The organism is Peribacillus sp. FSL E2-0159 (assembly GCF_038643155.1).
Lineage (GTDB): Bacteria > Bacillota > Bacilli > Bacillales > DSM-1321 > Peribacillus > Peribacillus simplex.
On record NZ_CP152053.1, the window covers coordinates 4,703,890 to 5,165,262 of the forward strand.

Annotated in this window: 439 protein-coding genes, 14 pseudogenes, 3 riboswitches and 2 other annotated features; of the genes and pseudogenes, 120 read left to right on the top strand and 333 right to left on the bottom strand. The window is 38.9% G+C overall.

Annotation, left to right across the window (positions count from 1 at the left end; translation table 11 throughout):
• Positions 1–165: 165 nt before the first annotated feature.
• The 5 genes from NYE63_RS22945 to NYE63_RS22965 all read left to right on the top strand — a co-directional run bounded on the left by NYE63_RS22945 (position 166) and on the right by NYE63_RS22965 (position 3,601).
• Positions 166–1,509, top strand: a complete 1,344-nt coding sequence (locus NYE63_RS22945) for a PepSY domain-containing protein (protein WP_342602855.1) — start codon at positions 166–168, stop codon at positions 1,507–1,509.
• A 27-nt stretch (positions 1,510–1,536) separates the two neighbouring features.
• The gene (locus NYE63_RS22950) at positions 1,537–2,007 is read left to right on the top strand and encodes a FixH family protein (RefSeq protein ID WP_342602856.1); all 471 of its coding nucleotides are present in this window, start codon (positions 1,537–1,539) and stop codon (positions 2,005–2,007) included.
• A gap of 195 nt (positions 2,008–2,202) precedes the next feature.
• The gene (locus NYE63_RS22955) at positions 2,203–2,685 is read left to right on the top strand and encodes a hypothetical protein (protein ID WP_342602857.1); all 483 of its coding nucleotides are present in this window, start codon (positions 2,203–2,205) and stop codon (positions 2,683–2,685) included.
• A gap of 590 nt (positions 2,686–3,275) precedes the next feature.
• The gene (locus tag NYE63_RS22960; RefSeq protein WP_342602858.1) at positions 3,276–3,437 is read left to right on the top strand and encodes a hypothetical protein; all 162 of its coding nucleotides are present in this window, start codon (positions 3,276–3,278) and stop codon (positions 3,435–3,437) included.
• Positions 3,434–3,601 (top strand): hypothetical protein, encoded by a 168-nt coding sequence (locus NYE63_RS22965; protein ID WP_179890993.1) that lies wholly within the window; start codon positions 3,434–3,436, stop codon positions 3,599–3,601. Before NYE63_RS22960 ends, NYE63_RS22965 begins: the two co-directional genes overlap by 4 nt.
• Before the next feature lie 198 nt (positions 3,602–3,799).
• On the opposite strand, the gene NYE63_RS22970 is transcribed toward NYE63_RS22965, so the two are convergent.
• Positions 3,800–4,999, bottom strand: coding sequence for a phosphoglycerate dehydrogenase (locus NYE63_RS22970; protein WP_342602859.1), 1,200 nt, complete (start codon positions 4,997–4,999; stop codon positions 3,800–3,802).
• Positions 5,000–5,137: 138 nt separating this feature from the next.
• Positions 5,138–5,216, bottom strand: a riboswitch (ZMP/ZTP riboswitch).
• Between the two features lie 452 nt (positions 5,217–5,668).
• On the opposite strand from NYE63_RS22970, the gene NYE63_RS22975 reads away from it, so the two are divergent.
• Positions 5,669–6,184, top strand: a complete 516-nt coding sequence (locus NYE63_RS22975; RefSeq protein WP_342602860.1) for a GNAT family N-acetyltransferase — start codon at positions 5,669–5,671, stop codon at positions 6,182–6,184.
• A gap of 81 nt (positions 6,185–6,265) precedes the next feature.
• Here NYE63_RS22975 and NYE63_RS22980 read toward each other — a convergent pair whose 3' ends face one another.
• On the bottom strand, positions 6,266–6,682 hold the full coding sequence (locus NYE63_RS22980) for a VOC family protein (RefSeq protein ID WP_148357634.1): 417 nt from the start codon (positions 6,680–6,682) through the stop codon (positions 6,266–6,268).
• Between the two features lie 654 nt (positions 6,683–7,336).
• On the opposite strand from NYE63_RS22980, the gene NYE63_RS22985 reads away from it, so the two are divergent.
• The gene (locus tag NYE63_RS22985) at positions 7,337–7,915 is read left to right on the top strand and encodes a hypothetical protein (RefSeq protein ID WP_342602861.1); all 579 of its coding nucleotides are present in this window, start codon (positions 7,337–7,339) and stop codon (positions 7,913–7,915) included.
• A gap of 140 nt (positions 7,916–8,055) precedes the next feature.
• On the opposite strand, the gene NYE63_RS22990 is transcribed toward NYE63_RS22985, so the two are convergent.
• From NYE63_RS22990 to NYE63_RS23000, 3 genes are all read right to left on the bottom strand, one after another.
• A complete protein-coding gene (locus NYE63_RS22990; RefSeq protein ID WP_342602862.1) occupies positions 8,056–8,547 on the bottom strand; it encodes a PTS glucose transporter subunit IIA in 492 nt (163 codons plus the stop codon).
• 87 nt (positions 8,548–8,634) lie between these two features.
• Positions 8,635–9,021, bottom strand: coding sequence for a DUF1801 domain-containing protein (locus NYE63_RS22995; RefSeq protein WP_342602863.1), 387 nt, complete (start codon positions 9,019–9,021; stop codon positions 8,635–8,637).
• A 73-nt stretch (positions 9,022–9,094) separates the two neighbouring features.
• A complete protein-coding gene (locus tag NYE63_RS23000; protein WP_342602864.1) occupies positions 9,095–9,757 on the bottom strand; it encodes an alpha/beta hydrolase in 663 nt (220 codons plus the stop codon).
• 215 nt (positions 9,758–9,972) lie between these two features.
• On the opposite strand from NYE63_RS23000, the gene blaOXA reads away from it, so the two are divergent.
• The 6 genes from blaOXA (at position 9,973) to NYE63_RS23030 (ending at position 19,004) form a co-directional block, all read left to right on the top strand.
• Positions 9,973–10,764: a class D beta-lactamase gene (gene blaOXA / locus NYE63_RS23005; protein WP_342602865.1), complete on the top strand. Its 792-nt coding sequence runs from the start codon at positions 9,973–9,975 to the stop codon at positions 10,762–10,764.
• 534 nt (positions 10,765–11,298) lie between these two features.
• The gene (locus NYE63_RS23010) at positions 11,299–13,059 is read left to right on the top strand and encodes a histidine kinase (protein WP_342602866.1); all 1,761 of its coding nucleotides are present in this window, start codon (positions 11,299–11,301) and stop codon (positions 13,057–13,059) included.
• A 61-nt stretch (positions 13,060–13,120) separates the two neighbouring features.
• Positions 13,121–14,293 carry a response regulator gene (locus NYE63_RS23015; protein ID WP_342602867.1) on the top strand — a complete coding sequence of 391 codons (1,173 nt, stop codon included), beginning with the start codon at positions 13,121–13,123 and terminating at the stop codon, positions 14,291–14,293.
• A 38-nt stretch (positions 14,294–14,331) separates the two neighbouring features.
• On the top strand, positions 14,332–15,612 hold the full coding sequence (locus NYE63_RS23020; RefSeq protein ID WP_342602868.1) for an ABC transporter substrate-binding protein: 1,281 nt from the start codon (positions 14,332–14,334) through the stop codon (positions 15,610–15,612).
• A 233-nt stretch (positions 15,613–15,845) separates the two neighbouring features.
• Positions 15,846–17,312: a glycoside hydrolase family 68 protein gene (locus NYE63_RS23025; protein WP_342602869.1), complete on the top strand. Its 1,467-nt coding sequence runs from the start codon at positions 15,846–15,848 to the stop codon at positions 17,310–17,312.
• 177 nt (positions 17,313–17,489) lie between these two features.
• A complete protein-coding gene (locus NYE63_RS23030) occupies positions 17,490–19,004 on the top strand; it encodes a glycoside hydrolase family 32 protein (protein ID WP_342602870.1) in 1,515 nt (504 codons plus the stop codon).
• Between the two features lie 447 nt (positions 19,005–19,451).
• Here the strand turns inward: NYE63_RS23030 and sulP are convergent, their stop codons facing one another.
• The 9 genes from sulP to NYE63_RS23075 all read right to left on the bottom strand — a co-directional run bounded on the left by sulP (position 19,452) and on the right by NYE63_RS23075 (position 28,489).
• Positions 19,452–21,209: a sulfate permease gene (sulP, locus tag NYE63_RS23035; RefSeq protein WP_342602871.1), complete on the bottom strand. Its 1,758-nt coding sequence runs from the start codon at positions 21,207–21,209 to the stop codon at positions 19,452–19,454.
• Between the two features lie 16 nt (positions 21,210–21,225).
• The gene (locus NYE63_RS23040; protein WP_342602872.1) at positions 21,226–21,819 is read right to left on the bottom strand and encodes a carbonic anhydrase; all 594 of its coding nucleotides are present in this window, start codon (positions 21,817–21,819) and stop codon (positions 21,226–21,228) included.
• Between the two features lie 332 nt (positions 21,820–22,151).
• On the bottom strand, positions 22,152–22,886 hold the full coding sequence (locus NYE63_RS23045; protein WP_342602873.1) for a PepSY domain-containing protein: 735 nt from the start codon (positions 22,884–22,886) through the stop codon (positions 22,152–22,154).
• 27 nt (positions 22,887–22,913) lie between these two features.
• A complete protein-coding gene (locus NYE63_RS23050; protein ID WP_342602874.1) occupies positions 22,914–24,257 on the bottom strand; it encodes a HAMP domain-containing sensor histidine kinase in 1,344 nt (447 codons plus the stop codon).
• Positions 24,254–24,955, bottom strand: coding sequence for a response regulator transcription factor (locus NYE63_RS23055; protein WP_342602875.1), 702 nt, complete (start codon positions 24,953–24,955; stop codon positions 24,254–24,256). Before NYE63_RS23055 ends, NYE63_RS23050 begins: the two co-directional genes overlap by 4 nt.
• A gap of 145 nt (positions 24,956–25,100) precedes the next feature.
• Positions 25,101–25,982: a PhzF family phenazine biosynthesis protein gene (locus NYE63_RS23060; RefSeq protein ID WP_342602876.1), complete on the bottom strand. Its 882-nt coding sequence runs from the start codon at positions 25,980–25,982 to the stop codon at positions 25,101–25,103.
• Between the two features lie 297 nt (positions 25,983–26,279).
• Positions 26,280–26,999 carry an alanyl-tRNA editing protein gene (locus NYE63_RS23065; RefSeq protein WP_342602877.1) on the bottom strand — a complete coding sequence of 240 codons (720 nt, stop codon included), beginning with the start codon at positions 26,997–26,999 and terminating at the stop codon, positions 26,280–26,282.
• Positions 26,968–28,044 (bottom strand): aminotransferase class V-fold PLP-dependent enzyme, encoded by a 1,077-nt coding sequence (locus NYE63_RS23070; protein ID WP_342602878.1) that lies wholly within the window; start codon positions 28,042–28,044, stop codon positions 26,968–26,970. The genes NYE63_RS23065 and NYE63_RS23070 overlap by 32 nt, the downstream gene beginning before the upstream one ends.
• Before the next feature lies 1 nt (position 28,045).
• Entirely contained in the window at positions 28,046–28,489 is a 444-nt protein-coding gene (locus tag NYE63_RS23075) for a MarR family transcriptional regulator (protein ID WP_342602879.1), read from the bottom strand.
• Positions 28,490–28,847: 358 nt separating this feature from the next.
• On the opposite strand from NYE63_RS23075, the gene NYE63_RS23080 reads away from it, so the two are divergent.
• Positions 28,848–29,063, top strand: coding sequence for a hypothetical protein (locus tag NYE63_RS23080; RefSeq protein WP_342602880.1), 216 nt, complete (start codon positions 28,848–28,850; stop codon positions 29,061–29,063).
• Between the two features lie 429 nt (positions 29,064–29,492).
• On the opposite strand, the gene NYE63_RS23085 is transcribed toward NYE63_RS23080, so the two are convergent.
• The 3 genes from NYE63_RS23085 to NYE63_RS23095 form a co-directional block, all read right to left on the bottom strand.
• The gene (locus NYE63_RS23085; RefSeq protein ID WP_342602881.1) at positions 29,493–30,290 is read right to left on the bottom strand and encodes a fumarylacetoacetate hydrolase family protein; all 798 of its coding nucleotides are present in this window, start codon (positions 30,288–30,290) and stop codon (positions 29,493–29,495) included.
• A 129-nt stretch (positions 30,291–30,419) separates the two neighbouring features.
• On the bottom strand, positions 30,420–31,853 hold the full coding sequence (locus NYE63_RS23090; RefSeq protein WP_342602882.1) for an alanine/glycine:cation symporter family protein: 1,434 nt from the start codon (positions 31,851–31,853) through the stop codon (positions 30,420–30,422).
• Positions 31,854–32,004: 151 nt separating this feature from the next.
• Positions 32,005–33,018 (bottom strand): asparaginase, encoded by a 1,014-nt coding sequence (locus NYE63_RS23095; protein ID WP_342602883.1) that lies wholly within the window; start codon positions 33,016–33,018, stop codon positions 32,005–32,007.
• Positions 33,019–33,568: 550 nt separating this feature from the next.
• On the opposite strand from NYE63_RS23095, the gene NYE63_RS23100 reads away from it, so the two are divergent.
• The gene (locus NYE63_RS23100; RefSeq protein WP_342602884.1) at positions 33,569–34,078 is read left to right on the top strand and encodes a DoxX family protein; all 510 of its coding nucleotides are present in this window, start codon (positions 33,569–33,571) and stop codon (positions 34,076–34,078) included.
• Positions 34,079–34,419: 341 nt separating this feature from the next.
• Complete coding sequence (locus NYE63_RS23105; RefSeq protein WP_342602885.1) at positions 34,420–34,659, top strand: hypothetical protein; 240 nt, start codon at positions 34,420–34,422, stop codon at positions 34,657–34,659.
• A 124-nt stretch (positions 34,660–34,783) separates the two neighbouring features.
• Here the strand turns inward: NYE63_RS23105 and NYE63_RS23110 are convergent, their stop codons facing one another.
• The 6 genes from NYE63_RS23110 to NYE63_RS23135 all read right to left on the bottom strand — a co-directional run bounded on the left by NYE63_RS23110 (position 34,784) and on the right by NYE63_RS23135 (position 42,062).
• Complete coding sequence (locus NYE63_RS23110) at positions 34,784–36,079, bottom strand: hypothetical protein (RefSeq protein WP_342602886.1); 1,296 nt, start codon at positions 36,077–36,079, stop codon at positions 34,784–34,786.
• Between the two features lie 213 nt (positions 36,080–36,292).
• Positions 36,293–37,612, bottom strand: coding sequence for an argininosuccinate lyase (gene argH / locus NYE63_RS23115; protein WP_342602887.1), 1,320 nt, complete (start codon positions 37,610–37,612; stop codon positions 36,293–36,295).
• A 33-nt stretch (positions 37,613–37,645) separates the two neighbouring features.
• The gene (locus tag NYE63_RS23120; RefSeq protein WP_342602888.1) at positions 37,646–39,211 is read right to left on the bottom strand and encodes an APC family permease; all 1,566 of its coding nucleotides are present in this window, start codon (positions 39,209–39,211) and stop codon (positions 37,646–37,648) included.
• 711 nt (positions 39,212–39,922) lie between these two features.
• Positions 39,923–40,330, bottom strand: coding sequence for a YbaN family protein (locus NYE63_RS23125; RefSeq protein ID WP_342602889.1), 408 nt, complete (start codon positions 40,328–40,330; stop codon positions 39,923–39,925).
• A gap of 174 nt (positions 40,331–40,504) precedes the next feature.
• Positions 40,505–41,149 carry an MBL fold metallo-hydrolase gene (locus NYE63_RS23130; protein WP_342602890.1) on the bottom strand — a complete coding sequence of 215 codons (645 nt, stop codon included), beginning with the start codon at positions 41,147–41,149 and terminating at the stop codon, positions 40,505–40,507.
• Positions 41,150–41,516: 367 nt separating this feature from the next.
• Entirely contained in the window at positions 41,517–42,062 is a 546-nt protein-coding gene (locus tag NYE63_RS23135; RefSeq protein WP_342602891.1) for an XRE family transcriptional regulator, read from the bottom strand.
• A gap of 148 nt (positions 42,063–42,210) precedes the next feature.
• Between NYE63_RS23135 and NYE63_RS23140 the strand changes: the two genes are divergently transcribed.
• The gene (locus NYE63_RS23140; protein WP_342602892.1) at positions 42,211–43,572 is read left to right on the top strand and encodes a D-serine ammonia-lyase; all 1,362 of its coding nucleotides are present in this window, start codon (positions 42,211–42,213) and stop codon (positions 43,570–43,572) included.
• A 229-nt stretch (positions 43,573–43,801) separates the two neighbouring features.
• Here NYE63_RS23140 and NYE63_RS23145 read toward each other — a convergent pair whose 3' ends face one another.
• The 3 genes from NYE63_RS23145 to azlC all read right to left on the bottom strand — a co-directional run bounded on the left by NYE63_RS23145 (position 43,802) and on the right by azlC (position 45,372).
• Positions 43,802–44,257: a hotdog fold thioesterase gene (locus NYE63_RS23145; RefSeq protein ID WP_342602893.1), complete on the bottom strand. Its 456-nt coding sequence runs from the start codon at positions 44,255–44,257 to the stop codon at positions 43,802–43,804.
• A 72-nt stretch (positions 44,258–44,329) separates the two neighbouring features.
• Positions 44,330–44,662, bottom strand: coding sequence for a branched-chain amino acid transporter permease (locus NYE63_RS23150; RefSeq protein ID WP_141992276.1), 333 nt, complete (start codon positions 44,660–44,662; stop codon positions 44,330–44,332).
• A complete protein-coding gene (gene azlC / locus NYE63_RS23155) occupies positions 44,659–45,372 on the bottom strand; it encodes an azaleucine resistance protein AzlC (RefSeq protein WP_342602894.1) in 714 nt (237 codons plus the stop codon). The genes NYE63_RS23150 and azlC overlap by 4 nt, the downstream gene beginning before the upstream one ends.
• Positions 45,373–45,590: 218 nt before the next feature.
• Between azlC and NYE63_RS23160 the strand changes: the two genes are divergently transcribed.
• The gene (locus tag NYE63_RS23160) at positions 45,591–46,979 is read left to right on the top strand and encodes a PLP-dependent aminotransferase family protein (RefSeq protein WP_342602895.1); all 1,389 of its coding nucleotides are present in this window, start codon (positions 45,591–45,593) and stop codon (positions 46,977–46,979) included.
• A 251-nt stretch (positions 46,980–47,230) separates the two neighbouring features.
• On the opposite strand, the gene NYE63_RS23165 is transcribed toward NYE63_RS23160, so the two are convergent.
• The 3 genes from NYE63_RS23165 to NYE63_RS23175 all read right to left on the bottom strand — a co-directional run bounded on the left by NYE63_RS23165 (position 47,231) and on the right by NYE63_RS23175 (position 48,970).
• On the bottom strand, positions 47,231–47,917 hold the full coding sequence (locus tag NYE63_RS23165) for an MBL fold metallo-hydrolase (RefSeq protein ID WP_342602896.1): 687 nt from the start codon (positions 47,915–47,917) through the stop codon (positions 47,231–47,233).
• Between the two features lie 150 nt (positions 47,918–48,067).
• Positions 48,068–48,298, bottom strand: a complete 231-nt coding sequence (locus NYE63_RS23170) for a DUF3953 domain-containing protein (RefSeq protein WP_342602897.1) — start codon at positions 48,296–48,298, stop codon at positions 48,068–48,070.
• Positions 48,299–48,472: 174 nt separating this feature from the next.
• Positions 48,473–48,970 (bottom strand): hypothetical protein, encoded by a 498-nt coding sequence (locus NYE63_RS23175; RefSeq protein ID WP_342602898.1) that lies wholly within the window; start codon positions 48,968–48,970, stop codon positions 48,473–48,475.
• A gap of 424 nt (positions 48,971–49,394) precedes the next feature.
• Between NYE63_RS23175 and NYE63_RS23180 the strand changes: the two genes are divergently transcribed.
• The gene (locus NYE63_RS23180; protein ID WP_342602899.1) at positions 49,395–50,798 is read left to right on the top strand and encodes an NCS1 family transporter; all 1,404 of its coding nucleotides are present in this window, start codon (positions 49,395–49,397) and stop codon (positions 50,796–50,798) included.
• A 59-nt stretch (positions 50,799–50,857) separates the two neighbouring features.
• Here the strand turns inward: NYE63_RS23180 and NYE63_RS23185 are convergent, their stop codons facing one another.
• From NYE63_RS23185 to NYE63_RS23200, 4 genes are all read right to left on the bottom strand, one after another.
• On the bottom strand, positions 50,858–51,307 hold the full coding sequence (locus NYE63_RS23185; protein WP_342602900.1) for an 8-oxo-dGTP diphosphatase: 450 nt from the start codon (positions 51,305–51,307) through the stop codon (positions 50,858–50,860).
• Between the two features lie 407 nt (positions 51,308–51,714).
• Positions 51,715–54,882 carry a bifunctional cytochrome P450/NADPH--P450 reductase gene (locus NYE63_RS23190; RefSeq protein WP_342602901.1) on the bottom strand — a complete coding sequence of 1,056 codons (3,168 nt, stop codon included), beginning with the start codon at positions 54,880–54,882 and terminating at the stop codon, positions 51,715–51,717.
• Between the two features lie 71 nt (positions 54,883–54,953).
• A complete protein-coding gene (locus NYE63_RS23195) occupies positions 54,954–55,529 on the bottom strand; it encodes a TetR/AcrR family transcriptional regulator (RefSeq protein WP_342602902.1) in 576 nt (191 codons plus the stop codon).
• Between the two features lie 285 nt (positions 55,530–55,814).
• Positions 55,815–56,141, bottom strand: coding sequence for a MazG-like family protein (locus NYE63_RS23200; protein ID WP_342602903.1), 327 nt, complete (start codon positions 56,139–56,141; stop codon positions 55,815–55,817).
• A gap of 91 nt (positions 56,142–56,232) precedes the next feature.
• Between NYE63_RS23200 and NYE63_RS23205 the strand changes: the two genes are divergently transcribed.
• On the top strand, positions 56,233–56,814 hold the full coding sequence (locus tag NYE63_RS23205; RefSeq protein ID WP_342602904.1) for a TIGR00730 family Rossman fold protein: 582 nt from the start codon (positions 56,233–56,235) through the stop codon (positions 56,812–56,814).
• A 71-nt stretch (positions 56,815–56,885) separates the two neighbouring features.
• On the opposite strand, the gene NYE63_RS23210 is transcribed toward NYE63_RS23205, so the two are convergent.
• The 3 genes from NYE63_RS23210 to NYE63_RS23220 all read right to left on the bottom strand — a co-directional run bounded on the left by NYE63_RS23210 (position 56,886) and on the right by NYE63_RS23220 (position 58,499).
• Positions 56,886–57,305, bottom strand: coding sequence for an NUDIX domain-containing protein (locus tag NYE63_RS23210; protein ID WP_342602905.1), 420 nt, complete (start codon positions 57,303–57,305; stop codon positions 56,886–56,888).
• Positions 57,306–57,318: 13 nt separating this feature from the next.
• On the bottom strand, positions 57,319–57,744 hold the full coding sequence (fabZ, locus tag NYE63_RS23215) for a 3-hydroxyacyl-ACP dehydratase FabZ (RefSeq protein WP_342602906.1): 426 nt from the start codon (positions 57,742–57,744) through the stop codon (positions 57,319–57,321).
• Between the two features lie 140 nt (positions 57,745–57,884).
• A complete protein-coding gene (locus NYE63_RS23220) occupies positions 57,885–58,499 on the bottom strand; it encodes an undecaprenyl-diphosphatase (RefSeq protein ID WP_342602907.1) in 615 nt (204 codons plus the stop codon).
• A 190-nt stretch (positions 58,500–58,689) separates the two neighbouring features.
• Between NYE63_RS23220 and NYE63_RS23225 the strand changes: the two genes are divergently transcribed.
• Together NYE63_RS23225 and NYE63_RS23230 are read left to right on the top strand one after the other, a co-directional pair.
• Positions 58,690–59,085 (top strand): SRPBCC domain-containing protein, encoded by a 396-nt coding sequence (locus NYE63_RS23225; protein WP_342602908.1) that lies wholly within the window; start codon positions 58,690–58,692, stop codon positions 59,083–59,085.
• A 115-nt stretch (positions 59,086–59,200) separates the two neighbouring features.
• A complete protein-coding gene (locus NYE63_RS23230) occupies positions 59,201–59,794 on the top strand; it encodes a dienelactone hydrolase family protein (protein ID WP_342602909.1) in 594 nt (197 codons plus the stop codon).
• A 19-nt stretch (positions 59,795–59,813) separates the two neighbouring features.
• Here NYE63_RS23230 and NYE63_RS23235 read toward each other — a convergent pair whose 3' ends face one another.
• The 13 genes from NYE63_RS23235 to NYE63_RS23295 all read right to left on the bottom strand — a co-directional run bounded on the left by NYE63_RS23235 (position 59,814) and on the right by NYE63_RS23295 (position 70,898).
• A complete protein-coding gene (locus NYE63_RS23235) occupies positions 59,814–60,008 on the bottom strand; it encodes a Fur-regulated basic protein FbpA (protein WP_144479772.1) in 195 nt (64 codons plus the stop codon).
• 25 nt (positions 60,009–60,033) lie between these two features.
• Entirely contained in the window at positions 60,034–60,243 is a 210-nt protein-coding gene (locus tag NYE63_RS23240; RefSeq protein WP_098372066.1) for a Fur-regulated basic protein FbpA, read from the bottom strand.
• Between the two features lie 220 nt (positions 60,244–60,463).
• Positions 60,464–61,666: a M20 family metallopeptidase gene (locus NYE63_RS23245; RefSeq protein WP_342602910.1), complete on the bottom strand. Its 1,203-nt coding sequence runs from the start codon at positions 61,664–61,666 to the stop codon at positions 60,464–60,466.
• 46 nt (positions 61,667–61,712) lie between these two features.
• Positions 61,713–62,585 (bottom strand): MetQ/NlpA family ABC transporter substrate-binding protein, encoded by an 873-nt coding sequence (locus NYE63_RS23250; protein WP_342602911.1) that lies wholly within the window; start codon positions 62,583–62,585, stop codon positions 61,713–61,715.
• 21 nt (positions 62,586–62,606) lie between these two features.
• Positions 62,607–63,257 carry a methionine ABC transporter permease gene (locus NYE63_RS23255; protein WP_340453382.1) on the bottom strand — a complete coding sequence of 217 codons (651 nt, stop codon included), beginning with the start codon at positions 63,255–63,257 and terminating at the stop codon, positions 62,607–62,609.
• 13 nt (positions 63,258–63,270) lie between these two features.
• Positions 63,271–64,293 carry a methionine ABC transporter ATP-binding protein gene (locus NYE63_RS23260; protein ID WP_342602912.1) on the bottom strand — a complete coding sequence of 341 codons (1,023 nt, stop codon included), beginning with the start codon at positions 64,291–64,293 and terminating at the stop codon, positions 63,271–63,273.
• Positions 64,294–64,549: 256 nt separating this feature from the next.
• A riboswitch (SAM riboswitch) is annotated at positions 64,550–64,661 on the bottom strand.
• Positions 64,662–64,801: 140 nt separating this feature from the next.
• The gene (locus tag NYE63_RS23265; protein ID WP_342602913.1) at positions 64,802–65,275 is read right to left on the bottom strand and encodes a GNAT family N-acetyltransferase; all 474 of its coding nucleotides are present in this window, start codon (positions 65,273–65,275) and stop codon (positions 64,802–64,804) included.
• 101 nt (positions 65,276–65,376) lie between these two features.
• Positions 65,377–65,739 (bottom strand): DUF4440 domain-containing protein, encoded by a 363-nt coding sequence (locus NYE63_RS23270; RefSeq protein ID WP_342602914.1) that lies wholly within the window; start codon positions 65,737–65,739, stop codon positions 65,377–65,379.
• 35 nt (positions 65,740–65,774) lie between these two features.
• Positions 65,775–66,575, bottom strand: coding sequence for a collagenase (locus NYE63_RS23275; RefSeq protein WP_342602915.1), 801 nt, complete (start codon positions 66,573–66,575; stop codon positions 65,775–65,777).
• Positions 66,568–67,245 (bottom strand): hypothetical protein, encoded by a 678-nt coding sequence (locus NYE63_RS23280; protein WP_342602916.1) that lies wholly within the window; start codon positions 67,243–67,245, stop codon positions 66,568–66,570. The genes NYE63_RS23275 and NYE63_RS23280 overlap by 8 nt, the downstream gene beginning before the upstream one ends.
• A gap of 288 nt (positions 67,246–67,533) precedes the next feature.
• On the bottom strand, positions 67,534–67,833 hold the full coding sequence (locus tag NYE63_RS23285) for a hypothetical protein (protein ID WP_342602917.1): 300 nt from the start codon (positions 67,831–67,833) through the stop codon (positions 67,534–67,536).
• Positions 67,834–68,404: 571 nt separating this feature from the next.
• The gene (locus NYE63_RS23290) at positions 68,405–69,715 is read right to left on the bottom strand and encodes an amidohydrolase family protein (RefSeq protein WP_342602918.1); all 1,311 of its coding nucleotides are present in this window, start codon (positions 69,713–69,715) and stop codon (positions 68,405–68,407) included.
• A 205-nt stretch (positions 69,716–69,920) separates the two neighbouring features.
• Entirely contained in the window at positions 69,921–70,898 is a 978-nt protein-coding gene (locus NYE63_RS23295; RefSeq protein WP_342602919.1) for a zinc-dependent alcohol dehydrogenase family protein, read from the bottom strand.
• A gap of 198 nt (positions 70,899–71,096) precedes the next feature.
• Here NYE63_RS23295 and NYE63_RS23300 point away from each other — a divergent pair, with 198 nt between their 5' ends.
• Entirely contained in the window at positions 71,097–71,435 is a 339-nt protein-coding gene (locus NYE63_RS23300) for a YmaF family protein (RefSeq protein ID WP_342602920.1), read from the top strand.
• Positions 71,436–71,524: 89 nt separating this feature from the next.
• On the opposite strand, the gene NYE63_RS23305 is transcribed toward NYE63_RS23300, so the two are convergent.
• The 4 genes from NYE63_RS23305 to NYE63_RS23320 all read right to left on the bottom strand — a co-directional run bounded on the left by NYE63_RS23305 (position 71,525) and on the right by NYE63_RS23320 (position 75,397).
• Positions 71,525–72,313, bottom strand: coding sequence for an ABC transporter ATP-binding protein (locus NYE63_RS23305; protein WP_342602921.1), 789 nt, complete (start codon positions 72,311–72,313; stop codon positions 71,525–71,527).
• 15 nt (positions 72,314–72,328) lie between these two features.
• Positions 72,329–73,342: an iron chelate uptake ABC transporter family permease subunit gene (locus NYE63_RS23310; RefSeq protein ID WP_342602922.1), complete on the bottom strand. Its 1,014-nt coding sequence runs from the start codon at positions 73,340–73,342 to the stop codon at positions 72,329–72,331.
• Positions 73,339–74,343 carry an iron ABC transporter permease gene (locus NYE63_RS23315; RefSeq protein WP_342602923.1) on the bottom strand — a complete coding sequence of 335 codons (1,005 nt, stop codon included), beginning with the start codon at positions 74,341–74,343 and terminating at the stop codon, positions 73,339–73,341. The genes NYE63_RS23310 and NYE63_RS23315 overlap by 4 nt, the downstream gene beginning before the upstream one ends.
• A gap of 85 nt (positions 74,344–74,428) precedes the next feature.
• A complete protein-coding gene (locus NYE63_RS23320) occupies positions 74,429–75,397 on the bottom strand; it encodes a Fe(3+) dicitrate ABC transporter substrate-binding protein (protein ID WP_342602924.1) in 969 nt (322 codons plus the stop codon).
• 400 nt (positions 75,398–75,797) lie between these two features.
• Between NYE63_RS23320 and NYE63_RS23325 the strand changes: the two genes are divergently transcribed.
• Positions 75,798–75,977, top strand: coding sequence for a hypothetical protein (locus NYE63_RS23325; protein WP_342602925.1), 180 nt, complete (start codon positions 75,798–75,800; stop codon positions 75,975–75,977).
• 96 nt (positions 75,978–76,073) lie between these two features.
• On the opposite strand, the gene NYE63_RS23330 is transcribed toward NYE63_RS23325, so the two are convergent.
• From NYE63_RS23330 to NYE63_RS23365, 8 genes are all read right to left on the bottom strand, one after another.
• A complete protein-coding gene (locus NYE63_RS23330) occupies positions 76,074–76,310 on the bottom strand; it encodes an MFS transporter (protein WP_342605856.1) in 237 nt (78 codons plus the stop codon).
• An 833-nt stretch (positions 76,311–77,143) separates the two neighbouring features.
• A complete protein-coding gene (locus NYE63_RS23335; RefSeq protein ID WP_342602926.1) occupies positions 77,144–77,989 on the bottom strand; it encodes an HAD family hydrolase in 846 nt (281 codons plus the stop codon).
• Between the two features lie 119 nt (positions 77,990–78,108).
• Positions 78,109–79,377 (bottom strand): PTS ascorbate transporter subunit IIC, encoded by a 1,269-nt coding sequence (locus tag NYE63_RS23340; RefSeq protein ID WP_144480798.1) that lies wholly within the window; start codon positions 79,375–79,377, stop codon positions 78,109–78,111.
• A gap of 31 nt (positions 79,378–79,408) precedes the next feature.
• Positions 79,409–79,675 carry a PTS sugar transporter subunit IIB gene (locus NYE63_RS23345; RefSeq protein ID WP_048883161.1) on the bottom strand — a complete coding sequence of 89 codons (267 nt, stop codon included), beginning with the start codon at positions 79,673–79,675 and terminating at the stop codon, positions 79,409–79,411.
• A gap of 17 nt (positions 79,676–79,692) precedes the next feature.
• Positions 79,693–79,959: a PTS sugar transporter subunit IIB gene (locus NYE63_RS23350; RefSeq protein WP_342602927.1), complete on the bottom strand. Its 267-nt coding sequence runs from the start codon at positions 79,957–79,959 to the stop codon at positions 79,693–79,695.
• Complete coding sequence (locus NYE63_RS23355) at positions 79,956–82,022, bottom strand: BglG family transcription antiterminator (protein WP_342602928.1); 2,067 nt, start codon at positions 82,020–82,022, stop codon at positions 79,956–79,958. The genes NYE63_RS23350 and NYE63_RS23355 overlap by 4 nt, the downstream gene beginning before the upstream one ends.
• Before the next feature lie 782 nt (positions 82,023–82,804).
• Positions 82,805–83,446: an isochorismate family cysteine hydrolase YcaC gene (ycaC, locus tag NYE63_RS23360; RefSeq protein ID WP_063235147.1), complete on the bottom strand. Its 642-nt coding sequence runs from the start codon at positions 83,444–83,446 to the stop codon at positions 82,805–82,807.
• 191 nt (positions 83,447–83,637) lie between these two features.
• Complete coding sequence (locus NYE63_RS23365; RefSeq protein WP_342602929.1) at positions 83,638–84,198, bottom strand: NADPH-dependent FMN reductase; 561 nt, start codon at positions 84,196–84,198, stop codon at positions 83,638–83,640.
• 228 nt (positions 84,199–84,426) lie between these two features.
• Here NYE63_RS23365 and NYE63_RS23370 point away from each other — a divergent pair, with 228 nt between their 5' ends.
• A complete protein-coding gene (locus tag NYE63_RS23370; protein ID WP_342602930.1) occupies positions 84,427–85,521 on the top strand; it encodes a low temperature requirement protein A in 1,095 nt (364 codons plus the stop codon).
• A 133-nt stretch (positions 85,522–85,654) separates the two neighbouring features.
• Positions 85,655–85,795, top strand: a pseudogene (locus NYE63_RS23375) (MarR family transcriptional regulator); the annotation flags it as partial.
• 126 nt (positions 85,796–85,921) lie between these two features.
• On the opposite strand, the gene NYE63_RS23380 reads toward NYE63_RS23375, so the two are convergent.
• Together NYE63_RS23380 and NYE63_RS23385 are read right to left on the bottom strand one after the other, a co-directional pair.
• Entirely contained in the window at positions 85,922–87,277 is a 1,356-nt protein-coding gene (locus NYE63_RS23380; RefSeq protein WP_342605857.1) for a DHA2 family efflux MFS transporter permease subunit, read from the bottom strand.
• Between the two features lie 36 nt (positions 87,278–87,313).
• The gene (locus tag NYE63_RS23385; RefSeq protein ID WP_342602931.1) at positions 87,314–87,874 is read right to left on the bottom strand and encodes a TetR/AcrR family transcriptional regulator; all 561 of its coding nucleotides are present in this window, start codon (positions 87,872–87,874) and stop codon (positions 87,314–87,316) included.
• 238 nt (positions 87,875–88,112) lie between these two features.
• Between NYE63_RS23385 and NYE63_RS23390 the strand changes: the two genes are divergently transcribed.
• Positions 88,113–88,463 carry a hypothetical protein gene (locus NYE63_RS23390; protein WP_342602932.1) on the top strand — a complete coding sequence of 117 codons (351 nt, stop codon included), beginning with the start codon at positions 88,113–88,115 and terminating at the stop codon, positions 88,461–88,463.
• Positions 88,450–89,088: an O-methyltransferase gene (locus tag NYE63_RS23395; RefSeq protein ID WP_342602933.1), complete on the top strand. Its 639-nt coding sequence runs from the start codon at positions 88,450–88,452 to the stop codon at positions 89,086–89,088. Before NYE63_RS23390 ends, NYE63_RS23395 begins: the two co-directional genes overlap by 14 nt.
• A 287-nt stretch (positions 89,089–89,375) precedes the next feature.
• On the opposite strand, the gene NYE63_RS23400 is transcribed toward NYE63_RS23395, so the two are convergent.
• The 6 genes from NYE63_RS23400 to NYE63_RS23425 all read right to left on the bottom strand — a co-directional run bounded on the left by NYE63_RS23400 (position 89,376) and on the right by NYE63_RS23425 (position 95,960).
• Positions 89,376–89,531: a DUF1540 domain-containing protein gene (locus NYE63_RS23400; protein WP_065310844.1), complete on the bottom strand. Its 156-nt coding sequence runs from the start codon at positions 89,529–89,531 to the stop codon at positions 89,376–89,378.
• Between the two features lie 163 nt (positions 89,532–89,694).
• Positions 89,695–91,488 (bottom strand): carbon starvation protein CstA, encoded by a 1,794-nt coding sequence (gene cstA, locus NYE63_RS23405; RefSeq protein ID WP_342602934.1) that lies wholly within the window; start codon positions 91,486–91,488, stop codon positions 89,695–89,697.
• Between the two features lie 141 nt (positions 91,489–91,629).
• Entirely contained in the window at positions 91,630–92,376 is a 747-nt protein-coding gene (locus NYE63_RS23410; RefSeq protein WP_342602935.1) for a LytTR family transcriptional regulator DNA-binding domain-containing protein, read from the bottom strand.
• Complete coding sequence (locus tag NYE63_RS23415; RefSeq protein ID WP_342602936.1) at positions 92,348–94,165, bottom strand: sensor histidine kinase; 1,818 nt, start codon at positions 94,163–94,165, stop codon at positions 92,348–92,350. The genes NYE63_RS23410 and NYE63_RS23415 overlap by 29 nt, the downstream gene beginning before the upstream one ends.
• Before the next feature lie 423 nt (positions 94,166–94,588).
• Complete coding sequence (locus NYE63_RS23420; protein WP_342602937.1) at positions 94,589–95,710, bottom strand: endospore germination permease; 1,122 nt, start codon at positions 95,708–95,710, stop codon at positions 94,589–94,591.
• A 16-nt stretch (positions 95,711–95,726) separates the two neighbouring features.
• Positions 95,727–95,960 (bottom strand): hypothetical protein, encoded by a 234-nt coding sequence (locus NYE63_RS23425; RefSeq protein WP_342602938.1) that lies wholly within the window; start codon positions 95,958–95,960, stop codon positions 95,727–95,729.
• A gap of 486 nt (positions 95,961–96,446) precedes the next feature.
• Here NYE63_RS23425 and NYE63_RS23430 point away from each other — a divergent pair, with 486 nt between their 5' ends.
• The 3 genes from NYE63_RS23430 to NYE63_RS23440 all read left to right on the top strand — a co-directional run bounded on the left by NYE63_RS23430 (position 96,447) and on the right by NYE63_RS23440 (position 98,214).
• Positions 96,447–97,133: a LuxR C-terminal-related transcriptional regulator gene (locus tag NYE63_RS23430; RefSeq protein ID WP_342602939.1), complete on the top strand. Its 687-nt coding sequence runs from the start codon at positions 96,447–96,449 to the stop codon at positions 97,131–97,133.
• Between the two features lie 533 nt (positions 97,134–97,666).
• The gene (locus NYE63_RS23435) at positions 97,667–97,987 is read left to right on the top strand and encodes a YbjQ family protein (RefSeq protein ID WP_342602940.1); all 321 of its coding nucleotides are present in this window, start codon (positions 97,667–97,669) and stop codon (positions 97,985–97,987) included.
• A complete protein-coding gene (locus NYE63_RS23440; protein WP_034304201.1) occupies positions 97,987–98,214 on the top strand; it encodes a hypothetical protein in 228 nt (75 codons plus the stop codon). Before NYE63_RS23435 ends, NYE63_RS23440 begins: the two co-directional genes overlap by 1 nt.
• A gap of 205 nt (positions 98,215–98,419) precedes the next feature.
• On the opposite strand, the gene NYE63_RS23445 is transcribed toward NYE63_RS23440, so the two are convergent.
• The 7 genes from NYE63_RS23445 to NYE63_RS23475 all read right to left on the bottom strand — a co-directional run bounded on the left by NYE63_RS23445 (position 98,420) and on the right by NYE63_RS23475 (position 104,940).
• On the bottom strand, positions 98,420–98,881 hold the full coding sequence (locus tag NYE63_RS23445) for a carboxymuconolactone decarboxylase family protein (protein ID WP_342602941.1): 462 nt from the start codon (positions 98,879–98,881) through the stop codon (positions 98,420–98,422).
• Between the two features lie 83 nt (positions 98,882–98,964).
• Positions 98,965–99,831, bottom strand: a complete 867-nt coding sequence (locus tag NYE63_RS23450) for an RNA polymerase sigma-70 factor (RefSeq protein WP_342602942.1) — start codon at positions 99,829–99,831, stop codon at positions 98,965–98,967.
• A gap of 166 nt (positions 99,832–99,997) precedes the next feature.
• The gene (locus NYE63_RS23455; RefSeq protein WP_342602943.1) at positions 99,998–101,428 is read right to left on the bottom strand and encodes a C4-dicarboxylate ABC transporter permease; all 1,431 of its coding nucleotides are present in this window, start codon (positions 101,426–101,428) and stop codon (positions 99,998–100,000) included.
• A gap of 65 nt (positions 101,429–101,493) precedes the next feature.
• Positions 101,494–102,690, bottom strand: a complete 1,197-nt coding sequence (locus NYE63_RS23460) for a M20 family metallopeptidase (RefSeq protein WP_342602944.1) — start codon at positions 102,688–102,690, stop codon at positions 101,494–101,496.
• A gap of 601 nt (positions 102,691–103,291) precedes the next feature.
• Complete coding sequence (locus tag NYE63_RS23465) at positions 103,292–103,996, bottom strand: hypothetical protein (protein ID WP_289334313.1); 705 nt, start codon at positions 103,994–103,996, stop codon at positions 103,292–103,294.
• 400 nt (positions 103,997–104,396) lie between these two features.
• Positions 104,397–104,582 (bottom strand): hypothetical protein, encoded by a 186-nt coding sequence (locus NYE63_RS23470; protein WP_342602945.1) that lies wholly within the window; start codon positions 104,580–104,582, stop codon positions 104,397–104,399.
• Positions 104,583–104,763: 181 nt separating this feature from the next.
• On the bottom strand, positions 104,764–104,940 hold the full coding sequence (locus tag NYE63_RS23475; RefSeq protein WP_340454928.1) for a hypothetical protein: 177 nt from the start codon (positions 104,938–104,940) through the stop codon (positions 104,764–104,766).
• 249 nt (positions 104,941–105,189) lie between these two features.
• Here NYE63_RS23475 and NYE63_RS23480 point away from each other — a divergent pair.
• Positions 105,190–105,285, top strand: a pseudogene (locus NYE63_RS23480) (site-specific integrase); the annotation flags it as partial.
• Between the two features lie 967 nt (positions 105,286–106,252).
• Here NYE63_RS23480 and NYE63_RS23485 read toward each other — a convergent pair.
• Together NYE63_RS23485 and NYE63_RS23490 are read right to left on the bottom strand one after the other, a co-directional pair.
• Positions 106,253–107,146 carry a LysR family transcriptional regulator gene (locus tag NYE63_RS23485; RefSeq protein WP_342602946.1) on the bottom strand — a complete coding sequence of 298 codons (894 nt, stop codon included), beginning with the start codon at positions 107,144–107,146 and terminating at the stop codon, positions 106,253–106,255.
• A 115-nt stretch (positions 107,147–107,261) separates the two neighbouring features.
• A complete protein-coding gene (locus tag NYE63_RS23490; RefSeq protein ID WP_342602947.1) occupies positions 107,262–108,158 on the bottom strand; it encodes a LysR family transcriptional regulator in 897 nt (298 codons plus the stop codon).
• 134 nt (positions 108,159–108,292) lie between these two features.
• Between NYE63_RS23490 and NYE63_RS23495 the strand changes: the two genes are divergently transcribed.
• Positions 108,293–109,258, top strand: coding sequence for a DMT family transporter (locus tag NYE63_RS23495; protein ID WP_342602948.1), 966 nt, complete (start codon positions 108,293–108,295; stop codon positions 109,256–109,258).
• 33 nt (positions 109,259–109,291) lie between these two features.
• A complete protein-coding gene (locus NYE63_RS23500; protein WP_342602949.1) occupies positions 109,292–109,435 on the top strand; it encodes a hypothetical protein in 144 nt (47 codons plus the stop codon).
• A 271-nt stretch (positions 109,436–109,706) separates the two neighbouring features.
• On the opposite strand, the gene NYE63_RS23505 is transcribed toward NYE63_RS23500, so the two are convergent.
• The 4 genes from NYE63_RS23505 to NYE63_RS23520 form a co-directional block, all read right to left on the bottom strand.
• Complete coding sequence (locus tag NYE63_RS23505; RefSeq protein WP_342602950.1) at positions 109,707–110,339, bottom strand: methyltransferase domain-containing protein; 633 nt, start codon at positions 110,337–110,339, stop codon at positions 109,707–109,709.
• Positions 110,340–110,633: 294 nt separating this feature from the next.
• Positions 110,634–111,539 carry an NAD(P)/FAD-dependent oxidoreductase gene (locus tag NYE63_RS23510; protein ID WP_342602951.1) on the bottom strand — a complete coding sequence of 302 codons (906 nt, stop codon included), beginning with the start codon at positions 111,537–111,539 and terminating at the stop codon, positions 110,634–110,636.
• A 66-nt stretch (positions 111,540–111,605) separates the two neighbouring features.
• On the bottom strand, positions 111,606–112,019 hold the full coding sequence (locus tag NYE63_RS23515) for an Rrf2 family transcriptional regulator (RefSeq protein ID WP_342602952.1): 414 nt from the start codon (positions 112,017–112,019) through the stop codon (positions 111,606–111,608).
• 53 nt (positions 112,020–112,072) lie between these two features.
• Entirely contained in the window at positions 112,073–112,279 is a 207-nt protein-coding gene (locus NYE63_RS23520) for a hypothetical protein (RefSeq protein WP_342602953.1), read from the bottom strand.
• A 218-nt stretch (positions 112,280–112,497) separates the two neighbouring features.
• Here NYE63_RS23520 and NYE63_RS23525 point away from each other — a divergent pair, with 218 nt between their 5' ends.
• Positions 112,498–112,677, top strand: a complete 180-nt coding sequence (locus NYE63_RS23525; protein WP_342602954.1) for a hypothetical protein — start codon at positions 112,498–112,500, stop codon at positions 112,675–112,677.
• Positions 112,678–113,112: 435 nt separating this feature from the next.
• Here the strand turns inward: NYE63_RS23525 and NYE63_RS23530 are convergent, their stop codons facing one another.
• From NYE63_RS23530 to NYE63_RS23570, 9 genes are all read right to left on the bottom strand, one after another.
• Positions 113,113–115,017 (bottom strand): endonuclease MutS2, encoded by a 1,905-nt coding sequence (locus tag NYE63_RS23530; protein ID WP_342602955.1) that lies wholly within the window; start codon positions 115,015–115,017, stop codon positions 113,113–113,115.
• Positions 115,018–115,690: 673 nt separating this feature from the next.
• Positions 115,691–115,846: a hypothetical protein gene (locus NYE63_RS23535; protein WP_289334306.1), complete on the bottom strand. Its 156-nt coding sequence runs from the start codon at positions 115,844–115,846 to the stop codon at positions 115,691–115,693.
• A 319-nt stretch (positions 115,847–116,165) separates the two neighbouring features.
• The gene (locus NYE63_RS23540) at positions 116,166–117,884 is read right to left on the bottom strand and encodes an adenine deaminase C-terminal domain-containing protein (RefSeq protein WP_342602956.1); all 1,719 of its coding nucleotides are present in this window, start codon (positions 117,882–117,884) and stop codon (positions 116,166–116,168) included.
• A gap of 16 nt (positions 117,885–117,900) precedes the next feature.
• A complete protein-coding gene (locus NYE63_RS23545; RefSeq protein ID WP_342602957.1) occupies positions 117,901–118,965 on the bottom strand; it encodes an ABC transporter ATP-binding protein in 1,065 nt (354 codons plus the stop codon).
• A gap of 15 nt (positions 118,966–118,980) precedes the next feature.
• Positions 118,981–119,769, bottom strand: coding sequence for an ABC transporter permease (locus tag NYE63_RS23550; protein ID WP_342602958.1), 789 nt, complete (start codon positions 119,767–119,769; stop codon positions 118,981–118,983).
• Positions 119,770–119,775: 6 nt separating this feature from the next.
• Positions 119,776–120,600 (bottom strand): ABC transporter permease, encoded by an 825-nt coding sequence (locus tag NYE63_RS23555; protein ID WP_133350519.1) that lies wholly within the window; start codon positions 120,598–120,600, stop codon positions 119,776–119,778.
• 24 nt (positions 120,601–120,624) lie between these two features.
• Positions 120,625–121,554 carry a nucleoside hydrolase gene (locus NYE63_RS23560; RefSeq protein ID WP_342602959.1) on the bottom strand — a complete coding sequence of 310 codons (930 nt, stop codon included), beginning with the start codon at positions 121,552–121,554 and terminating at the stop codon, positions 120,625–120,627.
• A 21-nt stretch (positions 121,555–121,575) separates the two neighbouring features.
• Positions 121,576–122,613: an ABC transporter substrate-binding protein gene (locus NYE63_RS23565; protein ID WP_342602960.1), complete on the bottom strand. Its 1,038-nt coding sequence runs from the start codon at positions 122,611–122,613 to the stop codon at positions 121,576–121,578.
• A gap of 192 nt (positions 122,614–122,805) precedes the next feature.
• Positions 122,806–123,156 (bottom strand): DUF2294 domain-containing protein, encoded by a 351-nt coding sequence (locus tag NYE63_RS23570; protein ID WP_094246708.1) that lies wholly within the window; start codon positions 123,154–123,156, stop codon positions 122,806–122,808.
• Positions 123,157–123,516: 360 nt separating this feature from the next.
• Here NYE63_RS23570 and NYE63_RS23575 point away from each other — a divergent pair, with 360 nt between their 5' ends.
• The 3 genes from NYE63_RS23575 (at position 123,517) to NYE63_RS23585 (ending at position 126,761) form a co-directional block, all read left to right on the top strand.
• Positions 123,517–125,052 carry a maltose/glucose-specific PTS transporter subunit IIC gene (locus tag NYE63_RS23575; RefSeq protein WP_342602961.1) on the top strand — a complete coding sequence of 512 codons (1,536 nt, stop codon included), beginning with the start codon at positions 123,517–123,519 and terminating at the stop codon, positions 125,050–125,052.
• A 31-nt stretch (positions 125,053–125,083) separates the two neighbouring features.
• Positions 125,084–125,776: an N-acetylmannosamine-6-phosphate 2-epimerase gene (locus NYE63_RS23580; protein WP_342602962.1), complete on the top strand. Its 693-nt coding sequence runs from the start codon at positions 125,084–125,086 to the stop codon at positions 125,774–125,776.
• Positions 125,777–125,918: 142 nt separating this feature from the next.
• A complete protein-coding gene (locus NYE63_RS23585) occupies positions 125,919–126,761 on the top strand; it encodes a MurR/RpiR family transcriptional regulator (protein ID WP_342602963.1) in 843 nt (280 codons plus the stop codon).
• A gap of 147 nt (positions 126,762–126,908) precedes the next feature.
• Here NYE63_RS23585 and NYE63_RS23590 read toward each other — a convergent pair whose 3' ends face one another.
• Complete coding sequence (locus tag NYE63_RS23590) at positions 126,909–127,358, bottom strand: YfmQ family protein (RefSeq protein WP_342602964.1); 450 nt, start codon at positions 127,356–127,358, stop codon at positions 126,909–126,911.
• A 300-nt stretch (positions 127,359–127,658) separates the two neighbouring features.
• Entirely contained in the window at positions 127,659–127,853 is a 195-nt protein-coding gene (locus NYE63_RS23595; RefSeq protein WP_342602965.1) for a hypothetical protein, read from the bottom strand.
• A 671-nt stretch (positions 127,854–128,524) separates the two neighbouring features.
• Here NYE63_RS23595 and NYE63_RS23600 point away from each other — a divergent pair.
• Positions 128,525–128,683 carry a hypothetical protein gene (locus NYE63_RS23600; RefSeq protein WP_185150905.1) on the top strand — a complete coding sequence of 53 codons (159 nt, stop codon included), beginning with the start codon at positions 128,525–128,527 and terminating at the stop codon, positions 128,681–128,683.
• Between the two features lie 91 nt (positions 128,684–128,774).
• Here NYE63_RS23600 and NYE63_RS23605 read toward each other — a convergent pair whose 3' ends face one another.
• The 7 genes from NYE63_RS23605 to NYE63_RS23635 all read right to left on the bottom strand — a co-directional run bounded on the left by NYE63_RS23605 (position 128,775) and on the right by NYE63_RS23635 (position 140,583).
• Entirely contained in the window at positions 128,775–130,205 is a 1,431-nt protein-coding gene (locus NYE63_RS23605) for a PLP-dependent aminotransferase family protein (protein WP_342602966.1), read from the bottom strand.
• A gap of 210 nt (positions 130,206–130,415) precedes the next feature.
• On the bottom strand, positions 130,416–131,984 hold the full coding sequence (locus NYE63_RS23610; RefSeq protein WP_342602967.1) for a SagB family peptide dehydrogenase: 1,569 nt from the start codon (positions 131,982–131,984) through the stop codon (positions 130,416–130,418).
• Between the two features lie 23 nt (positions 131,985–132,007).
• Entirely contained in the window at positions 132,008–133,951 is a 1,944-nt protein-coding gene (locus NYE63_RS23615; RefSeq protein WP_342602968.1) for a TOMM precursor leader peptide-binding protein, read from the bottom strand.
• The gene (locus tag NYE63_RS23620; protein WP_342602969.1) at positions 133,948–135,897 is read right to left on the bottom strand and encodes a putative thiazole-containing bacteriocin maturation protein; all 1,950 of its coding nucleotides are present in this window, start codon (positions 135,895–135,897) and stop codon (positions 133,948–133,950) included. The genes NYE63_RS23615 and NYE63_RS23620 overlap by 4 nt, the downstream gene beginning before the upstream one ends.
• A gap of 136 nt (positions 135,898–136,033) precedes the next feature.
• The gene (locus tag NYE63_RS23625) at positions 136,034–136,294 is read right to left on the bottom strand and encodes a heterocycloanthracin/sonorensin family bacteriocin (protein ID WP_342602970.1); all 261 of its coding nucleotides are present in this window, start codon (positions 136,292–136,294) and stop codon (positions 136,034–136,036) included.
• A gap of 456 nt (positions 136,295–136,750) precedes the next feature.
• On the bottom strand, positions 136,751–139,066 hold the full coding sequence (locus NYE63_RS23630; protein WP_342602971.1) for a stalk domain-containing protein: 2,316 nt from the start codon (positions 139,064–139,066) through the stop codon (positions 136,751–136,753).
• A 53-nt stretch (positions 139,067–139,119) separates the two neighbouring features.
• On the bottom strand, positions 139,120–140,583 hold the full coding sequence (locus tag NYE63_RS23635; protein ID WP_342602972.1) for an aldehyde dehydrogenase family protein: 1,464 nt from the start codon (positions 140,581–140,583) through the stop codon (positions 139,120–139,122).
• Positions 140,584–141,281: 698 nt separating this feature from the next.
• Here NYE63_RS23635 and NYE63_RS23640 point away from each other — a divergent pair.
• Positions 141,282–142,067, top strand: a complete 786-nt coding sequence (locus NYE63_RS23640) for a LuxR C-terminal-related transcriptional regulator (RefSeq protein ID WP_342602973.1) — start codon at positions 141,282–141,284, stop codon at positions 142,065–142,067.
• 270 nt (positions 142,068–142,337) lie between these two features.
• Here NYE63_RS23640 and NYE63_RS23645 read toward each other — a convergent pair whose 3' ends face one another.
• The 8 genes from NYE63_RS23645 to NYE63_RS23680 all read right to left on the bottom strand — a co-directional run bounded on the left by NYE63_RS23645 (position 142,338) and on the right by NYE63_RS23680 (position 154,838).
• Positions 142,338–143,633 (bottom strand): uracil/xanthine transporter, encoded by a 1,296-nt coding sequence (locus NYE63_RS23645; RefSeq protein WP_342602974.1) that lies wholly within the window; start codon positions 143,631–143,633, stop codon positions 142,338–142,340.
• Between the two features lie 450 nt (positions 143,634–144,083).
• Complete coding sequence (locus NYE63_RS23650; RefSeq protein WP_342602975.1) at positions 144,084–145,331, bottom strand: amidohydrolase; 1,248 nt, start codon at positions 145,329–145,331, stop codon at positions 144,084–144,086.
• Between the two features lie 27 nt (positions 145,332–145,358).
• Positions 145,359–146,609 carry an amidohydrolase family protein gene (locus NYE63_RS23655; protein WP_342602976.1) on the bottom strand — a complete coding sequence of 417 codons (1,251 nt, stop codon included), beginning with the start codon at positions 146,607–146,609 and terminating at the stop codon, positions 145,359–145,361.
• A gap of 24 nt (positions 146,610–146,633) precedes the next feature.
• Complete coding sequence (locus NYE63_RS23660) at positions 146,634–147,878, bottom strand: amidohydrolase family protein (protein WP_342602977.1); 1,245 nt, start codon at positions 147,876–147,878, stop codon at positions 146,634–146,636.
• A 661-nt stretch (positions 147,879–148,539) separates the two neighbouring features.
• Entirely contained in the window at positions 148,540–150,105 is a 1,566-nt protein-coding gene (locus NYE63_RS23665) for a glutathione ABC transporter substrate-binding protein (protein ID WP_342602978.1), read from the bottom strand.
• A gap of 100 nt (positions 150,106–150,205) precedes the next feature.
• The gene (locus NYE63_RS23670; protein WP_342602979.1) at positions 150,206–151,705 is read right to left on the bottom strand and encodes an amidohydrolase family protein; all 1,500 of its coding nucleotides are present in this window, start codon (positions 151,703–151,705) and stop codon (positions 150,206–150,208) included.
• A 1-nt stretch (position 151,706) separates the two neighbouring features.
• A complete protein-coding gene (locus NYE63_RS23675; protein ID WP_342602980.1) occupies positions 151,707–153,215 on the bottom strand; it encodes an amidohydrolase family protein in 1,509 nt (502 codons plus the stop codon).
• A gap of 66 nt (positions 153,216–153,281) precedes the next feature.
• On the bottom strand, positions 153,282–154,838 hold the full coding sequence (locus tag NYE63_RS23680; RefSeq protein WP_342602981.1) for a glutathione ABC transporter substrate-binding protein: 1,557 nt from the start codon (positions 154,836–154,838) through the stop codon (positions 153,282–153,284).
• Positions 154,839–155,066: 228 nt separating this feature from the next.
• Here NYE63_RS23680 and nikC (NYE63_RS23685) point away from each other — a divergent pair, with 228 nt between their 5' ends.
• From nikC (NYE63_RS23685) to NYE63_RS23715, 7 genes are all read left to right on the top strand, one after another.
• On the top strand, positions 155,067–155,951 hold the full coding sequence (nikC, locus tag NYE63_RS23685) for a nickel transporter permease (RefSeq protein ID WP_342605858.1): 885 nt from the start codon (positions 155,067–155,069) through the stop codon (positions 155,949–155,951).
• 12 nt (positions 155,952–155,963) lie between these two features.
• Positions 155,964–156,884 carry a nickel ABC transporter permease gene (gene nikB, locus NYE63_RS23690; protein WP_342602982.1) on the top strand — a complete coding sequence of 307 codons (921 nt, stop codon included), beginning with the start codon at positions 155,964–155,966 and terminating at the stop codon, positions 156,882–156,884.
• Between the two features lie 9 nt (positions 156,885–156,893).
• A complete protein-coding gene (locus NYE63_RS23695; RefSeq protein ID WP_342602983.1) occupies positions 156,894–157,919 on the top strand; it encodes an ABC transporter ATP-binding protein in 1,026 nt (341 codons plus the stop codon).
• Positions 157,919–158,908, top strand: a complete 990-nt coding sequence (locus NYE63_RS23700) for a dipeptide ABC transporter ATP-binding protein (protein ID WP_342602984.1) — start codon at positions 157,919–157,921, stop codon at positions 158,906–158,908. The genes NYE63_RS23695 and NYE63_RS23700 overlap by 1 nt, the downstream gene beginning before the upstream one ends.
• A gap of 87 nt (positions 158,909–158,995) precedes the next feature.
• Positions 158,996–159,763, top strand: a complete 768-nt coding sequence (locus NYE63_RS23705; RefSeq protein ID WP_342602985.1) for a histidine kinase — start codon at positions 158,996–158,998, stop codon at positions 159,761–159,763.
• Positions 159,760–160,458 (top strand): AraC family transcriptional regulator, encoded by a 699-nt coding sequence (locus tag NYE63_RS23710; RefSeq protein ID WP_342602986.1) that lies wholly within the window; start codon positions 159,760–159,762, stop codon positions 160,456–160,458. Before NYE63_RS23705 ends, NYE63_RS23710 begins: the two co-directional genes overlap by 4 nt.
• A 3-nt stretch (positions 160,459–160,461) precedes the next feature.
• Positions 160,462–161,787: a transporter gene (locus NYE63_RS23715; protein WP_342602987.1), complete on the top strand. Its 1,326-nt coding sequence runs from the start codon at positions 160,462–160,464 to the stop codon at positions 161,785–161,787.
• A 68-nt stretch (positions 161,788–161,855) separates the two neighbouring features.
• On the opposite strand, the gene NYE63_RS23720 is transcribed toward NYE63_RS23715, so the two are convergent.
• Positions 161,856–162,443 (bottom strand): NAD(P)H-dependent oxidoreductase, encoded by a 588-nt coding sequence (locus NYE63_RS23720; protein ID WP_342602988.1) that lies wholly within the window; start codon positions 162,441–162,443, stop codon positions 161,856–161,858.
• A gap of 119 nt (positions 162,444–162,562) precedes the next feature.
• Here NYE63_RS23720 and NYE63_RS23725 point away from each other — a divergent pair, with 119 nt between their 5' ends.
• Positions 162,563–162,991: a MarR family transcriptional regulator gene (locus NYE63_RS23725; protein ID WP_342602989.1), complete on the top strand. Its 429-nt coding sequence runs from the start codon at positions 162,563–162,565 to the stop codon at positions 162,989–162,991.
• Positions 162,992–163,092: 101 nt separating this feature from the next.
• On the opposite strand, the gene NYE63_RS23730 is transcribed toward NYE63_RS23725, so the two are convergent.
• The 3 genes from NYE63_RS23730 to NYE63_RS23740 all read right to left on the bottom strand — a co-directional run bounded on the left by NYE63_RS23730 (position 163,093) and on the right by NYE63_RS23740 (position 166,252).
• Positions 163,093–164,550: a YdiU family protein gene (locus NYE63_RS23730; RefSeq protein WP_328103559.1), complete on the bottom strand. Its 1,458-nt coding sequence runs from the start codon at positions 164,548–164,550 to the stop codon at positions 163,093–163,095.
• 593 nt (positions 164,551–165,143) lie between these two features.
• Complete coding sequence (locus NYE63_RS23735) at positions 165,144–165,572, bottom strand: hypothetical protein (protein ID WP_342602990.1); 429 nt, start codon at positions 165,570–165,572, stop codon at positions 165,144–165,146.
• 548 nt (positions 165,573–166,120) lie between these two features.
• Positions 166,121–166,252, bottom strand: a complete 132-nt coding sequence (locus NYE63_RS23740; protein WP_260399529.1) for a hypothetical protein — start codon at positions 166,250–166,252, stop codon at positions 166,121–166,123.
• A gap of 178 nt (positions 166,253–166,430) precedes the next feature.
• Between NYE63_RS23740 and NYE63_RS23745 the strand changes: the two genes are divergently transcribed.
• Entirely contained in the window at positions 166,431–167,123 is a 693-nt protein-coding gene (locus tag NYE63_RS23745; protein ID WP_342602991.1) for an FHA domain-containing protein, read from the top strand.
• A 122-nt stretch (positions 167,124–167,245) separates the two neighbouring features.
• On the opposite strand, the gene NYE63_RS23750 is transcribed toward NYE63_RS23745, so the two are convergent.
• The gene (locus NYE63_RS23750; RefSeq protein WP_342602992.1) at positions 167,246–169,048 is read right to left on the bottom strand and encodes a hypothetical protein; all 1,803 of its coding nucleotides are present in this window, start codon (positions 169,046–169,048) and stop codon (positions 167,246–167,248) included.
• Between the two features lie 186 nt (positions 169,049–169,234).
• On the opposite strand from NYE63_RS23750, the gene NYE63_RS23755 reads away from it, so the two are divergent.
• Positions 169,235–170,626, top strand: coding sequence for a hypothetical protein (locus NYE63_RS23755; RefSeq protein ID WP_342602993.1), 1,392 nt, complete (start codon positions 169,235–169,237; stop codon positions 170,624–170,626).
• 399 nt (positions 170,627–171,025) lie between these two features.
• On the opposite strand, the gene NYE63_RS23760 is transcribed toward NYE63_RS23755, so the two are convergent.
• A complete protein-coding gene (locus NYE63_RS23760) occupies positions 171,026–171,991 on the bottom strand; it encodes a quinone oxidoreductase (protein ID WP_342602994.1) in 966 nt (321 codons plus the stop codon).
• 115 nt (positions 171,992–172,106) lie between these two features.
• The gene (locus tag NYE63_RS23765; protein ID WP_141994063.1) at positions 172,107–172,253 is read right to left on the bottom strand and encodes a hypothetical protein; all 147 of its coding nucleotides are present in this window, start codon (positions 172,251–172,253) and stop codon (positions 172,107–172,109) included.
• Positions 172,254–172,413: 160 nt separating this feature from the next.
• Between NYE63_RS23765 and NYE63_RS23770 the strand changes: the two genes are divergently transcribed.
• Entirely contained in the window at positions 172,414–172,938 is a 525-nt protein-coding gene (locus NYE63_RS23770; RefSeq protein WP_342602995.1) for a GNAT family protein, read from the top strand.
• 292 nt (positions 172,939–173,230) lie between these two features.
• On the opposite strand, the gene NYE63_RS23775 is transcribed toward NYE63_RS23770, so the two are convergent.
• Entirely contained in the window at positions 173,231–174,061 is an 831-nt protein-coding gene (locus NYE63_RS23775; RefSeq protein ID WP_342602996.1) for an STAS domain-containing protein, read from the bottom strand.
• Positions 174,062–174,189: 128 nt separating this feature from the next.
• Positions 174,190–174,621 carry an Lrp/AsnC family transcriptional regulator gene (locus NYE63_RS23780; RefSeq protein ID WP_230161112.1) on the bottom strand — a complete coding sequence of 144 codons (432 nt, stop codon included), beginning with the start codon at positions 174,619–174,621 and terminating at the stop codon, positions 174,190–174,192.
• Between the two features lie 150 nt (positions 174,622–174,771).
• On the opposite strand from NYE63_RS23780, the gene NYE63_RS23785 reads away from it, so the two are divergent.
• The gene (locus NYE63_RS23785; protein WP_342602997.1) at positions 174,772–175,356 is read left to right on the top strand and encodes a DJ-1/PfpI family protein; all 585 of its coding nucleotides are present in this window, start codon (positions 174,772–174,774) and stop codon (positions 175,354–175,356) included.
• A 294-nt stretch (positions 175,357–175,650) separates the two neighbouring features.
• Here the strand turns inward: NYE63_RS23785 and NYE63_RS23790 are convergent, their stop codons facing one another.
• The gene (locus tag NYE63_RS23790) at positions 175,651–175,821 is read right to left on the bottom strand and encodes a hypothetical protein (RefSeq protein WP_342602998.1); all 171 of its coding nucleotides are present in this window, start codon (positions 175,819–175,821) and stop codon (positions 175,651–175,653) included.
• A gap of 322 nt (positions 175,822–176,143) precedes the next feature.
• Here NYE63_RS23790 and NYE63_RS23795 point away from each other — a divergent pair, with 322 nt between their 5' ends.
• Positions 176,144–176,575, top strand: coding sequence for a DUF1641 domain-containing protein (locus NYE63_RS23795; protein WP_342602999.1), 432 nt, complete (start codon positions 176,144–176,146; stop codon positions 176,573–176,575).
• Between the two features lie 35 nt (positions 176,576–176,610).
• Entirely contained in the window at positions 176,611–177,792 is a 1,182-nt protein-coding gene (locus tag NYE63_RS23800; RefSeq protein WP_094246575.1) for an NAD(P)/FAD-dependent oxidoreductase, read from the top strand.
• Between the two features lie 110 nt (positions 177,793–177,902).
• Here NYE63_RS23800 and hxlB read toward each other — a convergent pair whose 3' ends face one another.
• The 9 genes from hxlB to NYE63_RS23845 form a co-directional block, all read right to left on the bottom strand.
• A complete protein-coding gene (gene hxlB, locus NYE63_RS23805) occupies positions 177,903–178,454 on the bottom strand; it encodes a 6-phospho-3-hexuloisomerase (protein ID WP_342603000.1) in 552 nt (183 codons plus the stop codon).
• Positions 178,451–179,083, bottom strand: coding sequence for a 3-hexulose-6-phosphate synthase (gene hxlA, locus NYE63_RS23810; RefSeq protein WP_342603001.1), 633 nt, complete (start codon positions 179,081–179,083; stop codon positions 178,451–178,453). The genes hxlB and hxlA overlap by 4 nt, the downstream gene beginning before the upstream one ends.
• Positions 179,080–180,363, bottom strand: a complete 1,284-nt coding sequence (locus NYE63_RS23815; RefSeq protein WP_342603002.1) for an MFS transporter — start codon at positions 180,361–180,363, stop codon at positions 179,080–179,082. The genes hxlA and NYE63_RS23815 overlap by 4 nt, the downstream gene beginning before the upstream one ends.
• Entirely contained in the window at positions 180,345–181,316 is a 972-nt protein-coding gene (locus NYE63_RS23820) for a sugar kinase (RefSeq protein WP_342603003.1), read from the bottom strand. The genes NYE63_RS23815 and NYE63_RS23820 overlap by 19 nt, the downstream gene beginning before the upstream one ends.
• Positions 181,303–182,073 (bottom strand): sugar phosphate isomerase/epimerase, encoded by a 771-nt coding sequence (locus tag NYE63_RS23825; protein ID WP_342603004.1) that lies wholly within the window; start codon positions 182,071–182,073, stop codon positions 181,303–181,305. Before NYE63_RS23825 ends, NYE63_RS23820 begins: the two co-directional genes overlap by 14 nt.
• 90 nt (positions 182,074–182,163) lie before the next feature.
• A complete protein-coding gene (locus NYE63_RS23830) occupies positions 182,164–183,198 on the bottom strand; it encodes a LacI family DNA-binding transcriptional regulator (protein ID WP_342603005.1) in 1,035 nt (344 codons plus the stop codon).
• A 399-nt stretch (positions 183,199–183,597) separates the two neighbouring features.
• On the bottom strand, positions 183,598–185,271 hold the full coding sequence (argS, locus tag NYE63_RS23835; RefSeq protein ID WP_342603006.1) for an arginine--tRNA ligase: 1,674 nt from the start codon (positions 185,269–185,271) through the stop codon (positions 183,598–183,600).
• A gap of 40 nt (positions 185,272–185,311) precedes the next feature.
• Positions 185,312–185,530 (bottom strand) — a binding site (T-box leader).
• Positions 185,531–185,597: 67 nt separating this feature from the next.
• Positions 185,598–186,143 (bottom strand): response regulator transcription factor, encoded by a 546-nt coding sequence (locus NYE63_RS23840; RefSeq protein WP_342603007.1) that lies wholly within the window; start codon positions 186,141–186,143, stop codon positions 185,598–185,600.
• A gap of 93 nt (positions 186,144–186,236) precedes the next feature.
• On the bottom strand, positions 186,237–187,268 hold the full coding sequence (locus NYE63_RS23845) for a fatty acid desaturase (RefSeq protein ID WP_342603008.1): 1,032 nt from the start codon (positions 187,266–187,268) through the stop codon (positions 186,237–186,239).
• A gap of 360 nt (positions 187,269–187,628) precedes the next feature.
• Here NYE63_RS23845 and NYE63_RS23850 point away from each other — a divergent pair, with 360 nt between their 5' ends.
• The gene (locus tag NYE63_RS23850; RefSeq protein ID WP_342603009.1) at positions 187,629–188,045 is read left to right on the top strand and encodes a hypothetical protein; all 417 of its coding nucleotides are present in this window, start codon (positions 187,629–187,631) and stop codon (positions 188,043–188,045) included.
• A gap of 16 nt (positions 188,046–188,061) precedes the next feature.
• Here the strand turns inward: NYE63_RS23850 and NYE63_RS23855 are convergent.
• A pseudogene (locus NYE63_RS23855) lies at positions 188,062–188,187 on the bottom strand (DinB family protein); the annotation flags it as partial.
• A 212-nt stretch (positions 188,188–188,399) separates the two neighbouring features.
• On the opposite strand from NYE63_RS23855, the gene NYE63_RS23860 reads away from it, so the two are divergent.
• Positions 188,400–189,890, top strand: a complete 1,491-nt coding sequence (locus NYE63_RS23860) for a LysM peptidoglycan-binding domain-containing protein (RefSeq protein WP_342603010.1) — start codon at positions 188,400–188,402, stop codon at positions 189,888–189,890.
• A gap of 31 nt (positions 189,891–189,921) precedes the next feature.
• Here the strand turns inward: NYE63_RS23860 and NYE63_RS23865 are convergent, their stop codons facing one another.
• Both NYE63_RS23865 and NYE63_RS23870 read right to left on the bottom strand, forming a co-directional pair.
• Positions 189,922–190,818, bottom strand: a complete 897-nt coding sequence (locus NYE63_RS23865) for a DMT family transporter (protein WP_342603011.1) — start codon at positions 190,816–190,818, stop codon at positions 189,922–189,924.
• A 43-nt stretch (positions 190,819–190,861) separates the two neighbouring features.
• Positions 190,862–191,995: an NADH-dependent flavin oxidoreductase gene (locus NYE63_RS23870; protein WP_342603012.1), complete on the bottom strand. Its 1,134-nt coding sequence runs from the start codon at positions 191,993–191,995 to the stop codon at positions 190,862–190,864.
• Positions 191,996–192,131: 136 nt separating this feature from the next.
• Between NYE63_RS23870 and NYE63_RS23875 the strand changes: the two genes are divergently transcribed.
• Positions 192,132–192,998 (top strand): LysR family transcriptional regulator, encoded by an 867-nt coding sequence (locus NYE63_RS23875; protein ID WP_342603013.1) that lies wholly within the window; start codon positions 192,132–192,134, stop codon positions 192,996–192,998.
• A 67-nt stretch (positions 192,999–193,065) separates the two neighbouring features.
• On the opposite strand, the gene NYE63_RS23880 is transcribed toward NYE63_RS23875, so the two are convergent.
• The 7 genes from NYE63_RS23880 to NYE63_RS23910 all read right to left on the bottom strand — a co-directional run bounded on the left by NYE63_RS23880 (position 193,066) and on the right by NYE63_RS23910 (position 198,107).
• The gene (locus NYE63_RS23880; RefSeq protein ID WP_342603014.1) at positions 193,066–193,269 is read right to left on the bottom strand and encodes a zinc ribbon domain-containing protein; all 204 of its coding nucleotides are present in this window, start codon (positions 193,267–193,269) and stop codon (positions 193,066–193,068) included.
• 186 nt (positions 193,270–193,455) lie between these two features.
• On the bottom strand, positions 193,456–193,998 hold the full coding sequence (locus tag NYE63_RS23885; RefSeq protein WP_342603015.1) for a hypothetical protein: 543 nt from the start codon (positions 193,996–193,998) through the stop codon (positions 193,456–193,458).
• Positions 193,999–194,297: 299 nt separating this feature from the next.
• Positions 194,298–195,254, bottom strand: coding sequence for a DUF2705 family protein (locus tag NYE63_RS23890; RefSeq protein ID WP_342603016.1), 957 nt, complete (start codon positions 195,252–195,254; stop codon positions 194,298–194,300).
• Complete coding sequence (locus NYE63_RS23895) at positions 195,254–196,186, bottom strand: ATP-binding cassette domain-containing protein (protein WP_342603017.1); 933 nt, start codon at positions 196,184–196,186, stop codon at positions 195,254–195,256. Before NYE63_RS23895 ends, NYE63_RS23890 begins: the two co-directional genes overlap by 1 nt.
• Positions 196,187–196,544: 358 nt before the next feature.
• Complete coding sequence (locus NYE63_RS23900; protein ID WP_342603018.1) at positions 196,545–196,784, bottom strand: hypothetical protein; 240 nt, start codon at positions 196,782–196,784, stop codon at positions 196,545–196,547.
• Positions 196,785–196,835: 51 nt separating this feature from the next.
• Positions 196,836–197,342: a GNAT family N-acetyltransferase gene (locus tag NYE63_RS23905; protein ID WP_342603019.1), complete on the bottom strand. Its 507-nt coding sequence runs from the start codon at positions 197,340–197,342 to the stop codon at positions 196,836–196,838.
• A gap of 114 nt (positions 197,343–197,456) precedes the next feature.
• Positions 197,457–198,107, bottom strand: a complete 651-nt coding sequence (locus NYE63_RS23910; protein WP_342605859.1) for an HAD family hydrolase — start codon at positions 198,105–198,107, stop codon at positions 197,457–197,459.
• 294 nt (positions 198,108–198,401) lie between these two features.
• On the opposite strand from NYE63_RS23910, the gene NYE63_RS23915 reads away from it, so the two are divergent.
• Positions 198,402–199,199 (top strand): peptidoglycan-binding protein, encoded by a 798-nt coding sequence (locus tag NYE63_RS23915; protein WP_342603020.1) that lies wholly within the window; start codon positions 198,402–198,404, stop codon positions 199,197–199,199.
• 92 nt (positions 199,200–199,291) lie between these two features.
• On the opposite strand, the gene NYE63_RS23920 is transcribed toward NYE63_RS23915, so the two are convergent.
• The 9 genes from NYE63_RS23920 to NYE63_RS23960 all read right to left on the bottom strand — a co-directional run bounded on the left by NYE63_RS23920 (position 199,292) and on the right by NYE63_RS23960 (position 205,136).
• Complete coding sequence (locus tag NYE63_RS23920) at positions 199,292–199,816, bottom strand: GNAT family N-acetyltransferase (protein WP_342605860.1); 525 nt, start codon at positions 199,814–199,816, stop codon at positions 199,292–199,294.
• Between the two features lie 20 nt (positions 199,817–199,836).
• Positions 199,837–200,841 (bottom strand): phosphotransferase, encoded by a 1,005-nt coding sequence (locus tag NYE63_RS23925; RefSeq protein ID WP_342603021.1) that lies wholly within the window; start codon positions 200,839–200,841, stop codon positions 199,837–199,839.
• Positions 200,842–201,055: 214 nt separating this feature from the next.
• Positions 201,056–201,271: a hypothetical protein gene (locus NYE63_RS23930; protein WP_342603022.1), complete on the bottom strand. Its 216-nt coding sequence runs from the start codon at positions 201,269–201,271 to the stop codon at positions 201,056–201,058.
• A 63-nt stretch (positions 201,272–201,334) separates the two neighbouring features.
• Positions 201,335–201,598, bottom strand: a complete 264-nt coding sequence (locus tag NYE63_RS23935) for a hypothetical protein (protein WP_342603023.1) — start codon at positions 201,596–201,598, stop codon at positions 201,335–201,337.
• A 96-nt stretch (positions 201,599–201,694) separates the two neighbouring features.
• Positions 201,695–202,069 (bottom strand): hypothetical protein, encoded by a 375-nt coding sequence (locus NYE63_RS23940; RefSeq protein WP_342603024.1) that lies wholly within the window; start codon positions 202,067–202,069, stop codon positions 201,695–201,697.
• 93 nt (positions 202,070–202,162) lie between these two features.
• Positions 202,163–202,582 carry a VOC family protein gene (locus tag NYE63_RS23945; RefSeq protein WP_342603025.1) on the bottom strand — a complete coding sequence of 140 codons (420 nt, stop codon included), beginning with the start codon at positions 202,580–202,582 and terminating at the stop codon, positions 202,163–202,165.
• 297 nt (positions 202,583–202,879) lie between these two features.
• A complete protein-coding gene (locus NYE63_RS23950) occupies positions 202,880–203,059 on the bottom strand; it encodes a hypothetical protein (RefSeq protein ID WP_342603026.1) in 180 nt (59 codons plus the stop codon).
• A gap of 267 nt (positions 203,060–203,326) precedes the next feature.
• Positions 203,327–203,554 carry a hypothetical protein gene (locus NYE63_RS23955; RefSeq protein WP_342603027.1) on the bottom strand — a complete coding sequence of 76 codons (228 nt, stop codon included), beginning with the start codon at positions 203,552–203,554 and terminating at the stop codon, positions 203,327–203,329.
• A gap of 379 nt (positions 203,555–203,933) precedes the next feature.
• Positions 203,934–205,136 carry a macrolide family glycosyltransferase gene (locus tag NYE63_RS23960; RefSeq protein WP_342603028.1) on the bottom strand — a complete coding sequence of 401 codons (1,203 nt, stop codon included), beginning with the start codon at positions 205,134–205,136 and terminating at the stop codon, positions 203,934–203,936.
• A gap of 401 nt (positions 205,137–205,537) precedes the next feature.
• Here NYE63_RS23960 and NYE63_RS23965 point away from each other — a divergent pair.
• Positions 205,538–205,696, top strand: a pseudogene (locus tag NYE63_RS23965) (pyridoxamine 5'-phosphate oxidase family protein); the annotation flags it as partial.
• Positions 205,697–205,965: 269 nt separating this feature from the next.
• Here NYE63_RS23965 and NYE63_RS23970 read toward each other — a convergent pair.
• The 6 genes from NYE63_RS23970 to NYE63_RS23995 all read right to left on the bottom strand — a co-directional run bounded on the left by NYE63_RS23970 (position 205,966) and on the right by NYE63_RS23995 (position 209,780).
• Positions 205,966–206,331 (bottom strand): DUF4180 domain-containing protein, encoded by a 366-nt coding sequence (locus NYE63_RS23970; protein ID WP_342603029.1) that lies wholly within the window; start codon positions 206,329–206,331, stop codon positions 205,966–205,968.
• A 441-nt stretch (positions 206,332–206,772) separates the two neighbouring features.
• A complete protein-coding gene (locus tag NYE63_RS23975) occupies positions 206,773–206,970 on the bottom strand; it encodes a hypothetical protein (RefSeq protein WP_342603030.1) in 198 nt (65 codons plus the stop codon).
• A 617-nt stretch (positions 206,971–207,587) separates the two neighbouring features.
• On the bottom strand, positions 207,588–208,280 hold the full coding sequence (locus tag NYE63_RS23980; protein ID WP_342603031.1) for an aspartate/glutamate racemase family protein: 693 nt from the start codon (positions 208,278–208,280) through the stop codon (positions 207,588–207,590).
• A 28-nt stretch (positions 208,281–208,308) separates the two neighbouring features.
• Positions 208,309–208,731 carry a FosM family fosfomycin resistance protein gene (gene fosM, locus NYE63_RS23985; protein WP_342603032.1) on the bottom strand — a complete coding sequence of 141 codons (423 nt, stop codon included), beginning with the start codon at positions 208,729–208,731 and terminating at the stop codon, positions 208,309–208,311.
• 14 nt (positions 208,732–208,745) lie between these two features.
• Positions 208,746–209,276: a PepSY-associated TM helix domain-containing protein gene (locus NYE63_RS23990; protein WP_342603033.1), complete on the bottom strand. Its 531-nt coding sequence runs from the start codon at positions 209,274–209,276 to the stop codon at positions 208,746–208,748.
• Between the two features lie 57 nt (positions 209,277–209,333).
• The gene (locus NYE63_RS23995; RefSeq protein WP_342603034.1) at positions 209,334–209,780 is read right to left on the bottom strand and encodes a GNAT family N-acetyltransferase; all 447 of its coding nucleotides are present in this window, start codon (positions 209,778–209,780) and stop codon (positions 209,334–209,336) included.
• Positions 209,781–209,947: 167 nt separating this feature from the next.
• Here NYE63_RS23995 and NYE63_RS24000 point away from each other — a divergent pair, with 167 nt between their 5' ends.
• The 3 genes from NYE63_RS24000 to nhaC all read left to right on the top strand — a co-directional run bounded on the left by NYE63_RS24000 (position 209,948) and on the right by nhaC (position 214,259).
• The gene (locus NYE63_RS24000; protein ID WP_342603035.1) at positions 209,948–211,357 is read left to right on the top strand and encodes a sigma 54-interacting transcriptional regulator; all 1,410 of its coding nucleotides are present in this window, start codon (positions 209,948–209,950) and stop codon (positions 211,355–211,357) included.
• 233 nt (positions 211,358–211,590) lie between these two features.
• Positions 211,591–212,757, top strand: coding sequence for an alanine dehydrogenase (locus NYE63_RS24005; protein WP_342603036.1), 1,167 nt, complete (start codon positions 211,591–211,593; stop codon positions 212,755–212,757).
• Positions 212,736–214,259, top strand: a complete 1,524-nt coding sequence (nhaC, locus tag NYE63_RS24010; RefSeq protein ID WP_342605861.1) for a Na+/H+ antiporter NhaC — start codon at positions 212,736–212,738, stop codon at positions 214,257–214,259. Before NYE63_RS24005 ends, nhaC begins: the two co-directional genes overlap by 22 nt.
• Positions 214,260–214,339: 80 nt before the next feature.
• Here the strand turns inward: nhaC and tnpB are convergent.
• The 6 genes and pseudogenes from tnpB to NYE63_RS24040 form a co-directional block, all read right to left on the bottom strand.
• Positions 214,340–215,538 (bottom strand): annotated as a pseudogene (gene tnpB, locus NYE63_RS24015) (IS200/IS605 family element RNA-guided endonuclease TnpB).
• Between the two features lie 241 nt (positions 215,539–215,779).
• Positions 215,780–216,265 carry a GNAT family N-acetyltransferase gene (locus NYE63_RS24020; RefSeq protein WP_342603037.1) on the bottom strand — a complete coding sequence of 162 codons (486 nt, stop codon included), beginning with the start codon at positions 216,263–216,265 and terminating at the stop codon, positions 215,780–215,782.
• Positions 216,266–216,398: 133 nt separating this feature from the next.
• On the bottom strand, positions 216,399–216,605 hold the full coding sequence (locus NYE63_RS24025) for a hypothetical protein (RefSeq protein WP_063235834.1): 207 nt from the start codon (positions 216,603–216,605) through the stop codon (positions 216,399–216,401).
• A gap of 48 nt (positions 216,606–216,653) precedes the next feature.
• Positions 216,654–216,857 carry a helix-turn-helix transcriptional regulator gene (locus NYE63_RS24030; protein ID WP_063235833.1) on the bottom strand — a complete coding sequence of 68 codons (204 nt, stop codon included), beginning with the start codon at positions 216,855–216,857 and terminating at the stop codon, positions 216,654–216,656.
• 638 nt (positions 216,858–217,495) lie between these two features.
• Positions 217,496–218,122 carry a DUF3885 domain-containing protein gene (locus NYE63_RS24035; RefSeq protein ID WP_342603038.1) on the bottom strand — a complete coding sequence of 209 codons (627 nt, stop codon included), beginning with the start codon at positions 218,120–218,122 and terminating at the stop codon, positions 217,496–217,498.
• 336 nt (positions 218,123–218,458) lie between these two features.
• The gene (locus NYE63_RS24040; protein ID WP_342603039.1) at positions 218,459–218,827 is read right to left on the bottom strand and encodes a winged helix-turn-helix transcriptional regulator; all 369 of its coding nucleotides are present in this window, start codon (positions 218,825–218,827) and stop codon (positions 218,459–218,461) included.
• Between the two features lie 263 nt (positions 218,828–219,090).
• Between NYE63_RS24040 and NYE63_RS24045 the strand changes: the two genes are divergently transcribed.
• Both NYE63_RS24045 and NYE63_RS24050 read left to right on the top strand, forming a co-directional pair.
• The gene (locus NYE63_RS24045; protein ID WP_342603040.1) at positions 219,091–220,086 is read left to right on the top strand and encodes a zinc-dependent alcohol dehydrogenase family protein; all 996 of its coding nucleotides are present in this window, start codon (positions 219,091–219,093) and stop codon (positions 220,084–220,086) included.
• Between the two features lie 117 nt (positions 220,087–220,203).
• Positions 220,204–220,438 (top strand): annotated as a pseudogene (locus NYE63_RS24050) (hypothetical protein); the annotation flags it as partial.
• A gap of 208 nt (positions 220,439–220,646) precedes the next feature.
• Here the strand turns inward: NYE63_RS24050 and NYE63_RS24055 are convergent.
• Both NYE63_RS24055 and NYE63_RS24060 read right to left on the bottom strand, forming a co-directional pair.
• The gene (locus NYE63_RS24055) at positions 220,647–221,444 is read right to left on the bottom strand and encodes a fumarylacetoacetate hydrolase family protein (protein WP_342603041.1); all 798 of its coding nucleotides are present in this window, start codon (positions 221,442–221,444) and stop codon (positions 220,647–220,649) included.
• Between the two features lie 681 nt (positions 221,445–222,125).
• A complete protein-coding gene (locus NYE63_RS24060) occupies positions 222,126–222,335 on the bottom strand; it encodes a hypothetical protein (RefSeq protein ID WP_342603042.1) in 210 nt (69 codons plus the stop codon).
• A gap of 812 nt (positions 222,336–223,147) precedes the next feature.
• Between NYE63_RS24060 and NYE63_RS24065 the strand changes: the two genes are divergently transcribed.
• Positions 223,148–224,218 (top strand): SDR family oxidoreductase, encoded by a 1,071-nt coding sequence (locus NYE63_RS24065; RefSeq protein WP_342603043.1) that lies wholly within the window; start codon positions 223,148–223,150, stop codon positions 224,216–224,218.
• A 34-nt stretch (positions 224,219–224,252) separates the two neighbouring features.
• Here the strand turns inward: NYE63_RS24065 and NYE63_RS24070 are convergent, their stop codons facing one another.
• From NYE63_RS24070 to NYE63_RS24110, 9 genes are all read right to left on the bottom strand, one after another.
• On the bottom strand, positions 224,253–224,633 hold the full coding sequence (locus NYE63_RS24070; protein ID WP_342603044.1) for a helix-turn-helix domain-containing protein: 381 nt from the start codon (positions 224,631–224,633) through the stop codon (positions 224,253–224,255).
• 862 nt (positions 224,634–225,495) lie between these two features.
• Positions 225,496–226,110 carry an undecaprenyl-diphosphatase gene (locus NYE63_RS24075; protein ID WP_342603045.1) on the bottom strand — a complete coding sequence of 205 codons (615 nt, stop codon included), beginning with the start codon at positions 226,108–226,110 and terminating at the stop codon, positions 225,496–225,498.
• 662 nt (positions 226,111–226,772) lie between these two features.
• Positions 226,773–227,480: a DNA alkylation repair protein gene (locus tag NYE63_RS24080; RefSeq protein ID WP_342603046.1), complete on the bottom strand. Its 708-nt coding sequence runs from the start codon at positions 227,478–227,480 to the stop codon at positions 226,773–226,775.
• A gap of 201 nt (positions 227,481–227,681) precedes the next feature.
• Positions 227,682–228,083 carry a DUF6157 family protein gene (locus tag NYE63_RS24085; RefSeq protein ID WP_342603047.1) on the bottom strand — a complete coding sequence of 134 codons (402 nt, stop codon included), beginning with the start codon at positions 228,081–228,083 and terminating at the stop codon, positions 227,682–227,684.
• 544 nt (positions 228,084–228,627) lie between these two features.
• Positions 228,628–229,875, bottom strand: a complete 1,248-nt coding sequence (locus NYE63_RS24090) for a cation:dicarboxylase symporter family transporter (protein ID WP_342603048.1) — start codon at positions 229,873–229,875, stop codon at positions 228,628–228,630.
• A gap of 373 nt (positions 229,876–230,248) precedes the next feature.
• Positions 230,249–230,689, bottom strand: a complete 441-nt coding sequence (locus NYE63_RS24095) for a hypothetical protein (RefSeq protein ID WP_342603049.1) — start codon at positions 230,687–230,689, stop codon at positions 230,249–230,251.
• A 451-nt stretch (positions 230,690–231,140) separates the two neighbouring features.
• Positions 231,141–231,779: a glycosyltransferase gene (locus NYE63_RS24100; RefSeq protein ID WP_342603050.1), complete on the bottom strand. Its 639-nt coding sequence runs from the start codon at positions 231,777–231,779 to the stop codon at positions 231,141–231,143.
• Between the two features lie 295 nt (positions 231,780–232,074).
• Positions 232,075–232,656 carry a DUF4256 domain-containing protein gene (locus tag NYE63_RS24105; protein ID WP_342603051.1) on the bottom strand — a complete coding sequence of 194 codons (582 nt, stop codon included), beginning with the start codon at positions 232,654–232,656 and terminating at the stop codon, positions 232,075–232,077.
• 251 nt (positions 232,657–232,907) lie between these two features.
• Positions 232,908–233,168 (bottom strand): CPCC family cysteine-rich protein, encoded by a 261-nt coding sequence (locus tag NYE63_RS24110; RefSeq protein WP_342603052.1) that lies wholly within the window; start codon positions 233,166–233,168, stop codon positions 232,908–232,910.
• Between the two features lie 359 nt (positions 233,169–233,527).
• On the opposite strand from NYE63_RS24110, the gene NYE63_RS24115 reads away from it, so the two are divergent.
• Together NYE63_RS24115 and NYE63_RS24120 are read left to right on the top strand one after the other, a co-directional pair.
• Positions 233,528–234,475, top strand: a complete 948-nt coding sequence (locus tag NYE63_RS24115) for an IS110 family transposase (RefSeq protein ID WP_342602057.1) — start codon at positions 233,528–233,530, stop codon at positions 234,473–234,475.
• A gap of 5 nt (positions 234,476–234,480) precedes the next feature.
• Positions 234,481–234,759, top strand: a complete 279-nt coding sequence (locus NYE63_RS24120) for a hypothetical protein (RefSeq protein WP_255264142.1) — start codon at positions 234,481–234,483, stop codon at positions 234,757–234,759.
• A 385-nt stretch (positions 234,760–235,144) separates the two neighbouring features.
• Here the strand turns inward: NYE63_RS24120 and NYE63_RS24125 are convergent, their stop codons facing one another.
• The 14 genes from NYE63_RS24125 to NYE63_RS24190 form a co-directional block, all read right to left on the bottom strand.
• Positions 235,145–235,414: a DinB family protein gene (locus NYE63_RS24125; RefSeq protein ID WP_342603053.1), complete on the bottom strand. Its 270-nt coding sequence runs from the start codon at positions 235,412–235,414 to the stop codon at positions 235,145–235,147.
• A 40-nt stretch (positions 235,415–235,454) separates the two neighbouring features.
• A complete protein-coding gene (locus NYE63_RS24130; protein WP_342603054.1) occupies positions 235,455–236,135 on the bottom strand; it encodes a DNA alkylation repair protein in 681 nt (226 codons plus the stop codon).
• Positions 236,136–236,396: 261 nt separating this feature from the next.
• Positions 236,397–236,870, bottom strand: coding sequence for a hypothetical protein (locus tag NYE63_RS24135; RefSeq protein WP_342603055.1), 474 nt, complete (start codon positions 236,868–236,870; stop codon positions 236,397–236,399).
• 279 nt (positions 236,871–237,149) lie between these two features.
• Positions 237,150–237,284 carry a hypothetical protein gene (locus NYE63_RS24140; protein WP_342603056.1) on the bottom strand — a complete coding sequence of 45 codons (135 nt, stop codon included), beginning with the start codon at positions 237,282–237,284 and terminating at the stop codon, positions 237,150–237,152.
• A gap of 571 nt (positions 237,285–237,855) precedes the next feature.
• Entirely contained in the window at positions 237,856–238,419 is a 564-nt protein-coding gene (locus tag NYE63_RS24145; RefSeq protein ID WP_342603057.1) for a hypothetical protein, read from the bottom strand.
• Positions 238,420–239,226: 807 nt separating this feature from the next.
• A complete protein-coding gene (locus tag NYE63_RS24150; protein ID WP_342603058.1) occupies positions 239,227–239,604 on the bottom strand; it encodes an enoyl-CoA hydratase in 378 nt (125 codons plus the stop codon).
• Between the two features lie 184 nt (positions 239,605–239,788).
• The gene (locus tag NYE63_RS24155) at positions 239,789–241,273 is read right to left on the bottom strand and encodes a hypothetical protein (RefSeq protein ID WP_342603059.1); all 1,485 of its coding nucleotides are present in this window, start codon (positions 241,271–241,273) and stop codon (positions 239,789–239,791) included.
• 90 nt (positions 241,274–241,363) lie between these two features.
• Complete coding sequence (locus NYE63_RS24160) at positions 241,364–242,284, bottom strand: FTR1 family protein (protein WP_342603060.1); 921 nt, start codon at positions 242,282–242,284, stop codon at positions 241,364–241,366.
• 56 nt (positions 242,285–242,340) lie between these two features.
• The gene (locus NYE63_RS24165) at positions 242,341–243,096 is read right to left on the bottom strand and encodes a hypothetical protein (protein ID WP_342603061.1); all 756 of its coding nucleotides are present in this window, start codon (positions 243,094–243,096) and stop codon (positions 242,341–242,343) included.
• A gap of 45 nt (positions 243,097–243,141) precedes the next feature.
• The gene (locus NYE63_RS24170; protein WP_342603062.1) at positions 243,142–243,942 is read right to left on the bottom strand and encodes a glycosyltransferase family 2 protein; all 801 of its coding nucleotides are present in this window, start codon (positions 243,940–243,942) and stop codon (positions 243,142–243,144) included.
• A gap of 2 nt (positions 243,943–243,944) precedes the next feature.
• Complete coding sequence (locus NYE63_RS24175; protein ID WP_342603063.1) at positions 243,945–245,405, bottom strand: alkaline phosphatase family protein; 1,461 nt, start codon at positions 245,403–245,405, stop codon at positions 243,945–243,947.
• Complete coding sequence (locus NYE63_RS24180) at positions 245,402–246,331, bottom strand: lysylphosphatidylglycerol synthase transmembrane domain-containing protein (protein WP_342603064.1); 930 nt, start codon at positions 246,329–246,331, stop codon at positions 245,402–245,404. Before NYE63_RS24180 ends, NYE63_RS24175 begins: the two co-directional genes overlap by 4 nt.
• Positions 246,315–247,262 (bottom strand): NAD-dependent epimerase/dehydratase family protein, encoded by a 948-nt coding sequence (locus NYE63_RS24185; RefSeq protein ID WP_342603065.1) that lies wholly within the window; start codon positions 247,260–247,262, stop codon positions 246,315–246,317. The genes NYE63_RS24180 and NYE63_RS24185 overlap by 17 nt, the downstream gene beginning before the upstream one ends.
• Before the next feature lie 105 nt (positions 247,263–247,367).
• The gene (locus NYE63_RS24190) at positions 247,368–248,534 is read right to left on the bottom strand and encodes a hypothetical protein (protein ID WP_342605862.1); all 1,167 of its coding nucleotides are present in this window, start codon (positions 248,532–248,534) and stop codon (positions 247,368–247,370) included.
• A 250-nt stretch (positions 248,535–248,784) separates the two neighbouring features.
• On the opposite strand from NYE63_RS24190, the gene NYE63_RS24195 reads away from it, so the two are divergent.
• On the top strand, positions 248,785–250,119 hold the full coding sequence (locus NYE63_RS24195; protein ID WP_342603066.1) for a UDP-glucose/GDP-mannose dehydrogenase family protein: 1,335 nt from the start codon (positions 248,785–248,787) through the stop codon (positions 250,117–250,119).
• Positions 250,120–250,376: 257 nt separating this feature from the next.
• Here the strand turns inward: NYE63_RS24195 and NYE63_RS24200 are convergent, their stop codons facing one another.
• The gene (locus NYE63_RS24200) at positions 250,377–250,916 is read right to left on the bottom strand and encodes a DoxX family protein (RefSeq protein ID WP_342603067.1); all 540 of its coding nucleotides are present in this window, start codon (positions 250,914–250,916) and stop codon (positions 250,377–250,379) included.
• Positions 250,917–250,984: 68 nt separating this feature from the next.
• The gene (locus NYE63_RS24205) at positions 250,985–251,569 is read right to left on the bottom strand and encodes an iron transporter (protein ID WP_342603068.1); all 585 of its coding nucleotides are present in this window, start codon (positions 251,567–251,569) and stop codon (positions 250,985–250,987) included.
• Between the two features lie 641 nt (positions 251,570–252,210).
• Here NYE63_RS24205 and NYE63_RS24210 point away from each other — a divergent pair.
• Positions 252,211–252,885, top strand: a complete 675-nt coding sequence (locus NYE63_RS24210) for a response regulator transcription factor (RefSeq protein WP_342603069.1) — start codon at positions 252,211–252,213, stop codon at positions 252,883–252,885.
• 6 nt (positions 252,886–252,891) lie between these two features.
• Positions 252,892–254,289 (top strand): ATP-binding protein, encoded by a 1,398-nt coding sequence (locus tag NYE63_RS24215; RefSeq protein ID WP_342603070.1) that lies wholly within the window; start codon positions 252,892–252,894, stop codon positions 254,287–254,289.
• Positions 254,290–254,456: 167 nt separating this feature from the next.
• Here NYE63_RS24215 and NYE63_RS24220 read toward each other — a convergent pair whose 3' ends face one another.
• The 4 genes from NYE63_RS24220 to NYE63_RS24235 form a co-directional block, all read right to left on the bottom strand.
• On the bottom strand, positions 254,457–254,897 hold the full coding sequence (locus tag NYE63_RS24220; RefSeq protein ID WP_034310898.1) for a cell wall hydrolase: 441 nt from the start codon (positions 254,895–254,897) through the stop codon (positions 254,457–254,459).
• Positions 254,898–255,158: 261 nt separating this feature from the next.
• Positions 255,159–255,362, bottom strand: a complete 204-nt coding sequence (locus NYE63_RS24225; protein ID WP_342603071.1) for a hypothetical protein — start codon at positions 255,360–255,362, stop codon at positions 255,159–255,161.
• A 110-nt stretch (positions 255,363–255,472) separates the two neighbouring features.
• Complete coding sequence (locus NYE63_RS24230; RefSeq protein ID WP_342603072.1) at positions 255,473–255,685, bottom strand: hypothetical protein; 213 nt, start codon at positions 255,683–255,685, stop codon at positions 255,473–255,475.
• 104 nt (positions 255,686–255,789) lie between these two features.
• Positions 255,790–256,497, bottom strand: coding sequence for a CPCC family cysteine-rich protein (locus NYE63_RS24235; protein ID WP_342603073.1), 708 nt, complete (start codon positions 256,495–256,497; stop codon positions 255,790–255,792).
• A gap of 379 nt (positions 256,498–256,876) precedes the next feature.
• Between NYE63_RS24235 and NYE63_RS24240 the strand changes: the two genes are divergently transcribed.
• Both NYE63_RS24240 and NYE63_RS24245 read left to right on the top strand, forming a co-directional pair.
• Positions 256,877–257,824 carry an IS110 family transposase gene (locus tag NYE63_RS24240; RefSeq protein WP_342602057.1) on the top strand — a complete coding sequence of 316 codons (948 nt, stop codon included), beginning with the start codon at positions 256,877–256,879 and terminating at the stop codon, positions 257,822–257,824.
• Positions 257,825–257,829: 5 nt separating this feature from the next.
• A complete protein-coding gene (locus tag NYE63_RS24245; protein ID WP_255264142.1) occupies positions 257,830–258,108 on the top strand; it encodes a hypothetical protein in 279 nt (92 codons plus the stop codon).
• Between the two features lie 778 nt (positions 258,109–258,886).
• Here the strand turns inward: NYE63_RS24245 and NYE63_RS24250 are convergent.
• From NYE63_RS24250 to NYE63_RS24260, 3 genes are all read right to left on the bottom strand, one after another.
• Positions 258,887–260,182: an IS110 family transposase gene (locus tag NYE63_RS24250; protein WP_342603074.1), complete on the bottom strand. Its 1,296-nt coding sequence runs from the start codon at positions 260,180–260,182 to the stop codon at positions 258,887–258,889.
• A 344-nt stretch (positions 260,183–260,526) separates the two neighbouring features.
• Entirely contained in the window at positions 260,527–261,024 is a 498-nt protein-coding gene (locus tag NYE63_RS24255; RefSeq protein WP_342603075.1) for an LURP-one-related family protein, read from the bottom strand.
• Positions 261,025–261,253: 229 nt separating this feature from the next.
• Entirely contained in the window at positions 261,254–261,520 is a 267-nt protein-coding gene (locus tag NYE63_RS24260) for a hypothetical protein (protein WP_342603076.1), read from the bottom strand.
• A gap of 237 nt (positions 261,521–261,757) precedes the next feature.
• Here NYE63_RS24260 and NYE63_RS24265 point away from each other — a divergent pair, with 237 nt between their 5' ends.
• On the top strand, positions 261,758–261,916 hold the full coding sequence (locus tag NYE63_RS24265) for a hypothetical protein (RefSeq protein WP_218349705.1): 159 nt from the start codon (positions 261,758–261,760) through the stop codon (positions 261,914–261,916).
• Positions 261,917–262,138: 222 nt separating this feature from the next.
• Here NYE63_RS24265 and NYE63_RS24270 read toward each other — a convergent pair whose 3' ends face one another.
• The 12 genes from NYE63_RS24270 to NYE63_RS24325 form a co-directional block, all read right to left on the bottom strand.
• Complete coding sequence (locus tag NYE63_RS24270; protein WP_342603077.1) at positions 262,139–262,525, bottom strand: DUF1259 domain-containing protein; 387 nt, start codon at positions 262,523–262,525, stop codon at positions 262,139–262,141.
• A 258-nt stretch (positions 262,526–262,783) separates the two neighbouring features.
• Complete coding sequence (locus tag NYE63_RS24275; RefSeq protein ID WP_342603078.1) at positions 262,784–263,281, bottom strand: hypothetical protein; 498 nt, start codon at positions 263,279–263,281, stop codon at positions 262,784–262,786.
• Positions 263,282–263,648: 367 nt separating this feature from the next.
• Positions 263,649–264,965: an MATE family efflux transporter gene (locus tag NYE63_RS24280; protein ID WP_342603079.1), complete on the bottom strand. Its 1,317-nt coding sequence runs from the start codon at positions 264,963–264,965 to the stop codon at positions 263,649–263,651.
• A 98-nt stretch (positions 264,966–265,063) separates the two neighbouring features.
• Positions 265,064–265,885: a nickel import ATP-binding protein NikE gene (nikE, locus tag NYE63_RS24285; RefSeq protein ID WP_342603080.1), complete on the bottom strand. Its 822-nt coding sequence runs from the start codon at positions 265,883–265,885 to the stop codon at positions 265,064–265,066.
• A gap of 33 nt (positions 265,886–265,918) precedes the next feature.
• Entirely contained in the window at positions 265,919–266,746 is an 828-nt protein-coding gene (nikD, locus tag NYE63_RS24290; RefSeq protein WP_342603081.1) for a nickel import ATP-binding protein NikD, read from the bottom strand.
• A gap of 18 nt (positions 266,747–266,764) precedes the next feature.
• Positions 266,765–267,595, bottom strand: coding sequence for a nickel ABC transporter permease subunit NikC (nikC, locus tag NYE63_RS24295; protein WP_342603082.1), 831 nt, complete (start codon positions 267,593–267,595; stop codon positions 266,765–266,767).
• Positions 267,592–268,536 carry a nickel ABC transporter permease subunit NikB gene (gene nikB / locus NYE63_RS24300; protein ID WP_342603083.1) on the bottom strand — a complete coding sequence of 315 codons (945 nt, stop codon included), beginning with the start codon at positions 268,534–268,536 and terminating at the stop codon, positions 267,592–267,594. Before nikB (NYE63_RS24300) ends, nikC (NYE63_RS24295) begins: the two co-directional genes overlap by 4 nt.
• Positions 268,537–268,556: 20 nt before the next feature.
• The gene (gene nikA / locus NYE63_RS24305) at positions 268,557–270,179 is read right to left on the bottom strand and encodes a nickel ABC transporter substrate-binding protein (RefSeq protein ID WP_342603084.1); all 1,623 of its coding nucleotides are present in this window, start codon (positions 270,177–270,179) and stop codon (positions 268,557–268,559) included.
• Between the two features lie 234 nt (positions 270,180–270,413).
• Positions 270,414–270,614: a hypothetical protein gene (locus NYE63_RS24310; RefSeq protein WP_342603085.1), complete on the bottom strand. Its 201-nt coding sequence runs from the start codon at positions 270,612–270,614 to the stop codon at positions 270,414–270,416.
• A 179-nt stretch (positions 270,615–270,793) separates the two neighbouring features.
• Entirely contained in the window at positions 270,794–271,324 is a 531-nt protein-coding gene (locus NYE63_RS24315) for a hypothetical protein (protein ID WP_342603086.1), read from the bottom strand.
• A gap of 29 nt (positions 271,325–271,353) precedes the next feature.
• On the bottom strand, positions 271,354–271,734 hold the full coding sequence (locus tag NYE63_RS24320) for an SMI1/KNR4 family protein (protein WP_342603087.1): 381 nt from the start codon (positions 271,732–271,734) through the stop codon (positions 271,354–271,356).
• 513 nt (positions 271,735–272,247) lie between these two features.
• Positions 272,248–272,994 carry a DUF2071 domain-containing protein gene (locus NYE63_RS24325; RefSeq protein ID WP_342603088.1) on the bottom strand — a complete coding sequence of 249 codons (747 nt, stop codon included), beginning with the start codon at positions 272,992–272,994 and terminating at the stop codon, positions 272,248–272,250.
• A gap of 211 nt (positions 272,995–273,205) precedes the next feature.
• On the opposite strand from NYE63_RS24325, the gene NYE63_RS24330 reads away from it, so the two are divergent.
• Positions 273,206–274,618, top strand: a complete 1,413-nt coding sequence (locus NYE63_RS24330; RefSeq protein ID WP_342603089.1) for an FMN-binding glutamate synthase family protein — start codon at positions 273,206–273,208, stop codon at positions 274,616–274,618.
• 303 nt (positions 274,619–274,921) lie between these two features.
• Here NYE63_RS24330 and NYE63_RS24335 read toward each other — a convergent pair.
• From NYE63_RS24335 to NYE63_RS24375, 9 genes and pseudogenes are all read right to left on the bottom strand, one after another.
• Positions 274,922–275,020, bottom strand: a pseudogene (locus NYE63_RS24335) (VOC family protein); the annotation flags it as partial.
• 149 nt (positions 275,021–275,169) lie between these two features.
• A pseudogene (locus NYE63_RS24340) lies at positions 275,170–275,523 on the bottom strand (VOC family protein); the annotation flags it as partial.
• A gap of 359 nt (positions 275,524–275,882) precedes the next feature.
• Positions 275,883–276,428: a GrpB family protein gene (locus tag NYE63_RS24345; RefSeq protein WP_342603090.1), complete on the bottom strand. Its 546-nt coding sequence runs from the start codon at positions 276,426–276,428 to the stop codon at positions 275,883–275,885.
• A 256-nt stretch (positions 276,429–276,684) separates the two neighbouring features.
• Positions 276,685–277,236 carry a GNAT family N-acetyltransferase gene (locus NYE63_RS24350; RefSeq protein ID WP_342603091.1) on the bottom strand — a complete coding sequence of 184 codons (552 nt, stop codon included), beginning with the start codon at positions 277,234–277,236 and terminating at the stop codon, positions 276,685–276,687.
• Positions 277,237–277,753: 517 nt separating this feature from the next.
• Entirely contained in the window at positions 277,754–278,737 is a 984-nt protein-coding gene (locus NYE63_RS24355) for a glycosyltransferase family 2 protein (RefSeq protein ID WP_342603092.1), read from the bottom strand.
• A 381-nt stretch (positions 278,738–279,118) separates the two neighbouring features.
• A complete protein-coding gene (locus NYE63_RS24360; protein ID WP_342603093.1) occupies positions 279,119–279,349 on the bottom strand; it encodes a hypothetical protein in 231 nt (76 codons plus the stop codon).
• A gap of 185 nt (positions 279,350–279,534) precedes the next feature.
• On the bottom strand, positions 279,535–279,771 hold the full coding sequence (locus tag NYE63_RS24365) for a hypothetical protein (RefSeq protein WP_340889099.1): 237 nt from the start codon (positions 279,769–279,771) through the stop codon (positions 279,535–279,537).
• A 127-nt stretch (positions 279,772–279,898) separates the two neighbouring features.
• On the bottom strand, positions 279,899–280,150 hold the full coding sequence (locus NYE63_RS24370) for a hypothetical protein (RefSeq protein WP_342603094.1): 252 nt from the start codon (positions 280,148–280,150) through the stop codon (positions 279,899–279,901).
• Between the two features lie 216 nt (positions 280,151–280,366).
• Complete coding sequence (locus tag NYE63_RS24375; protein WP_342603095.1) at positions 280,367–281,398, bottom strand: hypothetical protein; 1,032 nt, start codon at positions 281,396–281,398, stop codon at positions 280,367–280,369.
• Between the two features lie 327 nt (positions 281,399–281,725).
• Here NYE63_RS24375 and NYE63_RS24380 point away from each other — a divergent pair, with 327 nt between their 5' ends.
• Both NYE63_RS24380 and NYE63_RS24385 read left to right on the top strand, forming a co-directional pair.
• Entirely contained in the window at positions 281,726–281,974 is a 249-nt protein-coding gene (locus NYE63_RS24380) for a hypothetical protein (protein ID WP_342603096.1), read from the top strand.
• Between the two features lie 645 nt (positions 281,975–282,619).
• Positions 282,620–282,784, top strand: a complete 165-nt coding sequence (locus tag NYE63_RS24385) for a YjcZ family sporulation protein (protein ID WP_342603097.1) — start codon at positions 282,620–282,622, stop codon at positions 282,782–282,784.
• Between the two features lie 506 nt (positions 282,785–283,290).
• Here NYE63_RS24385 and NYE63_RS24390 read toward each other — a convergent pair.
• Both NYE63_RS24390 and NYE63_RS24395 read right to left on the bottom strand, forming a co-directional pair.
• A complete protein-coding gene (locus tag NYE63_RS24390) occupies positions 283,291–283,824 on the bottom strand; it encodes a DinB family protein (protein WP_342603098.1) in 534 nt (177 codons plus the stop codon).
• A 781-nt stretch (positions 283,825–284,605) separates the two neighbouring features.
• On the bottom strand, positions 284,606–286,075 hold the full coding sequence (locus NYE63_RS24395; protein ID WP_342603099.1) for a multicopper oxidase: 1,470 nt from the start codon (positions 286,073–286,075) through the stop codon (positions 284,606–284,608).
• 694 nt (positions 286,076–286,769) lie between these two features.
• Here NYE63_RS24395 and NYE63_RS24400 point away from each other — a divergent pair.
• Positions 286,770–288,185 carry a PQQ-dependent sugar dehydrogenase gene (locus tag NYE63_RS24400; RefSeq protein ID WP_342603100.1) on the top strand — a complete coding sequence of 472 codons (1,416 nt, stop codon included), beginning with the start codon at positions 286,770–286,772 and terminating at the stop codon, positions 288,183–288,185.
• An 87-nt stretch (positions 288,186–288,272) separates the two neighbouring features.
• Here NYE63_RS24400 and NYE63_RS24405 read toward each other — a convergent pair whose 3' ends face one another.
• The 6 genes from NYE63_RS24405 to NYE63_RS24430 all read right to left on the bottom strand — a co-directional run bounded on the left by NYE63_RS24405 (position 288,273) and on the right by NYE63_RS24430 (position 295,287).
• Complete coding sequence (locus NYE63_RS24405) at positions 288,273–288,824, bottom strand: hypothetical protein (protein WP_342603101.1); 552 nt, start codon at positions 288,822–288,824, stop codon at positions 288,273–288,275.
• 251 nt (positions 288,825–289,075) lie between these two features.
• Positions 289,076–289,465 carry a cupredoxin domain-containing protein gene (locus NYE63_RS24410; protein WP_342603102.1) on the bottom strand — a complete coding sequence of 130 codons (390 nt, stop codon included), beginning with the start codon at positions 289,463–289,465 and terminating at the stop codon, positions 289,076–289,078.
• 711 nt (positions 289,466–290,176) lie between these two features.
• Complete coding sequence (locus tag NYE63_RS24415) at positions 290,177–291,472, bottom strand: IS110 family transposase (RefSeq protein ID WP_342603074.1); 1,296 nt, start codon at positions 291,470–291,472, stop codon at positions 290,177–290,179.
• Between the two features lie 299 nt (positions 291,473–291,771).
• A complete protein-coding gene (map, locus tag NYE63_RS24420; protein ID WP_342603103.1) occupies positions 291,772–292,512 on the bottom strand; it encodes a type I methionyl aminopeptidase in 741 nt (246 codons plus the stop codon).
• A gap of 272 nt (positions 292,513–292,784) precedes the next feature.
• Positions 292,785–294,386: a bifunctional metallophosphatase/5'-nucleotidase gene (locus NYE63_RS24425; protein WP_342603104.1), complete on the bottom strand. Its 1,602-nt coding sequence runs from the start codon at positions 294,384–294,386 to the stop codon at positions 292,785–292,787.
• 289 nt (positions 294,387–294,675) lie between these two features.
• On the bottom strand, positions 294,676–295,287 hold the full coding sequence (locus NYE63_RS24430; RefSeq protein ID WP_342603105.1) for an FMN-binding negative transcriptional regulator: 612 nt from the start codon (positions 295,285–295,287) through the stop codon (positions 294,676–294,678).
• Positions 295,288–295,487: 200 nt separating this feature from the next.
• Between NYE63_RS24430 and NYE63_RS24435 the strand changes: the two genes are divergently transcribed.
• Positions 295,488–296,867, top strand: a complete 1,380-nt coding sequence (locus NYE63_RS24435; protein WP_342603106.1) for a PLP-dependent aminotransferase family protein — start codon at positions 295,488–295,490, stop codon at positions 296,865–296,867.
• A 245-nt stretch (positions 296,868–297,112) separates the two neighbouring features.
• On the opposite strand, the gene NYE63_RS24440 is transcribed toward NYE63_RS24435, so the two are convergent.
• The 5 genes from NYE63_RS24440 to NYE63_RS24460 form a co-directional block, all read right to left on the bottom strand.
• Positions 297,113–297,490 carry a hotdog domain-containing protein gene (locus NYE63_RS24440; RefSeq protein WP_342603107.1) on the bottom strand — a complete coding sequence of 126 codons (378 nt, stop codon included), beginning with the start codon at positions 297,488–297,490 and terminating at the stop codon, positions 297,113–297,115.
• Positions 297,491–297,690: 200 nt separating this feature from the next.
• The gene (locus tag NYE63_RS24445) at positions 297,691–298,722 is read right to left on the bottom strand and encodes an MBL fold metallo-hydrolase (protein WP_342603108.1); all 1,032 of its coding nucleotides are present in this window, start codon (positions 298,720–298,722) and stop codon (positions 297,691–297,693) included.
• Between the two features lie 8 nt (positions 298,723–298,730).
• Positions 298,731–299,507: an AraC family transcriptional regulator gene (locus NYE63_RS24450; RefSeq protein ID WP_342603109.1), complete on the bottom strand. Its 777-nt coding sequence runs from the start codon at positions 299,505–299,507 to the stop codon at positions 298,731–298,733.
• Positions 299,508–299,532: 25 nt separating this feature from the next.
• Complete coding sequence (locus tag NYE63_RS24455; protein WP_289316112.1) at positions 299,533–300,108, bottom strand: LysE family transporter; 576 nt, start codon at positions 300,106–300,108, stop codon at positions 299,533–299,535.
• Between the two features lie 231 nt (positions 300,109–300,339).
• Positions 300,340–301,821 (bottom strand): PLP-dependent aminotransferase family protein, encoded by a 1,482-nt coding sequence (locus NYE63_RS24460; protein ID WP_342603110.1) that lies wholly within the window; start codon positions 301,819–301,821, stop codon positions 300,340–300,342.
• 148 nt (positions 301,822–301,969) lie between these two features.
• Here NYE63_RS24460 and NYE63_RS24465 point away from each other — a divergent pair, with 148 nt between their 5' ends.
• Positions 301,970–302,749: a PhzF family phenazine biosynthesis protein gene (locus NYE63_RS24465; protein ID WP_342603111.1), complete on the top strand. Its 780-nt coding sequence runs from the start codon at positions 301,970–301,972 to the stop codon at positions 302,747–302,749.
• A 246-nt stretch (positions 302,750–302,995) separates the two neighbouring features.
• Here NYE63_RS24465 and NYE63_RS24470 read toward each other — a convergent pair whose 3' ends face one another.
• Complete coding sequence (locus NYE63_RS24470) at positions 302,996–303,514, bottom strand: GNAT family N-acetyltransferase (RefSeq protein ID WP_342603112.1); 519 nt, start codon at positions 303,512–303,514, stop codon at positions 302,996–302,998.
• Positions 303,511–303,987 carry a MarR family transcriptional regulator gene (locus NYE63_RS24475; RefSeq protein WP_342603113.1) on the bottom strand — a complete coding sequence of 159 codons (477 nt, stop codon included), beginning with the start codon at positions 303,985–303,987 and terminating at the stop codon, positions 303,511–303,513. The genes NYE63_RS24470 and NYE63_RS24475 overlap by 4 nt, the downstream gene beginning before the upstream one ends.
• 115 nt (positions 303,988–304,102) lie before the next feature.
• Here NYE63_RS24475 and NYE63_RS24480 point away from each other — a divergent pair, with 115 nt between their 5' ends.
• Positions 304,103–304,747 (top strand): YitT family protein, encoded by a 645-nt coding sequence (locus NYE63_RS24480; RefSeq protein ID WP_342603114.1) that lies wholly within the window; start codon positions 304,103–304,105, stop codon positions 304,745–304,747.
• A gap of 278 nt (positions 304,748–305,025) precedes the next feature.
• On the opposite strand, the gene NYE63_RS24485 is transcribed toward NYE63_RS24480, so the two are convergent.
• From NYE63_RS24485 to NYE63_RS24520, 8 genes are all read right to left on the bottom strand, one after another.
• Positions 305,026–305,784, bottom strand: a complete 759-nt coding sequence (locus NYE63_RS24485) for a carbon-nitrogen hydrolase family protein (protein WP_342603115.1) — start codon at positions 305,782–305,784, stop codon at positions 305,026–305,028.
• Between the two features lie 176 nt (positions 305,785–305,960).
• Positions 305,961–306,497 carry a hypothetical protein gene (locus tag NYE63_RS24490; protein WP_342603116.1) on the bottom strand — a complete coding sequence of 179 codons (537 nt, stop codon included), beginning with the start codon at positions 306,495–306,497 and terminating at the stop codon, positions 305,961–305,963.
• A gap of 294 nt (positions 306,498–306,791) precedes the next feature.
• Complete coding sequence (locus NYE63_RS24495) at positions 306,792–307,175, bottom strand: VOC family protein (protein WP_342603117.1); 384 nt, start codon at positions 307,173–307,175, stop codon at positions 306,792–306,794.
• A 103-nt stretch (positions 307,176–307,278) separates the two neighbouring features.
• Positions 307,279–307,557, bottom strand: coding sequence for a metalloregulator ArsR/SmtB family transcription factor (locus NYE63_RS24500; protein WP_342605863.1), 279 nt, complete (start codon positions 307,555–307,557; stop codon positions 307,279–307,281).
• 195 nt (positions 307,558–307,752) lie between these two features.
• Positions 307,753–310,368, bottom strand: a complete 2,616-nt coding sequence (gene ppsA / locus NYE63_RS24505) for a phosphoenolpyruvate synthase (protein WP_342603118.1) — start codon at positions 310,366–310,368, stop codon at positions 307,753–307,755.
• A 540-nt stretch (positions 310,369–310,908) separates the two neighbouring features.
• Positions 310,909–311,982: an AraC family transcriptional regulator gene (locus NYE63_RS24510; protein WP_342603119.1), complete on the bottom strand. Its 1,074-nt coding sequence runs from the start codon at positions 311,980–311,982 to the stop codon at positions 310,909–310,911.
• Positions 311,983–312,303: 321 nt separating this feature from the next.
• On the bottom strand, positions 312,304–313,215 hold the full coding sequence (locus NYE63_RS24515; RefSeq protein WP_342603120.1) for a VanW family protein: 912 nt from the start codon (positions 313,213–313,215) through the stop codon (positions 312,304–312,306).
• Between the two features lie 53 nt (positions 313,216–313,268).
• Complete coding sequence (locus NYE63_RS24520) at positions 313,269–314,129, bottom strand: hypothetical protein (RefSeq protein ID WP_342603121.1); 861 nt, start codon at positions 314,127–314,129, stop codon at positions 313,269–313,271.
• Positions 314,130–314,415: 286 nt separating this feature from the next.
• Here NYE63_RS24520 and NYE63_RS24525 point away from each other — a divergent pair, with 286 nt between their 5' ends.
• Positions 314,416–315,132, top strand: a complete 717-nt coding sequence (locus NYE63_RS24525; protein ID WP_342603122.1) for a vanadium-dependent haloperoxidase — start codon at positions 314,416–314,418, stop codon at positions 315,130–315,132.
• A gap of 273 nt (positions 315,133–315,405) precedes the next feature.
• On the opposite strand, the gene NYE63_RS24530 is transcribed toward NYE63_RS24525, so the two are convergent.
• From NYE63_RS24530 to NYE63_RS24605, 16 genes and pseudogenes are all read right to left on the bottom strand, one after another.
• Complete coding sequence (locus tag NYE63_RS24530; protein ID WP_342603123.1) at positions 315,406–315,531, bottom strand: hypothetical protein; 126 nt, start codon at positions 315,529–315,531, stop codon at positions 315,406–315,408.
• 32 nt (positions 315,532–315,563) lie between these two features.
• Positions 315,564–316,697: pseudogene (locus tag NYE63_RS24535) on the bottom strand (glycosyltransferase family 4 protein); the annotation flags it as partial.
• Complete coding sequence (locus tag NYE63_RS24540) at positions 316,694–317,794, bottom strand: CotS family spore coat protein (RefSeq protein ID WP_342603124.1); 1,101 nt, start codon at positions 317,792–317,794, stop codon at positions 316,694–316,696. The gene NYE63_RS24540 and the pseudogene NYE63_RS24535, both read right to left, overlap by 4 nt.
• 269 nt (positions 317,795–318,063) lie before the next feature.
• Positions 318,064–318,593, bottom strand: a pseudogene (locus NYE63_RS24545) (IS6 family transposase); the annotation flags it as partial.
• Positions 318,594–318,744: 151 nt separating this feature from the next.
• Positions 318,745–318,945 carry a hypothetical protein gene (locus tag NYE63_RS24550; protein WP_342603125.1) on the bottom strand — a complete coding sequence of 67 codons (201 nt, stop codon included), beginning with the start codon at positions 318,943–318,945 and terminating at the stop codon, positions 318,745–318,747.
• Positions 318,887–319,015 (bottom strand): annotated as a pseudogene (locus tag NYE63_RS24555) (aldo/keto reductase); the annotation flags it as partial. The pseudogene NYE63_RS24555 and the gene NYE63_RS24550, both read right to left, overlap by 59 nt.
• A 192-nt stretch (positions 319,016–319,207) precedes the next feature.
• Positions 319,208–320,341: an NADH-dependent flavin oxidoreductase gene (locus tag NYE63_RS24560; RefSeq protein ID WP_342603126.1), complete on the bottom strand. Its 1,134-nt coding sequence runs from the start codon at positions 320,339–320,341 to the stop codon at positions 319,208–319,210.
• A gap of 226 nt (positions 320,342–320,567) precedes the next feature.
• Positions 320,568–320,936, bottom strand: a complete 369-nt coding sequence (locus tag NYE63_RS24565) for a MerR family transcriptional regulator (RefSeq protein ID WP_342603127.1) — start codon at positions 320,934–320,936, stop codon at positions 320,568–320,570.
• Between the two features lie 452 nt (positions 320,937–321,388).
• On the bottom strand, positions 321,389–321,586 hold the full coding sequence (locus tag NYE63_RS24570) for a hypothetical protein (protein WP_342603128.1): 198 nt from the start codon (positions 321,584–321,586) through the stop codon (positions 321,389–321,391).
• Positions 321,587–321,652: 66 nt separating this feature from the next.
• On the bottom strand, positions 321,653–321,877 hold the full coding sequence (locus tag NYE63_RS24575; RefSeq protein ID WP_342603129.1) for a DinB family protein: 225 nt from the start codon (positions 321,875–321,877) through the stop codon (positions 321,653–321,655).
• A 301-nt stretch (positions 321,878–322,178) separates the two neighbouring features.
• Entirely contained in the window at positions 322,179–323,039 is an 861-nt protein-coding gene (locus tag NYE63_RS24580; protein ID WP_342603130.1) for a transporter substrate-binding domain-containing protein, read from the bottom strand.
• Positions 323,040–323,372: 333 nt separating this feature from the next.
• Entirely contained in the window at positions 323,373–324,197 is an 825-nt protein-coding gene (locus NYE63_RS24585; RefSeq protein WP_342603131.1) for a methyltransferase domain-containing protein, read from the bottom strand.
• Positions 324,198–324,300: 103 nt separating this feature from the next.
• Positions 324,301–324,813 (bottom strand): annotated as a pseudogene (locus NYE63_RS24590) (DinB family protein).
• Between the two features lie 536 nt (positions 324,814–325,349).
• Positions 325,350–325,880: a PadR family transcriptional regulator gene (locus NYE63_RS24595; RefSeq protein WP_342603132.1), complete on the bottom strand. Its 531-nt coding sequence runs from the start codon at positions 325,878–325,880 to the stop codon at positions 325,350–325,352.
• Between the two features lie 46 nt (positions 325,881–325,926).
• Complete coding sequence (locus NYE63_RS24600; RefSeq protein WP_342603133.1) at positions 325,927–327,108, bottom strand: ABC transporter permease; 1,182 nt, start codon at positions 327,106–327,108, stop codon at positions 325,927–325,929.
• 288 nt (positions 327,109–327,396) lie between these two features.
• Positions 327,397–328,308: a LysR family transcriptional regulator gene (locus NYE63_RS24605; protein WP_342603134.1), complete on the bottom strand. Its 912-nt coding sequence runs from the start codon at positions 328,306–328,308 to the stop codon at positions 327,397–327,399.
• A 132-nt stretch (positions 328,309–328,440) separates the two neighbouring features.
• Here NYE63_RS24605 and NYE63_RS24610 point away from each other — a divergent pair, with 132 nt between their 5' ends.
• From NYE63_RS24610 to NYE63_RS24620, 3 genes are all read left to right on the top strand, one after another.
• A complete protein-coding gene (locus NYE63_RS24610; RefSeq protein ID WP_342603135.1) occupies positions 328,441–329,019 on the top strand; it encodes a LysE family transporter in 579 nt (192 codons plus the stop codon).
• Between the two features lie 161 nt (positions 329,020–329,180).
• Positions 329,181–329,624, top strand: coding sequence for a cell wall hydrolase (locus NYE63_RS24615; RefSeq protein WP_342603136.1), 444 nt, complete (start codon positions 329,181–329,183; stop codon positions 329,622–329,624).
• Positions 329,625–329,770: 146 nt separating this feature from the next.
• The gene (locus NYE63_RS24620) at positions 329,771–329,944 is read left to right on the top strand and encodes a hypothetical protein (protein WP_342603137.1); all 174 of its coding nucleotides are present in this window, start codon (positions 329,771–329,773) and stop codon (positions 329,942–329,944) included.
• Between the two features lie 132 nt (positions 329,945–330,076).
• Here NYE63_RS24620 and NYE63_RS24625 read toward each other — a convergent pair whose 3' ends face one another.
• The gene (locus tag NYE63_RS24625) at positions 330,077–330,439 is read right to left on the bottom strand and encodes a hypothetical protein (protein ID WP_342603138.1); all 363 of its coding nucleotides are present in this window, start codon (positions 330,437–330,439) and stop codon (positions 330,077–330,079) included.
• Positions 330,440–330,836: 397 nt separating this feature from the next.
• Here NYE63_RS24625 and NYE63_RS24630 point away from each other — a divergent pair, with 397 nt between their 5' ends.
• Positions 330,837–331,928, top strand: a complete 1,092-nt coding sequence (locus tag NYE63_RS24630; protein ID WP_342603139.1) for a GerAB/ArcD/ProY family transporter — start codon at positions 330,837–330,839, stop codon at positions 331,926–331,928.
• Between the two features lie 746 nt (positions 331,929–332,674).
• Here the strand turns inward: NYE63_RS24630 and NYE63_RS24635 are convergent.
• Positions 332,675–332,887: a GerAB/ArcD/ProY family transporter gene (locus NYE63_RS24635; protein WP_342603140.1), complete on the bottom strand. Its 213-nt coding sequence runs from the start codon at positions 332,885–332,887 to the stop codon at positions 332,675–332,677.
• Positions 332,888–332,953: 66 nt separating this feature from the next.
• Complete coding sequence (locus tag NYE63_RS24640) at positions 332,954–333,376, bottom strand: hypothetical protein (protein WP_342603141.1); 423 nt, start codon at positions 333,374–333,376, stop codon at positions 332,954–332,956.
• Between the two features lie 381 nt (positions 333,377–333,757).
• On the opposite strand from NYE63_RS24640, the gene brnQ (NYE63_RS24645) reads away from it, so the two are divergent.
• On the top strand, positions 333,758–335,098 hold the full coding sequence (gene brnQ, locus NYE63_RS24645; protein WP_342603142.1) for a branched-chain amino acid transport system II carrier protein: 1,341 nt from the start codon (positions 333,758–333,760) through the stop codon (positions 335,096–335,098).
• A 416-nt stretch (positions 335,099–335,514) separates the two neighbouring features.
• On the opposite strand, the gene NYE63_RS24650 is transcribed toward brnQ (NYE63_RS24645), so the two are convergent.
• The 7 genes from NYE63_RS24650 to NYE63_RS24680 form a co-directional block, all read right to left on the bottom strand.
• Positions 335,515–336,033, bottom strand: a complete 519-nt coding sequence (locus tag NYE63_RS24650) for a DinB family protein (RefSeq protein WP_342603143.1) — start codon at positions 336,031–336,033, stop codon at positions 335,515–335,517.
• Positions 336,034–336,640: 607 nt separating this feature from the next.
• Positions 336,641–337,516: an L-serine ammonia-lyase, iron-sulfur-dependent, subunit alpha gene (sdaAA, locus tag NYE63_RS24655; protein WP_342603144.1), complete on the bottom strand. Its 876-nt coding sequence runs from the start codon at positions 337,514–337,516 to the stop codon at positions 336,641–336,643.
• A gap of 40 nt (positions 337,517–337,556) precedes the next feature.
• On the bottom strand, positions 337,557–338,219 hold the full coding sequence (gene sdaAB, locus NYE63_RS24660) for an L-serine ammonia-lyase, iron-sulfur-dependent subunit beta (protein WP_342603145.1): 663 nt from the start codon (positions 338,217–338,219) through the stop codon (positions 337,557–337,559).
• Between the two features lie 224 nt (positions 338,220–338,443).
• Positions 338,444–338,755, bottom strand: a complete 312-nt coding sequence (locus tag NYE63_RS24665) for a hypothetical protein (protein ID WP_342603146.1) — start codon at positions 338,753–338,755, stop codon at positions 338,444–338,446.
• Positions 338,756–339,022: 267 nt separating this feature from the next.
• The gene (locus NYE63_RS24670) at positions 339,023–343,354 is read right to left on the bottom strand and encodes an endonuclease (protein WP_342603147.1); all 4,332 of its coding nucleotides are present in this window, start codon (positions 343,352–343,354) and stop codon (positions 339,023–339,025) included.
• A 53-nt stretch (positions 343,355–343,407) separates the two neighbouring features.
• Complete coding sequence (locus tag NYE63_RS24675; protein ID WP_342603148.1) at positions 343,408–346,218, bottom strand: 5'-nucleotidase C-terminal domain-containing protein; 2,811 nt, start codon at positions 346,216–346,218, stop codon at positions 343,408–343,410.
• 487 nt (positions 346,219–346,705) lie between these two features.
• Positions 346,706–347,260 (bottom strand): XRE family transcriptional regulator, encoded by a 555-nt coding sequence (locus tag NYE63_RS24680; protein WP_342603149.1) that lies wholly within the window; start codon positions 347,258–347,260, stop codon positions 346,706–346,708.
• 103 nt (positions 347,261–347,363) lie between these two features.
• On the opposite strand from NYE63_RS24680, the gene NYE63_RS24685 reads away from it, so the two are divergent.
• Positions 347,364–347,948 (top strand): LysE family transporter, encoded by a 585-nt coding sequence (locus NYE63_RS24685; protein WP_342605864.1) that lies wholly within the window; start codon positions 347,364–347,366, stop codon positions 347,946–347,948.
• A gap of 712 nt (positions 347,949–348,660) precedes the next feature.
• Here NYE63_RS24685 and NYE63_RS24690 read toward each other — a convergent pair.
• The 6 genes from NYE63_RS24690 to NYE63_RS24715 form a co-directional block, all read right to left on the bottom strand.
• Positions 348,661–350,016: a TrkH family potassium uptake protein gene (locus tag NYE63_RS24690; protein WP_342603150.1), complete on the bottom strand. Its 1,356-nt coding sequence runs from the start codon at positions 350,014–350,016 to the stop codon at positions 348,661–348,663.
• A gap of 351 nt (positions 350,017–350,367) precedes the next feature.
• A complete protein-coding gene (locus tag NYE63_RS24695; RefSeq protein WP_342603151.1) occupies positions 350,368–350,472 on the bottom strand; it encodes a PhzF family phenazine biosynthesis protein in 105 nt (34 codons plus the stop codon).
• A 223-nt stretch (positions 350,473–350,695) separates the two neighbouring features.
• Positions 350,696–351,745: an LLM class flavin-dependent oxidoreductase gene (locus NYE63_RS24700; RefSeq protein WP_342603152.1), complete on the bottom strand. Its 1,050-nt coding sequence runs from the start codon at positions 351,743–351,745 to the stop codon at positions 350,696–350,698.
• 34 nt (positions 351,746–351,779) lie between these two features.
• Positions 351,780–352,835 carry an LLM class flavin-dependent oxidoreductase gene (locus tag NYE63_RS24705; protein ID WP_342603153.1) on the bottom strand — a complete coding sequence of 352 codons (1,056 nt, stop codon included), beginning with the start codon at positions 352,833–352,835 and terminating at the stop codon, positions 351,780–351,782.
• Positions 352,836–352,847: 12 nt separating this feature from the next.
• Positions 352,848–354,284 (bottom strand): 4-hydroxyphenylacetate 3-hydroxylase N-terminal domain-containing protein, encoded by a 1,437-nt coding sequence (locus NYE63_RS24710; protein WP_342603154.1) that lies wholly within the window; start codon positions 354,282–354,284, stop codon positions 352,848–352,850.
• On the bottom strand, positions 354,232–355,710 hold the full coding sequence (locus tag NYE63_RS24715) for a 4-hydroxyphenylacetate 3-hydroxylase N-terminal domain-containing protein (RefSeq protein WP_342603155.1): 1,479 nt from the start codon (positions 355,708–355,710) through the stop codon (positions 354,232–354,234). Before NYE63_RS24715 ends, NYE63_RS24710 begins: the two co-directional genes overlap by 53 nt.
• 348 nt (positions 355,711–356,058) lie before the next feature.
• Between NYE63_RS24715 and NYE63_RS24720 the strand changes: the two genes are divergently transcribed.
• From NYE63_RS24720 to NYE63_RS24735, 4 genes are all read left to right on the top strand, one after another.
• On the top strand, positions 356,059–356,892 hold the full coding sequence (locus NYE63_RS24720; RefSeq protein ID WP_342603156.1) for a MetQ/NlpA family ABC transporter substrate-binding protein: 834 nt from the start codon (positions 356,059–356,061) through the stop codon (positions 356,890–356,892).
• A 35-nt stretch (positions 356,893–356,927) separates the two neighbouring features.
• Positions 356,928–357,683: a methionine ABC transporter ATP-binding protein gene (locus NYE63_RS24725; RefSeq protein ID WP_342603157.1), complete on the top strand. Its 756-nt coding sequence runs from the start codon at positions 356,928–356,930 to the stop codon at positions 357,681–357,683.
• A complete protein-coding gene (locus tag NYE63_RS24730; RefSeq protein WP_342603158.1) occupies positions 357,676–358,338 on the top strand; it encodes a methionine ABC transporter permease in 663 nt (220 codons plus the stop codon). Before NYE63_RS24725 ends, NYE63_RS24730 begins: the two co-directional genes overlap by 8 nt.
• Before the next feature lie 418 nt (positions 358,339–358,756).
• Positions 358,757–359,506 (top strand): sulfite exporter TauE/SafE family protein, encoded by a 750-nt coding sequence (locus NYE63_RS24735; RefSeq protein ID WP_342603159.1) that lies wholly within the window; start codon positions 358,757–358,759, stop codon positions 359,504–359,506.
• Between the two features lie 94 nt (positions 359,507–359,600).
• Here the strand turns inward: NYE63_RS24735 and NYE63_RS24740 are convergent, their stop codons facing one another.
• Both NYE63_RS24740 and NYE63_RS24745 read right to left on the bottom strand, forming a co-directional pair.
• A complete protein-coding gene (locus NYE63_RS24740; RefSeq protein ID WP_342603160.1) occupies positions 359,601–361,205 on the bottom strand; it encodes an ABC transporter permease in 1,605 nt (534 codons plus the stop codon).
• Positions 361,205–362,122, bottom strand: a complete 918-nt coding sequence (locus tag NYE63_RS24745; RefSeq protein WP_342603161.1) for an ABC transporter ATP-binding protein — start codon at positions 362,120–362,122, stop codon at positions 361,205–361,207. Before NYE63_RS24745 ends, NYE63_RS24740 begins: the two co-directional genes overlap by 1 nt.
• A gap of 154 nt (positions 362,123–362,276) precedes the next feature.
• Here NYE63_RS24745 and NYE63_RS24750 point away from each other — a divergent pair, with 154 nt between their 5' ends.
• Complete coding sequence (locus NYE63_RS24750) at positions 362,277–362,864, top strand: TetR/AcrR family transcriptional regulator (protein WP_342603162.1); 588 nt, start codon at positions 362,277–362,279, stop codon at positions 362,862–362,864.
• Between the two features lie 144 nt (positions 362,865–363,008).
• Here the strand turns inward: NYE63_RS24750 and NYE63_RS24755 are convergent, their stop codons facing one another.
• The 3 genes from NYE63_RS24755 to NYE63_RS24765 form a co-directional block, all read right to left on the bottom strand.
• A complete protein-coding gene (locus tag NYE63_RS24755) occupies positions 363,009–363,794 on the bottom strand; it encodes a PhzF family phenazine biosynthesis protein (protein ID WP_342603163.1) in 786 nt (261 codons plus the stop codon).
• Positions 363,795–364,153: 359 nt separating this feature from the next.
• Complete coding sequence (locus tag NYE63_RS24760) at positions 364,154–365,566, bottom strand: LysM peptidoglycan-binding domain-containing protein (RefSeq protein WP_342603164.1); 1,413 nt, start codon at positions 365,564–365,566, stop codon at positions 364,154–364,156.
• A gap of 590 nt (positions 365,567–366,156) precedes the next feature.
• On the bottom strand, positions 366,157–366,855 hold the full coding sequence (locus NYE63_RS24765) for a GntR family transcriptional regulator (protein ID WP_342603165.1): 699 nt from the start codon (positions 366,853–366,855) through the stop codon (positions 366,157–366,159).
• A gap of 509 nt (positions 366,856–367,364) precedes the next feature.
• Here NYE63_RS24765 and NYE63_RS24770 point away from each other — a divergent pair.
• On the top strand, positions 367,365–367,973 hold the full coding sequence (locus NYE63_RS24770; protein WP_342603166.1) for a hypothetical protein: 609 nt from the start codon (positions 367,365–367,367) through the stop codon (positions 367,971–367,973).
• A gap of 760 nt (positions 367,974–368,733) precedes the next feature.
• On the opposite strand, the gene NYE63_RS24775 is transcribed toward NYE63_RS24770, so the two are convergent.
• The 4 genes from NYE63_RS24775 to NYE63_RS24790 all read right to left on the bottom strand — a co-directional run bounded on the left by NYE63_RS24775 (position 368,734) and on the right by NYE63_RS24790 (position 372,817).
• Positions 368,734–370,200: an aminoacyl-histidine dipeptidase gene (locus NYE63_RS24775; RefSeq protein WP_342603167.1), complete on the bottom strand. Its 1,467-nt coding sequence runs from the start codon at positions 370,198–370,200 to the stop codon at positions 368,734–368,736.
• A gap of 39 nt (positions 370,201–370,239) precedes the next feature.
• Positions 370,240–370,848: a VanZ family protein gene (locus NYE63_RS24780; protein ID WP_342603168.1), complete on the bottom strand. Its 609-nt coding sequence runs from the start codon at positions 370,846–370,848 to the stop codon at positions 370,240–370,242.
• A gap of 224 nt (positions 370,849–371,072) precedes the next feature.
• A complete protein-coding gene (locus tag NYE63_RS24785; RefSeq protein WP_342603169.1) occupies positions 371,073–372,095 on the bottom strand; it encodes an ABC transporter permease in 1,023 nt (340 codons plus the stop codon).
• Positions 372,092–372,817: an ABC transporter ATP-binding protein gene (locus NYE63_RS24790; protein ID WP_342603170.1), complete on the bottom strand. Its 726-nt coding sequence runs from the start codon at positions 372,815–372,817 to the stop codon at positions 372,092–372,094. The genes NYE63_RS24785 and NYE63_RS24790 overlap by 4 nt, the downstream gene beginning before the upstream one ends.
• Positions 372,818–372,935: 118 nt before the next feature.
• On the opposite strand from NYE63_RS24790, the gene NYE63_RS24795 reads away from it, so the two are divergent.
• Entirely contained in the window at positions 372,936–373,535 is a 600-nt protein-coding gene (locus NYE63_RS24795; RefSeq protein WP_342603171.1) for a TetR/AcrR family transcriptional regulator C-terminal domain-containing protein, read from the top strand.
• A gap of 45 nt (positions 373,536–373,580) precedes the next feature.
• Here the strand turns inward: NYE63_RS24795 and NYE63_RS24800 are convergent, their stop codons facing one another.
• Both NYE63_RS24800 and NYE63_RS24805 read right to left on the bottom strand, forming a co-directional pair.
• Positions 373,581–374,840: an MFS transporter gene (locus tag NYE63_RS24800; protein WP_342603172.1), complete on the bottom strand. Its 1,260-nt coding sequence runs from the start codon at positions 374,838–374,840 to the stop codon at positions 373,581–373,583.
• Between the two features lie 361 nt (positions 374,841–375,201).
• Positions 375,202–375,393 carry a hypothetical protein gene (locus NYE63_RS24805; protein WP_063236327.1) on the bottom strand — a complete coding sequence of 64 codons (192 nt, stop codon included), beginning with the start codon at positions 375,391–375,393 and terminating at the stop codon, positions 375,202–375,204.
• 333 nt (positions 375,394–375,726) lie between these two features.
• A riboswitch (cyclic di-AMP (ydaO/yuaA leader) is annotated at positions 375,727–375,869 on the top strand.
• A gap of 172 nt (positions 375,870–376,041) precedes the next feature.
• Between NYE63_RS24805 and NYE63_RS24810 the strand changes: the two genes are divergently transcribed.
• Both NYE63_RS24810 and NYE63_RS24815 read left to right on the top strand, forming a co-directional pair.
• On the top strand, positions 376,042–377,367 hold the full coding sequence (locus tag NYE63_RS24810) for a TrkH family potassium uptake protein (protein WP_342603173.1): 1,326 nt from the start codon (positions 376,042–376,044) through the stop codon (positions 377,365–377,367).
• A gap of 23 nt (positions 377,368–377,390) precedes the next feature.
• A complete protein-coding gene (locus NYE63_RS24815) occupies positions 377,391–378,047 on the top strand; it encodes a TrkA family potassium uptake protein (protein WP_342603174.1) in 657 nt (218 codons plus the stop codon).
• A 138-nt stretch (positions 378,048–378,185) separates the two neighbouring features.
• Here the strand turns inward: NYE63_RS24815 and NYE63_RS24820 are convergent, their stop codons facing one another.
• The 3 genes from NYE63_RS24820 to NYE63_RS24830 form a co-directional block, all read right to left on the bottom strand.
• A complete protein-coding gene (locus NYE63_RS24820) occupies positions 378,186–379,019 on the bottom strand; it encodes an STAS domain-containing protein (protein ID WP_342603175.1) in 834 nt (277 codons plus the stop codon).
• 426 nt (positions 379,020–379,445) lie between these two features.
• Positions 379,446–380,150, bottom strand: a complete 705-nt coding sequence (locus tag NYE63_RS24825; RefSeq protein WP_342603176.1) for a class I SAM-dependent methyltransferase — start codon at positions 380,148–380,150, stop codon at positions 379,446–379,448.
• Between the two features lie 438 nt (positions 380,151–380,588).
• Entirely contained in the window at positions 380,589–381,209 is a 621-nt protein-coding gene (locus NYE63_RS24830; protein WP_342603177.1) for a class I SAM-dependent methyltransferase, read from the bottom strand.
• A gap of 173 nt (positions 381,210–381,382) precedes the next feature.
• Positions 381,383–381,635, top strand: a binding site (T-box leader).
• 65 nt (positions 381,636–381,700) lie between these two features.
• On the opposite strand from NYE63_RS24830, the gene NYE63_RS24835 reads away from it, so the two are divergent.
• The gene (locus NYE63_RS24835) at positions 381,701–382,525 is read left to right on the top strand and encodes a hypothetical protein (protein ID WP_342603178.1); all 825 of its coding nucleotides are present in this window, start codon (positions 381,701–381,703) and stop codon (positions 382,523–382,525) included.
• Between the two features lie 358 nt (positions 382,526–382,883).
• On the opposite strand, the gene galE is transcribed toward NYE63_RS24835, so the two are convergent.
• The 7 genes from galE to NYE63_RS24870 all read right to left on the bottom strand — a co-directional run bounded on the left by galE (position 382,884) and on the right by NYE63_RS24870 (position 393,303).
• Positions 382,884–383,855, bottom strand: coding sequence for a UDP-glucose 4-epimerase GalE (gene galE, locus NYE63_RS24840; protein WP_342603179.1), 972 nt, complete (start codon positions 383,853–383,855; stop codon positions 382,884–382,886).
• Positions 383,856–383,958: 103 nt separating this feature from the next.
• Positions 383,959–387,561, bottom strand: a complete 3,603-nt coding sequence (locus tag NYE63_RS24845) for a CDP-glycerol glycerophosphotransferase family protein (protein WP_342603180.1) — start codon at positions 387,559–387,561, stop codon at positions 383,959–383,961.
• Between the two features lie 172 nt (positions 387,562–387,733).
• Complete coding sequence (gene galU / locus NYE63_RS24850; RefSeq protein WP_342603181.1) at positions 387,734–388,621, bottom strand: UTP--glucose-1-phosphate uridylyltransferase GalU; 888 nt, start codon at positions 388,619–388,621, stop codon at positions 387,734–387,736.
• 253 nt (positions 388,622–388,874) lie between these two features.
• Positions 388,875–390,617, bottom strand: coding sequence for a phospho-sugar mutase (locus tag NYE63_RS24855; protein WP_342603182.1), 1,743 nt, complete (start codon positions 390,615–390,617; stop codon positions 388,875–388,877).
• Between the two features lie 232 nt (positions 390,618–390,849).
• Positions 390,850–391,491, bottom strand: coding sequence for an NAD(P)-dependent oxidoreductase (locus NYE63_RS24860; protein ID WP_342603183.1), 642 nt, complete (start codon positions 391,489–391,491; stop codon positions 390,850–390,852).
• Positions 391,492–392,200: 709 nt separating this feature from the next.
• The gene (locus tag NYE63_RS24865) at positions 392,201–392,611 is read right to left on the bottom strand and encodes a disulfide oxidoreductase (RefSeq protein ID WP_342603184.1); all 411 of its coding nucleotides are present in this window, start codon (positions 392,609–392,611) and stop codon (positions 392,201–392,203) included.
• A 2-nt stretch (positions 392,612–392,613) separates the two neighbouring features.
• Positions 392,614–393,303: a thioredoxin domain-containing protein gene (locus tag NYE63_RS24870; protein WP_342603185.1), complete on the bottom strand. Its 690-nt coding sequence runs from the start codon at positions 393,301–393,303 to the stop codon at positions 392,614–392,616.
• A 314-nt stretch (positions 393,304–393,617) separates the two neighbouring features.
• On the opposite strand from NYE63_RS24870, the gene NYE63_RS24875 reads away from it, so the two are divergent.
• A complete protein-coding gene (locus tag NYE63_RS24875) occupies positions 393,618–394,052 on the top strand; it encodes an Rrf2 family transcriptional regulator (RefSeq protein ID WP_342603186.1) in 435 nt (144 codons plus the stop codon).
• Positions 394,053–394,098: 46 nt separating this feature from the next.
• On the opposite strand, the gene NYE63_RS24880 is transcribed toward NYE63_RS24875, so the two are convergent.
• A complete protein-coding gene (locus tag NYE63_RS24880) occupies positions 394,099–396,969 on the bottom strand; it encodes an SH3 domain-containing protein (protein WP_342603187.1) in 2,871 nt (956 codons plus the stop codon).
• Positions 396,970–397,558: 589 nt separating this feature from the next.
• On the opposite strand from NYE63_RS24880, the gene NYE63_RS24885 reads away from it, so the two are divergent.
• The 4 genes from NYE63_RS24885 to NYE63_RS24900 all read left to right on the top strand — a co-directional run bounded on the left by NYE63_RS24885 (position 397,559) and on the right by NYE63_RS24900 (position 399,567).
• Positions 397,559–398,164 (top strand): protein kinase family protein, encoded by a 606-nt coding sequence (locus tag NYE63_RS24885; RefSeq protein WP_342603188.1) that lies wholly within the window; start codon positions 397,559–397,561, stop codon positions 398,162–398,164.
• A 33-nt stretch (positions 398,165–398,197) separates the two neighbouring features.
• Positions 398,198–398,641, top strand: a complete 444-nt coding sequence (locus NYE63_RS24890; RefSeq protein WP_144479178.1) for a DUF6376 family protein — start codon at positions 398,198–398,200, stop codon at positions 398,639–398,641.
• Between the two features lie 125 nt (positions 398,642–398,766).
• Positions 398,767–399,195 carry an SRPBCC domain-containing protein gene (locus NYE63_RS24895; RefSeq protein ID WP_342603189.1) on the top strand — a complete coding sequence of 143 codons (429 nt, stop codon included), beginning with the start codon at positions 398,767–398,769 and terminating at the stop codon, positions 399,193–399,195.
• Positions 399,196–399,567, top strand: a complete 372-nt coding sequence (locus NYE63_RS24900; protein ID WP_342603190.1) for a metalloregulator ArsR/SmtB family transcription factor — start codon at positions 399,196–399,198, stop codon at positions 399,565–399,567.
• Positions 399,568–399,609: 42 nt separating this feature from the next.
• On the opposite strand, the gene NYE63_RS24905 is transcribed toward NYE63_RS24900, so the two are convergent.
• The 9 genes and pseudogenes from NYE63_RS24905 to NYE63_RS24945 all read right to left on the bottom strand — a co-directional run bounded on the left by NYE63_RS24905 (position 399,610) and on the right by NYE63_RS24945 (position 409,475).
• A complete protein-coding gene (locus tag NYE63_RS24905) occupies positions 399,610–402,459 on the bottom strand; it encodes a YhgE/Pip domain-containing protein (RefSeq protein ID WP_342605865.1) in 2,850 nt (949 codons plus the stop codon).
• A 2-nt stretch (positions 402,460–402,461) separates the two neighbouring features.
• Positions 402,462–402,968, bottom strand: coding sequence for an Rrf2 family transcriptional regulator (locus tag NYE63_RS24910; protein WP_342603191.1), 507 nt, complete (start codon positions 402,966–402,968; stop codon positions 402,462–402,464).
• Between the two features lie 174 nt (positions 402,969–403,142).
• Positions 403,143–403,457, bottom strand: coding sequence for a thioredoxin family protein (locus NYE63_RS24915; protein WP_342603192.1), 315 nt, complete (start codon positions 403,455–403,457; stop codon positions 403,143–403,145).
• A gap of 396 nt (positions 403,458–403,853) precedes the next feature.
• Positions 403,854–405,329, bottom strand: a complete 1,476-nt coding sequence (locus NYE63_RS24920) for a sodium:solute symporter family protein (protein ID WP_342603193.1) — start codon at positions 405,327–405,329, stop codon at positions 403,854–403,856.
• Positions 405,326–405,526: a DUF3311 domain-containing protein gene (locus NYE63_RS24925; RefSeq protein ID WP_063595989.1), complete on the bottom strand. Its 201-nt coding sequence runs from the start codon at positions 405,524–405,526 to the stop codon at positions 405,326–405,328. The genes NYE63_RS24920 and NYE63_RS24925 overlap by 4 nt, the downstream gene beginning before the upstream one ends.
• A gap of 864 nt (positions 405,527–406,390) precedes the next feature.
• Positions 406,391–406,785 (bottom strand): annotated as a pseudogene (locus NYE63_RS24930) (VOC family protein).
• Positions 406,786–407,186: 401 nt separating this feature from the next.
• Positions 407,187–407,873 carry a VOC family protein gene (locus NYE63_RS24935; protein ID WP_342603194.1) on the bottom strand — a complete coding sequence of 229 codons (687 nt, stop codon included), beginning with the start codon at positions 407,871–407,873 and terminating at the stop codon, positions 407,187–407,189.
• A gap of 207 nt (positions 407,874–408,080) precedes the next feature.
• Positions 408,081–408,779, bottom strand: coding sequence for a pentapeptide repeat-containing protein (locus NYE63_RS24940; RefSeq protein ID WP_342603195.1), 699 nt, complete (start codon positions 408,777–408,779; stop codon positions 408,081–408,083).
• A gap of 216 nt (positions 408,780–408,995) precedes the next feature.
• Positions 408,996–409,475, bottom strand: a complete 480-nt coding sequence (locus NYE63_RS24945) for a DUF4306 domain-containing protein (protein ID WP_342603196.1) — start codon at positions 409,473–409,475, stop codon at positions 408,996–408,998.
• A 130-nt stretch (positions 409,476–409,605) separates the two neighbouring features.
• Between NYE63_RS24945 and NYE63_RS24950 the strand changes: the two genes are divergently transcribed.
• Entirely contained in the window at positions 409,606–410,268 is a 663-nt protein-coding gene (locus NYE63_RS24950; protein WP_342603197.1) for a hypothetical protein, read from the top strand.
• 87 nt (positions 410,269–410,355) lie between these two features.
• Here NYE63_RS24950 and NYE63_RS24955 read toward each other — a convergent pair whose 3' ends face one another.
• A complete protein-coding gene (locus tag NYE63_RS24955; protein WP_342603198.1) occupies positions 410,356–410,751 on the bottom strand; it encodes a VOC family protein in 396 nt (131 codons plus the stop codon).
• A 359-nt stretch (positions 410,752–411,110) separates the two neighbouring features.
• On the opposite strand from NYE63_RS24955, the gene NYE63_RS24960 reads away from it, so the two are divergent.
• Positions 411,111–411,539, top strand: a complete 429-nt coding sequence (locus tag NYE63_RS24960; RefSeq protein WP_342603199.1) for a MarR family transcriptional regulator — start codon at positions 411,111–411,113, stop codon at positions 411,537–411,539.
• A 12-nt stretch (positions 411,540–411,551) separates the two neighbouring features.
• Complete coding sequence (locus tag NYE63_RS24965) at positions 411,552–412,751, top strand: MFS transporter (RefSeq protein WP_342603200.1); 1,200 nt, start codon at positions 411,552–411,554, stop codon at positions 412,749–412,751.
• Between the two features lie 328 nt (positions 412,752–413,079).
• On the opposite strand, the gene NYE63_RS24970 is transcribed toward NYE63_RS24965, so the two are convergent.
• The 9 genes from NYE63_RS24970 to NYE63_RS25010 form a co-directional block, all read right to left on the bottom strand.
• Complete coding sequence (locus NYE63_RS24970) at positions 413,080–414,315, bottom strand: hypothetical protein (RefSeq protein WP_342603201.1); 1,236 nt, start codon at positions 414,313–414,315, stop codon at positions 413,080–413,082.
• 28 nt (positions 414,316–414,343) lie between these two features.
• The gene (locus tag NYE63_RS24975; RefSeq protein ID WP_342603202.1) at positions 414,344–415,177 is read right to left on the bottom strand and encodes a hypothetical protein; all 834 of its coding nucleotides are present in this window, start codon (positions 415,175–415,177) and stop codon (positions 414,344–414,346) included.
• Entirely contained in the window at positions 415,174–415,860 is a 687-nt protein-coding gene (locus NYE63_RS24980; protein ID WP_342603203.1) for an ABC transporter ATP-binding protein, read from the bottom strand. Before NYE63_RS24980 ends, NYE63_RS24975 begins: the two co-directional genes overlap by 4 nt.
• Complete coding sequence (locus NYE63_RS24985) at positions 415,857–416,237, bottom strand: GntR family transcriptional regulator (RefSeq protein WP_076370154.1); 381 nt, start codon at positions 416,235–416,237, stop codon at positions 415,857–415,859. Before NYE63_RS24985 ends, NYE63_RS24980 begins: the two co-directional genes overlap by 4 nt.
• A 203-nt stretch (positions 416,238–416,440) precedes the next feature.
• A complete protein-coding gene (locus NYE63_RS24990; RefSeq protein ID WP_342603204.1) occupies positions 416,441–417,196 on the bottom strand; it encodes an AAA family ATPase in 756 nt (251 codons plus the stop codon).
• 119 nt (positions 417,197–417,315) lie between these two features.
• Positions 417,316–417,924 (bottom strand): YdbC family protein, encoded by a 609-nt coding sequence (locus tag NYE63_RS24995; RefSeq protein ID WP_342603205.1) that lies wholly within the window; start codon positions 417,922–417,924, stop codon positions 417,316–417,318.
• Positions 417,918–418,445 carry a GrpB family protein gene (locus NYE63_RS25000; protein WP_342603206.1) on the bottom strand — a complete coding sequence of 176 codons (528 nt, stop codon included), beginning with the start codon at positions 418,443–418,445 and terminating at the stop codon, positions 417,918–417,920. The genes NYE63_RS24995 and NYE63_RS25000 overlap by 7 nt, the downstream gene beginning before the upstream one ends.
• A 141-nt stretch (positions 418,446–418,586) precedes the next feature.
• Positions 418,587–419,612 (bottom strand): 2-keto-3-deoxygluconate permease, encoded by a 1,026-nt coding sequence (locus NYE63_RS25005; RefSeq protein ID WP_342603207.1) that lies wholly within the window; start codon positions 419,610–419,612, stop codon positions 418,587–418,589.
• A gap of 84 nt (positions 419,613–419,696) precedes the next feature.
• The gene (locus NYE63_RS25010) at positions 419,697–420,662 is read right to left on the bottom strand and encodes a sugar kinase (RefSeq protein ID WP_342603208.1); all 966 of its coding nucleotides are present in this window, start codon (positions 420,660–420,662) and stop codon (positions 419,697–419,699) included.
• 310 nt (positions 420,663–420,972) lie between these two features.
• Here NYE63_RS25010 and kduI point away from each other — a divergent pair, with 310 nt between their 5' ends.
• The 3 genes from kduI (at position 420,973) to NYE63_RS25025 (ending at position 423,819) form a co-directional block, all read left to right on the top strand.
• Entirely contained in the window at positions 420,973–421,803 is an 831-nt protein-coding gene (gene kduI, locus NYE63_RS25015; protein WP_342605866.1) for a 5-dehydro-4-deoxy-D-glucuronate isomerase, read from the top strand.
• Between the two features lie 46 nt (positions 421,804–421,849).
• On the top strand, positions 421,850–422,626 hold the full coding sequence (kduD, locus tag NYE63_RS25020) for a 2-dehydro-3-deoxy-D-gluconate 5-dehydrogenase KduD (protein WP_214746150.1): 777 nt from the start codon (positions 421,850–421,852) through the stop codon (positions 422,624–422,626).
• Between the two features lie 185 nt (positions 422,627–422,811).
• On the top strand, positions 422,812–423,819 hold the full coding sequence (locus NYE63_RS25025) for a LacI family DNA-binding transcriptional regulator (RefSeq protein ID WP_063234945.1): 1,008 nt from the start codon (positions 422,812–422,814) through the stop codon (positions 423,817–423,819).
• 91 nt (positions 423,820–423,910) lie between these two features.
• On the opposite strand, the gene NYE63_RS25030 is transcribed toward NYE63_RS25025, so the two are convergent.
• The 4 genes from NYE63_RS25030 to modA form a co-directional block, all read right to left on the bottom strand.
• Positions 423,911–424,432 carry a GrpB family protein gene (locus NYE63_RS25030; protein ID WP_342603209.1) on the bottom strand — a complete coding sequence of 174 codons (522 nt, stop codon included), beginning with the start codon at positions 424,430–424,432 and terminating at the stop codon, positions 423,911–423,913.
• A gap of 40 nt (positions 424,433–424,472) precedes the next feature.
• Positions 424,473–424,973, bottom strand: a complete 501-nt coding sequence (locus tag NYE63_RS25035) for a hypothetical protein (RefSeq protein WP_342603210.1) — start codon at positions 424,971–424,973, stop codon at positions 424,473–424,475.
• Positions 424,970–425,341, bottom strand: a complete 372-nt coding sequence (locus tag NYE63_RS25040; protein ID WP_232522697.1) for a hypothetical protein — start codon at positions 425,339–425,341, stop codon at positions 424,970–424,972. The genes NYE63_RS25035 and NYE63_RS25040 overlap by 4 nt, the downstream gene beginning before the upstream one ends.
• A 608-nt stretch (positions 425,342–425,949) precedes the next feature.
• Positions 425,950–426,753 (bottom strand): molybdate ABC transporter substrate-binding protein, encoded by an 804-nt coding sequence (gene modA, locus NYE63_RS25045; protein WP_342603211.1) that lies wholly within the window; start codon positions 426,751–426,753, stop codon positions 425,950–425,952.
• Between the two features lie 148 nt (positions 426,754–426,901).
• Here modA and NYE63_RS25050 point away from each other — a divergent pair, with 148 nt between their 5' ends.
• Positions 426,902–427,822 (top strand): helix-turn-helix transcriptional regulator, encoded by a 921-nt coding sequence (locus tag NYE63_RS25050; RefSeq protein WP_342603212.1) that lies wholly within the window; start codon positions 426,902–426,904, stop codon positions 427,820–427,822.
• Positions 427,823–427,916: 94 nt separating this feature from the next.
• Here NYE63_RS25050 and NYE63_RS25055 read toward each other — a convergent pair whose 3' ends face one another.
• From NYE63_RS25055 to bioB, 4 genes are all read right to left on the bottom strand, one after another.
• A complete protein-coding gene (locus NYE63_RS25055; protein ID WP_342603213.1) occupies positions 427,917–429,083 on the bottom strand; it encodes a glycosyltransferase in 1,167 nt (388 codons plus the stop codon).
• A 134-nt stretch (positions 429,084–429,217) separates the two neighbouring features.
• Positions 429,218–429,817 (bottom strand): DedA family protein, encoded by a 600-nt coding sequence (locus NYE63_RS25060; protein ID WP_342603214.1) that lies wholly within the window; start codon positions 429,815–429,817, stop codon positions 429,218–429,220.
• Positions 429,818–429,834: 17 nt separating this feature from the next.
• A complete protein-coding gene (locus NYE63_RS25065; protein WP_342605867.1) occupies positions 429,835–430,533 on the bottom strand; it encodes a polysaccharide deacetylase family protein in 699 nt (232 codons plus the stop codon).
• Positions 430,534–431,389: 856 nt separating this feature from the next.
• Positions 431,390–432,355 carry a biotin synthase BioB gene (bioB, locus tag NYE63_RS25070; protein WP_063234977.1) on the bottom strand — a complete coding sequence of 322 codons (966 nt, stop codon included), beginning with the start codon at positions 432,353–432,355 and terminating at the stop codon, positions 431,390–431,392.
• A 508-nt stretch (positions 432,356–432,863) separates the two neighbouring features.
• Here bioB and NYE63_RS25075 point away from each other — a divergent pair.
• From NYE63_RS25075 to NYE63_RS25090, 4 genes are all read left to right on the top strand, one after another.
• Positions 432,864–433,448 carry a biotin transporter BioY gene (locus tag NYE63_RS25075; protein ID WP_342603215.1) on the top strand — a complete coding sequence of 195 codons (585 nt, stop codon included), beginning with the start codon at positions 432,864–432,866 and terminating at the stop codon, positions 433,446–433,448.
• Positions 433,427–434,134, top strand: coding sequence for a dethiobiotin synthase (gene bioD / locus NYE63_RS25080; RefSeq protein ID WP_342603216.1), 708 nt, complete (start codon positions 433,427–433,429; stop codon positions 434,132–434,134). Before NYE63_RS25075 ends, bioD begins: the two co-directional genes overlap by 22 nt.
• On the top strand, positions 434,131–435,513 hold the full coding sequence (bioA, locus tag NYE63_RS25085) for an adenosylmethionine--8-amino-7-oxononanoate transaminase (RefSeq protein ID WP_342603217.1): 1,383 nt from the start codon (positions 434,131–434,133) through the stop codon (positions 435,511–435,513). The genes bioD and bioA overlap by 4 nt, the downstream gene beginning before the upstream one ends.
• A gap of 225 nt (positions 435,514–435,738) precedes the next feature.
• Positions 435,739–436,686 (top strand): hypothetical protein, encoded by a 948-nt coding sequence (locus tag NYE63_RS25090; RefSeq protein ID WP_342603218.1) that lies wholly within the window; start codon positions 435,739–435,741, stop codon positions 436,684–436,686.
• A gap of 210 nt (positions 436,687–436,896) precedes the next feature.
• Here NYE63_RS25090 and NYE63_RS25095 read toward each other — a convergent pair whose 3' ends face one another.
• Positions 436,897–437,088 (bottom strand): hypothetical protein, encoded by a 192-nt coding sequence (locus tag NYE63_RS25095; RefSeq protein ID WP_342603219.1) that lies wholly within the window; start codon positions 437,086–437,088, stop codon positions 436,897–436,899.
• A gap of 202 nt (positions 437,089–437,290) precedes the next feature.
• Between NYE63_RS25095 and NYE63_RS25100 the strand changes: the two genes are divergently transcribed.
• Positions 437,291–437,563 (top strand): YesK family protein, encoded by a 273-nt coding sequence (locus tag NYE63_RS25100; protein WP_342603220.1) that lies wholly within the window; start codon positions 437,291–437,293, stop codon positions 437,561–437,563.
• Positions 437,564–437,602: 39 nt separating this feature from the next.
• Positions 437,603–437,809, top strand: a complete 207-nt coding sequence (arfA, locus tag NYE63_RS25105) for an alternative ribosome rescue factor ArfA (RefSeq protein ID WP_342603221.1) — start codon at positions 437,603–437,605, stop codon at positions 437,807–437,809.
• Between the two features lie 272 nt (positions 437,810–438,081).
• Here the strand turns inward: arfA and NYE63_RS25110 are convergent, their stop codons facing one another.
• Positions 438,082–439,575: a peptide MFS transporter gene (locus NYE63_RS25110; protein ID WP_342603222.1), complete on the bottom strand. Its 1,494-nt coding sequence runs from the start codon at positions 439,573–439,575 to the stop codon at positions 438,082–438,084.
• A 350-nt stretch (positions 439,576–439,925) separates the two neighbouring features.
• Here NYE63_RS25110 and NYE63_RS25115 point away from each other — a divergent pair, with 350 nt between their 5' ends.
• Positions 439,926–440,150 carry a hypothetical protein gene (locus NYE63_RS25115; protein WP_342603223.1) on the top strand — a complete coding sequence of 75 codons (225 nt, stop codon included), beginning with the start codon at positions 439,926–439,928 and terminating at the stop codon, positions 440,148–440,150.
• A gap of 107 nt (positions 440,151–440,257) precedes the next feature.
• Here the strand turns inward: NYE63_RS25115 and NYE63_RS25120 are convergent, their stop codons facing one another.
• Complete coding sequence (locus NYE63_RS25120) at positions 440,258–441,127, bottom strand: DUF3298 domain-containing protein (RefSeq protein WP_342603224.1); 870 nt, start codon at positions 441,125–441,127, stop codon at positions 440,258–440,260.
• Complete coding sequence (locus NYE63_RS25125; protein ID WP_098372979.1) at positions 441,112–441,627, bottom strand: sigma-70 family RNA polymerase sigma factor; 516 nt, start codon at positions 441,625–441,627, stop codon at positions 441,112–441,114. The genes NYE63_RS25120 and NYE63_RS25125 overlap by 16 nt, the downstream gene beginning before the upstream one ends.
• 185 nt (positions 441,628–441,812) lie before the next feature.
• Here NYE63_RS25125 and NYE63_RS25130 point away from each other — a divergent pair, with 185 nt between their 5' ends.
• Positions 441,813–443,219: a polysaccharide deacetylase family protein gene (locus tag NYE63_RS25130; protein WP_063234926.1), complete on the top strand. Its 1,407-nt coding sequence runs from the start codon at positions 441,813–441,815 to the stop codon at positions 443,217–443,219.
• A 99-nt stretch (positions 443,220–443,318) separates the two neighbouring features.
• On the opposite strand, the gene NYE63_RS25135 is transcribed toward NYE63_RS25130, so the two are convergent.
• Positions 443,319–444,038 carry a YebC/PmpR family DNA-binding transcriptional regulator gene (locus NYE63_RS25135; RefSeq protein WP_268563754.1) on the bottom strand — a complete coding sequence of 240 codons (720 nt, stop codon included), beginning with the start codon at positions 444,036–444,038 and terminating at the stop codon, positions 443,319–443,321.
• Positions 444,039–444,298: 260 nt separating this feature from the next.
• Between NYE63_RS25135 and NYE63_RS25140 the strand changes: the two genes are divergently transcribed.
• The gene (locus tag NYE63_RS25140) at positions 444,299–445,024 is read left to right on the top strand and encodes a DUF4261 domain-containing protein (RefSeq protein WP_342603225.1); all 726 of its coding nucleotides are present in this window, start codon (positions 444,299–444,301) and stop codon (positions 445,022–445,024) included.
• Positions 445,025–445,706: 682 nt separating this feature from the next.
• Here NYE63_RS25140 and eutC read toward each other — a convergent pair.
• From eutC to NYE63_RS25170, 6 genes and pseudogenes are all read right to left on the bottom strand, one after another.
• A pseudogene (gene eutC / locus NYE63_RS25145) lies at positions 445,707–446,432 on the bottom strand (ethanolamine ammonia-lyase subunit EutC); the annotation flags it as partial.
• 32 nt (positions 446,433–446,464) lie between these two features.
• Complete coding sequence (locus tag NYE63_RS25150) at positions 446,465–447,829, bottom strand: ethanolamine ammonia-lyase subunit EutB (RefSeq protein ID WP_342603226.1); 1,365 nt, start codon at positions 447,827–447,829, stop codon at positions 446,465–446,467.
• A gap of 18 nt (positions 447,830–447,847) precedes the next feature.
• Positions 447,848–449,254 (bottom strand): ethanolamine ammonia-lyase reactivating factor EutA, encoded by a 1,407-nt coding sequence (locus tag NYE63_RS25155; RefSeq protein ID WP_342603227.1) that lies wholly within the window; start codon positions 449,252–449,254, stop codon positions 447,848–447,850.
• A gap of 18 nt (positions 449,255–449,272) precedes the next feature.
• On the bottom strand, positions 449,273–450,544 hold the full coding sequence (eutH, locus tag NYE63_RS25160) for an ethanolamine utilization protein EutH (RefSeq protein WP_342603228.1): 1,272 nt from the start codon (positions 450,542–450,544) through the stop codon (positions 449,273–449,275).
• Positions 450,545–450,689: 145 nt separating this feature from the next.
• Positions 450,690–451,274, bottom strand: a complete 585-nt coding sequence (locus tag NYE63_RS25165; RefSeq protein WP_063234976.1) for a response regulator — start codon at positions 451,272–451,274, stop codon at positions 450,690–450,692.
• 9 nt (positions 451,275–451,283) lie between these two features.
• Positions 451,284–452,660, bottom strand: a complete 1,377-nt coding sequence (locus tag NYE63_RS25170) for a sensor histidine kinase (RefSeq protein WP_342603229.1) — start codon at positions 452,658–452,660, stop codon at positions 451,284–451,286.
• Between the two features lie 387 nt (positions 452,661–453,047).
• On the opposite strand from NYE63_RS25170, the gene NYE63_RS25175 reads away from it, so the two are divergent.
• A complete protein-coding gene (locus tag NYE63_RS25175) occupies positions 453,048–454,499 on the top strand; it encodes an SLC13 family permease (protein ID WP_342603230.1) in 1,452 nt (483 codons plus the stop codon).
• A 79-nt stretch (positions 454,500–454,578) separates the two neighbouring features.
• Here NYE63_RS25175 and NYE63_RS25180 read toward each other — a convergent pair whose 3' ends face one another.
• Positions 454,579–455,322 (bottom strand): SDR family oxidoreductase, encoded by a 744-nt coding sequence (locus NYE63_RS25180; protein WP_342603231.1) that lies wholly within the window; start codon positions 455,320–455,322, stop codon positions 454,579–454,581.
• A gap of 160 nt (positions 455,323–455,482) precedes the next feature.
• On the opposite strand from NYE63_RS25180, the gene NYE63_RS25185 reads away from it, so the two are divergent.
• Positions 455,483–455,602 carry a DUF4023 domain-containing protein gene (locus NYE63_RS25185; protein WP_342603232.1) on the top strand — a complete coding sequence of 40 codons (120 nt, stop codon included), beginning with the start codon at positions 455,483–455,485 and terminating at the stop codon, positions 455,600–455,602.
• A gap of 44 nt (positions 455,603–455,646) precedes the next feature.
• Here NYE63_RS25185 and NYE63_RS25190 read toward each other — a convergent pair whose 3' ends face one another.
• From NYE63_RS25190 to brnQ (NYE63_RS25205), 4 genes are all read right to left on the bottom strand, one after another.
• The gene (locus NYE63_RS25190; RefSeq protein ID WP_342603233.1) at positions 455,647–456,345 is read right to left on the bottom strand and encodes a hypothetical protein; all 699 of its coding nucleotides are present in this window, start codon (positions 456,343–456,345) and stop codon (positions 455,647–455,649) included.
• 227 nt (positions 456,346–456,572) lie between these two features.
• A complete protein-coding gene (locus tag NYE63_RS25195; protein WP_342603234.1) occupies positions 456,573–458,489 on the bottom strand; it encodes a VWA domain-containing protein in 1,917 nt (638 codons plus the stop codon).
• Between the two features lie 15 nt (positions 458,490–458,504).
• Positions 458,505–459,371 carry a MoxR family ATPase gene (locus NYE63_RS25200; protein WP_305160816.1) on the bottom strand — a complete coding sequence of 289 codons (867 nt, stop codon included), beginning with the start codon at positions 459,369–459,371 and terminating at the stop codon, positions 458,505–458,507.
• A 481-nt stretch (positions 459,372–459,852) separates the two neighbouring features.
• Entirely contained in the window at positions 459,853–461,187 is a 1,335-nt protein-coding gene (gene brnQ / locus NYE63_RS25205) for a branched-chain amino acid transport system II carrier protein (protein WP_342603235.1), read from the bottom strand.
• Between the last annotated feature and the right edge of the window lie 186 nt (positions 461,188–461,373).

Below are 461,373 nucleotides of genomic sequence, written 5' to 3' on the forward strand. Positions count from 1 at the left end.
TCCTACTCTTTCACTCCTTAGTTACAGTTGTTCTTCTTAGTCGATGACCATTTCATCTTTAACAAATCCAAACTTCCTTTTTTTAAATAAATTTCATATTTTTCTCACAATTTTCTTTTAATCTATATAGAGAATTTAATAGCACTACTTGGAGGTCCTGTATAAATGGAAACTAAACAACCAAACTCCTCTCTGTATAGAACTGTATGGAGATGGCATTTTTACGCTGGAATTATTTTTGCACCCTTACTTATCATTCTGGCAGTTACTGGCTCCATCTATTTATTTAAGCCACAGATTGAACAAGTGCTTTATCAAGACTACCAAGAGGTAACACCGCAAGGAGATAAATTACCAGCATCCCAGCAGATTGAGGAAGTGAAGAAGCTATACCCTGATGCAGTGGTGACAAAATATCATCCCGGAGAAAATGCCTCCCGTTCAAACGAAGTAAGCATTACTGCTAAAAATGAGTCTCTTACCATTTTTATAGACCCCTATACAGGTAAATCTATTGGAGAGTTAAATGATGAAGACAGAATTATGGATAAAATCGAGGAAATTCATGGTGAACTGATGGCTGGCACCTTGGGAGATAGAATTGTAGAGTTAGCTGCGTGTTGGGCAGTTGTGTTAATTGTCTCTGGTCTTTATTTATGGTATCCAAAAAATAAGCTAAATCTTTCTGGTGTTCTTTTTCCAAGAATAAATAAGGGGAAAAATACTTTCAGAAGAGATTTACATGCAGTACCTGCCTTTTGGATATCAGCAGGAATGTTATTTTTAATTATGACAGGTTTGCCTTGGTCTGGTTTTTGGGGAAGTAATTTTCAATCGGCAGCTACCAATTCCGGATCTGGGTATCCTCCTTCCATATGGACTGGAAGTGCTCCAACATCATTAATAAAAACAAAAGACATTGCAGATGTTCCTTGGGCAGCAGAAAATTTAGATGTACCAATCTCAGATATTCAAGGTTTTATCCCACTGTCCATTGATGATGTTGTCACGATAGCGAATCGTGAGGGCATGCATCCAAGTTATAGCATAAATATTCCACAAGAAACGGATGGCGTTTATACATTGTCAGCATTTCCACCAAAAGCACAAGATGAAGCGACTATACATATTGACCAATATTCCGGTGCAGTTCTAGCTGATTATCGTTATGATCATTACGGTTTAATAGGAAAAATAGTTGCTTGGGGAATTACCTTGCATAAAGGGACTCAATTTGGTTTGATTAACCAAATAATCAGCCTTCTTATTTGTTTAGGAATTATCCTTGTTGCATTTAGTGGTTTTTATTTATGGTGGAAGCGAAAGCCGAAAAAAGGATTAGGTGCACCAAAAGCTCCCCCTATAAAGAACATAAAATTCTTTCTATTTCTGTTAATTGGTCTAGGAATTTTGTTTCCTTTGGTTGGTTTGTCTCTTATTTTTGTTTGGCTAATTGACTGGTTAATTATTAAAAGAATATCTGCAGTAAAGAAGTTTTTGAATGCATAATTCGAAATGTAAAGGGTGGCTTTTGCCGTGAAAAAAAATATATGTATTTCTTTAATCTTCATTTTCAGCCTATTGTTAAGTGCTTGTTCACTTGAAAAGGATGTCACTAATCTATACAAAGAAGAGACACCACTTGAAGCTGAAATAATTATACCAGCATCCTTTTCAGCTAATACACAGGAGACCATGAAGGTTGTTCTTACTCAAGGTGGTAAAAAGGTTGAAAACGCAGATTTTGTTCATTTTGAGATATGGAAACAAGATGGCTCTCTCAAATATAGTATGGAACAAGCTGAGGAAGAGGGAAACGGTACTTATACTTTAAGTAAAAACTTTGATAGTGATGGCCTATACTATATAAAAGTACATGCGAGTAACGATGGTTCAATCATTATGCCTAAAAAACAGTTTATCGTAGGAAAACTGTCTGAAAGTGAATTGAAATTCTTGAAAAAAGGGAGCCAAAAACAAGAAGAAAGTCCTGAACATCATCATTAATAAATTTATTTAAAATCCGGTTTTCAATTGAAGACCGGATTTTTTATGGATCGGAGTGAATGCATTTACAGGCAGGGAAGTAATACTTCACCTTTGTTTATTGGATTATTCTGTTCGTGCTGCATATACTGGATTGTTCCTTTAAACAAGGTAGCTTCCTCAGAACATAAACCACCTTTAAGGGAGGGCATAGCATTGGTAACTTCACAGGGCACTGCTTCAGTTAGCTTTCCATTCCCATCCGTATGGGGTATCCACTCTTCAATAGCTGGCAGAACGATTCTTTGGGGCACACTTACCATTAACTCCATTACTGATAATAGGGTGGTCGGTACGGTTAATTTTCGTGGTACACCCATCCCGATTAATGGATTTTGGAATGAAAGCACCAAACAAATCGCATTTGATTCACCTTATGCCACATTCTCTGGCACCTTAACCATAATGGATGATCTCCAGATTAGGATTCGGCATTTCATTCTACAAGGACGTTTTCTTATGAAACCTCCCTCTCTACAAGCAGGTGAGTCTGGATCTTGGATTGCCACTACTGATATAGCTCTGAATGAATATCCTGTTAGTGGTAATGTCTATTCCGGGCAATTACCTCCTGTTGGAGCTTTTTTAACATCGAATATCCTTCATCAGCATCAGAATTTTTTGGGAAGAACAATTTAGGGTAATCCATTCTGTGTGGAATGGGTGTTTAACATAAGGAATCGTCTCTGTATGTCATAGGGGCGATTCTTTTACTTTTGATACGTCATCTTTTCAAATGTTTTAAATAAATTTTCCATCACATTAATACATTTTGATGATGCCTACATAACTTATTTACACTGCTACATAAAAAATAAGGCATATACTATCATTTTATTAATAATATTTTTTAAAGTTAGGATGGCAAAAAAATAAACCCTTTCCCAAAGGAAATGGCCATGCAATGAAGTGAACGGAAGCAAGGAGGCACACCAGTGACTCCATTGATTCAGGTTCGCAATAAGTTGGCTCCCATGCATCTTCTCTAGTGTTCAGCTGAACGCAATGCTTCCCTTGTTGGGGGTGCCTTCTGAATAAGGAAATGTACCTTTTTACCTATCTCACTAAGTAGATATATATATGAGATAGTGATTTTGGTAGATGAATTTTGAATCCATTAATTCAAAATGAGTACAGTTGGAATATAGATTGACAGCGTTTTCCCTGTACTTCATACTATTGTAGTAATAGAAGTGACAGAATATTTAGTAAATTAGGAGGGTGAAACTATGAAACCAGCAGTAATGACAATGGATTCACAATTATTAGCAGATGTAATTAGGGAAAATAATTGTACAAGTTTAATAAACGCAATCGCAGAAAAGGATTTTCAAGTGCCTCAAATGCTTGATGTATTAGTATTTGAGGATAAATGGGAGGATGACATATGACTAAGCTCAGAATCCTTTTAACCATTCCAATTTTGCTATATGGAATTTACATATTTGTTGCCATTCAAAACGATAAGAATATTCCACTTTATTTGCATCTTCTATTCGCAATCTACTTGATGCTGTTTGTACATTATGAAGAAAAAACGGAGGTGAAACCATGACAGATTTTTATCTTGGAGAATTTCGATATAACCCGTGCCAGGCTGAGTTCGTTGTAGACCCTAGGTTCTCGACACGTGAGTCACGTTTAATATGATCACCACAATAAGTGGCTTTTTTTGTTCAAAAATAATTAATAAATCCTAAAAAAAGCCCCAACTCCTTAAAGGAATTGAGGCTTTCACTATTTATCATCTCAATTAGATAATACGAGTTGTAACGATGCCTTCGATTTGTTTGATTTTTTCTTCCAAGCCAGGAATGATATCGCCGTTTACTTCACCGTCAATGTCGATGATCGTATATGCATATCCCCCACGGCTTCTGTTAACCATGTCAGCGATGTTCAGATTAAATCCAGATACGGCCAGTGTGATTTGCCCAACCATGTTCGGAACGTTTTCGTGGAAAGTTGCCACACGACGGTTTCCTGTATAAGGAAGGGAAGTGTTTGGGAAATTCACAGAGTTCTTGATGTTCCCTGTTTCTAAAAAGGTCTTCAACTGACGAGCTGCCATGATGGCACAGTTTTCCTCTGATTCTAGTGTAGAGGCACCAAGATGCGGAATTGGAACGACATTTTTCATTTTCAACACGTTTTCATTCGGGAAGTCAGTAATGAACTTGCCTACTTTTCCGCTTTCAAGTGCAGCTTGCATATCATCTTCATTCACTAGCTCACCGCGTGAGAAATTCAAGATATGAACGCCCGGCTTCATGATGCTGAATGTTTCTTGGTTAAACATTCCTCTTGTGTCGTCAGTTAATGGAACGTGTACTGTAATATAATCAGATTCTGCAAACAATTCTTCAATCGTCATGGCGCGCTGTACATTGCGGGACAAGTTCCAAGCTGTATCAACAGAGATGAACGGGTCAAACCCAATGACATCCATGTCCAAATCCAGGGCATCATTCGCTACAAGTGCACCGATCGCACCTAAACCGATTACGCCAAGAGTTTTCCCCTTGATTTCTTTACCAACGAATTGTTTCTTTCCTGCTTCAACAAGCTTTGGAATTTGTTCTCCTTCGCCTTCAAGCGTTTTTGTCCAAGCCACACCTGCAAAAAGGTTACGAGATGAAGCCATTAATGACGTCAGCACCATTTCTTTTACAGCGTTTGCGTTAGCACCAGGTGTATTGAAAACGACAATTCCTTGATCGGTGCATTTGTCGACCGGAATATTATTGACTCCAGCCCCTGCCCTTGCGATTGCTTTTAATTGATCGCCGAATTCCATAGTATGCATGTTAAAGCTGCGAAGAACGATCGCATCAGGGTTTTCACTGTCATTGTCGACCTTAAAATCGCCTTTATTGAATACATTCAGCCCGCTTTCGGCAATATTATTTAACGCTTTGATCGTTTTGACTTTTTCTAAAAGTAATGTGCTCATTTTGTTTGCTCCTCTTTTGATTATGATAGTTTTGAAATTTCAAAATACTGACAAGATTTTTTAAGCCCATGAAAATCTGCATACTTTAATCCTTCACTATCTGTTAATATACAGAAAGAGGCAAGGGATAAAATCCCTTACCTCTGCCCAGGCGAACGGCTACGACACTATGTGTTCCCTCACGGTTATCCGTGTTTCGCCAGTTGCACATAGTCTTTTTCATTTATTTTATTCTATCAAACTATTCAGCAATCTTCAATATCATTTTCTTTTTTTTTGCTGAAGCCACAACTTACCAGAAATATCGACGAATTCAATTGTTTTATCTCCGAAAATTGGAATATATCGACGAAATCTATAGTTTTATCTCCGATATTAGATATATATCGACGAAATCTATAGTTTTATCTCCGATATTAGATATATATCGACGATTTCTATAGTTTTATCTCCGATATTAGATATATATCGACGATTTCTATAGTTTTATCTCCGATATTAGATATATATCGACGATTTCTATAGTTTTATCTCCGAAAAAATTGGGAGTTTCATTAAACAAAGTATAGACAATAGTATCATATATAGTTAATTATTAACAATTAAGCTATTATGGATAATATTAGTAAAAATAGAGCGTATAGCAAACTTAAAAAAGGAGGAACTAATATGCTAATAAGAGAGGCAACGGTGGCTGATGCTGAAGGGATAGCGATAGTCCATGTGGATTGCTGGCGAACTACTTATAAAGATATAATGCCGAGGGATTTTTTAGACAATCTGTCATATGAGAAAAGGAAAGACCTATGGAAAAAGAATATATCTGGTGAAGGAAATTATATTTATGTTGCAGAAAATAACGAAGGAAAAATAGTAGGATTTATCAGTGGAGGGAAAAGGGAAACGAATCAAGTTGAGGATTCGGGTGATTTAACTGCGATATATATTCTCGAAAACTTTCAAAGAATGGGCTTAGGTAAGAAACTCATCACGAAGTTATTTTTAAAATTCGAAGAACTGGGATTTAAGACAATTTTCGTTGAGGTGCTTGAGGATAATAAATCTCGATACTTCTATGAGGCATTTGGGGCAGAATTGCTTAAAACCGAAAAAATCAAAATGGCTGGCGCTGAATTGAATCTATTAGTTTATTCGTGGAAAGACATTAGCCCAGTATTGTTATGAATGAACTTCAGGTAAGATCGCTAACTTAGCACTTCAAAAAAAGACACAGTCCTTCGTGAAGGATTGTGTCTTGCTTTTGATTTAATTTTGATTAAATCCGCTTTCGTCCATGTAAAATACTTCCCAGGAATGTCCGTCGATATCCAGAAAACTCCAACCGTACATGAAACCATGATCAATGGCTTCATTAAAAGGCTTTCCGCCAACATCCAGTGCCCTATTCACGATCTCATCGACTTCTTCCTTACTTTTAACGGACAGGGCGACGATGGCTTCCGTACTCGCTGCAGCATCCGGGATTTCCTTCTTGGTAAACGTTTTAAAGTAATCTTCCACCAATAACATGACATATATGGACTCGCTGATAACCATGCATGTGGCATTTTCATTGGTCATTTGCTCGTTAAACTCAAAGCCGACCTTTGTGAAAAATTCTACTGAGGCATCCAAATCTTTAACAGGTAAGTTTACAAAGATCTTTTCTGCTTGAACTCCCATCCAATTCACCCTCACTTGATTTATTTGTTCACTCACCTTCTATTCGCTGCATTTTTCTATTTTCCTGCTTGCAGCAGTCATTGCATTCAAATTGAACAGATACAACCTTAGCCACTGGGAACATCCATAATTCACCTACTTAAAAGTGAATTTCAAATATTAAACAGGATAATTCAATTTTAAAACAACCTGAGCGTTTACCTTATGAAATTTTCAAGGAGTATTTGCCTCTTCCCTTGTTGCTTCAACATTGGATGGTGGTAGCATTTGCGCATAAAAATTAGCAGACTGCCGCCCTTTTGCATTCGTATACCAGATGTTCAATTTGGGTTTCATAACTAAAACACATCTTTTCTTTTTTGAAATAATAACTTTATAATTCCATGTTTTACTAAAATTAAATAATTATTTCAAGGAGGTAAGCTTATGAAAAATAGTATTAAAACATAAAGTATCCGGAACATTTTCTTTACTGGTTTTGATTTCAGTTATTTTACCAGGATTCAGCCCAATTATTTCGTTCTCCGATAGCTAACCAAACGCTCGAAGCACCACCTATTATGCAAGTAGAGCAATCCACGTTTTACAATCGTAGCACAGGTCAAAAATAGATGGGAAACGACAATATTACCCTATGGGATAGGTGGTTCATAGATGGTTACCATTCAAACATATATATCAAAAAATAGTTATGATGTAATTGTTAATAAACATTTATTAGCTAACGGAGATTTTATCCCAATTCATCACTCAAGCGCTAAGCAACTGGGAAATCAACAGTTATTTACTTCAAGAGGAACTTCCTTATACGGCACAGTCATTATATCTTATCAAGATCAATTTCTCACGAGCTTTTATGATTGGGATGATGTTGATAGTATTTGGCTTTCAATTTTACAGGCAATGTATGATTGTTTAAATACCGGTGTTGGCAGTGGGGGCTTTTCAGAACGATCTATGGATTGGCGAATGAAAAGGCTAACGGAAAAAAATCCTGCTATATCATTTACATGGAACCATGGTTTCGCTAGCAAGGAATGGAATGATATTCCTAAGATATCCACACTAAGATTCCCTGAAAATGTGCTATTGAATCGTTTAATAGAAAAGGGAACTAAGTTCTTAAAATTTAGAAATGCTCTATATGATAGCGGTCCAAGACAAAATATTAACCAGTTAATTAACGATCTTCAATCTTTTAGTAGTGATTTGGGGTATGTGCACTTGGAATAGTTCACTGTGCTAAGTGAAGCTGAAGTCTTGCAGCTGTATGTGATGGGTTTATAGTAAAAACATCCTTGCCAGCATTCGCCAGCAAGGACTGTTTTTCTTGTTTAGAAGTTTCTAATATAGAAGGCACTTGACGTTTTATTTTACTTCAAATAAATACTCATAATCTCCGTTTCTTTAATATTTGCTTGGGTACTATTTGTTTTTTCTAGTTTTTCAACTAGCTCGCCATTCGTGATAACAATCGGAGTTACGATGCTTGGAGCTTTGGATTTTAGAAAATCGATATCAAATGTAACTAGCTTGTCTCCTGCTTTTACACTTTGCCCTTCTGCGACATGGACTTCAAATCCCTCACCTTCAAGGTTAACAGTTTCTAATCCAATATGAATCAACAATTCTATACCATGCTTTGTGCGGAGGCCTAGAGCATGTTTAGTATGAAAAACCTGGATTACTTCTGCATCGATTGGAGATACGACCAACCCCTCCTCGGGAAGAATCGCTATCCCGTCCCCCATCATTTTACCGGAAAACACCGGATCCGGAACATCTTCAATATTTATTACTTGTCCATTTATAGGAGCAACCAGTTTTTCCACACTTTCCTTTTTACTGAATAATTTTTTGAACATAATATTTCCACCCTTCTCTTTCGGTCTTGTTCCTTGCATCTCACACTGAAACGTTAAATATTTTGTGAATTCTGATAATCATTGGTATTATTTTTTCTTTTTCAATTTCTCTACTGCTTTCTTTTTGTTCTCTTCCACTCTAAATATAACAATATCGGTTATTAATTCATAAGGAATTGGCTTGTTTAGTGGAAACTGAACGGCCCCTTTTGAACATTTATATTCAGATAAAGCAGATCCAAAAGCAGAGATGGCGCTTGGAGTTGGATAGAATCCTATATGTTTTTTATAGGCAGCGAAATGTACCAGGTTTCCAAATAAAACAAAGGTAGGCATTTGATAGCTGATCTTTTCTTCTGCATCCGGCGCTGCATCCTTTATGACTTTTCTTAACGTTTTTAATATCTCCTGAACTTCTTCGGGAAATTGTATAATGTATTCATCAATTGAATGAAATGTATTGGTTCCTTCCATGATTTCTCCTTTCATCAATCCAAACTACATACTCTTATTATAACATTTCCCTCCCCGAGCACCCGTTAGCTCGCTAACCTATATTAAGAGAGTCATTTTTTAAGAACCCTTCGATTCTATTCATTACACCTTCTAGCATGGTAATCGACCTTGAAGTATTCAAAGGTTCAATATCCAAGGAATGGTTGGCATGTGGGATTTTATCCATGCTTATGTTCGTTTTATTTTCAATCCTTTCAATTTTACCTGGAATATAATGATGATCTTTTTCTCCTATAACTATATGTGTTGAATGGCTGCTGCTCAATAGCCCTTCAAAAATCGAATCGAACTTCAATAGTGGCGTAAGCAATATCATTTTGGCATTCATAAACCGCTCATTTTTCATCAATCCGTTGATGATGGGTATGGTACCAAGTGATTTGCCTAAAAACACTGTTCCTTGATATTCATGATTTTGAAGTACTTCCGTAATGACGGGATTCATATCATTAACGATCACTTTTGTGATATCTACCAATGGATGCTTGAAAATATCCTGGTCGTAAGCGTAATGAATTTGCACGACATCATACTGATTTTGAAGCATCGTCATTGTTGAATAATAGAATAACGGCTTCTCATACGTGTACCCCGCACCTGAAAACATAAAACAAACGGCTGGACTTCCGTTTTCAATATGTGTGTATGTAATTTCTTTTTCATTACCATTAATTTTTCTTTGGTTAACCTTCATGAAAGATTCCTCCCATTAATCCATTCTATCGTTTGCCTATATATTCATTAGCTACCTGTTGCATTCCTCCTTGATTGATACTAACTAGATAGAATCCAAGAATAAGGTTTCGTTTTTTATTCGAAATAGGTATACTTTAGCTATCAACCTATTTTATGGAAATTACTCTGTATTTCTGATGATCGATCAATCCATGCCTTAAAGGGGAGTGTGTAATGAAAATCAAAACGTTATGTTTCATTCTTGTCCTGCTAGTCACTGGTTCCATGGGTACGATTCATGCAAGTGCAAACGATCAAAAGGTGAAAGAACTGGATATCGGGGAGTCTTTCGATGGTGCGGAAGGCACGATGGTTCTCCAAAACTTAAAAAATGATAAAGTATTTATTTATAACAATCAGAGAAGTAAAGTACGCTATACTCCAGAATCGACATTCAAAGTCGCGAATGCATTAATCGGCTTACAGACAAAAGCGGTGAGCGATGAATATGAAGTGAAGCGCTGGGATGGCGTAATCAGGGAATTTGAAGATTGGAACAGAGATCATACACTGGCTTCAGCCATGAGGCATTCTGTGATCTGGTATTATCAAGCAATGGCCCGCGATATCGGGACGGAACACATGCAGCAATATGTGAACCTGATCGATTACGGCAATCAAGATATCTCCGGTGGGATCGATCAGTTCTGGCTCGATAGCAGCATAAAGATTTCTGCCCGGGAACAAGTCCAATTCATCGAAAACCTTGTAGAGGAAAAACTGCCTATTGATAAGCAGCATATGAGAACCGTTAAGAGAATCATGATCAATGAAGAAGCAGACTCATATGTCCTCCATGGAAAAACCGGTACACGCCTTTCTGATATGGGATTGGGCTGGTATGTGGGTTACATCGAAACGGACAAAGGCAAATGGGCCTTCGCCACTAACTTGGATGGCAGCGGAAGCAAAGCCAAAACGATTACGCTTGATGCCCTGAAAGAAATGGATATCATAAAAGAATAAAAGTAGTTCACGCATGCTCTTAATTCGGGCATGCGTTTTGTTTTGTCTTAAAAGCATCTGAAAAACCTAAGTTGACCCTAACTAAAAAAATGAAAGTACTTCACCTAATTTATCAGCACACCCATTCAAAACTCTTCTAGACAAGCTCCTATAATCGTAATCATTTATACTCTTCCTTTCTTCTAACTTTGAAAAATGATAAATTATGAGTTTTTCGTTTTTTAATATCAATAGTTATTTGATGCATGTCCTCAATGTGCATCACGTGTATGCCTTGTTGACGATATGTGTTCATTTGATATAGTTGTAAAATAATAATTCAAGACTGACTAAATCTCTTTATTAATTTATGTGGGTCGCCGTCACTGTATTTTAAGTGATTCCATCTAGAGCAATCCCTCCATAAACTCTTAAGACTAAATAAAGCAAAAATACTGCATCATATAAAATGGAGCTAAGGATTATTTGTTTGTAACGTTTATATAAACTCTGCATGAAATAAAAAATGGGCCTTTAGCGAAAGGGGCACCTTCTGTGAAAACCATTCAAAGTCGCTTATTGTTAATGTTACTTCTTTTTATCATCTTACCGTATTTTCTATCAGTGTTTCTGATCTACAGCTATACAAAAAATAGTGTGGAGAGACATGAGCTTGAAAATAGCCAAGAACAACTTCAGAAAAACGCTGAAGAACTGGAGCAATACTTTGATGACATGATTAATCTTCCATATCTATTATATCGAAATCCCGATTTATTCCGGATTTTTAAAAATGGTTTTGAAGACTCGATATATTTTAACCCGATTGCGATGGAAAAAAGTATCGAAACCTTTTATCTGATGCGAAACGAAATCCGTCAAGTACGGTTTTATATTGATAAGGATAAAGAATCTTTTACCGTTTATAATGCGACGGTCAGTGCCCGGAAACCTCAACCCGATTTATTAAATGAGGATCCGCTAAAACAATTTTATCGCTCTAACTCTAATTACATGATTGAGCCGCCACACCGAATTCAAAATTACAATGACACAGCGATCATTCCCCAGTCGGACGACACAATGGTGATGACTTTTCACCATAAAATAGTCGATGTGCCTTCAAACGAATATCTCGGAATAATTACAATTGATATAGATTTAGATGCCTATGCCCGTATATGTAACAGCCTTGTTCAAAAGAATGAAGAGTCTGTAATACTTATGGATTCGCATAACAAAGTCATGTATGCAGATGATCGTTCCCTTATAGGGAAATCCGTTACTTCTGATTTTAGAAGGCAGATTACGGGTGAAGATATTATCTTAACCAAAACATTATCAGGAACACTAAATCATTGGACATTAGTTAAGATAACCCCTAATCATGTATTATTCGATGATGTCCGGAAGACTGCCTATACAAATATAATTGTTGGACTAATCGTTGGCTTGTTAGGGCTATTAATGATTGGTATTATTTCATACAGAATTACTCGTCCCATTAAACTTCTTAGCAAGAAAGTGAGAACAATAAAAGGTGGAAATATGGATGTCCCCTTTGATGATGGAAGAAAAGACGAAATTGGTGAGCTGGAAAAACATATGAAGGATATGATGAACCGAATCAATCTACACATTGAAAGAGAATATAAACTCGAAATAGAAAATAGAAAAAACCAATTCAGAGCATTAAAATCTCAGGTTAATCCGCATTTCTTATTTAATTCGTTACAATCTATTGGTGCAGTTGCCCTAAGATCTAATTCTCCAAGAGTTTACCAATTATTGACGTCACTATCCAAAATGATGCGCTACTCCATTAAGGCAAACCAATGGGTGTTGGTTCGAGATGAAATGAATTATATAGAAGCATACCTAAACCTTCAAATGGAGCGTTTTGGAAACAATGTGAACTATTCTATTAAAATAAGCGAGACGATTCTTGATATGACGATTCCAAGTATGATTCTTCAGCCCCTCGTTGAAAACTTTTTTAAACACAGTTATGAAGAAGGTTTCTATCATGCTCATTTAACTATTTATGGAGAAATACAAGGAGAATTTTTACACCTTATCGTTGAAAATGCCGGTCCTAGTTTGACTCAGGCGGAGCTTCAAATATTAAGAGAAAATATATATGCGTCCCACCATGAAAGCGCATATTCCCATAATCATATCGGTCTGAAAAATATTTATGACCGTTTAATTCTAAATTATGGATCAAAAGCAGGCCTAGAAGTGGATACGTATCAAGGACAAGGATTTTCCGTTAAAATAGTGATTCCACTAGAATTTCCACTTGCTAATGAATAGATTGCTTCGTAGCTATTCAAAAACGGACACTTTTACTCATTCATATAAGGAGATGAAATCTGTGAAAGCTTTAATTGTCGATGATGAGTTCAATGTACGTGACGTAATACGCCATTTGGGGCAGTGGGAAAAATACGGTATCACCCATCTATTAGAAGCAAGTAATGGCGATGATGCAAAAAGAATGATAGAGAGAGAAAGTCCGGAAATCATCTTTACAGACGTGAAAATGCCTGGTATGAGCGGTATGGAACTAATCGAGTGGCTAGATTCCATTTCTTATCCTGGTAAAGTGATTTTAATTTCGGGCTTTGACGACTATTCATTTATGCGTAAAGCCATTCAGTTTAGCAGCTTCGATTATTTGTTGAAACCGATTGAAGCTGATGCATTTAACAAAACACTGGAAGAAGCCGTTAAATCATGGGCGAATGAAGAGGAAGTTCGTGCTAATAAAGATACCGGTGTATATGAAGATGTTAAAAGGTTTCGGAGTAATCAATTGGTTACTGCCGCTTGTATGGGGGAACAATTCGACAAAAACGATATTGAGTCATATGTTCCAAAAGCAGACAGATACACCCTTACATTAATTTCCTTTTATCAAATGCACCATCCTGCCCCCTACATTCAGTTACTTGCTGACGAACTTGTTGAGCGGAAAATCGGAAATGTATTTGCGCTTCAGAATGATCATAATCTTTGTCTAGTGATCACGATACCTGACCATTGGTTATCCGTTGAAGAATGGATCAGTCATCAATTTGATATTCCTGTTCGCCTTGTTTGTGGCGAGCCCTTGGAATCATTAGGGGACATCCACAATTCCTTTAAGTCATTACAAAAAGCAATGAAAAATCAAAACTTCAGATCCATCCACCGTTTGGATGACTTGGATGTTGCACGTCGCATAGAGGACATAGTTTCATATGTTGAAAAATATTACATGGAAGAATTGAGTTTAGAAAAGCTATCGAATGTATTCTTCTTAAGCCGCGAACATATCTCAAGAAAGTTCAAACAAAAAACCGGAATGCTCCTGTCCAAATACATCACTAAACTAAGAACTGACCAGGCAAAACGTTGGTTAAGAGAAACCGAAAAAAGTATTTACTCCATCTCTTTAATGCTCGGCTATCAGGATGAGAAATACTTTTCAAAACTATTCAAAAAAGTGGTTGGCATGACACCATTCGAATACAGAAACGGTGAAAAGAATGCAGATCAGAAGTAAATAATTCACCTTAATTAGAAAATTACAGGGGTGACATGATGAAAAAAGAGATACTAAACATATGTTTAATCGGAATATTGAGCCTATCACTTTGTGCATGTCAAACAAAGACCGAGAGCGGAACAAAAAAACCGGAAATTTCAGAGCGAAAAATCACTTTGACCGTACGGAATCCGAAAGTTGAAATTTCTACGCAATTCGAACAAATGGTGATTGCTTATGAAAAAGAAAATCCAAATGTAGATATAAAGGTTCACACGGTAGGCGGGGCTATGGATGACCTTGCTGATTTGAAAGCAAAAATGGCCACTGGCAATGGTCCTGATATTTTCACAAACAGCGGATACGAAAGTGCCAAACAGTGGAGTAAATATTTAGAGGATCTTTCTGACCAACCCTGGGTCGAACATGCATATGAAGATGCGTTAACCCCTATGAAATTCGATGGGAAAATTCATGGGATGCCGGTTAATCTGGAAGGGTACGGATTCATTTATAATAAGGATATATTTAATAAGGTAGGAATCGATGAATTACCCAAAACGCTGACTGAATTAATAGCAGTGGCTGAAAAATTGCAAAAGGCAGGGGTTACTCCTTTTGCAACAGGATATTATGAAGAGTGGAAATTGGGTGACCATTTAATGAATGTCGGTTTTACAGAACAAGAAGATCCACCGGCCTTTATAAAAGGCCTAAATGATGGAACTGAAAAAATATATAATAATCAACAATTCAATGATCTAATCAATTTGTTGGATGTAACATTAAAGTATGGAAACAATAACCCGCTATCAACAGATTACAACATGGAAGTGAATCTATTTACTTCAAAAAATGCAGCGATTATTCAACAAGGAAACTGGATACAGCCGATGATCGATCAACAATCACCGAATATGAACATCGGATTTATGCCAATACCAATAAATGATCAACCTAAGAAAGAAGCCTTGATGGTCGGCGTACCAAATTATTGGGTTGTAAACAAACAAACCACACCAGAAAAGAAGAAAGAAGCGAAGAGATTTTTAAATTGGATGGTTTCTTCTGAACAAGGCAAAATGTTTTTGACAGAACGCTTTAAATTCATTCCTGCTTTTACTAACATTGAAGCTGACAATTTAGGACCTCTTGCTGATGAAACAATTCAGTATTATAAAGAAGGAAAAACGTTAAACCCCAACTGGTTTAATTTCCCTGTCGGAATAAGAGAAGAGTTTGCGGCTGCCATGCAACTATATGTAGGAAACAAGCTTAATCGCGGTCAATTACTGCACGAGTTTCAGAAGTCATGGGATAGGGCTTCAAGCGAATAAAATAGGAATTCTGTACACTTCTTGCCTCCTTTGTTGGGGCATTTTTTTGTACGCCGAAAAATACGATATCAATATAAGACTAAATTCTAATCAATTTATGACATATCCATAAAATTAAGACTAACCTATAATTTTATTAGTACTTCAAACAGGCGGGACTGTTACTCCCAAAAAGTAATCGTTCCACTAGAAATTATTTTTATATACTAATAAACATTCTAGGAGGAAGGCATATGAACCTTAACAGGCTTGCCAAACAAGCAACAGTAATAACACTTAGTACAGTTATCTTATTAGGAGGCAGTCGCTCAGAAACTTTCGCGGCAGCAAAAGACCCATTAGATCACAATGAAAAGTATGGCACTTCACAAATCACTCGTTACGACATGCAAAAAATGATTAATCAACAAGGCGATGCGAAGTTTACAGTTCCCAAGTTTGACGAATCAACAATAAAAAACATTCCCTCAGCAAAAAAGTATGACAAATCAGGAAATTTAATTGATATGGATGTATGGGATACCTGGCCATTACAAAACGCTGATGGTACAGTGGCAGAATATAAGGGCTATCATATCGTATTTGGATTAGCTGGAGACCCTGAAAATGGTAGTGATACGTTCATTTACTTGTTCTACAAAAAAGTTGGAGAAACATCCATTGATGCTTGGAAAAATGCTGGCAGAGTATTTAATGATAATGATAAAAATGTTCCAAATGATCCTTATTTAAAAAATCAATCAGAAGAGTGGTCCGGTTCTGCAACCTTCACGTCTGATGGAGAAGTTCGCTTATTCTATACAAATCGCGGACAGTTTTCACCAGATTCTAAGCAATACGGTAAACAAACATTAACAACAGCTCAAGTAAACTTATCTGAGTCAGGTGCTAATACATTGCAAGTGGATGGCGTAGAAGATTACAAATCCATCTATGAAGCCGGAGACAGCAAGTTTTATCAATCACATGATAAAGCTTTCAGTGATGAGAATTTCAGTGATAATCATACATTGAGAGATCCTCACTATATTGAAGATAAAGGTCGTAAATACCTTGTTTTTGAAGCGAATACTGGGACTGAATATGGTTACCAAGGAGAAGAATCCCTTTACAACAGAGCTTACTATGGCAACAGCAATAAATTCTTCCAAGCTGAAAAGGATAAGCTTCTGCAGAGCTCTAAAAAAGGTTTAGCTGAATTAGCAAACGGTGCAATTGGCATTATTGAAATAAACGATGATTATACATTAAAAAATGAAATGAAACCCTTGATTGTTTCGAATACAGTAACAGATGAAATTGAACGTCCTAACATATTTAAAAAAGACGGAAAATGGTATTTATTCACAAGTACAAGAGGATCAAAAATGACCATTGATGGAATTGATGATAAAGATATTTACATGTTAGGCTACGTGGCAAATTCTTTAACTGGCCCATACAAACCGTTAAATAAAACAGGAATTGTCTTACACCAAGATCTTAATCCTTATGATATTACTTGGACATATGCTCATTATGCTATCCCACAATCGGAAAGCGATAATGTAGTTATCACAAGTTACATGACAAATAGAGGTTATTTTAAAGACCATAAATCTACCTTTGCCCCAAGTTTTTCACTTAACATTAAAGGGCCAAATACAGCTGTGATAGAAGATAGTATTCAGGAACAGGGTCAACTAACGAATAACCAATAATTTAATGTTCATCCGAAGTTTTACGAAATTAATAAAAAAAGAAAATGTCTGTAAAATTGGCATTTTCTTTTTTTAATTAAATATGTTTTACATTATCTTAGGAACAAATTAGGGAAAATAAAAAGCGTGGTGATCTACTTGGACAAAATAGTTTTTAATAAGAAAGGATTTAAGCCGTTGGCTCTATTAATACTTGGATTGTTTATTGCCGGATTATTAGTCTATTTAGTCAAATCAACTTTACCAGTAAAGCATGAAGAGGAATCGTATCGAGCTAACTACCATTTCACTGTACCTGACAAATGGAAAAACGATCCTCAGAGGCCGATTTTTATTAATGGAGAGTACCATTACTTTTACCTCTATAATGGGGATTATCCGGATGGAAATGGAACAGAATGGCGTCATTCAACCTCAGAGGACTTGGTGCATTGGAGTGATCAAGGGATAGCCATTCCGAAATATACCAATGATAATGGAGATCCTTGGTCGGGATCTGTCGTTGTGGACAAGGAAAATACGGCTGGCTTTGGAAAAGATGCTCTTGTGGCAATTGTTACACAGCCCTCCAAGGATGGCGGTAAACAGGAACAATTTCTATGGTATAGTACGGACAACGGTAAAACATTTACCTCCTACAGTGATGATCCTATCATTTCAAATCCAGGAACGAAAGATTTTAGAGATCCAAAAATCATCTGGGATGACAATGATCATAAATGGATAATGGTCATGGCTGAAGGAACAAAAATAGGTTTTTATAAGTCTCACAACCTAAAAGATTGGCAGTATATGAGCAGTTTTGTCACGAAAAAAATAGGTATTGTAGAGTGCCCGGACCTTTATTTGTTACGGGCGGATGACGGGACTTTAAAATGGGTACTTGGTGTCAGTGCTAATGGGCAATCGAATGGTAAACCAAACACATACGCCTATTGGACTGGAAGCTTTGATGGAATGGAATTCGTCCCAGATTACAATGAACCGCAATGGTTAGATTATGGCTTCGATTGGTATGGTGGAGTTACATTTGAAGATGGGACAGAAAGCGATGAATATAATAAACGGTATGCTCTCGCTTGGATGAATAATTGGGCCTATGCCGATAATACTCCGACCCTAAAAGAGGGCTTTAATGGAATGGATTCCGTCGTTCGCCAAATCGGGCTAAAACATGCAGGCAACAACCTATATTATTTATCTTCACAGCCTATCGAAGCATTGAAAGAATTGACGAGTTCAACGGATTCTTATGAACAAATTGAAGTGAATGGTTCCAAAACTCTAGATGTACAAGGTGATGTATATCAATTGGAGACGGATATCAATTGGTCAGACCTAAACAATGTAGGCTTAAGGCTTCGGGAATCAGCCGATCAAACACGCCACATTGACGTAGGAATTTTTGCAGAAGAAAACTACTCTTATGTCAATCGAACTTTTACCGAACACCCTGACGAAAGTAATCAATATATTAAAAGCACTGCTCCATATGATGCTAGCAAGAAACATGTTCACTTAAAGATCCTCATTGATAAAACAAGTATTGAGGTGTTTGTAGATGATGGAAAGATTGCACATTCAAATTTAATATTCCCTGAATTTGATGATAAAGGAATATCCCTCTTCTCAGAGGGAGGCAAAGCGGTCTTTAATAATATTAAGATCAAACACCTCGGTTCGATTAATTGAACATCATTTCTGAATGGCGATACTATGGTTTATACTTTGACCACAATTCACCATGTCTACCCAAAACTCTTCAAATAGGAGTAATAACGAAAAGCCGGATTCAATAAGTATTGAAATCCGGCTTTTCGCTATGGCTGAGAGGCTCCCTACAAGGGGAAAACTGTTGAATCAATTACTATCCCACCGGTTTGTTGGTTAATAGTATGGGGTTATGATGTTTAACGAAAGTTAACTTCAGTAAATTAACTCGTGCCATACAAAGGTACTTGTAGAAGCTACTGACCGCAATATGTAAATGGAAGCTGTCCCTCCCTCTCCATTGTGTCTTTATGAATCTATTTGTATTTGAGTTACTTCTACTAGTAACCCTGATTAAGAATAAGGGCATCTGCCAAAAGCAGATGCCTACATATTGTTAATTGATTTCTCTTTTTAGTTGTCCATGGGTCATGTTAACCCTATCTCCCGTTTTCTGTTTTGTTTTAATACCGCAGGCTTTGGAACTTGCTTTGATAGAGCGGTACATTCAGCAAACGAAAACTGTTTACACCCTTTACAACGGTTCTCATCCAGTTTGGATAAAGCTTTATTAATGGCATCACCCGTACTGGAAAAGAACTGTTCCTCACCAACCAGTTTAATAAATCCAGTTTTTCTCAGCATTTCTTTAGGTTCCTGTTGAATCCCGGAAATCAACACTTGTAGATTATGAAACTTGAATTGCTTCACGATGTCGGTTAGAAGTGCTTCTCCCGATGTATCAATAAATGGCACATTGCTCATTCTTAATAGCAGGACTTTTGGTTTTGAACGCATTATTTCCTCGAGTTCTTCTTGCAGCCTTTCGATTGAACCAAAGAATAAAGGTCCTTCTATCGTATATATGTTAATCTGCGGACAGCTTGAACCTTGTTGCACCATTTCTGGTTTAACTAGTTTATCAGCTGGATCTGGTAATACCTTTGATAATTTCAATGTACCGCTCATCAGTTTAACGAACGATAGAATGGCTAATAGTAATCCGATCCCGACACCTGTTGTCAGGTCAATCAATACGGTTAACACGAAGGTAACGATCAATACGATCGAATCCATGGTTTTTGCTTTTAAGATATGCGAAAATTCTTTGCGTTCGCTCATGTTCCATGCGACAAACATAAGAATGGGGGCCATACTGGCCAATGGAATGGCCGAAGCATAAGGAGCCAAGCTGACCAATACCAGCAATACCACCAGCCCATGAATCACACCTGATATCGGGGAAACTGCACCGTTTTTAATATTCGTTGCGGTACGGGCGATGGCACCTGTAGCCGGAATCCCTCCAAATAAAGGCGTAATCATATTGGTCAATCCTTGCCCCATCAGCTCTTTATTGCTGTTATGTTTACTGTTGGTCATGCCGTCTGCAACTACAGCGGATAGTAGTGATTCAATTCCTCCAAGCATGGCAATGACCAAGGCAGCCGGAAGGAGTTCAATCACTAGGCCGCCAGTGATATGGGGAAACTGAAAATGGGGCAATGCATTAGGAATGGCGCCATAAGCCGATCCTATGGTCGCTACCTGACCTGGAAAGAATAAGCTAGCGACTAGAGTTGAAACAATCAAACCCAGCAGTGCCCCAGGGATTTTCGGTAAATATTTTGGAGTTAATATGACGAGAGTTAAACTTATGATAGCTACCAGTACACTATAGAAGTTCACTGTATTGAAATTCAATAAGATTTCTTTCATATTTAAAAGAAAGACTTCTTCTTTTTTTAAGTTACTGAGTCCAAAGAAATTGGCAATCTGCCCAGAGAAGATAATCACAGCTATTCCAGCAGTAAAGCCGATGGTAACTGGACGCGGGATAAACTTGATGAATCTTCCCAGTTTGAAGACACCCATAAGAAAAATCATGATACCTGCCAGGAAACCGGCGATTAACAGTTTTTCATATCCGTACTGCATGACCACACCGAACAAGACTGGGACAAAGGCTCCAGTCGGGCCTGCAATTTGATATTTCGACCCTCCAAAAATGGAGACCATAATTCCTGCAATAATTGATGTGTACAGTCCGTATTCCGGTCTTACTCCAGAAGCAATGGCAAAAGCCATCGCTAAAGGAATCGCTACAATCCCAACTACCACCCCGGCAACCAGGTCTTTCTGAAAATGGCCTAAGTTATATCCTTCAAGCCTGCTAGAACCCATCATTTTATCGCTCCTTCTTTTATTGAATATGTATTTCGTCCTTGCTGACAATTTTGCTATATCCATCTATGATTCGATCCAATTTACCTGTTTCGGGATGGATGACCATACCGTGAACGGCAATGGATTCCGGAAATAATGGATGGTTCTCGATTAAACGGACGCTATTCGTTACACTCTCCTCAACGCATTGAAAACCTGACAGCCATTTTGATAAATCAATACCAGAGTTTGTAAGGACATCAATTTGCTCCTGACTGACCTTCTTCTGCTTTGCGGCATCAAGCAGTGCAGAGGATTGAAGCCCCACCATACCGCATCCGTGATGTCCGATTACACAAACTTCCTCCACTTTCAGCTCATAAATAGCGACAAGGATACTGCGCATAATGCTGCCAAAAGGATGAGAAACAATTGCTCCAGCGTTTTTAATGATTTTCGCATCTCCATTTCTTAACCCCATCGCCTTTGGAAGCAATTCCAACAGACGGGTATCCATGCACGTTATGATGACGATCTTTTTATCTGGATACTTTGTCGTTTGAAACTCTTTATATTTGTTTTGATCGACAAACGTCTTGTTATAATCCAGAATGCTAGAAATAACTGACATTACTTATTCTCCTTTCTCTTGCAAATCTTTGTTAAGGTGTGAAAATTGAAGGAAATGGTCTATGTACAATAATCCAGATGCCTTTCATCCAACCAACTTATTTGGCCCTGTTGGTGCTATATTCCATGTTAGAGATATTAAATTAGAGTTAAATGATAGAAGGATTAGAAAATGGTGAGAATTATTACATTTTCTTCTCTTTTGTTTTGCATTTTTCTTACTCACCAAAGCCAAAAAGGGTGATGCATATTAGACAGCTAATATGCATCACCCTTTTTTATGATTTGTTCCATTTACGTCTAGATTAATAAACCCTTATCTGAGCAACTGTTTTATTCAGGGCCATCATTATCATCCACTTCATCATCTTCCCATGTGATTGTTTTTACTTCTTTTGTGTAGCCGTCCACTTGGACTACTGCGTCTCGATCGTCCTCTAATTCAACTTCGACCAAATAATAAGATGTCTGATCTGAAGGTTGATAAAATTCTGTATCGTCACCTGTTCCTTTTACATGTTTTTCCGCAATCGCAATTGCTTCGTCTTCTGTAATGATACTATCTGCTACCAATGTCGAGTCAATAATAGCTCCTGTATGTGGGTCGAGTATTAATGTGATTTTTTCGTTATTCTTATTTACCACCGCTTTATAATAGGAGTTGTCTTTCTCCTGCACAAAATCAATTTGTTCCAGGTCACCTTGTGAGGAAATACGCGCCATTATTTCATTTTGGGTCAGTTGCTTTTGGGGTATCTTTTCCGTCGTTTCTTCAGCTGTATGAACTATGGTTTCTTTTTTTATAGAACGAACTTCACCGCTTTTCGCATCCATCCTAATTAGATATACCCCGGTTTCAAGCTGCATTTCAATCTGATATTCTTCACCTTCACTTTTCGTTGTCTTTATAATGGTTCCAGGATATTTATCCTTTGCTGTCTGGTTCACCTCTTCTTTCGTCAAGCTTTCCGCGGATAATGATGGAGCCCACCATTGAAATCCGACGAATACTAGCAGACCAAAAACGAGAGTTGATCCAGCTGTTATCAGCACTTTTCCACTCTTCATCGTATCCCCCATCCAACGCATTCTGGCTTAATTAAATAAAAGAGTAACGTTCGTTCCCCTGCCTTCGAGACTATCCATTTCAATCCGTACATCAATTGCATCAGCAATTTCCTTTGCCATGGAAAGCCCCAATCCTGATCCGCCTTGCTTTCGGGTTCTAGCTTTATCTACACGATAAAAGCGATCGAACACTTTTGGTAATTCAGCCTTTGGAATTCCATCCCCTCTGTCTTCGATGCGGATATATGTTTCATTACTTGTTTGTCCTATGTAGACTGAGATATGCTCGTCACTATACTTTCTTGCATTGTCTAAAAAAATAAACATTAGCTGTTTTAACTTTTGAACGTCCGTAACCGTTTCAATTGCATCGCCACTATAAATCTCCACTGTTCGATTGTACGCATTTTTATATACTTTCGCTAACTCGGCAATGATATCGGTCAGATTGACGTTTTCCTTCTCTATATTCCATTTTTCCTGATGCTTTGCAAGCAGGAGCATTTGCTCTGTCAGCTCTCTCATTCTAATCGCTTCAGAATGAATGGCCTCTATGGATTCATCGAACAAATCAGGCCGCTCCAACCCTTTTCTTTTCAAAAGACTTGCATAGCTTTCGATGACAGTTAACGGTGTTTTTAATTCATGTGAAGCATTTGATACGAATTGCTCCTGTTTTTCGAAGTTAGCTTGTAGCAAATCGATCATGTGATTAAAGGTTTTTCCCATTTCCACAAGTTCATCTTTTGACTTTTCCTCTAGGCTAAGACGCTTAAATTGTCCGCTTGTTTGAATCTCCTTCATCGTATCAATCATCGATCGAATCGGACGGGAGATGAAGTTACTAAGAATAGTACTTGATATCAGAACAGGTATCATGGCAATGACCGTTACAGCGATTAATACGATGCGCAGAACAGCGAGCATTTCTTCGGTTGCTGTAATGCTTTTGGTGATTTGAAGATTAACTACACTTCCATCCCCCCAAACGATCGGGTTTGAAACTAATACATACTTTTTCTGATGATAAGTGATGATCGCTCTCTCCTCACCTGGATAAAAATTACTATTTCGATAACTTAATTGTTTTTCAGAATTGGAGGTCACAGCTGTCCCTTTTCGTTGACCGTCTTTTACAATACCAATCATTCCATCTATAGGCAGATAAGCTCGAAGTAAATCATTTGGTGAAATATGATTAACATTTTTACTAACATCAAATGCAATTTTCTCTGTCTCCGCTTTCGCACGATTAAGTTCGTGCACCATCATCAGATTACTGAAAACAAAATAAATGGAAACATTCATCAAAAGGAGCAGGAAAATGAATAGCACCGCTGTATATAAATTTATTTTCTTCCGCAGTCTCATTTTGCTTCCTTCATGACGTAGCCAACGCCTCTTACGGTATGAATAAGCGGCGTATCAAAGCCATATTCGAGCTTTTTGCGAACATATCGGATATACACATCCACCACGTTTGTTTCTCCAAAGAAATCATACCCCCAAACCGCTTCCAGAATTTGATCCCGGTTTAGCACTTGACGCTTATTCTTCAGTAAATAAAGAAGTAAATCATACTCTTTTGGCGTTAAGTCAATTTCACTTTCACCTCTAATGACTTCGCGCGTTTTGACATTCACCTTTAAATCAGCGGTTATGAGCCATCCATCGCCCTCATCTTCCATTGAAGGTGCTGCAGTCCGCATTCTTAAAACCGCACGAATTCGAGCAAGCAATTCCTCAATTTGGAAAGGTTTAGTAATGTAGTCATTCGCGCCGAGATCCAGACCGGAAACTTTATCTTCAACCGAGCCTTTTGCAGTTAATAGGATGACTGGAGTGGAATTGTTTTTCATACGAATTTTCCGAAGCAGCTCAATCCCGCTTATGCCTGGAAGCATCACATCCAATAAGATCAAATCCCACTTTCCTGATCGATACGCTTCAAGGGCTTCATTTCCGTCCATTGCCTTTCCAATTTGGTAGCCTTCGATTTCAAGCTCTAATTCAAGCAGTCTTAAGATTTTTTCTTCGTCTTCTACAATTAGTATTGATTCTTTACTCATTTGTAAGGCCTCCTTTTGTTTGGAACGAGCCCATTCATGTGTCATTCGTTTTCAAATTAAATGGATTGGTTTATCCGTATGTATGCCTGTTCGTTCAATAAGAAAAAGGCTGCCTCAGCAACCTTCCTTATTTTGAAGTAGGTTATTAAAGAAACCATTCACCTTGAGCAATTTTCACTACTTTACCTCCTACATGAACATTGATTTCTCCGTTACCTTCACCTGCTTTTAAAAACAATAAAGAAGGTCTTTCGATTTCGCATCCTTGTTCTACGCGAATGTCTATTTCACTTTTTTTAAAATACCGGTATTTAACTAAGTAAGCAGCTAAACATCCATTAGAACTGCCAGTGGCCGCATCTTCTGGGATACCATAATAGTCCGCAAAGTCTCGAACATTCAAATCATTTTTCGAATCATACGTTTCTGGAGAAAAAACCATAATGGCTTTTGCATCCGTGTGTTCAATTAACTCAAAATACTTTTCTCTATTAATCTTTACTTTTCTAACTGCTTCCAATGATTTTAATGGGACAACAAGCACTGGGAGCCCCGTCGAAACTTCTTGAACGGGAAATCTATCATCTATGTTTTCTTTATGTATATTTAAAACTTCAAAAATTTTATCTGTATCTAAAATCTGGCCAAAAGTTGGTTCATTTTGTTTCATCCATAGAAGCTCTTCTTGTTTATTGAATGATACTGTTATCTGTCCACCTTTAAAGTTTAAAATAATGGTATCCAATGGCGCTTCTAATACTTCGTTTTGAATGATATATGCAGTTCCTAAAGTCGGGTGTCCAGCAAAAGGAACCTCTTCATTAGGTGTAAAAATCCGAACATCATAGCCGCCATCATTTTTTGAATCAGACAAGATAAAGGTTGTCTCGGAAAAATTAATTTCTTTGGCTATTTGTTGCATTTCATTATCCGGAATATTTCCAGCGTTTTTAAAAACCGCGAGTTGATTTCCTGTATATTTTCCATTTGAAAACACATCTACAATAGAATAATTAATCCTCTCCATAAGACTCCCCCTCGTTTACTTTTTAGTCTTTTTAACGAATGTCCCAATTATTGCATGTAAATTTTGAAAATTAAAGTCGCTATTTGCCCAGTTAGCTCCAAAAAAAAAAGAGCTGCCTGAGCAACTCTCATGTTAAAAGCCCTATTTACTTTGTACCTTATTTCAATCTGTTCCTCTCAAAATGATATTTTTTAAGACTTTCGAATGTATATTTAAGTTCGATAACTAACACCAACTAAAAATAATTGGAGATTTCAAAGGATTTGGAGTCCATATCCTTTTCGCTGATAGTAGAACTTAATTCAATAGTTGAATTTTAATCCTTTTTTTCGTTGGACCTTTTTGTTGAATTTTCAAAATGGAAAAGTCTTTTATTTCATTTGTGTTGTTGACGTGGGTTCCGCCACATGCTTGCTCATCAATATCATTTATTTGAACGATTCGAATTTCGTTAAGAGAGGCTGGAAGTAAATTAATGACCGTTTTAATAACCCCTTCTTTTTGTTCTGCTTCAGTCCTACTAATTGTTTTCGTGTAAACATTATGGGGTTGTGCCAGTACCTTCTTTATCGATTGTTCTAATGAATCAAATGGTACTTCTTCCATTATTTCAGGAGAAAAAGACAGCTCTAATCTCGCATGTTCTTTTTCAATTTGACTACTTGTAGCTAAAGCATTGTAATGTTGATATAAATAACCTGAAATGACATGCAATAATGTGTGATACTGCATATTCTTAAACCGCCAAGACCAGTCAATCTGCATTTCTACTGTTTGATTAATGTCCTGTAATGGACGTTCCAGTTCATGAATAATTTCACCATCTATTTTTTTTACTGTTACTATATTATAGGTCTCATCACCTTGTTTAATAATCCCTCGGTCACAAGGCTGGCCACCGCCACCTGGATAAAAAATGGTTTGATCGAATACAACAAATCGTTCTTGAATTGAAACAATATTTGCCGTGCATTCTTTTATATAACTATTCTCTGCATATAACTCTATCGTAGCCATTTTTTTCTCCTTTTGTTGCTTTGATATCCTCTACCAGCATTTCAACATGTTCTTTTTTCGTAGCCCAACTGGTACAAAATCTCACAGCACTGTGTGTAGCATCGACTTTTTCCCAGAAGGAGAATGAATACTTTTTGCCTAATTCCAGGATTATATCTTCTGGCAAAATCGGAAACTGCTGATTTGACGTGGAATCATATCGTAATGAAAATCCATTTTCAACAAATGCTTCTCGAATCATGATTGACATCTCCACGGCATGGTTAGAAATTTCATAGTATAAGCCATCTTCAAATAAGGTTTCAAACTGGATCCCCAATAGTCTCCCTTTAGCCAGCATTCCTCCCTTTTGCTTGATGAAATATCGGAAATCCTTTTTCAAGGCATCATTCATGATGACTACCGCTTCACCAAACATTGCACCAACTTTCGTTCCCCCTATATAGAACACATCACATAGCCTTGCAACATCCTCCAAGGTTAAATCGCTGTCTTTCGAAGCCAAGCCATACCCTAATCTAGCGCCATCCAATACCAATGGCAAACCACATTCCCGGCAAACTTTACTTAATGCTTCCAATTCTGTTTTACTATAAGTCGTTCCATTTTCTGTAGGGTTAGAAATGTAAACCAAGCCTGGCTGTACCATATGCTCATGAGTAACATCATTCCAGTGAGCATCATATAATTCTTTCACCTGTTCAGCTTGAATTTTTCCATCATCACTCGGCAACGTAAGCACTTTATGACCAGTGGCTTCAATTGCTCCTGTTTCATGTACTGCGATATGACCAGTAATTGCAGAAACTGCACCTTGATGCGGCCGCAAAATTGAAGCGATGATCGTCGTATTCGTTTGTGTTCCTCCTACTAAAAAGTGTATATCTGCATTCGCAGCATCACACTCTTTTCGAATGTAAGCTCTCGCTTTTTCACAGTGTTCATCCACTCCATATCCGGGTGTTTGTTCTTCATTGGTCTCTATTAATCGTTTCAAAATTCGCTTATGAGCACCTTCTGTATAATCATTTTCAAAACGTATCATCCTATATTCTCCCCAAACTATCCAATTTCTTCTGAATGAACATCATAGAAGTATGGATTTCTTTTATTTCATTTTGTGATAATCCTTGGAATAACCTCACTAATTGTTCATCTGATTTTTCATTAATCTTGTTAAAAAGAGTCATCCCTTTATGAGTCAACCGAATCAGACTAGTTCTGTTATCCAAGGTCGAGTTTTCTTTAATAACCAGTCCATCTTTACTTAGCTTGGTAATTATTCTACTCATATAACTGCGATCAATTTCCAGTTTATCAACTAAATTGTTTGCTATACACTGCTCCATCAAACCGATTTCTAAAATTACCCGTGCCTCAGTTAAAGAATATCCTGTATCAAATATATGCTTATCCAATACACCAAGTATATTCGTATAAAATCTATTGAATTGCCGTATATCAGCTATGGTATTTTTATTTATATTCATTCTAGACTTCCTTTTTAGTGGACTTTATCCACTAATACTTTATTGTAATTAGTGGACTTTGTCAACATTTTTCTGAATCATTGAAGGATCAATCGATATTACTAGTTTAACCAATTAGCCTGAACCTGATTTAGTTTACATACTTTTAGGTTGATTTTTTTCTTCTCGAGGAAGTTACAATACGTTAATTAGAAACACTTGTGAAATTTTCCCCTTAAACTAACTCCCATCTATTGTTGAAGAAGTACATCCTTTGACCCATAACTTTTATAAAATTAGAAATTATCGAACACGGGATGAGTTAAGGTGCTTAAAAAGGATTGTGATATTTAACTACATTTTGAAAGGATGGAATAATGTGTATCCTCCTTGCACTAACCCACACCATCTCAAACAAGAAACATTGTCACAGGTTGGCCCATGGGTACAGTATGGTTTAAACGAAGCTCAAAAAACATCTATCCCTCATGCAATGATGGAAATTGCAGCTATTGCCTATCTGATGGGTAAAGGATATGATCCAAGGACGGCGCATCAATTGGTCGAATCATGGGAAGTTAATGATATGTTTTAACTGCTGTAGCTTTTTAATAAAGATTAATCACAATGTCCTCTATAACCCCCATATTAGCGTAAATAAAAAAATCCATTTTGAAAAAAGATTGATCAAAATGGATTTTCTTGTGATTTAGGATACAGTTTTTATAAAATATTTTGATTATTTTTAGTGAGCCTTAATGAACTGACGCACCCGTTAGTTCATTAAGGAATGATTCAATACTCAACTATATTTAGCCATTGACCATCAGGTTTATCATCTATCTCAAATAAGTTGACACCAAGCTCTTTAAATACTGCCGTTTCTTAGCAGCACCACATGCGAATACAAGTACAAAGAAACTCTTCTTTCTTTTTATTGCGATGCCCCCTGTAACATTTTAAAAAGTCGGCTCATCTATTTATGAATATTTTCATATTTCGACATTAAGAATTCTGGCAAATCCTACTGGACACCATTACACAACCGGCCGATATTCTCGACTTCAACAACGACCTCATCCCCCGATTTGATCGGGCAGCTGCCAGATGGTGAACCCGTGGCCAAAATGTCACCGGGCTCCAGTGTCATCACCTGCGAAAGCCAGCTGATTAGAAACGGAATGCTTAGTGACATTTCATTGGTATTTCCGTCTTGGACAACGCGGCCGTTTAAAGTGGTCACAATCCGCAAATTAGTGGGATCTACCCCGGTAACGATGTACGGTCCCAAAGGTCCGAATGTATCAAATCCTTTGCCCCGCGTAAACTGTGGATCTGTTTTTGTAAGATCTCTTGCTGTGACGTCATTAAATATCGTGCAACCAAATACATAATCAAGCGCATCTTCTTCTTTGATGTTTTTTCCGCGCTTTCCAATGACCAGTGCTACTTCCCCTTCAAGCTCCACTTGATTGGATAGCTCGTTTGGAGGAAGGATAATTTTCTCCTTGTCTGCAATAAGCGCAGATAATGGCTTTAAGAATAGAAATGGTTCTACAAGGTTTGCCTCTCCCCCTGTTTCCTTCGCATGACCTGCATACGTCCAGCCGAAATTAACCACTTTAGAAGGTTTTACAGGTTCCAGAATTTTCACGTCACTATATTTCACCTTTACCCCGTCATACTTTATTTCCTTGTTGACAAGTTCAGCAAAACTGCTAGACAGTTGTAATATCATCTCATCCTCAACAATACCGTAATGTATTTTGCCCTGTTGATTCTGATAGCGAACTATTTTTTGTGTTTTTTGTAGCACATGCATGATGAATAAACTCCTTTGATGAGTAAGATATACTTACCTCAGATATATAAAATTCGGCTCTCCTCATAATCGCAAACAAGCCCCCTGTAGGGGATAATACCAAACCCTTATGTCAGAAAAACTTTTTTATTACATAATGTTTTCCTTTTTAAAAGTGATAGCATCTTGAGAGTGCTCCCAACATTCAAGATTTTCAAGACCTTTAATGCTGTCTTTATAAAAAACTGGATCTTGACCAGCTTTTTTCTGTTTCATATAATCACTTAATGCTGCAAAAGCTACTTTTGATAATAAGAGGACGGCAATTAAGTTTACGATAACCATCAAGCCCATAAATAAATCTGCTAAATCCCATACAAGCTCGACCTTTGCAACCGAACCGAATACAATCATGGCGAACGCGCCTATTCGATATAGAATCAACCACACTTTACTTTTGTGTAAAAATCGAATATTTGTTTCCCCATAATAATAGTTACCAATTAACGAACCGAATGCAAATAGGAAAACAAAGATAGCAAGACAACCTGATGCCCAGGAACCGATGTGTTCACTTAATGATGTTTGTGTAAGTGCAATGCCAGTTAGCCCTGGATGTTTATAAGCATCAGAAAGTAAAATAATAAATGCTGTGCTTGTACAGATTATCAGTGTATCCGTTAATACGCCAAATGCTTGAATAAGTCCTTGTTTCACCGGATGACTTGTTTTTGCCGTTGCGGCAACGTTTGGCGCACTCCCCATACCAGCTTCATTCGAGAATAATCCACGTTTAACTCCATTCATGAACGCAGCGCCTATTGAACCGCCTGCTATTTGTTCAAAGCCAAACGCGTTATTAATAATAAGAGAAAGAATTTCCGGCATTTTGGTTATGTTCATTGCTACGACAAATAATGCCATTCCAAGGTATAACACACCTAGAATCATAACCTTGTATTCAGCAATTTTTGCAATACGCTTCACACCGCCAAAGATAATCGCAGCGAAAGCAAGTGTCATGAGAATCCCTACAGTTAAACGATCTGAACCAAATGAGTTCTCAAAAGCAATTGTAACGGTATTTGATTGTACAGAATTGAATACAAGACCGAAAGAAAGCGTAATTAAAATGGAGAATAATACTCCCATCCAACGTTTGTTTAATCCTTTTTCCATATAATAAGATGGACCGCCTCGGAAACCAGTTTTATCTTTTACTTTATATACTTGCGCTAACGTACTTTCAATAAAGCTGGTTGCTGAGCTAATAATAGCAATAATCCACATCCAGAATATCGCTCCAGGACCGCCTAATGCAATTGCAATCGCAATTCCTGTGATATTACCTGTTCCAACGCGTGCGGCCATACCAATACAGAAAGCTTGAAATGGGGAAACGCTGTCTTTAGAACTAGTTCTCCCTTCCATTAAAACACGGACCATTTCCTTTAACATTCGAACCTGTACAAATTTCAATTTAAATGTGAAATAAATCCCACAAGAAACAAGCATAATAACTAATAATTTTGACCAAAGGAATTCATTTGTTACACCAACTACATCATGTAATAATTGTTGCATTCTATCACCTCTTATAAAAAATTTACTAGCTTAGGAGATAACTAGTTTTTTCACTGTAAAAAGATCAACTTCATCAACTGATGAATTCTGTCCAAAGTCAGGAGTTATATAGCCCCCAAATATTTGAGTTAATAGCTTTGATAGCAGTACCTCAAAAATATAATGTAATATCTGCTGCAATCGATGTTTCCATCATTTCTTTTACCTTTTTAGGATCTGTTGTTTTTCCTAGCACCCACATCAATTTCGGCACGATTGCTTCTGTGTTCATATTTTTAGAACGTACTACACGATTATGGTCAATTTTCCGACCGACTTCATATATACCCATGTCTTCTCCTTCTTCTAGACATTGAGTCGTAATGACAACTGATACACCGTGCTCTATTAATTCATTTAATTTCGCCAAAATGTTGCGCACTTGAAAAGGAACACCACCACTTCCATAGCTCTCCACAACCACTCCTTTATACAAATCTTTTAGGCAGTCAAAAAATTCTGGTTTTATCCCAGGATGTAATTTCACAACCGCTACATCTGTACAAAGTGATGTATCTAATTGAATGTGTTTCTTTTTTTGAATGTGTCTCTTTTTTTGAATATGAATCGATTTATTATATTCAATATGGTCATCATGTAGCGATGCAACATACGGATAATTAATACTTTCAAAGGCATCATAGCTTTTCGTTCTAAGTTTAATCGCTCTTGTCCCTTGAATGACTTTGCCGTCAAATACAATATATACCCCACCTATATCTTCACAAGCAAAACGAATGGCATCTGAAATGTTTCGTTTTGCATCCGTTTTACTATACGAAATAGGAATTTGCGAACCTGTAATAACAATCGGTTTTGATGCATCTTGTAACATATAAGAAAGTGCAGCTGATGTGTAAGCCATTGTATCGGTACCATGCGTAATAATAAAGCCATCGTAGTGATCGTAATGTTCATAAATAGCATTTGCCATATCTATCCAAAACTCTGGTTGCATGTTGGTGCTATCAATGTTCATTAACTCTTTCGTATCAATACGGCAACGTACATTTAATTCAGGTATGTAACTTAATAGATCATCGGCATGCAGTTCAGGTACAAGTCCGTTTTCTCCTTCAAGTGAGGCTACTGTTCCACCCGTCGTAAACAATATTAATTTTTTCAATGATAATGGCTCCTCTATCTCTTTTTTACAATAAGTTTTTTAAAAGAAAGTATTCAATTCGCGTATGTATATTCAATTCGCGTACTTTTATTGTAATTATAGTAACATAAATATAATAATTCAAGATAAAAAATATTCAATTTTCGTACACTTCATCCATTTTTTGAATCCACAGAATGGTGTTTGCTTCCTGAATCTGAGCTGAGTTATTACAAATAATAAATATCAAAAAGATAATTATTTCATTAAGATACTTAATTACAACTTAGATGTTTAAGCCTATACATCAACGTGTTTATATGTTTTTAAAGAGAATATTATAGTTTTTTCTAAATGTTTTTATATACGTGAATCATTTAGTGAAATAAGAAAAGAGCTGCCTTAAAGACAGCTCCAATCTTCTATGCATCATTAGTGTGGGCTATATTACCTCAAATTGTATTAAAAGGAGATTGTTTATATATTATTTATATTATTGATAATGAAAATCGTTTTCAATTATGTTATTATATCTCCTAGTCATTATTTTTAAATTATAGGGAGGAAAAGTATGTTTATTAATCTTTTAAAGCTTAACAAAAATGTCTCCATTCTTTTGGCTGTGTTGCGTGTGTATCTCGGATATACGTGGGTTATGGCTGGCTGGGGAAAGTTAACAGGCGGACAATTTGATGCTTCTGGTTTCTTACAGGGTGCGTTGGCAAATTCAACTGGAGAGCATCCGGCTGTTCAGGGATGGTGGGTTGTATTTCTTGAAAATGTAGCCATTCCTAATGTAGAAATATTCAATACGTTAGTACCTTGGGGAGAATTCCTCGTCGGGATAGGTTTATTGGTAGGTTGTTTCACTAAAACAGCTGTCTTTTTTGGTCTAATTATGAACTTCTCTTATCTGTTTAGTGGCACGACAAGTACCAATCCACAACTTGTTCTATTATCTATGTTTATCCTTGTTTCTGCTATGAATGCAGGAAGGTATGGGGTAGATGGTATGATTATACCTACTCTTAAAGAAAAACTATTTACTAACAGAAAAATAGAGGTAAAAAATGTAGCTTAACAAAGAGTAGAGTATTAAAAAAAGAGGTCGGGATAGTGATACCCGACCTCTTTTTTGCCGATAATTGTGATTCTTATTTATAAATGGAATATTACTGCCAGATATAAATTACTTCGTAGAACAGGGAAAACATACATTTTCTAACGCCTTACCCCTATCTGGATCCCCTATTATTCTTCAATTTGTAATAATTTATGGGTAAAGAAAAGGTGGAAAGTTCTTACGCATCCAATAACAAAATGCCGGACAATCACCAATTGATTACCGGCATTTTTTCATTAGCAATTCATTAGTATTAGTTGACTACAACTTCAATGACAATTGGGGTTGAAAAATGCCTTTTGAAAGCGCTAAATGTACGATCTGTTATTGGACCAGGAACCTCTAATACAGATACTTGGACAATTCGAAAAAACGGTATTGATACACCTCTTACAGTTTCATTGACTGGTTCACAAACTTCCACTATTAATAATAATGTTTCCGTTTCTTTTCAAGCAGGAGACAATCTCTCATTAAAAGTAACGACAAGTGCCGGAACTGCCGTGTCAGATACAGTTCTTCAAGTCGATGTTTTTTAAAAGAAAGATAAGAAAAAAAAACATCAAATTTGCATTTGATGTTTCTCCTCCTTTTTCAGCTTAAAAAAAGATTCTAGGGATCAAAAAGACCAGCTAAAAGTCTAAAAACACCCAAAAATGGGTGCTATTTTAAACGATAAATTTTACTTGGTCTTCCTCGAGAAGAATAAGATTCCTCACCAATGATTTCTGCTAAATCAACATCACATAAACTTACTACAATACGCCGTGCATTACTTTCATCCCAATAGAGATGCGTTGTTAAATCTTTTATTGTAAAATCGTTCAATTTTAATCTGTTAACTAAAGCATATAATTTATTATAATTTTTCACACTTATTTTGGCTTTTTTTAGTTTTTGCATAAAATCCTTGTCATCTATCCGGTAAGAAAAACGTAATTCTTCCTCTTCACCCGCAGACTCTATCATTGTTCCGTCCTCTTGTACAATGACGATGCCCTTCTCTGACTTTTCTTTTGAAATCTGGATGGCACGCTGAGCGTTTATTTCTGCTGAATGAAGTGTTTGACCATATCCAATTCCTACGGTTACAGTAGCATTGGATTCATTTGACAACAGAAAGACAGTATCTTTTAAATCTTTGATTTTGGATTCAATTGTACCCCGTGTACTAAAGATAAAGTAGCGGCCGTTTCCCTTCTCAACTAATGACCCCTCCAATTGTTCGCAAAATCTAAGAAGAGTTTCTTTTAATTTTATCTCTAAAAATTGTAGATGGTACGAGCTTTTAGCTTTCTCAAATATTTTCTCAAAATGTTCAATTTCAATAATTTGAACACCAATTTGGGTGTCTCTAAAGTAAAAAGTTCTCGATTTTTCTGCAAGAATTCTTAATGATTGGCGAATTTCCATATCAGTTGTAGATATTCGATAGGTTGGTACTCCTGCTTCTTTTAAATTTAGATATACAGCCTCGAAGCAAGTTATTGCACCTTCCGTTTTTCCGGCTTTCCACAAATCAAGATGGAATGCGATTAATTCTTCCATGCTTGAATTAACATTGAAGTTTTTTATATACATTTCTTTTGGAGTAATATCAATTTGTTTTAACGCCTGCTCTAAATGGGTTGTAGTTATTTCATCGATGCTTACTTTACTTAAAAATTCCTTTTGGAAATATCCCATATGCAAAAGGCTTTTATAGATGCCTGATTCAGTATGATGAATATATAATAGGTTTTCCCCTATTCCCACAGTATTTTTTGCAACCATATATGAAATTTGGCCAGAAAAAAACCAGACATCCACATTTTTATTGAATTCCAAAACGATTTTTTCAGTTTCTCTGAAATCCTCATATGGGTAGGCTTTAAATTCCATGATCGACTCATATTCTTTACCTAAATTAATAATGCGCTCAACTGATGAATTAGGACCAACTACCCCAATTTTATACATATTTTTCTCCTTAGTTCAAAAACTTAATTACTTTAATCTTATCTTTAAAATGAAAGAAATTAAAGTTTAATCCTTCTTCTATTGGAAAAACATTTATCACAAGACATTGTATCTCTTGATTTAAAAGGGGAGTTTGATTATGTGTTTTAAAAAAAATATAAAGAGCTATTAGCATAGATCGTACTTATCTTCTATGCTATAGCTCTTCAATTGTTATTTTAATAAGTTCACCTTAATGCCTTTATTTAATATATTTTGATAATCAATAAAGTTATATAAGTCCCCTTCAATTAATGGATTTAAGCTCTTCAATTCGTCTAGAGTCAACTCTTCTATTGCTTTATTATGATCTTCACAATAAATGACAATAGAACCAACGATACTGTGGGCATCTCTGAACGCAACCCCTTTGCTAACTAAATAATCAGCGACTTCAGTTGCATTGAGAAAGCCATATTTTACAGCTTTTTTCATATTTTCAGTATTCACCTTCATAGTAGAAATCATATTAGACATAATTTCCAGACAAGACAAAACTGTATCCAATGCATCAAAAAATGGTTCTTTATCTTCCTGCATATCTTTATTATAAGCCAATGGTAACCCTTTCATCGTTGTTAATAGTGAAGTAAGAGAACCATATACTCGTCCTGTTTTTCCTCTTATAAGCTCTGCTGCATCAGGATTTTTCTTTTGAGGCATAATACTACTACCTGTAGAATATGCATCATCAATACTAATAAATTTAAACTCTTGACTGCTCCATAAAATCAGTTCTTCACTTAATCTGCTTAAATGCATCATGATGATCGAAAAACTTGACATTAACTCTAAAAGGTAATCCCTATCACTAACACCATCGAGGAAATTGTTTATAGGTTTTGAAAATCCTAACTCCTCTGCTGTCATTTCTCGGTCTATAACATGAGTTGTCCCTGCCAATGCTCCACACCCCAGTGGACTTTCGTTCAAAATTTCAATTGCATTAAGAACTCTTTTTCTGTCCCTATCCAGCATATTAAAGTAGGCCATTAAATGGTGCTTAAGAGTTACTACTTGAGCTCGCTGTAGATGGGTGTATCCGGGCATAATCACATTGTTTGCTTTTGCCTTTTCTTCCAGGTTATTTTGAAGTTCTTCAATATACTCGATCACTTCTAACGCCTTATTTTTAGCGTAAAGCCTGATATCTAAAGCAACTTGATCATTTCGACTTCTTGCTGTATGGAGTTTTTTTGCTGTTTCACCTATTCGTTCTGTTAATGTTGCTTCAACAAAACTATGAATATCTTCAAAATCCCCTTCGATCACTAATGTTCCGCTCTCGATATCTTCCAATATAGAAAGAAGTGACTTAATAATACTTTCTCCTTCTTCCTTGGTAAGCAATTCACATTTCACAAGCATATTTACATGTGCAATACTCCCTTTAATATCTTCAGAATAAAGTCTCATATCAACATGAAGAGAACTATTAAAGTCCTCCATTAATTTATTTTCTTCTTTTCTAAAACGTCCACCCCAAAGCTTCATAACCATTTCTCCTTTTGTAAAATGAAGTTGCATTTAATTGTTATCCATATCCAGCAATTCTTGAACATTCCCCTTTTTCCGCATGTACCAGACTCCGTTATAAACAGCAAAATAGTAAAAAATGAATCCTATTATTGCCACGATGTAAGACATAAATGGCTCTGGAATAATACCCTTACCACCAAAATTTCCGATTGATGATATCCCAACGAGCATCAGAATATAAATGACGAGATAGATCCCACCAATAATTTCCATCGATTTATGTTTATTGATAAAATGAGTAATTAAATATCCAACAATTCCAATTGCTAATCCCCAAATTGCAAGTTGAACCCTACTCCAATTTGTCCAATAAATAAGTAGGGTGGCAAATACAAAGGCTAAAGGAGCAATAAAATTCATGCCTGGGATACCGTTGTCTTTTGTCAAACCAACCTTACGAAACACCATTACTGTGACACATGCTGAGGCGTATTTAAAAATCCCAATTGCTCCAACGATTGCTACAATTGCGGTCCAACTCTTTAAAGGGAACAAGAAAAGCAACCCAATGAGGAAGTTGAGAGTGAGTGCACGTGTTGGGACTCCAAATCTTTTATTAATAGTTCCGAAATAAGAAGGGAGGAATCCACTCTTCGCCATTCCAAAAACATGTCTTGAAGTTCCAGCTGTATAAGCAAGCGCCGATCCAGTTGGGGAAATCATTGCGTCCGCTGTAATGGTCCAAGACAGCCAAACCATATTCGCCATAAGTGCTAAATTCGCAAAAGGAGAGTCAAATTTAATTCCACTCCAACCATTAGCTAGCATTTCGGGCGGTACGGCCCCTATAAAAACGATTTGAAGTAAAACATATAAAATTGCCGAGACTGACAGCGATGTGATAAGAGCAAGCGGAATATTCCGTCTTGGGTTTACCACCTCGCCACTCATCATTACCACATTCCCGAATCCTGTATAGGCAAAAAATATACCACTAGTTAAGATTGCGCTTAATCCTGCGCCATATCCATTAGGGGCAAACCCATGACTTGTATAATTCTCTTCATGAAACCCTGTCATAAAAAAAGCAATGATGGTTAGGACAGGTACTATAAATTTAATCGTGGTAATAATGGTATTCGTGACAGCAAATAATTTCACTCCAAAATAGTTCACCACAACAAAGAACACCATTAAAACAGTCGATGCTAGAATTCCTGTTGTCGTTAGTTGCTCCTTGGATATATCATATAGGCCTGGCCAGAACTCATTAGCGTATTGAATAACTCCCGATGATTCAACGGGTGCTGTGGCACAGTAGCCAAGCCAAATCGAATAACTAGTCACTGTAGCAAGCAATTTTCCATGAGAATAAAGGGGATAACGACCTAAACCGCCTGTTTCTGGTCTTACCCTTGCTAATTCAGCATAAACAAGTGCTATTAGAGTAATGACGAATGCAGCAATAATCCAAGACATAATAGCAGCTGGTCCAGCCATTTTTGCCGTATTCCATGGTCCAAAAAGCCAACTTGATCCAATAATTCCTCCAAGAGATAATGCAGTAAGTGACCAAAAGCCCATTTTCTTTTTCAAATATCGTTCTTGATTCATGAAATTCCCTCTCTCTTAATGGGGTATATTATTATTTGCAAACATGGATAGCTTAGTACTGTACCTAAAATAATTAACTCCTTTCAAATTTTTAAGGTAATACTTTGGGAAGCTAACTTTACCTAATGGATGGGACAAAATCCAAACTAACAACTAGGAATTAGCTTAGCCAAAAAGGATTAGCTCAATTCTAGATTTATTTTAAGGTCAAAAAAACGTAATTACCTTAAATTGATTTTATTTGAATCGTTTGCATTTTGCAATATTATTTTTTGAAAATTCACAACACACATACTAAAGGAGTTCGTTCACTGAGTTAAGGCAAGCATCACCCACTTCATGCTGGCCCATATGCAGGACCAGAGAGGGTAGGGGAAACTTGCTTAGAATATGTTTTCCGCGTAATGCTGCCGGTACCTCCTGCCCATCAAGCTAAGAAAACAAATCGACCCCAACGAAAAAAGGGTTTTTGTGTTTTTACAAAATGAGCCCAAAATTTCATTCTGGGGGAGTTATGGAGTTTTAACTTGATGGTGTGGCGAGAGCTCATTAAGGGTGCTTTTTACATTCAAAAGGCCGCCAATTGGCGGCCTTCTTATCCAAAATATATTGATTTTATTACGACGATCCTGCCCCGTTAGCTCCATAGGAAAAAGAGCTGCCGAAGCAACTCCCTTATTGAAGTAAGGACCCGTTATTTGAATAGGATTTTCAAAAAGCCCTTTGTTTTGTATTGTTCGGGTCAATTGTCTTAATTTTTTTAATGAAATAATAATGTTTGTAGAGGGCGAGCACTATCAATAAGATTTTCACTAACAGGATGTCCACATAAAATACAGAAATTACGATGAAGAAATCGGCAATTATATTGATTCTGATTTTCTCTTTTCGAGTCATACCTTTTTTTTGCAGGAATGCTTCAACGTATTTTTCATATAATGAGGTGTTTTTAAACCAGTTTTCAATCGACTTGGAACTTTTAGCAAAGCAAAAAGCAGCAAATAAGTAAAACGGACCGCCCGGCAGAACTGGTAACACAGTCCCTGCAATACCAATCAAAAGAGATATGGACCCAAGAAGAAAAAATAGGATACTTTTTACTTTTTTAATTGTAATCACCTTTTTATTTATATTCTATCCCCTTATAACGTAAAGAGGAAGTCTAATTGATTAAACATCACTGATTAGTATCTTCCCTTTTTCTTCTTGAACTAAGCTGACCCGTTAATTACATAAAGAAAAAGAGATGCTGATGTGAACTAAAAAAATGCTTAAACAGGATTTCTTATCGATTCATTCATACAGCATAGTTACGACACCAGCATATTCCGACAAACTTTCATTGGAAATATCCAATGTCTCAACTTCGGTTGTTCGCTGTCCGGAAATCTGAAGAAACTTATCTACCTTTGAAAACATCAAGCCAACAACCGACAATGCCTTTGTTCTATAGTGCATGGGAATTGTAATAGTAGATTTCAACTGACGCATCACTTGAGTAGCTTCTATTGCATTAATCGTGAATGTACCTCCTACAGGGATGATGAGTATATCTACTTTTCCAATTTCATTTACCTGTTCTTCTGATAATAGATGCCCTAAATCTCCACAGTGACAGATAGTTAAACCGTCCATTTGGAAACGATATAAAATATTGGGGCCTCTCTTCTCGCCATTAACCTTGTCGTGAAATGTCTTAAATCCACTAATTCTTACATCTTCGCGGATGTATTCCTTCGGCTCATTAACAAGCAAGTATTCACCTGTTGCAACTTGAATTTTATTGTGATCGAAATGATCATGTGTAACGGCAACTATATCTGGTTCAACACTCGGCATACGGTAACGGATGAAGCGATGATATGGATCAATAAGAATCCTGGTTCCACTTTCGGATGTTAGTAAAAAGGCAGAATGTCCAAACCATTTTATTTTCATACTAAAATTCTCCTTATTGATTCAAAATTATTAAAATCAAGCAACTTTTAAGGAACCCCGTACCTACTGTTCAGTAATAGTCTATTTTATTTAATAACTAACGCTGTCTTACAAAATTTCATTCGACACTTGACCAGGGTTTTGAATCCCAGTATGTAAACAATACCTCCTAGAACCAATTCCTTGGCTATGGCTTACACCTATAACCATGGCAACCTGTCATTATTTATTCCATTCATTATTATTCCATTATTCATGTAATAGTCCTTCTATACCTGATCTGTCCCTTTTATTCCAGAAGAAAAGCGATTCTCATTAAAGAATCGCGCCAAATTGTGAAAGAACATTACACAAAAAATTTTTTTCATTAAAACGCAGGCGGGGTAACTGAAAATAATACAGCTGCATTCTGACTAGAATTATTTTCCCATTTATGTTTGAAATTTGCTGGTATTTTCACACTATCACCAGCTTCCAATATATATTCTTCTTCACCTAAATACAGCTTGATTTTCCCTTCCAAAATAAATGCTACTTCCTCTCCTCTATGTTCTATAGGGCTTTCTGAAGAAGAAATATTCGGAGGAACTTTCATAATCGCTGTTGCTAAATTACCCGTAAAATCAGGTGACAATAACTCATAAGACAAATTATCAATGATCATTTTCTTACGTTTACTGGACCTAACGATTAAATCCTCCGTAATCGTTTCTTCAAGTAAAAAACTAAATGTTGGAACATTCAGGGTTTTAGCTAAGACCTTTAAGGTCTGAATAGAAGGATTCGCCAAACCTCGTTCAATCTGGCTTAACATTGAAGGTGTAATTTCAGCTAATTTTGCTAACTCTCTACTACTCAATCCTTTAGCTTTTCTATATTTTTCAACTTTCTTGCCAATATCTATATTTTCCATAACCGCTACTCCTTAACGTCTTATTAAATCACACTTAAATAAATTAAATATAAATTAACATCGAGATGATTGTGTGTTAAACTGTATTAAATTTTATTTAATTATAATTCACCAAACAATTGGTTACAAGAAAATGAGGAGGGTCCCAATGAAAGAGATGGAAAGCAAAGAATTACAATCATGGAAAGACAAATATCCTTTATTAAAGAAGCTCATTTCGACGGATGAAGTATTTTGGCTCAATCCAAATGTCGAAAAATTTCAAACAGGAATTAAAAAATCCCCCCTTTCTCAAGAAGATGTTAGAGATGCAGAGGAAAGGTTGAAACGTTTTGCACCATATATCGCCAAGGTTTTCCCTGAAACAAAAGGGACGAACGGTATCATAGAATCTCCTTTAGTGAGGATTCCTGCCATGAAACAATCCTTGGAACAGGATTATCAACAACCTATATTAGGAGAATTATTACTAAAATGTGATAGTCACCTTCCTATATCAGGATCTATTAAAGCAAGAGGCGGGATCTATGAAATTCTCAAACATGCGGAAGAATTAGCTTTCCAACATCATTTGTTAACAATTCAAGATGATTATTCGATTTTAGATAGTGATAGGTTCCGAACCCTTTTCTCAAAATATTCAATCGCAGTAGGCTCGACTGGAAATTTAGGACTTAGTATTGGCATCATCAGTGCAAAGTTAGGTTTTAATGTTTCCGTTCATATGTCAGCTGATGCAAAGCAGTGGAAAAAGGAATTGCTTAGAAGCAAAAATGTCAAAGTCATTGAATATGAAGCTGATTATAGTAAAGCTGTAGAGGAAGGCCGAATCCAAGCAGATAGTGACCCAACATGTTATTTTGTGGATGATGAAAATTCCCACGACCTATTTTTAGGATATGCAGTGGCTGCATCTCGTTTGAAGAAACAATTGGAAGAGCTAGAGATATTAATAGATGAAAATCATCCTTTGTTTGTTTACCTTCCATGCGGAGTAGGCGGTGGTCCTGGAGGCGTAGCTTTTGGCTTGAAATTATTGTATCAAGACCATATTCACTGTTTCTTTGCAGAACCTACCCACTCACCATGTATGTTACTCGGTTTAATGACTGGACTTCATGATAAAGTTTCTGTACAAGATGTTGGCATCGATAATGTAACAGACGCGGATGGACTTGCTGTAGGAAAGCCATCTGGGTTTGTGGGTAAAACTATGGAACCTTTTTTAAGTGGTAATTATACGGTTAGCGATGAACAGTTGTATAAGTTGCTAAAAGAGCTAGTCGATACAGAGGGGATCCATTTAGAACCTTCAGCACTAGCAGGCATGATAGGACCAAGTAAATTATGTAAAGAGGGCACCGATTATTTACAGAAGCATCGTTTAACGGAAAAGATGAGTAAGGGTACACATATTATTTGGGGGACTGGCGGAAGCATGGTTCCTGAAGAAATGATGAAGCAGTATTATCAAAAAGGGTTGAAATTAGCGTTAGAGAAACAGAAGTAATTTAACACGGGGGAGATAGCCCGTTTTAGACTGTAGACATTCGAACGTTGATTTCCACTCCAACAACAAGGTGTTTATCGGAAATTCTCTCTATTAGCTGATATTGTTTATCTTGCATTTTTTCATATTAGGGTTCCTCCTAAGGTATTGAGTTAGAGTGGTGTCTTACTCATATCTTACTGAGGAGCCCTATTTTTTCAAGTCCTCTGATCAATAACTATTGTACTGCTCAATCTTGTTCATCAAGTTCAATAAAATAATGATCCTTACGGTAGGACACCGCCTCCATGGTCGCTATCAGGTTTTGCTCATGCAAGACGTCTATTCGATAAAAACCTGTCCGATAGTTTCGTTTAACTTCTGTGGAACGGGCTACTATCTTGTCTCCGGGTTTAGCTGATTCAATAAACTGGATGGTTGTCGAGAGTCCTAAGGATGTTTTTCCATATGCATTACAGGCTGCGGAAAAAGCATGATCTGCTACAGCATAAATGACTGCCCCGTGAACAGTTCCATATGCATTTACCATAGTGCTTTGCACTTCTATTGTTGCTTCTGCAAAACCTGCCTCGAATTTTGTTAACTGAATGCCTAACGACTGAGCATACGGATCGTTTTTTACTTGCTCATGAATTTGTTCATAGTGTTTTTCATAAATTTGATACTCATCAATTTTCTCCTTCACTAGTACCTCCCCCTTCAATACCATTGATATCAGTAATTGTGACGTGAGTTGGATGTGCTAATTATTATCCATTTAAAAAACCAATTGTACCAACATCATGTAGACAATCGTTCCCCCTGCTATGGAGAGGAGCATCATTTTCTTCCAAATGTGAAGCAGAGCAACTACCGCTATCGCCATAAATTCAGGGATGCCGTGACTTCCGGATTGTAGGCTTACATCCTTTAAACAGTAAATGACCAAAAGCCCAATTACTGCTGATGGCAGTATCTTACCTAGATACTGTACATACTTCGGTGTGGGTTTACCTGATGGGAAAACGATGAATGGAAGAAACCTTGTAAGCATTGTGCCTAGAACAACCATTGCTATTGTAATGATTTGCTGCGTTAAATCCATTGTCATATGGTCTTGACCTCAACTTTCTCTAATGGCTTTCTAAGTAAGGTGAGTACCCCCAAAATTGAAAACATGGCAGGGATGATGAAATTGCTTCCGCCAAAAATAATAAGACAGACTGCTGACAGTCCAAGCCCTGCGAGAGCACTATGATGGTTTTTCTCTTTCATCCACTGTTCAATGAAAATGACTACAAAGAGAGCCGTCATAACAAAATCGAGTCCTTCTGTATTGAATTTGACAAGGGAGCCAAAAATGCCGCCAATCGCTGACCCTATCACCCAATAGGAATGATTGAGCAGTGTCACGAAGAACATGAACCAGCCCTTGTCTACATTCTTCGGAACATCAACGGTACAATTGATGGAAAAAGACTCATCACAAAGCCCAAAAATCAGATACAGCTTTTTCTTCCCGGTCCCCCTGTACTTATCCAGCATGGAAATGCCATAAAACAAATGCCGTGCATTCACCATTAAAGTTAGAAAAAGGGCGTTAATCGGATTGAATGCGACAAGCAATAAATTGGCTGCAATAAATTCCATTGATCCTGCAAATATTGTTAGACTCATCAATATCGGGTAAATCGCACTGAAACCTAATGAATTCATAAAGATTCCATAAGCGATGCCTAAAAATAAAAAGCCTGCAAAAATGGGCATTGTGTACGGAAAGGCTGCACGAAATGCAGTTAGCATTTGAGTTCTTTTTTTCATAAATTTCACATCCTGATGGCTAAATTTATTTAAACTTAACATACAAAATCCGTACAAAAAACAAGTTAATTGTATGGATTACAATTTATATAAAATACCCCCATTTCATAAAAATGGAGGCACTGATAGATATTCTTATATAAATCATCCCGTTTCATTATTAGAATTCCATACAAAAAATGATATGATTGTATGGAATAAGATAGTAGAGGTGAAGTATGCCAGTAAATTCATTTGACAATTATCCAATGTCTTGGAAACCTGATAAGAAAGCATTAAAGCGTCCTTTTTATAAATCTCTTGCATCATTACTTGAACAAGATATAACAAATGGTTTTTTAGCACCTGGAACAAAGTTGCCTCCGCAACGAGAATTGGCAGATTTTCTTGATTTAAACTTCACCACCATTACCCGTTCCTACAAAATATGCGAGGTAAAGGGATTAATATATGCCGTTACAGGAAGCGGAACCTTTGTGGCTCCCAATGCCACTCGTTCTATAACCATTTCCGCGGATAAAACGGCAAATAGCATTGATCTTGGTTTTGTGGCATCTTTTGAGCAAACCAATGATATTGTATCAGAAACCATTCTAAAAACTGTGAACAAAAGTTATTTGGAGCAGCTGCTGAATTACAACGATCCGACTGGTATTCCACATCAAAAAACAGCAGCTCTAAACTGGATGGAATCCTTCGGCATTCATGCGGATCAAGAGCATATTGCAATCGTTTCCGGTGCCCAAAATGCATTGGCAGTTGCCTTGGCTGCTTTGTTTGAGCCTGGCAATAGAATTGCAACCGACTTATACACATATTCAAACTTCATCGAGTTGGCAAAGATGTTCCATATTAAGTTAGTGCCCATTCCCGGAGACCAGTTCGGAATGCTGCCAGATGAACTTGAAAAGCAGTGTTGTCAAATAAATATTGACGGCATTTTTCTGATGCCCTCTTGCAACAATCCAACCACAATCATGATGCCAGACATTCGAAAGCAAGAAATAGCGGCGGTCATCCGTAAGCATCGTTTAATTTTGATTGAGGATGATATCCATGCATTTCTGACGGCAGGCGTTATCTCCGATTACCGGCAGCCTATGTACCATTTACTTCCAGAACAGAGCATTTATATTTGTGGCACCTCTAAGTCAATATGTTCTGGATTAAGAGTTGCCTATATGGTCTATGGGGATGTATTCCGCGAGAAAATTTCCCAGGCCATTTTCAACATAAATGTAAAGACCTCTTCTTTTGATGCAGAGGTTATCACGGAGCTTATCCTATCAGGAAAGGCTCATGAAATTGTTTCTCAAAAGAAACAGCTTGCACAGACTGCAAATGGTATTTATTCGGAATATTTTCCTTTAAGAAAGGACGTTGGACATCCTCTCAGCCTTTATCGTTGGCTTCCAATTCATGGGCATAACGATGCGTTACAGCTGGAAACGGATCTGAAAAGGCGCGGTATTCGAGTTTTTCATTCCAATCGATTCCAAAGCGGGCAGATCACCCCTGATATGTACTTGCGTATTGCACTTTCTTCTACAAACTCATTTGATGAGTTAAAAATAGGATTAGACATATTAAAACAGTATCTCAACTGATTCGAAGATCGGAAAATCGAATCTTTTAAAAAAACGTTCCAGTCGATTTCAGAAATCCGCTCCCTTTCCGCCGACTGGCTGCCAAGCCTCATCAAAGCAAACGTCTGTGGGGTCTCGGCTAGCCAGTTATTCGGCAGGAGTCTCGCAAATTTCTTCAATCTATTAAGGATGACAGTAAAAAACATAACGATAATCTATCTTGTTTTAAAATCATGGTTTGGGGTGAGATCATACCGAACACCATTTTCCAATTATGAAGTGAATGTCCCACCATGATAACAATAGTAATTTTCAGCTTTAAGATCTTTAATCTTTCTTAAAGACCGTTCTGCTTCCTCGACATTTAAACAAAATTGTGGATTAGCGATGCCCAATTCTTGATTCTCTTTAACAGCTGCATCACCTGATATTACACTTTTTAAACTTGGAAAATATAATGAAATATGCCCTGAGGTATGACCTGGTGTTGCTACTACTCTACATTCGTTATCTAAAATCAGATCCCCATCGTGTACCTTTTCATCAATTGAAACATGCTTCAATTTCTTTAATTGTTGTATAAACCATTTACCGAATTCGATTTCTTGATCTGGCATATTTTCAAGCATTTCTTCGGCTTGAACCAATCTCTCTGACTTCATTTCACCACTAATATATGTTGATTCTACTTCACTAGCTATAATGTTAATCAAAGGATACTTTTCCTTGAAATCATATAAGGAACCTATATGATCAATATCATAATGAGTAATGATTATATTCTTTAAATTCTTCATTTCATAACCATTTTTTATAATTTCATATTCAATTAAAGGTAAAAAATTAGGATACCCTGTATCGACCAAAGTTAGTTCATTCTTCAATATAATCAAGCTAGGATTAATGTAATTTTTTTGCCCATTAAATTCAAATTCAATTGGCAGTTCTATTATCTTCATTTTCCCTCCTCCAGACCTGCAGTTTATGATAACCGAGTATTCTATATATTCTTCAACTATTAATTTTAACAAAATACCCCTTTACCTGCCCCTTTAATTGCATAACAAAAAGTTGCCGAAAACAACATAGTTATTGAAGTAAAGAGCCTGTTAGTTCAAAAAGAAACCCTGTATGGAAACAAAGAAAAGAAATAATGAGACAAAAACGCACCCCAAAAATCCACCTTTTCTATCACCTTGAAGTTCGACCAATCCTATTACTAACATAAGCGCACCCAAGAACAACATAGAATACGGCATCAACTCGAATTTTCCAGTAATTAGTTGATAAGCTGATGAAGCAAGAACAATCATTACTAAGATGAGTTTAACTATTTTCAAGAATATATTTCTCCTTAAATACAATTTTTTCATTTAATCATACCATTTGACACCTTTTCATTTGTGTGGAAAATGGAAATTCCTTCAATCACTAACCCACTTTTCCGCACGAAAAAGCCGACTGGTTTTTTAATAAAACCACTCGGCTATGTGTGCTTTTAATTTATTTGAATGTTACGCATTTACTGCTTTACGGGCCTGGCTTTCATGTAATTTTTTCATTGCAAATCTTGCTATCGGCTGTGCGATCAAAGCTTCAACCCAAAATGCGATGGAAAAGTTACGCGGCCAATCATAAAAGAACGTTTGAATCGGCTCCAAACTAATTTCTCTCATGCCAATCCAAGATCCGATAACCGTCAGTAAAATGGACATGGTGGTTACGCTGAATAATATCGTGAATAACACTCTTGCATTAAAACCGTCCGTAGGTGCAATAAACTTTTGTACGAGTTTATTTACAAGTGGATTTACAACAAGTGTTACCAGTAAAACGACACAAATCCACACAAATGGAATTACTTGTAGGGTTTCAAAATACACTTCTTTACTGAATCCGAATTTAAATCCCATAATAAGAGGTGCGATAATGTTGACTGAAAGTATTGATATAATCGCCAAGAATAATACAAAGTCTTTTCCATTCCGCGGTAATCTTGTTTCTTCGTGCATATGATCATCTCCATTTAAAAATATTTCAGATGGCAGACGTATCGTGAGACATATATTTTTGGTCAATAAAAAAGACCAATATCTCTACACACTGATTTAAGAATTTTATCACGTTTTTTTAATGAATTTCAATGCTTAATACCTAGTCCTTAACTATCCTGCCCCGTTTTTCCCCTAAGAAAAAGGCTGCCTCAGCAACCTTACTTACTGCAAACAAATCACGAAACAGCAGGACTCATGTCTCCCCAGTTAATTACAAGAAGTCATTTGATTTTCTTTTAGTTAAAAAGCACAAAATAATATCTGAAATTTCACACTTCTTCTAATGATTCCTAAATACGAAACCTGTATACTTTTCTCATGTTAGTTTTTGTTACATCACAAGATATATTATATAACACTATGAATGGGAGTTGAGTGTAAATTGTCTACATATCTAGAAAGTCATGCTTTAGAAGAAGCGGAGTTCCACCATGCTGCGGATTTGGATGAATCTCTGAAGCCGAGAACCAAAGAAGATAGGACGGTTGGCCCGATATCCTATACATTCATGTGGATTGGAGACGGCGTCAATTTAGGGAATATGACACTTGGGGCAAGCTTAGTCGTAGCGGGAACCGCAACGTTGAACATCATTCAGACATTTGCTGCAGCTGCCATTGCCATCGCTATCATATCCGTGATTTTTGCTTTAAATGATAGGATTGGATACAGGACGGGCATTCCCTATGTTGTTCAGCTCAGAATGTCTTTCGGGATGAAAGGCTCCATCATATCATCACTTTTGCGCGGAATTCCAGCCATCATCTGGTACGGTTTTCAAAGTTGGATCGGCGGTACTGCCTTAAACGAAATCGTGAAGGTCATTACGGGTGGTACTTTTGATAATACCGTCATTTGCTTTGTCGCGATTCAATTGGTGCAAATTGTGCTTTCGCTATATGGCTTCCATGCCATCAAATGGGTGGAAATGCTTGCATCCATTGTTATCATGCTAGCACTAGTCTATGTATTTGGTATTCTTCTTACATCACATAGCGAGGTCATCGCGGAAAAATGGGTGCACGCTGAAGGTTCATGGGGCTTGCCGTTCTTTGCTTTCATCATGATGTTTTTAGGAAATTATGCGGCTATCTTTTTAAGCGCAGGGGACTATTCAAGAGAGCTTAAGTCTGGCATCAGTGATGCAAAACGAGGGTTTTTGTATTTTTCGCCCATTTTACTAGCATACGGCTTCGTCCTGACAATCGGTGTAATGCTTGCTTCCGCTACCGGCATTTCCAATCCCGTTAAGGCGTTTGCAATCGTGGTGGATAATCCTTATATCACAGTAGGCGTTTCTGCATTTATCGTTATAGGTGCAATTGCGGTAAATATGGTTGCCAATATTATTCCGCCAACCTATGTCATTACCTTGCTTACAAAGTTGAAATATAAGGTTGCCGTTATCATAACCGGGATTCTCGCTTTTTGCTCATTCCCTTGGGTGCTTGTACAGGATTCTTCGGCGAAAGGCCTTGGTTTGTTCATTCTGATTTATTCCGCATTTTTAGGTCCGATCGTTTCGATTTTATTAGTCGAATATTATATATTAAGAAAGCAAAAAATGAATGTTGCCGATTTGTACAGAGAAGAAGGGCCATTTGCAGGATATAATCCATGCGCGCTGCTCGCTATGCTTATCGGCGCCGGCGCTGCCTTTATAAAAGTAGAGCTGGCCTGGATCATCGGCGTTGTTGTGGCAGGCATTGCCTATATTATTCTGATGAAGTTTGCCTTTAGGGATTCACGTTTCAAAAAGGGGACAATATTCGAGAATGAGTTTTAACTTAAAAAAAGGGATACTACTCAAAATGGTAGTATCCCTTTTTTTAAGTATGGCTGGTTTCAGGAATGATACATTTGACCATTTTTATAAGTGAATTTATAGTTTCCTTCTTTTTCCAATAAAACCGGTAAGTACTGTGCGACCATCTCAGCAATTCCGAGATTAAGTGGATGGAGTATCCAATCAATCGATTTCCATTCCAGAATACCTTCCCGCGTTTTTTTCGGTGTTTCATATATTAAATCTGCATCCACTTCATACAAATATACATATATTCCATCCAATTCACCTTCTGGAGTCTCCCAGGTTACCGTTCCTTTAGAAAAAAAGGTCTCTACTTCAATGTCCGTTTCCTCAAATACCTCACGCTGTGCACCTATATCAGGTGTTTCACCGTTCTCGATTTTGCCCCCCACCCCGTTCCATACACCCATAATTGGAGATTTCTCCCGGTTAAGCATGAGTATTTCATTATCTTTCTTTACAAAACAAACCGTATACTTAAACATTATACAAAGTGACCCCTTTATCGTTAATTAACCCCACAACATGGCCGTGACGAATGTTGACCATAGAGAGCGTCATATGCCTCCACTATTAACACACTCTCAAATTTTAACAATGAATAAAGAATCCGTAAACGTCCGTCCTCCGTCAATGGATGTTGCACTCCCCATTTGCAAACCAACGCTTCTATAATTTGCGAGAATTAACTATTTCACTCGTGAGATTGATCGTTTGAGCTGATTACTCGTGAATTTGCGCTATTTACTCGTGAATTTGAGTTGTTTACTCGTGAATTCCTACTTTACTCGTGACTTTTGCTGCTTTACTCGTGAGTTTACACTGTTTACTCGTGAGTTCGTATTTTCATTAAGAAAGCAGCGATTCCCTTAAGAATCGCTGCTCCTCCTATTTATGCTCCTGCCCAAACATCTTTTGCATATCTGCCATTCTCCTCTAATGATTGCAGCCATTCTGTGGCTTCTTCTCTCTGTGTTTGATAGATATGCATATAGCTGTCGATTAAGGTTTGTTCAACATCGGGCGCCATTTTGCTTCCGTCTCCGCAGATGTATAGGTGTCCTCCTTCTTTTAATAAAGGAAGGATTTCATGGGCGTTTTCCGCTAATCGGTTCTGGACATATGTTTTTTCTTGACCGGGACATCTGGAGTAAGCGGTGTGCAGTGTTACAAGGCCCTCTTGTTCGGCTTGCACGAGTTCTTCTTGATAGAGGAAATCGTGTTCAGGATTACGGCATCCAAAGTAAAGGTGGGCTGTCCCTAGCGTTTCACCTTTTTTCTTTAAAATGCGACGTGCCTGTATGAATCCCCTGAATGGTGCAATTCCTGTTCCAGGACCAATCATGATGATAGGTTTTGCTGTTTGCTCTGGGAGCTGGAAATTGGATTGCGGAGTATTGATAAAGCAGGCCATTTTGTCTCCTTGGGAGCGTTCAGCCAAATAATTCGATGCAATTCCTTTGTATTCCCCGTTGCCGCTCAAAGCTTCTCCACGGACGACGCTGACGGTGATGCTTGCTTCTCCTTCCTTGTGAAGTGGCGAGCTTGAAATAGAGTAGTACCTTGCTTTTAAAGGTGGCAGTAAAGCCAGGAAACGTTCAAATGGGATTTCACATGCAAGATACTTTTCTATAAGGTCAAGCATGGTTATGCGCTTGTTCAGGATTTCTTGTTTATAGGTACTGTCCAAAAGAAGATCTTCAAGTTCTTTTACATGTGGAGGACATACCGTATGAGTGGCAAGCGCCCGAATTTGAGACCGGGTGGCGGGTTCTTGGAACTCCACATAGTTTGATAGTAACTCTTCTAGTTTTACCGGTTTTCCTGTAGGAAGATGGGCAGCTTTTCCCGAATCCCCAGTCAGATTCACGTAATCATGGCCATTCAGGGAGAATCGACTGAGCACTCGCTCGACAAGTTCCGATGGATTTTGTGGAAGAACCCCGAGATGATCGCCTTCCTGATAATGTATTCCCTCTGGCAAAGTTAACTCTATATGCCGTGTACTTCTTCCGCTTTCCACATGTTGTAATTCGTAATTCCTTTTTAAAATGGCTGTAAAAGCATGATGGGTGCGGGCTAGTGGCGTTCCGCTCACATCGCTTACGAAGTTCATCGTAATCGAGCTGACTACTCGATCATTCCTATTCACTTCAATGTTAAGGGTTTCGGCAAGATTCGGCCAAAGGGCTTCTGTCCATTTCTCGTAATCCCCTTCAAAGTCATCACTTGCATCTCCATAGCCAGTTTCTGACAGCCGCACCGCTCCTTTTTGTTCTAGCTGCTCATCAATGAAACGTGGAATGCGTTGGTACGTATTGGCCCAATTGCGGTCCCCGCAGCCGAAGATCGCATAGTGAATACCATCCAATGTGTCACCCTGACTTTCCTTAAGCCATGATACAAAGTCACCCGCATTATCAGGGGGATTTCCATTATAAGATGCCGAGACGATGAGAACAGCCCCTTCTCGAGGTAGCCGATCCGTGTAATCATTCAAAGGAGCAATCTCGGCATTGAAGCCTTGCCGCTTACCTGATTCAGCAAGGTCACGAGCGATCCCTTCCGCTGTTCCCATGTTTGATCCAAACAGGACAAGTAATGGTGTGCCATGTGCAGATTCGATTGAAGATGCCACGGCTCCTTTGTCCGCAGACTTTGGTTCTGGAGAAGCAACGGTAAACGACATCTCCGGCTTTCTCGGTGAAACGCGCATGGTCAATCCGTCCGGTTTAAGAGTCAACGTTTCTTTAACATCCAATTGATATTCTTCATGATCAATCAAGTCAAAGTGCTGTAAAACCATGCCAAGCACCAGTGTCGCTTCATGAAGGGCAAACTGCTGCCCGATACAGGCGCGCTGCCCGTTTCCAAACGGTTTATAAGCATGATAAGGGATGGAATCCAAATCCTCGAACCGCTCAGGAATGAACGATTCAACGTCATCACCCCAAACAGATGGATCACGGTGAAGCTCGGGGATAAGCAGCGAGAACACATCACCTTTCTTCACATTATATTTTCCGTCCAGCATGGTATCTTTTTTCGCATAAACGGAAAACGCCGGAGCTGTCGGCCACAGCCGAAGCGTTTCATTCAGCACCATCCGGACATATTTTAGCTTTTTCACTTGTTTGTAATCAGGAACATCATCACCCAGTACTTCATCGACTTCCTGCTGCGCTTTTTTTAACTTTTCTCTGTTATTCATGAGGAAATAGATGGCGAACGATAGGAGACCGCTCGTCGTTTCATGCCCAGCTATTAAAAAGGTAATGATTTGAAAGCGAATATTTTCATCATCCAGTGATACGCCCGTTTCGGGATCGACTCCTTTCAACATATGGGAAAGAAGGTCATCTTCTCCCTGATCACCATTTTGTTTTCGGTCAGCAATCAATTCATCCACTAGAGAGAACATATATTGAATGTCTTCCCTGAATTGTTTTTTAGATTTGATCATCAGTTTATCTTGGATACCAAGCCGCTGCGTTTGGCTCATCGCTTCATCCAACGCACGCACCATACTGGTGACAAAAGGATGGGTGGTCTCCCGATAAAAACTGTTAAATCGGTAATTGAACCCGCAGAGTCCGATCGTATCCAAGGTCAATCGTGTCATATCTTCAGGAACATCTATCTCATCAGCCGGATTCAGGCGGGCCCATTTTTGAATGAGTTGGGTAGCAAGATCCACCATTTTAGCATGATATCCCTTCATTGCTTGCTGGCTAAAGCTGGGCAGCAGGATGTTATGGGCCTTTTTCCAATTCGGCTCCGTCGTTTCACTTGTGAAAAGGCCATCACCGCCAAATGCTCTCACTTTTTGTAGGGCTGGACCGACTTTCTTATCAAACCTTGTTTCATCACAAATTTCTTTAGCGAGTGAAGCACTGGATACGAATGTAGTGATTCGACCCGGAAATTGAAACTGAAAAACCGGCCCAAGTTCTCGTGCCAGCTTCATGAAAGACTGAAGCGGCTTATCCTTATCAATGATAGGCAGGCTGCCTAGGGGGCCATATGTCTTTGGCTGTGGAAACTGAGTTGTGTTTTCCATTTTATTAGCACCTCTTTACAATAGTTAGAATCCGGAATGAACGTTCATTCCGTTTAAATGGTAAAACTTTTTCAAGCGTGTAATCGGACTGCATCCCAAAAGCTTTCTTCCACATCTGCCAAAAGTTTTGGGTCAGGTTCTAATTCCCCGATGCGAACAAGTCGCTCAAGCTCAAGAAATGCTCCATAAATGATGGCAATCAAAGCTGAAGAAGGAAGCTCCTTTATTTCTTTTTTCTCTTTTCCTGACTCAAAGAAATTTTTAAATATATCCAATAGACCTTGAAAGCTTGCATGACTATCTTCATTTAAAAAATGGGCTCCACTATGTATTTTAATAAAATGAAGCGCTTGGTCCTGATCGGTTGTAAAGTGAACCATCGATTTAAAAATATGGTGAAACTGATTGCGAATTGAATCATCATGAGGAAATCCATTCTTGACCGTTTCAGTGAAAATATCCAAGTACTCTTGAAAAATCTTATTACCCAGCACTTCCTTATTCTCAAAATAACGATAAATGGTACCCGCTCCAACTCCTGCCGATGTAGCAATCATCGGGATCGTCGTCGCATCATATCCTCGTTCTGCGAATAGCACTAAAGCACTGGTAACTATACTGTCTCGTTTATTTACTGCCGTGATCATAATGATTCACCCCTTTTTTTAAGTTGCGGAATGAATGTTCATTCCTGTTAATGTAAGTGTATACCCAATAAAATCCAATCTCAATCGCGCATACTACCCATATTTTGTGAATTCTTTATTAACGGAGGGGGATAAAAGGCTGAAAGGATTTCTTTTTAAGGAATTAAATGGGACTGCAAACTATCGTTTGCCCCATAAGAAAAAGAGCTGATAGTCACAGCTCTACTACTGGTTAACTGAAATTAGGTATGCAAACTTCTTGTTCACCTATTAAGCGAGAAGAGCTTATGCATGATTATAGCGTTCAGATAGTTTCTTTCTATGCGCATTGAACACTTCTTTCAAGGGGATATTGTACTTGTTCGCAATCACAATCAAGTTTCCTAACACATCTCCCAATTCTTTGGTTAGCTCCTGTATGTTCTCTTCAAACGAACCAATAACTTCATCAGGTCTATCCCTGCCAATCTCAAGAGAGCGAATGGCTCGTGCAACCTCGCCAGTTTCTTCTGCCAAAAAGCCAATGCGAATGAAAATGTCCAATTCTGACCATCCTCGTGCTTCATAATAATCTTTTACCCATAGTTGAAATTCAGTGACGTTCTTATTCATCCACCTTTCATTTATGTAATTCGAGTTTAACAAATCCCCTTGAATTTTGTATGATAAGAAAGGAAGATTACTAAATGGGAGATGTGATATTTTGAAAAGTCTAGCTGTATTTTGTGGATCAAGCAAAGGTGCATCTACTGTCTATGTAGAAGAAGCTAAAAAACTGGGTTCAGAACTGGCAAAACGTAATATTACCCTTGTTTATGGGGGCTCAAGTGTAGGAATCATGGGCGCAGTTGCAGATTCCGTTTTGGAAGCAGGCGGAAATGTAATTGGAGTATTGCCAGATTTTCTAGAAAAAAAAGAAATAGCACATAAGAACTTGACCGAACTGATTGTCGTGGAATCCATGCATGAAAGAAAAGCAAAGATGGCTGAGCTTGCAGATGGATTCATTGCCTTGCCAGGCGGCCCAGGAACATTGGAAGAATTCTTTGAGATTTTCACTTGGGCTCAGCTTGGTCTTCATCAAAAACCTTGCGGACTCTTAAATATCAATCACTATTATGATCCTTTGGTCGCTTTATTCAATCATATGTCCGACGAACAGTTCCTGCATGAAAAATTCCGTTCCATGGCGCTGGTGGATGTTGAACCAAATGGACTTCTTGATCAATTCATTACATATGAACCGCCAACCGTAAAAACTTTCATTACCGAAAAACAAACCTGATCATTAAAAAACAACCGGTCAAGATCAATAATGACTTTGGCCGGTTGTGATATACTGTTACAGACTGATGGTTAGGTAAATATCATGTTTAAATAATCTCCATGCCCTTTGATAAGTTGCACTTCATGTTCGGATGAAATCCAGAAGAAATGAAATGTCAGCCCCTCTTCATCTCCCCCACCCGTCGGCTGATAGTCCCATTCATCAGGAACATTCGATACACTTATTTGATAAAAATATCGATTATGTATGGCACCATCAACATTCTCCCAAAAATCTTCTGCAATTAATTTCTCCACATGAAAATTTTCCAGACCTGTTTCTTCTTTCATTTCCCTCATCACTGCTTGGTAAGCATCTTCTTGAGGCTTCACTGTTCCCTTGGGTATCTGTATACCCGCTTCCCTAATGGGATGTTGAAAAACCAATACTTGTGTTACTCCATTATTGATTCTTGTCACATACCCGTAAGCTTTTTTTATCGGTATCATCATCATTCCCCCGTTAATCACCAAAAGCAAAAATGAGCTCTGTCTCACATACAGTTTCTCCCTCGACAGTAGCCCTTCCTTTTCCTTTACCGATAGGGCCTTTCAAGCGAGTAATCTCTACTTCTAAACGTAATTGGTCCCCTGGTCTTACTTGCCTTTTAAAACGACATCCATCGATCCCAGCCAAAAGCCCGATCCGCCCTTTATTTTCTTCTTTTGTAAGCATAACAACAGCACTTACCTGTGCTAATGCCTCGACGATCAATACACCTGGCATCACTGGATAATTTGGAAAATGACCAGTAAAAAACTCTTCATTTGCTGTTACATTTTTAATGGCCACCGCTCTCTTTCCTTCTTCCAATTCCAAAACTCTATCAACTAAAAGAAATGGATAGCGATGCCTGATAATGTCTTTGATTTCTTGGATATCAATCAATATTAACTCCCCCATTGCGATGGATTGCTTTCACTTTATTTTACCATCAGCATCATCATATGGATATTTTTGCATTTATCACACTACACTTCTTTCAACAAAAAAAGGCTGCCTGAGCAACCCTGTTTTTTAAATCTTGCTTAAAAATCCTTTGATTTTTTTTCCTTCGATTTAGTTAACGGGGACAGAACGATTTGTTCATACCTTTCATATCCCCCTAATAATTTGTGAATCATGCTTATTTTAGGAACAACAAGGTAAACCACCAATCCTGAAATGGTGCTTAGTATAGCTCCTGCCAGCACATCCGCCGGAAAGTGTACACCTACCCAAATACGGGAAATGCCAACAAGAAAAGCCAGCATGATCCATAACACCCACCATCCTTTTTTAAAAAGCCAAAAGGATACACAAAACGAGAAAAACAAGATGGTATGGTCGCTTGGAAATGAATTATCCACTGCTTTTTCAATTAACTTATTAACATTGTTCAATTCGGCAAATGGCTGATTGTTCGAATATAATCTCCCTGCCATTTTCCCCATCATTTCAGCTATTAAAAACGTAATCATCCCACAAACAACCATCATTCTACTCTGTTCATTTTGAGTGAACCATATTACGATAACTGCTAATGCCAAGAAAAATACCATGTACTCGGCAATGAAAATGGCAGAAGGGTTTAAATAATCGTACTGTTTCCCTAGGTCATTGATCATTCTAAATACATTGGAATTCAGTTCAAAAAAATCCATTTTATTCCCAACTCTCCTCTTTTCTTACATAATAAAGGAGAAAGAAAGTAAATCGCCATCGTTCTTCCTAACATTTTAAGCTACCATCTTACATTATTGTCACGTATTCAACTATCGCTTGAATATAAATCTTCTTGTATAATCCCTAGACATTCTATATAATACATAAAAAAATCAGGAGGTTAGTCAGGTGAATACTGATAGAAACTCTGTTCTAATTCATAAAAACCAAGAAGCTGTTTGGTATGCGATTACAAATGATGAAAACATTTCAAAATGGTATGCCCCGGGTTCAAAATGGAATATCCCTAAACTCAAGGTTGGAGAAAAGGCAATCTTCGTATTAATGCCAAGTGCACATAACAATCTTAAAGATAACGAAAGCATTCCTATGAGCTTTACCATCCAAGAAGTAATTCCTAACAAAACGTTTTCTTATTCCTCTGATTCAGATAACCTCGTTTTCACTTTCGAAATTTACCCAGAATCTGAAGGAACTAGAGTTTCCATTAACATGGACGGATTTGAACAAAGTTTAGCTAACCTAAAAGCATTTACAGAAGATAGAGAACTTCCCTATACCTAATAATGAAATAAACACTGCTCCGATTGAGTGGTATTCGATATCACTTATGGAGCTAACAAATGCGTTAGCTAAAAATCAATATATAATGAAGACTTTGTATAAGGGGAGGTTAAAAATGCTGCACATACAGAAAAAGTCCGATACTGTACTCATTGTCATTCACGAAATATATGGACTGAACCAACATATGCAGGTTTTTTGTGAGTCATTATCAAATCAGGATTTTGATGTCATCTGTCCTAATTTGTTAGAACGGAAGACGCCTTTTGATTATTCCCAAGAGGAAGCTGCTTATCGACATTTTATGGAGAACATAGGCTTCACAGGCGCTTTGCATAAAATAAAGGAAATATTATCGGAAATAAAAGATGAATACCAGAAGATTTTCATCCTTGGATTCAGTGCAGGGGCAACTGTAGCATGGCTGTGCAGTGAGGAAGAATGTGTCGATGGAATAGTTGGATACTACGGTTCCCGTATTAGGAATTATGCAGAATTAGCGCCACGATGCCCTGCACTGTTATTTTTCCCACTAGAAGAGCCATCATTTAATGTGGACGAGTTAATTTCAGCTTTAGAAAGAAAGAATGTCGAAGTTCATAAATTCAACGGAAAACACGGATTCAGTGACCCTTACAACTCCAACCATCATTTAGAATCAGCTCAAGAAGCCTTTAGCAACATGATGAAATTTTTTAAGGAACATTAATGGAGGTTCCACATTCAGCCTAATGCCGTTTTGTATTGATCCATTGTATCGAACCTGCATCACTATGGGGGTGACAGTCATTTTGAACCTTCTTATATTCCATTTCCAATTCTTTTAAGGTTAACTTCATAAGCTGTTCCACAGTTTTATTTACAGTATGGATCATAAGTTTATAGATTAATTCCTTCCGCCTTTCTTCCACGCCCTTCTTCATTTCACCCTCTCCTTTTATTCTGCTATTATATGAAATGATGTATCCTCAGACAGGGGGAATGATCATCGGATTCCTTCTCTTCGATTTTACTTATTTTAATATATTCATTCTCTAAATCAGTTAAGGTTAATTCAAATAGATGGATGTCATTCTTTTTATAAACTCCCTTGTTAATCAACTTGTTGATTAGGAAGTTTCTTTTTTTCTCAATGGCTTTACGTAATAATATTCCCATAATAAATCCTCCTTTATTATATGAACAACTACGGTATTGAAAGAGAATCTTTCGACTTGTGCCCTACACAAAAAAACCGGAGACACCTCTTTACATGAAAGAAAAGTCTCCGGTTTTCCGGTCAATTAACCTATAATTCCTATTTAATTACTCGGTATTATTATTTCTAATAATACTAACTCTGTGCTCCGTAGTCAACAATAAATTTACTGCATTTTATTTATTTTTGCTTCGCTTCATGAAATGCTGCTTTCACTTTATCCAACAGATCTTTATCCGTAATCAATTTATACCCTGTAAGTGCAAGAGCTTTTGCTCCGGTCAGGATGGCTTTGTCTCCAGCAGGAGATTTGGCACAGTCACGGAATTCATTCGTATGGGCAATCAGCTCATCATGTCCAATTTTTATATAAGGATGTGCTGTCGGCACTACATGGCTTACATTACCTGCATCCGTCGAGCCAAAGCCACTTTCTTTTCGAGGACCCACCTCTTCCCCTAATTGAGCCAGTTCTTCTTTTAACAGTTCATCCAGAACTGGATTAATGATAAAATCGAGTACTTCATTTTGGAAACGTTCAACTTTAACCGTACTTCCTGTGGCAAGTGCTGCCCCTTCGGCAACAGCGCGTATTTTATTGGATACTTCTTGGCAAAGTTTCCATGTTGTTGCTCTAATATAAAACCTGGCGGAAGCATATTCAGGAATGATATTAGGCGCTTCCCCGCCATTGGTGATTATTCCGTGAATTTTAACCTCGGCTGGGAGCTGCTGGCGCAAAGCATTAATGCCATTGAACAGCTGGATCACCGCGTCAAGTGCATTCACGCCTTCTTCAGGTGCAGCTGCTGCATGTGCTGACTTCCCGTAAAAATGAAAATCAAGGGGGTCGACTGCCAAAAATGGACTTGTGACACGCGTTTGCCCACCTGGATGGATAAGGATGGCCGCATCAACCCCATCAAATAGACCGTGCTTCACAAAGCTGCCTTTTGCGCTTCCATTCGGCCCGCCCTCTTCTGCCGGTGTTCCGAAAACAATCACCTCTCCGCCCGTTTCCTCCAGCACTTGAGCCAAGGAAATGCCTGCTGCAACACTAGTTGTGCCGATGATATTATGTCCGCAAGCATGACCTAAACCCGGCAATGCATCATACTCGGCTAAAAAGGCAATCGTGGGTCCTTTCTTTGAAGAGGTTTTTTTGCCGATGAATCCTGTTTCATGTCCGGCTATATTGCGGGTCACTTCAAATCCTTCATTTTGAAGTATTCCGGTTAATGTATCCGAAGCGAAGAACTCTTGATTCCCAATTTCAGGTTTGGCATGAATGGCTTGACTCGTTTCGATATATAATTTGGAATGAAGGTCGATGTGCTCTTCAATGATCTGCTGATGCTGCTTTTGCACTAATTCTCTCGCCATGCTCTTATCTCCCCTTTTTCTTGAATCGATCACTTTGTTCTCACCATTACTTTTCATTAGCTGGTTTTGTCCAAGCATCCTGGTAATTCACTAATTCATCTACAGAAACATATGCAGGAATCGTGTTTCCTTTAAACGTTTTTTCAATGAACGCTTCCACTTTTTTCGATTGATAAAGCTCCACTAATTTTTGCAGCTCAGGACGATCGGCATTTCCCTTTTTAACTGCAATGATATTAATATATGGTTTCGCGGTTTTGCTTTCATGGAATAATGCATCTTTCAAAGTAAGGCCTGCCTCGACAGCAAAGTTATTATTAATGGCTGAAGCATCGGCATCGTCCAATAGACGCGGTGTATTGCCGGCAGCAACTGGTTGAATTTTCAAGTTTTTCGGATTTTCCTTAATGATTTCCAATGATCCCGATCCATTGAATTCCTCTTTCAATGTAATCAATCCAGCTTCTTGAAGAAGGAGTAATGCACGGCCAAAGTTTGTTGCTTCATTCGGAACGGCTATCGTAGCGCCATCTGGAAGATCCTTAAGATCTTTATGTTTTTTTGAATAAAGGCCCATAGGTGCAATGACAGTCGATCCGATAGCCTCTAATTTCAGATTTTGATCTTGAACGAATTCATCGAAGTAAGCGACCGTTTGGAATGAATTTGCATCAATTTCGCCTTCACTTAACGCAAGGTTCGGTTGGATATAATCATTGAAAGTGACCAATTCGATATTAAGCCCTTCCTCTTTAGCCAAATCGACAATGTATTCCCATGTTCTCGTATCCCCGCTGCTGACACCGACTTTCACTGTTTTCACATCATCCGAACCGCCTGATGCACCCTCTTCGTTCCCGCATGCTGCAGCCACGATGGCCAATGCCAATACCATGATCGTTAATAAGATTTTCTTCATTTCTCCTACCTCCTGTTATTTTTATCTTCTTCTGATTTTTCTTGAAACAAAATTCCCGGTGGATTGCAGTAATTGAACGATGATCACGAGCGCCGCCACTGTGACGATCATCGTCATCGTATCGAACCTTTGATAACCGTAAGCCAAGGCTAGATCTCCGACCCCGCCTGCACCGACGGCACCTGCCATGGCCGTAGATCCAACAAGCCCGATTGTCGCTGTTGTAAATGTAAGGATCAACGAACTAAGTCCCTCGGGAATCAAAAAGCGATAAATGATTTGCCATGTCGTCGCCCCCATCGCCTGAGCTGCCTCGATGATCCCTTTGTCCACTTCCAACAGGGAGTTCTCCACAAGCCGGGCAATATAAGGAGCCGCGTAAAAGATTAGCGGAACAATGGCCGCATTCGTTCCAATCGCACTGCCGACAATCATTCTGGTAAACGGAATAAGTGCTACAAGCAAGATGATGAAAGGAACCGACCGCAATATATTGATGACCGGGTTCAATACATTAAAGATCCATTTATTCTCCAGGATGTGACCCTTTCTTGTAATGACAAGCAGGATACCGAGCGGAAGCCCAATCAATCCGGAAAATACCAATGAGATGGCTACCATATAAAGTGTGTCACCGAAAGCTGTCGACAGCTGGTCTGCCGTTATTTCCATTCCCCAAAGCGTATTACCCATTTATCTGCACCTCCTGGACGAGAATCCCCTCATCTTTAATATATTGATAAGCCTTGTCCACCTCATTTTTGTTCCCTGTCACTTCGATGATCAAATTCCCAAAAGGCGTTTCCTGAATTTCAGAAATATTGGCTGATAATACACTTAAATGAACATCATATTTCTTCGAGATGGTTGAAAGTAAAGGTGTACCCGAAGTAGTCCCAATAAAATTAATTTTCCAAATAATCGGGATATGGGACCCTATGCCTTTTAAGAAACTTTGTGGAATCTCATCATGTATGACCGTTCTCACGAAGTTTTTTGCAATATCCGTTTGCGGTTTGGCAAAAACTTCGAAAACCGAACCTTGTTCAACGACGCATCCGCCCTCCATGACCGCTACCTTATTGCAAATTTCCCTAATGACAGACATCTCATGTGTGATTAGGAGAATGGTAATATTGTATTCTTTATTAATTTTTTTTAAGAGCTGCAGAACTGCACTCGTTGTTTGTGGATCCAATGCCGATGTAGCTTCATCACACAATAAGATCGATGGATTGGTTGCCAATGCTCTCGCAATGCCGATCCGTTGCTTTTGACCGCCGGATAATTGTTCCGGATAACTCTTTGCTTTGCTTGATAAGCCAACGAACTCCAACAGCTCGCCTACCCGCTTTTTTATTTCATTACCCGGAGTTCCCGACAAAACCAGCGGCATGGCAATATTATCAAAAACAGTCTTTGAATTTAGCAAATTGAAATGCTGAAAGATCATCCCTATTTTTTTCTTTTCTGCCCGTAATTCCTTCGGGTTCAATTTGGTTAAATCCTTGCCCCCAACAATCACCGAACCATCTGAAGGATGTTCAAGCAAATTGACCAATCTGATCAACGTACTCTTCCCGGCCCCGCTATAACCGACTACACCGAATATATCCCCCTTTTCCACTGTCAAATTTATTCCCTTCAAAGCCTCGACAGTCTGTTTCTTTGTTTGATAAACCTTTTTAACATTTTGAAACTCAATCATCCAATCTCCCCCCATGCTGTTTATTTGTACGAATTCATTATCCAGAGAGAAGAGCTTTGCAAAGTTTAATGATAGGGTTAAATTCTCGAAACTTACGAGTAAGTGCGCGAAACTCATGAGTAACTGCACCCAATCTCCACATAACCATATACATTTTGAATAAACAAAAGAGGCCTCTTCCGTCATCAGACAGAAGAGGCCTCTTTTAGACATAAAAAAGAGTAAACTCTTAAATTAATTATCTAAGAAAAGCTCCTTCTTATCTTTCAAACTTTCGTCCGTTGGAATTAGCACAGTATTTTTACAAAAGTAAAAACCCGCTGCCGAGGTATCATAGGGCCAAGTCCCTCCACATCTCTTGATAAGAATTAACGTTATATTTAATTATGTCCTTCACTATATATTCAATTTTCTCTAAAGTCAACCATATTTTTCATCGCTCTAAATATTTTCACAGTATAGTGAATTGACACTTTTTAATTATATTAATATAATTTATATTTCTATTTTATAATGATTTACTCAATCTCCATACAGGGTATGTTTCATTTTCTTCGCATATCTTCACCATGCCTGAACTCGTATATAAACGAATCGCCCTATGATTATCAGGAGAAACCCTTAAATGATATTCGGATACATTGAATTGCCTAAAAAAGTTTTCTGCGTAGCGAACCAATTCCTTGCCAAGGCCTTTACTGCGGTAATCGGGAATAAGATAAAAAAGATTCACATAGCCAATCTCGGTTTCTTCATATGCCCTAATTTGAAGTTCCATTTGTCCAATCGGTTCTTGGTCCTTTTCAATGATCACTTGTCCTTCCGGAAATTTGCAGACCCGTTCTTTCATACGTTGCAGATATGTATTTTCATCTCCAAAACCATCTTCAGATCCAAAACTTACAACAAAAGAATCTTTCCTAAATTTAACGATAATATCTTTATCTTTGTCCGTATCAATGGTCCGAAAGATCAACTTCATCCACCCCTATCATTTTAGTGAAATAATTTTTAAGTATACAAAACTCATTTCTTACGCTCTTTTATGATATTTTACTATTTTCTTTTTCATAAATAATAGGCTTAAAGAGGACCTTTCGTTTTTGTGCCTTGATGAAAAAACATTTGCCATCTTCCATTCGTACATTTCCAGATTGAACTCCTTAGGGTATGTTCCACTTTATCTTCATCAAAAATCCGGTACGTGGTTAACACGGTATCATCAGACAATGGATGCATATCAAATTGACTTAGTGTCATTTTCACCGCTCCGGCTCCCCCTTGCCCAAAAAAATCACTTTTAGACCATATGTTACCCGAACTGCCGAACTCAAAGAAATCATCCTTCAATAATAATGAAAGCTCTTCTGGAGATGTACGGACTTCAGATTTTAACAATTTCTCCTCGAGCTGATACAAATGCTCTTTTAACAACGAAGATTCCATTCATCTTGTCCTCCTTTTTCAACACCTGTAAACCTTCAATTGATGAGCTTATGTAATTCATTAATCTCTATGTTAGTATGCCTTTTGAAAGATTTTGAAAAACCTAAATTATAGCTATCATCTATTATTTCCTTAAATATATCCAAATCATTTTTTTCAATAATATATCTAATTCCATAATGAGATTGAGCATATAACTCTTTATGTTTTCTTCTTTGCTTTGCCCAATCTTCCCTACTCTTCAACAATTCAAAATTAATTACTTCATTTAATGGGTCGGTAGCCTCAACTCCATCCATGGTAACTGCAACGTACTCGGCTAATCCTTCATCAAACCATTTCGGAACATCTTTAATTTTATTTTCATTAAGGTATTTAGCCAAAAAATAATGTGTATACTCGTGACGTAAATCTTTTCTAAAGAACCACTCATCTGCTTCTCTATCAAGGGTATCGGGTGATACCAAGGCAATTAAATTAGAATTATAATCAAAAAAAGCTCCAATATTTTCTAATTCCCCATACTTTTGTAATTCCTCTAATTGCTCAAATATCACTATATTTAGTTCAACATTTGCATCTATCGGTCCAAAAATATTAGATAACTCTATATTAAGATTCGTTATCTCATTAATAATTAGTTTATTCAATTCAGTATTTTTTGAATTGAAAATTTTCACTTCTTCAAATAACTGGTGTTCTTCACTTTTTAACAGTGCAACCGTTTTATTATTTTTTGATAATATATGATAAATACTTATCAAAATAACCAAAACTAATAAACTAATTACAAAACTAATTGTAATGCTTTTTAAAAATGAATTTAAATCATTCATTTAAATGTTTACTCAATTCTTTAAGTTTAGAAATATCATCTGAAGATTGGGATGTTTTAATTCCATCTTGTACTATCCAGTTCATTAATACATTATCAGGAATGTATTCTACCAAGTCATTTATATTTTCAAATTTTTTAACCTTAGTATACTTTTCTAGAGACTTCTTGTAATTTAAAAGGAATTTTCCTTCTGATCCCATCTGATAATTATCTAGTTTATTTAATAATTCTAAAGCATGATTTGCATCTTTAACTATATAGCTTGTTGAAAGATAATATAGCATGTGAGATGATTTTTCTATATCATGAGCCTTTTCCATATAATGTATCATTTCATCCCATTCCTCTAATTTTGTTTTAATGTTAGCCATTCTAAAGTATGACATATAATTTTCTGGGTCTTTATCAATCAGTTCTAATCCTAAATCTATCGCCTCATTATAGTTACCCAACACATATTGTAAATAGACAGCCTCATCTAATGCTGTTAAATCATCTGGGTGTTCAACTATATATTCTTCAATATTATTTACTGTTTCTTTTAATTCATTTCGTGCTTGATTATCAGAAATTTCAGATTTATTATCATTATCTAATAATTTTAAATATAATAATATAGATATAAATATTAATAAAGATGCAATTAAATATTTAATAGTTTTCAGCATTTTAAACATTCCTTATCGAAAATTTTTTAACATAAACAAATGTTGATACTCCCAATAAAATAATCGTGTTAATTATATTTATTAAAGTTGCTTCCAAAATTCGAAACAAAGGAAAGTCTATAAACTGAATAGCTGAATAGTTATTGTAACTAGATATAAAGAGGTACTTTGATAAATAAACTGGTAACGGAAATATTGTATGAGAAATGCTAACAATAATAATAAATAGGATTGCAACAGAAAATTTTGGGATTATTAAAGAGACAATAAGACCTAATAAACAGAAACCTAATATATAAAAAAATGTACAAGCCAATATAATGTTGCCCTAGGTGTGATAGATTGATTTAAATCAAGATCCTCATCGAATTCCTTGACATATTCATCCTTGATTACATTGATCTCTTCTTTTGTGAAGTTATCTTCTAGGAATTCACCTACATTGTTATATTTATCTTGTAACTCTTCTACAAGTTCTTGTTGTACACTATAAACTTCAGTAGCTTTTGTACTGGCATTTGAAGAATATGGCATTGATGAAATAATTATAGTTAGCGCTATTAATGATGATAGTATTTTATTGAACATTTGAATCCTCCAAGTTTGTAATACAACTAATTTCCAAATCGATTTTACCTAAAATTAAGAATAATCAGTTTTTATGAAACGTAAAAATGTACTCCTCTTTTATTTATTTATAAAAACTACCCCCTTTTTATGAATTTTTTATACTAACACATATGGGATAATAGTATTTTTTAAGGATACTTAATTACCCCTTAATATAAATAATGTGTAAATATAACCAATATCACATAGTATATCGGTTTATTGTAAAGGGTCTTTAGTAAACTCTCTTTTTACATCGTTCTGACCCTTATTACCGTATTAATAGAAGAAATTCTAAAAAGCCAAGAAAGCAGATAAGAATATAAAAGTGATCCCGCTTCTTAATATCAATCTACTCCATGTAACCCCTCTTTTTATATTTGCGTTTTCTGTTGAATTGGTAAATTACCTAATAATAATTTGAACCCTAAAACCTTTTATTCCGTCCTACATCACTCCTACACCCCATCTTCATCATTGATTCCATAAAAAGAAGGAGCTGCAAATGGCAGCTCCTTCTTCTGTGCATACGTTTGTTTTCCCATCAGCGTTATCGTGATAGGGTACCTTGTAGACGGTTCGTTTCGGCGATTACTTTTTCTTCATCGATCGTTAAGCAGCGGCCATCTTTCACGACCATTTTGCCATCGATGTATACATCACATACATCATTTCCGCGCGCTGCATAAAGCAGGTGCGAATAGGCTTCACTCAGTGGCTGCAGATGTTCTTTGTTATATGGATAAATGGTGATGAAATCTGCTTTTTTACCCGCTTCCAGTGATCCTGTATGACCCATGCCAATCGCTTCGGCGCCCATTCTCGTGGCCATGGCCAGTGCTGTTTGGGCAGGGAATTTAGTGGCATCCTTATACATTCCTTTTTGCAGTAATGCAGCTGTCCTCATTTCTTCGAACATATCGAAGTTGTTATTGGAGGCGACGCCATCTGTTGCTACTCCCACTTTAATGCCTGCATCAAGAAGGCTGACGACATCTGCTATTCCAGATCCGAGCTTCAGGTTACTGATTGGATTATGGGCAACGCGTACATCATGCTGTTTTAGTATCGCCCGCTCTTCATCATTGAGAACCACTCCATGTGCCATCACGGTAGGCTGATCGAACAGCCCTAGACGGCGAAGGTGCTCGACAGGACGGGATCCGTAACGTTTTTCGATGTCGAGGATTTCAAAGTCCGTTTCCGATACGTGAATGTGCACCATCAAATCATTCTCTTTTGCAATTCGTGCACTTTCCATAATCGCTTCAGGTGTACAGGCATAAGGGCTATGTGGTGCGACCATGGTAGTCAGGCGGCCATCGGCAAACGTTTTATAGTTTTTTGAAAACTGCTCAGCCCCCATTAGGTTTGCTTTTTGGTCTTCTTCGGTACCCAAGCTGAAGATCGTGTAGGAAAAGGCTCCGCGCATTCCTGTTTCGCCTATCGTCTCCATGACAGCACCCGCATCTATTCCATTAGGATTAAACATATCTGAAAATGTCGTGGTTCCTGATTTCATCATTTCCATAATGCCAAGCTGAGTGCTTACAGAAGCGATTTCCGTTGTAAATTGGCTTTCGATCGGCCATATTTTCGTTTCAAGCCATGGCTTCAGCAGCATATCGTCCCCGATACCTCGTAAAAGGGTCATTACAATATGCGAATGGGCATTCACAAGACCTGGCATAATCCATTTCCCGGCAAGGTTGACCACTTGATCTGCATCTGCCAATTGTTGTTCATCATGCTGGCCGATGTAGGATATGGTATGATCTTGTACAATCATCATGCCGTTTTCAAAGATTTGATTTTCTTTATCCATAGTAAAAAGTGTTGCATTCACATATATTGTTTTCATAAGTATTTCCTCCAAAGTCGTATCATGTTGCAGCATGTTCTATTTCGCATTCTAAACTAGTACCTTACAGGTAATCAAGTAATTCCATATTATCAGGGGCCATTTCCATTTACCTTAGGAACCTATTGGAAGAGCTCCAAGATGAATGACCCCTTCAATATATCCGTTCAATCAGCAAACCGCCTTTGCAATTGAGCATGCGAAATCAGTTGCTAAAGAAAATCTTCCCTCCATTGCTCGTGACAATAATGGCTTCTTGCACATCTTGAAGGCTGTAGTAGGAAGCCGGCATCATGAACTTCAATCTTTTATCATTAATGAAACCCATCAAAAGGTTAAACGTTTCATGCCAAGTTTGAATGGAAGCCTTCTGATTCCAATGCCGAAGATGAAACATTTGAACATTCACTTTTGTCCTTTGTGAAATTTTTGCCCAATTTACAGACTGTCCTGATAAAAGGCCAATCGTTAATAAGATGCCATTAGGCCGAACACAAAAAGCTAGCTCTGAACCATCGATGCCGCCCACTGAATCTATGGCTGCTTTCGCTCCGCGCCCATTCGTCCATTCCATCACGGTATCATGCAATGATGATAGGGACGTATCGATCACATATGAAGCACCAAGCTTAAGCAGTTCTTCCGTATACTTATTGTTTCTCGTTACAGCAATCAGCTTAAATCCAAGTATCTTGGATAACTGGGCAAAGATACGGCCAATGGCAGATCCGCAAGCATTTACGAGTAATACATCATCCGGTTTCAATGCTAATACTTCTGTACAGATTAGCCATGCGGTTATCGGGTTTATATATAATTGCGCTGCAATATAATCCTCGATCGAATCGGGAATGACGATGGCCAAATCCGCAGATGTTTTAACATATTCCTGCCAGGTCCCTTCACCGCGCAAAGGCAGAACACGCTTGCCTATCAGCTCTTTTGAAACTGATGGGCCCACCTCTTCTACAATGCCGACCCCTTCATACCCAGGTATGGAAGGCAAGGGAATTCGGTGGGAATATGCACCGCGAATGGGCAACAAGTCAGACGGATTAATGGGACGTGTGGTCATCCGAACGAGGACTTCCCCCTCGAAAGGTTTTTGAATAAATTTATTTTCAACTTTTAAAACCTTTTGCGGATTCCCAAACTCATAGAATTTAACACATTTGGCTTCCAAGATAATAAGTCTCCTTTAATGTATAAGTCTATCTATTTTATCATTTAAACTGATGCCACCTGGCACTTAAAGAGCATTTAACTCTGGATTTATGTTCATGTATTGTGGTTTTTCACGCTTTAATCCTCTTTCCATAAATTTGTCGTTAAGAATCTTCTTATTTTTCCAAGCATATGGTTTATATAAGGGGTGAAGAGATTGAAAAAAGTAGGAAAAAATGATTTTGTATCTGGGTTCGTACCACATCATAATCATGGATCTGTTGATTATACTTCCATAGCGGACGGCCATGTCCATCAATGTTTAGATGTAACTTCCCCGCCAATTCCATCACAAGAGAAAGAACATATTCATTATACTGAAGGATATGTGTTATTTGAGGATGGACATACCCATTATTATAAGGCATATTCGGGACCACCAATTCGGATTGGAAATGGAATGCACGTTCACTATTACGATTTTTACACAACGGAAGATGATGGGCATAGACATAGAATTAAAGGGGTCGACCAACCTGCTCCAGGGCTTAAATAAGATACTTGATAAACAAAAAAACATCAGGGTGATGTGAAATCCCCCTGATGTTTTCTTGCCTCCGATAGTCTGACTCTAATTGCATCTCACTAATCTTGAGATAAACCAATTGGAATGCATAGAGGCGTTTGATCAACTGGATTTTCAATAATACAGCATTCCAGCCTGAAGACGTCCTTGATCATTTCTTTTGTAAAGACCGTTTCAGGCGATCCCTCTTTATAGATTTTTCCCTTCTTAATGCTAATCAGATGATCGGCATACTGTGCCGCTTGATTCAAATCATGCAGAACCATGACAATCGTGCGTCCATAAGTTACGTTTAAATCGCGCAGTAATTCCAATATTTCAATTTGGTGTGCTAGGTCCAGATAGGTTGTCGGTTCATCTAACAGTAAAAGGTCGGTTTCTTGTACCAAAGCCATCGAAATCCATGCCCTTTGCCTTTGTCCTCCAGATAATGCATCCAATGTCCGATCAGCAAATTCCGTCATTTTTGTTGCTGATAATGCACGGTCGACAATAGCATGATCTTCTGGGGTTTGTCTGGAAAATAAGCCTTTGTGCGGATGCCTGCCATAATAGCATAGTTCTTTAACGGTTATATCTTCAGGAGCTTCCGGAGCTTGGGGCAAAATAGCCAATTTCTTTGCCACTTCCTTGGAAGATTGATGATGAATAGCTTTTCCATCTAAATAGATCGTGCCTTGCAGAGGTATTAATAATCTAGCTAGAGACCGTAGAATGGTGGATTTTCCACAACCATTGGAACCAATGATTATACTGATCTTACCTTCAGGAATTTCTAAATCGATATTATCGATGATTTGAGTTGATCCATAAGAGAGCGAAAGATTCTCTGCTGATAATGTTGTCATGATATTCAGCCTTCCTTATGTTATTTTTCGTTCACGACGTAATAGATATAAAAAATATGGTACTCCAATCACCGCAGTGATAATTCCGGCGGGTATTTCTATTGGAGGGAATAATCCTCTTCCCAGGCTATCGGCAACGAGTAGAAAGATAGAACCAAAGAGAGCTGAAGCAGGAAGTAAAACTTTGAATTTTGACCCTACCACTCTCCGGGCAATATGTGGGGCAATTAAACCAATAAACCCGATAGAACCAACCGCAGCTACACAGACTCCGATTAAAATGACAGAAACACTTAACAATATATAACGCAGTAATTTTGATCTTTCACCGAGACCTGTAGCTATTTCGTCTCCAAGACTCAATACATCCATTTTAGACGTTAATGCAATCAATACCGGGACAAGAGCAAGACATGGAAGCAAAATGAATACTTGATCCCATCCTCTTCCCCATAGACTGCCAGTCAACCACAGCAATGTCGTATTTACATCATCCGGGAACTTGACCATGAAATACTCTATCCCCGCTTGACATATTGCCCCTAAAGCAATTCCGACCAAAGCTATTGTATTTGGCTGAGCTCCTTTTTTATAAACAAATATCATCAAAATTGCCGCCATGACCGCCGCTCCGATAAAAGCTGAAAGGGGCAGTATGATAATGGGCGATTGCGGAAATAAAACAATGACGATAACAGCTGCCAAACCGGCTCCTTTTGTTACCCCAATCACGTCTGGAGAAGCCAATGGATTTCGAAGGACTCCTTGCAGAATGGCTCCAGCCGTTGCCAATCCGGCCCCCACTATCACGGCGATTAGAATGCGTGGTATGCGATAGTTATGCAGAATGAATGTCTGACCTTGCATGCCATTTCCAAGGAAATTTTGGATGATTTCTAAAGGTGAGATATAAATGGCCCCTAATCCCAGGCTCACCATTGATAAAATTAGCATGGTAACCGTCAGCAATAGGAGAATAGAATAAGGGTGCAAAGTTGATTTCAACCCAAATGTCCGTTTTAGTTTCATTGCTTAATATTCCTCCCTCTCTTCGCTAAATAAAGGAAGAATGGCGCACCGATTATAGCTGTTACGATGCCTACCGGCGACTCAAAAGGATAAGCGATAAACCGGGCGAGAATATCTGCGTAAACTAAGAGTAAAGCGCCGAATAATGCAGAAAAAGGGATGATTCTTCGATAATCTCCGCCCACCAGTCTCCTGACGATATGGGGAATGATCAATCCTACAAAGCCCACTGGGCCTGCGACGGCAACCGAAGATCCTGCCAAAATGATCACCAATATTCCTGCTAAAATACGGATTCGGTACACCCGTTGCCCAAGTCCTTGCGCCATATTTTCTCCTAAGACAAGGATAGAAACAGATCGAGAGAACAAGACAGCGACAAATAGCCCAATAAGAGACCAAGGAAGAATCATGTTAACGTGCGCCCATGTTTTCCCATTAATAGATCCGACTAACCAATAGAGCACATCCTTCGCCTGTTCATTAAAGATGATCATGCCTTGCGTTAAAGAAGATAAAAAAAAGTGAACAGCCATTCCAGCCAATGCCAGCTTTACTTGGGTCATTCCCCCTCCCGAAGCAAAAGAATAGACGGCCATCCCTCCCACTGCTGCACCAATGAATGCAACGCAAACTAGTGAAACGGAAGAAAGGTTAGGAAAGAAAACAAAAGCTGACACAATAAAAAATGATGCACCTGCATTAACACCAAACACTTGTGGAGAAGCTAATGAATTCCGGGTAATAGCCTGCATCAGAGCACCCGCCACCGCTAAATTAGCACCAACCAATGCTCCAACCAATGCTCGAGGCAATCGAAGGGTCCTTATAATAGTCTGTTCCTTGGACGAGTCGACCTCAAAAAAGGACTTCAAAACCATTGATGCATCTATATCGGCCGCTCCCACAGAAATACTCGTCATGACTCCTAAAATTAGCAAAACGATTCCAGCTATAGCGGTACAATACACTTTCATTTTACTTCTAACTATAGTTTCCATCGACTATACAACACACTTCCTAACTAAATTTAAACCTAATGGAAAGCGAAGTAAGAATTAGATCTCTTACTTCGCCTTTGTTCATCTATTCTTCACCAAGCATGTTTAAAGTGTCTTTAGCAATGGCCTCAGCGGATACAACACCACGGTATCTCGTCCATAAATCTCGATCAACACTATACACTTGTCCGTTTTTTACTGCCTTCAAGTCTTTCCAAAGAGGATTGTCTTTCCACTCATCAGTAAGTAACTTACCCTCATTGTTCGCTAAAAGCAGCACATCCGGATTAATCTCGACAAGCTGCTCCAAATTCATCTCGGCATGTGGAAGTTCCTGCTGAATGGCATTTTTCAATCCCATGCGTTCAAGCAATTCCCCATCATAAGAAGAAGAAGTATGAGCTTGGAATGACGTATCACGTACAACTGCTGGTAAAACCGTCATATTTGAATCAACAGTAAGTTTCGATTTAAGTTCCTTAATCGTTTTTTCATGCTCGCTCAATCTTTTTTCTGCAGCATCTTCCTGGTTCACTGCCTTTGCAATCGTTTTAAAAGAATCCAGGTTTTCTTGATATGTAGATTCCCGACTTTTTAAGACAACAGTAGGAGCAATCTGCTGTAAATCCTTATAAATCCCTTTATGCCGCTCAGCATCTGCAATGATTAAATCCGGCTGTAAAGAACTGATCACCTCTAAATTAGGCTGTTCACGTGTTCCTACAGAAGTATAATCTATTTCTTTACCTACGAGTTTTGTAATCATATCTTTTTTGTTGTCATCTGAAATCCCGATAGGTTTTATTCCTAGAGCATTTAAAGAATCAACGAAAGATAACTCAAGCGTAACTATTTTTTTAGGAGTATTTTTAATTTCCGTTTCTCCCATTTCATGCTTAATCGTCCTTGTTTCTTGATTACTTGTTTCGGTAGAGGTCTTCTCTGCTTCCGTTGTTTTTTGAGAATTATTACATCCTGATAACATCATCATAATCGTAAATAACAGGATTAATGCTCCTCCCCCAAATGTTCTTACTTTTTTAGATTCTCTCATTTTTTGCACCCTTTCCGTCATCTATACCTATTTAACTTCTTAACCAACGAATACATTCATAATTGAAAATGATTATCATTATCCTGCTGTTATGATAAAGTCATAGACTGATACCGTCAATATTAATAAAATTTTGTGAATAAAAATCATTATGGCCATTAAGACAGCCTACATGGATTTTATTATTTACAGCTACAATCTGATTCGTGAATTAAGCAAAGTAAAAGACAGTTTAAGCAAATGCGTATTTCAGCTTGCCAAAAATCGAGGTAGAAAGACCCCACCATAAGGTCATGATTATCGGTAAACTCAGTTCTAAAATAATTATCCAAAACAAGTTATTTTCGAGAAAAAATGTTAATATCTTGTAAAATCAATTCCGAAAGGAGGGGAATTCCCTTTGTCTAGACAGGTATTAGGAAAAACACTTGTAATTTTAGGTGCTCTTGCAATGATTATTAATCTTTCTTTTTTCAAACAAATGGAATGGTATGATATAGTCCGATGGATTTCATATGCTTTATTTGGAATAGGTTTTCTTTTAATTCCTACATACTCCAAATCAAAAAGTAATGATTAACAATAATGAACGTATCAATAATATAGACACCAGCTCAAAATAAAAAAGAGCAAACCCGTTAAGGTCTGCTCTTTTTATTTTTGCCTTTTAAAAGAATCATTTTCTTTCCATCAGCATCTCTTCAAGAGGATATTCTTCATTAGAAGCTTCTTTTTTTGAGCGTTTTATGGAGGTTTTAATAAGAATCGTAGAAGCAATTGATAATGCCCCCATGATCAGATAACCTGTTGATCTTGAAAACACTTCAATCAAGATGCCAATTAGGACGGGTCCCAAAAACATTCCAGCAGAATATAAACTTTGGAATAAGCCCATTCTCGTAGATTGTTTAATCTCTGGTCAAATTTTACACCCCTCAAAAAACGTTCGGAGTTGATTTCAGAAATCCGCTCCCTTTCTGCCGACTGTCTGCCCAGCCTCATCAAAGCAACCCCTGCGAGGGATCGGCTAGCCAGTTATTCGGCAGGAGTGTCAGAAATTTCTTCATCCATTGAGGGTTCATAAAACGCGAAAAAACATTATGGATCATCTAGTCTTGCTTTAATATCATTGTTGGGAAGAAACCATTCCGAACTTCTTTTGTAGACAAACTCAATAATAATTAAGTTGTCAAAACTTGAACGTTGTTTTCCACTCCAGGCACTCGCTTTCCGCGGGCGGTCCGGGAGCCTCCCCGGCGCCTTTGCGCCTGTGGGGTCTCCCTTGGACACGCTTTTCCCGCAGGAGTCTCGCGCCTTCCGTTCCAATCAACTTTTCTTTAAATTTAGATGAAACTGTTTTATCTACAAACTCAATAATTGAGTCTGCCTGCAATTTAAAAAAACGTTCGGAGTTGATTGCAGAAATCCGCTCCCTTTCCGCCGACTGTCTGCCAAGCCTCCTCGGCAAAATCGCCTGCGGGGTCTCGGCTAGCCAGTTATTCGGCAGGAGTGTCGCAAATTTCTTCAATCCATTGAGGCTTTCATTAAACCAGAAAAAACATTAATAATCATCTAGTCTTGCTTTAATATCATTGTTGGCAAGAGACCATTCCGAACTTCTTTTGTAGACAATTGATAATAATTGAGTTTGCAAAAATCAGTGATTGGAACGTAGGGCACTAGCTTTCCAATCACCGTTCAAATTTCATGAACAAAACTAGATCTTCTTTGCCCTTCCAGGTTATTTTAGTGAAACTTTCCCTTCAAAAAGCGATACAGTCCATCTTCTCGATATGAATACTCCGTGACTTCATCGGCTTGTTCTTTGACCAGGTCAGTGGCATTTTTCATGGCCACGCAATGTCCAGCGAGTTTAAATAGCGGGAGGTCATTTTCGCCATCGCCTACTGCCAGGATATTTTCCGGTGCTAGCTGGAAATGTTTCAGCAGCAGTTGAACGCCTGTTGCTTTTGTGATCCCTTCCACGGTCACTTCTACATTATGATGAGTGGAGGAAGCTGTGGTAAAGGCATTGTACTGCTTGATTTTCCCCAACTCCGCTTTCCATTCTCGAATCGTATTCATTTCATTGCTGAAAAAGTAAATTTTGGCTACGCTGCTTATGTCCAGTTGTTCTGACCATCTTATTTTGTCTTCCACTGCATCCTGTCTTGACAGCCATTCATTTTCATCGACTGTCTCAGGTTTTGGCATCAAACCTTGTTTAACCATATAGTCTTTATCTTTAAGGAATGCCATCCGTGTTCCATCATTCGGATGAACTTCATAAAAAATCTTTTCCGCTCCTGCTTTGGCTACCAATTCTTCCACAAGTTCCGTCGACAGGGCGTGTTCGACAATCTGTTTCTTTCCGATGAATACGGACATTCCATTGGCTGTCACCATTCCATCGGCTTCCATGCCGGACGGCAAAACGTCCCTCACTTCTTCCAGCGTTCTTCCTGTTGCTATGAAAATCAGCTTACCGCTTTCCCTAAGTTCACCTATGTATTGTTCCAGCGTCTCATTCACAGTATTTCTTTCGTTTAATGTCGTACCATCCAAATCTAGCACTATTGCCTTGTTGGTCATGCAAATCACCTCAAGAATCCGTATGATGATGAAAATGCCAACAGCCCATTATCTATAAGATCTTAGGCTGTTGGTTTCATTCATTTATTTTTGTTCATCTACCTTAACAGTATAACAGTTTAGGATAATCCTAAAAGTTTCATGACGCTTAGGATGAAGAGACCGACCACACCGAAGTCCGAATCACCAAATGTGGTACCTTCAAAACCAACATCCCCCAAGAAGACCAGGAGTATCGCCGGCAGGAAACTAATGATGAGCCCGTTGGCAAAGGATCCAAGCATCGCTCCGCGTCTGCCTCCTGTGGAATTTCCAAATACACCTGCTGCAGCTCCGGTGAAGAAATGCGGTACGAGCCCTGGAACGATTACTTTCAATCCAAGTACCGGAAGGAGGAACATGGATAATAGTCCAGCCAAGAAACTGAATAGGAACCCGATGATCACTGCATTTGGAGCGAATGGAAAGATGGTCGGACAGTCCAATGCAGGTTTTGTATTCGGCGCCACTTTATCGGCAATCCCTTTGAATGCAGGGACGATTTCAGCAATTAACATCCGAACCCCTGCAAGGATGATGTAGACTCCTGCAGCAAATGTTATCGCCTGGATGAAAGAAAATACGATGAAATTCGAACCGCCGGATAATTCCGTTTCAATATAGTTCTGTCCGGCAAACAATGCGACGATCACGAAGAACAACGTCATCGTAAGCGATACAGCGACTGATGTATCCCTCAGGAATCCTAAAGATTTAGGAACCTTGATTTGCTCTGTCGTTTTTTCCTTATTTCCAAACCATTTTCCAACAGTCGCGGAAACAAAATATCCGATTGTCCCGAAATGGCCGATGGCAAAATCATCGCTTCCGGTAATTTTCCGTACGTATGGCTGAAGGAGGGCTGGGAACATCACCATGCATACTCCTAATAGAATGGAACCGACCAAGATAAGCGGAAATCCGTTGAGCCCGCCGACCGATAGGGTGACTGCAAGTAAACAAGCCATGAATAAGGTATGGTGTCCCGTTAAGAATATATATTTAAATGGCGTGAAACGTGCTAGCAAAACATTGACAACCATACCAAAAACCATGATTAGTGCAGTCGAAGTCCCAAAATCACTTTGGGCGGCTGCGACAATGGCTTCGTTATTCGGTATGACGCCTTGTACATTGAACGCATGATCGAACATTTTACTGAATATATCAAGGGCGCCAATGAGCACTGCGGCTCCAGCTCCAATGATAATGAAGCCCATGACGGTTTTTAGCGTTCCAGATACAACATCCGCACTGGATTTCCGCTGTAACAGCAGTCCAATGAGGGCAAACAGCCCCACAAGTATGGAAGGTGTACCCAAGATGTCATTCATGATAAGTTCCAGCATTGCCTCTCCCCCTCTTCTTTATGTTTTCTTCTTATAGATGTGAAGCTAATTTCGATGTGATTTCAGGAATGCTCATCATGTTTTCCAGCGTGACGATCGTACGGGTTCCATCATCCAGCTGACCAACAATATCCGCCGCTCCCAGGAAAATATCAGCCTGAACCGTTTTTGCGGATGCAAGATCCGTATGATCCACCTCGGCCGTCTTCCCCATTTCCGTCAACGCTTTCTTCACATTCATCTCCATGATGAAGCTGCTTCCCAATCCGTTACCGCATACTACCATGATTTTCTTCATATCAATCTCTCCTTTTTTTATCCTACATGCATTTCCAATTTAGATTTGATTTCAGGGATGCTCATCATGTTCTCCAGTGTGACGATCGTCCGGGTTCCATCATCCAGCTGACCGACAATATCCGCCGCTCCCAGGAAAATATCAGCCTGGACCGTTTTTGCGGATGCAAGATCCGTATGATCCACCTCGGCCGTCTTCCTCATTTCCGTCAATGCTTTCTTTACATTCATCTCCATGATGAAGCTGCTTCCCAATCCGTTCCCGCATACTACCATGATTTTCATTCCGCTTCCTCCTTCGAATATTTATGAACGTACTCCATAAGGACCGATTTATCTGAAGTGCGTAAGATTTCTTCTATATTGGCTGGTTCATTCAATAATTGAGTGAGCTGGATCAATGCCCGCAGATGCGAATCGTTATCCACGGCCGCCAAAATGATAATCAGGCGAACCGGTTTATCCGGCGCAAAGTCAACGGCCTCATCCAATTTCAGCAAACTCATGGATAAAGATCTGACCCCCTGCTCGGGACGTGCATGGGGAATCGCCACTCCAGGCGTTATCACTACATATGGTCCATTCGTTTCTATCGCCTCGATCATTGCATCCACATATCGTTCCTCGACGGTTCCTAAGTCCACGAGAGGCTTGGCCGCGACTTGAATGGCTTCTTTCCAATCGGAAACATGCTGCTGTAATTGAATCGTTTGCATATTGAGCAGTTCTTCTAACACAGGCTTCTCTGCCTCCTTTAAAGAAAATTGGTTTATTTTTGGTGTATGGGTATACACATTCGACTTCAAAGCCTTTTCAAGCTGATCCTTTTCATGGATAGTTGCATACTTGGAAATGATTTTTAATAAAGCTGCAACATCCACACTTTCCGTTGTATATCCATACAATTCCTGCATGACCTGCTGGCGCAATGTATGTTTGTCCTGCATTTCCAAAATGGGCGGTACAACGAATAATGCCGCTTTTGTTCTCATATGCACCGTTGAAAAAACAAGGTCGTACGACAGTGGGTATTCAGCCGCATTTCTAACGGACAGAACGTCCAGGAACAATATATCCGGAAATAATTCCCTCAATGTATAAATGAGGATATTGCTGATGCCAATACCATTCGGGCATACGACAATCGCCCGTTTTCGATCATCCAATGTGGTCCCTTGCCTGCGCAGCCATCCGCCAAAATAGATCGTGAAGTATGCCACTTCCTCTTCTGATACCGGACGGCCAATCTCTTTCTCCAACACCCACAGGGATTTTTTTGTCAAATGGTGCAGTTCAGGATAGACCTTCTGCACCCGTCCCGTCATCGGGTTCATTTGCGGGAGACCATACCGCAGGCGATGATATGCCGGTTTAAAATGAACGTATAATTGTTGGCATAGCTGTTCTTTGTCTTTCAGGTGAACAAATGCCAGCCTCTCGAACTCTTCCACGATTTGCTGCAAAAGGTGTTGAATGACTTCATCATCCTTAAGAGGGGAAATGTCCTTCGTTCGATTCATGCTCAGTAAATGTAAGGTTGCATATAAGTTTTCCGTTTCGCTCCATACTGATTGAAAGGCATTCGTTCTGGTCATTTCCTCAACCATTTTGTATTCTTCCGTCGCAACAAACGGAGCCCAACTCTCGTCGGCCTGTAACTCTTCCCCTTTTCCTATGAGCTGATCTGTACATAGAAATAAATAGCTTAGTTCATGAAGCCGTTCATCCGTAAAGGTGATGCCTAATTTACGTTCGATCCTTTCAAGCTGTAACCGGATCGAGCTGATTTGCTTTTCATGATTTCCCCATATGCACTCCATGATCAATTCACTATTGGGACTATTCAGTACATCATGCACGAGACGTTCAATGATATATCTCTTTACTCGGCTTTCCCCAATCACCACGTAGCCATCTTGTTTGGAATACTGGATCTTGAGCGATATGCCTCTGTTTTTCTCTTTAAGACTTTTTAAATCCTTCAACACCGTATTTCGTGAAAGCCCGGTGATCGTCTGGAAATGATAGACGGACAATTCTTCTTGGCTTAACAGGATCATGAGGTAAAAAACTTTTTCCCTATCTGTCTCTGAAAATATATAATTGCGTTTTGTCAGTTTTACATTCAATTCTTCATCCTTGATTGTTTCAGAAAAGGAGTAGCCCATTTCACGATTATATTGAATCGGTTGATATCCATGAAATTGGAGCCAGTCATTCGCTTTGCTCAGACCATATTGGATTTGCCTTCTCGTCAGACCTGTTTGGGCTTCAAGTTCTTTCATTTTTGAAATGGGCGAATGCTGTAATAGTTTTAGTAAATTAGCGCTTCTTTCATCTAAAAACATTCTCAATCCCTCTCCCTGCTTCTACGATATCTCACTTCTTATTAAAAATGTAGCGTTTCTAAGTCCGAATGTTGTCATAGGTACTGCACAATAATATACTCTTTAAACATTTGTGCACAATACCGCATGTAATCAATTTTCAATACAGACTATATTTTAGAGGAGGATATTATGTGCAATTTGAGGCGCATGATATGGAACTTATGGTTTTAGTCTGGAGGCGGAGTGAGGTCATGAGGTCAAGCTATTAAAGGGATTAGGGTTTGGAATGATCAGCCGTTTTAAAGGGGCTAAACTTATCTTTCACCAAATCAAAATGAAAGGGAAATCAACGTTCATATTTTACAAACCCTCAAAAAAAAGTACTAGCTTGATTTCAGAAATCTGCTCCCTTTCCGCCGACTGTCTGCCAAGCCTCCTCGACGCAAGTGTCTGTGGGGTCTCGGCTAGCCCGTTATTCGGCAGGAGTGTCGCAAATTTCTTCAATCCAATAAGGTTTCATCCCATATAAATCAATAAAGAAATCATATAGAATAACCAAGTTTTACTTTTAAAAATTGGAACGGGTGTGTGAGACTCCTGCGAGAAAAGCGTGTCCAAGGGAGACCCCGCAGGCGCATAGAACGCCGCGGGCGGAAAGCGAGTGCCTCTGGAGTGGACAAATTGTCCTAATACTAAAAAAAACTGTAGGCAGACTCGATTTTCATCGGGTTTGCCTACAGTCATGAGAGGGAACAAAAAGTACCCTCTTTTATTCAACTAAAATACCATTTGTATAAGAGTTATATCTGCTTGCTGAAATCGCGCTGGGCTCCCCTATAGCTTCCGATAATGTTTTGATAACCAGGAAGCTGGCTGGAAAGTAAAGCACCAAAGCCTTCGACATCGTTGCGCCAATCACGTTGTAATTCGCACGCTACGCTAAACCAGTTCATAAGCTGCACACCACCATGGGCCATACGCGATAATGCCGCATCAGCTACCTGTTTACTGACTGTTCCAGAAGCATCCGTGACAGCGAATACTTCATAACCTGCGTTCAACGCGGAAAGTGCCGGGAAAGCAACGCAGACATCTGTAACTACACCCGCGATGATAAGTTGTTTTTTACCAGTTTCTTCGATTGCTTTAACAAACTCTTCATTATCCCATGCGTTAATTTGTCCGGGCCGAGCTATTTTTGGTGCGTGAGGAAAAAGTTCTACCAATTCTTGCATGAGCGGTCCGTTTGGTCCGTTTTCAAAGCTTGTTGTTAAAATAACTGGTAAATCAAAAAACTTGGCGGTGTTGGCAAGAGCCATAACATTGTTCTTGAATTCATCAACACCATAATCACGCACTAGCCCGGAAATAAGACCGGTTTGATGATCCACTAGAAGAACGGCAGCATCATCTTTGGAAAGACGAGAATAGAGATCAGACATTTTTAAAGTCCTCCTTTTATTAAAGCTATCGAAGAAAGTTCATATGTAGGGAAATTCCCCCAACTCCTTCGTTGGTTTCATTCAGTTTATAACTTAACTGACTTCCGCCATAAGTTTATCTATAAACTTATAGCCTGTCAAACATATATTATAAGAATCATTGATTATTGCTAATACTCTGTCTTTTTATATTAATCTAGAACTGGAGTGTTATCGATCCAATGAATGAATTGTTGTAAATATCGCTCAAGATAACGTTTTGTTTGATCGTCAGCAAGCACTTTTCGATCAGCATCTATCTTATTATGTACTTGCGAAATCAGCATTTTTTGAAATGGAAGAACATGTACTTGCATGGCTTCTAGTATTTGCCTGATTTGCATCTGAGCGAATGCAGTACCCATTCCACCAGGAGTAGCCCCAATCAGTCCAACTGGTTTTTTGGCAAGAACGGCGGACTCTCGAGGTCTTGATGCCCAGTCCAATGCATTTTTTAATACGCCTGGTATTCCAGAATTGTACTCTGGACTTACGATAATGATACCGTCAACGTCCTGAATGGCTGATTTAAATGATGTCACTGTTTCTGGGACGCCACTTATTTCTAAGTCTTCATTAAACAACGGAAGATCATTAATTTCGATCCAGCGAAATTGATAAGAATCAACCATATCCGTCAATGATTGAGCAATGATTCGATTATAAGAATTTTCCCGTAAACTGCCGCAAATAAGGCCGATGGTTCTGGTCATCTACTTCCCTCCCGTTTTGAAATCATCTCCTATAATACCATAATATACCAACAGTAAAAAAGTGACGTTATTCCTAATCACTAAATATGGAAAAACCTAATAGCTGGGTAAAAAGAACTTCCTAAAATTGATCATGAATTCTAAATTCCGTGCTCTAAAGCCCCTCTTCCATTTTCTGAATATTTACAACATACTATAAACTATAAGGCGATTGGGAGGCGTGCAGAAATGGATGAAAAGAAAGTTACATGGTTAGAGCTCTTTTATGATTTGTTATTTGTGGCGGCCGTTGCGGGCGCCACTCATGTTTTACTGCATGTTGAAGATGGATACATCCATCCAGAATATTTATTTAAGTTCGTGTTGATTTTTATTCCTATCTGGTGGGCTTGGGTAGGGCAAACCATATTTATTAACCGGTTTGGAAAGGATGTATTTCATCAACGGCTATTTTTGATACTGCAAATGTTTTTTGTCCTGATTATGACATCAAGCTTATCGGTTGATTTTGATCCTTATTATCTTTCTTTTTTAATTGGTTATATTGGCTTAAGAGCCGTGACTGCCATCCAATATCTTGTTGTACAGCGGATAGAAGAGGGAGTTCGAAAAAAGGCAGCACTCTTTTTGGGAAGGTATTTTTGGATTGGGATCGCCATTTCATTATTCTCCGTCCTTTTTGATTCTTGGCTTCGATATGCTGTGCTGTATTTGGGCATCCTCATCGATATCATTATCCCAATCCTTGGAAGAAAGTGCTTAGAAAAGGTTCCTACAAATACGGCCCACTTGTTGGAGCGCTTTGGTCTATTTACCATCATTCTCTTTGGAGAAGCTCTTGTGAGCACTCTTGCGGTCATTCAACCTAAACAAGGAAATTGGGATTCGATAGCCTTTTCCGTCATTTCATTTGCCTTGATAATAGCTATGTGGTGGCAATATTTCGATAACATGGAGAAAAAAGTCGACAAGTCTGTACAATCTTCCGGCCAGATCATCATTTACGGCCATCTGTTTATTTTAATGTCTATAAGCATGATTGCAGCAGCCATCAGATTATTGTTTTTACATGAGGTCCATTATTCATTTATCCTATATTTTGTTTTTGGTTCCGTATTGCTCTATTTCATGTCAACCACTTTTGTTTTCCACCAATATAGACATAAGCACCAGCGGCGGTTGCAAATATATCATTTAGGATTATTTTTAGGGATTTTAGTTATCTTTTTTATTTTTAATTTGTTTGTCGTGGTAGCGAATATTGTGATAATAGGCGAATTAACACTGTTTTTTATCATCTTTGCTAAACTAACGACCACATAATAAAGGAATGAAAGAAACCAGTATCAATTGATAATACTGGTTTCTTTCATTCGAATATGGAAGTTTTTGCATTTGACACCATATTGGTTTATTCATAAACTGATTGTGACGAAGAAAGAATGAGGTGACATTCATGAAAGAAAACACAACGAATCCCTCCGCATCTACTAATGAGGAACGACTAGGTTTAATGTTATGGTTCCGAATAACACGAATATATAACCAGAGTATCCGGGAATCCAATCAACATTTAAAGAAATGGAATCTATCGGCATTTTCAGGCATCACAATTTGCCAACTTGAATGAGACGGAAAAACAACAGCTTTTGGATCTACTTAGTAAAGTTCAAAATTGAAAACAGATCACCCGCTGGAATGGTGATCTGTTTTTTTATCTTTGTTATTTCGGTTTTTTCATGAACAATGAAAGCACCACATTCACGATGGCGAAAATCAAACTAATTTTAAATACAAGTGATGAACCTGAGGCAGCAGCTTCCGGTAAATCATTTGCCACATCAGTCAAGTAGCCATTTTGGTTCGCAGAGAATAGCGAAACCATGACCGCTATCCCAATTGCCCCTGATACTTGTTGAGATGTTTGCGTAATCGCAATGCCATCCGGATAGAATTGTTTTGGCAATGCATTCAATGTATTCGTTTGTACTGAAGCAAGTACCATGCCTATACCAAGCATCATCACGATATGCGTAACAACCATGATCCATAGTGCTGTGTCCGTTCCATACATTGCATATAGACCGTAGCCAACGACAACTAGAATCGTTCCTGGTGTAATCACGGCACGAGGTCCATATTTATCAAATAGCTTGCCGATTATTGGGGCAAAAACACAGTTTAATAGACTGCCTGGGAGCATGATCAGCCCAGTAGCGAAGGCAGATACCAATAACGCCATTTGCATATACATTGGTAACACAACCAGCATCGATAACATGTTAAGGAATGTAATCATGTTCATCGCAAGGCCCAGTACAAATAGTGGGTATTTGAATGCTTTTAAATTCAACATTGGGTTTTCCATCTTCGTTTGACGGATTGCAAAGAGAATGAGAGCGATCAAACCAACGATGATCGTGCCAATTACCGTCATATCCGTCCAACCATGATCCCCGCCTACACTTACACCGTATACAACTCCACCAAAACCAATCGTCGATAACACAACTGACACGATATCGATTGATACTTGTCGAGTATCATTGACATTCGGAATATAGATATAGCCAAAGATAAGCGAGAATAACAAGAACGGAATCGTAAACCAGAATATCCAAGGCCATGATAACGTATCTAAAATCATCCCTGCTAATGTAGGACCGAATGCGGGACCCGCCAAGATGACTAAGCCCATCACACCCATTGCCCCTCCTCGTTTATTCGGTGGGAAAATCGTGAAAATGACATTTTGTGTCAACGGCAAAATGATCGCCAGTCCAGCTGCCTGAATGACACGGGCCGTCAATAACACGCTAAAAACCGGCGCTACTGCAGCGATGATCGTTCCGATGATCGAAAAAAATAAAGACGCCATGAACATTTGGCGTGTTGTGAATTTTTGCATTAAAATTCCCGTTACTGGCACTAAAATACCAAGCGTTAAAAAGTAGCCTGTCGCAAGCCACTGTATTGTCGTCGCATCCACGCCAAAAATGTGGCTCAATTCACCTAAGGCGATGTTTAATGCGGTTTCACTAAATAGCCCAACAAAGCCTGCTACCAAAAGAGCAGCCATTATCGGTCCTGTTTTAATATTTTTATTATCCACTTGTTAAAACTCCTTCAATATATTGGGTAACAATTGCGAAATTACTTTTAGCGGCTTTGCCGAAGTTTCGGCCAAACAAAGCATCATTGCTCCTTCGATAGAGGCTGTCATCATCAATACAATATTGGAAGCTAACTCTTTTGAATATCCATCTTCCATTAGCTTTTTAAAATAAATCCGTTGAATTTTCGCATATAGTTCGGCGCAAGCCTTTCGTACAGGATCGCTTAATGTGGCCATTTCACTTACCATGCTGCTAAATGTGTAACCCGTAATCGTCCCTTCACTTTCTAAATTGACGATTAGCTTATCAATCATAGAATTGGTCGCTTCTAACGTTGTCGGATATCGTTCAAAAATATCCACGATATCCATCGTAATTACTTCATTCAAAGAATGAAGGCAAGCAATTAATAATTCCTCTTTTCCATTAGGAAAATGGTGATAAAGCGAACCTTTTGTAACATGACATACTTTTAAGATTTCGCTTAGTCCAACACCCTTATATCCTTTTTGTTGGAAAAGAATCGTTGCATGGTCGATTATCAACGATTTTGTATCCATTTCCGTAGCACACCCCCGCCATACCAACCGGTCTATTTGTTACTATAACAAAAAAAATTCTTTGGATGTAAGTACTTTTTTACTTCTCTAAATAACGAATTCACAATTTAGACAAACTTTTTATAAACTGCATTTTGATTTTCTATTCGATTATCAATTGACATTCTGTATACATATGTATACATTTAACTTAAGATAAAAACTGTATACAAACGTATACACAGAAAGAGGTTTTATTATGAGAAATGAAAAATTCAAAAAAGATGGACATCACGGTGGTGAGCATTCCAAAGGAAAAGACCATGGTTCACACCATCGTGGCCCAAAAACGTTTCGCCGCGGAAGGGCCATTGCTTTTTTAGAAATGATGAATGTTAAACGTTCAACCATTAAGGAACAGTTAGATAAACCAGAGTTTCAATCCATTAACCAAATCTTAGTCGGTGAATTGAAAGCCATTGATATGTTAATCAATGAATTCATTCAATTATTTGAAATACAAGAAAATGAAGCAGCCGATAAGAAAAGTGAAGAAAAGGAAACTTCCAATAATGGTGAGAAAGGAATGGAAATGAATGAAACAAATTAACAGTTATATCGATTCAGTGTTTTATACCAAAGATGCCATTTTGGAAGAAGTCATTACGTCCATACAAGAAAACGGAATGCCGTCCATATCGGTATCCCCATCATCTGGAAAACTTCTTACCATGCTTATATCCATTTCAGGAGCTAAAAATGTTTTGGAAATAGGCGCTCTTGGGGGCTATAGCGGGATTTGCCTTGCCAGGGGATTCGGCAGCGAAGGAAAATTAACCTCCCTTGAATTAAAGGAGGAGTACGCAAAGTTAGCTTATGGCAATCTATCCAAAGCTGGCTTCGGCTCTCAAGTATCATATATGACCGGAGCAGCTCTGCAAAGCCTTGAAAAACTCGTTCATGATAACAAGAAATTTGATTTTTTCTTTATAGATGCAGACAAGGACAATTATGAAAATTACCTGAAATATTCCATTAAGCTGGCAGAACCGGGTGCTTTAATCGTCATGGATAACGTACTTGCGGGAGGCAGTGTCGCAGATCAGGATGCTAAACCTAAACATTATACTGCATTTATGAAGGCATTCAATGAAACTGTGGCCAATCATCCTCAATTGGAATCCCTGCTTATTCCAATCGGTGATGGGCTCACCATTTCAAAAGTGAAGAAATGAAGGATTGAAAGTATGTAGCTAAAATTCATGTGTAAATTGCGAACTCACGAGTAAAGTGCTCAAACTCACGAGTAAATCAGCTAAATTCACGAGTATATCGCCCAATCTCTCGTATATATCGCCCAAACTCTCGATTATATCGCTCAAACTTACGTATATATTGCCTAAATATCCTTTTCATGAAGAAAAATAAAATGAATTTCTATAATCTTGAATGAAAATGATTTTTATTATCAATAATAAATATGAAAGAAGGGTAACCAGTTTGATGGTTACCCCCGATGGTTTTAAATTTCTGGATCAAATGTTTTGCAATCCGTTTCTTTGCTATTTGATGCTTGATTCCCTTTATGACTTACAACATAAATAGCATCTGCACTGCATTTGTTTCCAGAATCCCAATATTTACAATTATTAACTTCACATAGAACATCTTTTGCCATCTTATCACACCTCCTCATTTGCTATCATTAACAAAGTTGGGGTTATTGATACTTTCCTTTTTCAGGTTTTTGTGTCTAATTTTAAGGAAAACGAAAATGAGGGCAATTTCTAACATTCGCAACAACAAAAATCCGGGCAGCTTCCGCCCGGATTTTTTTATGCTCATGCTGATCTTTTCAGTAGTTCCGCTTGCGGAATTTTCCAAAGCTCCCGCCATTTTTTTAAGGCCGAAATGAGAATGACCAAACCTAGGCATAGCATGGTGATTGATAATATTCCGTTCAAGATGCTGAATCCTGCAGAGTCCGGGTTCAGGTATACGTTTTTCACCATCCAATACCCTGCTACATTAACCGTTACATATAAGTAGGCAAGAGGTACGAGGCATGTCCAGATATACCAGCGTTTGTCTGCAATTTTCAATACGACGGTCGCACCGATGATGAGTCCAATCGAAGCCATGAGCTGGTTGGATACGCCAAAGAGTGCCCAGATCGAACCAATGTCCCCAGAGTAAAGTAGATATCCCCAGATAAAGCAGGCTAACGCGCTGGCGAAGATGTTACCCGGCAACCAGTCGACCCTTTTTAATGGTTTATAGAACTCCCCGAAGAAGTCCTGGATTAAGTAACGGGCAACACGTGTCCCCGAATCGATTGCGGTTAATATGAACACCGCCTCGAACATGATGACGAATTGGAAGAAAAACGAAGCCAGTTTGTCAAAGAAGGGTATTTCGGTAAAAATATAGGTCATGCCGACAGCAAGTGTAACTGCCCCGCCTGTCCTTCCCTCCAGATTAATGCCTATTTCTTCACTAAGTTCGTTAAGGTGTACGGTTTCCATACCTAAAGTTTGAAACACTTCAGGTGAAGAGTTAATCGCAAAATAATCCCCTGGCTGCAGCGAAACCGCAGCAATCAAAGCCATGATGGCAACGACACATTCGACAAGCATCGCTCCGAAACCAACGGATTTGATATCACTCCAACGGTTTAACATTTTTGGTGTTGTGCCTGATCCGACAAATGCATGGAATCCTGAAATCGCCCCACAGGCGATGGTTATTGAAATGAATGGCCAAACAGGACCGGCTACAATCGGGCCCCCGCCATTAATGAATTCGGTAAACGCAGGAAACTGGATTTCTGGATTGACCACGAAAACGCCGATAATCAATGCGGCAAATACACCGATTTTCATAAAAGTACTCAAGTAATCACGAGGTGCCAGCAGCAGCCAAACAGGCAATGCGGCAGCGAAGAAAGCATAGATCGGCAAAATGATGGCAAGTGTGCTCGCTTCAAGTGTCAATAATTCACCAAGTGCCGTTCCTTGAATGTTCGGACCAAGTAAAATTGCGGCCATGATGAGCGCGAACCCGACGATGGTCGCCCCTTTCAGGTTGCCGGTTTTTTTATGGTAAAGCCCTACACCCATGGCGATAGGGATGGTGATCCCGACAGCAAACGTTCCCCATGGATTATTTTCCAAAGCATGCAGAACGACCATTGAAAGTCCTGCCATCGTGATCGTAATGATAAAAAGCATCGCAAGTCCTGTACAGAAGCCTGCTACAGGTCCAAGTTCTTCTTTCGCAACTTCCGAAAGGGATTTGCCGTCTTTACGCATCGACGCGAAAAGCACGACGGCATCATGGACGGCTCCCCCGATTACAGCCCCGATCAAAAGCCATAATAAACTTGGCAAATAGCCGAATTGTGCAGCAAGGATCGGACCCACCAAAGGGCCAGCCGCCGCAATGGCTGCAAAATGGTGGCCGAATGCCACCCATTTATTTGTTGGAACATAATCTTTTCCATCTTCTAATTTATGGGCCGGAGTCGGCTTGGAATCATCAAGTTTTAATACTTTGAGTGCTATGAATGTCCCGTATAAACGGTAGGCAATCATTAATATACAAATGGAGCCTATGACAATTGTAACCGCATTCATATTTGAACCCCCTCTATTTCTTACATCGTAAAAAAATGATATCACAATGAAAGCGGCTTCAATGGGTTTTCAAGCTATAATGCAGATATCGGGGGATGGACTGCATTATGAAGAAGGTAAAATGCAGAATTATGAAAATTTTTAAAAACCGATAAGCTGCTTTAGCTCCTTCACATACGTGCGGCTTACCGGAATGTTTGATCCATCGCTCATAATGAGATTATAAGTCGAGTTGAACCAAGGCTGTATTTCGGATATATGGATGACATTCACGATAAAACCGCGATGCACACGTAAAAATGAGCGCTTATCGAGCTTCCTTTCAAGCACGATGAGAGGGTCACCAATTTTATATTCATTTTCTTCGGTTTTAATGATCGTCTTTCCTTCCATGAGACCAATGAATAAAATAGTGTCCCGGTCGATCAGAACGATCCGATCATCTATCACTACAGGCAATTTACCTGTCTGTTCCGCCGCCGTTCGGCTGGGGGGAGGTGCTGTCCTCGATTCGTCTTCCCCGATTTGACGCTGCTTCATGAGCTTATCCAATGTTTGACGAATCCTTTTTTCATTAAATGGCTTTAATAGATAATCAAATGCATATAACTCGAAGGCTTGGAGGGCAAACTCATCATAGGCGGTCGCAAAAATGAGCGATGGTGCCGGGTCAAGTTCCGCCAATTGCTTAGCCAAATGTAAACCATTGCCCTCTGCAAGCTCAATGTCCAAAAAGACAAGTTCGGGCTTAAGACGGGAGATATCCCTCATAGCATCTTCCATCCCCTCGGCCTCCCCCACGACTTCAACTTGCCTGCTTCTCTTCAGTAGATATTTCAATTCATCTCTTGCCAGTGGTTCATCCTCTACGATAAATGCTTTCAACATCGTTGACATATGCTCCTTTTTCGTTGAGTGGTATTGATATTTTCACCTGTGTTCCGTGTCCCGTTTCACTTTCTATCGAGAGGCTGGCATGGCCTTTATAGATCCCTTCCAGCCTTTCACTGATATTATGAAGGGCCGTTCCTGTACCTTTAATCGATTCTACTGCATGCTTACCCAATTCATCTATTCTCCCGCTTGAAATCCCTTTTCCGTTATCTTCCACAACAATGCGCATCGTATCGTCCTTAATGTATGCGTGAATGATGATTTCACCTTTGCTTTTCACGTGTAAAAATGCATGGTGTACCGCATTCTCAACAAGTGGCTGCAACGTGAATGGAGGGATGAGAATTTCCTTAAGCCTTGGCTCAATGCGATAGTCAATATGATATTTATCTGGAAAACGTGCCTGCTCCAGCGATAAATAAGCGTTGACATGCTCCAATTCCTTTTCTAGCGGCACCAGTATTTGTCGGGCTCCTTGTAAATTAGAGCGAAAGAAGGCACTGAGCTCCTGCAATAAATTTCTTGCCTTCTCGACATCCGTCCGGCATAAAACGGATATCGTATTGATTGCATTGAATAAAAAATGAGGATGGACCTGTGCCTGTAAGGCCTTAATTTCAGCATCTTTCAATAATTTCGTTTGCATTTCCGCTTTAGCGAGCTCCAATTGAGTGGAAAATAGTTTCGCCAATCCTTCAGCTAACTCTTGTTCCACTTGGCTTAATTTATCCGGATGCTTGAAATACATCTTCAAAGTCCCGACCGTTTTCTGTTGGACCTGCAATGGCAGGACTACGGCCGCTTGCAATGGGCATTGATCATGAAAACAATAAATATCCTTTTTTGTTTTGGCCACGATGATTTTTCCTTGTTCAAGTGCTTTTTTCGTTAAGCCTGTCGCAATTCCCACCTTAGGGACATGGTGATCGGACGCAGCACCCACATGGGCAAGTACACTATGTTCATTGGTAATGGCCACGGCGTCGGCTTCAGTCAGCCCCAAGATGATTTGGGCGATTCTCTTGCATGAAGTTTGATTCAGACCTTGCCGGAAAAAGGGCAAGGTCTGATCCGCAATCAGGAACGCAAGATTCGTTTGTACCGCCCGCGTCCGTGCTTCGTCCCTCGTGATCGACTGAATGATGAGCATGAATAGTAAAGTCCCGAAACCGTTGATGATGATCATGGGAAGTCCGATTACTTGTACGAGCTCCCACGACCTTTCAAATGGTTTGGCAGTCACCAGGATGATGCCCATTTGGATCGCTTCCAAGGTCATGCAAATGGGAAGGGCAAACCAAGGGGTGATCGTCCCATGCTTTCGGCGCCTTTTCCCCAAAAACCCCGATAAGACCCCAGCCAAAATCGCGGCGATTGCACAAGCCCCCGCCGTAAAACCCCCGAGAAAATAACGGTGAAGCCCCGCAATCAAACCTACTCCTAACCCAACAAATGGCCCCCCAAGCAGACCGCCGATAGCCACGCCCATGATCCGTGTATTGGCAATCGCATTATCGGGAGCAATCTCAGCATGCCAATTACCCTCTGGCATGGCATGATTCCCGATTTCGATTCCTGTATAGTTACTTATGATGCCGAATGTTCCAAAAAGTGCGATAAACATGATTTTCTTTGACATTTCATGTTCATGGCCTATCATTTGCCGAAAGGGTTTCATATAAGAAAGCAGGAATGCAGCAATTACGATGATCCCCACTTTTTCAAACAGCGACGGTAATAAATCAACCAAAGCATTCACCCCATTTCTGGCTTTTTCATTCATCTTACACCAGCCATGAAATCCTTGTCGAATTTTGTTTTTTTCGATTAACACCGATAATCCTATTTGCGCTAATCAAGAACATGGAAACAAACATGTCATATGTGGGACATACGCCTTAAGATACCTCTCTTCAATATATCGGGAGAAAAAGTTAGAAGCTGCAGAACTATTAGATAGGCGTAGGGAACAATGGAATGTTGTGGTTGGGTGCAATCTCGGTATGATCTAATCTAAAAAAAGCCTATAAATACCAAGGCTTTTTCATTAGGAGGAAATCATTTTATCTGAGTCGTTTATAGAGGAATCTGACATGGTGTCACCATCCATTAGGCAGACATTTAACAAGTTTTTCGTCATAGAAGTTCCTGACAGATGAAATCCAACCACCCCTGCATTTGTTGGGGACCAAAGGTAGTAATTGAATTATTTTTTATAATCCTTTGGCCGCCTTTGAAATAGAACGCTTTTTTTCAATATTCCTATCACTAACAATAACACCGGGAGAAGAACACAAATGGTTAAGGAAAATGGCGTCCACGCTTTTGCAGTAAAGTTTCGACTATGTACTGTATCTGGATGTGTAATGATGGAGAATGCAAAAATTAAAAATGCTAATGGGAAGTGAAGAACTTTGTGATTTTTTAATCCTAGTACTTGAGCTAACCCCAGAGAGAGCCCATAATAACAAATCGTTAGCTTGAAATACACGGAAAGAATCCAAATGATCGCTACAATGACTTCAATACGTTCCAAAAAATCACCAACACTCAACACCTTTCCTAATCTATAAGAAGGATTTTTTTGTAGTGCGGTAATATCAGTACCCAATACGAGGATACTGAAAATAATCACTAAGAATAAAACGATGCCTCCTAATAATGTTCCTCGATAAAAGTTTTTTTTCATTTCATCCTTTTCATTTACATATGGCATGATCATTAAAAAGAAAACGAGCTGTACATACGGGAGCGCTAAAGTGTGATATGAGCCCTTAATAATTGGTTTCATGCCTTCTTCAAAAATAGGTTGTATATGTTCTAATTTGATATCAGAGATAAGAAGTAAAAATAACATGAAAAGCAGAAATACTATCCAAGGAAAAAAGATTAATGCAGTTCGGCTGATGACTTCTAATCCTAACCGTACACCGATTATGCATGTCAATAAAAAAAGAATCATAATCATTTCGATAGGTGTTCCAACCAAAATTTGTGTCGTTGAAAAACTCCCTATTTCATACAATAAAGCAGACGAAAGATACAAAATATAAAAAAGAAAGAGCAGTGCTGAAATTTTCCCAACCCATTTTCCCAATATTTTTTCATTAACTTCGACATAAGTCTTAGATGGATAAATAGAGGCTAATTTATTAAATAAGAAAACAAAACACAAACTGATGAGAGTAGTTATTATATAGGAAATCCAGGCATCCTGCTTTGCTATCTTGACAAGTAGAGCAGGTACATTAAGTATCGAACCTCCTATCGTAAAAATGATGACCAATATAAGAAATTCTCCAGAGCTAATTTTGCCTTTCTCGAGCATAATCAGTAGATACCCCCTAAGACAGAATCCGTTCCATGAAAGTTGCGAAGGGACTATAAATTTTTGTTAACCAGTCTAAGGGATTAGGAATGATAACATCTTTAATTAATAAAATACTCAACGTCATACCAACTAAAAGCAATAGAAGAAAAACGGAGATTTCCCTCCAGCATTTATTTTTAATAAGTTGAGGTATTTCAAAAAATGAAATAATTGCTCCAGTAAACACTGTTCCAATGATTGCCCACATTGATCTTTACTCCTCGACTTCTTTTTGTAAGGATTCAGTTATCGTGCCTAAATTGCGAACCTTCGCTTCCCAAATCTCGAATCGCTGCTTCAACAGCCAGCTGGACATATAGTAGGTAACATGAATGTTATGTTACGTTACGTTATGTTCTCACCTTGGATGCAAATATATCCATTAAAATAATTTGTAATGAAATAACGGACATGTTTTGTAAAAAGATTAATCAAAACATGCCCTTTTTATTTTTTATAGAATTGCCCTAAAGCCTCTGTCTCACTAGCTAGCTTTATTCTGCTCTAACTAATTACCTTCATGGGATCCGTCAAAAAGGTTTATTATCAGGAAAGTCCACATCTATATCCCCGGGTATCATTTCTGAATTTGCATTCGTCATTTTTGGAACCCATCACACGGAAAAATAGTTTAATGTGAAACGAGGAGAGTAAACAGGTTATTTCATTTTAGAAACAAGTATGAGGGATGAATATGGAATTGAAAAATCAAATCATTTATATCAGTAAAAAAGTATTGAATAGTATTAAGAATTTCGAGTTTAATTTTGAAACTACTATATTTATCTTTGATAATGAGCTAAATGATCTATACTTTAAGAGTAATTTTGAAAATAAAGATTTATGTAAATTGATTATAAAAGAATCTGTTGAAAATAATGCATTTGTTCTAAGTTCATTGCAAAATACTACCGTAAAAACTAAGAATCAAATTTCCGGGAAGGATTTTAGTGTTATATCTTCCCCGATACATGAAATAAAAAACAAGAAATTGCAGGGTTATGTAGGTATAATCACCACGGATGATAGTGAGAATTTCAAAATGATTTCTGAAATCCTAGCTAATCAAATCTCCTACGAGTTACATGTGCATCGTGAGAAATTATTAATTGAAGATATAATAAAAACAGATACATCATCTTTAATCACCAGGGAACAACATGAAGTTGAATTGCGAATAATAAAGACTATAACTCAAGGTCTCAAAGATAAAGAAATAGCTGATAATCTGCATATAAGTGTTTCTACAGTTCGTAACTATGTAAATAAAATGTTTGAAGAATTAGAGATAACCTCCAGATCACAATTAATCAGCTTGTACTATGAAAATAAATTGTATGACATTCTTAATCAAATAAAGATTAAAAACCGATTTTTATAGTACCATTAGGTCCGAATAAAGCTCCGTTATGAGGGAGAAAAATTCATTTTGAAGAAGAAAAAGATGTGCAATTAGCATTATAAATCTACACATAAATAACAATCAAATCAGCAGGAAATAACACTAAAAAATTTCATCCCATTTCTTTTCTACGAAATGGGATTTTTTATGTTTACTCGAAATATGCTACGTATTAAATAAGTGAACTTCCTATTGTATAAGAAGGATAAAACTTATATTATGTTAAAATTTAAAGGAATGGTATTATTTTTGTACTTGATAAAAAGGTAATTATTATTTGTTATTATTCAATAGAGGTAACACAATGACTGATGAAAAAAATGTTACAGGTGCTGAAATAAAGTAGTTCCTGCCGTTGTATTGGTTCACGGCTCTGGACCAAGGATGAAAAAATTTGAAAATAATTACCCTTTTAAAGACAGACCTCGCTGAAGGTTTTTCGAAAAAGGGAATTACAGTGCTACGTAATGACAAGAGAACATTCATATACGCATAAGATGGAGGCGATTAATGTGTTGGTAGTTACCACAGAAAAAATTGAAGGTTACAAAATTGTAGAAGTAAAAGGACCTGCCTTCGGTCTAATTGTAAGAAGCAGAGGGATTGGCGGCGATATCATGGCAGGGTTAAAATCCCTAGTAGGCGGAGAGATCAAGCAATATACAGCTATGCTTGAAGATTCAAGAAAAGAAGCTATGGACCGTATGATTAAAAATGCCAATCAAATGGGTGCAAACGCAATTATAATGATGAGATATGATTCTGGGGAAATCGGCACAAATATGAGCGAAATTGTTGCATATGGAACCGCCGTCATTGTGGAGAAAATATAATGAAATTCATCATAGGGTACTATATATTACAAATTATTATAGTTATCTTATGCATTTTACTTGGATACTTTATCTATGATAAACGGTTTAAACGCAATCACGGTGTAAAAGTTCCTGATGGATTTCAATCGACAGATGAAATAAATATAGACCCTGTGACTGGAGAAAAAACAAGGGTGTATTATAATCCTGATACGGGTGAACGCTTTTATAAAAAAGAAAAATAATTATAAAAAGCCACGATTTATACAAAAACGTGGCTTTTTATTGTTTTTATTTTACTTCATGCTGATTTAAAATATGAATCCCGTTAAGGGCGAAAACTGAGACCAAATCGCTTTGCGAATTGGACATCTAATTTGTATGCTAATTGTATGTTTTTCCCCGTCAACGGAACCCTTTATAACCATAAAAGAGGTTTTAAAAACAAAATTATTTTTCCATTACAGGCTTATAGTCCCCTGGTATGCTTTTGGCTGAAATGGCCAATCTGTTCCAGCCGTTGATCGTGATGATTATGGTAACGAGATCGATATATTGTTTTTCATCAAAATGAAGGCGGACCCGCTCATACAGATCATCAGGTACACCGTTTGCAGAAATGGCGGTGACCGCTTCCGTCAATTCCAGCGCCGCCCTTTCCGAATCAGAATAGAATGGCGATTCACGCCAAGCACTCAAGCAGTAAATTCTTTGTTCTGTTTCACCCATTGCCCGGGTATCCTTTGTGTGCATATCCAAGCAGTACGCACAGCCATTTATTTGAGACGCACGAATTTTAATCAATTCGATTAATTTGCTATCGATTCCCGTAGTTTTCTTATACTCCTCCAATCCTAGCATTAATTTGACCACTTCCCGATTTGTCTTCATGTAGTTAATGCGTTGTTCCATGTCTATCTCCTCCATTAAATCTTTTTAGGTTCCACTTATAAGACAAAATAGAGATTTGATTTGTGACATACAAAAAGAGATTATTAAGGAACATGAATATGATTTAATTTATCGGGATTGGAAACAATGAAGATTTTGCGGATATTGTTTTGTTTCGAATCTAATTCAAAGCAGATGACTTTGATCGGCTGCCCGTCTTTCAGTTGCAAAATTCCTTCCTGACCATTGACCATCACCGGAAGAAGTTCTCCTATGAAACCTCCTTTAGCAGAAACTCCTTTAAGAAAGGAAGAAACGCGCTGTTTGTTTTCAATCGGATTTAATGCAGAAAGTACTTTTCCTCCGCCGTCAGTAACAAGTACAACATCTTCTGTAAGAAGATCCAAAAACTCCTCAAAGTTTCCTGTCGTAGATGCTTTTATGAATTTTTTCGCCAAAATTTCGACATGTTTCGTATCCTCCGGATGGGCTGGCATATCACTCTGTAATTTCCGCTTTGCCCGGCTGTAGATCTTTCTGCAGTTCACTTCATTCTTTTCCAGCATCTCGGCAATATCTTCATAGCTATAAGTGAATGCTTCTCTAAGCACGAACACCGCTCTTTCAACAGGTGACAGCTGTTCCAGCAAAACGAGGAAGGCATAAGCAACCGTTTCATCCGTTACAACCTTATCTAAAGGCTGCTCTGTTTCGTTTACCCGAGGTTCAGGCAGCCAAGGTCCTGTGTAAACCTCTCTTCTCTTACGGGCTGAATTTAAAAAGTTGAGACAGCGATTTGTCGTCATTTTCGCAAGATATGCTTTCATGTCCTTAATTTGTTCGGTATCCAGCTTAAGCTGCAGGAATAAATCATGAACGATATCTTCTGCGTCGGTAACCGATCCAAGCATCCGGTATGCGATGGAAAAAAGAAAAGGTTGATATGTCTTATATAATGTATCCAACTCCACTTGCTTCACCTATTTTCTATCAAATTCGTTTTTCGAAAACGTATGACCCTTTCCATAATTATTCTCTAAACCAATCAGTTATCCTTCTTCACCTCGTTTAAAGCAGTAATTCAAACAACATAAAAAAGAGCAGCTAAAGAGCTGCTCCATTCGTTCTTTTTAAGGTTTAGTATCTAATGAAATCCGCTATTAATATAAACACAGCACCTATTACAATCCAGATCAATAACAAGGGCCAGAAGAATTTCACCCATTCTTGATATTTGATTTTAGAGACTGCCAAGCTTCCCATAAGCATGGCAGAGGTAGGGAGAATGCAGTTTGATAGACCATCTCCCAACTGATAAGTAAGGATGGTCGTTTGCCTTGTAACACCGATCAGGTCGGAAAGCGGTGTCAAAATCGGCATGGTCGTTGCAGCCATACCCGTTCCAGAAGTGATGAACACATTCATGATGGTCTGAAATACATACATGCCAAGAACTTGGATCGAACTAGGCAAATGGCCTACCGTTGCTGCAAGTCCATTTACAACTGAATCGATAACATGTCCTTGCTCTAACACTACGACTACACCTTTTGCCAGACCGACAATAAAAGCACCGAATGTAATATCCCTTGCCCCCTGTACAAACTCGCTGGCAATTTTGCTCGGACCATATTTAGATAAAAACCCAACAACAACACCTAAAGATAAGAAAAATGCAGCTAATTCTTCCATCCACCAGCCTTTTTCGGAAACACCCCAAATCAAGAAGCTAAATCCTATCAACACGACAATAATCGTTAAGTAATGTCTAGGCTTCATGGAGGATAAAGAGGATATATCCAAATTCTCATGCTTTTCTTCTTTTTCCAAGTCATACACAATACCGGCTTGTGGATTATTCTTCACTTTTTTTGCATATCTAATGATATAAATGCTCGTGACAATCAGTAAAACCACTAAAATGATTCCACGTAACCACATCCCGGAAAACATCGGAACTTCTGCAATGGCTTGAGCGATTCCTACATTGAAAGGATTAAGAAGTCCAGCTGTAAAGCCGACAGCTGCGCCGAGCATCACCATAGCAGTTCCAGTCAAAGCATCATAGCCTAATGACCTTGCAATCGCAATGCCTATAGGTACAAATGCCATGACTTCTGCCGACATTCCAATCGTGAATCCGCCGATTGAAAATAGAGTTAGAAAAATGGGAATGATGACGATTCCTTGGTTCATGAAAGTCTTTCCAACCCTTGCAGCCACGGCTTCAATCGTACCTGTGGAATTAATGATTTGAAATACTCCACCGACAATGAAAATAAAGAAAACTGTGTCACTTGCATCTATAAGGCCATGAACAATTGCTAAAGGAACCTCGAAGATACCAATGGGGTTGTTCTCTACAGAATGATAAGAGTTTTCCACTACTACTGTATTACCAGTTTTTTCATCTTCCACTCTGTCAAACTCACCTGCAGGCACTAAATAGCTTAGAGCAGCTGCAAATAGGATCATACAAATAATAATTACAAATGTGTGTGGCATTTTTAGTTTACTTTTTTTGAATGGGGGTTCACTCTTTATTTTTTCAGCACTCACTTTACTCATTTTTCGTACCACCTTTTACATTATTTTCACCTGGATCCCCCGCAAAACGGAATCTTCCCTTATTTTCATTTACATGATTTATTAGCTTTCCACCCTTCGAATTCTTCCCGAATTTCTTGAAGAAGCTGAGGGTTCATACATACTTCGTATGCTGTCATCGCCAAAGCCTTTGCCGCTTTATTTAATCCAATCATTCCCCTCTCTGAAGCTGCAGCTTGTACAAACTCTGGAGTATGGGTAATTGCATCATCCGTTATTTTGATGTACGGATGAATCGTTGCAGTTACTTGTCCAACATTACCAATATCCGATGAACCGATTCCTCCTTTTGCAGGCGGGTCACATACAACCTCCCCTAACATCTCTAGATTATCTTTAAATAAGGCGGCTAATGCTTTATTATTATTTCGTTCAGCATATATCAGGCCTTCGGTTATCTCGATCCTGGCACCTATGGCTTCTGTAGCATGACGAGCTGCAGCATATACTTTCTCACGAACAACCTTTAACTCTTCCACAGTGCTTGCCCTCAGTAAAAATTCAGCCTCGCAATAGGCAGGAACTACATTTGTTGCATCCCCGCCCTTTGTTATGATTCCATGGATTCTCACATCATCCTTAAAAAACTGACGTAAAGAATTGACGGCAACAAAAGTATTAATGACTGCATCAAGAGCACTGATTCCTTTTTCGGGAGCAGAAGACGCATGTGATGCTTTACCATAAAACTTAAAAGATGCATCTACACATGCCAGTCCGCCACGCAATACCATGGACTGTTTTTGCGGATGACACATCATGGCTACATCCACATCATCGAAAATGCCATCCTCGACCATCATAATTTTCCCTCCGCCTTCCTCTTCCGCAGGCGTCCCCAATACGACGATTTTCCCCGGAAGGTCAGGATGAGCATCTTTCAGTGCCAATGCCGCTCCAATGGCAGATGTTCCAATAATATTATGGCCACATCCATGGCCTAGTCCTGCCAGTGCATCATATTCAGCTAAAATAGCAATCGTTGGACCACCAGAATGCCCCTCCCATGTTGCCCTGAATGAAGTTTCTAAATTTGCGACCCCTTTTTCTATCGAGAAGCCAGCCTTCTTTAAAGGCTCTATCAACCATTTCGCTGCCTGGTATTCATGGAAACTAAGTTCTGGATGAGCATGAATGTTCAATGCAAGCTCACGTAATTGAGCATCACGGGCATCAACTGCCATTTGAATCGATTTCTTTCCTTCAGTAACATGTATTGACATAAATATACAACCTCCAAAAAATTCAGAAAATTAAATGTTTCTTTTTAAATATTACGTTCACTTTAATGATAAGTAAAATTAAGGTTTTTTTATGAAACTAAAAAATTTTTTTATAGTTCAATATAGTAACAACTATGAATATTTATAAATTTATTGAAATTTCCGAATACAAAAAGAGGGTTAGGCGTGGTCTCATTTTGAACCAGCATGGAGCTTTAATGGGATTAACTCTTTGGGGATCCCCATAGTTTCAAAACAAGAATTAGTTTTAATCCATGATTTTTTACTGTTTTATATGGGGTAAAGTCAGGAAAATGCGGATTTACAACATTAAGGATAATGAAAGGTAAAAAAGCCTAATTTCTCACTAAAATTCTGAGAAATTAGGCTAAGACTGAATTAGAGGTGAAATTAGAGTTAATTGAGGCTCAATTAACTAGTCAAAAGAAAGAAAAAAAAGGGCTGCGATCAAGATTTTTGAATGAACTAGGTCAAGTAGCTCCCTACCGTTCAACAGGATTCCTTCTTATGCCCCCCTTTTTGGACAAATATATTACCATTATCTATTAAAATGGTGTACCCAATTTCGGATATTCATTTATCAAGGTGCTTCATACCATACGATATCATCAAACATTTTTACAACCCGCGGTATAAAGCCTTCTTCATAATCTTCCGGGTATTGAACTATCGCATAGTAAACGCGGTCGCCATGTTGAAAAACCGACACTGTACCCAATATTGAATAATTACTGTCCTTCTGACTAATGTCAAATTCGACCTCAGACCAATCAAATCGGTTAGGCGTATTATCAGATCGCTGTTTAATCTCAAAGTCGTTGCTTATCACAACTTCCCTCGCAAACTCCGCCTGTTCTTCTATTGTCGCATTCGTACCCTCCCCTTTGGAAAATATCTGAACTTTGGCATCCTCATTTCTCTTACCTGCAAAATTTGCAAAAACAATCATTGCATCTCCTTCACCAGAACTAGCCTCTTCAACGACCATGTCATCCACGATGTAGGTTGAGAATCCCAAGGCCTGACTATGATGAAGCGTGAATTGGAATGATTCTTCCATACCTTCTAATATGATCATATCCGTTTTCGTATTTGGCCGATCTTTTGTCGGATCATCGACCGATTCACCTGTAGGATCTTCATCTTGCCCGTCGGTTTGCTTAGGATTATCATTTGGCTTTTCTGAAATTGGTGGAGATTCCTTATTTTCCTCCTGTACTCCTTTACAAGCACTAAGTCCTGTTACCAAAAAAACGGCTGCCAAAATCAACAATATCTTTTTCATTGGAACCCTCTTTTCAAGTGTTTTAACAAATTATTATACGGTCCCATATGTAAAAAAGTTACACTATGCTTCTTTGCAAGTATCAGATTTTATAGACTTAAAAAAGACCGATACTCCACTCTTTCCGAAAAGAAAAAATATAAGAAATCGTGCATTTGGCTTTATTTTTTATATTATGAAATTGATTCAAGGAAAAACTACTTATTAAGTTAATAAGTGTCATTTCACAATAAGGCATTATTTAATATCCCTTTTTTCTATAACAAAGACGCTTTCCAGTTCAGGAAAAGCGTCCGATAAAAGGAGTAATCAAAATATGCAAAGTTAGTTTTGCATTGCCCAATAAGGTAGTGAACACAATTGGTTTTCCACCCCTAATTTCAAATTGTACAGTTACTCCTTAAGGATTAAGTAATTTAGCTGTTGGTCGTGTGGAATCAAAAACATGTTCAACATCAAAGAATTGTTCTAGTACATCGTTTTCACCAGTTAACGCTTCACGCATCCGTAAGCCATCGACATTAATACGGGCTTGCCGGAAATAATCTTTCCCTAATTGAGACCAGGAATCCTTTGATGCGTCCATATCTTTATTCAACTAAACTACCCGATAAATAGTTGAATAAGGAGTACTTTTTAAAACCAATTTGAATGTATGATAATGTAAAGAAACGCACGTTCAAAAGGCCGCCAATTGGCGGCCTTCATAATTTCCCTTGCCTTATATATACTAATTTGAAAAATAAATGTTTATGTATCGTTTATGGTTAAGATCCAATGCTATGTTCTACTGCAGTATCCCAATTAGGAAAATAATACAATGCATTTTTCATTAACTCCGGATCTGACTTCTTTACCTCTTTCTTTCGAGGTGGCTTCCCTTCTTTTTCTACTAATTGAGAAATTTGATTCACGACTTCTTCAACACTCATATTTACTTCCATCTCTGTTCCCTCCTTATTGCTATTATTTATATATTTTCCTAATTGATGAAAATTAATACAATTTTTCTTTAGCCAAACTACCAGTTTAGTTTAAGAATGGTATTTTTTTCTCTAATTTGAATGTATGATAATTGAAATGATCGTACAGACAAAAAGCCCACGAAATCTTTGGCTTTTTGTCTAAATAATTCACAAATTCTTTTCCAAGTTATCGTTAGATTCACCTATGGTTAATATTAAATACATTCCGGCAACCATACCTTGCGAAAAACGTTTGGCTATTGGTTTTACAGGGCGACCAAAGATATTGCCCTGCTGCAACGGATTCTGCATCATTCTCATCCATGTAATAAGCATAGGGAGTCCTCCTCCGCGCTCTTTCCCCTCAGGAGTCTCGTACCTTCCATTCCAATCAACTGGAACGTTTTTTAAATAAAAAACTGTAGGGTCCGAATGCTCTAATCCCAAACCAGGTTTTTAAAAGAAGACTTGGTTAACCTTCATGTTTTACTTTTTTTATGGAGTCGAACCCTAAGTAGATTGAAGAAATTTGCGACACTCCTGCCGAATAGCTGGCTAGCCGAGACCCCACAGGCGCTTGCGCCGAGGAGGCTTGGCAGACAGTCGGCGGAAAGGGAGCGGATTTCTGAAATCAAGCTGGAACGTTTTTTATATAAAAAAACTGTAGACAAACTCGCTTTTCCTCGAGTTTGTCTACAGTCTAGAAGGTCCGAATGCTCTAATCCCAAACCAGGTTTTTAAAAGAAGACTTGGTTAACCTTCATGTTTTACTTTTTTTATGGAGTCGAACCCTAACTGGATTGAAGAAATCTGCGACACTCCTGCCGAATAGCTGGCTAGCCGAGACCCCACAGGCGCTTGCGCCGAGGAGGCTTGGCAGACAGTCGGCGGAAAGGGAGCGGATTTCTGAAATCAAGCTGGAACGTTTTTTTATAAAAAAAAACTGTAGACAAACTCGCTTTTCCTCGAGTTTGTCTACAGTCTAGAAGGTCCGAATGCTCTAATCCCAAACCAGGTTTTTAAAAGAAGACTTGGTTAACCTTCATGTTTTACTTTTTTTATGGAGTCGAACCCTAAGTAGATTGAAGAAATTGCGACACTCCTGCCGAATAGCTGGCTAGCCGAGACCCCACAGGCGCTTGCGCCGAGGAGGCTTGGCAGACAGTCGGCGGAAAGGGAGCGGATTTCTGAAATCAAGCTGGAACGTTTTTTTATATAAAAAAACTGTAGACAAACTCGCTTTTCCTCGAGTTTGTCTACAGTCTGAAAGGAGAACAATCAATATCTCCTTTTAGCAATATAGCTTTTTAATTTCACTCACAAACTTGGAAACACTGGCTAATTGTAAAGATGATTGCCGGTATAACATCCATGTTCTTCTTTTTATCTCTTCACCATTTTTTAAGATCAAATCATGGGAAAACAAATCATCACTTTTTTGCAAAAAAACACGAGGAATAATGGCATACCCCAGACCTCTTTTTACCATTTCCCTGCATGTCTCATAGCTGTCCACTTGCATCATTACCAGAGGAGGCGATGTAAACCTTTCATTCCACCAATAATCAATACTTTTTTCAGAGGGAATTTGCGATATATTTCTATATTTCAGCAAAACATTCGGTTCTTTACGATTAATCATCGGAAAATCTGGAAGGCTATCAACAGGTATCTCATCTTTTGAAATGATGCATATATGTTCTTCCTCAAGAAGAAACTTTTCATCGAACCACTCATAATCGCCTTTTACAATCGCAACATCAATCTCACCTTGCATAAGCAATTCCATCATTTCCGTACTGAAGCCCGTATCAACATTTAAATGGACCATAGGACAATTAACCATGTACTCTTCCAAAATGGAAGGCAGGTTATAAAGTCCGAAATGGCTGCTTATACCTAATTTCAAACTACCCTTCGTTTCACTTCCCATACTCAATAAATACTCTTTTGTTTGACGTAAATCTATGAGCATTTTATTTGCATAGCTTACCAAATATTCTCCAGCAGGAGTCATTTTAATATTTTTCCCATTTTTAGCTAGTATTTCAGTCTGGAATTCCTTTTCAATTTGTCTTACGCGGTACGTTAATGCGGGTTGGGTCATGTAAAGTCGCTCTGCAGCTTTTGTCAGATTCTGGTCTTTATATAAATATTGTAAAATTAAACAATCTTTTTCATCCATACGATTTCCCCACCCTTAATAGTTTCACAGCCTTAATAGTTTCACAGCCTAATAATCAACGGCTTCAGCGATCCTCTATCATTCTATGTAAAGCGATATGCCGCTCCCCCTTCCTTCATATTAGTTCAGGCGCGGTTCCAGGGTTTAGCTTAAATCGGTTGTCATGATGAACTTCGATCGTTTGTAAGAAGCTTTGCATGGAGTTTGTCATATAAGCATCTTTACGGTGAATGAAGACAGTCGAAATATTGCCGTATTCTTCCGGAATTTCATGCACGTGCACTTTTTCATTGGCCGCAAGGTGATTTACTGCTGATTGTGGTACGAGAGTAATGCCAAGACCGAGTGATACGCTGGTTAAGATCGTTTCCAATACATTGAACTCCATGATCCTTTTGGGCATCACTTCTTCTTCTTTCAGCCATTGTTCCAGTTTAGAGCGATAGCCACATCCCTGACTGAATACTAAAAATGGTTCCGTTATAATTTCTTCAAGGTCAAATGTTTCATTTCTTGTAACTAATACAAGTTTTTCTGTACACACATCATATGGCTGAATGAGCGGATGTTTAATCGGTCCTGTAACAAAAGCTCCATCCAGCCTATGTTCAATGACATCTTTAATTAGGTCTTCTGTTAACCCCGCCTTTATGGATAAATCGACATTTGGATACTGTTTATGATAAGAGGCTAGAATCTTGGGAAGATCGCTGACCGTTTCAACTGTACCGATGTTCAATATCCCTGTAGGTGTTTCACTATCCAGGAATACTTGCTTGAGTTCTTCCACTTCAAGCAAAATTTTGTTTACATACTCCAGCATTTTTCGTGCCTCTGCAGTTAATGACATGCCACGTTTATGCCTATTGAATAAAGGCGTCCGTAACTCCTGCTCTAAATGCTTAATCCTAGCCGTTACATTGGATTGGACGTAATTCAACTCAACAGCCGCCTTACTTACGCTTCCATATTTAGCGACGCACTGGAATATTTGTAAATCCCGCATTTCCATAAAAGTGACCCCCTTTCTCAACTATCATTAATAATGATGATTATATTCATTTTAAGTCATTTTACATGATAATGACTTTATCATAAGGTGTGTATAGGAATTTAATCAATCATTATTTTTGAGGGGAAGCTTTTATGAAAAAAAATCAAGTTTTAATCGGTGCACTTTTATGTTTGACAGCCAGCATTTCTTGGGGAGCGATGTTTCCAGTTGCAGAAAGGGCCCTGATGTATATTGATCCTTTTTATTTCTCTTTTTTGCGATATTTAGCTGTTAGCGTAATTTTAGGGATATTGCTTTTAATTAAAGAGGGGAAGGAGTCATTTAACCTGGAAGGGAAAGGAAAGAAATTATTGTTTTTTGGAACAATGGCGTTCACTGTATACAACTTTCTCATTTTCGCAGGCCAAGACTTACTGGGACATAACGGGGTAATTGTTGCTTCCATTATGGAATCATTAATGCCCATGATTTCAATTTTAATAATGTGGGTTTTCAAAAATGCAAGACCCAAGAAATATACCATCGCCAGCATGTTCATTGCCTTGATAGGGGCCATTCTTGTCATTACCAATGGCAACTTATCATTCGTATTTTTATTGAAAGATAGCCTCATCCCTATCCTTTTCATTCTCATCGGGGTTATAGGATGGGTTATATATACGATGGGCGGCGACCAATTTAATGGTTGGTCAACACTTCGCTATTCGACTTTAACGTGCATCTTAGGAACAGCAGTATCAGCACTCATAACATTCCTTGCAACTGCAATGGGCCTGTCTGTCCCTACAGCAGAGGTTATGCAATCCATTTATGGCGAAATGATTTTCATGATTATTTTCCCCGGTGCCATAGCCCTTTTAAGCTGGAATTTAGGTATTAAACTTCTAACGCCGATCAATGGAATCCTATTTATCAATTTAGTTCCAATAACCACGTTGGTCATCGTTTTTATCCAAGGAGGATCACTATCATCATTCGAATTACTGGGAACATTTTTAGTGATATATGCATTGATTCAAAACAATTATTATCAAAGAAAAAACTTGCCTTCCCGAGTTGAGCAATTGAATCCAAGGAAAGTGAAAAGAATCATTTAATTAAAGGTACAAAACATCAATAGGAGGGCAACAATGGATTTATTAACGCTTATACTAATCTTTGGATTAGCTGTACTATGGGAATTGGCAACGATTAATAAGAATGTGAAAAAAATGAATGAGCAAAATGCAGAATTAATTAATCTATATAATGATAGAAGTAAAAGAACTCAATAAAATAGACTTTTGGCAATACAACGCAAAAAAGCCTGTCATTTAGATAGGCTTTTTTTGTACGATTAACCAGAACGACGTCATCATCTATGAATCCTTTTTCTTATAAACGATTGCATATCCACAGTTCGCTTACCTTCACTTTGTCGGCGGCCGCGAGCAAATAGAAAAGAGCATGTGTTGAAAAATGATTGATCAAAACATGCCCTTTTTATGGCTAATGCGTAAGCACTTCATAAGCCTTATTAATTAACAATTCACTACTCTTGATTTTTTATGATCGTTCTTTTTGACATTTTACCATTATAAATTTAAATGGAGGTTTATGTTCCATATTCTTATGAGGTTCGACAATTTCTAAAGATTCTATCAATCCATATTTTCCAAATTCTTGTTTAATCGAATCGGAATCATAAAAAAACATTTTTACCCCTTCCATTATCTCGAAATAGTCTTTATCCAGTTGTTTGCCTTTTCCAAACATTGGCGCTTCTTTTGAAATAGTAGTAAAAATCATATATCCGTTTGGCTTTAACTGCTTATAGCAATCTTTAATAAACTTTTCTCTCTCACGATTATTCAATAAGTGAATAAATGCATAACAAAATATACCATCATAAAGTTTGTTATCAAAAGGCATATCGGTTACTGAACCATGAAAAATACTAATATTAAGCCCATTTTGCCTTGCCAAATCAATCGCTGTTTTTGAAATCTCAATACCTGTTATATTTATTCCGTTATCAATAAAAACCTTTGCGTTTCTGCCATATCCAATACCAGGAATCAAAATATCCTTAACTTTATTCTCAAGGAAAAAGTCCTTTGTCAAGATTGCGGAGTCTGAAGGTTCAAATCCCCACATCATTTGATTTTCTATAAAACTTGATTCCCAGAATTCTGTCATGCCTCAATCTCCTTTACAAATATTAGCTCTCTTTCTTTGGCTGTTTTCGCATACTTTGTTGCTAGTCACCAAGTAATGCGGTGTGGTTGATTTCCCCCTCCATTGCTCGCTTTCCGCGGGGCGGGCGGTGAGCCTCCTCGGCGTGAACGCCTGTGGGGTCTCACCTGTCCCGCTGCTCCCGCAGGAGTCTCGCACTTCCGCTCCAATCAACCTTAAATAGTTTCGTTTTAAAAACAACAATCTTTACGAAAAGATCTTTTCCTTTTGAAAAATACTCTTATGCATTCAAGGATTTTATGCCTCCAAAAGAAATGCAGCTTCAACTAAATCCATGATGACTCCAGCCGCCGCTTTATTGCCCTCCGCCGCCGCAATCACCAGCTGAGAAGGCGTGCTGAGTGATGTATCTCCGCATGCATATACTCCTTCAACCGTTGTTCGTCCAAATGAATCCACTTTAATCCCGCCGTTTGGAGTGATTTCGCAGCCGAGCTGTTCCGCAAAAGGAGCAGACTGCACTAAGTCTGTCACCACAATTCCTGCCTCCCTTTGGATTTCCTGTCCGTTTTGCAGCCGGATCGATGTCAGCTTCTCTCCATTCGATTTAAGATCTTCAATCTTTTCTTCCACGACTTTCACGTGTTGCCGAGCCAAGATATCCTTCTCCTCATCAAGCACCTGATAGCCATTTGTAAACACAATTACATCACGGCTCCAGTTTGACAGCAGTTTTCCCATATGAAAAGCCCGTTCATTTTCCGCAATCACCGCCAATGCTTGGCCCCGCATTTCCCAGCCGTCACAAAACGGACAGCCAAAAACACTCGTTCCGTATACACTCTGAATGCCTGGAATCTCCGGCAAAACATCCCGAAGACCTGTTGCAAGTAGCACTTTTTTCGCCGTGTAATCCGTTCCGCCTTTCGTTTGAATTCGGAACACACCACTGGCTTTTTCAATAATCTCCACCCTCTCCTCCTTAATGGAGACGGACAGATATTTTTGGACATCCGTTCTTGCCCGCTTCTTGAACTCTGACGGCTTTACCCCATCCTGTGTGATAAATCCGTGTGACTCCTGCGTCACCCGGTTACGGGGTTTATCCTCATCAAACAAAATTGTTTTCCGTCCAGCACGCCCCAAGACCAATGCGGCATTCAGTCCTGCAGGTCCTCCGCCAATAATTACACAATCCAACACATGAAACACTCCTTCTTTATAAAATCTATTAAAGACCCTTAATATCCTTAATTTGTGCAAAAAAATTTATTTTTCTTTTTTTGTCTCCTGACTCTGCTCCGCAATGCTTTGAATCGTTCGTCTAGCCAGTTCTTTCTTCATGTTGCCTTCCGCCTCGATCATCACGCGCTCAATTAAACATTCGCTTTCGTCATGGTCAAACCCACAGTTGAACAGCACCGACTGCCCCTCTACCGCTTCAATAACATCCAGAAACGAAATGTCCTGCGCGCGGCGTGAAATACTGTAGCCGCCTTTTGCCCCTGGCACTGATTCAATTAATCCTGCCTTCACAAGCTTCGTCAAAATCTTCGACAAGTAGGTCGGAGACAGATCCTGCATGTACGCCAGCTGATCCACGCTTACCGTCTGACCTTTTGGTTCCATCGTTAAATGCACCATTGTATGGAGTGCATAATTGGTTGCCTTTGAATACTTCATTGATGCACCTCATAATTAAAACTATTACAGACTTTTAATATCTGTAATTGATTTTAACTCAAGCTGAAAAAAACCGCAAACTCTTTTTCCTCACCTAACGCCTTTTTTGATCCCCTTTCAAGGTCCCGGCCCAATTTCCTTTCTTTATAACTGACAAATAAGGTATTCAGATCGTAGCCTTCCGGATATAAATCGACGGCTTTTATTTCAAACTCCAGCCTATTGGCATGAACCTCCTTGAAAGTATCTTCAAAAAGCACGACGACATCGCTCCCACTAAACATGGAGGGCCGTATCATTTATAAAATTTCACTGGTCTTTTTTGAAACTTACCAACTAAAAAAATAGTTTATTGTGGAAACAAGGATAAGTAAACATGTGATTATCATTCTAGGTATTTTGGTGTTTAACCTTAACGGAGCAATTGGCTTTGCTATGGTTGGATAGATTTTTATTAAATTTAAAGGATGATTAATTAATGATGAAAAAATTAAACCAATATATTGTCCTATTTCTCTGGGTAGTTTTGTTTTTATATTTCTATGATATGGTTATGCCTAAAGGTATTTTTTATTTTATTGTAGGTATTCCTGTTCTTTTTCTAAGTGCAATTTATATTCTTAAAATGTTTGGTCATTCAAAAGATGTTAGAAGCTAAATATTTTGGAGATACAAACAACTTTTTTTCGAGATGCGATAGGATGCCTTTCTTTTTTTATCGTTCAATCTCTAGTTATTTTTGAAGTTTCTTCGTTTATTGACTATTTTTTTAATTTACTAGCTATTAAAACTTCCTCTTTACATTTTTTGAATGTTTAATGCCTTTCATAACTGTGTGAAAGCCTAATCCTCTTTCTTACGGTTGAATCTACCTTTTAATTTATTCTTCTTAACAATCTCTTGATGTTTTTCACTTTTTCGAGAATGTTCTCCACGCTACAAGCGTGACTGATAACGATCCACACGAGAAATTAAGGCAAAGTTAAAGGGTATGAGCCCTGTTAATCCAAAACTCATACCCTGCCGATTTCTAACTTTTTGGGTGGAACACGGTTATTACAACCTCTATATTACAATTTCATTATTCATCAGGTTATTCGCCAAGCTTCTTCCGTATATCCGCTGCTACATTCTTTAACGCCTTTTTTGATCCCCGTTCAAGGTCATGGTTTAATTTCCTTTCTTTGTAGCTGACAAATAAAGAATTGAGATCATAGCCTTCAGGATATAAATCGACGGCCATTATTTCAAGCTCCAACCTATTGGCATGAACCTCCTTGAAGGTATCTTCGAAAAGAACGGTGACATTATTGTATGAATCCCTTTTCTTATAAACGATCGCATATCCGTCCAGTTCGCTTACCTTCACTTTGTCGCCGACTTCATATTCATAAGATGCTTCCTTAGGAATCTCCGCTACCTTCGCTTTTTTGATTTTACCTTCCTGGACACGCTCCAAGTCGTAGTCTTTATTGTCGATATAGAGCTTTGCCTTTTGCAAAACCTTTTCACGGACATTCATTTTTTGGGCAATCCAGAGAGCATTGCTTTCCCCGGATTGACCGATCAACAGTTTATACTTTGGCTCAAGTGTTTCACTATTGAATTGCATGGCCGCATTCATGAAATCACTGTGTATTTCCGAATAGCGCTTGATTTCACCATAATGGGTCGTCGCAACGGTTATGCAGCCCCTCTGATAAAATTCCTCAAGGATGGCAATCGCCAATGCGGCTCCTTCATTCGGTTCCGTTCCGCTCCCGATTTCATCGAACAGCAGCAAAGAGTTATTGGTTAATGCCCCCATGATTTCCGAGATGTTTTTCATATGCGACGAAAAGGTGCTCAGTGCATTTTCAATGCTTTGATTATCACCGATATCGACGAATACCTGATCGAAGACGGCAAGCTCCGTCCCCTCTTTCCCGGCAACATGTAGCCCTGACATGACGGCCAATGTAAGGATGCCGATCGTTTTAAGGACGACCGTTTTACCCCCGGCATTAGGGCCTGTAATAATCAAGCTGCGATAGTCCTTACCGATTTCGAAATCCAAAGGTACGCTGTCTTGCGGCAAAAGGGGATGTTTACAACTCTTTAATTTAATATAACCATGATCATTGATTTTCGGTTCGATGGCATCCATGCTTTTACTGAACTTGGCTTTTGCGAAGATCATGTCATATTGACTGATTAACTCGATGTTTATCTTAATCGGTTTCAGCTGTTCGAAAACCGTTCCGGATAATGTGGCCAAAAGTTGATACTCTTCCATCGATTCCTCCGCTTTTAAACTGGCCAATTCTACATTCAATTTCGTTACAGAGACAGGTTCAATGAACACGGTAGCCCCTTTTGCGGATACTTCCACGATCGTTCCAGCCACTTGATTTTTATAGGAGGCTTTGATCGGGATGGTGTAGCGATCATCCTTTTTACTGATGAAAAATTCCTGAATGAACTCTTTATTGGCTCCGCTCTTCAAGAATTTATTCAGCCGTTCCTCTATTTTACTTTCTGTCTTGATGATTTGGTTCCTGATACGTTTCAGGTCCTTGCTTGCTTCGGAAACAACAGCATTTCCTTTTATGGTGAATTGGATTTCTTCTTCAATGCTCCTGAATTCAGTCATGGAGCGGGCGTAGGAATGCAGTGTTGGTGCAATGAACTCTTTATCGGTCATGAATTTCTTGATATTCCTGCAGCCTCTTAAGAAGTCTGCTATCGCCACTAACTCTGATGGCTCCAAGATCATTCCTTTTTCCAGTTTGTCGATATGGAGTCCAATATGTGAAATGCCTTTCAAGGGTATATGGCTTTCCGCATTCAGTAAGTTTCTAGCCTCCGTGGTCTCGTTCAAACGATTTTTAACGACTTTCAAAATGCTGCTTGGCTTAAGTTGATCCAATAATGCTTTTCCTAAACCGCTTACGCAATGGTTTTTTACCATTTCCTTGAGTTGGATATATTGTAATTTTTCATAAGTCATTGTATTCATCTAATGATCCTCCTTGAATGAGTGCGTGATTAAAATTCCCGAATCCAAAAAATGCCCGCAATGGTCCCCCTACCTTTACAAATGAACAAGCCATTTGAGTAGAAAGCTCCTGCGGGCATCGGCCTTATCTATAGATAAGTACCTAAAATCGATAACAAATTGGGCAGCTCGAATAGACCTGCGTACACAAAAAAGCATGATAGGACAAATCCCACCATGCTTTTCGTCGTAACACCTACATGTTACACGATTTATGGAAAAGGAAGCAGTCTTAAGGTAGGTATTCACAATGCAGAGTTGCACTATGAAAAAAGGCATACTTAATCCACTGACATATCAGTGATTAAAAACCTTATTCAACTAAATTAGTTGATACCTACTCCCGACATAAAACACCACACCTTTTCTTAGATTGGAATTAACATACCATATCAGTAAGAAAGAGTCAATTCATTTTTTCATTTTTGGGCCATCCTTCGAATCTATTCATGTAAAACAAAGGGGGAATTGGCTTTAACAGCCATAATGCTTCAGTACCTCCCCTTTCCAGTTTTGAATATTTACATTAGAATTGGGGTATGATATCCTTATATTAACATAAACTAAAAACACCCCCATGCTGGTAACATGAGGGTGACAACTGCAAGAGTGAGCGATCACTTTTCTAAACAATTTAATCTTGGTCAGAAGAAGAACCACTGCGATCTTGCGAGGATGAGTGGTTCTTTTTCCTTTTCTTGGCGAACGCAGACAGGATTAGACTGGTTGCTACAGCAACAAATATCTCTTTACCCATATCTGTAATTAAGTTCAATAAGAAATGCATCATACGGTCACCCCCTTTCCCATCCATAATTAGATGGAAAAGCAAAACAGTGACCTCCCACTCTATCCTCAGTTGTCCCTCTATTTTATCATATCTTTCACATTATGGAAAATATATGAAAATAAATAAGAGGACGTATTCTAGCTCAGATTATTCCCCTTTATTTACAAGTGCAGCTAACCTTTGAACATATCTCCTAATTAGCTAGATATATATGACGATAAGGAGTCCTAATGAGACCGTTTTTATTAGCTCAATTTCTATTGATCCACTTAAGTCATTAAGAAAAGGGGATTATCCATTGGATAATCCCCTTTTCGGTTTAAACTTCTTCACTTATTATGAGAGGGACTATTTTCCCTTCATTCACGTTGATCAATCCATGGTCGGTTATTTTCAGAGCCGGGCTGACAGGAAGCGATAAGGTGCTTAATGACATGATGACATTATAATGTTCATAGCCTAACGATTTAAGTGCATCTGTCAGGTGCTGAACCTGACTTGATACGATGTCCATCGGCTCTTCGGAAAGGATCCCCCCTACCGGAAGAGGAATCATGGATAGGACCTTGCCGTCTTCAACGCAGCAGACTCCGCCTTGCTTCCTTATTACTTCGTTAGCGGCAATCATCATATCCCGCTTATTATGGCCAATCACCAGAAGATTATGGTTATCATGTGAATAGGTTGTGGCAACCGCTCCACGCTTCAAAACATCGCCGGTGATCAACCCGTGGGCCCGATTACCGTTTTTCCCGTATCGTTCGAATGTAGCGATTAAACCATAAGGGCTTTCTTCCCAGCATAATTGACCATTCTTCCCATCTATACGATCATGGGTTTCAGATGTGAAAGTAGAACCATTCTGCACGTTTATGATCCGGCACTTACTGCGTTCATGCTGATCCGGGATTGTGATGGTAAAATCGTTTTCCGCAAGTTCCGCAAGCTTCACACTTTGATAGAAATGCTCAGGAAATTGTCTTTCCTTCACTTCTTGTACATATGGCCGTGAAGATTCATAAACTAGCTCGCCTTTTTTGTATACTTGTTCAATTTCAAATGTTTCCAAGTCCGATAGCAGCAGGAAATCTGCTGTTTTTCCAGGTGCAATGGCGCCGCGGTCATACATCTTCATCCGCTGTGCAGGTGTATAGGTGCATGCATAAATGGCTTTTTCCGGAGTCATCCCCATTTGAATGGCTTTCTTTAAAAGGACATTCAGATGTCCTCTGTTTTGGAAAGAGTCGGTCATGACATCATCGGTGACAAAGCAGAAATGCTCATCCACCTGCTTTTCCTTCAGGTAATTTATCACTTCTTCAGTCATTGATTTTTCTTGAATCTCAATGAACATTCCGGCAGCGATCCTCGCGTCCATCCCTTCAACGGTCTGGTGTGTATGATCTGAATTCACTCCGGCATAAACAATCTTCTGCAAGTCCAAGTCAAGCAGCTTTGGAACGTGCCCCTCAATGATCAGATCTGGATAACGGGAACGGATATGGGACAAGATCCGATTCGTTTTGCAATCCGGGTCGGTTATGACCTCATAGTAATTCATGATCTCGCCGAGACATTTAATGTCTTCCGTTTGCATCAATTCATCTATATCATCTATTTCTATAGCACCGCCTGTTGTTTCCATCGATGTCGCAGGAACGGAACTCGGGATGGCATAAAACATATCCGCTACGCAATCTTTACTCGCTTTGATCATTTCCTTCACACCGGAAATTCCGAAAACATTGGCCATTTCATGCGGTTCCGGCACGATCGTCGTCACGCCATTTTTGATTAACCCGTAGGAAAAAGTCGCAGGCGTCACCATCGTACTTTCAATGTGGAGATGGATATCGATCAGACCTGGAACCATATACTTTCCCTGTCCATCGACGATTCTATCCGGCTCGAAGGCATCCAATTCCCGTTCTCCTATATAATAGAACTTTCCATCCTTGATGGCTGCATTCCCTTTAATGAATCTTTTAAAATAGCTGTTAAACACGTTGATATCTCTTACAAGCATATCCAATCGCATACCTTACCCTCCTAAGCTAGTCAACAAGCACCATCTGGTTTCTCGGAATTTCAAGGATGATTTCCTGACCCGTCCGATAGGATTCCGACATTTCCTTGTTCACAGTGAAATCCCCTATTGGAGTTTCAACGACATATTGATAACTTCTTCCCAGATAGGTACTTACCTTAACTCGGCCAGATAAACTATTTTCCTGAACAGCTCCAGTGTTATCCTTTTCCCTGATCAACAGATCGTCCGGTCTGATGGCTCCTATTCTTCCAGTTGAATTGGTCATCTGTGCATCCTTGTGCAGCACAAATGAGTATCCAGACTTGTTCAGTTCGATTTTATCTTCATGATCTGTCCGCTTATCGAAGTCAATGAAGTTCTTGAAGCCGATGAAGTCTGCGACAAACTTCGTTTCAGGATATTTGTAAATGGTCGCAGGATCACTAAGCTGCTCGATGATCCCTTTATTCATGATCGCCACCTGGTCGGATATTGAAAAGCATTCTTCCTGGTCATGGGAAACATATACCGTTGTAATCCCCAGCTCTTGTTGGATACGGCGAATCTCGACTCTCATATTCACCCTTAAGTTGGCATCAAGATTACTCAATGGCTCGTCAAATAATAGGATGTCCGGTTCAATCACCAGCGCCCTGGCAATCGCAACCCGCTGCTTTTGCCCTCCGGAAAGTTCTTGGGGATATCTCTTTTCAAATCCTTTTAAATTAACGATTTCGAGCACATTCATTACTTTTTTTTCGATTTCACTTTTAGAATTCTTTCTAAGACGGAGACCGAATGCAATATTATCGAATATCGACAAATGCGGAAATAATGCATAGTTTTGGAACACAAAACCAAAATTCCGCTTGTTGACGGGCACTTTCGTATAGTCTTTTTCCTTGAATAAAAACTTCCCTTCGTTCGCCTGTAAAAACCCGGCAATTAAACGCAGGGTCGTCGTTTTCCCACAGCCGCTCGGGCCAAGAAGGGATACCAGTTTCCCTTTTTCAATCTCAAGATTGAAATCTTTTAATATATTCTGTTTGTTATATGCTACAGATATATCTTGTAAAGTGAATAAAGCCATCCATCATTACCTCCTTTATCGTTTTGTGAAATAAGACAATCCCATGAGACGCTCTACTATGAACATGAAGAAAGCCGTTATGAACATGAGTAATACGGAAATGGCCGAAATGGTAGGATCGAAGTAGTTCTCCACATACGTCAGCATCTGAATCGGAAACGTACTTACCCCAGGGCCTGTCATATAAACTGAAATGTCTACATTATTGAAGGATTCCAAGAAGGCGATCATGACTGCCGCCAGAATTCCTGATTTTATATTCGGGAGGACGACTGTAAAGAATGTGCCCAATTTACTGGCTCCGAGACTCTCCGCCGCTTCTTCAATGGAAAAGTCAAAGTTTGATAAGCTTGAAGAAATCACACGGATGATGAACGGCAGCATGATAACAGTATGTCCCACAAACAGAGCCGCATAAATCGGAAGCTGATAAGTCCCCACAATATAACGTAAAAACGCAAAGCCCAGCACAATTCCCGGTATTAAAATGGGAGAAACGAAAAAGGCATTAATCACGTTTTTCCCTTTGAAATCAAATCGGCTTAATGCATAGGCAGCCGGCACTCCCAGTAACAGAGCCAAAAGGTTGCCTCCGAGTGAAACAAGGATGGACGTTTTAAAAGCGACCAAAAACATTTCCACATTAAAAATATTTTCGTACCATCTTAAAGAAAACTCTTCTGGCGGGAACTTCAGAATATTTCCGCCTTCAAATGACGTAACGGATATGATAAGCAAAGGCCCTAGTAAAAAAAGGAACACCAGGAGAGTAAACAGGGCCAATCCTCGATTTTTTTCCTGCATACACCTCTACCCCTTTGGATTTAATTTTTTTGCCAAACCATTCATGATCGATATGATAAGGACTGTCACGGCAATCATTATGGTAGCGACAATCGATGCCACTTGCCATTCGTTCAATGTAATCGCGTTTTGATAAAGAAATGTCGAAATGACCCGCTGCTTCCCGCCTAATAAAGCAGGCGTTGTATAGGCCGTGAAGCTCCCTACAAAAACAAGGATGCTGCCAATGACCAAACCTGGCACCGAAAGCGGAATGATCACTTTTGAGAATACTGCCAACCTTGATGCTCCAAGGCTCTCGGCCGCTTTTAATAAGTCAGTCTCGATGTTCTCCATCACACCCACTAGCGTCACGATGATCAATGGCAGGAATAAATGGACCAATCCGATGATGATGGCAGTAGGCGTGTACAATATATCAAGCGGCTTTTCAATCAAGCCCATGCCCATAAGCAATTTATTCACCACACCGTTTTTACCGATAATCACCATCCAGCTGAATGAGCGGACCACGGGGCTTGTTAATAGCGGGAAGATCGTCAGCAAAAGCATGATGGCTTTCTTTCGTTGTTTCAATTTTGAAATATAATAAGCTGCTGGAAATCCTAATAGAATGCAAATGATTGTCGTGAACAGACTCACCCTAAGTGTCGTCAGCAGAATTTCAATAAAGTATCGATCTTGGAAAAAATCGAGATATCCTTGTATGGAAAAGCCGCCGCTTTCATTAAAAAATGTCGTGCCAATCGTCATTAGGATCGGAATGATCATGAAAATCGTTAAAAATAGAACGCCTGGAAACAGCAGCAGGTATAAATAGCGTTTTTTCACCTCGGAACCCCCTGTTCGTATTATTTATGAATTGATTATGCGAATGAACAGGTCGAAAAACGCTTCCGCATCGACGTCCAGACAAACATGCGCATTAGGCGGCTTCATCAGCCTATTTTGAAAGTCGCAAACCATCTGTCCGTCACAAAGCTCACTCTTTGTTTCAACATCCACATAATATTCTTCTCTGGTGACAAGATCTTCTTGCAAAGCGATAGCTACAGCTAATGGATCATGCATCGCACATGCCCATATACCGTTACGTTCAAAATACCTTTTCCGATAATCTGATGTACTTTCCCTTATATAATCAGCAAGTTCATGGTTTTGAATCAATTGGATATGCTCTTCACCCAATAGGACCTTTCTCGTGACATCAAGACCGACTTGCGTGATGGATGTGAATCCCGCCTGTAATACGATTTTGGCTGCTTCAGGATCGACATATGTGTTATATTCCGAGGTTGGCGTGACATTGCCAACCCCTTTAACAACTCCGCCCATGAAAATGACTTCTTTAACAAGCTTGGTGATTTGCGGACATTTTTTCACCGCTAATGCCAAATTCGTAAGAGGTCCCGTCATGACAAGCGTCACTTCACCAGGAAAATTCAAAATGGAATTGATGATGAAGTCAGAAGCAAATCCATCATCAGGCTGCTTTTTGACTGGCACATCCTTCAAGGCTCCGCCAATCCCGTCTTCGCCATGGATCCGGTGTTCAAAAAAGGGGCTCCTGATAATTGGCCTATCTGCCCCCTTTATGACTGAAATGTCCTGTTCACTCAATAAATCCAATATTTTGCATGTATTCAGTGTGGCCGTATCAAGTGATACATTCCCGTTCACTGTTGTTACCGCCAATATGTCGAATTGACGGCTTTTAACAGCAAGAATGATCCCGATCGCATCATCTATTCCAGTATCAACATCAAGAATCATTTTTTTCTTCATCAAGCACATCTCTTTTCTTTCTTAGTGTGTAAGTTCACGATTCCAACGATCGATCCATTGTTTAGAGTCTTCATTAACAAACTTCATGTCTAATACACGCAGGCTGTTAATGACGTCATCTCCATAGGTTAAGCCTTTCGCTTCCGTTTTAGAGAGCTTGACTTCCGTATTGACAGGAGAATCCACTTTCGCTTTCGCTGATTTCTCCTGAACTTCCTTGCTTAAGATGTAATTCATGAATTCGCCGGCCAATTCTTTTTGATCGCTGGCTTTAACAATATTCACCGTATTCATCACTGCGTAGCCGCCTTCTTCAGGGGAAATGAACTTAGCATTAGGAACGGCTTCCTGTAAATCGCCAAAATACATTTCCATGATTGGGCCTGCAGCGATCTCCCCTTGCGAGAACATGTTGACGAACTCTGATGTTTGCCCATATTCCTTAACCGCATTCGGCATGATCTTCTTCATTTGATCGAAGGCTTTATCTTCATTGAACTCTTTACTTCCGCTAACTTTTGAAGCCGCATCCAAAAACATCGGTCCAGTTGTTGAAGTGATTGATGGGATCGTGATCTTTCCTTCCAAATCTTTGCTCCAGAGATCTTTCCAAGAGGTAATCGGTTTACTCACTTCATCGGGATTATAGGCAATGCCAAATTGGGCAATGGTATAGGCTGGTCCAAAGTCTTCGCCATTTGGCGCTTTTGCTTTGTCGTATATATTATCAATATTCGGAATTTTACTATGGTCAACTTTCTCAAATAACCCTTCATCGATGCCCTGCTGTGCATAGTAGTCGGATAAATAGATAACATCCACATCGCTATTCGCTTGGCGTACCTTGTTCAATCGATCTGCATTATTACCTGAATCAACGACAATCTCGACATTATGCTCCTTTTCAAATGGCTCATAGACTTCCGGACGGAAGAAATCATCTGCGAATCCCCAAGTGGAAACGACTAATTTGGCTGGTTTTTCCTTTCCATCCTCCTTTGAAGAGCATGCAGCTAAAACTAATGTGAAAAGCGATAACATCATCAATATTTTTTTCATCATCCAAACCTCCAATTTTATATTGTTTAAAATTTCCTTTTTACTGATAAAAATGTAAAAAAAGACAATCTTAAATAGAATTGAAATTCTACCCAAGATTGTCTTTTCTTTGTAAACAAAGATAAAACTTATCATTTGGTTCTCATGTGGCGTTCCCTCCAGATAAATCCGAAGTGAAATCCATTTATATGATTATATAATTTTTTCCTTCAATACAATATTGGTGAATGCCAGCTGCGTCGCTGAGTCATAATCCCTCAGGACAGCTTCAATATCCCAATTCGTTTGCGTTTCCAGCTTTTGTTTCAGTTTCTTTTTATAAAGCAGGGACATATGAAAGTCCACCTCCTGCTTCAGGCTGGGAACTTCCCCTTCTAAAGCTTCAGAGCGCGGGGCACGTCGATGTTTGGCCTGAAATGTAATCACATTCTGCTCAACAGTAACCTTCAGCAGCGTCGTACCAAAGCCGAACAATTCCTTCGATACCTCATTATACATATGAGAAAGCAATTTCTTCGTTTCGTTAGAGTTTATCGGTAAGATGACTATCACCTGCCAAACTATCGTTTGAGGTAATTATATATACTTTTTCTTATTTGCACAAGATAATATTCGGATTTCGCATAAAAAAATGTTTTTTTTTTATTATATAGTAAATTTACACACCAATACACGAATTATAAAAATAAGCATATGGGGATTTCAATATATTTATATTACTTTATATCCAATCCAGCACTTCAATTAATGAAAACTTTTTCAGAGAAATAAGCGCAAGATTGAAAACAATTGATATAACCTTGCATCGCATTGAAAACGCTCTCACAGAGATTTAATATAGCTAGTATAGAGCGATTAAAAATAGAGAGTATCAAAGGCTCGTTAAATGAGGGAGGAATTTTTATGAAGAAAGCTTTTGAGAAAGCGCAGCAGTTCGGTAAATCTTTTATGCTCCCGATTGCCGTTTTGCCAGCGGCCGGTTTATTGCTGGGAATTGGCGGTGCTCTTTCTAATCCAAATACAGTTGAGGCCTATCCTTTTTTAGACTTTGCTTGGCTGCAGGCCATTTTCACGATCATGAGTTCTGCAGGAAGCATCGTATTCGGCAACTTGCCGGTCATTTTTGCCGTAGGTGTTGCAGTAGGATTGGCACGGTCGGATAAAGGGACCGCTGCACTGGCAGCCATGATTGGCTATTTCGTCATGAACAGTTCAATAAATGCACTGCTTCAAATAAACGGGGAACTTGCCAAAGAGAATTTGGCAGGTGCCGGACAGGGAATGGCGGTCGGGATCCAAACACTGGAGACTGGTGTGTTTGGCGGTATCGTAGTAGGTATCGTTGCCGCACTTTTGCACAATAAATATAATAAAATTCAGCTTCCGCAAGTGTTAGGATTTTTCGGTGGTTCCCGTTTCATTCCCATCATCGTTTCCTTCGCGTCCATCTTGGTTGGAGCCGTGCTTTTTATCGTATGGCCTTATTTCCAGCTTTTCATAAACCAATTAGGTGCGCTGGTAACGAGCACAGGTACAATCGGGACTTTCTTTTACGGATTCATATTACGGATGCTCGGGCCGTTAGGACTGCACCATATTTTCTACCTTCCCTTCTGGCAAACAGCTTTAGGCGGAACGATGGAGATTAATGGGCAGATTGTCAGCGGGACCCAGAATATCTTCTTTGCGCAATTGGCCGACCCAACTACCGTCAAGTACTATGAGGGTGTTTCCCGGTTCATGTCCGGACGGTTCATCACGATGATGTTTGGTCTGCCTGGCGCAGCATTGGCCATTTATCATTGCGCTAAACCTAAAAATAAGAAAGTCGTGGCCGGTTTGCTTCTTTCAGCTGCCTTGACCTCTTTCTTAACAGGCATCACCGAACCGCTTGAATTCAGTTTCTTATTTGTCGCCCCAATCCTTTATGTTTTTCATGCCTTGTTTGACGGACTTGCCTTCATGATGGCAGATATATTCAATATAACGATCGGTCAAACCTTTTCTGGAGGATTTATTGATTTTACTTTATTCGGGATACTCCAGGGCATCAGTAAAACAAACTGGATTTATGTACTTCTTGTCGGTATTCCGTGGTTTTTCCTATACTACTTCACTTTTAAATTCTTGATCAGGAAGAAAAATTTGAAAGTGGTCGGACGTGAAGATGATGAACAGGCCGCTGTTACACAAGTAACGGCATCAGAGAGAACCCAGACCATCGTTAATGGATTAGGCGGACAGGAAAATATCGATATAGTCGATTGCTGTGCAACCCGTCTGCGTGTCACGGTAAAGGATGAATCATTGGTGAAAGAGGACGTCATTAAACAAACCGGTTCAAAAGGCGTCGTAAAAAAAGGGAATGGCATTCAAATAGTATACGGTCCCCAAGTAACGATCATCAAAAATGAAGTGGAAGAATACTTGGGTCATTAAGAACATAGATAACGATAAGGACGTGTTAAACATGCAACAGGTGCTGGATAAAATTCACAAAGGCTTAATTGTATCATGTCAAGCATTGGAGAATGAGCCGCTGCACAGCTCTTTTATTATGGGACGCATGGCCATTGCTGCCAAAGAAGGCGGTGCAACGTGCATACGCGCAAACTCTGTAGCTGACATAATGGAAATCAAGAAAAATGTGGACCTTCCAGTCATAGGGATCATTAAACAGGTGTATGGACATAACGACGTCTATATTACTCCCACCATGGCCGAAATTGATGCATTGATGGAAACTAAAGCGGAAATCATTGCGACGGATGCTACAGTCCGGGTAAGACCGGACTGTAAAACATTAAAACAGTTTTATGGCGAAATACGAGCAAAATATCCGGATGTTTTACTAATGGCGGATGTATCTACCATTGAGGAAGCCGTATACGCTGACGATTTAGGATTTGATATTGTGGCGCCCACTTTATACGGCTATACGAACGAAACGTTCGGCCAGAAAATATATCAAGATGACTATGCCGTGCTCAAAGAGATAGTAAAAGCAGTGAAAAAAGCAAAAGTAATCGCTGAAGGAAATGTCATAACACCAGAAATCGCCCGATCTGTATTGGATATGAATGTCCATGCAGTAGTAGTTGGCGGTGCCATTACCAGGCCGCAGCAAATCACTAAAAGATTCGTGGATGCTATCCAAGAATAGAACGTTGCACATAGTAATGAAAAGACCCAGACTGGCAACAGTTTGGGTCTTTTTTACGATTCATGGTTCCTCAGGTTATTGACGTCCCTAATGGATACATTAAACTAGGAATACATATAAGAAATTTGAAATGGGTGAACACATGGAATATCTAGCGGAAAACCTCATATATGGCATTGAGTGCAGCATGGACAAATTCACCAAAACAGAAGAAGAATTGGCCAATTATATTCTGCAGCACCCTGAAGAAGCAAGTAAGTTAACCATTAGTCAAATAGCTAAAAAGCTTCATATTTCACCTGCAACCATTACGCGCTTCTGCCAGAAATTAGCCTTTTCTGGTTTCAATGAGTTCAGGCATGAGTTAAAAAGGTTCGTGGATCTCCGAAATACGCCGAAAGATATGAAGAACATCAAGCAGGTGGATTATTTCGCTAAACTGTATCAAGATCACTTAGGTATCATTGATAATACCTTTCATATAACCACATATGATGATATCCAAAAAGCTGTATCTTACCTTACACAGGCAAATAAGATTCATGTTTATGGAATAGGGAGTTCAGGTATAGCGGCCCAGGAGTTCAAGTCAAAGTTTTTCCGTATCGGCTTAACTGTTGAAGCTATTACAGATCCCCACCAGTCAATGATGGATGCAGCTTTAAGTAACGAGAATAGTGTTGTCATCGGCATTTCCATTTCCGGAACAACGAAAGAAGTGATTTCTGCAGTTAAAATCGCAAAGAAGCAAGGCTCACGTATCTTGATCTTTACTGGAGATAAGAATTCCGAGCTCTCACAGCTTGGTGATATATCACTATTGGTCACGAGCAAGAACAGCATGCATATGGGACAAAACATCTCTCCATTGCTTCCGCTACTATTACTTTTTGATTTAATATATACAGAGTTGGTTGCTAAAGATTATAAAAACAGGATAAGCATCAGGGAAAAGACTTTAAAGGTATTAACCAAGAACGACTGACTTTCGGCAGATCCGTTAAAAAAAAGCACATGGACCTACCCATACACGAATTACACCATCATATAAAAAAACTGCATCTCCAATTGGTTAGATGTTACAAACAATTGGGGTACAGTTCACTTTAAAAAACGTCTTTTTTTGTTCCTTTTAAACTAAATTTCTCATTACTGGCATGGAACGTTCTTGGAGGCTCTCGGAAAGAAGACTATACGCAATTACTTTATTCTTGTACTGTTTGACTACATCCACGTGGTCGTTGTAAATGTACACAAATGATCTAACATCGTTTTTTCCTCTTTTAGTATCAATTATTATTGGAGCCCCACTGTTCTCTGGATGTAAAAACAATTGCTCGTTCCCTGGGAATATATGATTTTTTTTCAAAAACTTAGCTTCGTTAAAATAATTAATTACTTGAATTTTGTCTTCACCTTCCAAACGTTTTCCATCAAAGGTTACGATTGCATTCGCGTCACTAATTTCAGAATGCATTTTAAATTTACTCAAAATCCAATTCACCGCATCGGTTGGAAGACAGGTAACTAATAATTTAAGCAAACCTAAGATAATTGTCAAAATCAATACAGGCAATGTCATATTTGATCATCTCCGCTACGTTATAATTTAATGTTTAATTGAAAGAGGCGGTCAGTTTTTCTTTGAGGTGACCCTTCTATTAACGTGTTTCTTGTTCACTCAGCTTACAATGGTGATTTTTTCACGTATCAATCAGATTCTTTTCGTTCACATTTTCGTCACATATGTGAACAAATTCACAATTCCCTACAAATAGAGTATGTCTTGTAAATCACTCGTACAAAACATAAGTTTTATACAATTAAGCCTATATTTCTATGCATTTTGATATGCTATTATAATAATCATTCACGTGATATCTTAGGCTAATTTTATTACGAAGTAGATGATGCCCACAGTTAATATTAGGGCAAGACCAATATAAATATAACTAAGGTTCAACAAATTCCCTCTCGTTGCCTCAGAATAATCACTATCACTCTTCCCCGTTAATGAAAGGGTGCCAACCAGAGCAACTATGCTAATGGCTACTACTAATATTACACTTATCGTCATGATTCAACGCCTCCCAATATTATTATCTATCTCCCAAATTGTTCCGATTCTCATCGTATATCGTAGTGTAACTACATAAAAAATCGTTCCTAATTGGCAGGTCAAAATTAAATAGGCCAGGTTGATCGCACTTCGTAATTATATTAGAAAACCCTACTTCTCTATAATAAAGGAACAACCAATTTTAGGACCATCCAATCAAGTGAAATTTACACCATCCACTTGCTGAATTCTTCCGTTAATTACATAGAAAGGTGCAGAGCTTCTCTGAAGGAATGGCTAAGATACCACGTCTTGTGGCAACTCCTGACCTAACTTGCTTACTTTTAAATAACAAAAAAAGAATCATGAATTTGTCATGATTCCAGTTAGTAGACAAAAGTGGGTCGGAAAACGTAACTTAAATGATGTTCCTGAAACAACTGACCCAAAACAACACCTTCAACTCCTAGGGTATGGTTACAATTTAGAAGTGGATTTCCACTCCATGCACTCGCTTTCCGCGGGCGGTCCGGGAGCCTCCTCGGCGCTCGCCTGCGGGGTCTCCCTTTGACGCACTTTTCTAAGCAGGAGTCTCGTACCTTACGTTCCAATCAACTGGAACGTTTTTTAAAATAACCAACTGCAGGCCGGTCTCATTCTGAACCATGTTTAAGGCCAGGTTATCCTTCATGTTTTTTTCCTGTAACGAACTTATTGGATTGAAGAAATTTGCGACACTCCTGCCGAATTACTGGCTAGCCGAGACACCACAGGCGCTTACGCCGAGGAGGCTTGGCAGACAGTCGGCGGAAAGGGAGTGGATTTCTGAAATCACCGGAACCTTTTAATTAAAAAACTGCAGGCAAACCGAACAAGTTTGTCTACAGTCTGAATCATGGAATCATCATGATTCTCTCTCGTGAATATGAAAGCATATGTTTATAAACTTTTTACAGCCTCTGCAAACCTTTTGATGCCTTCGTGAATGGAATCCTCATTTTCCCTTGCAAAAGTAAAGCGTACGTATTCCTTATTTGTACCTAGTGTTGAACCCGGAACGTATATGACTCCCCTTTTGATGGATTCCTCCAGTAACTTTATTTCGTTCAATGGCACTTTCAGCTTACACCACAAATGAATTCCACCATTTGGCGAATAATAATCAACTTTTTTTTGCAGGAATTGTTGAAGACTCGAAACCATTGCATCCCTTCTTTTTTCCAGTTGCCCCCTTAAGTAGGCAATATGGGCAGGAAAATACTCTGATTCCAAAAAATCGTTTGCTATCCATTGGGTGAATGAGCCATGACCGAAGTCAAACTGCTGCTTAGCATCAGATAGTCTCTCTATAACTGGTTTCGGTCCTATAATCCACCCAATTCTTAAACCGGAAGCAACAATTTTTGACAAAGAGCTTATATATAAAACATTTCCGTTGTTGTCCATCGATTTAAGAGTGGAAATTTCTTCGCCAGCAAAGGAAGTTAAACTATAAGGATCGTCTTCTATGACCGGTATTCCATATTCGGATGAAAGTTCAAGAATCCTTTTACGACGGTTGATATGAAGGACAGTTCCTGTAGGGTTTTGAAATACAGGGTTCAAAAAAATCATCCTGATCCGATGTTTTTTATGGAGTTCCAGTAAATCCTCTGGGTTGATGCCATCTTTATCAACTGGTAAAGGAAAAATTCTTAGCCCCGCGGATTGAAAGATGGGAAGGTTGTAACTATATGATGGATCTTCCAATACAACGGCATCTCCTGGCTTTAACAAGCATTGGACCACCAGATGTAGGGCTTGCTGTGCACCAGAAGTAATGAGTATAGAAGATGGATGCGTGTCAATTCTCCTATACTGTTTAACATGATTGGTTATCGTTTCCCTTAAAACCGCATTGCCTTGAGGGTGATCATAACCTAAGCTACCAATGAAGGACCGATTAGATATGATTTCACGTAAGGATTGGACTGGAAATAGGTCTTCTGAAAGCTCCCCACTAGCTAAGTTAAGAAGGTTATGACCTTCCGTCTCTTTACGTATTCTTTGGGTTACTGGCATATTGGGCAAAAAAGAACCCGCTTCGATATATCTATTCCAGCTAGGTATACGTTTTCGGGTAATTCCCCAGATATCCTTGCTGATCATCGTTCCGCTTCCTTTTTTTCGTTCAACTAGCCCATTTGCTTCCAATTCATCATAAGCCGCAACAACTGTGCTTCTGTTAACTCCCAGTTCACTTGCCAAGAAGCGTTCAGACGGTAGCGGCTTATCCAATAAAAATGTTCCATCAGCAATGCCACTCTCGATGTAAGCTGCTATTTGCTTATATAAAGGCTTCTTGGATTTTCTGTCAGTTTTCCATTCCATAAGCTACATCCTTTAAAATGTTTAGTTAAGTTAATAGCGCACTAAATTATAAACTTTATATCCTTATTCATTCCCAAAAGTAGTCAAACCTCATATTTCAGTATAATCTTCAGCAGAGATTATTGCACTCTTAGGGTAGAAGCTGTACTACAAAATAAAAACGAAAGCCTACATTTCTTAAATGAAATGGAGGCTTTCGTTTCATCTTCTTTAGCTATGCAGACTCCCCTTCAGCCAAGGGCGATCCTGATAGTGTCCGATTGGGATTTGGATCAGGCTCGTTTTCCTTTGCGTACCATCTATCTTGTAAAGTTCATCACACATATTCACATCAAAGCCGAGCAGCGGGTGCCCGTTCATTCCGAGGGCTGACGACGCTAGCAGTAATTTCTGAACGAGCATCCCCGCCTCCATTTGCTTGATGCGGTATCCTCTATATCCAAGTTGCGTTTTGGAATAATCCCGCTCACCAACTACATGTATACAGATCGGGACTTGCTGAAAATTCATGATATCAAGAGACATTCCGTATTGCAATCGGAGCCGATGATCTCCTGATTGTATCTGTCGTAATGAATGTGTCGTCCTGTCATAATGGTATGCACCATCTTGAATGTCTTCCACATTATACAAACAAGCATATAAGGAAACGCGATGTTCGTTGTTATCGTTTATTCCATCCAAATCATTTCGATAGGAGAACGAAGCAGTTGCCTCCTGCAGAAGTGCCGCCAGTTGCCATTGACTAACTTTCCCCAGTATGAAGTCCATTTCAGGTGAAAATCGCTTCCGGCAAACTGATGCCAAATCATAGGACAACCGCTTCACGATAGGAAGGGCTACAATTTGTCCTTCGAATTCCGCCCCATTCTTTAGATTGATCCGCCGGAATGATTGGGTGGACTCGATCATGGATGCTTCATTCATTCTAGTTAACATCGGAAATTCCCTGATCCTCTGCGACCGAACATAGTGTTCAGGCTGAATATCCGACAATTCCCTGCATAATTCCGTCGAAGTGACAGGTCCGTCCATACTGCTTTCTTCTCTAAATTTAAAAGAAGGTTCTGCCGATAAGGGGATCACCGCATACGTGCTCTCTTCCTCTTTCGAAAGCCCGAGCAGACGATTGATGGCCCGATCAAGGAATTGAAAGCACACCCCTGCTGCGATTCCAAACCGTTTCGCCACTTCGAGCAACTGTCCAAGAAGCACCCCCGCATCCAGACCTTGCAGACGGTATGAAAAGTTATTATATTTGTAGAAGTTTTTCCAAAACATCGTCGATACAAAAACCGTGCCAAAGCATGCGGACATATCAAAGGTTTCACCAAGAGCCTTTGTTACATATGAATCAAAATTCCCTTCCCGCAGCAAAACCAACCGGTGGTGTGCCGTATCATAATGGTATACGCCAGCAGGTAATCCCTCCATTTTCAAGTATACGTACAATTCGCTTGGATACAAAGCTCCCCCTGATGCCGGAAAACGCCGGAATGACTGCATGAGGTCCTCAGATTCCGAGGATCTCGGTACCTGACTGACTTGGGTCAGGCCATATGCATACCAGAGGAAATGACCGATTCCTTCGAGGTCCTGCTTTGAAGGCCCGCTGCACTCCTCGAGCGTCAGCGGCACCTCCAGTGATAGGGAAAAAACAGGCAAGTCACGGTAAAGCTTATACGTTAGCGGTGCATCATCCCAATCCACTTCCCAATCCGGCGGACTTGCCTTTTCGATATCAAAATGCAAATTGTGCAAAAATGTCTCTAGACTCATCCTCCAACCTCCTAAGTCACCGCTTATGGAAAAGGATGCGGATGCGGATTGAGCTGTTCGAATTCAAGCGGCCGTTCAGCATATCCAAGTTCCATCGGAACCCTCAGTATTCTCTCAAGCCCCGTTATGCGGGTAAGATGATGGCCGAATGTCATCGGCAGCATCCCCGGGATCAGCACTTTCACGCAATGTAATCCATTCCGTGCAATTTCCGGCGTCGTCTGATCCACCACAATCACCTCAAGTTTCAATCGGCGAAACTCCTGAAGGATTTCCTGCAAATCTTCCGTCAAGTCCGGATGGTTCACCTTTTCCCCGTATTCTTCAGCGAATGTTCGCATCGGGCGGTCATCATCCAGCAGAAACTGCAGTCGCTCTTCGGCTTGCGGTAAACCGTACAGCATGCCATGATCATCCATTTTCCGTACGAGTGAGGAATCATGCAGCATTTTCTCAACCTCATCCTGGTTCTCTTCCAATTTATCGTCAAGGGTCAGCATCATGCCAGCCAACTCGAAGACCGCGCTTTTCACAGCCCGGACCGGGTCCAGATGGGCCCCTGCCGCACATATGATATTCAATCCTTTTTGTTTCCTGTTTTTCGCCAACGCCCATACGCTTGGTATACCGTGTTCCATCGTCGCATTAAACAAATGGATATCATATCCAGCTGCCGCCCTCGCCCTGTCAATCATCAGTTCTAGTTCTTTGTCATTTGCAGAATAAGGGTCAAGGCGTGTGAGGGGCAGCTGCGCATACCAGGTCAGCAGGAACGAATCACGTTCCACCACTTCCATGATGCCGTAGAAAATGGCCTCCTCCAAACTTCCCCCTAAAGCACATCCATTGGAAGTTTCATAGACAAATCCATGACCGCAGCCCAAGCTGTAATAAGAAAGCAATTCCGGGACCAAGATCGGCCGCTCTTGCAAAAATGAGTGGCCCCACACCCAATCTATCGAGCGGTCAGGATTAAACGGTTGAAACGGGAAATCATGCTGTGCATAATTTTCCTTCGAGTGTACCCCTATCCTGATGGGATTGAGCGCAAACTCTTTCACGTTGTTGTAGCTGTCATGTATGGCTGTCTGTTTGCCGCGGGGCTCCATTCCGCAATACCTTTCCAATCCCTCCAATATCGCAGTCATCTCACTGACCGCGTATGAAAGAGTCCGGCCTGCCGCCCCCTCATCTCCTATGAATAATGGCAAATTAACACTTACATCGGCAAAGGGCGGCACAAGGTCTATCATTTTATTATTCAGGAATCCTGTGCGGTGGTCCAAGTAATCCTTGGCCAGAACTTCACTCAGCTCCTCCATTGAACGGGTACGGTAACTGTCGGGACTGATTTTCGGACTTGGCTGCAACGAAATCCTTGCACGCTCCTTCGTGTCATCAGGTAATGTTGAGCAAACCGGACACAATGGATCTGGTAAAAATGAGTGCCATGAACCATTCAGCGTTTTCAGGCTGATTAATGATACCTGCCCTTCCGACCGGGCGTGTTCTCCTTTCATCACTTTCCTTACCTCAGCACAAATCACGTGAGCCATCTGTAAAAGACCTGTGCGGGATGCCGCCGCATCACGCTCCATCCCCCCATTTTCCTGCAGCTGTTTGCGGATTTCCCACATTTCCTTTCGATCACGCCCGGCCATGAGATGCCTTTGGTCCGCACACTGTGAGCAGCCAGGAACGCCCGGGCGGACCACCGGACCTATCACTCCTTCTCCAAATGATACAAACCCACGCAGCCAAGGAATGCCTGCTTCCTTTATCACCTCTTCCGCCTTTAGATGGACAGCGGGATTCCAAGCATCCTGCAGCAGAAGGACCATAGCCGTCGTTTGCGGTATTCCTGCCTCGAAATCGGTTTGGCGATTCACCTGATATTGGCCGGACAGGTCCCCATGAACATGGTCGGCCAACACTCCTTCCCCGACAACCAATACGTCAGTTTTCACCCTGATTCCTCCTCTCGCAAAAACACCCCAAACACACCTGCAATTTCTTCCTTCAAGAAAGGTTCCAGATCCATTTCAAAAACGTGGATTCGCTTACTTTTCTTCTTCAAGACTTGAATGGCGGACTGTACCAGTTCGGAATTCCCTTTCACCTCACACGAAGGAATCACAAGATTCAGGGGCATCTTTTCTTCCTCAAGAACAGGCGATGCCACTAAACCTGGAGCCGTGAGGCATACGGTCTGGTTTTGGACTTTCATGACGGCCTTTTGCAAGGCATTCCGTAATGCGATCGTTACATTCAAACCGACAGCGCCAGACCATCCATCGCTCGTTCCTGCCCAAACTACCGGGAAACCGGACACTTCCTCACCCAATGCGATGATCGGATCTCCTTGCAGCCGGGTCAGCGCTTGTAAATAATACCTGCAGCGCTCATCTTCCACCTGAGCCAACTGCACCGTCACAAGTTTTTCCTGGTTGAACCGTTTATTGCCAAACTCTTTATCCAAACTGCTTTGCAATCCACGGCAAACACCTTCAGCAAATGTTTCACCTGCCCCGACACCGATCGATTCCTTTATATTGTCTGCCCCTTGAAGCGGAGGAAGAGTCAAAACGAGCTGGCTAAGTGTTCGGGATACATATGCTTCAACTCCTGCAAGACCGGTTTCCCTCCTCGCTTCCTGATGCGTCAGATCTGACCGGATAACTTCAGGCAGCAGTTCGGCCGGACCGGACGACAGCGGATCAACAACCTGAACGCGGCATTGAGCCAACGGCAGCTGTTTTAAATCCCCTTCATCCCAACTATGAAAGACTCCGGATTCCGAGGATGTCAACCTGCTGAAATACATAAACACCTTCCCCGGCTCACCCGGGTCCGATTTCTGTTCGAGCCGCCGTTCAAAATCTTCAATCCATGCAGCAGTCCCTTTTCCCGTTACCCCCGGGTGGGGAATGAACGGATGCCATTTCCCTTCCAATGTATCCATATCCAACAGATAAAATTGATTGGCTTGTTCTGCTGTAATAACGCCTGTAGCCTCTTTAAACCATTCGAATACCATTATATTCGCTAACATCGCTCCGGCTGTGGCGGAAAAAGAAGATGGTGCCTGGTTCTTTTCCAGCTCAGCTTGATGTAAACGATGCCATGCTGACTCCCAACATCCCTTGGAATCCGGATGGACAAGCGGACCAGCCATGCCTACTTGATTGATGATCAATGCAGGAAACAGGATCTTGTTCCCTTGCCTGCAAACCGAATGAATTTCTCTTAATTCCTCTATATCACCTTCCTGTGACACATATAATATCGAGTCAAAAGGCCGCACGATCTCCAGCCATTCAATCTCTGCTCCCTTTTCAAGCACGACCTCCTCTATGGCAACCTCGTCGTCCGTCTTACGCGCATGTGCCACGATTTCATTCAATCTTTTTCTATTGGTCGGTAACGTGTCCGTAATGAGGATATGGAATGCAGGCAATCCGGATTCGATCAGTGAGGACACCAATGAAAGGAAGAATGGGCCAGAGCCTATAGCCAACGCCTTTTTCTTTCGATAAGTTTCAAAACGGTGAGCCCCGGAATCGCCGCAACTTTCCAGGAACTCGATTTGCGAAGCAAACCTTTCAAGAACTTGATTCCTTAATTGATGGGGACTGTCCTGACTTACATCCCGAACAAACCCATTACCGTACAAAACCTCGGCAATTTCCATCACCCTGTTCCGGTATGGGTCAGGCAATCCATCCGTCAACTCGCTTAATGTATGGTTCCCGTTGAACATCGGTAATAACTTTTCAATCCACTGGACGATCGAGCTGCCCTCCATACGGAACGAACTTATGTTATTCCTGAAATACACACCTCTATTTGGTTCCGGAAGAAAAAACGTATCCCTTTTCACTTTCAAACGCATAGAAGGGGTCAAATTCACCATTCCGCTCCTCCTAACCCGAAGCATTCTAAGTTCTGCTTCATCACTTCACTATCATCCTATGTACGACAATTTGTCTCTTATGTCTAATACAATAAAGAAAAGTCCCTGCACATGCAGGGACCTTATACTGTTGACCTTAATGACCGCAACGTCCGCAACGACCGCCGCACCCTCCGCAGCGTCCGCATCCACCACAGCGTCCGCATCCACCACAGCGACCGCCGCAACCAAAGCAGCCAAAGCACAAGAAACAGCCAAAACAACCAAAGCCACCCACACCAATGAATTGTCGGGACGAATCATCCAAATTGTACTGGTTTTGCTCCCAAGGGACTGGCTGAGTTACCTGGAAATCATCGACATTCAGGTTTTGCAATTGATTTTGAAATTCATACATTTTATATAACCTCCGTTTATTATTTATAAGGTATTGCTTAGAGTAGGAAACAGGAACAAAATGGTCAGGGAATTATTACCAAATCAAATACTCCCTCCAACAAATTATGTCAGGGGAGTGGGTATTGCAACTGATTAAAAAGCCTATTTTTATTAAATCTTCATAAAACGGTTCAAGACGGAAACAGGATAATCACTATATTAATTATGTGGCTTAATACAAATGAAAAACTTCGAGACAAAGCTGAAAGAACCTGGAACTAAGTTGGCAAGCCTAGGATAGGAGCTTAGCTTATCAACTCAAAAAGGGGTCTGTTGCTAGTTAGAAACATAGAATTTCAATATCCTTTTCATCTATGAATTACGATGCTACTCCAAATAATTAATGTATGAAATTCAATCTCGCTTCGAACCAAAATAAAGCCCTTGCACTAACTTATACAAGGACTTTATTTAATCACTTTGAATTTTCTTTTGGTAAATCTAATGTTGGAGTACGATCAAAGAAATTCCACGGTTTTAACATGGCGTGTACCCATTCTGTTGGCATCATTGGCCATTCTTCAGCTCTTGCTACATGAGTTGCACCTGTAGTCATCCAAACCACATTATCTGTATTGTCAATGGAACCGTTGTCTGCCGAATATTGTCCTAATCCTGTATCTGTTTTGCTGCGGTTCGGATATTTACCTTCCGGATATCGCTCATCCGGGTCATAATTTGTGACCCACAACTGCTTGTCCATAAAGTTAACTCGCTTTAAAAGCCAGTCATCATCACTAAATAAGGCTCCTTTGGCAATCGGGTGAGTGCCTCCTGCAAAAGGGATGATTTGATAGGAAACAGGATTTCCTACCTTATTCTCCTTATTAAGATTACTGAACAGTCGAATAGTGGAAGAATCAAATTTTTGAATCGACTCTTGCTCCGTCTTTACTGTTTTTTCTTCTGTTACCATAACACTTTTGCGTGGACCGCCCTCTTGATTTTTTTCTACCTTTGGATTAATTTCCATTAGGGAATTACTTTCGCCATCAACATCTAGGTCAAGCCTGAAATTGTAAATGTGCTGGTGAGTGGTTCCGACAATATTATTATCAAGCAAGGTACCATATTTTGTATCCTCTTTTGCAGTTTTGTCATGCATTGTTTTTGATTTAACACCTTTTACTGCTTCAATACCGGATGCTCCTACATCAATATTAATTATTCCATTTTGTGATAACTTCCAATCAAAGATATAATCATAGTTTCCTATTGTACTAACCCAGCGAACCACTAACTCACGGCGTTCACGGCTTTGATTTTCTTCTTTAAATGTCGCAAGGTCGGCATGCTTATATTCTGGCCCCGCATATTGTTCAAATACTGCAATGGCATTTTTAATAACGTAAGGATTGCCCGAGTTATCTGCAATTGTTGCATCTAGCAGTACGGCGTTTTCTGGTACGTCAGCTCCAAGTTCTAGCGGTGCAGTTAATGTGCCCATTCCATATTCACCAGCATCCAAATAGGACTTGAAGTACCAGCCAACGTCAGGATCTCCGTAAGGAACTATCATCCCACCCAGCGATCCTTCATACATAATTTTTCTTTTTTTCCCATGGTCATCATAAGTAACAGTTGATAACACAGGTCCTACCCGAGTATCCAATCGCAAGTGGAAATCCCAGTTTTGCCAGCTAATCGTATTTCCTTTTATTTCATAGTTCTTGCCTTCAGGCTCGGTAATATTAAGCGGTTTTACATCGGATTTCTTCTCATAATCTCTACCATCATATGCGTTTAACTGCATCGGGATTGGAATGACACCTTCATCTTCTACTTTAATAACCGCTTTCTTTTCAAGATCTACAACAGCGACCAAATTTTCAATTGGATGCGCCCAAAAATTCCCATCACCTGTATCCAAATAAGATACTATTTTCAATAGACGCTTATCATGCTCCAATTTATCTTCACCATCGAAATAACCTACTGTCAAAGGGGTCGCAACGACCTTTTTAGGGTCATCTATACCCCGCTTTTTTAGCGCTTTTGCATAGTCTTCACTTGCTTCAATGGCTCCTTGAACAGTAGCAAAATCATCCAGAATAAACATGCCATGAACGCCGTCCATTTCATTCCATGAAACTAGTTTTTTTGATGATATATTCACTTCACCCTCAATAACTTGTTTGCCATTCAATGCAATGAACTCTGCTTTTCTTGTAAATGCGTTGTCTTTTTTCTCTTTATCGTACTCCCACTCCCACACTTTCTTTTTTTCGGGAAGCTTCAGTGTAATTTCTGTAAAACGAAGAGTATCTTTATATTTCCCTGCCTCTTTGATTACATTAACCACCGCTTTAATTTCTTTAGGGGTTAAAGGATCTAAAGGATGATAAGCTTTTTTTATTTTAGCTGTTTGCTTGATGTCAGGGAGAACTTCATTTACAAAATGATCAGTTACGTAAATTTTCTCATCTTTTTCTATCACGTTTGATTCAAGTGTAATCGCTTTTCCATTAATATACGCTTTATCAGAATCAGGTATTATTTTTATGACCGTATCATCTTTTTCGATGGTGATTTTTTTTGTAAAAAAACTCCAAAAATCAGATTTAACAGTTGCACCAGTACCTTCTAAAGCTGTTTCTAGCTTAATTAATTCCACTTCACCGCCATGAGCAGAAGCATTGTTATTATGAATTAGTGAATAAGGAGAGAATATGAAAGTTAGTGCAGTCATTACAATAATTGCTGCTTTGAAAGTTCTTTGCTTTGTTTTCATAGAATGTTTCCTTTCATTATTTATTTTTAACTTTCATTAGCTAAATAATAGTCTTAGCCACCGTACCAATTTAAGCCTCTTTCACCTAAATCAATCCATACACTCTTTGAGTGTGTATACATATCCATGGCTTGTACCCCTAATTCTCTACCAAATCCACTTTGTTTCATTCCTCCAAAAGGAGTTGTACTATCTAGCATACTGTACGTATTCACATAGACAGTTCCTGCTTGGATACCACGCGCCATACGATGAGCTCTTTTTAAGTCATTGGTCCATATCCCTGAAGCTAAACCGTAAATAGTATCATTTGCTTGTCGTAGAGCATCCTCTTCATCTTTGAAGCGAATAACCGACACAACTGGTCCAAATATCTCTTCACGCGCAATTGTCATTTCGTTGGTTACATCTCCAAAGATGGTAGGTGTGAAATAATATCCATTTTTCTTGCCTCTTTGGCCACCTGTCACTAATTCCGCACCTTCTTCAAGACCAACCGCTACATACTTTTCAATCGTCTTTAACTGTTGTGCGGAAACTTGTGGACCCATTTGTGTTGTCGCTTCAAGGGGATTTCCTACCCGTATTGATTGCACTTTACTAGCAAAAAGATCCATAAATTTATCATAAATACTTTCTTGGACAAATAAACGAGAACCAGAAGCACAAACTTGACCTTGTGCAAAGTAAATGCCAAACATCGCTCCATTAACTGCATCTTCAAGAGTGGCATCGTCAAATACAATGTTAGGTGATTTCCCTCCCAGTTCTAACGAAACTGGTTTCAAGTTTTTTGTAGCTGCTTGCATGATTAAGCGCCCCGTGTCCGTTGACCCCGTAAAAGCAATTTTATCGACGTCTGGATGAGAAGCTAAAGCAGATCCCACGGTTGAACCTGGACCGGGTACAATATTAATCACTCCATCAGGAATACCGACTTCTTGGAACAGTTTAGCCAGTTCTAAAATACTTGTTGATGTTTCTTTTGCTGGCTTAATAACAATTGTATTTCCAGCAGCTAAAGCAGGAGCTAATTTCCACATCGTCAGCATTAAAGGAAAGTTCCAAGGGACAATGGCGCCAATTACACCTAATGGTTCTTTTAGTGTGTAGTTGAAACGATTGTGAGGTGATGCTAATGTATCACCCTGAACCTTATTTGCAAGTCCTGCATAGAACTCCAGTACATCTATGGTAGAAGGAAGCGCTATATGCTTGGTTTCATTGATTGGTAAACCATTATCTTTTGATTCTACTTCCGCTAAAAAGTCTGAATTCTCCCACATTTTCTGAGCTGCTTTATACAGAAGTCTACCTCGGTCACTAGGAGACATAGTCGCCCATGGTCCGGATTCGAACGCTTTTCGAGCTGCTTTAACTGCATGGTTTAAATCTTCCTCGCCCCCTTGTGAAACAAGGGCATGAACTTCTCCTGTGCCAGGATTAATCGTTTCAAAGGTTTCTCCTGAGAGTGAATCTGTCCATTTTCCATCGATAAATAGTTGATATTTTTTCATTTTCTCCACCTCTTATCTATTTTTTTGATAAAACTTCGAAATTACTAACCATACAATTTTGAAAAACATAGGTTGCTAGGTTTCTTTATGTGATGCGTATCTTGAATAAGCTAAAAGATCCTAACTTTGTTTACACGCAGCGTTGGAAAGCGATTACATTTTTGTGATTTTTCAACATGGATAATGAACTCTTAAGTAATGTAGTCTGAAATCTGCTCATTTATAGTGCTTCTATTTCAGCACGAGTAAGCGTTTCAATTTCTGAATTGTACATGAATGCATACCTCTCCCATTATTTTATTGATTTTTTTAAAGAGATAGAGTAATTAACAACTCTAATAAACACATAAATATACCTAAAAATTTAACAACCGTTACAAAAACGTTATATAAATAAACATTACTCTCCTTCAATTATCCTTAAATCAATAACTCACAAGTGTACTACGCATCCACTTATTCAGTTTTGATAGGAGATGTTTATTTTCCTACCTCACACACTTCCGTTTCTTTCATCTCCTTAGGTTAATTTTAAAAAGTCTTTCTAATTTATTAACTATTACATGTAAGTATTTTATATTATCCAGAAAAATCAAAAAATTTACCATTACCCAAATGGGTCATTTTATATCAAAAAGTAATTCATTTTATTTTAAAATGTTATATAATCAAAAAAAAGTTAACATGGAGGAAAACCTATGAAGGATATTTCTAACCCCAGCTACAAAAAAATTTTATCTTTTATGGATGAAATTACTTTTTCTAATGAAAATTTCCGTGAAAAAGTACTACAGACCTTTGAAAATTTATTTGGTTACTGCCAATCTATTTTTTGGTTATGTGATGATAATAATGACTTGTTCGAACCTATTACGTTAAATATAGATAAATATGTTATAGATGATTATCTTAATAACTTTTATCAATTAGATTTGCTAGTCCCAAAAAATAATATGCAAAAAGCAAGTAAACAAACTGTTATAAAAAACCTTGATTTACTTCCGCCTCCATTATATGAAAAAAGTGTATACTACAATGACTTCATGTTAAAATATGGATTTTATTATGATGTAGGTGTTTTTTTATATGAGAGAAACAGCATTAAAGGTGTTCTGAACTTCGTTAGATCCAAAAAGGAGAAGCCTTTTAGTACATCCGATATTATGTGTTTAGAGGTTATTTCTAGGTTCTTATCACAAAAAACAAGCGAGTTCCCTCATCCTTTTGTAAGCGTTTCCAAAGAAAATCTAATTAATCCCTTGAAAAATAAGATTCTGGCTGGTTCTCAAGATCTCAGACAACCAGATTTAACATTAAAAGAAGCAGAAATATTAAAACTGGTTCTAAAAGGGCATACCAATATCACCATTGCCAGCGAACTATTTATTAGTGTTAATACAGTAAAAAGACATTTGCAAAATCTTTATAGAAAGTTTGATGTCTCAAACCGAACAAGTTTATGCTATAAAATTGTTAAACCTTAAACACAATCAAAAAAACCAGAAGGTCCCCAACTCCCTTCTGGTTTTCATATTAATTGCCTTACAAGTAACTTTTTTCTTCGTCATTTACAATGAAAAAATCCTTATTATAAAGATTGCCCCACCCTTATTGATGGGAGAATCACTTATGTACTGCCGTATCCAATCAGGCGTTCCTCCATGTCTTTTCAAAATATAAGAAAGCTGCATAGAATCTTTAAAAGGAAGTTATATCCTGTGCTTAATAAGAATTCCACACATCACTCTTTCCAATTAGTTCTCCAGTTGTTCATAACGAGTCCAGTTTACCGATTTTTCCAGCACGATTGATATCAATACGCCCATTATGAGCCCATTTGTCAAAAAGGGCTGTAAAAGCGTGGGAACGTTCGAAAATGCATTAGGCAGGATATTCATCAAACTCACTCCAATCAATACTGGTACGGCAAGCCTGAATATCGTGTCTGAAGTGAAATGCTGACCCTTGACGCTGTTGAAAGCCGTACCGAACAGTTGAAGGTAAGCAACGAACAATACTGCATTCCCGACTGTTATCGGCATGGTGGCCAGGAAAGAGATAAAAGGAGGAATGAGCCCAATTATGGTCAATAACATGCCTCCAAGTAAGAAGGGCCTCCGCTCATAGATTTGAGTGCTCTGCAAAAATCCGATGGATGAAGTAAAAGGTGTATACGGAACAAGGCCAAGTACCGGAGCGAAAATGGTAAAACCGCCAGTCATGAATAAAGAATTTCGATACTGCTTGTGTTCAGCATCATCACCGATTAATTCTGATGCGGCTTGGATGGAAGCGAACGTGTTGCACAAATTCAGTAATCCTGCAAAAAAGGAAATCGCTATTATCCCGAATTCCAGGTTTGGAGCACCTAATGGGAAAAATGAAAAAGCGGCACCCGTCGATCCCATTTCTCCCCCTGCCTCCGGAAACAGCAGCTCGTAAAAGATCCAGCCCACTATAATCCCAATCAATATGGAGAAATTGCTTATGGTCCTTGGTCCTTTTATTTTTAATATACTTACTAAAAGTACAATCCCCACTGATAGGAAACTGACCGGGATGTTAATTTCCCCATTCTCCGTAATCCCCAGCATACCCTTAAAAAAGACAAAAATGAGTTGGAACGTCAGAAGGAATAAATAAACCGTCATGACCATGGGAGTGAAAATCTTCTGAACATAAGAAATCAGGTTGAAGGCAGAAATAATGAGGGTCACGACACCAGCTGCAATGAGGCCAGTAGCTATTCCCCCTCCTATCTCAGCATAACCGAGCCCAATGGATGGTGCTGATAACCCTAAATTCAACATCACTCCCCATAATAGACCGGAGTGCCCTTCCATAAGTGGATACTTATGCCCCTTCCACCCCTGAAACACGCAAGCGATCCCGGTGAAAATGAGCGAGCTTCTCATGGTCATTTCCGTAACATTGGGAGGAAGATCAAAAGCTGCGCCAATCGATATGGGCACTACTACCGTATTTGCAAAAATAAAAAACAACCATTGAAAAGAAGAAAATAGAGTCACAGAAGATCTCCAACTTTTCATAGATTCCATCTCCTTTGAACATGATACTTTTCAAACTCATGGTGAATTTCAATTGCCCCTCCCTAGAACTAAGGCAATAGGACAACACCATGCTAATAAACGCAGTCCCCGGATGGACCTGCTGCATTGCTGGACACATGATCAATGTCATATGACCTTTGCAGACTCATGCGAAATGATAACGTTACCATTAATAGTAACAAAGACTGCAGCTCCCTGCTAATTTGTTGGCTTGACTCTGCAAGGCAAATGAGCAAGCAGAAGCCAGCCCGGTTAAAGTATATCGGGCCATAGCGATATGACATGGGAGGGCAAACCAATATAGCAAAAAAAAAATCACTTCCACAGCATATAACATAAGTAAGTAAAAGTACACGGAAGCGGAAGCCTTTCAGACCCAAAACGAAAAAGGAAATCCGGAAGTATCCAGAGATCCTTTTTGGTTTAGTCTTACTGTTCAATTGACTGCTTTTGTTTATATAGTGAACCGGAAACTAAGTTCCCCTTGTAAATGACCGCTTTCCGTTCAGAACACCTGGCAACTGCCTCAGCAGAACAGCTTGCGTCAATTAACACCAGACTTGCAGCATCCCCTGCTTTCGGCCATACCTGGTTACCCTTTTCATCCAATGGGGTTTTTCCGCCAGTTATATATCCGAGTGTTCGGGAAAGTGAGACTTCATCAGTCCATTTGAAACGTTCTGCGAGCCTTCCTGCTCTCTCCAAGATGTCACCATTCCCAAGAGGTGACCATACATCAAAGATATTATCATTTCCTACCGATACTTCAACCCCTCTTTCATGTAATAAATCAACAGGGGGCATCTGCCTGTTAATAGGGACACTGGTGACGATAGAAATCCCCGCATCCCTAAGAATGTCAGCCAGTTCATAGGCTTCTTCCCTGGATACGTCCCCGATACCGAAAGCATGGCTTAATGCTACCCTGCCTTCCCAGCCCGCTTGCTTGGTCAGAGCTGCCAAACGTTTCATGGTGAACGTGCCCAGATGGCCTGGATCATGTAAATGCAAGTCCACATCAGCGTTCGCTTCCACTGCTAAATCCATCAATTGAACCAGCGATGCTTCAATATTGTTATCGACTGTCGCTGGATCCACCGCCCCAACGATTCCTGCTCCGTTTCGCAATGCCTCCCTGACAAGCTTGACAGAACCGGACCGCAACAATCCGTGCTGTGCAAATGCGACTATTTCTGAACTGAGTCTATTAGAATAGCCAGCAAGCGCCTGTTGTACTTGCTCTAAGTTTTGCAATCCCACTTCCGGATAGATATCAACATGAGTCCGTATATGTGCAGAGCCAGAAGCTAAAAGGATTTCCAGTAAAGATTCTGCACGTTTACATGTGCTTGATGCAATGGAAGGCAGAACCCTCTTCTCATTTTCAAAGCGTTCAATGACACTTGAAGAAGGAGTGCACGCTCTCCAAACATCCCCCATCAGTGTCTTATCAAGATGAACATGCTTTTCAATGAAGGATGGTAACGCCAGCAATCCTTTTGCATCTTCCACTGGTAAATCACCAGGTATGGCTTCCCCATCTTTGACAATCTTCGTGATCCTTCCATCCTCCATCAACAGATGAAATAGCCCGGTCATCGTTCCTGTAACTCTTTCATTCTCTTTCCGGTAACCACATTCCAACCGAACATTCTTTAGCCAATAGATTGTATTCATGATCTTCATCCCTTCTTGAAATAGACTTCATTTCGACTTCAAGGCAGATTCGCGATCGAGTCCGCCGTAAACCAGATTTCCATTGACCATGACCGCAGCCCGCGTCGATCTCCTGGCTACTGCCTCGGCAGCACATGATGCCTCCACAAAAACCATACTTGCGTCATTTCCAACTTTCGGCCATAAACGATTTCCTTCAGGGTCCAGTGTCTTGACCCCGCCCGTAATGAATTGGAGCGATTGAGACAAAGAATACTCGTCCTTCCAGTTGTACCTCTCAGCCAATCGGCCTGCCTTTTCCAGCATATCTCCTGTACCGAATGGGGACCAGGAGTCATAAAAGCCATCACATCCGAGAGCAACATGGACACCTTTTTCATGCAGTGAATCGATCGGGGGAATGACCCGGTTGATCGGTACTGTAGACATGACGGCTATCCCCAAGTTTGATAATTCACTTGCCACTTCATTTGATTCTCCTATTGAAACATCACCCAGTGCAAAAGCATGACTGACAGCTGCTCTGTTTTTCCACCCTGCTTCATCGATCAAAGAAGCCAGTTTCTTGATTGTATATAAACCAAGATGACCGGGATCATGTATATGAATATCAATATCCGCATCAAATTCAACAGCCAAATCGACCATTTCATATAGGGAAGCTTCTATATTATTATCCACCCCGCCAGGATCCAGGCCGCCCACCAAAGACGCCCCTTCTTTCATCGCTTGTCTCATCAACCCTTTTGAATTCGTCCTTAGCAGCCCATGCTGCGGAAAAGCCACGATCTCGTATGTCATTTTCCCTTTGAAACGATATAGTGCACTTTGAATCTCTTCCAAGTTCTTCATACCGATGTATGGATCGATGTTAACATGCGTCCTTACATGCGTTGCCCCGCCGCTTAACAATAGTTGAAGCATCCGTTCAGCCCGGAGCTGCCCAGTTTCAGCCAGTTCAGCAAGCTCTTTTGCTTCTAACTTTAAGCGTTCGATTAAATTCGGAACAGGAGTGCATGATTTCCATGGCAGTCCTAAATAAGTCTTGTCAAGATGGTTATGCATCTCTTTAAAAGGAGGAAGTGCAAGCAGCTTTCTCGCGTCGTGAACGGGACCATCCGTTTTCAAAGGCATACTTGAGGCCAATTGCAATTCCTTTATGATCCCATTTTTTATATACATGTTATATATAGCTTTCTTCGTCCGATCAATTCGTTCATTCTCAAAAACAAATCCACTATCAAGTGTAACGTTTGTAAGCCAGTATGCTTCATTCATCAAATCACTCTCTTTAATAGAAGATTAAACACCTGTCGTCTCAAAAGATGAAATAGATCCGCTAACAACATTGCCCCTGAAGATGACAGCGGCACGCTTTGCCCTTCTAGCCACCGCTTCCGCTGAACAGCTGGCTTCAAGCAAAACGATATTCGCCTCATCCCCGACATTAGGCCATGCCTTGACCCCTTCTTGGTTTAATGGGGTCTTCCCTCCTGTAATGAATTGCAGGCTTTTCGCTAAGGAACGTTCTTCAATCATGCGAAACCTCTCTGCAAGGCGACCGGCTTTTTCCAGATTGTCCCCGATGCCAAAGGGTGTCCAATGATCAGTGATACTGTCATTACCCAATTCAACTTTCACCCCTTTTTCATGAAGCAGGGGGATGGGGATCGTTCTGAAGATGGGCACTGTTGATGTAATCGATATTCCTGTTTCCGAAAACCTTTCGGCTATGCCTGTTGCCTCTGGGACTGAAAGATCAGCCAAACCGCTGGCGTGGCTAACCGTTACCCTTCCTTGCCAGCCTGCGTCTTCCGTCAGTGAAGCGAGGCGCTGCATGGTAAATAGTCCAAGGTGATCAGGATCGTGTAGATGGACATCGATATCGGAGTTGTATTCAACCGCGATATCCATGATCGTTTCAAGGGACCGCTCTATGTTTCCATCAATGGTGGCGGGGTCCACTCCTCCTACCAGATTCGCCCCATTCTTCATGGCCTCCCTTACTAAACCAACGGAATCGCTGCGTAATAGTCCATGCTGTGGGAATGCGACGATTTCATACGTCAATTTATCCTTATATCCTTCCAATGCTTGAATGGTGGCCTCTAAGTTTTTCAGTCCTATAACGGGGTCGATGTTGCAATGTGTGCGTATATGGGTAGATCCGAAGTCCAATAATAAATCCAGCATTTTTTCTGCTCTTACTTTAGCGGTAGGCAATAATTCAGGCAGTAAGATCTGCTCTTCCGCTATCCGGGTTTTCACACCATTAATGGCAGGCAGGCAAGCCTTCCACGGACCGCCATAGTAGGTTTTATCAATGTGGATATGCATTTCCTTAAACGAGGGGACCATCAGGAGTCCATGAACATCATGCTGCGGGTCCTGATCCGTTATCGCTTCCTTCGCCAATAAAATGGAGTATATTTTTCCATTTTCAATCTTGATGTGGTAATGACCGGTTTCAGTGCCGGTGATCGTTTCATTTTCATAAGTAAAACCGTTTTCCAAGCGTACATTCGTCAACCAATACGATTGAGACATTAAACTCACCCTTCCATTCCAGATTGAACATGCATCACTTTTATTATAGATTTAAAGATCAACAAATAATTTCAGAATTTTTACTCGTTTTTATGTTATTTTTACTTATTGCACCAAAGAAAAAGGCTCACCCTAAAATGGATGAGCCCTTTCAGACTGGAGACAACTATATGAAAACTCGGTTTGCCTGCAGTTTTTTTTTAAAAAGTTCATTTGATTTCAAAGATCCGCTCCCTTTCCGCCGACTGGCTGCCAAGCCTCCTCAGCGCAAGCGCCTGTGGGGTCTCGGCTAGCCAGTAATTCGGCAGGAGTGTCGCAAATCTCTTCAATCCAATGAGGATTACAGTAAAAAACATAAAGACCGGAGCACTTTATTCGACCGTTGAGGCACTATAACCTCACTATTCGGACTCCACTCCTTATTTCTAGCTACAGTTTTACTCCCTTGGACGCGCTTTTCCCATAGGAGTCTTGCACAACCGTTCCAATCAACTTTGTTAGAGCATTTAGATAGAAACCATATCTGAGGAATTGAAAATGTTGCTTTAGGTCAGTTGGTTCGGGAACATCATTGATGAAAGATACGTTTTCCGAACGCCTTTCGTTTACAAACTGAAGGGCTCACCCTAAAATGGATGAACCCTTTCTACTTATCTGCCCATCACTTTATCGTTACTTCATTTATCTCCAGATAACCTGAAGGGCTGATTGAAAATCCTTTTACTTCTTTCACGACTGCAGCAACATTTTCTATGACCCTTACAGGAATATACGGGGTGTCACCCATCTCGATTTCCTGTGCCTCTGCGTATAGTTCTTTGCGTTTCTCCTCTTCCTTTTCCTTCCTGGCGGCATCTATTAAACTGTCAACCTTTTGATTGCTGTAAAAGAACGTATTTCCGGCCGCTCCCTGTGATTCCGTATGAAATAGATTATATTGATTATAATCAGCATCCCCGGTAGCGTTTCTCCAACTGATGATGAACATTTCCGATTGCCCTTTATTCACTTGTTCCACGAACGAACCGTACTCCATGACCTGTACCTTCAAATTAATCCCGATACCTTTTAGTTGTGATTGCAGGACCTCAGCCAAGTTAACTCTTTCTTTACTGTCCATTGTCAGGATGGTCGCATCCAAGCCTTTTGAGTATCCAGCTTCGGCCATCAGTTTCTTTGCTTCCTCCAGATTGTAATCATAGGCTTCGAGTTCTTCGTTGTACCCGAATACTTTAGAGCCCATCAAGGAGTTCGCCTTTACTCCCACATTATTGAAGACACCTTTGATAATCGAGTCCATTTCAATGGCATGGGCGATGGCTTTACGGACCCTTACATCATTGAACGGTTCATTATTGACATTGAATCCTAAGTATTCGGTACCGTACCCTTCACTGCGATAAACATCCATTGCCGGTGAAGATTCAACCTGGTCCATGACAGCTACAGGAAGAGGCTCTGCGATATGCGCTTCACCGGTTTCTATCATGGATATCCTTGTGGAGTCTTCCGGGACGACCTTGAAGATGACCTTGTCCACTTTTGGCTCGTCTCCCCAATAGCTGTCGTTTTTCGTCAAGGTGATTTCCTGACCTGGGGACCATGAATCAAAAACGAAAGGACCGGTTCCATTCGGTTCCTGGATAATCTTTTTGCCATACTTTTCAATCGTTTTCGGACTGATGATTCCGCCTTCATGATTCGCCAATATCGAAAGGAGAGGGGAAAAAGGTTCTTTCAAAATGAATTGTACGGTAAATTCATCAACCGGCTTCACCTCTTTTACCATATCGAATACTACCGCTCTGGGAGAAGCGACCTTCGGATCTAATAGTCGATCGAACGTCTTTTTTACTGCGTCTGCATTAAATGGTGTGCCATCATGAAACTTTACATCTTCCCTAAGCTTAAATTCCCAGGTCGTGTCATTTATTTGCTTCCACTTTTCTGCTAGCATTGGCTGTATCTCACTATTCTCATCCCGTTGTACAAGACCTTCATAGATTTTATGGTGAGTGACGCTAGCGGCGTTAATCGTGGACATGAACTGCTGATCCAAATTCTCGGCGTCGGATAAGCGGGCAATAACCAATGTACCCCCTTCGTTTGATGCTTTGTTCGGATCACTTGCTGTTGTGCTTACGTCATTGTTAGAAGAACAGCCCGTAATGATGATGGCCATGATCATGACTAGAAAAAACTTTCCTGTCCCACGTTTTAACCCCATGGATTTCGACCTCCCAATTTCATTTTTTGAATACTTATCTAATTATAGGAAATATTCTGACTATTCTTTTCAAATATCTTTACTATGTTTTTCATTTTCTTTACTTGTTTGGTTTATATACTTCTGTATCGCTTATCGATTCAACGACCTTGAATGATGGCTTAAACAATTCTTTCTCGGGAAGCTCCTGATAATCCCTTTCCATATATCCTCTTCTCATCTTATTAAAATATTGTTGCCCCTTATATTTGATTTCAGTTAAATCAAGATTGGGGATTATTTGATCCTTCATGACTACCTTTCCATTTATGATGGATAATTTTACGTCCCTCCCAGACCCGCTTACGAACATGGTTCGAATCGGATCATCGATTACTCCCATATGGAAACTGTCCAAGTCAATCGCGATGATATCCGCCTTGGCTCCCGCTGCGATGCGTCCTAGATCGTTCCTGCCAAGAAAAGCGGCTGCATCAAGTGTGGCTGACCGAAAGAAATCGGCATAGACAGAGCTTTCCGTTTCTCCTTCCACCATCCGTGAGAGCATGCTGCCTGTCCTGACGTTCTGGAACATATCCGGAGGGAATGTGTCCGTTCCAAGGGCTATATTGATCCCAGCCCTTTTATATTTAGCAAAAGATTCTAACGCCTCCCCATGCCTCCCGATGATCAGAGGGCAATGAATCACCGTTGTATTCGTTTCCCGCAGCAGCGCCAAGTCATCACCCTGTCCATATTTCGCTTTACTATATCCTGATACAAAGTGGGCATGCGGGATCCCTGTTCTTGGACCGAGAAAGCCAAGGTCGTATAAATATCTGATCGGTGTAACATGATGGGCTTCCCATATGGTGTCGAATTCAAAACTTCCTTGTGCAGCATGAAGCTTTATGGGTACATCCAACTTTTCGCTGTAATATTTAATCTGTTTTAATTGATCTGCCGTTTGAGACTCTATACGTTCCGGAGCAAGCATCCCCCTGACCATTCCTTCAAAGGCTCCATCGAATTTTTCTACAAACTCGACCGCTTTCCGTAATCCCGCTTCACCGGCTTTTTCATCCCAATGCAGTTTAATTTTCCCGTTAGGCTGGACGACTCTCATTCCTGATTGGAAACTCGGGCCCAGGTAAATCCTTAACCCCAATCCAGCAGCATGTTCTGCCGCAGCTGTCAATTCATCATAGGTTTCAGCCCAGCTTTTATAAAAAACGGAAGTAATGGGCATCGCCGTCGTCACGCCATGAAGAATGAGCTGTGAATAAGCATATAGTGATTTAAAAGCTTCTTCTTCCCCGGTCATTAATTCAGGATGTCCGCTTTTTATATATTTCTCTGACCAGAGAAGGTTCTTTTGTCTGTCGGCACCTGCTTCAAAATGTAAAATATCGTGGTCAATGTCCCCTAATGCATTTAAATCTATGAAGCCAGGACTGATAATGGCGTTACCGGCATCGATTATCTCGTCCACTTCTTCTGGATAATTTTTTCCGACATACAGAATCGTGTCTTTTTCATAAACGATCTCTGCATTTTCCAAAATGACATGATCGTACCCATCATACCCAATTACATATCTTCCTTTAAGCTTGGTTTTCATCTTATTCCCCTTTCAACATCGCGATAGCGTCTTCTCGTTCGTCATATCGCTTTTCATCTACATAGGCCCTAGCATGGCCCCAGAAATATTTTGTCGGTTGCATATACTTTTCGAGCCCCGCACGCTTTATCGTTGAAAAGGCCTCCTCATTTGCTTCGTTCAGCACTGTACTTTCATGTACCGTCCGTACATTCCTCCCCTCCATGATCAATTTCCCATCCACGATGACATGCTCCACATCATTCGCCACTGCTTGAAATACAAGCCGGTGAACATGCATGAATTCCGGGGTCAGATGAGGCTGATGCAGATTGACTGTAATGACATCCGCTTTTTTCCCGATCTCAAGGGAGCCTATTTCATCATCCCAGCCAATGCATTTCGCAGCATCTATCGTGATCATTTCCAACAGCTTGCCTGGAGGTAAATAATAGTAGTCCCTAAGGGCTGCCTGGTGAACAAACTGTGTTTTCCTCATTGCCTGAAACATATCGAAACTTGTGGAAGGGGATGTCCCATCCGTGGAGATTGCCACAGTTGCCCCCATCTCCAATAATTCAGTTATCGGGGTACGGGCATGAACCTGGCCAAATCCGGGTGATGCACTGACGTTGGTACCTGTTTCCGCCAGTATTCTTGCTTCATCGAAGGAAATGCCCCGACAGTGCTGTAAATGGACATCTGGACCCAATAGTGCATTTTCCTTATCCTGTATCGCTAAATGAATCATCCCGCCAAAGGCATCAGAGTGAATACGTGTGTTATATTTCCTGGCAATCTCCCTTATTTTCTTCGCTTGATAAAGGTCATGATCATTCAGCCCATAAAGCCTGTCAGGAGAGGTGGGATTGGAGGGATCCACTGATGTAACGATGACAAATGGTGTAATGAAGGCTCTCGTGCGGTCCTCATTTGCATGGTTCAGCGCCTCGATTACAGCTTCCGCCCCGTGTAACACTTCTTCATAGGAAACTTCCTTTACCACTCTCTTTCCATCAATCCACCGGCTGAATGAATGGGGCCATGGAGGGTTGCAAGGACCCGTACATACCACTTCCCTGATCCCCACTTCGGCGTATGCTTTTGCATGATTGATGGCGAAAATCGGTTCATCGGATCGCGGCATGGATCCTAAAACGCTAACCCCAGTTGTCACGCCCGCCTTTAATCTCTCAAGGGAGGATAGCTTTCCTTCGTAATACCAAAAGTCATCTGTAACAAAATGCTTGTACGCATTCGTCATGATGGGCATCCAAAAATCAATATTCTCCATTGCGATCGTTTTGAACATGGAATGTCCCCCATGACCATGAACATCTATCAATCCAGGCAATATGCATTGATGGCTGCAATCGATGACTTTTACAGCTTCATACTCCAATTTCAGTTTTTCCGTTGAATCTACGGCTAAAATCCTTCCTTGATTTATGGCGATGGCACCATCCTGCAGAATTCTCCTGTTTTGATCCATGGTAATAACGGTCCCATGGATTAGCAGTAAATCTATCATATTTTCCCCTCCTAATTGAGAAGACAGCATAACTTCCTTATGCTGCCTTCCATTTGTGATAATTCCCTACTGCACGGTTACGTCATCAAGCATTAAATAATTTGCCGGATTCAGCCAAAGTCCTTTAACCGTCCCACCGTATACCGCCAAGTGTTCATAGTTACGGATAGGAACATATGGAACTTCTTCCCTTTCAATTGCTTGTGCCTTCGAATATAGTTCCTTACGTTTATCGCCATCCGATTCTTTACGTGCATTTTCAATCAATTCATCCACTTCAGGGTTGCTATAGAATGAACTATTTCCCGCTGCACCTTGGGATTTGGTATTGAAAAGATTGAATTGATTATAATCTCCATCCCCAGTTGCATTTCCCCAGCCGCCTATCGATACCTGGTGCTCGCCCTTGGCTGTCGCGTCAATGTAAGCACCATACTCAAGGACTTGAATCTTGACCTTAATACCGATTCCTTTTAACTGGGATTGAATCACCTCGGCCATATTGATCCTTTCCTTACGATCACTCGTCGTCAGTGTAAACTCCAAACCATCCTTGACCCCCGCTTCAGTCAAGAGCTTCTTAGATTCATTAATATCATAGTCGTAGCCTTTTATATCCGGATCATAGCCAAACACCTTCGGGCTCATTGTTGAATTTGCCCTCGTACCGACGTCGTTATAAACCCCTTTGATAATGGAATCGACCTCGATGGCATGAGCGACCGCCTTACGGACCCGTACATCATCAAAAGGTTTTTTCTTAACATTGAAGCTTAAGTATTCAACTGCAAGTCCCTCCGTGCGATATAAATCCATCGTGCCCGACGCTTCGATCCTATCAATCTCCGTCACTGGCACTTGATCGGTCACATGCGCTTCTCCCGTTTCAATCATCGCAATCCTCGTGGCATCTTCAGGGACAACCTTGAATACCACCCCATCAATCTTAGGCTGATCACCCCAGTAGTCCTTGTTTTTCGAAAGTGTGATTTCTTCACCTGGTTTCCATGATTTAAAAACGAATGGCCCTGTCCCAACGGGGTTTTGACTCAATTTGTCACTATGTTCCTTAATCGCTTTAGGGCTGATGATGCTTCCTTCATTACTCACTAAAATCGATAATAGCGGAGCATATGGATATTTCAGCTTGAATTGTACGGTCGTTTCGTCAACGACTTTAATTTCTTTGATCATTTCCAATTTACCAGCCTGCGGAGAAGCTGTTGCCGGATCCAATATCCTGTCGAAATTGGTTTTCACCGCTTCGGCATTGAATGGAGCTCCATCATGGAATTTGACTCCCTCCTGCAATTTAAACTCCCAAGTGACATCATCCAGTTGTTTCCACTCTTTTGCGAGCAGCGGTTTAGGATTCATGTTTTTGTCAGGAACGACCAATGTTTGATAAACCTTTTCATAAATGACGTTTGCAGATGGAATGTCTGTTATGAAATGAGGGTCCAAGGTGGTCGCGTCAGATAATCGCGCGACGATCAGCGTTCCTCCTTCTTTCGCTTTTCCCTCTGTTTCCTTGCTGCCGGTTTGTTCTGTTGCACACCCTGATAAAACGGATGAGATGCCTAATAAAGATGCAAAAAGCAACCCAATCATACCTTTTCTCATTCTATTTCCTCCCTTTTCAACCTGCCTTTGTTTCTCCAAGTAACTTTCAGCTATGAGTACATCGGGCTTACTGTAAATTATAAAAAAAAACCGAATTTTATATTTTCAGAATCTTTACTCATTTTTTAATTATCTTTACTGCTTTTCCGCATCATATTTACTTCAATACCTTTTTTGAATAAATTGAATGAAAGAAAAGGAGGAAGTCCAATGAAGCCAGAGGTCGTAATGAATAATACCGAATTGAATGTAAAAGAAAGAAAATCTCCGAAACTAAGACACTGGAAAGCCTTTTATAAAAAATTCAAGCGAAATAAATTGGCATTGATAGGCGGGTACATCGTACTTTTTTATATTTTATTGGCTATCTTTGCACCTTTGATCTCACCGCAGGATCCCTATGAAATTGATTTAGTCAACAAACTCCAGCCTCCGTCAGCCGAACATTGGATGGGTACGGATGATAAGGGAAGGGATATTTTAAGCAGATTATTATATGGAACACGGCTTTCATTAACGGTTGGGTTTGTCTCTGTATTCTTCGGGGCGTTCATAGGCATACTCCTCGGGTTAACAGCTGGTTATTACGGAAAATGGGTCGATACCGTCATTATGAGGATTGTCGATGTTCTGCTGGCTTTCCCGGGAATATTGCTTGCTCTTGCCATCATTAGTGCCCTTGGTCCAAGTTTAATCAATGTAATGGTAGCAGTCGGCGTCTTTTCCATACCGATGTTTGCCCGGATTGTACGCGGTTCCACATTGTCAGTCAGAAAGCTGGAATATATCGATGCCATTCGTGCATTGGGAGCCACTGACTTCACGATCATCTGCAAGCATATTTTTCCGAATATTCTATCACCTGTCATCGTTCAAGCTACATTACGTCTGGCAACGGCCATTCTGTCGGCTGCCGGATTATCATTCCTGGGACTGGGAGCCCAGCCCCCCTCACCAGAATGGGGAGCGATGCTGAGCAGCGGTCGGGATTATTTGTTCAGCGCCCCGCACATCGCTTTGTTTCCGGGGATAGCGATATCAACATTGGTACTTGGTTTCAACATCTTCGGGGATGGACTTAGAGATGCCCTGGATCCAAGAATGAAAAAATAAGGAGGAGAGAAAATGTTCGTATTTATTATCCGACGGGTACTTCAAACCATACCGGTTTTACTAGGAGTAAGTCTTGTTGTTTTCCTCATCATGCAAATGGTCCCTGGAGATCCGGCAACACTGCTTGCGGGTGAAGGAGCGACTAAAGAAACGATTGAATCACTGCGGCATGAGCTTGGCTTGGATCGTCCACTCCTTTATCAGTACGTTGACTATATCCTTCATGCTGTTCAAGGTGACTTTGGAGAATCACTCCGCAGCAGCCGCCCTGTTTTGGACGAGATCATGGTCCGATTGCCCATCACCCTTGAACTGGCACTTGCCAGCATTTTCATAACCGTTGTGCTTGGAATGGTCGCAGGAATCATCTCGGCTACCAAGCAATACTCGGCAGCTGACATTTCCATCATGATCGTTGCTTTATTAGGAATCTCTTTACCTAGTTTTTGGCTAGGCCTCATGCTTATCTACTTCTTTTCCGTAAACCTTCATTTGTTTCCGGTTTCAGGGTGGGGAACTATCAGGCACATGATACTCCCAGCCATAACCCTTGGGGCCGGCGGAGCGGCAATCGTTGCCAGGATGACCAGGTCGAGCATGCTTGAAGTCGTTCGCCAGGACTACATCCGGACCGCAAGAGCCAAGGGATTAAAAGAATATATCATCATTTATAAACATGGTCTGAAAAATGCGCTCATCCCCGTCATTACGGTCGTTGGCCTCCAGTTCGGTGCACTCCTTGGCGGCACCGTATTGACAGAGTCCGTTTTTGCCATCAATGGGCTTGGGAGATTGATAGTCGATGCAATCAGAACGAGGGATTTACCGATGGTCCAAGGCGGGGTCCTTATCGCTTCCGTTATCTTCGTTTTCATGAATTTGGCAGTGGATGTCCTCTATCGATACTTTAACAAACGAATAGATTTGAACTAAGGAGGTATGATGATGAAACAGGTTGATGATAAAATACTGGAGGTAAAAAATCTGCAGACCCACTTTTTCACTGACGAAGGAACGAGTAAAGCAGTCAATGGAATCAGTTTCTCCCTCAATAAAGGGGAAACGCTTGGAATCGTCGGGGAGTCGGGAAGCGGTAAAAGCATAACATCACTATCATTGTTAAGGCTCATTCCATCGCCACCCGGCAAGATTGCCGGGGGCAGCATCCTTTTTAAAGGGGAGGACTTGCTTACGAAGACTGAAAAACAGATGCGGTCCATACGTGGCAATGAAATTTCGATGATATTTCAGGAGCCGATGACATCATTGAATCCCGTATATCCAGCGGGCGAGCAAATTGCAGAAGCGATCCGACTCCATCAAAAGCTGGGAAAAAAGGAAGCATGGAATAAAGCGGTCGACATGCTTCGGCTCGTCGGAATCCCCTCACCTGAAAAAAGGGCAAAACAGGAGCCGCATGAACTAAGCGGCGGAATGAGGCAAAGGGTCATGATTGCGATGGCACTTGCCTGCCACCCTGAGGTTTTAATAGCGGATGAACCTACAACAGCACTGGATGTTACGATCCAAGCCCAAATCCTCGAACTAATCAAGACGCTGCAAAAGGATTTCGGGACGGCTGTCATTTTGATTACTCATGATTTGGGTGTCGTATACGAAACCTGTGATCGGGTTGCCGTCATGTATGCAGGGAAAATCGTTGAATACACTTTGGCCAAGGAAATATTCACAAACCCAAAACATCCTTACACCATTGGTTTATTAAACTCCCTTCCGCGTCTGGACATGGACCAGGAAGAACTGACTACAATTCCCGGGACCGTTCCAAGTCCTTACAACATGCCCAAGGGATGCAGCTTCGCTCCCCGCTGTGCAAACAAGAAGAGCATTTGTGAACAAGCCGTACCGGATCTCCAGGCAATCGGCCCAAACACCCAGGTCAGCTGCTGGATGTTCACCCCCCAATGGGAGAAAGAATATGACGCTCAAGAGAAGGTGGGAATTTAATGATGGTTGTACCAGCTGCAGAGAAAAAGGTTCTGCTTAAAGTGGATCAATTGAAACAATATTTTCCGATCAAGGGTGGATTTTTCGGAAGAACCATCAATCATGTAAAAGCCGTTGATGACATTACCTTCGATATCCATCAGGGTGAAACCTTAAGCATAGTCGGCGAATCCGGCTGCGGAAAATCGACTACCGGTAGGGCCATACTTCGATTGGATGAACCAACAAGCGGGAGCATTCACTTTCAGGATAAGGATTTATTGAGTTTAGGAAAAAAAGAAATGAGGCGTACCAGGAAGGATCTGCAAGTTATTTTTCAAGATCCATTTGCCTCGCTTAATCCTAGACAGACTATCGGCCAAATTCTCGGGGAAGCTTTATCTATCCAAAATGTAGTGCCTAAAGAAAATCGAAAGAGCAGGATTGAAGAATTATTGGGACATGTCGGGCTGAGACCGGAATCCATGGAAAGATACCCGCATGAATTCAGCGGCGGCCAAAGACAGCGGGTCGGTATTGCGCGGGCTCTGGCAGTGGACCCAAAATTGATCATATGTGACGAAGCTGTATCTGCACTGGATGTCTCCATTCAAGCGCAAGTGCTGAATTTATTAAAATCCTTACAGCGGCAGTTCGACCTTACCTTTCTTTTCATATCACATGATTTAGGTGTGGTCAGACATATCTCAGATCGGGTAATGGTCATGTATCTCGGGAAGATAGTGGAAATAGCGGATAAAAAGTCCATTTTCGAACAGCCGCAGCATCCATATACAAGGGCATTGCTATCGGCCATCCCAGTACCGAATCCTGTGCAAGAAAGGGAACGGATCCTATTGACGGGTGATGTACCTTCACCCATCGACCCTCCAAGCGGCTGCCGCTTCCATACACGATGCCCTTTTGTACAGGATATCTGCAAAACACAGCTACCCGAACTAAAACGATCGGCACAAAATCATCAAGTGGCTTGTCACATTGTGTCATAAGCTGTAGATTTCCGAAGGGGTCTTTAGTATGATACTAATAAACGAATAATTCAAGTTATTTAAAAATATAACCAGCAGAGGTTCTCCATGCTAAGTTACGAGGGATTCACCTTAATTATCATGCTCTTCATTTTAGCTCCCATCATGGGAGCTATCGCTCTTTTATTTCTATTCATATTCGAGAAGAGGATCGACCTTCTTGAAAATAAAAACAAAGAGATCCGTCTGGAGCAAGCGCTGCAAGAAGCACAATATAATAAATTGAACCAGCAAATCCAGCCACACTTTTTGTTTAATACACTAAATGTCATATTGGGCTTGGCCCGCCTGAACAGGACGGCTGAATTGATTCGGGCCTTAGAGGCATTTTCGCAATTCCTGAAATTCAAATATAAAGCATCAGAACCATTGATCCCCCTTTCCCAGGAAATTCAGTATACCCAGCATTATCTCGACATCCAGACCCTTCGCTTCGGTGATCGGCTCAAGATTGATATGGAGTGCCCGGAACCATTATCAATCGCACTGGTTCCCCCCTTCATTCTCCAGACTTTGGTGGAAAATTCGTTTAAACACGGTTTGGAAAAAAAAGTGGGTGAAGCCCTTCTTCATATCCGATTCTATCTGGATTCGCAGATGGTGTATCTGGAAGTGGCGGATAATGGATTAATGGGAAATGCATCTTCCGTTACGGACGAAGGCGGCCATGGCCTGGATAATATCCAAAAACGTTTATATTTGTATTTCAATGACCGTGCACAATTGAATATAGCTTCTAATGAATCGGGAACAAAGGTTGAGGTATCATGGCCACTGGTTTTTGATAAGAAAATGGAGGAGGCGGCGCCGGAATGAATGTATTATTAGTTGATGACGAACCATTGGTCCTGGAACAAATGGAATATATGATTCAGTCCATATACCCTTTTTGGAAGTTTTACAAAGCTGCTGATGCCTGTCAGGCACTGACCCTCAACCAAAATCATAAAATCAACCTCGCCTTCCTGGATATTAATCTACCGGGGCGATCGGGTCTTGAATTTGGTGAAGACCTAAGGGCACTGAACAATGAAGTAGAAATCATAATGGTGACCGCGCATCAAAGTTTCGATTATGCCCAACAATCCATCAGGATTGGCGTGGTTGATTATTTAACGAAACCTGTCATAGAAAGTGAATTGCATAAAGTCCTGGCTAAGTATGACAAAAGGGAATCTTCCCATAACTATTCAACCCTGATTCACCATTCGCTTTCATTCATTCATGAAAATTATGCCGAAAAGCTCTCCCTTTCGGACATCGCTCGTGAAGTGCATACCAATCCGACTTATTTAAGCAGGAAATTCCATGAAGAAGTCGGCACTTCCTTTTCGGAATATTTAATGCACTATAGAATAAAGGCCGCTAAAAGGGCCTTAACCAATAACACCAGCTGGAGCATATCAGACGTCGCTGAAAAATCGGGATTCAATAGCCAGCATTATTTCAGCACTTTATTCCGGAAGATAGAGGGAATCACGCCCAAGGAGTTCCGCGAGAAAGGAAAATGAACATTGCGATCACGTACATTTCAAGAATACGTACAAGGCCCCATTCAAATCGGGATGGGTTTGGGGATCATCTCCCTCCTGGCACGCTGGGTGACAGGAACCACGATATTATCATCCCCCGAATCGATGGTGAAGTATGGAGTTTTCGGAGGGATCGGATACGCCCTGATGGGAGCGATCGCCCTGTTCATGTTCAGCTTCATCGGGAAGAGGGTCCGGCAGGATTTCCCCGTGGGTTTGACCATCGGTGACTATTTAAAAGCCCGGCTTCATCCCCTCGGATATTGGATATTGATCGTGATTCTGATCATAACCAGTTTACACATTTTATTCATTCAGGGAATGGCCGCGTCCACCCTATGTCAGTTTCTTTTCGATACCCCGCTCTATGTCGGGTTGTTCTTTTTCTTCGGTTTTTGTGTCCTTTATGCTGGATTCGGCGGGTTAAAGCTCATTCATGGATTCGCAGCTTTTCAAGTCATCTTCATGTTTGCCGCGGTTATCTTAATTCCTTTATATTTTTTCGTTAAAGAAGGGATTCAGCCTGTTTATGATGGGATTCGTTTATACCATCCATACATGCTCGTCATCAATAAATATGATCTATGGAGTTTTCTTTTTGCAGGACTTCTTGTAGGGTTCGGCCAGTTTTTCTTTGACCTGACATCATGGCAGCGATTATTCATGATAGAAATCAAAAAGGTTCCATTGACATTCTCTTTATCTGGTCTTATATGGATCATCTTCCCGCTCTCCTTTTCATCCCTGTTCATCATGGTTATCTTTACGGGCGGCTTCACTGATATACACTCGATTCTGGCTGGACTGGCAAACAAAATAACGACACCATTCTTTTTCATCCTTTTTGTGCTCTGCGCTTTCAGTGCAATCACCTCAACATTCGGTGCCTGCCTGCATTCATTGGTAAGCCTGATCGTAGCCAATATTCTTGAACCATTAAAAACAAAAAAAAGCGACCAGCAAAAAATAAGGATGGCCTGCCTGCTTTCAATCTGTATTGGAGGATTGGTCTTCTTTGCTACACTCTTCTATTCCCCAAACCTATTGGAGCTCTTATTTTATTCAGGCAATATATACTCGGCATTGCTTGCTCCCATCCTGGTTATCGTATTCAGCAAAGGGAAAGTCGCTGATTACATACCGATAAGCGCGGTCCTGGCCATTGTGGCTTCATACATCATCCAGCCTTATGTAAGTGAATTCCAAAGCATATGGTTTAGCGGATTAGCTTCATTGACGATCATGATGATTTGTATGATCCTTACGCTTATTAAGAACAAATGGAGATTCGTGAAAACAAAACTATGAATACGGCAAACCCCATTCATTATGATGTTCCATACATGAATGGGGTTCCTCTTTTAATTCGTAAAAACTTAGCTTTCCACCTTTCTGAAATACCGATAAACCTTTTCTAGCTTTTGAGTTTGTTTCCCCTTTGGGCTTTCCATATTTCCGAATTCGAAAAACTTCACTTTTTTGATTCCGACAAAATTGAATAAGGCTCTTTTCATCAATATTTTATGCGCATCATTCAACCAGAGAAGCGGATACTTGGCAGGTCCCTTCATCGTGGACACACATACGACAGACTTTCCCTTTAGAAGGCCTTCCGGGAACAATCCCTTTTTATCCCTGTAGGCAAAATTCGCAGAAAATAATTGATCAATGTATCCCATCAGCATTGCCGGAGGCCTCCCCCACCAGATTGGATAAACAAAGACAATCTTGTCGGCCCAGGTAATTTGATTTCTATATTTTTCAAGTTGAGGATCACGGTGCATATCACGCCTTCGTTTATGCTCATTGAACTCCAAAAGCGGATTAAAGCCCTCTTCATATAAATCCAAGACCTGGAGCCCCTTTATGTTGGGGTTCTCCTTACTGCCTTTGATGACTTTTTCTAAAAATGCATAGCTTAAGCTTTCATGATTTGGATATGTGTAGATGACCAGCACGTTCATGACGTCCCCCCATTTACTTATCATTTGATAACAATAATACAACAACACCTTTTTTGTTGTCAAATGATAATTGTATTTTGATAACACTTTTGATATCTTCTCAGTAAGAGGTGAAAGTTATGGACAAAAAAGCTCTTTTTGAAAAAATGGTTACATTTACAACTTCCGTACATCAAGTCACAAACGAATTGACACAAAATGCAAAATCCGATTCCATCACGCCGGTTCAATATAAAATTCTTGAATATATAACAGTCAGTCAGCCTGTCACACCAAGTGAAATCAGTGACTGTCAGCATATCTCCATGCCTAACACGAGCCGTGAATTGAAAAAATTAAGCGAAAAGAATTTAATTGAAAAAATAAGTGATTCGGAAGATCGACGGAAACAATACATCCGTCTCTCCAAAGAGGGGGAAATGATGATGAACGAGGCTTTTGCAATCGTAGAATCCCATTTCCAAAGCCGGCTGCAGCATGCATCAAATGAAGATTTAGCGGATATTGACCGTGCCCTGGACATTCTTCAAACCAAACTTTTTTACTGACGAAACACAAAAATGGCTCCCGCAATTGAAGTTGACGAAGAATCGACTTCAATCGCGGGAGCTGCTTCATTATCTCCATGCACGCATAAACTAACTTATAATCAGGTACCGCAAAAGGTCCGGTAAGGTTTTGTTGACTCAGGCAGTGTCGAGTATTCAGCTTGTTCTTCGCAGTGTGCATAAGGATTTGAAAGAACAGCCAATAGCCGTTCCATCACGCTGTAGTCCCCTTGTTCCACCGCCGCTTCCAATGCCTCTTCCACCCGGTGGTTCCGTGGGATCACTGCAGGATTGCTGTTCTGCATCAACTGATTCGAAGATTCTTTCGATTCCTTCTGCCTGCCCAGTCTTGCCTGCCATAGCTCTTGCCACTGAGCGAATTCCGGTGTCCCGAAAAGGACCGTATCCTCCATTTTATCAAAGGTCAAAGCACGGAAGGTATTGGTATAGTCGGCACCATGCTTTTTCATCATACTGAGGATGCCATTAATAAGGGCTTCATCCTGTGTCTCTTCATTGAATATCCCCAGCTTCGCCCTCATTCCCGCTAACCAATTAGCGTGATACAGATCGTTAAAAACGGAAATCTTATCTTGTGCCAGTGTAACGGCCTGATCCATGTCATCATGAAACAGCGGCAATAAGGATTCAGCGAATCGCGCAAGATTCCAACCCCCAATAACCGGCTGGTTACCATAGGCATAGCGGCCTTGTGTATCAATTGAACTGAATACTGTTGCAGGGTCATAGGCATCCATGAAGGCGCAAGGTCCATAATCGATGGTTTCCCCGCTAATCGTCATGTTGTCGGTGTTCATCACCCCATGAATGAAGCCAACCAGCTGCCATTGGGCAATGAGCTTTGCCTGACGCTTGACCACTTCCTGCAGCAGCGAAAGATAACGGCTTTCATCGGTTTCAATGTCTGGAAAATGACGCTTAATGGCATAGTCGGCAAGTGTCCGGAGTTCCTCGATCGTGCCCCATTTTGCAGCGAATTGAAAGGTTCCGACACGAAGATGACTCGAAGCAACACGGGTCATGATGGCACCAGGCAGCCCCGTTTCACGGATTACCGTTTCACCGGTCGTCACCACTGCCAGACTTCGGGTGGTAGGAATGCCGAGCCCGTTCATCGCCTCGCTGATGATGTATTCGCGCATCATCGGTCCAAGTGCAGCCCGGCCATCGCCCCCGCGGGAGTACGGCGTTCTTCCTGGACCCTTCAGCTGGATATCGACCCTATCGCCTTCGGGCAAGACCTGCTCGCCAAGCAATATCGCCCGGCCGTCCCCTAACATGTTAAAATGACCGAATTGATGCCCCGCGTATGCTTGGGCAAGAGGCGAAGCACCTTCAGGAAGCTCGTTTCCGGCAAACACCGCCACGCCATCTTCGCTTTGGAGCGACTTAACGTCCAAACCAAGAGTTCCAGCCAAACTCTCATTGAGAATGACCAACTCCGGTGAACGTACAGGAGTTGGGTTCGTGCTCGTGAAAAACTTTTCCGGAAGACGTGCATAGCTATTGTCTAAATTCCATCCCGTTTCATTTGTCATGGTTTCTCCTTTTCTTATTTTGACTTTTTGTATAAAGGTTCTTTCACTCATATTCAGTTAATACACGCGATAAAACTCAGTTGCAGTCCATTTTTTAATGTCTACCTCTGCCTATTAATTATACAGTTTCTGCAAAAAAATGGCTCTTTTAAAGTCATGTTAAATCCATGACGCCCCGGGATTTCATAAAACGATTGGAGGTAAAGTGCCAATATCCTCATCGGTTTTTTAGAATGAAAGAAAGCAGGGACCCTTAATAGGTTCCTGCTTCAGACTGTAGACAAACTCGATGAATATCATTCCACTCCAGGCACTCGCTTTCCGCGGGCGGTCCGGGTGCCTCCTTGGCGCCTTTGAGCCTGCGGGGTCTCCCCTCGACGCGCTTTTCCCGCAGGAGTCTCGCACACCCGCTCCAATCAATTTTGTTTTGAAATTTAGATAAAACCCCTTTTGCCTACAAACTTAAGCAGGGACCCTTAGTGGGTTCCTGCTTCTTCTCCTAAGAATATCTTTGTCGATCATAGTTCCGCTTTTGCAATGTTGATACGCTTTACGCTCCCGTACGGAATTGGTTCAAGATTTTAAGGTTCTGCCTAGTCATTTTTATGCTCATCTTCATTTATAATAATCATTGCATCATGTTTCCCACTATTTAAAACTAGTTTGAGGATTCCTTCTCCAGACATTGATTCAAATGTACGAATTGTATCGCCATTTATTTTTTCAAGGAATACCTTTTCTCCCTTTGAATTAATTACTATACACTCCAATTCACCGCCAGTTTGATCATTCTTTATGGAAATTGTATTTTCCTCTTTTAAAATAGTTTTTATCTCTAGCGTTTTCTTTTTATGAAGGTTGCCAGAGATACTCATATCAGCCACCAATTCTTTTGAGTCTTTTAAATATGTTTTATTAATTTCAATTTCATCACGTGCCATTGCTCCTGAATTAGTAAAAACATTTATTAAGATTAGTCCAAGCAGCAAGAAAGCACCTATTACCAATATTAATTTTTTCATATACTATTATTCCCTCCCCTTGAATTCTCTTTTTCAAAAACATAATAGGAATACTCCAACACCCTCCTTAAGTAACATTACTACTAAGCAGTGGTTAATATAGGTATATTTCATTGTAAAATTAACTTACTTTATAATAAATAACAGAAATGTGTGATTTTAGTATCACTTTTATCATAAAACAAGGAAAGGGACTTTATAAAATTAGCTTGTAAAAAAAGCCTGCCGTTGATTCGGCAGGCTTTTTGATATCATCTATGATTTTTCACAAACAGGTGAACTGAAACTTTCTAATCGTGTGGAGGATTCATGTTTTCAACATGCCTCCCCCACCTTTTTCTGTCTTCTTCCTCTTCTAATCCAGGATATGCTTAATTCAGTAAAGTCAGGCTGATAAAGGCAATGCCAAATATACAGTACAGAATGAGGGTAAAGGGCTGGGGAAAAATAATATATACCATCATGCTAATGATCATCAGCAGGATGCTGAAGGCATTTATCCTATCTCTCCACATACTCACCTTTGGTCAACTCCTTTTCCATTGCGTTCAAGCGTAAGGTACATTTTCATCGCATACTTCTTCCGGTGCTGCCTGGTCGGCTTTGAGGAAACTCCATAAAAATTCTCCTCCCACAGTCAAAGCGAATATCAGCAAAAATAGAGTTTCTTCTTCATCCATCGTTCCTCTTTGTTATAATGGCTGTGTGCCTAATTTGTATTTTTTCATTTTTCGTTAGTAAGTAAGCGACTGATAATTTATAATTATAAAATTGAACCCACTAAACAGCCATGTAGCCAAAATGATAAATTCATGAAAATAATTTAAATTTTCAGATTTTTTAAGGGGTATGAAGTGAATGATCTATAAAACTTTCAAGGTTGTATTGAGGACCATGCACAAAGGTCAAACCGAGGAATTCGCCTATGTATTTGAAGGGAAAAGCCTGCTGATCGGCCGTGCAAGCCAGCACTCCAAAGCTGATTTCAAGCTTTACAATGACTTTGTTTCCAGGGAACATTGCCGGATTTATATGGAGGAAGGACAGCTACTCATTGATGATTTGGCAAGCAAACACGGTACCTCGGTGAACCAGATGCCGCTCGTACCGGGCAATCCCTGTCACATTGAACCGGGGGATTCAATTACTTTGGTTAATGGATTGATTGAATTTATGATTTCCATCGACAACGATTTAACACGGGATTTCACGCCGGTGAACCCCGATATCCAGCAAACCGTAGCGATCAATGAGCACCTTCAGACCGTGATCATCAATGAAGAATCACCCATTAAAATGCCGACTAAGGAATTCAATTGCTTTAAGCTGCTTTATGAGAATTTGGACAACCTTATTTCAAAGGAAGAGATTGTCCAGCAAGTATGGCCAGAGAGAGTCGGTGATCCCGAGCAAATTGTGACTGCAGAAGAAATCGCTTCACTCCTGTACCGGGTGCGGAAACGGATAAATGGGCACTTCGCAATAAAAGCCGTCATTCAAAAGGGATATTATATGGAATCCATCCTTTCATTCAATCTATCGGACTTATAATGACAATCATTCGAAGACATGAAAAAAAGCATTGCGGATAACAATGCTTTTTTTCATGTTTATATTGGAGATGGCAAGCAGGTATCCACTCATCCATCATTCCGATGTCCACTGGTCCATTATCACTTCTTTGGTAAGTCTAGATTAGTGAATTCATCGACTGGAACGATGTCTTCTTCCATATCCATCACCTTCAGCACAACCCGGTCTCCTACATTCGTCAACACAATATCAGATAGCGCATTGACACCTGGGTCCACCGAGAACCTCTTGGCATTGCCTTCGACGATTAAATGGAATACGTATCCATTTGAGAGATTGGCATCATTGATCCTTATTACCTTCCCCTTTATTTCTTTCATTTCAAATCCTTTTTGAGGCGTCACACCGCTGACTTTCCCTAAAGAGGCAATCAGCTTTTTATAATTACGGAAAGCTTCGTCTTTCGTTTTCCCAAAGACCACTTGAGGATTATCGCTATTGGCGTAAACAATCGCCACTCCTTGGAACTTGCTGCCCTTTGTAACCGGAATGACATAAGTGGGAGCACCGTAAATCGTATAGAAAATTCCATTAGTGGCTTTCCAGCCTGGATATTTAGACAAAAACTCACTAGCATTGGCGTTGGATTTTGCTTCCTTTCCAGTTAGAACGGACGTGACGCCTTTATAGTACGTCATTTCACCGGTTTTTGCATTGAAAACACCATAACCTACAAGGGTTTTGGAGTTGCCTTTTGATTTAGCCCGGGTAAAGTCCACTACATATATCAATTCGCCTTTTTCGTTAAACGTAACTTGCATATTATCCTCATTTGGAATCAGGACATCTTTCTTCGGCCCAATCAGGGACTGGTTTTTCCACCCGTGAACATATTTTCCCCAGTAGGTCCAATATTCCAGGGCTGTTTCCAATGTGAATGTCCTATCCACCCATTTAGGTTCTTTTCCTTTTGGATAGTATTTCGTGTCCCCCGTTTCCGGATTCACCAATACCACCCCGTCCACTACGGGACCGCTGCGGTATTTCAAATAATGTCCGACTGAAGCTACGAAGAAGGGCTTTCCATCTTCGTTCGGTTCCAAATATGAATCATGGATGATTTTATTCGGATATCTCTTGCGGATGGTCCTTTCCAAATCATGATCGAGGTACTGTGAGGGAGCATACAGCATCTTCCCTTTGACAGTGCTTGCCCCTTTATCCGTCGATACGGCGGAAATCAGATTATAACCTGGCGTGTATTCCGCTTTCCCTGCTTTCAGAAACCCGTCCATTTCAATTGGTGATGTATAAGCCAATTCATCATTTATATTGGTTAAACGGTATTCGCCTTCAGTGAAATATGATGCATTTTCAATTTTATTAATCGCTGCATCGCCTTTTGCGTCAGCCATTTTGACTGTAACAAGCGGCATGGTTTTTATATCTTGAACTTCTTCCAGCTCTTTTTTCTTATCGACCTTCGCCAATCCATGCAGATCTGTGGCAAAAGTGATTGGGTAAAACAGCATGATGGCCCATGCTGCAATCAAAACGAGCCCTATCAAACTATTGAAATGTACGTTCCAAGGTGTTTTTGGTTGCTTCGCAGCGACATCTCCCCTCCGATTCCGTCGGGTACTTGAAGATTCACTCGCACTGTACATATACATTCTTGAATCGATGATCAGAATGAGCCCAAGAATAATGGCAAAACTCGAAAAGAATGCAGCGGCAGTAAGATCCAGCAGCATGATATCGATAACGAAAAACAATACGGCAGCAGAAACTAAAAGTCTCAGAACTTGTTCAATGAAAAAAGGTATATCCTTTTTGGTGATTGCGTTTGTCCATCTCTGCGGAATCAAGGAAAGTCCCAGTAAGGCAAATGGTATTTTCATTAAAATTCCTTTCAAGATGAAAACGAGTAGTGAAAGTATCATGGTTTTAAAAATCTCTCCTTGTCATGTATGTTCCCATTTACCCATTTTATCACTTTTGTACAACTAATTTACTATTTTTAAAATATATCGAAATAACGTCAAAAAACTTCCAAAACTATTTACTCCAATGATGCTACTTTTACCGATTTAATGTTTATATAGACTCTAAAAAAGGATGGATGCCTTATGATTTATGAAGAAACTTACCAATACCTATTAAGGAATGTATCTTCCACTGAATTCGATACATGTTTGTACGCCTTGCTCCACAGTGATTGGGACGGGGTCATCCAGAGCCCGCTTCATATGATGGCCCGAGGAGTCGGCACGACAGAAAAGTACTTAAGGCAGATCATCAATAAATTCACCGCACCACAAGGTTCACTAAAAAAAGTGTTTGTGCCTGTTCATCAAGGTGAAGATATTTTATATAAGTTTAACCTTGGTCCTGCAAGTAATCTTGGCTATAACAGAAAGACGGACCGTTATTGCAAGAAATACCGTTTCTTTTATAGCGATGCTTTCAAAACCTTAACGATTCATGGCAAACGGCTGCTGCTTATGGGGGCATTCCGAATGTCTGTTTTGAAGTCTGAAGAAGTTCTATTCGAATATAATGAAATCATTCCTGATTCCAGCTCGCTATTCACAAGGCAGCGCTTATTGGATACAGTCGATGCAATCCATGACGCTTTAGGCCATTTAGTGACGATTTCTTTTGCGAGCAGGGCTTTTTCAAAGAAAGAAGTTCTGGTATTCACCTTTACCGAAGGCGTCTTGGAGCAGTATAAGGAAAATAGGGCGGAACGGACATTGTTGCGGAGAACGATTTTTAACTCTGGCTACCTTGGGCATATCAATGATTCCGTATGCAGGGAATTGGAACGGGTCGGCAAATTTATTTTTCGTTCATTTCTGCAAGAAGCGACAAACATCTCCAATGATATTCAAAAGGAACTGCAGAAGTTAGCACGTTACGTCTATTCTCATTCTCTTAAGAAATTTGGCCAAGCACTTCCTGCCAATAAGCAGTTACTTCTTGCCCCAAAACAAGCCTCTGCTTATTTAAGCAAGATCATGTACAACGAGACATTGGAACAGATGGTCAAGTATGCCCACCAGGCAGAATCCATCAAAAGCCTGCTTGAACGCGCTCATTTTCATAGAAACATTTCCGAGAAAGCTCTCTGCCGGGAAGTGAATGATTTAGAAATGGCTGAACATATGGAGCCCATTCTCCATAAGTACCATCAAGCAGACTTCATTCGCCATGTGCTGAACGACTGGTGCGAAAATTGGCTCATTTCCCGTGTAAAGACTGTGACCGAAGAATCTCGGGCAGAAGGAAAAAGGAAAAGTACCGATGATGATAAGCAGATCGCTGCCGAGTATATGGCGCGCATTAGAAACGATACATATGGCCAGTTGGACAAGCTGCTGACCTTGCTTCTTAAATTCGGCAATCATGCAGTGGCTCCGTCTGTCCGGAACTCCCCTCTCACAAAGAAGAAGGAAACCCTCCAATCCTATTTTGCAATCCAAAAGGAGCGTCTAGATGTTCTCTCCATTTCCTCTTAAAATCACACGGTTTAAGCCTTTTAATATGTCATATGTTTTCCAAGAGAGCGGATCCGTTCTCTTTTTTTTGCTTGTAACGAAATCTGAATGTGAATTGCAGAATGACGATTGTGGTTTGGTGATTGGCCCACTGTGGATTTCTCCTCTGAATTCGTGAATTCCATATGGATCTTGTGGATAAGGGAACTTGGGCAGCAGGTTGTTTTGACGGCAGGCAATAACCCCTGTAAGGGCAAGGGCATTTATTATGGAGTTATTCTAAGGGTCTAAGAATGGGTCTATATAAAGGAACTGAAAAAGGTTCTGATCATAAGTATGAATAAGGTGTTGAATGCGGCAGGCCACTATTCGGGTAAAGGAAATGGGCCTCCATTTAGAATGGAAAGCCCACATGACTTGTTATGGTATTAATAATATTTTCCCCGAACTTTTCCGGCTTTCAAGAAGTCTATGTGCATCCGCCCCATTTTCCAACGAAAAAAGAGTCGGTTCCTTGATGAGGATTTTCCCTGACAGAATCCATTCGAACAGCTCTGCTGTTCTTCTTGTCCGTTCTTCATGGGTAGTCAGGACGTTCCAAAGGTCTCCACCTATTAATGCCTTAGATGTATCCATTAACATTCTCGGGTCGATTTTCTCTGGATCACCGCCTGCCATCCCAAAAAACACCACAGTTCCTCCAGTCTTGGTCGCCTCGAAACTATTCATCAAGGTTTGGCCCACTGATTCATAAACGACATCAACGCCTTTACCGCCGGTTACATCCTTAATGGAATTCACCCAGTCAGATCCGTAAAGGAAAACATGATCCGCACCCATTTGTTTGGCAACAGCCGCTTTATCCTTTGATGAGGTCAAGCCAATGACCTGACCGCCCTTCATCCTGATCATCTGTGTCAGTAATTGACCGACTCCACCTGCAGCGGCATGGACCAAAATGGTTTCCCCTTCTTTAACTGAATAGCTGTCATGAGTTAAATATTGGGCAGTCAATCCTTGAAGTAAAACGGAAGCGGCCGTTTCAAAGGAAATGCCCTCAGGTAGCGGTAACAGTTTATCAGCTGGAACTGAAACCAGCTCCGCATTGGCATGGGGAACATCAGCGAACCCGACACGGTCACCTGCTTTCACATGATGAACATCTTCCCCGACATATTCGACGACACCGGCCCCTTCATAACCTAAAATGAATGGGGGATCACCCACCAAATGATAATTCCCTTTCCTTCTATATACATCAGCAAAATTCAAGCCGATTGCTTTCATTCGAACAATCACGGCTGATTTTGAATGTTCAGGTTCTGCAATTTCCCTTACGGACAGGACTTCCGGTCCGCCGAAATTATCAAAGACAAGTGCTTTCATCATCCTAACTCCCTTCAATGGTTCTTCATTCTTTAAGATATAGGATGAACCGTTTGATGGCAAGAAACACAAATAACCGCCCTGACCTTAAAGGCTAGAGCGGTCATTAAGTTTCTCAATCTGTATTGGAACCTGGGCCATTCTTTCGTTTATTCGCAGAATATTCCTTACCGTGTGCTTCATGTTCTGCAATGATGTCCGCTTTCGGAATATGGTTATTCTTTTTCGGTGAACCGGTACGGTTGCGATGTTTTTTTCCCATAATCGTATCTCCCCTTAAATTCAATAAATGTTTAATGCCTGCTAATGTTAGCTTGTCCGATTACTCTCGAAAATACCGGCAAAATAGGCACTTCATAATAAAGGAAAAATCTTTGTGGAGACCGAATAGATATAAAACTGCTATATGAGGAGGGAATACTATGTTTCCTGTATTGAACACGGAAAGGTTACTGCTACGGGAAATTCGTGAAAGTGATGCGGAAGCTCTATACCAATGTTTATCAAAAGATGAAGTCACCCGCTTTTATGGGCAGGATTCATTGGATAATATCGAACAGGCGAAGGATATTGTAGCATCTTTTGCGAAAAGCTACCTTGAAAAACGGGCGGTTCGCTGGGGAATTGAGAGAAAAGATACGCAAGAATTAATTGGCACTATCGGCTTTCATGCTCACAGTCCCAAATACAGACGGGCGGAAATCGGTTATGAAATCCATCCTGCACATTGGCGCAAAGGATTTGCGTCAGAAGCTCTTAAAGAAATTATCGCTTACGGTTTCAACAACCTTGACTTAACCCGCATCGGCGCAGTCGTTTTTCTGGAAAACGGGCCATCAAGTGAGCTTTTGCTTAAGCTGGGTTTCATCCAGGAAGGAATTTTAAGGAGTTATATTTACCAAAACGGCATCCCTCATGATACATATGTCTATTCCTTGCTGAAGTGAAACGAAAACCTTCTTTGGAGTGTTCCATTGAAGAAATTTGCAATACCCCTGCCGAATAACTGGCTAATCGAGACTCCCCTAGATGCTTGCTTTGATGAGGCCTCACAAACAGTCGGCGTAAAGGGAGCAGATTTCTGAAATCAACTGGAACCTAGATTTGGTTTGTTCGGAGCATCCGTTCCCCATTCCATTTACTTATTCGAGTCGAAAAAAATAACAAATAAATTACCTTAATATCCCAAATTACCCACAAAGAAAAGTCACCAAAACATGGCGACCCCCACTTCACGATTTAGGTGACTACAAGATAGTCGTTTAAGGCTTGCTGCAGCGTCCCTTTTGTTTCTGCTTTATTATCTATCTGAATCCCTGAACGGATCATTTTCGTAACAACTTCAGGGCGTAATCCAGTCACCACAGCTTTACAGCCCATCATTGCCGTTCCATCGAGGATTTTCATTAAATCATTGATCATTTCAACTTCCATATCAATGATACCGGATAAATCCAAGATCAAGGTCTGTATCCGCAGCTTCCCTATCTCCATCAATACTTTTTCCTCAATTATCCGTATTCGTGAATAATCAATTGTCCCAATTAACGGAAGGACACAGGTGCTGGAATTGACTGGAATGATCGGGACGGATAGATTTTCCACCAAGTTTTGCTGAGCCAGGATCAATTTGTCTTTGTAATCGGAGTAACTGACGAAAAAGGATTTAAGAAATAAATCAACCTTTTCATTCACTTTTTTCTCTAAATCAAAAAAGACCTTGGAATTCTCCATAAACTCTTTCTTAACCTGTTCGAACTTATAAAGAAAGGTCCAAAGCGTTCTGCGGATAGCCTGAATCCATTCCAGCTTGAATGAAAGCGTCAAGGAGTGGGTCGCCCACGTAACTCCCTCTTTTTCGGCAAAGGCAATCATATCCGTTTCATTCTGTTCCACTATATAACGGATGAGCTTATGTGCATTATTCAAAAGGTCGACATTTCCAATCAGCAGGATTTCTTCGATTTTATCCCTGACATTGACTGCTGCTGATAAAAGATATTCTTCAAACTCACTTTTATTCTGCAAAAGGAATTCCATTATCTTATCTTCCTCATAAACAAAACTCACTCTCTCCACTCCCTTTTTGTAACTTTCAACTGTGATTTTTGTTACTATTTACTTTCTATATTGGTGGGGTTTATTCCTGCTAATTGTTCATATATAAAAGAGATGGCAAGTAAATGGATTAAAACCGGTTATATTTCCTCGCCTGAAAAAACATTCTTCGATGTGGAAGAAAATATCAGATGGGTGGACGATTTCCCATATTTAATGGCTTCATCGACGAAGTCTTCCAGCGTTTCCATGGAAAATGTACTTATTTTAATAAGATAACTATATTGACCGGCTAACCGGTGGCATTCGAGAACTTCCGGATGGCTCAAGCTAAATTGATAAAAGTCTTTGCATCTATCCGTTTCGAATAATATGAATGCTGTTATGCTCCTATCAAGTTTTTCAAGGGATATTTCCGTTTTATATCCTTTTATCACTCCGCTTTCCTCTAATTTATTCACACGTTCTTTCGTTGCTGGTGCCGTTAAGGAGACTTCATGTGCCAATTCTTTCATGGACATGCGCCCGTTATTCTCCAGTAAGGAAAGTATCTTTTTATCCGTCCGATCCATTTCAATCACCCTCACTTTTTATTATTAATAAAAATCCATTAAATACATTATAAAATAAACAGAAGCGAGATGATTACATAATTTATCGTATGTATTAGGCAATTTCAATTTTATATAATAAAGACAAATATAAATAAGGGGGATGCTGCTATGAAAAAAGTATTGATGCTGCTATCCAATGGATTCGAAGCGGTTGAAGCAAGTGTGTTTACGGATGTATTGGGCTGGAATAAATTAGAGGGGGATGGTACCACTGATTTGGTTACAGTGGGACTTCATGAACAATTGAAATGTACATGGAACTTTATCGTGCAGCCCGAATTGACCATCGATCAAGTGAACCTTGATGACTTCGATGCTTTGGCCATTCCAGGAGGTTTTGAAGAAGCCGGTTTCTATGAGGATGCCTATGATCAGAGGTTTCTTGATGTGATCAAGTATTTTCATAATAAGAACAAAATCATAGCAACTATTTGTGTAGGTTCTCTCCCACTTGGAAAAAGCGGGATATTGGATGGAAGAAAGGCCACTACGTACAACCATCCAACCAGTAAGAGACAGGGGCAGCTAAAAGATTTTGGTGCGATTGTCGTTAATGAACCGATTGTCATCACGGACAATATCATTACATCCTACAATCCTTCCACAGCATTCGATGTTGCCTTTACGCTCTTGGAAATGCTCACTTCAAAAGAAAATTGTAAACATGTGAAGGAATTGATGGGCTTCCATTAAAAATGGCTGATGAAAAAAGGTTCCGAATGAATTCGGAACCTTTTTCACCTTACTTCCAATAAGCCAATGAACGGGTTTTCATAGATTCACGGAACTGTTTTGTTGATTCTGGCAGGACTTTATTCGTTGCGTAATCGATGATGACGCCATACTGGCGAATGACATCCAGACTATCCAGTTCGCCATTGGCGAATTTATCTTCAACGCTTTGTATGTTTTCCTCAAGCCATTGTTTTCGGTTGGTTCTGATATTTTAAGTAAACATAACTGTTTCGCTATGCTTACACAACAATCTTATTGATCAGGTGTTTCCGATGTGCCTTCCTCACTGTTTTTGAGGTAAACTTCAGAAATTCCATTCATACCTTCCAAAAGTTGCGCTTTAGTATATTCCATACTGCCAACCATTTTATGAAACTTTTTATCATTATTCTCTTCTGTAAGTTTAGATACTAAATCGGTCACGTTTTTTCACCTCCATCATTTTAGGATGGCAAATCAAGATGGAAATATGTATGATAGGGGATAATGATTGACAACCTCTTAAGGTCCATTTTAGGTAAAGAATGGTACCTTCCTTTGGAATTTATACTTCGAAAAAGCAGGAAATGATTATTTTATGGATCTTTTTTAAAAAATCAGCTGTTTTCAAGCTACTAAAGGGATATACTATAGGATAGCTTTTATTACATTTTTGTTAGTATTTCTTCTTGTCACACATTGTGTAATATTTTACAAGTTTTTCTATTTACATCAACAAAATGCTTATTGCAAAGGAGAATTGGATATGTCAGAAACGATTACCCAATCACAAACTGAACAACTTAATGCCCGCCAAAAACAATTAGATGTACTGGACCAATTATTAAAGCCTGAGGTTCAGGAATCATTGAACACTTTAGTTGAGCAGTTACCAAAACTGACTGAATTAGTGAATATTTTAACAAAGTCTTATGATTTCGCTCAATCGGTTGCGACTGATGATGTTTTGAAAAATGATACGGTCAGCGCCATTTCGGAGATCGCGACTCCTGTAGTCCATTCAGTAAAAGGGCTTGCGGCTAATGCCCTCGAAGCTAAGGATCGTGCTGAAGTAAATAATGATGTGATCGGTCTTTTTGGTCTGTTAAGGATGATGAAAGATCCGCAAGCACAAAAACTTTTCCGTTTCGCCCAAGCTTTTCTTGAGGTCTCTTCAGAACGTAAAAACCAAAAATAATTTGATAAACTTTCAGTAAGAACGGGGGATTAACTATGTCAAAACAAATCGTCATCTTAGGTGCAGGTTACGCAGGATTACTATCTGCCTTATCCGTACGTGAATATTATAATAAAGATGAAGTGCAGGTTACAGTGGTGAATCAATTTCCAACGCACCAAATCATCACCGAATTGCACCGTCTTGCAGGCGGATCCATTTCTGAACAAGCCGTTTCCATTCCTTTGGAAAAGCTTTTCAAAGGAAAAGATATCGACCTTATCATTTCCAAAGTGGAGTCTTTCTCAGTCGATAACAAAGAAGTGAAACTTGCCAATGGTTCCACTTTATCTTATGATGCCCTGGTTGTTGCTTTGGGAAGCCAAACAGGATTCTTCGGCATTCCGGGACTTGAGGAAAACAGCATGGTCTTGAAATCCGTAAATGATGCAAACAAGATTTACAAACATATCGAAGATCGCATCCGCGAATATGCACAAACGAATAATGAAGCGGACGCAACCATCGTGATCGGCGGCGGCGGATTAACAGGCGTCGAGTTAATCGGTGAAATCGTGGATCATTTCCCTAAAATCGCCAAAAAGTTCGGAGTGGACTTCAAGGACTTGAAAATCAAGCTTGTAGAAGCTGGTCCAAAAATCCTTCCGGTCCTGCCTGATCACTTAATCGAACGTGCGATGACTAGCTTGGAAGCACGCGGTGTTGAATTCTTGACAGGTCTGCCTGTAACGGGTGTTAAAGGAAATCAAATCGAATTGAAAGATGGACAAACGATAACTGCTAATACGCTTGTTTGGACAGGCGGAGTTGCGGCTCTTCCTATCGTAGGCGAATCAGGCCTTGAAGTGGATCGCGGCAAAGCAACCGTTAATGAGTTCTTGCAATCCAAATCCCATAATGACGTATTCGTTGTCGGGGACAGTGCCGTTGCTTTCCCTCCAGAAGGCGGACGTCCATACGCTCCTACTGCACAAAATGCTTGGCAAATGGGCGAGCTTGTTGGATACAACTTATATGCAGCCTTTGAAGGCAAGAAACTTGAAGAATTTTCACCAGTAAACTCAGGTACACTTGCGAGCCTTGGCCGTAAGGATGCGGTGGCAACCGTTGGGGCCAATAACACGTCCCTTAAAGGTCTGCCGGCTACATTGATGAAAGAAGCAAGTAATGTTCGCTATCTATCACACATCAAGGCCCTATTCAGCCTGGCTTATTAATTTATTATCGCCGTGACATGTCACGGTACATGCCCTTTATTCCCGTTTGGGAGTAAGGGCATTTTTCGTTTCAAAAAAGGCGGGCCCCCGCTGAAGGAGCCCGCCATATTTCATTCTACATTACTATGTTTGGAATAAGTAAGCTCGTGGCTTATGGACTTGGTTAATGAATAGTCCAAGCATACTGCATCACATAAAACATGTACACATTGATCAAACAAAGAACTTAATGGCTGGACGCTTTTCGTTTCATGATCCAAGCGATTTTTCGTTGCAGCCGGAATCACCAAGACCTCATGAGAGACATTCGCTAAATCCGATTGGTCATTCGTCGTGATCGAAAACACCTTGCATCCCACTTCCCTGCCTTTTGCCGCAACCGATATCACACTTTTGGTCGAGCCGCTCCCGCTAATGGCTATGATCAGATCGTCTTTCGCAATAGAAGGAGTGATCGTTTCCCCGACTGCATAGACGTTTAAGCCAAGGTGCATCAATCTCATCGCAAAGGCTTTGGCCATGAAGCCCGATCTGCCTTCACCCACGATGAAGATCCTGGTGTCAGACCGTAAATTTTTTAGGAGCGCATCCGTTGCCCCTCCGTCCATTTTGTGAAATACACCGTTCATTTCTTCTAAAATAACCGCAATTTCCTTTTTCAAACTTCCTTCACACCTTTCTCCCCATTCACCGTTTCCTTAAATAGTCGGGCAGCTTCTGCTGGATACTTTGCTTTTGTAATCGCCGAGCCAATGATGATGACATCAAGTCCCTTCCTGATCATTACAGGCAAGGATGAAAGAGTGATCCCTCCTGCTGCAGCTCTCATGGACCCAGCATGATTTCTCATATTGATCATGGCATGACCTAAATTCTCCTGGCTGTCCTTGCTTACATGCTCACAGAATATTGCCTGATTGTAAATCCGTAATTGCTCAAGCCGGGTATCAGATACATTCAATAGATCAATCATGATCTGCCCCTTGTATTCACAAGCTATTTCCAGGCATTTTTGGATGGTTACATCCGATGCAGCCCCCATTACCGTAGCTACATCAGCCCCGCTTTGAAAGCAAAGATCCATTTCATAAGCCGCATTGTCCATCGTCTTCATGTCGGCAACGATTTTTTTATCCGGAAAGTGATTTTTCATTTCTTTGATGCTGTTCACTCCGAACTCTTTAATCAGAGAAGTCCCCACCTCAATCCAATCAATCGAGGCTTCCACGCTTCGTGCCATATCAATTGCTTGCTCCATATTCATGCGATCCAACGCCAGCTGAATTTTCAAGACGAAACCACCTCCATTTGCTTGACTGGCATAACCGCAGGCTTTTTAACCATCAATGTGAGTATCGCTGAAATCAATAAAGATCCCGCCATGAAAATATAGGATGCTCCAGGCCCGCCGGTCAATCCGTTTAAATATCCGACGAAATAGGCACCTACAAATGAGCCAAGCGCCCCCATGCTATTAATCAGGGCCATTGCTCCGCCAGCCACATTTCTTGGAAGGATTTCAGGAATGATGGCAAAGAACGGTCCATACGGGGCATACATCGCACCGCCTGCAATGACCAACAGGGCATATGAAAGCCAGAAATTCGATGTGCCGAGCATGAAGGACCCGAAGAATGCGATTGCCCCGACAAGCAGTGATGTCCAAACGAACGTTTTCCGATTTAATGTTTTATCCGAAAAATAGGATAGTGCCAGCATCGAAATGACCGCTAACAAATAAGGTCCGGATGAAAGCCAGCCTGTTGCCACTATATCCATGTTCGACGCCTGTTTAATAATGGACGGCAGCCACATGACGAACCCATAAACCCCAATGCTCCACATGAAGTATTGGATACTGAGCACGATGACCTGCTTTGACTTAAAAGCTTCCCTATAATTTTTCACAGGTTTTAATGCAGCCTGCTCTTTCTGGAGGGTAGCTTCCATATCTTGCTTTTCCTGATTGGTAAGCCACTTGGCATCTTTGGGACGGTCATTGGCGAGCTTATACCAGATAAACGCCCACAGGACAGCCGGAAGTCCTTCAATGATGAACAGCCATCTCCAGTCGAATGCCTTCAATAGGTAGCCGGAAAGGATCGACATCCACAATACAGTAACAGGATTCCCCAGAATCAAAAAGGTGTTGGCCCGGGAACGTTCTTCTTTTAGGAACCAGTGGCTAAGGAAAACGAGCATCGCGGGCATAACAGCGCTTTCAACAACACCAAGCAAGAAGCGAATCGGATAGAGCCATGCCACACTTGTCGCCATCCCCGTCAATGTGGCCAGTCCTCCCCAGAGAATCAAGCTCCAAAAAATCAGGATCTTGGCACTTTTCTTTTCTGCGTAATGTGCACCTGGAACTTGAAAGAAGAAATAACCAAGGAAAAACAGCGCGGCCAGAAAGGAAGATACCCCGGCTGTGATATTAAGGTCTTCCCCCATCCCTCCCGCTACGCCAAACCCATAGTTGGCACGGTCGAGATAGGCAAGACTGTATGTGATGAACACTAGGGGGATCAATCTCATCCACCTTTTTCTCGAAGCTACTTGTAATTGAGACATGATTGAAGCACTCCTTTTTTCATAAAGTGTTCTAGCTCTTCCATATTAGGGAGGCCTTCGTGATCTCCGGGAGACATCACGGCCTTGGCCCCTATCGCATTTCCGCGTAAAACTGCTTCTTCATTCGATGCCCCTTCCAGTAAAGCGCTAATTACTCCGACAGCAAACCCGTCTCCTGCCCCTACGGTATCCACGACTTCCGTTACGGAAAAAACCGGTACCTCCTTCCTTTCATTTTGGGTCGCAAAGTAGGCTCCTTCTTCCCCGAGTTTAATTACTACAAGCTTAACACCGAGTTCGAGGTAGTAACTGGCGATATCCTCCTTGTTGCTGTATCCTGTAAGAATTTCACCTTCCTGCATTCCGGGAAGCAGCCAATCCGCCTCTGCCGCAAACATATTGATGGTGCTGATCATCTCCCTTTCATTCCGCCAGAGTGATGGGCGCAGATTTGGATCGAAAGAAACGGTTACACCCTTTTGTTTCAGATGATTCAAGACTTGCCACGACAGCTCTCTGAAACTGCTGGAAATGGCAGGAGGTATCCCCGTTAAATGCAGGTGCTGAGTGGAAGGGAGCTTCTCCAGGGGAAAGTCCTCAAGGGAAATCTTACTGGCGCTTGAATTCTTCCTAAAGTATTCAACGACCGGATCTCCTTGTTCGACTTTCGATTTTAACTGGAACCCAGTTGGATTGAGTGGATCCACCAAAACATTGGAGACATCCACCCCCTCATTTGTGAGCGTTTTCATAATCATGCGCCCGAACGAATCATCCCCCACTTTGCTTATCCATGCAGTTTTGATCCCTAACCTTGACAGGCCAATCGCTACATTCGTTTCCGCCCCCGCCACATAACGTTTATAACTAAAGCAGTTTTCAAGATTCCCTGGCTCATCCGCTATGAACATCGCCATAGCCTCTCCCATCGTCAATACCTTAAGCTCGCTCATGACTAACACCCCGCTCCATTTTCATGTGTGAAATATAGGTTTCTACATTTTCCAGGGTCACCGGAAATTCTATCGCTCTCGGGCATGTACCACTGAAACGTTCCATTAACTCTATTACCTCGGGCTGCAGCGGCAAAGATATCGGCTCCGTCACCCATTCCTCTTTCTCGCGCTTCACTTGCTTCAAATGAATATAGTCCACATATACCGCTAAATCTTTCGCAGCCTTCATTGGTACTTCTTCTGTAAACAGCCAGTTGCCTGTATCAAATGTCAATCTAATCGGGATATCGAACTTTTCGGTGCGACTCAGAAAATGAGCGATCCTGTTTGCATTTCCACCGCCAAGCGTTTGATCGTTCTCGATGGTGATTTTTAATTCACGGTTTTGCAGATTTTTCACCAAGACCTCATTCATTCGAAACATATCAGTTTCAAAGAAATCGTAGTTTCCAAGAGGCATCTTCAGCAATTCCGCTCCCAGTTCATCCGCTTCCCTTGCCAAGCGTTTAAAACCTATTTCATTCATTTGATGGTTTGGTCCGATCAGGAAATCAGGAGCGGAATAATAAATGTCCAAGTTAAGCTCCCTGCATAAGGCACCCAATTCTTCCATCGTATCATCCGGGCACAATAGCTCTCTTCTGATTTCGATTCCATCAGCTCCGGCAGCCGCTACCGCTTTTATGATTTCAAGATGTCCGAGCGTTTGAAGCACTTCCAGTGGTATTGAATTCATGCATACAAAGACTTTCATCGTTTATCCTTCCTCCTTATGAATGTGTTCCGCCAGAAATGGTACCGGTACCATTTTACTTTTAAATAAAGTCTTCCAAGCTTAGAAGACTTATTTCTGTATAAAAGGCGTCGTTTGCCTAACATTCAATTTCGCTTGATACGCCATTGTCTGCGCTGGGGAAACCTGTCCATCAATGCGGTTCAGGATCATTTCCATAGCAGCGACCCCGATTTGGTATGTGGGCTGTTCAATCGTTGTAATGCCCGAATAAACAATGGTGCTCCAATCCGGATTATCAAATCCCATCATGGCTAAATCTTCCGGGACCGAAAGTTTCTTTTCTTGTAAAAGTAAAATTAATTTTAATAGCACGACGCTATTTGCCGTCAATATAGCTCTTGATACGCCTTTTGAATCATCTAAAAAATGCTGGAGCTTGGACTCGACATCTTTTAAATCGTCGACATTGACCTCATAAACATCACCTGAACTCGGATGACTGTGGCTCATCAGCGTTTGCTGAAAGGATAGCCGCCGTTCATACCTTGTACTGACCTTGCTTGCAGGTTCGCTGAAAAACGCAATTCGTTCATAATTTTGGCCAACCAAATAATTGACCGCTTGTGAGGTAGCCTGAAAATTATCCAATCCCACCGTATCGATTTCAAGATCTGGCACCTTCCGATCCAAAAGGATGATCGGGGTCTTTTGCTCTTGCATCTGTTTTAACATGTCGTGATTTCCGCCAGTCGTATGAATGATAAGCCCGTCGATGCGATGGGATAGAAGCATATCAAAATAGCCTCTTTCCTTCTCGGGGTTATTATCCGAATTGCAAATCATCAGATTATATCCATTCTGGCTGCATATATCCTCAGCCCCCCGAAGGATGGCCGTCGTATATGGATTGTTGATGTCCGCCACGATGATTCCAATCAAATAACTCTTATTGCTTTTGAGCCCTCTTGCCATCGTGTTTGGGCGGTACTCCATTTTGTTGATCGCCAGCTCGATTTTCTTACGGGTTTTGTCAGAGAGTTCATCATATCTCCCCCCTAAATACCTTGAAACGGAGGTTTTTGAAACACCTGCTTCTCTAGCAACATCGTAAATTGTAACTTTTGCGTTTTCTTGTTTAACCATTTCATTCATCCATTCGCGAATTTTGGAACCGGTTCCATTTTTATAAATATTAACACATTACCAATGAATGTCAATCCATTTTATTCAAATTCTTCCCACATCAATTTTTAATAGCAGAGCCTGTTTTGGAAACAAGAACTTTTTCTTCTGGTTCCTGAATAAACACTCTTGGTTGAAACATTGGAAACCACATTTACCAAGAAGCATATGAAAATTAAGTAGTACCACTGCACCAGGGTTGACTTAGATACAGGAAATCACGATCAATTCAACGGTAAACTTGATGATAAATCCCCCTTATTGTTCGATGACATCGTAGGCAATTTTGCTTCCATTTTATTTAAAGAATCCATTTTGAAAGATCAAAATGGATTCCTTTTTTTGCAGGGATATTTAAACTCACATTTTATTCGGCGCCGAAATTCCCAATAAACTTAGCGCATCCTTTAAAACAATCGCTACGGAAAAAGCAAATGAGAGCTTCATTTGTTTCCATTCATCTTCAACTAAGATTTTCGTATGTGCATAATACTTATTGAATGCACGCGATAACTGCAAGCTGAATTTCGCGATTTGTGATGGGTCGGCTTGTTCAAATGATTTTTGGACAATGATCGGGTATTGCTCCAGCAGCTGGATGACTGACCACGCATATTCTCCTAAAGCTTCATACTGGATGGCCTGCTCTTTAAATTCACCTTTTTCAAGCAATGAGGAAATTCGTGCAAATGTGTATTGTACATATGGACCCGTTTCTCCCTCAAAATTCATCATTTGCTCTAATGAAAAATCAATATCGTTCATGCGGTTATTTTTTAAATCATTAAAGATTACCGCTCCGACACCAACCTGTCTTGCAACCAGTTCTTTCTGTTCAAGCGCTTGATTTTTTTCTTCAATATTGCGCTTCGCAGTTTCGATCGCCTCTGCCAATACATCCGCAAGCAGCACGACTTTCCCTTTACGTGTCGACATTTTCTTACCGTCTTTTAACATCATGCCAAATGCTACGTGCTGCAAATCTTTTGACCAATCATAGCCCATTTTTTCTATGACATTAAAGAGTTGCTTAAAGTGCAGAGATTGTTCGTTTCCGACAACATAAAATGTTTTCTTCGCCTCATACTGTTTTATACGATACATGGCTGCAGCTAAATCACGCGTGGCATAAAGTGTCGCGCCATCCGTTTTCGTAATCAAACAAGGCGGCATATCTTCCAATTGCACGACATAGGCACCTTCGGATAGGGTAAGTAAGCCTTTTTCTTTTAGTTCCCCGACGACAGAATCCATTTTGTCATTGTAAAACGCTTCGCCGGCATAGGAATCAAAACGGATGCCCAATAAATCATATATCGTTTCAAATTCTTTTAGAGACGCATCCCTGAACCATTTCCACAATGCCAGTGCTTCCTCGTCCCCATCTTCAAGCGACTTGAAGCTTGCACGTGCTTGTTCATTCAACGATTCATCCGTTTCAGCTCTTTCATGGAACTTCACATAGATTTTCAATAATTCCTCAATCGGCGAAGCTTCGATTGCTTCTTTGTCGCCCCACAGCTTATACGCGACAATCAACTTACCGAATTGCGTGCCCCAATCTCCTAAATGATTAATACGCACGGCATTGTAGCCATTTTTTTCGGCAATGTTAGCCAGTGCATTCCCTATGACCGTTGAGCGTAAGTGCCCCATGGAAAAAGGCTTGGCAATATTCGGGGAGGAATAATCAATCACGACATTTTCCTGTCCAGGCTGCATCGAACCATACTGATCTTTTTCCCTTAATATCGTTTGCAGCACGTTTTCCGTCACCATCTGTTGATTGACGAAGATATTCAGATAACCCCCCACCACGTTCACTTCTTGGATCAACTTACTGTTTAATTGTTGGGCTATTTCAGACGCAATCACTTGAGGCGATTTTTTGAATTTTTTCGCAAGAGTAAAGCACGGAAAGGCGACATCACCTAACTCCATCAATTTTGGCTTTTCCATTAATTTTTCTATTTCACTTGCTGGCATTTCATTGTTCAAAGCAGTTGAAATCAATTCTGCAATTGGTTTATTCATCGTCATTTTCCCTCCTAAACAAAAAAGCCCCCGTCTCTAAATAAGAGACGAGAGCATGAATTCCCGTGGTACCACTCTAGTTGCCACAAATTGTGACCACTTTCCATTGTTAACGAGGTGACTCCCCGATTTTCCCTACTAAACGTTTCAAGAAATTTCTCCAAAGTGCGCTTCATTCATCCGTCCTGCATTAGGCTCCCACCATCCCTAACTCGCTTTCCATTTCAAAATGAACTACTCTCTTCATCACAGAATTTTCAATATTATAATTTAATCCATCGTACACAATTTAAAAAAACGTGTCAACAGGATTTAAGAAACAAATCCTAACCAGCCGGTAACTTCATTTTATCCTTAATGGTCGAAAGATATTTCCTTACTGTCCCTATTGTGCCGCTTTGCTGATTAGACGGTTCAATTTTGGATTGACCATCGGCTAAAAGCCCTAACACTCCCATTTCCCGGCCATTATTGCTGGAAGACTCATCTATAAGTTCTGGGGAGTATATTCGCTTGCCATCCATTATGCTGCGAATCGAGCAAGCTAACTCTTCACCCGGGCTATCCTTCAATAAATAACCACTTACATTAGCTTTTAGTGCGAGTTGAAAATAACCAGTCCTTCGAAATGTCGTTAAAATGACCACTTTGCATTCAAATGACTTTAAAGATTCCGCTGCCTCAAGTCCGCTCATTACAGGCATCTCCATATCCATGATACAAACATCAGGCTGTAATTGCTGTACAAGTGACATCGCTTCTTCTCCATTACTGGCTTGCCCGACAATTTCTATATCTTCTTCAAGATTGAGTAGAGAACTTATTGCCTCTAACAGCATTTGCTGATCTTCTGCAATGACAATTCGAATCATTTTAAGTTCTCTCCTTTATCGAGTTCCTTATATGAAACAAAGACTCCCCAAAATCCAAGGATTAATAAGGGAGTCTGAAATGATACATGAACGTTACAGTTCAGATTTCACTTGAGCGGAAACGCTTTTTTTCGTTAAATATTTTATGTCTTTAAAACCAACAAAATTCTTGGATTTCTCATCCCATAACCGGAAACGGAGTGAGCGCAAGCTTGTCGCAAGAGTAATCGTTGGAACGTTCTTTAAAGGCTGCGTATTATTGTGAGCCATTTCCAATTTATAGTTAGGTACCCTTGGACTTAAATGGTGAACATGATGGTAACCGATATTACCAGTTAGGAACTGCATCAGTTTTGGAAGCTTATAAAAAGAACTTCCCTCCACTGCTGCTAATACATATTCCCACTCCTCATTTTCTTCAAAATAAGAGTCCTCAAATGTGTGCTGGACGTAAAACAGCCAAATGCCCACTGAACCCGAAATCATGAAAATGGAACCTTGTACCAGAAGGAACGACTGCCAGCCTACTGCCAGGCAAAGCAATGTTGCTAATACGACGATTAATGCATTCGTCAAATACGTATTCATTTTCTCCTTCTTTCTAGCACCTTTACGGTTAAATCTATTTTTAAGAAGGAATACATAAATTGGACCTAAACCAAACATAACCAATGGATTGCGATAAAAACGATAGGCAAAACGAATTTTAAGCGGTGCAGCCAAATATTCATCTACCGTAAGGGTCCAAATATCTCCTGTACCCCGCTTATCCAAATTACCGCTTGTTGCGTGATGCACAGAATGCTCATGTCCCCACTGATCAAATGGGAATAAAGTCAAAACACCCATGATCGTACCGACTGCTCTATTCGCACGGCGGCTTTTGAAAAATGAATGATGCGTACAATCATGGAAAATAATGAATATTCTTGTCAAGAAGCCAGCAGCAATCACGGCTGGAATTAAAGTTAACCAATAAGAAACGGAAAGACTTATATATGCTAGGTACCATAAAATGATGAACGGCCCTAAGGTATTGACGATCTGCCATATACTTTGCTTTGTCGTTGATTGTTCAAAAGGAGCAATTTGTTTTCTCAAGTTCTTCGTATTTTGCAAGGTCATTATTCAATTGCACTTCCTTTTATTTGTCGTTATTCATAGTATAAAGAAATCAACCCGATATTATTAGTACCAGGTGTCATGACTAGAAGATGACAAATGTCATGTACAAGTCATTTTCAACGGCAAACAAGCTAACCAGTAAAAACTGGTTAACATTCCCTATTTCCAACAATGCCACATTGCCCTCCATGGCAAACGTAAAATGAACTGTCGTAAATCTCGAAGGCATGGCAACATTATTTGACAATAGAACAGTAAGTAAAATGATTTTAGAGAGAGGTTTGTTATCAACAAATGCTACTTATGATAGGCTTAGACTATTAGGATCTACCAGTTGAAAAGGTGTAAAGGGGGATTAGATTGGATAAGGAAATGGAGAAAATAATTGTAAAATCATTTTTCACCAAAAGGCTCCAAGATAGAGTTCTGTTCGAATTGTCTTCAGCCAAGAAACGCAAATATGCCTTAAGTCGACTTTGTCATACTTACAGAACAACTCTTCGTGAAGAGTATACCATTGAGATTCCAAAACCTAATTCAGATCCAGTAGATATAGCTAAGTTACTGAAACAGAATGGTGCTGAAGATTCTTGTTATGTAATATCCTGGGATGAAGATATTGATGGTAAGGAGCTACCCTTATTAACCGCCTTAGAAAAAGCTGTTGGGATGGGAATGCCGTCAATCATATCCTGTATACCAAATAAACTCGCTTATTTTGAAGCTGAACAAGAAATCCTTCCATCTCCAAGATTTTTACTTAAAAGAAAACAATAAATAATTTCATCTTTAGTTACTCTCCTTTTAAAAATAAATAAAGACCATAATCCGTCGTAGTAGAAGCATAACCCATTTGGCGTAACATGGCTGTGATATTGCCACGGTGATACGTTCCATGATTCACGACATGGGGTTTAATTGTTCTTCAGCGATATAATTCGACCTACCTTAGTGTGGTTGTTGCTGCAACAGCAGAATCGTAAATCCTTTTTAGATCCCTATTTTCTTCTATATAGGGCCTTTCCACAATGTACCTCTATTTTAAAGGCTATTCTCCATAGTAAACTAGTAAAGTTAAATTTTACAAAGGGGAATAAAATAATTGTGAAAAAATTCTTTGGATGTTTTATTATGTTAAGCCTTCTTTGTATGTGTCTCTTTCCAACCAATGGTCATTCATCAAGTAATACCCAAAACGTAGGTTCTGTTAAAGTGGACAATACAAAAGTTTTTAGTTCTCCTAAATTAAGTTCTACTCTATTAAAGACCTTAAAAAAGGGCGAGGAGTTTCCCGTCATTTCTTCTGTCGTTGGGGATTCCGCGAGCCCTATCATTCATAAAGTAAAGACTGGAAACACATTATGGAAAGTAGCAAATCAATATGGAGTTTCAGTAAGTGCGTTACAAAAAGAAAACAAATTGACTTCTTCCGACATTACTGTTGGCCAAAGCCTTAAGATTCCCCAGAAATATAAGATCCATAAGGTTGTATCAGGCGATACATTGTGGAAGATTTCTTCTAAATATAAGGTAACCACAAGTGATTTGACGAAATTAAATAACTTACGCACGGTTTCCCTTAAAGTTGGCCAAAAATTGAAGATTCCGGATTATTACTACCAGGTTCAATTACTAAATGGAAAAAAGGGATGGATAAAGAAATCCCAGCTTCAAAAAAGGGCGCAAAAACGTATCGTCATGGGCTGGACGCATAATGGATCGAAAGAAAACTACACCCAACAAATTAAACAACCCAATTTAGATGTAGTATCTCCTCGGTCCTATACACTGACGGATACCGGTAATTATGTTTCCATTTCTGTAGATGCAAAATTCGTCCAAAACGCTCATAAACAAGGAAAACAAGTTTGGCAACTTATCGGTAATAAATTTGACCCTGTTTTAACTGGTTCTGTACTAGGCAGTACCAAAAAACGCCAGAAATTAGTTTCAACTTTACGCGATTCACTTGTTAAAACTAAAAGTGATGGAATAAATGTAGATTTTGAAAACATCGATCCAAAAAATAAGAAGGAATTTGTACTTTTCATAGGCGAACTTAAAAAGGCACTAAAACCACATGGAATTAAAGTATCTGTGGATGTAACCCGAGAAAATGACGACCCTTTTTGGTCAAAAAGTCTAGATAGGAAAGCTCTTGGCAAAATAGCGGATTATATAATCATAATGGGTTATGACGAGCATTGGGGAGGAAGCCCAGTAGCCGGGTCCGTTTCCTCGTTACCTTGGATCAAAGAAGGAACGAAGCTTTTAATGAAAGAGGTACCTGCCCATAAGATCATATTGGCTGTACCATTTTATACGAGAGAATGGGTAACCGATTTATCGACCAATAAAGTGAAAAGTCATGACCGTACCATGGCTGAGGTCAACAAAATCATTTCATCTCATAAACTTAAAAAGGTATGGGATAAAAAGACTCAACAAAATTACGTGGAGTATACTTCCAAAGGGAAAAAGCATCAAATATGGATAGAAGATAAAAAATCGATGAAGCTCCGTATTGACCTGGTAAAACAAAATCATCTAGGCGGTGTATCTTCTTGGTACATTGGATCAGAAACCCCTGACATTTGGGATGTATATCATTTTAATCAATAGGTTAATAGAAAAACCATAAAGGAAAAAGGCCTCACATTGTGTGCGGCCTTTTCTGCATGACATCATTTTCAGTCGGTCTTGAATTCTTAAGCGAATAGACCACCCCAATGAAAATCAATGAAATACCCAAGATTTGAATCCTGTCCGGTTGAAATCCTGAAAGCAGAATATCCAATAGGATGGCAACCGCCGGATCTACAAAAATCATGAAAGATACTACATTTGTAGGCAAATGGCGAATACTATTAAAAAATAGAAGATACACGACGCCTGTATGAACGATGCCAGTAAGTACCGTATAAAACCATTCAGACGCTTTTAGCGTTGTGTATACTGAAAAATCTACAAAAGGAATCAATAATAGGAATCCAATGAACATTTGCAGAAAAGTGGTCGCGTATACACTGGTCTTTTTAATGCTCTTTCCTAAAAGCATGGTTGCCGCATAGAAAAATGCAGCAATGATTCCATACATGATGCCTTCCCACTCAGGAGTTGATGATCGGAATCCATCTGTTCCCATAATGAATAATGTGCCAATGAAACAAAGTGAAATGGCCAGGATGGAGAATAAAGTCATTTTCTCCCTAAAGATGAAGCTGCCTATAATGAGTACAATGATCGGAGCTAAATGATAAAGAGAAATGGCAATTGTCACGGAAATCAGTTCGAAAGATTTAAAGAGGAATATCCAGTTTAACAAGTTGGCCACTGCGCAGAAAATGATGAGCCTTACCTCTCTACCATTCCATATTTCCTTCTTGAAATGTCCTGTAATCATCCATGCTGCACATAAGAATACGGCAGCACAAATGCAGCGAACAAAAACCAGTTCCAATGCAGGAAGTCCTGATAGTTCTGAAAAGAAACCGACAGAACCAAAGATTGTCATGGCTAGAGACAGTTGAAAAAGTGCAATTTTATTCATTTAATTTCCCCTCATGAAATTACTATTTTTTACATTAATATTATCATTTCTCGGGCATGCCGTCACGAGTGATGATAATCTCCCACATATGATCTGGAATCATTAATTTACACCTGCTATTGCGCGGCAAAGTCGTCATAATCTCGTCTTCCCTACCCTCCTTTATTTTATTAGCCCAGTCCGGTTCCATCAGTAGTTCTCTTCCTAATGCGAAAAGCGGTATATTTTTCTCCAGCACAGCATTTGCTTCCTCTGGAGTATGAATCGATCCAAGTGATATGAAACTGGTTCTGCCAGCGATGATATCGCGAATGATTTCGGTCCTTGTTACCCCCATGTTCAATCCACTTCTAGGGATGGACCAGACATTTTTAACAGAAAGGTGTAAATAGGAAAGCTCTTGACTTGCCAATTTATCCACCAATGCAGCTGTGTCATCCATTTTCATTCCGCCTTCTTCCGGTTCTTCAGGGGAGAAGCGATAGCCTATAATGAAATCTTTGTCTGCGTATAGATCACGTATCCGTTTCACTTCCGCGATGACAGCAAGTGGAAAATGCATTCTATTTTCCAAATTCCCGCCCCACTGATCTCTCCGCCTGTTAGAGTGGGGAGAGAAAAATTGCTGAAGGAGATATCCATTTGCACCATGGATTTCCACACCGTCGAATCCTGAACGAATGGCATGGCGAGTGGCTCTTCCAAAGTCTTGAATAGTGGAGATGATCTCCGTGTGACTCATTGTCCTTGGAATGTAGTCCCCGCCCATTTCTTTATAAACGGTTGAAATGATGCCACTCGGACTAACCATTTTTTCTCCGCCTGTACAGCTTGGAAGGCTCTCGCCTCCGCCATGATGAAGTTGGAGAATTGCTTTTGCACCTTTTGATTTGATTGTTTTTGAAAGCTGTGAAAGTCCAGCGATGCTTTGTTCATCATATACTTTCATTTGCCGGGGAAAGCTTGTAGCAACAGGGGATATGGCAGCCGCAGCAGTAATGAACATGGCAGGTCCATCTGCCCTTCTTTTATAGTAAGCTAGTTCCTGGTCAGAAACCAAGCCATCCTCTTGAGCAGAATAAGTGGTCATGGGCGCAACTACAATCCTGTTTTTAAGAACCGTTCCATTAGAAAGCGTGTACGGTGAAAAAATTTTCTCGTATTTCCGTTTCATCATTTTTCCATCACCCATTCGTATTTTATTTTTGTAATTTTATTGTATTCTCGACCACATCATAAGTAAAATGAATGTTTTTCATTACTTGGATTAGAGTTTCTCATGTATAATTCATTAGAAGAAAGGTGTGGGGCATTTGAACTTTTTTCAGTTGGAAGTGTTTTTACATGTTGTTGAACACGGAAGTTTTACGAAAGCGGGAGACCGGATCGGACTGACTCAATCAGGTGTGAGCCATAACATTACAGCGCTTGAAACGGAGCTTGGTGTGACTTTATTAAAACGTGATCGAAAAGGAGTAACACTCACGACTGCGGGAGAGCAGGTAATTCCACATATGCGGGCCATCGCTGCCAACCTCGCACATATCGAACAAAAAATTGCAGCTGTGAATGGAATGGAAATCGGGAAAATAACGATTGGCAGTTTTCCAAGCTTCACTGCCAGATTCATACCGCAGCTATTCTCTGCCTTTAAAGAAAAATACCCTAATATCGAATTGCTGATTCATGAAGGTGGATATGAGGAAATCTTAAAATGGATCGAAGAAGGAACAGTGGACGTGGGCTTTGCAGCAAAACCAGTTAAGAATGTGGAATTCATCCATCTGCTAACAGATCCTTTATCAGCCGTCGTATACGAAGGCCATCCACTTTCGGAGAAAACCGGAATCAATCTTGAGGACTTCGCTGATGAACCATTCATCATGCTACGATCTGGCTGTGAAACACTTATAGAAGATAGGTTCCTTGAAGCCAAGCTAAAACCAAACATTTCATATGACATTAAAGACAATCAAACGGTCCTATCAATGGTAGCAGGAAAATTAGGCATCACGATTATGCCCGACCTGGCTTTGCCGGAAAAACCGGAACGTATCAAAAGCTTGCCCTTGAATCCGGAACTTTCCCGGGAGATTGGATTGGTCATGAAGTCGTCTAAAGACCTTTCACCCGTCGCAAAGGAATTTTCAAAAGTCGTTCAAGACCATTTCATCGGGTAATGGGCTGACATCATGAAAAAACAAGAATCCCCTTTTCATGAAAAAGGGGATTCTTAACGTGCAGTGATCATCCAAAGAATAGATCCAGCAGATTACTGCCTGAAGATGATTGCCTATTATAAAACTCCGAATAACCGCAATTCTTGCAATATACCACCGTAAATTGATTATTCTGTACATCGAACATTTTTGACAATCCTGTTCCTGTCATCGCTACATCCTTCTTAGCAGCATCATTGCTTCCACATTTCATACAACCCTTTTCGCTCATGATCCTTCATCTCCCAATCTATATATAAATACCGGTCCAGCACCGTACATAATTAAATATACGGATAAAGTAATGAATGGTTTCAGAACTTATAAAAAATGGAAATTAATCCCCAGAACCTAATCTTTATCGCATCGCTATCTTAAACGGCCAAACCCCTTAATCGAGGACACACGTGAAAGAACATTAAATAACCTCTGCATCATCCAATCGTATTTCTGCAACCCTTCCACCTTGAACACACCAAAATTCTAAAGTAATATTCCGTTTATGATCAATGTAGCCGATAATATCCGCTCCCTGTTCATAACTTTTATAATAATGATCTCCATACTTTGAAAGAACGTCTGCTTTCTTACTTCCTAATTTAATACCTTTGCTTGTTTGAAGGGAGTTTTCATATAGAGCGTCGTCCGTACTTGAAATGATTAACCGCATAATTTTCCCTTTATCCTCGTCTGTATTGATAGAGGCCGTTTTTAACCCGCCTTTCCAATAATAATAATCATATGCATTATTATTATCTCGATCGATGGGTTCTCCATATTCCCTAATAAATTCTGGACTCGATATGTTATCCAAAACTTTAAATCCCCCGATAGATTCATCAGACAAATCTGTTGATTTTGTCAATTTTTCAGAGAATGCCGAGTACACATAGAAACCTAATGCTGTTCCAATAATAATAAGTACAATTATTAACTTTCGTTTATCATGCATTTTCCCCATCTTTAAATCTGCTCCATCTCTATCGGTTTATTTTCGCGTAGGTCGAATTATTCCAACGTAGTCCGAATTATTCCCGCGTAGGTCGAAATTATCGGTGTGCAGGCTGAATTATTGGGCTTCCCTAGTCATTCTGCACCCCTATTACACAACTGAATATCCTCATATTATCTTATACGGATAAATTTGGATGAAAGTTTCACTTTTTGCCTAGTTTCAAGTAGCAAACGGCTCATGCTCTCTCTGTTGCATAAGAAAAACCGAAATCAGCCACTGATTTCGGTTTTTCCGGTAAGGATTATTTAATTAGTGATATCTTTTTTCTGGAAGAAGAAGAAAGTCAGCGCTAAAAAGATAAAGTAATAGATGCCGAGTACACCCATTGAAAATCCAAGGGTAGCTCCATCGAACATTTCTATGGTTCCGGAAATATAGCCCCTTAAATCAAGGTGGGGGAATAAGACGAATTTTAACCACTCGTATTTACCGATGAATGATTGAATGACCATGTTTAATGTCGAAGAAGCAAATAGGATGAAAATGGATATACCTACTGCAAGTGCTTGGTTTTTAAATAATGTGCTTAACATGAAAGCGATGGTCGTGATGACTAAGAATCCTGGTATCCAGTAAACGATCATGTCTACGAAATATTCGCCGACTACCACCGGACTGAATTCACCGAAAGATGCGGGATCCATGATTTTGTCTGAATACGAGCCATTGCCAAAGAATATGATTCCGATTAGATAACTGAATATAAGTAGGCTCGCCAGTAATAACGTTGCAAATAACAGGGAAGTAATATATTTGGAAAGTAGAATCTTCCAACGTTTATAAGGCCTGATCAACAGTTGTTTAATGGTACCATCCGAAAATTCCGAGGAAACGAGTGAGCTGCAAACAATAACGACGAATAAAGTGACAAATGATGTTAATGATGTAGTCCATTCCGCCATATAGGTCCAATTCGTGTTTAAGTCAGGGTTTATATTATCTGCCAACAGTTGCTTGTTGTAATTAATCTCGTCCATGATAGCGGCTTTTTCATCTTCACTGATTTCCTTAGCTTCCAAAGCCTTTTGCTGTTCTTGTATATCTGCCTTTAACTCTTGCTTCCAATCTTTACCCGTTTCTTCGGGAGTTAGTTTATAATCGATGACTGCAGCCCCTAATGCTGCCAATAAAAGAAAAGCGATGAATATATAAGTTGATACTTTTGAAAAGATTTTCATCCATTCATTTTTTACTAAGGACATCATACAGACTCCCTCATTTCCTGCTCAGTGATTTCAAAGAATTTATCTTCTAGTGATTTTCTAGTAATGCCAATTTCATAGACATCCAGTTGATTTACATTAAAACTCCTGTTTAACTCGGCCGTTTGTTCACGAGTGGCCGATACGGAGATTGTTTTTGCATCATATTTTAGAATCGTAATATCCACAAACTGTTCTTGAAGGATTTTTTTAGCTAGTTCCCCATCACTGACAGTGAATGAAACTTCATTGATCGTTTCAGTTTTTTCATCAACAATATGTTCTTTCGTATGTATCAGTTTTCCCTTTTCGATAACGGCAAAACTATCACACATCAATTGCATTTCCGATAGTAAATGTGATGAAATCAATATTCCGACGCCTTCACTTGCCAGTACTTTCAAATAATCACGAAACTCACGAATCCCTTGTGGATCCAAGCCATTCGTCGGTTCATCAAAAATCAATAACGACGGTTTATGTAAAATGGCCTGTGCCACTCCAAGGCGCTGACGCATCCCTAATGAATATGTTTTAACCTTCTTATCGATGGCATGATCCAGTTTGACAAGCTTTATGACCTCTTCTATTCTCTCATTGGATATGTCATTGGATGACATTCGGGCATAATGCAGGATATTTTTTCTTCCTGTCATGTACTTATAAAACTCTGGATTTTCAACAATGGCCCCCAATTGATTCATCGCACCTTCGAAATCATTATCGAGGTCACTGCCATTGATCATGACAGTACCGCCCGTACGATTGATAAGACCTGTGATCATACGGATGATAGTGGTCTTACCAGCCCCATTCGGACCAAGCAAACCAAATATTTCATTACTTTTTATTTCAAAGCTAACATTGTCTACGATGGTTGCTTTTCCAATTTTTTTAGTTAAGGATTGAACCTTAAGAACCGATTCAGACATATAATACCTTCCTTTTTTTATATTTTCCAAAATAACACAAATTCAATATTACCATATTATGCATATTATTACTATACTGATATTTTGATATAAGCACCCCTTGAATCAGCTGCAATTAATAGATTTGAATTTTACCGTTCTTTTACCCAATGATCGTTTCCCTTCCTATCCTTATTTAGCAATAACATCGAACTCTCGTTAAAGCCTTCCGTCGGCGTCAACTTCCCGCCACCATGATTGATAACTCTGCCATCACTTTTTCCCTAGAAATAGCAACAACTCCTATATATTGTTACTATTTAGTACGATTCCGAAAGAATAAAGTTTCAGGATAATTTTATCTAATAAGGGAAATTCATCATAAATTAAGCAATATATAGGTAAAGCCGATAGAAACAGCCAGACCCAAGGCAAAAAGAAGGATTTTTCTAATAATGGAAGGTAAAAGCTTATATATCATCATTAAAATTACATCGATGAAATTCGTTGGTATTCCGGAGCCGAACTCTTTGATCTCTTTCTTTTTGCCAAAAATGGCGAACCACATTACAAAAAGACCACATAAAATAAAAATGATGGAAAAAATCTTATATCCCATTGTATGTCACCCGTTTCCTCATAGGTTAAACGATATTGTTATATTCTTATCTTAACGGGGGTTTCCTGATTCAAGTTTCAAAATGAATTCTTCAACCTCTTTGCCCCTTGCATGGGAATAACCTTTGTCTTCACCGATTCTTTCAAACCCGCATTTTTCCAACACTCGGATGGATGCAAGGTTATCCTTGGCTGCGCGGGCATAAAGAGGGCGGACTTTTATTTTCGGTAAAAAATTGAGCAGTGCCTCTGAAGCGACTCCTTTACCCCAATATTGCTTCCCGATCCAATAACTCACTTCCGGGTTACCAAACTGTTCAAACTTAAGAATGCTGCCCACAACACATCCGTTGCAGATTATCGTCATTTTTTGGATATCCTGGTTCGATAAGATATTCTTCCAGTGTGTCAAAAAAGCCACCTTGTCTGATGGATCCTTAGATGTGAAAGCAGCCATATAGTTTGCGGCAGGATCCAATTGCTGCTCGAAAAAGATAGGAAGATCGCTCTCCTTGACCTCCCGCAGCCGAACTCCTTCGTCATTGATATGCAATCCCATAAACTCACCCTCCCCACCAAAATATAACATTCATTAAAAACCAGAAAAGCCGAAGACTCTGCCATCTTCGGCGTGGTTTCATTCCTTTATCATACTATACTTTCCTTCGAAGGCTTATTGCTCAATATGTTTGATAACGTCAGACAAGCTCTTATCCAACATGGATCGGAGGCGTAAATGATGATTTTCAAATGCTAGAGCTTCCGTCACGGGATTAGGAACGATTACACACTTTAATCCTGCAGTCAGGGCCGCTTGAAGCCCATTTAAGGAATCTTCAAATGCTACGGCTTCTGTGGGCTGAATGCCTAGTACTTCAATTGCCTTTAAATATAAATCAGGCGCTGGTTTTACTTTATCAACTTCATCCCCTGTGATAATCACTTCAAAATAGTGTAACAGTCCGAGTTCCCCCAAATGATGAGTGACCCACTCTTTTGTCGAGCTTGAAGCGAGGGCGATTTTATATCCATTTTTTTTTGCTTCTTCTAAATAATCCTTTACACCTTCACGTGCCTGTGATGTTTTCATTTTGACTTCATGGATGCTTTTTGCTCTGGATTCAATTGCTTCAATATTACAACTATCCCCCAGCTGATCTTTGAAATACTGATTAAGTTCAATATTATCCGTTCCAATACATTTAACAAAATGTTCGAGTGGCAAATTAGATTTATAAAAAGCCATCGTTTCTTTATATGCCTCATACCAAACCGTTTCTGTGTCTAATATTAAACCATCAAAGTCGAAAATAACTGCTTTAATCAAAATAATTTCCTCCTTTAACCGTGAAAAAGAATTTCTATTAACTTAAACGTACATGAATGAATGCCCCTGTTCAACCAAACGGTTCCGTTCGTTCCTTATGAAGCCTGATTATTTTCCATAATTAGCTAATCACTAAGGATATGGTAACCCGTTCTCCGCCTCATTTCTTTTCTTTCTGTTACATGTTTTAACAATTACTTAGTGCCTTCGCGGTGTTTTTACTTAACTGCGCCTAAAAGAGTGATAGTTTAACGAATCGTTTAATTGCAGGAAACAACGAGGAGGATAAACATGAAGAAAATTTTATTAACGATCCTAACGGCTTCTGTATTCATTCTAGGAGTTTGCATGCCAACAAAAGGCGAGGCCGCTGCTTTGGATCGCACACTTTCATTTGGAATGAGTAATAGTGATGTAAAAGTATTACAAGAATTATTACTGACAAAAGGGGTCTTTCCCTATCACGAAGCAACAGGTTACTACGGACCGATTACAAAAGAATCCGTAAAGAAGTATCAGGAAAAATCAGGACTGAAAGTCGATGGAATAGCAGGAACAAAAACGAATCAGAAAATACAGGTACTGAAAAGCGGGGATATGGGAAGTCCTGTAGCTGAACTGCAAAGATTATTGAAGGCCTGGGATGTTTACACATCAACGATCGATGGCATTTATGGAACAGGAACAAAGCAAGCCGTCATGAACTTTCAAAGGCAAAAGGGATTATCAGCTGACGGAATAGCCGGTGCCCGGACCTTCAGTAAATTAGAAGAAAGAGCCAGTTCAGCAAGCTCAGCCGTTAAAGAACTGACGGTCACAAGTACAGCTTATACAGCGAGCTGCGAGGGATGCTCAGGAACTACAAGAATGGGTGTTGACCTAGAAAAATATGATGATGCCAAACTGATAGCAGTCGATCCGAACGTGATTCCGCTAGGCTCCATCGTTGAAGTCGAAGGCTATGGACAAGCCATCGCTGCAGACACGGGCGGCGCTATCAAAGGAAACAGAATCGATGTATTCATCGCAAAAGAAGCAGATGCTTTAACGTGGGGAAGAAAGCAAGTTAAGGTGAAAATAATTAAATAATGCATGACATAAACATCGTTTTACTATAAAAATAGATACATAACAAAACCGGAAGAGCATGTATTGAATCAATTCATGCTCTTTCGGTCTGTTCAAACCAACTTGTACATGATAACATCATCGACGTATTCACGTTCGCTCATCTTAAATTCCTTGATTTTACGGCCTTCTTCAATAAACCCTATCCTTTTATACAGTGATATTGCCCGATGATTTGTTGAAAAAACTCCTAAACTCACCTTTTCAATGAACGGATTGGCTTCTGCCCATTCCAATAGTGCTTCAATAAGCTCTTTTCCAATTCCCATCCCTCTGAAATTTTTTCTAATCATGATCCCAAATGAGCCCTTGTGAGACATTCTCTTCCTATTTTCCGATTGAAATACTATCCATCCAATCACTTCACCATTTATTTCGGCCACGATGATGGTTTCTCGATCATTTTCCAATATCCTTCGTATCCAATCTCTTTGTTGTTCTGGTGTTTTATTGAACTCCTCCGATACGGCAATAAAATACTCTCCTTCGGAAATAACGGATTTCTGTACATCCAAAACGGCTTCCGCATCTTCCAATTCACCAGTCCGAATCAAATATGCAAGTCGATCATTTTTCATTTCAGACATTCCAATCCCCCTCAATGAACCACATTCGGATCGAAGTGAACAATAGGACGGCTTTCGATAATTCTACGTTCGATTTTTTGAACGGTTTTGTATAATTGACTATCCGCATTCTTCAAATCGTACTTTTTATGAAAAAAATTATATAATGTTAAATCCCTTAACTTTAAAAATAGAGGAATCTTTTCATATTCCACAGGTTCAAGGATATTTTCCGTCTCATAACCTTTTATAAATTCCCTCATGAACTTTGCGGCATATTCATCGAGCCCTTTTATCCCTTCACGTTCCAAGCTCCATATCAAATAGTACAGAGGTATCGCCAAATCACTGGCAAACCAGTGATAAGAACAGTCATCAAAGTCAAAAACATGAATCTTCCCCTCATGAAAATGGAAATTTCCGTTATGTATATCAGAATGAATCAATCCGAAATTATCTTGATGAACTGGAAGGGCATTTAAGTTTTTCAAGATTAATTCTTGTTGATGCATCAATTGTTCTGGAACATCGGATGAATAGAGTTGGACATTCAATAATTCTTCTTCATACCAATCCAGCCTTTTATATTTTGTTTCAGGCTTATAACTTTTTGTTTGTTTATGCATTTGGCCAATGGTTCTTCCCCATTCAAAAAATAATGGCCCGTCGAAGTTTTCATCAGTGACTTTCATCCTTACACCAGGAGCTTTTTCAAACAGGCAACAATAAAATTCCGTACCATCCAGACCCTTCACAATTTCAACTAAGTTATTTTCTTTCGAAGTTATGACTTTAGGAATTTCACTACCATTATTCTGTAAATGCTCAACCCACTTTAACTCAGCAAGCACTTGCCCTTTTGTACGATGTGATTGATGTGTCATTCTTAAGATGTATGGTGTTCCATCCCTGTAAACCTCGAATACGTAGTTCTCTGCATCCCCAAGTTTAACCGGCTTCCCAGCATTCACTTGAAAAAAATGCCCAGCCAATTTCACCAATTCATTAGAAAAAATCCGCTCTACCGACTCTTCCATGATCTTCACTCCCATTAATGATATCGCTAACTTTATTAATAAAAACGATTTATACTATGCTTTATACGATACCAAAATGCCTTTTCCCTTTATTTGTATATCATTCTTTTTTATAAATCAAAAAGGTAAAGATATGTGCTTTTGCATAATAATTTATTAACGGCTCCTTCTTCCTTCTCAAAAAAAAAAACGCCCTATAGGGCGCGTCCAAAAATCAAGTTTCCTTTTCTTCTTCATTCGCTATTTTATTGAACTTCAAGATTGTTTCTTCGATTACTGGATTATTGAATTCCTCTTGGATGGCTGATTGTACAAATTTATCTTCACCATTCATTTCATCCCAAGCATTAACTCTGTAATCTGGATCATTGTTATGCCCTGAACCTTGCCGTGAATTTGATTTACCGTTTTGTTCCTCATTATTTGACAACTATTTTCACCTCTTAAACATAGTAGAGTCCGTACCATTCATAATTAGAAAAAGTATAACTTTTTAATAATCTTCCTTGATTGAAATGGGTGAACCCGTTGAGGTATGTTGATTAACCCAGTCAAGCGATACCTTTGAAACGGTATCCCACTCAGGTATTTGGGATTTATGCTGTTCCACCCAGCTCATGCAATATTGCGGATCTATATTGCTTTCTTCGGATTTTTCCAAGAATGACTGAATTGTAGTTTCCGTACAGTTTTCCCATGATCCACATGTATCCTTCCAAATGTTCTCCATTTTCATTTGTATATTTTCGTTAGCCATTGGGTTTCCTCCTTGATTAAATGTTACTTTTTGATATCTTAATTAAGTATGTCCAAGGCTAAATAAATCATTACAAAATTTTATAAATAGGGCTTTTCAGCGAAAGAATGAGTTTACAGTTGTAAAAATGATGAATAAACTGATTCCGATGAACAAAATCCGCCAGAACCAATAACTGCTTATGAAAGGAAAATTATTGCCTTCTTCAATCTCTTTTACACCCTTATACAGCCAATTGTATTGAAACAAACCAAAATATAGAAAAACGACTCCCGTTATAAAAACAAAAAAACATACTAACATTTCCAACACTTCATCGAACTCCTCACTTTTCATCCTGACGTAATTTTTAGTATGTATGTTCCGTATGTAAAAAGGCTGCCCCAGCAACCTGAAGCTTAATTTACTATCTAGCTGGCTTCTACGTAGAAAATATTCATTTGTGTCCTTGGAAACATCGCCATCTTTCATTGAGACGAACCCATCCCTCGAATTTATACACTCCAAAACGATCGAAAAGCATCATGCTTTTCGGTCATTTTCATTCCAATGCAATTTCGAAATTCAATTTCCTATGCCGGGCGAATTCATTAAAACTACTCTCCAACCATCCGGATCTTCAATAGTAACACCTAATTTTTCCCAATATGGATTTTCCGGAGAAACCGGTTCATACCCCATACCTTTCAATCTACTTGTGATTTCTTCAATGGTTTTACGTTCAGGAATATAAAAGACTAGCAGATTATCTTTTGATGGGGCAGGACAAGGACTGCCATCTTTATGTTGAGTAAACTCCAGATGATAGCTGGAATCAGGAAGCCCAATCATGATGCCGTCATATCCCTCATGCCCTTCAAAAGAACCGATTTTTTTCAAACCTAATCCTTCACAATAGAAATTTACAACCTTTTTTAGTTGATCAGTAGGACGTGCAACCCGGATTTGCGCTACTTTCATTTCATTTGGCCATTTACTTTCCATTGTCCCATCCCCCTCTGAAAATCGTTCCATAATTAAATCTATCCACAAGCACACTTTAACTTAAAATACCATCATTTGGATAGACATTCCACTTTCCTTTATTCAACTGTCCTCACCATTTATTGTATTGAAAAAAAGAGCTGCAGCTGCAACTCCTATTACAACTTTTACCTTATTAATCTTGCTTCAATGAGATTCGATAAAATATATTTTTTCTCTATACGGTTTAAATTTAATTACGCAGAATGATTGCCTGAATCACTTTCTATCTGTTCCTTAGATTTATTTTCAAAAGGATCATACATTTTTTCTGGCTAATGCATAGGCTATGCCAAGGATGGCTAAGCCAAATCCGATAGAATGGGATTCCGCGATAATACCAATGGTAACAGGTGCTATCGCTGCACCAAATCGCCCGATATTATATGATACTCCTACAGCTGTACCACGAATATGTGTGGGGAAACTTTCACTCATATACGTACCATTAACCCCATATGGTGCACCATAGAGAAATCCAAATATGGTAAGTAAAATAATAATATTGGCTGGTGTTTGGTATACGATAAGTATTGGTAAGGAAATTGTAGTAGATAAACCACCAATTATATCTGCTAACCAACTGCAAGAACCTTTCCGAGAATCAATGCTGTATAGGTTCCTACAAGATACCCTATCATCTTTCCAGGGCTAAACTTTTCTTCAATTAAGAAAATGACCATAAAAAAGATCTAGTACAAATGACTAGATTCTCTTTTTAATATCCTCCCTTATTGATTCAATGATAGTACCTGGTAAATTTGCTGGAAGAGATGAACCATCCTCCAAAACCCATGTATTAATTATTTCAAGATCTGCTTTTTTTAAAGTAATGCTATAATCTTTATAATTGTGAGTAAAATCAGCTGTAACCGATTCTTCACCATCAAACTCGTCATCAATAATCATATTTTTTATTTCATATGGCTTCACTTTGTAATCTCCTTTTTATCATTCTTGTATATAGAATGGACCTTATATGATTGTTTATTCATTTTTTTCAACCAGCCTGCCAAATCAAAATCTTTTTTCATTTCCCTTTTTTCACTGAATGCAGCGAAAATTTTATAGAGGGATTCATTTTAATTTTCTTTATTAAATTATGCTGCCCCTCCATCTCCACAAAAAAAGGCTGCCGCAGTAACCTTTATTATTGAAAAAGCACATATTAATTGAAGAAATCAGATCCTTGCTTAGTTTCTCAAATATACGACACTGTCGCTTCGTTCTATTTGAAAATTTAAATCATCCATTACTAAATTAAAAAAGGAATTACCTTAACCACTAATAAAATGCCATCGATAATTAATTTTTAAATATCGTATTGACTTTTAAATTCAAAAATCTCATCAACAGCTTGGTGATATCCACCCGGTTTTTGAAAGGATTCCCTTATATTTGAAACAGTTTTATGGAAAGATGGGTCGTTTAACACATGATCTGCGGCCTCACGTAGTTGATTTGCAGTCAAGCTTTGCATTTGTAATCTAATACCGGCTCCGATATTGGCAACTTGGTGAGCAATAATCGGTTGATCCGCGCTTTGTGGGATTACAATTAGCGGAACTCCGTAGTAGAGACCCTCATTGGTACTATTCATTCCACCATGTGTGATAAATAATTTGGTGTATTTTAGCACTTCCGTTTGTGGAACATATTTTTTTACAATGAAGTTTTGGGGGATCTCTCCTAAATCAATTAGTGGGGTTTGTTGACCGATCGACATTACAACCGTGTGATTGCTATTTCCAAATGCTTCAAAACAAAGCTTATAAAAATCAACAGCACGGTTAAAAACTGTCCCGAGTGAAATGTAAATGGGACTTTTTCCTTTGATAGCAGCAAGGTCAAAGTTATCCTGTTTTAATCGTGAAGAGATGGATGGACCTACAAATTTGTAAGTTTGGTCGAATGCTTCTCCAAAAGGTTGAAACTCCCTAGTTGTATAAACGATTGAAAGTGGTGCAGGATTACAAAAAACTTCGTAAGGAGAATGGATCTCCACATCATATTTTTCCTTCACCATTACCGTCAGTCTTTGAAATTCATCGTATATAGGTTTAACTATTTCTGTAGGAATTTCTTTAGAAAGCTGTTCCAGCATTTTATCGAATGATGCATTTGTCTGCGCAAAAGAAGTACAAGAATTGATTGCGGGAAGTTTAAGGATTTGGGCAAGTAAACGTCCACAACCAAACATGGAATCATGGATGATGTAATCAAAATGTTCTCCTTTGATCTGTTCAAGAACGCTAGGTATGACGATATCTACCGTACGTAAAAGACCGTTGATTCTTTCGAGTAAATAATTTCTTCCACCTGAGAGAAAAGCTTTTATAAATTTTTCACCGTCAATTGTTCGTACAGTAGCTCCCGCATTCTCAATACGTTCTCGAAAAGCTTCTATCGTAAAGTACACTACCTCTTCTCCACGCGAAATAAGCTCTTGCACAACTCCAATAGTTGGATTGATATGTCCTTCTGATCCACCATTAATAAATAAAACACGTGCCATTTTACCACTCCTTAGATAATTCTGTAAGAGTAAGGTCACTGTCCCATACCCTTCCCAACTCAAATAATTTAAATTTATCATAGTACAATACTTGAAAATCTCAAATTCTTATTCACCCTTGTAATCTAAAATTAATATCGTTTAGGGTACCATTCTTCTTCAACTAAAGGGCCAGATTGTTGAATAGAAGGATTTTAGAAACCAGTTTTTTTGTTATGTAATCACGAGTGATGTCTTAAGGAAGCACTTTTTTTGAAACAGCCGCATTCTCAAAGGGAAAATGAGACTGTATTTAGGTATCGATTTTTTGTGAACATCAGAGGAGTTTAGCTGAAAAAGGTAATACACACATTAATATAGAACTTATATTTTAAAATAGATATTCGTTGGAGGGAATTATTATGGCAAAGTACTTTCCGGAAATGTTATCTGAGCATCAAAAATTCATAAAGAAACAGCATTTGTTTTTTATTGCATCGGCACCTTTGGATGCGGAGGGGCATGTAAACCTTTCTCCAAAAGGATATGATACCCTTCGCATCCTATCATCTACCGAAATAACTGAGCCTAATATAAAAATGAAAGAAGGGAACATAACAGAACGCCGATTGGAATAGTGAAGAGATACACTTAAACTAACGGGTGCGTTAGCTGAAGATCGGAGCTGTCTTTAAGGCAGCTTAAATTTTATCTTGTTAATTAAATAAAAATTAACAGAGCCTATTTAAAGGGCTTCCTCCATTCTTGCTCAACCAACACACTCCGCTACTTTAAGTACAAACTTTCACTATCTTTGATATATAAAAGAAATTATCTTTATCAGTAATGATTACACTAAACTTAGTTTTTCAATTGCCTGCTTTTCATCTGGAAAGAAAAATATATCCTTCCCTTTATTACTCTCATAAATAAAGTCTTTCAAACTTTTACTTGAATATACAGAAAAGTCTCCTACAACGGCCATTTTCACGTGATAATTGATAAACTTTTGTAATATTTCCCCTGCAAGTTTCGTACTTAAGTGAAAAAAGTCCTCACATATTGCCGATTTATTCAAAATTATACGGTTACAGCCAGTTTCATACTGTACTGTCGCTATAAAATCCAATGCCGACTGAACATCCTTAATTAGTATCTTGTTACTGCTTATAACAGCAATTTCAATATTATTCTGTTTAATTGTATTTGTTTTCATTAATAGTCCCCCATTTCAGTAAATATCCTCTGATTTTTGTTTTATTTTCATTAATACGTCTAATTATATTTTACAGTAGACTTCTTGTTGAACTATCCTGCCCTGTTAGTGCCATAAGAAAAAAGAGATGCCAGAGCAACTCCCTTATTTCACCTGTTAGGTTAAGAACTACGCTTTTTTATTTTTTATCTCTTCCAACAGTGAGATAACCTTTTCATTCTGTTTAATTATTGTTTGATTTTGATTTCTCATTTTTGTGAAGTCAAATAAAAATATTAATAAGATTGCTAATATAAGGAAAGCCATAATTCACCTCTACACTCTACTTTTCTCCAAATTATACCAGTTCTTTTGCAACTAACCTGCCCCATTAATTCCATAAGAAAAAGAGCTGCCACAGCAACCCTGTTATTGAAAGCACGCGTTAGCTTATTAAAATATTTATTGCTTGTCATCAGGTTCTTCCGTATTATCCATTGTTTTTTGATTCTTACTAATATGATTAGCTATAAATAAAAGTAAACCAAAACTTCCGCCAAGAAGTACCCCGAAACCTGAACCAGCAGCTACCAACTCCAAGGCGTAAAAAACGATCACACCGAGAAGAACATATGAAAAAACTGTATCAACCTTAATCAAATCCAACCTTCTCCTTTACTACAATATAAATTCATTTCAAATGCATTAACCCTTGTTGAACTAACTTGCCTCATTGGCTGCAAAAGCACAATATTGTAGAAAATGTTTAAAGATTGAAGAAAAGCTCCTGTTAGTTTAATTTTCCTAAAAATCACTACTGTATTAAATGACCTTAAAGTAATGTAACCAGGCAAAGATAAATGGGATAGGGAGATAATAAATGTTTATTAAACATCCTAAAATCATTACGTACTTTATAAATCTTTTCTTAATAAGAATGGACAAAAATAGCCCAATGACTGGTAATATAATAACTGCTATTTGTATCGTTATATTAACATGATTGTGCATCCCCCAAGGACTAACATTCAACATCCCCTTACTATGGATGAACAAAAAAGTTCCTGATAAGATCCAAATTAAAATAGTAATAAATATATATATAACATTTATCATCTTTTTCTCCCTTGAAATCGAGTCCCATATCTTCTAGTAAAACTTTAACACATAATTCCATTTATTTAGTCACATATTACCTGAATTATCCTGCCCCTCCATCTCCACAAAAAAAGGCTGCCGCAGCAACCCCTTTTATTTACGCACAATGTCTAAACCAATCATTTTTCTAATGCCATATTAACAGCTTCAATGGCATGGATTACAGCTGTATCAAATAATGGCACTTCTGAATCCTCTGGTTTAACTAGTAAACCAATTTCTGTGCAGCCTAATATTATTCCTTCCGCTCCATCATCAACTAACCCCTTGATAACCTTTTTGTAATATTCCCTTGATGATTGTTGAATTTCCCCTAAACATAATTCTTCATAAATTACTTTATTGATCACTTTTCTATCCTCATCATTTGGTATCAAAACCTTGATACCATTGGACTCAATTCGTGTTTTATAAAAGTCTTGCTCCATCGTATATTTAGTGCCAAGTAAACCAACCGTACTGATTTTGGACTTTTGAATTTGTTTAGCTGTTGAATCAGCAATGTGTAAAATCGGTAAACTGACTTTTTCTTCAATATATCCGATCACTTTATGCATCGTATTTGTACAAATCACAATCATTTCGGCACCTGCCTTTTCCAAAGACAGGGCTACATCGCCTAATAATTTACCAGAGCTTTCCCAATCTCCCTCAGCTTGATAGCGTTCGATTTCTTCAAAATCGACGCTATATAAAATGCACTTGGCTGAATGCAATCCTCCCAATTTGACTTTTACTTCTTCGTTGATGAGTCGATAATATGCTAACGATGACTCCCAGCTCATTCCGCCAATAAGGCCGATAGTTTTCACAAATATTCCCCTTTTCATAGCTTACTTATCAGTCGAAAAACTCCATATGTGCTTTTTCTTGTTTGTAGTAATCTATTCTATCTTTTAAAGTACCTGTATGAAATTCGAACTTATGACCATCTGGATCAGTGAAATAAATGGACTTCTTATCCCTTTCATCTCTTGGACGTCCTGACAGGATGTTTACATTCAATTCCTTTAGTTTCTCGTACATGTTCATAAAGTCAGCTTCTTCTATGGAAAATGCTATATGTGTGTATGATTGGCTTATTTCATTACGGGGAATATCTTTTTCTACATTCAGGGCAATCCACATTCCATTCAAATCAAAATAGGCAGTGTTTCTCCCCTTAACCAACAATTTTGCATCAAAAACATTTTGATAAAACTCAATGGAACTTTCTAAATTAGAAACTGAAAATAAAAAGTGATTCAAACCAGTTATAGACACATTACCACCTCATATTAAGATTGCTTTTTTTTCGCCATTAGACGCTTATAGAGAGGATAACCGAACATGTAATACCCTGAAAATGACAGCAGTATTAAGGATAAACCGGTCATTGTGAGGATAGTGTATCTATACCAATCGCCAAAGAACGATCCATCATGCAAAGTAATGAGGAAAGTCGAATAATCCGGATTTGTGGATAACACTTTTCCCGTACTCACATCTATTTGAACACCTTGACCGTTATTAAAGCGAACCTGGTACACATTTGCACTTGGTCTATATTCAATTCTAAATATATCTTCAACCGATTTCACACCAGGAAGATCCTGAGACGTAGCAATGGACACGACCTTCTCCATAGGTATCGCTTGATCTGGCCCCGCCTCTTTTCCCGTCCTTAACTCATCAGCCACTCCGAGTGGTAACATATAAACTAGCACGAGGCCTGTAACTGCGATGAACATAAAAAAAACGGATAAAATCAATCCAGTCCATTTATGTACTTTTCGGCTTAATTGATACAACTTTACAGATTTCGACAATGTTTCAACACATCCCTTGACAATTTTTTCGCCTTTTCCCTTTCCTTAGAAGTAAGATCAAGGGAATAATTTTTTCTTCATAACCACCCTATCTTCATTTACAACATAATCATTTTTTAGATAAAATGCTTCTGCATGCCCGTCATTAGCAGTCAATAAATATAAACTTTTAATCTCTCTTTTCTGCAGTTCATCTTCTAGAGAATGAAGCATTTTTGAGCCATGCCCTTTACCTTGCATTTCATTATTCACACAAAGCTCTGCCAAATAATAAGTTAAACCTTGATAGGACACCTTACTATTTCCAGCAATGAAACCAACTGGATTGTGATCAATATGAAATAAAAAGCCAAGAAATTTAGGCGTGTGCAATAAGTCTGAAAGTCTCTCTTTAGCCGTTTCATATGTCCATCTTTCATTCCATGGTTCACTATTAAAAACGTTCATATAGAGTTCGATACATAGCTCCAAATTCTCCGATGTCAGTGGTATCATTTCTGTCATATTCATGCGTCCTTTCTATTTTCATTAAAATTTTGTATATTAATCCAAATTATATATTATCTTTATTGAACTGACCTGTCCCTATAGGACCATAAAAGAAGAGCTGCCTAAGAAGAAGAAAATCACCTAAAATACTAGACAACTACAAAATCATGGAGGGGAATCCAATGAGCAGATTAGATAATTATGAGATTCTAGATCAACTGAAATACATTGATGGCATTACCATTATAGATAATAAAGGGACAATCTTATTTACAATCAAATTTAATCCTATATTTCACTCTGAAATTCGCGAACGTGAGGAAATATTAGGAGAAAGCTTATTTTCTGTATTTCCTACGTTAAATGAAAAATCGAGTACGTTATTAAATGCACTGAAAACAGGTCGCCCTATTTTTAAAGGCAAGCAAGAAATTGTTGATTTTATGGGACGGAAAATTGAAACCACAAATATTTCTTTACCAATCAGAGCCCATGGGAAAATTATTGGTGCAATTGAATTATCGAAAGAAAGAAGTAAAGAAGATTCAATTCCAAATAATGCAATCGAGATAAATTCGGAAATGTTTAAAGGTGATAAACGATTACTGGAAAATATACGGCCAGAACGAGCAAAATATACGTTAAAAGATATTATTACTGATAATGAACAAATGAAAAATTTAAAGAGTTTAACCGAAAAAATCGCTAAAGGAAGCTCCCCCGTATTTATATATGGTGAAACCGGAACAGGAAAAGAATTATTTGCCCAATCACTGCATAATGCCAGTAATCGTGCAGAAAAGCCTTTCATTGCGCAAAACTGTGCAGCCATTCCGGAAGCCTTAATTGAAAGTATTCTGTTCGGTACTATAAAAGGAAGTTTTACAGGGGCAGAAAATAATCCAGGTTTATTTGAAATAGCGGAAGGAGGAACCATTTTTCTGGATGAGATTAACTCAATGCCAATTCATCTCCAGTCCAAGTTATTAAGAGTACTGCAGGACGGATATATTCGAAGATTAGGAGATAGAAATATTAGAAAGGTTGATGTGCGTATAATCACCGCCTCCAATAAACGCCCTGAAGATTGTGTAAAGGATAAAGATATGCGGCTTGATTTATATTACAGATTATGTGTAATGACGCTCAATATTCCGCCATTACGTGAACGGAAAAATGATATTAAGCCTTTATTGGACTTTTTCATCTCTAAATATAATGTGCTGCTGCACAAAAATATTACCAATGTATCCAAAGAAGTATATGACTTTCTCTTGAGGTACGACTGGCCAGGGAATGTACGGGAGTTGGAACATATTGTTGAATTTGCGATCAATCAAATAGATGAATGGGAAGATACACTTCAAATGAAAGATATTGAAGAGCGTGTGAAAAATTTCATTAGACATAGTGAAGAAGAGTTTCAGATTGAACCATTAAAAGATGCTGTTGCCAGATTAGAAAAGATCATGATCGAAAAAGCAATCAATCAAACAAAAAACAACGTATCGCAAGCAGCTAAATTACTCGAAATACCAAGACAGACTTTGCAAAATAAGATCAGATTGTACGAAATAGTGCCCAAAAGCTAACAATGGACAAATAAACGATGTAGAAAGTGCCCAAAATATAACATCCATTGCTTAAATATTAACAATTAAATCATTTTCACTATCTGAAATCGACTTTTTCATAAAGAGAAACGCTTATTTTCCGCATAAAACAGCGGAAAATGATGAGTTCTCTTGGCATACTTCTTGCTAAGTTTACAGATGTAACACAAAGCATTTCATTTCTATAAAAAATAGGAAGAAGGGGTATAGTTATGAAAATTGGTATGCCGAGGGAAATCAAAGCTGGAGAAGATCGCGTTGTATTTACGCCAATAGAAACTGCTGAGTTAGTTGGAGATGGGCATTGCGTGTTAATCGAGACAGAAGCTGGTTTGAAAGCTGGCTTCACTGATGAAGAGTATATTGAAGCAGGCGCACAAATCAGAGTGACAATGGACGAAATATTTAAGGAAGCTGACTTTATTGTAAAAGTTAAGGAAATTTCACCTGAAGAATATGAGCTGTTAAGGGAAAATCAAATTGTCTTCGCCTGCCTCCATCCGGCTTCAAACAGAGAAGAAGTGGATGTATTAATTAAGAAAAAAGTGATTGCACTTACGGCAGAAGATTCCCATAGATACGGTTCCCCGAATTGTGAAGTTGCAGGTAAATTAGGGGCTTTAATGGGAGCTTATCATTTGCTTAGTATAAATGGAGGAAACGGACAGCTTATATGCGGAATTGGCGGCGCATCGGGAGCGAATGTCTTGGTACTTGGAGCTGGAATTGTTGGAAAAGCAGCTACAGAAATTGTTTCCGCCTTAGGTGCTGACGTCACCCTGATGGACATTAATATAGGTACATTAAGGCATTGTCAAGAAATTTTTCCTAAGAATGTAAACACAATGATTTCCAATCAACAAAGTATTAAGAAAGTCCTTCAAGATATAGACTTAGTCATCAATTGTGTTAAATGGCCAAAACATAGAAAAGATCATTTAATTACCAGAGATATGCTAAAGATCATGAAAAAAGGTTCAGTGATTGTAGACATCAGTGCGGATGTAGGCGGGGCAATTGAAACCTATAAACCGACAACACATGCAGACCCCACTTATGTGTTAGATGGCGTAGTTCATTACGGAGTCGATAATATACCAGGAGCTGCACCGCATACTGCCTCTAAAGCCTACGCTGCAGCCGTGTTACCTCATATCCGGTCTATCGCGAACAACGGTGTAGCGGAGGCGTGTAGGAGAGATGGGTACTTAAGAAGAAGCTTAACCGTATATAAAGGCATTCTTACACATGAAGAAACGTGTGTCGTTCAAAGCAGGGAATTTACATTTCCGGAAGAAGCACTGGGTTTAACGGATCGCAATGATCTCGATTTTGTACCTAATGCTACAACTACAAAATTACCGATGAAAATGAGTTAGCCCATCAACTTTTTAATAAAGAAAGAAGTGTTAAGGGGGGAGAAAAATCCATGAATGAAGTTGAAAAAAAGGTTTCACTCAAGGTGGCATTGCTGACTATTCTTGTATTAATAACGGTTTTATCAATCGGCAACGGCATTTTGAAACTGCCTACTGATATAGTATTTATTGTCGCTACCATCGCCATTTCCATCGTTTTATTGACCCAGGGATTTAAAGGCAAGGAACTGCAGGAATACTTTGTTGATGGTTGTAAGAAATCATTGCTAGTCGTGTTGATTTTAATGAGTGTAGGAATGGTCATTGGTTCCTGGATTGTCTCGGGAATTGTCCCCTCCATTATTTTTTATGGGCTAAAATTATTGTCTCCCACCGTGTTTTTAGTATCAGGTTTTCTGATATTATGTGTTACGTCCTTTTTTATCGGCAGCGCTTATGCATCAGCAGGAACACTTGGGGTTGCATTTATGGGCATTGGCTATGGAATGGGAATACCACCGGCACTAACAGCAGGTATGGTTGTATCAGGGGCCATATTTGGAAATAAAATCTCGCCATTCGCCGACACTACAAACTTGGCAGTCGCTGTTACGGGTGTTGAACTCACGAGCCATATTCGGTCCATGCTTTATTCCGTTCTCCCAATACTGGTCATCAGTACAATCTTGTATGGAATTCAAGGAATGAAGTTTTCCCATAATTCGTTGGATGTGACCAAAATAGAATTAATTACAGATACGTTGTCTAAACACTTTGTGATTAGTCCCTTTTTGCTGCTAGTACCGGTTTTAACGATTTTATTAGCTGCAAAGAAAGTTCCTCCATTAATTGCCTTGTTAATATCAGCATTAGGCGGGGTGGTTGCTGCTGCCTTAATTCAAACAAATTATGATATAAACACCATTTTCACCGCATTATCTAAAGGGTTCCAAATACAGACCGGAGTGGAACAAGTCGACAACTTACTTAATAGAGGCGGTATAGCAAACATGATGCCGACTGTTACTCTATCCATTTTAATTCTCGGTTTTGGAGAGATATTACAAAGAACAGGTATTGTAAGTGCTATTCTAGGCAGCATTAAAAATGCGATCAAAAGTGCACGAAGTCTTGTTTTAACAACCTTATTCTCGGGATTAGTTACAGATATGCTTACAGCAAGTCAATATATGTCCATCATATTACCTGGTCAAATGTTTAAATCCGCTTATAAAAAACATAACGTTTCGCTAACCGTTCTTTCCCGAACGTTAGAAGATGGCGGAACCATGTTTTCCTATCTCGTTCCTTGGTCGTTAACGGCCATTTATTTATCAGGGGTATTAGGAGTCTCGACATTGGATTTTTTCCCGTATGCTTATCAAGCCGTCTTAACACCTATTCTTGCCATCATTTACGCACTAACAGGATTTGCAATATTTAAAGAAAAAGGAAATGTAAACGAGGATAAAGAACATCCAGAAGAAAAAACGTTTATGCAGAAAAAGATAAGCAATGATTGAACTACCCGCCACTTATCGACCTTACGGTCTGATTGAAGTGGGGGATTCCTAAGAACATTAGCCTATCGGCCAATTTTTAATTAGGCTACTCCCGTCGTTCCTACGGTTAGAAGCCTTATGGCTTCATTCATTAGATTGATTCCTGCGTTAATATCTCGATCGTGGTGAGAAGAACAAGAAGGACAATCCCATACACGAAGATTCAGATGTTTAACGTCTTTATTTTGGTACCCGCAGCCAGAACACAATTGGCTAGAAGCAAACGTTTTAGATACGGTCACGATTTGTTTACCATACCATTTTGCTTTGTATTCCAACATTTTTTTGAGTTGGGACCAAGATACTTCACTAATCGCTTTAGCTAGTTTGTGATCTTTCATCATATTGGACACTTGCAAGTCTTCCATTCCAATAACATCGTGGTTTTTGATGATTTCGGTAGAGACTTTATGTAAGTAATCCATTCGGGCATTTGAAATTTTTTCGTGTAGGATGGCCACTTTTCGTTTTTGTTTTTGATAGTTTTTGGCTTCAGCCAATGGGTTATTTCGATTCAAGGCTATTTCTTGTCGCCTTGAAAGAATCCGTTGTGCTTTGGCCAATTTTTTTTCGACCGTCCGGAAGAATTTTGGGTTTTGATAGACCGTACCATCTGAAAGAATCGCAAAGTTCTTCAAACCAACATCTACCCCGCACGAACGATTCGTTTTAGGATGTACTTGTACATCGGTTTCGGCTAAAACTGAAATGAAATATTTACCCGAAGGGTTCCGCCTGATTGTGGCATTGATGATTCGCCCTTCGACTTCGCGGCTTTTAGCAAAACGTACTAGACCGAGTTTGGGCAATTTGATTTGGTTTCCTATTATTCCGATATTTCCATTCGTATGTTTAGTCGTGTAGGACTGGACCGGATTCTTTTTCGATTTGAAGCGTGGTGACTTGTTTTGTAATATCGACTATAGGCATCTGCTAGATTTTCCACCGATTTCTGTAAGGCTATACTGTCTACTTCTTTCAGGAAATAATACTCTTTCTTTAAAGCTGGAAGTTCTTTGATTGTTGCGTATTTATTCAGAAAAGAACCTTTCCATTCATTAGAGGGTAATTGGCCGTTTTGCTTCATTTCTTCACAGATATACCAGTAGGCATCTTTCTCCTTCTGTTTTCCTAAAAAGAAGTTATAGACAAAACGGGAGCAGCCGATCGTTTTATTGATGAGAACTAGTTGTTCCTTCGTTGGATAGATTCGAAATTTATAAGTTTTGTTTACAACCATTGGTTTCACCCCCTTATAGTTATTATTAACTAGGGAACGTATGTTTGTCAAAAAGATTACTTTGGCTTATGCCAACCGCCATTCATCTCCCCCTTACCTTTGGGCTCTCGCCCTTCACACGCTTGAAGAGGGAGTCATCTGGCGGGAAATGATAAAAAACACTTTAGCTGACAGTCCCGCCTTAGTGGATTCTATGAGAAAAGATCGACCAGATTTTTACTGGTCGACCTTTTTTCCATTGTCAGTCCTCGTAATTTGATAACTGTTTCACGAATAAAACTCTATCTTGATTAAGTCCGTCATAGTCAGAGTGGACTGAAACACCATCTATTAATTTATCTCCCTCTTCAATTACAAATCCCATCTTGGTATGATAGGCAATTGAAGATTTGTTGACAGGAGACGTTACACAACGGACAATATTGCGACCATTTTGATTAACGACATTAAAAAATTGCTTGTATAAATGTCTTCCGATATCATTTTTCCTGTATTCAGGATGTACTCCAACAAAGTGAATATATGCCTCATCAGATTGAGATTGAGATAGAATCCCTATTAGGAAACCGACTATTTCCCCTTCCTTTTTGGCTATGAAACTTGTATTCGTAAAATGATCAAAGAATAACTTCGGCAACATATCAGACATTTGTCTTCCGCCCCACCACTCATTGATTAGTGGAGATATTGCATAGTAATCTGACCCTTTCACTGAACGAATTTCCATCCTTCTCCCCCTTTAATGATGTAAAAGTCTATTTAACTAATTTTATCATTAAGGTCATTTTCACGTTATTCATTCTATAACTATCCTGGCCCGATGCATAAAGAAAGAGCTGCCTTAAAGGCAGCACCGATCTTCACTTCATAATAACTGCAATAATCCCTATAATAATACACAGAATTCCACTCAAAAATTGCCCTAATCCTGAAGCTTCTCCCATTAGCATTAAATTGAATATGTTTTTACTTTTCCGGTTTTTCCCAAATAATCCATCATCTGTTTTCATACGATAAATACCCCAAACTATTAAAACAGCCCCAAAAATAAATAATACATTAAGCATTTATGTTCCTCCGTTGTTTGTTTAATATGTTCATCTTTGTGAAATGTATTATTTGTCATCCTCATCAAAAATAAAAGTTTCTTCAATTGATAAATTAAAAACTGAAGCTATTTTATACGCAAGTAACACAGATGGATTATACTTTTGTTTTTCTAATGAGATGATCGTTCTAGAAGATACACTTACTTTATCAGCTAATTCTTGTTGCGTTATTCCATATTCTATTCGCAATTCTTTTACTCTATTTTTCATAAATCCTCCGAATTAAAGGAAATGATTGTAATACTTTCTAGACCCAATTTGGCTAATTATTAATGAGACTAAGACAACAAATAATGCAGTATTTGTTGGGATAACGACATAATTAGTTATAAACATAAGAATAAAAATTTCGCACATCAGAATTTGCAAGGAAAAGCGAGCAACTTTCCCATCAATTAAAGCATCTCTTTCGTCGTACTCCTTCGATAGTTCCTTTTCTAGTGATTTATTCTTACCGGATGTTATGTAAGAAATTGTTGAGTACAACAAAATTATTCCACCTAGGAAGACTATGATATACCCAAAATTAAATCTTTGTGATGTATCGAGAATTATTTGAATGATTCCCAATATTATTATCACCGTTGAGACTAAAAAACGCTGTATGAATAGATTTTTCAATCATACCTCTCCTAACCACTTATTCACCTGGGGGTGAAGTCCCCTTCACATGAAGTTAACTTCACGTGAAGTTGATTTCATGTTAATCTGTTTCAAAACAAATGTCAAGGGTAAATACTGATTCAACAACTTTCAACTAACCTGCCCCGATGCATAAAGAAAAAGCTGCCTTAAAGGCAGCTCTGATCTTTGCTAATGCACCTGTTATTTTAACAAGGGGACATCCTTCATTTGAATACCTCGTCTATTTCATTTCTGTCGTAATCTAATATCCAATCGTTGTATTTATCATAAACATCTCTTATTGTTTCGGGCGAAGTCGCCAATAAATCACAACCCCTGTCATCATAAACGTGAAATATAGTTTTCCTGTTGATGTTTATAAAATAGACTCTATTAAAAATACTTGGCCTTATTCCCATATCTTGATTGCAGATTGCTTTTAACATATGAATGTATTTGAAGTCAGACGCTTTACATTTTAATGTAAATCTATGTGTTTTATAGGTTCCTTCTTCATCATCGTCATGAAAGGTTGTCTTTTGGTTTAACCGGTATAAGATCGACTTCTCTTTAATATACCGTGAAAAAGTATTTGATTTATGTTTAAAACCATCTGCATAATCGTTTACGTCAACTACGATATAAATATCATCGTTATGAGAATGCAAGGACTTGAATAAAGTGATAGCCCTTTTATATACTCCTTGTAAATATGGGCTATTTTCATAAGTATAATCACTATCATAGTCCACACCTAATTCAAACCGGATACCAGTTTTCCAACTATAAAACAAGGGTGGTCTAAGTTCTAAGTTCGGAAAATTCTCATTCATAAAATCGTTTAAAAGCATTTTTGCACCTCGTTAAGTTCCTTCATTATACCTTTCCATGTTAACATGCCCCTTTAGTTGCATAAAAAAAGAGTTGCTAAAACAACTCCCAGACTGTAGACAAACTCGATGAAAATCGAGTTTGTCTATAGTTTCTTTATGGTTTGTACAATTTGGACGTTGATTTCCCTTCCAGGCACTCGCTTTCCGCGGGCGGTCCGCCTTCGACGCGCTTTTCCCGCAGGAGTCTCGCACCTTCCTCTCCAATCAACTTTGTTATAAAATTTAGATAGAAATCATACCTGAGGAGCTGAAGGTATTGTTTTGATTTAGTTGGTTCGGGAACATCATTTGAAGTTACCTATTTTCTGAGATTGTTCGTTTCATTAAAACCTCATTTTCGTACATATCTCCCCAATCTCGCATTAGGTAAATAATAGGTTTTAATGTTTCCCCAAAAGCAGTAAGGGAATATTCAACTTTTGGAGGAATCTCCCGATATATTTCACGATGTACAATACCATCTCGTTCCAATTCCCGAAGTTGTAGCGTTATCATACGTTTTGTGGTATAGGGCATAAGTCTCCCTAATTCGTTAAAACGTTTAGGGCCGGAAATTAAGTTATATAATATGATCCCTTTCCATTTGCCTCCTATCACATCTACTGTAACTGCAACAGGACAAGCAGTGGTATCAGGACACTTTTCCGTTTTAAAGTCCTTCATATTGACACCCCAATCTTTTTAAGTATCAAATTGTATACTATATGACAAATTTGATACTATTCAACAAAAATGTGCGTACTTTTAATTTTATAATATATAAAGTATCATTGATTTTGCAAGCAAAGACTAAATATTCACTCTTTTCATACTGTTCATCATTAAAGATGTTATTAAAAAAATCGGATTAATGACTCCGGTGTTTTCATCCTTAACATGAATAGGTGATGAGACATTTTCCCATAAAATAAATAGGAGTGACTAAAGTGAAATCACAAATTATTCAATCTTTTGGTGCACCATCCGTATTTCAATTCAAAGAGATTTCAAAACCTGAACTAAAACCTGGACATGTACTTATTCAAGTCAGCGCTACAAGTGTAAATCCTATTGATACGAAAGTCCGTGCTGGTGCAGTTCCAGCCGTTTCCCCCGAGTTCCCAGCAGTATTACATGGGGATGTTGCAGGTTTGGTATCTGCAGTGGGTGAAGGAGTAACTGAGTTTAAAGTTGGCGATGAAGTGTTTGGATGCGCGGGTGGTTTTAAAGGGACTGGTGGTGCACTTGCAGAGTATATGCTAGCAGATGTTGATTTACTGGCTCACAAACCGAAAAATTTGACGATGGAAGAAGCCGCAGCTTTACCTTTAGTGGCCATTACCGCATGGGAAGCATTATTTAATCGGGCAAATCTTGTCCCTGGACAGGATATACTGATCCATGCAGCAACCGGCGGTGTAGGACACATTGCCATTCAACTGGCCAAATGGGGAGGCGCGACAGTCTATACAACTGCCTCTTCGCAAGAGAAGCTGGAGATTGGCACGCGTCTTGGTGCAGATGTAACTATTAATTATCGAGAAGAAAGCGTTCACGACTATGTACAAAAATATACAGACGGAAAAGGATTTGACGTGGTGTTTGACACGGTAGGGGGAGAAAATCTTGATCGCTCTTTTGAGGCGGCTGCGGTACATGGAACGGTAGCAGCCATTGCTGCCCGTTCGACTCATGACCTCTCCCTAGTGCATTCAAAGGGACTTTCTTTACATGTAACCTTTATGTTGTTGAAGATATTAAACAAGGACATGCATAAGCATTATGGAGAAATTTTGAAGAAGGTTGCCAGGTTGGTTGAGGAAGATCAGCTGCGTCCGCTTTTGGATTCAAACATGTTTACGTTTGATGAAGTCTCAAAAGCCCATGAGTACATGGAGTCAGGCGAGGCTATAGGAAAAATTGTTTTGAAAAATAATTGGTAATATCATATAAACATTTGAATGCCTCAACAACTTTATATTCATTTAAAAATAGACGGTACAGGAGAATCTCTATAGGATTCTAACTGTACCGTCTATTTCTATTTTTAATTACCGTAAAACATATACACCAACTTTTCTAGCGAAACAATTCTCTTTGCTTCACCATAGGGGGCTAAATGTAGAAAGTTAATCATTTATAAAATGCAACTAAACCTTTGCTCTCTGCATTATGGTTTCTAACTCTTGTATATCTAATAGATTACGCAAAAAAATGGTTAAAAAAATTCCAGAAGGTTTTCCAAGATTAACTGGCTTATTTTTAGTGGGTTTTGGTATAAAAACCGGAATTTAAATTAATTTACTAACACACCTAAAATGTGTTTCCGTTCAAACTGAACGGTTTTTTTCTTTATTTCAACATTTTTCTTTCATGTGAAACACTTTCTTCTTCAACTAACCTGCCCCAATGCATAAAGAAAAGAGCTGCTTAAAGACAGCTCTTTTCTTTGCTACTATTTATGATTATTTTCATATTTCGACATTAAGAATTCTGGCAAATCCTACTGGACACCATTACACAACCGGCCGATATTCTCGACTTCAACAACGACCTCATCCCCCGACTTGATCGGGCAGCTGCCAGATGGTGAACCCGTGGCCAAAATGTCACCGGGCTCAAGTGTCATCACCTGTGAAAGCCAGCTGATTAGAAACGGAATGCTTAGAGACATTTCATTGGTATTTCCGTCTTGGACAACGCGGCCGTTTAAAGTGGTCACAATCCGCAAATTAGTGGGATCTACCCCGGTAACGATGCACGGCCCCAAAGGTCCGAATGTATCAAATCCTTTGCCCCGCGTAAACTGAGGATCTTTTTTTGTAAGATCTCTTGCTGTGACGTCATTAAATATCGTGCAACCAAATACATAATCAAGCGCATCTTCTTCTTTGATGTTTTTTCCGCGCTTTCCAATGACCAGTGCTACTTCCCCTTCAAGCTCCACTTGATTGGATAGCTCGTTTGGAGGAAGGATAATTTTCTCCTTGTCTGCAATAAGCGAAGATAATGGCTTTAAAAATAGAAATGGTTCTACAAGGTTTGCCTCTCCCCCTGTTTCCTTTGCATGACCTGCATATGTCCAGCCGAAATTAACAACTTTCGAAGGTTTTACAGGTTCCAGAATTTTTACGTCACTATATTTCAGCTCTACCCCGTCAAACTTTACTTCCTTGTTGACAAGTTCAGCAAAACTGCTAGACAGTTGTAATATCATCTCATCCTCAACAATACCGTAATGTATTTTGCCCTGTTGATTCTGATAGCGAACTATTTTTTGTGTTTTTTGTAGCACATGCATTATGAATAAACTCCTTTGATGATTAAGATTACCTCAGATAATATAAAATCCGGTTCACCTATACTATAACATGCCTGTTCTTTTACGTGAAAAATGAGCTACCGCTGCAACTCCCTCTTCAGCTAAACCGACCCTTAGTTCAATAAGATTAAATTATTTAACTATGTATTTTATGGAACCTACAATTTATTTTTTATCTGTGTATTGCCTTATATAGGCTGCAATAAATATTCCGATTGGTAGTCCTAGTAATACATTCCCCATGAATTGTTCACTTTATTTCATGCAAACAATTAACTAATACACCCAAAACCAAGCCAATATAAAAGACTTGGTGCTTATTGATTATCTCAAAATATCAAAACTTTTGTACTGGTAATTCGTCCCTTATTCAGCTAACCTGCCTCGTTCGTGCACTAAGAAAAAGGCTACCTCAGCACCTCACTATTAGGTAATCCCGTTATCTTTAAAACTATTATTAGAAAAAGCTTTCCACTCACCATCTTTTTTTGTAACATTCCTCTCAAACTTTCCTGCGCCTTTAGTTGCATAAAGAAAAAGCTGCCTTAAGACAGCACAATTACTCAGCTAAGGCACCCATTATTTCTTTTATTCCCCAATAATAAAAATAGTGCCAACTTCTCTTTAATAGAAATCAGCACTTCATTTATTCTCTATACGTTATCGTGCCGCTTTTGGCGGTTGGCACACTTCACATTTACGTTGGTTATTATTTTTAAATTTCTTAAATGTTTTTTCAAAATTGCTGCCACATGTACATTTAAATAGTAACTTTTGAGAAAAACCGTGATATTCCGTCGTTAACAACTTACTTTCCGAATTGTTCTCAACAAATTCTTTAATTTTACCAATCGTCCATTGTTTATTCATTCTCTTACACCTCCATATTTTATCGTTATGCGGAGGCTTTTCTTGGCATCCGTTCAAAAATAGTAATTATCGTAAGTTATTCATTATAACATGAGCCGGCACTCAATTAAACAATGGAGGGCATCTTATTAAACTAACTTGCGCTTTAGTTCCATAAGAAAAAGCTGCCTAAAAGACAGCTACGATCTTCAGCTAACACACCTGTTAGTTGAGAATGTTTGCAAGGATGATTTATTTAATGGATAGCAGCCTTGCAAAGTCATCTGAACAAATTTACTGCCTTTATTATTTCTTCTTTAAATACCATGCTGATACAAATGTTCCACCTATTATAGCTGCTGCCCAGAATATAAGAGGCGTCATGTTTTCACCCAATTCAATCACCCACATTTTTTGTAATAGTTTACCTCAATATTTATACAATATTATAATAGCCCTTTTGTTTACACCTTCTAAATAAAATAAGCAATCTCCGGATTGTTGAAGATTTACCCGGAACATTGGTAAATCCTTTTCTCCCTCGTAGGAACGAGCTTTTTCAGTATTCCAATCTATTTTGAAAAATAAATTAAGGTTCGTGTTTAGGGGAGGTTAAATAAAAAACGGGGTTGGATAATCATTACATTCTTAAACAATTCCTATAATATTTTTTTTTGAGGTTTATATGTTATAACACCGTTATATGTCTTAAAAGCACTGCTAGATTACAAAAAAGTGCTTATGACACTTCAAAGTACGTACTTCTCAAGTGTTGTTCCTTGATGCAAAATAACAGTGAACAAATCACAGTATAGAAGGAGCTGCAACACTCTATGAATAATGAATCTCAACCTCCACGCAAAGTCGCCTTGGTCGTAGGCGCAAATGGTGTCATCGGTCGTAACCTCATAGATCACCTCATTACACTCCCTGATTGGGATGTGATCGGCGTATCGCGTCGAGGTGGAGAATCTGTCGGTCGTGTCCGGTATGTGGCTGCGGATTTACTAAATATAGACGACACCCGCGAGAAGCTAAGCAGTTTAACTGAGGTAACACACATCTTCTATGCCGCCTATCAGGACCGTCCAACTTGGGCCGAACTTGTTCCTCCTAACCTCGCCATGCTAGTGAACACCGTAGAAGCAATCGAACCAATCGCCTCGGGCTTAAAACATGTCAGCTTGATGCAGGGATACAAGGTATACGGTGCACATCTCGGCCCATTCAAGACGCCTGCTCGTGAGACAGACGCTAACCATATGCCACCGGAGTTCAATGTTGATCAGCAAGATTTCTTAGAACAAAGGCAAATTGGTAAGGCTTGGACTTGGTCGGCGCTCCGGCCTTCTGTAGTCTGCGGCTTCTCACTTGGAAATCCGATGAACCTCGCCATGGTTATTGCGATCTACGCCTCAATTTCGAAGGAGCTTGGACTTCCGCTGCGGTTTCCAGGCAAGCCTGGTGCTTACGACAGCCTCTTGGAGATGACAGATGCAGGGCTTCTCGCGAAGGCAACAGTATGGGCGGCGACTGAAGAGCGCTGTGCCAATCAGGCATTCAACATTACGAACGGCGATCTGTTCCGTTGGAATGAATTATGGCCCAAGATCGCTCACTACTTCGGCTTGGAGACGGCGCCTCCGCTGCAGATGTCACTGGACGTTGTCATGGCGGATAAGGAGCCGCTTTGGAACAAAATGGTCGAGAATCATGGGCTTGCTGGTCATTCCTATAAAGACGTATCCTCCTGGGGATTCGGTGATTTCGTGTTCTCTTGGGATTATGATTTCTTCGCTGACGGAACTAAGGCCCGTCGCTTTGGTTTTCACGAATACGTCGATACCGAAGCGATGTTTATGAACATCTTCGACGACTTCCGCAAACGCAAAGTCATCCCATAAACGAAGAGCCGGCCTTGTATATTGGGCCGGCTTCTTATTTGTTATGTACGTCTTCAAGCTGTGGTTTGGCTAAAACGACAGCCCTTCCTCTGTACTTTCTCTCTATATGCGAATCCCCCCACCTACACATCAGATGCAGGATCTCCTTTAGACTCCAGCCGTAATCTGTCAACTCATACTCGACTTTTGGTGGAACCTGATTGTAAGAAATTCGTAAGACGACACCTTCCTCTTTTAGCTCCCGAAGTTGCTGCGTTAACATTTTTTGAGTAATTTCAGGTATCAAGCTTTTCAATTCATTGTTACGTTTCTTGCCAAATGTTAGATGAAAGAGAATCACAGGTTTCCACTTTCCTCCAATCACCTCTAAAGTTGCCTCTACCGCAGTGTTGTAAATCTTATCAGGATTCTTCATTACCCACCTTGTCTCCCTTCTCCTACTATTTTGACACAGGTCACTGGTAAACATTGATGATTTGGAGACAATGAAGTCCGACTTTGAACATTATAACTGCAAGCAAAATATTGCGCTATCCAGCCCACATTAATTGTATATTCTCTTATTCAAGAATATGTCCCTTGAACAAAGATCAAGCAGCACTCTTCAGCTACCTGCCCCATCAGCGGCCATGAGAAAAGGCTGTCTAACCACAGCCTGACTATTACACCCTAAGTTAGTCTTCTTGTATCTATTTATGATCCATAAAAAATCATTAAAAACATTATTAATAGGTTTATTACTAACAATATCTTACCAAAGAGATTTTTTATAGCTAAAACAGAAAATACAATAGAAATCAAGAATGCAAAAATCGCTAGTTTAGGTGGGATATACACAACATCTAAAATGCTTGACATAGAAAAATAAAAAAGAAAAATGCTAATAAATATAAATATCATTGAAAAAATTAATGCTATCGTGATATAAATAAAAATCCTGAGTTTTTTCAGATGTTGTTTCTCATACCTATTATCAACCATTTTCCCTCCTGATATTAAGTTTGTTTAATCCTAAAAAATCAACCTTTACCGAATACTATTCTTTATCTGAACAATAAATACCTTCATCAAATATCCTGCCCCGTTAGTGCCATAAGAAAAGGCTGCCGCAGCAACCCTTTGTTAAACTATGTTTTTCTTTTGATATTTTCTTTCCTGCACATCTGCTTCTTGTTTCTTTCCGTTCGGTTCTTGAAACAAGACTTAAAACAACAAGTGCAAGTCAAGCAATGATCGATTTGGTCTGCTAATTTGGCAGTATATTAAGTAACTCTTTTTTAAAAGTCCTTTGACTTACCTTTCTTTTGTTTGGATAGGGCAGATAGGATGGATTGTTCGCCTTCCTCTTGATTTCCCAAAAATTTCTTAGTCAGACTTAACTTAAGAACAATTTTGTAAACGATCGTGGCTGAAACGATACTGATGATGGCTCCGACAATAACATCTGCTGGATAATGGACACCTACCCAAATTCGCGAAATACCTACAAGGACAGCTAAAATTCCCCATAAAAACCCCCAACCTCTTTTGAACAACCAGAAGGTTATACAAAATGAAAAAAATATGATCGTATGGTCGCTTGGGAAGGAATTATTGACTGCTTTTTCAACTAACTTATTAACGTTGGGCAACTCAGCAAATGGTTGATAATTCGAGTGGAATTGCGCTGCTATTTTCGCCAATATTTCCGAGACAACTAATGTAATAAATGCACAGATTACCATGATTCTATTTTTATTTCTTCGAGAAAACAAAAACATCAGGGCTGCCAATACTAAGAAAAAAATCATGTATTCAGCGATGAATACAAAGAAAGGATTTAAATCGGTGTATTGTTTACCTAGATTATTAATCATTCTAAACAATTTACTATTCATTTCGGACAAAACCATTGAAAAATTCCCTCCTGATTCTATTATCACTTTAACCTTTATTAAGCTCCATTATGTAAATAAGATGAACTTCAATTAAACCTATATTTTACATCTTTCAGACACAAAGTCCATCATCAACTTACATAATAAATGTATTCCAATCCTCAAATACAAATATGGTTATCTTGGGGATAAAAAAATTGTTCCTGCCCCTTTGTCTGATGGAGAAGCTCTTATGCGTGGATTTCAGGATAAAGTTCCAGGTCAGCCAGATTCTTTATTAACTCAGCATTTTGATTGAACGAAGTGCATTTCTGGTGAATAAGAAATATGATGAAGAAAATATGAGAATATGGTACTGTAACTCATACTCTCTTTTCTAAGAAACCAGGAATGCGTAAAGGCATGAGGCTTTGAAAGATGCAATGAATCATGAGGATAATTAACAGGTGGAAAATCCCCTAAAAGTTGAATATATAGGAACTAATAAATGATCAGTAAGTCGATTTATCAAAATATAGAACTAATTAAGATCTAGTGTATTTTTGGAATCAAGATTGATCAAAATTTCCTCCTGAACCCCCATATTAGCGAAAATACAAAGAATCCATTTTGAAAAAAGATTAATCGAAATGGATTCTTTTCCATAGATTACACTTCAATTTTGCGAGGTTAATTTTTTAACATCTTACATGTTTGCGTTTAAAACCAAGCTTTCCTTTATCGACTTCTTTTTGAATACTTTCGTAAGCATTTAGAAAACTGCTTTTTTTCTTGTCCCGTTTGACTTCTACTGTTCCTATTGCCTTTGCGGTCTCGGCTGCCATTTCATGGAGTGGCACATATGAAATCCCCACGGTGTATAGAAAATTATTCATAGCGGATTTCGTTCGTTCTGGCGAATCGTGAATCGTATTTTTCACAATTTCAAGCATATTGGAAATCTTGCTTTCTGAAAATTCAACATCTAGCCGATTCCCTAAAAGCCAGCAGTAGCAGCTCCAGCCCGCTGACATTCTCAGTTCTTCACCGCTTGCGATCCATTTATCAGCAACTTCTTGTGCAATATCTGACTCTGATAAAGTTACAGCCACTACAAAATCGGACAGCATATAAAAATACGCAGCATCAATCCAACGATCATAATCCGACTCAGTCATGGCTTTTGGGTCTGCAATAATGCCTGCAAAGTACATTGCATCGTAGTTCCCCGTGGAATAAAGCTCTTCAGCTAAACGTTGATCTATTTTTATTTTCTTTGCAATTGGTTTCATAGCGCCTGTAGCCACGCCAAAAAGCGGCTCATGCGCACCATTGGATATGTATATTTTTTTAGTTCGTTCCTTGCCAAGGGCTTCAAGCTCCTGCATAACCATTTCTAAATTCATCTTTTAGCACTTCCTTCTTTTTGAAGTTTTCCCCTAATATTTTGCCCATCAAATATATCACCATTATCCTATAACAAACTACCACTTGTCAGTAAAACTACCGTTTAAGCACATGAGTGATACGCAGGAATCCACTTAACAACGCTTAGAATCATGGGATTTCCCCTTTGTTCTTGTTCAACTAACCTGCCCCGTTTGAATTTATTTTCTTTTGGAACGCATACCTTTAAGTTTTGTAATGTCAACTTGATTAAGCAATTGGTTGTACATTTCACTCTTAGCATCATATATGGCAACTTTCCCTTGATTATTATAATGAATTCCCCAACCATGATTCTTTACCAAAGGAGAAGCTCTGAAGCAAGCCTTGGGTTTTGAAAAAAACTGTTCTCGAAGTTCAGCTACATTTTTCTCTTCTATTTGATTCTTGATCAAGTATGTTTTGAATTGTACGTCGTCTTGGGTAAATTTATATGGGTTATTATTAATTAAATCATGCTCTATATAAGCAATTGTGGGTTTTTCGTTTTTGATGACAGGTACCTTTGCTGAAGTAACTTTTGAATCCTCTGAAATGGTAATAAGTGTGTTCTTATAACTCATATAACAACCTCCTTATTAAGCAGTGTGATTATCTCATACCATATTATACCATCATCATCTTCCAGTATCCTGCCCCGTTAGTGCCAAAAGAAAAAGGCTGCCACAGCATTCTTCACTTCACTGAATTTACTTGTTTTAGTTCGTTAAGTTACAGCAAGAAAAAAGATTTATGGTTCATTCCATAAAATTGTCATCAAACCATGGAACAATTTCAATATAACAACTATTGCTATTAATGTACCGAACGCAGCTTTTCCCCAAAACCCTTTTTTCCAGTAAAGCTAGCATGAAAGAAACTATAAATACTGAAATCGTTATTAAGAAAATATGATTTCCAGTAAAATCAACAACAGGTGCTAAAACAGAAAAATTAGTTACTCATATCATCGATTCTCTTATTTTATCACCTGCACCGTAAAAGGTTTTAATAGCCCAAAAGTTTAAAAAGATGAGGATTCACATGAAAAAGGGTGAGATCCGAAGACCATCACCTCAACATTTGACGGAGAACAACAAAAACATGTGTGCTCCTTTTATCTTAATACTATGCCTGAATGCTTGACTGTTCGGTTTGAGCTTTCCATTCTTCCTGACGGAACTCTTTTTCCCACTTGGAAACCACAATACAAGCGAGAACATGTCCAGGAGTATTACAAGCAGTACGTGCCATATCCAGCACACGGTCAATGCCTGCTATAATTGCAACGCCTTCTGCAGGAAGCCCTACTGCTGAGGCTGTGGCTAAAAGGACAACCAACGAACCGGATGGAACAGCAGCAATTCCTTTTGATGTTGCAACAAGAACACCCATTACAACCAACTGTTGGCCAAAATCCATCGGGATGCCATATGCTTGTGCCAAGAAAATGGAGCAAACAGAAAGGTACAAAGTCGAACCATCACAATTCAGTGATAGCCCAGAAGGAATAACGAATGAAACAACACGTTTCGAACAACCGTATGCCTCCATTCGATCCATTAACTGAGGCAGAATGGTTTCCGTACTTGTTGTAGAAAAAGCGATAAGGAACAAATCCCATACCATTCGAAACACTTTAAAATAAGAAATCTTCAAAAACCAAGAAATTATTGGAAACAGAACGAAAATAACAATAGCAAGCCCAAGATACACAACCCCAATCAACTTTGCCATAGGGATTAAAAGGGCGATACCATATTGACCTACAGAGGCTGCCATTAGAGATAGTACACCAATCGGTGCGGTTACCATGACCATTTGTGTCAGTTTAAACATGATATTTGCAACTGATTCCATAAACTTCATTGCCGGCTCTGACTTTTTCCCAATTGCTCCAGCAGCTGCACCAAATAAAATTGCGAAGAATATAACAGCTAATAAATCACTTTTTGCCATCGCATCAACAATGTTGCTTGGAATGATGTTAACAAGCATCGTTTTAAAATCGACAACTTTAGTAACGCTTTCATTTAATTGTGTTATATCTTTCTGGGCAAGATGGGACAAATTAAGCCCAGCACCAGGCTTTAAAATGTTAACAAGTAAAAGACCAATACCTAGAATCAGAGTGGTAATAAACTCAAACCATATAATTGTTTTAAGTCCTAATGAACCCATTTTTTTCATGTTTCCGTCGCCTGATGACCCAATGACAATAGTAGTGAAAACAATAGGCACAACAATCATTTTAATGAGATGAATAAAAGCGTCGCCAATTGGTCTTAAAGATTGGCCAAGTTCAGGAAAAAAATGTCCGATAAGTGCTCCAATAACCAATGCAATTAACACTTGAAAAGCAAAAAACTTTTTCATAGGTTGTCCTCCCTGAACGAAAGATTAATAGCATCATCACACAATAAATCTTCTTTTGACTATTTAATGAGAAAGAAGAAATAGCTTTAAAAAATTGTTTCTGCATATTTCATAGCTAACCCCCAATGTAAATAAATTTGTAAATATAGAAAATACTGTATCATCTATTTGTGATTCAGTAAAATACTGAATTACTATAAAGGTATAAGAATAAATTATTAATCCCGTTCGAGTAATAAATGCACTTCCAACATAAAAAAGGGCAGTGGTAATCAATTTTAGTAAATTATACAAAAATATTTAGCTTTAATTTATATTAGAAACCTTTCATATAAAAAGCTACCCATTAAGAATGAGTAGCAAGTAATACTAGTTATTTGAAAATAATTTGTAGTTTTCCATATACTTTGCCAGAAGAATATCCATCTTTCACATCAACATAAAATTTACCCATTCTCATATCTGTGAATAATGTCTTTCCACCTGCTAAGCTATGATAGCCTGTGCACTTTCCAGTACTAGCATTGCAGAGACGAGACCATACGTTACTATAATTAGTCAATAACTTACTTCCAGAAGAGGTCTTTAAATAGATTGGGGAAACTAGTTCTACCTCTAAGTCACTGCCATTGTTAGGATTACCAATTTCACCATCCCATTTTCCATCTTCTGTTTGAAAAGAATACTGAGGAACACTTGCTTGTGCAGAAGAAGTACATAATAACATTCCACCTGCCAGAACCAACACAAAGGTACTTAAGATTGAAAATAAGCTTTTTATGTTATTTCCTCCTCCAATCTTTATCCCTTCCATAATATCAGAATAAACTGACTATTAAAATAGTTAAAAATAACCAAAGCTTCTTAGTTTCAAACACCTTTTGGTTACGTCAAATTCATCAATCACACTACTATATTTCACCTATAATTCAAACGAATTTCTTTGTTGAATTTTACTCCCATTAAGTACTACAAAAAGAATAATTTCATCACGAATGACCATTTTCCTTATTCAACAAAGCTGCCTAAAGACAGCTCCAATCTTAAGCTCACGCACCTTTTTGTTTAAGAACATCCTTTCATAAACTTGCTAAATGCCTAGGTTGTTTACATTTTTATTGACTAACACGCATGTAGTTAGTGCAATAATGCAGTTACGCAACCATCGGGCGGTATTTGTATAAACCAGTTGTATAAACATAAGCAAATGCCCTCATAATGAAAGAATCTCCAACAGAATGCTGGAGGATTCTTAAGATTATTTTTTAAAACTTATCCGGAAACTGCTTTACAACTCCCGCAGAGATAGTGTCTGCCATTAGAATAATATGTGTGACCCCATCGTCAATTGAAACGATCCTTGCGTTCCAATCTTTTGCTAAGCTTGCAGTTAAATCATTTGTCACTAATTTCAGATGCATATACAGCAAATTTTTTAGATCTTCATTTTTCAAATAGGGGTTGGCACTGCTAAGAAAAGCTGCTATTTCATCAGCATTTCTATACCATTCTTTGTTTAGCTGTTGCACCAAGGCATTATTTCCGCTTTTAGCCGCATCTACAATCTTTCCCGCAATAACAATATGCTCCTTAAGCAGATCCGTAAGCTTGTTCCCGGCTTTCTCTCCGTATACTGGCTTTACAGCATTACCAATATCCTCCTGATTCTTCAGAAGCCTAGCCAGTACTTGTTTTTGATCCTCCGCTCCAGCTGTTGTTGCACTTGTAATATAATTACTTGTCCACAATACGTGATCAATCCAAAGTCTCCTGAATTCATTTTCGAACTTTACTTCAGATTGGCTAATACGTTGTACCTGCGGTTTAGCGTATGCACTGGTTGTTCCAGCCACCATGTTTAGAGGAAATAAAAAAATAAATCCCATCAATAATAATTTTTTCATATAACCATCTCCTTCCAAAGTTAAAAACACCTTTTTATTATTGATAATATGGAATTTTAATATTCATAATAATGGTTCTACTTATCCTGTTGATCTGTAAATAAGTGGCTTTTAAATGAAGGAGCAAAAAACTAGGTTATTCCTTATGGAACTATCCGACCCGTTAGTTCCATAAGAAAAAGAGCTGCCAAAGCAACTCTCTTATTGAAGTAAAGCAACCGATAGTGGAAGAATGAAATCAAAGCCTTCCCCAAGTGTTCCGTTCTCAAACTTAAATTTAGCTATTTGTGAAAAATTAGACCCTTAGCGAGCCACGGAACCCTCTGGCAGCATAGTAAGAGTCCGCACCGTTGTGATACACGAACACGTGTCCGTAGCGACAATCGCAAAAAAGGGCACCGCCGAGTTCTCTAATATCAGATGGTGTTTGCACCCAGCTCGACGTTTTCAAATCGAAATTTTCAAATTTCTGCATCGCTCGATACTGTTCTTCCGTTAATAGTTCAATGCCCATGGCAGTTGCCATATCAATAGCGTTATTTTCTGGTTTATGTTTTTTTCTTGACTCCAGCGCTTCACGGTCGTAACAAACACTTCTTCGACCTTTAGGACTCTCCGCTGAACAATCATAAAAAATGTATTCGTCCTTCTGTTTGTCATAACCAACAACATCCGGTTCACCGCAAGTTCTTTGCATTTCATTGAGCGACCACAGTTTTTCAGTATTAGCTTCCAGCTTTGCTTCGACTTTAGCCCATTCAAGACCTTTATGGCGGTTCAAGTTTTTCTCAAAACGGGCTTTCAATGCTCTGAGTAATTCTTCACGTTGTTCAAGTGACAACTCCTTTTTCTTGCTGACCTTATTACTATTTGTCATGTTAGTTTCCTCCTTATTGTTAATGGTTTAAGTATATATAAATTTTTGTGTTAAAATAAATCGTTTTCTTAAACTATTTGGAAGAAACACGATATTAGTGCTGATTATGTTTTTCATCTTTAACTAAACTGCCCCTTTAGTTCATTAAGGAGGTAAATAAACAGTCTGATAAATTTAGCAAAGCTGTCACCTTGGAAGCAACGTACCTGTTAGTTGATGAATAAAATATTCAATTACTATATGTACCCTCACTATAATGGTTTCCAATTTGGGGCCTTTATATCGGACTTATTTGGCTTTCTTACATACTGCAAACTTCTTTCACCTTTCGCCCCAAACTTTATAAAGTTTTGTTGTGCTTCTCTAAAGGAAACATAATTTGCTCCATCCTCATCAGGATATTCATATTGGTAACCATCATCTTCCCAAAAGCAGATATCACAAATATCAAACGTTCCTGGAGGTTCTTCATCTAATGTTTTATATCCACAGCAAGGACAAGTATATTTCATACAATCACCTCTTAATTGTTTGTTTTTCTTTTTTTTAATTAAACATAATTCTTCAACTAACCTGCCCCTTTAGTTCCATAAGAAACTCCTATGGCGGCGCTCCTCGCCGCCACCATCTACTACGAAAATCTAAACTCAAAAATAGAGTCTAACCCATTAACCCCTTGACGATAATGGATGATAACAATACACCCAGGCTGAACTTTTTTTGGTGGATCTTATGGAAGATACCCTGTATAAGAAACTGGTTGTGACAGTATTGAAGAACCATTTAGTGTACTGCTAGTACGTATACAAAAATTTTTGTAACAAATCTCCTGTCATATGTATTGTTAATCTTTTATTGAGGTGATTCTCCTATGGAAGCAATGATTGAACGGTGTGCTGGCCTAGATGTACACCAAGAAACAGTAGTAGCCTGTGTATTATTTGGTCCATTAGATAAAAAGCCAAATACCTCTATTGAAACTTTTTCAACTACAACAACAGGACTCTTGGCTTTAAGTGATTGGTTAACTACCCTTCGGGTATCCGATGTTGTGATGGAAAGTACTGGAGTCTACTGGAAACCAATATGGAATATACTCGAAGATTCTTTTCACCTTGTTCTTGCCAATGCCAGACATGTCAAAAATGTTCCAGGGCGTAAAACTGATGTGAAAGATGCCGAATGGCTTGCCAAGCTTCTAAGATGCGGACTTATTGAAAGCAATTTTGTTCCACCGGAGGATATTCGTGATTTACGAGATCTTACTCGTTATCGAAAAAAATTGATTCATCATCGCACCTCAGAGCAGAATCGCATTCACAAAATTCTTCAAGATGCTAATATCAAGCTAACATCCGTACTATCAGACATTTTTGGTGTATCGGGACGCCGTATCCTTGAAGCGATTCTAAACGGTGAAAAAATAGAGACCGATGGTCTTCGAAAAATGGTGGATTGGCGAACAAAAGCAAGTATTACTGACATTGCCAGTGCAATTAATGGTCGTATTCGCCGTCATCATCGTGATATGTTGCGTTACCATTGGGAGCATATGAGTTATTTAGAAAAAGCCATAGAAGAATTGGAAAAACAAATCGATCAACTCCTGTCCCCCTATCGTAAAGAAGTAGAATTATTGGATGGAATACCTGGTGTGAACAAAGCTGCCGCAGCTACTTTTATTGCAGAGATGGGCGTTGATATGTCCGTATTTAAGTCAGCTAAACACCTTGCCTCTTGGGCTGGTGTGAGTCCCGGAAATTACGAAAGTGCTGGTAAAAAAAAACGAGTAAAACCACACAAGGTAACAAAGCTTTAAAAACGATGGCTGTAGAGTGTGTACTAGCGACATCAAGGCAAAATAATCGAATTGCTTCACATCGAAAAAGGATTACCAAACGGCAGGGAAAAATGAAGGGACGAATCGCTTCTGCTCATTTACTATTAACGATTGCTTACAACATCTTAAAAACAGGGGAACCCTATCAAGAACTAGGCTCAAATTACCTTGAAGAAAAACAAATGAACAAAGAATTAAAAATGATCGAATACCTAAAAAAGAAAGGCTATACAATCGCTCCATCTGAACAACAAACTGCATAACCAGTTAAAATAACGACATAGTACATTTACGTCCATCAAAAAAATTAGAATATGGTGGGCTTATTTTAGTATGGCCTTTCACGAATATGTTTTCATACAAAAAAGCTGCCTTAAAGACAGCTCCGATCTTGAGCTAACGCACCCGTTAGTTGAAGAAGAAGAAGAGGAAGAGGAGCTTTTTCCACAATCGCGCCCGATAATTGAATATCAATCAGCTTCTATTAACTTGTATAATTGGATATCCCTCTTGAATTACCATGCACTTTGATATTCCAAAAATGTACTCTAATATTAATTATTTAAAGCTAGTTGCATATGTGCAAAATGGTGGTTACCATGCCATGCGTAAAGTGCGATACTTTGTTCAATTCGCATTTTACTACCATCAGGATATTGATATGTAAGCTGTAATTGGGGAGCTGTTAAGTAAATATGTCCAGCGTTCATGAAGACTTTCCAATAGCTGCAAAGAAACTTTAACAGGCAGATCATAATCTGTTAGCTTTGCCCATTCACTTTCTTCATACGTTTTAACCACTGGATTTTCTTTCGTCAAAGCTAATTTCATTCGCATATAACCATTTAGATGGCTATCGACAATATGATGAATAAGCTGACGTACATTCCAGCTATTTTCCCTATATGTTTTTGACAATTATAATTCATCAAGGGATACAGTTAGCGTACTCAAACGACTAGGAAGTGTGGAAATTATTATGTCGTTTGTTAACTTCAATTGTAATGAACTCCGGTAAATAGCTGGGAGTACATCCTTTTGCTACTATTTCATCTTTGTAAAGACCCGTTTTCTCACCAAGTTTAATACAACGTGCACGATTCTTTTCATCATAAACGCCTATCCAGCCTGCGGTGAAATTCATAGCCCATTGAACTTCCGGTTCTTCCTGCGTAATATTAGCTTCTAATGCAGATAGCAAGTATGCGGTGTTATCAGGCGGTGTTTGTCCAGTCCATCTCAATCGCCCTTGATAATACCAGAAAGCTCGCCTTTGCAGAGCAGAAGGACTATTTTCCCATGACTCCATCAATGCAATTTTCTTCTTGTCTTTGGTGAGCTGATTAGCCATTAACCAATCCATTAAGTTATTTCGCTCATCAAAAGTGTGAGTCTGCATATCCTTATCAAGCTTATTTAGCACCTCTTGTGAAAGAAGTTTTTTGTCCATAATTAAGATTGCTAATAGTCTGGGCAAAAACTCTTCGGTTGACCAAAGTTCCATAGCTAGTTCGTGATCTTTTTTAATGTCCTTCGCGATTTTTCGTAAGTCGCCTAGCTTAGTTTTACTATTGATCTGAGGTAGAATGTTTTCTGCTTTTGAAAAGCGTTTTATTTCTGTACCATTATTTTCATTCATTTTATACAACTCCTTTATTAAAGCACTGTTTCATAATATGTCCTTGACGGGATATATCAAGAACTTAATTTCGTTATAAGTCTTATTGCAGTGGTGTGCCTCCAAAGTTAATATTGGAGTATATATCGTATTAAAGCTTTCTCCACCTATAATAGAAGAGCAACCATCTTTAATATAATAATAACATTTACTTCCTTTTAATTGGATACGAAAAGAGCATTCCTTTTTAAAGAAACGCACCCGTTAGTTGAAGAAGAAATACTAATCCATAATAAGATATTTACCTGCCTCATTTTTAATCCTTGATATTACATCGTTCTCATTAAACTCTAAAGGTATTTCACCATTTCGTAGTTCATCAATCATTTCACTTATCTCATACCACTCCATCAAATCATTTGGATAATCTAAATCCGAAGCAACAATCCGATAAATCATATAAGCAAAATCAAAGGTCAATGAATGGTTATTTTCTTTAATAATTTCATTTGCTAAATGACCTATATAGGCTCTAGCACATATCTCAAGGGTTGGTTTCTCTATTACCAATTCATTCAAAGCTCTTTTAAAATAAACTTCCACTTCGAAAATATTTTCGTCAAATGGAAATGAAGAAATAATATTTACGGATGGTGATGACACACCGGTTTTTAACAAGTTATGCGACCAATTTACATAATCCTCAGTCCAAATAGTTCTCTTTTGAATCTTGTAAAATAAAGCATTTGTTTCCATTTTATTAACCACCTTATAGGTTCTATTCCTACAGCCAGATTATAATCCTTATTAAACTAACCTGCCCCTTTAGTTCATTAAGCAAAAAGGTCAAATGGCAGCCACGGATCTCAACTTACGCACCTATAGTCATAAAGGTTCATATAGGATATTAAGAGAAAATAAAAAAGAGCCCTGTATGGACTCTGTATAGCTTTAAATCATATATATAAGAATAATATGTGAAAGCTTTGGAACTGATTTTGAACTCCCGAACGATTCAATCATTTGAGTACCACATCAAGAATCTTTATTGTTTATGAATTTTTCAAGTTCTTCTACTTTCTTGCCATCAGCATGGTATGTGTATCCAGTCAGTTCTTTTCCTTTTATACCATTTGCGACAATATCAAGGTCGTTAAACACGTACTTCATGTATGATATAGCTTGTTTCTGTCTGTCTGTCGGTGGATTCCAATAACTAGGAGCTTCCCATTTATCTGTCCCTTTCGGTAGGGTAACTCCATCTAAAACTTTGCCTTGTTCTTCTTGAATTATGTAGGATAGTTCTAAGAGGTTGTTGAAGTCTTGTACTAAAACTTTTGGTATATCGTTAGCATCTTCTTCACTCGTAATTGATTTAGCTTCTGCTAAGTAGTAGTATTCAATTGGGTTGCGATATTGCTATCGGATCCATCAACTAAAATTCTTCTTCTAACATCTCATGATCTCGTTAATTATTTTCAAATTTGGCTTGCACATCTTCAATGGTTTCTTTAGGTGCTTAAGGAGCAAGTTTCATATCCTCAAATGTCATCTCGGTTCGAGCGATTTTCTTATCATATGTTAGATGTTTTACCCTTATTTTGAGAGCCGTTTTTTGCTTTGTTTTTTCTAGATTGATGTTGGACGACATAGGACAGACCACCGGACATTTGATAAACAATTCTGATACTTGGAATAATAAAAAAAAAGCCCTTCTCACACGATAGGGGCTTTTTTGTTATTAATATTCACTTACATAATAACTTTTGTATGTTAACTTGTTGTTTTCAAAAGCCATATCAACAAATATGTCAGTAGTGTCACTGAAACGGCTCCAGGTATAATCTTTTTCGGTAATACCGCCAGAGGTATATGTTGAATCTAATTTCATATATTCACCTGTGATAGATACCATTTGATTATAAGTCATTCCTTTTTTTACATTCGTATATTCATTGTAAGTTATACCATTTTTAATGGGAGTAAAGAAATATCCTTTGGCTGTTTTTGTATACTTGACCCACTTTGTTCCTACTTTATCATAATCTACAAATGTTACTGTAGCATATGAAAAGTTTTTATTTGTTGCATATGGAGTTAACGTTACAGCTTTAGTTGTTTTTGCATTAATTGTATTACCTTTATAATCTTGAACCTTATAGGTAGTACCTACTAAGGCACTCTTATAGAAAGTTGAACCGATCGGCTTTGTTACTGTTGCAGCTTCTCCTTTATTTGCTCCAACTCCTGCCAGTAATCCTAGAGCTAATACTCCTACAGTTAATGCCTTTGCTAGTTTTTTCATCTTAATTTCTCCCCCAACTCGTAAGTTCTTATGAATTTATATGTACATTTGTAGAATACCAAATCTTTTTCAGTGGGTCTATGACTTTTCGAATAGAACGGGTATTTACAATATCCATCTTAGGCAATGCGCTTTTTTCTTTAGTAAACTTCAACACAAACACAATGCTCCATATTCATGAGTTCTTAGAAAAAGACGCAATTGCACCCCAATATATAATTAACATTCCAAACATGTTAAACCGGATTGAAGAATTTAATCCAGAAGCACATAAAAAATACCGTTGCTTAGATGTAATAGAAGGTACTTGTTGGACAATCAGCTTGAGGTGATAATTTCTTGAGCCAATAATATAGCCATTGAACCGGCAGGTTCTGTTTTTGACACCAAGCAGCTTTTGATAATCCACTTTCTCTAAAATCTTGAATGTGAGCTTCCCAATTCCTCATAAAAATTTTCCCTATTTTCTCTCATATAGTAAAGATTAACTAATCCATCTTAATCTATTTGAACTAGAAAAGCACTATGATTATTCAGAGTACCTAAACAAAAAACTTTGATAAATAAATAAATAGAAAGGGCAAGTTTAGAAAAAAGATTATCAAAACATGCCCTTATACTACTATTAAATTGGATGATTCTTTTATAAAAACGCTGATCTTTTGTCTTCCTTAATCAACTACGCACCCGTTAGCTTAAGTATATTTATTCTCAATCTATCTGGTTTTACATATATTAACTCTGTTTAGTTATTACAGGAATGCTGTCCCATAGATTTCGATATTGCTCCCGGTATTATAATAAGGTTTAAAGAATTACGCCTGATACATCTCCTTTCAATACTTCTTTTTCATTCTGATTTTTACATAAAAAGGATGCAATAAACGCTGTTCTATTATTTTCTTGCCTTTCGTATTTCTCAATTTTAACTATACAAACTATGGTATCTCCTGTAAAAACAGGTCTTAAAAACTCAAAACTCGTACTACGAGCCAGTACGTTATTATCTCCAGCTATTTTTGTTGGCAGAGTTGCCGTTAGTAACCCTTGAATGACAAGTCTTCCTTGTTCATCTGGGGTTATATGATGTATCCCTTCATCCCCTGAAATCTCAGTAAATAATTCAACATCCCTTACTGTAAAAGTTCGTTCAAACGTAATTATGTCTCCTGCTTTTAATGACATTTTAAACTCCTCCCAATGTCTGGTTAATTACAAATTTGAATATTACATCAACACCAGACTTTTCAAGGTAATATATTCCACAAAGTAATAAAAAAAACCTTCTTCCACTAAACTGCCCCGTTAGTTCCATAAAGAAAGAGGTCATTTTTTCACACAAGCAGTAGAGTCAAAATGCTGAAACGTCTTATTCGTTTTTCCACTCATACAGCACAATATCGTTATATACCGGATCATAAATAGAATTAGAATGAAACTCTTTTATTTTTTTAATCTTACCAGTGAGGTTTATACCTTGTGCTTTAAACCCTTCTACTGCCTTATCCGTTATTAAAACCTTTCTGTTCTGGTAATAGGATTTATCATGTAGAAAAACTTGATAAGTTTGTACCTTTTTATAGGGAGTTGTAATATTCATGTACTGAAAAACCCTCGTCTCTTCCCAGGCATAAACAATGGCCGATTGATCTAGAGACTGTAAATAGTTAGCTAGTTGAATTGTGGCTGGTGACTCGTTCGCTTGTTGTTTAATCAACCTAGATGAATGATATGTTTGTGAAATTAATAGTAGACAACAAAGAATAAATATTACAGAGTTCCTTATCTTTTTTAATAAATTGGTCAATAGAACGAAAATAAAAAGTATGACTAAAGGAAGAATATGTCTAGGTTTATCAATATTTTGTGCAACAATAGCCCAGGTCAAATAACAAATGCCCATGATACATGCTAATTGCTGAGTGAAATCTTTGTTTAGAGTACTCCCTTTCAATTGATATATAAACAAACTAACAAGTAAACCGTACAAAACGGCTAATAAAATCGTTTGAGAGGAAATACCCGTCCATATTACATTATCAAGTACTAATGTTTTTACCCTTTCTAGAAAGGATAAATCACTTGAAATAGCCGTGTTACCCCAATCGTTAAAATGACCGCTGGTAAAAGCCAAAGAAAGTTTAACGAAACCTCTCACACTTCCTTCAGAAAAAACAAGAGAAGCTACCCAAATTAACTGGCACATTATCGCCAATAAAGAATAACCAACTATTTGTTTATTCGTGTAATATTTTTTCTTCCATTTCTTATAAAATAGGAAAAGCAAACCGATTGCAAATGGCAGATAGGATAATCGAATTCCTAACAATATACTAAGAAACAATGGAGGCAAACTATTTATACCTACGCCCTGATCTTTCATCGCCCAATGAATACTCCAAAAATACCACCATAAGGCAGCTAGGGCGGCGCCTTCTGATATTGGTTGATTAACTATCACCATAACATAGGTCGAGGAGTATACTATTGAAATAATCCCTAAACTATATGATCTTGAAACATAATGCCTAGCCAATTTATACATTGGAAACAAAGCACTAAAGTAAAACAAAATATTAAAAATAGTCAGTGAAGACACCTTATTATCGACAAATTGATGAATAAAATATCCGCCTAAAATAAAATAAGGGTACCCTGGGAAATGCGGTTGCATAGCCATCAAATCATATCGATCTAATGCAAGCGCATAATCCACCTGATCCCATGTAGAAGCAAAGGAATTGACATGAGTTAATTGAGTCCAAAATAGATACATTATCGAAAATATGCTAATAAGAGTAATACCTATATTAAATATTTTAGTTCGTGTAACCGGTTGATTTTTCCTTTCCATACTCAATCACCATTTTCTTATTAATGAGCCTTCACATGGAAAAAGCACAAGGAAAAAACCTTGTACTTTTATCAGAGAGAAAAATAATTTTTATTTTGCCTGTGCTTTCAATTCTTTTTCCTGTTCGATCTTGTCGGTGCTCTCACTATTCCCATTTGATTTATATGAAGTTAATAGATAGATTCCAACAAAGTAACCAATATAGGCAATAACCTCTTCTAAAGATGGCATGGACGAATATCCGAACAATGCTTTAAGGAAAATGCCAATATCTCCTGACAGAATGGGAGCCGCCCCGTGATCACGCAAATAGTGATCATAATCAATTGGATGTTCTGGAAGAAACCAGGTCAAATCATATAAATGCGGGATAACACTTCCAATAATATTTAAATCTTGCATTATCGAAATCGCTTGAACTAAAAGACCTGCCGCAATCAATATGATAAAAATTCCAGTTACTTTAAAGAACGTTTTAAGGGAAACCTTCATAGTTCCTTTAAAGAAGATATAAGAAACAATGGCAGCAATAATTACTCCAGAAATGGCACCCCAGCCTTTCATGGCAGCGCCAATATTTCCACCAGTAATTGCCGCAAAGAAGAAAACTGTCTCAACCCCCTCACGAAGGACAACCAGAAATGAGTGAATCACCATACCGACTACATTGCCCGTTGTAATAAACCGTTCCATCTTCCCTTCCATATTGCCTTTCATATCTCTGCTATGCTTAGACATCCAAAAAACCATTTGCGTTAACAAAATAGCAGAAACCAGCATAATCCCTATCTTCAAATACATCTCGCTGCCCATTGAAGCAAAGCCTGTAAGTACAATCTGGAATAGCATCGCTACACCTACACTTGCAAGTACAGCAAGACCTGCCCCTAACCATACATATTTTGTGAAATGTTTTTGGCCCATTCTTTTTAGATACGTTGTAATGATACCAACAATGAGCAACGCTTCCAAGACTTCACGGAAGGTAATTAATAAAGCTTGTATCTCCACAGATTATTCTCCTCTCCCCATATAAGAAAATCTAAAGCGTTCTTAATAAACCTTTATTATTTAATTTTCTTTTTGCGAATCGTATAAATTACAACAGCGACAATGATTACAACAATTATCATTAGCGGAAGCCAATTTCGTAAATTGGAGATATCTGTCCAATCCTTTTTTTGGGTACTAGTATTAGCTGAATCCTCTGTAAAATGTCCAACTTTCAAACTCTTTAAGTTAAACTCTTTTTTTAGTAAAGAAAATATTTTATCTTTACTCGTATCAAAGGCCTTCTTATCAGCCTCTTTTTGGCCAACGCCAAAAAGTCCTGGATTTCCTAATGAATTTAGAGCTATATCAAATTCTGATCTAATCTCTTTATCCATTTCAGGATTTCTTGCTTCAACTTTTGGTGATAAGGCTTCATAAGTAGCAAATCCCTTTGCTAATAAACGCTTGCTTGTTTCGTACTCCGAGAAGTTTTTATCGATATTTTCCAAACGTCTTGCGATATTTAATACAAGGAGTTTATCCATATTATTAATCACTTGTTCTTTATCTTTATTTTCAAGATTTTGAAGAATAACTTTTGTCGGCTCTGATCCCATATGCATGTCGACTTCTTCTTTGACTGTATTAAAATGATTTTCCGCTGTGACATAGTCTGGAGGATTTTTGTCTAGTTCAATAAGCATTTTTTTATATACTTCTGCCAATGCCTCTTCATTTGGGTCTCCATATGTATAAGCTTTAGCGGAAATTGGAAATGATTGAGTAAGAACAAATATTAACATAAAACAATAAATTAATAGTTTTTTCATATATAATCCTCCTACATGATAATGATATTTATTATATTTATTTTGTCAATTTCTATTTGCAATGAATACTTTTCCCCATTTATCTTCCTCTAATTTATATGTATTCATATTCTTCAACTGATGAGCATTTACATCTATCTTTACTTTTTGAACCGGTCTTTTTACTTCTTTCCAAATGGCCGGAATCACGGATGATAGGTACCCTCTGAAAGTAATGAATGATTCTCCCGTCGAACGAACTTGATATTGAATCGGGACTTCCTTCACTCGAAAACCCTTTCTGACGAGATTTAAGGTTAAAACCTGTGCGTAATTATAATTATGGACGATTTCTGCATGTTCAAGAGCTTGTTTTGTAAAAGCCCTCATCCCTGACTGACCATCATAAATCCACCTTCTGAGTATCAAACTCTGAACGAAAGTAAAAAAATAATTACCGAGACGGCGATGAAGTTTCATCCCATTTATCGTTCCCAAAAAACGGGAACCCATTGTATAATCAGCTTCTCCTTTAAAAATGGGTTCCAATAAATCTGGTATTTGGCTAGAGGGGTATTCTCCATCTGCATCAATCATGACCGCGATATCCGCACCTAATTCATAACTTTCCTTTAACCCTGATCGAACTGCTGCTCCTAGACCTCGATTTTTCTCAAAACTGACAATATAGTCAGCTCCAGCTTTTCTAGCCACATGGACTGTATGATCCCTTGACCCATCATCGATAACTAAAACTTTAACCTCTACCTGTTGATGGAAGTGTCTGGGAATGCTTTCGATGACTTCCCCAATGGACTCTTCCTCATTATAGGCTGGCAAAAAGACTATCACTTTCTGTTTTCTCATGTTTATTCCTCTTTCTTCTTGCTAATTGCATCTAACAATACTTTTCCCCGGCTATGACTAGGGAAAGGCGCTCCCAACAAGTACGATATAGTTGGTGCCATGGACACGAGGCTCTGTTTTTCTTGGACTTTTTTCCCCTTTTCAATATGTGGACCATGAACAATAAATGGCACAAATCTTTCACCTTCATCTAAATGTCCATGTCCTCCAATCCCATCTGCTTGGCCATGATCAGCACAAATGAATAAAGTCGTATTGTCCATCTTGCCTTCCTTCTTCAGCCAAGAAACGAAATCTTCAATTAACACATCAGCTTCATGGATTTTTTGCAAATATTCATCATAAAAAACTCCCTGGCTGTGACCAGTTTGATCTGTTCCAATCATTTGAACAACGAACAAATCAGGATCCTGCTCTTTCATGATTTTCTTTGCCCTTTCCATAATATTAGGGTCAGCTTTATCTTTATGCATAACCGCGGTAACGGTTTCTACATCATCCCCCATTGAATCCACCAAATGGGCGATTCCAAGAAGTCTGCCCTTTTTGCCTACTTTTCTTAACGAATCAAAAATACTTTCAACATTAATTCCTAATTTCCATACCATATTGGACTTAATTCCATGCTCAAATGGATAGGTCCCTGTGAACATCGAGCTAAAGCAAACGACTGTTCTTGCAGGATAGAGGGTTTCCATATTCATATATTCTGTGCCGTTTTCTTTTAAAAGGTCTAAAAAAGGAGTATTTGCTTCATAAAAACGTTCCTTTCTCATTCCATCCACTACAATAACAATGACCTTATCAGAAATGGCTTCTCCTGGCTGCGGGCCCTGATCTTTTGAGTATGTTTCATATGCTTTTGGTTTCCAATCAAATAAATACCGATGAAGAATGTAGGCAAACACGAGTATAAATGCATAAAAAATCAAAAGTGAAAGAATATTGATGACCCCACCGGCCCTATTTGTTTCAAAAACCATTTCCCAAATAGATAGGATTAATAAAAACTTCGGCAATTGCTCCTGGGCGTTTCCACTAGTAGAATCACTATTTTTTAATACAAGTTTCCAAAAACGAGTGAAATTCAACCAAGAAGTCCCTATTCTCAAGTGATAATATAAAGTCCCCCAAAAAAACACCGTAAAAAAGAAGTAAAGGGCCATTGAAAATAAAAGAAGCCCTATATCAATATCTTTCCAAATGATTATAAAAATAACAAAAGGAATCCACAAATAATTCCTTAAAAAGAGTGGAAAATCAAAAACAAAATAGATGATTAATAAAGGAATTACATAAATGAAGGCAAACATTAGGTCTTGGACCGCTTGTAGCGAGCCCCAAATCGCAGCATGGAATAAAACCATGGTTCCTAAGACAAAAATCGGTGTAAATGGCTTTCCTTCATTTAATAAGTTCCAACAGCGTGCAGCGATTTTTTCAAATTTTGATGCACTTTTCACTTTCTTCTCACTCCTTTTATCCAAACCCACCCTTTCACTGTTTTAAAAGAGACAGGATAAATTAATATAACAACTGCTCCAGCCATATAAGAAAATAAGAATTTCATAAAATGGGTTATGACCGCAATCGTATACCCTTCTATCAGAGGAAATCCAAATAAACCAAGAGCAAATACAAGAAAACTTTCATAATTACCGATACCACCAGGTGTAATTTGGAATATCTGTCCAGCAATGGTGATACTATTTGAAAACACAGTTTCAAAAAATGACAGGTCTCCTTTTAGCGCGAGGACCGTACCATAAAGAATTCCGCCTTCTAAGACCCAACTAAAAAAGGTAATTAGTATGATAGCCAGGCCATTTCTCCCTAATAAAGCATTTTTAAGCAAAGAGATATGTCTTTTTAAAAAGGCAGGAAAATATTTATGTAAAACAGATAAAGTAATTATACAAAAGATACTACCGGCTATGATGCTCCATACAGGAAATTTAAAGCTTACATCCAGGCCTAACAGGCCTGTCAAGGTAATCCCTATTAAGCAGAGCATATCCAGAACCCTTAATACAACGACTGAATGTAAAGCTTCCTCGTAGTTTACCTTGTCATCCCTTACACTTAAGATTTTGGCCCTCACTAGATCACCTACTTTTATAGGCAGTAGGTGATTCACCAATAAGCTATATAAAATCCCCAAAAGACATGTTGAAAAACGAGCCTTTCCTTTTAAATAAAGCTGCCAAGCCCATCCTTTTAAACAAAAGGAAAGGAAATAAACGATCCACATTGTTACAAGCAAAAAAGGATGCTCAAATAATTCACTTACACCTTTCCATACCTGTTTCCCATCAAAATAATGAATGGTTAAGAAAACAAAAACAATAAGTATCAAAAAAGCAGGACCAAGCTTAAAGAATCGTCTCATTTTCCTTGGCCCACTTTACCGTTTCTGATAGTCCTTTTATAAAGTCTACTTTTGGTTCAAACCCTAACAATTGTTTGGCTTTACTGATATCTGCCCACGTATTTACAACATCTCCCACGCGAGAAGCTTCTTTGTTTATTTTCATGTCAGGGAAGTGCCGTTTCAATTCAGCTAATAGAGTATCCATCAATATTGGTCTTCCCGATCCAATATTGATGACCTCACTTTTCATTAGTTGATTGATCGACAAATAAATGCCATTCACGATGTCATCTATGTATGTAAAATCACGTGCTCTTCCATCACCAAAGAGGGTAATTTCCTCCCCGTTCATTAACTTTTTAATAAAACTACCAATTGCCATGTCAGGACGTCCCCATGGACCATAAACGGTAAAAAACCTCAATATATTCACCTGAAAACCATATAGATATTCATAAACATGACAATAGGATTCAGCCGAATATTTGGAGGCAGCATACGGGGAAATAACCTTTCCGTTCGCCATCTCCTCCTTAAAGGGTCCTGATTGATTTCCATAAACTGAGGATGAAGAAGCAAATACAATTTTGGAAACACCAGCCTTACCTGAAGCTTCAAGCACATTAATCGTTGCTTTAATATCATAATCGACATATTTAAGAGGTTCTTCAATTGAATAAGCAACACCAGGTAAAGCTGCTAAATGAACAACTACATGAGGAGAAATCTGTTTAAATATGGTCACCATTTCTTCTCTATCCAAAAGATCCTTTTGAATAAAGTGAAAGGATCCGAAACTCGCTACATGATCCAATTGTTTCTCTTTTCTTTTTGGTGAATAATACGGATGAAGACAATCTATGACATATACATCGTGGTTTTCCTGAATAAGCCTTTTGACAAGATGACTTCCTATAAAACCGGCACCACCCGTTACAATAATCTTCATGTGAACACCCCATTGTTGTGAATCTCTATCACAACCAGTATAACTCTATTAACACAGAAAAAACCTTGTAATTTTCACAAGGTCTCCTCCCGTGCAAAATAATAATTATTTTGCCTTTTCAATGACTGATTGTAAAGTGGCTTGAAGTTCTTTCAGCAATGGCTCGCCAGCTTTTTTATCCTTCGCTTTAGCTGCTTCCAAATATTGTTGTGTTTTTTCCGTAAGCTCGCCATATTCCGCTTCACCTATTAACCCTTTAATATCTTCACCAATAATGTCGATAAATAGGGCACCTTCTAATGCTGTTATTGGAGATTTATCTTCTCCCCAAAATTCTTCACTTTCCTTATATTCATCAAGGGCAATTTTAGAGAATCCTCTAACGAACGCCTTATTAACCTCAGCAGGATCTAATTTCGCACTATCCGTTTGCAAATCGAATTGCTGTTGAATGAAGGCTGCTTCTTCTGGAGCATGCCCATTTAAATAACTGAATAAAGATTGATAGAAGGCCCAACCTTCTGCTTGCTCCACTTTTGCTTCTTCCTTATCCTTCTTTGCTGCCTCTGCAACTTTTGTTGCATAGCCATTTGGAACGGCACCAGTTGCTAGATAAAACGTTTTCATAATTGTCTTATCTACAACTTGCTTACCAAGTGCGAATCCTAATTGATCATCCGCTTCTACAGCTTTCTCCATCTCAGCAAATCCACCAGCAATCACGTCTACCATATTTGTTCCATATGCATTATCACGTTTTTCTACTGTAGATTGAAGAATTGCATAATATCCCTTCGCTTCTTCAATTTCCTTTGTTACATCTTCTTTATTACCCCATTTTTCATCTACTTCAGTAAAATCATGTTTCATCGTTGTATAAAAGGCTTTTTGCATTAGTTTATCAAATATTTGCTTAACAACGACCTTGTCCATAGTACCTTCTTTACCAGCTTGTAATGCGGTTGTAATGTGCTGATCCAATTTATCTTCGAATTCTGCATCTCTGTCTTGCACTAAGCTTTGCAGATTATTTTTATAAAGGTCCGTCACTTTAACATAGTCTACTTCTTTTCCGTCTTTAGCCTTCTCCAACTCAGTAATAGCTTCTTGGAAAACCTGTGCGTAATTCACTTCTTTTATTTCTGATTCTTTCTTTGTCTCTTCTTTATTTACTGTTTGTTGCTTTTTCTCTTCGGCACCTTCACTTGCCTGTTTCTCGCTAGTACTGCATGCTGTCAAAACTGTACCTGCCAATAAAAAACTAGCAAAGATAGCTGATAATTCTTTTTTTCTCACAATAGTATCCCCCGTCTATTTATACATAATTGATAATGAATATCATTTCTAATTACGATTATAATAGGGAATGATAATCAACGTCAATGTATTTTTTAAAAATCAACACTTTCCATTTTACATTTTTTAAAAAAATGGTTATAATTAAATATTTACCTTAAAAAAAGTTCATTATAAAATGGACTTTGTAAAATGTAAGGATAACACGATAATGAGAGGAATAAATATGAAGAACATAACAATCGTTGGAACAGGTCATGTAGGACTAGTTACTGGCGTGACTTTAGCAGAAATAGGTCATCAAGTTGTGTGTTATGATATTAATGAAAATGATATTGCACTATTGAAAGCTGGGATATCTCCCTTTTATGAGCCAGAGTTAGCGGATTTATTGAAAAAAAATCTTAATAAAGGTCAATTGTTTTTTACAGGCGATCCCAAACTAGCATTAGTAGATGCAGAAATTATATATATTGCGGTAGGAACACCTACTGCCGAAAATGGAAGTGTTGATCTTAGCTATATCAAAGAGGCTGCAAAAACCATTGCTGAAAACATCACGAAGCAAGAAGTAATAATAGTAACGAAAAGCACTGTCCCCGTTGGCACAAATAAATTAATCAAACAGTTAATTGTAACGAATTTAACAAATGAAGTTAATATAAATATTGTTTCTAATCCCGAGTTTTTAAGAGAAGGCTCCGCAATCTATGATACTTTTTCAGCAGATCGGATTGTTATAGGGTCCGATTGTGAAAAAGCAGCATCTATCATTGAAGAGATAAATATACCTTTTGGGAAAACTATTTTTATTACGGATCTATTAAGTGCTGAAATGATTAAATATAGCTCAAATGCTTTTTTGGCAACAAAGATCAGTTTCATTAATGAAATTGCAAACCTTTGTGAAAAGGTGGGTGCAAACATAGAAGATGTAGCACATGGAATGGGTCTAGATTTTCGAATAGGAACCCAATTCTTAAAAGCAGGAATCGGATTCGGGGGCTCTTGCTTCCCTAAAGACACTCGTGGTCTAATTCAACAAGCTAGTGAAGCTGGGCAATCGCTTGAAATTCTGGAAGCAGTAATAAAGGTAAATAAACAACAAAAGTATGTGTTAATAAATAAAGCAAAGCAACGTTTTGGTAACTTAAAAGACAAAAAGATTGCTATATTAGGATTGGCATTTAAACCGAATACAAACGACGTACGTGAATCAATTGCCATTGATATAGTTTCAGAGCTAACTATGCAGGGAGCATTGGTAACGGCTTATGATCCATTAGCACTTGAAGAAGCGAAGCAAATTTTGGGCGAAAACATTCATTACGCTTTATCCATAGAGGAAGCTATAACAAATACAGACATGGTTTTTATAGCTACTGATTGGGAGGAACTCAAAGACTTTCCCCTAGAAAAATATGAAATGCTAATGAAACACCCAATTATTTTCGATGGAAGAAATAGTTATTCCTTAGAAATGGTGTCGGAATATAATATTGAATATTACTCAATAGGCAGACCTTTTCATAATAAAAATAATTCTTATAGCCTGAATTAGTCTAAAAAAAGAACTAAGCCAAAGAAGTGATAATTAAATTTTAAAAGCACCTGCTTCATTGGCAGATGCTTTTTTATTCTAAAATCCGTAAAAAAGCCTTCTAATTCAATTCTTGTAAAATAATGAAGAAACATATTTGAACTTTCATCATAAAACGTCTGCTCTGCTAATTGCATACTTCACTAGAGCTTTCTCTCTACCTGGTTCTTTATCATCAAAGGCATTAACATCTACCAACCCACTTTTAATTTAGTTTTTTATTTTTGGAGCAAGGTTTCTTCTGTTTTATTCCATCTCACATAGTTAGGTTTCTTTACTTTGAAGAAATCTTCAATTCTAAAATATCGATCTAAACTTAAAATCAATGCATCTTTCCTAAAGAATAACAATCCGAACGCAGAAGTATAAAGAGTTAAGCTAAGCAAATTCATATTACCGGAAAGGATGAAATTAATTTGCATAAATAAGCAGATAAAAATAGCAGGTAATGTCATAAAGCCAACTATTAAGCATATGCCCATAATTATTTGGGTAATGGGTATTGTGTAATTTAAAAACGGCACATGATTTAAAGCTAACCCATCAATAAAGTTCTTATAAAATTCGGGTACATTTGGCTTATCCAATGATTTTGTCAAATATTCAGTAAGGAACACTGTGGGTTGTTCGTACCATGATACTTCACCTGTTTTACCTGTAATTTTGGTTAATCCCGCTAAAAACCACCCTACTCCAAATAATACTCTCATGAGTACTACTAGAGATTTAAATATCATATTATCGATTGATTTTTTCATATCGTCACCTCTTAATAAATTAACTTTTTTGTGTCAACTTTGAATCAAATTTATAAATAAAATCTCCATTAATAATTGGACAATTCTTTAGATTCTTCATACTTGAATTTCCATTTGAATGTCATAGGTTCATAGAAACCTTTAACATCTTCAATGTGACGAGCTAAATCAGGTGCGCTGATCTCATAAGTCAATTCATAATTTCCTGATTTCGGAATATAAACATTTGAAGCATAATGCGGATCGCCTGCCACCATTTGATATAGTTGTCCTTCTTCTATCACTTTATTTGTATCTAGATGATGTATTTTATACTTAATTGATAGATATGGAATCCATTCACCTTTATGGAATCCAAAAGTATTATCCCCCGTTGCATGAATGTCTGCTTCTAAATGAATGTTACCTTCTTTTCCTCCATGTTCAACCGGTGCCACTTCAACTGAATGAGGCATATAAACTGCATTAATCTCCATTCCGTTTTTAGTTACCTGACCAATTGTTACATCTTCTCCAGCTTCTTCATGTTGTTCATGTTTTTCCTGTTTTACATTTTCTTCCTTTTGTTCAGAAGCCTTATCTTTTTGATTGGTACAAGCAACAGATAAGGCAAGAATTACGATTGATACCAAAATTAATAATAAGTTTCTCATAAGCTATACCTCCATATATGATCTAAAGTGTGTAAAAAATGATGTCATTCTTAACAGTTTAATTCTTTCAATTATTTTATTTTTTTCAACATGCTTTTATTTTTCTATCTATAGGTGTAATCATTCTAACTCTTCCTGTTACATCATTAATTCCTTCATAGGATAGAATGGTAAAATAATAATGATAATCATTATCAACAACTTGGTCGATGTTCGTATGCTACAAAAAAAAAATTAAAAATACTTTAAAACAAAATTAAAAAAATTTAATTTTTTCGCCGATGTTCCAAAATGCCTCCCTTATGATTCGTTTATTCCTTCATTTAATCTATGTTTTAAATTTTCTTGTTCTAGTCAAATGATCATAAAGATAGTTATCATCATATTATTTAGTTTTATAGAGGGCTAGTATGCCAAGACTAGGTTATTAATTATTCTATTAAAAGATAATTAATCAGTTTTTGTAATAAATTCGACAGAGAAATAGCAATGGTACCAGAGTATGTTTTCTTATTAGCTTTTAAATGGAAATTTTTGTTCGATTGACCAGGTCAGAGTGTTAATCTAAGATATTGTTATAATAATTTGATAATGATTATCATTATCTAATTGAAGTGAGTGAATTTGTTGGGGGAAATGGGATGCGGTTATTATTGGTGGAAGATGAAACAAAAGTAGCGCGCTTTATATCGCAAGGGCTAAAAGAATACCATTATGTTGTAGATGTGGCGAGTGATGGTGAAATGGCTTCTGAGCTGGCTTATGAAGAAGATTATGATCTTATTATTGTTGACCTTATGATTCCAAAAAAAAATGGAATGCGGTTAATTAAGGAACTAAGGTTGAATGGAAGAAATGTTCCTATTCTTATTCTCAGTGCCAAAGATTCAGTAGTAGATAAAGTAGAGGGACTTGATTTCGGGGCGGATGATTATATGACAAAGCCTTTTGCTTTTACGGAGTTATTAGCACGTATACGGAGTCTGTTAAGACGAAATCAAGAGAAGTCATCACCTCTTTTACAAGTCGCTGATTTGACGTTGAATCCTTCTACGAGAGAAGTGATTCGAGATGGACTCCATATATTCCTTTCCAATAAGGAATATGCAATTTTGGAATTTTTGATGAGAAATGCAGGTAAGACTTTATCTCGAACCTTGATTTTAGAGCGTGTGTGGTTGGATGCTTATAATATAGGAACAAACGTGGTTGATGTTTATATTAATCACCTAAGGAATAAAGTCGACAAAAATTTTGATGTCAAACTCATCCAAACGATTTATAGTGTAGGTTATATGATCAAAGGAGAAAAATAAACCATCATGAACTTTTTTAAAAGTATCGGATGGAGAATTACGATTTGGCATTCAATTATGTTTATGTTCATTTTATTCCTATTTAGCGCATTCTTATATATTACATTTACTGATATGTTAACCGAAAAAGTTGATTCGATGCTGGCCAGAGAGCTCAGTTTAATTACATATTGTTTGGGGAAAAAAGATACGTTTTCTGAAATCGAACAGCACATTAACAGATCGCCAAGTTTTGAGCTGGTTAACGAAGAAGAAATATATTGGCAAATTGAAAACAAACAAGGACAAATCATCGCGGGATCTCATAACTTGCATGGCAAACGAATCAAGCGTTCAGATGTGTTGGAGAAGAAGGATGAGAATGTCTTGATCTGGAATACAGAGTTGAATGGTACACCTCTTCGCGCCATGTCAGCACCAATGAGTTCTAAGGGAATATTAAACTTTCAAATTACAGTTGCAACATACAGCAGAATATTAGAATTATCAATTTTGAATTTAAAAAGCATTCTTTTATTTTTTATTTTCGGGTTTGTGGGGATCTCACTGGTCATGGGACGGCTGATATCGAAAAAAACGTTACATCCGATTCATCAAATAATCAATACTACCAATCAAATTACCGCATCAAATTTACATGAACGGTTGCCTATTGAAGGGCCAGAAGATGAATTGCAGAGTTTATCTAAAACTGTTAATCATATGATTAACAGATTAGAAACCTCTTTCACTCAAATCCAGCAGTTTACTTCCGATGTTTCTCATGAACTTCGTACTTCCTTAACGATTATGCGAGGGGAATTAGATGTTGCTTTAATTAGAAATAGATCGGAAGAGGAATATAAACGTATCCTACATACTGTTTTGGAAGAAATCATCTATTTATCTGATATGGTAGAAAAATTCTTATATTTATCAAGAAATACCTCCAATTCAAATCAGATTGAGCAAAAAACAGTCGACGGAATGTTGTTGTTCCAATATGTAAGGAATCATTTATTATCTTTGATTATGAAAAAACAGATTGAAATGCATATTCAAATACCTGATCCATTCATTTTATACGGGGATGAAGATCTCTTGCGAAGATTATTTATTAACTTGATAGAAAATGCGCTTAAGTATACCCCAGAAGGTGGTAAGGTAGAAATCAAAGCGTGCAGTAAAGAAAAATTCATTTATATTGAAGTGCATGATCATGGGATCGGGATTCCAGATGAACACTTGCCTTTTATTTTTCAGCGATTTTATCGTGTGGACGATTCCCGATCAAGAAGTCAAGGAGGAACAGGTTTAGGATTGTCTTTATGTAAATGGATTGTAGAAGCTCACAAAGGGACGATTGAGGTTTTTAGCAAGCCTGATGAAGGAACAAGAGTGATTGTAAAATTGCACGCTAGTTAATGGTAGACAGACGACTCCCACTATCCAAGATTGTCTTCCAATTTCGAAACAAGTGTTCCAGGCTTGTATTTTGCGGGACCTATTTCTTCTTACAGGGGTCCCAGTAGTTTTTCACTGAAAACATCCGTTCGATGAACAATGTAAAAAAGCTTACTCAAAGAGTAAGCTTAACCTCTATAAACACTATCACATGTTCCAGGTTTTGGTTCATAAAAACAATGGTCTTTAAATTGACCAGTATGAGGTTGATCATACCATGTTGGAGGGCATGGAGCATATGGATTAAAATACCAAAGAGCATATCTAGCCGGATGCTGTCTCCAGTGCTTCAAATTCTGTTCTGCTAATCTTCTTTCAATACCTCTCGCTCTTTGATAAAATACATTCCCTTTTTGAACAGCTTCAAAAGAATAATTTCCTCCTTGTACTTGATAAATGACTTGTGGAATTGTTCTTAAACCTTTAAAGTCTAAACAATTAGCTACAAGACGATTCACAATTACATTTCCAACATATAACATTCCTTGTTTTCCTTCACCTTCGGCTTCTGCTCTCATCATCCTTGCCATTAAGTCAACGTCTGAACTTGTGTATTTTGCTCTTGTCATTTTTCCACCCCAAAAATATTGTATGAAAAATAGCCTACAGTCATGTCATTATTTATGTAATTTAAATGCTTAGTTATAATAACTTACAGCTTTTAAGTAAAATGAAAACTATTGCATTCTTTTTTCCCTTTATTCAACTAACCTGCCCGTTAGTGCCATAAGAAAAGGAGCTGCTGATCAGCTCCTGATAATGAAGTAAAGCACCCGTTAGTTCATTAAAGGCTGTCGAGGGTTTCTCAACAGCCTTAGCCAATCACTGTATTAATGATCGGCTTTTTTCTTACCAAAATCTCCAAATAACCAAATTAAAAGTGAAAGAAATGCTACGAAATAGAATGCGTATGCTAAATTCCCTAACCAATTTATCGTTTGTCCCCTGAAGTATTGCAGACCAGAGCTTGCAAGATATTTAAGTATGATACCCACTATACAAATAATGAAGAATCTTTTCTTTGTTATTGCCATAAATTCAAACCACTCCTATTCTTTGGCAGGCAATCCAACTAACCTGCCCCGTTAGTTCAACAAGAGCAATGAACAAAAAAAGAACCCCTTTGCAATAAAGAAGTCCTTATTCATTCAATTTCAGTTGCAAATTGAAACAATTCCGTGTGATCTGCCATGTCTTGCATCGCTTTTTCTCTTTGTTTTTTGGCTGTTTCAATGTCATCTTCAACTAATGTGTCACTTCCAGGTAAAAGAATAACTTCTTCATCTACTGGTACTGGCGCATTTGCTAAATCAGATTGGAAAGAAAAAAGACCAATGAAAGTGACTCCAAATAACATAAGGATTTTCTTAAACTTAATCTACCTCCTTAGGATATGTTTAATTATTCCATTTTCCAGTCTTCTTATGGAGCCAACGCACCCGTTAGTTCAACAAGGTACTTCTATTTTATATTAAAATTTATATCGTCTAATGCCGAACTAGACTGTTCCCTTACAAAACTACTCTCATCTTGAAATCCCTGATTAATTATTAACAAAACCAGTTCTTTGTTTATCTTTTTATATACTTTTGCAATATGTCCTAAACAAAGTATTGCGGTACCACGAATATTAGCATCCTCGTGTTCACTGTACATAACCATAATATCTTGAACAAAATCTGGGTCATCTGAACTTACGGCTAGTTCTAATAAGCCATTTATAACATTTTCTGTATCACCGGAATTTAGTAGTTTAAAAATTTCTTTATTATTTTCTATATTGTTACTATATCTTTCAGACTCATCGTGTAAAATTTCATTTAAAATCTCCTCGTAAGACTTTATTTTGCTCCAAAGTGACATATATTCTAATGAATCTGATTCACACTTGTCTAATTCAACAAACGCACTTATTAAAGTTTTTTTTGTTTCAATTTTTTTATCGGTTTGACTAAGTATATTTATTTTATCTCTATACATAATGAGATGTTTATTAAAATTTCTTCTTGCTTCTGTAAGTGAGTAATCTCCATTTGGACCACCCCAAACTTCATCTGCATATAAATCGTCTTGTCCATCATCTTCCCAATTACAAAGTTCACATATATCATAACCTCCACGCTCGTCTAATGTCGGAAATCCACAGCAAGGACACTTTTCACGTTGCACTAAAATCCCTCCCTCATTTTTCTTATAAATTTCATTAATATCAAAATCTTTCTTTACCGTTTAACATTCTTTCTAAACTAACCTGCCCCTTTAGTTCCATAAGAAACTTCTATGGCGGCGATTCTCGCCGCCACCATCTACTACGAAAATCTAAACTCAAAATAGAGTCTAACCCTTTAACTCCTTGACGATAATGGATGATAACAATACAACCAGGCTGAACCTTTTTTGGTGGATCTTAAGGAAGATACCCTGTATAAGAAACTGGTTGTGACAGTATTGAAGAACCATTTAGTGTACTACAAGTACGTATACAAAAATTTTTGTAACAAATCTCCTGTCATATGTATTGTTAATCTTTTATTGAGGTGATTCTCCTATGGAAGCAATGATTGAACGGTGTGCTGGCCTAGATGTACACCAAGAAACAGTAGTAGCCTGTGTATTATTTGGTCCATTAGATAAAAAGCCAAATACCTCTATTGAAACTTTTTCAACTACAACAACAGGACTCTTGGCTTTAAGTGATTGGTTAACTACCCTTCGGGTATCCGATGTTGTGATGGAAAGTACTGGAGTCTACTGGAAACCAATATGGAATATACTCGAAGATTCTTTTCACCTTGTTCTTGCCAATGCCAGACATGTCAAAAATGTTCCAGGGCGTAAAACTGATGTGAAAGATGCCGAATGGCTTGCCAAGCTTCTAAGATGCGGACTTATTGAAAGCAATTTTGTTCCACCGGAGGATATTCGTGATTTACGAGATCTTACTCGTTATCGAAAAAAATTGATTCATCATCGCACCTCAGAGCAGAATCGCATTCACAAAATTCTTCAAGATGCTAATATCAAGCTAACATCCGTACTATCAGACATTTTTGGTGTATCGGGACGCCGTATCCTTGAAGCGATTCTAAACGGTGAAAAAATAGAGACCGATGGTCTTCGAAAAATGGTGGATTGGCGAACAAAAGCAAGTATTACTGACATTGCCAGTGCAATTAATGGTCGTATTCGCCGTCATCATCGTGATATGTTGCGTTACCATTGGGAGCATATGAGTTATTTAGAAAAAGCCATAGAAGAATTGGAAAAACAAATCGATCAACTCCTGTCCCCCTATCGTAAAGAAGTAGAATTATTGGATGGAATACCTGGTGTGAACAAAGCTGCCGCAGCTACTTTTATTGCAGAGATGGGCGTTGATATGTCCGTATTTAAGTCAGCTAAACACCTTGCCTCTTGGGCTGGTGTGAGTCCCGGAAATTACGAAAGTGCTGGTAAAAAAAAACGAGTAAAACCACACAAGGTAACAAAGCTTTAAAAACGATGGCTGTAGAGTGTGTACTAGCGACATCAAGGCAAAATAATCGAATTGCTTCACATCGAAAAAGGATTACCAAACGGCAGGGAAAAATGAAGGGACGAATCGCTTCTGCTCATTTACTATTAACGATTGCTTACAACATCTTAAAAACAGGGGAACCCTATCAAGAACTAGGCTCAAATTACCTTGAAGAAAAACAAATGAACAAAGAATTAAAAATGATCGAATACCTAAAAAAGAAAGGCTATACAATCGCTCCATCTGAACAACAAACTGCATAACCAGTTAAAATAACGACATAGTACATTTACGTCCTTCAAAAAAATTAGAATATGGTGGGCTTATTTTAGTATGGCCTTTCACGAATATGTTTTCATACAAAAAGGAGCTGCTAATCAGCTCCTGATAATGAAGTAAAGCAACCGTTACTTGAATTAGAAATTTAATTAGCTTTTCTTGGTCCTCTTAAAAAATAAATAACCTAAAACACCTAAAATTAATGCTATACCTCCGAAAACAATAACTTGAAATATAATATCCCCTATAAACATAACCGTTCCTCCTATACTAAAAAACATTTTCCTAAATCTGTATACGAGATTTTCCCTAAAAAGGTTTCAACTGATAGTTTGATTCTAAAAGTCTTATTAAACTATCCTCCCTCAATAAACTAAACACAATCTCACGATTGCTCTAGAATTCTTAGGATTTCATAGTCATATCATTAACCGTTATCTATGTAAGCTCGGCATTACTCCTCAAGGATAGGGATTTATCGAAAAAAGTGTATGCTAAACTAGCCAATTATAGGAAAAAATTGGTTTAATCAATGTTATGATCGCACTTTTGGATATCCACATGTCTCATGGAGGTCAACCCTCCCATGTCTCACAGAGTCGATGCTCCTACATTCCTTCGTTCAACCTTTCCATGAGGTGGATGTCGGTCATGCTGCCCCACAGGATCTAAGTCCTCACGTTAGTTGCTTTGCCGACTAATCCGTGCTTCACTTTTAAATGAGTGTTAATTAAATGACTTGTAACCTTAAAATTCAATAATCTATGCGACTGTTTGATGTGCTACAAATGTTTCCATATGAGGGATATCCTTTAACATCTTATCTTCTTGAAACGTAAATTGTTTTTTACCGATTGAAAACAGAATTCGAATAAGCTTGTTACACAAGGCTATCAGAGATTGCATTTTCTTTAAGGGATTGTGAGAACGTGTTGTGTAATAGATATGAAGGGCTTTAAAAGCCTTGTTCTTTGCCACCAGTATCATGGATGCTCGGAATAAGAGAGCCCTCAATTTCTTTCGGCCCCGTTTGGTAATCTTGGTCTGACCTTTGTGCTTTCCGGATGTGTTCTCTTTTAAACTTAAACCTGCTAATTTTACAATTTGGCGAGGATGTTGATAGTCTCTGAGGTCGCCGACCTCTGCGAAAAAACCTGCTACTGTATCCCGACCAATCCCTGACACCTCTAACATCTGTGTGACACCTGGGATATGGTCTAATAACTGATCTAATTGATGATCTAATTCTTCGAATTTCATTTGAATAAAATCATACTTCTCTAGTAAAGCTCTCAACTCTAATTTCGCCATAGCTGCCCCTTGACGAATACCAATCGAACGATTGGCTGCTTCTTTAAGTGCTCGTATCTTCTTTAAGCCTATACTGCGTTTTACCACTTGTCTTAAGGAAAGTAAGAGCTCTTCATCCGTATACTTTACAAGTTCATGTGGCAAGGCTTCTAGCTTTAGAAAATGAATAGCTGCCTTGCCTTCCCAACTTTTGAACACCGTCAAAAATTCGGGAAAGTAACGATCAAGCCAGTTATGAACTTGTCCCTGAACGACCTGTAAGTCAACGTTGAGAAGATCGCGAAGTTTTTTGGCCACTCTGAGTTCTGCATAAATTCCTTGTGGAATTGTTGGTTCGGCGTATCTTCCGTCTTTGACTAACTGTGCTATGACTTTTGCATCTTTCACGTCATTCTTTGTAGGTGAATTATCGTCTAATTCTTTACTTCGTTTAACATGTAGTGGATTGACAGATACGAACTTAATATTATTCTCTTTCAGGAGATGAGCTAGATTTAACCAGTAGTGACCGGTTGGCTCCATGCCTACAATCACTTGATTTAACTTACACGCTTTAACTAGGTGGTTAATCCAATCTAGAAACGAATGAAATCCTGCTTTCGTATTTTCAAAGAAACACGTTTTACCCAATTCCATTCCTCTATAATCTTGTGCTCTCGCGACATGATTGTGTTTGGCGATGTCTACTCCGACAATTAAGGTTTCAAAAGTAATTTGAGTGATTTTATGATTTTGGTTATAATTCATTTGAGGCCTCCGATAGATGTTTTTGTCCTTTTTAGCTGGCCAGCTCAGGACACATTCATCTTATCAAGAGGTCTTTTATCGTTCAAACCTCATTTTCAGTTATTACAGGAATGCTGCCCCGTTAGTTACATAGGAAAAAGCTGCCCTAAAGACAGCTCCGATATTCAGCCTGTTAGTTCTATAAGAAAAGCGACCTTATTCAAGAATCGCGCTCGATTACTGAAGAACGAATATAAAACCTTGGTACCAAATGGCCTTGTCATTTATTTATGATACGGTTCACCGCACCTATTCAAGCAGTGATTTTTTAAAAACTGTCAGCCTTTTAATTTTACACTTCTACTTTAAATCGACGCTGCTGAGGAAGCAGCTGCTTGATCAGCCTTCACACAATCAATTGCAACAACGAGTGCAATAATAATGGTTTCCATCTCTTCATCTATTATTTGAACCTTGTAGCTATCGCCCCAAGTGAACCACTCCTTGCCCACTTCACCTACGATTTTACCTTGCTGTAAAACTTGAAAATCCATATCCCACCAATTACCATGTACTTCAATGCCTGCCGCATCAATTGTATATCGTGCTTTAAAGAAGGAAAATTCCTTCTTTATTGTTAATACCTCTCGACCATTCACCTCAACCAAAAACTTTGGTAAAAAGCTGAACACCTTTTTCGTAATGAGTGCTACTTCATCTCTTGCTGTATTCATAATGGAGAAAGTCTTTGGAACTTGCATAAAACTTCCCTCCACGTAATATATATCCTTCTCCTGCTGATCCTTTACTGTAAATTTCCCGCTAAGACTGAATACCTTCTGCTTTATATAAAGCTGCCTCATACTTATGCCTCCCAACCTTAAGTCTTTTACATTACTTACGTTTGAAATGGGCATTGGTTCCAATATTATGCATTGAATTCCAAATAATAGCTCCACTCAAAAGCGCCTTCTTTTCGGTTCACCACTATTTATCATTAACTATTTTACCTTTTGTAAAGTCAGCAATTCTTCCTTCGCAATCTGGCCCAATTGTTGAACAACTCCTTATGTACACTTGAACTCCCTCAGTTTAATACGAAACGGACTTATATCCTTTTTTAAACGCATTTTCCGGATATTCTCTTATCTCTATCCAAGCATAGCCTAGTCCTTCTTCGTTATCTTCTAACAAAATGAAAATGAAACTTGCGTTATTAATCAAACTTTTGAATACTTCCTTCACATTCTCATAGTTATATTCCTTAAAGTATTTAGGATATAAATTTGAATGTAAATCGTGTACATATTTATTTAATTTAGCGACCAATTTAAAATTCCTGGTTTGACTAATTTTCATAACCAATCCCTCATCTATCTTTCACAATTTTGAGTAATTGTACCTTTTTATGTAATTTAAGGGAATTTTTTATTATTCTCCTTATTGAACTAATCTTCCCCGTTAGTCGAATGAGAAAAGAGGCTACCTCAGCATCAACGATAGCCCCCTTTACTTTAAGGATCAAATGCTCGGGGTATAACGAGTATTTTTTTGTAAATAATAAGATTGTTAAACAATAAATTGAGGAGGACTTGTATGCAACAGGATCAACAAGCTAAAGAGAATTTGGGTTCTATTATGAAACCAGAATTTTCCGGAACTGATGCACAAAAAGTAAAACAAGAAATTCAAAAAGATGTAAGTGAAGGACAAGGTGCAATGACTTCCCGAGAGGCAGGAGCAATGCGCGATTAATAAACCACTCTGAGTGGTTTTTAATTTTTCTGCTTCAAAACTTTACATCCCGTTAGTTCCATAAGAAAAAGCTGTCTTAAAGACAGCTCTGATCTTCAGCTAACGCACCCGTTGGTTCAAAAAAACTAGGTTTTTGCCGTGTATTATGTTCTCTAAAAATCAGTTTATAGCTGCTTTTCTTCCTTTTATGACAGCTCCGGTTTACCACTAGTGAGCAATCCGTTAGTTCCTTAACGCTTTTCTGACTTTCTTTGCAAAGACTAATGGGTCATCAACTGCTTCAATATTAACGTAAATCAAATTCGGATTATCAAAAAGCCACTCATTGTGTATGGAAGAAACTATTACTCCCTGTTTAAGAATGGAAGCAACAAAATTCTCAACTTCTTTTTGCAAGAGTGCTACCCTACCTAGGCACAATGCTCGTCCAGTCTTATTATCTCTTGATTCAAATGAGAAGGAAGAGGTTACTCTAAAACGTTTTCCTAAAATTTTTGCTTTTATGTCATTTCGATTTATGGTTGTCACACATTTCCCGCCCGCAAATCCTTCTTGGCCGCCGATTATTCTTGCAAACTCTTGACAAATTAATTCATCATTAGATACCATCTATTCATCTCCTCCCTAGTATTAATAGGATATGAATTAATGAATAGATCCGAAACGGATATGCATCTATTTTGAAATGAAAATTATTTATATCTTATTCAAACTATCCTGCTCCCGTTAGCTCCATAAGAAAGGAGCTAATCGTCACAGCTCACTAATGAATTAACGCACCGGTTACTTTAAGTAGATTTCTTTATAAACTTTTTAGTATTTCAGTTAACTGCTGCCCCGTTACTTGAAGAAGAACATTGTATAAAACTACCCCATTGCACTTCCCAACAAAATCATGCCAATAAATCCATATACAACTGTAACTCCCAAACCATATAAAAATAAGTTATCTTCTTTAAATAGTCTGATCAGTTCAAAGAAAGAAATTACAATCCGTATAACCAACAACAGTCCAAATACACATAAAAATGACATCCCGATAGTCATTGGGATCTCTGTCACTAACCTCATGCCATCTGACTCATCATTTGAGATTACCCCAATCCCCTTTCCAATATAAATCCACAAAAATGACCTCAATATCAATGTAAAGAATAAAATGTAATAACGATGAACATTTGGTGCTAAAGAAGAATCCACAGAGGTTATCCATTTTATAAAATACTTGATACATAATCTACACGAAATAATAGGATGTAACCACGCAAATATAAAATCTGTTTCATCGTCCTTAACATAAGAATTCTTTCCAAATGTCATTTTAATTATATTTGATTCGTTTTTCTTCTTTTTCTTCCTTTTCATCTTCAACAACCAATCTAATAGTCATAGTATAATTCCATATTCTTCATTCGAAATTATATCATTAACGAGAGTAATACTTTTTCTGTGTTAAAGAGTCATTTATGTATAAAACAACATTAAATCACTTGTTTCCTTCTGCGACTAACCTGTCCCGTTAGTTGCAGAAACAAAAGAAGCTGCCAGATGGCAGCCGGACTTCTATTAAAGCACCCTAACCTAGATTGCACTTGTTCATAATGTTACTATCAAATTATTTATTGTTGGATCATGATTGCGAAAGGACGCCCAAGATCTATCTTAGACTTTTCTCCGTCTGTTTTACTTTTCAAGAAAAAAATTAAAGATTTAGGAGGCGGCAGAGGAGCATTCACAATTCTTGTTTAACATGAAAAATTTTCTTATTCAGTCTAGGGATATACATAACTAGAAAACCAGATCTACCCATACTAAAGACGATGAAGGCAAGCCATAAGCCGTGATTGCCCCAGATGGGGGTTGTAGTGACTTGCACAATAATATACGCAATCAACGCGTAAATCATAGAGTTTCGAACCGGTGCAATTTCAGTCGCTCCCGTAAAGACACCGTAAATGACGAGTCCGAAACAGGCTGCAAATGGGAAAATAATTAGCCAAGCTCCATATATATTCGAAAGCACAATTACTCTCGGTAAATTCGTGAAGAGTCCAATAATCTGTTCTTGAAATAGTCCATAGGCGCAAGCAATGAAGAAGGCGGATAGAATTGACCATTGCCAGGACAAGGTGAGCGTTTTTTTATATAATTTTTCGTTATTTGAACCAATCGCTTTACCTACGAAAATGCTGGAAGCATTTGCAAACCCATCAAAGAAATAAGCCATAATATAATGAATTTGAATCAATACAGCATTTGCAGCCAATTGTTCTGTACCAAAAGAAGCACCTTTTGCTGTAAACAAGTTAAAAACGGCTAATAAACAAATCGTTCGAATAAATAAATCCCGGTTAACGATAAACATCTTTTTCATAGAATGTGAATCTATAAGCGTTCCCACAGCTGGCATTTTCCATTGAATCGGTGATGCCTTCAATAATAGGAGTAAGCCAATTAAGAAAGCTGTGATTTCTGCGATTAAAGTTGCCATAGCCACCCCTTTTACGGCCAAAGAAAAGACATGAACAAACAAAATGGCAAGAACAATATTTAGAACATTCATGAACACTTGTAAAAATAAAGATATTTTAATCTTCGACATGCCCATCAACCAACCAAGAATTACATAATTCATCAAAGTGAAGGGAGCTCCCCAAATTCGAATTCGAAAATATTCCGCTGCAAATTTGCTAACATCGGAATCAGGGGCGATCAGTTTCAAAGCCGCATATTCAATCGGCCATTGTAGGAGGATAAAACAAAGACCTACAATGACAGCTAATAAAAAAGGGCGAAACAAAGCAAGTGCTCCTTGAGCTTGATTGTTTGCCCCATTAGCTTGAGCGGTAAACGCAGACGTGCTAACTCGTAAAAAGCCGAATAACCAATATAAAGTATTAAAAATAATACTGCCTACTGCAACTCCTCCAATATACGCCGGATCTGGAAGCTGACCAACAACTGCTGTATCCACAGCCCCTAATAAAGGGGTTGTCATCGTTGAAATCGTTAAGGGGATGGCTAAAGCAAGGTATGTTCGATGATTCATCTTTTCCCTCCAATATGTTCTTCAGAAAAAATATAAACAAGAGCCTCGATTTTCAAGTTGAAATCGAGGCCTTCCAATCAATAAATATAAATTCTAGACTAGGTCTTGTTAATCCTCGTTGGAAGAGAACGAAAACGTGGATGCTCAGCAAGGATAGAACCTCTCATCTGTTTGACGACAGGATGTTCTGATGAAAAAAACTGATTTTTAGAATCGTAAAGCTCGATTAATTCTCCTTTTTCCAGTACACCCAAAGTATCCGCGATTGAATAAGCCGCTTTAATATCATGTGTAATAAAAAGATAAGATAAGCCGAAGTCTTTTTTTAACTCACTTAATAATTCTAAAATTAGTGTTTGATTAACCATATCCAGACTACTTACGGATTCGTCTAAGACGATTAGCAGTGGCTTAAGAGAAATTGCTCTAGCAATATTAATTCTTTGTAATTGTCCACCGCTAAATTGGTGTGGGTATTTTTTTAAATCATTCTCACTTAGACCTACTCTTTCCAGTAACTCAATAACGGTTCTTTTTTGTTCGGCTACGGTTAGTTTTTCATAGTTATCTAATGGTTCGCCTATAATATGCTCGGCTGTCATTCGTGGATTGACAGATGAATACGAATCTTGAAAAACGACTTGTAGATCTCGGCGTATCTTTTGTCGAATAAGCTTATCAGCAGTATAAATATCATGCCCTTGAAACAGAACTTGTCCTTGCTGTGGACGTTCTAAGCCAAGAATCACTTTTCCTAATGTGCTTTTTCCAGCTCCACTCGTCCCAAGCAGTCCTAAACATGTTCCTTCGTCAATAGAGAGGGAAATGTCAGTGAGTACTTTTTTTGAATGATCTTTCCATTTAAAAAACGTATGAGAATTATAGCTATGAGTTACTGCCTTTACTTGTAATAAACTCATTGGTTCCCCCCTCAAAAGAATGCAATCTATATATCACAACATATGGGTGATAGGTTCTTCATGATTTAAGATAAGGCGGGCATTTAGCAGTTTCTTTGTATACTCATGCTGCGGATTATCAAATAGTTCAAATACATTTGCAGTTTCTACAATTCTGCCATGTTGCATAACGACTACATCATCAGCCATTTCAGAAATGACTCCTAGATCATGAGAAATGAGTAAAATGGATGTTCCATATTCAGCACGAATTTTATCCAAGTGGCGAAGTACTTGTAATTGGTTATGAACATCGAGTGCAGTTGTCGGCTCATCAGCAATAATGACGGATGGATTTAAACATGCGGCCATCGCAATCATCACGCGTTGAAGCATACCTCCACTCAATTGAAAAGGATAGCTTTTTAATAGTTTCGCGGGATCTGGCAGGTTTACATTTTGCATAGCATCGATGGCAAGCTCTTTTGCTTGTTTTTTATTCAATGAGGTATGAGACCTAATCGTTTCGATAAATTGATTGCCAATTGTAAAAACAGGCGTAAATGAATTCATCGGATTTTGCATAATAAAGGCAATATCCTTGCCACGAATTTCACGTATTTCTTTATCGTCCAAACCATTCAATTCTCGTCCTTGGAGGGTAATGCTACCTTCAATCGTCGTTGTTTTCCGATCAAGAAGCTGCAGAATGGACATACTCGTAACGGTTTTACCACTCCCACTTTCCCCAACGAGACCCAGTACCTTCCCTTTTTCCAGTTCAAAATTAATATCCTGAACGAGGGTGGAAGCACCATCTTTTGTTTTTACTTGTACATGTAGATCGCTCACTTTTAATACATTCGACCGTTCTGTTCTCAATCTTCTCATTCCTTTTTATTAACGACGTTTGACTCCAAAACGTTCTGATAGCGCTTCGCCTAATAAATTGAAGGTGACGACAACGAGCATAATCATCAAACCTGGATATAGCATTAATTCTGGATTCGTCCGAATATACGATTTCCCTTCATGAATCATCGCTCCCCATTCTGGTGTAGGGGGTTGCACACCTAAACCTAGAAACGACATGGCAGATATATCCATGATGGCCCAACCCATTTCTAATGTACCCATAACAGCGAGCGGAGGGAGAACATTTGGAACGATATGTTTCTTTATTATCTTCCATTGAGAAGAACCGCTTATTTTAGCTGCCGCTATATAGTTTTGTTCTTTCAGACTAAGTACCATTCCTCGGAAAATCCTCGCATAATATACCCATTGCACAAGCATCAATGCTAAGATGACCTGTTTAAGGCCAGGTCCCAATATACCAACAAGTCCAAGAATGAGCAAAAGATTCGGAAATGCCATAACACCATCACAAAGTCTCATTAGCACTTGGTCCACCCATCCGCCTTTATAACCAGCAATAGTTCCAACAATTAAACCGATGCCTAAAGATGAAATAAAGATTAATGTGGCAAATCCTAACGAAATGCGAGCTCCATATAAGAGGCGTGATAACGTGCATCTTCCTAAATGATCAGTTCCCAATGGATATTCAAAGGAAGAGGGCTGTAGTTTATTAGCTAAATTGACAGCAATAGGATCATTAGGTGCAATCCAAGGTGCCAAGATGGTGATGATAAATAGGAAGCTCAATATTATCGAACAAAGGACAATCACTTTCTGACTTCTCATCATAATGCGAAGACTTGTTATCATTGACGTTGCCCTCCTTTTCTGGAGATGCGTGGGTCGATACACATTTGAATAAGGTCAACAATCAAGTTGCTAATAATGAATAGTCCCGCTGCTAAAAGCACATAGCATTGAATGACAGGAATATCCCGATTAAAAATAGCTTCAATAAAATAACGACCAAATCCTGGCCAGGAAAAGACCGCTTCGACGATAATGGTTCCAGTTAGCAGCTTTCCTAAATTCATCCCTAGTCCAGTAATCATAGGAGATATGGCTATTCTCAGTACATGTTTTCCCATAATCACTTTTTCATGAATCCCTCTTGTGCGAGCAAAAAGGATATAAGGTTCCTGTAAATTCTCAAGAACGCTAGCACGTAATAGTCGAGTATACAAGGCTATTAATGGCAAAGCTAAAGTAATGGAAGGGAGAACCAGATGTTGCCAAGTCCCGATTCCTTCAACAGGGAATAGGTCGAGTTTAACAGAAAAGAAAAAAATTAATAAATAACCAAGCCAAAAAGAGGGGATCGATGCCCCGAAAAAAGAGAGAAGTCGACTAAAATGGTCAATACCACTGTTTTTCTTAATGCCTGCCAAAAACCCAAGTGGGACACTGACCAGGACCGCTAATATGATGCTACCTAAAGCTAACTGAATGGTCGCTGGCATTCGATATGTAACCTCGTCCCAAACAGGTTTATTCGAAAGATAAGATATGCCAAAATCAAATTGGCATATCTTAATGATAGAGTTTACATATTGAACATGGAGAGGTTGATCTAAGCCAAACTCATGTCTTTTCTGAGCCAACATCTCATCTGTGGGTTGGATATGTGCTGCCGATAAATATGCCTCAGCTGGGTCCACGGGTGAAAGGTGAATCATTCCAAACGTTAGAAGGATGGCCAAAAGAAAGATGGGAATAATGGCCATAATTCGTTTCAAGATATAAGTGCCCATGAAAACCCTCCTGTAACTTACTACTCGATGCTAATTCCTGTGAATGGATGTTCATCCCGGTTAGCAGGGAATGTAAAATTAGATACACCTTTTTGATAAACAGCTATTTTCTTAATATAAGAAATAGGTGCAATCGCTCCTTGTTCTTGTAGTGATTCCAAAATAGTTGAGTAAAGTTCTTGACGTTCTTTTTCATCTGTTGTTCCAGCAACATCTGCAATTTGTTTTAACAACTTATCTCTGTTCGGATAAGATGAAATGGCTTCGTTAAATCCAAATCCTTCTGAACCAACGATGTTTACAAAAGTATGGGGATCATACGGTGCGCCATAGTTACTAAAGAAATTCAATTCAAAATCATTAGCTTTAAATCTTTGAATTTGTACAGTAAGCTCAACTCCAACGATATTTAATTTAACACCTAGTGCAGCCCACTCAGATTGTAATGTTTCGGCCATTGCTTTTTGAATCGATTCTGCAGAGTCGTACATTAATTCGATTTCAAGTGGTTTTCCGTCTTTTTCACGAACGTTTTTTCCTTTTGGCAGTTTCCATCCTGCTTCATCTAATAAAGCTTTTGCTTTTTCAACATTATAATCAATCGGTGTTACATCAATGTCTGAAGTATAAGGGAAGTTTGTCGGTAATATAAAATCTGCCTTCTCTTCCAACCCAGAAGTAACTCCGTCAACCATTGCTTTTTTATTAAATCCATATTGTAACGCTTGACGAACACGTAAATCTGAAAGCTGTACTTTCTTCGTATTCATTACTAGTTGTCTTGTCGCAACCGGATCAGAAATACTAGTCTCATAGGTACCTGTTGATTCTAATTGTTTGAAAGCATCTAGACTGATAACGCCTTCACCATAAATAAGGTCTAGGTCACCTTTTTCAAAAGCAAGAACTCGGGTTTCAGCATCAGGAATGATCTTGATTTTGATTTTCTTTACTTTAGGGAGTTCACCCCAATAATTTTCATTGCGTTTGAAAATAGCATATTCATCTGCTTTATATTCTTCCAAAATCCATGGACCTGTACCGACTGGTTTTGTAACGCCTTTTGAAGTGTCACCATCTTTAGGGAATCCAGCATCACCTAAGAAACGGACTGGACGAACGACGGCTAACTCTTGAATAGTAGGATAATATGGCTCCTTTAATGTTAGTTTAAACGTGTTTTGGTCAATTACTTCCGTTTGATCCACTTTCGGAATAAAACCCAACCAACTATGTAAATCAACATTTTTCAATATAGCATCAAAGTTCTTTTTCACAATTTCAGCATTAAAGCTTGTACCGTCAGAAAATTTCACATCTTGACGTAGATTGAACGTATATTCCTTCCCATCCTTGGAAATTTCCCATGATTCAGCTAAATGTGGTTTCAGCTTGCCTCCATCTTGATAGCTAACCAAAGGTTCATATATCATCGATTGAGCGAATAATTGAGAAGGATTATAGACATGCGGATTCATTTCTCCTATATCCCTAGGCCAAGCAACAGTAAGCATGTCTTTATTATCTTTATTTGAAGTTGAATTTTCTTTTGATTCATTTGTACATCCAAGTAAAAGCGTTGATAAAATTAAAACGATTGCTGATATAAATAACACTTGTTTGCTGTTTCTTCTTTTTGACATAACATTGGTGCCTCCAGTACAATATTGAGAATCATTTTCAAGTGTAATGAGTAACTATATTATTGTCAATATAATGTCGAAATTCTCGAAAAATATAAATATATCCATTTCTCCTGTTTATCCAACTACCCCTTTAGTTCTATAAGAAAAGAAGCTGTTTCCAGCCCCATATAGATGTAATGCACCCTTTTCGTTTAATTATGTGCTTGTTAGTAATATCAAAAAGTTAACTAGTTATTTCCTTTTAAGACTGTTTATTAAGAAATGAATAATGCCAACAATCAGAAAAATATAACCAAATCCAATTAACAATTCAGGATTATTCATTTGCGTAGTAAGCTCTTCTAATAGACCTTGCGCAAAACTTGAATAACCAATTGCTAAAAATAGTCCTCCTCCTACTAGATAAAGAATTGCAATACTGTATTTTTTCAATCTAAATTCTCCTCAAAAAATATTGTTCGCCTGATTTCATTTTGTATTTCCTTATTCAACTAACCTGCCCCATTAGTGCCATAAGAAAAAGGCTGCCTCAGCAACCTTCCTAATTGAAGTAAAGCACCTGTTAGTTGAAGAAGAACAAATCTAATTTCTCTATCCGTTTATGAAAAGTATTATTCCTCATCATCTCCAAAGTCAATCATCACTCCAACAACCTGTTTAGAAAAGTTATATTTTACTTTCACCTCATACATTCCGTCCCCATAACCAGACATTGAAACCGCACCACTTGGAACAACTCCCCCTTGTGCATCTGAAGCAACAACATCACAACATGCAACATAATATTTTAATCCAACTTCATCTATCTCTATGTCATGGACATTTTTCACTTCATATTGGATAGCTTCATCTCTACCGAATATTGCAAGGTCAAAGATTCCAGCTTGTGCCGAGTCAACCCCTATCGATTTATCGCAATCATGCCATTTTCCGCTTGGTTTTTTTTCTCCATAAAATACGAGTAAACTTTCAACAACTTCTTCAGGTGTGTAAGATATGGATGCTGTCCATCTCCCATTTTTCACATTTGAAAGTATGATTTGCAGGTCTTCTTCATCCACCTGATAACATGGGTCAGTAACAATTAACTTTCCACTTTCTATTGTAAAAGTACCAACCGTTTTAGGCTTATTAGTATTCACTTTCGGAACATACCATTCAATAAATTGACTTAAAGTTGATGCTTACAATCGCTTATTCCAGTTTTACCATTCCAAAGAAAGATTAGTTCCTGCATAAATCTTTTTCTAATGCGATAGCAAAGTTTATCACCATTGATATTTTCACCAATACAAATCATATCACTTGGTACATTTTTTGGTCTGTTCTCTAGATTTTGTTTTACAATATCAATTGTTAATGCTGATTGTTCATTAGTTTGAATAGGGAACAAAGTCCAATTACCAAATTTTGCTCCATTCGTTTCTAAAAAGAGTTCTTTGTATTCCTCTGGAAAAATAGCACCAAGTGCTTTTTCTGTTTTTTTCAATTCAAGTAATGACACTCCAGCCACTTTCGAACTTGGATAAATCATGTTTATTACTTTCTTCATTTCTTCCTCCACAATACTTTCGGATTATTATTACATACTACATTACAAATTAACTAGGAGTGTTTTCGATATTTATGACTAAAAACCCTCTATTTATTCAAAATCCAAATCATTTCTTTTTCAACTAAACTACCCCGTTAGTGCCATAAGACAAAGGTACCTCAGCAACTTCCCTAATTGAAGTAAAGCAGTTAAATAAAAAGCCTTAAAGACAGCTCCGATCTTCAGCTAAGTGTTGAATTCAAATAAAGTTTGATTAAAAATACCTAAGACAATATTTAATGATTTTTATGTATTTTGCGGGGAGGCTCAAAATTACTTACACGCTAAGGGTTATTTTATAATATCAAAACGACCATTAGGGATTACTAATTAAATAAAATGGGATTCTTCATTATTTGCATTCCGATTACATTTAAGTTTTAGATGTGAGGGATATTGAGTATTGAAGTTAAGTAAGTTTCTTAATCCTCGAATTCGAAAGAAATGAATAGTTCAAGGAATCTTTTTACACTAGAACCGTGTTTTCTTAATATTCCATATAAGTGTATCAACACCTTTAGAGAAATGAAAAAGCGGTTTGACTTCAGTAAGGTCAAAATTAAAGGGAGTAAAAAGTGTATTCGTACATATCTCTGCCTCTACTTTTTGTAGCGGCCAAGGACGATGGTGTATTTCTCCGCAATAGATATTGACTCCATTATCCGTACTATACAAGCAATATCTCTCTGTGAGCCAATGGTCTAAAGTTCCTTTTTTAGGAAAATAAACTTCTGGTATTGGAGCGTACTTTGCATTAAATCTAATTGGAGTATTTGTTTTTCCTTTACGGATACTTTGACAATGAAAAGTTTGTCCTTTTTTTTCTAAAGAAATTTGTGCAGAATGATAGGGCAAACGGAACCATTTCTTGGCTATTATATAGGAGGCCCAGTCCTCAACGTCAAGAGACATGAAAAAGATACCGGGTTTACCATCACATTGAACATATGTCCTTACATTGATTTCTGAAAATTTAGGGGTTAGTGATACAGATGACAATCCACGAGGATAAATTCCCTCCATAACGAAGAGAATAACTCCCAACCAGGCATATCCATCAAAGGTGTCAATTTCTAAATGAAGAGGAATATGCGGTCTTAGTGTTTCAGCTGGAATAGGCCAATGGGTAAACAAGAGATTTCTCCAAGGTTGTCGCATAATCCATTTTTTTGAAGGTATTGACCAAGGACGGTGAGCGTTATCATCTAGTAGGTTCATGAAAAGTATCTCCTTTATATCTACTTAGTTAAGGGGTGAAAAAAACTCAGAAAATCATTTGATGTTGCTTGTATTTTTCAATTGCTCTCTGTATTGACTTTCACCCTATAAAGTTGTGACTGATATCTTTATAAAATAACACAATTATACTTTTTCTGGAAATTACAACAATATTGAGCTGTTAAATTAATTTGATAGTGGAGAAGTGAATATGTCGAACATTCTATCCTATTTATCTTTTGTGATGGTTGCAATAATATTTGTCCTATTTTTATTCATGCTTGTTGGTTGGCGTTGGATTATGAAACGTATAGTTAAGAAAATGGGAAAAATCATTTTAACCGACAGCTATCAAGAAAATATTATGGAGTTGATGCCAGGACTAAGGCATATGGGCGTTCAAAATATGCTTGAAAATAGCTTGCGTGCAGAAACAGGCGACGTCCTGCATCGACCACTTGGCTCTTCAAAAAAATGGCCGCATTTGGATCCAATTACCTTTATCCCTGCACAAACGACACCATTTCCTATTGATGGTGAAGAAGACGTTGATGTTAAGGTAACCATTGGACCAAAAGCAAAAAAACCAATGAAAATAAAAATTCCTCTTATGATTACAGGGATGGCCTATGGTATTGCACTTAGTGAACAAACAAGGCTTTCTTTGGCGGAAGCAGCAAAAAATGTAGGAACCGCGATTAATTCCGGAGAAGGCGGAGTAATACCTGAAGAATTAGATAAAGCAGGAAAATATATTTTACAGTTTTCAAAAACAGAATGGTCAAAGGAAGAAGATCTTATTAAGCGTGCCGACATGATTGAAATTAAGTTCGGACAAGGCGCACTAGCTGGGATGGGGGGGAAAATTTCACCCAAAAATTTAACAGGTCGGGCTCGTGAAGTGATGGGGCTTAAAGAAAATGAGGATGGAGTCATTTTTGAACACTTTTTTGAAAATCAAACATTGAAAGATATTAAAAAACTTGTTAATGAACTTCGGAGCATAACTGGTGGTGTTCCCATTGGTGTAAAAATGGGGGCAGGTGGAAAAATCGAAGAAGATATAGATCATTTAATTGAACTCGGTGTTGATTTCATTACGATTGACGGCGGCCAAGCAGCCACACACGGTGCCCCCCCTATTTTATCCGATGACATGGGAATACCAACATTGCATGCAATTGTCCGGGCTGTTAATCATTTAGAAAAGAGAAAAATGAAGGGGCAAATTAGTTTAATTGTCTCAGGAGGGCTATTAGTACCTGGGCACTTCTTAAAAGTACTTGCACTCGGTGCTGATGCTGTTTATGTAGGATCTGCCATATTATTTGCTGTCTCACATAGTCAAGCATTGAATGCTCTTCCCTTTGAACCACCTACACAAGTTGTTTGGAATCAAGGTAAATTCAAGGATCAATTTAAGATAGAAGATGGAGTAAAAGCAGCAGAGAAATTCTTTACAGCAAGTATAGAAGAAATGAAAATGGCATTAAGAGCGATGGGGAAACGTTCCTTAAAGGAGTTATCAAAAAAAGATTTAGTTTCCTATGATGAACTGACTGCTAAAATGATTGGAATTCCCTTTTCATTTGAACCTTGGGAAGACATACAAAAAGAGAAATAATTGAATGTGTATAGAAAGCAAATTCAAAATATCCAGATTGGCAAACGATCACATGTTATATTTAGTAAGGTAAGTTTAACCTTTGATATTAAAAGGACCACACAGTTTTGATATGTCTAATATGTGTGGTCCTTTTACCTATTCGTTAGTTGATCAGCAAGAATAAAGAGCTGCCATCGCAACTCCATCTTCAACTAATGCGTCCGATTGCGGAAGAACTAAATAATAATTATAATTGCTGCCTTTATCTTCTTGAACTATAGCACCCGTTAGCCATCCATGAAGCGCAAAAAAAAACGTCACTTACTTATTTGTTACCGAGTTGTTCGCCAAACCGATTAGAAGTCCTTCGGTTCCACGAATGTAGCAGAGCCGATACGAGTCATTATATGCAATAAACTGATGCGAAAAATTTTTAGTCCTTCCAGAACCATTTACGAATCCATTTGGCAGGAATGGCAACCAATACAGCAATTACAATAAGAACTACTTTAAGTATAAAAAATCGTTCATCTAAAGGTATCAAAATATTTCCTCCACATGTATGACGTATCCTCGTACTGAACCACTTCGCCAACGAGCTGAGCACCATACTTAGTGAGTCCGGATACCATTTCGTCAATGTCTTCAACGGTGAACATGACGCGTAGATAACCGAGGGCATTTACAGGAGCAGTCCGGTGATCTGATATAGTAGGTGGGGTGAGAAATCGCGAAAGTTCAAGTCGGCTGTGGCCATCTGGGGTAACCATCATAGCAATCTCTACGCACTGAGAACCCAATCCGGTTACGCGACCAGCCCATTCACCTTCGACAGTGGCTCGCCCTTCGAGGTTCAAGCCAATCTCCTCGAAGAAAGAGATTGCGTCATCAAGGGATTCTACAACGATTCCGACATTGTCCAATCTTAGTAATTTGTTTTTTTCAAAAGTTTTATCTCCTTATGCGTAAAAACTTATTATCTGATCATCTTCATAATTATTCTATTAAAAAGTTACAAATTCCTTCCTAACAAAAAACACCTTGTCACAGTTCATGATAACAAAGAAAAGTCACAGTATAGGAAAATGTGAAATTGGGTTTTAAAACAACTTCAACTTCCCCACAAAATATTCCTGCCCTGTACTCCATTAAATACCCCTTATTCAACTAACCTGCCCCTTTAGTTGCATAAGAAAAAGCTGCCTTAAAGACAGCTCTGATCCTCAGCTAACGCACCCGTTAGTTTAAGTACATTTCTTCACAAACTTATATTAGTTCACAACTAAGATTTAAGAACATAATTGATAAATTCTGTTTTTGCTTTAGTGTACGCTTCACGATCATTGCTATATTTTTTTGCTAAATTTCTTTTAAGAATAGCGTATTCATCAATAAACTGCTGATTAGTCCGTAATAACTCACGAAAAAGTAGCTGATTATCCCACCGTTCTTCTCCCTCAAGTAAAATATGTAAATGTACTACTCGTTTGTCGTTAATTACTTTCACAAAAAATCTTTGCCAAGGTCGATTGTCTATGTTAGGTGGTACATAATTCCAGTCGCGATTAGCTAACAATGAAGATATTTCTTTTATTTTTTGAAATGAATCAATTTTAGCCATTAAATCAATGATTGGTTTAGCTGGTAAATTTGGAATAGATGTACTTCCATAATGTTGAATTTCCGTTATGCCGAAAGTTGAAAGAAGATTAAGAAGAAGTGCTTTTTCCTGATTACCTTTTTCTACCCACTTAGGATTTGGTTCGACAATGTCTATTGTCTCATTAGCCCAAACAGGCCATGTGCTTTCATCATGAATATCTTTCATTTTACTCTCCCTCAAGATTTTAATTTTTTCAGTTTCAGAAAAATCTTAGTACCTGCATTCTTTTACAAACCTGCCTCGATAAAAGAAAAAGCTGCCTTAAAGACAGCTATGATCTCGCTAACGCACCTTTTAGTAAAATAAGTTCAGCCAGATATTTCTGGTTGAACCCACTAATTCACTGTCGGTCCACTATTTGGCGAATAATTCAGCATATCTCCACCCAAAAACGAAACCAATTACAAATAAGCAGTATAATCTATAATCCTACTGAGTTAATAATTCCATAATACACCAGGTCTTCAAATCGATTTTCTTTCCTCACATGGTCAATTAATATCCCTTCTTTTTTCAATCCTAATTTTTGCATCACTCTTCCTGAAGCTGGATTTGAATTAAAGTAACGAGCAAATACTTTATGGTATTGCTTTTCTTCAAATGCAAAATTTAATATAGCTTGAGCTGCCTCTGTAGCATATCCATTTCCCCAAAATTTTTCACCAATCCAATAGGCTAATTCACCATTATTAAACTTTTGGTTGTTAGATAGCGCTATAGCTCCATATAATTCTCCACTTTCGTTATCTGTTATAGCAAATTCATATGATTTATTAGCATTAAAATTATCAAGATGATGCTCAATCCATGATAAAGCATCCTCTATAGAGTATGGATAAGGTAGGTACAATGTATTTTTATAAATATTATAATTATTACAAAGTTTAGTAACAGCTACTGCATCAGGTTTTTGAAACAGTCTTAGTACTAGCCTTTTAGTGGTAATTGTTTTATTTAGATTATCATATATCATAAGAAATCCTCCCTATTTTGGATACTTATTCTTGCATATATTTACTATAATTATCCAAAAGTTTTTCTTCAACTAAACTGCCCCGTTAGTTCCGTAAGAAAATGGTCGCCGCAGCTACCCCTATTAATAAACTAAACCAGCTAATAGAAGCTTCAGTGATTCAGCAATCGAGCGCGATTCTTTAAAAAGAATCGCTTTTCTTAATGAACGGGTGATAAGCATTCTGTTAATGAGGTGCTTAAATATTTGACAGAGGAAGTTCTGATATCGGTAAGCGTGGTAGAGATAATTATTTCGGAGAAGGAAAAGTGAATGCATATAGTTCGTAATGATGATTAATAAATAAAAAAAGCAGGGAACCTTTTTTAGGTTGCCTGTGTAGGTACGAGAATGACGTCGATTAGTTTGTTATACTTTGTATCAGAAAGCTAGCAATTGGAATTAGAATTTGCTAGCTTTAAAATACTCAAGTGTATTTCTATATACTAATAATGGCCTCAATAAAAATTAACTAACATTATTTTATTTTCAAATACTCAGTAAATAAAAGATAATCCTCATTGCAAAGTAGCATTGCAGTATAACGTTTATAACCTGTTAATAACGGTGTTATTAAGGGTCCTTCATACTTATTAAACAAACGTAGTAGAATCGCAAATGAATGATTTCTTTCCATTTCAGTTCTATTACGCTTAAACTCATTAATTATATCAAGTGTAAGTAATCTGTCCCAATATATTCTATAAGCTTCTGTTCTTTCTTTTTCAGTGATTCGTGCATTTTTTATTACTTCAAATGTTTCAAATAAATACTTATAAAATTCATCTACTGGGATGACGCCGCCAGTTAAATGAGTTTTATTCTCAGAATTAATATGTCTCACCCAATAATAACAAGGAGAATCTGCATATATACTAATTTTTTTAGTGTGTAAATAAGAACTCATAGCAATGGGGTGATCTTCTGCCAATCTAATATCTTTTCTAAAACGAATATTCAAAGAACGGAGATATTCAGTTTTAAACATTTTCAATACTGACATCGTGTCTTTTACTAGTGAATCAAAAAAATTCGTGTTTATTTGCGTACTTTTAAATACATATACAGGAACTCTACGATTGACGCCCTCATATTTTCCGATAATAACATCTGAATCATTTTCTTTACCTAATGTATACATATTTGAAATGGAATTTTCAGCAAGATAATCGTCTCCATCAACAAAGAAAATATATTCCCCTTCGGCTTCATCGATAATTCTATTTCTAGCGGTTGATGGGCCGCCAGTATTTTTTTGAGTTAATATCTTCATATTGCCATTTATATTGTACTGTTTTTTATAATTCTCAATAATTTTTACTGTATCATCCGTTGACCCGTCATCTACTATCAGTACTTCGATACCCTGAAATATATCTGATTGAGATGTTATACTATCTAGGCATTTTAAAATGTTTTTACTTTCATTGTAACAAGGTATCCCAACTGTAACCTTACGCATAACCACTTCTCCTTAAAAGACTATAAACTGCATCAGAAATATTCATCGTCATTTTTTGGTTAATTATACCATTATTAATCTAGTTATTAGGTGATTTACACAAATTTAACAATTATTAATTGCTACGAGGAAAATTAATCATATTTAATTCGCTAGAAATTGATGTGTTGAATCTTCTTTGTAATAATGTGGTTACTGATGTAGCAAAGCTTCATGAATAATGAGAGAGTTCATGTATTATTAAGAATAATAAATAAAACCTCATTTACACACGTTACGCTTAACCTTACCTTCCCTTTAGTGCCATAAGAAAAAGGCTGCCGCAGCAACCTTATTTTGAAGTAATACACCTTATAGTAGTACAAGTACAGAAATTATTTATTACCTTTTCTGTATCTTTAACTTTCGTTCATCAATATGTATGGAAAAAGAAAGTACAAGTATTGCTAATGTCACAACCATAAATAACCAAGTTAATTCTATCTCTGTGAAATAATCAACCGTGAGTATAATAAAATCTATAAAATTGAGAATTAAGAATAAATTATTCTTTTTATTAGGTATCTTTTTTTCAAAAAACAATCCCATTACATATTTCAACTTACTTGACATTAAATCCCCCCTATAAAACAGCAAACCGAACTTAATAAACTATACCATATCGCAAACGGGTCTTCTTCAACTAACCTGCCCCTTTAGTTCCATAAGAAAAAGCTGTCTTAAAGACAGCTCCGATCTTCAAACGCACCCGTTAGTTCATTAAGAAAAAGCTTACCGTACAACCTACTTATTAGCACCTAGTTAAAGAAAGACATCCTAATGAATGAATTTCCAGTTGTTAAAATGAGTAATACACCAATTCCGATGAACAATATCCGCCAGAACCAATAACTACTTATGAAAGGAAAAAAATCAATTTTTCCTTCTTCAATCTCTTTTATACTCTTATCCATCCACTTGTACTGAAACAAACCAAAATACAGGAAAATTACTCCCGTTACAAAAACAAATAAACCACCTATCATTTCCTCCACTTCATCGAACTCCCTACTTTTTCATCCTACCATTATCTTAGTATATATTACTCTTCAACAAATCAGCCCTTTAGTTCCATAAGAAAAGTGCTACTGTTCAGCTCCTGGCATTGAAGTACAGCACCTGTTAGTCGATTAAATTAGCCAAAACAGCTAAGAAAATAAATACTGTAATCAAAGTCGACAAGCCTACTTTTCTTGTTACCGATTTCTGAAGGAATTTGATTTTAGATACAATAAAAAGAACACCAAAAAGTACAGTAAATATACATACTGATTTAAGCCAAAGAGAAATACCAATTTTATCAAGGTACGGAGGAAGGAAAGTTAGTACAATAAAAATTGAACTACCAAACGCTACATTTTCCCATTTTTTCAAATTGTCTTGCCACCTTTAATTTTTCGAATTTTAAACAACATTCCTATAATAAACGTTTTTTTGGTTATTTAAAAAAAGTAATAATACTCTGTTTTCTTTAATTTCTTATGCAACTAAACTGCCCCTTTAGTTCCATAAAGAAAAAGCTAACTTAAAGACAGCTCTGATCTTCAGCTAAAGCACCCGTTAATTCAACAAATAAATTTAAAATGATAGTTAGTTTTTAAGTTTATTCAGGTCAAATCTTGCTATTTCTTGATTTTCAATTGTTACAACCAAAAAAGCATCCAATGCATATTCTTTAAGTTCATCTGATTTTTCTTTTGAAGGTACAAGTAGTGGGACTTGGGAATTTTCTTCACTTACACCTAAATCGTAGTTAAGAGTATACTCACCCTTTTCGTCAGGCTTAAGAACGGATGAAAAAGAATGACCGAACCCTACACCACTCCCGTTATAATCGTCAGGATTATAAATATTGAATCCTATTACGTCTTCTGACACCGATTTTAATTTTTCTTTGGGTTCAATCTTAAGTTCAATTCCTTTATCAAATTCTCCAATACCTACTGTTTTATTACCAGTATTTTTAATGGTGAATTCATAAACTAAAGCTGTCGGTATCAGTTCATCTCCCTTTCTTTCTCCTTCAGTTATCTTAATTGAACCAAGTAAACTTTTACCTTTAACAATATCAACATTCGCATCTTCTAGTTCCAGAGAAGGTTTTCCCTTTATATCCATAACCAATATATCGAATAATTCACCATCAATATAAACTAAGAGCGCCCATTTTCCTGCTTTTGGTAGCACGACATTCGAAGGCAAACTCGCATCTGCACCATTAATTTTACCACCACCGACACCAGTCCTAGACCAAACCCCATCACTTAAAACAGGACTTATATTTGAAGTATCTTGGTTGTAACCAACGATTGTTAATTCACCTTTATCAATCCCCCAAAAATGCCACAACCACTTTTCCACTTTATTTGGTTTTAATTCTGGTCCTATTATGCCCAGTTTATTTTTGTTTCCAACAATATCACTGCTTGTACCTGTGCCAAATTCGGTAGCCATCCTATCCCAATCTATCTTTTCAAAATCTTTTACTGTTACAAAATTGGGAATATCTTCAGGCAGACTGAGTTTATTTGGATTTTGAGGTTCTTGAACTTTGGTTGATGTACAACCACTTACAACAAATAAACACAAAAATAGTGCAAAAAAAAGGCTTTTTATTTCCAAGAATTTTCAACTCATTTCTATTTTCTTATGATTATACCATTAAATTCCAATCATTCAGGATAGTTATATTACGTTTGCTTTTTCACTAACCCGCCCCTTTAGTTCCATAAGAAAAGAGCTGCCTTAAAGACAGCTCCGATCTTCAGCTAACGCACTGATATTTCAACAAGGTCTAAATAGTGTTTTATTGAATTAGAACAGTCACTCTAGGTAAGGTATATACACCTTGCCTTTTTCTATAAAGTTCAACTGTTTAAATCAATATGGAATTTTTCAAAAAAATGGTAATATAAAAATTAGTAATGCTAAAGGAACTGGAGGTAGAAAATGAGTAAAACATTGAGTAAATCGCATATATTTAATCTTTTCGCTGGAGTAATAATTATTGGTCTGATGATTTATTCCTTTACTTTAGGATATAATTGGCTTGTTTTAAGCTTCATTATCTTAATATTTATAGTTTCGTATATTTTGGAAAGAAATAAAGTAACTATATTTGCTTGGTTGCCAATTACTTTAATATCACTTCTTTGGGCTGTTTCTCCGTTTATAGGGTCTTTGTTTTTTGCACCTTAATTTAATTAAATCAATAACAAAAAATGCTTTTTAACCACAAACTATTAATAGTTAAGGAACATATATATGGCATATATCAATATACCTATCGGAACAAAAAATAACATTAGATTAACAACCTGAAAAAAATATAAAAGTGGTGTCTTATTTTTAAATTTAATTTGAATAAGCAAGAAAGTAATAAAAGAGATAATTGGATTATAAATCAATACATCCATCCAAGTAGATGGGATAAAACCATAATAACTTAATAAATAAGTAGCTATCATCGCGAAATTAAAAACAAATAAAATAATAGATAGATTGTAGGCGAAGACTGATTTTTTCACTGTCGCTTGCATTATGTCAGCCATCCTTTCTGGTTAACGTGTAAATTCCACCATAAATAGGTACTTGTTTTTATCATTTTCCATTTTGAGATTGAGGGTGGCCGGTGTTTGAGGGCTGGCCTATTAAGGGAATGGAGCTGATTGCTACAGCTCTTATTGAACTAACGCACCTGTTAGCTCAATAAGAGGTACCTCCAACATTTTATCCTATGAACAGAGATGGAGACTATTGTGTCATTTTCCTAATTAAAGCATAAGGTGATATTACCCATTTAATTAATTTCCTCCTTAAAAACAATTAAGGAGATGTTTCTATATGTCACGTTGTGAATCAAGTTGTGATGACGGTTTTGGATTTGGTGGAGGTTTCGCCTTTATAGTCGTTTTGTTTATACTCTTAATCATTGTTGGAGCTAGCTGTTTCGGTGGCGTTGACCAATGCTGTCCTGCCCCCGTTCAGGGATATGGCGGTTTCTGCTAAAAATAGTATGAAAAAAGCCGACCTTTATTGGTCGGCTTCTTCAAATTTGATTCCTAATTCTGGGGAATGATAGCTATTTTGAGGACTCTAATTATGGTCCAGACGACAAAACGCGAAAAAATATGATAATACATTTTATGAAAAATAAAGCCCCGAATTTCCTACGCTTAGGATCCTCAAGGATCTCATATCTTAATGAACTAACGCACCCGTTAGTTCTATAAGGGGTAGCGTCAGGAAAATGCGGATTATAACGTTAAGGAAATTCCGATACTAAAAAGCCCAATTTCTCAGCATTAAAATTGAGAAATTGGGCTTTTTTCGTTACTCCATTAAAACGCTCTTTAACGGAACAATTCTATTCGTCATTCAACAGTTTCATAATCAACCTTCGTTGTAAACTGCTTGTTGGTTTAACTTGAATGGCACCCTCTCAGCTCTTTAAACTCCCTCAACTGGGCTCCTGCTGATATTCCGACGATCAATAACTGCTTCAACAATAAAGATTACTTACTTACTTTTAAAAGAAACTGATCGATCCGTTCTTTTTGCTGTAAGTGGTGCCGGAAATGCATTTCGATTAGCTGAAAATATTCCTCTGCATTTAAAAATCCCATTCTCCGGTGCTGAACTTTCTGGCTGGCCGGAATGTCAGAGAGCTTTCTCTCTATCTCTTGCATTTTCTCAATGATTTGAAGCAGTCCTTCCTTTACTTCTTCTTTTCCTGTAGGATTTGGCGGTGTGAAATCCGGTGTATTCGGACCTTTTAACCTGATTGGAGGAAACGTTCCTTCTTTGAAAATCGATTCGCCTATTTCTGTTTTTTTACCGCCATCGGAAGTAGTGCCATTAACACATTGCTTAATGGCTTTCAAATGAAGATGAAGGGTGCTCTTTATTAAATGATTGTACATTTGTCCTAATGACCATTCATCCTCAGAAGGCTTCCTTGTAAACTCATCTAGCGAATATTTACTTAACTCTTCAATATAGTATGTAGCCACCTGTTCGAATCGCTTCAATATCTCTTTTGTATCCAATAGATCTCCCACTTTCTTTATAATTTTCTTTTCCTTTATGTTGAGTAGTACGTCCCAATGCTAAACTAAATAACATCTTCTGACATTAACTTCGACTTACTTACAAATAACCCCTTCTATTTTATTCAAGAATATGGTCAATTGCTGAACAAAGGTCAAACAGCACTTTACAACTATCCTGCCCCGTTAATTCCATAAGAAAAAGCTGCCTTAAAGACAGCTCCGATCTTCAGCTAACGCACCCGTTAGTTTAAGTAGAAACCTTCACAATTTCTTCTAAACTTTAACATAATCCAATCCCTAAAATGTGTTGTTCTAGAATCGGGTGCAATATAAAAAGACGCCTTCTTATTAAAGAAAAGCGTCCTTTAATGGAATAACTAACATATATACTTCCTAAAACACTTAATTCTTCTTCAACTCGTTTAGTTTAAGTGAAACTTTTCAAACTGTGACACGCCCAATTAATTATTCAAGAACGCTGCGGAATGAAAAAACTTATCCATTAAGCACCCAAGGGTGTTTTTATAAATTAACAGGTACTTGATCGCATGTTCGCAATCAGAGGATAAAAAAATAGACATAGAGGAAACTCGCCAATTTTCAAAATGAAAGTTTTTGCCTCAAATAATAATTTAAAAGGCCTGCATCATAAATGCAGTAGGGTTTATTTGCCACATAGCACTTGTTATTGGTATGAATGATCCATGAAACAAAGCAATATTGTGTATATCTATCACTTTTTTAAGAAATATCGACCTGTGACCTGTTATCTAGTTCATTAGTGATTTCTTATGGTTAATGGTCGCATCATGTCATGGTCTTCGTGCTCTAATTTATGACAATGCCATACATATTTTCCGGAAAACGGTTCAAATCGCATGATGATTCTAACCGTTTCTCGCGCGTTGACTGTCACTGTATCTTTTAAGCCAAAATCAGTGGGAAGAGGTTGTTTGAGGTTTCCATTACTGTCACGGCGTTCAAGGACGAGAAAATCCACCAAGTGGAGATGAATTGGATGGCCGCCGTCAGTTACGTTTTCCAGTTCCCATATTTCAACCGAATCAAGTAGAGGTGTTTCTGTCACTGGATCATCCCACTCTTTTCCATCTAACAAAAGCATAGGACGTCCAAATTCATCCTGTGTCTCCACAAGAGTCAAGTGTCTTACCTTTTTGACTTCTGTGAGTGGAATATGATCAATATTACTTAAAATCGCCGGCACTTGACTGGTGTCCTTTCCGTTTAACGGCTTTGTCACTTTGAACGCCATCACATCACCTGTAGGATTCCCTAATTCAAACTGGTTTTGCAAGATGATGGTTTCACATTGCAATTTAGAGAAGTCCACAACGATGTCAATCCGCTCAGCTGAACCAACTAGTAGACTTTGCACCTCAATCGGCCGTTCAAGAAGCCCCCCATCTGTTCCGATTAAAAAAAAAGACTGAGAATTACTTAATTGAAACTGGTATGCGCGAGAGTTAGAAGCGTTTACTATACGAAATCTGTATTTGCGGGGCTCCACGTTTAAAAAAGGCCAAACTTTCCCGTTCACTACGATTGTTTCTCCAAAAAAACCAGGAACGATAGATGGAAAAGGTAAATCTGGTGAGGGGTTGCTTGGCTGGGCTGGATAAAACAGAGAACCATCTGGATTAAATGACTTATCCTGGACGATGAGTGGTACCTCATATTTTCCCTTCGGAAGAGGCAGCGCCTTCTCTTCTTCATCGCGTATTAAATAAAGCCCTGCAAGACCTGCATACACATTTAACCGGGTGATACCAAGGGCATGGTCATGATACCAAAGAGTGGTCGCTCTTTCACGGTTTGGGTATTTGTAGGTCTTTGTTACAAATTCAGGTCCTGTTTGCCCGAAATTTTTGGTAAACCACGCCTCTGGGTGTCCATCACTTGCTGGTGTACTCGGACTTCCGTGTAAATGTACAACTGTTCGAACTTCAGGGTTATGAGAAGCCCCATGAATCGTTGTATCGATGGGCAAAAAATGGTTTTTAGGTAATTCATTTTTCCATTTCACGTATATAGGTTTGTCTTTCTTGACTTCAAACGTTGGACCAGGCACTAACCCGTTATACGCCCATACTTTTGTTCTAGGCAAATTTTGATGAAATTGATGCCGTGTTTGTATCATGCTTACAACATAAGGGTTATTTTTGGTAGTTTTTCTTGATTTGATAACCGGTGGAATTGGGAGTCGATCAACAAATTTCTTAAATTGCATGTTTTCTTTTTTCACTCCTTTAATTTATAAATATTGAAAACAAAGGAAGGTTCATGGCTTGAACCGTGAGAGTGTTCGAAAGCAAAAAGAGATATAAATGGCCTTGTACCAACTCTTCAAATTGAATTTCGGGAAAACATCGGAAACTTCGTTCACTAATGCCACACGAACACAATGGAATACTACCTCATTAAAATACAAGCTATATTTTATTATATGGCGTTAAAAACGTTGTGAAACGACACATGTCCGAGATGTAAGTATAAAAACACTGGCAATAGTAAAATGGTCTACCCCACATCCCTCCTTTCTATCAAATTATGAAATGAATAAGGGGAGTGCTATGCAAAGTGAGCCAAACAAATGTATAGATATAGCGTTAAAATTTTCTATTTTTTTAGCATTTGTGTCAAATACGACATAAAAGAGAGATAAAAATTCCCTCTCTCTTGTTCTTCTATCCTGTCCCTTTAGTTCCATTAGAAAAAGGCTGCCTCAGCAACCTTCCTTATTGAAGTAAAGCATCCGTTCGTTGAATAAGCGACCTTCTTTTCTTTTGCAAATAATGTTCGTACCTTTCTCGTGCAGAAAGTGGTGCGATACCTTATCAGATTCCCCGGGCTAATTTGGTACTAATGGACAGTTCTAATCATATTCTTATAAAAGAAAACAATAGGAAGGAGTGCAAATTCAGTTGATAAAAGTTAAGGTTGGTTTGCGGCCCATTGCAAGTAAGATAAATTTACCTACTGTCTTGAAAACAACTATACTTCCAGGTGACTCAATAGAAAGATTATTTATTGCAACCCAGGTTGGAGAGATCTTTTACATAGGAAACGGAGTTATAAGGACTTTTTTAGATATTCGCCCGCTAATCCTAAAACTAGGTGTTTCTGGTGGCGGATATGATGAACGGGGATTGCTAGGGCTAGCGTTTCATCCCGAATTTTATTATAACGGTCTGTTTTATCTTCATTATTCAGTAGCTGGAACACAAGGACCAGGTGCTCTTCCTGAATCTTTTAAGCCTGACCCGTGTGATCCTAGAACTTTAAACCTAAGGTGGATAAATAGAGAAACTCAATATGATCATATTGATACAATTGAAGAATGGATTTTACAATCAAATGGTCAACCCCAAAAACGCCGGACATTACTTAACTTAAGAAGACCATTTTCAAATCATAATGGGGTCAATAGTTTAAACTTTTCACCTGAAACAGGAAAACTTGTTTTAACAACCGGAGATGGTGGATCAGGCTATGATCCATTTAACTTAAGCCAGGACGATCTAGAAATCGCTGGTAAAATAATAGAAATTGATGTAGGTAAGAATGTATACATCAATAATAATCCACCCATTGTCACACGTTTTAATGAACTTCCCACAACCATTCAGGAAACACTCATGGTAATGGCCAAAGGGGTTCGCAATATATCAGGCATTTCATTTCAAAGGTTTTATAATCAGTATATTAAATATGTGGGAAATGTCGGCCAGAATTTGGTCGAGTCGATTTTTTCATTCGTTCATTATAATCCAGTACCGGTTACTCAGCTTATTCAAGCTTCTTTCATGAATTCTGAACCTGACAAAGAAGGATTTATTAACTTTGGCTGGCGAGGTTGGGAAGGCGCTTTTCCTGCTTCGATTATCAGGGGCTGCACTGAAAATCCGACTTTGGATGAGAAAACAATTGCTTATTACAATGAAGCAGTAACACTTTCAGGGAGTCGTCTTCAGCCTTTAACTAGTTATTTTCATAAAGATACTAGACCCGATAAGTTTGGCGGAACTGCACTTACAGGAGTGCAAGCCTATATGGGGGAAAGTATCCCTGGTTTAACAGGAAGCGTTGTGTTTATCGATCTTGCCCGGAAAGAATCTCAACCTCAGGTTCGAGGGGCTTTAGCTTATACCATCGTAAGACCAAATGGTGAACAAAATGATTTTAGTGTGATACAAACCGATTATGATTTTGGGTCTCAATCAGCCTATTATGTTAGTTTGGGAACGAATCAGAATCAAACCAGATTATATTTAGCGGTTTATGGCTCTATGAAAGTGACTGATTTTAACCAAGGCACTGTTTTTGAAATAGTTCCATGAATCATAACTATAAAATTCTACTTAATCTTGATAAATCTCTTACATGGATTTAATGAATCGAAATTAAAACCAAGTGATGGAGAATCACTAAAATATTATCATTTTTAATCTTTTAAAAATGATTAAAGCAATTTCCACCCATAACCAGCTATAAATGAAAGCACATAAAAAGACAGTTGTAAGAAAGGAAAAGGAAACAGAGACGGCTGGACCTAAAACTGGAAAGTGAAAAATAAATATTAGACTCATTATTCCTACCATTAATAGAATTGCACCTGTAGCAATAATACTTAATCTCTTCCTAAAAAAGTAAAAAGATGCCCCTATGCTAAGTCCTAACAATCCTGTTGTAAAAGGAAATACAATCAGTTCAGTTGGCTGTAGGATGAATAACAACATAATTGTAAGAAAGTAGGATATTACTCCAGATGGAATGGAAAACATGGAACATAACAGAATAGGTGCAGTGGCTAGCGGACTTAAAAAATATCCTATACCTGGTAAAAAGCCAGCAGCCTGTAGAATAGCAGCAATACAGGCAAAAATAGATCCTAAAATGAGCTTCATCGTTTTTTTATGTTTATTGAATATTATTTGAGATAAACGAACCTCATCAGAAATAGGTTTAAAAAAATACACCTTTCCACCTCATTCTAAATGGTTTATACGTTACGATACATTATATTACCATTTATTAGAGGTGGAACAATTATTAATAATCCAAACATCAATACCCTTTGTAATGAAAAATCTCTCCCAAACTTAACCGATAATACAAAAGACAGAATATACGTTCGATAAAGAAAGTTAGCTGTTATGATGAGGTCTTGTTAATTAAAAGTAATTTCCTTTGCCTAATAAAAAAACAAGGCCTTATTTGGCCCTGCCTCTTATTTGACTATTACTTCTCCAACCATTCCTTCCTGGAAATGGTACCGGCATATCAGTTCATATGTACCGGGCTGTTTCGGATTCACGGTAATGTTTTTTTCTGTTCCTGGCTGGACCTCGGCGTCAATTCCGAGTTTTTCCACTGTGAAGGTGTGCTCTTTTGTACCCTTGTTTTTCAATATCAACGTTGTGGTTGTTCCATTCGGAATAGTGATGACTTTCGGATTAAAGAAATCATCGTTCAACTCGACCTCAATCGATTTCCCCGTCTCCATAGGCTGAGTTACAACTCCGGATTCGGCAAATACGCCGAGTGAGCCTAGAGTTGTCACAACTACAACCATTGCAAGCACAACACCCAATCCTGTTACCCACTTTTTCACAGACATTCGCAATTCCTCCCTTCCTAAACTATTTTTTTCTAATTCATAAAATATTATTACTATTAATTTGGTTGCAACGTGTTTTCAAATAGTAACTTTTTATCTGAAACAGTGTAAAGGAAAGGCTGTTTTCGCATACTTTGTTGTTATTTACCAAGTAATGCGGTGTGGTTGATTTCCCCTCCAGATGCTCGCTTTCCGCTCCAATCAACCTTAAATAGTTTCGTTTTAAAAACAACAATCTTAACGACAAGAGCCAAAGAAAAAGATCGCCTCTAATGACGATCTTCTGGAATCTATTCTTATGCAACTAAACTCCCTCAATAAACTAAACACAATCTCACGATTGCTCTAGAATTCTTAGGATTTCATAGTCATATCATTAACCGTTATCTATGTAAGCTCGGCATTACTCCTCAAGGATAGGGATTTATCGAAAAAAGTGTATGCTAAACTAGCCAATTATAGGAAAAAATTGGTTTAATCAATGTTATGATCGCACTTTTGGATATCCACATGTCTCATGGAGGTCAACCCTCCCATGTCTCACAGAGTCGATGCTCCTACATTCCTTCGTTCAACCTTTCCATGAGGTGGATGTCGGTCATGCTGCCCCACAGGATCTAAGTCCTCACGTTAGTTGCTTTGCCGACTAATCCGTGCTTCACTTTTAAATGAGTGTTAATTAAATGACTTGTAACCTTAAAATTCAATAATCTATGCGACTGTTTGATGTGCTACAAATGTTTCCATATGAGGGATATCCTTTAACATCTTATCTTCTTGAAACGTAAATTGTTTTTTACCGATTGAAAACAGAATTCGAATAAGCTTGTTACACAAGGCTATCAGAGATTGCATTTTCTTTAAGGGATTGTGAGAACGTGTTGTGTAATAGATATGAAGGGCTTTAAAAGCCTTGTTCTTTGCCACCAGTATCATGGATGCTCGGAATAAGAGAGCCCTCAATTTCTTTCGGCCCCGTTTGGTAATCTTGGTCTGACCTTTGTGCTTTCCGGATGTGTTCTCTTTTAAACTTAAACCTGCTAATTTTACAATTTGGCGAGGATGTTGATAGTCTCTGAGGTCGCCGACCTCTGCGAAAAAACCTGCTACTGTATCCCGACCAATCCCTGACACCTCTAACATCTGTGTGACACCTGGGATATGGTCTAATAACTGATCTAATTGATGATCTAATTCTTCGAATTTCATTTGAATAAAATCATACTTCTCTAGTAAAGCTCTCAACTCTAATTTCGCCATAGCTGCCCCTTGACGAATACCAATCGAACGATTGGCTGCTTCTTTAAGTGCTCGTATCTTCTTTAAGCCTATACTGCGTTTTACCACTTGTCTTAAGGAAAGTAAGAGCTCTTCATCCGTATACTTTACAAGTTCATGTGGCAAGGCTTCTAGCTTTAGAAAATGAATAGCTGCCTTGCCTTCCCAACTTTTGAACACCGTCAAAAATTCGGGAAAGTAACGATCAAGCCAGTTATGAACTTGTCCCTGAACGACCTGTAAGTCAACGTTGAGAAGATCGCGAAGTTTTTTGGCCACTCTGAGTTCTGCATAAATTCCTTGTGGAATTGTTGGTTCGGCGTATCTTCCGTCTTTGACTAACTGTGCTATGACTTTTGCATCTTTCACGTCATTCTTTGTAGGTGAATTATCGTCTAATTCTTTACTTCGTTTAACATGTAGTGGATTGACAGATACGAACTTAATATTATTCTCTTTCAGGAGATGAGCTAGATTTAACCAGTAGTGACCGGTTGGCTCCATGCCTACAATCACTTGATTTAACTTACACGCTTTAACTAGGTGGTTAATCCAATCTAGAAACGAATGAAATCCTGCTTTCGTATTTTCAAAGAAACACGTTTTACCCAATTCCATTCCTCTATAATCTTGTGCTCTCGCGACATGATTGTGTTTGGCGATGTCTACTCCGACAATTAAGGTTTCAAAAGTAATTTGAGTGATTTTATGATTTTGGTTATAATTCATTTGAGGCCTCCGATAGATGTTTTTGTCCTTTTTAGCTGGCCAGCTCAGGACACATTCATCTTATCAAGAGGTCTTTTATCGTTCAAACCTCATTTTCAGTTATTACAGGAATGCTGCCCCTATAGCTCCATAAGAAAAAGAGCTGCCAAAGCAACTCCCTTATTTAAGTGGATTGATGTGGGATACACCAATCGAATCCTTCTTTTTTTAGATGCGAGTTATATGTTACTCCATTTAAGTTTCCTACACGGTAAGCGAACTACTTATATTAATACGAGTCTTTTCCGTCCATGCTTGAATTAAAGTGTGACAATAATCGGACCATTTTTAGTAAGGATAATCGTATGTTCCAATTGAGCCACATAGCTTTTTTCTGTAGCATAGGTCCAACCGTCTTCTTTTTGGAATACTTCTTCTTCAAAGGTTGAGATAAATGGTTCGAATGCGATAACCATCCCTTCCTTTAATATTTCATTATCCCATGGATCATAATAATTACAAATATGGTCAGGTGCTTCGTGTATTCTACGTCCAACACCATGTCCTGTAAGGTTTTTGATCACAGTGAATCCATGCTGTCTCGCTGTTTCGAATACTGCTTTCCCGATTCTGCTTTTTTTGGAACCGGGTTTTGCTTTCTTAAGACCTGCTTCAAATGCCTTTTTAGCAACTTCACATAATTTCGTTAATACTTCTTCTCCTGCTCCCACTACAAATGAGATTCCTGTATCTGCGAAATAACCGTTCTTTGAAGCAGATACATCTATATTCACTAGATCCCCTTCATGAATAACCCGATGACCCGGAATACCATGTGCCACTTCTTCATTAAGACTAATGCAAGTATAGCCAGGAAAATCATATTCACCTTTTGGAGCTGAAACTGCACCTGCTTTTTCTAAGAGTTCTCCGGCTATATCATCAAGTTCTTTGGTCGTTATGCCAGGAATTGTTCTTTGTACCAATTCATCTCTAATGGAGGCAATAATTTTGCCAATTTCCTTCAAACCATTAAAATCTTCTTCTGTTTTTGCAATCATTTTTTTCCTACCTCATTATCTTTTATCATCAATAAACTATATAAGTATTGTACCTTTATTTTCTCGAAAAATAAAAGCAATGTAAATTATTTGGTACAATATCCCTCAGCTGAATTTTTCTTCGATCATGAAAAAGACCACAAAAAGCATCTAGTACATATGACTATACTATTAATTGGATTTACCTTCCACTTTTCTTATAGAGCTAACCTGCCCCTTTAGCTTCATAAGAAAAAGAGCTGCCACTTATGCAAGTCCTTGTATTTTCCCCTTCATTCTTTCAATGAATGAGGAAAAATTTCATGGGGATACTTCTGTTGGATATAGCGTATAAGTGCAGTGACGACTTGTGGACCGGATTCCACGAGTCTACCTTGTTCAAATGCAGTGAAGTTATCACCGCCTGAAGCTAAATAATTACTAACCGCTACTTCATATTCGTTGTTTGGCTGAATCTCTTGGCCCTTCATGTCTTTTAGCGCAACAATGCGGTTGCCAATTGGAGCCTTTGGGTCCCAATCATACGTTAAACCAACCGTTTGTAACCTATTTTCATAATCTTTCGCCCACTGCTGTTCTAAAGCAAGTTTTATTTGGTCTCCTGTTAAGATTAACTTACTGATACTATGACCAAAGGGCAAGTTTGTATAAAGGTCTTCTACAGTGATATCCCCTTTTTTTAAACTTTTCCTCATTTCGCCTTGATGGACAAAAGCTATATTTACCCCCATGGCTTCCCGCTCAGATTCTGCAATCATTTTCGCTAATGGGGATTCACCGTTTGCATCTTGTTTTCGTGTGATTTCTTCTGGCATTTCTCCTATTATCTGATTAAAGTAACTCCCCAATCTTTTTCTATATTTATTTAGAAGAGCAACCGTTTCTTTATCTGGTTTTATTTGATGATGTGAAGTGACAATAACCTTTGCTTGTTTCTTAACAATATTTTTAGTATGTGGGTCAATTTCAAGTTTTACTTGAGAAAAGGCTTTCCCATTAGAATAAGCTTGAACGATCAGTTTACCGGCTACAACGGTATTGGCATATTCATGGCTGTGACCGGCAAAAATGACATCGACCTCATCATCGATTTTTGGAGCCATCTCCACTAAAACTCCACTGGAGTTTGCTCCTGTCTGATCTGATTGAGCTGAATCATGTGCCAGTACAACAATTACTTTGATCCCTTTTTCCTTTAAAAGCTTAACGGTTCCGTTAATAGCTGAAACTTCATCCGTAATTTCTACTTCTTTTCGATTTTCAGGTGCCACATACAGATTGGTCTCTTTTGTGACCACACCGATAAATCCAATATTAATTCCGTCAATTTGTTTAATAACATACGGTGGTAACATGGGAGTACCCGACTTTCTATCGATGATATTTGCAGAAATGTAAGTAGTATTGGCACCTTGAAAATACCCTGTTTTTTTATTAAATCCTCCATAAATAAGACGTTTCATTTCATTTACGCCTTGATCTAATTCATGATTTCCAGGTGTCCCGACATCAAAGTGCAAGAGGTTTAAAAGTTCAATCGTGGGTTCGTCTTTAAATTGAGAAGAGATTGGAGGACTTCCCCCTACCATATCACCAGCATGAACAAGTAGTGTATTTTGGTTTTTTTGTATATATTTTTTTAAATAGGCAGCCAGGTATTCTGCCCCCCCTGCCATGGTTCCTGAAACCATTTGATATTTGTTTAGTTGGCCGTGAAAATCATTAACACCTAACAATTGTACTTGAATGTAGCGGTTTGATGTGGAATGATTCGTTGTGGAATGATTGGATGAGAATGCTGTGATTTTATAAGTTACGAAAATGATGATAAATACCAAGATGAACAAAGAAGATATGGCCTGAAATTTTGACAACTTCCGATCCCTCCCTCTAGATGTAAATTAAGAATAACTCCGGAATTTTATATCCGTATAAAGGGACCGTGATTTTTTGTTATATTTTATATATAAATTGTTAAATTAATCCAGTACATGCATATCTTTTTAGAAATACTCATACGGCTTAACATTTAGAGATCTCTCTGTACTTGTGAAAAACGTTCTAAGTGTTCCTTAGTATGAAATCTGCTCCATTAGTAAAAGAACAAAAAAAGTGTAAATCCTTATTGGATCAACACTCCCGTTAGTACAGTTACATTCAACGTTAATTTTTTAGGTTTGCCTTCATTAAAAGGGAAATTTTTTGCTCATCTGTATATTGGATCTGTTCCAGGTGATTAATAACTAGCTCTTGTCGATGTAATGAATGGTTTTGACTTAACTTCGCTTTACCCTCTATCTTGTTGATTTTTATTTTGAAGCCTTGAATTCCTTTGTTCATTCCAGCGAGAAAATCAGCATCTAAATCTTGCAATTTGTATGAGCTATCAGGGGCTTCATACTTCAATACCATGTCATGCAAGGAATCCGTTAACTCCTGTTCATCCTCAATAAGTTCGGCTTCGCCGTATACATGAACAGTCACATAATTCCATGTTGGTACTGCTTGATTCGTCTCATACCAAGAGGAAGAGATATAACAGTGAGGACCATGAAAAACTGCTAAGACTGTTTGATTTTCAATATCTTTCCATTGAGGGTTCGGACGAGCAAAATGACCATACAAATAGTTTTTCTCCTTATTCAAAAGCAGTGGTAAATGTGTAGCAAAAGGTATGCCTTCATGCATTGAACACAATGTTGCAAAACCATTCTCCTGTATTACATCGTAGGCTACTGCTAATTCTTTTATTTCAAATTGCTTAGGGATATACATAAAAAATCTCCTTTCCACCTGATATAAACTTTTAAACATTGATTCGTAAATATTATTTATTCACGATCCTAGCAACTTTTTCTATTCTCATTTCTACCTTTAATAATCGAGTACGCCATCTAAGAAATATAGTATTATACAAACTGACATATAAAAAGGTACAATTCTAGATAAATAAACATGTCAAAGGAGGATCGTAAATGATAAATACCATTTTTTCTTTTAATGAGGATTCTCCCAAATACAAACAAATTTACGAGAAGTTTAAGTTATTTATTGATCGGGGTGACATACTTGCTGATGAACAATTGCCCTCCATTCGTCAACTTGCAGATTCCCTTCAAGTAAGTCGCAATACGACATTAATGGCTTATGATCAACTTGTAGCTGAAGGTTATATTCGTGGAGAAGGGAGAAAAGGTTATTTTGTAAATGAATTAGAGCCACTTTTATCCCAAGAAGAGTTAATTCCTCATAATAAAAAGCAAAGAGAGTCAGTGACACCTACACTCATTGATTTCCGAGCAGGTGCCGTAGATCAAACACATTTTCCTCTAAAAGTTTGGAGGAGGATTGCCAATCAAGTATTAACGTTACAGAAGAGTTTTAACTATGGGGAACCCTTTGGTGAGGTGTGCCTACGAGAACAAATTGCCACATACTTGTTCCAATCCCGTGGGGTGAAAACAGATGAAAATGCCATTATTATCGGCAGTAGCACCCAACAAATGCTTATCAATCTTGGACATATACTGAAGGATGATTTTCCAAGCGTTACAGTAGAAGACCCTGGATATGATGGCGCTAGGGAAGCTTTTCAATTCCATTGTTTTACGATTGAAACTTTACCAGTTTATGAAGCAGGTGCTGATTTTTCACAATTGGAACAAATGAAATCACGATTAATCTATGTAACACCTTCCCATCACAGTCCATATGGGGTAAGCATGTCCATTCAACAACGGCAAACGCTTATTCATTGGGCTAACAAGATGCAAGGGTATATTATCGAAGACGATTATGATAGTGAATTTCGCTATACACAACAACCATTTCCAGCTCTCGCTTCCATTGATTCTGCAAGAGTCATTTATCTAGGGAATTTCTCAAAGTCCTTTCTTCCAGGAATTCGATTAAGTTATATGGTATTGCCAGAACCAGTTTTAAACCGTTATAAAGACCAATTTCTTCATTTCGAGAGTACCACTTCACTTCTAAGCCAACTCACAATGGCTAAATTTATGGAAGAAGGAGAATGGAATCGCCATATTAAACGTATGCGTCTTGTTTATAAACGAAAAATGCAGCTCTTGGTATCATTATTAAAAAAGCAATTCGATCAAAATATATCAATTATTGGTGAGCAGTCCGGATTGTATTTATTAATCAAAGTACATCTGAAACGTTCAGAAGAATGGCTAATAGAGCGCGCTTCCTTTCATGGTGTTACAGTGTATCCTACCTCACTCTACTTTATTAAAAATAATACCGATAACCCGATTATTAAACTTGGTTTTAGTAATCTTTCTTGTGAGGAAATCCAGCTTGGCGTGGAGCTCCTAAAAAAGGCTTGGTTATAAAAACACCCCCGTAATTGTAGCTTATGTCTCTTTTACTAAATGGGGTAGCTTCAGGAAAATGCGGATTTACCACGTTAACCAGGAAATCACAATAGTAAAAAGCCCAATTTCTCAGCATTAAAATTGAGAAATTGGACTTTTAGTTTTTCCAGAGAAGCGCTCGATTAAATGGAAAATATGAAAAAGCTACAAAATGGGACCCCAGCCATTTTACTAAGCACCTAGTTAAGGAAAGTATAAAGAATTTAAAGTATTACACCTGAAAAATCCCCTTTTAATACTTCTTTTTCATTCTGATTTTTACATAAAAAGAATGCAATAATAGCTGTTCTATTATTTTCTTGCCTTTCATATTTTTCAATTTTAACCTCACAAATTATTGTATCCCCCGTAAACACAGGTCTTAAAAACTCAAAATTCATAGTACGAGCCATTACGTGATGATCTCCACCTACTTTTGTTGGTAGAGTTGCCGTTAATAATCCTTGAATTACAAGTCTTCCCTGTTCATCTGGGGTTATATGATGATTCCCTTCATCACCTGAAATCTCTGTAAATAATTCAACATCCCTTACTGTAAAAGTCCGTTCAAACGTAATGATATCTCCTACTTTTAATGACATTTAAATCCCTCCTGAAAGTTTTATGAAGTTGATTAATGCCCGCGGAAAAAACACGAATTTTATATCTTGATAACTAACAGCGTCATTGAAGTATTGTTTTGGTAATTTGTTTTCGATTAAGCTTTTGGATATAAGATTTTTATCTGAGGCAAGGAAGATAAATACGCTACATAGAAACCAGAAATGTTTTTCAGATACCCTTATGTGAGAAAATCTTGAGGTTTCCAATCTTTCGGCTTTATGTTCTTCTTCATCCATTTCTTTTGTGGTGCTTGGTATGGGGTGGAGGCAATTAAATGATTATTGTGCCAGCTTGCTGCTCCAGAACGAATCATTTCATCGAGCAGGATTGGGATAAATTCTTCTGGCTGAAGTTGGAAAGAGTAGCGTGCAAAATCTTGGAACCAACCACACTTTAGTAGGTAGTTATCGAGTTCTTCTTTTGTCAATCCGTTTTTAATGATTAATGTGAATGAAAAAATCCTTTTGCAGGCATGCCATGCAACTTTTTCTGGCATTCTGAGCCACTTTTCAAACCGTTCCCTTGCTGCATCAATGGCAGCCAGAGGATTCTCTATTTGTGGTCCATGTCCTGAATATGCATGTTGAATTCGAAGCATGGCCAACCGATCCAAACTTTCTATCGATCGTTGGATAGATGAAACACCCTCTCGAAAGATATTTAACCATCCGATATCACCTTTGTGGAAGAGATCCCCGCAAATTAATACTTCTTCTTCCGGTTCATATAAAGAAATATGTCCTAACGTATGTCCTGGTGTGTGCAAGATTTTTAACGTTCTGCTTCCTGTATTAATATCATCGTTATCAGAGAACTTTAGATCGACTCGATAAGGTTCTACTGGCTGATCTAACCATTCTGAACTACAGGCTTCTGAGTCGCAAGAATTAATTAAATCTGCTTCCCATTTATGAGCAGCAATCCTAACTCCATAATTTTTTTGAAAATGAAAATTGCCCCCTACATGGTCACTATGATAGTGCGTGTTCACAATAAGGTGTAATTCTTTTGGTGAAATGCCTACTTCTTTAATTAATTGCTCGGTATCTTTCGCATCACTTCCAAAACCAGTATCAATAAGGACCGGGAGCTGATCCTTAATAAGGATCATGTTTGCACTTGGAAATTTTCTTTCAAAGAAAATAATACTGGATTTTTTAATAAGCCATTCCTCCTTAAATTCAATGACAAACCAATAATAATCCAACAAACTCCTAATCAATTTAAATGTGAAATATATTCAAAGGCTGTTATTCCGTATACACTTTTAAAGTGTTTATTTAAATGGGTTAAATCAACAAAACCACATTCAGCTACAGCTGAATGAATATCTCTATTTTTTTCTATTAACTGCTTTGCAAATTCTATCTTGCAGTTAAGAAAGTATTGATATGGTGAAATGCCAGTATGAGTCTTGAATAACCGGATAAACTTAAATTTCGATAAATCAAGCTCTTTACATATCTCGTCAAGTTTAGGTATAGTTTCTAAGTTGGTGTGAAGCATATCCTTCGCTTTTCTAATTAAAGTGTTATCTTTCTTATAGTCTGTAGAAAGATCAGTTTGAATAAGGTTATCTGTGAGGGATAACAGTAATTCACTACACAATGCCTCATCTTTTTCGCTTAATATTGCATTAGAAAGACTTAGTATTCCTTGTTTAAGCCTATAATCATAAACAATGGGATTTGAAAAGCGTATTATATCCTTCTTCTCAATAACCTCCAGAAGCAATTGTGGCTCAATATATAGCATCACATAATCTAGGCCTGTCTCATCATGTGCCATTCCGTCATGTGCCTGTTCCGGATTAAAAAGCATAACACCATTTTGATAGGACAAGTGTAAACTGCCATCCAAGTTATAGTGTTGAATACCACGCAGTGTGACTCCTATTGCATACTCTTTATGAGAGTGCTTCTTATATGTGAAATCAGTAATGCTTGCTGACAAAGCCGTAATACCCGCCGATTTTTTATAGATAAATTTATCCATTTAATTCACCTCTTAAGTAGCTTACCTACATCCATATCATGATTGCAGCATAAACTAAAAACAATGCCATCAATATATTAACAATCTTTTTATGCTTCTGTAAAAACTCCTTGAAGATTGCACCAAAAAGAACCCATGTAATAAATGCTAAGAATCCTATAACAGTTATAGCGATAACGCTTATTGTAACCGCAGGCATTGAGACATAATAGGGCATAATATACGTAGGAATGACAGTCATTGTAAATAGTACTACCTTTGGATTTAAAAACTGCGTAAGAAATCCAGACATAAAGGTACCCGTTTGTTTTACATTTGGTTTTGATGAATCCATTTTGTAAACTTGATAAGCAAGATATAACATATAAAAGCTTCCGATTATCTGCATAACAATTAATATTTTTGGTATGATCGTTGCAAGTATCGTATTTAGCATAGCAGAAATAGCAAGTAAGAAACCAAAAGCAATCGTTGCTCCATACGTATATTCCATTGCCTTTTTTGTACCAGAGTTATGCACGGTGGATAATATGACTATATTAGTAGGTCCTGGTGTAAATGTAACAATAAAACAGTAAAATACAAAAGATGTAATATTCATGAGGTAAACTCCTTTCAAGATATCCTCATGTAATTGTACATCCTAACTTTAAAAGCTTATAGTATGTTATTGCAGGGTTATATATTGCTTCTGTAAAGATAAACCTACAAATTCAGGTTGCGGATACGTCAAAACCCTGACTTCCTTACGTAAGCAGGAAACCAAGGTCTTTTTACGTCAATTTACAACCATCAAACTTTAATCTGAAAGGATTTTTGTTGCAGCCTTTCTTTACATAATGGGGGATTGTCTAAATAGTTGATTTGAAGATAAAAATTTTCTTGTGATATTGCAAAATTTTAAAATTCCATTTTCTAATTCACTATCCGATAAATAGGAAAAGTTTAACCTTAAATGATGGTTTTCCGGTTCTCCTGCGAAACAAGCTGAACCAGGTAGAAAGTAAATATTCTCTTTTTGACATTCGATTAATAAATGGTTCGTGTTCCACTCTGATGGAATGGATACCCAAATATTTAATCCCCCTGTTGGTTCAATCCATTGAACTTCATTCGGCATATGGGAATTGAAGAGTTCTATAACTTTATCCCTTCTTAATTTCAAAGCAAATCTCAGCTTTTCCATATGGTCCTCCATCCTTTTCGAATAAAAAAATGGGAGAATTGCCTTTTGTGTTAATAATGGACTACCAAGGTCCGTATTCACTTTAGATGCCACTAAACGATTAAACAGAGTGCCATTTGCGGTCAGTAGTCCTATCCGGCAACCAGGAACCAATGTCTTGCTTAGCCCCTTTAGATAAATGACGAAACCGTTTTTATCAAGACTCTTTATAGGTGATGGAGGTTTCTTGTCAAAAAATATCTCACTCCACGGTTCGTCTTCTACAATGATTATTTGATTTTCTTGGGCAAATATTAATAATTGCTCCCTTCTTTTTCGACTTAAAACCCTTCCAGTTGGATTCTGAAAGTTAGGGATGGTATATATCATTTTGGGTTTATATATTTCGCAAACTCTTTGTAAAAGGTCCATTCTCATTCCTTCTTTATCTAATGGAACAGGAATAATAGTAGCCCCACGAGCACGAAATGTATCAATTGCATTAGGATAAGTGGGTGCTTCTGTAACCACAACATCACCTGGTCCTATAAAAGTTTTCGCCACCAAATCTATTCCTTGTTGAGTTCCATTAGTTACCAATATATCTTTATGGTCAATACTTAAATCTTGTTTGCGAAGATACTCGCTCATAGCTTTTCTAAGTTCCTCATCCCCTTGTGCAGGTCCATAACTTGATAAAATACTGGGATTCTTTTCTAAATTTGAATGGATTTCTTTCTCCAGATAACGATTCGGAAGTAAAGATGGACAAATCGCTGCAACAGAAAACTGAAAACAGTTTTCAAATGATCCATAATGGGTACCAAATTGTGTTCGGGGAAGATAATCTAAAACGGATAATTGCCACTCGAAATTGTTCTTTTTATTATTTTCTTTATCTTCTGATGTAATATTAGCTTTAACAAATGTCCCCTTTCCTTGTATCCGTTCAATTAACTCATTTTTTTCTAACAATGCATACACTCTTACAACTGTAAGTACACTTACCCCTAATTCTTTTGCTAACACTCTAACGGAAGGCAAACGTTCATCTTCCGATAACCCCCCTGACCTGATTCTATCTGCTATATTCTCATAAATTTGTTGATTAATCGGGATATTGGAGTTCCTGTTTATTTCAATCTTCATAATAAATCCTCCATCAGCACTGTTTCGAAAGTTAAGTGTTATATGATTAAGTTGACTGTTATACATATATACCCATTAATATAAGGATATTCAAGTATAACACCTGAACATTTCACGTTCAATTTGATTAATCTAGGAGGAAAAAATTATGAAGTATTATGTGGTTGATGCATTTGCAGAAAAGGTCTTTGAGGGAAATCCTGCTGGGATTTGTGTTATGAATGAATGGATTTCTGATGACATTATGCAAAAGATTGCTATTGAAAATAACCTTTCTGAAACGGCATTTGCAGTAAAAGGTGCGGAAAACTATAAACTTAGATGGTTTACACCTGGAGGAGAGATCAACCTTTGTGGTCACGCAACTTTAGCAACTGCTTTTATCATTATGAACTATGTTGAAAAGCAATTGAAAACCATTCAATTCGACACGATGAGTGGGGTACTTACAGTAAATAGAAAAGATGATTTGTATGAACTTGATTTCCCAACTGTCCCTTCAAAGGAGATACCTCTTACTGAACAAATGATTGATGCTTTAGGAACCACACCGATAGAAGCATATCTAAATAGGGATTTGTTATTAGTATTAGATTCAGAAGAAGCAGTGAAAAATCTAAGTCCTGACTTTTCAAAACTAGAACAGTTGCCAGATGGACTTGGAGTTATTGTTACCGCCAAAGGAAATGATTATGATTTTGTTTCAAGAGCATTTTTCCCAAAGTTAAAGGTAAATGAGGACCCAGTATGCGGTTCTGCCCACTGCGGTTTAGTGCCCTTTTGGGCAGAGAAACTAAAGAAACGTAAAATGGTAGCAAGACAGTTATCCAATAGAGGCGGTACACTTTTTTGTAAGCACGAGGACACACGGGTAAAGATGGCTGGAAAAGCATCACTCTACTTAATAGGGGATATTAATATTGGGTAATGACTATGGAAGATATGAAATATAGTCAAACCAACGTTCTAACCAAACAAATAATAATAGCTTGGCGTTTTTGCCAAGCTATTATTTTAGCTGCAAATCAACATAGTTATTTAACAGAGCCTTGTAAAGTTATTTCTTATTCAACTCTAAGAAATAGAGTTTTTTTGAACAAAACCCTAAATTTCATCAGCATTTTTGACCTTATAATATTTTGGATATACATAATAATCCACCTTCCAAAAAACGTTATATGAGTGTTTTGGTCATTATAAAGTCCATTTGTTCTTCATCACCCATATAAAAAGAGTGGGCTCCAGTTTGAACAAACCCCAGTTTCTTATAAAAAGAAATAGCATTTTCATTTTTTTCCCATACGCCTAGCCAGATTTTCTTTTTATTACGTTCCATCGCAATTTCCATAGCTATATTTAGCAGATATTTACCAAGCCCATGTTTTTGAAATTTTTTCTTTATATAAATCCTCTCGATTTCAAGTGATTCAGCACCCATCTCTTCAGACTGAGCATCATTGGTATTGACCTTTAAATATCCAGCGACTTCATTATCAAAATAAACAAAAAAGAATTGCGAAGAAATATTGGATAATTCTTTTTCTAATTGTTTTAAGTTAAATGCCTTCTCCAAATAGGCATTCATATTTTCGGGTGAATTCTGATGCTTAAATGTCTCATTAAATGTTTCATAACTAATTTCTTGAAGTTTGCGTGAATCTTCAAGGGTACACTTTTTTATATTTTCAGTCATATATGTCGCTCCTTATATAAACAATAATTTCTCTTGTTTCCCTTTTTTACAAATTCCCAGTCTTTTTCTATATTTTTTCTTACTCTTTGAAGAAGATTGAAAATGGTTTCTACTTCTCTTTCGGAAAATCCCTCTAATGCAACGATATTGGAATAATCATTTTCTCTTTTTATAAAAGGATAAACATTTTTTCCTTTCTCTGTTGGAAAGAGTTTTTTAATTTTTTTATTATGTTTATCTTCTTTCTTTTCAATAAAGCCACTAATTTCAAGTTTTTTTATAGCACGAGCTGCTGTTGTTCGATCTACTTTTATCATCTCAGCTAACTTTTCTTGAAAGATTCCTGGGTTTTCACATATTCGCACAAGGTACAAATACTGCCCTTTTGTAAGGTCATATTCTTGAAATTCTATATTACTTATAGAATCTAATGCCCTTGCAATCATTCCAATTTCACGAAGAATTTCATTCATAATTAACTCCTTAGCACATATTTTTGTTGCAAATGCAATAAAAATGACATATATTAAATCTAACCTAACTTTGTTGCATTTGCAATAAAAAATAATGATAAAGAGGTCGAGTAAAGTGAAATATGTTTTTTATGTATTAGGAATTTTAATATTAACCCTTGGTATTTCTTTCACTATACAATCAGACCTCGGAACTTCACCTTTTGATGCACTATTGGTAGGACTGTCTATAAATGTGGGGCTTACTGTGGGAAGTTGGGAAATAATAATAGCTTTAATATTGATATGTTGTAATTCATTTTTAAAAAGACAAAGACCAGAAGTTTTGGGGTTGTTAACAGCATTTATAACGGGTATTAATATTGATATGTGGCTCTTTTTATTGCACAATTTGATGACACCTGAACTATGGTACAGCAAAGTTGTTTGTTTTGGAATCGGCTTAGTTCTTGTCGGATTAGGAACTGCAACATATTTACACACAAATTTTGCACCGATTCCAATTGACCGATTAACATTAATCATCCAAGAATTAACTAGAACAAATATATTTTTTTCGAGAACATTCATTTACCTCGTATTCTTGATAATGGCCATGATTTTTAATGGACCAATTGGCGTTGGAACTCTATTAACCGTTTGTTTAGGGGGACTAATACTTAATTACTTTATGCCATTTACTGAAAAAGTATTAGACCACATATTAACACACTCCAGTACATCACCAAATGATGATAAAGATAAAAAGCATTCCATATAGAATGCTTTTTATCCTTACTATCCTGCCCCTTAAACTCCATAAGAAAATGGCTGCATCAGCAACCGAGTTTCCATTATTTATCATCTCTTATCGTTATCGTTTCCTACCCGTAATACTCTCTTTTATACAATTCCTAAATTAATAAAGTTCAATCCTTGTTCAACAAACCTACCCCTTTAGTTCCATCAGAAAAAGAGCTGGTGAACAGCTCCTAATAATGAAGTAAAGCACCCTTTAGTTCAACAAGAGTGTAGTGTATGTAGTAAGTTCAGTTCTCATTATATGTAATCGATGTCGAAATGAGAGGATATTAATTCCATCCTTTTTAAATCCCATTCAAAAGTAAGTATAGCTGATTGTTTTGATTTATGTGTTAAGAGGCGTTCACCATTTTTTATGATCATGCTTTCTGCATCCCAAAAACGGACAGTTTCGTCTTCGCCAGTACGATTACAGACAATTACGGGCAGTCCTGTATCTAATGACCTTTGTTCCCATTCTCCCTCTGGACCATGTAATCCGGGACCCCAGGAAGACGGTGCAATTAATATTTCTGCTCCTTTTTCTAATAAGTTGTAAGCAATATCTTTGGTATATGCATCTGCACAAATCATAATGCCAACCTCAACATTGTCTGTTTTTATTGGCTCTATTACATCGCCAGAAGCTGACCAATCATCAATAGCACTGATTTTTCTCTGTCTACCTAATAAATGACCTTTTTTATCTATGACAAACACAGTATTATACAACTCTCCGTTACTGCCTTTTTCAGGGCAACCTAAAAATACAGTGCTCTTCAAATTCTTTAGTTTACGGCTCAAATTACTCATCCAAGCATCAGGTTGCCTGTTAATCCATCCAGTCCCAATCTTATGATTGAATTGAAGTCCGCTGACACATAGTTCGGGTGTAATAATCCATTCGGCATTATTATTTGATGCTATATGAATGGCTTGTTCAATAAGCTTTTGGTTATACTCCACATCACCAGCGATAGGCAATAGGTGTAATAATGATATTTTTATTTTTTCCATAATGATCTCCCAAACATTAACTTATATTGGCTATGCATGTAATGATTGTAGCATAGACATTGATTTACATGTTCAACTAACCTGCCCATTTAGTTCCATAAGAAAAAGCTGCCTTAAAGACAGCTCTGATCCTCATTTAACGAACCCATTAGTTCTATAAGAATTTTATTTAACCTCTAACTTTTTGCATCAATTATCTGTTGAATAATTTCTATGCTTTTAAGATCCTTTGGACGAAGTGTTCTTCCTGTTCCTTGTTCGTAAACTCTTTTTTCCTCAAGTAATTGGTATGGGTTTAGAACACTTATTGATACACCTTGTAAATTATAAAGTTCCATTGGCAAGGCATCTTTCCTCCATACCCAATCTGGAAAACCGTTAGCGACTATATCGCCATTATCAGAATACCTAACAAATACAAAACTCACATCGACATTGTTCTTGAGGAAATCGGTTTGAAACTGGCCTACTGGCTTTATTTGAAAACCAGCATTAACAAGAGCCTGTTCCAAGTGCTCACGATACTGTAACCAAGTAACTAAATCAATATCAGAATGTGACCGAGTAATCCTTCCAAGAAGAAAATCTATCGCCCATCCGCCTCGTAGCCACAGGTTAAAATTAAGTGATAAGCAAATTTCATTTATTTCAAGAAGTATATTTAATTGTGATTTGCCTGTATCATTTTCTCCGGTAACATTCTTACAATCCATCCTCATACACACCCTTTATGTACTAAGATTTTAAGCATTACCTTATTCTGCATAAAGATTGCAAAACCCTTTTTTTAACTAACCTGCCCATTTAGTTCCATAGGAAAAGGAGCTGTTGATTAGCTGTAAAGTGACAATAAAGTTATTTAATTTTATACCTTAAACATGTATAACCCCGTCCTAAAATTAGGACGGGGTTAATATAAAGTCGTTTAATTTTGATAAAAAAACACTTCACCGAACTTAAAAATCACCAAAAAAGTCGATTAGAATCCAGGTTATTTCGTCATAAAGTTACTTCTGCAATATCTGAATAAGGTTTCCGCATGTATCGTCGAAGACAGCTATTGTTAATTCGCCCATTTTTGTCGGTTCCATGGTAAACTTCACGCCTTTTTCACTTAATCGTTTGTACTCTACGTGAATATCTGAAACCCCAAACATGGTTACTGGGATGCCTTCAGCAAATAACTTCTCTTGATACTCCTTTGCGGCAGGATGCTCATTCGGTTCGAGTAAAAGCTCGGTACCTTCATGATCATCGGGGGAAACAAGTGTAATCCACCTATATTTCCCCATGGGAACGTCATGCTTTTTTACAAATCCCAGCTTTTCTGAATAAAATTCCAATGCCTTGTCTTGATCTTGAACGAAGATACTGGTAACAATGATTTTCATAATGTTTATGCCTCCTTTGATATTTGCGACGTATGGTACTCTGCTAACAATCTGGCTCCAAGCAGAAAAAACCATACATTCGTCAGAAGTTTTTTTAATAAAATTACTCTATCCATCCTTTCAGTAAATTTTTAAGTGGTTCGTTGTTGAATATAAGTACTCGATATTTTCCCTTTCGCTTTGATTTTACGAGCCCTGCATCTTCCAATACAGAAAGATGTTTAGCTATCGCCTGTCGCGAAATGGAAAGGTCGTGCTTCATAATGAGACGTACCGTAAGTTCATACAACGTCAGCTCGTTGCGTTCGGCTAGTTCGTCTAATATAAGCCGCCGAGTCGAATCACTAAGTGCTTTGAATATAGCGTCTTTGTCCCAGTTCATATACCGAGTATACGCAACCCTACAGTTGCTCGTCAAGAATAAGCAACTGTAGGGTTGCTTAAAGGAACCGTATCATGCAATCTTAACAAGTTAAAGTCACTTAATAGTAGTTTGAACCATTATAGAAATTTAAACTGTTTTCTAACAAAAAAGTGCATTAATCCTCCTTGGATTAACACACTAGTTAAAAAGCAATTACAATATTTCGATATATCCTTCTGTTCCATGCACGCGAATTCGTTGACCGTCTCTTATCAGTTTGGTAGCATTCTCCACCCCAACAACCGCTGGTAAGCCATATTCACGTGCGATAACTGCTCCATGGGTCATCAGTCCACCAACTTCGGTGACTAGGCCTTTTATGGATACAAACAATGGTGTCCAGCTAGGGTCAGTAAAGGAGGTGACTAATATATCTCCATCTTCTAAATCAGCATCTTCCATGTTTAAGATGACACGTGCTCGCCCCTCTATAACTCCGGAAGAAACAGGTAGACCTACAATAGCTTCGGTTGGGAGATTTTCTCGTTTGTACTCACCCACAATGATTTCACCATCAGACGTGATAACACGTGGGGGAGTTAGTTTTTCATATAAATTGTACTCGTCTTTTCGTTTGCTGATGATCTGGTAATCTAGTTTATTTGTGCGTACAACTTCGTGAAGTTCTTCAAAAGTGAGATAGTATATATCTTCTTTTTCATGAATAACGCCCGCTTGTACGAGTTGTTCGGCTTCTTTCAGTAGAGCCTGCTTATAAACGAAGTAGCGATTAACCATGCCGTATTTTGGATATTCCCGATAACCGATGAAATTCCGGATTAGGTCGATCATTCGTTTTGTTTCTTTGGCTTTTTGTTCACCATCCGGTAATTGCTTCAATCGATCTAATAACTCTTGTTCTTTTTTCAAAGCTTCCTGTCGCCCTTGCTCAAATTTCCGATTGCTAGCATTAGGCTCAAAGTTTTTGATATTACTAAGAATCACGGGTACAAGTGTAGTTGGTTTTTCGCTCCAACGAGTTTTAGTAATATCGATTTCTCCGGTACATCGCATTCCGTATTTGCTGAGATAATCATAGATAGCGCCTTGGGTTTCCTGTCCACCATCAAACTTAACCAGTTCATCCAAAAAGTTTTCATCTTTAACATGTTGTAAATAATCAATTACTTCTGGATAAGGACGAATCACATCTGCGACATCCAATAGCGCCAGACCCATTTCTGAAGTAATATTGTTTGGTACAGATTGGGAAAGCGTGTCGGCTGCGTTTTTTTCACCTAACCACTCGCTCATATTTTCATTGATCCATGATGAAGCATCTATAGCAGCCATAAACACAGCTGAACTTTGTGGGTCAAATAAAATCTTCTTTAATATCTGGATATCTTCCAGAATAAAATCAAATAAATCCGATCCTAATTTCGTTTGGATGTTTTGTTTTAACTCTTCTATCGATGTTTGACTATTCTTAATCAAATCAGAAACGATTGTCGGGTCGTTTTCGATTTGTGCCCTAGAATCCGCAGACGACACACTTTTATTGCTTTTACCGGAACTCTGTTCTTGCTTATCTTTTGGTAAAGATTTTATGAAATCTCCTCGCTCTATTATGGTAAGGAGTGCGTCTTTCATGAGCGGATCGTGTTGTCCCATGGCATCTAATAACATTTTTCTGCTGACAGGTGAAGCCAGATTATTTATTACATCAACAAACAACCTTCCACCAGCTTTAAATCTGGGTCCAAAAGATGTTAACTGGAATAAAGACATTCCAAGTGGTTTCATGGGATCGGTCATCATTTGTTGATGACCGACAGATACATAGACGTGATTTTCTTGATCATCTGCTTCTGGGATCGGGTATAAAGTAGTGATAGGCCGACTCTGGACAATAAAAAATGTATCATCAACCAAACACCATTCGATATCTTGCGGGCAACCAAAATAAGCTTCAATCTGTCTTCCTGTGCGTGCTAGTTGTAAAATTTGTTGTTCAGTAAGTGTTTGGGTCTTTTGCTGATCGGGATCGATCTGCTTGGTCTCCGTTCCGCCTTCTTTTAGTCCATGGATAGCCAATTTTTTGGTTGCTATCATCTTATCGACGATTTCATCTTCCTGTACTTTATAACAATCGGCAGATACCAAGCCAGAGACCAGTGCTTCTCCAAGCCCAAAACTGGCATCGATCGATAGCAGCTTTCGGTTAGAAGTAATCGGATCGGCCGTAAATAAAATCCCTGAAGCCTGTGGGAAAACCATCCTTTGAACGATAACGGATAAATAAACTTGACTGTGGTCAAATCCATTTTGCATACGGTAGATTACCGCACGATCCGTAAACAGGGAAGCCCAACATTTGCTGATATGCTGCAAGATTGCTTCTTTTCCGATGATATTTAAATAGGTATCTTGTTGACCAGCAAAAGAGGCATGTGGTAAATCTTCAGCAGTCGCACTAGAACGCACTGCATAGGCATGTTCATCGCCAAACCGGGAGAGATAATGAGCAACTTCTTTCACAACATCGGAGGGAATTTCCATTTCCATAATGATTTGTCGAATCATCCTGCTGATTTCACCAATTTGACCTCGATCCTCTACTTTTAGCAGTGTTAGTTGATCCAACAATGCTTGAAACGTTTCGTTTTGTTCTATGGCTTTTTGATATCCAACTGTTGTAACACAAAAACCTTCTGGTACTTGTATTCCTTGAATTTTTGATAATTCCCCTAATTTTACCCCTTTTCCGCCAACGAGCAAAAGCTGTGTTTTTTCCATTTCCTGAAAACCGAGAACAAAAGAACTCAATATACATCTCCCCTAACCATTACATTTGTTTTGGTTTCTTTGATATATTTATCCCTCTCAACAAATCTCAATAAAGTTCTATTGTATTTTAGCAGTAGCAAATGAGAATAAATAGTCTATTTTTACCATTTTTAATATGCTATAATTAACTTAGGAAGAGTTAGAGTTCAATTTTCAAAAAATAGCTAGACCTTACCATACAGTAGCCTGATTACCCGGTTCATCCCCTCGAAAGCAGTTCATATACCTACTAACCCACAATGAATAGGATTAAAATTAACCTTTTTCCATTTAATCTGTTTATTTTCCCAAAAATACCTTGTATTAATATGAATATCAAGCACTTATTAACTAACCTACGCCATTAGTTCAACAAGAATGATTGATTTAACAAAATTTAAAAACAACAACATTTTGGAATTCGTTCGACAAGTCGTTCAGAATAGTCCCGGATGACGGAAAAAAAGGTTTAGTTCTTTACACTGTATAGGAAACCCCTTCACTGATTGTCTTTAAGAATTCTTGTTCCCACTTCCAATTTTAAGTTTTATTAATAAGCTCTATATATTGTAAATCTCCATAGCCCACTGTTGGGAACAGAGCAAATAACCTATTAATTAATTCTGATGTTGCTAAATCTTTATTTTTGGAAATATACTTTACTACTGCATTATCTTCTTTTAGCATATCTAAATATATGTCTATTGCCTGATACATGACTGGAAGTAGTTCATTCGATGATTTATTATGATTGACCAATACTTCCTGGTATACAGAATAATAATGACCTAATTTAAGTTCAGTTTGATTAACTTTAAATTCATCCTCTCTGAAGCAATTTAAGAACACTTTTCCTTCATACCCGGACTGTTCAAGATAAGAAAGTAAGGTAAGTAGGTTCATTTGACAAAACATGTCTTCACCAAACCATAAAACGATACATTTATACTCTTTATTAAAAAGATTGTCTAATGGAACAATGACCTTTTTGATATAATTCTCTACCGACTCATGATGTCCAGAAGCTCGTGTGTTTATAAATTCTTTATCAAAAACTTGTTTAGTAGTCGCGTTTACACACATTGCTTCATTAAATGGAGCGTAATCAGAATCTCCCATTAGTTTGTTATCTTTAAACTCCTCATACATAACTTGACCATTCAATATGTTGAGTACGTCTTTATCAAACAATTCACTCTTCTCATTTTGTAAATGTTCAACCTCAATTTTTCTAGAAACATTCATTCTACACCACTCCCCTTCTTTATTAATAGTGAGCTTAACAATTGACTGGACAGGCAACTTATTAAGTTGATATTCTCTAGGATTGATACCAAAAACAGTTTTAAAGGCTCTGCTATATGCTTCTTGCGAAGAATAATCGTAATCAAAGGCGACGTCAATTATCTTCCTGTTATTTGCTAAATCTTCCGTGGATAAATACAATCTTCTAAGAAGAATATAGCGCCTAATACTTATACCTGTTACTTGGTGAAATTTAAACGAACAATAATAAGGAGAATATCCCATATAATTAGATAGTTCATCTAATGAAAATTGATTTTTCAAATTGTCTTCAATCCAATCAATCATAAGCTGTATCTGTTCATTCATTTATCTCACTCCTTAATAAAATTATAAGAGGTATCAATTTCTTTATTTGATATTTCTTGTGATATATAAAATTAAAGCTACAATAAAAGCCGACACTATTAAAGTATAGTGTCGGCTTTTCATATACATAATCTGCCTTACAGATTGGAAAACGATCACATGATTGGCTTAAGGTTATTAATTATCAATATACCGATGCAGAAATAACAGGATTAATAAAAGATGAATTTGCTTTGCTTCTAGGAACGCGGGGCTATTGCGTATTCCGTCCATATTGTGGATTGAAAATGAAATTTTTCAGAAATATTATAGTAGGTGATTTTATAAAAAAACAATCCGTTCTTCTGATATCTGATTTGAAGCAGTGGGAACTTTTCGTGTCTTATAATTTATCATATCTGAAGAGTAAACCTTGATACTTACCATTCCTCCTTGCGTTTTTGCTCGGATTAGGATAGGTTGATTGTACTTGTTTTTAAAACTAAAATCAGGACCATACCAACTTACTGTAGCATCGCGGCCAGATGGAACATACGGGACGCTCCTTGTATGGGAGTAGCGTTGAATAGTTTTCAACCCTGCATTGTCGATAGCATTAAACAGGGTTGATGATACCTGACATATCCCTCCACCAATCCCTTCAGAAAACTCTCCTTTAACGATAACTCGAGCGAGCATATATCCTTTATTTACTGATCTCTTGCCGACGGCTTGATTAAAAGAAAATACCTCTCCGGGAAACACGACATAATTATTAATAGCTTCTGTAGCAAGCGAGATATTATTTGTACGATTTTTGTTGTTCACATTAAAATAGGTTCTATATTCACCTATCTTTTTTTCACGAATTTCCGCAAGTAATTCGCTGTCAACTTTTGGATGAATAGCAAGCAAAGGTACTTCCAGTTTGTATGCTTCATTACTGTACAAGAAGGAATAAAATTGCTCTTTAAAAGCTTGATGGTATAGCTTGTAACCTACTCGCCCAGGAAGAATATTACCTTGTTTGTCTATTGTGGCATTTACAGGTTTTTGGTACACTTGTCGGTCTATTTTTTCGACAAATAGATTGTATTTATCCACGTCCATGATAGGAACATCTAGTAAAGGCATAGTAATATCAGCATGGTTGACACGCGCAATCGTTTGTCTTTGGTGGGTTACCGATAAGCTTTCAGAAGTATTCACTGGTTGAACGAATAGTAAAAGTCCGGCAATCCATGATAATCGCATAGAATGCACCCCCACACTGGATTGGAATTTATTTTTTCGAATCCCCACAAATCTTATTTTAAGTCTTCATAGATCGCATCTTGATCAATGAACCAACGATCAGTCAAACTCTCCCTTCGGATCATAAAATGGATGATTCTGTTTTCACTCCCTTCTCTTTCTTTATAAATCTTCACTTGAACCGGTACATCCACGAGTATTAACCCGTTTGCGTCTTCAAGTGGTTGTCCTGAAAAATCTCTAACCCCAAAGTATGTAATACTTTCAGCAAGCTTAATGAAACGATTGGAATGATCCGGATTTGATAAGGTCATTGATAATAGTGTTCTATCTCCTTGATTCATGGCAATGGTGAAAATATGGATAAGTTCGTAGGGACTTACCGTGCCTAAATATTCATCAAGCTTACCGGCCGCTTTCAATATCATTAATTTATGGGCGGGATCTTCGTTTTTTAAACGATGTGTTAAGCTTCCATAGAAATGAATACAGAAGTGACCTGAAAAACCATTTTGAAGAGCACCGGCACCATGTGGCATTCCATTCATAGAGGCAGCGATCATTTGATTATTAATTAATACAATAATGGCTCTTCTTTTCCAACTCCATTGATTATGATAAATTTTCTTCATAATCTGAGTATCATCCTTGGTTAGTGGCTGAGCATCGGCATGATGACTTCCTGCTCTTCGTTGAACCTTAAATGATAATCCCGTTTCAATGTCTATAATGGTGAAATTTGTTCTATTAGGAATAGTGTTGTTTACTATCTCCCAAGGTAATATCTCAATTTTAAAGTTAATAGGTACTTCCTCATCTTCCCATTCAATTGCATAGACCGAATGATTCACCATTAAGACAAATATAAAAGTAAAAATAGCGATAAATTCTTTATAACATTTTTTTCTGTTCATATAGTTTCTCCTGTGTTTTTCTTATTATTTCAGGACATGATCATTTGAATACCTTTGAAAATTTGGAAATTTTTCAAATAAAACTCCGAAATGTAAATTTATATTGTAAAGGTTTGGGGGAATCAGCTTAAAGGCATAAAATGGCTCAATCAAAGAAAAAAAAACAACTTCGACAGTTCTCCCCCTGATCTTTCTCCTTTGATTAGGAAGCAAAAAGTTAAATGGTCATATTTCAATACTCTCAGTCATAAGGAACAAGGAGAACATTTATTAGGGGGTTGTCTTTATGAGAACAAGTTATAGAAGATGGACAGAATATCCTTACCCAGGCGAGAGTATCCCACCTAAAGGTTCTCCAGAGGCAAGAAATTGGCCGATGTTTTTTATTTCAAGGGGAAGAGACAATGATTTCCTAGACCTCTTTCATCAACGTATTATTTGGCGAATTAAAAATCCTGAAAATATTGATTGGGAAACAGAGTTATTCATTGTAGAGGAGACATTAAAGTCATTAACTTCCCAGCAAATACGAATCGCACAATATTGGGGAACAGGTGAATTAACCGCGAAAATTTCCACTCTAATTTTCAAGTTAGCTGAAAAGCATAAGCTAGGATCACCAAGTGTTGCCAGGGTGCAGGGATATTTCCACGCTGCTATGAATGATACTTTTGTTATGACGTGGTTTTTTAAATATCATTGGGATGTTGCACGTCCAAATCAATATGGCAGAAATCTATCTACTGTGTTGTTTACCCCTCGTTTTCCAGCTTACCCCTCTGCACACGCTACTGTGGCGGGATGCGCAGAGGCAGTATTAAGTTATATTTTCCCTCAAGAGTCATCCGAAATAAAAAAGTTAATGGAAGAAAGTGCTCAATCTCGTTTGTACGCTGGCGTACATTTTAACGTAGATAACAATGAAGGCTTAAGGTTAGGCAGACAAATTGGAGAGGTAGTTGTAAGTTTAATAAGGACACAAAATCTAAATACGCTTCAATAAAATTTTAGGTTCAGGTTAAGCTAACCTGAACCATTAGTTGCATATAGAAAGAACTGCATTAAAGTCAGCCCCGATCTTCAGCTAAAGCACCCCGATAGTTACACAAGGGCCATCCTTTTTTGAACTGCGACACAATAACTTTCCCTAGGCTGATTTCGTAAAGACTGTTTTTTTTGAAGGAGTGTCATTGACAAGTTTGTTGCAAAAAATTGAAACTTGTGATGGTTCTGGAGAGCTTTATTAGGGGTAGTAGGGGTAGGTCCTGCAAATGTATCATCGCCAATAATTCTGTTTTTCGTATCCTTTAGGAATGTTCACATAGATGTGATCCGATAACCCTGCAGCACCACCAGTGACAAGTATTTCATGTGCGAGCAACTCCAACATAGTGTCATCCATGTTCATATACTCTTGATTGGTCTATACAGTTATTTTTTCCAAACTTCAAGTATCTCAGATCCTACTCGATCCCATTTATATAAGGTAAGGGCAAGTTCTCTGCCTCGTTCGCCCATTTTTTTCATTAGTGATCTGTTTGATAATATTTCTGTAATCTTTTCTGTAAAACATCCAGGATCTTCTGGATTCTCTGCTACAAGCCCATTCTCTCCTAAACGAATAACCTCTGGATTTCCGCCTCTTGCAGTTGTTACGATTGGAAGTCCTGCAGCCATTGCTTCATAATGGACGCGTGCAAGTGGTTCTTGCCATATTGATGTACACACGAATAAATCAGCAGCTGCAAACCAATTTTGTATTTCACTAGGTGAGACAAAACCTGTTGAAACAACTGGGATTGGCAGTTTTTTTGCCAATGCTCTTACATAAGCTACATAATCAGTTACATCATTTTGGCTGAACCATTTACTTCCGACAATGACTAAACCTAAATCCTTAAATTTACTTGAAAGCTCAGGTAATGCTCGAATTAGCCTATCGACTCCTTTATTATTTGATAGTCTTCCTGCAAATAATATGACCGTTTTGTTTTCAAGACCGTTTGTTTTACGTATTTCATTACGAATTTCTTGCATCTTCGAGTGATGACCGGGTAGAAGCCGATTGGTGTCTACACCAGAATAGATTGTGCGAATCTTTGATGAAGCTTGTGGATATAAATCTTTTATGACATTGCCTATATAATCACTGACAGTTATAATATTTGCAACTTCGTCTATGGCTGCTTTTGCTTCTTCCGGATTGATTTTCTCTGGATTAAACATATCATTATGCATGCTGAGGATAATTTTGGAATTAGGGGCTGCTTGTCGGACTGGAAGGACTAGTCGAGGTCGATTAAATATATGAATTAGATCGAAATGATTTGCTTCAAGATAGTTAATAACCTCTTCTCGATATACTTCAAATATTTTTCCAGGTACACGTACATACTGGTTTCCATCAATCGTTTCTTGATCAGGGAGTGATGGATCATTAATTCCTAAAACCGTAATATTATGGACTTTACTTAAATATGGCAGGGTGCCTGAGACATAGGTTTGAATGGCACCGCCTAGTACCGGAGGAACAGGAAGCTTTTCGGTACAAATCATTAAAATTTTCATGTTTGTTCTATTCCCTTCCAATCATCTTTAATTTCTTCTAAAACTGGCCATTTTGTCTGATCGGTATCAACAATTGTTTGAATCATAGTTGTTGTTTGATCATTTAGAAACAATTCAGGATCATATACTACCTCTTTAACATTCTTGTAAAATTCATTCGGAGCAGATAAATCGATCATTAAGATATCATATAGTTGCGATGAAATTGGATTTGCCTCGTGATAGGACTGGATCATTTCCCTTACCCAAGTTGCATCCCATCTATATAAATCTGCCATTGTGCCGGTAATCAGTTTTCTCAAATCGCGAATAGGAAGGTCATAAGCAACACCGTCAAGGTCAATAATCCACATTCCATTATCCCCCATTTGACCATTTGACCAGCCATAATCTTGATGCACTAATCCCCAATATTCATTTCCTTGTTGTGCTAAATCTAAATAGCTTGATTCATTTAATTTCTCTAAACTTTCTTTTGCTTGTTCTTCAAATTGATTTAAAACATTCAGTAAATAGGGGCTTGCAGGCATTTCTTCATATGCGTTAGCAATGTTTCGAAACCAATCCATTTTATTAATAACTTTTTCATAAGTCGTTGGCCATTTATATAATCTAGATGCAACTTCAGCTTGTTTAGGCGGAACAAACCCTTTGCTTAAAAGGTGGAATTCGCCGAGAGCATTACAAAGATGTTTGGCTCCTTCCAAGTCTTTTGTTACAGGTGCCAATGATTCGATCCACTCAGCGACGAACCATAACTTTTCTCCAGCCTCAACATAATTATTTCCATCTTTAGTTTTTACGATGGGCGGTACTCTTGCTTCCTTAACATTAACTAAATATTCTTGAGCTCCTAAGCTAAACATACTTCTTGTAGGTCTTCTGTGTAAAAGTTTTAAACTCTTTGGCCCTGAACTTGTTTCTAATTTCCATATAGAGCCACCTTTATCTGGCTTTGTTGTGACAACTTGCATGTTCTGAACGGAGAAACCGTAATGTTCAAGAACTTCTAGTGCCATTTTTTCAATATATTCAGGAACAAAAAACTCATGAGTAAGTTCATCTTCTTCCCAAGGCACAATTATAATTTTCTCCATGAAAACCCCTCCTATGATATAAAAAAGTATTTTCCGCCAAAATAAAGGTAAGGTCACGACAGATTCATTATGTTCCAATATCAGGTTGTATCCCTATACAAGCATAACTTTTACTCTAATGTTTAATATGTTTTTTATTAAATATCCGTAATTAATCGATATCACTGGAGTAATCATACTTTTTATTAACCTATGTTAAAAAAAAACTTTTGTATCGGACAATTCGCCCAAATTGTTAGGTAATTGGGTTCTGGTGCAAATATGACCTGTTAGAAACATAGAGTCTCAATATCCTTTTCCTCTATGAATGATGAGGCCACTCCAAATAATTTATTTGGTGAATTCAATCTCGCCTTGGACAGACTTCACCCCTTATTGAAGTTGTCCTTTTTTCAGCATATACATCACCTTCACTCCAAAGATGATTTGTTTGGCTGTTCGAAACGTTTTTAATCCTCGCATAGAACGACTCGCTTCTTTATAAAGTGATGATCTTGCTCCACTAGGTTACTCGGGTACTTCTGTTGTCTAAGTTGCACACCATCAGCTCTTTTTTAAAATCTTCAATTGCTATTGGATAAGCCGGATTCTTATCGACCATCATGACACGAGGCTTAGAAACATGAAAAGACCGCAAAGCTTTCTTGAAGAAGCGCTTTGCAGCCTTTTTGTCTCTGGTTTTACTGAGATAAAATTCAATCCTGTTTCCTTTGGAGTCCACTGCACGATACAGATACATTCATTGACCTTTTACTTTGAAATACGTTTCATCGACTCTCTAGAAGTCATTTGTTGGCTTAAATGTTTCCACTTGAATAAATTTTGATTTTCCATACTATCACGCACCTTTTTTAAAGATTAATAGTATGTCCAAGATTTAGAGATCAATTGCTATTATTGAAGTTTTTGCAACAGAACCCTTTCGGCGCTATTTTGCGTTAATTTTGAGTCTATTTTGCACATCCTACTTTAAAACCCAGCCATGGCCTCAACCACTTTCTTGATGTGTTCTTGCCGGCTATTAAGACCACCTTCTGAACTTCAAGGCCAAAACCAAATTTGCTTGCGATAACTACTTTGTAGGAAAGGCGCAAGCGCTTCTCCGACCAGCTCTTCGTTTGTAAATGGACCGTAAACTTCGGCTGTATCATAGAACGTGACGCCTATTTCATAGGCTGTACGAATGGTCTTAATACCTTGATCTTTGTCTGCAGGGGTCCGTAGTTGGCGCTATACTCATGCACCCTAATCTCAATCCGAGACTTCTAATTATTCGAGTTTTCGTTTTTCCATTTTATTCTTCTCCTTTATGGAGCCCTTTGTCGCTCCGGATCTTGTCAAGAGATCACACAACTGAAGGTATCTCCATTGCAAACCTCTCTTGCCCGTAGTTAATCAACCGTTGGTTCTAAATTATTCCTCAATCTTAAACCATGGCCCTGAGGCTTGAATGATGCCCCAAAGTTTTTCTGGAAGCTCAAGCTCACTAACCTTTGAAGCCTTTATCGCTGTTTGGATCTCAGACACTTGTCCATTCTGAACCTTTTCAACCCAGTCTGGATTCATGATCAACGCGTGGCCAATTGCAGCTAGCGTAAGTCCCTTATCTAATGCTTTGGCAACATCATCCGGAGTTACCATAGAACCAGCAGCCAGTACAGGAACTCGTCCGTTTACATGGTCGACAACTAACTCAAGATATGTCTTTTCATCTTGACTGTCGACTGGCTTTGAAGAAAGAACATCAGCCAATGAAGCATGCACATAATCAACATCCTCTTTAATCAGGCTTTCAATCAATGCATAGGTATCCTTCATTCTCAAACCGCCTTCTTGGTGTTCGTCAGGAGATATTCTGTATCCTAAAATAAATGGTTTTGTTGCATGCTTTTCAATGACATTTTTCACTTCCTGAACGATTGCCAGTGGGAAAAGCATACGATTTTCTAATGATCCTCCCCATTGATCTTCTCGTCTGTTGAAGAAAGGTGAGAAGAAGTTTTGAATTAAAAACCCATGAGCACCATGAAGTTCAACGCCGTCAAAACCTGCTTCGATTGCTCTTCTTGTTGTTTCTCCAAATGCATGAATCACTTCCATTATCTCGACATGGGAAAGCTCTCTAGGTAGTACTGAAGGTGCAAATCCAGTAGCTTCAGTCTCTAAAGCGCTGGAACTAACAACCTCTCCATTTGGTGTTAAGTCCGGTAGTGCTTTGTTACCTGCATGGAAAATTTGAAGGATTGCAGGAGCTCCGCCACTTTTCGCGGCTTCAGCTAATTTACGTAAGCCCGGCGTAAATGTATCGTCATAGGCTGCAAATTCATTTGTAAAACCGATCCCATTTGGAGTCACATGTGTACAACCTGTAATCACAAGTCCTACTCCGTTTACTCTTTTTTTGTAATAGGTTAATTCCTCATCTGAAACCGTGTAATCATCATTACTGGACCAAGTTGTCATTGGTGCCATAACCACTCTATTATTAAGGGTAATACCGTTTTTAAATGTAAAAGATTTAAATAAGTTGCTATATTTTTTGTTCATTTTTTAACCTCTTTCTGAATAGTATCGATATAACATTGTTAGTTTGTCGTATTTTGTAAAGGTTGATAAACCCTTCATGTATTAAATGGTGCAAGAATAGGTTAATCCCTAGAGAGCACTCTAACGCAAGTGTTTTTTATTTTCGATAAAAACAAGATGTAGAAAGCTGTCTGTACGAGGGTTATCCAAAAGATGCAAATGAAAAAAACAACCAGCTGCTTAATTTCTAAGAGAAACAGTCTCCTACTTCATTTTCATAAAAATTTATTTTATTATCCAAATGCTCTAAACTTTGACGAATCTTCTCCAATTCTCTCACTACTTTTTTGCGATGCTTTTTAAGCAGATCTAATCTTTCTTCCATTGTTTTATCCCCCATATGCCCCCACATGGCAAATCGTTTCATGTCTTTTAGTGACATCCCTGTATTTTTTAGGTGGAGCAAGGATTCAATCCATAATTTATTTTCATCCGAGTAAATTCTGACATTGTTATTGTCTCTATTTACTTTTATTAACCCTTCTTTTTCATAAAACCTCAATGTATATTCGCTTAGCCCTACTATTTTAGAAAATTCTCCAATAGAATATGTCAATTTAACCGCCTCCATTAAATCTGTTATGTCTATTTCTTCTTTTTTAATTTGTGTTATAAAGAAAGAATAATGCTTAGAGTTTACTCTAAGTCAAGAAATTGTAATTCTTTTGCATATGAAGATTAATTATCTTTTTTGATTTATTTCGTTAGAAAAATTTAAAAAAGGAGACTTAAAGAGTAGAGTAAAAAAAGTCACTTATTTATAAAGGGTTCCGTTTTGAAGTGCTTTTCCGAAATTTCGAACCAAAGTGACAGTTGTTTTGACCTCGTTATTTTCAAATAAAAAAGCAAACTCGCCGCAGTTTTGGCGAGTTTGCTTTTTTATAGCTATCCGGTTCCTTATGCAACTAACTTGCCCCGTTAGTGGAATAAAAAAACTGCCTTAAAGACAGCTCCGATCTTCAGCTAACGCCCCTGTTAGTCGAACAACAGTAATGTTTAATTCCATTACTACAAGTCCTTATCCTCATAAGCTGGCCATGCACCTTGTAATTTTCTATTTACTATAATTTGCCCAACATGATGAGCGTCATGGCGGATTACACCATTAATATGTTTCCATAGGGGTTGTTTAGATGTGTCTTTTTCTAAATCTGTTATACTCAATTTTTGTATTTGCTCATATATTTCTTGATTGACTTGATTCATCTTTCTTACTAAAGCATCCCAATCTTCCTGAGAATTTCCTTCAAATGTAAATGTATCTTGGTTATTTCAAGCATACTCAGCATTCTTTCCTTGTAACCTCAATAACAACCGCTCTTTGTAATATAGCAAGTGAGCAGTAATTTCCCATATCGAATTTATTGTCTTGCTTTGAGGCTTCCATACTGCCTGCTCAACAGTCAGGTCATTTAATACTAGTTTTAATGGTGAGTACCAATCATCTTGACTATAAGTATGTTCTAATTCATAAAGTAACAGATTAATTACATTCAATGTTTATACCCCCTCTTAATAAATTCTATTTAATTTTTGTTCAATGCCACATTTAATATTAGCAAATAAACTACCTACCACTTTTTTTGATACACAAGTATATATCAACGTTTTTAAAGGGATTCCTTGTTGAACTTGCATAACAAAAAGATTGCTTCAGCAACCTTCCTTATTGATGTAAAGCTCCGTTAGTAAAACAAGAAAAAGGCTAATTTACTCTTCTGTTATTATTCCTAAAAAGCTACCCTAGAAACTGACACGACAGTATTAAGGGTAGCTTTTTGGGGGGCACCTCTATATTCTATTCCATCCACTTTTTGTAGAGGGCATCAAATTTTCCCTGGAGCCTCATTTCATCCATCCACGTTTCCAAGTAGCTTGCATAAATGAAATCACCTCGTGGGATCATATAACCTTTTTCACTGTTTGTGAAAGGCTTGTCAGTTAGAGCCGCATACAATCTGGGATCAGCTTTTGCATAAAGCATTGCTTCTACTGTGTCTGTGATCATAACATCATACGTACCTTCAGCAACAAGATGTGGGATATCAAGGTTGTTTTCTACAACCGTTACGTTAGCATTGCTTAGATACTGACGGACAAATTCTTCGTTCGTTCCGCCTGGATTTACGCCGATGCGTACAGAAGGCTTGTTGATATCTTCAATGGTAAGATACTTGTCTTTATCTTCCTTGCGAATCAAAGGCACCTTACCGAATGAAAGGTAACCTTGGGATACATAAGCGCTTTTTTGTCTGGCTGTGTTGCGAGTCACTCCGCCCACAGCGATATCAAATTTGTCCGCTTGCAGGTCTTTCATCATCGTAGACCATGAGGTGGCGACAAATTTCACCTCCACACCAAGGTCTTTGCCAAGCTCTTTGGCAGCGTCCACGTCAAAGCCTTCATACTCATTTGTTTCTGGGTTCAAATAGGTAAAAGGTTTGTAGTCCCCTGTCATTCCTACCCGTATGTATCCTCTTTCGATTATTTCATCAAGTTGCGAAGTCTCAACATTTTTCAAATGCCCTGGTGCATTTCCTGATGCGGGTTCAGCCGATACGTTTTGCGAGGAGATTAGGTCGTGACCGATGTAACCTGTACCTAGCAAGGATAAGCTGATCACTCCAGCCATCAGTGTTTTTTTCCAATTGTTAAACATGTGATTTCCTCCATTTTTCGCTATATTTTTAATTAATCTACCAATTATTAAAAATACAACAAAATAAATGAATCACCTTCAAAAAAACAAACATTTTTCCATATTCAGCTAGATTAACGTAACAGTTGATATAAAAAAAGGACTACACCTATTAGACAAATCTATAATGTGTAGTCATAAATTAATTTCTTGTTGAACTGAAGCACCTGTTAATTCCATAAGCAAAAAAAAAGCAACCAATACGGCAGCTCTGGATCTTGAACTCGTTAGTTGAAGTACATTCCTTCACAATCATACAAATACCGAAAAGCATATCTTCAAATGAGGAACTTATTACTTTGCACAAACAATGAAACTATTTAATGAATTCTCATTTCCATTTGAAGTGTTCATCAATTCATAATAACTAGTTATCAACGTTTGTATCATGGAAGGAACTTTAATAAATTCTGCACGGATACTATTTGCATAACTTTTTTCCCATTGACCGTCTTGTAATAAGGTTGCATCGACTGTAAGCTGGTTTACCACTTCAAAATTTGCTTGCTGGAGTAGCCGGTGTATTTGAGTTTTATGAAACAAGTTTTGGATATTCCCTTCATTCTTTACGAAGTTTGAATACAATGCCAGAATGGAAACTGCACAAAAATGGGAACGTTGCGTAATGCAGGTAAAATCGAGATCCCATTCTGCAAAACATATATGTTTTGCCAATCCACGAATTTTTTTAAAGTAATTCAATAAATCTTCTGGTTGCTTGAAATACCATGAACAGTGGGATAATACCACCACATCAAATGGTATAGTTGATTCAAAAAAATCAAAATCCATTTCAAAATGGAAGTCAATACGTTCTCCTAATGGAGATTTATTAATACGTTCTGTTGCTTGACCTATTGTTAAGGGTGCTCCGTAATCGGGACTAGCAATATCTATTGCGACAACACACCCGTTTTCTCCTACTGCGTCGGCTAATGCAACGGTTGTATCCCCCTGTCCACAACCTATTTCTAATACATGCATTCCTTTTTGAATCCCAAATGCTTGTACTAATTCCAAACGGTGCTGCAACTGAACTTGTTGTATCAAATCATCTTCAAATAATTGATATTTCGATAAAAAGGATATTGTATTTTCGTTTAGTTGAAATGACTTCAAGTATAATTCACCCCACATTTATTGTGTATTGGTTTATCAACAATGAAAAAGGAGGACTCAGCAATCGTAAAGCACCCGTTAGTTGAACAAGATAACGAACATCTCAAATTTGGCTAAACCATTTACGCAGTTGGCTAATATGAGCTTGATGATATCTATTATGGTCTGCTATGTGCCAAATACCCCATTTAATTGTGGCTTCGTAACCATTTTCATATTCAACTTGTTGATTTAATTGTTGATCTGTTAACTGGTAGCATAAAGATTTAATCATCCTTATAACATCGTCATAATCATTTATGAGCACATCCAGGGAAATGCCTGTAAGTTGTGGTAACAGGTTGTTTTCATCTAACATTGGTCCAAATTTCTCTTCAAGATCTAATGGAATTACCTCGTCCTTTATTCTAAACACCCAGGTGAGGTCTACGTAAGCTAAATGCCTTAGTAATTAGGCTGAACTGTTGTATTTCTGGTTAGGACCTTTATAATCTAATTCCTCTTGTGACATATTAGCAAAAATAGATTTTAACCGTTTATAATTTCCGTCCACCATTGAGTAAAGAATTCCTGTAACAGTGTCCATTTCAGGCTCGCCTCTTAAATCTAAAATCATTCTATCACTCCCCGGTTCTTGTTATGATGTCTACCAATATTATACTTTAAATAGACTATATCTAGTTATTGAACTAAACTGCCCTGTTTGCTCCATAAGAAAAGGAGCTGCCAAAGCAACTCCTGTTATTTATCAAAGAAATATAAGACTGTAGATAAACTCGATTTTGTGGAGGTAATTATCACCATTACTTTAAAGCAAGACTTAGTAATCCTTCATGTTTTTTAACTTTTTTATTTGGAACGTTGCCTCCAGGCACTCGCTTTGTTTTAAAATTTAGATAGAGCTCCTTTTGTCTACAGTTTGACTTGCTCATTCCGAGCAAGTTTTTTTAATTGAAATATGAAAAATAAAAGCTATGTGAATATAAGTTTTCACATAGCTTTAACTATAAAATGAATGTTATTTTTGTTTATGTGATTAATGCTAATTTCGACATTCTGCGTGGTACCGCTATCTATACGGAAATCTGCACCTGTGATGTAAACCCCCAATTACTTTTGAACTCCTGCCAAAAAGCATGCTTTTGAGTAAACTTACAATTCCTTTGTCTTAATTCTTCTAATTAATTCTTCAAACCAATATATTGTGTGATCTGTTCTGGTCGAAAAATAGCCATCCAAAAATTCACGAATATTCTCGTTGCCTTTAGGTTCTGGCTCGAAATTCCCAAGCTCCTCCCAAATAGCCTTGATGGACTTTACTTTTTTTTCTAATATATCTATTACTTTATCCCGATCTACATACTTGATATTTGCTAGACCAACAATCATTTCCTTAATTTCATCTGCATTTTCAAATAATTTATAGATTTTTTTTGGTAGTTCCTCGCGACCCTTAGCCGTAATCGCAAATACTTGTTTATCAGGCCGATGTTCTTCTTTTATCACTTCAACTGGCTCGACTAAACCTTGTTTTACCAATGATTCAAAATGGTAGTACAGTTTACTTTCCGTTAACCCTCCTAGGCGATCCAGTGGAATGGGTTCTGAAAGCTGCTTTTTTAATTTATAAGGATAATTTTTATCCTCCATCAGCTTGCTCAATATAAAAATTTGAATCGACATTTTCTACGCTCCTTTAAGAAGTATTATCTCCTTATTGTAGCAAAACCTAAGCTGTGATTTCAGCCGCATTCTTTTCAACTTCTGTTTCAGAAACCTGTCCTGGCATTGGTTTTTGTATAAACGCGACAATAGCCATATTAATTAACATCGAACCGGCACCAACCGCAGCCATTGACCAAATATACGGACTTGGACTGATGCTGCCATATAGGTTTGCAAAGTACGCTTGCACCGAGTAATACATCGGTGAAATGTGGCTCATCCATTCATATGGTAAATGCATCATATCACGTGTGATAGTGGCACCATTTGCTATTGTTTGTGTTAATAAGATCGGTAAGTTTAAAATCATGCCGCCTTCACCAAATAAGAAGATTAAAATCGCGGTGAAATTAAAACATACCATATAGTTTAATATTTGTTGACCTACTATACCCAAGAATAGGTCACCGCTTGGCTTGTCAATTAAATACGCTACACCTACAGCAATGACTGATGAAATAACTGCAATCAATAACGCAGTCAATTGCACATAAATGAATAAACGTGTTTTACTGGCTTTTCCACGGCTGGCTCTAAATGCACCTACTATTTGCATCGCCCCGATCATCGCCCCAACATAACCGGCCATTGTTAAGAACATAGGCAGCATATTATTATTCATGCCATCTGGTATTTCGTTGATTGTCACTACATTTCCTACATAGGATTTCTCAATCTTTTCGGCTAATTCAGCGGCTTGCTTTTCTGGTACATTAAAGTTCATCAATACGCCCTGAGCTGTTTGTTGTGAAAATTGTGTGCTTAACTGATTGTTAATTTCAGATACGATAGCATTCATGGTAGAAGAAACGACTGTTGCCCCTGCCTCATTGATTGTAAAGTCGATGCTTGATGACGCTTCACCTTTTTGCATATTCGCAGAGAAGTTTTTCGGGATGTGTACGACTAACGCTAAGTCATTTTTCTCTAAATCTTTTAAGGCTTGTTTATTGGATATATCCGTCTCGATTTCTTTAAAGGGTAAATTTTCTTGCAACTGTTCGGCAATCATTGCCCCATTTTTACCAGCATCATCATTGATGATGGCGATCGGTAATTTATCGACATTTCCTGGAATGGCTGTATACCCAGGCAAGAAGATGCCTAGCATGGCAACTGCATAGAAAATCCCCATAAAGATTGCCGCAGTTGCACCTCTTGTTTTTAAGAATGCAGTAAATTTCATATGTTGAATCCATCCTTTTGATTTAATTTCAGTATTTTACTCGATTTGAAGTACTCTAATTAAAGTAGTTTAAATGGAGTACTTAGAATTTTATTTTATTTTTTTCATAAAGTCAATCGAAAAATTTTATGTTTTTTTATGTATATGAAAAAACTCCCAACAAAGCAGAACGTTAAACCTTCTGCGTTGTTGGGAGTAACTATTAGGGAGGGCATTTGTCACTTTGATTCCTTCCGGCAAACTTGTATGCCAATAAATCCTTTTCTGACTTGCATATATGCCATGATTTCAATCAATTAAGACACTCATTTTCTCAGTGTCATTAAAACTGTTTAATACAACTTCAACAAAAGCCTCTACTGCTGGAGACAGCCATTTTTTCTTTTTTATCAGCATATAGGAATAAATGGGATCGAGATTTTCAGAATGACTAAGGATTTTAAGCTTGCCGCTCTCTACTTCTTCTTTCACTGTAATATAAGGCAAAACTGAAAACCCAAGTCCGCTCATGACAATCTGTTTGATTGCTTCTATACTCCATAACTCCATGGTTTGAAAGTTATCCATTTCATGCTTTAATAGATATCTTTCAAACATGGTCCGATAACTGCAGCCTTCTTCATTTGTGATGAAAAATTGGTTGGCATTGGTTCCGATATTTTTATATTCATCAAAATGATCAGGACCGTCAGGACTGCTCACAAGAACGATCTTCTCCTCAATCAAAGAATAATGAATGCATTTTTCCGGTTTTATTTCCGGATAGACCATTAATGCGACATCTACCCGCCCACTTTTTAAGTCGACTTGGTTTTGGCCACATGGACCGTTGGTTAATATGATTTTGACATCAGGATATTTCAAGGAATAATCCCTTATGATTGGACCTAACCTAGAGATTGTTAAAGACTCCGGTGCAGCCACTTTTAATACACCTTTAACTTCGTTGGTGCTTCGCATGGTCCTAATCTGTTCGTGAGTGGAAAGTAAATCTTCCGCTAACGGTATTAAGTCTCTGCCTAGAGCAGTAAGCTGCAAATTTCTTTTTGCATAAGTAAAAAGTTCCCCGCCAATCTCATGTTCAAGCGCCTGAATATGTGAAGTTATTGTGGATTGAGTATAACCCAACTTCGATGCAGCCCTTGTATAACTTCCTATTTCTACAATAGTCTGAAACGTTTTAAGGTGTCTAATTTCCATATCGTTCTCCTTAAGTTTGGATGATGTATCGAAAAAAATGATAATGAATTTTTTAATTTCAATTTTATTTATATTTATAGTCATCTTACAATAAAGACTGTTCGTTAAGAAATAGTAAATGAAGGTGAGATTATGAGTATAATAGCGTTTCTTTCGTATGTGATGATTACATCGATTACGCCTGGTCCAAGTAATATCTTATTGATGAATGAAGCAAGGAGGTTTGGCTTTTTGGGGTCATGGAAGTTCACTAGCGGCATCTTGGCAGGATTTGCAGTACTTGGGATCATGAGCGGAGTATTTACAACAAGCCTCTACAATTGGATTCCTATTGTAGAGCCATATTTTAAAATTGCCGGTGCAGCATATCTTCTTTACTTAGTTTGGCAGATTAGCATTCCAAAAGGTTCAAAGAAGGAATCCAGAAATGTGCAGTCTTCTTTTTTATCAGGTTTCATTCTTCAAATTATCAATGTCAAAAGCATTTTGTTCTATTTAACCGTGTTGAGTGCGTTTATTTTACCATTTAATGAATCGCTTAAATTCGTAGCTATCTATTTAGCGATAACCATTTTCCTGGGATGGATGGCGTTGCTTTTGTGGTCAGGATTCGGCTCGCTGTTCAAAGATTTTTTTGCTAAATATGACAAGTCATTTCGGTTAATTATGTGTTTATTATTGATTTACTCTGCCGGTACGATCTTTTTGTGATTACCAAAAAGAAGCAACAGTACCTCATGAGCTAAAAGGTTTGGCTGAAGATCGGAGCTGTCTTTAGGCTCTTATTACCTTAAAACTTTAAAAACTTCTTATTTTATAAGCAATGACATTAATGCAGGCTTTTTTTCATACGATATTTTTGGGGTGAAAAAATGGCAAGAGTAAGTTACCGAAGTTCAGACGTTGACTTAATGGCAAGGATGATGAGAGCTGAAGCCGAAGGTGAAGGACTACAAGGAATGTTATATGTTGGAAATGTAATTGTTAATCGTCTTAAAGCGAATTGTTTAGACTTTAAAGATTTAAGAACCATTCCACAAGTCATTTATCATGTACAAGGAGGAAATTATTCTTTTGAAGCTGTTCAAAAAGGTAATGTATTTTATCAAAGAGCGAGAACTGCTGAAAAAAGATTAGCAAAACAGAATTTGGATTATTGGAGACAACATCCAGGGAAATATGCCCTTTGGTATTTTAATCCATATGCTCCATGCCCTCCAACATGGTACGATCAACCTTTTGCTGGTCAATTTAAAAATCATTGTTATTATGAACCAAAACCTGGAACATGTGAAAGTGTTTATACAGGAGGTTAGGCAGTCTAGAGGTGGGCTATTATTTCATTTCAAGGAGCTGATCAGCAGCTCCTTTTTTTATGCAACAAACGGTTACTTCAACAAGGAATTGTGGATTTTATGGTAAAATAAAGGAAAAAAATGGCGTGTTGTTTGGGGGATTTTTCGTGAAGGAAATTATATTTTTTGTTGTTGGGTTATTCATTCTCTATATAGTTATTGAAACAGCAGTAAGAAAAGGAATTAACAATTCAATTATTGGTCAATGTCTTGAAAAAAAGTATGGAGTTAAAGAAGATAAAAAGTCTGTTCTTGATGATGATTTGGATAATGAAAATTAAACGGATTATTAAAATAAGGGATTCCTATGGAAATTTATATTACGAACTCGACAAGAATGATTTTCCTCAAACGGGCGCTTTCCTATAACAAGGAACAGCGCTTTTAATCATTTCAATTGTGGAACAGCACACTTATTCAGCGTCTTTCCGAGGGCGACGAAATTCAGCGTAGTACACCTTCCGCTTTTCAGGTTCCGATTCAATATTTTCGATGAAAGCTGTTTTGGCTTCCTCCAGTAACAAACTATTTAATTTTCGAAGCTTTATTGGCCCCATTCCTGGCAACTTATCAGGTATATGTACTTCGAAATTCCCCTGCCGTTTATAAAAGCGAATGCACCCAAGCCCGATTCTTTCGACTTCCCCCAAGGTATAAGCAAATTCAAATCGTTGCTGAATGAATGAGGATAACTCAGGCAGACCTAAACCTTCATAAAGGGGAGGGAAGTCATGATAAATTGGAGGTTCTTTGAATGATATTGAAGAGATCTTCAAATGGATACTTCTCCTTTGGTGGAATAAAGACAGACATACGTTGCCTATATTATTGTGCTAGGGGCCAATTTTTAAACATCTTTACACGTGCTTCCCCGTAACCAGGAACAGTGCTGATTATATCCTTCAAAATGAGGAAGCATATCTAAGATTTTTAGATCTTAGGAGATAAAGTTAAAGATTGTATTAATGTATACCGAATTCAATCTAGGAATGTAACCTTTTTTTCAATTGTTGTTGAAATCCTAAGAATTCTAGAGCAGTCGTGAGATTGTAATTAGTATATTGAGGGAGGTTCGAACTGTACTTAACGTTTATATCCGTTTTGAATAAATTACTCCTGTAAAAGCCAGATTATTAACATAGGAAATATGAGTGATATAAATGAGGGGCCTGTATGAACCAAGCTGGTGTTAATGAAAAGTATAAGGTATCGCCATTCTATGTATTATTTTTAGTGCACTCCATGCAAACTGGATTAGGCGTGTTAAATTTTCAAAGAGATTTAGCTAAGGCAACGGGAACCGATGGCTGGATCTCCATACTCCTAGCCGGGCTGATTGTTCATATATTAATTTGGATTATATATAAGATTTTCAGTATTGTTCCTGGTGATCTCATATACGCTAATAACCAAGCGTGGGGTAAATGGATTGGGAATTTCTTTAGTCTCTTATTCATTCTGTACTTTTTCGCCCTTGGAATGACGATCATAATCGGCTATATAAATGTTGTACATGTTTGGATGTTTGAAGAGGTACCTTCTTGGGCATTTGCTTTGGTTTTCCTGATTCTGATTTATTACATCATTACGGGAGGGTTCCGAACCATTACGGGTATTGCCTTTTTAACTGTAATCGTTTCATACTGGCTTTTAATTGTACCTCTATATGGCTTTAAATACGCGGATTTCACCGATACTCTTCCAATATTCGATCATACATTATTGGAAATAATGCAAGGAACTAGAAGTACTTCATTATCAATGCTCGGTTTTGAAATGATCCTGATGTTTTATCCGTTCATCAAAAATGCAAAAAAATCACAAAAGTATGCTCATGGAGGAGCCTTGGCCACTACGTTTTTGATCCTATTAATTTATTTTGTTTCGACAGTCTTTTATTCACAGGAACAGTTGGTCCTTACCCTATGGCCAACTCTCTCATTGACCAGTGTCATTGAATTCCCCTTTATTCAACGTTTCGAATACTTAACTGTTTCTTGGTGGGCCATCGTCATCATTCCCAACATGGTCATTCCTTTGTGGGCTGCCAGCAGGGGTGTCAAGCGCTTATTCAACGTCCAGCAAAAGTATCCCTTATGGGTAATGTCCATAATCATACTACTCGTCAATATATTCTTTTTCGATGTCGATTCCTTATTTTTATTAAATAAAATGATCAATCCATACTGTGTGTTCTTCCTTGTTTTATACTTGCCTCTTCTTTTGATCTTAATAAGCATAAAAAAATGGAGGAAACGTTTATGAAAAATTATCATTTAATATAAAAAACAAAGGAATTAATAATATATTACTCAGTCAAACTCGAAGAAAAGTGAGTTTGACTGAGTTTTTTTTATTTTTGAAAAACGTTCCAGTTGATTTCCGAAATCCACTTCCGCTGAAAGTCTGCCAAGCCGCATCAAAGCAAGCTTCTGTGGGGTCTCGGCTAGCCAGTTATTCGGCAGGAGTGTCGCAAATTTCTTCCAGCCATTAAGGATTACTTTAAAAAACCATGAAGGATAATCTAGTACAGTTGATTGGAACGGAAGGTGCGAGACTCCTGCGGGAAAAGCGCGTCGAGGGGAGACCCCGCAGGCGCAAGGCGCCGAGGAGGCTCCCGGACCGCCCGCGGAAAGCGAGTGCCTGGAGTGGAAATTAACGGTCGAGGGGTTTTATAAACCCTCATAAAAACTGAGATAAAGTAAAGAATTGCGCCCTTTAATGGAATGATACCTGAGTTTCTAATAGAATTTTACACTAGTCTCTTAACAAATAAGACCTACCTTAGTTACATCGATCATTTTTCTGAACTTTGGTGATTATTAGTAATATCAATGGAAGCAGAAACCCGAATGTCATAGCATAAAACGGCCAGATGTCTGAAATGAATTTACTATAATGGACGGTATTGGGTGCCATAATCAATGTAAAGGCAATCAAAAGGATACCAAATGGAAAAATCAGAGGACGATAATCTTGCAATTTTAAAGTTTGTGCCAGACCTAAAACGGTCACATAAAAAAACAAACTGCCAACATATAGATCGGATAATTTTGACTTGCTGTTAACTCTGGACCAAGTACAAGAATGGCCAACATTGTTATAATGATCAAAACAATTCCAGCCAACAATTGACCGACAAAAAGGCTTTTTCTTATTCTGTCTTTTTGACTCACGAACGGGAGGATCATTAGAAGCGCAACCGGTTCTATGTATTTTTTCAAAAAATACTCCCATTATAAAACACCGCCTTAATTTCCACCTGTTCCCTGCCAGACAGCAAAATTCAATTAAAGTCCGCCGTCTAAACCGTCAATTTTTATCCCTCTGCTCCAATCACGGATGACTTTTAATTCATTATCTATGATGGTTATCGTGATCTCTCCTTCTTTCTCATAAAGCTTGGATGAATTCTCGTCATAAATCTTAAATACAGTTGTGTATGTGTAATCTACTGTGCCATCTTCATTTATGCTTTGTTCTTCAAGTTTCACACTTTGCACTTCGATGCTTTTATTGATTTCTTTGGCTACCAGTGAAGGCATTGAATAAAAACGGTTAAGAATTTGGGCATTATATTCATCTTCTGATAAATATCTTTTAGTATTACCTGCAATTTCATCAAAGGTTGGAGGATTGGCTGGATCTTTAATGGTATATCGTGCAGTATAATAGCCTTTAAATAATTTTTCTGCCTCTCCCAATTTAACCACATTTCCCTCTTTAACAGGGCTCCTCTCTGTCATTTCACCGTTTTCTTTGACCACTTCCTTGTTACATGCACCTGTACATAAAAACACTGCGATAAACAACAAAAAGCTAAGAAAATTTTTAATTTTTGCACCCTCATTTCCGTTTAAATTTCATTTGTTTAAAAATGAATTTCATTAGTATGAGCAGCTTTTATATGTTCAAAATAAGGTAAGGGCGAATCACTGATCATCAGGGAAATAATAAAAAACAAAAAATATATTGAAATATCAATTTAATTTAGATATAATACGATACGGTCTTAGTTTTAGCCCGTATTAAATTTTTAGAAAATTTAATAATTTTCTAAAATAGCAAATTTTGGTTTTTTCGGAGGGTTTATTTTGTCTAATAAGGTACCATCTTCATTTATAGTAGTGATTGGGTTCATGTTATTTGCCCTTTTCTTCGGGGCAGGGAATTTAATTTTCCCGCCGATGCTTGGTCAATCAGCAGGTACAAATATCTGGATAGCTAATGCAGGGTTTTTGGTCACAGGAGTAGGACTACCGTTACTTGGTGTGCTGGCACTCGGTTTTTCTGGAAAAGATGACTTACAATCATTAGCGAGCCGTGTCCACCCAGTCTTTGGTATTGTATTCACAACCGTTCTTTATTTAGCCATTGGTCCATTATTCGCAATGCCTAGAACAGGAAACGTTTCTTTTGAGATCGGTGTAAAACCTTTTTTGCCTGAAGATTCAGGTCCATTGCCTTTACTTATCTTCACTATCATCTTTTTTACAGTTTCGTGCCTTCTTTCGCTCAATCCTGCGAAAATTGTCGAAATTGTGGGGAAAGTTTTAACACCCATCAAGTTGACGTTCATTGGTATCCTGGTGGTAGTCGCTTTCGTTAATCCAATTGGAGATTTTCAAGCACCTGCCGAGCACTATATGGTTCAACCATTTTTCAATGGGTTCAGAGAAGGATATTTAACGATGGATACTCTTGCATCTTTTGTTTTTGGTATCATCATCATTAATGCCATCAAAGAAAAAGGTGCTAAAACAAAAAAACAAATAATGATCGTTTGTGGAAAAGCGACTGCCATTGCGGCCGTTATCCTTGCTACTATTTATACAGCTCTCTCTTATATGGGTGCTTCAAGCGTTGGGGAACTTGGACGCTTGGATAATGGAGGCATTGTCTTGGCAAAAGTCTCGGATTATTACTTTGGAGCATATGGTGGGCTATTATTAGGATTAATGATCACAGTGGCTTGCATAACGACAAGCGTAGGACTCATTACATCTTGCTCGACATACTTCCATAAGCTATTTCCAAATCTGCCTTACAAAACAATTGCCATAAGTTTATCCATATTCAGTGCAATAATTGCCAATATTGGACTAACTGAGTTAATTGCCATTTCAGTACCTGTTATGACAGCCATTTACCCATTAGCCATTGTTTTGATCTTCTTAACATTTCTTCATTCCTTATTTAAAGGAAGACCTGAAGTTTATCAAGGCAGCTTACTTTTAACATTCATCGTCAGTTTATTCGATGGATTAAATGGAGCAGGTGTACACATTTCATTCATCAATGATTTCTTCACTGCAATCCTTCCTATGTATGAGGCAGGACTAGGATGGATCATCCCAGCCATTGTCGGAGGATTCATTGGGTATGCCAGCAGCGTCTTAAAGTCGAAATTCGGTCATAATCACCAAATAGACTAAATAATATTAATCAGTCCTGGAATATTTGACTGTAGGCAAATTCGAAGAAAAGCGAGTTTGCCTGCAGTTTTTTCTTTGGCTGTTTTCGCATACTTTGTTGCTATTTACCAAGTAATGCGGTGTGGTTGATCTCCACTCCAGATGCTCGCTTTCCGCGGGGCGGGCGGTGAGCCTCCTCGGCGTGAACGCCTGTGGGGTCTCACCTGTCCCGCTGCTCCCGCAGGAGTCTCGCACTTCCGCTCCAATCAACCTTAAATAGTTTCGTTTTAAAAACAACCATCTTTACGAAAAGAGCCTTATATTTAAAAGACGTTCCAGTTGATTTCAGAAATCCGCTCCCTTTCCGCCGACTGTCTGCCAAGCCTCATCAAAGCAAGCGGCTTTGGGGACTCGGCTAGCCAGTTATTCGGCAGGAGTCATTCATTCCGTAATTTCTTCAGCAATTGAAAAATCTGACCCCTATGGTGTGCTTCATGTTCAATCAAATGGTAAACGACCCATTCAGGTGTGACGTCATATTGTTCAAGCACCCTCGGTTTACGCCAATCCGTTAGGTCCATTGTGCGAAAGTTTGAAAGAAATACTTCACGTACCTTATTGAGGCGGTAGAAGTGTTCTTCTAATGTTTGTCCTTCAATGTGGCTTAGGGAGCCATCTTCAGCACGGCATCCTAATGGAAACAACGCGCGTATTTCCGAATCCCATTCCGAAACAAGGACCTCCTCGTATAACCAATCTGCCTCTATCAACGCTATGTGATATAACAACGAGCCAATCGTTTGCCTCTCATCGATTTTCGAATCGAGTATATTTTGGCTGATTCCAGTCAATTCCGATATAAGCGTACGGCGAACATCTTCTAAACACCATAGCCACCGCCCAATTTCTTCTTCATATCCCTGTAATGCAGAAACCATTAATGCTCTTCTACCCACTAAGATCATCCTCCTCTTCATCAACGTACATTCTATTTAAAAGTGTTGTTTCCTTCTTTTAAATGGAAAAATCCCCTTTTAGAGCAGGACAAAAAGAGCAATCTTTTAGATTGCCCTTTCGTCTGTTCCTGAATGTTTCGTTTATGTCATCGATAACCTAGATCGAAATTACCCCCCCAAAAAGAGATTGGCTCTCATCTCCTCCGTTATACGCCTGCTTTGTAGATAATCCTGTTCCCGTTCTTGTTCAACCATCATGCGTTGCTCCAGTTTTTGAGCATATTGTGCATAACCGATTCCATGAGCCTGAAACATCGCTTTTTCCATTGCCGACGTGTACGTTAATTCGAGAAAATTAATGAAGAATCAATCCTTCCCATAGTAAATTTCGTACTCATCTTATCATTGTTAGTGATAACTCACAAAGTTGCTATGACTCCATATTCACTGATAATTCAGAATTTTCAACAGCTGTTTCTATCTCCGTGTACATAAACGCCAAATCCCTCCATCTTCCTCTAATTTCCTTTTTCCATTTACAAAATGAGCAGATTGAAGACAAATTAAAAGTCCCATTAACAAACCTGTTGTTAATGGGACTGAATGTTTATTTATAAGAACCGAAAATTTCCTTTGCCAATCTACGCCCAGTAGGAGTCGCAGCCAGACCTCCCTCTGCCGTTTCGCGAAGTGCAACCGGCATGGTCAAGCCTATTTTATACATGGCATCGATCACTTCATCACATGGAATTCGGCTCGTAATGCCTGCAAGCGCCATATCAGCTGCCGTTATCGCGTTGGATGCTCCCATTGCGTTACGTTTCACGCAAGGAACTTCAACCAAACCTGCCACTGGATCACAAACTAGCCCAAGCATATTTTTCAATGTGATTGCCATCGCTTCTGCGGCTTGGCTTGGTGTGCCTCCGGCCAGTTCTACAATCGCAGCTGCCGCCATTCCACTTGCCGAGCCCACTTCTGCTTGGCAGCCTCCAGCCGCTCCAGAAATGGAAGCGTTGTTTGCAACAACGAATCCGAAGGCAGCGGAAGTGAAAAGAAATTCAATCATCTCTGCTCGGGTCGGGTTTAATTTTTCTTTCACAGCAAATAATGTACCGGGAACAACGCCCGCAGAACCTGCAGTCGGAGTGGCACAAATCATTCCCATTGCTGCATTCACTTCGTTCGTTGCAACAGCTTTACTGACGGCATCCAATAATATATCGCCTGCGAGTGCCTTGCCCGACTTGATATAATTTTGCAAAAGAACGGCATCCCCGCCCGTTAGGCCTGTAACGGATTGCACACCCTTCAGGCCTCTTTCCACCGCTTGTTCCATCACTGTCAAATTCCTGTCCATCTTTTCAATGATCTGTTCTCTCGATAGGCTTGAGAATTCCATTTCTTGTAAAATCATGATTTCCGCGATTTTTACATGTTTACTTTCAGCAAGTTCAACTAACTCTGCTACATTTCGGAACATGTTTTTACCTCCAAATCTATGCCAACACTTTTAATGATTATCATTCAACCATCCTTATGACTTGCGACACGTTTTCTAATCCTTCAATTTCCTTCATGACATCGTCCTTGATTTTCTGATCGACTTCAATCACCATAAGGGCCATTTGACCTTTTTCTTTTCGTGAAACTTCCATATGTCCAACGTTAATCTCATGATTAGCCAATACTGTCGAAACGGAAGATATGATTCCAAACACATCGTTATGCACGACTAAAATGGCTGGGTTTTCACCCGACAATTTAAGCTTGAAAGTATTCAACTCCGTTATTTCTATCGTTCCGCCGCCAATCGAAATCCCAACAAGTTCTAATTCTTTATCTTCGTCGAACAGTCTGATTTTGACTGTATTAGGATGATCCGTCACAGTATCCTCGATTGAAAAGGAAACTTCCATACCTGCTTCTTCCGCTATCGTTAAAGAGGCAGGGATTCGTTCATCATCCGTATCGAAATCCAATATCCCGCCTACGACAGCAACATCCGTACCGTGTCCCCTGTATGTTTTTGCAAAAGAACCATATAAAGAAATAATGGCTTTCTTCGGTTGCTTTCCGAATAATGTCCTTGCTACTCTGCCAATTCTGGCAGCTCCTGCTGTATGTGAGCTTGAAGGTCCAATCATGACGGGACCGATTATATCGAATGCAGATCTGTATTTCATCGTGTAATGCCCCATTTCTGGCAATATATTTTTTAACCGTCTTTTAAGGGTGAATGAAGATCAAAAAGCGGCGTAATTACTATATTAAAATATTTTTGTCATTCCTGCAATGAAAACCCTTTCATTGCCTATCCCATATTAACATATATTACATAACATACCTACCAAAATCTTTATTATTTAACGTGAAAACAATGTTTGTTTTTTTCAGTATTTTAAGATAATTAACTTTCAATGATTATATTTGTAGAAAAGCATGAAAAAGCAGCCATCAGGCTGCTTTCAGACTGTAAACAAAATCGAAGAAAAGCCATTTGACTGCAGTTTCTTTCTAAAAAAACGTTCCAGTTGATTTCAGAAATCCGCTCCCTTTCCGCCGACTGTCTGCCAAGCCTCCTCGACGCAAGCGTCTGTGGGGTCTCGGCTAACCAGTTATTCGGCAGGAGTGTCGCAAATTTCTTCAATCTATTAAGGGTTTCATTCGTATAAAAAAGTAAAAAAACATCGCTAATATCATGAAAGGGATTAGTGACCATTCGGAACCCCATTTTGTCGAAAAACTGGAACGACTTAATTAAAAGACGTTTCAGACTGTAAAAAATCGAAGAAAGGCCATTTGCCTGCAGTTTTCTTTCTAAAAAAACGTTCCAGTTGATTTCAGAAATCCGTTCCCTTTACGCCGACTGTCTGCCGGGTACGGCTAGCCAGTTAAACCTTTCATTTAAAATCATGGTCGGGGTGCGACACAACCCCCTTGTGTCAACAAATAAAAAGCAGCCATCAGGCTGCCTTCTATCTCCGGTTTAACTCGCTTTTTTCTCATTGATGGATTTAGCTGCACCCCAAATTTCAGATGCCCATTCAGGATGGTCGATGAATGGATTGCGGTTATTTTGCCAGTCATATATGACATCATTGCGATGGCTCTCGAAATCATCGACTGGATCGAGATCATTCCATTTCAAAAGTGTCGATAGCTTTCCATGAAGCGGCTTCGGATACGTATTGACTGTATCGGATAATTCAAGATCCAACTCGCCGTTTCCGTCATATCGGACGGCCATGTAAAATAACATCCTTGCTATATCGCCTTTAACATGATCTGGCGGCTCCCATGAATCTGAATCAAACTTACATTCACATCCACTATATGTTTGACCGCCCTCGTCGAAATCAAGGTGGCCCCGTTTACCATTCACTGTCACATCAGCGGGACGGAGGTGATGTAGGTCTGTCCCGGGACCTTTGCTTGTCCCAAAATCACCGTGGGACTTTGCCCAAACATGTTCACGGTTCCATTGTCCGGCATTGCCCCCATTCGCGTTCTTTGAGATGGATTTTCCAGAGTACAGTAAGATGACATTCTGTTTGTTCACCGGATCTTCATCCGTTTCTTTAAGGGCATTCCACACTTGATCATAAGATAACATCGTATGGCCCTTAATTATCGAGTGCAGAACCGCTTTCAATTCCGTTCCCGTTTTTCCTGCCGCCGTTTCGTAATAAGCTTCAAGCGGCTTATCATCCGATACGGTCAACGTGAAACGGGCAACCGCTTCCGATTGCTGGTCCTCGGCCTTGACTGCGACAAGGTATGTTCCAGTTTCATTTGCAGGAAGGGTTAATGTCTGGCCGGTGACCGTACCGATAGTGGATGAAAAGGTAAGTTCATCTCCATCAGGATCAGAGAAGTGCTCACTCAAATCGATGGTGACCTTGGAACCGGCTTTGACTTCAAGATTTTCCAGTTTTTTCGTTACGACGGGCGGATGATTTTCTTTAGGGTCGAAAGGGGAAGCAATTGCTTCCCCTTTCGAATTGACAAACTTGATATTCGATGTGTCGACACCTTCTGTTACCGACCATTTCTGAACGTTTTCAGCGCCCCTGATTTCTTTTACATTGGCGTTGTCAATGATGACTTCCTTCACCGCCATGCCTCCAAAATCAATGATTGCGCCTTCCTTATCCGGTTTTATCGTCACAGCTGCATTCTTCAACCCAAGGCCTTTGAGTACAGCATATGAACCTTTTAACCAGATACCTTCTTCGATGCTGGATGTCTCGTCAAGATCGATCAAAACACTAGGTGAAGCAATAGTAAGTCTTTTTGTTTTAACGTTTGTTACATGATACGTTTTTTCTGGAGCAGGAGTTTCAACTCCACCTGATTCAGATAAAGAGGTTGAAATCAATACAGGGTCATGATCACTTGCCCTTCCCTGAACTTCCATGAAGGATGAGTTAATATGGACAATATCGACTTTCGTGGCCGCGGCCATATTATTCGATACCAGGATATGGTCCAGCACTTGTGAATTGCCTTGATATGTGTAAGAATAACGTTTTTCAAAAGGGACTTTCTCGATCATATTTGTTAGATCCTTGCCCTTTAACGTTTTAAGCGGTGCCGAAAATTCAAAATCATTAAAGTCTCCAAGCAAGACAATATTCGCTTTGGCATCCTGTGACTTGATATCACTGACAAACCGATTGACGATGGAGGCAATTTGAAGCCTTTGCGTTTCACTAGAAAGGAAAGGAGGCTGGTTTTTGCCGAATAATGGCTGGTCACCGCCCTTGGAATTAAAATGATTGGCCACCACCACTACGCTTTCGCCTTTAAATTCAAATTGAGCGGCTAAAGGCTTCCTGCTTGAAGTGAAGGCGGGATCGGTAGGCTCGATTCGTCCAGGGTTCAAGGTAAGTTTTCCATCTTTGAAGGCCACGGACTGTGTTGCCGTTCCTTTCGTTCCTTCAGTCAATTTGACACGGTCCACATTATATAAAAAGCCTACACGGATATTCCCGCCGGGTGCCCCGCCGTCAAGTTTATCTTCTGGAGCGATATCGATGAATTGATATTGCGGTCCGCCCAGCTCTTTTATTTTATCGGTTAACTTCTTGGCACTTTGAGCAGAATCCGTTGTCCCGCTATCTGTTGCCCCATCATTATCTTGCATTTCCGTTACGCCGATGATATCGGGTTGTTTAAGATTGGTAATGATGGATGTTGCGATCGTTTCAACTTTCGCATTAGCGGTTTGAGTGGAGAAGTTCTCTATATTATAGGAAGCGATCGATAGCTTATCAGCATCCTTCTCTAAAGATGTCACTTCCCGAGCCGTACCTCCATCCTTTAACGCCGGCAGCTGAGCTTTATCCGTCACTACCCTATAGTTGCTATATCCATAGCTGATGACACCCGTAACCGGGCCTTCAAAGGAATCACCCGTTTTCGCTGCAAATGATTCATCATTTATATCCAGGGTAATTCTTTCAGGATTGAAATCCTTTTCCGTTATTTTGACGCCTCCAACTGCAGTCGTCGTTTCCATATTCCCTGGAATCACGACCAATTCACCATAGTCTTGCGGAGCAACCACTTTCGGGTTATATACTTGCACGAGCATTCCTTCCAGACTCTCGTAGAAATCAATGCCGTCTTCGCCCGGATTAAAGTCTGTCAATCTATCATCATCGATGTTCTCAGACGGCGGAATGACATCTTTTCCAATGACGATCGGTTCTGGCATCGCTGCAGTGCCAACCTTTTCAATAGTCGTACTAGTCAATTCAGTCGTTGGCAGATCCGTCGTTTTCATTTCAGCGTATCCTTCTATATACCACTCGACGACTTTACCTGCCACTTTGACATGATCTCCCGCTTTTAGACCATGTGCTTTGTTGTACACTAGTATTCCCTCGGAAGTCGTTAAGTCCTTATCCGGGTTGGGATCTTGGATGTAAAAGTTATTTGCATCTTTTACATAAGTGACGACGCCTTCCACACCTGAGACGAGTTGATTTTCATATGATGAAAAATGATTCATCCCCTGAATGTCACGAATCTTCACTTCATTGGTTTTGGTAACGGTATAGGCAAATGTGAAAACTTCCGATGTCTTGTCATTGACAGCGATTGCCTTGATGACAGTATCTTTCGTTAAAACGATTGGTTCTGTGTACAAGGTACTTGAAGACGTCGGTGTGGATCCATCCAGTGTATAGTGGATTTTCGCTTCTTCCCAACCAGATTCAAGTGATACTTTTGTATTTTCACTAACCGTACCAGGGAAAATATCCGTGTATACGGCTGGTTTGTTAACCAGTTCATAATCTTCAATACCACGCGGCTTCAACTGATACGTGTCATTGAACCTCGATCCGATTCCGGTTACGGAAATGACATCCCCTACTTTAAAGCTATTCAGAAAATCTTCATAACTCGATCCGGTCCGGTTATCATGGCGAACGATAACAGATTTCCCTTCCGTATCTTCCGCCTTGAATTCGAATGTTCCATATGTTCCCGATGCCGACAATTCTGTAATGGTCGCTTTTTCAATGGTGACCAGCTCACCCTGTGTTTCCTCATTGACGCCAGATGCATCAATTTTTTGGCTTTCAGGAAGTTCATTACCAGAAGAAACCACTTCAAGGGAGGTTGGTTGGATTTGTAATTCCTTATTATAAGCGGATACTTTTCCAATTAAAGTAACCTTATCCCCTTGCTTTACATCCGCAGTCCACGAAGAACCATAAACATATAGCCCAGCCGTTTCATCTTGGATATAAAAGCCTTTTCCTCCCCAATAACCAAGCCCCGTGGTGACCACCCCATCAACCTGCACTACATCTTCAGTATTCGTGCGTGCCTCGGCAATGGAGTCCAGAACCTTCACATCAGGCTGTTCAGGAGTTGTTCCCCCATCAGTGATGATCGTGTAATCCGTTGCGGATTTCAGACCGGGTACTGAAAAGTACTTTTCCAGCTTCCCCGTAATTGCCACCTGCGCTTTGAGTAATTCCGGATGTTCGACCAAATTCAAAGCCGTTCGGATATTTCCGGCTGGAAGCTGAACAGGCATGATTTTCTTAACATCCGTTTCATCCGGACTATCCGCAATACCTATATTGGTACTTTCAGTAAAAGGCGATGTTTGTTGATAGCTTGTACCGCTTTTAGCTGTACCGACGATGTATCCCTTCACCGTCGCCGTTCCACTGTTATTATTAATCGCTTCCATTACCGATATTGTCCCTTCCGCTTTTGCAGCGGCTGCATTTGGCAAAACTGTTGACAGCACGATCAGTATGGCAAAGAAAAGCTTGCTTATCCCATTCTTCTTCAAGATCTCAACCCCTCCAACTTTTTTCGTAGGCTCAGGAATCATTTGAATACCGTTTAAAGAATGGTTTCTCCATTCACCGTAACACCGCTCATGCTCACGGTCTTCCCGTTAAGTCCCGATAAATCCAAATTACCCTCGACTGTAACCTGTGAAAAAGTAAAGTTATCCGGAGGAGTTCCTGTTAATGTAAGATTCCCTTTAACCACTGCATATTCCAATGAAGCAATATCCGTGATGTCCACAACTACATTACCTTCATGTGTTTTTGGGGCATCAGCCGTTCCGCCAAAGTCCTTAGCCAATACCACAGTCGGATCTGTATTGCTTCCGGCAACATCCTTGATGCGTCCTTCGATGCTTGGATCGACAGTTTTCAGCCCGCTTACATAATCCCGTAAATTCTCCCAATCCGCGAGTCCGATATCAGTCACTCTTCCTTCTTCATAAGCCTTCTTGAAAACGGTGAATCCATCTCCGCCCTTGGCTGTAAAAGCATTGGTCGCTACTACATATTCCTTCGTTGCATCCAATTCGGAATATGTTCCATCTTGTCCCAGGACTTCAACCTTCGTCACACGATTGCCTGCTTCTTTCGAACTGTCGTAGCTGAATTTCATTCCGGAAACATGCAGGAAGCCGCCATTTTCCTTAGGAGCGAGGCTTACACTATGCTCTAATGCTTCATTGATTTCTGCACCCGAAAGCTTCATAGTCGCTAACGTATTCCCAAACGGTAAAACGGTTAGGATTTCCCCTAAAGTGATTTCACCTTGATCGATGCCAGCGCGGATGCCCCCGCCATTTTGGAAAGCTATGACTGCATCCTTATTGAATTCTTTCGCTTTGCTAAGCATTCCATCCGTAATTAAATTACCCAGTTCCGTTTCATTTTTACGAACACTCGGCTTCGTTGCATCTCCTGCATCACGCGGTGTTTCCAAGGCTTTCACAGCAGATGCACCAGTCTTCGTTTCCTTCAGCTCCTTAATCTTAGAGGAGTATGTTTCGAGCACTTTTGCCGCTTCAGCATCATCCTGTTTTTCAGAAAGCTTAATCAGCTGACCGGCTTGTCCGACAATCTTACCTTCCTTATCGAAATTCACGTCGACCGTTCCTAAATAGTCGCTATATTGATAGCCTTGAACGATGACAGTCGGCTCTTTCGTTTTCCCTTTATCATCTTTGTCAACAACAATCGGGGCGTCTAACTGCGTATGGCTATGTCCGCCCACAATCACGTCGATGCCCTTGACCTTGGCAGCTAATGTTAAATCATTGTCATAAGCCGCATTGTCATCATAACCAATATGGGATACGGCAACTATCTTATTGACACCCATGCCTTTGAACGCCTTGACCGCTTTTTCGGCTTCTTCAAGATAGTTTTCAAATTCTATACTTCCAGGACTTGAAATGTCTTTCGTCTCTTCAGTTGTAAGCCCGAAGAACCCTACCTTTTGGCCATCCACTTGTTTTACGATTCCATTGTATATCTTCCCTTGCTCTGGCTTACTTGAAATCATGTCCGAGAAAAGTCCCTTGAACTTATCATCTTTGGAGAAGTCCACATTCGAACTGACAAATGGGAACTGTGCCCCTTTAATGAAGTCAGCCAAAGCTTGGTGCCCTTCGGCGCTTGATCCCAAATCAAACTCATGATTCCCGAATGTCATAACGTCATATTTCATTAAATTCATGAAGCGAAGATCCGCTTGCCCTTTGAATTCATTAAAATAGAGAGTTCCCGAGAATACGTCACCAGCATCAACCAAAAGAGCTTGCGGCTTACTCTTACGCACTTCCTTAACAGCCGTCACCCTTTTGGCAACGTTATCCAAGTGGGCATGCGTGTCATTCGTATGCATCAAGGAAAGCGTGATCGCCTTCGCTGGATTTTTCAAAGCTTCTTCAGCAGCAGCGACTTTCTTATCCGCCAATGCTATTTTCGCTAGGAATTCCTTTCGGTCCGACTCCTTGATTCCATTTAAATTAATGGCTGCTTTCGCCTTTTTAGCCGCGTTTATCTGTTCTTTCGTTTTAAGTTCCCCATTAGCAAGAGCTACATAGGCATTGACACCTTTTGCCACTTCTTTTTTCTTCTCTGCATATACCGCATCATCATACTTACCTTTCACATCTTTAACATAGGCGTGTATGGCTTTACCGAGCTTGGATGTTTTGCTGACCTTTTTCAACTGTGAAGAAACGGTTTGCATCCGCTTGTCCGCGGTCTTTAAATCACCCTTCTTCACCCAGTAAGCAGCTTTTTCATAGTAGTACGGAACTTTCATGTCACCGCTCAAAGCTGTTTTGGTCGATTTAGTGAATTTATCGTATAGGAGCTTTTCGATTTTCGCACCGTAAACCGTATCTTTAATATCTTTATCTGTCTTTTTCACAGCCTTATCCAGTGCCTCGTATTGATTCCTGATATCAATTGATTCCTTGGCAAGTATTGAATTCGTAAGGGCGTTAATTGATTTGCCATGTGCAGCTTTTGCTTTCTCAGCCGCTTTATACCCTTTTATATAACCTTCTGAACGAGTGATGTATTTATCATAAGCTTCGATTTCTTTGTATTTGGCATCTTTTTCTTTTTTGCTTAACATTGATTTTTTAATGGTAGAGTTGATGTCTTCTTTTGCTTGTTTGGCAGACTTGATTTGTTTTTCAACAGTGGACACTGAAGCGAGTTTAGAAGTGTAGAAATAGGTGTCGAATGGTTTTTTGATGGCGGCCTTGGCCGTTTTGATTTTACTATTCAGGCTAGTGGCAGCATCCGAAGGTGCCGGTGCTACTGCTACGACCGTTGTCGCAGCCATTATGGTAGCTGATGCAATTTTTACGATTTTCTTTTTCCCCATTTTAGTAATCCCCCCATAAGTTCTATACTGGCATAACATTCTGCTAACTTACTCATAGAATTGACACGCTTTTCAAAAAATTAAATTCCGACAAATTTACTTACCCATACACAAATCCATCCTACTTTTTTCCTCTAAAGATCCGTGTATCTCCTATATTACAACAAAATAATCCAATTTTAAAATAAATTTACAATACAACATGGAATATTAACAGAATATTATCATTATAATCACCCCAAAATACCTAGTAACAGAATGATAATATATCAATAAAATGATCTAATGGTAATATAGCATCAGTTTATCCTGAAATCACCTTTGGTCTTTATACCTAATTTACCAAAAACAAAAAAAGAGAGAGATTTAAATCTCTCCCACTCTTTATTGATTCAACATGAGGTTCTAATATATTTACTTTTAATACTTCCGCCACCAATATTTTGGCAAAGATATATAATAAGCAGAAACAGCATTACTCACTTATTTAAGCTGGATAATACAGGATCATACTTAATCGAGTTAATGTGTCCCCTGAATTATGGTAGGCATGCGGCCTGTCAGCCTTGAATCTGATAGAATCACCACTCCTTACTGTATATTCTTCGTTATTTACACGTACAGTCACTTCCCCTTCAAAAACAGTAATGTACTCTTCAGTTCCATCTCTATGCGAATCGGAACTTAGGAATCCACCTTTTTCTATCTCGACTGAATATACTTCAAACCGCTTCTCATCTTCAAAGGGAAAGTGGGGATAAACTCGATATTTGCCGTTATCTTCAGATAATGATTGAATTTCACTTTTTAAAACAATTTTTGTATCTGGCTGCGGACTATTTATCAGTGAAGAAAATGAAATCTTTAATCCATTGGCTATTTTCCAAATGGTTGTAATCGTAGGGCTTGATCCTCCCCTTTCGATTTGTCCGATCATCGTTTTGCTTACTCCAGTTAATTCAGCAACCTTTTCAAGACTTAATTTCTTACTTTCCCTGATAGCTTTTAAATTGTTAGCAATAATAAAATTTATTTCTTCCATAAAAATGCTCCTTATTTACAATATAACGTCGGCATTGTACAATAAAAAGGAAGTCGTTATAATGTCACTTTTGATCATTATAGCATACAAAGGGGAGTCAACCATGCCTTTACTATCTTTTTTGCTATTTGTTTTTGTTACAAGTTTCACTCCAGGACCAAATAACATCATGGCCATGTTATTTGCGAACAAGTACGGGTTAAAAAAGACGATTAAATTTTGTTTCGGAGTAGGTGCCGGTTTTTTTGTAATAATGTTATTGTGTAGTTATTTTAATGTTTTGCTTGAAAATTTCATACCAAAGATTGAATTTATCATGACTATCCTAGGTGCAATTTATATGCTGTATCTGGCCATAAAAATCATTTCCAGTTCAAATAAAGATAAGGACGATAATGATGACAGGAACAACAGCTTTATAGCAGGCATGCTTTTACAATTCATTAATCCAAAAGGCATCTTATATGGCATCACGGCAATATCGACCTTCATACTACCTTATCACTCTACAAATTTCAGCTTACTATTCTTTTCATTATTTCTGGCTTTTGTTGGTTTTATGAGTACGTTCTGTTGGAGTATGTTCGGTTCGGTTTTTCAAACGTTTTTATCAAAGTATCGAAGTCAGTTTAATGTAATCATGGCTTTGTTATTAGTGTATAGTGCCATTTCGATTCTTGTTCACTAAAAAGGGTAACGGGTGCGAGACTCCTGCGGGGAAACGCGTCCAAGGTTTCCCCCCCCTCAAAAAAACGTTTCAGCTGATTTCAGTAATCCTCTCCCTTTCCCCCGACTGTCTGCCAAGCCGCATCAAAGCAGTCGCCTGCGGTGTCTCAGCTAGTCAGTTACTCGGCAGAAGTATCGCAAATTTCTTCAATCCAATAAGGATTATAATAAAAAAACATGAAGGATATTCTAGTCTTGTTTTAAAATCATGGTTTCGGGATGAGACTATTCCGAATACCCTTTTGTCAAAAGGAGAGTTTCTATCTAAATTTTAAGTAATAAAGTGTTCGTTTTAAAAGAAGTGCATTTATACCGTTCGGGACGTTCGAGAAAGTCTACTTTTACGAACGGTAGCAACAATGCTATACCTCCCATTTCGGAATTTTTATACGAACAAGGGGAAAAGACGAAAATATAAAATACTAGCCTTAAAGGCTAAAAGGTTGCCATCAATGCAACTAAAACCTTATTTGTAAGAGGATGGTTAACATAATCAGATGTTATCGGTATTAAAAAAGGATCTTCAAAACTGAAAGATCCTTTTTGCTGCTTATTCAATATAAGTGGAGGATAGTTGAAGAAGAAAAGGATTTTCAATACAATTATTGCACTTTTGTATGTTGATTACCGTTTTTATCCTTTATTATTGGATTACCTTTGCAGTAGTACATTTTTTATCCTATAATGATGCGCTCTTTAGGATAGTGATACGCATGTTTAACTGATTTGCCTCCCATACTGAATAAGAAGGTAAACATCCCGATTTTCCCTATAAACATTAAAATCATGATTACGACCTTCCCAGCAGTACTCAATTCCGGTGTAATGCCAAGCGAAAGGCCTACAGTGCCAAAAGCAGAGGAAACTTCGAATAAAATTTCCATTAGGGAAAAGGCAGATTCAATGCATGCAAGAATGACAACTGCCACACTGCACAGTATCATACCTGTTGTGAAAACGATGAATGACTTGATGATATCTTCCTCATCGATCTCCCTTTTGAATACTTTTATTGTTCTGTTCCCATTCGCATAGTTGTAAATGGTAAGCAGCATCACAGCAAACGTGGTGGTTCTTATCCCACCCCCAGCACTGCTGGGGGATGCCCCTATGAACATAAAAATACTCAGTAACAAAATGGTAGGTACTGAAAATTGGTTGATGTCGCTGATCGCCATTCCGCCAGTCCTTGAAGATATCGAATAAAACAAAGAATGGACAAAGGATTGATGCCAAGTCTTTTCTGAATAGAAATGACTGTACTCAAACAGATAGATGAAAATGACTCCAATTACGATCAGTATGAAAAAAGTTACGGTTGTAATTTTTGTGAACAAAGTGAACCGGAATGGCATCTTTCCCTTATGCCTGAGCCACTGACTTACCTCCATTAAAACAGGAAACCCAAGGGATCCGATAATAAAGAGTACTATATTAAGGGTCAGGACAAAATAATCGTCTGCGAACGGAATCAGTGATTTTCCTGTGATATCAAAACCAGCATTTGTCGTAGCAGACACAGAGGCGAAGAAACCCTGTAAATAAGCCTCTTGCCATGTTGGGAAATACTTCAAAAAATATGTACCGAATACAACAGCCCCTAATAGCTCAATCATGACAAAGAAAAAGAAGATCATTCGTATGAACCGAACAATCCCGGAAAAAGTGGGGCTGTTTTGTTCTGTCGTCATGAGTATTCTTGCCCTGAGTCCTATTTTCTTTCCTGATACAAGCCATAGTATTGTTCCGAAAGCCACGATCCCAATTCCACCAAACTGGAGGATGATTGCAAAAATAAACGTACCGGGAACACTAAGCAGCTGGCTTACATCTACCGGAGATAATCCTGTTACAGTTACCGCACTAATAGAAATGAATACTCCATCAATAAATCCGAGCTCTGCATTCTGTTTTTGAGTAATAGGTAGCAGCAATAAAATGGTTGAAACCACTACAGCTACTAGGTAATAAAAAACAATTATTTTAGCAGCAGATAGTCGTTTTGTTAAGTTCTCTATTTTAATATTCATTTCTCTCCAACTTCTATATTTTTTGACAAACTTGTACCTAATTTTGTATTAACGTACCATTGCATAATTTCACCTTATAATAATTTGTCCATTAAATTAAGAAAATAAACTAAACTCCCCCGTTGAAGAAGACCTCAAAGGATCGAATGAATACTTTATACAAATCTAGTTTACATAAAGTGAATTTTTAGGAAGTAGCTAAAAAAGCCAAACCCATGTGTATCAGGGGTTTGGTTCTTAGTCGTTTTCGTTTATTCAGGATTTTTTTACAACCTTGATGTAGCAAGGGTTTGCTAGACGAAAGCTGTAGGTTCGTAAAAGTATACTTTTATGAACGGTTATGCTGCCCCGTTAGAGCATCCACTCGCTGTCACTTTCCCAGGTAAGAAGGCAGACAGCAGCAGGGTTTCCTTTAAAAGGTTGAACTGTAAACGTATTAATGATGGTTAATTCCATAAAAAGTGCCTACTTAAATGGGATCGTCCGTAATATATTTCCACAATGAAGAACACATTTCCTTTATGGTAATTACCCTTACCTGTTTTTAAAGAGTTCTCTTTATTTCATAAAATGAAAAAGACCACCATATAGCGGTCTTTTTGATTTCTATATTTACCCATATATTATCCTGGTTTCAATATGGCATCCTCGATTAAACTTCTGAATTCCTTGTCCATATTTATTTCTTTATGAACTCTGATTGTAAGCGATTGTTAACGTTGTTATAAAAATCCGGTAATTCCTCAAGTGCATTTCGAAAAGTTAATAGGATCTTATCAATTCCAATTGCTTGAAGTTCCTGAATTTTATTTACAACTGATTCGTAACTACCGATCAACCCTGTCCTGAATCCTTCATTATTAGCAACAAAATCACTAATAGAGGATGCATTTTTCCACATTCCTTTCGTATCTTTACGGTTTTTGAACTGTGCTATTGCCGTATCATCTGCCTGTTCGATAATATACCGATATTCGCTTCTTGCCTCCTCTTCCGTTTTTCTGGCAATGACAAAAGCATTAACGGCAAATTTCACTTCACGACCATGATTTTGTGCTACAGCGTTTACATAATTCATTTGTTCTTTCAACTCTTCTATGGAAGCTCCATTCATAAAGTAATAATCGGATAATTCCCCGGCCATCTCTTGGGAATCTTGGGAATTACCGCCTTGATAGATTGCCGGATAAGGTTTTTGAATGGGTTTCGGTGCCAATATGGCATTCTTTATTTGATAATAATCCCCTTGAAAAGAAAAATTATCGGTCGTCCACAATCCTTTTAATACTTCTAGGTATTCCCTTGAGCGTTTATATCGCTCTTCGTGCTTAATCCATTCTATCCCAAACATTTCTTGCTCTTCTTTAAACCAACCGCTGACCAAATTTATGTGGAATCTCCCATTTGAGATAATGTCGATGCTTGAACTTACTTTTGCGAGGGTTGCAGGGTGAATGAATCCCGGTAAAACTGCAGCAATAAAATGAACGTTTTCCGTATCCCCTGCCAAAGCGGTAATTACTGATAAGGGATCAAGTTGACCTCTATCCGTCGAGCTACCTCCAATACTGCCAACATAGCGAATGGCATAAAGGATGGAGTCGACTTGTAGCTGGTCTGCCATTTTTGCGAGCTTCCGATTATATTCCATACTTCCATCCGTATTTTGTTCTACGTTTGCCCGCAAGAAACCACCTGATAAATTAGCTCCCCAGATTGAAAATTTCATATCCTTCCCTCCTTAGTTTTCAGGAACTTCCTGCTCATAAAACCTTTTCCGCAAATAATGGGCGTACTGCTTGCCCAAATCTTTCTGCCTCCTCTAAATGAGGAAAACCGGATAGGATAAAATGCTTGACGCCAATATCGATATATTCCTGCAGTCCTTCCCTTACTTGTTCAGGAGTGCCTACAATGGCTGTACCCGCTCCTTTTCTGATTTTCCCGATTCCCGACCAACCATATCTTCCAAAACGCTCATTATTCCTCGTTAATTCATTCATCCGTTTTTGGGCCACTGAATCCGTCGTTTCATAGTAATGATTCATATTATTCAGAGTTTCCCTGTCAGCCTTACTTATTATTTTTGCGGCTGCCTCCCATGCCTCACTCTCCTCATCCCGAACGACCACATGAATCCTGACACCATATTCCAATTGCCTTCCATACTTCTTCGCTCTTTGTTTAACATCATTGATTTGTTGTTCAATTTGCTCAGCTGGTTCTCCCCATTGCAAATAAACATCGGCGGATTTCGCTGCAATTTCCTTTGCTGCATCAGATGAACCTCCAAAATAAATCTGAACATTCTGACTTTGGTGAATGCTTGGATTCAATACTCCATCACTGATCGTAAAATATTCTCCTATATGATTCACTTTCTCTTCCGTCCATGATTTTTGTACGACTTCAAGGAATTCTCCTGTTCTGGCATATCGCTCATTATGCTCAACGAAGTCACCATCCTGACCCAATTCTTTTGCCGAACCTCCAGTCACTACATTGACAAGCAATCTCCCTTCTGAGAATTGATCAAGGGTCGCGGCCATTTTCGCCGCAATCGTCGGAGCAATGAATCCTGGGCGAAAAGCGATTAATGGCTTGATTGTTCTCGTATGATGAATGATGGCCGAACCCACTACCCAAGAGTCTAGGTAAGGTATACCCGTAGGAATTAATATCCCTTCAAAACCGGCCTTTTCAGCTGCTTTCGCAACACTTATTATATAATCCAAAGTAGGCTTCCTCTGCGGCTCGTTTAGGCCTAAGTATTCACCATCACCATTTGTAGGTACATACCAGTAAAAATGTACAGACATTATAGGACCCCCTTATTTTAAAACCTCATAAACATAATCAACGAGTTTTTGCTTATTTTTATAATTATTGTACTGGGCTGCATACGTTCTGACGGGATCGCCGGAATAAAATCTCTCATATAATTCATGTCTTGATGCAAGCGGACTCCCCAATAGATCCCACGTTAATTTAATTAATCGTGTCCTATCTTCTGCAGATGTCTCTGTCCCCTGGTAATATTCTTTTAACAAAGGACCTATGGGACCTTCCAATTCTTTTATGCTGGATGGGACCTGTAATAGCCCCCCTGCACCAATCTGCTGGAGAATTTCCAATGCCCTTGGGTAGAATCTAGTTCCCAGATTCCTTGCTGTCGCTAAGAAATCTTGATTAGGAAGCAGTATGCCGTTATACATTTTTGCTTTATATTCTGAAGCGAGCAGCAATGCCTTTATGGTTTCTAGCTGTATGATCAATTCTGCAAGCTTCTCTTTCACATGTAGAAATTGTGTTGCCCCGGCCGTTTCCGCTAATTCGTTCCCGATTGCTACGACACTTTCCAGTTTGCTGACAAGTCTCACTACTGTTTGATGCTGGCTAAGCAGTGATGAAGGGGCATCACAACGAAGCTTCCATGCAAATTCCGGATCCTCATGAACCAGCACTCGCTCCCAAGGGATGAATACATCATCAAAAATCAGGACTGCATCCATTTCATCAAAGCGTGCACTTAGCGGGTGATCCTCCTCCCGTTCATCAGCAAATGACTCCCTGCAAACGATATGCAATCCTTTGGCATTGACAGGTACAAAGAAAACATTGGCGAATGCACGTTCATTTTCTCCTCTCTTGTGATAGGAAAAGATTAAAATTTCATCAACATATGGAGCTGCTGTCGCAATCATTTTCGCACCGCGAACATAGATCCCTTCGCTATCTTTACGGCTGATATGTAAAATCCCCGGTTTCTTCTCCTCTGCTGTTTTTGAACGATCCTTTTGTGGATCATGCCCTGCAACTGTTGACAATAAATCAAGATTACGGGATTGATAGTAATAGCTTTCTATTTTTTCAGAAAAACCTGGATGTGCATCTTCATACTCTGAACGGTTTGCAAACCAACCAGTAAATATGGAACGGGAATATTCAGATAGACGGCTCATGACTCCAAAAGTCTGATCGGCCCAATGCTGGTACGCCAAACGTTTTTTTTCCAGATCCTCATGTGTCCTTGGAACGAGAAAGGACAGGTTCGCATCAAGCCCTTCCTCCGTTTGGTATGTCAGCAAGGATTTACTGTCTGGTTTTGTTTGTAAATCCAGCAATGACTGTATCGTATGGACCGTTCCCTTAAATGCAGGGTGTTCGTCTAAGTTTTTGACGATATCGCCATCTAACCAGATATTTCTGCCATCATTAAGTCGTTGAAGATACCGATTGTTTTCGATCATCACGATTCCCCTTTCCATTTACCCCCTCCAAAAAACGGTGGAGTTTTCGTTTTAATGGCTCTTTATCATAGGTTTCATACTGCAAAGCGAAGGTTCGAATGGGATCCCCGGTATACAGCCTTTCATACAGATCATGCCTCGATCCCAGTGTACTTCCGATCAGTTCCCATCCTATTTGAAATAAAGAAGTTTTAGTGACGGCATCAACATTCGCTCCTCTAAAATACTTTTCCAATAGTGGAATGAGGTCGTTGCTGTCCTCTATCGTTGTAGAAGGGAGCTGGATAAAACCGCCCGCCCCGATTTGTTTTAAAATCTCGATCGCTCTTGGATAATGGCGGGTTCCAAGATTTCGTGCCGTTTGCAAAGGTACGAGAGCAGGCAGATAAACGCCATTTTCGTTAAGTGAACCTTGAACCTCTGAAGCAATAAGCAACGCTTCTATACTATCGATTTGGGTATATAGTTCACCAAGCTTTTCCTTCACTTGTAAGAATTGATCAACACCGATCGATTGTGCGATGGCCGTAGCCACACCTGTAACGAATTGAAGTTTCGTCAGCAAGCGGACGACCGTCTGATGATGGGCGAGACAGTTTAATTGCTGGTGCCGCTGAGCTTCAAACACTCCTTCTACGGATCCCCTAATCAATACGCGTTCCCATGGAATCAACACATCATCAAATATTAAAACAGCGTCCATTTCATCAAATTGTGCACTTAATGGATGTTTCTTTTGGTCTTTTGAAGCGAATGATTCACGACAGACAATTTGCAGGCCAGGAAGATTCAAAGGGATAATGCACATATTGGCATGCTCCGTTTTATCAGGAGTAAGCTTCTGATGCGGCATGATGATGACATCATGTGCATACGGGGAAGCGGTAGCAATCATTTTCGCACCCCTAACAACAATTCCTTCTTCCGTTTCCCTTATGACTTTCAATAAAGCATCTTCCTGCTCATCACTCGGCTTTGACCGATTTATCTGAGGATCAAGAATCGCCTGGATCACAATACGCCGTTCATCCCTAGCCTGTTCATAGTATGCAGTGATTTTTTTGGAAAATCCTGAATCATACTGGTTAAAGAAATCCCTATCAATGAAATATCCTGTGACCATCGAATTCGCATAGTCAGATAATCGGCTCATTACTCCGTAAGTTTTCCGCGACCATAATTCAAAAGCCTTTCTTCTTGAAATCAGTTCTTCCAAATCTTTAGGAATGAGAAAAGATTTATGAACATATTCCTTTGTTTTTGGACTTTCATACCCGACAATCTTTTGTTCTTCAGGTGAATCCAGCATACCCAACAAATTTGTTAAAGTCTTTAAAGTGCCTGTGAAAGCCTGATGGGCATATAGATCGTCTATTTTCTTTCCATCAAGCCAAACATTTCTTCCATCTTTCAAACTTTCGGCAAGCCGGCTTCTCTTATTCATTAAGTTCCCAACTCCTCCTTGGATAACACAAAAGCCCTTGAAGGAGTATAAAACTGACTCCTAACAAGGGCTCTCGGTTGTCCGATAAGCTATTTTTTTATGTTCACTATCATAATCCGATAAAATCAATTGGTCAAGTGCGTTTTTGTTTTTCACCCATAAATATCCATAAAAATTAATACTTGATAAATTATCCATGCTCTTGTTATAGTTTAATTATTCCAATTGGAAAACTATACTATGCAAGCCTACCGGATAACCGGCGGCATGAACAAACCTTGTTCATGCTTTTTTTTATTCCTAAAAAAAGAATGAACCCTATACAAAAAAAGAAAAGAGGAATTACACATGAGAAATTCATTTCTGTTCATCATCATGTCCCTATTATTCGTCATGTTGCTTTCAGCTTGCAACAGCAACGGCAGTGAAAAAGCAGCGAGTGAAGCTAAGAAAGAAATTATTTTCGGCTTCACTCCAGGTCCTTATAGTGACCAAGTGAAAAAAGGCATAGAACCTTATTTGAAAAATAAAGGATACGCCGTTAAATACGTGGAAATCAGTGACCCAAACCAACCAAACTTTGCCTTGGCTGAAGGCTCGATCGATGTAAATGTATTTCAGCATACTGCTTTTTTCAAGAATTTCATTAATGAAAACAAACTGGAGCTTACCGAAACCATAAAAGTTCCCACAGCTCCTATGGGCTTATATTCTGATAAGCACGGCAGCAAGGATGAATTGAAGGATGGGCAAAAGGTGGCAATCCCGAATGATCCCGCTAACGTGGCAAGAGCATTAAGAATGCTTGAACAAATAGGGTGGCTTCAATTAAAAAAAGGATACGACCCCTTGACTGTTTCCAAAAAAGATATCGTTGATCAAAAAGTGGATTTTTCATTTGTTGAGGTGGAACAGGCTCAAGTTCCCCGAATCTTGCCTGATGTAGATTATGCGGTAGCCAATGGGTATACCATCTTGGTATCCGACCGGAAATTATCTTCTGCCATCTATTTAGAGGATCCCCCATTTGAATATCAAAATTTTGTGGCTGTAAGAACCGAAGATAAAGACAAACAATTCGTGAAGGAAATCATTGACGCCTACCAATCCCCTGAATTTCAAAAAGCGATTGAAAGCAATAAAGAGTTTGAAGGATTTCACCGACCTGATTATTTTAAATGAATGGATATAACGCTTTAAGATTGGGAGGTTCCAGAATGATAACATTTAAAAATGTAGGTAAGACATTTACTGTAAAAAACGAATTATTCACTGCCGTTTCCAATGTAAACCTGGATATTAAGGAGAATGAAATATATGGGATCATCGGTTTTAGCGGTGCAGGTAAATCGACTTTACTGCGCATGGGTAACCTATTAGAAAAGCCTACGGAAGGTACGATAGCAATAAATGATTCTATCCTTAGTGATTTATCTGGCAAACAGCTTCGAGAAGCACGCAACAAAATCGGGATGGTTTTTCAGCATTTCAACCTCTTGGCAAATCGAACGGTACAAGGAAATGTTAGCCTGGCATTGGAACTTGCCAATGTACCAAAACATGAGCGAGCCAAAATTATAACTGATTCCCTGCAAATCGTTGATTTAGCTGATAAAGCCAATCATTATCCGGCGCAGCTCTCTGGCGGACAAAAGCAAAGAGTCGCGATTGCCCGTGCCATAAGCACAAGACCAAATGTATTGCTTTGTGATGAGCCAACCTCTTCACTTGATCCACAAACCACTCAATCCATCCTGGCCTATCTAAAAAAAATAAACGAAACCTATGGTGTGACCATCCTGATCGTGACTCATGAAATGGATGTAATTCGAAGGTTAGCAAATAGGGTGGCGGTCATGGAAAATGGGAGAATCATGGAGGAATTGAACTTAGATAATAGAACCATACCCACAACGAAAATCGGTAAAATTCTATTAAAACATGAATCTGAAGAGGTGAAGGTAAGTGTTTGATAATATCATTTCCTTACTTCCTGAAATTTACTTAGGTGTAGGACAAACATTTTTAATGGTGGGAATAGCGATATTGGCGGCCATCTTATTGGGCCTCCCACTTGGTTTCATTACATTTTTAACTTCAAAGGAGCAATTACTCGAACAGACAATCTTAAATAACGTTTTAAACGCAATGATCAACACGGTCCGTTCCTTCCCATTCATCATTTTACTCATTGCTCTTATTCCATTTACAAGAACAATATTGGGTACATCTGTTGGTCCGCTGGCCGCCTCCATCCCACTATCGATAGCTGCCATTCCGTTTTTAGCTCGGCTTGTTGAACAATCTTTACGTGAGGTGCCAAAGGGAACAATTGAAGCTGCTGTGGCGATGGGGGGGTCTCCTGTCCAGATCATTATCAAAGTTTTATTATTAGAAGCGCGTTCCGGTCTCCTGTTAGGCCTTACTGTCACTGCCGTTTCTTTCATTTCTTACTCAGCTATTGCCGGGGTCGTGGGCGGCGGGGGAATTGGCGACTTGGCCATTCGTTATGGATACTACCGTTTTCAGACTGACATCATGATAACAACCGTATTCCTTCTTATCATCATTGTTCAATCCGTCCAATTCGCCGGAAATTATCTTTCTGCTAAGCTTGATAAAAGGTGAACGCATTCATAGCCTTTCCTGGTTCTAAATCCAATGAAAGGCTATGACTTTTTCTTTAAATCTTTTTGCATGAAAAAAATGCCTCCGTATTGCCCGTATCATATTTCCACACCCCCCTTCGTTATCTCTATTAATCTGTAAGACAACCCTCACATCAAATTCAATTAAAGAGAATCATATTCCATCTTTATCACCACACAACACCACAAGATGCGGACCCATTTCACGCCCTCATTCCAGCTCACTGCACAACGAATACATAATCGTGTACCTCTCTATTAAACAACAAAACAAACGCGTTACATAGGGTAAAAAAGACCTTAAATAACCCATTATAAATCAAGTTTCCGCCAAACAAAAAGCGGTTTGGTGTGGTATAATTATAGTAAGGTAAATTTTTGCTTCAGGGGGTGAAATAATGACGATCAGCAGCATCATATTGGTGGTGGCGGCAGTCTTTATCGGTGCCTTGATGCGGACAATGTTCGGGTTCGGTGAAGCGATTGTCAGCATGCCTCTGCTTGCCTTACTTCACATTCCGCTTAATACTTCAGTTTCCTTGATTGGATTGGCAGGTCTTACCGTTGCTTCATTAACCGTCGTTAGTGGATGGCGGCATATTGAACGCTCGGTATTAATCAGGCTGGCGCTTGCAACGGTCGTCGGCATACCAGCCGGCCTCGCTTTGCTACATTACGCACCTTCTATCATCATTACTTCTGCACTCGGTGTTTTTTTGATTGCATATGGGGGATATTCTCTTCTTAAGCAAAAACTTTTTCACGCTGTGGATAAACCGATACTTAACTCGAAGGGCTGGGTATGGCCGTTCGGTTTTGCCTCGGGAACCCTTGGCAGCGCCTATAACTTTAATGGAGTGCCGGTCGTCGTCTATGGAACTTTACGAAGATGGAATCCAGATCGATTCCGCGGAACATTGCAAGCCCATTTTCTTATATCCGGAATCCTGGTCGTGACGGGTCATGCGCTAGGCGGACTATGGACTGCCGATTCACTTATTCTTTTCGCTTATTCCATTCCAGCTATATTACTTGCGACAGGTCTCGGAATCTTCATGAATAAGCGAATTCCTGCGAAGAAGTTCGAAAGCTATTTATTCTTTATCATCATTGCGCTAGGTGTACTATTATTATTTCCCCATGACTGATAACCAATAAAAAGCCTGATTTCTCATTGAAACAAAGAAATCAGGCTTTAGTCTGAAGACAATTTGCAGGAATAATAGAATCATAGTTGATTCGTCAACCTCGAATATCCCGTTTGTTATATCCGATAAAGCCAACAGCCAATAAAACTATAGCTATGATTGTAAGTATGGATACTTTCATGAAGTCCATATCTTCAACAGGAAGTTTCGGAATATGGCCAAATGGTGTGAGTTTTCCCATCCATTCCGGAAATTGAAGCATTCCCCCTAAATAAACGACTAAGATTGAGTATGTCAGGTAAAGCCAAGTCAAGCCAGAGAATTTTGGTGCAAAGCCAATGAACAGCACTGCGATACCAATCATGATCCACATCGCAGGCAGGTAGACCATTGCTGCACTATATAAAGTGCCGAAAGCAATCCCTTCATCCATTACTGAATTCCCGACTGCCCAAAGACCCACTGCAGCAAGCGTAATCATGAGAAAACCGCCAATCACGGAGATGATAAAGTAGCTGCCCATAAGCCTTGTACGGGATACAGCACGACTCAGTAAATGTTCAGTATGGTTCTTTTTCTCTTCCCCTTTAAGCTTTAACATCGCCATTAAAGGCGGAATGGTGCATATCATGGAGATGACTGACATCAACATTGTCAAGAATTGTTCTGTCAGCGAATAGCCTTCAACTGGCGTCAATAGTTCAGCCATCATTTCATTTTTTGCAAAAAAGGATTCTAAATCACCTAAAACGGAACCGTAAGATGCTCCTAAAATGAACATCCCGGCTGCCCACGCAATTAATCCTGTCCGCTGAAGCCTTAGCGCGAGACCAAGCGGACTTTTCAAAAACGATGAAGCATATTTTCTGCCAGGCTTAGCCGGTATGAATCCAGCTTCCAAATCACGGATGGCATTCAAATATAGAGATAGTACGACCAAAATGATTGCCGCACCGATCGTAAGGATGATTGGCCACCAATAATTATTCACATATACTTCTGAACCTAAAACCCAACCCAATGGTGAAAACCAGGAAAGTGTTTCATTGCTTACATCCCCAATCGCCCGAATAAGATAGGAGAGAAGCAAAACAGTGATGGAGTAACCAATGGTACCTCGCGCACTCTCCGTAAGCTGGGCAAATAATGCCGTTATCGCCGAGAAGAAAATACCGGTTGCCCCTAAAGCAGCTCCATACATAAGGGAACCTTCCAAATCCATGCTTTCAATTCCCAGAGCATACAATCCGAAACCCGTTAGTATCGCGATCAATGCATTCGTTCCAAACGATACGGAAATGGTTGCATATAAATTAGCCAACCGGCCAGCCGGCAAAGAACGGATCATTTCGATACGGCCGTCCTCTTCATCTGCGCGTGTATGGCGCGTAACAAGTAAAATACTCATTATCCCCACTGCCATAGCGGTCAAAAGTAACATTTGATGCGCCATCATCGCTCCGTTTGTATAGTCATCCAGGCCGTAACCTTTCCCCACCATCACTGTCATTGCAGGGTTCCTCATCGTTTCAGCAATAGTTTGCCTTTCTAGCCCCGTCGGGTACAGATCGGTGAATGCCATCGCAACCATAAATGAAAGGACGGATAGGGAAATTATCCAAACAGGGATCCGAATCCGATCTTGCCGTACGATGAATCGGGAGAGTCTTCCTGTATTATGATAGGACCGGTTTGGCATTATAACGCACCTCCCGCCCCAAAATCAGAAGTCTTCCTTTCGCCTTCATAATGGCTCATGAATAAATCTTCCAATGTGGGTGGCGCGCTTTCCAATTTCACAATACCAAATTGACTTATATACTTCATAACATTATCCAATTCATTTGTATCCACTTGGAATGAAAGTGCTTGGTCTTTCTTCACGATATCCCGAACCCCGTTTACATTCCCCAAAGCAGGAATAGGTTGCTTCGTTTCGACAAGCAAGCTTGTTCTCGTTAAATGACGTAACTCATCCAATGTTCCCGTTTCAATTATTTGCCCTTGCCGAATGATGCCCACTTTATCGCATAACCTTTCCACTTCAGAAAGAATGTGACTGGAAAGTAATATGCTTTTCCCTTCATTTTTCGCATCCAGCACACATTCCTGGAAAACTCTTTCCATCAATGGATCTAGACCTGATGTTGGTTCATCCAATATATAAAGGTCGGCATCAGATGAGAAAGCAGCAATCAAAGCAACCTTTTGCCGGTTCCCCTTTGAATATGTTCCACATTTCTTGGAAGGATCCAAATCGAATTTTTTTATAAGTTCTTCGCGCCTGCTTTTATTGTTCGCCCCTCGTAATTCAACAAACAGGTCAATAACTTCCCCGCCTGTTAAGTTGGGCCATAGGTTCACATCTCCTGGAACATACGCGATTCGCTTGTGAATTTCAACCGCATCTTTCCATGCATCCTTGCCGAAAATCTTCGCTTCCCCATCCGTCGCTTTTAAAATCCCGAGCAGCACACGGATCGTTGTTGATTTTCCAGCACCATTAGGACCGATGAATCCAAACACCTCACCTTTATTCACTTCAATGTTCACACCATTTAAAGCAGTAAACTTTCCAAACTTTTTCGTTAAATCCGTTGTTTTCAATACTGACATTCCTCATCCACCTCTTCCTCTGAAAAGAAATTATGAAATATTTTAATCGATTTAGTTCATAATATATAAAATAACAATTCCTGACAATAGTTTATGAACTTATTTAATTGTTCTATTACATATTTTTAATTAAACTAAGGTTGAGGTGAAATAAATGGACGGATTTCAACGCCGCAGGGAACAAAAAAAATTGAATATACTAGAGGCTGCCTTAGGTTTATTCATGGAGTATGGTGTACAAAAGATATCTATAGGAGAAATAGCCAAAAAAGCGAATGTATCTCAAGTAACGATATATAATTACTTCGAAAGTAAACATAATTTAATTCATGAGGTGTTTATTTATTATACAGATAAGGCATTGGATGAATTTGAACAAATACTTGCCAGCAACATTGCTTTCCCTGAAAAAATAAAGCAAATTATGTTCACAAAGAATGAAACAGCGAAACAAATTCACGAAGATTTTTATCAATATTTAATGAGGGAATATACTTCCGGAATCAATTATATGGAAAAAATATATACAGAAAAGGCACTGCCACGCTTTATTGATCTGTTTAACCAGGGGAAGGAACAAGGATATGTTGATCCAAACTTATCTAATGAAGCGATTTTATTTTTTATAAAAGCGTTGAATGAATACATCCAGCGGGAAGAGGTTTATCAACAAATCCTGCCTTTGACTGAAGATATTATGAAGATCTTGTTTTATGGGATCGTTGGAAAAGAAGAAAAATGAATTAAAATACGGTGTGAATCGATATCTCCAATTCACACCGTGAAAATTTCATTTAAGAAGTTCTGCCCTCTTTAAGTCAATGTTAATAATTTCGCTAAAGTGTAATTATATTTCTCGATGGATAAATCAAAAACGGCTCCCGCATTAAATGGTTAAGTTCCCTTCGAATATTGTCACGGCATGGCCAGAAAGTTTAACTGTGTCTTCCGTTACTTCAACCTTCAATAGTCCTCCTCTTTCCGATGCCTGATAGGCTATGGTGATACTTTTGTCCAGCTTGCTTTTCCAATAGGGTCCGAGACAACAATGGGCCGAGCCCGTTACATAATCTTCGTCAAGGCCTTGGGCAGGGGAAAAGAAACGGGAAACGAAATCATATTCACCGCTATCCGATAGACTAGTTACAATGACGCCCCGAATCGGCATTTGGGCAATGGAATTGAAATCCGGCTTTAAATTCCTTACGATTTCTTCTGATGGAACTTCGACTAGATAATCCCATTTGTTTTGTCCAACATACACAGGCACAACACCTAAAGCTTTTATCAGTAATTCAGGGGCAGCGGTCTCCTGTTCGATTAATGACGGAAATTCCAACTGAACCATTCCATCAACGAATTTTGCAGTGAGAAGCCCGCTTTTCGTCTGATAGGCAATTGGTTTATCCCTTGGCACGTATCCTTTACCCCACAAAAAGAAAGAGCTTGCCAGCGTCCCATGTCCACAAATCGGGATTTCAACGGAAGGTGTGAACCAACGCAGCTGCCATTCGCCTTTATGAAGGTGAATAAACGCAGTAACAGGCATATTAATCTCTTTAGCTATTCGTTGCATCCACTCGCTATCACTTTCCCCGGTAAGAAGGCAGACAGCCGCAGGATTTCCTTTAAAAGGTTGATCTGTAAACGTATTAATGATGGTTAATTCCAAAAAAATGCCTCCTTAAATGGGATTGTCCGTAATACATTTCCACAATGAAGAACACATTTCCTTTATGGTAATTACCCATACCTGTTTTTAAGGAGTTCTCTTTATCTCATAAAATGAAAAAGACCACCATATAGCGGTCTTTTCGAATTCTATATTTTTCAGTTTCAATATGGCGTCCTCGATTAAGCCCCTTTATGGACTCGGATTCCAAACGATTGTTAACGTTGTTATAAAAATCCGGTAATTCTTGTAGTGCATTTCGAAACCTAATGGGTTTTCACTAAAATAGACAGCTTTATAAAAAAGCTGCCCATCACTATATTAATTATGTGTAATCCACCTTGCTGTAAAAAAACACTCTACAGTTTCCGTACAATAAATGTATCCCCAAGCAGTTCCCAATTCTGGGGAAAAGGATAACCAAGTACCCAATAACTGAGACCCCTTGACCTGTAAATCTTCACCAGGTCGAATTTAGCTTTAGCACTGCGTGCATCCTCAAACCAAACTTCATGCGTGCGTCCCTGATTATCTTTGTACCTATAATAAGGTGATTGGGCTGTCTCGTCATATTTTATTTCTGCATTATATTGGACGGCGCGTCTGATGGCTTCCTGCATGTCGAAAGTCTCTGCTTCCTGCCCCTCTTCATGAGGAACAAGCCAGTCCCGTGCATAAATTTGAAATCCTATGAAGATTTTATTTGTTGGTATAGCCGTTACGGCATAGTCAAGGACACGCTTTATTTCATTAATGGGAGAGATTGCCTGCGGCGGCCCCTTTCGGTAACCCCATTCATATGTCATCAGCACTACGAAGTCGAGCAGCCGTCCATGAACTGGATAATCATGTGCCTCAACTAATGCTCCCTTTTGATTAGCGCTAGTTTTTGGGGCAAGGGAGGATGACACAAAGTAGCCCTCAGGATGCAATCGATCCACCGCTCTTTGGAGAAAGCGATTATAGAAATCACGGTCCTCTGGTGCTACACTTTCAAAATCGATATTCAATCCACGGTACCCTTTATTTTTCATCGTATTTATGACGTTGGTTAATAATTTTTCCACTAAACTTAAATCGGAAAGGATCGTATGTGCAAGCTGAGTTCCCGCTTCCGTGGCGGAAAAATTCGTTATGCACATCATGGGTATGACGCCAGTTGACTGTGCCGCCCGTATCGTCGGGGTGTCATCTATGACTTCTAAGCTGCCATCTTTCCTCATTCTATAACCAAATGGACTTACGTAGGTCAAATCGTAGGCTACTTCACGTACCTGCTCCGCACCTACTTGCCCGTAAACATTTGTAAAACCATTTACATCAATGATGGGTTTTGGTTTCTGGGGAATCCTTATTATCCGTCCGATATAAATATTGGACGGATCTGTAATCCGATTCAGCTGCATAATGGCTTGAACAGTCGTTCCATAACGTCTTGCTATATCATAAAGGGTATCTCGTTCCCTTACGGTATGATAAATAACCGGAATGGTTAGCCTCTGCCCTGGATAGATAGTAGAAGGATTTGTGATGCGATTCGATTGCATGATTTCCTGTACTGTAGTTCCAAACTGATTTGCGATTTTATCTAGAGTATCCCCTTGCTGAACCCTGTACTGAAGATAAGGTTCAGGAATCAAAAGTGCTAGGCCAATCACTAGCTTATCTGGATTTTCAAGGCCATTGATCCGAACAATTCGGTTGGTGCTGACACCATATTGCTGGGAAATTCCCCACAAAGAATCCCCCCTATTCACCACATGGATTTTCACATGCACTGCCCCACTTTCCTTCAAAATATTCCATTCATTTTATTCCCTAGATAGCCCTAATATGTTTTTTTGAGTTCAACATTCCAGAATCCTTAGTTTTTTCGCCCTTATTGTTTATAATTTTTGTTCCCCATTGTGAGCCCGGATTCTTTATCTAAGAAAAACAAGGAAGTGATTTCAGTAGAGGATAAGAGTTAAACAAATCCCCCAAAGACAGGGACATTGCCAAAACCGTACCTATAACGGTGACCGTGTAGAAGCTGGATCCATAAGAGATGTTACATGCGAAGCTCGTGGTCATTGCTGGGGAAATTGCAGAGGTAGGCGCAGCAAACTATGTGAAATACCAGGGAGCAACCTCAAACTTTTATCTTCCTGACTTTCATGCTTAATTTATTTTGGAATCTTCTTAGACCTATTGCAAAAACGTGAAGCATTTTGAGCTCCCCTATTTCCACAGCTGAAAATTATTATAGAACGAGAAATTAAAAAAAGAGCGATTGCTAACTAAATGCAGCCGCTCTTTGTATATTATTTATACTTGTTTCAGTTATCTTAAAATCCGTCATCTAAAGAATTCCCTGCCCTTTTTAAGTCAATGTTAACAGTTTGGCAGAAGTGTAATTATACTTCTCAATTGAAAAATCAAAAACGGCTCCCGCTTTTAAAAAGACTGTACTTTCAACGATTAAAGTCGGATCACCTGGCTGCAAGTCCAAAAGCTTGGCATCATTGTCATTTAGTTTTTCACACGAAATGATTTTATCTGCAAAACCAATATTCAACTTCAAATCCTCGACTAAATATTCATAGATGGAACCATTTGCGATTTCTTTATTTATGATGGGGATAATGTCTTTATTGAAAAAGGACTCTTCTATTACAATGGGTTCACCATTTAAGTATCTAACCCGTTTCAGGTTATAGATTTTGGTTTTTACATTGCATTTCATTTGTTTGGCCAACTCTTCATCAGCCTCTATTAATTCTAACTTCAACACTTTACTTTTCATTTCATCATTTGGAAACACTTTGGTTAAGCCATTCATATCCCTCATCGAAATGCAGCCCGGTCTGGAAAATTCCCTAAGGAATATGCCACTTCCCTGAACTTGATAGATATAACCCTGTTCAACCAATATGTTGATAGCTTTTCTAATCGTATTCCTGCTGACATCGAACTTCTTCATCAACTCTTCTTCAGTAGGTAACTTAGTATTTAATGTATATTTTCCTTCTAATATTTCTTTCTCCATTTGTTCTACGACCATTCTATATTTTACACCCATATTTCCCTATACCTTCCTCTATACATAATGATTTCGAACAATAATTTAGACTAATGATAGGTTTTCTTTACAATAGTTTATTTTATAACGATTGTAAAGAAACCTCAGTTTCTTTCAGACTGTAGTCAAATTCGAAGAAAAGCCAGTTTGCCTGCAGTTTTTTTATTTTGGCTTTGTTTTTCTTGATGAACTAACCTGGCCAGGTTTGTTTTTAAAGTGTAGCTATTCAAACTATGGTCATTGACTATTTTTACAAAAAAATCTAATATTTGGTTATCAATATTGATTGGGCGGTGAGAATTTGTTAACTAATATAGGTATTCCAGGATTAATTCTATCTTTCCTTTTCGTAATATTATCTTTGTTTTTACTGAGAAAACTAATGCAACGGAAGAAAGAACTGCAACAAAAAATAGATAAACTAGAAGATGAGGTTCGAATATTAAAAAATCACAAATAGTAAACTACGCATTAAGGTATTAACGGGTGCGTTAGCTGGGGGAAATCTTTTGAAAAAAAACTATTTCATTTTTAGCTTAATATTAATTTTATCCTTGATAATAATTTCTGGTTGCACTAATTCTAAAGACAGCATAGCTACTATTTCAGTTAATTCCGAATCTGAACATACGAATACTTTTAAAAAATTACATTTAGGGGAACTGTATGATTTTGATTTCAAATTAAATAATGCAGATAAAACTTGGGTAAATGTTTGGATAGAAAGTTACAAAGATGGAAAACAAGAACCTCAACCGTTAGCTGAACTATCTTATGGGAAAAGCCCTAACAAAGTGAAGGAAGGAAACTTAGGATTTGGGATAATAAATACTAATGATACTCGTTTAGGTTTTCTTTATGCACCCGATGTAACTGCAACCCCACAAAAAATAGACAAAATTCATTCTGTGGGTGTGTTTAGTGGATGGGATTATGCCATAGGGGAAGATAAAGTAGAATTAAAATTAGGAGAAACGTATTTATTAGGTGCATACAGAGAATCCAAAGGAAACTCTATAAGGACATATAATTTACAAGACGAAAATGAAGTGAAGAAAATGATAAAGGATGATAGTATTGTATTTTTACTTAAAATTAAAATAGAAGAATATAAATGAATAATTTTTGATTATATAACAGATCAAAGCTGTCTTTAAGGCAGCATCTTCTTTATACACCCATAAGGTCAGGATTGTTTAGAAATAAATGATATAATTTATTGATTTAATAGAAAGGACGTTGTTTCATATGCCAATCTGTCAGCACTGTGGCTATAAATGGGGTTGGATAGAGGCTTTTTTAAATGTTTACCTTTTAAAAAAAGTTAAGATGTCTATCCTGTAATTCATCCCAATACGTTTCCAAGAAATCAAGAAAGCAATTAAGCCTTTTTATATTTATATCTTTATTGATTGTGCCATTAGTATCATTTGTTGTACCTAAAGGTTATGTCTTATCTTTTGAAATAGTTGCTTATGCTTTGGTTATTATGTTGATGCCATTTTTATATAAGTTAAGTATCAAGGATGAACTGATGTGGTAGACGTTTTGGTAACGGGTGCGTTTGTTCCATAGAATACACATAAAAATCCACTTTAATGTTTAACAATGCCTTTCTATTAAAAAACGTTCCAGTTGATTTTCAGAATCCCGCTCCCTTTCCGCCGACTGTCTGCCAAGCCTCATCCAAGCAAGCGTGTCCAAGGGAGGCCCCATAGGCACAAAGAGCGCCGATGGCGGACCGCCCGCGGAAAGCGAGTGCCTGGAGTGGAAATCAACGATCAGATTTACTAACCCTCAAAAAAAGAGACATCCTATCAATTAACGATAGGATGTCTCCAAATCTTTGAATTGAACTGCCCCCAGCCGTGCAGTTGTTTATAAATCCTTCATTCTCTTTAATGTGTAAACAAAGTATTCCCAGTTGTTTATGGTCGAAGGGATGCTTAAGTGTTCTTCAGGTGTATGTACGGAAAACATATCCGGTCCGATTGAAACAGTATCCAACCCTGGTATCTTATCTATGAATACCCCACACTCGATCCCTGCATGCACTGCGATGATTTCAATATCCTCATGATATTTTTCCTTGTATGTCTCTTCAAATAATTTCTTGAGTTTCGAATCAGGATTATAGGGCCATTCCGGATAATCCGCGTCAACCAATAGTTCGCATCCAAGCATGTCGGCAATCGCCTTTGCTTGCGTAACCATGTTATATTTGATGCTTTTGACCGAACTCCTGATTTCACTTTCGAATATCATTTCCGTTTCATTTGTTGTAACAACCCCTAGATTCGTAGAACTTTCCACTAATCCTTCTATTCCCATGCTCATTCCTTGAACGCCATGCGGGATTACCAGTAAGGAGGTAATGGCTTTAGTCACCGTCTCTTTGGAAAAAACGTTTGTAGAAATCGTTTCGATCTTTTCAAGCCTAATCGATACCTCAGGGTCGGAAGATTGCAGTTCATTTTTAAAAGTATCCTCCCATTGCTGGAGTCTCCCCTTTATCTTCTGAACATCCTCTGCATGAATCAGTACAGTTGCCTCCGCTTCACGAGGGATCGCATTCCCTTTCAGGCCTCCGTTCATTTGCTGTATGAAGCAAGGGAAGTCAGTCGTTAATTCATGTAATACTCTACCCAAAAGTTTATTGGAGTTCCCTCTCTCCTTATGGATGGACATACCGGAGTGTCCGCCCTTCAACCCTTTAATCCTGATGTTATAAGATACAGCATCAACAATAGAAGCCGATTCCCTTCCGATTGGCAGGATCTGCCGAACTCGTATCCCTCCTGCTGAGCTGACCAGCAGCTTTCCATCTTCCTCCGAATCGATGTTGATCAGCATTTTTCCCTTAAAGTGAGCCGGATCCACAGCAAGTGCACCGTTCATCGTCGTTTCTTCTTCAGTCGTTATGACTATTTCAAGAGAGGGATGCGGAATATCATTTGCATCCAATAATGCCAAAGCATAAGCAACAGCAATCCCATTATCCGCCCCCAATGTTGTATCCGTCGCATACAACATGTCTCCCACAATCCTTAATTGAAGCGGATCTTTTTCAAAATCATGAAGCGTTCCCTTATTCTTTTCGCAAACCATATCCATATGCCCCTGGATAATGACTGTAGGTGCATTCTCATATCCAATTGTGGCAGGCTTTTTGATAATCACATTCAGCGCCTCATCCTGGATCACCTCCAGGTCCATCTCCTTCGCGAAGCGAACCAGATAGTCACTAATCGCTTTTTCATTAGCCGATCCTCTCGGGATTTTGGAAATCGCTGCAAAATAATGAAACACCGGATGGCTCGATAATTCTTCTAAAGTGCTATACATGAAAATTCATCCTTTCATTTAACATATTTGTACTGCTTCTCATCCTTTTGCTTTTCCAGAACGGAACACTGCCACTCTCGTGAACAATGGATACAGAATGTAACCCAGGTAAACACCAATCATATTCAGGATCAGGTCATCGACATCCAAACTTCCGCGCCGAAAAACAAACTGACAGATTTCGATGCCCGAAATCGAAAGTAATGGATAAAGAAATTTCCTTAAAGCGTCGAACTCTTTCCCATCCTTGGACAACAAATACAGCCCGAATGGAATGAACAGCCCCACATTGGCGCTAAGGTTATAAAATGATACAAGCCCGTTCATATCGTTCGATAAATATGAAAGAACCGTAGAAAAAGGAATCAAATTATACGAATAAACCTGCCCTTCTGGTCGGAAGAACAGCAAAACCAATAATGATAAACTGTAGCCAAACAATACTGCCTGCCATAAAAGGCGCGGAATTCTGAGCGTTTCACCTCGAAAATAAAGAACCGCAAACGAAACGAAAAGAAGTATACAAAACCAGACAACCATGATCACCAAAGGATTCAAATATAATAGAAGCTGAAGAAAAAAAGGCAAACCGCACAAAAACATTGCTTGCGACAGCAAAAGGGAAAGCATGACCGATTTTATAGACATATAACTCACCCTTCTATTTATTACCAAATCATTACATACCCTTATATCCTAGGACATCTTTAACAACCCGTCAACAACCTGCATTAACCTGTCATTAGAGAACCGTCAAGGAGAAGCCTTTTCGAATAAATCAACCGATGGGAAGGATAATTCGGCCTTCATCCCGTAAAACAAAAAAAGCCGATTCCTCACTTTCCAGAATTCCGGCTTTTTTTTTTTATGATTTATAGTGCACGGTATTTTTTTAAACTAATAATATTGATGGTGATAAAAACGGCTGCAAATGCAAGGAGAATGAGTAGATCCAGTAAAACCTCATTGAATGTGAAACCTTTGTACATAATGCCGTTCATGGCATCCGATGCGTAATAGAGAGGCATGACCTTGCCTATTTTTTGCAGCCAGTCTGCCATGCCATCTAATGGGAAAATTCCTGTGAAGAAGACTTGCGGCACGATGACCAGCGGAATGAACTGTACCATTTGGAATTCAGATGTCGCGAAACTCGATAGTAATGTACCAAGCGATAATGCAACGAGCGCGACAAGTATATTCGTCAGTAAAACGAGCCAAATGGAGCCAACAAGGACGATATCCAATACATTGACAGCATATAATACGACAATTATGGTTTGAATGAGAGCAAATGAGCCATATCCGATCACATAGCCCGCTACGATTTCGAATCTTTTAATCGGTGTAGCAAGCAGCCGTTCCAACGTACCACTTGTACGCTCCTTCAAAAGCGCAATCCCCGCTATTAAAAATACAAAGAAAAAAACGAAAAAGCTGACGAGCATCGGACTGAAAGTATCAAAACCCTTTGTGTTGGCATCTCCGTAAACATATTGCTCCTCAACCTCAATTGAAGGAGTGTTTTTTTCATTCCCTTGCAAGCCATGCATCAATTGCATTTGAACGGCCTTTGCACGGGTCGGTTCGTCGTTCAATAGCGTCAGTTTTATTTTGCCATTTTCAACCTGAAGCCAGCCATCCGTATCATTTTCAATCATTTTTTCCTCTGAAAATTCCTCAGCGGCCGTTACTTGAAAATCCGCTTGTTTCAATGCTTTAACCATTGCTTCATCACTGCCTGTAACAACGATTTTCAAATCACTTGCTTCTGTATCGAAAATAAAATACATGAGCGTTAAAATGAGCAATGGAGCAAGGAAAAATAAAGCGAGCGTCCTTCGATCCCGGCGCATCTGCCGTGTAATTCTAGTAACAAGAGAGGCAATTCTCATTTAAGGCCACCTCCAATCCTTAAAAAAACATCATCAAGCGTTTCCACGGCAAATTGTGCTTTTAAAGCTTCAGGGGTTCCTGCCGCGATGATTTCACCTTCACGCAGCATCGCCAGTTTATCGCATCGTTCCGCTTCATCCATCACATGCGTCGTGATGATGATCGTCTTATGATCTTCATTTCTTAAACGCTCAAGTTCCTGCCAAATCGATTGTTTCAGCAAAGGGTCTATTCCTACTGTCGGTTCATCCAAAATGAGAATCTCCGGATTTTGAATGAGTGCCACCGCCAGTGACAGACGGCGTTTCATTCCCCCTGAATAATGCGCAACCCGAACGTTCAAATCATTCGTCAACTGTACGATTTCAGCTGCATATTGAATGCGTTCCCTTCGTTCCTTTTTCGAAAAACGGTATAGCTTCGCAAAAAATTCGAGGTTTTCAGCTCCCGTCAGTTCTGTATATAAAGCATCGGACTGTGCCATATAACCGACTTCCATTAACAGTGCTTCATTTGGCACTTCAAGATCCAGAACCGTGACTTTACCTGCATCGGGCTTAATCAATCCGACAATCATTTTAATCAAGGTCGTCTTTCCGCATCCGGATGGACCTAACAAGCCAAAAATTCCGCTTTTTTCAATATGCAGGTTCAATGGCTGAATGACCTTTTTCTGATGAAAACCCTTAGCAATTCCTTCAATGGAAATCGCATTTTTCATTGTACACACATCCTCCCTCTTTAATTAACACGGTGTTGAGTGTATCATCATTCTAAGGTAGCATTCGGTCTAATACAATCAACATATTTGGAAAAATGTTTAGTGAAGGAGACATTCCATGGCATCGATTCATGAGGATATGGTACAAAAGACGAAAATGCATATACAACATCATTTTATTGCACTCGTTGAAGCAGAGGGGTTCTCACATGTATCAGTAAAGAAAATTGCAGAGCGAGCCAACATTAATCGGGGCACATTCTATTTGCATTACGCAGATAAATATGAATTGATGGATCACGTACAGCAGGAATTGTTAAATGAACTTCAAACTCGCATTACTGCCATTTTGCCGAAAGAGGCTTTTTTGGCTCTTCATCAACAACAACTATACCCGCCCTTTGTAGAGATTTTTCAATTCATCAGTGAACATGCTCACGCATTAAGGGCCATTCTTGGTGATCAGGGAGATCCTTCTTTTGCCAAAAAAATAAAGCGCGTATTCGGTGAAGTACTGTTGGAGCGTTTGATCAGTCTGCATCCAGCAGCTGAAAATGAAGCGTTCCGCATGTATATGCACGCCTTCCTGACATCGGCGATTTTAGGAGTGATTCAGGAGTGGCTGGAGAATTGTGAAGAGCAAACGGCAGAAGAGATGGCGAAAATTCATTTTCAAATCTTGAACTTCATCAGCCAATTGCGCACTTTCATTCAATGAACAATTCAGTAAAGGCATGTTCCATCAACATGCCTTTAAATTGGATTACATCTTTTCCCCCGCTTTCACCTCTACATTACCAACGGAATAATACCTACTCTTCGATGCCTTCATACTAAGCATCGACAATAAAATTGATAAAGCGAGCATGATCATGGAACCTGAAATCACCACGAACCTAATCGAAATGAAATGAGCTGAAACACCAACAATTGCGGTTGTACAGATAATCAATAAAGCTTCTAACAAGCCAAAAATACTGCCGACCCTGCCCATGATTTCCACTGGAATATTATTTTGATAAAAGGTTTGAAAGCCTGTGTTGGCAAAAGCCAGTGAAAAGGCAATGATGAAGAATCCGATGGCGGCCAGTGAAAAGGAATTCGAAAAGGCATAAATCATATAACCTATCGAGACAAATAAAGATCCAAGACCAATCAGGTACGAAATTTGCACTTTACTGATGAATACGGCATTGACTATGGCACCCGCAATGATACCTGCCCCGGCGATGCTTACAAGGAATCCGTAATCGCTGTCTGACAAAAAGAGTACCGCCTTGGCAAACGCCGCTTCTTGGGAATCAATGGCCGTTTCCATCACCACCATGCAGCTGAATAAGAAATAAATGAGCATGATATAGGAAGATTTCCGGCTGAAGTCCAGGACGATTCCCCAATCCTTTTTCATGATGGTCCAAGACAGGTAATGACTGGATTGTTCAAGGGAATGATCCTTTTCAAGATTAGGCATAAATAGAGTGATGATACCGGATAATAATAAGGCAGCCGAGTTAATATAAATCGCTAAAACGGGTGTACCGATTAAGAAAAGGATACCCGCTAGCGCTGGTCCAATCAAAAAAGCTCCAGAATCCATTAAGCTTCGTAATGAGTTAAATCGTTTCCTCTGTTCAACGGGTATTAATTTTGTAATATACGACCTTGATGTTGTTACGAACATGGCCCCTGCCATATTGATCACGAAGACAAGGGAATAGATGATCCATATAGAAGAAGTCAATGGCAGCAAGGCTATGAATACCATTCGAAATAGATCAAGTGCAACCATTAGATTCCGCTTATTTATCCGGTCAATCACGCTGCCTGCCCACACATTCGTAAATATGGCAGCCATCGGTTTAACGATATAAAGTCCAGCTACCGCCAAGGCTGAATCGGTCATATCGAGAACGATTAAATTAAGTGCAATGAAATAAACCCAAGAACCGAAGTTGGAGATACCAATCCCACACAATAGAATGGAAGGATATTTCCAGGATACTAATATATTTCGTAATGTCATCGCTTCTCCTCCCTTGACCGTAAAGAATAAAAAAAACCGTCCCCAAGTAATGCGTCTCGGGACGAGATCAATTTGCGGTGCCACCCCTGCGTGTCACCATACATCCCTTTCCTATACTCTGCTGCTTTCGGGGCTCTTTTGGAAAGTGGTTATTTCATTTACTTTTCTCCTCTTTACGTCCACATTAACTATTACAAATTTTAACATCAGTGGATTAATATTGTAAATAACACAAAAAAACCCATTCAAAATAAATGAGTTTCAAAGCAAAACAAGATATGGATTTTTCGCTCAGCGTTCCTGGATAGAACACAGGGATTACATAATTGAATACCGCTAATGAATGTTGGATTCAGTTAATTTACCTTAGGGAAAACAATTTTAAAAACGGATTCTTTTTCTTATCCGTTATCCTTAATTCATTCATGATGATTTGATCCTCATGATCGGCTATCCATTTCCTTAGTGCATCTTTATCCTGGCATTGTGTTAAATATGTCTGGCCACCCTTGCCTGTAGCATTAATAACATATCTATTGAACGTCTTCTCCATAATTGCCCGCCTTTTTAATAAAATGTATTGAATTTTTTAAATACGAATGCAATGCTTTTTTTCTTTATAATTCACAAAATAAACATAATTTATATATTAGAAATTTTGATTGGCAATGACATGTTCTGCTTGAAAGTATTGAATAAAGTACATCGATGCTGGTTATCATAATCGGCTTAATCGAACCTATCATAATGTGCTAACTAATATTTGTCAATACGTTTTTAAAATGTAAATAAAACGTAAATTTTCAGTTTTGTTAAAGAAATATTTTTTTACAATTTAGGGGTTTACAACTGCTAAATGTTGGGAGTAGAATACGTTTATCAATTTAATGCATTTCGGCCTAAACTCAAGGGAATTGAGTACGGAGGACCCAATCATTTGGGGTTAATTCTGCCTTGCAGAAGGGATGAGATCAGCTCTTTCGCCATCCTACCCGTCAGCTAACTTCGTCGGCTAAAGCGAAGGAGGTCATAAGACCGCCTATTTCGGGAGCTTTTTTGCTTTTTTTGTAGCAAAATAGCTGCTCGATGTTTTCGCAGGTCTTTTTATTATGCGTTTAAAAAGATTCCGAAAGAGGATTGATGATTAAAATATCATACAGTATTACACAATATTTTTATGGGTAGGGATGATCATTTGAAAATGACAAAATTGGATCCGCCAAAAATACTTGTACTCGGCTTTGCCATCCTGATACTTATTGGGGCCTATTCATTGACCTTGCCGATTTCCACAGAAAATGGGAATGGTCTTTCTTTTCTGGATGCTTTATTCACATCGACTTCCGCTACATGTGTAACAGGACTGGTCGTAGTCGATACGGGAACGACCTTCACCACTTTTGGGGAGTTGGTCATCTTAACACTGATTCAGGTAGGCGGCTTAGGTTTCATGACATTTGCGACGTTTTTCTTTTTATTATTAGGCAAAAAGATTTCTTTAAAAGGCAGATTAGTTCTGCAGGAGTCCTTAAATAATCTATCCATGGCGGGTGTAGTCAAATTAGTCAAGCGGCTTTTAATTTTCACGGCGATCATTGAAGGCTTGGGTGCCCTTATCTTATCGATTCGCTTTTCTTTTGACATGCCAATCGGTCAGGCAGTCTATTACGGTTTTTTTCATTCCATTTCGAATTTCAATAATGCCGGCTTTGATTTAATGGGGGAATTCAGGAGTTTGACCCCTTATGTATCGGATCCATTCGTAACCCTTACCGTCGCCTTGCTCATCACGTTTGGCGGGATAGGTTTTATTGTGATGAATGAACTATACGAATATCGGAATACCCATCGTTTATCCGTACATACGAAGATAGTTCTGACGACTAGCTTGACCCTTACGATTGCCGGCGCAATTTTAATCTTTTTATTCGAGTTCGGCAATGCCAAGACATTGCAGCCTTTATCTTTCATGTGTAAAATGCTGTCATCTCTATTTCAATCGGTTTCACCACGGACGGCAGGCTCCAATACGCTGAATATCCCTGATCTAACTCAGCCTACATTACTGCTCATCATTTTCTTGATGTTCGTTGGGGCTTCACCCGGATCGACTGGCGGCGGGATTAAAACGACTACATTGGCGACGCTTGTTGGAACGGTTTGGTCACAGATTAAAGGAAAGGGTGATGTGGTATTATTCCGTCACCGCATTGTGAGTGAAACGATCTTTAAAGCATTATCCGTTACATTCATTGGCGCATTCATGGTTTCAATCATCTCCATTCTGCTGACCATCACTGAAAGCGGAACTGACTTCTTGATGATTTTATTCGAAGCCACTTCAGCATTTGCCACCGTGGGACTTTCAATGGGTTTGACCCCAGAATTATCACCAGTTGGCCGGATGCTCATCATTTTCACGATGTTTGCAGGCCGTGTGGGTCCTTTGACTTTAGCCTTTGCTATCGCTATGAGGCGCAAACCAGATCCATTCCGCCGTCCAAAAGGGAAAATCATGATTGGTTAATCATTAATGAAGGGGTGTAAAAGATGGGAAAACGACAATATGCCGTGATCGGTTTAGGCAGGTTCGGAACCAGTGTGGCCCATAGATTATATACGGCCGGCCAAGAGGTATTAGGTATTGATGTCAACGAGGAAAGAGTCGAGAATGCGGAACTGAGCGTTACCCATGCAGTCATGGCGGATACGACTGAAGAAGAAACATTGAAATCAATTGGAATCCGTAATTTCGATTGTGTCATCGTAGCCATCGGAAATGACATGCAATCGAGCATTTTAACTACCTTGCTTTTAAAAGAGCTTGGGGTCGAAAAGGTCATTGCCAAAGCACTCAATAAAAATCACGGTCAGGTTCTCACTAAAGTCGGTGCTGACTGGGTCATCTATCCTGAGAGGGATATGGGGGAACGGGTCGCGAATCAGCTCCTATCCCCTAACATGCTGAACTATATAGAGCTCTCCAAAGAATACAATATCGAGGAAATCATCCTCCCCATGAGCATGAAGGGAAAAAGCCTCAGAGAGCTTGATTTGCGTGCAAAATATAATATCAGCGTCATTGCCATCGTGAGTAATGGAGAAATTATCATTGCACCCTCACCGGACCAGGATATCCATGAAAAAGATATGCTTTTAGTGGTTGGCAATAAAGAAGATCTAGCAGTCTTTGCCAATATTGAATGATCCAGCAGGTTCCGGCTCTTGCTTTATGGAGCCCTGTACCCATTTTGCAGCATCACTTATACATGCGAGAAGACCGCCATATGGCGGTCTTCTCGATGAAATTTATAATGAGCATCCCCAGCCCTGGATATGTATGTATTATTTTATCGTACTGATCGCTTGGGCAAGAGTGGACTTTATCGTCACTTTATCAAAAGGCAGTTGAAGCTTAACGGCAGTCATCGCTATTTCCGGCCGAAGTCCTGAAAGGGTTGTTTGGATTCCGATCAAATGTAAAGATTCAATCAATTGTGACAGCTTGTGGGCGGATGCACTATCTATTGCATGAACGCCCGATAGGTCAATGAAAAGCCTGGTGACATTTTTTTCAGCGCACTTTTGTAATGTGTTTTCAAGCAAGGACATGCCCCTCGTCGTGTCAATATCGCCTATCAGGGGAAGCAACGCCATGTTATCTTTAAGGGAAATGATGGGCGTGCTCAATTCATCGATCGTTGCTTGTTGGGCTTTCATGATTTTATTGGCATATCTATGATTCGCTTCCGTAAACCTCTCCATCACTTCACTGAACACCTTCACAACTATCCGGTACCAGGAATTTATTTCTTCCTGGGTATATTGATCTCTATGCAATCCTACAAATCGGTCAATATAATCCAGGTATTGCTCTTGCGTTCGAAAAAACTCCCTCAATATAAAATAGATGGGTGTTTTTAAATGCTGCTCATCCTGACCGATATCTTCAATCCACTCACCAAGATGCTTAAAGAATTCCCTTTCCTCTGTATCAAAGACCTGAAAGAAACGTAAATGGAATTCATTATTTTGTTGTTTAAGTTTTTTGATCACTTTGGGATCGGGTGAACTATAAACACCCGCCTTATCGTTTTTATTCAATGTTGCGTACCAATCCTCAGTCAATTGTCCTGCCACACCCAATAAAAAGGAATATAGTTCTTTATTTCTGTGCATAAGTTTCTCCACCTATTTTTTTTTATAAAATAGCATTCCAATTGGTCTCAGTAATCAATAAATCCAATGCAGCTAAATACTGAAATCAGCATTGTCAGGTATTGAAAGTTAAACGTTTCCAACTAAGGAAAAGCATCGAAGATAACCTCTTCAATACATGAAATGTCATGACCTGATGCCCAATGGTCCCCTCTTTCCATATACCTTCTCAGCTGTTTTTGAAACCATACAACCACTGTTTTTCAAAAAAAATCTGCAAGAACCTACATCTATTATTCTGGTAAATCTGCGTTCACCCAAAAAGCATTTTATTATTATAGTTTACCATTTTGATATTTTGTTAACAAATCCCTCCTTTTCTTTATAACAAAAAAGACCTGACCCCAGATCCTCCGTTTATAACCCATTTCGCCTATCTTATGAGAATCAATTTTTCATAAATAAAGCCGTCCATAAACCTTGCACCCCAAAGGCTTCATCCGTTTGTTCCATTTTCCTCATTTTACGTATTTCCACCACTTCAAATTCCTTGAAGATCATTCGGAGTTTTTCTTCAGTAAAACCTAATCCGCCTTTGAGGCTTCTTTGCCTATATACCTCCCAATCAGAAATGCCAGCACCACCCAATATGCCGCCTTCAACAAAACAAGTAATCGAATACAGCCCCTTAGGCCTTAACGCCTTTTTCACCATCTCCAAATAATTGATCCTACGATGTGGAGCAATATGGTGAAAACAACCTGAATCATACACGAAGTCATATTGCCCTTCCTCAATATCCAAATCAAATATATTGCTTTGAATGAAGTTCACGTGCACATTTTTATCTGCCACTCGTTCTTTTCCCCATTCAAGGGCCTCCTTCGAAAGATCCACAGCATCAACGGAACAGCCCTTTTGAGCGAGATAAATGGCATTTCTTCCAGGTCCGCACCCAAGCTCAAGAACCTTTCCTGGCCCAATTAACCCACTATCAAAATATGCAACCAAATTCTCATCAGGAAAATTTCCGAAAAAGGGAACACCTTTTTCACGGTCTTCATAAAAACCATTCCAGAATCCAGTCGGCTCTCGCAATAGCGAGTCCAGCATATTCAATAGATCTTCATAGGTTGTAATCGTCTCCGACAAAACCATCACCTCTTCCCATTGTATCCCACTAATTAATTATACTGATTTCGGCTAATGCCTATGTAACAGCTGCATCAAAAATGCGTTACATATGACGTTCAGACACTATTGGACCTTGTTGTATATATAATGGTCACTGAAATTTCAAGGTTTCAAAGATGCCTTCAAGCTATCTTCTGATGGTATGATCCATTCTTACTTAATAACCCGATGATCAGCTCAATATCCACGTTCGAGAAGACATGGGTTTTATATATGCATGTCAAATATGACATGCTCATTACAGCGGATCAGGCTTAACAGCCCCCCATTAGTCAGCGTAGAAAAAAAGGAGTCAGGTTCGCTTTCAAACAACAAAACTCAGCTCTATGATGTATCCTGATGTCTTTGAATCCGACTCCCAATCCACTTCTGAAACATGCTTCCGCCATCTTCCCCTTACATCCGTTTACTGATGATTATCTTTCTATACATTCCATTCAGCATGATCGGTCGATCTTCTTCAATTTTCATATTCTTATCATGTCTACTGAACAAGTCTTCAAACCGCAAGCCAATATCCGTTCCTAAAAATCTAATGATGGGCCGCAGAAGCTTTTTGGGTAGTGAAAGCACTTCATCTTTAGAAATAAACTTATCGAATAGTATGATTTTCCCCTCGCCTTTTAAAACCCTGACCATCTCCTGAAGGCATTCATTGGCATCAGGTACGACGGAAAGAATCAAACTTCCCACTATATAGTCAAACGATTCATTATCGAATTCCATATGCTGTGCATCCATCTCAATGAAATTTATTGTTGTATTTTCATATTTCTCCATCGCTTTATTTAGCATATCGGCTGACAGGTCTATCGCCGTTATCTCCAGGTCAAGGTTTTTGATCAACTCCAAATCGGCCCCAGTACCTACGCCCACAAACAGAACCTTTGCATGATCTTGAAAATGAATCTCTTCAAATATTCTTTTCCTGGCATCTAAAAAGAGATGCGAATTGAAGATTTTGTCATAGATCGGCGACCAAACTTTATAAATCACTTTATTCCACGAATTATTCAACATCCCCACCCCCTGCTTACTTTTTCTATAAAGCATTAAAAATCCCTTCCAAGCGGATATTATATCTGGCAAATTAGTAAAATTAAAAATAGTATGCGACGCAGTGATCTAAGTGAAACATCCATTGATTTTATTTTCTGACTATTGTACAATTATTCAAATTCATCTAATTGTAAAATTCCATGAAGGGAAGGAGTACGTTATAGCTTCTGTTCCAAAGAGAGCTGGCGCTTTGCTGAAAGCCAGTGTCCAGAATATAACCGAAGATCATCCCTGAGAAGTAAAGCCGAATCTCCAGTAAGCTTTACCGGTTTCCCCCGTTATATGGGACAAAGTATTATTGTGCGTTTGTAAAGGGTAGTAATGTGCTCTCGTAGCATTTTATTAAACAAGAGTGGTACCGCGAGTTCAAATCTCGTCTCTTAATGAGACGGGATTTTTTGTTTTTTATCCTAATCAATGAAAATAACGGGAAAGCAGGTGCATGAGTCATGCAGACACTATTATTCGTAACGGATTTATACTATGAAGCAAAAGGAAGAAATTATTATGAGGAGGATTTGTTCCTTACCTCGAAGCTTAGAGAAGATTTTCAGTTAGTCATTTGCCATCCTGAAGACATAGAAACGTTTGAAAAGGATTTTGACCTAATCGTATTTCGAAATGCAGGTCCAGTCGCGAATTTTAAAGATAAGTATCTAGCATTCCGTAATAGAGTGGCTGCTGGTTATTTGAAAACGTACAATTCATTTGTTGGAAAGGCTGATATGAACGGGAAGGAATACTTAATTGAACTGACGAATGCTCAATTCCCTGTCATTCCGACCATCGATACACTTGAATCTTTAAATAAACTTCCAAATGTGGAAACGTATATTGTGAAGCCGAAAGATGGAGCGGATTCCATCGGTTTGGAATTTGCCACGAAAGAAGAATTGGGAGATAAAATGGATTCAGAATCAAAGAACACATTGGTACAGCCATTTATCAACTTTGAATATGAGGTCTCATTCTATTTTGTCGATATGGAATTTCAGTATGCCCTTTATGCGCCAGATAAAGAGAAAAGGTGGGAATTAAAAGAATATGTACCTACTGAAGCAGATCTGGCTTTTGCTAAACGATTTATTGAATGGAACAATCTTGATTGGGGCATCCAACGCGTTGATGCGTGCCGGAATGAGCAAGGTGAACTTTTATTAGTAGAACTAGAAGATTTAAATCCCTATCTTTCCCTGTTGGAATTAACCGATGAAACACGCCAGAATTTTGTAAAAGCCATGAAAAAATCAATCCAGAAAGCACTGGAAGCTTAGAATGTCGAATAAATTCGTGAACGGTCGAATAACTGCGGGGACCGTCGAATAAAGTACGCGGTAGGTCGAATAACTGCGGACCATGATTTTAAAATAACTTGGTTATACTACCTGATTTTCACTGTGTTATATGAAATGAAAACTCAATGGATTGAAGAAATTTGCGACACTGCCGAATTAATGGCTAGCCGAGACCCCGCAGGCGCATGCTTTGATGAGGCTTGGCAGACAGTCGGCTGAAAGGGAGCGGATTTCTGAAATCAACTGCAACCTTTTTCAAATAAAAAAACTGCAGGCAAACTCGCTTTGCTTCGAGTTTGTCTACAGTCTGAAACGACTATCAAGCACCAAGGGGCCTTTATTTCATTTGAGATTTATGCCATTTCCACGCACTTTCAATGATCTCTTCCAGATCTATCGATGCTTTCCATCCAAGTTCTTGATATATCTTATTAGCCGAAGCAACCAGGCGAGCTGGATCTCCAGGGCGACGGTCTGCATACTCTATGGTCGGTTTCACTCCTGTGACTTTTTCACAAGTGTCGATTACATCCTTAACCGAAAACCCTTTTCCATTCCCAAGATTGTAGGTGGCTGTATCCTTCTTCCCGGATAATAGGGCTTGAAGCGCGATTATATGAGCTTGAGCTAAATCCGTTACATGAATATAATCACGAATGCAAGTGCCATCTTCTGTGTCATAGTCCGTACCGAACACGGAAATCTTCTCACGTTGACCTAATAAATGCTGTAAAATGATCGGAATCAGGTGTGTTTCCGGATCATGGCTTTCACCGATTTCTGCCGACGCATGTGCACCAGCCGCATTAAAGTAACGCAGGACGACATAATGGAGTCCATATGCCTTTGCAAAGTCTCCTAAGATCTGCTCTACCATCAATTTCGAGCGACCATATGGATTAATCGGATTTGTTGGCTGATCTTCATCAATCATATCAACATTCGGTATCCCGTATGTAGCTGCCGTTGATGAAAAAATGAAATTCTTAACATCATGCTTGAGCATGGTATTCAATAATGTAAGAGTTGCACCTACATTATTATCATAGTATTTATAAGGATCTTGAACAGACTCACCAACCAAGCTATTAGCGGCAAAGTGCATAACAGCTTTAATGGGATATTTAAGGAATATTTCATTCAAAACCGCTTCGTCCCCTAAATTCCCTTCCACCAAGATGGCCTTCGAATCGACCAGCGAACGAAAACCGGTTGAGAGATTATCCAGAATGACTACCTCTTCAGTATTCACTAACTCTTTTACAAGATGACTTCCAATATATCCTGCACCGCCAACGACCAAAATCATATAGAATTTCCCCTTTTACTTTAAGCTTAAATGAATCATTAACAAGTCTCGCAACCTATATATGTCATTAGTGTGAGGTCTAATTATAAGAACCTCCCTCATTTTATAGGCATTTATTGAAAGTTTCCATGGCCAATCCATTATATTGGGTGTAATCAAACTTCACTAGTTTAGGATTATCATTACTAACCATAGTAGATAAGCCCTTTTCCAGTCCATCTATACTATTTTCAACAAGTAAACCATATTTACCGTTTTCCAAAACGGTTCGGTTAGCCACTATATCAGTAGCCATGATTTTCATTCCTAAGGTCATTGCCTCCAATAATACCATAGGCTGCCCTTCATAATGTGAGGAAAGAACGAAGCAGTCACATTTTTCCATGAACGAAAATGGATTTTCAAGCTGACCCAAAAGATGAATGGAATGATTTAAGTCCAACTCATCAATGATTGCCTGCAAATCTTCCTTTAAAGGTCCTTGTCCTAAAATATACAGTTTACTATTTTTGTGTTTCTCATGAAATCCTGCGAATGCACGAATCAAATTATCTTGACCTTTTTCAGGAGATAATCTTCCCATATTGACAAAGTTAAAATCATTTTCATCAGGATATGGAACGAATTGATTATTCACTTCCAATCCATGCACCTCTTGTACGATTAACGCCTGTTTATCGATCCAACCTATAGATATCCCGTCCAATAATATATGGGCATAGGTACCAAGCTGAGTAATCGCTTCTTTATCGAATTTCACGATCCGGCCATTAAAAGTTGGCCCATTTTCCAAGACCATGGCATCTTGCAGCCCATAAGGCTTATCCCAAATATTATAATCGCCTAAGTTAATTTCGGCAGTTCCGCGCACTTCACGTTCTTTTAACAGTATTGGCTCTTCAATGATTTCGAATGCCCCCGTATTTAGCCAGCCAATTTTCTTATTATCGATTTCGAAAAGGTAATAGCCGCCTTTGTTGGTTCTGTTATACTTTATGATTCTGACGATTTGCCCTTCAAAATCGATTGCCTTGCTCACTCTCTTAGCCTTGTAGTTCGGATAAGCCTTCGTCCAGATTGTATGGTCTTCCGGGTTAGTTATCTTTCCGTACTTCTGATTACCGGTGTTTATTTCCTTGAGCGTTCTATTCTCAATCTTATCAATGAATTTTTTATTGTTTTTATAGTTTCTGGATACTATATATTTTCTTTTCATCATGATTTGCAGCTTGTCATTAATGCTCATGTCTTCATTGATTGTACAATGTTCAAGCACGGTTAAAGCTGAATTATCTATCCAGCCTATTATCTTGTTTTTTACAGATATTCTGCTATAAATCGAATGCTGGGTTTTTGCTTCCCTATCGACTTTTACAATGATCCCTTTAAAATCATGACTGCCGGAAACTTTGTACGTTCCTTCAACCTTATATGGCAAGGACCAAATATAGTTCGAACGAGGTCTTACTAACCTCGCAATTTTATCGATTTCTTTTTCATAAATGATACTGTCTGGCAACAGCTCCACAGCTTCTTCACTAATCCAGCCAATTACTTGATTGTTATGACTGAATTTGTAAAAAGTCTTTTGATCAGCATAGGCTTTTCTAGAAATCACGATTTCAGCTTCTTCAAATCGTTCTTCCAGTGGAAATTGAGTGGCATTCGAAATTCCCGGAAGGGTATTCCAAACTTGATTATGCTTAACATCCTTTAATATCGCCCTTGCTTTGAAGTTTTCTGTGAACAATGCCTTTTCATCATTTTCGATAACTTCAGATTCATTTGACTCGATTTGAAGGATTTTATCCGGGTTGATAGAATTCATTACATAATCAAATTTATCGTAGTCTGCATACTCCAATAGATTCTTTCGGTTTAATTCCATCGTTCCCTCAGAAACACTTACCAGTTTATCAAATCGATTGTATACCGAAAAAATCCCTCTTAAATTAATACGGTGAGGTCTCTTTCCATTAATGATGCGCTCACTATCAGAAAGCAAATCATTATGCATATAACAAACTTTCTTTTTTGCGTCTGCCGCCAGCAGATATTTAGCCCAGTAATGGCTATAACCGCTAAAATCGATAACAAAATCAAACTTTGTTTTACCGAATAGACGTGCATGCTCTCTAATATAGGCATTTTCCGGGTAAAGCTTCTTCCCTAAGAAACCTCTTTCACCTCTGTTATGGATGAATTTGTCTTTGTAGACTTCCAAAAATTTATACACAGGCAGGCCAGGTTTGAATAGAAAGCGCACATTCTTATTAACCTTGCCCATGTTTTTCAAAACCTCGTGCGAGTGGGGAGTGGCAGTAAAACAGCTGACATCATATTTATCATAATCAATATTATTCATTAAGTTAAGGAAAGAGGATGTAATTCCGTTATCCCTCAATCCGCCCGGATAAATTAATATTTTTTCCTTTGCGGAATCAAGCCCAGTAATTGTGTTTAGTTGTTTCGTAGACTTATTGAAAATATGATTGACTATTCTCTCTGTTACTTTTCCATCCTCATGGTTAGTGAATTTTTTCTGCATTTTTTTATATTTATCGGAATATCCCAATTTCACATCTTTAATATCTTTAATGGCTAGTGCCAATTCTTTTGAGTTAAAAAGCATTGGTCCCGGGAGTTCCTCATTTTGGAGATATTGTCCCCTTTGCTCTGCATAAACGTCCGTATCCCATGTGTAAAATAGAATGGGCTTATCGGTAACAAGGTAATCAAAGAAAATGCTGGAATAATCCGTGATGAGCAAATCAACTGCAGCAAGCAATTCATTTGTATCGACATGGTCAGGTATTAATCGATCCTTGATTTCCGAATGCTTGGCAGCCTCTTTATATAGAAATGGATGCACCTTAATAAATAGGTTATATTGTTCACCAATTTGACTTTGTAAATAATTAATATCTGCAATGATTTGAAGAAGATCGTTATCTACTTTGGCCAAATTCGTCCCCTTCCAAGTCGGGGCATATAAAATATTTTCCTTGGCATCACTGATTTTCAAACCTAGAGTTCTTAGATATTCCTTATACTCCCCCGGATTCGTATTCAGCGTCAAATCGATCCTCGGATATCCTTCTTCTATAATTTCACCTTTATACAATCCATTTAACTTATAGCTTTGGGTAAATATGTTGGTGGTATGGGCATTAGGGCTCAAAATGAAATCTGCACTTAAAAAGTTCCTGACAACGTTTTGGGAGACCGATGGGTTACCGGGTATATCAAAGCCCATATTCTTAAGGGGCGTTCCATGCCAGGTATTGATGTAAATTTGATCGCTTTTAGGGATGAAGAAAGACTGGAATGTGGAGTTATTGATTAAATACTCACTTGTTGCCAACCACTTTAAATATTCCTTTGAATTACGTTGAACAAATTGAACATTCGGCATATCCTTATACTTCGCTATTACACCTGAGAGGACACTGAAATCCTGGATGGACCAAATGTGCATAAAATCTTGATAGTCTGGATTTTCCAGCATATATTTAAACATCGCGTATGGACTGTCAGTCATACTGTTTCCATCACGACTCTCATATAGAATTGTGTTTTTTTGTACGCTTAATTTCTCATAATACTTTGCATATCTATTTACACGCTGATGATTTTCCTTCATTAGGAAATTGGCGATAGGCTGTTTGAGGAAATCGACTTTTCTTTTTATTACCTTCTTATTCACTAAATAGGCATCCCCTTTTATGGATTTATATTCACCATTCAAAATTATGTTTGCCTTCCATTAACCAAAAATAGCAACTATGAATGATCAATAGTTGGAGATTTTTATAAATAATTACTCTATTAAATTAAAACTTGATAAATTCATTATGATTATGTTTGGCAGTAAGAGTTTATTTGTCCACTGTCTTGTACAGTTCGAGGATATTTTCCATTACTTTTATGATGTCGTCTCTTAAATCTGGACGTTGCAGGGCAAATTCAATTGTCGTTTTCACAAAGCCATCGACAACACCGACATCAAAGCGTTTTCCTTCAAAATCGTAAGCGAAGACTTTTTGGATTTCATTCAGTTTTTGGATGGCATCCGTTAACTGGATTTCACCGCCAGCCCCTGTTTCCTGCTTGGCTAGGAAATCGAATATTTCCGGAGTCAGTATGTACCTTCCCATGATGGCTAAATTGGATGGTGCCGTTCCTTGCTTTGGTTTTTCAACGAAACGGTTCACTTCGTATCTTCTGCCTTCTTGCATAAGCGGGTCAATGATGCCATATCTATGTGTTTCGTTCTCATTTACCGGCTGCACTCCAATGATGGACGAACCTGTCGCATCGTATTCGTTGATTAATTGGCGTAGTGAGGGCACATCGCTTTCTACGATATCATCGCCTAAAAGGACAGCAAAAGGCTCATCACCAATAAAGTTACGTGCACACCAAACAGCATGTCCGAGTCCTCTCGGCTCTTTTTGCCTAATGTAGTGGATATTAGCTAAATTAGATGGGTATTGCACCTTCTCCAATAAATCGAATTTCCCTTTATCCCTTAAGTTATTCTCTAGTTCGTATGCATTATCAAAATGATCTTCTATCGCTCGTTTATTCTTTCCTGTGACAATGATTATATCTTCAATTCCCGCTCTCACGGCTTCTTCTATAATATATTGAATAGTTGGTTTGTCCACTATTGGCAGCATTTCTTTAGGCATTGCCTTCGTTGCGGGCAAAAATCTAGTTCCCAATCCCGCTGCAGGTATAATGGCCTTTTTAACTTTTTTCATTCTTTGTAACTCCTTCATATTAATATAAAACTACAAATTTTACTTATTCACCCTTTTTATAGTAACATAGACTCGTTTTTTGTAAATATATTAGCGGAAAAAATACCCTTCATTTGTAAACGCATCCATAATTAAAACTTCCACCCAATGCAATATCCTGCTTTCTACTTAAGAAAAATAAGGCCTTTCCCCGATATTTCAGGAAAAGGCCTTATTTTTTTCCATTACACGACTAATAGGTCCTAAGACCTGATTAATTAGCGCTATTGATCATCTCATTAATATTTTCCATGAAAGCATTCATGACCTGCTTCAATTTCAGCTCGGCTTCTTCCATCGTTTCACCTTGGATCCCGAAATAGAATTTGATTTTAGGTTCTGTACCAGATGGCCGCAAGCATACCCATGTGCCATCTTCAAGAAAGTATTTAATTACATTTGATTTAGGTAAATCAATGACTTCTTCCTTATCGATGCCCACCGTCAGCTTCACACCGCTTTGATAATCCTCCTGCATCGTTACAGCTTTTCCGGCAATTTGTTTTGGAGGAGCCTCACGGAACTGATTCAGTATCCCTTGAATCTGCCCGGCGCCTTCAATCCCCTTTAAGGTCAATGACTGAAGTCCCTCCAGGTAATATCCGTACTTTTCAAAGATGGTAAGCAATCCTTCATATAGGTCCATGCCCTGTTTTTTATAATAGGCACAAACCTCAACCGCAAGAACGGCCGCTTGAATCGCATCTTTATCACGGGCAAAATCCTTGATTAAATAGCCATAACTTTCTTCATAACCAAATAAGAACTTGTGCTTACCGCTTTCCTCATATTCATTGATCTTTTCAGCGATGAATTTAAAACCCGTCAATACATCAACGGTCCCTAAACCATATTCCTTTGCGATGCTGCGCCCGATTTCAGAAGTTACTATCGTTTTTAAGACAACTCCGTTGGGAGGTAAAGTGCCCTTCGCTTTCTTTTCTTTTAAAAGATAATCCAATATTAGTGCACCTGTCTGATTACCAGTTAGCACCACATATTCGCCATCTTTATTTTTAACGGCGATACCGAGTCGGTCTGCATCCGGATCTGTTGCGATCAACAGGTCTGCCGATACCTCATTTCCTAATTCAATGGCCATTTCAAATGCTGCATGCTCTTCCGGGTTCGGGGATTGAACTGTCGAAAAATTGGGATCAGGCAATTCCTGCTCTTTTACAACATGTACCTTGTCGTATCCTAGATCTTGCAAAGCCCGTCTGACAGACTTATTTGCCGTGCCATGAAGCGGTGTGAATACTACTGTCACATCAACTTCTTCACTTAGATCTTTGTTTTCGGGCACAGTAAGCAATTTATCATTATAAGCGGCATCGATTTCCTCTCCAACAATCTCGATGAGGCCTTGCTCCTTCAATGTCTCTTCATCTTTTACCGAAATGGCAAGTTCGTTTTCAATCGCATTCACGAATTCAATCACTTTATCAGCCGTTGCCGGAGGAAGCTGTGCACCATCTGGCCCGTACACTTTATATCCATTATATTCAGGGGGATTATGACTTGCTGTGATTACGATCCCCGCATAGGCATTCAGTTCACGAACGGCAAAGGATAACTCAGGCGTTGGTCTTAACTCATCGAATAGATAAGCCTTGATTCCTTCTGTGGCCAGGGTTTTGGCTGCCTCCAAGGCAAATTCAGGCGATTTAAAACGTGAATCGTAGGCAATCGCGACACCTCTGCGTTTTGCTTCATCACCCATCGATTGCAGATAATGGGCTAATCCCAATGTTGCTTTACGGACTGTATATAGATTCATCCGATTGGTACCTGCCCCAATTTCCCCGCGCATACCGCCTGTGCCGAATTCCAAGTTCTTATAAAACGCATCTTCTATATTTTTATCATCACCTTGCATCTCGTTAAGTAATGATTTCATTTCATTATCAAGGGCTTCGAAATTCACCCATGAGTCATAAGAACATTTCCACTCCATCTTCACATTGTCCTTCTCTCTTCGTTCCCGTTGGGGAATCTATGTATTTTAACCAAAAACTAACAGTAATCATAAATAAAAAAAATCCGTGCATAGGACTTTCTTGCTATATTATCAGCAAGAAAGAGACATCAGTCAATATTTTTTAGCAAAAACTCTCGGAATGAAATTTAAATGGAGGCAAAAAAATGGACGTCACCACAAGGAGCGACGTCCATTAAAACCTTACAAATTATTCAGCCTCGGCAACAACAGTAAAGCGTTGGTTGATGTGCTGCGGATTTTCAATTTCATCAAGTACTGCAAGGGCAAAATCGGCATAACTTACATAGCTATCACCCTTTGAGTTTACCAGAAGGTTGTCTTTACCCAGTTTATACCCGCCTGTTCTATTTCCTTGCGGATCAAAGAAGGCGGAAGGACTGATGAACGTCCATTGGATGCCAGTGGCATTTTGTAGATCTCCAAGGTTCTTGGATTGGTTAAAGGCTGTTGCAAAGTATTCTTTAGGGAACTCAGGCGTATCCAGCACACGGATCGTTTTTGCCTCGTCAACGAAAAGGCTTCCAGCTCCGCCAACAACGATCAGTTTAGTTTGTGGAGCACCTTTCATTGCGTCGATCAAGATTCTTCCTGCCTCGACATGCAGTTGTTCTTTCCCTGGAGCAGCGCCAAAGGCATTCACTACCACATCAAATTCTTTAATATCTCCTGCTTTCAGATCAAATACGTCTTTTTCCAGTACGGCTGCGCCTTGAATCTGGACTTTGGCCTCATCCCTGACAATGGCCGTAACTTCATGTCCCCTAGTCAATGCTTCCTTTAAAATCAGACTTCCAGCTTTTCCGCTCGCACCAATAATACCGATTTTCATTTTATATTCCTCCTATATATTGTTTTTGAAACATTAATTGTAATTGAATTACTTACATGTAATAATATAAGTTACAGGTTGCCGTTTGTCAACTTTTATTATTTAGAGTTGTTTCGGAGATATATTGCAGATTTCGGAGATATATCCTAGTTTTCGTCGATATATTGCAGTTTCGGAGATATATTGCAAGTTTTCGTCGATATATTGCAGTTCTTCGGAGATATATTCTAATTTTCGTCGATATAATTCAAGTTTCGGAGATATATCCTGTTTTTCGTCGATATATTGCAGTTCTTCGGAGATATATCCTGTTTTTCGTCGATATATTGCAGGTTTCGGAGATATATCCTAGTTTTCGTCTATATATTGCCTTTTCGGAGATATATCCTAGTTTTCGTCTATATATTGCCGTTTTTCGGAGATATATCCTAGTTTTCGTCGATATATTGCCGTTTTTCGGAGATATATCCTAGTTTTCGTCGATATATTGCAGATTTCGGAGATATATTGCAGTTTTCGGAGATATATCCTGTTTTTCGTCGATATATTGCAGTTCTTCGGAGATATATCCTGTTTTTCGTCGATATATTGCCGTTTTTCGAAGATATATCCTAGTTTTCGTCGATATATTGCAGTTCTTCGGAGATATATTGCAAGTTTCGTCGATATATATATAAAAGCACCATTCTTTTTAGAATGGTGCGCTTAATTACATGCTGTTTTTCTTTTTCATTAGCAGTCCCATGCAGATAGTGATGAGAGTAAAAGCGATAAAGGCCAAAAACGGGATCGTGATGAATCCTAGCCAATTTATATACTCACCTGAGCAGGGAACACCGCTTTGACACATTTCGAAATGCTGTAAGGCCGGAATTTTTTGCAGACTATAGTGATACCCTGAAACCAACATGCCCAAAATCGATAATGGGAGGATGTATCGATAAATTTTCAGGTCTTGCTCATAAAAGGCGCGGCCCAATAAAATAACGAGCGGGTACATCAAGATCCTTTGATACCAACAAAAGGTACAGGGAACATAATGGAGAATCTCACTAAAGTAGAGACTTCCAGCAGTGGCCATGATGGACAGGATCCAGGAAAATAATAGTGGCTTGTTCATCACTATTTCTCCTTCGCTGCATCATCAACCATTTTCACTAAATCATCAATTGTATTTCCTTCAAACTTCTTGCCATCGACAAATAAGGAAGGTGTTCCAGAAACGCCCAATTCGTCGGCCACCTCCATATCCTTGTTCCATTGGTCCTCGGACTTATCGGCTTTAAAAGAAGAAACGACCTTTTTCACATCTTTGTCATTTGCGATTTCTTTCAATGTTTCTTCTAAGAATTTGTCCGTAAAGACATCTACCTTTTCATATTTCAGGTCAGCTGGCTGCTTATCGTACAACAGCTCATGAAATTTCCAAAAGGTATCATTTCCTAATTCCTGATAAACGCTTTCCGCAAATTTAGCGGATCTGGTTGAATCGACGTTAATGAACGAATAATTCATGAAATAAAATTGCGCTTTTCCTGTATCAATCAATTCACTTTGAATAGAAGGAAAGAATTGTTCCTCGAATGTCTTGCAGACTGGACATTTATAATCACCAAATTCCACTATTTGGACAGGAGCTGATTTTTCTCCCAAATAAGGCTGTGATTTATAATCGATTTCATTAACGGCTGTATCTTTGTCTTTCCCATTTGCCAAAAATATAAAGCCAATAATGATTACAGCGATTAACCCTATGATCCAAAACGTGAATGCAGAAGATTGTTTTTGATTACCCTTTTTTTTATTAGCCATCATATACCTCCATCACTTGTAGTTGTGTCGATATTCCTTCTTCAGCCATAGCGGCCGATTTCAGTTCCCCCTTTCTGCACGTTTTCACCTGTAACTGATTCATTTACACGTTATAATATAAGTTTCATCATGATAGTTTGTCAATTACACATACCTTTTATTTTTACCTTTGCAGAAACGGCGTGACTTGACAAGGAAACGTTTAATGGATAAATATTATTCTTGCAGGCCATTATAACTTGTAACCACTTGAATTACATGTTAAATAATTTATACTATATAAGAATAGAGATTTTAAAGGAGAGAAAAAAGAGATGTCCATCAGTACCCGCTTTTCCGTAGGAATCCATATATTATCTCTTTTAGAAATAAACAAAGAAGGCGTTAACACTTCTGATTTTATAGCAAAAAGTGTAAACACGAACCCAGCCTTAATCAGAAAAATCACCGGCATGCTGAAGAATGCAGGCTTAGTGAACGTTCGGCCTGGTATCGCCGGAGCGACATTGGCCAAGGGCTTATCGGATATTACTTTGCTCGATGTTTATCAGGCTGTTAATGTTGTCTCCGATAAAGAATTATTTGGAATCCATGAAAATCCTAATCCAGCATGCACTGTTGGAAGAAATATACAAGATACAATAGAACCCATCTTTTCAGTTGCTGAACTTGCCTTGGAAAAGGCATTGGGAGTGGTAACGATCGAAGATGTCGTTAGGAGTATTCTGGAAAAGGATAAAACTAAATAGCAAAAAAACACATGAGTCGGACTCATGTGTTTTTTTTATCGTTTTCTTATTTGTACTTAGGAACTTCAATCGTCAATTTATACGAATCTAATAAACTATACAAATTATAAATCTTTTTCATTTGCTTTGTTGCCCAGCCAATATCAGTTGCATACTGGTGTGAAGCATATCCATATTTCTCTGCAGCTGTAGGATTCCATCTCATTTTGTAAAGCGTGTCCTGTCCAGCAGAGATGTATCCTTTGGCGATGAATTCGGCACCGCCTATGATGGCCGCTTCCGGAGTGAACCAGCCTGCATTATAGGCGTATTGAGCACCGCTGCTTACCGCCGTTCCGTCAAAGGCTCCCACTCCATACATATTATAGACCGTTTTCCCGTTCACCTTTACGCCAGTCGCTAACGGTGAAGTGCCATTCCCGGTCTCCAGCAAAGCATGTGAAATCAGGTAGATTTCATTGACTCCATATTTTCCCCCTGCCGCAGTGAAGGTTGCAGCTTGGCCTTGTAAAATCCCTTTACCTGAAAGGATTCTATTATTCACTTCAGAAACGTTCATGCTGGTTACTTGGGAGAGCTTGACGAATTGGAATGAATTGATTGGATCATACACAAAATTATTGGGGTTGAGATTATATTCTATATCTTCCGGATTGGCATTTACCCATGTCTTCTTATAGTCTACCTCATACCAATAGTATCCGTCAGAGCCCTTTACTTTTGATTTAATATTCATAGATTGATTATTGCTGACGGGACCGACTACCCAATAATTAGATCCAGCTCCGCCCCTGACACGCCATCCGGTTCCTTTTACCGTACCTTTTGTTGAATTAATTAAAGTTAGCCCATCTTCACGTATGTAGGTTTTATACTTTTTATCCGTTTGCCCATTTACGGCCATTTGAATTTCAACCATTTTTTCCATCGTAAGATTATACTCTTTATCGATCCTGATTATCGATCCATTCGAACTTCCTGGACCTTCCGGTGCTTTGGCCGTTAAATATTGTGAACTGACATAGCCCGTTTTTCCATTGGCCGTGACTCTTGACCAGCCATTAGACTCTGAATACACCGTTACGGCCGTATTGTTTACAAGCTTGGCTATAATTGAAGCGGAAGCTGATGCAGCAGACCGCATATTCAGACTGGAGCCATCATTCACATTTACATATTTAACTACCGTGTTTTCTTCTTTGTCCGGATACAGCCCGGGTAAAGAACCAGGCTTCGTTGCTGATAAATATTGCGTACTGACATAACCTTCTCCGCCATACGCTTTAACTTTTGACCAGCCATTTGATTCCGAGATGACTTCTACCTCTACACCCCTTGCCAATTTCACAATGACGGAGGCACTATCTGACGGCTTATTCCGCATATTCAGAGAACCAGACCTGACATTTACATATCTCGTCGTCGTTTTTTCAGGTATGGAAGGCTTCGTTTCCGTTCCAGGCTTTGTCATTGAAAGGTATTCAGTACTGACATACCCATCCTTCCCATTGGCCTTGATCTTCGCCCAACCTTTGGATTCCGAATACACCGTCACTTTCGTTCCTTTTGAAAGCCTCGCGACTAAGCTGGCGCTTTCCGATCCGCTTTTTCTCATATTGAGCGTTCCAGAGCTTACGTTTACATATTTTGTCGTCGTTTTTTCAGGTGTGACAGCCGTTGATCCCGATCCTGGCTTTGCAGCAGATAGATATTTGGTGTTTACATATCCTTCCTTTCCATTGGCTTTGAGTCTCGCCCAGCCATTGGATTCCGAATACACCGTCACTTTCGTTCCTTTTGAAAGTATAGCGACTATGCTTGCGGTAGCTTTCCCACTTCTTCGCATATTGAGTGAACCCGTGCTCACATTCACATATTTCGTCGTCGTTTTAGCAGGTATGGCTGCCGTTGATCCCGATCCTGGCTTTGCAGTAGACAGATATTTGGTGTTGACATATCCGTCCTTTCCATTGGCTTTGATTTTCGCCCAGCCTTTCGATTCCGAATACACCGTCACTTTCGTTCCTTTTGAAAGTATTGCCACAATGCTTGCGGTAGCTTTCCCACTTTTTCGCATATTAAGTGAGCCCGTGCTCACATTCACATATTTCGTTGTCGTTTTAACCGTTGCCGCAGCTTTGGTTACCGTTCCAGGCTTCGTTGCCGATAGATACTTGGTACTGACATATCCTTCTTTTCCATTGGCTTTGATTTTCGCCCAGCCTTTCGATTCCGAATACACCGTTACCTGTGTGCCCCTTGTCAGCTTCGCGACCAGGCCGGCACTATCACTACCCCTTTTTCGCATATTAAGTGAACCTGTGCTCATATTCACATATTTCGTTATCGTTTTAACGTTTGCCGCAGCTTTGGTTACCGTTCCAGGCTTCGTTGCCGATAGATACTTGGTACTTACATAACCTTCTTTTCCATTGGCTTTGATCTTCGTCCAGCCTTTGGATTCCGAATAAATCGTCACCTGTGTGCCCCTTGTCAGCTTCGCTACTATACCGGCACTATCACTGCCGCTTTTTCGCATATTTAGTGAACCTGTGCTCACATTCACATACTTAGATGTCGTTTTAATGGTTACTGCAGTTTTCGTTAAAGTCCCTGGCTTTGTTGCCGATAAATACTTGGTACTGACATATCCTTCTTTTCCATTGGCTTTGATCTTCGCCCAGCCTTTGGATTCCGAATACACCGTTACCTGTGTGCCATTTGCCAGCTTTGCAACTATGCTTGCACCTTCCGCCCCGGTTTTTCTCATATTGAGCGAACCGGAATTTACATGTACAAACATGACATCTTCAATATTGGCCTGTTCAGCATGTAGTGGAGCTGCAGATATTTTTTCTTCGAAAGCAACTGTAGACAACACTGCAAAACAGAAAGTTGGTATAATTAATTTCTTCATCTCATTCTCCCTACTAAAGATTTATATTTTTAACATTTATTTAAATATCGGTTAAATTCAGTATAATAATATAGGCATTTATGCTCATTCATCTAAAATATATCATATTCCTTTAGATCTATAGGGAGATAAAGAAGATTGTAATATAATAGTAAAATAATAGACATTTTGGTAATTAATTAGAAATATTTGCAATGAAGCTTACGTGACAAGCCTTTAATGAAAATAAAGTATATTGATATAATTACTTAGCGCTCAAATTAATCCTTATAAGACGAGCATCTTTCTGCATTTACCGAATATACATAAAGGGTGAGCACCCGATCCTAATATTTGACGGATCGAGGCAATAACCTATATAATTACTGTATATAACTTATAAGAATCCTTCTGTTAAGGGGAGTAGCTATTCAATAAAGTCGTCAGTACAGGATTAAATCCTCGGCTTTATTGGCAACTGATTTTAGTTGTTTGCAAGACCTTGCCGATTATTTGGTGAGGTCTTTTAATTTTTAAAAGACGGTATAACCAATAATCGGTTATACCGTCTTTTTTGATACGAAAAAATTGCACAATAGAGGTGAAAAGTATGCAGAACTATAATGAATTAGCTCAAAGCGTTAAGATTTCCGATGATAAAAAGCATATATTGCTTGATGCCGACCCATCTTTATCACTTATCGGAAAAGGCCGCAGCGCATATGTATTCCGAATACATTCCACCAAAAAAGCACTAAAAGTGTTTTTCCCGGATCATACTCACACAGCTAAAGTTGAAGCTGAAATATACAAAACCGTCCAATCCATCGAATACTATCCAACCCTATATGATGCGGGGGTAAATTACCTGGTTATAGATCACATTGAAGGCAACACTCTTTTTGAATGTTTAACATTGGGAATCCCGATAACGGAAGAAAACATCGCGGAGATAGACCATGCCCTTCAATTGGCAAGGAAAGAGGGATTGAATCCTTCGGATATCCATTTACGAAACATCTTCATCACTTCCGAAAAAAAGGTGAAGATCATTGACGTTGCAAGGTTTAAGCAAGTGAAATCCTGCAATCAGTGGCACGACTTGAAAAGTGCATTTCACCTTTTCTATTCGAAGTCATTTTTCCCGAAGAAGATCCCTGGCTTCATACTGAATTCCATTGCAGCGATTTACAAAAAGAGATTTCTGCCCATTTGATCATTACTATAAAAAATCACATTGGAGGCCCATATGAAAAAAATAATGACTATTGCTGTACTGTCCATCCTTACATTAAGCGGATGCTCGCTGTTGGGAGAAGTCAATTCATCATTGGAGTATGCAGATAATGCGACGGAGTATGTAAATACCGTTAAGGATTTTTCCAATGAGGTGCCCGCATTGTCACAGGACGCCGTCACGAATGCCGAAGCAAGAGCAAATCTTGAAAAAGAACTGGAATTGATGAAAACGGAGATTGAAGAATTCAATGCAACTGAACCACCTCAAATCGCTGAAGGCATCCACGAGAAGATCGTCAGCTCAAATCAACAGCTTTCAGAGGGCATTGAATTATATCTAAATAATATTGAAAATGGCCAAATTGACCCTAAGGCATTGGAAGACTCAGAAATTATGAAATCAATCGATAATATAACTGGATTGGCAAAACAAATTGAAGACTTGGGTAATTAAGCAGGCTGCAATGAATAAAAAGGAGTCGCTTGAAACAAATTATTGACATGAAACCAAAAGGTTTTATATAATCAACAAAGCGAAACCATTTGGTTTCATATCTTTAATTAAAAAGGAGAATCAGTATGGAAAATCAACATACATTACTGGATATCAAGAAGACGATCATTCTTGAAGCACCTATCCAAAAAGTTTGGGATACAGTTTCGACTGCAGAGGGCATAGCTTCATGGTTCATGCCCAATGATTTTCAACCGAAAGTGGGACATGAGTTCCATGTGCAATCACCTTTTGGTCCATCTCCTTGTAAGGTAATGGAGTTAGATGCTCCTCATCGGCTTTCATTCAGTTGGGATACGGACGGTTGGTTCATTTCGTTCATTTTAAAAGAACTGGATGACAAAACGGAGTTCACCCTTATTCATGGTGGTTGGAAAGAGCCTGAAACGATTCTTCCGAAACCAAACGAAAAAAGCTCAGTCATTCGCGATAGAATGGATCATGGCTGGGAACAGATCGTTAATCAAAAACTTAAAAAGGCTGTTGAGGGCTAAGTGTCTGCAGCAGAAAAGCATGATGTATTTCAGGCTATCGCCGACCCAACCCGCAGAAAGGTCCTTCAATTGCTTGCTGAAGGGGATTTACCCATTTCAGAAATCACTTCTCACTTTTCCATGAGCCGTACCGCGATTGCCAAGCATCTTCATATCCTTTCTGAAGCTGAATTGGTCAGTGGCCGGAAGGTAGGAAGAGAGAAACGCTTTCGGCTTCAGCCAGAACCTTTAGCGGAATTGAAACAGTGGCTTTCTTTTTACGATCGATTTTGGGATAACAAACTATCCATCCTTAAACATGTGATTGAAAGTTCAGGGGAAAATGGATTGAAAATCATCGAAAAAGAAAAGGACACGGATGAACCATCATAAGAAAACCCCCGGCGCATTGCACCGGGGGTTTTCTTCATTCATTTATGCATCCAGCTCATTATTGTGTACTTTGCGCTTTTTGATGACCATCGTTAGCAATAGCAGTAGATTAAAGACAACGATGCATCCAGTAAGGAACACTATACTCGTTGTCAATGCATCCGCTCCAAGACTCGTACTCATCGCCTGACGGAAGCCCATGACAGAGTATGTCATCGGTATGAACGGGTGAACATGACTGAAGAAGTTATTGGTCAGTTCCACTGGGAACATCCCTCCGCTTGCACCTAGCTGTAATACAAGGAATATCATCGCCAATAAACGGCCTGGATTTCCAAATCCTACGGTCAAGAATGTTACGATGAACATGAAGGTAAGAGAAGTCAGTATGGAAACCCCAATGAATTGCCCCATGTTCTCGACCTGTAAATCCATTCCCCAAATCATGATCGCATCCAACACTAATGCTGAAAGCGTCGCTTGGATAAATAAGACCGTAAATTTACTGAACCACCATGCCACTCCCGATGTTGGCCTTGTTGAAGGCAAGCCTGTCGGGAATCCCATATTGAAGGCAATAGCTCCTACAAATAACCCAAGAGACAATACATAAGGAGCCAGTGCATGACCATAATTTGGCACGTCACTGCTTTTTTGTTCTTTAACCTGAGTCGGCTCAGCAATCATGCCGTAATTATCATCGGTTGTTTTATTTTCACTTATTTCTTCTGCACCATCACTGAGTTTTTCCGAAAGTTCGACCGTTCCATCTTTAAGTGAGGAAATTCCATCACCCAATTTACCGGAACCTTCAGCAAGTGCCGAGGAACCTTCATTGATCTTACCTGCCCCATCGGCAAGCTGGATGACTCCATTGCTTAAAGTAGGCAGATTGCTTGCCAATTGTTCTGTGCCCTTAACAAGTGCTGATGAGCCATCGTTCAAGGCAGCTGAGTTGGCATTCAGTTCATTGGCCCCACTAGCAAGTTTGCCTGCCCCTTCGCCAACTTGGCTAACACCAAACACATACTTCTCAAGACCAGTCCCAAAGGAGGTTGACCCTGCTTGAAGTTGTGAAACCCCATTAACCAACTGACCAGAACCCTCAGTTAGTTTTGATAGGCCATTATTCAACGAGGAACCGCCTTGTGCTAACTGGTTGATCCCCTTCACTAATTCTGGTGTCCGTTCATTTAAACTTTGTGTTGCCGCCGTTAATTGATTGCTGCCTTCAACAGCTTCATTCAAGCCGCCATTTAATTGGGTTGCACCAGGAATCATTTGTTCTTCCAGTGCGTTCCTTATTGCCGTATATCCGTTTAACGCTGAAACGGCGTTTGGATTGACCTTATTCACCGCATTATTTAAATTGGCCACTTGTTCCGGAAGCTGGCCTAATCCATTCAATACTGGCATTACTTTATCCGTTAATTGCGTCGATAAGTCGGATACACTTGCAGCAAGAGTCGATGCAATTTGTTTTTGTGCTCCCGCTTGGTTTTGAAGTTCATTTTGAATCGCTCCGATTAATTCGGATTGTTGTTCACTGGCCATGCTTTTGAACGCTTCCGTGTTTTGAACGGCATTGATTGTGCTTTGCCCATTATTCGCAATCGTTGATTGAAGTTCCGTTAAAGCCGCTTGGCTATTCTTGAGGTCTTCAGTAATGCCTGATACGGTACCGGACGTGCTGCTTCCTGCGGGAACCGCTTCTTGCAATTGATTTACACCGCTTTGAATGCTAGTCAGTCCTTGCTTAAGTTGACTCAGCTGATCCTCTGCTGGCAATTGGCCATCCATTTTTTTCAGGCCGTCATTTAACGCCTGGCTTCCTTCTGCCAATTTATTGATTCCCTCATTTAAACTCTGCTGACCTGCTGCCAATTTTGGAATTCCTGTCGATTGGTCCGTCAGCTGGCTTGCATTTTGTGATAATTGATTCAACCCATCATTCAAATTCGCACTGCCTGTTTTCGCTTGTGCCAAACCAGTATTTAAACTTTGGGCTCCTGGAACCACTTTGGCCAGCCCAGTGGAAAGTTGGGAAGAACCTTGTATAAGCGCTTCACTATTATTAGTTAATTCCCCTGTGCCTGATGCGAGTTCATCCGCACCCTTTTGCAACTGACCGACACCGGAAGTGTATTGTGAAATTCCCTTATTTAATTCCGACGCGCCACTTTCAAGCTTATTTGCTCCTTCCAAAAACTCGCCGACGCCAATTTGAAGTTTATTCGCTCCATCTCTAAAGGTTAATGTGCTGGAAGCTAATTTATTCAGATTATCTGTCACTTCTTTGTTTCCATCATGCAGTTTTTCAGCACCGTCATCCAGTTTTGATGCCCCATCTGCTGCATCACCGAATCCTTCTCCGATTTCATCGAGTTGGGAGAAAATCGCTTCCGCATATTCTTTTGTGACACTTTCGGCAATTTCCGTTTTCAAATTATTCGTTGCCTGTTTTCCGACCGTTTCAGAAACGAAACTGCGTCCAGGATTCACGTCATACGTTAAATTCATTTTTTTTGGCTTATCATCCATGACGGTTGAAGCATTTTTTGAAAAGTCTTCCGGAATGGTAACGACCATATAATATGTACCATCATCGAATCCTTTTTTCGCCGCTTTTTCCGTTACGAAATGCCATTCTAAATCATCGTTGTCCTTTAATTGCTCGATTAGCTCATTACCGACTGTTAAGGTTTTCCCCTCATATTCCGCCTTCACATCCTTATTCACGACCGCAACAGGCAATTTACCTGTATTCCCGTATGGATTCCAAGCAGAACTTAGGAATAACCCCCCATAAATAATCGGGACGAACAGTAAAACGATTGCCACACCGACCAGTTTTCGATTTGTAAGGAAAAGCTTCCATTCTTGTTTAAGCATGTTCACTTCTTTTCACCTTTCTTTTCACGCAGTACTTCACTCAATGACCCCGAATTCCAATTAAGAGTCGGTATGTCCGTGGTGTCAAAGCTTTCTTTAAGCAAATCAGCCACCGTTTGACTCGAAAAGAAATCCACTAAAAGTTGATCCGCCCGAGAAAACATCCGACGAAGGACGTCCATCCCCTTCTCTGCATACTCTCCATCTTTAAACGCTTTTTCTATAAGTCCTGTATCTGGAAACATCGAAATGGGGCCTTCCATCGCCTCAATAATTTCAAGGTTTTTAATCTTATCTACACTTTTGGCAAGAGTAAGACCGCCATTATTACCAGGAACGGAAGTGATTATCTGCTTAACGACCAATTTCCTTATGATTTTTTTCAAATAAGAAGGAGACACTTCTAGTCGCCTGCTGATCTCATTTGACGAAAGCGGTACATTTTTATCCTGGGTAGAGAGTATAACAATGATGCATATAGCTTGCTCGACCCCTTTTGTAAATTGCAAATCAGTTCACCTCTTCAGTATGTATGTGGATGTTTGATATCGATAATGGATATTCGGTATCTATAATTAAAACCCGTTTCATCTTAGAAATCAAGTTATTTCTAGAAAAAATTTCTAAAAAAAGATGAACCCCTTATTACAGCACCATTCGGGGTTCACCTTTGTCAGGATCTTTTATAGGTCTTTTAGAAATTCATTGACCGCTTCTGGAGTTTTAGCATTTGCACTGTGCAGGTGTGCAACCTTTTCTCCATTTTTAAATACTAATAATGATGGAATTCCCATTACCGTTTGCTCTTCAGAAATCTCAGGGAACTCGTCACGATCGATTGTAAACCAATGTTTGTCCTGATGTTCTTGAGTGATCTCATCGATGAACATATCTAAACGTTTGCAGTCTGGACACCATGTAGTCGTAAAAATCCCGACCGTCAGTCCCTCTTGTTTGATTTGTTCACGGTATTCTTGTTCAGTATTGATATTTTTCATGATCGTCTCCTCCGGGCTTTTCTTATCATCATACTTTAATCCATGAATTAATGTACTCAAGGATTAATATATAATTAATTCCTTTACAGCACAAACGGTTTATCCTGGATCTATCTAACTCTTTCCCGGTTTATGTACCTTTTCTATGCTTCGGGAAAAGACGCCATTTCTTGAAGTCCAAATCTCCCATGTATGAAAATGTAAATCCTCGAAATAAATTCCCAATTTTCATCAATGAAAAGCACAGCTTTTTTCAAAAATGATCAATTTACAGTCAGGGATCTTTTCGGAGATGAGAATGGATGCCTCTACAGGAGTGATCCATTCGTGACGGCCTCCTGCCACTAATGTGACCCTCCTCTTTTTAGATCATCTTTTTATTAAAATCCAAAATAATCAAGCAGCTTCCAATTCACCGTTATTGTCCTTGGAAAATTTCCTTGCAATAAGGCTTACTCCAATCATTACAATCACATTTATGAGGAGAGCGACAAGACCAATGTTCAAATCTTTTATGGCTTGCGGCAATGCCGGGAAAAGCGTCCCTATAGTAGCGCTTGTAATGGTTGTATACCCAACAGTGGCTAAACCGGCAATGATGCCCGCTGACGCACCCTGTTTCGTCACGAAGTTCTTTTGCAGTAGACTGGCAATGAAAGATGGGAATAATTGAGTCACCATGCTGTATCCCATCAATAAAAGGGCCACGATCGTATTTCCTCCAGTCAAAGTAAAATATACGGCAATGAGAGCAAGAACAGGGACGAGCAACTTTGCAATCGACGTGATTTGTTTATCCGAGGCGGACGGAGAAAAATGCTGATACACGTTTTTTGCCAGCAGCGTCGCTGAACTCATTAAAATCATCGAGCCAGGAACAAGCGCGGTTAATAGACCCGCTGCACCGATGACGCCCACAAACCAAGGATCGAATGTATTGATCGAAAGCTTCAATAGCGCAAGATCCATATCCGCCCCCTGCAACCCAGGAACTTTAATGATGGCGGCATAGCCGACAAAGATTGCACCGACGGATAATGCTCCGTAAAGCGGAAGGATGAACGCATTTTTACGGAATGTCTTTGCACTTTTTGCTGTATATGCAGAACCGAATGTTTGCGGCCACATATAGAAACCTAAAGTCGTCAAAATGATCGTGGATATAAACCATGAAGCGCTCATCCCCATATCCGGGAGTGTAAGGAAATCAGGCTTGACGGCATTGACTGCTTCGAACATCGGCTGGATTCCGCCAAAATAATGAAGCGGAATGTAAATCCCTAAAAATAGCGCGACCAAAGCGATCATGATGTCTTTGAGAACAGCAGTCCAAACCGATCCATGTATACCTGAAATCATCACATAAACGGTAACTGAAACAGCCCCGATCCAAACGGCAACCGTTGGGGAAATCGAACCATAGGAAGTTGTCGAAACGATGATTCCCAGCCCCTTTAATTGCAGCACCAAAAACGGTACCAGGGCCAAAACACCAACGATGGATACGAGTACCCCCAATAATGGACTTTTGTACTTTTTAACATAAAAGTCTGCTTGTGAAATAAGCTTATGTTTATTTCCGTAGCTCCAAATAGCCGGATAAATCCAGTAAGAAAACAGGTAACCCAATGCTGCGAACGCTGTTCCGTACAATGCCGGACCGCCTATCCCATATGCCCACCCGCTGGAGCCCAGGAAAGTGGAGGTGGAATAAATCTCACCCGCCAGTAAAATCATGATGATGAAAGGACCAAACCCGCGTCCGCCTACTGTCCACTGTTCAAGGTCCATGTCCTTGCCTTTTCTTGCCCTAATCCCTAAATAAAGTGACAGCAACAGGAAACTGAAAATAATGATGATCGCAATATTCATTTCTCTTCCCTCTCTTTATTCTTGGGATCTAGCATATAAATAATAAAAACGACTAAAGCGGTAAAAATCAGCCACGAAAAGTTCCAGAAAAAGAAAAGCGGCATGCCCAAAATATACGGTTCGATACTATTAGCCCAAAAAGGCCCGCCAAGTATGGCGATTACAGGAATTAAAGAAAGAAAATAAATTGGTTTCATGAAATTCTCCTCTTATCTAATGATATTGACTAAATGTAAAAAGGCAGTTACACGAACATTGATATCTTTATATCGTTAATTCATCACCTGCGCAGCAATCGTGATAAATTGCAGAGCCGCCGCAGTTTCATAGTCCCCCTTTCTGCCGTCGCCAGATATGTTATATTACTTTTAATCTAGCAATCCTCATGCCAATGTTGGAATTTCCAGAAACAAACGGAGTGAATGGGGTACATATCAAGGAAAGCAGTTGGGCAAAACTTATTATCGAGGATGCATCGGCGTGTTATTGATGGGGGAATCCTTCTTAAACAGTAAAAAAATTTTTACTGGTAAAATTTTTTTTCATCCCTTATAGGGAACAAGAGTCTCTTCAGTTTTTTATTTAATAAACATTCCAGGTGGTTTCAGAAATCAGCTCCCTTTCCGCCGACTGTCTGCCAAGCACCATCAAAGCAAGCGACTGTGGGGTCTCGGCTAGCCAGTTATTCGGCAGGAGTGTCGCAAATTTCTTCAATCTAGTGAGGGTTACAGTAAAAAACATGATGGATCATGCTGAAACACTTCCGAACCTCCTTTTGTCGAAAAAAGGGCTTCTATCTGATTTTTTAAGGGTTGATTGGAACGGAAGGTGCGAGACTCCTGCGGGAAAGGCGCGTCCAAGGGAGACCCCACAGGCGCAAAGGCGCCGAGGAGGCTCCCGGACCGCCCGCGGAAAGCGAGTACCTGGAGTGGAAATCAGTAGTACAACCAGGTCTCGTTTAAAAATCATGGTTTGCAATTTTTCGACCATCCACGCCTTACGAACACCTTTGGTCAACAAACTGAAAAAAAGCCACTATCCAGTGGCTTTTTTCACATCATTCATATTGGGAGAGTAAGTTGCCAGGAAACACCAATTTATCAGATATCCATCCGAACTTCTTACTAAAGGAATAATCACCCAATGGCATCAGCACTTGCCCGCCATCAGTTAAGCTCGAATAAAGCCTGTCAATTTCCTCTTCACTATCACATGTAAGGAATATTGAAAACGAAGGTGTAAATGTAAATTGATGCTTAACATTGCTATCGATGCACATAAATTCCTGATCCTTCAAGGTAAAGGTAGCCTGCATGACACTTCCCTCTGTACCTGTTTCATTTGCACCATACCGAACCATGCTGGTTATTTTCGATCCTTCGATTAAAGATGTGTAATAATTCATTGCTTCCTCCGCTTTACCTTCGAACATCAAGAAAGGTGTGACCTTCATCATTCTCATCAAACTCCTGTTCATCTTTAATTAAGTTTCTCCATTGAATCATGGCGCCCACCAGTTATCTGAAGCCACGATCATTGTCTGTAATTTTATCGTATTGGCAAAATAGTCATCATCAATTGTGGTTATGTTCTTTCTATATTGATGAGTTTAGAGAATTTATTAAGTAAAAATATAAATATATACAGCTAACTGACGTTTGTGAGGATAGTGAGTTAGCAAGTATATATTTATGTTTTGTCCTTATCGCTTAAGGAAGAAATATCAGATTGCTTTATCATAGCTTATTTAAAGAAAGCCGGTATTAATGGTAACAAGTTTATACTTGAATCAGTAATAAGATTAAATGGTGGTTTGGAGATACATCAATGGGTCGAATGAAGTGTATGACCAAAATATCATTCCACTTTTTTCAATTCCATCAATCCTTCGCCATCCAATGAAATATCCAATTGCTGATTTATGACTAGCGAAAGCGGAAAGATTTCCGACTCTTTATTCGAAAAAATCCACCGCCGTTTCCTTGGACCTAAAAGTAAAAACGAACCTGCTTCATGTTCCCCCATGAAATTCAATCCATCTTCACTTATTTCTTCACCATTCCTTACAGGTACACCATTACTGATCAACTGGTTTCCCAAGGACCTGACTTCATCTGTCGTAATGTTTATTTCACTGATGCACAGGACGTTTTGAGCTGAAAAATACTTAGCCTCGGATTTGGGTGATACGGAATATCTCGATATGAACTCGACAATGTTGCCTGAAGGGTCTGTAAAATAAAAAGCATGTGCATCAGAATAGCTGAAATAAACTTCGTCATCATCATCTTCTCTAGTCAATTCCACTTTTGATTTCGCCCATGCTTTTGCCGAAGTAAATAAATTGGTTGGAATGTTCATGGCAAAATGATAAAAAGGCTTTTCATTGTGATGATATTTTTTGATTTCAAGCACACTTTCCCCTGCCTTCATTTCAAAAACATCATCGGTTTGCGATAGTAACTCAAATCCTAACACATCAACATAAAAATTCCGCATTTCATCCCATGCATGACTATACAATGTGACCTTATTGATAATCAACGTTCAATCCCCCTTCCACCTAACAAATATTGTAAAGTAATCCTGAATTTGTGCAAACATTCCGTACTTTTCAAAATCATATATTCATATACACGCTGCCCATTTTTACTACGCCAACAATTAGCGACATGCCAACTCAAAAAGGACCACCAAATTCGGTGGTCACTCGTGTCAGCTCCATTGAGTCATTTTTTCATCTTAAAAGGTTCACTCTTTAATTTTCAGGCCCAGCATGGCTGCAAATACTATCGCTTGGTCCGGGGAAACTTCGCATCCATTTAAATCTTCCATGGATACGGTAAGCCTTTGAAATGTAGAACTGCTAATATCAATTCCTTTGAGCGGCGTCCGGGAAAAGTTCACTCCATTTAATCTACATGTTTCGAACTTCACTTTGATGAATTTACACTCATAAAAATCAGCACTTTCCAATGAGCAATGATCGAACTTCACTTGCTTTAAACTGGAATAACCAAAAGCACTTAAATTCAAGTTGCAATTCTCAAAGTAGACATTCCCTAAACTCGCGTCAGACAGGTTAATGCCTAAAAGTTTGGATTCTTTGAATTCCACCCGATGTATCGAGCCGCCCATGAAATCGGCATTCGTCAAATCGCAATGATCAAAAATGACATCCGTCAGCTCAATATTTCTGAATGATACATCGCTGAATGTCACATTTTTAAAAACAATCTGTGATAATACGATTTTTTCCATCTTTTCTCTATCAATCGTACAATTGGTTATGATACAGGACTCAAGATAAGGCTCATCTTGATAATATATTTCCTGAAAGTTCGCTTGGGGTAAGTCTTGGGGGATCTTTGGCTGTTCAATTTTGATTTTGCCTGACATATTATCACCTTTTCGCTTTATTTCTTCAATCACTGGATAACTTTTTTCCAACTGCTTCACACTTCTTTACCGGAAACGGTATGATTTATTTTTTAAAGGTCTGAACCAATATGGGTCCACCGCTGGTAATATACTAACCGTAAGCTATATTTCAGTGAAGTTCAATCTAAGAATTTCGCAAAAATGACTATTATTTTTCGTTATTTTGTGTCATCTTCCATCAACATTTTGCAAAAAAAAAGCTGCCTCATCGGCAGCTTTTTAACTTTAAACTTCAGTATGTAATCCTGTTGGCATCAGGAAATAATATAGCGCTGCACCTATTATGGCTATCATTCCGCCTATCAGAAAGAAAGCTTGAAAGATATTTCCTCCAACAGTCGGGGAATTGGATACAAAACCAGTTGAAAGCAGAAAAAGGACACCCAACCCCAACAAGAAAAGAGCCATTTTTTTATTACTTCTTTTGAATAGGATATATCCCGTAAGTATGATTAAGTACGATGCTGCAAGGACCATAAGAAATGGAAATAACGGTTTGAATTTTGCGGCATACACGAAATAATCGAAATTCGAAATATCATTTGCATCCATCGCATGATCATCATTTACTTGTGTGAAATGCGTGGAATACTTCCATTCCCAAGGGGTATCCAGAATTTCGCTTCCTTCATACCAGGTACAAAATGAAAAAAGTAATAGGAAAAATGCAGCGATTATTATTTGCAAAAAATTATTAAAAGTCAATCTCATCTCCTCCAGCTGCCATTATACCAATAATTGGTTTATGTTTAAATATGCCGGTTAAAGCAATATGTAAACAAACACTGGTTTATGAATAATATAAAATAACCTCTTTTAAGGAGCGTTTGGGAATATGACATTTCGTGGAGAAGACCTCCTTCTTTCAGGAGCATGGATACTAGGTATTGGTTCACTTATTGATACAATCGGGCAGACCCAGCAAACTTTCACCCATAGCGATCAGGGGAAAGATTTAATCGTAAAAGGAAATGGGATTGAAGCATTCGGAAATTCGTTGCAGGCCATCGGGAGAATTAAGCTGTTTAAACATGAGAGGGAGTTAGCACAAATATATACCATCTTCGGTGCTTGGCTTGAGGCTGCTGGTAATAGTACAAATGCAGTTGGAGTAAGTATTGAACTAAATGGTGCTGAGGAAGAGGGAACAAAAATAGATACCCTTGGCAGTGGAGTCCAAGGTCTTGGCGCAGCTTTTGAAGCAGTAGGTGCATTTCTTGAAGAGGATTCATCCTATAGGGCCCTTGCAATTACAGGAAATAGCTTCATTTCTTTAGGCTCTTTTTTAGCAGCGATCGGTAATATTTACGTTTTAAACGAAAAAAGTGTAATTGGAGAACAGATTCTATTGGTCGGTAGCTGGATTCAAGTTATTGGTGCATTTATATTAATTCATGCCATTACCCTTGAGGTTGAACACATTGAACAAGAGAAACACGAGGAAAATCCGAAAAATAGAAACGGCAATTCCTATCCCTATTCATATAATAATTATTAATACCTGATTGGATGTCGTTAGCTTTTATTTATCATATAGTGCAGTTGCTTTGCCATTTTCCTTCATCTTACCAACTAACGAAAATACTTAAGGTACCACCAATTCAACTTTCATCCTATCTGGGTCTTCAAAGTAAACAGCATAATGTTCCTTCCCACCGGCGAATGGGTGCTTGTCGGCATAGAGGATGGTAACTCCTCTGTCCCTTAATTTTCTGGTGATCTCATCAACCTGATGACGGGAGGTGGCGTGAAAGGCTAAATGGTTAAGACCCACTTGTCCCTGATGATAGGGAATGTCAAGATACCTTGTTTCCGCTTGTACAAAAACAATGTACATATCATCCAATCTCCAACTCTTCCCGCTTTCCCACTCCTGGAATGGCTCATAATTCATTTCCTCCAAAAACCAGCCCCAAAAATCAACGGTCCTATATAAATTTGAAACATTCAGCTCAATATGATGAATAAATCCCTTTGACACCTGTCATCTACCTTTATGATCGCTTTTTGGTGCGTTTTATTTGTGAGATTGGGCGTTTTACTCGTGAATTCTGCTGTTTTACTCGTGAGTTTCGACGTTTTACTCGTGAATTGGCTTTTTCTCGTGAGTTTCCGCCTTTTACTTGTGAGTTTGGGCCATTTACTCGTGAGTTTCCGCCTTTTACTCGTGAATTCTGCTATTTTACTCGTGAGTTTCGGCGTTTTACTTGTAAATGGGCGTTACTTATGAGTTTGGTGCTTTTACAAAATACAAATCCGAGTAGACAGAATGGATTTATTTTGTTATTATAGTTACTCAGGGTAACAATTACTCACGGTAACTATATTTTAATTTAAGGGGTGTTTCTGATAAAGACTTACCAAAAATTCTTTCAGCAATTATTACTGCTGTACCGACCTTTTGAAAATAATCTTAATATACAGCTGGGCAAGCATGATTTACACAGGGCGCAATGGTCCATTTTGTATTACTTAACCAATTATGGTTCGGCGACGCTTGTAGAGCTTGCCACTTACCAAAGCGTGGAAAAACCGACGATTACGAGGACCATTGCCCGCTTGGAAGAGCTGGGGTATGTCGAGCATGTGCCAAGCAAAGATAAACGCGAAAAAAGAATGCGGCTTACGGAGCTTGGAAAAAAGGTCTACAGTGAAGTCCGCGTGACAATCGATCATTACGAACAGGATATCTTGAAAGGGATCACTGAAGAGGAACAACTCGCAGCTATACGCATCATGGGCGAAATTAGAAATAACATTATAAAGTAAGGAGATAATAAAATGGAACAATCCAGACCTAGACTGTGGACGAAGGATTTTGTCATCGTTTCTTCCATTAATTTTTTCATAACATTAATCTTTTATTTATTGATGGTGACACTTGCCATCTATGCCGTAAATGAATTGAATGCTTCTACAAGCGAAGCCGGACTCATATCAGGTATTTTCATAATCGGGACGTTAATCGGACGTCTGTTCATCGGCCGTTTCATTGATTCAATCGGTCGCAAGAAAACATTATTCATAGGTTTAATCTTTTTCACTTTGACAACTCTTCTTTATTTTGTGGACCTTGGAATTGGCTTCCTGCTTGTTAACCGCCTGATCCATGGTATGGCGATGGGGATGGCAAGTACTGCGACAGGTACGATCGTCGCCCAGATCATTCCGGCAACAAGAAAGGGAGAAGGCATCGGCTATTACAGCATGAGCGCGACACTTGCGACAGCAATCGGTCCTTTCATCGGTCTGTATATGGCTCAGCATACAAGCTTCCAAGTCATTTTCAGTTTCTGCCTGGCTTTAGGGGTGATCTCCCTGATTACTGCATTCTTCCTTTATGTCCCGGCATTGAAAGTGACGGCTAAAGTTACGGAAAGCAAAGGATTCAAGCTTTCCAATTTCATTGAACCTAAGGCGCTGCCCATCTCGATCATCACTCTGTTATTGGCATTCTGTTATTCCAGCGTCCTTTCTTTCATCAGTTTCTATGCCATCGAAATCGATCTGGTCAATACAGCAAGCTTCTTCTTTGTCGTTTACGCAGTAGCCGTATTGTTATCACGTCCTTTCTCAGGACCGTTAATGGACCGCAAAGGATCGAACTTCATTATGTATCCGGCTTTCATGATTTTCGGAATCGGTTTGCTGTTACTAAGTATAACAACCAATAGTTTCACTTTACTGGCAGCTGGTTTCCTCATTGGCCTTGGATTCGGTAATATGCAATCAAGCTCGCAGGCGATTGCCGTTAAACTGACACCGCCTCACCGAATGGGGATGGCAACGTCCACCTTCTTTATCATGCTTGATGCAGGACTTGGATTCGGCCCTTATATTCTGGGATTCATCATTCCAGTAACAGGTTACAGCACACTTTATGTCATCCTGGGCGTTGTGGTCATCGCAACCTCCGTCCTTTACTACTTCTTGCACGGCAAGAAGGAACGTTCAGCTAGAACGAACTTAGCTTCCATTTAAATAAAAAAAGGGATATCCCATTGGAGGATATCCCTTTTTCATGGCCATTGTTCCACGAGTTCGATTCTTGGAATCTGTCTAAGATAAGCAGTCCGTGATATTGCAAATGGGATTTCGTCCGTTTTAGGTGATATTTCGAAATTTTTGATCGATAATTCGTCCTTTAGTGAGATATTTCGACCTCTTTGATCGATAATTCGTCCTTTAGTGAGATAATTCGACCTCTTTGATCGATATTTTGGCCTCCATGAACGATATTTCAACCATCACTAAAAAGAAGCCGCTCAAAAGTTTATTCTTTTGAGACAGCTTCTAGTGATAGTGGTCCTTATTTGACTTCTATATTATCTACATAAAAACCAAGATTTTTGGTCTTCTTTTGTTCCGCTGATTGGATGACTGTTTCCCCTTTATATAAAGTCTTTCCGGTCTTTAAATCGGCAATCAGCAATCGAGGCGGTTTAGTTTTATAATCCATTTCTTCTGGATATCTGTCATTACCTGAAAGGAAATACACCCTTTCATTCTTAACGGTGGCGAAGTAATCTTCATTCTTATGAACAGCTAGATCTAGCTCTAGACTCTTCGTTACCTTTTGACTGCTTAGATCAATTTTCTTAATGTGATAATTGTTGGATTGATTATCAACTACGTATAGATTTTTCCCATCCACAAATCCTTTTCTTATCTTGTCTAGGCTAAGCGATTCATTTTTTGGCCATTTAACATGTTCCATTTTTTCCGTTTCATAATTATAAGATAGTAGTTTGCTTTCATTTGGCTTTTCCTCATAAGGACCATCCTCATGATATACCCCTTTGATTACAGATAATAAAATCATGTTGTTTGACTGGGTGGGCGCAACATCAACTGGCGTCCCAACTTCGACTTGGTAATTGCCATTATAAGTTTCGGATAAAAGAGTTTTATCGCTTATTACTTTCTTATTAGCTAAATCGATCGTATACAGATGAACCTCTTTCGTTTGCTTGTCATCGTTGGAATTCACATCATTAGTCGTTAATACCTGTAGTTTTGAATGGACCAATTGCACATCCACGACATTCGTATTCATTTTTCTCACTTGATCGGGAAGTTCCAAACTGAAAGAAGTTTCATCGTTGCCTTTCTTCTCCAATAAAGCGATATCAAACTCCGCTTCCATGTTTCCACTCTTTGTGAAATCTTCATTCACCGAGGCGTAAGCCAGGAAATCATTGTCTTCATAAAAAGAATCGATGTAATCCTTCCCACGCATAAATGAACGATATTCTTTCATTAATCTTTCCAATTGAGCATCTTGTCTCCCCGTTAAGCTTTCAAAGTAAGACTTTTCGCTGTCATATGTTGTTCGATTGGATTCAATCGTTAATGATTCATAATAGGGATCGGATTCATGTGAACCATTTATGATTACCGGATCAAGCTCTTTACTACTACCTTCTAGCGTCTTGAACGTATAAATTGGAAGGCCTGAAGCGGAGGAAGCTACTTTGGCATAATAGGCCCCGATGCTTATAATGACTACCAATCCAATTATGATGCTGCATATATAACGTTTCACCTTATTCACTCTCCTTTAAAAGTTGTTGTTATACGGTAACGCGGTTTTTTAATAACCAAGAACCAAGCCAAATCGATAATCCTGTCACAATGATTCCTAAAGCGATCAGTGTGCCAACGAGTTCGCCGGGGTAAAAGTGGAAAACATCACTTGCCATTACGAAAACAGGAGTTAAAAACAACGCTGCAGCTATTCCGCAATACACCAAGCCCAAAATGATTCCTTTTATGCGGAAACTTCTTTCAAACATGATCGCTGTGAATAATATAGACAAGACCATTAGACCGGCCCCATAGGAAAGCAAGAATTGTGTGAATGTGGTTGGAATAACCAAATTCAATACACCATTAAATTTGATGATGGCAGTAGAAGACATTTCCATGTTCAAATGCGATTCAGATACGTATGAATTAAATAGCGCATTTTCCATTGGTAAAATGATAATCTGCCAAGCAATCAATCCTAATACCATCAAGAAGATTGCCATGGCTTTGGAAAGGTAGATCGACAATCTGGATGTCGGTAACATCAATAGGCGATAAATGAACGTATTTTTTCCAAACCAATCACGATACCATATAAGGAAAATGTAAAAAATAAGAGCAACGGCACTGAGCGCGATCGGTCCTTGAAACCAGAGAGTATTGGCGATATGGGTAAAATCAATACCTCCATAATTGGTAATATAAGCGGCATCCGATAGTTTTTCTTCCAACATGATCTTCCTGGCATCATTAAGTAGGCTCTTCGTTACGATGATCACTCCCGCAAATTGTGAAACCAAGGTGATCAACAATAAGGTAAGATAGATTTTACTGAAACGATTGATTTCAAAGTTCACTAGTTTTAAATAACGCGTCATGATTGATACACCTCTCTCATTACATCAACTACCGATTTCCCTTCCTCTTCACGCATTTCTTCTGTATTGAACTCTTTAAGCACTTTACCGTTATCCAATAAAATGACCTTATCGATTAAATGTTCAATATCACCGATTTCATGGGTCGTGATGATGACTCCCCTATCTTCAATAAGGTGGCTCGCAAAGACATCGGCAATTTGCTCGCGGCTAAACATATCGATTCCCGAAAATGGTTCGTCCATCAGTACATAATCCACGTCAAGGGACAAACCAAGCATCAGGTTGAGCTTAGCTGTATTCCCTTTTGACAATTCAGAAATGCGACTCTCCTCTTTAAGCTTGAAAAACCCCATCAGTTGGTTAGCTCTTTCCGTGTTCCATGATGTATAGAAATCCTCCATGAACACCATGGCCTGTTTAACCGTCATTTGCGGAAGCATCGTTGGTGCGTCTGGAATGAAGGTGATTTTTTCATAACTGTCCTTTGTCATTTTTTGATCATCGATCAGGATTTCACCTTTATATGGCGTCAATCCCATGATCGCTTTGAGTGTTGTCGTTTTACCGACACCATTTATCCCGATCAGGCAGGTGACTTCCCCTTTATTGGCTGTAAATGAAACACTATCCAAGATCTTTTTCCGGCCATAATTCTTGGAAATCTTTTTTACTTCTATCATTTTTCTTCCTCCTCCCTTATTTCTTCCGAGTATTTTTCTTTAACCACACGAAGCAGTTCATCAACTGGTACATTAATCGGACGAATCGCATCGACAAACGTATCGACGGCTGCCAAAATCAATTCCTGCCTCACAGCCTGTAAAATCGTTTCATTCGTCGTGATTTGACTGGGGAAATTTCGTTCAGTGTGAATCAAGCCCTGTTCCTCCATTTCTTTATATGCTTTTTGAGCAGTATTCGGATTTATGTTCAGTGTAGCCGCCAGTTCTCTTCGGGAGGGAATTTCCTGTCCGGCCACGAATTTACCAATGGCAATTTGTTCTTTAAAATGCCTAACGACTTGCAGATATACCGGTTCCCTGGTATTTACGTTCATTAAAACCACCCCCTGTTTACTTAAAAAAGTCTGATATTCATAGATTTTTATGTGTATGTACTAAGTGGTTCATACACCTTATAGATGTACTATACCCGTAATACACCTAAGCTGTCAATCATGAATCTCAACAAAATGAAAGCCCCGAATGCTCGGTGCAGTCGGGGCTTTTATTTTATGCTTTTAATGGAGATGCTAAAATCTCATTCGAATAGATGATGAAGCAGACGATCTTTATCATCAAAAAATTGTTTCATTAACAAATAGTGATTGGACTCCTCTAAAGTCACCTCACTCATTCCCTCATCTGAAATTTGGAGGATTTTAGCATCCGGGTAGGCCATGATGATCGGGGAATGGGTGGAAATGATGAATTGGGAACCTTGTTTGGCAAGATCATTTATCCTGGCCAGCATCGAGATTTGTCTCAATGGCGACAAAGCAGCTTCAGGCTCATCGAGGATATACAATCCATTGCCTTGAAATCGTTCTATAAAGGCAGAAAAAAACGATTCCCCATGAGATTGCTGGTGTAGTGATTTTCCACCGAAGGAATCGATGATTTTCGACCCAAACGATGCCTCCCTGTCCAATTCCTCTATATTCGTAGCTAAATTATAAAAGGTTTCCGCCCTAAAGAAAAAATTATCCTTCGGTTTGTACACGCCTTTTTGCAAACGGAGGTATTCGTCCAAATTGGAATGTGAATCATAATTGGAAAAATTGAAATTCAACGTCCCGCCTTCTGGATTGAAGCCATACGCAATCGCAATACCTTCAAGCAAGGTGGACTTTCCCATTCCATTTTCCCCGATAACGTAGGTAACACTGGGATGAAAAGCCACCTCTTGAAGGTGCTTAATAACCGGCAGATCAAGAGGGAAATGGTCATACGAAGATATTCGGTCTCTATTCAGGTAGATGCCCCTGATGTACTGTGTATCATAATCCAGTTTCATTTGTTATCACCTTCTATAGAATATATTTAGAGTGTTGATATGTCCTTCTTACATTCCATTAAGAATGCAATCTAAGACGCCGTTAATTAGCCAAATTGATAGATTGATAATGTTTGATTCTAAATGACCGCCCACTTTGGATGCAATTCAATTAAACTTGCTGTAATGTGTTGGATTGAATCTTTCACTCCCGATTCCTTTATCAACGCGGGCAATTCTTTATCCTGATGTGAATATTCATTGTCCCATAATGAGACGACCAGGTATCTCCCGTATTGCTTTTTACCGAATGCACCTGACAGCATGCCAGGTGTCATCCCTTTGTTCCATACGCCTTTTTGCACCTGCTCAAAATGGGCTTGTTTATTATTTTCAACAGAACAGTCAGCCACTCGAAGTAATTTTCCTTCACCAAAAAAATCCGTAATGTCTTTTGTTCCTATATTGAATATTTTCTCGTATATATCGACTGAAATATTTGTATATGTACTTCCTTGGTCACTCTTCCCGAATATTTCATCATGCTGATGCTGCATGAAACTTTGATAGGAATGGAAATCTTTCCAAACGGAGAGAATGCCTGCTTCAAAGGGTTCAGTTCTATTCCACCCTCCGATTTGACCAATGAAACCAGCCGAATGACGCAATTCTCTCCATCCCTCTTGTGCTTTTGAAAATGAACGCTTGTTTTCCTCATTCACTTGGCATTTAATCCACTTCATTAACATGATGATCCCCCACGCTTCGCCCAAAGTTTCGCTTTTTCGTCAACCTTTTTTATAAAAGCGTTTTTTCCGTTTACATATCCTTTGATATCATCTGGAAATTCCGCTGCCAAGCGCTGCTTCAGCCTGCTATATTTTTGTGCCTCATCACGATGTGCCAGCAAATAATCCCGAAAAGCGAGGTGTCTGGCTATTTCTTCATGTCCTTTTTGGAACATGTGAATATGGTGCGTCCTCTCATCCCCGCCTTTACGAAAAAAACGTCGTCCGGCGATTCCGTTCTCACCCCTGGCATCATACCCTATCTCTTCCATCTCTTTATTAAAATCATCTACACATTCCACATCTTTTACCACTGCCAAAATATCTATTACTGGCTTGGAATGGATGGCCGGTATGGCCGTACTGCCAATATGGTATAACTTTAACATTTCTGGCCCGTAAATATCCTGTAATTTTTGGCATTCATCATGAAATAGCTTGGACCATTCTTTCTTATATGGTACGACCTCGACCTTTCTCATGAAAGCCCCCTTGATAGGAATTGGCATTTACATTCTTTTCTCATTTCCTTATTTTAACATCGAAGTGAATGTATCACAAAAAAAGCAGCCGGGACAATAACCCCAGTTGCTTTTTAGATAACGTTTACATTTTATTTTGTTTTACTCCGCTTTTTGTATGGAAGTAACATTTGATTCTTTCAAAATAGTTGGTTTCTTGACTCTTCGCTGCGGAATGCCTCTTTCCTCTTGTTTCTTTGCTACCCACATCGTCAGCATGGGTGTTAGAATCGCCGTTACCAATACACTTGTCGCGATGATCGCCGTTGCCGATTCTGCGACAGGAGCAAATTGCGGGTTTAACTCGGCAATAATGAAAGGTACTGCAACTGCGGCACCCGCTGTTGAAGAAGCGGCGACCCCGGCAACACCATCTGAGCCTGTAACGTAGCGGTCCAGTAGATATAAGACACCTCCGGAAAGGAAGACGACGGCAACACCCATTAAAATACCCATGAATCCGGATTTTATGATCATGCCAAAATCCAACCCGAACCCTAGAGCTAGTGCGAAGAACGGGATAAGGACCGGTACGGCCTGTCCAAAGAATTCCCGGCATTCTTTATCGATATTCCCTACAATCATACCGACTGCAAATGGAATCAAAGTGGAGACGATCGTTTGCCATGGAAACGTTGCAAGACCTCCAACACCGAGGATGATCATCGTGAAGAACGGTCCGCTTTCAATACTGATGAACGGGAATGCAGCAGCATCTTCCGTTCTGCCCAATTTTGTCATGAGTGCGGTATAAAGACCGCCATTCGTTTCATTAAATGCTGCTATTAGCACTAAAACCGAAAGACCGGAAAAGAGACCAGTTTGGATCCCATTCTCTGGAAGCAGCAAAGCTGCCCCATATCCTAATAATGCCGCAAATACGACTTTACCGATAAGCAGCGTAAATCCTTTTCTTGCGATATACCCGGATTGCTTAACATCTATCGTAGCTCCGACACAAAAGAAAAAAACGGCTAATATCGATGCAGTACCTGTTAGCATCGCACCTGTGAATCCGCCAAAGAAGGTTGCTGTGTCAGGAAAAATAGTATGTATCAAAGCACCTATGAACAAAGGGACAACCATCATGCCACCAGGGATTTTTTCTATTCCGGCTTTTATTCTCATCACAATCTCTCCACTTCATTATCAAATTTATGATTATTTGTAATTGGAAGTCTAGTTGTGGAGTTAACTGGTTGCTGTTATCAATCATTCAACGTTTAATAGTTTGCTCTGGCTTTCAATAAAGTCCTGTAATTTTTTCCGGCTAGGCATACCATCCATATCACCAGGGGACATGACTTGAAGAGCACCAATCGCATTACCCCTAGTAACGATTTCCATCGTGGATTTACCTTCAAGCAATCCGCTGATCACCCCGACGGCAAAACCATCGCCGGCCCCTACTGTGTCAACGACTTTTTCGGGTACGAATCCTTTAATATACCCTTCTTCATTCGCATTTTTATAATAGGCTCCCTCTTCTCCAAGCTTGATGACGATCATTTTAACTCCTTTGTTCAAATAAAATTCGGCCACCTCCTCAGGTGTTTGGAGTCCTGTTAAAACTTCCGCTTCAGTCATGCCTGGAAGAAAGAAATCACAAATGTAAGCAAGCTGATTAATGCAATCCACCATTTTTTGTTTATCCGGCCATAGGCTAGGCCGTAAGTTCGGGTCAAATGAAACCGTTTTTCCTTGGCTCTTCATAAATTCCATGGCGGCAACTGTAAATTCGTGGCAGCTTTCAGATAATGCAGATGGGATACCTGTTGCGTGCAGATGTTTAGCTTGCCGAAAATATTCTTCTGAGAGGTCGTCAATATTCAGAGTGGAAGCAGCGGAATTTTTTCGGAAATATTCCACTTCTGGATCTCCCTCATGCACTTTAGACTTTATTAGCATTCCTGTCGGATGATCACTTGTAAAACGGATACCTGTCGTGTCGACCTTTTCTTTATTCAATTCTCCGATGATGAACTTACCGAAACTGTCGTTGCCAAGTTTCGTCATATAAGCAACATCTAAATCAAGACGCGCCAATCCGCATGCTACGTTTGATTCTGCTCCCGCAATCGCTCGGGAAAAGGATTTAACCTCATGTAAAGGCTCAACTTCATTTGCATAGAACATGGTCATCGGTTCCCCAAAGGTGATCACATCTAAATCTTTCATTCCCAATTCCTCCTGAAAAAAGGTGTATTACGGTTTAGTAAACCTAAATTGCAAGAAAGCGCTTTCTTTTGAATGAAATCAGATTACCATATAAACCAGTTTTTAACAATACTAATCTTTATATTTTTATTTTGCTTAAAACATAGTATTTATCATATATTTCCTCTTTTACACTGATATATCTACTAAATTTTTCTATTATCATTGACTATTTGGAAAATATTATATATATTTTTAATATTGATAGCGCTAACATTTTAAAAAATTTCGATAAACCGTTTTACTAAATTAGGAGGTTATTTATTTGCAAATAGAAAAACGTTATTCCATTCATCCGTCACAAGCCAAACACTTTGATACAAGTGAAATCCGCAAAAACTTTTTAGTGGAAAATTTATTTCTCGATGATGACGTTTCTTTATGCTATTCCCTTGATGACAGGATCATCATAGGGGGAATCAAACCAGTTTCTAAAGGGGTTAAGCTAGAGGGCCATGATTTCATAAAAGCTGATTATTTTCTTCAACGAAGAGAGTTAGGTGTATTTAATATAGGAGGATCAGGGAAGATTTCAGTTGATGGGGAGATATTTACCCTTCAAAATCGCGATTGTCTGTATATAGGATTAGGCTGTAAAGAGCTGATTTTCACTAGTGATTCAAACACCGAGCCCGCCAAATTTTATTTAGCCTCTGCTCCAGCACATAAAAATTACCCCGTTCAACACGTAGCTTTCAAGGAAGTGCAAGGAGATGAAATGGGGTCGCAGGAGACGGCAAATAAGCGGACGATTCGCAGAATGATTCATGAAAAAGGAATTCAAAGCTGCCAACTGTGTATGGGAATGACTGAATTGGCTCCAGGAAATGTCTGGAACTCCATGCCTCCTCACGTTCATGACCGCAGAGTGGAAGTTTATATGTATTTTGACTTAGCTAAAGATGCCATTTTGTTCCACATGATGGGTGAACCTGATGAAACAAGACATATAGTAATGAAAAATGAACAAGCTGTCATTTCACCTCCGTGGTCCATACATAGTGGTTCTGCTACAAGCAACTACACATTTATTTGGGCAATGGCTGGAGAGAATTATACATATGAAGATATGGATACCTTTTCTATTTCAGAAATGAAGTAACAAGCAAAGAGTGGTTATTAATCCATATGGGGATGGAGGAAATTAGATGAGTTTACTGGATTTTTCAATGGACTTTTTCAGTTTAAAAGGTAAAGTTGCCATCGTAACAGGAGGAAATACTGGATTAGGACAAGGATATGCGGTTGCATTAGCAAAAGCAGGTGCAGATGTTTTTATCGTTGCCCATGGTGATAACTGGCAAGAAACAAAGGATTTAATCGAAACGACCGGCCAAAAAGCAGTCTTTTATCAAGCAGAACTTACGAATAAGGAAAGCCTTAAAGGTGTTGTAAAAGGCTGTCTTGATGCTTACGGGAAAATCGATATCCTTGTTAATAATGCAGGAACGATTCGCCGAGCTCCTTTATTGGAATATAAGGACGAAGATTGGAATGCAGTAATGGACATTAACCTTAATTCCCTGTACTTTCTTAGTCAGCTCGTTGCTAAAGAAATGGTTGAACAAGGCAGCGGAAAAATCATAAATATCGCTTCAATGCTCACATTCCAAGGAGGCAAGTTCGTTCCGGCATATACAGCGAGTAAACATGGCGTTGCCGGGCTGACTAAAGCCTTCGCTAATGAATTGGCGTCTAAAAACATTCAAATAAACGCGATTGCCCCAGGATATATTGAAACGGCCAATACTGCGGCGCTTCGTGCAGACGAGTCAAGAAACAAAGACATTCTCTCAAGGATCCCCGCCGAAAAATGGGGAACACCCTTTGATGTCATGGGAACCGTCGTTTTTCTTGCAAGCAAGGCCTCTGACTATATGAATGGCCATATCCTCGCTGTTGATGGAGGCTGGCTCGTTCGTTAATCCACTGATTAAGATTTGCAAATGAATATGTTTAAGGTTAACACCCTTAGCCAAAGTGCTTAGGGTGTTTCTTACATCCAATGTTTAACAAAATCAGCTAACTGGCGTTGGAATCGTAATGCTCCTTTGTTATGATGAAGGTATCCCATTCAATTTCAAGAAATAATATCCTTTAGGAGAACATCATGAAAAAAAAGAAAACTACAATATCAGATGTTGCTGAGAAGGCCGGTGTTTCCAAAAGTACGGTTTCTCAATATATTAACCAACGTTTTCGTTATATGAGTGCTGAAACAAAAGAAAGAATCGAGCAAGTCATCCAAGAACTTGACTTTCGTCCCAACGATAATGCCAGGAATTTAAAAGTAAAAAAAACAAAAGTGATAGGCATACTCGTAGCTAATATTTTACATACTTTATCCACTGAAATCATTCGTACCGTTGAACAACAGCTTCAGCAGCATGGCATGAAAGTTTTCATATGTGACTCTGCCGATGATCCAGAGAAAGAAAAGGAATACCTTGATTTGCTGGTTTCTACACAAGTAGATGGAATCATCATTTTTCCGGTAGGAAATGACTTTAAAGTCTATAATTACTTGATCGATCATTCAATTCCAATGGTATTCGTTGATCGATTAGTTGATGGTGTTACATCCGATTCCGTTCTTTTGGACAATCATGCTGCAATCTTCTTAGCTGTTTCCATGCTTGCTGAAAAAGGACACGAAAATATTGCTTTTTTAACCTTACCGATTGATATCCCGATCACACCAAGATTAGAGAGAATCGAAGGATTTAAAAAAGCGATGGCTTCTCATAAATTGGAAGTCAGGGAGGATGATATTCATTCTTTACCCAGAAATCGAATTCAGGAAAAATTGGCCCAGATATTCGATGCAGAAAAACCTCCAACAGCCATAGTGGCAGGAAATGATTTAGTGTTACGTGAAATCCTTAGCTATTTGAAAAAGCAAAAAATCTCGATCCCTGGGGAAGTGGCCATTGTCAGCATAGATGATGTCGCTTATACGGAGTTTTATGAACCATCCATCACAACAATCGGACAACCAATACAACAAATGGGCATTAAAACAGCAGAGTTATTATTGAACCGGATAACCAATTCAGATCAGACCCCGTACATTACATATCGGTTTGCCCCCGAACTCATTGTTCGAAGTTCATGCTAATTGCTCATACAAAAACGGCAGTTTACATTCACTGCCGTTACCATCTTTTAGGTAATTTATAGAAACATGGCTTAATCTTTCACCTTGGAAATCACCCGCCATTCACCTCATTTTTAGCTGATTCTATGACATTTTGGATAAATGGTGCTTTCGCTTCCGTGTACCCGACTATATCCGCAGGATGCTTTTGAGCTAAGGATAATTTTAATTGCTGATATTGTTTCCTTACGTCAGGATGGCTTCTTAGAAAGTCCCTAAACGAAAGTTGATTCTTCCACTGTTCACTTCCGAATCTATAGATATGCAAATGATGTGTCCCCGCTCTCCATTGGCCTTTTCTAAAAAAACGCCTTTCGGGAAATTCCTGATGCGGGACAAATTCATACCCAATCGATTTCAAGGGTTCAATGAACATGTCAGCTTCATCTAAATGATGAACGCCAGCCATGATGTCCAAAATCGGTTTTGCCCCCAACCCTATGACAGATGTACTTCCAATATGCTCAATACAAAGGCAAGAGTTCTTTAAAACCTCCATTATCCTTACTTTTTCCTGTTCGAATTCGCTAACCCAATCAGGATTATAATCTTCGATTTTCACTTTTTTCCCCATATAATCACTCAACTTTTCATGTGAAAGATATTGTCAGCCATCATTTTTCATCACGCGACCATTCGACGATATGATCTTGCGCGCTCGGCTCATGATAGGTTCCGACATACACTTTTTCTTTTCCCGTTATTTTATTCGTTCGGATGACTGTATAACTTCCTTTATCATAATTTTTGGTAAGATAATATTTCCGGTATGAAAACCCTTTTTCGGGACCGGTTAATTTCTCTTTGGTTTTATACGCCTGTGGCTTGTTCAAGCTCTCTTTCACTACACTTCTAATATTCAGCGGAGTTCCCTCAAGCTTAACATCACTTCGGAAATCGGCGCTCCTGTTCTCCGTTTTCCCTGAAGGCACGGATGCCATTTCGATCGTTTCTTGGGTTTGTTCCGAGAATGATTTTGTGACACTGTATGAATACAGGATATTCATGGAACTTATATTGTCTTTCATTTTGCCAGCAAATTCAGGCATGGCAAAATTCAATAGAAAGGTGATCGATATACATACGATTAATAAGGTAAGCGAAATTTTCTTCATATTTCCTCTTTCTCAACTATGTATTCTTGTAATCCAACTTGTTCATTTTCCTTAGGAATAATTCCAAATTTCGCAATTAATAGAATGGCAAGAAAACTGAAACAGCAAAAACTAGTATTATCACTTGTAATAAATGAAGCCGGTATAATACGAGATGCCAGTAATGAATTCAAAATGTAGGAAAAAAGAAAACCCAAATAGGATAGGCAAATCAGATAGTTTCCAATCAGTACCCTCTTGTAATGTGCATAATCTGATTTATTTCCATTCCTGATACTGACACATTGTCTAAATTGCCTAATCAGACCGTATGTGAAACCAATAATTAACATGACTACAATGAGAAAATCAATTATTGCTTCCTCCACTTTTTACTCCTCCTTGGTAAATTTGCTCTAATTAACTTGTAAAATATTACATTAAACTCATCATATACCATTTATGATGAAATGATAAATATTTCCTACTTTAATATTGGAGATGTATCATGAAAATTTTTGTGAAAATTGTATGATCGTCATTTATGGTTCTATGTTGAATACTTCTCTTGTAGGTCGAATCATTCCTGCGTAGGTCGAATCATTCCTGCGTAGGTCGAATTATTCCCGCGTAGGTCGAATTATCCGCTTATGTTGAAAGATGAATACAACTATGTTCTTATTCTTACGTTTAAAGTGAGAATAGGTTTCAATATAAAGGAAAATATACCTAATATTACTGTAAATACATAAAAAAAAGACCACCAGATTGGTGATTACAGTTTGTAGACAAAAGGGGTTCTATTAAAATTTTAAAACAAAGTTGATTGGAACGAAAGGTGCGAGACTCCTGCGGGAAAAGCGCGTCGAGGGGAGACCCCGCAGGCGCAAAGAGCGCCGAGGAGGCTCCCGGACCGCCCGCGGAAAGCGAGTGCCTGTAGTGGAAATCGACGTTCTTTAATAAACCTTTATCAAAACTGAGACCACCAGATTGGTGGTTATTTCAAATTCTTAAATCCGTATTTTTCAAAGATTTCCATGGAGGCTTCCGTTTGGAGATAGTCATAGAATAGCTTGACTTCCTTGGCATGATCCAGCTCATTGATCATTCCGACGGGATATATGATCGGATCGTGTAAATCTGCCTGGACTGTTGCAATGATTTCAACTTTTGTTGAGTTGAGCGCATCCGTTTTATAGACGAGACCTGCGTCCACGTTTCCAGTTTCCACATATGTAAGCACTTGCCGGACATCCTTGGCATATACCAATCGATCTTCAACCTCTTTAAAGAGGTTCATGTTTTCCAAAGTTTGTTTCGAATATTGCCCTGCCGGTACAGACTCTGGAGTGCCAATCGAAATTTTAGCGGCCTTTGTGAGGTCTTCCAGCGATCCGATTTCCTTTTTGGAATCCTTTGACACCACCAGCACCAGGTCATTGCCGACTAAATCGATTCCGTTTTTCTCTTCAATAAGATCTTCCTCTACTAATTTATCAAATTTATCTTCTGCAGCTGAGAAAAACAGATCAACAGGTGCACCTTGGGATATCTGTTGCTGAAGAGCTCCAGAGGCTCCAAAGTTATAATGAACTTTCACATTTGCATTCTCTTTTTCAAAAGACTCTTTTATATCATTTAAGGCATCTTGCAAACTTACAGCTGCAGAAACCGTCAATTCCACTTTCTCGTCAGCTTGTTGCGTCTGCTTTTCTGCGCTTTTTTCTTCATCACTTGAACACCCTGCACTCACTATCACAAGCATCATTATCGAAAAAATCATAAGGTATATTTTTTTCAAAGTCACTCTCCCTTTCTTACTAGTTATAACTAGTTATATCTAATTATAACTAGTATAAGACGTATAAAAGGTTTTAATCAATGCATTTTTTGCTGTGAATTTACTTTTTTAAGGACTCTAAGATACAATAAAGAACGGAGGGATGCACATGTCAAAAGAGCTTTCCTATACGATCGAGGAAGTGTCACAGCTTTTAAAGGTATCTAAATTGACAATTTATGATCTTGTTAAAAAAGGGGAACTCCCAGTATTCCGTGTGGGAAGGCAGATGAGAATGGATGCAAAAGACTTGGAGTTGTATATTAATAACCATAAGTCCAGTACATCCCCAGTTCCTGTTGCCGATTCCCCTAAAAACGAAGTGAAGGATTCCCTTGTCATAAGCGGTCAAGACATGGTTTTAGATATACTAGGGCAACACATTCAGAAGGACACCAGCTATAAAACATTACGATCTAACACAGGTAGTCTAAGCGGTCTTATATCCATGTACAATGGGGATTCCGACATCGTTAGTTTGCATATGTTTGATGGAGATACTGGGGAATATAATCTTCCTTATATAAAAAAGATTTTGGTGGGTTATCCTTATATTTTACTTAATCTTGTTTCAAGGAAAGCTGGTTTATATGTTAAAAAGGGAAATCCTTTTGGCCTCACAAATTGGACTGATTTAAAACATAAAGACTTGGCCATCATCAATCGAGAAAGAGGATCGGGAGCACGAATTCTTCTTGATGAGCAGCTAAGAATTCACAGTATATCTTCTAAAAATCTTAAGGGATATGAAAACGAAGAGACCAACCACTTAAGTGTGGCTTCAGCTGTTTCTGCTGGGATAGCGGATGTGGGTGTTGGAATTGAAAAAGCTGCAAAAATCGTTGGAATTGACTTTGTCCCATTAATTACAGAACGTTATGACCTTGTTATTTTAAAATCTCCGAAAAACGAACAGCTCATAAACGTTGTTAAGCGCATATTATCATCGAATTCATTTCAAGCTGAAATCAAAGCTTTAGGTGATTATGATATTTCTCAGACAGGCTCTATCATTTGCGAGACATTTTAAACAGGAAGGCTACTGATTCAGCAGCCTTCCTGTTAAGTATGCATCAAACTATGGTCAATGACTTCACTAGCATAAAAAGCCTTTCTTACTGAGATCAGCTATAAAGAAGTTTGGGCTGTCGGGCTAGATAGGAAGGCGTACCATTTTGATTAAGATTAAGGATGAATTTCATGACCTCCACTATTCCCTCAGGTTTCTCCAACTCTATTTCCTTATGATAAGATTCCATGGATGTGTTCCATTTTTTCATTTTTTTCTGATCCTTCAATATACTCAACAATTGTTTTTCAAAAGGCGTTTTCTGATTAAGTTTAAATACAAGTCCTTGTTGTTTTAAATACTGTAGATTAATTTCCTCCTGCCCGGGAAGCCTTGAATGAACAAAAATGGGAAGCCTTTTTCTCAATGCCTCGCTAATCGTGACACCGCCCGGTTTCGTAACGATTGCGTCAACTTCTTCATAAAGCTTATTCATTTCAGACCTTGATGAGATATAAGGCAATGGTTTGATATGAGGTAAGTTCCATGTATCGATTTCTTCATAAAGCTTGTTGTTATTTCCGCAAAGGACTAAATAATCAAAGTCGGTTGAATTCTTCAACTCATCACCTAAGTTCAAAATCCCTCCCAGACCACTGTTTCCTCCGGATATCAAAATTTTTGGTCGTTCTGTGTTTCTTTGTACACGGGCATTTTTGGTGATTTCCTCGTGCACGGGGATGCCAGTGACCATCATCGTTTGTTTTGGTATTTGACGCTTACTCATCAGCTTTTCTTTTACTTCTTGACTAGGAAGAAAATGGGCATCTATCCCTTCGCTTCCCCAAACATTATTAATAAAGTAGTCGGTGTACACGTTTATAACCGGTGTGCTGCACTTCCCTTTCATCTTTAACTGACTCAAAAGATAGGAAGGGAAACCGTGAGTACATACAATTAAATCAGGCTTTTCTTCGGCTATCAATTGTTCCATCTTATTCATGAATAATTGCTGATACCATTTAAATATCCGTTCCTTTGGCGAGTGAACATAAAACAGATTCTTATAGGCAACATTATAGGTTTCCGGCGCATAACGAATCCATGTTAGATAACTATTTACAATGATTTTTTCTAGAGAGGTATTGGTATAACTGATTAGATCGATTTTTTTATAGGTAATCCCATTTGAATGCTTTTTTAACATATCCATTAATGCCTCTGCAACTTGATGATGTCCCGACTGCATTCGAAAGAGAGGTAAAAACAAAATCTTCTTCATATGTGTCATCTCCTAAGAAATCATTCTGAAAATACGAAAATTTATAGTTCATGATATCTTCCTCTTACAATATCGTTGAAAAAATTCCTTTAATGGATGTTTTCATTTCCAACGCTTTATACTAAGGAGCCGACTCAACTTTTGGACATTTGTTTTCTCTTTTTGATGTATTTGATAGTAACATATAGTACAAAAATAACTAAAAATACAACACCTAAATATGGAACATATTTGGGATTAACATTAAAAGCATCCCCCACATAATAACCGGCCACTATAAAAGGGACGGTCCAGAGTATAGTGCCTAAGAGGGAAAATAGGAAGTATTTCCGAAAGGGTATTGAAGAGATTCCTGCAAAATATGGACTAATTTGTCTTATTCCCGGAATGTAAAAACCCAATACTAAGGTTCTTTGTGCATTATCCGTATAGTTTTTCTTTGCTTTCTCCCAGCGTTCACTCGTAATTCCAATGAATCTTCCATATTTATTTATAAATGGATACCCCACATATTTTCCGCATGCATAAGCTGCAAGCATTCCGATAAAGGCGCCAAGAATTGCACACAGCATTGCTAAACCCATTGAGAGCTTACCTTGGACAACCAACACCCCAATTAGAAATAGAAGTGATTCTTCTGGAGCAGGCACTCCCACAATGCCGAAGAACAAAAAAAGAAAAATGATTAGGTATCCATATGAATCAATAAAATGTAAAAGCGTATCTATATTCATAATACCCCCAGAATTAGTTATAAGTCTTTTAAAGTAATAAAGTGTATTCCTTTTTCCTTACTCTCCTGTAGGTAAATTTTTAACATTTCAATCATATGGCCTGGTGCTTCTTTATCCGCCCCCAAGGTTTCACCACAGTCATGCAGCAACAGAATGGAACCTTCTGTTGAAGTGCTTCGCAGTTGATCAAGCAAAGTATTTCTGCATTTTTCGACTTTCCAATCCCCGAAGATGCCAGACCACATAACCACTCTATATTTCTTACTGAAAAGTGGGGTGAATATATTAAAATGGCCCCATGGCGGTCTATAAAAAACCACCTTTTCATTCGTACATTCATTTATCGCCTTTTCAGTCATTTCCAACTGTTTCCGTAGATGGATTGGTGATAGCACCCAGCTTGAAACATGGTGAAAATGGTGGATCCCTATAGTATGTCCCTCTTCATGCATTCTTTTAATAATTTCAGGATTACTTTTCACTTTACTGCCAACAACAAAAAATGTGGCCTTTATCTGATGCTCTTTTAAAAGATCAAGTAATTTTATTGTATATTCAGGGTTTGGGCCATCATCGAAAGTTAGCGCTATCCCATTATTCGAATTGATTTTTTTTGTTATTCCCAGACTGCATACACGAATAAGCACCGTTGGGATAATAGTATAAAATATTAATAGCAATAATAAAATAATAAAACTAATCAGCAATATATGCATCACACAAAACTATCCTCTCATTATTGATATTACCAATACTTATCCTTTCCCTATATCATAATCATTTACCTCAATGCAGCAAATGTTATTGTATTCAGGTAATTCATTTTAAAAAACCTCTCCTTACAATTTAGCATTTTTTTTTCATTATTTTCACTTATCAATCATTTTTTTATTTTTGTAAAGATTGACAGACCAATAGCCCGCTTACAGTAAAATCATAAAACACCCAGACTATAGACAACTTCGAAGAAAACGAAAAGTGTTCAGTTGATTTCAGAAATCCAATAAGGGTTTCATAAAACAATAAAAAACCATAAAGAGCGAGTTTGCCTGCTGTTTTTTCAAAAAAAGTGTTCAGTTGATTTCAGAAATTCGCTCCCTTTCCGCCGACTGTCTGCCAAGCCTCCTCACCGCAAGCGGTTGCGGGGTCTCGGCTAGCCAGTTTTTCGGCAGGAGTGTCGCATATTTCTTCAATCCAATGAGGATTACAGGAAAAAACATTAAGTATAATCTGGTCTTGTTTTATTATCATGGTTGGGGATGAGCCCAATCCGAACCTCCTTTGTCGAAAAATGGGTTTCTATCTGAATTTTTTAAACAAAGTTGATTGGAACGGAGGGTACGAGACTCCTGCGGGAAATGCGTGGCCAAGGGAGACCCCACAGGCGCAAAGCGCCGAGGGCGGACCGCCCGCGGAAAGCGAGTGCCTGGAGAGGAAATCAACATTCGATATTAACAAACCCTCAAAAAAAACATTTAGTTCATTTCTTCAACCAGTAAGGGTCTCATAAGACAGTATTTTATCGACAAACTGAAAAAAACACCCTAAGGGTGTTTTTTTTAAAAAATCCAATTAAAGAGCACATTCTTCAATTTCAAATCCCAGGTCTTCGATAATTCCCCAATCCGCTGTGGGTTCTTGACCGGCTGTCGTTAAATAATCGCCGACGAAGATGGAATTGGCTGCATAAAGTGCCATGGGCTGCATGGAACGGAGATTGACCTCACGACCGCCGGCCAGACGGATTTCTTTACTCGGATTAACGAATCTCATCATCGAAATCAATTTCAGGCATTTAGTGGGGGTCAACTCGGAAGTTCCCTCAAGCGGCGTTCCGTCAATTGCATTGAGAAAGTTACAAGGTATGGAATCTGCATCCAGGCTGCGTAAGGATAGAGCGATTTCCACCGCTTCCGCCTCAGATTCCCCCATACCGAAAATGGCACCAGAACATGGGGACATTCCGGCATCTTTCACAGCTTCGACTGTATCTACCCGGTCTTCATATGTATGTGTCGATGTAATTTTGCTGTAGTTTTCCTGTGATGTATTCAAGTTGTGGTTGTAGCGATGAACGCCTGCTTCCGCTAGTTTGCCGGCATGTTCCTCATTCAGGAAACCTAAACAGCAGCAGATTTTAAGATCCGTCGTTTCGCGGATTTCTTTTACCGCTTCAATGACATGATCTATTTCCCTGTTGGTCGGACGACGGCCAGACGCAACAATGCAATAAGTACCCGCTTTGCGACGAATTGATTCTTGCGCTCCCTCGACAATCTTTTCTTTAGTCAGCCAAGCATATTTGTCGATTGGGGCCTCCGACACGATCGACTGTGAGCAGTAGCCGCAATCTTCAGGACATAATCCTGATTTCGTATTGATGATCATATTCAATTTAACTTTTTTCCCATAATGATGCTTGCGTATGAGATAGGCTGCATTCAAAATTTCCAAAACCTCTTCGTCTGGGGCTTGTACGATGGATAATGCCTCTTCCTCCGTCACTTTATATCCTTTGATAACGTTCTCTGCTAACATCTTCCAATCCCTTACCAATGTTTCCAAACCTAATCCCTCTTTTCTTTTAATGTTGTATATTCATTCCCATGAATCTTCCGCGTTTAATTACCAGAACCGATTGGATAATTTTGCACACGCTAAATCAAATCTATTGTTCCTGATGTGTTGCCATTAATGTGTGATGAATCACCGGTTTATTGATTCCGTGACTAAGTAATAATTTGGAAGGAGCAAGATCAACAATGCCTGGTAATGAAAACGGTTTAAATAGTTCTCCAGACAAAATAGACCTTTTAATTTGTTAACCTAAAATATTTTAAGTTAACATATCGATTGAATAATAACATACAAACAAAATATTATTCAATGGTCTTTTTTCAATATTTTCCTAGTCTGTTCTTTAAATCCTGAGAAAGCTGGAACTTTATATGTTAACTAAACTACAAATTAGTTGACATATAAAATAGGAATCAGGCAAACTAATAGTGGGCATTATGCTGGCATTTCTAAAAAGGAGGTTAAAAACTTGAAAGCAAGGACGATTTCTTATGTGGCCCTTTTTACCGCGTTAACTGCCATTGGCGCCTTTATTAAGATACCTATCCCATACATACCATTCACACTACAAATTCTGGCAGTCTATTTGGCAGGCGCGTTATTGGGGCCACGGCTCGGGATGCTCAGTCAGTTATGCTACGTCTTAATCGGACTTGTCGGGGTGCCCGTGTTTGCTGAAGGCGGGGGATTCGGCTATATATTCAAACCCACCTTCGGTTATTTGCTCGGATATATACTGGGAGCCTATGTAAATGGATGGCTGATCAACCGGTTTTCCCTCTCCACGATTCGTTCCATATTCTTTGCTAATGCCGCCTCTTTGCTGACAGTTTACCTTTTCGGCTGCATCTGGCTGTATGGTGCGATGAAGTGGATTGTGGAATCGCCGCTTTCAATCAACCAAACGATTCTTTACGGCTTCTTATTACCTGTACCCGGTGATTTAATGCTATGCATTCTATGTGCTGTCATCATTCAACAAGTACGTCCCCGCATTGCAAAATATATAAACGTAAAGGAGCTGAATCATCCATGGGCCAAGCCTACTTTATAACCGGAACTGGCACGGATATTGGAAAGACCATCGTCACGAGTGCACTCTATCTGTCTCTTCAAACATTGGGAAAAAGCGTCACGATATTCAAGCCATTTCAAACTGGAATCAATGAGGAAAATAATACATACCCGGATATATCTTGGTTTGAGCAGGAACTCGGTGTAAAGGAATCAGGGTTTTACACACTGGAACCCGAAACCTCCCCACATTTGGCGATTAAATTAACCGGAAGTCCAATCGATGAGAAGCAAGTCGTGGATAGGGTTCATGAACTCGAGGAAATGTATGACATCGTATTAGTCGAGGGCGCTGGCGGATTGGCTGTGCCGCTTATTGAACGAACGGAAGGTTTCTATATGACGGCGGATTTCATAAGGGATTGCAGCATGCCAGTCCTCTTCGTATCTACAAGCGGTTTAGGGGCAATTCATGATGTCGTGACGACCCATTCTTATGCCCAAGTTCATGATATAAACGTGAAAACCATTTTGTATAACCATTTCAGGCCAGGAGATCGGATTCATCAAGACAATATCGAAACCATTGAAAAGCTGACTGGGCTGAATGGCCTCGCCTGCATCCCAACACTGGCCGATGTTAGAAAAGACTTGAGGAGCTGCATTCTTGATTTGCTTGATGAACAAGATTATACCCAACAACTGAAAGAGGTGTTCAAAGCATGAACAGTCAGGATTTAGAACAATGGGATAAGGAATATGTATGGCATCCGTTCACTCAAATGAAAACGTATCGGGAAAGTAAACCGCTGATCATCGAGCGCGGGGAAGGCAGCTACCTGATTGATGTTGATGGCAAACGCTATCTCGACGGCTATGCTTCATTATGGGTGAATGTGCACGGGCATAACGAGCCGGAATTAAACGGCGCACTTATTGAACAAGTGAATAAAGTAGCGCACTCCACGCTGCTGGGATCTGCGAATGTACCATCGATCTTACTGGCAAAAAAACTGGCAGAGATCACTCCTGGTTCTTTATCGAAAGTCTTCTACTCTGACACCGGATCTGCCGCTGTGGAAATCGCCCTTAAAGTCGCTTATCAATATTGGCAGAATATCGATCCCGTCAAGTATCAGAATAAAAACAAATTTGTCTCACTTGACGAAGCATACCACGGTGATACTGTTGGAGCTGTGAGTGTGGGCGGCATGGATCTATACCATAGAATCTTTAAGCCCCTCTTATTTCAACGGATTTCCGCTCCTTCACCATATGCCTATCACATGACTGAGTATGGAGATCAAGAAGCCGTGAAAAACCATTGCTTGACGGAACTGGAGAAATTACTGCAAGAACAATCAGAGGAAATTGCAGGATTGATCATCGAACCGCTTGTGCAGGGAGCAGCAGGCATCATAACCCATCCCCAAGGCTTTTTGAAAGAGGTCGAACAATTATGCAAAAAGCACAATATCCTCTTAATTTGTGACGAGGTAGCCGTAGGATTCGGTCGCACCGGTACAATGTTTGCCTGCGAACAGGAAGATGTCGTCCCTGATATCATGTGCATGGGCAAAGGGATCACTGGGGGATATATGCCACTCGCAGCCACCATCATGACCGAGCAAATCTTTCAATCCTTTTTGGGGGAAAGAGAAGAACATAAAACCTTCTATCACGGCCACACCTATACAGGAAATCAGCTAGCCTGTGCCCTGGCCCTGAAGAATATCGAGCTAATGGAAAGCCGCAATCTCATTAAAGACATCCAGAAAAAATCAAAATATCTATCCGAAAAACTGCAAACGCTATACGAACTTCCGATAGTCGGCGATATCCGCCAGCGCGGTTTCATGATTGGAGTAGAAATCGTTAAAGACCGCCAAACAAAAGAAACGTTCACCCTCCAAGAGAGCGTCGTTTCCGGAATCATCCATACAGCACGGGAAAATGGCCTGATCATTCGGGAACTTGGTCCAGTCATCACGATGATGCCGATCCTTTCCATGTCAGAAAAGGAACTCGATTTCATGGTCGAAACCGTCTACCGTGCCATTCAGGAAGTCTCCATTCATAAAGGGTTGATCCCAGCAGCAAACTGATTCATAAAGAACCGGAAGGGCAGAGCCCTTCCGGTTCCTTCCTTTCTTCACAATGCACTTTGGAATTATGGAGTACATATGTTGATTTCCTTCCATTGTCTGCACGGCAAAAAATCATCATTAGCCTTTGTTTCAGTTTTACACACCTATAGATTAACCTAGATATTTTTAATATTTTTGGGTATTTCTGCTATAATCAGGGTAAAAGGAAAGAGGTGAACCGTTTTGTCAGGCATAGAAAAAGAGTATGATTCCCCTACCAGAAAAGACTGGATCAGGACTTTATATACTTTTGCTTATATAAGTCTGCTCGTTCTAATTATCGTCTCCGGAATTATTCGCTATTTTCAGGCACCTGCTGGTATTGTTCAAGAGTCGAAACAGGAACAATCAAGTAAAAGTGAAAAAGTAAAGGAAAGTAAAGTCATTGAAAAGGATCCCACCGTTACATCACTGGTTTTAAAACCATTAGCGGAATCACCAAAAGCAAAAATCATATTTGAACATGTCGGTTACTTTTTAATCCTGCTCTTCCTTTTTATACTCATACCAATCCCGCTATTGAGCGTTAAAAGATTTAAATTCATGACCCTCGAAGTTGAAAGAGAATCTCAAGCCATCGAGGTAGCTAAGAATTTGACCATTCAACAAGATAAATTCGGACTTCTCTCTTACTGGTTAAAAGAGGATTTTAAATCATTGTTTTTAGAAGTTGAAAGGGATAATACAAGCTATAAGGACTTTCTTGAAGAAATGCTCTTTTACATGAGAGATCACTATAAAAATAATTGGGACTCCCATTTTGAATTTGATATAGTGACGGAAACCAAGTTTAAACAGAATTATTCAGCTCCTAAACTTGTTAAAAAATCTCTTCCCTCAGCAAAAGTGAAAGGAATCGGGCTTCCTATCAATAAAGAGAATGATAGATACATACACTTTAAAAACTTTATGATCCATACAATTAACGTCGAAGAAAATCTGCTGACTGAGGAAGAATGCTTAATTACTTATGTCATTGTCCTAAAGAGCTATCGAACCATTTTTGATGAATATGACGGCCATTTAGTATCAGGCTTAGCTTCATTAACATATGAATTATACCGAAGATATCACACATCTTTGGCTATTCAAGAAGAGGAAGATGTTGAATCTGAGGAAGAAATTAAGTAAAATAAAGGAAAGAGGTGATAACGATGTCTTTACCTAAAAGAAAATATAGTAAATCCAAACTATTTAAATCCGCAAGTAAGGTTGGTAAGTCACAGCCTCACGAGGTCGTTATTCCAACTTATCATTCGAACAAGTTGACACCGAATAGTCCGTCAGTAAAAAAAGTATTATCAAATGTAAATTAAAAATAACCCCTGATGACTCACGGGGTTATTTTTTAAGTCCAAGATATGTATTAATATACGGTTCCAGAACAGGGCTCCTGCCGATCCAATCCTTAGCTGATTTTATATGATTGGGACTCCATACAGGTGAAGATGGCATTTCAATACCTTTAGGTTTGGACCCGACTTTCCTGGCGCTTCTCAATAGTAGCTCATACTTATACTTCCTTCCCTCCATATCTTCCCTCCTACCCATAAAAAACCTATCGTTATATATAATTATGTTTAATTGACTTTTTTATGCACAGCCATTGGTCCAGTTGATTTCAGAAATCCGCTCCCTTTCCGCCGACTGTCTGCCAAGCCTCCTCACCGATAAAAAAGGAATTAATTTACTCATTATGGTATTATTTACATAATGATTTTAAGGAGGCTATAACATGATGTTGGGAGTTCCCCTCCTGGTTGCTTGTGTCCCTGGAATGCTAGTAATACTTTTAGCGTGGTGGTTTAGGAAATTACATTTATCTTTATTTGTTAGGCTTCTACCAGGCATATTAACCGTCATAACTTCAATTATTTTGTTTTACATTGGTTTTGTGAACATCAGAGGGTTTGAAGGAGCTGGATATGGAATACTGGCTTTCTTTTTACTTCCCTTTGCAATTGTGGCTTCAATTATTGCGAGTAAAAACAAAGGTGTGCAAAGCTAGAATTTTGTTCAAATCACTATGAAAGTAGGAATATATACAATGACTAAAACGAATAAAACCAATAAGAAAACCATTGGTGAAATGACAAATAGCCGAATGCGTTGGGCGTTTGACCCCTCCACCCGTATTATTAAAAACAAAAAAGGAAAAGGTTCTTACAACCGGAAAAAAGAGCAGTCCTATAAAGGATGCTCTTTTTTACATTTACAGCTTGCAGAGGTTGGTAGATATTTGATGAAAAATTAAACTTCTCAGATTGGCCTTCATCAAAATATACAATTCATGTTTTGCGGCGTAATCGTTAATTGGCGGTAACCTTTGGTGAACCAATATTAGAAATCCTTCGATCTGTTTCCTCTTAAGAAAATTTTACAGAACCGTATCATTTCTAAAAATTCCACTGATCACTTTTGGAATCTATATAGCACCCATACAGGAAGTTTCAGTGCACCAGATATAACAAAAAAGATGACCCCGTTTTATTCAGAGGTCATCTTTCTTTTACTGCTTGCTAAGTGTTAGCGAATGCCTTTCATGTAACCTTGAATCTTTGGTGATAAGGCCATCAGGGCAAGTCCAAGGACTATTGAAGCTACACCGATCACTCCAAAATAAGCCATTTCGGTTTGAGGTGTGTAGAATCTAACGATTTGTGCGTTCAGTGCTTGTGCTGCTGCACTTGCCAGGAACCACAGGCTCATCGTTTGTGCCGAGAATGCGGCCGGAGCCAATTTTGTAGTGGCTGAAAGTCCAACAGGAGATAAACAAAGTTCTCCAAGCACTACAAGGAAATAGCTAAGTACAAGCCATAGCGGATTGACTAATGCGTCAGATCCACTGAAATAAACAGGAAGCAGGATCACCAGGAATGATAAACCGGCGAACAGTAGACCTATTGAGAATTTTTGAGGAATGGTCGGCTGACGCTTTCCTAGTTTAATCCATAACCAGGCGAATACTGGTGCAAGGGTAATGATGAACAAAGGGTTCAAAGATTGGAACCATGCCGGGTTTATTTCTAATCCTGCAAAGTTCAACTGTGTCCGTTTGTCTGCATAGCTTGCCAATATAGTTGCACCTTGCTCTTGAATCGCCCAGAACATGACAGCTGCTATAAACAAAGGAATATAGGCAATCAAGCGTGAACGTTCAACAGAAGTCGTTTTCGGGCTGCGATACATGAAAATAAAATATAGGGTCGGAATAACGATTCCTAGGATACCTACGAGATTAATAAAAGTTTCAATCGTTAAGATGCCTGCAGAAGCAGTGATGCCGATGATGGCAGCTATGATAAGTGCAGCTATCCCCAATTTAGTGAATACTTTTTTCTTTTCATTCTGTGATAATGGGTTCGCAGGAAGAGTTCCAGCCAGTCCCAGGTTCTTTTTCTTTGTTGTAACAAAGACGATGAGTCCAATCAACATACCAATTGCTGCAAGTCCAAAACCAAGATGGAAGCTGTAGTCCATTCCGACTGTACCGACAACAAACGGTGAAAGGAATGCACCCATGTTGATACCCATATAGAATATACTAAAACCGGAATCCCGGCGCTCGTCATTTTCCGCGTAAATTTCACCGACAATGCTGGAAACATTCGGCTTTAATAAACCAGTACCCAGAACAATGAGTACCATGGAGACAAAGAACATGGAGAGACTACCAGGTACAGCAAGGACAATATGCCCGAGCATGATCAAGATACCACCGTAAAATACGGCTTTTGAAGTCCCGAAAATCCTATCGGCGAGCCATCCGCCAATTATACCTGACATATATACTAAAGATCCGTAGATGGATACAAGGGCAAGGGCTGTGGGTTCATCAAGACCTAGTCCCCCTTTAGAAACTTCGTAATACATATAGTAAACAAGAATGGCCTTCATGCCATAATAGGAGAAACGCTCCCAGAACTCAGTAAAGAAAAGGGTGAATAGTCCTTTTGGGTTTCCAAAAAAGCCTTTTTGAGGCACACTATCCACAATTTTCTGTTTATTTATCGTTGCCATACCTAGCCCTCCTTTTATTATTGTATAATAACTTTTATTTTCACTGTTGTAAACAAATATTTAGTATATTTAAATAATTAATTTCAAAATAAATAGAAGTGGCTTTCCACCATGAAAGCAAAAGTTCGCATTCCCCAGTAAAAAACATTCTATATAGTCTAATAGGGAGGGGTCATCAATGATATATTGCCCTAACTTCACCAATGGTATTACGTTTCATATCACTTTGGTTGCCATACACATCTAATGAGATTCAGAAAAATGGAGAGAATCATTTTGAAAAAAAACCCAACCACAACCGTTATATACACCGTATAATAGATATAATAAAAAAATGAGGAGGCACCATAATGTTCGGGATCATAACTGTTGTGCTGATTTTTTCCATCCCTATAATCGGCATCCTGACAAGCCATTTCGAAAAACAGTCAAAAATCAAACACAATATGCTCAAAGTTGAATTGGAACTTGAAAAACTTAAACATGAAAACTTTCTTATGGAGACGGAAAAGATGAGGCTGGAGCTGGATCAGATGAAATTAGATCAAAAAAGAGACGAGCCAAGGTTACTGTGATCAAGTAGCGTTGGTTCGTCTTTTTTAATCGGTATTGTGAGGTCCCCGTTTTAAAAACCTCCCGCCTGTCATAAGAATAATTAATGCTCCATGCAACTAAGGTCGTTTTAATGGATATATTGATCGCCCACAAGTAGGTCTGACAGCACATTTGTCGGGATGACGAACTCGACGGCCCCCATATATCCCGGCGCAGCTTCAAAGCTGTTAAAGGCGATGACTAGCTTGCCATCTTCGTTTATATAAAAGTTTTGGTTTTCATCGATGCCTTTAAATGCAGTAAGGTCATCCTCTTCGACCCAATATATCTTTTCCGGATCTTCAGCCATCTGCCGCTTCATCTGTTCCTTGATGTTCTCGCTGATCACCTGAAGATAGCGATCATCTTTAAATAAGCTATTTAACGTTAATAGCACTTCGTTTTTCTTGTCGACTGTATCGAATTGACTTTCTGTAGAACTGGAAGCCTGAATCGTATCCGTATAACGCTGTACGGATAATATCGTTTTATTATCAGTCAATATCACATATCCGCTTTCCACCGAGATATTGCCCTTTTCCCCTTCCTTCAGTTTTGACATGGAGTCCGTGAATTCCTTATAAAGCTGCTTGCTTTCCGATAAGTATTTATCATTCAAGCTATCTTCGAGCTGTTTATTCTCCAGACCGGATATAGCTGGTGTTTTGATTACTGCCGAGGAATTATTCGCTTCTTCCTTCCATTCGACGAAGGTAATCACTTCGATGACCTTTTCGACTATCGGAATATCACTCATGGCTTTCGCCACTGCCGGACTGATGTTTACGGAAGCTGTCACAATCAGAAGCGCTGCAGCCGCTGACACGAGGATATTCCTGCCAACCCTTGGCTTCCTCCTGGGCGTTTCATTCAAGGCTGCTTGAACGACATCATTCAATTCCTTTGGTATCGGTGTTTTAAGATATTCTTCCCGCAGATCTTTTAATTTTTTTTCCATCTTTTCGTTTCCTCCCGTTCAGTCATGTTGATCCGCAATAGTTGCAGCGCTTTATATAATCTCGTTTTAATCGTGCTTACGTTCTCTTCCAGCACTTCCGCTATCTCTTCCAACTTCAGGTCCTCAAAGAAACGGAGAACGACTACCGTTTTGTACTTGACCGAAAGTCCTTCCAGGGCCTTTTGCAAATCCAAGTCAGGATAGTGATCTTCCTCACCGCTGCGTAAGTATTCTATTGTTTCGTCATCGGCGACGGTCAGTTTCTTTTTCTTCCGCAAAACATCCAGTGCCGTTCGGACGATGATCTTATATAACCAACTATCTATAGAAGCAGCGTCTTTGATTTTGCTGCTGGAGGCCAGCGCTTTCCTGATTGATTCCTGCACGATATCAAGCGCATCCTCTTGATTTTTGACATAGTAAAAAGCAAGTCTGTACAAATTTTCTTGCCGTTCGGTTATCCGGGCCGCTATTAATTGATTCATATCTAGATTTTTCATTGCATGATAGAGCTCCTTACATTTAAATTACGTATCCTAGGTACATAGGATAGACGCTCGTGCAGCCATAAAAGTTTGAAAATGAACGAGGAAATATATAAATATAAAAAAATGAAATTTTTTACAAACTTTTAAGGCTTTTGGCGCGTCTATATAGTAGAATGATTATCGAGGTGGAGTGCATCATGAGGAAATTAAATTATAAAAAAGTCTTTATTTTTCTATTTTGTCTAACAGCTGCTGTTGGAACATTGGGGTTAGCCATCAAAAGCCTTGCTTTTGATAAGAAAAGAACCGTTTCGGCCTATACAACCGATAAAAATTACCCAGAAGCCGATATACAAACGTATGTGAAAGATAATACGAAAGGCGGATATTCAGCCAGCAGACCCGTTCTGCATTTAGAAAATATCGACAAGCAGCTAGAAGCCTACATAAAGAAAGAAATTAAAGATTATGAAAAGAAATGGAAAGCATCCGACGGAAAAGCTTCCGAGCTTAACCTCACCTATACGATCCTCCATTTCAGCAAACAGACCATTACGATTTCCTTCGATAAATATGAGCAAGTGGAAGGAAAGAAGCAGTCTGGATCCCAGATCTTCACTTATGATATTCCATCTCAGCAAAAGCTCTCTATAGAAGACATCTTTGCCACGGATACTGATTATTTATCCGTTTTATCCGATATTGTTTTTGAAGAGTTGACGGAGAAGGAAGAAGAAGGCATTTCAAACAGTCTCATTAAAAAGGAAAACAAACTGAAGGCAGCCAACTTCAATTCTTTTTCAGTCTTGAAAAATACGCTTGTATTCTACGTTAAGACTGATGATTCAACTAAGACCCATACAATAGCCATCAAGAAGGAACTTTTTAAAGATAGTTTGCTAGATTCATATCAAAGTCAAGATTTGAATGAGGATCGTGTAAAGGAATGGCAGCCGAAACATATCGTCGCCAAACTGCCCGTGCAAAATGAATGGATCGACCCTTCAAAAAAGGTCATTGCCTTGACGTTCGATGACGGGCCACATCCAAGTCATACCATGTCCATTCTTGAAGACCTGAACAAGTATGATGGACACGCGACGTTTTTCGTGCTTGGAAGCCGCGTTCAGCACTATCCGGAAGTTCTGCAAAAAATGCTACAGCAAGGAAATGAGATCGGCAACCATTCATGGGATCATCCGCAGCTGACGCGCTTAAGCAAGAACAAAATCAAAAGTCAAATCGAAAAGACCCAAGACGCTGTAGAAAAAGCTACAGGTGCTGAGCCAAATCTCGTCCGTCCCCCATATGGAGCGATTAACAATAATGTTCGTGAATACATGGAGGATATGAAAGTCACACTTTGGGATGTCGATCCCGAAGATTGGAAAGAACGCAATGATAAGAAAATCGTAAATAAAGTGATGAGCAAAGCCAAAGATGGCAGTATCATATTAATGCATGATATCTATCAAACTAGCGCCCAGGCTGCAGGAAAAATCATCAAACAACTGCATGACCAAGGTTATCAACTCGTCACAATTTCGGAATTGGAAAAGGTAAAGAAAGACCGTGAACTTTCCGGAATCACCATAAATGAATAATCAAAAGGAAAGAGCCTGTTTCGTGATTCGGAACAGGCTCTTTCCTTTCAAATAAAATAAGCAGGCCTTTGATCATATAGCAAAGGTCTGCTCGTTTTTTCATTCACCAAGATCTACATTGTGATAAACTTGTTGAACATCTTCCAAATCTTCCAATGCATCAATCATTTTTTCGAATTGTACTTGTGCATCTTCTGGAAGGGTCAGGTCATTTTGTGCAAGCATCGTCAGCTCTGCCACTGTAAAATCGCTGATTCCTGCATCCTTGAATGCTTGTTGTACAGCATGGAATTGTTCAGGTTCGGCATAAACGATGACACTTTCTTCTTCTTCAATGATGTCACGTACATCAACATCCGCTTCCATTAACAGTTCAAGAACATCATCAGCCGTTTTACCTTCAATCCCGATGACAGCCGTTGCATCGAACATATAAGCAACAGATCCGCTGACACCCATATTCCCGCCGTTTTTCCCAAATGCGGCACGTACATCAGATGCCGTTCGGTTCACGTTGTTTGTCAATGCATCCACGATGACCATTGAACCATTTGGGCCGAATCCTTCATAACGAAGTTCGTCATAGTTTTCTTCAGAACCGCCTTTGGCTTTTTCAATCGCACGGTCAATGATCGCTCTTGGAACATTGTACGTTTTCGCACGCTCAAGTACGACCCTCAATGCCTGATTGGACTCTGGATCTGGTTCGCCTTGTTTTGCCACTACATATATTTCCCGTCCGAACTTAGCATAAATCCGACTAGTATTAGCATCTTTTGACGCTTTTTTTTCTTTAATGTTATTCCACTTACGACCCATTATATTCCACTCTCTTTCATCAATGATATATACGAATAGATTATTAAGATGCTGCCCTACGAGAAAACCCACCAGGGGAATTCCTTTGAAGATAGGCTATACGTTTACTAGATTATATTATACATCAATTGTATAATTTTGAAAAAGTCCTGCACATCCCTCACTGGCATTTATCGGAGCTTGGCGCAAATTTTCATGAAATACTATGGAAAAGATCAGTAGTGGTATAGTATGAAGTGATCGGAAAGGAGAGATGACCCATGAAGGACAACCAAATCATCATCGGGATTCCCGGTAAATGGAAGGACCGGACAGAATTGATTCAAATGGTCGCTTCCCAAAGCGAAGGGTATCTGTTAGCCGGGAATGTTTTTCATAACAAGGATAAGAACATTACTTTTCAGGCGGAGATCCATGATTATGAACCCACTTTAAAAGAGAGCTTTTCTTACGCCAGTAAAGACGCCTTTTCAGAGAGTGCATTAGCGGAAATCAATCACCATACCTTTACCGTTTATATAATAGCCGATGTATCCGATACCGGAACTGTTATCGATTTGATCGATGCCGGGGCAGCGGTCCTAAGGGCAGGCGGAATGGCAGTGAAAATAGAAACGGCAGGAATTGCCCATTCAAAGGAAGATTGGCAGCATCTTCATCATAGCCCGGATATACTCTCGGTATATGCCCATTTTGTCACGATCATCGGGGAGGAAGATTATTATTGTTCATTCGGAATGAAAGCTTTTGGTCTTCCGGATGCCGTGACACTTAACACAATGAGTCCGAAAGAGGCGGCTGCTCTGCTTAACACATTTAATTATTTCCATTTAGGTGAACGGCCTCACTTTAAGAATGGCGAAACCTTTAGCATTCAACAAGATGCACCCGACTTTATATTGACTGGCCTTCAGGACTTTAGATATGAAGAGGAACTTCCCTTCTACAACCCGTTTGGATTATGGAATTTAGGGACAAGTAAATAGAGGAGCGATTTGCTCCCCCCAGACTGTAGATAAATTCGCATAAAGCGAGTTTGCCTGCAGTTTTTTTATTTAAAAAATGTTCCAGTCGTTTTCAGAAATCCACTCCCTTTCCGCCGACTGTCTGCCAAGCCTCATCAAAGCAAGCGCCTGTGGGGTCTCAGCTAACCAGTTATTCGGCAGGAGTGTCGCATATTTCTTCAATCCAATAAGGATTACAGTAAAAAAACATGAAGGATAATCTAGTCATGTTTTAATATCACGGTTGGAGATGTGAGCGTTTCGAACCTCCTTTTGTCGACAAACTCGAAGGAAAGCAAGTATTGCCTGCAGTTTTTTTATTTAGAAAGCGTTCCAGTTGATTTCAGAAATCCGCTCCCTTTCCGCCGACTGTCTGCCAAGCCTCCTCGGCGCAAGCGCCTGTGGGGTCTCAGCTAGCCAGTTATTCGGCAGGAGTGTCGCATATTTCTTCAATCCAATAAGGATTATAGTAAAAAAGCATGAAGGATAATCTAGTCATGTATTAAAATAATGGTTGGAAATGAGAACGATCCGGACCGCCCGCGGAAAGCGAGTGCCTGGAGAGGAAATCAACGACCTAGTCTTACTCATCATCCGGAACCATCCCTACCCCCCTTTTGCCTACAAACTGACTGGATTAATTCGCTCCACCATTTTTATTTTTTCAACCGAGTTTTTCACACTTTTCTTCTTCATGTTCCTTCTTCATGAGGGACATGCCGCTCGCTTGGTATTTGAGGATCTTTTGAATGACCGTGCCAAGATGCGCTCCAGCTTCAACCGGTGGGATCCCTCCTTTATGAATGTTGGAAATGACCATCCTCTCTGCTTCAATGGTTCCCAAGCGTGGTTTATAGCAAATATAAGCGCTCAATGATTCAGCACTGACTAAACCAGGCCGTTCACCGATCAACAGGACAATGACCTCAGGTCCAAGGATTTCACCGATATCATCCATCACGGCAACCCGGCCCTTTTCAATATAAAAAGGTGTACCTGTATCCAGACCTGCCACCGCCAAAGATTGTTTGAAAGATAAATAGACGTCCTCAACATTTTCTTCGATCGCCTTAGCACTTAAGCCATCGGAAATGATGATTTGAACCGTTGGGGCCTTTTTGCATTTGGCTTCTATCACCCGCTTTGCTTCATCCGAAAGCTTCCTGCCATAGTCTGGACGCCGTAAATAGACTTCCTTATCATCGGCCTTCGTTTTCACTTTGAATAAATCCAAGCGTTTCAAAAGAATATCACTGACTTCACCATATACAGCATCGACGGCCGCCGCATGGTCAAAACGGAATTTCAGCCAGGAATCAGTTTTTGGCCGTGTCCCCGACCTGCCTACCCCTATCCGCGCAGGGGTTTTCGCTATCAACGCATCCAAATCTTCCTGATTATTCATTCCCATATCATCCACTCCTAATGGTTAAATATAGTTGGATCACCGGCACGCTTCGTTAATTTTCCGTTCTCCATAATCCCCATCTTCTCCAGCCAAGCTTCATATAATGGGGCAGGCCGCTTATCCATCGTTTGCCTCAAAGTCGCTATATCGTGGTAACTCAAAGACTGATAGTTTAACATGCAGTCATCCCCCATCGGAGTTGCAATGATGAAATTCACACCAGCCGCCGTTAAAAGTACACCCAAGTCCTCGATATCATTTTGATCCGCCTTCATATGGTTCGTATAGCAAATATCCACTCCCATCGGCAGTCCATGCATTTTTCCCATGAAATGATCTTCTAACCCGGCGCGGATGACCTGCTTGCTGTTATATAGATATTCAGGTCCAATGAATCCGACGACCGTATTGACAATGTACGGATCAAAATAGCGGGCAAATCCATAGTTCCTGGCTTCAAGCGTCACCTGATCGATTCCGAAATGCGCTTCCGCCGATAACTCTGAGCCTTGACCCGTTTCAAAATAAAGGTGCTGCGGGCCAGTGCCGGTCCCATAGGCCTTCGCGACCTCATTAGCTTCTTCGAGCAATTGAACGTTAATTCCAAAAGAACGATTGGCCGTTTCCGTTCCGGCTATGCTTTGAAAGATCATATCAGCAGGCGCACCCTGCTGTACGGCCTTAATTTGCGTGGTCACATGCGCAAGCACACAATTTTGGGTCGGGATGTTCCACTTCTGGATGACATCCTGTGTCGCATGAAGCAGCCGCTTTACGCTTTCGACTGAATCATCGACAGGGTTGATTCCAATGAGTGCATCCCCGATTCCATAGGAGAGTCCTTCTTTTAAAGAAGCCAGCATGCCATCCACATTGTCAGTCGGGTGGTTAGGCTGAAGGCGCGAAGCAAGCGTTCCTTTGTATCCGATCGTGCTATTATTCTTGGTGAGCACTTCGATTTTATTGGCTGCATGGATAAGGTCGAGGTTCGACATTAACTTGGCTGCCGCAGCAATCATTTCACTATTCAATCCCCTGCTTAATCTCTTTAAATCCTCGCCGGTCGTTTCGTCACTCAAAATATATTCACGCAGCTCGGCAACGCTCCAATTCTTCACAGATTGATAGATGGTTCCATTGATGAGACCATCTATGATCCGCGACACCTCATCCTCTTCCGGGGAGAGCAGGGGATAGTTCCTAATGTCCGCCAAAGTCAATTCGCTAAGCACCGCTTTCGCAGCAATCCGTTCTTGAACCGAATCTGCTGCAATTCCCGCAAGCCTATCTCCTGATTTCTCTTCATTCGCTTTGGCCAATACTTCTTTCAACGACTTGAATTGATGGATTTCCCCAAAGTATTGAGTGGATAATTTCATCGTATAATCCTCCTTTTCCTAACTGTGAAAGGTTAGCGTTTTAACTACAACCGGAACTACTCCTGTCCGCAGCAGCCTTCCTATATCTAAATAATCACCATGGTCCACTTCTGTCTGATCAATGCAGATGACCGGCAGATCCGGTTGGTTCGCTAGAATGGTTTGACCAAGTGCCTTCCCATAATCACTATCCATGACAATGATCAGAGGCTGCTTCCGATTCGGTTTTTGCTTCAGTGCCTCGGTAAAAGCAACTGCGAGCTGGTGGATGTCCCGAAATGATTGGTAAGGTAAATTCGTTAAATAAAACGCAAAATTCAGGCCCTCCTGCAAGGCGTCGTATATCGTGATCGCATCCTGAACAGCTTGTGCCATTCTCGCGGTTACATCATCAAGCACACCATGAAAATCGACCCGATAGACTGGGATATTACGAACTGGCAGATGGGTATCATTCACCTCGATGGTAGCTCCGCTGATTTCAGTTGTATGTGCGCCTGCTCCAAGGACAGTCGCCCGAACCGTTTCAACGGGCTGTTCCCACTCCCATGCGGCCAATTCTCCATTTTCCTTAATAGATGCGGCAAGCATCATGCCGATATCCCGGAAGCTTTTGTCTTCCCGTTCTTCATGATAGATGCAATCACTGACACCACCCGAGAACATCAACACATCTATTCGTCCTGTCCAAGATGGCTTCTTACCCACTAATAGAAGTTCATCTTCTTTTGTGAATGAACCAGCCAAAAACCTCGAAAGCGTCTTCGCCATTTCATTTGCGATGATTGCCCCATCACCATCCAAAGGAGAGAACCCCTTTGATTTCAGCCATTTCCCTATTGAAGGAGCAACCTTCACCTTCGCTCCCTCCCACTCCACCAAACGGCCTCCTATATGCAGTGTGCAAGTTCCACAAAGCATGCCAGAACGGTATACGGCAATATTCGCCGTTCCCCCGCCAATGTCTATGTTCGCTACAGTCTTTCTTGTCTCAATGGAATGTTGATAGGCACCGGATCCCTTAGCGGCAATGATTCCCTCCAGATCCGGACCGGCTGCCGCTACAAGGAATTCCCCCGCCGCTTTAGATAACCGGTATACCATTTCTTCTGCATTTTGTTTGGTTGCCGTTTCCCCCGTGATGATGACAGCCCCTGTTTGTATGTTTTCGATCGTAATCCCGGCTTGATGGTATTCACTTTCCACCATCCTTTGAACAGCCGATATATCAATTACTGTCTCGGATAAAAGCGGGGTCCTGAAAATGGGACTTCGATACAGAATTTCCTTATCGGTAATTTCGATTTTTGGCACATGTCCGCCACCCGCCACATTCCTAAGCGAAAGCTCGCTGATAACAAGTTTCGTCGTACTGGTGCCAATATCAATTCCCGCACTGATGATTCGTTCCACCTGTTCATTCATTAGAATCACACCCCAGTTTTACACCACTTGGATTTCATTGCTTTCTTCCTCCTCGTTTTTCGTTTTATATTCATTTTTGCCGATAACTCCTGCTGCACGATCCTTTTCCTCCAATTCCAAAGCTTTCGGAACGGACAGCCAGTAAGCAAGACCGATTCCAATCGCTCCGGCAGATAGCTTACCGACAATAATCGGTAATATTAAGGAGGGCTGAAAGTTGGCTGTGAATGATAAATGATCGCCTAATAGGAAGGCCGCACACACAGCGAAGGAAATGTTTATGACCTTATCCTTCGGCGGCATATCTTTAACAAGCTTGAACATTGCTAATATATTGGCAACCGTGGCTAATATTCCAGCACTTCCTGCTTTGCTCAATCCGATTTTGCCGCCCATCGCTTCAAGCGGCTTGCCTGCATATTTTTGAATCAGGTAAATCATTGGAAAAGCACCTGCCAGCATTATCCCGATATACCCCGCCGTTTCCAGGGCACGGAACTGGTCTGCCTTATCAGCCATGATCGGATGGAACCCCCAAGCACCAAATACATTGGAAAACAGTCCGGTGAAAATTTCCACGATCGAAAACACGAGTACAAGTTTAATTGCGGCATCCAATATCTTTCCAAACCACATGAAACCTTTGATCATCAAATCCGGCAGGAAATAAAGACCTAACGCGAGCAATCCCACAAAAATAAGAAGAGGGGAAAGATTCAGGGCAATTTCCAAATAGCTCAATGCGAATTCGTATGTGGAATCCGCATTCGTGGAAATCACTTCGCGGATTTTTGAATTCGTTGCCACCACCAGTACGCTTGAGATAAAAGCGCCAATCGGAATCGTCAGGATTCCTGACATGACACCAAGTGCCATGTATTTATGATCACGCTTCTCCAGCATCGCAAGCCCCATTGGAATCGAGAATACAATCGTTGCCCCAGACATAAATCCGACAATCATCGCCATGATCCAGCCTTCATATGATTCCTGCAGCTCGGCCGCTAATTGGTAACCCCCCATATCCGTTGCCAAAATCGTTGTTGCGGCGAGGGCGGGATCTGCACCGATCGCAGCGAAAACCGGGCCGCATACTGTATCGATGAACCATGATAAGTAGGGGATCGAGGCCATGATTCCAGCTGCCGGGATAAATATATGGCCAACCGTATGCAAACCTTCCATGAACTGTTTCCCCAAGCCTTGCTCACTGTCTTTAATCGATGCAATAGCACCGACAACGGCACACACCATAATGATATAAATAACGAATTTACCTACCATCTCCATACATATTCCCCCTGAATTCCGATTTGATTTGGCCTATCGACTTTAAAAAAAGGGTATAAAAAAGACGCCTCTTATAGCCCAAACTTAGGTTTTTCGGCAGAAATGCCTACCTACAACCAATTTGGTCCATCAAAGCGCCATTGCTTCATCTATTTACTTGTTTTTGATCATTTGCAATGATTCGGCGTGCCACAGTCTCCATGGAAAGCTGCTTATCCATACTTAGCCTTCTCAGCTTATTGTAAGCGATTTCTTCTGTTACATTCTTCCTTTTCATAATGATTCCTTTTGCCTTTTCAATGACTTTACGATTTGTGAGCGTTTCATCCAATTGAGCATTTCGTTCCTGATACTTCTTTGTATTGGCTGCTTGCAGCAAAGCTATCTCCACTGCCGGAATCAAATTCGCCTCCGTAATTGGCTTTACAAGATATCCGACGATATTCGCGCGCTTCGCCTCGTCGATATAGTCACGCTGGCTGAATGCAGTTAAAAGCAGGACCGGTATCTGAAAGGTATTGGATATCACATCGCTAGCCTTAAGCCCATTCATTTTAGGCATTTTTATATCCATCAAAACGAGATCCGGCTGTAGTGCATGTGCCAATTCAATCGCCTTCTCGCCGTTACGGGCATGTCCAACCACATCGAAACCTGCATCCTTGAGCATAATCGTTATATCAAGCAGAACAATCGATTCATCCTCCACGACCAAAATCCTCTTGACCACTTCTCCCACCTACCTCTTGTATGGAAATCTTACAGAAGCCAGGGTACCTTCTTTAATCCGATGAATCGAAAACTCCCCTTCCAAATCATTTTCCACCGTCATGCGGATGATATCCAGCCCCAAAGAAGGTTTCGAAGCCTGAGAATATCCGATGCCATCATCTCTTACTTGAATTTCCAATTCAGGACCATCTTTTTGAAAGCATACGGTAATCTTCCCTTCCGTCCCTTCCTTGAAAGCATGCTTCACACAATTTTGAATGAGCTCATTCACCACCAGCGCGACAGAAATGCCAATGTCGGAATCAATGGAATGAAGCTCACCACCACTATATTCAATGCTTAGGCTTTGACGGGCTTGATCCTCAGTATAAACAATCATATCGCCTATTTTCCTAATAAGCTCCAGCAGATCCACATGGTCGACCTGACTGCTTGCCAAAATGATTTCATAAACCGAGGATATGCTTAATACCCGATTCAAACTGACCAATAAATGTGGCTTGCTTTCTTCAGGGGCTCCTATCCTCATTTGCAGCCGAAGTAAACTGGCAACTGTCTGCAAATTATTCTTCACCCTATGATGAATTTCACGAATGGCCACTGACTTGCTAATCAGCTCTCTCTCTTTATCCCGCAGTTCAGTCAGGTCCCGGATAATGATGAACGTTTCATTGGAATTCTTGTTGCCCAAATGGAATTTCTTTATTTGGAAAATCTTTTTACCAATGTTCATTTCCTTCATTAAAATGTCCTCTTTTGAAGCAAGAACATCGGCAAAGCCAGGAAAATAATCGAAAATGGATTCACCTAAGACACAGTCCGTCAAACATATTTCCGATACTAAATTAATGGCAGCAGGATTCGTATAAACAAGTCGGTTCTGGTTATTAATCAGGAAAATGGACTCCTCGATAAATTCAGGAACCAAGGAATTTTGTTGATCTTGCCTATCAAACTGATTTGACGTTTCAGGTTCTTCATGAATCACCTTTTCCATGATCAAAACGGCGATGTTCCGATTGCATTCCCCCTTGATTGGAACGACACTTTGCTGGACCATTGCCCCCTCTTGGGTCAATGCCCGATTCACGAACATGTCCTTTCCGGTGCGCAATACATAAAATACTGCCGGTTCAAAAGCCTCATAGGCAAATTTCCCGACAACCGGATGATCATAAACCGATTTCACGGACTGTCCGCATGCCTCTGCCAAGACAATGGCATGCTTCCCTTCACGCACCGGACAATCAATAAACACATTCGCTTTATTCAAGTTGGCTATCAACGATAAATTCGTTGATAGATTTTCAAGAATTTGAATATCCTTGTCCAGTAAGTGTGTATGCATCTCACATAATTCTCGGACAGTCATTGTCTGTTCCATAGGCAAAACCCCAATAAACGTTTATTCATGGATATTATTATTGATTATTATAGATAGCGCCTCTATTTTTGTCAATATTCAAAATATTTTAAATGTGATGTCTCCTTACATTAGATAACGATATTTAAATAGTATTCCCCTATAAAAAATCATCCCTAAAATAGCCCTTTTATCTAATTTGCATTTCTGTTCAACGAATATCTTTCCAACTCTTTATATTTTCGAATTATCCATATCATCTAATTTGGTCCTATTGTTTTTAGTGAATATGAACAATGACAATCCATTATCATTAAATTAATATGTAATAAATAGATACATTCAATGTTATCTAACATAACATCTGCAAGAACATGCTAATAAACTAAAGATAAAGGGGGAAAAATAATGGCATTAGAAAATGATTCGAAAAAAATTGTCAGTATCGATGAAGTGACTAAATTCAAAAAAAAGAAGTTTAATATGCCGCATATTTATGTCATATTATTCGTGTTTATCTTCCTTGCAGCACTCGCAACTTATTTCGTTCCTGCTGGTGTTTATGAGCGAATTCCAGGTCCTGAGGATCGATTGACGATTGACCCAAATTCCTATCGACTCGTTGAACAAACACCTATTACTCCAGTAGACTTCATGACAGCTATACCAAAAGGCTTGGTAGCTGCAGGGGAGATCGTTTTTTTCACATTCATCATCGGAGGAATATTTTCAGTACTACGGAAAACAGGACTTATAGAAATAGGAGTGGATAGATTAGCAAGGCGATTTTCGACAAAAAGCATGATGTTAATTCCTATCCTCACAGTAGTATTTGCTATTATTTGCAGTTTGATTGGAACACAGGAGTTAAGTTTAGTGTATGTACCTGTCATCCTCCCTCTAATGATTGCCTTAGGATTTGATTCTATGGTTGCCGTCTCTGTAGCTTTAGTCGCAACTACCGCTGGATTCATGACAGGCTTTCTTAACCCCATTAACACTGGGTTAGGTCAAAAAATTGCAGGTCTTCCCCTATATTCCGGTATCGAGCTAAGGATTATCGCTTTTATCATTTTTGTTACTGTAGGGATGGCTTACATTATGCGGTATGCTAAAAAGGTTAAAAATAATCCAAAGTGTAGTTTTGTATTTGATGAGGATCAAGCCAAACGGACGCTATACTTAAATAAGCCAGGATCTGAAATATATAAGGTGAATAAAAAACAGAAAATTGCATTAATTTTAACATTCGGTTTCTTGTTTCTACTTGTATATGGCGTTTTAGTAAAAGGTTGGTTTATGTTGGAAATGGCAGGTCTCTTCATTATCATGGGAATCGTTGTCGGTTTAGTTGCCGGGTTAAACTTATCGGAAATTTGCGAAGGATTTAATGACGGATTTCGAGAAGTTTTGGTCGGTGCCATGATTGTGGGTGTTGCAAGAGCTGTCGCTGTTGTTATGGAGGATGGTCAAGTAATGGACACGATCGTTCATAGTCTCGGTAATCTTGTCGGCGACTTCCCCGCTGTATTTAGCGCTCTTGGCATGTTCATTGTACAAATGTTATGTAGTCTTTTAATTCCCTCCGGCAGCGGTCAGGTCTTAGTTACCATGCCCATCATGGCTCCATTGGCCGACATCATCGGTGTTACAAGACAAACAGCCGTGTTAGCTTTTCAGCTGGCAGACGGAATCGGCAATATCTTATATCCAACATCTGGATATTTCATGGCTACTCTTGCCTTAGCAGGAGTCGCCTGGCAAAAATGGGTTCGCTTTTACCTGCCCTTGTTTTTTATCTGGTTCCTCTTATCGGGCGCTTTCTTGATCATCGCTCAAACAATTCACTGGAATGGTTAAATTCAAATTAAAGATATTACAAAATACTAAAGCAACGTTTGATTATTACGTTGCTTTAGTTGAATTACAAACAATTAAATTAAACGAATCCACCATTTACCCTAATCGTCTGACCCGTAACCCACTGGGCTTGTTCACTCACCAAAAACGATACCACATTGGAAATGTCTTCCGTTTCACCTAAACGTCCGAAGGCACTCATTTTTTTCATTCCTTCGATTTGCTGCTCCGATTTCCCTACATTAAACAACTCTGTGTTAACCGGTCCTGGAGCAATTGCATTGATCGTAATCCCTTTTGGACCGAACTCTTTGGACAGATGTCTTGTGAATTGTTCAACCGCCCCCTTTGTACCTGCATACATGCTATATGAAGGAAACATCTGGCCTATTACAGAGGTTGAGATATTGACGATCCTGCCATCGGCCTCCATATATTTCAGGGCTTGTTGGCAAGCGAAGAATGTCCCCTTCACGTTCACTGCAAATTGTTTATCAAAATCTTCTTCCAGTGCTTCGGAAAGTGGTTTATTTATCATCAGCCCCGCATTGTTCACTAAAATATCGATTTTCCCAAACGCATTGACCGTTTCCTCGAAAAGATTTTCAATATGGGAAACCTGGCTGATATCAGCTTGGATAGCGACAGCTTCCCCGCCCTTTTCCTTAATGCCCTCCACAACTTCATCTGCTTTATGTACACTGCCTGAATAGTTGATCACCACTTTTGCACCCAAATCTGCAAGCTGTTCTGCTATGGTGCGACCGATCCCTCTTGATGAGCCCGTGACCAATGCAACTTTTCCATCCAACCGATTTTCCATTCATTTCCCTTCTTTCTTTTCTGGTTTCATTTCATAAAAAGCTTTTAATCCACATATTACCACCTTTCCTTTTTACATGGTAGTCAGATCCCTTACATACTCATGAATTTCACCACTTCTGGTTATAGTAAAGAAGAAAATATCAGAGGAGGTACATTCCATGAAAAGTTCAAAGGAATTCGTTGAAAGCATTCAAGAGCAGCAGAAAAAGGAAGAAGGCAATAAGCACCGTCAAGGCAATGGGAATCCCGCTCAGAAATTACCGAATAAAAAACATTAATGAAGCCAAAAGATCCCAGCCTTAAAATTAGGCTGGGATTATTCTCACTCCGATGCACTTTTTTTCTTCTTCATCTCTTCGATTTCTTTTAAGAATGTGTCTTCTATCTCTTTTTTATTTCCATATAAAAAGAGGTTATCCCCTAATTTGATTTTATACTTATATAACTCTTTCCTGATTTTCACTTCACCGCTTTCAATAAATAAAATATTGATGTCGGCACCTCGTGATATGACATCAAACGCTTTGACATCTATGAATTCGGAGTCCTCATAAATATCGATCTCCATAACCACATCTTCATCTTCTAAAAATAGGACCTCCTCTATCGGGTGTTCCCATAATTCATAATGATTGTACATTTCACTTTTCATCTTTTTCGAAATCCTATTATTCAGGAATGGAGCTTTCACTAAGACGGTTAAAACCGCCAAAATTCCAATAATGATGCTTAACTCCATCAAGCGTAAATCATCTGTAAGCAATGTACTAATCGATGAAATGATGACAGCAAGCGAGAAAGCACCAAATAAAATTAAAAACATGCTTATTTTCCTTCGAACGGGATGATCAATAATGGATTTTGACTCGTCAGTAGTAAAACCAGTACCCGTCAGCATGGAGATAACCTGAAATCTGGCCACTGTGCTTTTTAATCCAGTCAATTTCAGCAAGGTAACTGATATTTCAATAACAAGAAAAATGATTATAAAATAAAGCAACATAAAAAGTAAATTCGTCAAAACGATCACTTCCTCATCTATGGTTTACCCCAATCCCGCCGAAAGAAATCTCATTCGTTTTTCTTTTCAAGCTCCCATCAATATATTTCCTTACTGCGAATAACTGACATTATATAAAAAAACACAGTAAGATCGATTGAATCCTACTGCGTTTTTTTACCTATATACAAATCAGGATGCATTTTTTCCCGTTCTAATCTTATGCTTTCCTTCGGAAACTTGATTTCTCAAATGGTCTTCAACAGCAGTTTTTTTAACAGCGGTGTAAATTGCTCTGGCAATTCAGCTACACTCGGAATCATTAGTCGTTCTTTGCCATAGATGTTTTTCATCGTCATTTCTTCACTTTCATCGATGCCTCCATCCGCTAAAAACAGGCCGATGACTTCTATGCCTTTTTTCCTGGCTTCCGATACAGCAAGATGTGTATCGACAATGCCATTTTGATCATAATCACTTGCTGCCGGCTCACCATCGGAAAATACGAGCAAGAATCGGTTCTTTTCCCGTCTTTTTTCCAATTCCATTGTGGCAACCCTGATACTGTATCCATCCCGGTTGTCTTCCTCTGGTTCAAGCTGCATGATTTTAGCCCCTGAGTTTAGATAAAGAGAATCGGAATGGGACTGGATCACATGGAAGTAGTTCGGCTGATATCCTTCTCTCACTTCATTTGCATCTTCCCAAAATCCCACGATCGAGTGGGGGATCCTTAATTTTTTCAGTACTTCATGAAACAGGACGACCCCTCGTTTCGTTTCATCCATTTTGTTATGCATGGAAGCCGAGCAATCAATAAGCAATGTGAATACCGCATCCATTTCATTTGAATCCTGGTTCTTTTTATAAAAGACCCTTGGATTTTCTTCAAATACAAGCGGCAGTAATTTCTTCGATAAACGGCCAAAAGCCAAATCTTTTCTTGGTGCGTTCTTTTTATTTTCCAGCGTCTTTTCAATTGTACTAGAGAGTTTTCTCTTGAACGGTTCGATATCCGCAACAAACTCACGGTAGCGTTTCTCTTCGGTAAGTGTTGGTATTTTTGCTTCTTTGATTACCTGAACGACGTCTTTATTTTCTTCACCAAATGGATGTTCACCACTTTTGCCCATATTAGTTTGTTTCTTCTCCAGCGTTTCTTGCTGATTGTATTCCTTTTGTTGACTCTCCCCTGATGAACCCTGGATTGAAGCCAGTGCTTGGTCGGCATCTTCCGCTTCCCGCGCACCTCCGCCCATCATACTTGTTTTCGTTCCCTGCTCCAATTCAAATTGAAGAAATGTCGAATTACTCTCGCCGTTCTTATTCTCCCGGTGCCAAGTCGAAAATTTTTCATCAATGAATTCACTTTTCTCTTCATCAACATCTTCTGTATCATCGTTCAACAGTTCATCATTTCTAGTCAGTTCATCAAATAAGGTATTTGCCTTATACTTCTCCACATTTGCAATGGGGAAGATGAAATATTCATTCATCGTATCCTCGTATCGATCGTTTATTCGGAAAACGATTTGCTCGCAAATCCTCGTGATATCACTGGTTTTAGTGGCTTCAAAGACAGAATGGATGAACGGTTTGAGTTTCTCCAGTTCTTCCAGCTGCCTCACATTGGCTCTTGGAAAAATCGGATCCGGCCTGTCAGATTGAAGCAGTAAATATATGAGGCAGTATAATTCATCCAGTGCAAAACTTCTTGTGACATTCGTCGCCAATTGGCTTTCGAAATATTGTTTAAGGTAAGCACCCCTTACCGAAAACCATTTTTTCGTGCCTGGCCTTTCTTTCTTCACCAATTCTTCCAATCGCAAATCTTCCAGTAAAGCGAATAATTGGGCTGCAAACTTCGGAAGCGAACTTTCCCCGATGATGTCCTGGTACTCCTTCATGCTCTGGATTGTTGTATGATGAAGCGTACCTATCGTCCTAAGGAGCACGTCCGTTTTCAGCCCCGCTTCCTTCACTTCCTTATTCCCATTTTCCCAAAAATGGCTGGCTGTGACCTTATCCTCGATCAGATCTATGAAGGATCCATAATTGTATTCAAATTCCAGCTCAGAAATGCCGGATAAAACAGTCGAGAGATCCTGAAGCTGTAAAAAAAGAGCCGTATCTATTATTGAATCATTGAACCGGATATACTTCATGAGGCATTCTCCTAGTTAGAATAATGTGTCAGCCAAGTTCTTCACAAACTCACGCTCCCGTTCCTCGTCCAATTTATCCACAATGGAACGAAGAATCGCCCGTTTCGGCGGGATCAACACACTTAGATCGCAAGCATCAAGCAAAGCCCTGATAGATGCCGCATCTTCGGCTACCTTCCCTTGATTCACGGCATTTATCAAATCACTCGACAGTTTAACGAACAATTCGATACTTCTTGGGTCCTTCAACTTTGTATTGGTTTCTATCAATTGCTTTAACTGTTCCCCTTCGATATAAGGAACTTCAATTACGACAAACCTATTTTTTAGCGCTTCATTCAGCGGCACTGTACCTACATACCCTTCGTTGATTGCAGCAATCACATTAAAGCCTTCTTTTGCCGTTATGACTTCATTCGTGAACGGATTCGTTATCGTCCTTCTGTAATCAAGCACACCATTGATAAGCGGCAGAGTTTCCGGTTTTGCCATGTTGATTTCATCTATATATAGGAAGTGACCGTGATTCATCGAATTGGTCACTGGTCCAGGTACGAATTCTATCACCTGTTTTTCTTCTTTGTAAGCCAACGTCTTGAAGCCCAATAAACTTTCGGCATCCAAGTCGACTGAGCAGTTGACACTGAACATCGGCTGATTGAATAAATTTGATAATGTCTCGGCAAACTTTGTCTTTCCTGCCCCTGTCGGACCCTTCAAAAGGATATTCTTCCCCATGCTTAAGGCCGTGATGGCATCTACCATCAGCTCCATCTCGGGAGGCAGATATCCGCCGCTCCTGATCAATTCCTCAAATTGAGCAGGATTCTTTTTGCTTGCTTGTAATATATTTGCGATTTCTATTGGTAATCGATTGATCATTGTGTTCCTACACCCCTTTCTGAACATTTTAAGGCTCTTTCCCATTAAAAACAAACACTAAGAAAAGGAGCTGTCATCAAGACAGCTCCCAGACTGTAACAAACTCAAAGAAAAGCGTGTTTGCCTGTTTTATTTAAAAGACATTCAAGTTGATTTCAGAAATCCGCTCCCTTTCCGCCGACTGTCTGCCAAGCCACATCAAAGCAAGCGCCTGTGGGGTCTTGACTAGCCAGTTATTCGGCAGGAGTGTCGCAAATTTCTTCAATCCATAAGGGTTATAAAATAATAAAAAACCAAAGTGTAACCTTGTCTTAATCAAGGTTACAGATGAAACCAGACTACAGTTTTTTCTTTAAAAAACAATCCAGTTGATTGGAACGGAAGGTGCGAGACTCCTGCGGGAAAAGAGCGCCGAGGGCGGACCTCCCGCGGAAAGCGAGTGCCTGGAGGCAACGTTATTCGAAGTTCATCCTGATGACCCTTAATAGGCTTCCTTAGGGTCGCCTTTCATTAGGTATATCATATAGCCCAATACACCGCCGATGATGGCAGGAATCACCCATCCTACCCCTACACTATATAGTGGAAGGTATTGAGTGAAAAGGTCCGAAACAGCTTCCATTTTAATGCCTGATGCCACTATTCCATCCATAACGCTGATGATGGCCGTTAATAATAGGCTTCCTAAATATACCTCCGATTTCCCTTTGAAAAAGGAATGGAAGAACGTAAGAACAATCAAAACGATCGCCACGGGGTAAAGCGCCGTTAACACAGGCACTGTAATGGAAATGAGCTTGGATAAGCCTACATTGGCAACAGCCGCACTAAAAACAGAGAAGATGACGACATATGATTTATACGATACAGCAGGCAATATTTTATTGAAATACGTAGAACAAGCCGTTATCAAACCGATGCTTGTCGTTAGGCATGCAGCGATCACAATCAACCCTAACAGCACGGCACCAGCCGGTCCGAAAAAATGATTCGAGGCTTGAGCCAAAACGTCTCCGCCATTACCCAGTTGACCCAGTTTCTCCACACTTGTTGCCCCGACATAAGTTATGGATGTATAAACGATCACCAACAAAGTGGCAGCTATTAAGCCGGCTTTCATACAGAATCCTAACACTTCTTTTCTTGAAGTTATCCCTTTATCTTTGATCGCGTTGATGACAATGATCCCGAATGCAAATCCAGCAAGCGTGTCCATAGTCAAATATCCTTCTTTAAATCCCTTGAAGAAAGAATTATCTGAATATTTTGCCGCTGGTGACTGAATTTCACCCATTGGGTTAATAATTGCAACCACAATCAGAATGCCGATGAAAATCAATAATAACGGAGTTAATATTTTTCCGACGATATCCAGCATCTTTGATGGGTTAATTGATAGTAAACAGGCAATTCCAAAGTATATGATCGTGAATATCAGCAATGGTAAAAAACCTACATCATTAGATAGGAAAGGTTTAATTCCTATTTCGTAAGATACACTTCCTGTTCTAGGAAGCGCGAAAAGCGGTCCCAAAGATAAATAAAGAACGACCGTGAAAATGATGCCGAATAGCGGGTGTGCCCTGCTTGCAAGCGATTGAACATCATTTTTTCCTGAAAAACCAAATGCCAATATTGTAATGAATGGCAATCCAACACCAGTAATGATGAATCCTAAACTGGCCAACCATAAATTGGTCCCGGCGGATTGACCGAGCATGGCAGGGAAAATTAAGTTTCCTGCACCAAAAAATAAAGCAAAAAGCATTAATCCTGTTACAATGACAAAAGAAAGTGGCACTTTCTGTGATGACATATAGAGCCCTCCATAGTTTTGATTCTCTTAACGAAGAAAAGAGTTGTCCATCAATTTCCAGAAAAAAAAGTGACATGAACTACGAACTATTCTGCTTATCTGTTAAAATGTACCTTTAAGAAACTATGAATCATACATAACACTCCCTACTATAAATTTCCATGTTACGTTTGTCAAAGTTATTTC

Coding starts and splice junctions, on each gene's coding strand:
- NYE63_RS22945 (WP_342602855.1), top strand. CDS start 166: ATGGAAACTAAACAACCAAACTCCTCTCTGTATAGAACTGTATGGAGA.
- NYE63_RS22960 (WP_342602858.1), top strand. CDS start 3,276: ATGAAACCAGCAGTAATGACAATGGATTCACAATTATTAGCAGATGTA.
- NYE63_RS22965 (WP_179890993.1), top strand. CDS start 3,434: ATGACTAAGCTCAGAATCCTTTTAACCATTCCAATTTTGCTATATGGA.
- NYE63_RS22970 (WP_342602859.1), bottom strand. CDS start 4,999: ATGAGCACATTACTTTTAGAAAAAGTCAAAACGATCAAAGCGTTAAAT.
- NYE63_RS22975 (WP_342602860.1), top strand. CDS start 5,669: ATGCTAATAAGAGAGGCAACGGTGGCTGATGCTGAAGGGATAGCGATA.
- NYE63_RS22980 (WP_148357634.1), bottom strand. CDS start 6,682: ATGGGAGTTCAAGCAGAAAAGATCTTTGTAAACTTACCTGTTAAAGAT.
- NYE63_RS22985 (WP_342602861.1), top strand. CDS start 7,337: ATGGTTACCATTCAAACATATATATCAAAAAATAGTTATGATGTAATT.
- NYE63_RS22990 (WP_342602862.1), bottom strand. CDS start 8,547: ATGTTCAAAAAATTATTCAGTAAAAAGGAAAGTGTGGAAAAACTGGTT.
- NYE63_RS22995 (WP_342602863.1), bottom strand. CDS start 9,021: ATGGAAGGAACCAATACATTTCATTCAATTGATGAATACATTATACAA.
- NYE63_RS23000 (WP_342602864.1), bottom strand. CDS start 9,757: ATGAAGGTTAACCAAAGAAAAATTAATGGTAATGAAAAAGAAATTACA.
- blaOXA (WP_342602865.1), top strand. CDS start 9,973: ATGAAAATCAAAACGTTATGTTTCATTCTTGTCCTGCTAGTCACTGGT.
- NYE63_RS23020 (WP_342602868.1), top strand. CDS start 14,332: ATGAAAAAAGAGATACTAAACATATGTTTAATCGGAATATTGAGCCTA.
- NYE63_RS23025 (WP_342602869.1), top strand. CDS start 15,846: ATGAACCTTAACAGGCTTGCCAAACAAGCAACAGTAATAACACTTAGT.
- sulP (WP_342602871.1), bottom strand. CDS start 21,209: ATGATGGGTTCTAGCAGGCTTGAAGGATATAACTTAGGCCATTTTCAG.
- NYE63_RS23040 (WP_342602872.1), bottom strand. CDS start 21,819: ATGTCAGTTATTTCTAGCATTCTGGATTATAACAAGACGTTTGTCGAT.
- NYE63_RS23045 (WP_342602873.1), bottom strand. CDS start 22,886: ATGAAGAGTGGAAAAGTGCTGATAACAGCTGGATCAACTCTCGTTTTT.
- NYE63_RS23050 (WP_342602874.1), bottom strand. CDS start 24,257: ATGAGACTGCGGAAGAAAATAAATTTATATACAGCGGTGCTATTCATT.
- NYE63_RS23055 (WP_342602875.1), bottom strand. CDS start 24,955: ATGAGTAAAGAATCAATACTAATTGTAGAAGACGAAGAAAAAATCTTA.
- NYE63_RS23060 (WP_342602876.1), bottom strand. CDS start 25,982: ATGGAGAGGATTAATTATTCTATTGTAGATGTGTTTTCAAATGGAAAA.
- NYE63_RS23065 (WP_342602877.1), bottom strand. CDS start 26,999: ATGGCTACGATAGAGTTATATGCAGAGAATAGTTATATAAAAGAATGC.
- NYE63_RS23070 (WP_342602878.1), bottom strand. CDS start 28,044: ATGATACGTTTTGAAAATGATTATACAGAAGGTGCTCATAAGCGAATT.
- NYE63_RS23075 (WP_342602879.1), bottom strand. CDS start 28,489: ATGAATATAAATAAAAATACCATAGCTGATATACGGCAATTCAATAGA.
- NYE63_RS23085 (WP_342602881.1), bottom strand. CDS start 30,290: ATGCATGTGCTACAAAAAACACAAAAAATAGTTCGCTATCAGAATCAA.
- NYE63_RS23090 (WP_342602882.1), bottom strand. CDS start 31,853: ATGCAACAATTATTACATGATGTAGTTGGTGTAACAAATGAATTCCTT.
- NYE63_RS23100 (WP_342602884.1), top strand. CDS start 33,569: ATGTTTATTAATCTTTTAAAGCTTAACAAAAATGTCTCCATTCTTTTG.
- NYE63_RS23110 (WP_342602886.1), bottom strand. CDS start 36,079: ATGTATAAAATTGGGGTAGTTGGTCCTAATTCATCAGTTGAGCGCATT.
- argH (WP_342602887.1), bottom strand. CDS start 37,612: ATGAAGCTTTGGGGTGGACGTTTTAGAAAAGAAGAAAATAAATTAATG.
- NYE63_RS23120 (WP_342602888.1), bottom strand. CDS start 39,211: ATGAATCAAGAACGATATTTGAAAAAGAAAATGGGCTTTTGGTCACTT.
- NYE63_RS23130 (WP_342602890.1), bottom strand. CDS start 41,149: ATGAAAATAAAATGGTTTGGACATTCTGCCTTTTTACTAACATCCGAA.
- NYE63_RS23135 (WP_342602891.1), bottom strand. CDS start 42,062: ATGGAAAATATAGATATTGGCAAGAAAGTTGAAAAATATAGAAAAGCT.
- NYE63_RS23140 (WP_342602892.1), top strand. CDS start 42,211: ATGAAAGAGATGGAAAGCAAAGAATTACAATCATGGAAAGACAAATAT.
- NYE63_RS23150 (WP_141992276.1), bottom strand. CDS start 44,662: ATGACAATGGATTTAACGCAGCAAATCATTACAATAGCAATGGTTGTT.
- azlC (WP_342602894.1), bottom strand. CDS start 45,372: ATGAAAAAAAGAACTCAAATGCTAACTGCATTTCGTGCAGCCTTTCCG.
- NYE63_RS23160 (WP_342602895.1), top strand. CDS start 45,591: ATGCCAGTAAATTCATTTGACAATTATCCAATGTCTTGGAAACCTGAT.
- NYE63_RS23165 (WP_342602896.1), bottom strand. CDS start 47,917: ATGAAGATAATAGAACTGCCAATTGAATTTGAATTTAATGGGCAAAAA.
- NYE63_RS23175 (WP_342602898.1), bottom strand. CDS start 48,970: ATGCACGAAGAAACAAGATTACCGCGGAATGGAAAAGACTTTGTATTA.
- NYE63_RS23185 (WP_342602900.1), bottom strand. CDS start 51,307: ATGTTTAAGTATACGGTTTGTTTTGTAAAGAAAGATAATGAAATACTC.
- NYE63_RS23190 (WP_342602901.1), bottom strand. CDS start 54,882: ATGGAAAACACAACTCAGTTTCCACAGCCAAAGACATATGGCCCCCTA.
- NYE63_RS23195 (WP_342602902.1), bottom strand. CDS start 55,529: ATGATCACGGCAGTAAATAAACGAGACAGTATAGTTACCAGTGCTTTA.
- NYE63_RS23200 (WP_342602903.1), bottom strand. CDS start 56,141: ATGAATAAGAACGTCACTGAATTTCAACTATGGGTAAAAGATTATTAT.
- NYE63_RS23210 (WP_342602905.1), bottom strand. CDS start 57,305: ATGATACCGATAAAAAAAGCTTACGGGTATGTGACAAGAATCAATAAT.
- NYE63_RS23220 (WP_342602907.1), bottom strand. CDS start 58,499: ATGGATTTTTTTGAACTGAATTCCAATGTATTTAGAATGATCAATGAC.
- NYE63_RS23230 (WP_342602909.1), top strand. CDS start 59,201: ATGCTGCACATACAGAAAAAGTCCGATACTGTACTCATTGTCATTCAC.
- NYE63_RS23235 (WP_144479772.1), bottom strand. CDS start 60,008: ATGAAGAAGGGCGTGGAAGAAAGGCGGAAGGAATTAATCTATAAACTT.
- NYE63_RS23240 (WP_098372066.1), bottom strand. CDS start 60,243: ATGGGAATATTATTACGTAAAGCCATTGAGAAAAAAAGAAACTTCCTA.
- NYE63_RS23245 (WP_342602910.1), bottom strand. CDS start 61,666: ATGGCGAGAGAATTAGTGCAAAAGCAGCATCAGCAGATCATTGAAGAG.
- NYE63_RS23250 (WP_342602911.1), bottom strand. CDS start 62,585: ATGAAGAAAATCTTATTAACGATCATGGTATTGGCATTGGCCATCGTG.
- NYE63_RS23255 (WP_340453382.1), bottom strand. CDS start 63,257: ATGGAAATAACGGCAGACCAGCTGTCGACAGCTTTCGGTGACACACTT.
- NYE63_RS23260 (WP_342602912.1), bottom strand. CDS start 64,293: ATGATTGAGTTTCAAAATGTTAAAAAGGTTTATCAAACAAAGAAACAG.
- NYE63_RS23265 (WP_342602913.1), bottom strand. CDS start 65,275: ATGAAGTTGATCTTTCGGACCATTGATACGGACAAAGATAAAGATATT.
- NYE63_RS23270 (WP_342602914.1), bottom strand. CDS start 65,739: ATGGAATCTTCGTTGTTAAAAGAGCATTTGTATCAGCTCGAGGAGAAA.
- NYE63_RS23275 (WP_342602915.1), bottom strand. CDS start 66,575: ATGAATGATTTAAATTCATTTTTAAAAAGCATTACAATTAGTTTTGTA.
- NYE63_RS23280 (WP_342602916.1), bottom strand. CDS start 67,245: ATGCTGAAAACTATTAAATATTTAATTGCATCTTTATTAATATTTATA.
- NYE63_RS23285 (WP_342602917.1), bottom strand. CDS start 67,833: ATGTTCAATAAAATACTATCATCATTAATAGCGCTAACTATAATTATT.
- NYE63_RS23290 (WP_342602918.1), bottom strand. CDS start 69,715: ATGAAAACAATATATGTGAATGCAACACTTTTTACTATGGATAAAGAA.
- NYE63_RS23305 (WP_342602921.1), bottom strand. CDS start 72,313: ATGACAACATTATCAGCAGAGAATCTTTCGCTCTCTTATGGATCAACT.
- NYE63_RS23310 (WP_342602922.1), bottom strand. CDS start 73,342: ATGAAACTAAAACGGACATTTGGGTTGAAATCAACTTTGCACCCTTAT.
- NYE63_RS23315 (WP_342602923.1), bottom strand. CDS start 74,343: ATGGAAACTATAGTTAGAAGTAAAATGAAAGTGTATTGTACCGCTATA.
- NYE63_RS23320 (WP_342602924.1), bottom strand. CDS start 75,397: ATGAGAGAATCTAAAAAAGTAAGAACATTTGGGGGAGGAGCATTAATC.
- NYE63_RS23335 (WP_342602926.1), bottom strand. CDS start 77,989: ATGACCAACAAGGCAATAGTGCTAGATTTGGATGGTACGACATTAAAC.
- NYE63_RS23340 (WP_144480798.1), bottom strand. CDS start 79,377: ATGCTGGAACTTATCATGAATGACATCTTGGGTACACCTTCCATACTT.
- NYE63_RS23345 (WP_048883161.1), bottom strand. CDS start 79,675: ATGAAGAAAATCATGGTAGTATGCGGTAACGGATTGGGAAGCAGCTTC.
- NYE63_RS23350 (WP_342602927.1), bottom strand. CDS start 79,959: ATGAAAATCATGGTAGTATGCGGGAACGGATTGGGAAGCAGCTTCATC.
- NYE63_RS23355 (WP_342602928.1), bottom strand. CDS start 82,022: ATGTTTTTAGATGAAAGAAGCGCTAATTTACTAAAACTATTACAGCAT.
- ycaC (WP_063235147.1), bottom strand. CDS start 83,446: ATGTCTGATCTCTATTCTCGTCTTTCCAAAGATGATGCTGCCGTTCTT.
- NYE63_RS23365 (WP_342602929.1), bottom strand. CDS start 84,198: ATGACCAGAACCATCGGCCTTATTTGCGGCAGTTTACGGGAAAATTCT.
- NYE63_RS23370 (WP_342602930.1), top strand. CDS start 84,427: ATGGATGAAAAGAAAGTTACATGGTTAGAGCTCTTTTATGATTTGTTA.
- NYE63_RS23380 (WP_342605857.1), bottom strand. CDS start 87,277: ATGGCTGCTCTTTTGGTAGCAGGCTTTGTTGGGCTATTTAGTGAAACC.
- NYE63_RS23385 (WP_342602931.1), bottom strand. CDS start 87,874: ATGGATACAAAATCGTTGATAATCGACCATGCAACGATTCTTTTCCAA.
- NYE63_RS23390 (WP_342602932.1), top strand. CDS start 88,113: ATGAGAAATGAAAAATTCAAAAAAGATGGACATCACGGTGGTGAGCAT.
- NYE63_RS23395 (WP_342602933.1), top strand. CDS start 88,450: ATGAAACAAATTAACAGTTATATCGATTCAGTGTTTTATACCAAAGAT.
- NYE63_RS23400 (WP_065310844.1), bottom strand. CDS start 89,531: ATGGCAAAAGATGTTCTATGTGAAGTTAATAATTGTAAATATTGGGAT.
- cstA (WP_342602934.1), bottom strand. CDS start 91,488: ATGAATGCGGTTACAATTGTCATAGGCTCCATTTGTATATTAATGATT.
- NYE63_RS23410 (WP_342602935.1), bottom strand. CDS start 92,376: ATGTTGAAAGCATTTATCGTAGAGGATGAACCACTGGCAAGAGATGAA.
- NYE63_RS23415 (WP_342602936.1), bottom strand. CDS start 94,165: ATGAATGAAAAAGCCAGAAATGGGGTGAATGCTTTGGTTGATTTATTA.
- NYE63_RS23420 (WP_342602937.1), bottom strand. CDS start 95,710: ATGCTCGAGAAAGGCAAAATTAGCTCTGGAGAATTTCTTATATTGGTC.
- NYE63_RS23425 (WP_342602938.1), bottom strand. CDS start 95,960: ATGTGGGCAATCATTGGAACAGTGTTTACTGGAGCAATTATTTCATTT.
- NYE63_RS23430 (WP_342602939.1), top strand. CDS start 96,447: ATGGAATTGAAAAATCAAATCATTTATATCAGTAAAAAAGTATTGAAT.
- NYE63_RS23440 (WP_034304201.1), top strand. CDS start 97,987: ATGAAATTCATCATAGGGTACTATATATTACAAATTATTATAGTTATC.
- NYE63_RS23445 (WP_342602941.1), bottom strand. CDS start 98,881: ATGGAACAACGCATTAACTACATGAAGACAAATCGGGAAGTGGTCAAA.
- NYE63_RS23455 (WP_342602943.1), bottom strand. CDS start 101,428: ATGAGTAAAGTGAGTGCTGAAAAAATAAAGAGTGAACCCCCATTCAAA.
- NYE63_RS23460 (WP_342602944.1), bottom strand. CDS start 102,690: ATGTCAATACATGTTACTGAAGGAAAGAAATCGATTCAAATGGCAGTT.
- NYE63_RS23465 (WP_289334313.1), bottom strand. CDS start 103,996: ATGAAAAAGATATTGTTGATTTTGGCAGCCGTTTTTTTGGTAACAGGA.
- NYE63_RS23470 (WP_342602945.1), bottom strand. CDS start 104,582: ATGGACGCATCAAAGGATTCCTGGTCTCAATTAGGGAAAGATTATTTC.
- NYE63_RS23475 (WP_340454928.1), bottom strand. CDS start 104,940: ATGGAAGTAAATATGAGTGTTGAAGAAGTCGTGAATCAAATTTCTCAA.
- NYE63_RS23485 (WP_342602946.1), bottom strand. CDS start 107,146: ATGGATGAAAAAGATTGTTTAATTTTACAATATTTATATAAAGACCAG.
- NYE63_RS23490 (WP_342602947.1), bottom strand. CDS start 108,158: ATGGAAATGCGGGATTTACAAATATTCCAGTGCGTCGCTAAATATGGA.
- NYE63_RS23495 (WP_342602948.1), top strand. CDS start 108,293: ATGAAAAAAAATCAAGTTTTAATCGGTGCACTTTTATGTTTGACAGCC.
- NYE63_RS23500 (WP_342602949.1), top strand. CDS start 109,292: ATGGATTTATTAACGCTTATACTAATCTTTGGATTAGCTGTACTATGG.
- NYE63_RS23505 (WP_342602950.1), bottom strand. CDS start 110,339: ATGACAGAATTCTGGGAATCAAGTTTTATAGAAAATCAAATGATGTGG.
- NYE63_RS23515 (WP_342602952.1), bottom strand. CDS start 112,019: ATGAAGTATTCAAAGGCAACCAATTATGCACTCCATACAATGGTGCAT.
- NYE63_RS23525 (WP_342602954.1), top strand. CDS start 112,498: ATGATGAAAAAATTAAACCAATATATTGTCCTATTTCTCTGGGTAGTT.
- NYE63_RS23530 (WP_342602955.1), bottom strand. CDS start 115,017: ATGAATACAATGACTTATGAAAAATTACAATATATCCAACTCAAGGAA.
- NYE63_RS23535 (WP_289334306.1), bottom strand. CDS start 115,846: ATGATGCATTTCTTATTGAACTTAATTACAGATATGGGTAAAGAGATA.
- NYE63_RS23540 (WP_342602956.1), bottom strand. CDS start 117,884: ATGCGATTGGATATGCTTGTAAGAGATATCAACGTGTTTAACAGCTAT.
- NYE63_RS23545 (WP_342602957.1), bottom strand. CDS start 118,965: ATGGCTTTATTCACTTTACAAGATATATCTGTAGCATATAACAAACAG.
- NYE63_RS23550 (WP_342602958.1), bottom strand. CDS start 119,769: ATGCAGGAAAAAAATCGAGGATTGGCCCTGTTTACTCTCCTGGTGTTC.
- NYE63_RS23560 (WP_342602959.1), bottom strand. CDS start 121,554: ATGAAGAAAAAAATGATTCTTGATGTTGATACTGGAATAGATGATGCG.
- NYE63_RS23565 (WP_342602960.1), bottom strand. CDS start 122,613: ATGAAAAAAATATTGATGATGTTATCGCTTTTCACATTAGTTTTAGCT.
- NYE63_RS23575 (WP_342602961.1), top strand. CDS start 123,517: ATGAAGAAAGCTTTTGAGAAAGCGCAGCAGTTCGGTAAATCTTTTATG.
- NYE63_RS23580 (WP_342602962.1), top strand. CDS start 125,084: ATGCAACAGGTGCTGGATAAAATTCACAAAGGCTTAATTGTATCATGT.
- NYE63_RS23585 (WP_342602963.1), top strand. CDS start 125,919: ATGGAATATCTAGCGGAAAACCTCATATATGGCATTGAGTGCAGCATG.
- NYE63_RS23590 (WP_342602964.1), bottom strand. CDS start 127,358: ATGACATTGCCTGTATTGATTTTGACAATTATCTTAGGTTTGCTTAAA.
- NYE63_RS23595 (WP_342602965.1), bottom strand. CDS start 127,853: ATGACGATAAGTGTAATATTAGTAGTAGCCATTAGCATAGTTGCTCTG.
- NYE63_RS23600 (WP_185150905.1), top strand. CDS start 128,525: ATGTTTTTTTCCTGTAACGAACTTATTGGATTGAAGAAATTTGCGACA.
- NYE63_RS23605 (WP_342602966.1), bottom strand. CDS start 130,205: ATGGAATGGAAAACTGACAGAAAATCCAAGAAGCCTTTATATAAGCAA.
- NYE63_RS23610 (WP_342602967.1), bottom strand. CDS start 131,984: ATGAGTCTAGAGACATTTTTGCACAATTTGCATTTTGATATCGAAAAG.
- NYE63_RS23620 (WP_342602969.1), bottom strand. CDS start 135,897: ATGGTGAATTTGACCCCTTCTATGCGTTTGAAAGTGAAAAGGGATACG.
- NYE63_RS23625 (WP_342602970.1), bottom strand. CDS start 136,294: ATGTATGAATTTCAAAATCAATTGCAAAACCTGAATGTCGATGATTTC.
- NYE63_RS23630 (WP_342602971.1), bottom strand. CDS start 139,066: ATGAAAACAAAGCAAAGAACTTTCAAAGCAGCAATTATTGTAATGACT.
- NYE63_RS23635 (WP_342602972.1), bottom strand. CDS start 140,583: ATGAAAAAATATCAACTATTTATCGATGGAAAATGGACAGATTCACTC.
- NYE63_RS23640 (WP_342602973.1), top strand. CDS start 141,282: ATGAAGGATATTTCTAACCCCAGCTACAAAAAAATTTTATCTTTTATG.
- NYE63_RS23645 (WP_342602974.1), bottom strand. CDS start 143,633: ATGAAAAGTTGGAGATCTTCTGTGACTCTATTTTCTTCTTTTCAATGG.
- NYE63_RS23650 (WP_342602975.1), bottom strand. CDS start 145,331: ATGAATACAATCTATTGGCTAAAGAATGTTCGGTTGGAATGTGGTTAC.
- NYE63_RS23655 (WP_342602976.1), bottom strand. CDS start 146,609: ATGAATGAAGCATACTGGCTTACAAACGTTACACTTGATAGTGGATTT.
- NYE63_RS23660 (WP_342602977.1), bottom strand. CDS start 147,878: ATGTCTCAATCGTATTGGTTGACGAATGTACGCTTGGAAAACGGTTTT.
- NYE63_RS23665 (WP_342602978.1), bottom strand. CDS start 150,105: ATGGGGTTAAAACGTGGGACAGGAAAGTTTTTTCTAGTCATGATCATG.
- NYE63_RS23670 (WP_342602979.1), bottom strand. CDS start 151,705: ATGAAAACCAAGCTTAAAGGAAGATATGTAATTGGGTATGATGGGTAC.
- NYE63_RS23675 (WP_342602980.1), bottom strand. CDS start 153,215: ATGATAGATTTACTGCTAATCCATGGGACCGTTATTACCATGGATCAA.
- NYE63_RS23680 (WP_342602981.1), bottom strand. CDS start 154,838: ATGAGAAAAGGTATGATTGGGTTGCTTTTTGCATCTTTATTAGGCATC.
- nikC (WP_342605858.1), top strand. CDS start 155,067: ATGAATAATACCGAATTGAATGTAAAAGAAAGAAAATCTCCGAAACTA.
- nikB (WP_342602982.1), top strand. CDS start 155,964: ATGTTCGTATTTATTATCCGACGGGTACTTCAAACCATACCGGTTTTA.
- NYE63_RS23695 (WP_342602983.1), top strand. CDS start 156,894: ATGATGAAACAGGTTGATGATAAAATACTGGAGGTAAAAAATCTGCAG.
- NYE63_RS23700 (WP_342602984.1), top strand. CDS start 157,919: ATGATGGTTGTACCAGCTGCAGAGAAAAAGGTTCTGCTTAAAGTGGAT.
- NYE63_RS23705 (WP_342602985.1), top strand. CDS start 158,996: ATGCTAAGTTACGAGGGATTCACCTTAATTATCATGCTCTTCATTTTA.
- NYE63_RS23710 (WP_342602986.1), top strand. CDS start 159,760: ATGAATGTATTATTAGTTGATGACGAACCATTGGTCCTGGAACAAATG.
- NYE63_RS23720 (WP_342602988.1), bottom strand. CDS start 162,443: ATGAACGTGCTGGTCATCTACACATATCCAAATCATGAAAGCTTAAGC.
- NYE63_RS23725 (WP_342602989.1), top strand. CDS start 162,563: ATGGACAAAAAAGCTCTTTTTGAAAAAATGGTTACATTTACAACTTCC.
- NYE63_RS23730 (WP_328103559.1), bottom strand. CDS start 164,550: ATGACAAATGAAACGGGATGGAATTTAGACAATAGCTATGCACGTCTT.
- NYE63_RS23735 (WP_342602990.1), bottom strand. CDS start 165,572: ATGAAAAAATTAATATTGGTAATAGGTGCTTTCTTGCTGCTTGGACTA.
- NYE63_RS23740 (WP_260399529.1), bottom strand. CDS start 166,252: ATGGATGAAGAAGAAACTCTATTTTTGCTGATATTCGCTTTGACTGTG.
- NYE63_RS23745 (WP_342602991.1), top strand. CDS start 166,431: ATGATCTATAAAACTTTCAAGGTTGTATTGAGGACCATGCACAAAGGT.
- NYE63_RS23750 (WP_342602992.1), bottom strand. CDS start 169,048: ATGATACTTTCACTACTCGTTTTCATCTTGAAAGGAATTTTAATGAAA.
- NYE63_RS23755 (WP_342602993.1), top strand. CDS start 169,235: ATGATTTATGAAGAAACTTACCAATACCTATTAAGGAATGTATCTTCC.
- NYE63_RS23760 (WP_342602994.1), bottom strand. CDS start 171,991: ATGAAAGCACTTGTCTTTGATAATTTCGGCGGACCGGAAGTCCTGTCC.
- NYE63_RS23765 (WP_141994063.1), bottom strand. CDS start 172,253: ATGGGAAAAAAACATCGCAACCGTACCGGTTCACCGAAAAAGAATAAC.
- NYE63_RS23770 (WP_342602995.1), top strand. CDS start 172,414: ATGTTTCCTGTATTGAACACGGAAAGGTTACTGCTACGGGAAATTCGT.
- NYE63_RS23780 (WP_230161112.1), bottom strand. CDS start 174,621: ATGGATCGGACGGATAAAAAGATACTTTCCTTACTGGAGAATAACGGG.
- NYE63_RS23785 (WP_342602997.1), top strand. CDS start 174,772: ATGAAAAAAGTATTGATGCTGCTATCCAATGGATTCGAAGCGGTTGAA.
- NYE63_RS23795 (WP_342602999.1), top strand. CDS start 176,144: ATGTCAGAAACGATTACCCAATCACAAACTGAACAACTTAATGCCCGC.
- NYE63_RS23800 (WP_094246575.1), top strand. CDS start 176,611: ATGTCAAAACAAATCGTCATCTTAGGTGCAGGTTACGCAGGATTACTA.
- NYE63_RS23815 (WP_342603002.1), bottom strand. CDS start 180,363: ATGTCTCAATTACAAGTAGCTTCGAGAAAAAGGTGGATGAGATTGATC.
- NYE63_RS23820 (WP_342603003.1), bottom strand. CDS start 181,316: ATGAGCGAGCTTAAGGTATTGACGATGGGAGAGGCTATGGCGATGTTC.
- NYE63_RS23825 (WP_342603004.1), bottom strand. CDS start 182,073: ATGAAAGTCTTTGTATGCATGAATTCAATACCACTGGAAGTGCTTCAA.
- NYE63_RS23830 (WP_342603005.1), bottom strand. CDS start 183,198: ATGGTTAAACAAGAAAACGCAAAAGTTACAATTTACGATGTTGCTAGA.
- argS (WP_342603006.1), bottom strand. CDS start 185,271: ATGAATAAACCAATTGCAGAATTGATTTCAACTGCTTTGAACAATGAA.
- NYE63_RS23840 (WP_342603007.1), bottom strand. CDS start 186,143: ATGATTCGAATTGTCATTGCAGAAGATCAGCAAATGCTGTTAGAGGCA.
- NYE63_RS23845 (WP_342603008.1), bottom strand. CDS start 187,268: ATGACCTTGCAAAATACGAAGAACTTGAGAAAACAAATTGCTCCTTTT.
- NYE63_RS23860 (WP_342603010.1), top strand. CDS start 188,400: ATGTTAAGCCTTCTTTGTATGTGTCTCTTTCCAACCAATGGTCATTCA.
- NYE63_RS23865 (WP_342603011.1), bottom strand. CDS start 190,818: ATGAATAAAATTGCACTTTTTCAACTGTCTCTAGCCATGACAATCTTT.
- NYE63_RS23870 (WP_342603012.1), bottom strand. CDS start 191,995: ATGATGAAACGGAAATACGAGAAAATTTTTTCACCGTACACGCTTTCT.
- NYE63_RS23880 (WP_342603014.1), bottom strand. CDS start 193,269: ATGAGCGAAAAGGGTTGTATGAAATGTGGAAGCAATGATGCTGCTAAG.
- NYE63_RS23885 (WP_342603015.1), bottom strand. CDS start 193,998: ATGGGGAAAATGCATGATAAACGAAAGTTAATAATTGTACTTATTATT.
- NYE63_RS23890 (WP_342603016.1), bottom strand. CDS start 195,254: ATGTCCTTAGTAAAAAATGAATGGATGAAAATCTTTTCAAAAGTATCA.
- NYE63_RS23895 (WP_342603017.1), bottom strand. CDS start 196,186: ATGTCTGAATCGGTTCTTAAGGTTCAATCCTTAACTAAAAAAATTGGA.
- NYE63_RS23900 (WP_342603018.1), bottom strand. CDS start 196,784: ATGGGATATAAGATTTTTTCCATCATTTTTATTTTATGTGGTCTTTTT.
- NYE63_RS23905 (WP_342603019.1), bottom strand. CDS start 197,342: ATGGGATTGCATATCAATGACGAAGGAGTTCGGCTGCGGGAGGTCAAG.
- NYE63_RS23915 (WP_342603020.1), top strand. CDS start 198,402: ATGAAGAAAATTTTATTAACGATCCTAACGGCTTCTGTATTCATTCTA.
- NYE63_RS23920 (WP_342605860.1), bottom strand. CDS start 199,816: ATGAAAAATGATCGACTTGCATATTTGATTCGGACTGGTGAATTGGAA.
- NYE63_RS23925 (WP_342603021.1), bottom strand. CDS start 200,841: ATGGAAGAGTCGGTAGAGCGGATTTTTTCTAATGAATTGGTGAAATTG.
- NYE63_RS23935 (WP_342603023.1), bottom strand. CDS start 201,598: ATGGCTAACGAAAATATACAAATGAAAATGGAGAACATTTGGAAGGAT.
- NYE63_RS23940 (WP_342603024.1), bottom strand. CDS start 202,069: ATGAAAGATGGCGATGTTTCCAAGGACACAAATGAATATTTTCTACGT.
- NYE63_RS23945 (WP_342603025.1), bottom strand. CDS start 202,582: ATGGAAAGTAAATGGCCAAATGAAATGAAAGTAGCGCAAATCCGGGTT.
- NYE63_RS23950 (WP_342603026.1), bottom strand. CDS start 203,059: ATGAGTGAAAGTTTCCCCACACATATTCGTGGTACAGCTGTAGGAGTA.
- NYE63_RS23960 (WP_342603028.1), bottom strand. CDS start 205,136: ATGGCACGTGTTTTATTTATTAATGGTGGATCAGAAGGACATATCAAT.
- NYE63_RS23970 (WP_342603029.1), bottom strand. CDS start 206,331: ATGAAAACAAATACAATTAAACAGAATAATATTGAAATTGCTGTTATA.
- NYE63_RS23995 (WP_342603034.1), bottom strand. CDS start 209,780: ATGACAGAAATGATACCACTGACATCGGAGAATTTGGAGCTATGTATC.
- NYE63_RS24000 (WP_342603035.1), top strand. CDS start 209,948: ATGAGCAGATTAGATAATTATGAGATTCTAGATCAACTGAAATACATT.
- NYE63_RS24005 (WP_342603036.1), top strand. CDS start 211,591: ATGAAAATTGGTATGCCGAGGGAAATCAAAGCTGGAGAAGATCGCGTT.
- NYE63_RS24020 (WP_342603037.1), bottom strand. CDS start 216,265: ATGGAAATTCGTTCAGTGAAAGGGTCAGATTACTATGCAATATCTCCA.
- NYE63_RS24025 (WP_063235834.1), bottom strand. CDS start 216,605: ATGCTTAATGTATTATTTATTTTTGGGGCTGTTTTAATAGTTTGGGGT.
- NYE63_RS24030 (WP_063235833.1), bottom strand. CDS start 216,857: ATGAAAAATAGAGTAAAAGAATTGCGAATAGAATATGGAATAACGCAA.
- NYE63_RS24035 (WP_342603038.1), bottom strand. CDS start 218,122: ATGCTTTTAAACGATTTTATGAATGAGAATTTTCCGAACTTAGAACTT.
- NYE63_RS24040 (WP_342603039.1), bottom strand. CDS start 218,827: ATGAAGGACTTTAAAACGGAAAAGTGTCCTGATACCACTGCTTGTCCT.
- NYE63_RS24055 (WP_342603041.1), bottom strand. CDS start 221,444: ATGCATGTGCTACAAAAAACACAAAAAATAGTTCGCTATCAGAATCAA.
- NYE63_RS24060 (WP_342603042.1), bottom strand. CDS start 222,335: ATGAATAAACAATGGACGATTGGTAAAATTAAAGAATTTGTTGAGAAC.
- NYE63_RS24065 (WP_342603043.1), top strand. CDS start 223,148: ATGAATAATGAATCTCAACCTCCACGCAAAGTCGCCTTGGTCGTAGGC.
- NYE63_RS24070 (WP_342603044.1), bottom strand. CDS start 224,633: ATGAAGAATCCTGATAAGATTTACAACACTGCGGTAGAGGCAACTTTA.
- NYE63_RS24075 (WP_342603045.1), bottom strand. CDS start 226,110: ATGGTTTTGTCCGAAATGAATAGTAAATTGTTTAGAATGATTAATAAT.
- NYE63_RS24080 (WP_342603046.1), bottom strand. CDS start 227,480: ATGAATTTAGAAATGGTTATGCAGGAGCTTGAAGCCCTTGGCAAGGAA.
- NYE63_RS24085 (WP_342603047.1), bottom strand. CDS start 228,083: ATGAGTTATAAGAACACACTTATTACCATTTCAGAGGATTCAAAAGTT.
- NYE63_RS24090 (WP_342603048.1), bottom strand. CDS start 229,875: ATGAAAAAGTTTTTTGCTTTTCAAGTGTTAATTGCATTGGTTATTGGA.
- NYE63_RS24095 (WP_342603049.1), bottom strand. CDS start 230,689: ATGGAAGGGATAAAGATTGGAGGAGGAAATAACATAAAAAGCTTATTT.
- NYE63_RS24100 (WP_342603050.1), bottom strand. CDS start 231,779: ATGAAAAAATTATTATTGATGGGATTTATTTTTTTATTTCCTCTAAAC.
- NYE63_RS24105 (WP_342603051.1), bottom strand. CDS start 232,656: ATGACAAATAGTAATAAGGTCAGCAAGAAAAAGGAGTTGTCACTTGAA.
- NYE63_RS24110 (WP_342603052.1), bottom strand. CDS start 233,168: ATGAAATATACTTGTCCTTGCTGTGGATATAAAACATTAGATGAAGAA.
- NYE63_RS24115 (WP_342602057.1), top strand. CDS start 233,528: ATGGAAGCAATGATTGAACGGTGTGCTGGCCTAGATGTACACCAAGAA.
- NYE63_RS24120 (WP_255264142.1), top strand. CDS start 234,481: ATGGCTGTAGAGTGTGTACTAGCGACATCAAGGCAAAATAATCGAATT.
- NYE63_RS24130 (WP_342603054.1), bottom strand. CDS start 236,135: ATGAATGAAAATAATGGTACAGAAATAAAACGCTTTTCAAAAGCAGAA.
- NYE63_RS24135 (WP_342603055.1), bottom strand. CDS start 236,870: ATGGAAACAAATGCTTTATTTTACAAGATTCAAAAGAGAACTATTTGG.
- NYE63_RS24140 (WP_342603056.1), bottom strand. CDS start 237,284: ATGAAGTACGTGTTTAACGACCTTGATATTGTCGCAAATGGTATAAAA.
- NYE63_RS24145 (WP_342603057.1), bottom strand. CDS start 238,419: ATGAAAAAACTAGCAAAGGCATTAACTGTAGGAGTATTAGCTCTAGGA.
- NYE63_RS24150 (WP_342603058.1), bottom strand. CDS start 239,604: ATGTCATTAAAAGCAGGAGACATAATTACGTTTGAACGAACTTTTACA.
- NYE63_RS24155 (WP_342603059.1), bottom strand. CDS start 241,273: ATGGAAAGGAAAAATCAACCGGTTACACGAACTAAAATATTTAATATA.
- NYE63_RS24165 (WP_342603061.1), bottom strand. CDS start 243,096: ATGAAAAAACTATTAATTTATTGTTTTATGTTAATATTTGTTCTTACT.
- NYE63_RS24170 (WP_342603062.1), bottom strand. CDS start 243,942: ATGAGAAAACAGAAAGTGATAGTCTTTTTGCCAGCCTATAATGAGGAA.
- NYE63_RS24180 (WP_342603064.1), bottom strand. CDS start 246,331: ATGAGACGATTCTTTAAGCTTGGTCCTGCTTTTTTGATACTTATTGTT.
- NYE63_RS24185 (WP_342603065.1), bottom strand. CDS start 247,262: ATGAAGATTATTGTAACGGGTGGTGCCGGTTTTATAGGAAGTCATCTT.
- NYE63_RS24195 (WP_342603066.1), top strand. CDS start 248,785: ATGAAGAACATAACAATCGTTGGAACAGGTCATGTAGGACTAGTTACT.
- NYE63_RS24200 (WP_342603067.1), bottom strand. CDS start 250,916: ATGAAAAAATCAATCGATAATATGATATTTAAATCTCTAGTAGTACTC.
- NYE63_RS24205 (WP_342603068.1), bottom strand. CDS start 251,569: ATGAGAAACTTATTATTAATTTTGGTATCAATCGTAATTCTTGCCTTA.
- NYE63_RS24210 (WP_342603069.1), top strand. CDS start 252,211: ATGCGGTTATTATTGGTGGAAGATGAAACAAAAGTAGCGCGCTTTATA.
- NYE63_RS24215 (WP_342603070.1), top strand. CDS start 252,892: ATGAACTTTTTTAAAAGTATCGGATGGAGAATTACGATTTGGCATTCA.
- NYE63_RS24220 (WP_034310898.1), bottom strand. CDS start 254,897: ATGACAAGAGCAAAATACACAAGTTCAGACGTTGACTTAATGGCAAGG.
- NYE63_RS24225 (WP_342603071.1), bottom strand. CDS start 255,362: ATGGCAATAACAAAGAAAAGATTCTTCATTATTTGTATAGTGGGTATC.
- NYE63_RS24230 (WP_342603072.1), bottom strand. CDS start 255,685: ATGTTATTTGGAGTCACTTTCATTGGTCTTTTTTCTTTCCAATCTGAT.
- NYE63_RS24240 (WP_342602057.1), top strand. CDS start 256,877: ATGGAAGCAATGATTGAACGGTGTGCTGGCCTAGATGTACACCAAGAA.
- NYE63_RS24245 (WP_255264142.1), top strand. CDS start 257,830: ATGGCTGTAGAGTGTGTACTAGCGACATCAAGGCAAAATAATCGAATT.
- NYE63_RS24250 (WP_342603074.1), bottom strand. CDS start 260,182: ATGAATTATAACCAAAATCATAAAATCACTCAAATTACTTTTGAAACC.
- NYE63_RS24255 (WP_342603075.1), bottom strand. CDS start 261,024: ATGAGGCAGCTTTATATAAAGCAGAAGGTATTCAGTCTTAGCGGGAAA.
- NYE63_RS24260 (WP_342603076.1), bottom strand. CDS start 261,520: ATGAAAATTAGTCAAACCAGGAATTTTAAATTGGTCGCTAAATTAAAT.
- NYE63_RS24265 (WP_218349705.1), top strand. CDS start 261,758: ATGCAACAGGATCAACAAGCTAAAGAGAATTTGGGTTCTATTATGAAA.
- NYE63_RS24270 (WP_342603077.1), bottom strand. CDS start 262,525: ATGGTATCTAATGATGAATTAATTTGTCAAGAGTTTGCAAGAATAATC.
- NYE63_RS24275 (WP_342603078.1), bottom strand. CDS start 263,281: ATGAAAAGGAAGAAAAAGAAGAAAAACGAATCAAATATAATTAAAATG.
- NYE63_RS24280 (WP_342603079.1), bottom strand. CDS start 264,965: ATGAATCATCGAACATACCTTGCTTTAGCCATCCCCTTAACGATTTCA.
- nikE (WP_342603080.1), bottom strand. CDS start 265,885: ATGAGTTTATTACAAGTAAAGGCAGTAACTCATAGCTATAATTCTCAT.
- nikC (WP_342603082.1), bottom strand. CDS start 267,595: ATGATAACAAGTCTTCGCATTATGATGAGAAGTCAGAAAGTGATTGTC.
- nikB (WP_342603083.1), bottom strand. CDS start 268,536: ATGGGCACTTATATCTTGAAACGAATTATGGCCATTATTCCCATCTTT.
- nikA (WP_342603084.1), bottom strand. CDS start 270,179: ATGTCAAAAAGAAGAAACAGCAAACAAGTGTTATTTATATCAGCAATC.
- NYE63_RS24320 (WP_342603087.1), bottom strand. CDS start 271,734: ATGAAGAAAGTAATAAACATGATTTATCCAAGTTCGAAAGTGGCTGGA.
- NYE63_RS24325 (WP_342603088.1), bottom strand. CDS start 272,994: ATGAACCTACTAGATGATAACGCTCACCGTCCTTGGTCAATACCTTCA.
- NYE63_RS24330 (WP_342603089.1), top strand. CDS start 273,206: ATGTCGAACATTCTATCCTATTTATCTTTTGTGATGGTTGCAATAATA.
- NYE63_RS24345 (WP_342603090.1), bottom strand. CDS start 276,428: ATGAAAGATATTCATGATGAAAGCACATGGCCTGTTTGGGCTAATGAG.
- NYE63_RS24350 (WP_342603091.1), bottom strand. CDS start 277,236: ATGATATATGATAATCTAAATAAAACAATTACCACTAAAAGGCTAGTA.
- NYE63_RS24355 (WP_342603092.1), bottom strand. CDS start 278,737: ATGCGTAAGGTTACAGTTGGGATACCTTGTTACAATGAAAGTAAAAAC.
- NYE63_RS24360 (WP_342603093.1), bottom strand. CDS start 279,349: ATGTCAAGTAAGTTGAAATATGTAATGGGATTGTTTTTTGAAAAAAAG.
- NYE63_RS24380 (WP_342603096.1), top strand. CDS start 281,726: ATGAGTAAAACATTGAGTAAATCGCATATATTTAATCTTTTCGCTGGA.
- NYE63_RS24385 (WP_342603097.1), top strand. CDS start 282,620: ATGTCACGTTGTGAATCAAGTTGTGATGACGGTTTTGGATTTGGTGGA.
- NYE63_RS24395 (WP_342603099.1), bottom strand. CDS start 286,075: ATGCAATTTAAGAAATTTGTTGATCGACTCCCAATTCCACCGGTTATC.
- NYE63_RS24410 (WP_342603102.1), bottom strand. CDS start 289,465: ATGTCTGTGAAAAAGTGGGTAACAGGATTGGGTGTTGTGCTTGCAATG.
- NYE63_RS24415 (WP_342603074.1), bottom strand. CDS start 291,472: ATGAATTATAACCAAAATCATAAAATCACTCAAATTACTTTTGAAACC.
- map (WP_342603103.1), bottom strand. CDS start 292,512: ATGATTGCAAAAACAGAAGAAGATTTTAATGGTTTGAAGGAAATTGGC.
- NYE63_RS24430 (WP_342603105.1), bottom strand. CDS start 295,287: ATGTATATCCCTAAGCAATTTGAAATAAAAGAATTAGCAGTAGCCTAC.
- NYE63_RS24435 (WP_342603106.1), top strand. CDS start 295,488: ATGATAAATACCATTTTTTCTTTTAATGAGGATTCTCCCAAATACAAA.
- NYE63_RS24440 (WP_342603107.1), bottom strand. CDS start 297,490: ATGTCATTAAAAGTAGGAGATATCATTACGTTTGAACGGACTTTTACA.
- NYE63_RS24450 (WP_342603109.1), bottom strand. CDS start 299,507: ATGGATAAATTTATCTATAAAAAATCGGCGGGTATTACGGCTTTGTCA.
- NYE63_RS24455 (WP_289316112.1), bottom strand. CDS start 300,108: ATGAATATTACATCTTTTGTATTTTACTGTTTTATTGTTACATTTACA.
- NYE63_RS24460 (WP_342603110.1), bottom strand. CDS start 301,821: ATGAAGATTGAAATAAACAGGAACTCCAATATCCCGATTAATCAACAA.
- NYE63_RS24465 (WP_342603111.1), top strand. CDS start 301,970: ATGAAGTATTATGTGGTTGATGCATTTGCAGAAAAGGTCTTTGAGGGA.
- NYE63_RS24470 (WP_342603112.1), bottom strand. CDS start 303,514: ATGACTGAAAATATAAAAAAGTGTACCCTTGAAGATTCACGCAAACTT.
- NYE63_RS24475 (WP_342603113.1), bottom strand. CDS start 303,987: ATGAATGAAATTCTTCGTGAAATTGGAATGATTGCAAGGGCATTAGAT.
- NYE63_RS24485 (WP_342603115.1), bottom strand. CDS start 305,784: ATGGAAAAAATAAAAATATCATTATTACACCTATTGCCTATCGCTGGT.
- NYE63_RS24490 (WP_342603116.1), bottom strand. CDS start 306,497: ATGGATTGTAAGAATGTTACCGGAGAAAATGATACAGGCAAATCACAA.
- NYE63_RS24495 (WP_342603117.1), bottom strand. CDS start 307,175: ATGAAAATCATTGTTACCAGTATCTTCGTTCAAGATCAAGACAAGGCA.
- NYE63_RS24500 (WP_342605863.1), bottom strand. CDS start 307,557: ATGAACTGGGACAAAGACGCTATATTCAAAGCACTTAGTGATTCGACT.
- NYE63_RS24510 (WP_342603119.1), bottom strand. CDS start 311,982: ATGAATGAACAGATACAGCTTATGATTGATTGGATTGAAGACAATTTG.
- NYE63_RS24515 (WP_342603120.1), bottom strand. CDS start 313,215: ATGCGATTATCATGGATTGCCGGACTTTTACTATTCGTTCAACCAGTG.
- NYE63_RS24520 (WP_342603121.1), bottom strand. CDS start 314,129: ATGAACAGAAAAAAATGTTATAAAGAATTTATCGCTATTTTTACTTTT.
- NYE63_RS24525 (WP_342603122.1), top strand. CDS start 314,416: ATGAGAACAAGTTATAGAAGATGGACAGAATATCCTTACCCAGGCGAG.
- NYE63_RS24530 (WP_342603123.1), bottom strand. CDS start 315,531: ATGGATGACACTATGTTGGAGTTGCTCGCACATGAAATACTTGTCACT.
- NYE63_RS24540 (WP_342603124.1), bottom strand. CDS start 317,794: ATGGAGAAAATTATAATTGTGCCTTGGGAAGAAGATGAACTTACTCAT.
- NYE63_RS24550 (WP_342603125.1), bottom strand. CDS start 318,945: ATGATACAGCCGAAGTTTACGGTCCATTTACAAACGAAGAGCTGGTCG.
- NYE63_RS24560 (WP_342603126.1), bottom strand. CDS start 320,341: ATGAACAAAAAATATAGCAACTTATTTAAATCTTTTACATTTAAAAAC.
- NYE63_RS24570 (WP_342603128.1), bottom strand. CDS start 321,586: ATGAATCAAGTCAATCAAGAAATATATGAGCAAATACAAAAATTGAGT.
- NYE63_RS24580 (WP_342603130.1), bottom strand. CDS start 323,039: ATGTTTAACAATTGGAAAAAAACACTGATGGCTGGAGTGATCAGCTTA.
- NYE63_RS24595 (WP_342603132.1), bottom strand. CDS start 325,880: ATGTCGATTCAAATTTTTATATTGAGCAAGCTGATGGAGGATAAAAAT.
- NYE63_RS24600 (WP_342603133.1), bottom strand. CDS start 327,108: ATGAAATTTACTGCATTCTTAAAAACAAGAGGTGCAACTGCGGCAATC.
- NYE63_RS24605 (WP_342603134.1), bottom strand. CDS start 328,308: ATGGAAATTAGACACCTTAAAACGTTTCAGACTATTGTAGAAATAGGA.
- NYE63_RS24610 (WP_342603135.1), top strand. CDS start 328,441: ATGAGTATAATAGCGTTTCTTTCGTATGTGATGATTACATCGATTACG.
- NYE63_RS24615 (WP_342603136.1), top strand. CDS start 329,181: ATGGCAAGAGTAAGTTACCGAAGTTCAGACGTTGACTTAATGGCAAGG.
- NYE63_RS24630 (WP_342603139.1), top strand. CDS start 330,837: ATGAACCAAGCTGGTGTTAATGAAAAGTATAAGGTATCGCCATTCTAT.
- sdaAA (WP_342603144.1), bottom strand. CDS start 337,516: ATGTTCCGAAATGTAGCAGAGTTAGTTGAACTTGCTGAAAGTAAACAT.
- sdaAB (WP_342603145.1), bottom strand. CDS start 338,219: ATGAAATACAGATCTGCATTCGATATAATCGGTCCCGTCATGATTGGA.
- NYE63_RS24665 (WP_342603146.1), bottom strand. CDS start 338,755: ATGGTCACTAATCCCTTTCATGATATTAGCGATGTTTTTTTACTTTTT.
- NYE63_RS24675 (WP_342603148.1), bottom strand. CDS start 346,218: ATGGGGAAAAAGAAAATCGTAAAAATTGCATCAGCTACCATAATGGCT.
- NYE63_RS24680 (WP_342603149.1), bottom strand. CDS start 347,260: ATGGAAGAAATAAATTTTATTATTGCTAACAATTTAAAAGCTATCAGG.
- NYE63_RS24685 (WP_342605864.1), top strand. CDS start 347,364: ATGCCTTTACTATCTTTTTTGCTATTTGTTTTTGTTACAAGTTTCACT.
- NYE63_RS24690 (WP_342603150.1), bottom strand. CDS start 350,016: ATGAATATTAAAATAGAGAACTTAACAAAACGACTATCTGCTGCTAAA.
- NYE63_RS24695 (WP_342603151.1), bottom strand. CDS start 350,472: ATGGAATTAACCATCATTAATACGTTTACAGTTCAACCTTTTAAAGGA.
- NYE63_RS24700 (WP_342603152.1), bottom strand. CDS start 351,745: ATGAAATTTTCAATCTGGGGAGCTAATTTATCAGGTGGTTTCTTGCGG.
- NYE63_RS24705 (WP_342603153.1), bottom strand. CDS start 352,835: ATGTCTGTACATTTTTACTGGTATGTACCTACAAATGGTGATGGTGAA.
- NYE63_RS24710 (WP_342603154.1), bottom strand. CDS start 354,284: ATGGAAAGGGGAATCGTGATGATCGAAAACAATCGGTATCTTCAACGA.
- NYE63_RS24715 (WP_342603155.1), bottom strand. CDS start 355,710: ATGAATAAGAGAAGCCGGCTTGCCGAAAGTTTGAAAGATGGAAGAAAT.
- NYE63_RS24720 (WP_342603156.1), top strand. CDS start 356,059: ATGAGAAATTCATTTCTGTTCATCATCATGTCCCTATTATTCGTCATG.
- NYE63_RS24725 (WP_342603157.1), top strand. CDS start 356,928: ATGATAACATTTAAAAATGTAGGTAAGACATTTACTGTAAAAAACGAA.
- NYE63_RS24735 (WP_342603159.1), top strand. CDS start 358,757: ATGACGATCAGCAGCATCATATTGGTGGTGGCGGCAGTCTTTATCGGT.
- NYE63_RS24740 (WP_342603160.1), bottom strand. CDS start 361,205: ATGCCAAACCGGTCCTATCATAATACAGGAAGACTCTCCCGATTCATC.
- NYE63_RS24745 (WP_342603161.1), bottom strand. CDS start 362,122: ATGTCAGTATTGAAAACAACGGATTTAACGAAAAAGTTTGGAAAGTTT.
- NYE63_RS24750 (WP_342603162.1), top strand. CDS start 362,277: ATGGACGGATTTCAACGCCGCAGGGAACAAAAAAAATTGAATATACTA.
- NYE63_RS24765 (WP_342603165.1), bottom strand. CDS start 366,855: ATGGGTGTAAAATATAGAATGGTCGTAGAACAAATGGAGAAAGAAATA.
- NYE63_RS24775 (WP_342603167.1), bottom strand. CDS start 370,200: ATGTATAGCACTTTAGAAGAATTATCGAGCCATCCGGTGTTTCATTAT.
- NYE63_RS24780 (WP_342603168.1), bottom strand. CDS start 370,848: ATGTCTATAAAATCGGTCATGCTTTCCCTTTTGCTGTCGCAAGCAATG.
- NYE63_RS24785 (WP_342603169.1), bottom strand. CDS start 372,095: ATGAGAATTGCCTCTCTTGTTACTAGAATTACACGGCAGATGCGCCGG.
- NYE63_RS24790 (WP_342603170.1), bottom strand. CDS start 372,817: ATGAAAAATGCGATTTCCATTGAAGGAATTGCTAAGGGTTTTCATCAG.
- NYE63_RS24795 (WP_342603171.1), top strand. CDS start 372,936: ATGGCATCGATTCATGAGGATATGGTACAAAAGACGAAAATGCATATA.
- NYE63_RS24800 (WP_342603172.1), bottom strand. CDS start 374,840: ATGACATTACGAAATATATTAGTATCCTGGAAATATCCTTCCATTCTA.
- NYE63_RS24805 (WP_063236327.1), bottom strand. CDS start 375,393: ATGGAGAAGACGTTCAATAGATATGTTATTAATGCTACAGGCAAGGGT.
- NYE63_RS24810 (WP_342603173.1), top strand. CDS start 376,042: ATGACAAAATTGGATCCGCCAAAAATACTTGTACTCGGCTTTGCCATC.
- NYE63_RS24815 (WP_342603174.1), top strand. CDS start 377,391: ATGGGAAAACGACAATATGCCGTGATCGGTTTAGGCAGGTTCGGAACC.
- NYE63_RS24820 (WP_342603175.1), bottom strand. CDS start 379,019: ATGCACAGAAATAAAGAACTATATTCCTTTTTATTGGGTGTGGCAGGA.
- NYE63_RS24835 (WP_342603178.1), top strand. CDS start 381,701: ATGCAGACACTATTATTCGTAACGGATTTATACTATGAAGCAAAAGGA.
- galE (WP_342603179.1), bottom strand. CDS start 383,855: ATGATTTTGGTCGTTGGCGGTGCAGGATATATTGGAAGTCATCTTGTA.
- galU (WP_342603181.1), bottom strand. CDS start 388,621: ATGAAAAAAGTTAAAAAGGCCATTATACCTGCAGCGGGATTGGGAACT.
- NYE63_RS24855 (WP_342603182.1), bottom strand. CDS start 390,617: ATGGAGTGGAAATGTTCTTATGACTCATGGGTGAATTTCGAAGCCCTT.
- NYE63_RS24860 (WP_342603183.1), bottom strand. CDS start 391,491: ATGAAAATCGGTATTATTGGTGCGAGCGGAAAAGCTGGAAGTCTGATT.
- NYE63_RS24865 (WP_342603184.1), bottom strand. CDS start 392,611: ATGAACAAGCCACTATTATTTTCCTGGATCCTGTCCATCATGGCCACT.
- NYE63_RS24870 (WP_342603185.1), bottom strand. CDS start 393,303: ATGGCTAATAAAAAAAAGGGTAATCAAAAACAATCTTCTGCATTCACG.
- NYE63_RS24875 (WP_342603186.1), top strand. CDS start 393,618: ATGTCCATCAGTACCCGCTTTTCCGTAGGAATCCATATATTATCTCTT.
- NYE63_RS24880 (WP_342603187.1), bottom strand. CDS start 396,969: ATGAAGAAATTAATTATACCAACTTTCTGTTTTGCAGTGTTGTCTACA.
- NYE63_RS24885 (WP_342603188.1), top strand. CDS start 397,559: ATGCAGAACTATAATGAATTAGCTCAAAGCGTTAAGATTTCCGATGAT.
- NYE63_RS24890 (WP_144479178.1), top strand. CDS start 398,198: ATGAAAAAAATAATGACTATTGCTGTACTGTCCATCCTTACATTAAGC.
- NYE63_RS24895 (WP_342603189.1), top strand. CDS start 398,767: ATGGAAAATCAACATACATTACTGGATATCAAGAAGACGATCATTCTT.
- NYE63_RS24905 (WP_342605865.1), bottom strand. CDS start 402,459: ATGCTTAAACAAGAATGGAAGCTTTTCCTTACAAATCGAAAACTGGTC.
- NYE63_RS24915 (WP_342603192.1), bottom strand. CDS start 403,457: ATGAAAAATATCAATACTGAACAAGAATACCGTGAACAAATCAAACAA.
- NYE63_RS24920 (WP_342603193.1), bottom strand. CDS start 405,329: ATGAATATTGCGATCATCATTATTTTCAGTTTCCTGTTGCTGTCACTT.
- NYE63_RS24925 (WP_063595989.1), bottom strand. CDS start 405,526: ATGAAACCAATTTATTTTCTTTCTTTAATTCCTGTAATCGCCATACTT.
- NYE63_RS24950 (WP_342603197.1), top strand. CDS start 409,606: ATGACATTTCGTGGAGAAGACCTCCTTCTTTCAGGAGCATGGATACTA.
- NYE63_RS24965 (WP_342603200.1), top strand. CDS start 411,552: ATGGAACAATCCAGACCTAGACTGTGGACGAAGGATTTTGTCATCGTT.
- NYE63_RS24975 (WP_342603202.1), bottom strand. CDS start 415,177: ATGACGCGTTATTTAAAACTAGTGAACTTTGAAATCAATCGTTTCAGT.
- NYE63_RS24980 (WP_342603203.1), bottom strand. CDS start 415,860: ATGATAGAAGTAAAAAAGATTTCCAAGAATTATGGCCGGAAAAAGATC.
- NYE63_RS24985 (WP_076370154.1), bottom strand. CDS start 416,237: ATGAACGTAAATACCAGGGAACCGGTATATCTGCAAGTCGTTAGGCAT.
- NYE63_RS24990 (WP_342603204.1), bottom strand. CDS start 417,196: ATGAAACTGGATTATGATACACAGTACATCAGGGGCATCTACCTGAAT.
- NYE63_RS24995 (WP_342603205.1), bottom strand. CDS start 417,924: ATGTTAATGAAGTGGATTAAATGCCAAGTGAATGAGGAAAACAAGCGT.
- NYE63_RS25000 (WP_342603206.1), bottom strand. CDS start 418,445: ATGAGAAAGGTCGAGGTCGTACCATATAAGAAAGAATGGTCCAAGCTA.
- NYE63_RS25005 (WP_342603207.1), bottom strand. CDS start 419,612: ATGAGAATAAAAGCCGGAATAGAAAAAATCCCTGGTGGCATGATGGTT.
- NYE63_RS25010 (WP_342603208.1), bottom strand. CDS start 420,662: ATGAAAGATTTAGATGTGATCACCTTTGGGGAACCGATGACCATGTTC.
- kduD (WP_214746150.1), top strand. CDS start 421,850: ATGAGTTTACTGGATTTTTCAATGGACTTTTTCAGTTTAAAAGGTAAA.
- NYE63_RS25025 (WP_063234945.1), top strand. CDS start 422,812: ATGAAAAAAAAGAAAACTACAATATCAGATGTTGCTGAGAAGGCCGGT.
- NYE63_RS25030 (WP_342603209.1), bottom strand. CDS start 424,432: ATGGGGAAAAAAGTGAAAATCGAAGATTATAATCCTGATTGGGTTAGC.
- NYE63_RS25035 (WP_342603210.1), bottom strand. CDS start 424,973: ATGAAGAAAATTTCGCTTACCTTATTAATCGTATGTATATCGATCACC.
- NYE63_RS25050 (WP_342603212.1), top strand. CDS start 426,902: ATGTCAAAAGAGCTTTCCTATACGATCGAGGAAGTGTCACAGCTTTTA.
- NYE63_RS25055 (WP_342603213.1), bottom strand. CDS start 429,083: ATGAAGAAGATTTTGTTTTTACCTCTCTTTCGAATGCAGTCGGGACAT.
- NYE63_RS25060 (WP_342603214.1), bottom strand. CDS start 429,817: ATGAATATAGATACGCTTTTACATTTTATTGATTCATATGGATACCTA.
- NYE63_RS25065 (WP_342605867.1), bottom strand. CDS start 430,533: ATGCATATATTGCTGATTAGTTTTATTATTTTATTATTGCTATTAATA.
- bioB (WP_063234977.1), bottom strand. CDS start 432,355: ATGTTAGCAGAGAACGTTATCAAAGGATATAAAGTGACGGAGGAAGAG.
- bioD (WP_342603216.1), top strand. CDS start 433,427: ATGGGCCAAGCCTACTTTATAACCGGAACTGGCACGGATATTGGAAAG.
- bioA (WP_342603217.1), top strand. CDS start 434,131: ATGAACAGTCAGGATTTAGAACAATGGGATAAGGAATATGTATGGCAT.
- NYE63_RS25095 (WP_342603219.1), bottom strand. CDS start 437,088: ATGGAGGGAAGGAAGTATAAGTATGAGCTACTATTGAGAAGCGCCAGG.
- NYE63_RS25100 (WP_342603220.1), top strand. CDS start 437,291: ATGATGTTGGGAGTTCCCCTCCTGGTTGCTTGTGTCCCTGGAATGCTA.
- arfA (WP_342603221.1), top strand. CDS start 437,603: ATGACTAAAACGAATAAAACCAATAAGAAAACCATTGGTGAAATGACA.
- NYE63_RS25110 (WP_342603222.1), bottom strand. CDS start 439,575: ATGGCAACGATAAATAAACAGAAAATTGTGGATAGTGTGCCTCAAAAA.
- NYE63_RS25115 (WP_342603223.1), top strand. CDS start 439,926: ATGTTCGGGATCATAACTGTTGTGCTGATTTTTTCCATCCCTATAATC.
- NYE63_RS25120 (WP_342603224.1), bottom strand. CDS start 441,127: ATGGAAAAAAAATTAAAAGATCTGCGGGAAGAATATCTTAAAACACCG.
- NYE63_RS25125 (WP_098372979.1), bottom strand. CDS start 441,627: ATGAAAAATCTAGATATGAATCAATTAATAGCGGCCCGGATAACCGAA.
- NYE63_RS25130 (WP_063234926.1), top strand. CDS start 441,813: ATGAGGAAATTAAATTATAAAAAAGTCTTTATTTTTCTATTTTGTCTA.
- NYE63_RS25135 (WP_268563754.1), bottom strand. CDS start 444,038: ATGGGTCGTAAGTGGAATAACATTAAAGAAAAAAAAGCGTCAAAAGAT.
- NYE63_RS25140 (WP_342603225.1), top strand. CDS start 444,299: ATGAAGGACAACCAAATCATCATCGGGATTCCCGGTAAATGGAAGGAC.
- NYE63_RS25150 (WP_342603226.1), bottom strand. CDS start 447,829: ATGAAATTATCCACTCAATACTTTGGGGAAATCCATCAATTCAAGTCG.
- NYE63_RS25155 (WP_342603227.1), bottom strand. CDS start 449,254: ATGAATGAACAGGTGGAACGAATCATCAGTGCGGGAATTGATATTGGC.
- eutH (WP_342603228.1), bottom strand. CDS start 450,544: ATGGAGATGGTAGGTAAATTCGTTATTTATATCATTATGGTGTGTGCC.
- NYE63_RS25170 (WP_342603229.1), bottom strand. CDS start 452,660: ATGGAACAGACAATGACTGTCCGAGAATTATGTGAGATGCATACACAC.
- NYE63_RS25175 (WP_342603230.1), top strand. CDS start 453,048: ATGGCATTAGAAAATGATTCGAAAAAAATTGTCAGTATCGATGAAGTG.
- NYE63_RS25180 (WP_342603231.1), bottom strand. CDS start 455,322: ATGGAAAATCGGTTGGATGGAAAAGTTGCATTGGTCACGGGCTCATCA.
- NYE63_RS25185 (WP_342603232.1), top strand. CDS start 455,483: ATGAAAAGTTCAAAGGAATTCGTTGAAAGCATTCAAGAGCAGCAGAAA.
- NYE63_RS25195 (WP_342603234.1), bottom strand. CDS start 458,489: ATGAAGTATATCCGGTTCAATGATTCAATAATAGATACGGCTCTTTTT.
- NYE63_RS25200 (WP_305160816.1), bottom strand. CDS start 459,371: ATGATCAATCGATTACCAATAGAAATCGCAAATATATTACAAGCAAGC.
- brnQ (WP_342603235.1), bottom strand. CDS start 461,187: ATGTCATCACAGAAAGTGCCACTTTCTTTTGTCATTGTAACAGGATTA.